Annotated in this window: 420 protein-coding genes, 10 tRNA genes, 3 rRNA genes, 1 other RNA gene, 3 pseudogenes and 4 other annotated features (2 of these 441 running past the window's edge); of the genes and pseudogenes, 51 read left to right on the plus strand and 386 right to left on the minus strand. The window is 49.2% G+C overall.

The genetic code is table 11. The features are described 5' to 3' along the window. The 58 genes from NSS79_RS25760 to NSS79_RS26045 form a co-directional block, all read right to left on the minus strand. Nucleotides 1–224 carry the 5' portion of a hypothetical protein gene (locus NSS79_RS25760; protein WP_342436708.1) on the minus strand. The gene continues 409 nt to the left of window position 1, outside the view, so 224 of the gene's 633 nt are visible here — the first part of the coding sequence; the start codon lies at nucleotides 222–224; its stop codon lies off the left edge, out of view. Between the two features lie 12 nt (nucleotides 225–236). Then, entirely contained in the window at nucleotides 237–920 is a 684-nt protein-coding gene (cpaB, locus tag NSS79_RS25765) for a Flp pilus assembly protein CpaB (RefSeq protein WP_342436709.1), read from the minus strand. A 20-nt stretch (nucleotides 921–940) separates the two neighbouring features. Continuing rightward, on the minus strand, nucleotides 941–1,360 hold the full coding sequence (locus NSS79_RS25770; protein ID WP_342436710.1) for a hypothetical protein: 420 nt from the start codon (nucleotides 1,358–1,360) through the stop codon (nucleotides 941–943). 3 nt (nucleotides 1,361–1,363) lie between these two features. Next, entirely contained in the window at nucleotides 1,364–1,789 is a 426-nt protein-coding gene (locus tag NSS79_RS25775) for a DUF4320 family protein (RefSeq protein WP_342436711.1), read from the minus strand. A gap of 8 nt (nucleotides 1,790–1,797) precedes the next feature. Beyond that, entirely contained in the window at nucleotides 1,798–2,037 is a 240-nt protein-coding gene (locus NSS79_RS25780) for a hypothetical protein (protein ID WP_342436712.1), read from the minus strand. 38 nt (nucleotides 2,038–2,075) lie between these two features. Then, nucleotides 2,076–2,954, minus strand: coding sequence for a hypothetical protein (locus NSS79_RS25785; RefSeq protein WP_342436713.1), 879 nt, complete (start codon nucleotides 2,952–2,954; stop codon nucleotides 2,076–2,078). A 34-nt stretch (nucleotides 2,955–2,988) separates the two neighbouring features. Continuing rightward, nucleotides 2,989–3,864: a hypothetical protein gene (locus tag NSS79_RS25790; RefSeq protein ID WP_342436714.1), complete on the minus strand. Its 876-nt coding sequence runs from the start codon at nucleotides 3,862–3,864 to the stop codon at nucleotides 2,989–2,991. Further along, nucleotides 3,861–5,942, minus strand: a complete 2,082-nt coding sequence (locus tag NSS79_RS25795; RefSeq protein ID WP_342436715.1) for an ATPase, T2SS/T4P/T4SS family — start codon at nucleotides 5,940–5,942, stop codon at nucleotides 3,861–3,863. The genes NSS79_RS25790 and NSS79_RS25795 overlap by 4 nt, the downstream gene beginning before the upstream one ends. A 16-nt stretch (nucleotides 5,943–5,958) precedes the next feature. Next, nucleotides 5,959–6,216, minus strand: coding sequence for a hypothetical protein (locus NSS79_RS25800; RefSeq protein ID WP_342436716.1), 258 nt, complete (start codon nucleotides 6,214–6,216; stop codon nucleotides 5,959–5,961). A gap of 3 nt (nucleotides 6,217–6,219) precedes the next feature. Further along, entirely contained in the window at nucleotides 6,220–6,690 is a 471-nt protein-coding gene (locus NSS79_RS25805; RefSeq protein WP_342436717.1) for a hypothetical protein, read from the minus strand. A 65-nt stretch (nucleotides 6,691–6,755) separates the two neighbouring features. After that, nucleotides 6,756–6,923, minus strand: coding sequence for a hypothetical protein (locus tag NSS79_RS25810; protein WP_342436718.1), 168 nt, complete (start codon nucleotides 6,921–6,923; stop codon nucleotides 6,756–6,758). 812 nt (nucleotides 6,924–7,735) lie between these two features. After that, a complete protein-coding gene (locus NSS79_RS25815; RefSeq protein WP_342436719.1) occupies nucleotides 7,736–7,906 on the minus strand; it encodes a hypothetical protein in 171 nt (56 codons plus the stop codon). Nucleotides 7,907–8,232: 326 nt separating this feature from the next. Beyond that, nucleotides 8,233–10,401: an FtsK/SpoIIIE domain-containing protein gene (locus tag NSS79_RS25820; RefSeq protein WP_342436720.1), complete on the minus strand. Its 2,169-nt coding sequence runs from the start codon at nucleotides 10,399–10,401 to the stop codon at nucleotides 8,233–8,235. Next, nucleotides 10,398–10,658, minus strand: coding sequence for a hypothetical protein (locus tag NSS79_RS25825; RefSeq protein ID WP_342436721.1), 261 nt, complete (start codon nucleotides 10,656–10,658; stop codon nucleotides 10,398–10,400). Before NSS79_RS25825 ends, NSS79_RS25820 begins: the two co-directional genes overlap by 4 nt. Beyond that, on the minus strand, nucleotides 10,659–11,765 hold the full coding sequence (locus tag NSS79_RS25830; RefSeq protein WP_342436722.1) for a M23 family metallopeptidase: 1,107 nt from the start codon (nucleotides 11,763–11,765) through the stop codon (nucleotides 10,659–10,661). It abuts the gene before it with no gap. An 11-nt stretch (nucleotides 11,766–11,776) separates the two neighbouring features. Continuing rightward, nucleotides 11,777–13,630: a DUF87 domain-containing protein gene (locus NSS79_RS25835; protein ID WP_342436723.1), complete on the minus strand. Its 1,854-nt coding sequence runs from the start codon at nucleotides 13,628–13,630 to the stop codon at nucleotides 11,777–11,779. Then, complete coding sequence (locus NSS79_RS25840) at nucleotides 13,596–15,668, minus strand: hypothetical protein (protein WP_342436724.1); 2,073 nt, start codon at nucleotides 15,666–15,668, stop codon at nucleotides 13,596–13,598. Before NSS79_RS25840 ends, NSS79_RS25835 begins: the two co-directional genes overlap by 35 nt. Beyond that, nucleotides 15,661–18,093 (minus strand): hypothetical protein, encoded by a 2,433-nt coding sequence (locus tag NSS79_RS25845; RefSeq protein ID WP_342436725.1) that lies wholly within the window; start codon nucleotides 18,091–18,093, stop codon nucleotides 15,661–15,663. Before NSS79_RS25845 ends, NSS79_RS25840 begins: the two co-directional genes overlap by 8 nt. Next, nucleotides 18,090–18,422, minus strand: coding sequence for a hypothetical protein (locus NSS79_RS25850; RefSeq protein ID WP_342436726.1), 333 nt, complete (start codon nucleotides 18,420–18,422; stop codon nucleotides 18,090–18,092). The genes NSS79_RS25845 and NSS79_RS25850 overlap by 4 nt, the downstream gene beginning before the upstream one ends. Continuing rightward, nucleotides 18,422–18,853, minus strand: a complete 432-nt coding sequence (locus NSS79_RS25855) for a hypothetical protein (RefSeq protein ID WP_342436727.1) — start codon at nucleotides 18,851–18,853, stop codon at nucleotides 18,422–18,424. Before NSS79_RS25855 ends, NSS79_RS25850 begins: the two co-directional genes overlap by 1 nt. 5 nt (nucleotides 18,854–18,858) lie before the next feature. Beyond that, the gene (locus NSS79_RS25860; RefSeq protein ID WP_342436728.1) at nucleotides 18,859–19,596 is read right to left on the minus strand and encodes a metal-dependent hydrolase; all 738 of its coding nucleotides are present in this window, start codon (nucleotides 19,594–19,596) and stop codon (nucleotides 18,859–18,861) included. Between the two features lie 73 nt (nucleotides 19,597–19,669). Continuing rightward, nucleotides 19,670–20,653: a hypothetical protein gene (locus NSS79_RS25865; RefSeq protein WP_342436729.1), complete on the minus strand. Its 984-nt coding sequence runs from the start codon at nucleotides 20,651–20,653 to the stop codon at nucleotides 19,670–19,672. A 250-nt stretch (nucleotides 20,654–20,903) separates the two neighbouring features. Continuing rightward, nucleotides 20,904–23,189: an AAA family ATPase gene (locus tag NSS79_RS25870; protein WP_342436730.1), complete on the minus strand. Its 2,286-nt coding sequence runs from the start codon at nucleotides 23,187–23,189 to the stop codon at nucleotides 20,904–20,906. A gap of 137 nt (nucleotides 23,190–23,326) precedes the next feature. Next, nucleotides 23,327–24,010: a site-specific DNA-methyltransferase gene (locus NSS79_RS25875; RefSeq protein ID WP_342436731.1), complete on the minus strand. Its 684-nt coding sequence runs from the start codon at nucleotides 24,008–24,010 to the stop codon at nucleotides 23,327–23,329. A gap of 47 nt (nucleotides 24,011–24,057) precedes the next feature. After that, on the minus strand, nucleotides 24,058–24,693 hold the full coding sequence (locus NSS79_RS25880) for a recombinase family protein (protein ID WP_342436732.1): 636 nt from the start codon (nucleotides 24,691–24,693) through the stop codon (nucleotides 24,058–24,060). Nucleotides 24,694–24,975: 282 nt separating this feature from the next. After that, entirely contained in the window at nucleotides 24,976–25,167 is a 192-nt protein-coding gene (locus NSS79_RS25885) for a hypothetical protein (RefSeq protein ID WP_342436733.1), read from the minus strand. Nucleotides 25,168–25,224: 57 nt separating this feature from the next. Continuing rightward, a complete protein-coding gene (locus NSS79_RS25890) occupies nucleotides 25,225–25,440 on the minus strand; it encodes a hypothetical protein (RefSeq protein ID WP_342436734.1) in 216 nt (71 codons plus the stop codon). Nucleotides 25,441–25,495: 55 nt separating this feature from the next. Next, a complete protein-coding gene (locus NSS79_RS25895; protein WP_342436735.1) occupies nucleotides 25,496–25,921 on the minus strand; it encodes a macro domain-containing protein in 426 nt (141 codons plus the stop codon). A 64-nt stretch (nucleotides 25,922–25,985) separates the two neighbouring features. Next, on the minus strand, nucleotides 25,986–26,243 hold the full coding sequence (locus tag NSS79_RS25900; RefSeq protein WP_342436736.1) for a hypothetical protein: 258 nt from the start codon (nucleotides 26,241–26,243) through the stop codon (nucleotides 25,986–25,988). 31 nt (nucleotides 26,244–26,274) lie between these two features. After that, nucleotides 26,275–26,490: a hypothetical protein gene (locus NSS79_RS25905; protein ID WP_342436737.1), complete on the minus strand. Its 216-nt coding sequence runs from the start codon at nucleotides 26,488–26,490 to the stop codon at nucleotides 26,275–26,277. Between the two features lie 111 nt (nucleotides 26,491–26,601). After that, nucleotides 26,602–26,904, minus strand: coding sequence for a hypothetical protein (locus NSS79_RS25910; protein WP_342436738.1), 303 nt, complete (start codon nucleotides 26,902–26,904; stop codon nucleotides 26,602–26,604). Nucleotides 26,905–27,162: 258 nt separating this feature from the next. Further along, the gene (locus NSS79_RS25915; RefSeq protein ID WP_342436739.1) at nucleotides 27,163–27,321 is read right to left on the minus strand and encodes a hypothetical protein; all 159 of its coding nucleotides are present in this window, start codon (nucleotides 27,319–27,321) and stop codon (nucleotides 27,163–27,165) included. Nucleotides 27,322–27,364: 43 nt separating this feature from the next. Continuing rightward, the gene (locus NSS79_RS25920; protein ID WP_342436740.1) at nucleotides 27,365–27,607 is read right to left on the minus strand and encodes an LPD11 domain-containing protein; all 243 of its coding nucleotides are present in this window, start codon (nucleotides 27,605–27,607) and stop codon (nucleotides 27,365–27,367) included. Between the two features lie 112 nt (nucleotides 27,608–27,719). Further along, nucleotides 27,720–27,926, minus strand: a complete 207-nt coding sequence (locus tag NSS79_RS25925; RefSeq protein ID WP_342436741.1) for a hypothetical protein — start codon at nucleotides 27,924–27,926, stop codon at nucleotides 27,720–27,722. A gap of 52 nt (nucleotides 27,927–27,978) precedes the next feature. After that, entirely contained in the window at nucleotides 27,979–28,386 is a 408-nt protein-coding gene (locus NSS79_RS25930) for a hypothetical protein (protein ID WP_342436742.1), read from the minus strand. 150 nt (nucleotides 28,387–28,536) lie between these two features. After that, nucleotides 28,537–28,752 carry a hypothetical protein gene (locus NSS79_RS25935; RefSeq protein ID WP_342436743.1) on the minus strand — a complete coding sequence of 72 codons (216 nt, stop codon included), beginning with the start codon at nucleotides 28,750–28,752 and terminating at the stop codon, nucleotides 28,537–28,539. Nucleotides 28,753–28,779: 27 nt separating this feature from the next. Beyond that, on the minus strand, nucleotides 28,780–29,010 hold the full coding sequence (locus NSS79_RS25940) for a hypothetical protein (protein ID WP_342436744.1): 231 nt from the start codon (nucleotides 29,008–29,010) through the stop codon (nucleotides 28,780–28,782). A gap of 74 nt (nucleotides 29,011–29,084) precedes the next feature. After that, a complete protein-coding gene (locus NSS79_RS25945) occupies nucleotides 29,085–29,381 on the minus strand; it encodes a hypothetical protein (RefSeq protein WP_342436745.1) in 297 nt (98 codons plus the stop codon). Nucleotides 29,382–29,600: 219 nt separating this feature from the next. Then, nucleotides 29,601–29,816 (minus strand): hypothetical protein, encoded by a 216-nt coding sequence (locus tag NSS79_RS25950; protein WP_342436746.1) that lies wholly within the window; start codon nucleotides 29,814–29,816, stop codon nucleotides 29,601–29,603. Between the two features lie 104 nt (nucleotides 29,817–29,920). After that, entirely contained in the window at nucleotides 29,921–30,058 is a 138-nt protein-coding gene (locus tag NSS79_RS25955; RefSeq protein WP_342436747.1) for a hypothetical protein, read from the minus strand. A 26-nt stretch (nucleotides 30,059–30,084) separates the two neighbouring features. Continuing rightward, nucleotides 30,085–30,294: a hypothetical protein gene (locus NSS79_RS25960; RefSeq protein WP_342436748.1), complete on the minus strand. Its 210-nt coding sequence runs from the start codon at nucleotides 30,292–30,294 to the stop codon at nucleotides 30,085–30,087. A gap of 293 nt (nucleotides 30,295–30,587) precedes the next feature. Further along, nucleotides 30,588–30,944: a hypothetical protein gene (locus NSS79_RS25965; protein WP_342436749.1), complete on the minus strand. Its 357-nt coding sequence runs from the start codon at nucleotides 30,942–30,944 to the stop codon at nucleotides 30,588–30,590. A gap of 56 nt (nucleotides 30,945–31,000) precedes the next feature. Further along, nucleotides 31,001–31,141, minus strand: a complete 141-nt coding sequence (locus NSS79_RS25970; RefSeq protein ID WP_342436750.1) for a hypothetical protein — start codon at nucleotides 31,139–31,141, stop codon at nucleotides 31,001–31,003. 57 nt (nucleotides 31,142–31,198) lie between these two features. Then, nucleotides 31,199–31,414, minus strand: coding sequence for a hypothetical protein (locus tag NSS79_RS25975; protein ID WP_342436751.1), 216 nt, complete (start codon nucleotides 31,412–31,414; stop codon nucleotides 31,199–31,201). A gap of 10 nt (nucleotides 31,415–31,424) precedes the next feature. Next, a complete protein-coding gene (locus NSS79_RS25980; RefSeq protein ID WP_342436752.1) occupies nucleotides 31,425–32,072 on the minus strand; it encodes a hypothetical protein in 648 nt (215 codons plus the stop codon). Nucleotides 32,073–32,308: 236 nt separating this feature from the next. Then, a complete protein-coding gene (locus NSS79_RS25985) occupies nucleotides 32,309–32,512 on the minus strand; it encodes a hypothetical protein (protein WP_342436753.1) in 204 nt (67 codons plus the stop codon). A 143-nt stretch (nucleotides 32,513–32,655) separates the two neighbouring features. After that, nucleotides 32,656–33,060: a hypothetical protein gene (locus NSS79_RS25990; RefSeq protein ID WP_342436754.1), complete on the minus strand. Its 405-nt coding sequence runs from the start codon at nucleotides 33,058–33,060 to the stop codon at nucleotides 32,656–32,658. A gap of 74 nt (nucleotides 33,061–33,134) precedes the next feature. Further along, complete coding sequence (locus NSS79_RS25995; protein WP_342436755.1) at nucleotides 33,135–33,320, minus strand: hypothetical protein; 186 nt, start codon at nucleotides 33,318–33,320, stop codon at nucleotides 33,135–33,137. A 34-nt stretch (nucleotides 33,321–33,354) separates the two neighbouring features. Then, nucleotides 33,355–33,657, minus strand: a complete 303-nt coding sequence (locus NSS79_RS26000; protein WP_342436756.1) for a hypothetical protein — start codon at nucleotides 33,655–33,657, stop codon at nucleotides 33,355–33,357. Beyond that, nucleotides 33,641–33,865: a hypothetical protein gene (locus tag NSS79_RS26005; protein ID WP_342436757.1), complete on the minus strand. Its 225-nt coding sequence runs from the start codon at nucleotides 33,863–33,865 to the stop codon at nucleotides 33,641–33,643. The genes NSS79_RS26000 and NSS79_RS26005 overlap by 17 nt, the downstream gene beginning before the upstream one ends. A 57-nt stretch (nucleotides 33,866–33,922) precedes the next feature. Further along, entirely contained in the window at nucleotides 33,923–34,735 is an 813-nt protein-coding gene (locus NSS79_RS26010; protein ID WP_342436758.1) for a hypothetical protein, read from the minus strand. Nucleotides 34,736–34,779: 44 nt separating this feature from the next. After that, nucleotides 34,780–35,214, minus strand: a complete 435-nt coding sequence (locus NSS79_RS26015; RefSeq protein WP_342436759.1) for a hypothetical protein — start codon at nucleotides 35,212–35,214, stop codon at nucleotides 34,780–34,782. Between the two features lie 114 nt (nucleotides 35,215–35,328). Then, entirely contained in the window at nucleotides 35,329–35,604 is a 276-nt protein-coding gene (locus NSS79_RS26020) for a hypothetical protein (protein ID WP_342436760.1), read from the minus strand. A gap of 18 nt (nucleotides 35,605–35,622) precedes the next feature. After that, the gene (locus NSS79_RS26025; RefSeq protein WP_342436761.1) at nucleotides 35,623–36,432 is read right to left on the minus strand and encodes a DNA adenine methylase; all 810 of its coding nucleotides are present in this window, start codon (nucleotides 36,430–36,432) and stop codon (nucleotides 35,623–35,625) included. Continuing rightward, nucleotides 36,429–36,923 carry a hypothetical protein gene (locus NSS79_RS26030; protein WP_342436762.1) on the minus strand — a complete coding sequence of 165 codons (495 nt, stop codon included), beginning with the start codon at nucleotides 36,921–36,923 and terminating at the stop codon, nucleotides 36,429–36,431. The genes NSS79_RS26025 and NSS79_RS26030 overlap by 4 nt, the downstream gene beginning before the upstream one ends. A 360-nt stretch (nucleotides 36,924–37,283) precedes the next feature. Further along, entirely contained in the window at nucleotides 37,284–38,459 is a 1,176-nt protein-coding gene (locus NSS79_RS26035) for a replication protein (protein WP_342436763.1), read from the minus strand. 27 nt (nucleotides 38,460–38,486) lie between these two features. Further along, nucleotides 38,487–38,696: a hypothetical protein gene (locus tag NSS79_RS26040; RefSeq protein ID WP_341377932.1), complete on the minus strand. Its 210-nt coding sequence runs from the start codon at nucleotides 38,694–38,696 to the stop codon at nucleotides 38,487–38,489. Nucleotides 38,697–39,091: 395 nt separating this feature from the next. Further along, nucleotides 39,092–39,820 carry a Rha family transcriptional regulator gene (locus tag NSS79_RS26045; RefSeq protein WP_342436764.1) on the minus strand — a complete coding sequence of 243 codons (729 nt, stop codon included), beginning with the start codon at nucleotides 39,818–39,820 and terminating at the stop codon, nucleotides 39,092–39,094. 75 nt (nucleotides 39,821–39,895) lie between these two features. Between NSS79_RS26045 and NSS79_RS26050 the strand changes: the two genes are divergently transcribed. Continuing rightward, nucleotides 39,896–40,117: a hypothetical protein gene (locus NSS79_RS26050; RefSeq protein ID WP_342436765.1), complete on the plus strand. Its 222-nt coding sequence runs from the start codon at nucleotides 39,896–39,898 to the stop codon at nucleotides 40,115–40,117. A 50-nt stretch (nucleotides 40,118–40,167) separates the two neighbouring features. Here the strand turns inward: NSS79_RS26050 and NSS79_RS26055 are convergent, their stop codons facing one another. The 12 genes from NSS79_RS26055 to NSS79_RS26110 all read right to left on the minus strand — a co-directional run bounded on the left by NSS79_RS26055 (nucleotide 40,168) and on the right by NSS79_RS26110 (nucleotide 44,188). Further along, nucleotides 40,168–40,362: a hypothetical protein gene (locus tag NSS79_RS26055; protein WP_342436766.1), complete on the minus strand. Its 195-nt coding sequence runs from the start codon at nucleotides 40,360–40,362 to the stop codon at nucleotides 40,168–40,170. Nucleotides 40,363–40,545: 183 nt separating this feature from the next. Continuing rightward, nucleotides 40,546–40,710 carry a hypothetical protein gene (locus NSS79_RS26060; RefSeq protein WP_342436767.1) on the minus strand — a complete coding sequence of 55 codons (165 nt, stop codon included), beginning with the start codon at nucleotides 40,708–40,710 and terminating at the stop codon, nucleotides 40,546–40,548. Between the two features lie 66 nt (nucleotides 40,711–40,776). Further along, nucleotides 40,777–40,995: a hypothetical protein gene (locus NSS79_RS26065; RefSeq protein ID WP_341377927.1), complete on the minus strand. Its 219-nt coding sequence runs from the start codon at nucleotides 40,993–40,995 to the stop codon at nucleotides 40,777–40,779. A 105-nt stretch (nucleotides 40,996–41,100) separates the two neighbouring features. Continuing rightward, complete coding sequence (locus NSS79_RS26070) at nucleotides 41,101–41,376, minus strand: hypothetical protein (protein WP_342436768.1); 276 nt, start codon at nucleotides 41,374–41,376, stop codon at nucleotides 41,101–41,103. 77 nt (nucleotides 41,377–41,453) lie between these two features. Further along, nucleotides 41,454–41,621, minus strand: coding sequence for a hypothetical protein (locus NSS79_RS26075; protein WP_342436769.1), 168 nt, complete (start codon nucleotides 41,619–41,621; stop codon nucleotides 41,454–41,456). A 57-nt stretch (nucleotides 41,622–41,678) separates the two neighbouring features. Continuing rightward, complete coding sequence (locus NSS79_RS26080) at nucleotides 41,679–41,876, minus strand: hypothetical protein (RefSeq protein ID WP_342436770.1); 198 nt, start codon at nucleotides 41,874–41,876, stop codon at nucleotides 41,679–41,681. Nucleotides 41,877–41,999: 123 nt separating this feature from the next. Beyond that, nucleotides 42,000–42,200 carry a hypothetical protein gene (locus NSS79_RS26085; protein WP_342436771.1) on the minus strand — a complete coding sequence of 67 codons (201 nt, stop codon included), beginning with the start codon at nucleotides 42,198–42,200 and terminating at the stop codon, nucleotides 42,000–42,002. A gap of 60 nt (nucleotides 42,201–42,260) precedes the next feature. Further along, the gene (locus tag NSS79_RS26090) at nucleotides 42,261–42,656 is read right to left on the minus strand and encodes a hypothetical protein (protein WP_342436772.1); all 396 of its coding nucleotides are present in this window, start codon (nucleotides 42,654–42,656) and stop codon (nucleotides 42,261–42,263) included. Between the two features lie 143 nt (nucleotides 42,657–42,799). Beyond that, nucleotides 42,800–42,928: a hypothetical protein gene (locus NSS79_RS26095; RefSeq protein WP_342436773.1), complete on the minus strand. Its 129-nt coding sequence runs from the start codon at nucleotides 42,926–42,928 to the stop codon at nucleotides 42,800–42,802. An 80-nt stretch (nucleotides 42,929–43,008) separates the two neighbouring features. Next, the gene (locus NSS79_RS26100; protein ID WP_342436774.1) at nucleotides 43,009–43,290 is read right to left on the minus strand and encodes a hypothetical protein; all 282 of its coding nucleotides are present in this window, start codon (nucleotides 43,288–43,290) and stop codon (nucleotides 43,009–43,011) included. 323 nt (nucleotides 43,291–43,613) lie between these two features. Continuing rightward, nucleotides 43,614–43,913, minus strand: a complete 300-nt coding sequence (locus NSS79_RS26105; protein ID WP_342436775.1) for a hypothetical protein — start codon at nucleotides 43,911–43,913, stop codon at nucleotides 43,614–43,616. A gap of 2 nt (nucleotides 43,914–43,915) precedes the next feature. Beyond that, nucleotides 43,916–44,188, minus strand: coding sequence for a helix-turn-helix transcriptional regulator (locus tag NSS79_RS26110; RefSeq protein ID WP_342436776.1), 273 nt, complete (start codon nucleotides 44,186–44,188; stop codon nucleotides 43,916–43,918). Between the two features lie 153 nt (nucleotides 44,189–44,341). On the opposite strand from NSS79_RS26110, the gene NSS79_RS26115 reads away from it, so the two are divergent. The 3 genes from NSS79_RS26115 (at nucleotide 44,342) to NSS79_RS26125 (ending at nucleotide 46,934) form a co-directional block, all read left to right on the plus strand. Further along, nucleotides 44,342–44,776: a helix-turn-helix transcriptional regulator gene (locus tag NSS79_RS26115; protein WP_342436777.1), complete on the plus strand. Its 435-nt coding sequence runs from the start codon at nucleotides 44,342–44,344 to the stop codon at nucleotides 44,774–44,776. Continuing rightward, nucleotides 44,754–45,719 carry an ImmA/IrrE family metallo-endopeptidase gene (locus NSS79_RS26120; RefSeq protein WP_342436778.1) on the plus strand — a complete coding sequence of 322 codons (966 nt, stop codon included), beginning with the start codon at nucleotides 44,754–44,756 and terminating at the stop codon, nucleotides 45,717–45,719. Before NSS79_RS26115 ends, NSS79_RS26120 begins: the two co-directional genes overlap by 23 nt. Nucleotides 45,720–45,782: 63 nt before the next feature. Then, a complete protein-coding gene (locus tag NSS79_RS26125; RefSeq protein WP_342436779.1) occupies nucleotides 45,783–46,934 on the plus strand; it encodes a site-specific integrase in 1,152 nt (383 codons plus the stop codon). Between the two features lie 110 nt (nucleotides 46,935–47,044). Here NSS79_RS26125 and NSS79_RS26130 read toward each other — a convergent pair. The 10 genes from NSS79_RS26130 to pyrR all read right to left on the minus strand — a co-directional run bounded on the left by NSS79_RS26130 (nucleotide 47,045) and on the right by pyrR (nucleotide 56,608). Then, nucleotides 47,045–47,118 (minus strand) — tRNA-Ile (locus tag NSS79_RS26130). A gap of 47 nt (nucleotides 47,119–47,165) precedes the next feature. Then, nucleotides 47,166–47,242, minus strand: a tRNA-Met gene (locus NSS79_RS26135). Between the two features lie 82 nt (nucleotides 47,243–47,324). Next, entirely contained in the window at nucleotides 47,325–47,489 is a 165-nt protein-coding gene (locus NSS79_RS26140; protein WP_019909365.1) for a hypothetical protein, read from the minus strand. Between the two features lie 166 nt (nucleotides 47,490–47,655). Further along, a complete protein-coding gene (gene pyrE, locus NSS79_RS26145; protein ID WP_342436780.1) occupies nucleotides 47,656–48,297 on the minus strand; it encodes an orotate phosphoribosyltransferase in 642 nt (213 codons plus the stop codon). Next, on the minus strand, nucleotides 48,294–49,067 hold the full coding sequence (pyrF, locus tag NSS79_RS26150) for an orotidine-5'-phosphate decarboxylase (protein WP_342440438.1): 774 nt from the start codon (nucleotides 49,065–49,067) through the stop codon (nucleotides 48,294–48,296). The genes pyrE and pyrF overlap by 4 nt, the downstream gene beginning before the upstream one ends. A 134-nt stretch (nucleotides 49,068–49,201) precedes the next feature. Then, nucleotides 49,202–52,423, minus strand: a complete 3,222-nt coding sequence (gene carB, locus NSS79_RS26155) for a carbamoyl-phosphate synthase large subunit (RefSeq protein ID WP_076109062.1) — start codon at nucleotides 52,421–52,423, stop codon at nucleotides 49,202–49,204. Nucleotide 52,424: 1 nt separating this feature from the next. Beyond that, nucleotides 52,425–53,603: a glutamine-hydrolyzing carbamoyl-phosphate synthase small subunit gene (carA, locus tag NSS79_RS26160; protein WP_342436781.1), complete on the minus strand. Its 1,179-nt coding sequence runs from the start codon at nucleotides 53,601–53,603 to the stop codon at nucleotides 52,425–52,427. A gap of 130 nt (nucleotides 53,604–53,733) precedes the next feature. Next, nucleotides 53,734–55,017: a dihydroorotase gene (locus tag NSS79_RS26165; protein ID WP_342440439.1), complete on the minus strand. Its 1,284-nt coding sequence runs from the start codon at nucleotides 55,015–55,017 to the stop codon at nucleotides 53,734–53,736. A 119-nt stretch (nucleotides 55,018–55,136) separates the two neighbouring features. After that, a complete protein-coding gene (locus NSS79_RS26170; RefSeq protein ID WP_342436782.1) occupies nucleotides 55,137–56,045 on the minus strand; it encodes an aspartate carbamoyltransferase catalytic subunit in 909 nt (302 codons plus the stop codon). A gap of 2 nt (nucleotides 56,046–56,047) precedes the next feature. Next, the gene (gene pyrR / locus NSS79_RS26175) at nucleotides 56,048–56,608 is read right to left on the minus strand and encodes a bifunctional pyr operon transcriptional regulator/uracil phosphoribosyltransferase PyrR (RefSeq protein ID WP_342436783.1); all 561 of its coding nucleotides are present in this window, start codon (nucleotides 56,606–56,608) and stop codon (nucleotides 56,048–56,050) included. A gap of 871 nt (nucleotides 56,609–57,479) precedes the next feature. On the opposite strand from pyrR, the gene NSS79_RS26180 reads away from it, so the two are divergent. Continuing rightward, complete coding sequence (locus NSS79_RS26180; protein ID WP_342436784.1) at nucleotides 57,480–58,040, plus strand: GNAT family N-acetyltransferase; 561 nt, start codon at nucleotides 57,480–57,482, stop codon at nucleotides 58,038–58,040. A 63-nt stretch (nucleotides 58,041–58,103) separates the two neighbouring features. Here the strand turns inward: NSS79_RS26180 and NSS79_RS26185 are convergent, their stop codons facing one another. The 3 genes from NSS79_RS26185 to lspA form a co-directional block, all read right to left on the minus strand. Then, nucleotides 58,104–59,357, minus strand: a complete 1,254-nt coding sequence (locus NSS79_RS26185) for an LL-diaminopimelate aminotransferase (protein ID WP_038595334.1) — start codon at nucleotides 59,355–59,357, stop codon at nucleotides 58,104–58,106. A 97-nt stretch (nucleotides 59,358–59,454) separates the two neighbouring features. After that, nucleotides 59,455–60,429, minus strand: coding sequence for an RluA family pseudouridine synthase (locus tag NSS79_RS26190; RefSeq protein WP_342436785.1), 975 nt, complete (start codon nucleotides 60,427–60,429; stop codon nucleotides 59,455–59,457). Next, nucleotides 60,422–60,925 carry a signal peptidase II gene (lspA, locus tag NSS79_RS26195; protein WP_342440440.1) on the minus strand — a complete coding sequence of 168 codons (504 nt, stop codon included), beginning with the start codon at nucleotides 60,923–60,925 and terminating at the stop codon, nucleotides 60,422–60,424. Before lspA ends, NSS79_RS26190 begins: the two co-directional genes overlap by 8 nt. A 245-nt stretch (nucleotides 60,926–61,170) precedes the next feature. Between lspA and NSS79_RS26200 the strand changes: the two genes are divergently transcribed. Beyond that, entirely contained in the window at nucleotides 61,171–61,902 is a 732-nt protein-coding gene (locus NSS79_RS26200) for a TraR/DksA C4-type zinc finger protein (protein WP_342436786.1), read from the plus strand. 54 nt (nucleotides 61,903–61,956) lie between these two features. Here NSS79_RS26200 and NSS79_RS26205 read toward each other — a convergent pair whose 3' ends face one another. From NSS79_RS26205 to NSS79_RS26395, 39 genes are all read right to left on the minus strand, one after another. Beyond that, on the minus strand, nucleotides 61,957–62,298 hold the full coding sequence (locus NSS79_RS26205) for a DUF5665 domain-containing protein (RefSeq protein WP_342440441.1): 342 nt from the start codon (nucleotides 62,296–62,298) through the stop codon (nucleotides 61,957–61,959). 363 nt (nucleotides 62,299–62,661) lie between these two features. After that, entirely contained in the window at nucleotides 62,662–65,754 is a 3,093-nt protein-coding gene (gene ileS / locus NSS79_RS26210; RefSeq protein WP_342436787.1) for an isoleucine--tRNA ligase, read from the minus strand. A gap of 190 nt (nucleotides 65,755–65,944) precedes the next feature. Continuing rightward, nucleotides 65,945–66,319, minus strand: a complete 375-nt coding sequence (locus tag NSS79_RS26215; protein ID WP_342436788.1) for a hypothetical protein — start codon at nucleotides 66,317–66,319, stop codon at nucleotides 65,945–65,947. Between the two features lie 230 nt (nucleotides 66,320–66,549). Beyond that, nucleotides 66,550–66,828: a binding site (T-box leader), on the minus strand. A gap of 126 nt (nucleotides 66,829–66,954) precedes the next feature. Beyond that, nucleotides 66,955–67,440, minus strand: a complete 486-nt coding sequence (locus tag NSS79_RS26220) for a DivIVA domain-containing protein (protein ID WP_038595344.1) — start codon at nucleotides 67,438–67,440, stop codon at nucleotides 66,955–66,957. 275 nt (nucleotides 67,441–67,715) lie between these two features. Continuing rightward, a complete protein-coding gene (locus NSS79_RS26225; RefSeq protein WP_342440442.1) occupies nucleotides 67,716–68,498 on the minus strand; it encodes a YlmH/Sll1252 family protein in 783 nt (260 codons plus the stop codon). A 4-nt stretch (nucleotides 68,499–68,502) separates the two neighbouring features. Beyond that, nucleotides 68,503–68,772 carry a YggT family protein gene (locus tag NSS79_RS26230; protein ID WP_342436789.1) on the minus strand — a complete coding sequence of 90 codons (270 nt, stop codon included), beginning with the start codon at nucleotides 68,770–68,772 and terminating at the stop codon, nucleotides 68,503–68,505. A gap of 7 nt (nucleotides 68,773–68,779) precedes the next feature. Beyond that, entirely contained in the window at nucleotides 68,780–69,223 is a 444-nt protein-coding gene (locus tag NSS79_RS26235) for a cell division protein SepF (RefSeq protein WP_038595346.1), read from the minus strand. Beyond that, on the minus strand, nucleotides 69,223–69,915 hold the full coding sequence (locus NSS79_RS26240; protein ID WP_342440443.1) for a YggS family pyridoxal phosphate-dependent enzyme: 693 nt from the start codon (nucleotides 69,913–69,915) through the stop codon (nucleotides 69,223–69,225). Before NSS79_RS26240 ends, NSS79_RS26235 begins: the two co-directional genes overlap by 1 nt. Before the next feature lie 9 nt (nucleotides 69,916–69,924). Then, on the minus strand, nucleotides 69,925–70,782 hold the full coding sequence (pgeF, locus tag NSS79_RS26245) for a peptidoglycan editing factor PgeF (protein ID WP_342436790.1): 858 nt from the start codon (nucleotides 70,780–70,782) through the stop codon (nucleotides 69,925–69,927). 166 nt (nucleotides 70,783–70,948) lie between these two features. After that, entirely contained in the window at nucleotides 70,949–71,260 is a 312-nt protein-coding gene (locus NSS79_RS26250; protein ID WP_038600462.1) for a YlmC/YmxH family sporulation protein, read from the minus strand. A gap of 194 nt (nucleotides 71,261–71,454) precedes the next feature. Next, nucleotides 71,455–72,237, minus strand: a complete 783-nt coding sequence (sigG, locus tag NSS79_RS26255) for an RNA polymerase sporulation sigma factor SigG (RefSeq protein ID WP_038595349.1) — start codon at nucleotides 72,235–72,237, stop codon at nucleotides 71,455–71,457. 78 nt (nucleotides 72,238–72,315) lie between these two features. Beyond that, nucleotides 72,316–73,035: an RNA polymerase sporulation sigma factor SigE gene (gene sigE, locus NSS79_RS26260; protein ID WP_038595351.1), complete on the minus strand. Its 720-nt coding sequence runs from the start codon at nucleotides 73,033–73,035 to the stop codon at nucleotides 72,316–72,318. Between the two features lie 128 nt (nucleotides 73,036–73,163). Continuing rightward, entirely contained in the window at nucleotides 73,164–74,111 is a 948-nt protein-coding gene (gene spoIIGA / locus NSS79_RS26265) for a sigma-E processing peptidase SpoIIGA (RefSeq protein WP_076109051.1), read from the minus strand. A gap of 234 nt (nucleotides 74,112–74,345) precedes the next feature. Beyond that, the gene (locus NSS79_RS26270) at nucleotides 74,346–75,302 is read right to left on the minus strand and encodes an Rpn family recombination-promoting nuclease/putative transposase (RefSeq protein WP_341119040.1); all 957 of its coding nucleotides are present in this window, start codon (nucleotides 75,300–75,302) and stop codon (nucleotides 74,346–74,348) included. Between the two features lie 122 nt (nucleotides 75,303–75,424). Beyond that, nucleotides 75,425–76,537 (minus strand): cell division protein FtsZ, encoded by a 1,113-nt coding sequence (gene ftsZ, locus NSS79_RS26275; protein ID WP_342436791.1) that lies wholly within the window; start codon nucleotides 76,535–76,537, stop codon nucleotides 75,425–75,427. 61 nt (nucleotides 76,538–76,598) lie between these two features. Further along, complete coding sequence (ftsA, locus tag NSS79_RS26280; protein ID WP_038595357.1) at nucleotides 76,599–77,861, minus strand: cell division protein FtsA; 1,263 nt, start codon at nucleotides 77,859–77,861, stop codon at nucleotides 76,599–76,601. Nucleotides 77,862–78,205: 344 nt separating this feature from the next. Then, nucleotides 78,206–78,967: an FtsQ-type POTRA domain-containing protein gene (locus tag NSS79_RS26285; RefSeq protein ID WP_038595359.1), complete on the minus strand. Its 762-nt coding sequence runs from the start codon at nucleotides 78,965–78,967 to the stop codon at nucleotides 78,206–78,208. Between the two features lie 64 nt (nucleotides 78,968–79,031). Next, entirely contained in the window at nucleotides 79,032–80,315 is a 1,284-nt protein-coding gene (gene murA, locus NSS79_RS26290; RefSeq protein ID WP_038595361.1) for a UDP-N-acetylglucosamine 1-carboxyvinyltransferase, read from the minus strand. A 359-nt stretch (nucleotides 80,316–80,674) separates the two neighbouring features. After that, nucleotides 80,675–81,790, minus strand: a complete 1,116-nt coding sequence (murG, locus tag NSS79_RS26295; RefSeq protein ID WP_342436792.1) for an undecaprenyldiphospho-muramoylpentapeptide beta-N-acetylglucosaminyltransferase — start codon at nucleotides 81,788–81,790, stop codon at nucleotides 80,675–80,677. Nucleotides 81,791–81,795: 5 nt separating this feature from the next. Beyond that, the gene (gene spoVE, locus NSS79_RS26300; RefSeq protein WP_340896969.1) at nucleotides 81,796–82,893 is read right to left on the minus strand and encodes a stage V sporulation protein E; all 1,098 of its coding nucleotides are present in this window, start codon (nucleotides 82,891–82,893) and stop codon (nucleotides 81,796–81,798) included. Between the two features lie 49 nt (nucleotides 82,894–82,942). Beyond that, complete coding sequence (murD, locus tag NSS79_RS26305; protein ID WP_340896968.1) at nucleotides 82,943–84,364, minus strand: UDP-N-acetylmuramoyl-L-alanine--D-glutamate ligase; 1,422 nt, start codon at nucleotides 84,362–84,364, stop codon at nucleotides 82,943–82,945. 3 nt (nucleotides 84,365–84,367) lie between these two features. Then, the gene (gene mraY / locus NSS79_RS26310; RefSeq protein WP_340896967.1) at nucleotides 84,368–85,333 is read right to left on the minus strand and encodes a phospho-N-acetylmuramoyl-pentapeptide-transferase; all 966 of its coding nucleotides are present in this window, start codon (nucleotides 85,331–85,333) and stop codon (nucleotides 84,368–84,370) included. Between the two features lie 21 nt (nucleotides 85,334–85,354). Beyond that, the gene (murF, locus tag NSS79_RS26315; protein ID WP_342436793.1) at nucleotides 85,355–86,761 is read right to left on the minus strand and encodes a UDP-N-acetylmuramoyl-tripeptide--D-alanyl-D-alanine ligase; all 1,407 of its coding nucleotides are present in this window, start codon (nucleotides 86,759–86,761) and stop codon (nucleotides 85,355–85,357) included. Next, the gene (locus NSS79_RS26320) at nucleotides 86,758–88,245 is read right to left on the minus strand and encodes a UDP-N-acetylmuramoyl-L-alanyl-D-glutamate--2,6-diaminopimelate ligase (protein ID WP_340896965.1); all 1,488 of its coding nucleotides are present in this window, start codon (nucleotides 88,243–88,245) and stop codon (nucleotides 86,758–86,760) included. The genes murF and NSS79_RS26320 overlap by 4 nt, the downstream gene beginning before the upstream one ends. A gap of 31 nt (nucleotides 88,246–88,276) precedes the next feature. Next, nucleotides 88,277–90,202, minus strand: a complete 1,926-nt coding sequence (locus NSS79_RS26325) for a stage V sporulation protein D (RefSeq protein ID WP_340896964.1) — start codon at nucleotides 90,200–90,202, stop codon at nucleotides 88,277–88,279. A 176-nt stretch (nucleotides 90,203–90,378) separates the two neighbouring features. Continuing rightward, a complete protein-coding gene (locus NSS79_RS26330; protein WP_340896963.1) occupies nucleotides 90,379–92,604 on the minus strand; it encodes a penicillin-binding transpeptidase domain-containing protein in 2,226 nt (741 codons plus the stop codon). Between the two features lie 43 nt (nucleotides 92,605–92,647). Next, nucleotides 92,648–93,043, minus strand: a complete 396-nt coding sequence (locus NSS79_RS26335) for a hypothetical protein (RefSeq protein WP_038595373.1) — start codon at nucleotides 93,041–93,043, stop codon at nucleotides 92,648–92,650. Nucleotides 93,044–93,067: 24 nt separating this feature from the next. After that, a complete protein-coding gene (rsmH, locus tag NSS79_RS26340; RefSeq protein WP_340896962.1) occupies nucleotides 93,068–94,021 on the minus strand; it encodes a 16S rRNA (cytosine(1402)-N(4))-methyltransferase RsmH in 954 nt (317 codons plus the stop codon). 43 nt (nucleotides 94,022–94,064) lie between these two features. After that, the gene (mraZ, locus tag NSS79_RS26345) at nucleotides 94,065–94,502 is read right to left on the minus strand and encodes a division/cell wall cluster transcriptional repressor MraZ (RefSeq protein WP_038595376.1); all 438 of its coding nucleotides are present in this window, start codon (nucleotides 94,500–94,502) and stop codon (nucleotides 94,065–94,067) included. 238 nt (nucleotides 94,503–94,740) lie between these two features. After that, entirely contained in the window at nucleotides 94,741–96,012 is a 1,272-nt protein-coding gene (locus NSS79_RS26350; protein ID WP_076109040.1) for an adenosylhomocysteinase, read from the minus strand. An 88-nt stretch (nucleotides 96,013–96,100) separates the two neighbouring features. Continuing rightward, nucleotides 96,101–97,732: a bacillithiol biosynthesis cysteine-adding enzyme BshC gene (gene bshC / locus NSS79_RS26355; protein WP_342436794.1), complete on the minus strand. Its 1,632-nt coding sequence runs from the start codon at nucleotides 97,730–97,732 to the stop codon at nucleotides 96,101–96,103. 218 nt (nucleotides 97,733–97,950) lie between these two features. After that, nucleotides 97,951–98,871: an ATP-binding cassette domain-containing protein gene (locus NSS79_RS26360; RefSeq protein ID WP_342436795.1), complete on the minus strand. Its 921-nt coding sequence runs from the start codon at nucleotides 98,869–98,871 to the stop codon at nucleotides 97,951–97,953. Then, a complete protein-coding gene (locus NSS79_RS26365) occupies nucleotides 98,868–99,863 on the minus strand; it encodes an ABC transporter ATP-binding protein (RefSeq protein WP_038595381.1) in 996 nt (331 codons plus the stop codon). Before NSS79_RS26365 ends, NSS79_RS26360 begins: the two co-directional genes overlap by 4 nt. 13 nt (nucleotides 99,864–99,876) lie before the next feature. Then, nucleotides 99,877–100,824, minus strand: a complete 948-nt coding sequence (locus NSS79_RS26370) for an ABC transporter permease (protein WP_342436796.1) — start codon at nucleotides 100,822–100,824, stop codon at nucleotides 99,877–99,879. A 2-nt stretch (nucleotides 100,825–100,826) separates the two neighbouring features. Continuing rightward, nucleotides 100,827–101,759, minus strand: coding sequence for an ABC transporter permease (locus NSS79_RS26375; RefSeq protein ID WP_038595383.1), 933 nt, complete (start codon nucleotides 101,757–101,759; stop codon nucleotides 100,827–100,829). Between the two features lie 216 nt (nucleotides 101,760–101,975). Beyond that, entirely contained in the window at nucleotides 101,976–103,697 is a 1,722-nt protein-coding gene (locus tag NSS79_RS26380; protein WP_342436797.1) for a peptide ABC transporter substrate-binding protein, read from the minus strand. A gap of 150 nt (nucleotides 103,698–103,847) precedes the next feature. Beyond that, nucleotides 103,848–104,234, minus strand: coding sequence for a DUF3397 domain-containing protein (locus NSS79_RS26385; RefSeq protein WP_342436798.1), 387 nt, complete (start codon nucleotides 104,232–104,234; stop codon nucleotides 103,848–103,850). Between the two features lie 6 nt (nucleotides 104,235–104,240). After that, nucleotides 104,241–105,200, minus strand: a complete 960-nt coding sequence (locus NSS79_RS26390; RefSeq protein ID WP_342436799.1) for a 2-dehydropantoate 2-reductase — start codon at nucleotides 105,198–105,200, stop codon at nucleotides 104,241–104,243. 130 nt (nucleotides 105,201–105,330) lie between these two features. Beyond that, the gene (locus NSS79_RS26395; protein WP_038595388.1) at nucleotides 105,331–105,981 is read right to left on the minus strand and encodes an RsfA family transcriptional regulator; all 651 of its coding nucleotides are present in this window, start codon (nucleotides 105,979–105,981) and stop codon (nucleotides 105,331–105,333) included. A gap of 346 nt (nucleotides 105,982–106,327) precedes the next feature. Between NSS79_RS26395 and NSS79_RS26400 the strand changes: the two genes are divergently transcribed. Next, nucleotides 106,328–106,564 carry a DUF2626 domain-containing protein gene (locus NSS79_RS26400; protein WP_038595390.1) on the plus strand — a complete coding sequence of 79 codons (237 nt, stop codon included), beginning with the start codon at nucleotides 106,328–106,330 and terminating at the stop codon, nucleotides 106,562–106,564. A gap of 169 nt (nucleotides 106,565–106,733) precedes the next feature. Then, nucleotides 106,734–107,867, plus strand: coding sequence for a hypothetical protein (locus NSS79_RS26405; protein WP_342436800.1), 1,134 nt, complete (start codon nucleotides 106,734–106,736; stop codon nucleotides 107,865–107,867). On the opposite strand, the gene NSS79_RS26410 is transcribed toward NSS79_RS26405, so the two are convergent. Continuing rightward, the gene (locus NSS79_RS26410) at nucleotides 107,859–109,091 is read right to left on the minus strand and encodes an extracellular solute-binding protein (RefSeq protein WP_342436801.1); all 1,233 of its coding nucleotides are present in this window, start codon (nucleotides 109,089–109,091) and stop codon (nucleotides 107,859–107,861) included. The two genes, NSS79_RS26405 and NSS79_RS26410, sit on opposite strands and share 9 nt — an antisense overlap. 612 nt (nucleotides 109,092–109,703) lie before the next feature. Further along, nucleotides 109,704–111,035 carry a PhoH family protein gene (locus NSS79_RS26415; RefSeq protein WP_076109033.1) on the minus strand — a complete coding sequence of 444 codons (1,332 nt, stop codon included), beginning with the start codon at nucleotides 111,033–111,035 and terminating at the stop codon, nucleotides 109,704–109,706. Nucleotides 111,036–111,140: 105 nt separating this feature from the next. On the opposite strand from NSS79_RS26415, the gene NSS79_RS26420 reads away from it, so the two are divergent. Beyond that, a complete protein-coding gene (locus tag NSS79_RS26420) occupies nucleotides 111,141–111,710 on the plus strand; it encodes a YhcN/YlaJ family sporulation lipoprotein (protein WP_038595394.1) in 570 nt (189 codons plus the stop codon). A gap of 36 nt (nucleotides 111,711–111,746) precedes the next feature. Here NSS79_RS26420 and NSS79_RS26425 read toward each other — a convergent pair whose 3' ends face one another. The 6 genes from NSS79_RS26425 to NSS79_RS26450 form a co-directional block, all read right to left on the minus strand. Then, entirely contained in the window at nucleotides 111,747–112,202 is a 456-nt protein-coding gene (locus tag NSS79_RS26425; protein WP_038595395.1) for a pyridoxamine 5'-phosphate oxidase family protein, read from the minus strand. A gap of 98 nt (nucleotides 112,203–112,300) precedes the next feature. Continuing rightward, entirely contained in the window at nucleotides 112,301–113,392 is a 1,092-nt protein-coding gene (locus NSS79_RS26430) for an LCP family protein (protein WP_342436802.1), read from the minus strand. Nucleotides 113,393–113,475: 83 nt separating this feature from the next. Next, entirely contained in the window at nucleotides 113,476–113,772 is a 297-nt protein-coding gene (locus NSS79_RS26435; RefSeq protein WP_038595398.1) for a YlaH-like family protein, read from the minus strand. A 246-nt stretch (nucleotides 113,773–114,018) separates the two neighbouring features. Then, nucleotides 114,019–115,863, minus strand: a complete 1,845-nt coding sequence (gene typA, locus NSS79_RS26440; protein ID WP_038595399.1) for a translational GTPase TypA — start codon at nucleotides 115,861–115,863, stop codon at nucleotides 114,019–114,021. A 251-nt stretch (nucleotides 115,864–116,114) separates the two neighbouring features. Beyond that, nucleotides 116,115–116,627 (minus strand): hypothetical protein, encoded by a 513-nt coding sequence (locus NSS79_RS26445; protein WP_038595400.1) that lies wholly within the window; start codon nucleotides 116,625–116,627, stop codon nucleotides 116,115–116,117. Nucleotides 116,628–116,939: 312 nt separating this feature from the next. Then, entirely contained in the window at nucleotides 116,940–117,599 is a 660-nt protein-coding gene (locus tag NSS79_RS26450; protein WP_342436803.1) for a TerC family protein, read from the minus strand. Between the two features lie 169 nt (nucleotides 117,600–117,768). Between NSS79_RS26450 and NSS79_RS26455 the strand changes: the two genes are divergently transcribed. Beyond that, nucleotides 117,769–118,464 carry a TerC family protein gene (locus NSS79_RS26455; protein ID WP_342436804.1) on the plus strand — a complete coding sequence of 232 codons (696 nt, stop codon included), beginning with the start codon at nucleotides 117,769–117,771 and terminating at the stop codon, nucleotides 118,462–118,464. A gap of 73 nt (nucleotides 118,465–118,537) precedes the next feature. Here the strand turns inward: NSS79_RS26455 and thiI are convergent, their stop codons facing one another. The 6 genes from thiI to NSS79_RS26485 all read right to left on the minus strand — a co-directional run bounded on the left by thiI (nucleotide 118,538) and on the right by NSS79_RS26485 (nucleotide 123,499). Then, a complete protein-coding gene (thiI, locus tag NSS79_RS26460; protein WP_342436805.1) occupies nucleotides 118,538–119,824 on the minus strand; it encodes a tRNA uracil 4-sulfurtransferase ThiI in 1,287 nt (428 codons plus the stop codon). A gap of 3 nt (nucleotides 119,825–119,827) precedes the next feature. Beyond that, nucleotides 119,828–120,979 carry a cysteine desulfurase family protein gene (locus NSS79_RS26465; protein WP_342436806.1) on the minus strand — a complete coding sequence of 384 codons (1,152 nt, stop codon included), beginning with the start codon at nucleotides 120,977–120,979 and terminating at the stop codon, nucleotides 119,828–119,830. A gap of 174 nt (nucleotides 120,980–121,153) precedes the next feature. Next, nucleotides 121,154–121,864 carry a lytic transglycosylase domain-containing protein gene (locus tag NSS79_RS26470; protein WP_342436807.1) on the minus strand — a complete coding sequence of 237 codons (711 nt, stop codon included), beginning with the start codon at nucleotides 121,862–121,864 and terminating at the stop codon, nucleotides 121,154–121,156. 202 nt (nucleotides 121,865–122,066) lie between these two features. Further along, nucleotides 122,067–122,468, minus strand: a complete 402-nt coding sequence (locus NSS79_RS26475) for a hypothetical protein (protein ID WP_340896948.1) — start codon at nucleotides 122,466–122,468, stop codon at nucleotides 122,067–122,069. An 11-nt stretch (nucleotides 122,469–122,479) separates the two neighbouring features. Beyond that, nucleotides 122,480–122,701 (minus strand): DUF1540 domain-containing protein, encoded by a 222-nt coding sequence (locus tag NSS79_RS26480; RefSeq protein WP_342436808.1) that lies wholly within the window; start codon nucleotides 122,699–122,701, stop codon nucleotides 122,480–122,482. A 300-nt stretch (nucleotides 122,702–123,001) separates the two neighbouring features. Beyond that, nucleotides 123,002–123,499, minus strand: a complete 498-nt coding sequence (locus tag NSS79_RS26485; protein ID WP_038595408.1) for a YpuI family protein — start codon at nucleotides 123,497–123,499, stop codon at nucleotides 123,002–123,004. Between the two features lie 225 nt (nucleotides 123,500–123,724). Between NSS79_RS26485 and NSS79_RS26490 the strand changes: the two genes are divergently transcribed. Next, nucleotides 123,725–125,614, plus strand: coding sequence for a S8 family peptidase (locus tag NSS79_RS26490; RefSeq protein ID WP_342436809.1), 1,890 nt, complete (start codon nucleotides 123,725–123,727; stop codon nucleotides 125,612–125,614). On the opposite strand, the gene NSS79_RS26495 is transcribed toward NSS79_RS26490, so the two are convergent. Next, nucleotides 125,611–127,050, minus strand: coding sequence for a PLP-dependent aminotransferase family protein (locus NSS79_RS26495; protein ID WP_342436810.1), 1,440 nt, complete (start codon nucleotides 127,048–127,050; stop codon nucleotides 125,611–125,613). The two genes, NSS79_RS26490 and NSS79_RS26495, sit on opposite strands and share 4 nt — an antisense overlap. Nucleotides 127,051–127,142: 92 nt before the next feature. Between NSS79_RS26495 and NSS79_RS26500 the strand changes: the two genes are divergently transcribed. After that, the gene (locus NSS79_RS26500) at nucleotides 127,143–128,378 is read left to right on the plus strand and encodes a PLP-dependent aminotransferase family protein (protein ID WP_342436811.1); all 1,236 of its coding nucleotides are present in this window, start codon (nucleotides 127,143–127,145) and stop codon (nucleotides 128,376–128,378) included. 507 nt (nucleotides 128,379–128,885) lie between these two features. On the opposite strand, the gene rnpB is transcribed toward NSS79_RS26500, so the two are convergent. From rnpB to era, 12 genes are all read right to left on the minus strand, one after another. After that, nucleotides 128,886–129,300, minus strand: an RNA gene (gene rnpB / locus NSS79_RS26505) — RNase P RNA component class A. A gap of 62 nt (nucleotides 129,301–129,362) precedes the next feature. Beyond that, nucleotides 129,363–130,478, minus strand: coding sequence for a Nif3-like dinuclear metal center hexameric protein (locus NSS79_RS26510; protein ID WP_342436812.1), 1,116 nt, complete (start codon nucleotides 130,476–130,478; stop codon nucleotides 129,363–129,365). Further along, nucleotides 130,454–131,233: a class I SAM-dependent methyltransferase gene (locus NSS79_RS26515; RefSeq protein ID WP_342436813.1), complete on the minus strand. Its 780-nt coding sequence runs from the start codon at nucleotides 131,231–131,233 to the stop codon at nucleotides 130,454–130,456. The genes NSS79_RS26510 and NSS79_RS26515 overlap by 25 nt, the downstream gene beginning before the upstream one ends. After that, complete coding sequence (locus tag NSS79_RS26520; RefSeq protein WP_342436814.1) at nucleotides 131,230–132,054, minus strand: hypothetical protein; 825 nt, start codon at nucleotides 132,052–132,054, stop codon at nucleotides 131,230–131,232. The genes NSS79_RS26515 and NSS79_RS26520 overlap by 4 nt, the downstream gene beginning before the upstream one ends. Nucleotides 132,055–132,150: 96 nt before the next feature. Further along, nucleotides 132,151–133,284 (minus strand): RNA polymerase sigma factor RpoD, encoded by a 1,134-nt coding sequence (rpoD, locus tag NSS79_RS26525; protein WP_342436815.1) that lies wholly within the window; start codon nucleotides 133,282–133,284, stop codon nucleotides 132,151–132,153. 40 nt (nucleotides 133,285–133,324) lie between these two features. Next, nucleotides 133,325–135,145, minus strand: coding sequence for a DNA primase (gene dnaG / locus NSS79_RS26530; protein WP_038600472.1), 1,821 nt, complete (start codon nucleotides 135,143–135,145; stop codon nucleotides 133,325–133,327). 39 nt (nucleotides 135,146–135,184) lie between these two features. After that, nucleotides 135,185–135,658 carry a YaiI/YqxD family protein gene (locus NSS79_RS26535; RefSeq protein WP_342440444.1) on the minus strand — a complete coding sequence of 158 codons (474 nt, stop codon included), beginning with the start codon at nucleotides 135,656–135,658 and terminating at the stop codon, nucleotides 135,185–135,187. A gap of 179 nt (nucleotides 135,659–135,837) precedes the next feature. Next, the gene (gene glyS, locus NSS79_RS26540; RefSeq protein WP_342436816.1) at nucleotides 135,838–137,919 is read right to left on the minus strand and encodes a glycine--tRNA ligase subunit beta; all 2,082 of its coding nucleotides are present in this window, start codon (nucleotides 137,917–137,919) and stop codon (nucleotides 135,838–135,840) included. Continuing rightward, nucleotides 137,912–138,799, minus strand: coding sequence for a glycine--tRNA ligase subunit alpha (gene glyQ / locus NSS79_RS26545; protein WP_038595418.1), 888 nt, complete (start codon nucleotides 138,797–138,799; stop codon nucleotides 137,912–137,914). Before glyQ ends, glyS begins: the two co-directional genes overlap by 8 nt. Before the next feature lie 469 nt (nucleotides 138,800–139,268). Continuing rightward, a complete protein-coding gene (gene recO, locus NSS79_RS26550; protein WP_038595420.1) occupies nucleotides 139,269–140,024 on the minus strand; it encodes a DNA repair protein RecO in 756 nt (251 codons plus the stop codon). A 36-nt stretch (nucleotides 140,025–140,060) separates the two neighbouring features. After that, nucleotides 140,061–140,204 carry a YqzL family protein gene (locus tag NSS79_RS26555; protein WP_076109086.1) on the minus strand — a complete coding sequence of 48 codons (144 nt, stop codon included), beginning with the start codon at nucleotides 140,202–140,204 and terminating at the stop codon, nucleotides 140,061–140,063. A gap of 107 nt (nucleotides 140,205–140,311) precedes the next feature. After that, a complete protein-coding gene (gene era, locus NSS79_RS26560) occupies nucleotides 140,312–141,142 on the minus strand; it encodes a GTPase Era (RefSeq protein WP_231578510.1) in 831 nt (276 codons plus the stop codon). Between the two features lie 34 nt (nucleotides 141,143–141,176). Here era and NSS79_RS26565 point away from each other — a divergent pair, with 34 nt between their 5' ends. Next, nucleotides 141,177–141,587: a hypothetical protein gene (locus NSS79_RS26565; protein ID WP_342436817.1), complete on the plus strand. Its 411-nt coding sequence runs from the start codon at nucleotides 141,177–141,179 to the stop codon at nucleotides 141,585–141,587. Nucleotides 141,588–141,785: 198 nt separating this feature from the next. Here the strand turns inward: NSS79_RS26565 and NSS79_RS26570 are convergent, their stop codons facing one another. The 7 genes from NSS79_RS26570 to yqfC form a co-directional block, all read right to left on the minus strand. After that, on the minus strand, nucleotides 141,786–142,205 hold the full coding sequence (locus NSS79_RS26570; RefSeq protein ID WP_342436818.1) for a cytidine deaminase: 420 nt from the start codon (nucleotides 142,203–142,205) through the stop codon (nucleotides 141,786–141,788). Between the two features lie 252 nt (nucleotides 142,206–142,457). Then, nucleotides 142,458–142,853, minus strand: coding sequence for a diacylglycerol kinase family protein (locus NSS79_RS26575; RefSeq protein ID WP_342436819.1), 396 nt, complete (start codon nucleotides 142,851–142,853; stop codon nucleotides 142,458–142,460). After that, nucleotides 142,853–143,350, minus strand: a complete 498-nt coding sequence (gene ybeY, locus NSS79_RS26580; RefSeq protein WP_342436820.1) for an rRNA maturation RNase YbeY — start codon at nucleotides 143,348–143,350, stop codon at nucleotides 142,853–142,855. Before ybeY ends, NSS79_RS26575 begins: the two co-directional genes overlap by 1 nt. Further along, the gene (locus NSS79_RS26585) at nucleotides 143,347–145,602 is read right to left on the minus strand and encodes an HDIG domain-containing metalloprotein (RefSeq protein WP_038595426.1); all 2,256 of its coding nucleotides are present in this window, start codon (nucleotides 145,600–145,602) and stop codon (nucleotides 143,347–143,349) included. Before NSS79_RS26585 ends, ybeY begins: the two co-directional genes overlap by 4 nt. A gap of 17 nt (nucleotides 145,603–145,619) precedes the next feature. Beyond that, the gene (locus NSS79_RS26590; protein ID WP_038595428.1) at nucleotides 145,620–146,591 is read right to left on the minus strand and encodes a PhoH family protein; all 972 of its coding nucleotides are present in this window, start codon (nucleotides 146,589–146,591) and stop codon (nucleotides 145,620–145,622) included. A gap of 6 nt (nucleotides 146,592–146,597) precedes the next feature. Beyond that, nucleotides 146,598–147,788 carry a sporulation protein YqfD gene (yqfD, locus tag NSS79_RS26595; protein ID WP_342436821.1) on the minus strand — a complete coding sequence of 397 codons (1,191 nt, stop codon included), beginning with the start codon at nucleotides 147,786–147,788 and terminating at the stop codon, nucleotides 146,598–146,600. Then, entirely contained in the window at nucleotides 147,785–148,078 is a 294-nt protein-coding gene (gene yqfC, locus NSS79_RS26600) for a sporulation protein YqfC (RefSeq protein WP_038595431.1), read from the minus strand. The genes yqfD and yqfC overlap by 4 nt, the downstream gene beginning before the upstream one ends. Before the next feature lie 214 nt (nucleotides 148,079–148,292). Here yqfC and NSS79_RS26605 point away from each other — a divergent pair, with 214 nt between their 5' ends. Beyond that, nucleotides 148,293–148,685 (plus strand): hypothetical protein, encoded by a 393-nt coding sequence (locus NSS79_RS26605; RefSeq protein ID WP_342436822.1) that lies wholly within the window; start codon nucleotides 148,293–148,295, stop codon nucleotides 148,683–148,685. Between the two features lie 107 nt (nucleotides 148,686–148,792). On the opposite strand, the gene NSS79_RS26610 is transcribed toward NSS79_RS26605, so the two are convergent. The 11 genes from NSS79_RS26610 to NSS79_RS26660 all read right to left on the minus strand — a co-directional run bounded on the left by NSS79_RS26610 (nucleotide 148,793) and on the right by NSS79_RS26660 (nucleotide 168,339). Further along, nucleotides 148,793–149,401 (minus strand): hypothetical protein, encoded by a 609-nt coding sequence (locus NSS79_RS26610; protein WP_342436823.1) that lies wholly within the window; start codon nucleotides 149,399–149,401, stop codon nucleotides 148,793–148,795. A gap of 16 nt (nucleotides 149,402–149,417) precedes the next feature. Beyond that, complete coding sequence (floA, locus tag NSS79_RS26615; RefSeq protein WP_038595434.1) at nucleotides 149,418–150,419, minus strand: flotillin-like protein FloA; 1,002 nt, start codon at nucleotides 150,417–150,419, stop codon at nucleotides 149,418–149,420. Nucleotides 150,420–150,480: 61 nt separating this feature from the next. Next, the gene (locus NSS79_RS26620) at nucleotides 150,481–151,812 is read right to left on the minus strand and encodes a nodulation protein NfeD (RefSeq protein ID WP_342440445.1); all 1,332 of its coding nucleotides are present in this window, start codon (nucleotides 151,810–151,812) and stop codon (nucleotides 150,481–150,483) included. 278 nt (nucleotides 151,813–152,090) lie between these two features. After that, entirely contained in the window at nucleotides 152,091–152,534 is a 444-nt protein-coding gene (locus NSS79_RS26625) for a GatB/YqeY domain-containing protein (protein ID WP_036683862.1), read from the minus strand. Between the two features lie 15 nt (nucleotides 152,535–152,549). Further along, a complete protein-coding gene (gene rpsU / locus NSS79_RS26630) occupies nucleotides 152,550–152,723 on the minus strand; it encodes a 30S ribosomal protein S21 (RefSeq protein WP_005547957.1) in 174 nt (57 codons plus the stop codon). 138 nt (nucleotides 152,724–152,861) lie between these two features. Then, complete coding sequence (locus NSS79_RS26635) at nucleotides 152,862–153,221, minus strand: histidine triad nucleotide-binding protein (protein ID WP_038595438.1); 360 nt, start codon at nucleotides 153,219–153,221, stop codon at nucleotides 152,862–152,864. 885 nt (nucleotides 153,222–154,106) lie between these two features. Continuing rightward, a complete protein-coding gene (locus tag NSS79_RS26640) occupies nucleotides 154,107–157,535 on the minus strand; it encodes an AAA family ATPase (protein WP_342436824.1) in 3,429 nt (1,142 codons plus the stop codon). Beyond that, complete coding sequence (locus NSS79_RS26645; protein WP_342436825.1) at nucleotides 157,536–158,717, minus strand: exonuclease SbcCD subunit D; 1,182 nt, start codon at nucleotides 158,715–158,717, stop codon at nucleotides 157,536–157,538. A gap of 113 nt (nucleotides 158,718–158,830) precedes the next feature. Further along, nucleotides 158,831–163,018, minus strand: coding sequence for a UvrD-helicase domain-containing protein (locus tag NSS79_RS26650; RefSeq protein ID WP_342436826.1), 4,188 nt, complete (start codon nucleotides 163,016–163,018; stop codon nucleotides 158,831–158,833). Next, the gene (gene addB, locus NSS79_RS26655) at nucleotides 163,015–166,536 is read right to left on the minus strand and encodes a helicase-exonuclease AddAB subunit AddB (protein ID WP_342436827.1); all 3,522 of its coding nucleotides are present in this window, start codon (nucleotides 166,534–166,536) and stop codon (nucleotides 163,015–163,017) included. The genes NSS79_RS26650 and addB overlap by 4 nt, the downstream gene beginning before the upstream one ends. Nucleotides 166,537–166,938: 402 nt before the next feature. After that, entirely contained in the window at nucleotides 166,939–168,339 is a 1,401-nt protein-coding gene (locus NSS79_RS26660; RefSeq protein ID WP_342436828.1) for a class I SAM-dependent rRNA methyltransferase, read from the minus strand. A gap of 98 nt (nucleotides 168,340–168,437) precedes the next feature. Between NSS79_RS26660 and NSS79_RS26665 the strand changes: the two genes are divergently transcribed. After that, nucleotides 168,438–169,427, plus strand: coding sequence for a Na/Pi symporter (locus tag NSS79_RS26665; protein WP_342436829.1), 990 nt, complete (start codon nucleotides 168,438–168,440; stop codon nucleotides 169,425–169,427). Nucleotides 169,428–169,625: 198 nt separating this feature from the next. Here NSS79_RS26665 and NSS79_RS26670 read toward each other — a convergent pair whose 3' ends face one another. The 19 genes from NSS79_RS26670 to NSS79_RS26760 all read right to left on the minus strand — a co-directional run bounded on the left by NSS79_RS26670 (nucleotide 169,626) and on the right by NSS79_RS26760 (nucleotide 194,149). Continuing rightward, the gene (locus tag NSS79_RS26670) at nucleotides 169,626–171,860 is read right to left on the minus strand and encodes a hypothetical protein (protein ID WP_342440446.1); all 2,235 of its coding nucleotides are present in this window, start codon (nucleotides 171,858–171,860) and stop codon (nucleotides 169,626–169,628) included. Between the two features lie 304 nt (nucleotides 171,861–172,164). Continuing rightward, on the minus strand, nucleotides 172,165–173,511 hold the full coding sequence (mtaB, locus tag NSS79_RS26675; protein ID WP_342436830.1) for a tRNA (N(6)-L-threonylcarbamoyladenosine(37)-C(2))-methylthiotransferase MtaB: 1,347 nt from the start codon (nucleotides 173,509–173,511) through the stop codon (nucleotides 172,165–172,167). Between the two features lie 3 nt (nucleotides 173,512–173,514). Further along, nucleotides 173,515–174,279: an RsmE family RNA methyltransferase gene (locus tag NSS79_RS26680; RefSeq protein ID WP_342436831.1), complete on the minus strand. Its 765-nt coding sequence runs from the start codon at nucleotides 174,277–174,279 to the stop codon at nucleotides 173,515–173,517. A 154-nt stretch (nucleotides 174,280–174,433) separates the two neighbouring features. Continuing rightward, the gene (locus NSS79_RS26685) at nucleotides 174,434–175,117 is read right to left on the minus strand and encodes a site-2 protease family protein (RefSeq protein ID WP_342436832.1); all 684 of its coding nucleotides are present in this window, start codon (nucleotides 175,115–175,117) and stop codon (nucleotides 174,434–174,436) included. Between the two features lie 2 nt (nucleotides 175,118–175,119). Then, nucleotides 175,120–176,178: a 50S ribosomal protein L11 methyltransferase gene (gene prmA / locus NSS79_RS26690; protein ID WP_342436833.1), complete on the minus strand. Its 1,059-nt coding sequence runs from the start codon at nucleotides 176,176–176,178 to the stop codon at nucleotides 175,120–175,122. 145 nt (nucleotides 176,179–176,323) lie between these two features. Then, on the minus strand, nucleotides 176,324–176,902 hold the full coding sequence (locus tag NSS79_RS26695; RefSeq protein ID WP_342436834.1) for a DNA-3-methyladenine glycosylase I: 579 nt from the start codon (nucleotides 176,900–176,902) through the stop codon (nucleotides 176,324–176,326). A 192-nt stretch (nucleotides 176,903–177,094) separates the two neighbouring features. Then, nucleotides 177,095–178,756: a DUF4179 domain-containing protein gene (locus tag NSS79_RS26700; RefSeq protein ID WP_342436835.1), complete on the minus strand. Its 1,662-nt coding sequence runs from the start codon at nucleotides 178,754–178,756 to the stop codon at nucleotides 177,095–177,097. Then, a complete protein-coding gene (locus NSS79_RS26705) occupies nucleotides 178,716–179,276 on the minus strand; it encodes an RNA polymerase sigma factor (RefSeq protein WP_342436836.1) in 561 nt (186 codons plus the stop codon). Before NSS79_RS26705 ends, NSS79_RS26700 begins: the two co-directional genes overlap by 41 nt. Nucleotides 179,277–179,605: 329 nt before the next feature. Beyond that, complete coding sequence (locus NSS79_RS26710; RefSeq protein WP_342436837.1) at nucleotides 179,606–182,038, minus strand: EAL domain-containing protein; 2,433 nt, start codon at nucleotides 182,036–182,038, stop codon at nucleotides 179,606–179,608. A gap of 447 nt (nucleotides 182,039–182,485) precedes the next feature. Next, nucleotides 182,486–183,664, minus strand: a complete 1,179-nt coding sequence (locus NSS79_RS26715) for a sn-glycerol-1-phosphate dehydrogenase (protein ID WP_342436838.1) — start codon at nucleotides 183,662–183,664, stop codon at nucleotides 182,486–182,488. Between the two features lie 142 nt (nucleotides 183,665–183,806). Beyond that, complete coding sequence (araA, locus tag NSS79_RS26720; RefSeq protein ID WP_038595469.1) at nucleotides 183,807–185,297, minus strand: L-arabinose isomerase; 1,491 nt, start codon at nucleotides 185,295–185,297, stop codon at nucleotides 183,807–183,809. Between the two features lie 80 nt (nucleotides 185,298–185,377). Beyond that, the gene (locus tag NSS79_RS26725; protein WP_342436839.1) at nucleotides 185,378–187,051 is read right to left on the minus strand and encodes a ribulokinase; all 1,674 of its coding nucleotides are present in this window, start codon (nucleotides 187,049–187,051) and stop codon (nucleotides 185,378–185,380) included. 27 nt (nucleotides 187,052–187,078) lie between these two features. Further along, entirely contained in the window at nucleotides 187,079–187,768 is a 690-nt protein-coding gene (araD, locus tag NSS79_RS26730; RefSeq protein ID WP_038595473.1) for an L-ribulose-5-phosphate 4-epimerase, read from the minus strand. A 210-nt stretch (nucleotides 187,769–187,978) separates the two neighbouring features. Continuing rightward, entirely contained in the window at nucleotides 187,979–188,992 is a 1,014-nt protein-coding gene (locus tag NSS79_RS26735; protein WP_342436840.1) for an iron ABC transporter permease, read from the minus strand. Continuing rightward, nucleotides 188,989–190,023 (minus strand): iron ABC transporter permease, encoded by a 1,035-nt coding sequence (locus NSS79_RS26740; protein WP_342436841.1) that lies wholly within the window; start codon nucleotides 190,021–190,023, stop codon nucleotides 188,989–188,991. The genes NSS79_RS26735 and NSS79_RS26740 overlap by 4 nt, the downstream gene beginning before the upstream one ends. Before the next feature lie 84 nt (nucleotides 190,024–190,107). Further along, on the minus strand, nucleotides 190,108–192,066 hold the full coding sequence (locus tag NSS79_RS26745; RefSeq protein ID WP_342436842.1) for an AraC family transcriptional regulator: 1,959 nt from the start codon (nucleotides 192,064–192,066) through the stop codon (nucleotides 190,108–190,110). 150 nt (nucleotides 192,067–192,216) lie between these two features. Next, nucleotides 192,217–193,323, minus strand: a complete 1,107-nt coding sequence (locus tag NSS79_RS26750; RefSeq protein ID WP_342436843.1) for a GntR family transcriptional regulator — start codon at nucleotides 193,321–193,323, stop codon at nucleotides 192,217–192,219. A gap of 246 nt (nucleotides 193,324–193,569) precedes the next feature. Beyond that, nucleotides 193,570–193,749 (minus strand): YfhD family protein, encoded by a 180-nt coding sequence (locus NSS79_RS26755; RefSeq protein ID WP_038595479.1) that lies wholly within the window; start codon nucleotides 193,747–193,749, stop codon nucleotides 193,570–193,572. A gap of 40 nt (nucleotides 193,750–193,789) precedes the next feature. Beyond that, the gene (locus tag NSS79_RS26760) at nucleotides 193,790–194,149 is read right to left on the minus strand and encodes a hypothetical protein (protein WP_038595481.1); all 360 of its coding nucleotides are present in this window, start codon (nucleotides 194,147–194,149) and stop codon (nucleotides 193,790–193,792) included. A 273-nt stretch (nucleotides 194,150–194,422) separates the two neighbouring features. Between NSS79_RS26760 and NSS79_RS26765 the strand changes: the two genes are divergently transcribed. Beyond that, on the plus strand, nucleotides 194,423–198,976 hold the full coding sequence (locus tag NSS79_RS26765) for a S8 family serine peptidase (RefSeq protein ID WP_342436844.1): 4,554 nt from the start codon (nucleotides 194,423–194,425) through the stop codon (nucleotides 198,974–198,976). Nucleotides 198,977–199,152: 176 nt separating this feature from the next. On the opposite strand, the gene dnaJ is transcribed toward NSS79_RS26765, so the two are convergent. The 10 genes from dnaJ to gpr all read right to left on the minus strand — a co-directional run bounded on the left by dnaJ (nucleotide 199,153) and on the right by gpr (nucleotide 211,389). Continuing rightward, nucleotides 199,153–200,277, minus strand: coding sequence for a molecular chaperone DnaJ (gene dnaJ / locus NSS79_RS26770; RefSeq protein ID WP_342436845.1), 1,125 nt, complete (start codon nucleotides 200,275–200,277; stop codon nucleotides 199,153–199,155). Between the two features lie 120 nt (nucleotides 200,278–200,397). Next, the gene (dnaK, locus tag NSS79_RS26775; protein WP_038595484.1) at nucleotides 200,398–202,233 is read right to left on the minus strand and encodes a molecular chaperone DnaK; all 1,836 of its coding nucleotides are present in this window, start codon (nucleotides 202,231–202,233) and stop codon (nucleotides 200,398–200,400) included. Between the two features lie 103 nt (nucleotides 202,234–202,336). Next, nucleotides 202,337–202,927, minus strand: a complete 591-nt coding sequence (grpE, locus tag NSS79_RS26780) for a nucleotide exchange factor GrpE (protein WP_256718017.1) — start codon at nucleotides 202,925–202,927, stop codon at nucleotides 202,337–202,339. A 49-nt stretch (nucleotides 202,928–202,976) separates the two neighbouring features. Next, a complete protein-coding gene (gene hrcA / locus NSS79_RS26785; protein WP_038595487.1) occupies nucleotides 202,977–204,008 on the minus strand; it encodes a heat-inducible transcriptional repressor HrcA in 1,032 nt (343 codons plus the stop codon). Nucleotides 204,009–204,263: 255 nt separating this feature from the next. Then, nucleotides 204,264–204,755, minus strand: coding sequence for an N-acetyltransferase (locus NSS79_RS26790; protein WP_076109193.1), 492 nt, complete (start codon nucleotides 204,753–204,755; stop codon nucleotides 204,264–204,266). 92 nt (nucleotides 204,756–204,847) lie between these two features. Next, on the minus strand, nucleotides 204,848–206,020 hold the full coding sequence (gene hemW, locus NSS79_RS26795) for a radical SAM family heme chaperone HemW (protein ID WP_342436846.1): 1,173 nt from the start codon (nucleotides 206,018–206,020) through the stop codon (nucleotides 204,848–204,850). A 182-nt stretch (nucleotides 206,021–206,202) separates the two neighbouring features. Beyond that, complete coding sequence (lepA, locus tag NSS79_RS26800; protein ID WP_342436847.1) at nucleotides 206,203–208,017, minus strand: translation elongation factor 4; 1,815 nt, start codon at nucleotides 208,015–208,017, stop codon at nucleotides 206,203–206,205. Between the two features lie 202 nt (nucleotides 208,018–208,219). Beyond that, a complete protein-coding gene (locus tag NSS79_RS26805) occupies nucleotides 208,220–208,714 on the minus strand; it encodes a hypothetical protein (protein ID WP_342436848.1) in 495 nt (164 codons plus the stop codon). A gap of 82 nt (nucleotides 208,715–208,796) precedes the next feature. After that, entirely contained in the window at nucleotides 208,797–210,188 is a 1,392-nt protein-coding gene (locus NSS79_RS26810; RefSeq protein WP_342436849.1) for a stage II sporulation protein P, read from the minus strand. Between the two features lie 190 nt (nucleotides 210,189–210,378). Continuing rightward, nucleotides 210,379–211,389, minus strand: a complete 1,011-nt coding sequence (gene gpr, locus NSS79_RS26815; RefSeq protein WP_342436850.1) for a GPR endopeptidase — start codon at nucleotides 211,387–211,389, stop codon at nucleotides 210,379–210,381. Nucleotides 211,390–211,626: 237 nt separating this feature from the next. On the opposite strand from gpr, the gene rpsT reads away from it, so the two are divergent. Then, on the plus strand, nucleotides 211,627–211,899 hold the full coding sequence (gene rpsT / locus NSS79_RS26820; protein ID WP_038595494.1) for a 30S ribosomal protein S20: 273 nt from the start codon (nucleotides 211,627–211,629) through the stop codon (nucleotides 211,897–211,899). 183 nt (nucleotides 211,900–212,082) lie between these two features. On the opposite strand, the gene holA is transcribed toward rpsT, so the two are convergent. From holA to NSS79_RS26845, 5 genes are all read right to left on the minus strand, one after another. Further along, nucleotides 212,083–213,102, minus strand: a complete 1,020-nt coding sequence (gene holA, locus NSS79_RS26825; RefSeq protein WP_342436851.1) for a DNA polymerase III subunit delta — start codon at nucleotides 213,100–213,102, stop codon at nucleotides 212,083–212,085. Between the two features lie 327 nt (nucleotides 213,103–213,429). Next, nucleotides 213,430–214,650 carry a zf-HC2 domain-containing protein gene (locus NSS79_RS26830; protein WP_342436852.1) on the minus strand — a complete coding sequence of 407 codons (1,221 nt, stop codon included), beginning with the start codon at nucleotides 214,648–214,650 and terminating at the stop codon, nucleotides 213,430–213,432. After that, nucleotides 214,647–215,198 carry a sigma-70 family RNA polymerase sigma factor gene (locus NSS79_RS26835; RefSeq protein WP_038595503.1) on the minus strand — a complete coding sequence of 184 codons (552 nt, stop codon included), beginning with the start codon at nucleotides 215,196–215,198 and terminating at the stop codon, nucleotides 214,647–214,649. The genes NSS79_RS26830 and NSS79_RS26835 overlap by 4 nt, the downstream gene beginning before the upstream one ends. A 288-nt stretch (nucleotides 215,199–215,486) precedes the next feature. Continuing rightward, nucleotides 215,487–215,720, minus strand: a complete 234-nt coding sequence (locus tag NSS79_RS26840; protein ID WP_038595504.1) for a hypothetical protein — start codon at nucleotides 215,718–215,720, stop codon at nucleotides 215,487–215,489. A gap of 168 nt (nucleotides 215,721–215,888) precedes the next feature. Next, entirely contained in the window at nucleotides 215,889–216,530 is a 642-nt protein-coding gene (locus NSS79_RS26845; protein ID WP_342436853.1) for a bifunctional 2-keto-4-hydroxyglutarate aldolase/2-keto-3-deoxy-6-phosphogluconate aldolase, read from the minus strand. Nucleotides 216,531–216,873: 343 nt separating this feature from the next. On the opposite strand from NSS79_RS26845, the gene NSS79_RS26850 reads away from it, so the two are divergent. Further along, nucleotides 216,874–217,827 (plus strand): sugar kinase, encoded by a 954-nt coding sequence (locus NSS79_RS26850; protein ID WP_342436854.1) that lies wholly within the window; start codon nucleotides 216,874–216,876, stop codon nucleotides 217,825–217,827. 131 nt (nucleotides 217,828–217,958) lie between these two features. Here the strand turns inward: NSS79_RS26850 and NSS79_RS26855 are convergent, their stop codons facing one another. The 6 genes from NSS79_RS26855 to NSS79_RS26880 all read right to left on the minus strand — a co-directional run bounded on the left by NSS79_RS26855 (nucleotide 217,959) and on the right by NSS79_RS26880 (nucleotide 225,065). Next, nucleotides 217,959–218,978 (minus strand): LacI family DNA-binding transcriptional regulator, encoded by a 1,020-nt coding sequence (locus NSS79_RS26855; protein ID WP_342436855.1) that lies wholly within the window; start codon nucleotides 218,976–218,978, stop codon nucleotides 217,959–217,961. 206 nt (nucleotides 218,979–219,184) lie between these two features. Then, nucleotides 219,185–220,318, minus strand: a complete 1,134-nt coding sequence (locus NSS79_RS26860; protein WP_342436856.1) for a hypothetical protein — start codon at nucleotides 220,316–220,318, stop codon at nucleotides 219,185–219,187. Then, nucleotides 220,315–220,851: an RNA polymerase sigma factor gene (locus tag NSS79_RS26865; protein ID WP_342436857.1), complete on the minus strand. Its 537-nt coding sequence runs from the start codon at nucleotides 220,849–220,851 to the stop codon at nucleotides 220,315–220,317. The genes NSS79_RS26860 and NSS79_RS26865 overlap by 4 nt, the downstream gene beginning before the upstream one ends. 129 nt (nucleotides 220,852–220,980) lie before the next feature. Beyond that, on the minus strand, nucleotides 220,981–223,650 hold the full coding sequence (locus tag NSS79_RS26870; RefSeq protein ID WP_342436858.1) for a ComEC/Rec2 family competence protein: 2,670 nt from the start codon (nucleotides 223,648–223,650) through the stop codon (nucleotides 220,981–220,983). A 112-nt stretch (nucleotides 223,651–223,762) separates the two neighbouring features. Beyond that, nucleotides 223,763–224,281, minus strand: a complete 519-nt coding sequence (locus NSS79_RS26875; protein WP_038595511.1) for a dCMP deaminase family protein — start codon at nucleotides 224,279–224,281, stop codon at nucleotides 223,763–223,765. Nucleotides 224,282–224,387: 106 nt separating this feature from the next. Continuing rightward, nucleotides 224,388–225,065, minus strand: a complete 678-nt coding sequence (locus NSS79_RS26880; protein WP_342436859.1) for a helix-hairpin-helix domain-containing protein — start codon at nucleotides 225,063–225,065, stop codon at nucleotides 224,388–224,390. A gap of 192 nt (nucleotides 225,066–225,257) precedes the next feature. Between NSS79_RS26880 and comER the strand changes: the two genes are divergently transcribed. Then, entirely contained in the window at nucleotides 225,258–226,109 is an 852-nt protein-coding gene (gene comER / locus NSS79_RS26885; RefSeq protein WP_342436860.1) for a late competence protein ComER, read from the plus strand. Between the two features lie 124 nt (nucleotides 226,110–226,233). Here comER and leuS read toward each other — a convergent pair whose 3' ends face one another. The 10 genes from leuS to NSS79_RS26935 all read right to left on the minus strand — a co-directional run bounded on the left by leuS (nucleotide 226,234) and on the right by NSS79_RS26935 (nucleotide 237,367). Continuing rightward, nucleotides 226,234–228,684: a leucine--tRNA ligase gene (gene leuS / locus NSS79_RS26890; RefSeq protein WP_342436861.1), complete on the minus strand. Its 2,451-nt coding sequence runs from the start codon at nucleotides 228,682–228,684 to the stop codon at nucleotides 226,234–226,236. Nucleotides 228,685–229,284: 600 nt separating this feature from the next. Next, on the minus strand, nucleotides 229,285–230,037 hold the full coding sequence (locus tag NSS79_RS26895) for a CPBP family intramembrane glutamic endopeptidase (protein ID WP_342436862.1): 753 nt from the start codon (nucleotides 230,035–230,037) through the stop codon (nucleotides 229,285–229,287). Continuing rightward, complete coding sequence (locus NSS79_RS26900; protein WP_342436863.1) at nucleotides 230,034–231,482, minus strand: serine hydrolase domain-containing protein; 1,449 nt, start codon at nucleotides 231,480–231,482, stop codon at nucleotides 230,034–230,036. Before NSS79_RS26900 ends, NSS79_RS26895 begins: the two co-directional genes overlap by 4 nt. A gap of 101 nt (nucleotides 231,483–231,583) precedes the next feature. Beyond that, nucleotides 231,584–232,156 carry a type II CAAX endopeptidase family protein gene (locus NSS79_RS26905; protein WP_342436864.1) on the minus strand — a complete coding sequence of 191 codons (573 nt, stop codon included), beginning with the start codon at nucleotides 232,154–232,156 and terminating at the stop codon, nucleotides 231,584–231,586. 278 nt (nucleotides 232,157–232,434) lie between these two features. Further along, nucleotides 232,435–233,439 carry an AraC family transcriptional regulator gene (locus NSS79_RS26910; protein ID WP_342436865.1) on the minus strand — a complete coding sequence of 335 codons (1,005 nt, stop codon included), beginning with the start codon at nucleotides 233,437–233,439 and terminating at the stop codon, nucleotides 232,435–232,437. Nucleotides 233,440–233,489: 50 nt separating this feature from the next. Continuing rightward, nucleotides 233,490–234,557, minus strand: coding sequence for an AI-2E family transporter (locus NSS79_RS26915; protein ID WP_342436866.1), 1,068 nt, complete (start codon nucleotides 234,555–234,557; stop codon nucleotides 233,490–233,492). A gap of 193 nt (nucleotides 234,558–234,750) precedes the next feature. Then, nucleotides 234,751–234,960: a hypothetical protein gene (locus NSS79_RS26920; protein ID WP_042179559.1), complete on the minus strand. Its 210-nt coding sequence runs from the start codon at nucleotides 234,958–234,960 to the stop codon at nucleotides 234,751–234,753. 14 nt (nucleotides 234,961–234,974) lie between these two features. Further along, a complete protein-coding gene (locus NSS79_RS26925; RefSeq protein WP_038595530.1) occupies nucleotides 234,975–235,496 on the minus strand; it encodes a PRC-barrel domain-containing protein in 522 nt (173 codons plus the stop codon). Nucleotides 235,497–235,588: 92 nt separating this feature from the next. Continuing rightward, entirely contained in the window at nucleotides 235,589–236,740 is a 1,152-nt protein-coding gene (locus NSS79_RS26930) for a cysteine desulfurase family protein (protein WP_342436867.1), read from the minus strand. 147 nt (nucleotides 236,741–236,887) lie between these two features. Beyond that, on the minus strand, nucleotides 236,888–237,367 hold the full coding sequence (locus tag NSS79_RS26935; RefSeq protein ID WP_342436868.1) for a DUF523 domain-containing protein: 480 nt from the start codon (nucleotides 237,365–237,367) through the stop codon (nucleotides 236,888–236,890). A 143-nt stretch (nucleotides 237,368–237,510) separates the two neighbouring features. Between NSS79_RS26935 and NSS79_RS26940 the strand changes: the two genes are divergently transcribed. The 4 genes from NSS79_RS26940 (at nucleotide 237,511) to NSS79_RS26955 (ending at nucleotide 240,535) form a co-directional block, all read left to right on the plus strand. After that, on the plus strand, nucleotides 237,511–238,179 hold the full coding sequence (locus tag NSS79_RS26940; RefSeq protein WP_342436869.1) for an SOS response-associated peptidase: 669 nt from the start codon (nucleotides 237,511–237,513) through the stop codon (nucleotides 238,177–238,179). A gap of 216 nt (nucleotides 238,180–238,395) precedes the next feature. Continuing rightward, nucleotides 238,396–239,211 carry a DUF2935 domain-containing protein gene (locus NSS79_RS26945; protein WP_342436870.1) on the plus strand — a complete coding sequence of 272 codons (816 nt, stop codon included), beginning with the start codon at nucleotides 238,396–238,398 and terminating at the stop codon, nucleotides 239,209–239,211. Between the two features lie 289 nt (nucleotides 239,212–239,500). Further along, nucleotides 239,501–239,881 (plus strand): hypothetical protein, encoded by a 381-nt coding sequence (locus NSS79_RS26950; RefSeq protein ID WP_342436871.1) that lies wholly within the window; start codon nucleotides 239,501–239,503, stop codon nucleotides 239,879–239,881. Nucleotides 239,882–240,238: 357 nt separating this feature from the next. Continuing rightward, a complete protein-coding gene (locus NSS79_RS26955) occupies nucleotides 240,239–240,535 on the plus strand; it encodes a hypothetical protein (RefSeq protein ID WP_340896904.1) in 297 nt (98 codons plus the stop codon). A 15-nt stretch (nucleotides 240,536–240,550) separates the two neighbouring features. On the opposite strand, the gene NSS79_RS26960 is transcribed toward NSS79_RS26955, so the two are convergent. From NSS79_RS26960 to NSS79_RS26985, 6 genes are all read right to left on the minus strand, one after another. Continuing rightward, nucleotides 240,551–241,237, minus strand: coding sequence for a hypothetical protein (locus tag NSS79_RS26960; RefSeq protein WP_340896903.1), 687 nt, complete (start codon nucleotides 241,235–241,237; stop codon nucleotides 240,551–240,553). A 776-nt stretch (nucleotides 241,238–242,013) separates the two neighbouring features. Beyond that, nucleotides 242,014–242,838, minus strand: a complete 825-nt coding sequence (locus tag NSS79_RS26965; protein ID WP_342436872.1) for a hypothetical protein — start codon at nucleotides 242,836–242,838, stop codon at nucleotides 242,014–242,016. Further along, the gene (locus NSS79_RS26970) at nucleotides 242,802–243,062 is read right to left on the minus strand and encodes a hypothetical protein (RefSeq protein ID WP_342436873.1); all 261 of its coding nucleotides are present in this window, start codon (nucleotides 243,060–243,062) and stop codon (nucleotides 242,802–242,804) included. Before NSS79_RS26970 ends, NSS79_RS26965 begins: the two co-directional genes overlap by 37 nt. Before the next feature lie 443 nt (nucleotides 243,063–243,505). Continuing rightward, nucleotides 243,506–243,667: a hypothetical protein gene (locus tag NSS79_RS26975; RefSeq protein ID WP_179091676.1), complete on the minus strand. Its 162-nt coding sequence runs from the start codon at nucleotides 243,665–243,667 to the stop codon at nucleotides 243,506–243,508. A gap of 294 nt (nucleotides 243,668–243,961) precedes the next feature. After that, nucleotides 243,962–244,480 (minus strand): hypothetical protein, encoded by a 519-nt coding sequence (locus NSS79_RS26980; protein WP_076109142.1) that lies wholly within the window; start codon nucleotides 244,478–244,480, stop codon nucleotides 243,962–243,964. A 1,010-nt stretch (nucleotides 244,481–245,490) separates the two neighbouring features. Beyond that, nucleotides 245,491–245,910 carry an Rrf2 family transcriptional regulator gene (locus NSS79_RS26985; protein WP_038595549.1) on the minus strand — a complete coding sequence of 140 codons (420 nt, stop codon included), beginning with the start codon at nucleotides 245,908–245,910 and terminating at the stop codon, nucleotides 245,491–245,493. Between the two features lie 313 nt (nucleotides 245,911–246,223). Here NSS79_RS26985 and mnmA point away from each other — a divergent pair, with 313 nt between their 5' ends. Further along, nucleotides 246,224–247,345: a tRNA 2-thiouridine(34) synthase MnmA gene (gene mnmA / locus NSS79_RS26990; RefSeq protein WP_342436874.1), complete on the plus strand. Its 1,122-nt coding sequence runs from the start codon at nucleotides 246,224–246,226 to the stop codon at nucleotides 247,343–247,345. A 167-nt stretch (nucleotides 247,346–247,512) separates the two neighbouring features. Here mnmA and NSS79_RS26995 read toward each other — a convergent pair whose 3' ends face one another. The 19 genes and pseudogenes from NSS79_RS26995 to NSS79_RS27085 form a co-directional block, all read right to left on the minus strand. Further along, a complete protein-coding gene (locus NSS79_RS26995; protein ID WP_342436875.1) occupies nucleotides 247,513–249,354 on the minus strand; it encodes an oligopeptide ABC transporter substrate-binding protein in 1,842 nt (613 codons plus the stop codon). Nucleotides 249,355–249,374: 20 nt separating this feature from the next. Then, entirely contained in the window at nucleotides 249,375–250,280 is a 906-nt protein-coding gene (locus tag NSS79_RS27000; protein ID WP_076109146.1) for an ABC transporter permease, read from the minus strand. A gap of 27 nt (nucleotides 250,281–250,307) precedes the next feature. Next, complete coding sequence (gene opp4B, locus NSS79_RS27005) at nucleotides 250,308–251,270, minus strand: oligopeptide ABC transporter permease (RefSeq protein WP_342436876.1); 963 nt, start codon at nucleotides 251,268–251,270, stop codon at nucleotides 250,308–250,310. A 5-nt stretch (nucleotides 251,271–251,275) separates the two neighbouring features. Further along, nucleotides 251,276–252,211 carry an ATP-binding cassette domain-containing protein gene (locus NSS79_RS27010; protein WP_342436877.1) on the minus strand — a complete coding sequence of 312 codons (936 nt, stop codon included), beginning with the start codon at nucleotides 252,209–252,211 and terminating at the stop codon, nucleotides 251,276–251,278. Then, nucleotides 252,198–253,214 carry an ABC transporter ATP-binding protein gene (locus NSS79_RS27015; protein WP_342436878.1) on the minus strand — a complete coding sequence of 339 codons (1,017 nt, stop codon included), beginning with the start codon at nucleotides 253,212–253,214 and terminating at the stop codon, nucleotides 252,198–252,200. Before NSS79_RS27015 ends, NSS79_RS27010 begins: the two co-directional genes overlap by 14 nt. 345 nt (nucleotides 253,215–253,559) lie before the next feature. Then, entirely contained in the window at nucleotides 253,560–256,544 is a 2,985-nt protein-coding gene (locus NSS79_RS27020; protein WP_342440447.1) for a glycoside hydrolase family 48 protein, read from the minus strand. A gap of 31 nt (nucleotides 256,545–256,575) precedes the next feature. Continuing rightward, nucleotides 256,576–259,261: pseudogene (locus tag NSS79_RS27025) on the minus strand (glycoside hydrolase family 9 protein). A gap of 414 nt (nucleotides 259,262–259,675) precedes the next feature. After that, complete coding sequence (locus tag NSS79_RS27030; protein ID WP_342436879.1) at nucleotides 259,676–260,980, minus strand: replication-associated recombination protein A; 1,305 nt, start codon at nucleotides 260,978–260,980, stop codon at nucleotides 259,676–259,678. Between the two features lie 147 nt (nucleotides 260,981–261,127). Continuing rightward, complete coding sequence (locus NSS79_RS27035) at nucleotides 261,128–261,409, minus strand: CD3324 family protein (protein WP_038595570.1); 282 nt, start codon at nucleotides 261,407–261,409, stop codon at nucleotides 261,128–261,130. An 863-nt stretch (nucleotides 261,410–262,272) separates the two neighbouring features. Further along, nucleotides 262,273–264,468, minus strand: coding sequence for a UvrD-helicase domain-containing protein (locus tag NSS79_RS27040; RefSeq protein WP_342436880.1), 2,196 nt, complete (start codon nucleotides 264,466–264,468; stop codon nucleotides 262,273–262,275). A gap of 159 nt (nucleotides 264,469–264,627) precedes the next feature. Next, nucleotides 264,628–265,929: an NCS2 family permease gene (locus NSS79_RS27045; protein ID WP_342436881.1), complete on the minus strand. Its 1,302-nt coding sequence runs from the start codon at nucleotides 265,927–265,929 to the stop codon at nucleotides 264,628–264,630. Nucleotides 265,930–266,087: 158 nt separating this feature from the next. Continuing rightward, the gene (locus NSS79_RS27050; protein ID WP_342436882.1) at nucleotides 266,088–266,843 is read right to left on the minus strand and encodes a tRNA threonylcarbamoyladenosine dehydratase; all 756 of its coding nucleotides are present in this window, start codon (nucleotides 266,841–266,843) and stop codon (nucleotides 266,088–266,090) included. Between the two features lie 65 nt (nucleotides 266,844–266,908). Continuing rightward, a complete protein-coding gene (aspS, locus tag NSS79_RS27055; RefSeq protein WP_342436883.1) occupies nucleotides 266,909–268,687 on the minus strand; it encodes an aspartate--tRNA ligase in 1,779 nt (592 codons plus the stop codon). A 100-nt stretch (nucleotides 268,688–268,787) separates the two neighbouring features. Continuing rightward, nucleotides 268,788–270,041 (minus strand): histidine--tRNA ligase, encoded by a 1,254-nt coding sequence (gene hisS / locus NSS79_RS27060; protein ID WP_038595581.1) that lies wholly within the window; start codon nucleotides 270,039–270,041, stop codon nucleotides 268,788–268,790. Between the two features lie 807 nt (nucleotides 270,042–270,848). Further along, nucleotides 270,849–271,298: a hypothetical protein gene (locus NSS79_RS27065; RefSeq protein ID WP_342436884.1), complete on the minus strand. Its 450-nt coding sequence runs from the start codon at nucleotides 271,296–271,298 to the stop codon at nucleotides 270,849–270,851. A 49-nt stretch (nucleotides 271,299–271,347) separates the two neighbouring features. After that, entirely contained in the window at nucleotides 271,348–271,854 is a 507-nt protein-coding gene (locus NSS79_RS27070) for a type 1 glutamine amidotransferase domain-containing protein (protein WP_342436885.1), read from the minus strand. Nucleotides 271,855–272,012: 158 nt separating this feature from the next. Continuing rightward, nucleotides 272,013–272,168: a hypothetical protein gene (locus tag NSS79_RS27075; RefSeq protein ID WP_342436886.1), complete on the minus strand. Its 156-nt coding sequence runs from the start codon at nucleotides 272,166–272,168 to the stop codon at nucleotides 272,013–272,015. A gap of 181 nt (nucleotides 272,169–272,349) precedes the next feature. Then, complete coding sequence (gene dtd, locus NSS79_RS27080) at nucleotides 272,350–272,793, minus strand: D-aminoacyl-tRNA deacylase (RefSeq protein WP_342436887.1); 444 nt, start codon at nucleotides 272,791–272,793, stop codon at nucleotides 272,350–272,352. 21 nt (nucleotides 272,794–272,814) lie between these two features. Then, entirely contained in the window at nucleotides 272,815–274,995 is a 2,181-nt protein-coding gene (locus NSS79_RS27085; RefSeq protein WP_342436888.1) for a bifunctional (p)ppGpp synthetase/guanosine-3',5'-bis(diphosphate) 3'-pyrophosphohydrolase, read from the minus strand. Nucleotides 274,996–275,334: 339 nt separating this feature from the next. On the opposite strand from NSS79_RS27085, the gene uraA reads away from it, so the two are divergent. Beyond that, nucleotides 275,335–276,645, plus strand: coding sequence for a uracil permease (uraA, locus tag NSS79_RS27090; RefSeq protein ID WP_342436889.1), 1,311 nt, complete (start codon nucleotides 275,335–275,337; stop codon nucleotides 276,643–276,645). A gap of 279 nt (nucleotides 276,646–276,924) precedes the next feature. Here uraA and NSS79_RS27095 read toward each other — a convergent pair whose 3' ends face one another. The 6 genes from NSS79_RS27095 to NSS79_RS27120 form a co-directional block, all read right to left on the minus strand. Then, nucleotides 276,925–277,443, minus strand: a complete 519-nt coding sequence (locus NSS79_RS27095; RefSeq protein WP_342440448.1) for an adenine phosphoribosyltransferase — start codon at nucleotides 277,441–277,443, stop codon at nucleotides 276,925–276,927. 92 nt (nucleotides 277,444–277,535) lie between these two features. Further along, the gene (gene recJ, locus NSS79_RS27100) at nucleotides 277,536–279,938 is read right to left on the minus strand and encodes a single-stranded-DNA-specific exonuclease RecJ (protein ID WP_342436890.1); all 2,403 of its coding nucleotides are present in this window, start codon (nucleotides 279,936–279,938) and stop codon (nucleotides 277,536–277,538) included. A gap of 29 nt (nucleotides 279,939–279,967) precedes the next feature. After that, the gene (locus NSS79_RS27105; protein WP_342436891.1) at nucleotides 279,968–280,930 is read right to left on the minus strand and encodes a cation diffusion facilitator family transporter; all 963 of its coding nucleotides are present in this window, start codon (nucleotides 280,928–280,930) and stop codon (nucleotides 279,968–279,970) included. A gap of 118 nt (nucleotides 280,931–281,048) precedes the next feature. After that, nucleotides 281,049–281,951 carry a protein translocase subunit SecF gene (secF, locus tag NSS79_RS27110; protein ID WP_342436892.1) on the minus strand — a complete coding sequence of 301 codons (903 nt, stop codon included), beginning with the start codon at nucleotides 281,949–281,951 and terminating at the stop codon, nucleotides 281,049–281,051. Next, a complete protein-coding gene (gene secD, locus NSS79_RS27115) occupies nucleotides 281,941–283,194 on the minus strand; it encodes a protein translocase subunit SecD (protein WP_342436893.1) in 1,254 nt (417 codons plus the stop codon). The genes secF and secD overlap by 11 nt, the downstream gene beginning before the upstream one ends. A gap of 215 nt (nucleotides 283,195–283,409) precedes the next feature. Further along, nucleotides 283,410–283,661 (minus strand): post-transcriptional regulator, encoded by a 252-nt coding sequence (locus tag NSS79_RS27120; RefSeq protein WP_038595596.1) that lies wholly within the window; start codon nucleotides 283,659–283,661, stop codon nucleotides 283,410–283,412. Between the two features lie 222 nt (nucleotides 283,662–283,883). Here NSS79_RS27120 and spoVB point away from each other — a divergent pair, with 222 nt between their 5' ends. Further along, nucleotides 283,884–285,488, plus strand: coding sequence for a stage V sporulation protein B (gene spoVB, locus NSS79_RS27125; RefSeq protein WP_342436894.1), 1,605 nt, complete (start codon nucleotides 283,884–283,886; stop codon nucleotides 285,486–285,488). A 7-nt stretch (nucleotides 285,489–285,495) separates the two neighbouring features. Here the strand turns inward: spoVB and NSS79_RS27130 are convergent, their stop codons facing one another. Continuing rightward, nucleotides 285,496–286,260, minus strand: coding sequence for a DUF421 domain-containing protein (locus tag NSS79_RS27130; protein WP_342436895.1), 765 nt, complete (start codon nucleotides 286,258–286,260; stop codon nucleotides 285,496–285,498). Nucleotides 286,261–286,488: 228 nt separating this feature from the next. On the opposite strand from NSS79_RS27130, the gene NSS79_RS27135 reads away from it, so the two are divergent. Both NSS79_RS27135 and NSS79_RS27140 read left to right on the plus strand, forming a co-directional pair. Beyond that, nucleotides 286,489–286,881 (plus strand): TIGR04086 family membrane protein, encoded by a 393-nt coding sequence (locus tag NSS79_RS27135; protein ID WP_342436896.1) that lies wholly within the window; start codon nucleotides 286,489–286,491, stop codon nucleotides 286,879–286,881. A gap of 96 nt (nucleotides 286,882–286,977) precedes the next feature. Continuing rightward, nucleotides 286,978–287,817: a phosphatase PAP2 family protein gene (locus NSS79_RS27140; RefSeq protein WP_342436897.1), complete on the plus strand. Its 840-nt coding sequence runs from the start codon at nucleotides 286,978–286,980 to the stop codon at nucleotides 287,815–287,817. A gap of 110 nt (nucleotides 287,818–287,927) precedes the next feature. Here NSS79_RS27140 and yajC read toward each other — a convergent pair whose 3' ends face one another. The 8 genes from yajC to NSS79_RS27180 form a co-directional block, all read right to left on the minus strand. Beyond that, nucleotides 287,928–288,245 (minus strand): preprotein translocase subunit YajC, encoded by a 318-nt coding sequence (yajC, locus tag NSS79_RS27145; protein ID WP_038595604.1) that lies wholly within the window; start codon nucleotides 288,243–288,245, stop codon nucleotides 287,928–287,930. A 60-nt stretch (nucleotides 288,246–288,305) separates the two neighbouring features. Then, nucleotides 288,306–289,442, minus strand: a complete 1,137-nt coding sequence (gene tgt / locus NSS79_RS27150; RefSeq protein WP_076109167.1) for a tRNA guanosine(34) transglycosylase Tgt — start codon at nucleotides 289,440–289,442, stop codon at nucleotides 288,306–288,308. Nucleotides 289,443–289,463: 21 nt separating this feature from the next. After that, nucleotides 289,464–290,492, minus strand: a complete 1,029-nt coding sequence (gene queA / locus NSS79_RS27155) for a tRNA preQ1(34) S-adenosylmethionine ribosyltransferase-isomerase QueA (protein WP_342436898.1) — start codon at nucleotides 290,490–290,492, stop codon at nucleotides 289,464–289,466. A gap of 9 nt (nucleotides 290,493–290,501) precedes the next feature. Next, nucleotides 290,502–292,604, minus strand: a complete 2,103-nt coding sequence (locus tag NSS79_RS27160; protein ID WP_342436899.1) for a SpoIID/LytB domain-containing protein — start codon at nucleotides 292,602–292,604, stop codon at nucleotides 290,502–290,504. 44 nt (nucleotides 292,605–292,648) lie between these two features. Continuing rightward, on the minus strand, nucleotides 292,649–293,656 hold the full coding sequence (gene ruvB / locus NSS79_RS27165; protein ID WP_076109170.1) for a Holliday junction branch migration DNA helicase RuvB: 1,008 nt from the start codon (nucleotides 293,654–293,656) through the stop codon (nucleotides 292,649–292,651). A 53-nt stretch (nucleotides 293,657–293,709) separates the two neighbouring features. Then, entirely contained in the window at nucleotides 293,710–294,327 is a 618-nt protein-coding gene (gene ruvA, locus NSS79_RS27170) for a Holliday junction branch migration protein RuvA (RefSeq protein ID WP_342436900.1), read from the minus strand. Next, nucleotides 294,324–294,827 (minus strand): crossover junction endodeoxyribonuclease RuvC, encoded by a 504-nt coding sequence (gene ruvC / locus NSS79_RS27175; RefSeq protein ID WP_038595613.1) that lies wholly within the window; start codon nucleotides 294,825–294,827, stop codon nucleotides 294,324–294,326. Before ruvC ends, ruvA begins: the two co-directional genes overlap by 4 nt. 236 nt (nucleotides 294,828–295,063) lie before the next feature. Further along, nucleotides 295,064–295,834 carry a BofC C-terminal domain-containing protein gene (locus NSS79_RS27180; protein WP_342436901.1) on the minus strand — a complete coding sequence of 257 codons (771 nt, stop codon included), beginning with the start codon at nucleotides 295,832–295,834 and terminating at the stop codon, nucleotides 295,064–295,066. 204 nt (nucleotides 295,835–296,038) lie between these two features. Between NSS79_RS27180 and fabV the strand changes: the two genes are divergently transcribed. Further along, nucleotides 296,039–297,229: an enoyl-ACP reductase FabV gene (fabV, locus tag NSS79_RS27185; protein WP_342436902.1), complete on the plus strand. Its 1,191-nt coding sequence runs from the start codon at nucleotides 296,039–296,041 to the stop codon at nucleotides 297,227–297,229. A gap of 81 nt (nucleotides 297,230–297,310) precedes the next feature. Here the strand turns inward: fabV and NSS79_RS27190 are convergent, their stop codons facing one another. The 6 genes from NSS79_RS27190 to NSS79_RS27215 form a co-directional block, all read right to left on the minus strand. Further along, nucleotides 297,311–299,194: an ABC transporter permease gene (locus NSS79_RS27190; protein WP_342436903.1), complete on the minus strand. Its 1,884-nt coding sequence runs from the start codon at nucleotides 299,192–299,194 to the stop codon at nucleotides 297,311–297,313. Beyond that, nucleotides 299,166–299,933, minus strand: a complete 768-nt coding sequence (locus NSS79_RS27195) for an ABC transporter ATP-binding protein (RefSeq protein ID WP_342436904.1) — start codon at nucleotides 299,931–299,933, stop codon at nucleotides 299,166–299,168. The genes NSS79_RS27190 and NSS79_RS27195 overlap by 29 nt, the downstream gene beginning before the upstream one ends. A 109-nt stretch (nucleotides 299,934–300,042) precedes the next feature. Further along, entirely contained in the window at nucleotides 300,043–301,038 is a 996-nt protein-coding gene (locus NSS79_RS27200; protein WP_342436905.1) for a sensor histidine kinase, read from the minus strand. After that, nucleotides 301,035–301,739 carry a response regulator transcription factor gene (locus NSS79_RS27205; RefSeq protein ID WP_342436906.1) on the minus strand — a complete coding sequence of 235 codons (705 nt, stop codon included), beginning with the start codon at nucleotides 301,737–301,739 and terminating at the stop codon, nucleotides 301,035–301,037. The genes NSS79_RS27200 and NSS79_RS27205 overlap by 4 nt, the downstream gene beginning before the upstream one ends. 47 nt (nucleotides 301,740–301,786) lie before the next feature. Further along, on the minus strand, nucleotides 301,787–303,211 hold the full coding sequence (locus tag NSS79_RS27210) for a HAMP domain-containing sensor histidine kinase (protein WP_342436907.1): 1,425 nt from the start codon (nucleotides 303,209–303,211) through the stop codon (nucleotides 301,787–301,789). Further along, nucleotides 303,211–303,924: a response regulator transcription factor gene (locus NSS79_RS27215; RefSeq protein WP_342436908.1), complete on the minus strand. Its 714-nt coding sequence runs from the start codon at nucleotides 303,922–303,924 to the stop codon at nucleotides 303,211–303,213. Before NSS79_RS27215 ends, NSS79_RS27210 begins: the two co-directional genes overlap by 1 nt. 157 nt (nucleotides 303,925–304,081) lie before the next feature. Between NSS79_RS27215 and NSS79_RS27220 the strand changes: the two genes are divergently transcribed. From NSS79_RS27220 to NSS79_RS27230, 3 genes are read left to right on the plus strand one after another with little or no spacing between them, the layout of a single operon-like run. Continuing rightward, nucleotides 304,082–304,999: an ABC transporter ATP-binding protein gene (locus tag NSS79_RS27220; RefSeq protein WP_342440449.1), complete on the plus strand. Its 918-nt coding sequence runs from the start codon at nucleotides 304,082–304,084 to the stop codon at nucleotides 304,997–304,999. Further along, nucleotides 304,996–305,748, plus strand: coding sequence for an ABC transporter permease (locus NSS79_RS27225; RefSeq protein ID WP_342436909.1), 753 nt, complete (start codon nucleotides 304,996–304,998; stop codon nucleotides 305,746–305,748). Before NSS79_RS27220 ends, NSS79_RS27225 begins: the two co-directional genes overlap by 4 nt. A gap of 12 nt (nucleotides 305,749–305,760) precedes the next feature. Beyond that, the gene (locus NSS79_RS27230; RefSeq protein ID WP_342436910.1) at nucleotides 305,761–306,492 is read left to right on the plus strand and encodes an ABC transporter permease; all 732 of its coding nucleotides are present in this window, start codon (nucleotides 305,761–305,763) and stop codon (nucleotides 306,490–306,492) included. Nucleotides 306,493–307,006: 514 nt separating this feature from the next. On the opposite strand, the gene NSS79_RS27235 is transcribed toward NSS79_RS27230, so the two are convergent. The 10 genes and pseudogenes from NSS79_RS27235 to NSS79_RS27280 all read right to left on the minus strand — a co-directional run bounded on the left by NSS79_RS27235 (nucleotide 307,007) and on the right by NSS79_RS27280 (nucleotide 315,622). After that, nucleotides 307,007–307,246 (minus strand): NifU family protein, encoded by a 240-nt coding sequence (locus NSS79_RS27235; RefSeq protein ID WP_038596501.1) that lies wholly within the window; start codon nucleotides 307,244–307,246, stop codon nucleotides 307,007–307,009. 320 nt (nucleotides 307,247–307,566) lie between these two features. Next, complete coding sequence (sufB, locus tag NSS79_RS27240) at nucleotides 307,567–308,964, minus strand: Fe-S cluster assembly protein SufB (RefSeq protein WP_342436911.1); 1,398 nt, start codon at nucleotides 308,962–308,964, stop codon at nucleotides 307,567–307,569. A 54-nt stretch (nucleotides 308,965–309,018) separates the two neighbouring features. Continuing rightward, nucleotides 309,019–310,302, minus strand: coding sequence for a Fe-S cluster assembly protein SufD (gene sufD, locus NSS79_RS27245; RefSeq protein ID WP_342440450.1), 1,284 nt, complete (start codon nucleotides 310,300–310,302; stop codon nucleotides 309,019–309,021). 47 nt (nucleotides 310,303–310,349) lie between these two features. Further along, a complete protein-coding gene (gene sufC, locus NSS79_RS27250; RefSeq protein WP_087917730.1) occupies nucleotides 310,350–311,129 on the minus strand; it encodes a Fe-S cluster assembly ATPase SufC in 780 nt (259 codons plus the stop codon). Further along, on the minus strand, nucleotides 311,110–311,631 hold the full coding sequence (locus NSS79_RS27255; protein ID WP_342436912.1) for a MarR family transcriptional regulator: 522 nt from the start codon (nucleotides 311,629–311,631) through the stop codon (nucleotides 311,110–311,112). Before NSS79_RS27255 ends, sufC begins: the two co-directional genes overlap by 20 nt. 1,031 nt (nucleotides 311,632–312,662) lie before the next feature. Continuing rightward, nucleotides 312,663–313,055: a tautomerase family protein gene (locus NSS79_RS27260; RefSeq protein ID WP_342436913.1), complete on the minus strand. Its 393-nt coding sequence runs from the start codon at nucleotides 313,053–313,055 to the stop codon at nucleotides 312,663–312,665. Between the two features lie 54 nt (nucleotides 313,056–313,109). Continuing rightward, nucleotides 313,110–313,587: pseudogene (locus NSS79_RS27265) on the minus strand (nitronate monooxygenase); the annotation flags it as partial. Beyond that, entirely contained in the window at nucleotides 313,569–314,330 is a 762-nt protein-coding gene (gene murI / locus NSS79_RS27270; protein ID WP_342436914.1) for a glutamate racemase, read from the minus strand. The pseudogene NSS79_RS27265 and the gene murI, both read right to left, overlap by 19 nt. 88 nt (nucleotides 314,331–314,418) lie before the next feature. Continuing rightward, a complete protein-coding gene (locus tag NSS79_RS27275) occupies nucleotides 314,419–314,601 on the minus strand; it encodes a hypothetical protein (protein WP_342436915.1) in 183 nt (60 codons plus the stop codon). A gap of 184 nt (nucleotides 314,602–314,785) precedes the next feature. After that, nucleotides 314,786–315,622 (minus strand): alpha/beta hydrolase, encoded by an 837-nt coding sequence (locus NSS79_RS27280; protein WP_342440451.1) that lies wholly within the window; start codon nucleotides 315,620–315,622, stop codon nucleotides 314,786–314,788. A gap of 133 nt (nucleotides 315,623–315,755) precedes the next feature. Between NSS79_RS27280 and NSS79_RS27285 the strand changes: the two genes are divergently transcribed. Then, entirely contained in the window at nucleotides 315,756–316,631 is an 876-nt protein-coding gene (locus NSS79_RS27285; RefSeq protein WP_342436916.1) for a LysR family transcriptional regulator, read from the plus strand. Nucleotides 316,632–316,740: 109 nt separating this feature from the next. Here the strand turns inward: NSS79_RS27285 and NSS79_RS27290 are convergent, their stop codons facing one another. Continuing rightward, a complete protein-coding gene (locus tag NSS79_RS27290; RefSeq protein ID WP_342436917.1) occupies nucleotides 316,741–317,130 on the minus strand; it encodes a hypothetical protein in 390 nt (129 codons plus the stop codon). A gap of 404 nt (nucleotides 317,131–317,534) precedes the next feature. Here NSS79_RS27290 and NSS79_RS27295 point away from each other — a divergent pair, with 404 nt between their 5' ends. Further along, nucleotides 317,535–317,741: a hypothetical protein gene (locus NSS79_RS27295; RefSeq protein WP_342436918.1), complete on the plus strand. Its 207-nt coding sequence runs from the start codon at nucleotides 317,535–317,537 to the stop codon at nucleotides 317,739–317,741. Between the two features lie 165 nt (nucleotides 317,742–317,906). Here NSS79_RS27295 and NSS79_RS27300 read toward each other — a convergent pair whose 3' ends face one another. Next, nucleotides 317,907–318,401, minus strand: coding sequence for a hypothetical protein (locus tag NSS79_RS27300; RefSeq protein WP_342436919.1), 495 nt, complete (start codon nucleotides 318,399–318,401; stop codon nucleotides 317,907–317,909). A 20-nt stretch (nucleotides 318,402–318,421) separates the two neighbouring features. On the opposite strand from NSS79_RS27300, the gene NSS79_RS27305 reads away from it, so the two are divergent. Beyond that, nucleotides 318,422–318,880, plus strand: a complete 459-nt coding sequence (locus NSS79_RS27305) for a histidine kinase (RefSeq protein WP_342440452.1) — start codon at nucleotides 318,422–318,424, stop codon at nucleotides 318,878–318,880. Between the two features lie 38 nt (nucleotides 318,881–318,918). Here the strand turns inward: NSS79_RS27305 and NSS79_RS27310 are convergent. The 59 genes from NSS79_RS27310 to NSS79_RS27600 all read right to left on the minus strand — a co-directional run bounded on the left by NSS79_RS27310 (nucleotide 318,919) and on the right by NSS79_RS27600 (nucleotide 377,859). Next, nucleotides 318,919–318,997: transfer RNA gene (locus tag NSS79_RS27310), tRNA-Leu, on the minus strand. A 25-nt stretch (nucleotides 318,998–319,022) separates the two neighbouring features. Beyond that, a tRNA-Arg gene (locus tag NSS79_RS27315) sits at nucleotides 319,023–319,099 on the minus strand. A gap of 6 nt (nucleotides 319,100–319,105) precedes the next feature. Next, nucleotides 319,106–319,180 (minus strand) — tRNA-Gly (locus NSS79_RS27320). Between the two features lie 46 nt (nucleotides 319,181–319,226). Continuing rightward, a tRNA-Asp gene (locus tag NSS79_RS27325) sits at nucleotides 319,227–319,304 on the minus strand. 6 nt (nucleotides 319,305–319,310) lie between these two features. Continuing rightward, nucleotides 319,311–319,384 (minus strand) — tRNA-Met (locus NSS79_RS27330). Between the two features lie 67 nt (nucleotides 319,385–319,451). Next, a tRNA-Val gene (locus tag NSS79_RS27335) sits at nucleotides 319,452–319,527 on the minus strand. Between the two features lie 81 nt (nucleotides 319,528–319,608). Further along, a tRNA-Glu gene (locus NSS79_RS27340) sits at nucleotides 319,609–319,680 on the minus strand. Nucleotides 319,681–319,820: 140 nt separating this feature from the next. Further along, nucleotides 319,821–320,348 (minus strand): AAA family ATPase, encoded by a 528-nt coding sequence (locus NSS79_RS27345; protein ID WP_342436920.1) that lies wholly within the window; start codon nucleotides 320,346–320,348, stop codon nucleotides 319,821–319,823. Nucleotides 320,349–320,442: 94 nt separating this feature from the next. Continuing rightward, a 5S ribosomal RNA gene (gene rrf, locus NSS79_RS27350) occupies nucleotides 320,443–320,559 on the minus strand. A gap of 145 nt (nucleotides 320,560–320,704) precedes the next feature. Next, nucleotides 320,705–323,631 (minus strand): 23S ribosomal RNA (locus NSS79_RS27355). A gap of 246 nt (nucleotides 323,632–323,877) precedes the next feature. Next, a 16S ribosomal RNA gene (locus NSS79_RS27360) occupies nucleotides 323,878–325,433 on the minus strand. The 16S, 23S and 5S rRNA genes sit together here, the layout of an rRNA operon. Before the next feature lie 565 nt (nucleotides 325,434–325,998). Beyond that, complete coding sequence (locus NSS79_RS27365) at nucleotides 325,999–327,675, minus strand: LysM peptidoglycan-binding domain-containing protein (RefSeq protein WP_342436921.1); 1,677 nt, start codon at nucleotides 327,673–327,675, stop codon at nucleotides 325,999–326,001. Nucleotides 327,676–327,863: 188 nt separating this feature from the next. Further along, nucleotides 327,864–328,745: a branched-chain-amino-acid transaminase gene (gene ilvE / locus NSS79_RS27370; RefSeq protein WP_038595656.1), complete on the minus strand. Its 882-nt coding sequence runs from the start codon at nucleotides 328,743–328,745 to the stop codon at nucleotides 327,864–327,866. Nucleotides 328,746–328,749: 4 nt separating this feature from the next. After that, nucleotides 328,750–329,637 (minus strand): prephenate dehydratase, encoded by an 888-nt coding sequence (pheA, locus tag NSS79_RS27375; protein WP_342436922.1) that lies wholly within the window; start codon nucleotides 329,635–329,637, stop codon nucleotides 328,750–328,752. Next, nucleotides 329,634–330,614 carry a homoserine kinase gene (gene thrB / locus NSS79_RS27380; RefSeq protein WP_340896869.1) on the minus strand — a complete coding sequence of 327 codons (981 nt, stop codon included), beginning with the start codon at nucleotides 330,612–330,614 and terminating at the stop codon, nucleotides 329,634–329,636. Before thrB ends, pheA begins: the two co-directional genes overlap by 4 nt. Nucleotides 330,615–330,676: 62 nt before the next feature. Beyond that, complete coding sequence (locus tag NSS79_RS27385; RefSeq protein WP_340896868.1) at nucleotides 330,677–331,963, minus strand: homoserine dehydrogenase; 1,287 nt, start codon at nucleotides 331,961–331,963, stop codon at nucleotides 330,677–330,679. A 75-nt stretch (nucleotides 331,964–332,038) separates the two neighbouring features. Then, nucleotides 332,039–332,476: an ACT domain-containing protein gene (locus tag NSS79_RS27390; RefSeq protein WP_340896867.1), complete on the minus strand. Its 438-nt coding sequence runs from the start codon at nucleotides 332,474–332,476 to the stop codon at nucleotides 332,039–332,041. 296 nt (nucleotides 332,477–332,772) lie between these two features. Further along, the gene (obgE, locus tag NSS79_RS27395) at nucleotides 332,773–334,083 is read right to left on the minus strand and encodes a GTPase ObgE (protein ID WP_340896866.1); all 1,311 of its coding nucleotides are present in this window, start codon (nucleotides 334,081–334,083) and stop codon (nucleotides 332,773–332,775) included. 15 nt (nucleotides 334,084–334,098) lie between these two features. Next, nucleotides 334,099–334,839 (minus strand): Spo0B domain-containing protein, encoded by a 741-nt coding sequence (locus NSS79_RS27400; RefSeq protein WP_342436923.1) that lies wholly within the window; start codon nucleotides 334,837–334,839, stop codon nucleotides 334,099–334,101. A gap of 209 nt (nucleotides 334,840–335,048) precedes the next feature. Further along, nucleotides 335,049–335,360, minus strand: coding sequence for a 50S ribosomal protein L27 (gene rpmA, locus NSS79_RS27405; protein WP_019908993.1), 312 nt, complete (start codon nucleotides 335,358–335,360; stop codon nucleotides 335,049–335,051). An 18-nt stretch (nucleotides 335,361–335,378) separates the two neighbouring features. Beyond that, entirely contained in the window at nucleotides 335,379–335,714 is a 336-nt protein-coding gene (locus tag NSS79_RS27410; protein ID WP_342436924.1) for a ribosomal-processing cysteine protease Prp, read from the minus strand. Nucleotides 335,715–335,726: 12 nt separating this feature from the next. Further along, nucleotides 335,727–336,038, minus strand: a complete 312-nt coding sequence (gene rplU / locus NSS79_RS27415) for a 50S ribosomal protein L21 (protein ID WP_036698983.1) — start codon at nucleotides 336,036–336,038, stop codon at nucleotides 335,727–335,729. 14 nt (nucleotides 336,039–336,052) lie between these two features. Continuing rightward, nucleotides 336,053–336,139, minus strand: a sequence feature (ribosomal protein L21 leader region). A gap of 110 nt (nucleotides 336,140–336,249) precedes the next feature. Then, nucleotides 336,250–337,491: an Rne/Rng family ribonuclease gene (locus NSS79_RS27420; protein ID WP_342436925.1), complete on the minus strand. Its 1,242-nt coding sequence runs from the start codon at nucleotides 337,489–337,491 to the stop codon at nucleotides 336,250–336,252. A gap of 58 nt (nucleotides 337,492–337,549) precedes the next feature. After that, nucleotides 337,550–338,392: a M50 family metallopeptidase gene (locus NSS79_RS27425; protein ID WP_038595680.1), complete on the minus strand. Its 843-nt coding sequence runs from the start codon at nucleotides 338,390–338,392 to the stop codon at nucleotides 337,550–337,552. After that, entirely contained in the window at nucleotides 338,385–339,242 is an 858-nt protein-coding gene (locus tag NSS79_RS27430; protein ID WP_342436926.1) for a M23 family metallopeptidase, read from the minus strand. The genes NSS79_RS27425 and NSS79_RS27430 overlap by 8 nt, the downstream gene beginning before the upstream one ends. Before the next feature lie 251 nt (nucleotides 339,243–339,493). Continuing rightward, nucleotides 339,494–340,288 carry a septum site-determining protein MinD gene (gene minD / locus NSS79_RS27435; protein ID WP_038595685.1) on the minus strand — a complete coding sequence of 265 codons (795 nt, stop codon included), beginning with the start codon at nucleotides 340,286–340,288 and terminating at the stop codon, nucleotides 339,494–339,496. 5 nt (nucleotides 340,289–340,293) lie between these two features. Continuing rightward, the gene (minC, locus tag NSS79_RS27440) at nucleotides 340,294–340,953 is read right to left on the minus strand and encodes a septum site-determining protein MinC (protein WP_341095733.1); all 660 of its coding nucleotides are present in this window, start codon (nucleotides 340,951–340,953) and stop codon (nucleotides 340,294–340,296) included. Between the two features lie 79 nt (nucleotides 340,954–341,032). Further along, nucleotides 341,033–341,563, minus strand: a complete 531-nt coding sequence (gene mreD, locus NSS79_RS27445) for a rod shape-determining protein MreD (protein ID WP_076114063.1) — start codon at nucleotides 341,561–341,563, stop codon at nucleotides 341,033–341,035. Continuing rightward, a complete protein-coding gene (gene mreC, locus NSS79_RS27450; protein WP_342436927.1) occupies nucleotides 341,563–342,432 on the minus strand; it encodes a rod shape-determining protein MreC in 870 nt (289 codons plus the stop codon). The genes mreD and mreC overlap by 1 nt, the downstream gene beginning before the upstream one ends. 69 nt (nucleotides 342,433–342,501) lie before the next feature. After that, complete coding sequence (locus tag NSS79_RS27455; protein WP_038595693.1) at nucleotides 342,502–343,536, minus strand: rod shape-determining protein; 1,035 nt, start codon at nucleotides 343,534–343,536, stop codon at nucleotides 342,502–342,504. A gap of 40 nt (nucleotides 343,537–343,576) precedes the next feature. Beyond that, nucleotides 343,577–344,266 carry a DNA repair protein RadC gene (gene radC / locus NSS79_RS27460; protein ID WP_038595695.1) on the minus strand — a complete coding sequence of 230 codons (690 nt, stop codon included), beginning with the start codon at nucleotides 344,264–344,266 and terminating at the stop codon, nucleotides 343,577–343,579. 20 nt (nucleotides 344,267–344,286) lie between these two features. After that, nucleotides 344,287–344,895 carry a Maf family protein gene (locus NSS79_RS27465; protein ID WP_342436928.1) on the minus strand — a complete coding sequence of 203 codons (609 nt, stop codon included), beginning with the start codon at nucleotides 344,893–344,895 and terminating at the stop codon, nucleotides 344,287–344,289. A gap of 33 nt (nucleotides 344,896–344,928) precedes the next feature. Further along, entirely contained in the window at nucleotides 344,929–345,174 is a 246-nt protein-coding gene (locus tag NSS79_RS27470) for a DUF4321 domain-containing protein (RefSeq protein ID WP_038595700.1), read from the minus strand. A gap of 237 nt (nucleotides 345,175–345,411) precedes the next feature. Beyond that, nucleotides 345,412–346,683 carry a hypothetical protein gene (locus NSS79_RS27475; RefSeq protein WP_342436929.1) on the minus strand — a complete coding sequence of 424 codons (1,272 nt, stop codon included), beginning with the start codon at nucleotides 346,681–346,683 and terminating at the stop codon, nucleotides 345,412–345,414. A gap of 79 nt (nucleotides 346,684–346,762) precedes the next feature. Next, a complete protein-coding gene (locus NSS79_RS27480; protein WP_342436930.1) occupies nucleotides 346,763–347,944 on the minus strand; it encodes a glycosyltransferase in 1,182 nt (393 codons plus the stop codon). A 174-nt stretch (nucleotides 347,945–348,118) separates the two neighbouring features. Next, nucleotides 348,119–349,300 carry a glycosyltransferase family 4 protein gene (locus NSS79_RS27485; RefSeq protein WP_342436931.1) on the minus strand — a complete coding sequence of 394 codons (1,182 nt, stop codon included), beginning with the start codon at nucleotides 349,298–349,300 and terminating at the stop codon, nucleotides 348,119–348,121. Between the two features lie 168 nt (nucleotides 349,301–349,468). Next, nucleotides 349,469–350,665 carry a GGDEF domain-containing protein gene (locus NSS79_RS27490; protein ID WP_342436932.1) on the minus strand — a complete coding sequence of 399 codons (1,197 nt, stop codon included), beginning with the start codon at nucleotides 350,663–350,665 and terminating at the stop codon, nucleotides 349,469–349,471. A gap of 59 nt (nucleotides 350,666–350,724) precedes the next feature. Then, complete coding sequence (locus NSS79_RS27495) at nucleotides 350,725–351,882, minus strand: GGDEF domain-containing protein (protein ID WP_342436933.1); 1,158 nt, start codon at nucleotides 351,880–351,882, stop codon at nucleotides 350,725–350,727. Between the two features lie 192 nt (nucleotides 351,883–352,074). Next, nucleotides 352,075–353,460, minus strand: a complete 1,386-nt coding sequence (murC, locus tag NSS79_RS27500) for a UDP-N-acetylmuramate--L-alanine ligase (protein ID WP_342436934.1) — start codon at nucleotides 353,458–353,460, stop codon at nucleotides 352,075–352,077. Nucleotides 353,461–353,467: 7 nt separating this feature from the next. After that, entirely contained in the window at nucleotides 353,468–354,844 is a 1,377-nt protein-coding gene (locus tag NSS79_RS27505) for a folylpolyglutamate synthase/dihydrofolate synthase family protein (RefSeq protein WP_342436935.1), read from the minus strand. Nucleotides 354,845–354,849: 5 nt separating this feature from the next. After that, nucleotides 354,850–357,486 (minus strand): valine--tRNA ligase, encoded by a 2,637-nt coding sequence (locus tag NSS79_RS27510; protein ID WP_342440453.1) that lies wholly within the window; start codon nucleotides 357,484–357,486, stop codon nucleotides 354,850–354,852. A 173-nt stretch (nucleotides 357,487–357,659) separates the two neighbouring features. Next, nucleotides 357,660–357,944, minus strand: a binding site (T-box leader). A gap of 220 nt (nucleotides 357,945–358,164) precedes the next feature. Further along, on the minus strand, nucleotides 358,165–359,583 hold the full coding sequence (locus tag NSS79_RS27515) for a LysM peptidoglycan-binding domain-containing protein (protein WP_342436936.1): 1,419 nt from the start codon (nucleotides 359,581–359,583) through the stop codon (nucleotides 358,165–358,167). 138 nt (nucleotides 359,584–359,721) lie between these two features. Further along, nucleotides 359,722–359,889: a hypothetical protein gene (locus tag NSS79_RS27520; protein ID WP_342436937.1), complete on the minus strand. Its 168-nt coding sequence runs from the start codon at nucleotides 359,887–359,889 to the stop codon at nucleotides 359,722–359,724. A gap of 152 nt (nucleotides 359,890–360,041) precedes the next feature. Beyond that, entirely contained in the window at nucleotides 360,042–361,079 is a 1,038-nt protein-coding gene (locus tag NSS79_RS27525) for a glycosyltransferase family 4 protein (RefSeq protein ID WP_342436938.1), read from the minus strand. Between the two features lie 396 nt (nucleotides 361,080–361,475). Further along, a complete protein-coding gene (locus NSS79_RS27530) occupies nucleotides 361,476–362,327 on the minus strand; it encodes a neutral zinc metallopeptidase (protein WP_342436939.1) in 852 nt (283 codons plus the stop codon). Nucleotides 362,328–362,491: 164 nt separating this feature from the next. Further along, nucleotides 362,492–362,938: a hypothetical protein gene (locus tag NSS79_RS27535; protein ID WP_342436940.1), complete on the minus strand. Its 447-nt coding sequence runs from the start codon at nucleotides 362,936–362,938 to the stop codon at nucleotides 362,492–362,494. 356 nt (nucleotides 362,939–363,294) lie between these two features. Next, entirely contained in the window at nucleotides 363,295–364,167 is an 873-nt protein-coding gene (locus NSS79_RS27540) for an RluA family pseudouridine synthase (protein ID WP_342440454.1), read from the minus strand. Nucleotides 364,168–364,238: 71 nt separating this feature from the next. Continuing rightward, nucleotides 364,239–365,540 carry a glutamate-1-semialdehyde 2,1-aminomutase gene (gene hemL / locus NSS79_RS27545; protein ID WP_342436941.1) on the minus strand — a complete coding sequence of 434 codons (1,302 nt, stop codon included), beginning with the start codon at nucleotides 365,538–365,540 and terminating at the stop codon, nucleotides 364,239–364,241. 32 nt (nucleotides 365,541–365,572) lie between these two features. Continuing rightward, nucleotides 365,573–366,571 (minus strand): porphobilinogen synthase, encoded by a 999-nt coding sequence (gene hemB, locus NSS79_RS27550; RefSeq protein WP_342436942.1) that lies wholly within the window; start codon nucleotides 366,569–366,571, stop codon nucleotides 365,573–365,575. 539 nt (nucleotides 366,572–367,110) lie between these two features. After that, nucleotides 367,111–368,658, minus strand: a complete 1,548-nt coding sequence (gene cobA, locus NSS79_RS27555) for a uroporphyrinogen-III C-methyltransferase (protein WP_342436943.1) — start codon at nucleotides 368,656–368,658, stop codon at nucleotides 367,111–367,113. A 5-nt stretch (nucleotides 368,659–368,663) separates the two neighbouring features. Next, complete coding sequence (hemC, locus tag NSS79_RS27560) at nucleotides 368,664–369,650, minus strand: hydroxymethylbilane synthase (RefSeq protein ID WP_342436944.1); 987 nt, start codon at nucleotides 369,648–369,650, stop codon at nucleotides 368,664–368,666. Nucleotides 369,651–369,716: 66 nt separating this feature from the next. Beyond that, the gene (locus tag NSS79_RS27565) at nucleotides 369,717–369,917 is read right to left on the minus strand and encodes a hypothetical protein (protein ID WP_342436945.1); all 201 of its coding nucleotides are present in this window, start codon (nucleotides 369,915–369,917) and stop codon (nucleotides 369,717–369,719) included. Nucleotides 369,918–370,003: 86 nt separating this feature from the next. Next, nucleotides 370,004–370,657 (minus strand): NAD(P)-dependent oxidoreductase, encoded by a 654-nt coding sequence (locus NSS79_RS27570; RefSeq protein ID WP_342436946.1) that lies wholly within the window; start codon nucleotides 370,655–370,657, stop codon nucleotides 370,004–370,006. Beyond that, complete coding sequence (ccsA, locus tag NSS79_RS27575; RefSeq protein ID WP_342436947.1) at nucleotides 370,657–371,484, minus strand: cytochrome c biogenesis protein CcsA; 828 nt, start codon at nucleotides 371,482–371,484, stop codon at nucleotides 370,657–370,659. The genes NSS79_RS27570 and ccsA overlap by 1 nt, the downstream gene beginning before the upstream one ends. Before the next feature lie 5 nt (nucleotides 371,485–371,489). Beyond that, entirely contained in the window at nucleotides 371,490–372,881 is a 1,392-nt protein-coding gene (gene hemA, locus NSS79_RS27580; protein ID WP_342436948.1) for a glutamyl-tRNA reductase, read from the minus strand. Between the two features lie 358 nt (nucleotides 372,882–373,239). After that, nucleotides 373,240–374,262: a LacI family DNA-binding transcriptional regulator gene (locus NSS79_RS27585; RefSeq protein ID WP_076114211.1), complete on the minus strand. Its 1,023-nt coding sequence runs from the start codon at nucleotides 374,260–374,262 to the stop codon at nucleotides 373,240–373,242. Between the two features lie 69 nt (nucleotides 374,263–374,331). Continuing rightward, the gene (locus NSS79_RS27590) at nucleotides 374,332–375,912 is read right to left on the minus strand and encodes a DUF3502 domain-containing protein (protein ID WP_342436949.1); all 1,581 of its coding nucleotides are present in this window, start codon (nucleotides 375,910–375,912) and stop codon (nucleotides 374,332–374,334) included. Between the two features lie 77 nt (nucleotides 375,913–375,989). Then, nucleotides 375,990–376,886: a carbohydrate ABC transporter permease gene (locus tag NSS79_RS27595; protein WP_038595743.1), complete on the minus strand. Its 897-nt coding sequence runs from the start codon at nucleotides 376,884–376,886 to the stop codon at nucleotides 375,990–375,992. Nucleotides 376,887–376,914: 28 nt separating this feature from the next. After that, entirely contained in the window at nucleotides 376,915–377,859 is a 945-nt protein-coding gene (locus NSS79_RS27600; protein ID WP_340899735.1) for an ABC transporter permease subunit, read from the minus strand. A 398-nt stretch (nucleotides 377,860–378,257) separates the two neighbouring features. Between NSS79_RS27600 and NSS79_RS27605 the strand changes: the two genes are divergently transcribed. The 5 genes and pseudogenes from NSS79_RS27605 to hpt all read left to right on the plus strand — a co-directional run bounded on the left by NSS79_RS27605 (nucleotide 378,258) and on the right by hpt (nucleotide 385,680). Beyond that, nucleotides 378,258–381,602, plus strand: coding sequence for a cellobiose phosphorylase (locus tag NSS79_RS27605; RefSeq protein WP_342436950.1), 3,345 nt, complete (start codon nucleotides 378,258–378,260; stop codon nucleotides 381,600–381,602). Nucleotides 381,603–381,635: 33 nt separating this feature from the next. Continuing rightward, a complete protein-coding gene (gene bglX, locus NSS79_RS27610) occupies nucleotides 381,636–383,795 on the plus strand; it encodes a beta-glucosidase BglX (protein WP_342436951.1) in 2,160 nt (719 codons plus the stop codon). 26 nt (nucleotides 383,796–383,821) lie between these two features. Continuing rightward, nucleotides 383,822–384,784 carry a metallophosphoesterase family protein gene (locus tag NSS79_RS27615; protein ID WP_342436952.1) on the plus strand — a complete coding sequence of 321 codons (963 nt, stop codon included), beginning with the start codon at nucleotides 383,822–383,824 and terminating at the stop codon, nucleotides 384,782–384,784. Between the two features lie 157 nt (nucleotides 384,785–384,941). Beyond that, nucleotides 384,942–385,082 (plus strand): annotated as a pseudogene (locus NSS79_RS27620) (hypothetical protein); the annotation flags it as partial. 70 nt (nucleotides 385,083–385,152) lie between these two features. After that, nucleotides 385,153–385,680 (plus strand): hypoxanthine phosphoribosyltransferase, encoded by a 528-nt coding sequence (hpt, locus tag NSS79_RS27625; protein WP_342436953.1) that lies wholly within the window; start codon nucleotides 385,153–385,155, stop codon nucleotides 385,678–385,680. A 67-nt stretch (nucleotides 385,681–385,747) separates the two neighbouring features. Here hpt and NSS79_RS27630 read toward each other — a convergent pair whose 3' ends face one another. The 35 genes from NSS79_RS27630 to NSS79_RS27800 all read right to left on the minus strand — a co-directional run bounded on the left by NSS79_RS27630 (nucleotide 385,748) and on the right by NSS79_RS27800 (nucleotide 426,447). Next, nucleotides 385,748–387,004: an ABC transporter permease subunit gene (locus tag NSS79_RS27630; protein WP_342436954.1), complete on the minus strand. Its 1,257-nt coding sequence runs from the start codon at nucleotides 387,002–387,004 to the stop codon at nucleotides 385,748–385,750. Next, nucleotides 387,001–387,891, minus strand: a complete 891-nt coding sequence (locus NSS79_RS27635; RefSeq protein WP_342436955.1) for an ABC transporter ATP-binding protein — start codon at nucleotides 387,889–387,891, stop codon at nucleotides 387,001–387,003. Before NSS79_RS27635 ends, NSS79_RS27630 begins: the two co-directional genes overlap by 4 nt. Before the next feature lie 150 nt (nucleotides 387,892–388,041). After that, nucleotides 388,042–389,238: a HAMP domain-containing sensor histidine kinase gene (locus NSS79_RS27640; RefSeq protein ID WP_342436956.1), complete on the minus strand. Its 1,197-nt coding sequence runs from the start codon at nucleotides 389,236–389,238 to the stop codon at nucleotides 388,042–388,044. Further along, the gene (gene vanR, locus NSS79_RS27645) at nucleotides 389,171–389,866 is read right to left on the minus strand and encodes a VanR-ABDEGLN family response regulator transcription factor (protein ID WP_342436957.1); all 696 of its coding nucleotides are present in this window, start codon (nucleotides 389,864–389,866) and stop codon (nucleotides 389,171–389,173) included. Before vanR ends, NSS79_RS27640 begins: the two co-directional genes overlap by 68 nt. Nucleotides 389,867–390,038: 172 nt before the next feature. After that, entirely contained in the window at nucleotides 390,039–390,743 is a 705-nt protein-coding gene (locus NSS79_RS27650) for an acyltransferase family protein (protein WP_342436958.1), read from the minus strand. A gap of 52 nt (nucleotides 390,744–390,795) precedes the next feature. After that, nucleotides 390,796–391,905 (minus strand): hypothetical protein, encoded by a 1,110-nt coding sequence (locus NSS79_RS27655; RefSeq protein WP_342436959.1) that lies wholly within the window; start codon nucleotides 391,903–391,905, stop codon nucleotides 390,796–390,798. Between the two features lie 576 nt (nucleotides 391,906–392,481). Next, nucleotides 392,482–393,489, minus strand: a complete 1,008-nt coding sequence (gene galE / locus NSS79_RS27660) for a UDP-glucose 4-epimerase GalE (protein WP_342436960.1) — start codon at nucleotides 393,487–393,489, stop codon at nucleotides 392,482–392,484. 85 nt (nucleotides 393,490–393,574) lie between these two features. Then, nucleotides 393,575–395,077: a polysaccharide transport protein gene (locus tag NSS79_RS27665; RefSeq protein ID WP_342436961.1), complete on the minus strand. Its 1,503-nt coding sequence runs from the start codon at nucleotides 395,075–395,077 to the stop codon at nucleotides 393,575–393,577. Between the two features lie 27 nt (nucleotides 395,078–395,104). Continuing rightward, a complete protein-coding gene (locus NSS79_RS27670; protein ID WP_342436962.1) occupies nucleotides 395,105–395,794 on the minus strand; it encodes a CatB-related O-acetyltransferase in 690 nt (229 codons plus the stop codon). Next, on the minus strand, nucleotides 395,794–396,678 hold the full coding sequence (locus NSS79_RS27675) for a glycosyltransferase family A protein (protein ID WP_342436963.1): 885 nt from the start codon (nucleotides 396,676–396,678) through the stop codon (nucleotides 395,794–395,796). The genes NSS79_RS27670 and NSS79_RS27675 overlap by 1 nt, the downstream gene beginning before the upstream one ends. A 146-nt stretch (nucleotides 396,679–396,824) precedes the next feature. Further along, a complete protein-coding gene (gene wzy / locus NSS79_RS27680) occupies nucleotides 396,825–398,330 on the minus strand; it encodes an O-antigen polysaccharide polymerase Wzy (protein ID WP_342436964.1) in 1,506 nt (501 codons plus the stop codon). Nucleotides 398,331–398,347: 17 nt separating this feature from the next. Continuing rightward, nucleotides 398,348–399,523, minus strand: a complete 1,176-nt coding sequence (locus NSS79_RS27685) for a glycosyltransferase family 1 protein (protein ID WP_342436965.1) — start codon at nucleotides 399,521–399,523, stop codon at nucleotides 398,348–398,350. Nucleotides 399,524–399,537: 14 nt separating this feature from the next. After that, nucleotides 399,538–400,437, minus strand: coding sequence for a glycosyltransferase family 2 protein (locus NSS79_RS27690; RefSeq protein WP_342436966.1), 900 nt, complete (start codon nucleotides 400,435–400,437; stop codon nucleotides 399,538–399,540). A gap of 31 nt (nucleotides 400,438–400,468) precedes the next feature. Further along, nucleotides 400,469–401,590, minus strand: coding sequence for a glycosyltransferase family 4 protein (locus tag NSS79_RS27695; protein ID WP_342436967.1), 1,122 nt, complete (start codon nucleotides 401,588–401,590; stop codon nucleotides 400,469–400,471). A 100-nt stretch (nucleotides 401,591–401,690) separates the two neighbouring features. Next, nucleotides 401,691–402,845: a glycosyltransferase family 4 protein gene (locus NSS79_RS27700; protein WP_342436968.1), complete on the minus strand. Its 1,155-nt coding sequence runs from the start codon at nucleotides 402,843–402,845 to the stop codon at nucleotides 401,691–401,693. Further along, nucleotides 402,845–403,726, minus strand: coding sequence for an NAD-dependent epimerase/dehydratase family protein (locus NSS79_RS27705; protein ID WP_342436969.1), 882 nt, complete (start codon nucleotides 403,724–403,726; stop codon nucleotides 402,845–402,847). The genes NSS79_RS27700 and NSS79_RS27705 overlap by 1 nt, the downstream gene beginning before the upstream one ends. Then, nucleotides 403,727–404,353 carry a sugar transferase gene (locus NSS79_RS27710; protein ID WP_342436970.1) on the minus strand — a complete coding sequence of 209 codons (627 nt, stop codon included), beginning with the start codon at nucleotides 404,351–404,353 and terminating at the stop codon, nucleotides 403,727–403,729. It lies immediately after the preceding gene. 93 nt (nucleotides 404,354–404,446) lie between these two features. Beyond that, nucleotides 404,447–405,457 (minus strand): stalk domain-containing protein, encoded by a 1,011-nt coding sequence (locus tag NSS79_RS27715; RefSeq protein ID WP_342436971.1) that lies wholly within the window; start codon nucleotides 405,455–405,457, stop codon nucleotides 404,447–404,449. Further along, entirely contained in the window at nucleotides 405,454–406,215 is a 762-nt protein-coding gene (locus tag NSS79_RS27720) for a hypothetical protein (protein WP_342436972.1), read from the minus strand. Before NSS79_RS27720 ends, NSS79_RS27715 begins: the two co-directional genes overlap by 4 nt. Before the next feature lie 24 nt (nucleotides 406,216–406,239). After that, nucleotides 406,240–408,072, minus strand: coding sequence for a nucleoside-diphosphate sugar epimerase/dehydratase (locus NSS79_RS27725; protein ID WP_342436973.1), 1,833 nt, complete (start codon nucleotides 408,070–408,072; stop codon nucleotides 406,240–406,242). 40 nt (nucleotides 408,073–408,112) lie between these two features. Further along, on the minus strand, nucleotides 408,113–408,802 hold the full coding sequence (locus tag NSS79_RS27730; RefSeq protein WP_342436974.1) for a CpsD/CapB family tyrosine-protein kinase: 690 nt from the start codon (nucleotides 408,800–408,802) through the stop codon (nucleotides 408,113–408,115). Next, the gene (locus tag NSS79_RS27735; protein ID WP_342436975.1) at nucleotides 408,783–409,559 is read right to left on the minus strand and encodes a Wzz/FepE/Etk N-terminal domain-containing protein; all 777 of its coding nucleotides are present in this window, start codon (nucleotides 409,557–409,559) and stop codon (nucleotides 408,783–408,785) included. Before NSS79_RS27735 ends, NSS79_RS27730 begins: the two co-directional genes overlap by 20 nt. 99 nt (nucleotides 409,560–409,658) lie before the next feature. Further along, entirely contained in the window at nucleotides 409,659–411,665 is a 2,007-nt protein-coding gene (locus tag NSS79_RS27740) for an S-layer homology domain-containing protein (RefSeq protein ID WP_342436976.1), read from the minus strand. Nucleotides 411,666–411,805: 140 nt separating this feature from the next. After that, complete coding sequence (locus tag NSS79_RS27745; protein WP_342436977.1) at nucleotides 411,806–412,588, minus strand: CpsB/CapC family capsule biosynthesis tyrosine phosphatase; 783 nt, start codon at nucleotides 412,586–412,588, stop codon at nucleotides 411,806–411,808. 103 nt (nucleotides 412,589–412,691) lie between these two features. Then, nucleotides 412,692–413,279 (minus strand): non-ribosomal peptide synthetase module, encoded by a 588-nt coding sequence (locus NSS79_RS27750; RefSeq protein WP_342436978.1) that lies wholly within the window; start codon nucleotides 413,277–413,279, stop codon nucleotides 412,692–412,694. A gap of 184 nt (nucleotides 413,280–413,463) precedes the next feature. Beyond that, entirely contained in the window at nucleotides 413,464–414,129 is a 666-nt protein-coding gene (gene yihA / locus NSS79_RS27755; protein ID WP_342436979.1) for a ribosome biogenesis GTP-binding protein YihA/YsxC, read from the minus strand. Between the two features lie 12 nt (nucleotides 414,130–414,141). Further along, on the minus strand, nucleotides 414,142–416,505 hold the full coding sequence (lon, locus tag NSS79_RS27760) for an endopeptidase La (RefSeq protein WP_342436980.1): 2,364 nt from the start codon (nucleotides 416,503–416,505) through the stop codon (nucleotides 414,142–414,144). Nucleotides 416,506–416,772: 267 nt separating this feature from the next. Continuing rightward, nucleotides 416,773–417,195 carry a VanZ family protein gene (locus NSS79_RS27765; protein ID WP_342436981.1) on the minus strand — a complete coding sequence of 141 codons (423 nt, stop codon included), beginning with the start codon at nucleotides 417,193–417,195 and terminating at the stop codon, nucleotides 416,773–416,775. Nucleotides 417,196–417,252: 57 nt separating this feature from the next. Beyond that, nucleotides 417,253–418,965, minus strand: a complete 1,713-nt coding sequence (gene lonB / locus NSS79_RS27770; RefSeq protein ID WP_342436982.1) for an ATP-dependent protease LonB — start codon at nucleotides 418,963–418,965, stop codon at nucleotides 417,253–417,255. A gap of 940 nt (nucleotides 418,966–419,905) precedes the next feature. Continuing rightward, a complete protein-coding gene (locus NSS79_RS27775; RefSeq protein WP_342436983.1) occupies nucleotides 419,906–420,577 on the minus strand; it encodes a DUF559 domain-containing protein in 672 nt (223 codons plus the stop codon). Between the two features lie 225 nt (nucleotides 420,578–420,802). Beyond that, nucleotides 420,803–421,942 carry a flavodoxin-dependent (E)-4-hydroxy-3-methylbut-2-enyl-diphosphate synthase gene (gene ispG / locus NSS79_RS27780; protein WP_342440455.1) on the minus strand — a complete coding sequence of 380 codons (1,140 nt, stop codon included), beginning with the start codon at nucleotides 421,940–421,942 and terminating at the stop codon, nucleotides 420,803–420,805. 101 nt (nucleotides 421,943–422,043) lie between these two features. Next, nucleotides 422,044–423,300, minus strand: coding sequence for an ATP-dependent protease ATP-binding subunit ClpX (clpX, locus tag NSS79_RS27785; protein WP_038595826.1), 1,257 nt, complete (start codon nucleotides 423,298–423,300; stop codon nucleotides 422,044–422,046). A gap of 12 nt (nucleotides 423,301–423,312) precedes the next feature. Continuing rightward, a complete protein-coding gene (clpP, locus tag NSS79_RS27790; protein WP_038595829.1) occupies nucleotides 423,313–423,903 on the minus strand; it encodes an ATP-dependent Clp endopeptidase proteolytic subunit ClpP in 591 nt (196 codons plus the stop codon). Between the two features lie 273 nt (nucleotides 423,904–424,176). Further along, entirely contained in the window at nucleotides 424,177–425,505 is a 1,329-nt protein-coding gene (gene tig / locus NSS79_RS27795; RefSeq protein WP_342436984.1) for a trigger factor, read from the minus strand. A 96-nt stretch (nucleotides 425,506–425,601) separates the two neighbouring features. Then, nucleotides 425,602–426,447 (minus strand): hypothetical protein, encoded by an 846-nt coding sequence (locus NSS79_RS27800; protein ID WP_342440456.1) that lies wholly within the window; start codon nucleotides 426,445–426,447, stop codon nucleotides 425,602–425,604. Between the two features lie 221 nt (nucleotides 426,448–426,668). Between NSS79_RS27800 and NSS79_RS27805 the strand changes: the two genes are divergently transcribed. After that, nucleotides 426,669–426,742, plus strand: a tRNA-Arg gene (locus NSS79_RS27805). A gap of 1,275 nt (nucleotides 426,743–428,017) precedes the next feature. On the opposite strand, the gene NSS79_RS27810 is transcribed toward NSS79_RS27805, so the two are convergent. The 9 genes from NSS79_RS27810 to NSS79_RS27850 all read right to left on the minus strand — a co-directional run bounded on the left by NSS79_RS27810 (nucleotide 428,018) and on the right by NSS79_RS27850 (nucleotide 438,608). Continuing rightward, nucleotides 428,018–429,205: an anhydro-N-acetylmuramic acid kinase gene (locus NSS79_RS27810; RefSeq protein ID WP_342436985.1), complete on the minus strand. Its 1,188-nt coding sequence runs from the start codon at nucleotides 429,203–429,205 to the stop codon at nucleotides 428,018–428,020. After that, a complete protein-coding gene (nagZ, locus tag NSS79_RS27815; RefSeq protein ID WP_342436986.1) occupies nucleotides 429,202–431,307 on the minus strand; it encodes a beta-N-acetylhexosaminidase in 2,106 nt (701 codons plus the stop codon). The genes NSS79_RS27810 and nagZ overlap by 4 nt, the downstream gene beginning before the upstream one ends. 34 nt (nucleotides 431,308–431,341) lie before the next feature. Next, nucleotides 431,342–432,514, minus strand: coding sequence for a DUF1343 domain-containing protein (locus tag NSS79_RS27820; protein ID WP_342436987.1), 1,173 nt, complete (start codon nucleotides 432,512–432,514; stop codon nucleotides 431,342–431,344). 126 nt (nucleotides 432,515–432,640) lie between these two features. Then, nucleotides 432,641–433,342, minus strand: a complete 702-nt coding sequence (locus NSS79_RS27825; protein ID WP_063848057.1) for a hypothetical protein — start codon at nucleotides 433,340–433,342, stop codon at nucleotides 432,641–432,643. A 46-nt stretch (nucleotides 433,343–433,388) separates the two neighbouring features. Continuing rightward, nucleotides 433,389–434,495, minus strand: a complete 1,107-nt coding sequence (gene ugpC / locus NSS79_RS27830) for a sn-glycerol-3-phosphate ABC transporter ATP-binding protein UgpC (protein WP_038595838.1) — start codon at nucleotides 434,493–434,495, stop codon at nucleotides 433,389–433,391. Nucleotides 434,496–434,549: 54 nt separating this feature from the next. Beyond that, nucleotides 434,550–435,383, minus strand: coding sequence for a carbohydrate ABC transporter permease (locus tag NSS79_RS27835; protein ID WP_038595842.1), 834 nt, complete (start codon nucleotides 435,381–435,383; stop codon nucleotides 434,550–434,552). A 21-nt stretch (nucleotides 435,384–435,404) separates the two neighbouring features. Next, nucleotides 435,405–436,316 (minus strand): sugar ABC transporter permease, encoded by a 912-nt coding sequence (locus NSS79_RS27840; RefSeq protein WP_342436988.1) that lies wholly within the window; start codon nucleotides 436,314–436,316, stop codon nucleotides 435,405–435,407. Nucleotides 436,317–436,386: 70 nt separating this feature from the next. Further along, complete coding sequence (locus NSS79_RS27845) at nucleotides 436,387–437,739, minus strand: extracellular solute-binding protein (RefSeq protein WP_342436989.1); 1,353 nt, start codon at nucleotides 437,737–437,739, stop codon at nucleotides 436,387–436,389. 26 nt (nucleotides 437,740–437,765) lie between these two features. Next, a complete protein-coding gene (locus NSS79_RS27850) occupies nucleotides 437,766–438,608 on the minus strand; it encodes a MurR/RpiR family transcriptional regulator (protein ID WP_038595850.1) in 843 nt (280 codons plus the stop codon). 231 nt (nucleotides 438,609–438,839) lie between these two features. On the opposite strand from NSS79_RS27850, the gene NSS79_RS27855 reads away from it, so the two are divergent. Then, the gene (locus tag NSS79_RS27855) at nucleotides 438,840–439,790 is read left to right on the plus strand and encodes a BadF/BadG/BcrA/BcrD ATPase family protein (protein ID WP_342436990.1); all 951 of its coding nucleotides are present in this window, start codon (nucleotides 438,840–438,842) and stop codon (nucleotides 439,788–439,790) included. Between the two features lie 22 nt (nucleotides 439,791–439,812). Then, the gene (gene murQ, locus NSS79_RS27860) at nucleotides 439,813–440,709 is read left to right on the plus strand and encodes an N-acetylmuramic acid 6-phosphate etherase (protein WP_342436991.1); all 897 of its coding nucleotides are present in this window, start codon (nucleotides 439,813–439,815) and stop codon (nucleotides 440,707–440,709) included. 133 nt (nucleotides 440,710–440,842) lie between these two features. On the opposite strand, the gene NSS79_RS27865 is transcribed toward murQ, so the two are convergent. The 6 genes from NSS79_RS27865 to NSS79_RS27890 all read right to left on the minus strand — a co-directional run bounded on the left by NSS79_RS27865 (nucleotide 440,843) and on the right by NSS79_RS27890 (nucleotide 447,800). Then, a complete protein-coding gene (locus NSS79_RS27865; protein WP_342436992.1) occupies nucleotides 440,843–442,714 on the minus strand; it encodes a FapA family protein in 1,872 nt (623 codons plus the stop codon). Between the two features lie 188 nt (nucleotides 442,715–442,902). Next, nucleotides 442,903–443,784, minus strand: a complete 882-nt coding sequence (gene pstA, locus NSS79_RS27870; RefSeq protein WP_342436993.1) for a phosphate ABC transporter permease PstA — start codon at nucleotides 443,782–443,784, stop codon at nucleotides 442,903–442,905. Continuing rightward, a complete protein-coding gene (gene pstC, locus NSS79_RS27875; protein WP_342436994.1) occupies nucleotides 443,784–444,728 on the minus strand; it encodes a phosphate ABC transporter permease subunit PstC in 945 nt (314 codons plus the stop codon). Before pstC ends, pstA begins: the two co-directional genes overlap by 1 nt. A gap of 81 nt (nucleotides 444,729–444,809) precedes the next feature. Then, nucleotides 444,810–445,673 (minus strand): phosphate ABC transporter substrate-binding protein, encoded by an 864-nt coding sequence (locus NSS79_RS27880; RefSeq protein ID WP_342436995.1) that lies wholly within the window; start codon nucleotides 445,671–445,673, stop codon nucleotides 444,810–444,812. Between the two features lie 64 nt (nucleotides 445,674–445,737). Next, a complete protein-coding gene (locus NSS79_RS27885; protein WP_342436996.1) occupies nucleotides 445,738–447,156 on the minus strand; it encodes a stalk domain-containing protein in 1,419 nt (472 codons plus the stop codon). A gap of 200 nt (nucleotides 447,157–447,356) precedes the next feature. Continuing rightward, the gene (locus NSS79_RS27890; protein WP_341095861.1) at nucleotides 447,357–447,800 is read right to left on the minus strand and encodes a hypothetical protein; all 444 of its coding nucleotides are present in this window, start codon (nucleotides 447,798–447,800) and stop codon (nucleotides 447,357–447,359) included. 204 nt (nucleotides 447,801–448,004) lie between these two features. Here NSS79_RS27890 and NSS79_RS27895 point away from each other — a divergent pair, with 204 nt between their 5' ends. The 4 genes from NSS79_RS27895 (at nucleotide 448,005) to NSS79_RS27910 (ending at nucleotide 454,109) form a co-directional block, all read left to right on the plus strand. Then, nucleotides 448,005–448,736 (plus strand): ABC transporter ATP-binding protein, encoded by a 732-nt coding sequence (locus NSS79_RS27895; RefSeq protein ID WP_342436997.1) that lies wholly within the window; start codon nucleotides 448,005–448,007, stop codon nucleotides 448,734–448,736. Next, a complete protein-coding gene (locus NSS79_RS27900) occupies nucleotides 448,733–449,776 on the plus strand; it encodes an ABC transporter permease (RefSeq protein ID WP_342436998.1) in 1,044 nt (347 codons plus the stop codon). The genes NSS79_RS27895 and NSS79_RS27900 overlap by 4 nt, the downstream gene beginning before the upstream one ends. A gap of 57 nt (nucleotides 449,777–449,833) precedes the next feature. Next, nucleotides 449,834–450,541: a TetR/AcrR family transcriptional regulator gene (locus tag NSS79_RS27905; RefSeq protein WP_342436999.1), complete on the plus strand. Its 708-nt coding sequence runs from the start codon at nucleotides 449,834–449,836 to the stop codon at nucleotides 450,539–450,541. Nucleotides 450,542–450,767: 226 nt separating this feature from the next. Then, the gene (locus tag NSS79_RS27910; RefSeq protein WP_342437000.1) at nucleotides 450,768–454,109 is read left to right on the plus strand and encodes a DEAD/DEAH box helicase; all 3,342 of its coding nucleotides are present in this window, start codon (nucleotides 450,768–450,770) and stop codon (nucleotides 454,107–454,109) included. A gap of 138 nt (nucleotides 454,110–454,247) precedes the next feature. Here NSS79_RS27910 and NSS79_RS27915 read toward each other — a convergent pair whose 3' ends face one another. Next, a complete protein-coding gene (locus NSS79_RS27915) occupies nucleotides 454,248–454,412 on the minus strand; it encodes a hypothetical protein (RefSeq protein WP_342437001.1) in 165 nt (54 codons plus the stop codon). Nucleotides 454,413–454,922: 510 nt separating this feature from the next. Between NSS79_RS27915 and NSS79_RS27920 the strand changes: the two genes are divergently transcribed. From NSS79_RS27920 to argS, 3 genes are all read left to right on the plus strand, one after another. After that, entirely contained in the window at nucleotides 454,923–455,138 is a 216-nt protein-coding gene (locus NSS79_RS27920) for a hypothetical protein (RefSeq protein WP_256718105.1), read from the plus strand. A gap of 318 nt (nucleotides 455,139–455,456) precedes the next feature. Further along, nucleotides 455,457–456,293, plus strand: coding sequence for a YitT family protein (locus NSS79_RS27925; RefSeq protein WP_038595875.1), 837 nt, complete (start codon nucleotides 455,457–455,459; stop codon nucleotides 456,291–456,293). Nucleotides 456,294–456,346: 53 nt separating this feature from the next. Continuing rightward, nucleotides 456,347–456,568: a binding site (T-box leader), on the plus strand. An 88-nt stretch (nucleotides 456,569–456,656) separates the two neighbouring features. Next, the gene (argS, locus tag NSS79_RS27930) at nucleotides 456,657–458,624 is read left to right on the plus strand and encodes an arginine--tRNA ligase (protein WP_342437002.1); all 1,968 of its coding nucleotides are present in this window, start codon (nucleotides 456,657–456,659) and stop codon (nucleotides 458,622–458,624) included. Between the two features lie 1,122 nt (nucleotides 458,625–459,746). Here the strand turns inward: argS and NSS79_RS27935 are convergent. Next, a complete protein-coding gene (locus tag NSS79_RS27935) occupies nucleotides 459,747–460,583 on the minus strand; it encodes a copper amine oxidase N-terminal domain-containing protein (protein ID WP_342437003.1) in 837 nt (278 codons plus the stop codon). A gap of 356 nt (nucleotides 460,584–460,939) precedes the next feature. On the opposite strand from NSS79_RS27935, the gene NSS79_RS27940 reads away from it, so the two are divergent. Next, nucleotides 460,940–461,373 carry the 5' portion of an SDR family oxidoreductase gene (locus tag NSS79_RS27940; protein ID WP_342437004.1) on the plus strand. Its footprint extends 331 nt past the window's final position, so only the first 434 of its 765 coding nucleotides appear in the window; it begins with the start codon at nucleotides 460,940–460,942; its stop codon lies beyond the right edge, outside the window.

A 461,373-nucleotide genomic window follows, 5' to 3' on the forward strand; every position in this document is an offset into this window, starting at 1 on the left:
TGCTTGGAGAACTGTAGGTTTCCGGAAGTATTCAGTGTTATCGGCGTGGACTCACCAGCTATACGAATCGCACCAAGTGGTTGCGCAGAATAAACCGCATAGGTGGATGAAACTACCGTTTTCGAAGCATCTCCTTCAGAATCACCCAGCTCCGCATGTGTAACCGGAGATTGTACGGTTCCCAGAAGGATGAGCATCGCGGCCAGAAAGAAATACCGCTTCATGGTCCCCCTCCTTTACGGCTTCAGCGTTCCTGCAGGCAGCAGGTACACCTTCCCGGATTCTTGATACTCCATGAGCAGCTCCGCCTGCTTCGGCGTGACCTCAAGGACAACCACTGCAGGAATTAAGCTCCCGCCGTCCACTGGATCGGGGACTTTGCCTTCCGCATTCAGCCGTTTCACAACCTTAAGTCCGAATAATTCCGGAAGAACGATGCGTTTGGACTGCCCTGAAGCCGTATCGGTGACAAAGGCATAGGCATCGATCACAATACCAGGCTTGACTTCATCCCCAGCGGACATCGTCAAGTCGGTCTTTACCCCGATTTGGCGCATCCCCGGCTTCAGCGACACTGCTGCGCCCACCCCTGAAGTCGCCGCTGTCGTAATCAACGATTTACGCAAAGGTGCATGTTCCAAGAAGCCGTACTTCGAAGCATAAGCATCCTTGAAATCCAGTTCTTCTGGGGACTCCAGGGCATCCTCCGGCACCTCACTAAGTACGACCTCCCGATATTTGAGCATATCTTTGGTGATGGCTGCGTAAGGTGCAATATCTGTTTTGGCCACAATAATTTTCTTAGTCTTCACCTGCTTGGCAATCTGATTGTTATTCAGGTTAAATGCAACTAGCGCAATCACCAGTCCGAGGAGGACGATGAGTGCGCTACGGGTATATTTATTCCAAAACTTTTTCAATGATTGATTTCCCTCCCTGCTTACTTAAAGACACTCTCATACGGTATATTACGGTGAATCGTAACCGGATATTGTACCCCCGGAAGAGCAAAAGAAACATGGGTACGGTACACCACATCAATCCACGGCACCTCATCGGCATCATACCGTAGCTGCAGTTCAAATTGACTATTCTTCATTACTGGATTCTCAAGCGAACTGCTCAGGCTTAGCGCAACCCGAAAGGCTTCACGAGTACTTGAGCGCAAGGCGTTTTCTTCGAGTTGTACTTTGCCTTGCTGCGCATCCGTCACAATCCCTGAGCGCACAATCCCTGCATCAATGGAGTGCTCAATGGCCCGGCCGGTAGAATCATACACACTGTCTATGACCAGCAAATCCATGATCAGTACGATCAGAATTAGACCAAACAAAATAGACCCGCATACCTTGACCCACATCGGCTAGTCCCCCGTTCGGTAAAACTTATGTGCCAGGCCGGATACATGCACCTTGATCGGCACCGTGTAGTACACACCAACCGCCTTGAGCGCAAAAACTTCATATTCCCTGACCGCCGTTACTTCAAGTACATCTCCGCGCTGCACCGGCTTGGGCGTGGCCGTAAAACTGACTTTTCCCGGGTCCATCTCCATGCTCCGAAGCAAGCCATCGAAACGCTGTCGGGTTATGGCATCTGCACCATTCTCTACTTTCATCACCTGCAGTACTTCATTCGAGGCGGTGTGAAGGTTAGAGCGAATCATGACATACTGCACAATGGTTACAGCGAGTAGGGCAACGATCAGTGTAATCATCAGAAAAAAGAAGACGCCAATAAGCGCGTCCCCTTTCTCCGATTTCCTAAAGGTATTCAGCCTGTGCTTCATAGACAGCCTTAGGTTAAGGAATTCATTTTGCCGAAGATTTTATCTTTGACAAAGACATCGATTTGGGCCTTGAACAGAATGTACACTGCAATAAACAGCAGCAATGTAATCAAGATACCAATCACCCACTGCATCGCATCCCCACGTTCTTCTTTCCGAAAACGATCCAACCGGGTATAAAAGGCAGAGGTGGCAAGCAGCATCGTTTGTTGACTTTCACGTTTCACTTTGTTCATTAGCTTTTTCATAAAATACATTCATCCTCTCAAATTAAATGGTTATGGTGTTACAAGGCATTAAAAGCAGCAAACATCTTGATGAGCATTAAAAAAAAGAACACGGCCACATGGGCAATGACGATGCCGTAATACAGATTCATCTTTGCCGGATTGCCCCGGGTGCGCTCTTTCAGGGCTAACTTGCTTAAGCTGCGCAGATCATTTTTGATATGATTGAGGTCATCTTCTGCCTCATGGAAACCCTTCTCTGCGACGATGTTGACGACAGAGATAAAGTCAAATACGACCGGGACATTCACTTCTTCAGCAAACAATTGCAGGGCATCCTTTTGCGACATCGTCCCCATGTTAGCGACCAGGCGCTTGAGTAGCGCCGAAAGAGTTGGACCGCACCGGGTGCTGACCTCTTGAAAAATAACGTTCAGCGGTTTGCCCACTTCAAGTGCCGTAATCATTTTGCTAATTAAAAACGGCAAGTCCGCGATCAGCCGGTCTTGCCGTTTTTGGTAAGCCTGGGGAATCCGCCGTAAGGACATCCAGAAGAATAGTCCGGAAAGAACGGGAGCCACGAGCAGGAAAAAGAAATGCTGAACCATCCCGGCCAGCGCCAGTGCGAACAGGCCGGGCAATAGCGACTGTACGACCACTTTGGCCATATACATTTCATAACTTTCAGCATAAGCCAGCACCTGATACATCTGTCGCCGCTTGCTCAGGGGCCGCTCCCCGTTTCCTTTAGCCATTCGGTCCGCAAAGGATCGCACAATGGCATTTTGCCCGTTTCGTACGCGCTGCGCTTCGGTCTGATTGACCAACGCAGCCAAATGCACCAATTGCTTCTGCCTCTGGAATCCTGGGAGAACTAACCTAAGGATGGGAACAGTGATGCAACCCGCCGCCAGGAAAAATAAAATGGACGTAAGCATATTTCACCACCTTCCTTCTTGCTAACGTCTGTGCTCATAGATCATCCAGATTAAGCCGCAGCAGTTTATCCTTCTTCCATAGCCCGATCACTATGGAAACAATCATACTCGCGAGCAGCAACTTGCCCAGGCTAGTCTGCAGCGTCGTCGCCAGCTTGAACTCCTGGACCAATTGACTCTCCAAGTATCCAAAGAGGAACGGAAACACCAAACTGAATCCGAACACCACAAAAGGCTCGATCCGTTTCTTTTCATTCTCCAGATCAATCTCCTGCAGCAGATTCATATCAGATGACAAATCGGCAATACTTTCCCGAATCCCTTCCACAGACCGCAGGTGAAAGCCATCCTTGTTTCCGGCGATCACCTTTTCACAGAAATCATCAAATTTCTTGAAACGAATCTCCCGCTTCATGTTCTCTAGTGCCGTTGGCACATCCAGACCAATTCGCAGCGCAGCGTATAATTGCTCAAATAATGGGACAGTCACACCGCTCATCATGGATAACGACATTTCCAGCGATTTCTGGAGTGATTTACAGTCCCGAAACTTGGAGGACAGTAGCCGCAAATTACCCGGCAGGTTCATTAAAATCTCCATTCGGCGTTTGAACGTGACTGCTGAAATAATCATCTTAGGCACAATAATCCCCATCGCCCCGCCGACTCCGACAAACCAGATATTTCGTGTGAAGTAAGCAATCGCCACACCAATCAGGACGGCCGCCAACAACACCTGAATCAACCGCTTGCCACTCAGCCGAATTCCAGCTGCTTTCGCCTCTGCTTCTGTCTGTTCAAACCCGAAGGCCAACCGCATCCGTTTCGAACGGTTGACGGGTATAGGTGCCAGCGAAAAAAGTCCGAAGGAAATCAACAGCCCTGCCACTATCCAATAACTCAGCATCATAAAGCAGCTTTCAACTCCTTGACCTCACACCAGCGCCGCAATTCTTCCGGCCCCGGCTCCTGCAGGTAAATCTTCTCCAACAGCGACTCAGACTTGATCCGGCCCACCTTGACTTGATTTTTCAAGTGATGGTCATATTTGAAAATCGGATTCAGGATTGGCTCCTCAGTGCCTCTATACCCAATGAGCTCACAGATTTCTGTCACGACCCGCACCCCACTGCGCAGTTTCTTCTGGAAGAGTATCAGGTCAACCGATCCCGAAATCTGACTGGCCGCTGCCGCTGTATTTCCATTCAGCTGTAACAACCGCGTGGCTGCCTCCCGGGCACTATTCGCATGGATCGTCGTCCAGACGGTGTGTCCTGTATTCATCCCGATCAGACTTTGCTGCGCTGCCGGTTCATCCCGGATCTCTCCGATGCCCATGACAGTAGGCCGCAGCCGCAGACAGGCTTTGATCAACTTGGCGATGCCAAAGCTTTTCTTCTCATCCTCCAGCTCCTTCACAAGCAGGGATGGCAAGTTCGGATAATGCTGATACTGCGTTTTGCTGGCCAGTAGCATTTCCTCGGAATCCTCAATGGAAATGATCCGGGTAATCGGCTCCATATACATGGGTAGACGGATCAGTTGCGTGGTCTTTCCGCTGTTCGTCCCGCCACCAATTACAATGTTGGCTCCTTTGGGTACAATAAATTTCAGGAACTCGGAAATTTCGGCTGAGATGTTCCCGTACTGAATACACTGCGCATCCGTGAACACATCAGGGGGAAACTTTCGGATACTAATCAAAGGCGCATTCGCACTTACACCTTGAAATTCTTTCGTATCCGCCACCACGCAGATCCGGAATCCACGGTAGTTCGCATCCACAATCGGATCGGTACTGGATATGGGTTTCCCAATTGGCATGAGCATCTTGTTGATCACTTCATAGAGATGGGTGATGCTTTGAAACCGGATCTCCGGCAAATGCTTGTCCTGCCCCCCTTGCTCCACGATCACTTGATCCAGTCCATTGATTTCAATCGAACTGATACTTGGATCATCCAAAATCCCCTGTAGCACGCCCAGCTCCGTAATTTCCTTCTGTACCCATTCCACCGCTTCATTTACCGGTATAGACAGGGCATATTCGGTCTGTTCGCGCACCAAATCGGAAATGTAATAGCGTATCTTTTGCCGGGATGGTTCATGGGTCAGAGACTGTACATATTCGTCGAGGTGATCCTCTTGCAGCCGGTAGCGTACATAGTTCTTGAGCGATTCGAGCTTCTTGAAATCTCCTTCTGAGTATTCGGTACCCACAGGCTGTACGGATACGTGGACATCCAGGTATTCAAGGGGTTCAATGATGCCCACCGTCTCCCCCTCCCGGATAACTTCGCTTCCCTCACGTACAGGGAACGCATTCGGCGCAAGCTCCTTCCAGCGCTTGAGCAAATCGCCGAATTTGGAGTAAACAGGCGCTTCCTCAATTTTGAAGTTGGAGTCGGCTGTAAACAGAAATAGCCGTTCCCGCTCTACACTGAACACTTCGATCAATCGTCGATAATGGGTATAGTTGCCGACAAAATCAATCGCATCAGCACTATATAGCACCACGGCATCTGAGGTCCGGAGTGCAAAGTGCGTGGTGGGTTGTATGAGCGAACCCTGCAGTACTAGAATGATCACATCATACGAGTCTTCCAACTGTTGCCGCAGCACAGTAGGTGCTGAAATAAGCGTCTGGTTGGACGAGAGTTTGCGAATAACCGGTGCCTCCGGCTGAGAGCGCGGATTAACGAGCACATAATCTATCCCACTACGCTGCACCATGTAGGATTGCATCGGTTTTAGCGCCTTACGGTCCAGATCCAGTAGAAACTGATCGACGGTACGTTCTTTGCTAAGATCCGCAATTTGTTGATCAAATGTATAGGCCATGCGCGGCAAACCGACACAAGGCAATTCTACTACGACAATCCGTTGCTCCTTCGGATAGGTACGAATCAACTTCAACACGCCCTGAATCGCGTCACCACCGCCGATATTGGCAAAGGCAATGACCTGCGCCTTGGTTTTCATATTCATATGGTTCGCTCCTTTCTTAGTTGCTACGGTGCCTGGTTTCTCCTTTGTGACAGGTCCCACGGTACACCCAACCCTCCAGTGTTTTTTCTAAGGTGTGATAGGTTCCTTTGCCCTCTACATAATCAACAGGGAATTCACCCATTTGGATGAGATTCGCTCTCCACAAAGCCGGAGGCATGACATTCAAGAAGTGCTCCGATATTTCCTCATCCACTACATCCCCGGGTTGAAGGTAATCCTTCAGATCCCCTTTCCAGTTTTCATAGGTTTTCAAACCTTATTCCCTCCTACTGGTACATTTAAAATTTTCCCATGCCGCAACCAATGTGTTCACGGCTTGATCTGGTCCATACCAAAACAGGTGTGGCAGCAATGCCTTAATCTCCTGATCAAACACTTCGATAGGTGCTGGGTCAGAAGCCGCTTGATCAGTTACAGAGGAAGCTGTACCTTTAACCTCTTGCACCGCTTTACGGACAGCTTCTTCCAGTGAGCATTGCTGCAGGCCGAATTTCACTTCCCGCAACATCCCCACATCCAGCCAATCTAGCTGCCTCCGCTTTCCGTCCCGGTTAATGGCGTAACCTTGTTCTTCAAGCAAGACGACCCAGCGCCTCAACGTACTGACCGGAGTATCTAATAATTCTCCTGCTTCTTTAAAACCCACTTCCTGCACAACACTCCCTCCTTGAAATACAAAGACCGCTCCGGAATGTACACGGAAGCGGTCTTTTTTGTTTTCTTGCATGATATAAGATTACCTGAATTTATCTACTCAAACGTACTTAAAAAGTACGGAAAAAGTATGGGTTTTTAATACGAGTTTCCTCCCTTTGCCTGTAACAACCGTTGCTCCAAGCAAGGCAATGTCTTCTTCATTAAGAAGTCAGCCTCATGCGTATCTCCACGTGCGATTGCCTGCTGAATAGCTTGTTTAGTATTCGCAATGGCCTGCTCATGGTCTTCTGCTGAATATCCCATTACACGTCCTCCTTTGAATGGTATATGGTTCCTGTTACAATCCCCGCATTGGGTTCCCTTGTGGACTCTTTCGTGAACAAAACAAAAAAGCCCATAACCACAAGGGTTTTGGCTTTTTATCATGGAACCATTTACGCGAAGAGTTACTGGAAACTGTTAATTATTTGTTGATTACTTCAATTAAAAAAAGTTCTACGCTCTCCTTCTTTCCCCGAAAAGGAACAGATGATGTACTACCCTTGTAAGTCCTTCATTGTTCTTCCAAATTGAAGAGGACCATAGAAATCATAGTAAGCAAGAACAACGACTACGATAACTAGCAAAAACACACTTAGTTTGCGATTGAAACGAAACCTCACTCCCCAGATATGAATAAATAAAAAAACAAGGATACTAGGCAAAATGGTTATTGAATAAAACATGAAAAGCTCAGTGATACTCACATCTTTTGCAGATACTGTAGATGAAAACATTCCCATAAACATACATACGATGTACACCGGAATACATAGTCCATTCACTATCAAATAAAGAAGAGATGTTTTTAACATTTGCCCTCCCCTAATAAATTGGTTAGCTCATGAGCATTGACTAATTCGTTCGAGGCATTTACAAACTCATCACTCCCTAATTAATGAATGTAGTAATAAGAGCATACTACGTTCCCATTTCTCCATTCTCGTATTTCAAAAGGCACTCCTCGCAGATAACACCTGAATCTTCATCACCTTCACACTCACAAATAGAACAAGGCGTTTCTGAAGGGTTACAATCACTCATCCTTCTATTCCTCCTAGATGATAATTTAGCGACTATAGGCTCTCTGGATCAATATTGGTGTATAGGCGTAGATCCTCTACTGAAAGCTCGCCATTCTTGTAAGATTCAATCAGATCATTCAAGCGTTTTTGTGCCAACTTCTTAGGGTCTAATCCTCTCTGATACTCAATTTGCCGTGCATGTTCATAGGCATCCTGCTCCAATTTGTTTACACTCCTTTTACAGCAGCTTCATAGCGTTGCTTCATGTATTCAGTAGCTTGCGATAGCAAGAGAAAAGATCCAATTCGCTTCCTTCCTTTCTTCACTCTGTAATAACTGCCGTCTTTCTATACAGTAAAATCCCCCAATTGCTCCATCAACATTAGCGCTTCCTCCTTCAATTCCACAAATAGAGTTGTGTTTTCTGGTTCCCGTTCTAGTTCCCGATAAATCATCTAGATTAAAAAACAAAAAAAGCCTGCAACCACGGGGGTTTACGGCTTTACATGACGGAACTAGAAACGGGAACCAGAAACGGGAACTAGAAATCAATTGAACTGACCTTGCTCGTCTTCATTTACTAAAAATCGTTGAATCTGATCTTCATCCCATGCAAGCGTATAACCTCCTTTTGTACTTGTCGGGGGAAGTAGAAAATCCAACTTCACCAATTGGCCCATCAGTTGCAGTACCTTCTCCTTGCGCATCCCAAGGGCTTGCTGAATATCGGTGGAACGGGTGGATCTCGTCTCACAAATCATTCGCTGAACTCGCAGCAGCAATTCATCATCGCTCTCCCGGCTATCCAGTAGCCAAGGCTTCAACCCTGTCTCCGGATCATACTCAGGTGCCACTTTCCCTTCTTTGCTGAGTTGATCTACATAAGTAGCCGCTGAGATGTAGTCAATGTTCAGCGCTTGCTGAAGCAACCTGCCGGATACTCCGTTATGATCTCTCGCTAAGCGGATCACCTGGTCATACACACTCTCATTGATGAGCGGTTCCTCCGCTTCCTCAAAATCAGTCCATTCTCCTGTAGGGAATTCACTCAATGGTTTCTGTTCTGCAGATATAGAAGCCGCTCGCTCCGTTTCATCCTCTTCAAATGTCGTAGCAAACACCGAGGAACTTTCATTCACTTCCTCTGAATCGGCCTTATGCATCCGCATTTCATTCCGCCAATAACGCTTGAGTTCCTCAATATACTGGGTGGTTTCATCATCATCCGCGCTGATTGCCGCCGACTGGAATCTCTTTTGCCCTCCACCGTTCAGCATGCAGACCCCATCTCCGCCGCCAAGTAAATGTGGATTACCTGTATCCAGGACAGTTTTGTAATCATAAACACTCCGCAACTGGAATGCCACCCGAGACGGAAGATTTGATTTAATAACACCAGTCACCACATCCACACTGGGACGCTGAGTACCCATAATTAAATGAATTCCCGCAGCTCTACCCATTTGCGTCAAACGTTGCACGGTGTCCTCCACATCTGTTTTAGCAAGTACCATTAAATCAGCATATTCATCTATAACTGTCACAATATAAGGTATTTGTTCTTGTGGATGATTTCGATTATATTGCAACAAATTACGGACACCCGCTTGTGCGAAACGTGTATACCGCTTCTCCATCTCTACCACAATTTTTTTAAGCGCAAGTGACACCCGCATCGGGTCAGTCACAGGTGGAGAGATTAAATGCGGTAAGCCGGTATACATCGTAAGTTCGACCATTTTGGGGTCAATGAGCAAAAATTGCACTTGTTGCGGAGAACGTGTTGTTGCCAGAGAAGTAAGTAATCCATTGATATAAACAGACTTTCCCGATCCGGTGAACCCAGCCACAAGCAAATGAGGCAACTTGGCCAGATCTACCAAAATTGGTTTACCCTCCATATCCTTCCCGAACACCATTGGTAATTGAGCAGTTCTAGAAAATTCCCTGAGTTCATTTGCCAAATCACTCATATACACAAATGCACGTTCTTGATGTGGTATTACAAAAGCTGCTGAACTTGGAAAAGTAGAAGAGGCCACCGCAAACCCCTGGTCTTGCCCGATATGGTTTGCCAGATCATCTCTCTTTTTTACAAGATCACTGAGCTGTAGACGGGCGGGTAAGCGAAATGAAATACTTTGTAGGGTTGGACCAGCATCGATGGACAAAATTTCAGGTGGTTCATCTATTTTGAGTCCCGCCAATTGAATGGAGTTATAGATCAACTCTGATGCCTGCTCTGCAGTCATAATAGATGATGAATGGGGCCGTGGATTACTTGGAAAAAGAGCATAAGGTCCACCTTCTGCCGGTAAAGTAAATGTCGGCTTCGTGAGCTTAAGGTCCTCATGTTTGATCCCCTCCGAAACATCCGGTATTGATCCAATCGTACCACCTGCTGCCAGTGTCGCCTCGGGACCCTTCGTGGTTACTACATTCTTTCTCCACTCTTCTTTCCGCAGAATTTGCTTCACAATGACTAGCCCCGCTAAAATCTTCAGTTTATGCTTCCATATCATCTGCGGGGCCGTTGGCAGAGCAACTAATGCAAACCAAAGTATGAGCGAATATTTCAGTACGGTCCCTGCCAAATCATTCAGTTCCGGGAACAGGTTAAGAAAGCGTACAGTTGCACTCCCCGCTGCGCTGATCAGCGTTATGCGGTTCGCGAATTGCGGAAACGACTCTTTCGGTGAATGTTCCGGAGTGCTCACGTTCCTTCCCCTCCCTTCATCATGGTCCGGATTAAATCTCGCAATTGCTGATTAAAACGTGCGGCATTTTCTTTCACCAGTGGCCACCAAGCATCCGATTCATCGAAAATGAAATGATAAACCTCATTTAAATTGCGAAGCAGCATAACTACTAAAAACACACCCAAAGCTTTGACCAGCCAGGTCGGTAATCCATTGCTGCCTTTCTTGTAAAAGACCCACAGTATGATCGCAATAATGACAACCGTTAAATTCACTTAACCGCCCCCTCTTAATAACAATTTGAAGTATTTGGATACGCCAATCCACCAACCGTTATGTTCTGCATAGTAACCACGAGGGTTATCTTTGGCCGACAGCCATTGAATCGGATCTCGACCGGCAGGAAGATCCTGTGATAACTTGATAATGGTATTGGCCGCAATTTGGGCCGACTCTCCGGTCGTTAGTCGCGCTCCTTTCCCCTTGCACCAGCATCCAAATACGTTCCACGGATTTCGGATAATCTCCGAAGCATGGTTATTGTTTCTGGGCACGAAAGATTGTTCTTGACCAGTAATGGCAATCAGGAGATAGGGGGATACATTTTTAGTCCGTCCCGCGTCATCGATCATCTGCAGCAGGCTGCGATCAGCCAGCGCGGATTTTCGTTTATTTAAAAACTGCAAGACGTAATCTATATTTAAGGGCTGATACCCTAGCTCACTCGGCAAACTTGGCAGTTCTGATCCTGGGGCAAATACATAATTGAGTGGATCAACGGCTGCTCCGTTCAGCTCCACCTGAAAATGTAAATGTGAACCGGTAGATCGCCCAACAATCCCTTGTCCGATTTGTCCAATCAACTGTCCTTTGCTCACCCTGTCACCCACAGAGACATGCATCTGAGCAGATAGATGTCCGTAGGTGGTCACCAGTCCGCTCCCGTGATTTATAATAATCGCTTGACCATAACCACTGGCTGCTCCCGCCAAAGTCACCGTGCCTTCAGCCATCGCATAGACGGGCTGCAGCTCCGTGTTGGCGGCTCCATTCGCAATATCAATGCCCTTATGCATTCGAGTCGTTCCAAACAAATCCCGCAACGCAAAAGGGGAGGATACTCGGCTAATCGTAGGCACTGGCCACACATATGCCGTGCCATCCACATCCAGTTGTACAGGAGCCATCCATGCATACTCCCCTGCTGCTTGTGGCTTATAGCTATCGGCATCCGAAAAAATCATGAACGGCAAAAACACAAACAAAATAATTAATGCCACGAGTCCAAAAAGGATCAACACCAACCCGATTCCCGGGGAGCTCAGTGCCGAGATCAGTGCAATCATTTTCTTGAGATCCTTGGCCTTTTTGACGACTTCCAACAGAATCCCCCCTACCCTGCGGTTTTCAGTCCCCGCGTTTTATACAGAACATGTTCTTCAGGAGGGACATGCATGATCAGTTCATCGTACCTTTTGTGATTTTCCAAAATGTAGCGCTGCGTACCTTCATTTTGTGTAATGAGTTCCTGAATCTCAATTGGCAGATCCGCATGAGAGGAGAGTAAACGTACAGCCGATTGCTCCATATAAAAATACACACGTACACTGGTGTTTTCCCACATGCCCACACCAGCTGCGGTATCCAGCATAATGGCCGGAGAATTGCCTGCCAGAATCATCATGCCATTCTGCTTTCGAATAGCCGTATACCAAGTAAATACATAACTGCGCAACTCCGGATTTTGCAGCTGGCGTTGACCTTCGTCTACCAGCACAGCAGAAAAGTGAGCTCCGGCAATTTTTAGCAGATGGATGTTGGCATTAACCTGTTCAAAGGCCATCGACATCTTGATCTGCGCCTGTTTGGCTGATTCATCCTTTTTAGACTCGTCTTCCTCGCCAGACCCTACCCGGTACACCACAAGGGGAGCTTTCTCATCAAAGCTAGAAGCCTCTTCAATTTGAAAAATATCATCATAAATTCCAATGAAATAGATTTTGATTTTGTCGTACAGACTTTTGGCGTCTGCATTACTGCGAGAGGCTACTTCAATTTCTTGAAACACGGCGTGGATCGTCGGCTTGGGACCCGTGGGAGCATTCCAGGTTTCCGGCTTTTTCTTATCAATTCCTGCAGCTCGGTACACTCTACGTATTGCTTCACCCACTTCAAAGATTTCAGTACGGGTTAAGTTCTCCCCAAGCAGCGAAAAGGTTCGAACACCACTTTTTTCAGCCATCTTGTACCGGGAGCGATTATACTGTACACAGTCCTTATCGATCTCAGTGATCGCAGGCATGATCGTGAGTGGTTCAAAATAGCGTCCCTCCTCAGTCGTATGGTCAATATAGACGCCTCCTACATACTCACAAAGCTCACGCCACTCGCCGTCCAGGTCAAATACAAAAACATGCACGCCTTCTTCTAACAATGACACCACAAGCGCCTTGAGAAAGTAACTTTTCCCTTCTCCAGTCTTACCAAACACAGTGACGTTCTGCGCCCGCGGATCTTCCGGATCACATAGATTGACAAAACAAAAGCCGCCGTCCTCAGTCCGGCGACCAAAATAAAGTCCATCTGCATCCGAAAACGAGCCTCGGGTCATCGGGTACGTGCGTGCTGCAACAGAGTCTGTCGTGACACGCCCATAATGCGTTTTGTTAAAAAACTCACTATGATTCACGTAAGGATCTGAGGCAGGTGCGGTTTGCCGCATCGCTTCTCGCTGCTCGCGCTTCAATTCATTCAGCTTTCCTGACATGTTATCAAACCAAAGCTTCAGTCCCGCCTCAGCCGCTTCAATTTGATGCAGTTTAGGCGCGGATAGCGTCAGGAAGGTTTGAACTTCCACCAGCTTATGGTCATTTGACAGCGTCGAATCTCTTAAGGCGAGAATGGTTTCCTTCGCCGCGATCTCTGCATTACGGGCTGGATCAGTTTCGCTCTGATCGTTGATGCTGGCCGTCAGCCGGTTCAACTTATATTTCATTCGGGTGTTAAACTTGATGTCGCTTTGCGCATAACGTATCGTCTTGCGCAAGGTGGCTCCGGCATGGGTAACGACCCCATCCAATTGATCGAGATACCCGGCAATTATCTCCGGGGGATACTCCTGCACCATAAGCACCCGAACAAAATGTCCCGTTTTTCTGTCTTTGCCATCCAGTGTATTGACTACGATATGCCGTGGATGTTTCATCCACCGCTTAACTAACCGATTCGTGTGCTTTAACAGGCTCATCAGCATCCTCCTCTCCATGCAACTGGGCAATCAGCGGTGTACGCAGCAGCGGATCAAGAGCCAGAGGCCTTCCCTGGAACAAGCAATACCCTGCCGCAGGAAAATAGGGATAGACCGCTGCGAAAGACTGTTTATATTGCTCCCTCAGGAGTGCGGCCATTCTGGAAGCCATCTCTGGGGTACTCTGGTTTAGCCAGAACTCTCCTGCCCAGCGGGGGGCAGCGTCCGTAAACCGGAGCCAATGATGATAATCACAGTCCATGATAGCAATGGAACGATGTCGCTGCATGAGCGCCTCCCGTTCGGGGTAGTTCCACGGGATCTCGGCAATGACCAGTCCATCTTCTGCTGATCGGCGCTGAAGCAGCTGCTCCACCTGCTGCAAAGATGGATAACACGAAGGTGTAAACAACAGCCAGTCCGTTTCTTTGCCGGACCATGTGTCCCAATTCTCTAGCTTCAAAGGATGTTGCAATGGATTCAGCACCGTCTTCGTCCCCTGGTCCAGCGATATATCCATAATGCTCACCGTGGTTCCAGACAGACTTGCAGCCACCCCAAGATTCGCAGCCAGAAAAGACTTGCCGCTAGGTACTGGCGAGGTTAGAAGAACGATCCCTTTTAACCCCTTTGGGCTTTGTTGTCCTGTCTTTGCCTGTGTCTGCTCCTGATACTCTGCAATGGAAACGGGAGGATGAGGAAACTCCAACCCATCTTCTCCAGTTCTGTTCTCATGCGTAAGCTCCACTACCTCTTCTGGCACTATATCTTTTCGGGTTCTTAACTTCTGCCACCCCAAACGGCATTTCAACGCCCACGAACTAAAACGAGGACGGATATATTGCCTCCACTTCGCTAGGAGAATGGGGATGACTTTTTTACAGCTACGCCATCCATTTCCGATGAACCCTTTGCTTAGCTTCAACTTATTAAATCGCCCTGCACCCGCAGCGGTTTCCTCAATGATCCATGGCCCCACGATGGACTCATCCTCGATCTCCAGGTCTTCTGTATTCTCTGCTTCATCCCCTCCGGATTCATCCTCTTGGATGACTTTCAGAAGAAGGGGGCTAAAGATCGATTGAGCCTCTTCTTCCTCATTCTGTTCTTCCGGCTCTGTCACCTCTTCGGGTTCTTCCGCCCATGTTCCTTCAGCCATTTTCCATGCCTCCCACGATGTTCGGTCCCACCAGCGTCCCAGGATCTCCGGTAGGGAAAAACCGGATAAGAGCGCTGTGGTGTGCCCTCCATGAGCCGTGAGCGTGTTCAATACACGATCTTTTTTCTCCTGGAGTTCGCATAGTAATCGGAAACGCTTCATCTCCTCCGTATTCAGGTTTTCAGGTTCATCTTCCCTTTCCCTGATATTGATTTTGGATTCGGATGTCGTGAGCGTCAGCGTATATTCACTGCGCAGCGCCTCCCCCTTCTGGGCCAGCCGTTCCCACATCTCCAGCCGATTCAGCTTCATCTGCTGGATGCCTTCACTTGCAGCAAGGCGACTACGTTTCTCGTTCCAGAGTTCATGGCGCACGTCCGGAATTTGTTCTGCTGAAATTTGGGCACTAAAGCCTTCCTGCACGATGGCACGCAGAAATTGCTCAAATCCCCCAATCCGTGATCGTTTTTGCGCAAATACAGCCGTTCTCCAAGGAGCTGCCGTTAAGGAGGATACGACCTGCAAGGTCTTCCCGCTGCGATAGAGCCAGCCATCTTCCTCCACGCCCAAAAAAGACCCAATGTCTTCCCCTGTACCGTCTTTCTTTTGTTGTTGATCATGAATATAACGCTTTATGCGATAGGGCCACTTGAGCATATGCCCAAAGGTGCTAAGCATAAAAATCGCCACAATCCATGCCATCTTGAACACGACTGGCAACGGAAGCAGAAAGGGGAATCCCCCGATTGCAAGTGTCGTCCCTACAATCCAGACGATATCTCCCAGGGACAGTCCCAAAAATTGTACATCCTCACGGATATCGCCCATAAAGCTTGCCCGCAGGAGCTCATCTTCCCGGTCCTGATTCTCCTTATCCATTTCCATTCACCTGCCCTTTGTCTTTTGGTGTGCTCGCCGCTCGAGCTTTCGCCACTGTTTTAGTCGCCTGACTTTGCTTGTCTCGCTGCGTCTCATGTCGATGCAGCATTTCCTTCTGCAGTCTTTCAAAGCCCCCCATATCGAGTCCATGCAGTGGTGGCTGTCCATAGTTGACCGGTACCCGATCCTTAATGACATAGACCGCGCCGTCTTTCGCACGCCAGTATGGTGTGCGGTCTTTGCGATAGGTGTCATAAGCCTTCTGGAATTCGTTTAAATGTTCCTCGGGGACATAGACGTGAGACTCATCGTTAGCAAGTTCCAACACTTTGGCCAGCGCTTCCGATGTACTGGAACGTTCCCACTCCTCCAGCATGCTGGCAGCAAACTGAGAATAGCGCGGGAAGTTATACCGGATCTTCCGGGTGGTTTGGGCCATCATCCCCTCCAGCACTTCTGTGGCTTCTTCTAAATCATCATCCGGTAGCCACAGCGCTCCCTGCTCCAGCAGCAAATCTTTGACCCATGGGTATTCATCCGCACGGTCCTTTAGCGCATGGTACGCAGCAGCGGCTTGTGCCTCAGGCAGGTTCGCTCGCGTATATAGCGGCAGAGCCTCTTTAATTTGTTCCACTGCTTGCTTGGCCTCGGCAGAATCTTTCAGCTGTGTAATCTTCGGCGCATGGTTTAGATCCACAAATGCCCCATCCTTGTACATGCCCTCACGTACAGCTGATACATCAAAACCATCCTTCTCCAGCTGCGGCAGCATATCGAGTGTTTCTCCGGCCAGAATCAGCTCTCCGGTACTCTCGTCCCATGTAACATCTTCTTTGTATTCTTTCTTGAGTGAACTTAGCTTCTGGGTCAGTTTTTTGCGCTGAGCAACAGGTGCCTGCATGAGGGACACACTTCGAAATCCTTCCTCTCCCAGAACCGTGGAAATATTCAGCGCCGAGGATTTAATTTCAGACTCCCCAAAGGCCAATTCGTGCTCCACATCGACATGGACCTGCCCGCCCTCTTCAAGCCACTGCTCCGGCTCTTGATAGGCAATCCCTTGAACCGATTCAGACATACCCCCGCTAAGTGTGGACGCCAGTTTATCTTTGCCCACACTGCGCTGCGTACGCATGCGTTCTGCCGCACTCTGCATCCGTTTACTGGCCTCTTTCATACTGAGCGCCTTCTTCTGCACGCCTTCCGAACCCATCCGTTTTCCCATGGAATCCAAAGTAGTCGAGGTCTTCTCTCCCCATTTCCCCATCGATTCCACCACGTTGGCTCCATTCAGGGTCATTGGATTTTGAGCCGCTCTCATCAGCGGTTTGATCCAGAAAAAGAAGAAGAACACAATCAAAACGACAGCACTGAGGATGGCGAAGATGATCGGAGGTATGCCAATCGCCGCACAAAATCCAGTCCCCTCACCATAATCCGTTTGCATTTTCACAAAAATGGCCCAATGCAGACCGCAGATCAAGCCTACGATTAAAGTCCGCACATACAAATTGGCAAACCCGAGCATTGTCTCAAACTTTCCCGTATAGGCAGACTGGGTAATCCAGAGATTGACCAGAATGGCCATAAACATCAGAACCAACGTTTTTACCACCGCTACCACATACAAAGGCAGCACCACCAGTATCAAATAACCAAGCAGATTAAAAATCCCCCCACTCGTGGACACCGTCAGTTCTCCCAGTGTCTGCGCTGCGTAAGAGGCCTCCGTAATCCCAGCTGCGCCGACAATCATAGCTTTTAGAATTTGTTGACCATCCAAACCCTCATACGTGATGCCACTCGTGCCGATAATGCCTTCGAACATCTTGCTGGCCATCCAGTTAATCCCCACATTGGCGATATTCAGGACCGTGAGCGAAAGGTAGGTAGCGACAAAGCAAAGAAGAAAGACCTTGAGCAAACTGCCCAGGTCTTTTTTGCCTCGAATAATTTTGAACGCCAACCACGAAATCCCGATAAATAGCGACACAAGGCCGACAATCATAAAGATGGACCAGCCCGACTGTACCAGATCGATTTCAGCAATCTGCGGAGTAAACAAGTAGCTCTTAGCAAAGGCATCATAGAGCGGTGACATGAGCTCGTCCACCAATAGAACAACTAAACCTTCAATGGCATCTTTGATCAGCTTGCCGGACATGAGGTCTTTGAACGATTGAATCATATCATCGACTTTATGAATCATGTCATCTACCCAATCGGGAATATACCAGCTCGTCTCCCGCTCTACAGGCGGGGAGGCTGTAGGTGTAGGCCCTGCGGGAGCCAGTGTCACCATGTTACCTCCAGATGAGGCGGCGACCTGACTGGATGCAGCCTGAACCTTTATATCTGGCACACTGACACTCAACCCCACAAACATTAAGAGTATGACGACCAGCATATAAATACGCCTTCTCAATTTCCCCACCCCCATAAGGCCATGTAATCATAAAACTGTGAAAGCAAGGTGAAAACCGATCCGGTCATAATCAAAATTATGATCAAGAGCGCCACACCCATGTTCCGCCAAAAGCGAATATCTTTTATACTTTTAGCGCCCCGGCTTGCGGATAACAGAAAGCCAAAGAAACGGATCAGCCAATAGGCGAGAGCGAGAACACAAAGAATCGTCCCTGCAGCTCCGGCCAAGACCAAAAACCAGTTCATACCGTCCACCACATCCGGATCTACTTTATACATTTTTTTCATTTTCGAGATATAATCGTTGTCAGTCATCAGCCGGGCCATTATGACAACTTGTGGTTATGATCCATAGACTGGATGAACGTAGTCTTCCCCCCGAGATCCTGCGTGGAGGTCCAGTTATAAATGTTTTCCAAAAAGCTAAAGAATGCGCCGCTGATGAAAAGGAACACAATAAATACAATCAGACCGGCCTCAATCCAAAACCACTTATCTTTGATGGTCCCTTTACCCGTACTGATCTTGACCAGCTTGATAATGACTCGGACCACCACAAAAATCAGTGTTGCAATGGTGATTAAAGAGATAAACAACCCAATCGGTGTAAACACAAAGTCCAGTCCGTCTAGTACCTTCCAGTTAAACTTCATTTTCTCCTTGATCTTGGTGATCGGATTATCATCATCGGCGTAGGCCATGATGGGCAAAAGGAACACACTAAAGAACATCATCAAAACAGTTATTGTTTTTTTCATTACATTCATCCCTTCACATGAAATAGATTGATCCACAGCACCACACTCGCAGCCCAGCAGATCCTGGCCACCCAGCGCTCAGTGGCACCGCCGTTACGAATGACATTTAGCGCAACTTTCAGCCTGGGTAGCAGTGCAGAGTGAATTCCTTCTGCTGTCACCGAATCAGCGAGTAGATGTGACCACCAACCGGCTATAACACCCAGCCCCATCGCGTACACCAGCGGTGTCTGTGATTCGGTAAAAGTAATCACCCCTGCACTAAGCAGAACGGCGAATTCTGGACTGTGAATCAGTCCCCGGTGCTTCACAAAGGGCATGATCAATAACGCCAGCCCCGCTAATAGCAACAGCCAGTGTTCATCATAATGTAGATATGCTCCAACCATCAGCAGTCCAGCTCCACTTAGAATCAATGTCCGGAGTCTAGCCGCCACAGCAAGGCATAAGCCAGTTCCGATCCACAATAGTGGAAAACCCTGGTGTAAGAAAAATAAAACAGCGCCAACTCCTACCGCCATTCCTGATGCCCACCGCAGCTTCTTTCTGGTTTTGGCTGAAAACTGCATGGTATTGCTAACTGTACTGGTCTTGTGGTCTAAATCGGGCAGCAAACCCGCCACACCTGCAGCTAAGACTAAGAGTAGGTCAGGCATGATCCTCAGATCGGTGAGGTGTGCAGCGATAGCCGATCCGGTTAACACAGCCACGGCCACATGTCCCTTTTTATTCATTTTTTTCATCACCTCCTTCCATGAAACGACAAATAACCGCTTCAGGTGCTGAAGCAGTGCGGCCTTCCTTATGATTTGTTACTCAGAAGAAACGGGCGAGTCCTCTCTTTTTAGGCTTATCCAGGATCGGAGAGAGTAATCCTTCCAGTAATTCATCCGTGTTAGGGTCTGATTTAAACGGGTCTGGGTGATATGGAATGGCAAAGACCGGTCTGCCGCTTAAGCATCCGGCTATGATTTCCTGATTCTCTTCACTCGCCAGTGGCAGAGCAATTCTCCAGTAATCTTGAGGTACTCGCTGATGCTCCCGGCAAAAGGAGATTAGTTCCTTTGTCCGCCACTCACTGCCTGAGCCGACAAGCACCGGCAACCGGGACTGTACGAATAACTCCGCTTGTGAGCTGGTGTGCAAACTCCCTAAATCCAGAACCGTAAACCGATATTCATTCATCAGTGAATGTACCCAATGCTCCGATAACTCTCCCTTGAACAGGGACAACGAGTTGACTTCATAACGGGGGCTACTCGAAAATTCCCCTTGCCTGATATACTCCAAAAAAGAAAAGCAAGGATGGCTTCCACCTTCCCAAACGGCCACTTTCGTTTTGGAGACCCGTGCTAGGTACTCCGCAATGAGCAAGGCAGTATGGGTGCTTCCAGCGCCTTCAAAGACACTCCCTACCGCAATCACCGTTCGTTCCCCAGCTCTATTCATTTCACTGTGTTCATGAATCGGCGTCCCGGAAGCGTTGACCTTCTGCTCATCCATGGAATCCCGGAGCCGCGCTGGCCATTCCCGGTTAGACCACACATCTGCCGCTCCGAGTGCAGTCCAGCTCCGAACCGCTGTCAGTGACAACGGATAAGCCTCACTAATCACCACCATCTTCACAGCTAAATTCAGGGCGAACGGTAGGAATTCCTGGGCCAAATCTTCATATACCAGGATTATTTTGGGCTTAATAATAGATGATACTTCTTGTGCTTCCTCGCACGTTCCGCACTCATGAAATCTGAAACGCGGATCACTAAGTTCAGGTTTGATACCTAAAAGTACAATATGCAATGATGCCCTACCTCCCTATTTAATTTTCTTACAATATGATCATATCCTGATTAAGCACGCCTAACGTTTGAATAATGTTCTAAAAAAGTATGTATTATAAACTTCACTAAAAAAATAGAATCTATATTACATAAAGTCTTGTTTAAATTAGTTGAAATATAAAGAGAAGTTGATTGAGTATGGGCTTAAAATTCAAAAAGCAGGTCAATCTTATGATTGACCTGCTTTTTGAGAAGAATATTTTTGACTTTTAGTTTTCTGTTTCGCTACTTACAGCAACTTCTCTCATGCTTAAATTAGCTCCTTGTAAGCTTGTTTCCAAATTATAGTTTTGTGTTTGGTTTTCTAAAGGTTCTCCACTACCCTTCATCATCATATTGTAGTGAGCAGCATGACCATTTCTTATGAAAATTTCTCTAAATACTATTAAATATTTTTGTGTTAAATCTATGCTGTCTCCTACATACAAATCTTCACTTATAAAGTGAGACCCATCATTTATCCATGATATTAATGAACGACAAATCATTTTCTCTTCATGCTCATCAAATTTGTCTTCAAGAATATCTAGACTTATATCACCGAAAAATTTAAAATAATTCTCCAAAATCCTTCTCATACTGTTCTGTATAGATACAAAACTGAGGCTCGTAGAATCTCTTATTTCTGACCATAATAATTCGTAAGAGGTCATAATTGGATTACTAGGAAATTTTTTTATCGTAGATATATTATTTTCTTTTCTCACTATCCAGTAAGTACCTTCACCAAAGCTCTTTATCCCTTTACTAAAAGTAGCTTCTTTATGGAAATATATATTGTGGGTTAGAACGAATAACTGTTTGATATCAGATCTTCCAGCATGAATGTCAAACATAATTTCTCGGACTAAGCTGCTCACCATGAAGAGTACACTACTATCCAAACTAGATATCGGGTCATCTATTACCACAACTTTATCTGTTGTAATTTTACTTATATCGTTACTACCTTTCAATAGTTGGTAAAAATAAAGAAAAGTAATAAACGTTTTCTCCCCTTCACTTAATGTGTCCTTTGCATCCTCCCCACCTTCACGGATAATTTTATAATTCCCCTCTTCAGATGCTGATGCTAATTTAAAGTTTTTAAACCCAAAAGAACTTAGATATCTATTAATTTCAACTACTGAATACTCAACGCTCGTTATCTGGTGTTGTTTTTGAAGTAGCTCTGTTTCATATTTATTTTCATATTCAGTTTTTTTCAGTATACCCAGCTCAATATCTCTCAATAATTTATCTAATGTTTCCTTCTTTTGCCTAAAATCTTTTAATCTATCGCTTATTTGTTCCACAATATAGCGCCACATATCTCTTGTTAGACCTTCGCGTTCAGACTTTATATTTTCCATCCGTTTGTTATGCTGTTCAATATTACGAATTGAATCAAATAATGAATAGTTAATTGATTCGACTAATTCTGATATTTTGACAAGCTGAATACCCCTACTTGGTTCTTTTATCTTCTGCTCTATAAGTAATTTATTTTCTTCATTTTTTGATAAAATTAGATTAACAATATTATGTATTTTCTCTATATCAATATAAGGATTGTTATTCTGTTCACTGCACAATCTCATAATTCGAGAGATTGTTTCATTCGTATAACTGATAAAGTTCGTGGAGATATTTTCTAGTTTTTCTACATTATCTTTATAAGAATCATCAAAATATGAAGTTATCCTTTCCGAAAAGTAATCCGGTAGTTTTTGCTGACAAAATGGACAAACCCCTTCGGAATCTGTTGTTATTGAAACTCCCTGTTTCACCCAGTCGCTTATTTCTAACTTTGTAATAAGATTTGCTACATCAACATCTTCTTTACCGATAATTTTAGTAGTAAAAATCGGATCATTTTCATAGTTGTTATTATAATTAATAATGAATGGTATTTCGACCAATTCTACTTTACGATTAAATAAACCTTCCTTCAGAGATTTAATTTCATCTAATGATTTTAAACTTGCCTTCATATGTTTAGATTCTTCTTCTAAACATTTTTGCATAAACTTATCTCTAGAATTCCTATAACCCTCAATCAATTCTTTAAAATCGGAATCCAAACTTTTTTTTATTCTCCAACATACTTGCTTAAAATCCTCAATAACAAGCTCTCTCTCTGTATTTTTTTCTTCAAAGATTAATTTTTTCTTTCTTATGTCTTCTTTATGCTTTAATATTGTTTCTTTTAGTACTGAAATTTCAGTTTGTAATTCCACGGATTCCTTCCCTAAAGTAAAAATACCTTTAATCGAGTCACTCAGAAAGTTTTCACTTACAAAATTACGATTATAAACACAAATAGACTTTTGATTTCCGTTCAACCACTCAATGGAACAACTTGGGGAATCCACTGGATTTCGTAAAAATTCAGATAGCGTTGTCTTACCAGATCCATTATTCCCAAAAATGAAGTTAATCTTTTTCAAACCTTCTAATGTAACTCCTGTCGTATCATAAGTAGCTATTTCCTTTAGCTTAATTGTTTCAATCAATATAGCTCACTCCCCCCTCTTTGGATAATTCGTCGTAAAATTATTTTACCCTTTAAATAATCACTAATATTTCCATAACTGAAAGAGCTACGGTTAAGTAGCTCTTGGTTTATAATTAACGAAGTATCTTGTTAAAATCATGTGATTTCTCCCACCAGCCGCTTTTTAGAAATCTCAATCCAACCTGGATCAATTTCAAATGCATCCCATTTGCGGTTTAAGTTCTCTGCAGCCTCTGGAACAACACCGCTTCCAGCGAATAAATCGATGACATACTCATTCTCCTCGGTACTATTCTCGATGATCCGTTTCATTAAGTCTATAGGCTTTTCTGTAGGATGTATGGTTCGATTCCCTGGAATCCGCGGGATTTGCCATACGTCCGTTTGATTCCGTGAGCGTATCCGTCTGACGTTCTTCTTGCCCTTTACGGCCATAATAACAAATTCATGTTGATACCGGTATTGCCACCCCATGCCCATGTTTTTCTTATCCCATACGATGCAGTTCTTAATGGTGAACCCGGTAATCTTAAGCCATCGGGCCATGTCCGGGTAGGTGCGCCAATCAATAAATATGTACACATGACTTCCTGGTTTCAGGATTCGATAAGCTTGCTTCAGCCAAGCGAGGCAAAATCTGCGGTAGTCGGGAAAAGATAGATTATCATTGGCGAAAATCTGAAAACGAGGTTTTTTATTTTTAGTATAATTTGTTCCTCCAAATTTCAAATTATACGGTGGATCGGCGATCACTAAATCTACGGTTTCATCTGCAATTACTTTTTGAGCACCTTCTATACAACTATCCAAATATAACATTTTAAGTCCTCCCATTGGTGTATTTGGTTCCAATGGTTATATACGGATTAACAAGAACATAAGTTCCCATTATTTTCAGGCAACTTACTTTCATATTCTTTCACTCTACGATAGAATGTGGGCTTCTTCATTCCGATCCTTCTCATTGCTTCCGTTGCAGTATACTCACCAGATTTCCATGCCTCATATACTTCAATGAATGTCTTATCAATTTCACGTTTGGGTCGGCCAAAAGTAACCCCTTCCGTCCGGGCTACTTCAATGCCCTCTGCCTGCCTCAAACGATTTTTCTTACGTTCCTGTTCGGCCACATATGCCAGCAGGCTAAGAAATTGATCCTCCATGACTTTTCCAAAATCCCCCATTGTCTTAAACTTCCGGGAATCGAATAGCGTTTCATTATCCAGACACACAATGTCCGCACAGATCTCGCGTGTGATATGCTTCCACTCGGTAATGATACCGTCATAGTCCCGGCCTAGCCGATCCAGTGCATCCAAATAAACCAGATCTCCTTCCCGCAGCATAAGCCGCATCGCCTGATAGCGTGGACGATCAAAATCTTTACCACTCTGCTTATCGACAAAAACAAATCGCTCCTCGATCCCTAACTCCCGGAATTTCAGAAGCTGCCGCTCTACATTTTGCTCCTTCGTTGAAACTCTTCCGTATGCAATCTTCAATGGAACCCCTCCTAATAGAAAAAACGTCTCAAATGATCCCTTGAATCACTGAGACGTTCCATAATTGATTTTATGGCTTTTTGAAACGAACTTATGCCCAGTCATTCCTCTGTCTCAAAATGCATGCTTTTTGGAACTGTTTCTTCATTGAAATAGAAAGGTGACCTGGGTCACCTCAAATTGAAACTCATAAATGAAAATCTATGTATATCGTTTACCCACGAACTCTAATTGCTCAACTTAATATGCTATTTTCCCAAAGAGCAAATTTCTTCGTACTGTTTAATATGTTGTATCGTTGGTTAGTGTGATGTTGTCTTTGCCAGCGTAAGTAACACGAGCAATTTTATTGTCCGCATCTTTTATCTTCACTGTGTACCTATCAACTAGCTTTATTTCCAGCAACTCCATTACGAAATTTGCTTCTAGCCATTTCAAAATATAAAACTGCTCAACCGTTTCAGCTTTGATCATCTCAATCCTCCTTGCTACGCTATATGCGTCTACTGCAGCACATCCACGAACTATTTACTAACCGCCCCATGGGTCATAATCATCATCATCTGGATAATCATTAAATTCTTTGATTAACGGGTAATCCGCATCATCGCTTGGGGGCTGATCATCTGGCATCGCTTGTACATCATGACCACCGCAATTATGACAATGCCAAATCCCTTCATTACTCTTAAAAGTGCGATCAGACCCACAAAATGCGCAATCAATTGCAACATTCTCCTTGCTCATAACACCCACTCCTTCGCTATATGCGTCTATTGTTTAACGTCTTTGCATTGAGAGACTACTTAAATCGACAAACGAGAATTTCAATATCTATATCCTTGAAAACTTGTTGGATAATTTCTCGGTTTTTCGACCAGCTTAATCTATCTAAGCCTGCTCCAATTTGAGGCATGGCTATTTTATTAATTCCGTTATCCATAGCTACCCTTTTCATATCCTCTATCGAGTTAGTAAATGTTTCATAAGTCGGTTTTCCCCAATATACTTTCTTAGTTACAAGATTTAGAACCCTGCCCACGATCACACAACTCCCGATTTTCAATGGTGTTTGTTTCGCTTCCTTTTGAAGATTACCAAGACCGAATCTCTTTTTAAATTGAACTGCAATTCCTGCCCCCATTTTTGCATCAGAACTAATACAATGTGCAAGGAAATAATCATTTCCAACCTCAAACAAGTCTCGATAAATCTCGTTGTATTTCAAAGTCAGCCTCTCCTTTTTTTATGTCATAGCTTGCGTTAATTGATCATTACTCTCGGACTGTGCATCATTTAGCTTTTTTAAATCTGCTTTCAACATACATTTCGTTTCTTGCATATCGTTTCGCGGATTCGACATTAGTGAACCACAAAGAATTTACAATCCCATCATCCAAGTAGGGAGGGTTCGTTTTCGTAATAGAGCCAATTAAAAAGGTAGTGTCTTTCTCCTGGTATATCACAATAAGACGGTTCCCCTCATCAGCGATCCAGCGATCAGGATTTACTAGTATCTCAGTTGCTTTTTTATAAGCTAAATCACTCATTTCTGACCTCCTTGTGATGCGCTATATGCGTCTATTTTTCAGAATCTTCCGACCGAGTAATAATTCGTTCAACTTTTTCATTCAAACTATCAAAGCCCCTGAATATTTCATCATTGGACATAATCTCAAAGCTCTCAAAATCTGCATAATAATCAGGAACTACATGCCCCAATTTATTTCCCATCTCGTCCAGGGCAACACGAAGGAACTTTATTTCATTCTCATTTAAGTAAATTGCTTTCCCCATATTAAAACTCCACTGTTACACGGTATGCGTCTACAATTCATAAAAAATTTATACGTCCAGCCGATCGACTCCACGACGTTCTCAGAGCCTCCAGGCCCGGCGTGGTATTAATTATTGCTTACTGAAATAGACAACTTCACTGACGCCATATGGACTTACATCGAACACTTTATAATCCGGATTGTTTGCATAAAGCTTCATGAATTCTCTCATTTGTTCCATTCCGACAAAGGTTTTTGAGCCGACTTGTGGCGGAACCACGGCATAGCCTTCTGCCACTAAATGATCCAATACCTCGAATAGCTTGTCTGAGTTAGTCAAAATCACATTTGGAGCATATTCAGTTTTCACAAAATATAGTTTTCCTACAAACATTTCATGTACCCCCGATTTGTTTAGTGCTGTTACGACCATCTGATCGACTCCACGGCAGCTGCAGATCCAATACACCTGGAGTACTTCCTGCAGTGAGTAAGTTTCTTCGTACCTATTCATTAGTATGCTTGAATTCAATCTTCTTAATTTTTGTACCATTGATAAAATATAAAGCCCAAAGCAATAATGCATAATACAAGCAACGTAGGCGGATAAGTTAACAATTCATAAATGGATATTTAAATTCCTCCTTCACAGTTTGCGTCTCATTACGTCCAGCTGATCCTCTCCAAGACTTTAAATTTCATTGCTGTTATGTTTTTGTGCGAATTCAACACGCTTTCTGGCTTCATCAAAAGAAATTTCTAAGATTTTAGACACTATGCGAACCGCTTCTTCAAATCCATGCAGCGCCATAAAACTATCTATCCCGTCCGTATAATACACTTTACCCATGCTATTTCGCTCCCTTTGAATTCAATGAGACTCTTTCAACTCTTCAATCTTTTAGCATTCGTCTTTCATAGTCTAAGATTTGTTCCCATGTAAGCCACTCAGGTTTATCATTTCCATCGAAACTATTGTGTAACTTTTTCATATTTTCGATATGCTCTTTTTCATCGTTAGACCAAAGTGCATCGCTATTTCTATTACCATAGTTTAGATAATAATCACAATCGCCTCTAAGCCTGTCTAACATCATATAGCGAAATTTTTTATCAGACTTTAATACATCTTGCATCACAAAACCTCCAATATATTTTATATCTTACCTATATAAATCTATAAAAATGAGTTTTTCAAAACTGTACCTCTTTTTGGAGGCACCCTCTTAGAGGATGCCTCCAGCTTTATTAAATAATCTCCTTCATGCTAAGTGGGAAACCTACAAATTTTATTCCTTTTTGAGGAATATTCGTCATATAACTAACTTGAGTTGGTTTGTATGTTTGCATTCCCACTAGCTTAGCAACTTCCTCTCCTCTTACCTCACCTATAATAATTTTTGAAGGTTGTTTTCGTAATATTTTTGCAAGGTCTTCCGTTCGATTGATATTCATTTTATTACCTCCGATTAAATTAATCTTATTCATTCTCTTTTCTAGTTTGGTATTACATCTTCTCGCTCCACAGACCTGAGTTGACAGCCATCTGGAATTTGATGAATTCGTCTGAAACAACCTCATCTAAAAATCTCTCTAAAGTATAAAATGCATCAACCATATCTAACTCGGTCGTGAAACTAAAAGACATGATACGTCTAAAATCATGATGTTTAGAAATTTCTATTCCCTTTCTTTTAAAGGATCGTTCAAAAGAAGCTTTCCATGTAATCGTATCCTCTTTAAATAACCTCTTCTTTACTTCTTTAGTTAGGTAGATCCGCTTGCTTTGGTACATGGAATATAAACGTGTATAAAACCCTTTTGGCTCTTCAGAAATTTTAATGGTTAAAATATATGATTCCGCTAGAGCAGGTTGAACCCGTTTTTCAATTGTAAATAACCCATAATTATTCATATAATCCCCCATTTGCTAGTCGACTTTCCAAAATTGGTATTTTACACCCTTGATCCCAGCTATCAGTTCTTGAATTCGGAACTAAAGGATTCTATATATATCCGTCATCCAGTTCACTTTCCAAATAATTTGATATGTACAATCTTCGTACTATTCATCAATCCCCACTAACCGTTTTGCTTTATCTAAAATTTCTTTCTCTGGTCTTTCGTTCCAATTTTCATCTGCCATCATTGATTCAATAAATGTCTTTTGTGCCGAAATCGGCGCAGCCTTCATCAATTCCTGCAATTCTCCATCCATTGGGGCTTGATCAATGTTCCCCCAAAGATGCAGCATAATTTCGGTAATCTCTTCTTTTTTCATGCTCTCACCTTCCTGTACAGTTTGCGTCTACCGTTCAGAATCTTCGGGCTGCGCACTTTTGCGTTCCAAAGCTACGGACTCTTCAGTCGGTTTTGATGTGATCTCAACAGTACGTTTCCCATCTTTATAAATTTCACGTATTCCTGTACCTAAAGGAGTTTTAAATTCTTCACGAGAAACGAGAGTCATCGAATCAATATCAACATAAGCATGGTTTACTGTAGAGAACATTTTTTTAATCTTCTTAAAAAGATTCAACAGTAACACCTCCTCATATTACAAATCATTCTCTTCCATCGACTAAATCTGCTTTGGTGCAAGGTTTCTTCGAACTATTCATCAGCATCTACCCAAGCGTCATAGTCTGCTGCAGGGATACTTTTAAGTGCGCAAACAAGCCTATAGACTTCATACTGATGTTCCAGCTCTAATTCAGCTAAGCAGACACCGCAAACGTCAGATTTAAAACCGAGACTATAACCGCAGCGTTCGCAACTATCATTCACCCTCTTCACTTCCTTTAGATGCACAATATGCGTCAACTGCTCAGTGTCTTCGAAGTGTGAACTACTAATCGTAAGCTCTTGGATTTGTGTCATGGTCACAATTTCTGCAATGGTAAGTGCCATCTTCCCTTACCCAACAATCAGGATAACCGCAATTACAAGTAGCCCATTCGCACTCACATTCAGGTTCATCTTCTTTAGCACCACAACCTATACACACATCATGAACACCTATTTTTTTCATTATTCTCACTCCTTAACAGTTTCTGTCTATTATTGATTACGATTTTTTTCATTAAGCATCCTCACATGCAGCTGATCGACTCCACGGCGGCTGTTAGATCATTCCGTATAGAAAAGTAATAGAACACTATAGATTATCAATTTCTCAATAATATCGGGTGTTATGTTGGGATCAGGAATGATGCTCGTTGAATACTGAATTTCTACCTGATAACCAGTTATATTAGCGTGTTCCAGTTCCTTATTCAGTAGAGAAGCAAACTCTTTCGGGTCAGTTGCTGTCACAACTGAACTGCTAAGATATTGTTTGGCCATACATAAAACCTCCGTTGGATAAATTAGGTCCAGTTGATCAACTCCACCGCAGCCTCTTTTCGTTGCACATTCCGGCTGAAAGCAAAGTCTCTTCGTACCGCGCACTACTCAACGTGATAAATTAGGATCTCGTCCGTCATATGTTCCTCGACTAAATATGGCTTAATCTCTTTGTCGCTATCGACATCAACCGTTTGCACCGTGTCCACGCCGTCCAACAAAAACCAAACTTTCCGTTCCATAGGGTTAACCTCCTTCATAGTTTGCGTCAAACGCTCCTATCAGCTTGTAAATCAGACCGAGTAAACTCCTTGTAGAACTGCTGGGACAGCATCTGCTGCCGACCTGCATCATATCCGATGGATTGATAGTGGACATTGCCATCAACGTCCTCATATAAAACAAAAACAGTCTCAGCAGCATCGTCATAAAATCGCTCAATGCGCTGTTTGATGTAGATGGTTGCCAGTTTGACCACCTCCCAAGTGCTGCACTTTCTCGTACTGCGCATAAACTACCAATGCTATTTCAATCTTCTAAATAGTGAAGATCCCTTGAAAACATTGGGACTACCTTTCCGTCAGCATCTCGCTTTACGCTATAGGTCGGGGCATGTGCTGCTACTACCTCTCCTGTCCAGGGGCCAGGCGGAACATTTTCCTCCGTGGTGGTAGCACCCCATGACGAGAACCCAACTCTTGTACCTACTTTTGGTCTTATAGCCATATTGAAGCCTCCTATTCGTTAAAAAGGATTAATCAAGTGCCTGAACTATGCAGTAGCGTCATCCACCCAACGGGCCAGTTCTTTTGCAATCAATACCTCGCACAATGCTTCTAACTGGACTTGAATCTCAGGGTCTCTGTACCCTATGCGGGAAAATGCATTCTCCATTTCCCAATAGCCCGGCCCACTTGTCAGAAATTGAGTAAGTATCAAGTTCCAATTACCATCATTCGTTTCCGCAATTTCAAGCTTCGTGTTGAACCGGAACACGTTTGGTATATTCAATACAATGCCGGATTCTCCGATCCACCCTTTACCACCTTGGAACTTTCCTCCGTTCACTTCCAACCCTTCTAATTGCACCAGTGTAGGGAGGGTATGAAATCTCAAAATTTTACCCATTCTAATCAGCTCCTTGTTTCATAGTTTGCGTCAACGATTCAGCAGCCTCGAACAATTCATTGTAACTTTGCAGTCACATTATCTTTCTTAGGCTTAAGCTGATACTTGCTGCATCCATTATTCACAGCTTCTTTATTGTTCTTGGCCATGACCGCACCAACACGTACATCGTTTGAATAAATGTCATATGTTCTCATTTTAAAACCTCCCTTTATCAACATGCGTCTGTAGCCACGTACTGCGCACTATATCCGTTACAAGTCATCCTCTTCTTCTCGATCCGGGTCCGGGTTATTGGTGTACAGTTCTGCCAACTCGTGCGCCAATTCTTGCTCAGTAACGTCCCAGGCTTTTGCCATTGCGGCCAGCGTCCCATCTTTTTCAAGTTCAAGATCCATTATGCAGAGTGCCATGTAAATGATCTTATATTGCAGTGATTCCATAGGATACAGGTCAGTCAGCAGTTTCATTGTGATCCTCCTAAAATAGTGATAATTGCACTGTTTTGCGCGGATGATGTGGTACCCACTGTTCCCCGTATTCAAGCATCCATTCGGCTGTAGTCTTGCGCCGGTTCCATTCAGACCGGGGTATCCAACTGGTGTTATCGCCTTGTACAGCTGCTAAGTACTGGGCAAACCATTCATGCCGCATCATTCCCAAAAAGTGAAGCCTTGCCCGTACACTGCCGCTCAGTAGCCCGTCCAGATACTGCATGCGGTTTAGTTCATTCATAGGGACCAATCCGCCAATAAAGAGTAATGATTCCGTCTGCAGCATTCTTTCATCGCCGCCCGGCTGCAAGATAGGTATCGGACGATATCCGCGCCGCCTCATGTCCTTCAGATACCACTCTGTAGCTTCGGGATTGCCGATCTCATCATATTGCATGTATTGATGCCTGGATTTAACGTGGCGCTCAATATAAGCCCGGTAACCTTGATAAGATATGCAATCCTCTGTAAACGTCCCGGGGTCCCATATAACCGTTCTGAATCTCAGATATGGCTCAAGCCAAGATGGATACTTCCGTAGCAGTGTGGCACTCAGGAGCCAGTAAGGGACGCTGCTTGCTTGTTCTGCCAGGTGCTTCCGGTTCACTCCGGCCACATAGATGATTCGCTTCACTGCGTACGCCCCTTTCCAGTTCCTTGCCTCTAAGCTGCAGCAAGACGCCTACCGGACATTCCCTGTTGCAGTAACCATCAATCCGAGAAAATGCACTTCCAAACTCTTGCATGAGCTCCTTACGCTGCAGACATCTGCGGCAATGTTTAAGTGTGTCGCTTATCTCATAAACAACCTGCTTCCGTTGCATGGTGTCACTCCTTCGCTGTATGCGTCAATGGCTCAGTGTCTTCGGTCTATTCAGCAATTGAATGCCCCAACAATGAGGCGATTGTTTTAGCTTGAGCAGTAGTAATTGCAAAATCATCTACTATGCTGTCATCTTCATCGAGCAGATCAACCACGCAATCAGGTTCTCCTTTGTTCTCAACAAACTCTGATTTGATGCGATTGAACGTTTCTTTTGCATATTCTTTGGACACGCCTTTTAAAACCAGCAAAGTTTTTTAAACTCATTTTCTTGGACGTTAACTCTCACAAACTGCAATCCCCACGTATTTTCATTCATTTTTCATTTATCCTCACTGTTATATTCATTTTGATGTATTAAAAGATTCCGATATATTTCCTTCCAAATACAATATTAGAAGTGCCTTTCAATTTGCTGTTCAATTTCTTCACACTTTTGATATATCATTTCATATTCTTTAAGAGCATCCAAATATTCGGGTAACTCGTCCTCATTTTTAAGGATAAAACGCGAACATTCAATCGACATATAAAACCGGCCATTCGAAACGCTGAATTGACGATCTTTAATGTCCCAAATACTGTTAAGTTTTCCTCTGCCGTTGTCGTTCTTTTTAAATTCAGCCCATAAAGCGGAAAGTTCGTCCTTAGACGCAGCCTCCAATACAATCAACGTGCTTTTACACACCAAAAGATCATTCCATTTTGTGTAGGCTTTTGTTTTCTCGATTCTTGTTCTAAAAAGTTTATCTTGAAGGTATTTTTTTTCTTGCCGCTTTTTTTTCCAATTATCAAACAAATCATGCACCTCCTTATTTTATTCATGATTCATGTACATTGAGATTTTTGACAGCACAATTTCTTCAAGGTAATCTATTGAAACATCTGTTTATAATCCTTTGAATCGAACTTCCCCGTTTCCCGATCAACAGCGACCAGACCGATATCAGTGTGAAACACATGGCATCTATCATTTGAATGTGCATATTGAACTTCTTTATAATCTGCTTCTGTTAATACCCGGCACAAAAGCATTTGTTCAAACAAACCTAGCTCCATAACTCACCTCCTAACCTGGTGGACTCATCGTAATCTATCGTGAGGCCTCAAAAGACCAGTCTATTTTTTGATCATCAAACTGCCTAACTACCGCTTCAATAACTGCACGAATTTTGCTGTCTTCCGGAGGTTTACCATCCCAGCCCCGATCATAATTGGCCAGATTTTTACAGAACTCTTTTTGTTGAGCCGGATACACGGTCAACCGACTGATTCGACCTTCTGATATCCCATACGAGGATGGCTCTGAAAAAACTTGTGCTTGTACAAAGAGGCCTTGAATCTCCCCTTCAAAGATGTCCCCTGCGTAAAGGCGACCTTTATATACCATTAGCATTATTTTTTCCTCCTTTTTTGGCATATAACTCATATTCACGAGTCATGCCAGAATCCCCCAATACATTTGCGTTAAACAGGACTTCTAGTGCTGTTTCAGAGGCATGCCCTTTTTTCAAAAGATCGGTATACATCCATTTGAGATAAGCATCCTCTTTTACAAATCTGAGCATTTGCGCTGCATTGAATACTGGATCATCAAAGTCCATACCACTCATCCTTTCTACAATATAGGTAAGGAGCAAAATAGACTCCCTGATCATTCTTTAAATAATTCGTAAGGACTGGGCCAGTAAAATAAGTGCAGTTTTTTTAACCTGATAATATTTAGCGCGGTACCAGTTGAAATTGTTCATGAGATACTCATCTAATGCTTCCTCGCGGCAGAAATATTTAGCCTCTATGAGCATGAGTTGATCAGGATCAAGGCAACGCATTGCTTTTTCCATAGGATACAATTGATCCTCCACTTCCCAAATTTCATCCTGGAGTCGTTCAGCTCTATCAAACATGCTCATGACTGCATGCTCGGTGGAAGAGTGCGGAAGTCCTGATCGGCCACTGACACCGGTAAGCTCCATTCCAGCTGTAACTTTCGGCTCCTTCGGCTTAACTTTTTGAAGTTCTACGTCTAACCAGTGTTTACGCTTATTTGCTTGGTAATATTGCTTTAAGCGGTACTCTACGATAGAAACGTATTGCTGCCGAATGGCTACAGGTATATTCATTTCAATTTGTTCCACTTCTTCATCGCAACTACTGACTGATGATTTACCTGTTTTCTCCAAATGCTCCTTAATGATTATCAGTTCCTGTTGCACAGCAGGTGAAGTAGTTGTCTTCACTGATTTTTTCAACTTTTGGTATCGGGCAAACAACCAATCTACCGGCACCAATGAGATGTTAAGCTCTGTGACCTGAAAGTTCTTCAATCCCCCACACTCCCCCCTGTCTATATCCTCTATCTTCACAACATCAAAGTCCCATGCACTTTGCACAAATGTCTGCTGGCATTCTTCACAATAAAATGTGCTATCATCCACTACTCGGCAAACTTTGCCGCATTCAAGGCAAATCAATGGTCACTCCCCCGCATGGACTGATTCAACCGAATAAACAAAAATCAATCCAGAAATTCCTTAATCAATTTCCCTGAGCTGTCAAAATATTTTGTGCGCCACCAAGGATGACAGTTTTCCGCATACCATTTTCCATCAAAGCAAACATCAAGATTTCCTGAATCATTGCCTCCAACGATTACCCCCGATTGACCATCCACTTCAATTTTCATTCCTTGATAGGCAAAGGATATGCCCCGTCGTTCACAAACCCCCTTAAAATCCACGCGATTACTGAAAAGATCACTAACCTTAAAGCCTCCAATTTTTCGGCAACGCAGGAATCGAAATACCTCACTGAATGGTTCTTCCCACGACCCATCCTGCAGATACTCCCAATAGGCGTATATGGCCTTTCCTGGTGTTTCTCCTTGAATGGTCTGCTTGCACCATGGATCGTCCCATTGGTTTTTTTGGCACCAGACTTCATAAGTGTTCAAGGTTCAAACATCTCCTTTTTAAAATTTTTCTGAACTATGACCTCATAATCTCGTGCTGCAGTAGCTTATCTCTAATCACTCCGTAGGCACCTGTACGATTGTGGAAAAGTTATATTATCGACGGCTGACCCAGGCAAAGGCCTTTTTCCCACGTCCGGAATCTTCAATCACATACGCCACACCTTTGGTCACGTAAATGTTAGGGAAGACCCTGAGCATTCCGAACGCCGTGAGTATAGAATGATGCTTGGCAATCTCAGAATCAGGCCATACATGCAGTTTCAACCGTTCAATTTTGCACTCCTTGTCTTCAAAAAACAGAGGTTGGAGGGCACTGTTGATCATCTGCAGGGCACGCGGGTAAAACGGACTTGCGGTATATAGGCTCATATCAACGGTACCTCCATCCTAAAATAGCTGTAACTGCCCTACCTTCTCGGCGGCAATGGGGTTTATCCAGAGGACTTCCGTTCGACTGCGGCCTGATTCGGCCTTTACAATCTTTGTTTCCCGCCGCCAATGCTCTAGCCGGTCGTCGTATAGTGGGTGAGCATAGCCACTTAGTAAAACTGGCCCTGGATGATTATCCAATTGTTCAAGCAAACGGGAATGTTCTTCTTCCCCCATCATTTCGTGCTTGTACAATCGTTTAGACCTTGTAGATAGCAAATATGGCGGATCGCAGTACACAAGCACATCCTTTCGTGCATACCGCTTCAAAAGGTCCTCAGCCGATTGGTTTTCTATCTGAACGCTTTTCAACCGTTCAGCAACAGTCAAAAGCTTTGCAGGAAGTTTCGTCCACTCTCCCGGTTTGTATGAAGTATCAACTGATATATCGCTTCTCCATCCGGTGCGGTCACTTGTCTTAGCCCCAATTGCTTGCCACATTCTGACCAAAAACCTTCTGGCTCTTTCGATTTCCCCTCCTCCCCCGACATCCTGGTATGTCTCGTAATATTCTTCGCGGGAATATGGGGTCCAGTAGATGGATCGTGCTAATTCTTCTGGACATTCACGAATCACCCGAAAAAGATTCACTACATTCCCATCCAGATCATTAACGGTTTCGATAACAGACGCAGGCTTCTTGAACAGTACCGCCCCGGACCCGAAATGTGTCTCAAGGTAGGTCGTATGTTCCGACATGTGGCTGATAATCCAATCCGCCATGCTCCACTTGCTTCCGGGATAGTGTAAGATTCGTGGTACTTTCATGAGCCGTCTCCTTTCCGGGACTGCGGACCCCGATTGTTTTCAAGGCAGGCCTGAAGAGCAATCTCCAAACCATGCACCGTTAAGTAATTAAGTGCTTGGTATTTGTCCGATTCAGCCTTTTCTTGCGGTAATAATCCACTAAGCCCTTTACAAGGTGGACTCAAGAATAAGAAGAAAGGTACCTGCTCCTTAAAGGCCAGCCATATATCCCAAGGGGTCGTTTCTCTCCATTCTGCTGGCGGCTCATAGCCATGCCAGGCCTTATACTGCCAACCACGGAACAAGTCCATTACCACTGAAGCCTTCTCGCCCGTGATCAGATCATGGTTGCGACAAGCTACCGGGTCACTGTCTATGGAGCAGAGTAATTTAAATTTGTATAGCTTACCTCCATACTCGACTTGAGATTTCAACAAACCCGCTGATTCCCCGCCGATCCCGCCGAATAACACAGCAGCCGTTTTGTAATGTATGATGTTTGTCTGCTCCAAATAAATCCTCCTCAACTACCGCTTTTTATAAGAAAAAGAGATCGTATGTTCTGTTTGAAGAACGTAATTCTCCAGCTCTGGAGACAGTCTCTCTCCAAAGTTCTATTAGTCATAATTCCCTTTGTGGCTCTATCCGCAGCTCACGATACGTGTAGTGCCTTTCTTTTTATTTAGTAGCTCCAACTGCTCTGGGGTGGCACTAAGCACTAACCAGTTCTCCGGTATCAACCGGTGCTGACTGATCACTTGCTTTTGCCGCCGTGTTGGGCGTAGTCCGCGATTCTTTCTCATTTCTTTAGTACTCTTCATGCCGTTCATCCTCTCAGATATGGATATGTATTGACTTCAAAGGCTTGCTAATCACCGTACAGATACCTTGGCATCCTTTATTTGTTGAGCTTTACGCATCATTTCATCCATTTCTTCCGGAGTAGGAACATCTCCTCTGCCATCATCGACAGATATCGGAATCTGCTGCTTTCCGCTTCTACTGGTATTTCTCCCCGATCCCTTAGGAGTCTTGGGTTTCCCTGGAGAAATAAAAGATGCGTCCGTCTTCTCGGTTTGTTGGCTAGTCGTGCCGCCACGATGTTGATAGCCATTTAAAATGCCTCGTATATAGGCCAGGTTCTGTTTTTCCGGCCCACCTCGATAAGCCGTCCTCATTGCTGCAAGCAGCCATGCCCCGCCGAAGTCGTCAAACAGTGATTTCATATCCTCTTCGTCAAACGGAGCAACCTTTTTACCTGCCAGAAAGTTGTTTGAGTAATTGATCATGGCACTTTGGAATGAATCAGCATCTTCTAGCAAATCTAGAGGTTCCCTTGTAATTATTGTTGTAGTAGTAGTTCTTTTAAAAGATTTAAAGATAGCTTTAATACTAGCTTTAGAAACGCTGAACCCTTTGATATAACTAGGATAATCGCGCCTGACGTTTCCCTTTTTGGGAAGTGTGCGTTTCCCCTTTTGGGAAATGGACGATTCCTTCTTCGGGAACTCGTTTCCCTTTTCGGGAACCGGGGAATTCCCCATTCCGGAACTCGGTTCCCATTTGGGGATAATACTTCCCTTTTCGGGAACTGGATTCCCATTTGGGGAACCCGTTTCCTCTTCCGGGTGTTCGGTTCCCTCATTAGGAATCGATTGTTTCAGTAAATTGGGTGAAGGCCGGGCAAGATTCATATTTATCAGTTCTTTGAATTTCTTGGAGGAAGTGGACACCCTATCGATGTCCCATTGGTCATAGTGCTTATTGACTTGGAAAATATTCATATGTTGATCCCATAGGATGACATTTCCGGCGACTAATCCGTCTAATACTTGGCGGATATGGTTACTACCGATACCTGCTTCATGAAAATTCTTCAATTCCGGAATGATTGCCGATGGCTTCCCGCATCCCCAGCTCAAGGTCAGAATAAAATCAATGACATTCCTCTGGCGCTGAGAAAACTTCCGCCGGATCAGCTCTCGGTGTATTTCGTGCGATATTCTGATGTGTGCATCCGTTGGCTGAGGATTAACACTGGAATCCACGGCATCCCCTCCTGTATCCTTTTGCGCTTAGATCGCTCTGAAACGTTTTGTCCGCTCTTGCCATTCCCGATTCAACCCGCAGCCTTTCGCAGGGATCTCATAGTGCCTGCGCCCACAGACAAACGAAACGTATTTACCTGTTGCCTGCTCGTAATACATCCCATTTAGGACAACGGGTTTTGGGTCTTGTTGAACATCGATCAAATCAAACAGGTCTACTTGCTCAACATGTTCCAAGGCTCAGCCCTCCTCACACTCCACACTGGACGCAAAATTGCGCTAAGTGGCAGTGTTGCGCCATGCAAAGTTCTATGAGATAATCAATCCGCTAGTTGGACCCGGTACATGAGCATTCGCAGTGCTTATGTACCTTTTTTCATGTTCACATCGCATAATGTTCTTCACCAACACCTGATGCTGCAGCGGACTACGTTCAAACCAGATCGTTGCTAGTAGTGGCAATGTCATGTCTTCCCCCAATGCTTTCTCACCTCCCTTTAACTTCCTAGTACTGAGCGCAACTTTGCGTTCATCCTCCAATGATGACCGCTTAACGAAAGACTGCGTTCAGTCCGCTGGACGCATAGAATCGTTCAGTAAATGAGGGTATTACTACTGAGCGCAAAACCGCGTTAAGCTAACGGTCTCCAGCATTCCACATATTGCAGCGCCCTCTCCAAGTCTCCTTTGCGGATATCCCTGTAGCTGGCAACCTCAAATTCGGCATAGATTGACCGGTACAATTGTCTAAAAACCCCTGGTCGTTGGCTTGGTTGATTAGCCATCAAAATGACCCTGCGTCTAATAGCAGCATGCAACATCTTCTGTTCACACGTTATGAGAGTGATCTCTTTGGTTACGCGGTTCAGTTGTTGCTCTACTTCCTTTACGCGTTCCTTCATTTGAGTAAATGCCACTTCACTTATAACCAAAGGATTTGATTGTGCCGAAGCAAGCAATCCTTGTAACTGGATTTCCATTTGATTAAAGGCGGCAATATAGTCTTCTTTGAACCTCGCAGCTTCCCTACCCGTAAAACCTGTAATCAGAAATACAAATCCATCACGAGTCACCTTGTAATACGGATTCTTTCTTCCCGATTTGTCCATGTACTCGCTGAGCGCAAAATTGCGTTCAGTAAATTCAGCACTGCATTCGAGCGTTTTAATACTTCTTAAAATATCCGCATGACGCTTACCAAACTTGTCCGCAATACTTCGACTGTCTGTCATGGCTTGTCCATTTTCAACATAGACAAAATTTCTATCTTCTTCTAGGACTGAGGAAGCTTTTCTATTGCTTATTTCCACTTTATGGTTAACGTCTTTCAGCATCTTCACATCCTTTCGTAATACATACATTTTTTGATTCCACCTCCTAAATTCTGATAAGATGAAATTGTACATAATCTTTTTTTGAGAAAGGAGGCTTTATTTTTGGCTGAAATAAATGATTATAATAAACTCGTTGCAAAAGACTTTACGATTTCTGCTCTCAATAAAATTGATCCTAAGAAATTTGAAAAATTAAATATTGATGAAATCATTAGCACTTACACTGGAATCTACAATTCTTTTTTAGCAGCAATTGAAACAGATAAGCCCGAAGAATTAAAAAGCTACGCAAGAGAGTCACGCCAACTTTTAAATCGGAATTGACACTGGCTAATGGTTCTATGAGAAGATGGTCCTCATAGAACCATTAGGTATTATGCCAAGGGGCGTTCAAGCATCCTCCGCTTTACCAACTCCATAATTTGATTGGCTCGGGAAATACACAAACCTTCATTTATAAACAAATCAATAACCTTATCGGAAACAGTCCAATTCTCGTTGTTGATCCGTTCTGTTGTTTCCCATGTTCGCTCCTCGTTAGGTGAATTTGCAGCCGTCTGGCTATCCATCCTTTTCCCTCCTCTCCATTTGCCATCTTATAATGTAGTTCTAATCTGTTTATTTACATATCATAGGGAGTGGGATTTCTTTTCCTCTATGGCGGTTTCCGCGACCATCCCGGATAAATCGTCCGGTAGGTTTCAACCAGCCCCGCAGCCGGTCCAAGACGCTCTCAGCGCTCATCAGGCGGATTATGATTTTATTTTTTCCATGGCTGATTCTGCCGACGCCAATAACTCCTTGCAAGCCTCCACAGCTACATCATTACTCCATTTTTGAATGTCTCTTAGAAGACCTTTAATGTAACCATCCAACGCTGACTCAAGAGCATATTTTTCTTTAGCGGTGAATTTCATTTGTTCATTTCCTCCTTTAGAGGGGCCGTAGCCCCGTAATAGTCAATTAATCCACTGGAGCCATCATCAGGCAGGCAGATTCTCGTCAACAAATTCAGAGAGATTATCGACGAGCCGGAGTGCTTCCTCAGCTCTTGCAATCCAATTTTTCGCATACGGCTCTTTATCGATTGTTTCTTTAATCTGCAAATTCAGCAGTTTGGAAACAAATTCAATCGCTTCCTGGGCTTCCTCTTTTGAGTTAATCAAGCTTGAACGCATGGCCTTGCGAATTAATTCTTCCATAAGTATCCTCCAAAGTTAAAGCCCTCCGGCTGTTGGATATGGGGCTGTAGCCCTTAACACTGCTAGCTGGCTTGACCTTCGCCTTCCCCTAAGAGTTCTGAAGAGCTAGCCCTCACGCCTCACAGGGATCGCATCGGCCCATTCCCATGCTTCCGATTGTTCCGGATCTGGAGTCCGTTCGTAAATGTTATGGTAATCTGCTTCAGCCACAGCCTCCACACGGTACTCCATCCGTCTTCCAATCGGATCTTTACCTCTGAAGTAGAGATACTTCCTGTCGTCCGACACTACCTTCACAATCGCTGAGATGTGCAGCCAGTCCTGCAGGTATTCTGCAGCAGCTCTGCCAGTGATCACTGGCAATGAACTCATAGCCCCCATATATGTACTCCTTTCGTTGTTAGCAGATCCCAATTATTCTTTCACGAGTGTTTTCCCTTAAATCTTTGTAATAGCAGTTAATCAAATGACCTTTCATACAGCTGGGCAGCTTCCTCTATGGTCTTGAAATCAAATTCATAATACACGGCACGAACGACTTCTCTAATCTTTTCCTCAGCCCAGCCTTTGCGTGACAATGCTGCACGGATATATCCAAGGCACGCATTGTTGCTCCACTGTTCCATTACATAACCTCCTTTGGTTTACGGGGAGAGTCCCCTACTAATTTGGCTTACAGATTACTATTTAATGGTTGGTCTGTTATCCATCAGAAATATGTAGGGGTAATCTTCATCCACTACAGTAAACCCTGGATAACCACGTTCAAAATAACTACCAAGCTCTCGCTGAAAAGCTTCAGGATTAATTGATTTCAGCGCCCAAATCCTCTCTCCTACCATACTTTTCATCATTGGTTTAACGTTCACCAGGGATTTCATACTATTTCCTCATTTCATTACTAAACGCAAAATTGCGTTCAGCTATTTGGATACGTCAGCCGCATCTCTCTATCCACTACCTCATCAGAGTGGATAGAGAGACAAGGCCGAGGCCTGTACTCTTTAATCGCTTATGGTTACTCGTTCCATGACCAACCGAAAGATATCTGCAGGGAGATCATTAATGACACTTTGGAAACGATCAAACTCAATCTGGGCTTCCTGACGTTCGGAGTCTTCCGTCGATAGTTTCAGCAGATTTTCAAGCTGTATGTACCTATCAGCAAGCGCTTCTGCAAACTCTTGCTTATTTGTATCACTCATCTGAAAGTTCCTCATCAAGGAATAGTCATTATAGTCATTAGTGAAGAAATTCACCTTGGTTCACACTTTCTGATGTAAAATCATTGGATTCACATAGGTACATTCCCTGACAAGCCCTCTTTTTTTTAGTTCTAGTCCATGACCTTCCTCAAATAGCCGTTTCACCAATAGTGTGATGCATTTCTCATTGATACTTTGAAGCCGGGTTAACTGGTGTAAATACATAGTCTTGTCGTACACATCCGTGGAGCTCTTCAACTCGGTAATTTGTTCTCGTTTGATATGTAAGAGTTCGAGCTTTTTTAATTCAATTTCAAAATGTAAAGAAATGATCTCCTTTTCATTGGCAGGAACATCTGCGAATAGTGTGCGACGTCTCTGTTTGATTGCTTCGATTTGCTCTGACTTTTCCTCTAGGCGCTGTTGAATGGAAAGTAAATTCTTAAAATTCGCCATATTATCTCCCTCTTCAATAATTTGTTATCTATTGCATCAACAAAAATATTGTATAATTCCTGCAACTCTGGCATGTTTTGTGACCTTAACGAAAAAACCATAATCTGGTATGATATATGAGCCTGAGTCAAAATTAATATTAGCTACATAGCGGTTTTCTTCTTCATTTCATCTAGTTTTTTGTTCCCCAGATACTTAAGAGCATTGATAATGTTAGCTTTAAGTAATGGCCCTTCCGTTATTGTGACGGTATGTTGATTCTTCATGGCCATCACTATTCACCTCCTAGTTGAAGAACGTTGTCTTACCTGCTTATTTGGCTTAAGTGTAAATTTTTTCTTAAATCTGATTTTCAATTAAGTCCTGGTAAATCGAATGAAATAACGTACCTTACTTCCAAATCGTCAATGAAATCTAACAATAGTGGATCGTTTAAATGGTCGAGACGATACGTGTCGATTATTCCAGACAGTAGTTTCGGTTCAAATCCAGCGTCGAAGCAGTTTTGTAATATGGTTTCTATGTTTTTAGTATCATCATTGAAAAGAGTGTGTTTTCTTTGTTCAATGTCTTCAAATTCATTTGACTTTTCTAAAGGCTGTTGGATATTAAGCAAGTTCTTAAAGCTTCCCATATACAACTACTCCTCAATTATTTATTCAACCATCATTCTGTGTCTGGACTTGAGGCAAAGATACGCACTGAAGATCATAATAATCGCGGCATAACCCATGGCTATATAGGAGGAATATCTTCATAGAGTCTGCTATCCTCCGATATCAATTTGAATAAATCCGTTTTTGTTCAAGTTCATACCATGTTAGTGTTGACACTCTATTAACTAGCGTTTTAAAGCAAATTGTACTTGGACAGAGGCCTGATGTATGATGTTCTTAAGCAATTCCCCTGGCCGAATCCCCACCCACTGTTGTCGGTACAGCTCGGTGGGTTTACTCATTAGTACCTTTCAGTTTTCAGCCACTGATACAGATCTGACTTAAGGACGGTAACAGCCTCACCTTTTTGGCGGTTGCGGTTCAAGTGCGGGAATGTCGGATGCTTGGTGAGTTCATTCACCTTCGGGGGGCTGAAACCTAGTAGCTTCTGGATATGAACCGGCCGGAGTACTTCTGGATATTCTCCATTCAGGCGAAGCTCTGTGAGTTGCCGTTCCAGCTTTTCATTCTGTTCTGCCAAATCAGCAGCTAAGCGAAGGGCTTCAGCAAATGTTGAAGGTGTTTTTAATGCCTTTGCCATGATCAGACCACCTCATTAGCTAATGATTGTTCAATTCTTAAAGGAAGTAACTTTGTTTCGAATTTCAACACATCAGGATTAAAAAAAATGTCTCCTAACGGACGCTTTAGAGCATCAGATATTTTCTTCATAGTTTCAGCACTAGGATTATATGCTCCAGTCTCTATTTGAGATAAAGATGTGCGCTCCATCCCTATAGAATCGGCTAAATCTTGTTGTGTAATCCTCGACTCCTTGCGGATTTGAGCGATATTATTGCCTAATACCTTACTCATGTGCATCACCTCGTTATCTGTTTTGTATTTCTAAACACATAATAATCCTAAGTGTTTTGTTTGTCAACACATGTTTTGAAATTAAGAACATCTTTTCTGTACATATTGTGTTTTGTATTACAAAACGTTTAATATCTGATTAGGTGATGATAAATGAAAAATACCCTCTTACTTGGGAAGAAAATTAAAGAGCTTCGCTTAAAAAACGATTTATCTTTAAGAGATCTCGAAAAGAAATCAAAGGTCAGCTATTCTTTTATCAGTTCAATCGAAAATAATAGATACCAAGCTTCAAGAGACAAAATTATCGACATAGCTAAAGCGCTTGAAGGTTCTAATATTAATGAACTGTTGCTGTTGGCCGGTTTCGCACCAGAGGGCGAGATTTCAAGTGAGAACACAGAAGATAAATCGCTCACTTACGAAGAATTTATCAATAATCCAGAGCACGGTATTTTCTTCAGAGATTATCTATCTGCACCGGAAGAGCGCCGTGAAGAAATGCGAGAAATTTTCAAGATACTTCAGGAGAAAGAGAAAGGCCGGAAGCCTGGAGATATTCAAGGTGAAGCTGACAGAAATACCTAAGCCAGAAATGGCTTTTCTTTTTAATCAAAACAAGAACATACGATCCCGTTTAGAGGTGAACAACATGATTATGAATTACAAGACTCCCCCACTCGAACAAAAGATAAATGAATTGTACAAAGTGCATCGGATCACAAAACCTGAGCATTTATCTGTCGAATCATTGGCAGCAAAATTCAATGTGTGGGTCCATTACCATAATAAAAAAAGCAAAGGAATTGAAGTTTCCCCAGACGTATACACCATATTCCTGGATAACCGCCTTCCTGAAGATAAACAGCGTCTTGAATTCCTTCATGAACTATGCCATATGCTCCGCCATGCTGGAAATCAAACAATAATGCCCGAGCTATTCACCAAAGCGCAGGAGAGTGAAGCAGACCGTTTTGTTTTCTACGCTGCCATCCCCTTCTTTATGCTTGAAAAGTTAAGGTTGTCATCCGTGAGAAGTGAAGCAATAGGATACATATCCCGGGAATTCAGTGTTCCGCTAGATTTTGCCAAGAAACGCTATGAAGAAATTGAAGATCGTGTTAGGCAAGGTGTATTTTTATCCGCCATTGAATCAGCAGGTATCACTCATGAAATCATTCGTGACTCCTCAGAAAGCTACACATCGAATCGAGCCAACTTACATATTCGTGCTTATTACAATTGGGATGGCGACTGTTCCCGGCCGCATACGCTTATCATCGAACAATCTGAAGGCTTTGATTGGGACAACCCTTTAGAGATTGAGGTTGATGGAAATTATGAAAGCTGCGAAATGCCATCTTATATGTCCCATGATTCAGCAACTATACTTTCCGGCGATCTCTCTATCCCTGCCGATCGCAAAGGCTTCGTTGCTATAAACTTATCGCGCGTGGCATGGCGACACGGCAAATTGTCGACACGGCTATATTTATCAATGGAAGCCATTGACGATACTTTGAACTTCTAAAATCTTGAAGGGAGTGATGCACATAAAAATATACTGATGAAAAATTTATAGTGGGAGGAACTCATGAAAGGAAAGGTATTTAAGCGAGGAAAAACATGGACTTATGTCGTTGATCTTCCATTGGATCAAGGGACAGGAAAAAGAATTCAAAAAAAGAAAGGAGGCTTTCCTACACAAAAAGAAGCCGATCGGGCATTGGTAGCGCTTCTGTCCAGTGTGCATAAAGGCGAATATATCCCTGAGAACAACATGACAATTGCAGCCTTTTTCGAGATATGGCTAAAAGAATATGCCCTGCAGAAATATAAAGCCACAGTTTACGATGTTGAAGAATCGATTATTAATAGCCGAATTATCCCGGTTATCGGAAGGCAAAAACTGCAGCAACTCAAACCCTTGACCATCAACAGATTTTACAATGGACTACTTGAAAAGTACTCTCCGGATTACGTGCGCCATATCCACGCTATCCTGCGTAAGGCATTCAGACAGGCTGTGAAGTGGGAAATGATTGCTTCGAACCCTTTGGACAAGGTAGAAGCTCCTAAGCTGCGGAGAAAGGAGATGAAGACCTGGAGCATGGAGCAGTGTCTGCACTTTTTGGATACCGCTGAAGGCCATGTTCATCATATTGTTTATTCCCTGGCTATTCATACAGGCATGCGTAAGGGAGAAGTCCTTGGGCTAAGGTGGGGAGACATCGATTGGGAAGGCAAGAGCCTGATGATTCAACAAACGGTGAACTGGACACCCTCCAAAGGCATTATCATTCAAGATACCAAAACTTCAAGTTCAGCTCGTAGAATTCCTATTGGCAATATGCTTATCGCTGACCTAAAGCATCGTCAGCAGATGATTGAAATTGACAAACAAAACATTGGGGTAGGCAGCTATAAGGATCATGATCTTGTATGCTGTTATGCTAATGGCGAGCCCATTAAGCCGCGACGAGTTACAGAAACGTTCGCATTCTTAACAGGAAAGTCAGAGCTACCCAAGATTCGTTTCCATGATCTTAGGCATTCACATGCTTCCATGTTATTGAACAATGGAATAAATGCCAAAATCGGCGCTGAGCGTCTTGGACACAGCAGTGTTCAGATCTATCTGGATCGTTACTCTCACCTACTCCCTGATATGCAGAGAGATGCTGCTGATCTGATCGATTCCAAGATGACATTGAGTAAGAATCCTGAGGATCTTTCAACGCCGTGACCAAAATGTGACCATCTGCCTTTTCAGCAGATTCCCGGAAGACTTTTCATTCTCACTTTATCTGCCTACATACAGTAAAAAACCCTTACAGGGTAAGGGTTTTAGTGAAGTGGGCCCTACAGGACTCGAACCTGTGACCAATCGGTTATGAGCCGACCGCTCTAACCAACTGAGCTAAGGGCCCGGATCTAAAGTATCCGTATGATATACAATGGCTGTAGGAAAATAAATTGGTTGCGGGGGCAGGATTTGAACCTGCGGCCTTCGGGTTATGAGCCCGACGAGCTACCGGGCTGCTCCACCCCGCGTCAGTAATCATATTCAAACAGCGACAATAGTTAATATACAATATAACAGGCACTAAAGTCAAGGATGATTTTGTTAATTTATTCAGGGCAGGAAACGCACCCCGTAGCGGCCCTTGCGGGAGCGATAAATTTCCACAAATCGCGGATCATGATAGCCGTAAATCCAACCGTCCTGCTCCAGCCTCTTGGCCAGGCAGCCTGCTTGAAATCTCGTCCTGAACAGCTTCGCGAAGTATATCCAGTTCATGATGCCTTCTTCTCCTTTGTTACGATAATGGATGTCTTCCTTCCCTGAAGTTATCATGCCCAGTTTTTAAAATATAAGCCGCCGAATACGGCATCCGCCAATAAAAAAACAGCAAGGCCCTCACCTTGCGGTGAGGGCCTGAGAAACATTGCCGGATACAATTCTGCTATACGCCGAACGAGGCCGGATCTTTGCGCCAGGACTGCAGCAGCGCTACATCGGTGTCAGCGATTGTGCCTTGACTCAGTGCTACATCAATCAATGTGCTGTAGTTGGACAAGCTTTGCAGCGGCACACCTGCTGCCGCAAATGCCTCAGTGGCCCGGTCCAGCTCATAGCTGAAGATGGCCAGCACGGCCAGCACCTCTCCTCCGGCCTCCTGTACGGCCTGCGCCGCCTTAATGGAGCTGCCGCCGGTAGAAATCAGGTCCTCGATCACAATAACCTTCTGTCCGGGAGAGATAATGCCTTCGATCTGGTTCTGCTTGCCGTGGCCTTTCGCTTTGTCACGGATATAGGCCATCGGCAAATCCAGCTTGTCGGCCACCCAGGCCGCATGCGGAATACCCGCAGTTGCTGTGCCCGCAATCACTTCAGCGTCCGGGTAGCTGGCTCTGATCAGCTCTGCAAAGCCAGCGGCAATGTAGCCGCGCACTGCCGGGAAAGATAAGGTCAGGCGATTGTCGCAATAGATCGGCGACTTGATGCCGGAGGTCCAGGTAAAAGGCTCCTGCGGACGCAGCGCCACTGCCCCAATCTCCAGCAGATAGCTGGCGACTTGCTGGCTTGTATTCGATAATGTGCTCATGCTTGAGTCATCTCCTCAATAATAGATAGTGCGGCTGCGCGCGGATCCGCCGCAGCCGTAATAGGCCGGCCCACTACAAGGTAGTGGCTGCCTTGCCAGATGGCTTGTCCCGGCGTCATCACCCGGGACTGATCGTCCAGGGAAGATCCTGCCGGACGAATACCCGGGGTAACCGTGCGGAACTCCGGTCCGCACGCAGCAGAGATCGCCGCCGACTCCTGCGGTGAAGCTACCACGCCGTGCAGGCCGGCTCCAGCCGCCAGCTTGGCGTAGCGCACCACAGTGTCCGCTACATTCCCGGCAATGCCAATCTCGCTGTTCATCACTGCCTCACTGGTGCTGGTGAGCTGTGTCACTGCGATAATCAGCGGCATTCTCAGCGACGGGTGCAGGCTGACCGCCTGGGCAGCCCCGTCCAGCGCTGCAGCCATCATGGCTGAGCCGCCGGAGGCGTGTACGTTGAACATATCCACACCGAGCATCGTAAGGCTCTCCGCCCCACCCCGCACCGTATTGGGGATATCATGCATTTTGACATCGACGAACACGGAATAACCGCGGGCCTTCAGTTCTCTGATGAAGTCTGGTCCGGCTGCATAGAACAGCTGCATTCCAACCTTCATGTAACAAGGAATACCTTCCAGCTTCTCAATGAGCAGCCTCGCTTGCGCTGCATCAGGATAATCCAGGGCAATCATCAGCCGCCCAGCCATTTCATCCCGTCTGGTAATTTCTCCGATATTCTCGTGTTCAAGCTGCTGTGGGTCCATCTGTTTCACGGTATGGTTCAGCTCCTTTGGTCATTTTTTAACGGTTACCGGGTCCCCGGGCATAGCGGAACGGTCTGCGATAACGCAAACCGTTCCTGTGGCATGCCCGAAAGGGCTGCTCATACATCTATAGGTTATTGTCCGACAAAAGCTGGCATGGACTGCGACGAGAAGTTGATAGTCTGCAGCATGATCAGCAGCGCCGTTACCGTATCCAGTGAGGTCATACATACGACACCGTTCTCTACCGCTTCACGGCGGATGCGGAAGCCGTCACGTTCAGGGGTTTTGCCTTTAGTCAGCGTATTGAAGACGAAGTTGGCCTGACCACCGCGGATCAGATCAAGGATCGTCGGCTCTCCTTCATCCAGCTTGTTGACGTTCATCACGTTCAGGCCTGCCTGTTCAAGGGCTTGAGCCGTACCGCCGGTGGCAATGATTTTGTAGCCCATGGCGTGGAAGCCCTTCATCAGCTCAACTGCCTCAGCTTTGTCTTTGTCCGCTACCGTAACGATGATTGCTCCGGTTGCCGGAATTTTCATGCCTGCTCCGATCAGACCTTTATATAGCGCTTTGGCATACAGCTTGTCGCGGCCCATGACTTCGCCGGTCGATTTCATTTCCGGTCCTAAGGTAGGCTCTACTCTGCGCAGCTTGGCAAAAGAGAACACCGGCACTTTTACCGACACATAGTCGCTTTCCGGCCAGAGGCCTTCGGTGTAGCCATCGTCTTTCAGCTTGCCGCCGAGAATGATCTTAGTAGCCAGATGGGCCATAGGAATGCCGGTTACCTTGCTCAGGAAAGGAACCGTACGCGAAGAGCGCGGATTCACTTCGATCACATATACTTCATTCTGGTAAATGACGAACTGGATGTTGACAAGGCCAATCGTTTTCAGTTCCTTGGCAATCTTGATGGTGATTTCGCTTATTTTCTGCTTCAGGCCTTCATCCAGATATTGCGGCGGGTAGACAGCGATGGAGTCACCGGAGTGGACACCCGCACGTTCTACATGCTCCATAATACCAGGGATGACTACGGTCTCGCCGTCACAAATCGCGTCAACTTCGACCTCTTTGCCCAGCATGTAGCGGTCGATCAGCACCGGATGCTCCGGATTCACCTTCACCGCTTCAACCATGTAGCTCAGCAATTCCGCATCGTTGTAGACAATCTCCATTGCACGGCCGCCCAGTACATAGGAAGGACGTACAAGTACCGGATACCCCAGCGATTGCGCTGTTTCTACGGCTTGACTCACATCGGTTACCGTCTTGCCTTTAGGTTGTGCAATATTCAGACGGGCCAGAAGCGCTTCGAATTTCTTGCGGTTTTCAGCTTCGTCGATGCTTTCCAGACTGGTGCCGAGAATATTTACACCGGCTGCAGCCAGCGGCGCAGCAAGGTTAATGGCAGTTTGTCCTCCGAACTGGACGATAACGCCAATCGGATTCTCCTGGGTGATGACATTCATGACATCCTCGAAGAACAACGGTTCAAAATAGAGCCGGTCCGAGGTGTTGAAATCGGTCGATACCGTTTCAGGGTTGTTGTTGATGATTACAGCTTCATAGCCGGCTTTCTGGATCGCCCAGACCGCATGTACGGTACTATAATCGAATTCAATCCCCTGACCGATCCGGATAGGTCCGGACCCGAGCACGATGACCTTCTGCTTGTCGGAATGGATAACCTCATTCTCCGTCTCATAAGTGGAGTAGTAGTAAGGTGTGGAGGCTTCGAACTCAGCCGCGCATGTATCTACCATTTTGAAGACTGGAGTTAGTCCCTGCGCAAGGCGCATAGCACGAACATCCACTTCCTTCGTCTGAGCTCCGCCCGGCCGGCCTTCCGCCCGGATCTCGGCAATTGCCCGGTCAGTGAACCCTTTGCGTTTCGCTTGATACAAGGTTTCGGCACTCAGCGTCTCTTCGCTGCGCAGCACATCCTCGAAGTTCACCAGGCCTTCAATCTTGGACAGGAACCACCAATCAATGCTGGTGATATCCTGAATCTCCTGCAGGCCGTAGCCGCGGCGGAACGCTTCCGCGATCAGGAACAGCCGCTCGTCATCCGCTTTGGCAAGACGACCCCGCAGCACGCTGTCTTCCAGCTGCTCTGCGCCCGGCAGGCGGAAACGGTGGACACCGATTTCCAGGGAACGGACTGCTTTATGAATCGACTCTTCAAAGGTACGGCCAATCGCCATGACTTCGCCGGTCGCTTTCATCTGCGTGCCCAGTTTACGGTTCGCCGATGTGAACTTGTCAAACGGCCAACGCGGAATTTTGCTGACGATATAGTCCAGTGTCGGCTCGAAGCAGGCGTATGTCTGTCCTGTAACCGGGTTAACGATTTCATCCAGGGTGTAGCCGAGAGCGATTTTGGCTGCCATTTTGGCAATCGGGTAACCGGTCGCCTTCGACGCCAGCGCCGAGGAGCGGCTGACCCGGGGATTTACTTCAATGACATAATATTGATAGCTTTGCGGATCAAGCGCGAACTGCACGTTGCAGCCGCCTTCGATATTCAGCGCGCGGATGATCTTAAGTGACGCGCTGCGCAGCATTTGGTATTCGCGGTCGGACAACGTCTGGCTTGGTGCCACAACGATACTGTCGCCTGTATGTACGCCGACAGGATCAAAGTTCTCCATGTTGCAGACAACGATACAGTTGTCGTTCGCGTCCCGCATAACCTCATATTCAACTTCCTTCATACCTGCGATGCTTTTCTCCACCAGACATTGACCGATCGGGCTGTAACGGATACCCGCTTTGACGGTTTCACGCAGCTCTTCCTCGTTGTCGCAAATGCCGCCGCCGGTTCCACCGAGCGTATAGGCCGGACGAACGATCAACGGGTAGCCGATTCCTGCGGCAAAACCCATCGCTTCTTCCACAGTCGTGATAATTGTGCTCTCCGGTACCGGCTGATCCAGCTCCCGCATCAGCTCGCGGAACAAATCCCGGTCTTCTGCTTTCTCGATGGATTCCAGCTGTGTGCCCAGCAGCTTCACATTCTCCGACTGCAGCACACCTGCGCGGGCCAGTTCCACGGCCATGTTCAGGCCGGTCTGTCCGCCCAGTGTCGGCAGCAGGCCATCCGGGCGTTCCTGGCGGATAATCGCCGTAACAAACTCAAGTGTAATCGGCTCGATGTATACCTTGTCGGCCATATTGGTATCGGTCATGATCGTGGCCGGGTTGCTGTTGATCAGCACAACCTCCACGCCTTCTTCTTTTAGCGCCTGGCAGGCCTGTGTTCCTGCATAGTCAAACTCGGCAGCCTGGCCGATGACAATCGGGCCGGAGCCGATGACGAGAATCTTTTTAAGTTTATCGTTCTTTGGCATGTTATAGAGCTCCTTTCACGGCTTCAAGCTGTGCTTTGGGTTGGGGTGCCGTGATTCTGGCATTTGCGGCAAGCTGGGCCTGGCGTGAGCCTGCTGGCATCTTCGCTTTGTGATCAGCAATCATTTCCAGGAAACGGTCAAACAGATAGCTGCTGTCATGCGGTCCCGGGGCCGCTTCCGGATGGTACTGCACCGAAAATGCGGGGTAGCGGGTATGTTTGAGTCCTTCGACTGTCTTGTCATTGTTGTTGATATGCGTAACCTCAAGCTCGGTATTGACAACTGAATCCTCGTTGACTGTGTAGCCATGGTTCTGCGAGGTAATGAAGCAGCGTCCGCTCTCCAATTCCTTAACCGGGTGGTTCCCGCCGCGGTGGCCGAATTTAAGCTTCTCTGTGTCGGCGCCGCAAGCCAGGGCGAACAATTGGTGACCCAGGCAGATGCCGAAGATCGGGTATTCGCCGAGCAGCTCGGAGATCGTGTTGACGGCATACGGCACGTCTTTAGGGTCCCCAGGGCCGTTGGAGAGCTGAATGCCATCCGGGTTCAGGCGGCGGATCTCATCTGCAGTCACATCATGCGGCACGACTACAACATCACAGCCGCGGTTGTTCAGTTCGCGCAGGATACCGGTCTTCGCGCCATAATCGACCAGCACGATCCGTTCTTTGCTCCCCGGGCTGCTGTACGTTTTGGTTGTAGATGTCCGGGCTACCTGATTGCGCAGCTCTTCAATGGTCGTGTCGCCCATCATTTCCATGAGCTCTTCCACACGTTTGTTGGAAGTGGTTAGAATGGCCTTCATCGTGCCGTGGTGGCGGATAATGCGGGTCAGCATCCGCGTGTCGATCTCGCTGATTCCGGGAATGCCATATTCCTTCAGCAGGTCATCCACGCTGTATTCGGCGCGCCAGTTGCTTGGCACTTCCTCATGGCGGCGTACAACAAAGCCGTGTACGAAAGGACGCACAGATTCGAAATCATCGCGGGTAATGCCGTAATTTCCGATCAGCGGATAAGTCATGGTGACGATTTGCCCGCAGTACGAAGGGTCCGACAGCACCTCCTGATATCCCGTAATTCCTGTGTTGAAAACAACCTCGCCCGTCTTTTCGCCTTCAGCGCCAAATGCGGTGCCTGTAAACAGCGTTCCGTCCTGTAGCAGCAATCTCGCCTGCATTCCCATCCACTCCTTCTTGTTTCTGTAGTCTGATTCTATGCCTTGCATCATTAGCGGAGTGTAACGCGCCAAAATGCCGCCGCATGTTCACCTTGCCCCATACAGCCGGCAGCTTCGCTCCACCAGTTCATTAATTAGCTTTAGTCCATACCGCTGTGCCGTCTACCCATGTCATAACCGGCCAGCCTTTAAGCTTCCATCCGGCAAAAGGAGTATTGCGTCCTTTGCTGGCAAATGAAGCCGGATCTACTTCCTGCTCCTCCTTGAGGTCGATCAGCGTCAAATCGGCAGGCGCCCCAACCGTGAGATGGCCTGTATTCAGCCGGAACACCCGGGCCGGATCAGCGGTCATCCGCTGCACCAGCAGGGACAGATCCCATTTGCCGGTTGCCACAAAAGCGGTGTAGAGCAGCGGGAATGCTGTCTCAAATCCGACAATGCCAAACGGTGCAAGCTGCATGCCTTTCGCTTTTTCTTCCTCGCTGTGCGGTGCATGATCGGTCACGATGATATCCAGCGTCCCGTCAAGCAGACCCTCAATGCAGGCCTCCACGTCGCGGCGCGAACGCAGCGGCGGGTTCATTTTCCAATTGGCATCCATGCCCGGAATGTCTTCCTCCGACAGCAGCAGATGATGCGGGCATACCTCCGCGGTCACCTTGATGCCGATTTGCTTGGCCTGGCGGATCAGCCGCACCGATTGTTCCGTGCTGACATGGCAGACATGATAGTGAACGCCGGTTGCTTCAGCCAGCAGAATATCGCGTCCGACATGGATCGCTTCCGACTCGTTCGGAATACCTTTGAGGCCATGCGCGGTTGCAAACTTGCCTTCGTTGACCGCACAGCCCTCAACCAGCGAATCGTCCTCGCAATGCGCGATTACAGGCATATCCAGCCCGGCAGCCAATTTCATGGCATCCTTCATCATCTGGGCAGTCTGTACGCCTACTCCGTCGTCCGTGAAACCAATGGCTCCAGCTTCCTTAAGTGCGGCAAAATCGGTCAGCTCGCGTCCCAGCTCATTTTTCGTAATCGCCGCATAAGGGAGCACCTTCACCAGTCCGGCTTCGCGCGCTTTATCCTTCACAAACTGTACGATTTCCGGGCTGTCCGTTACCGGGCGTGTATTCGGCATGCAGGCGATGGTAGTAAATCCGCCCTTGGCAGCCGAACGTGCTCCGGTTTCTACCGTTTCTTTATGCTCAAAGCCAGGCTCGCGGAGATGCACATGCATATCAATCAGTCCCGGGATCAGCAGTTTGCCTTCGGCTTCTATGATTTCAGCAGATTCGTCGAGCGCATCCAGATTACTCTCAATTGCGGAAATTACGCCGTCCTGAACTACGATATGTCTGATCTCTAACTCGCCTTCCTGGTTGAGCACGCTGGCGTTTCTAATGATCACGGTTATGATTCTCCTTTTACCTGCAGGCCGCAGCCGCAAGCTCTCTGATTATTATATAATAAAAATTCAACTTTGTGTATATTTATTAGTATATTTATGTCGGCTTTTTTTAACTTGAAGAGTTGCTATTGAAGGGCTCTCTCCATTACAGCCATCCGTACAGGCACGCCGTTGGACATCTGCGGGAAAATCCGTGATTGGCTGCTTTCGACCACTGCGTCATCAATCTCTACGTTGCGGTTCACCGGAGCCGGATGCATAATGATCGTGTTCTTATCGAGCAGGGCCGCCCGTTCTTCCGTCAATCCATACTGTTTCCGGTATTCCTCGGCAGACAGCAGTATGCCGGATGCATGGCGCTCAAGCTGAACCCGCAGCATCATGACTACATCAGCCTTAAGCGCTTCTTCCATACTCACATAAGGAGCGTAGGCAGCAAGTTCCGGCGCCTGCATATTCTCCGGTGCGCAGAACTGCACCTTGGCCCCCATCTTTGTCAGTCCCCAGAGGTTCGAGCGTGCAACCCGGCTATGCATAATATCCCCTATAATCGAAACTTTGAGGCCCTTCAGCCCGCCAAAATTTTTGCTCATTGTATACAGGTCCAGCAACGCTTGCGTCGGATGCTCATTATTGCCGTCTCCGGCATTGATCAGCGGAATGGACACCTTCTCGGCCAGCTGCTGCAGCACGCCCGCAGGCTTCAAACGCACAACTCCGGCATCGATCCCCATTGATTCCAGTGTGCGTACTGTATCGTAGATCGACTCGCCTTTTTCTACACTGGAAGCCGCAGCCGTGAAATTCAGCACCTGAACGCCAAGGCGTTTTTCGGCCATTTCGAAGGAAAAGCGGGTACGCGTGCTGTTCTCAAAAAACATGTTGGCAACAAAATGTGATCTCAGTACCGGGGTCAGCTTCTCCGCCTGATTGTCCCAGTACGCTGTTCTCTCCAATAGCTCACGGATTTCCGAGCTGTCCAGCTCTTTAATCCCCAGCAGACTGCGTTCCTTCACCTTGGTTGCCGTCATCATTGTTATCGTTCCTCCCGGTTTGAAATAATGTAAACTTCATCCTTGCCGTCGAATTCGGTCAGCGCCACTTCGATCTGCTCATGCCTGGAGGTAGGTACGTTCTTGCCGATGTAGTCCGGACGGATCGGAAGCTCCCGATGTCCACGGTCAGCCAGTACAGCGAGTTGGATCATCCTTGGCCGTCCGCAATCCATCAGGGCATCCATCGCCGCGCGGATCGTGCGTCCGGTGTACAGCACATCGTCGAACAAAATCACTTTTTTGTCGTGGATCCCGCTGCTGCCTTCCGGCAGGGTCAGGTAGCTCTTCACTACCGCCCGGTCCATCTCTTCGCGGTCATCGCGGTAATGTGTGATGTCCAGCTCGCCGTAAGGAATATCAACACCTTCAATTTCCTTGATACGTTCTGCGATCCGCTGGGCCAGGTAAATGCCGCGTGTCCGGATGCCTACCAGCAGACAATTCTCGATACCTTTGTTTTTCTCCAAAATCTCATGGGCAATGCGCGACAGTGCGCGGCGAATTGCCGTTTCATCCATAATGACATTTTTCTCAGTAACCATAATCCGTCATCCTCCTGCTTGTACGCCCGTTCAAGCTCCCGGAAATCAAAAAACTCCTTGCCCAAAGCAGGCAAGGAGTGAAATCCGCAGATTCAAAAAGATGGCGTGTCCGCGCGCATAAAAAGACCCTCCGTACTCATACGGATTCCTTCCTTAAGTCGCGAACCTCGATTCACGTTACCTTGCCAGCCTCACGGGACTGAATTAAAGGCGCATATTCATTTAACAGAATTATGACAGAAGTCATGGCTTGTGTCAAATGGGAGAGAGTGGAACTGAAAATATTAGATTATATAGGTGAGGGGACGCAGACTGCGGGAATGTTTGGACTTTCGGCCGCTGTTAGGTTTGGATTCCTTGATTGATACCGCTACTATATAGATTTAATTTAAGATTTACCCATTTGGTCGAGGACGTAACTACGGTGAATATTTGGACTTCCGGCCGCTGTTGTCACCAGATTTCTTGATTTTACCCGCTATATGCGGTGGAAATCCGGTGACAAAGGCGGACGCATTCGCTCCTACAGTTCCAAAATTCCCCTCCGCTACTTTTGCCCTTTTGTGTAGTTATTTAGTTCATTTTATATAGCGGTAGAAATCCAAACCTAAAGGGACGCATTCGCTCCTACAGTTCCAAAATTCCCTCCGCAGCTTCCACCTAAACGTGAAATTTTTCAGTTTAAAAGTAAGAAGCAAAAAAGAACGCCAGCTTGTTTCATAAGCTGATGATGATCAAGACCATTAGATCATTTTCCATTCATATAGTTTGCATCTCATGACCGAGAAACTAATAAACTGCCGGCTTACCCTCTACTTGTTTTACCTCCCTGCTTCCGCTCTGATATGATGAAGACCGGAGGCGACTGATAATGGAACTGGAATTTATCACAGCTGCGCATTGGAATGATAGCTTGTGGGGGTTAATTGAACCCATGTACCGGGAGGCTTTTCCCAGCGGGGCCAAACCGGCAGGAATACTTCACAATATGCTGGACAGAGGAATAGCGTATTTGCATGCAGGCCTAGCTGATGGACAAGTTGTAGCGATGGCTGTAACCGGGATCGTCGGAGGGACGGCCGACAAGCGGCTTATCATTGACTATCTGGCAGTTGCCAAGAAGTCGCGCGGAGAAGGCCTTGGCTCATTGTTTCTGGAAAAAATCATTCACTGGGCTGAACAAGTGCATAACGCCGGTGGAATCATCATTGAAGTGGAAGCCGGAAACACAGCTGCGCATCTTGAGCGTATTCATTTCTGGGAACGGAAAGGTTTCAAGCTGACACCGTATATCCATCAATATATTTGGGTGCCGGAGCCGTACCAGGCAATGCTGCGCCCGCTGAAGCAGGGGGTTGCTGTCGAAGATAACGGGGAGTCTTTATTCCGTTATATTAACAATTTTCACAGAAATTGTTACCGCCTATCCTGAGCATGCTGCAACTAAGAAGCCGCCGCAGATTTCTCTGCGGCGGCTTCTTAGTTGCCCGTTATTTTAGAATTCGAATTCAACGTCGCTGAGGCGTCTTTGAATTTCGGAGATTACACGTTTCTCTTCCTCTTCACCTTTGGCGATAAAGGTCACGGAGAAACGTACGAATGGACCTGCATCATCCCAAGGCACGGTGGAGATCAGCTTCTCGCGGATCAGGAACTGCGAGAAATCTTCGCCGGATTCGAAACGGCGTCCGCCTTTGACACCTTTTGGTGCAGCTACATAAAGGAAGAAAGAACCTTTTGGTTTCTCTGCTTTGAAGCCCAGGCTGTTCAACGCGTCCACCAGCATATTGTGGCGGCGGGAATACTTGGCAGCTATCGCTTCAGTGATCTCAGGGTGTTCCAGACCGTAGGCGGCAGCCTTTTGAATCGCGATGAACTGGCCGGAGTCATTGTTGTCCTTCACATCGCTGAATGCTTTCACGACCAGCGGGTTGCCGGCAACGAACCCGATTCTCCAGCCTGTCATGTTGTAAGACTTGGAGAGCGAGTGCAGTTCTACGCCGACATCCTTCGCGCCGGGTACGGACAGGAAGCTCAGCGGCTTCACACCGTCATAAGTCAGCGCTGCATACGGAGCGTCATGGATAACTACGACGTTGTATTTTTTGGCCCAGTCTACAACGGCGCTGAAAAATTCAGGAGTTGCGCTGGCACCCGTAGGGTTATTCGGATAGTTCAGGTAGAGCAGCTTCGCTTTGCGGGCGATATCTTCCGGAATAGAATTCAGATCAGGCAGAAAGTTATTCTCTCTCTTGAGTTCCACCGTATAGACTTGTCCACCCAAATATTTGGTGTGAGTACCCAGTACCGGATAACCCGGAACCGTCATAATGGTGATGTCACCCGGATTGATGAAGCAGGATGGCAGCATGGCCAAAGCCGGCTTCGAGCCGATGGAATGCACAACCTCGTTTACAGGGTCGATCCCCTCTACACGAAATACATCCTTCAGGTAAGCTGCAGCGGCAGCTTTGAATTCAGGAATTCCGTTATCGGAATAGCCGCGGTTTTCTTCTTTGGCTGCTTCAATGGCAAGTCTTGCAACAATGCCTTCATCCGCCATCTCGTCAGGTTCGCCGACGCCCATATCAATCAATTCAATATTAGGAAAATCCTGTTTCGCCGATGCTTTGGCGCGTTTGATTTTCTCGAATTTGTAAATGGCTGTATCTTTGCCGTAATTCGCACCGCCGATGCGGTCCGCAAAATTAGTCTGAATGAAAGTCTCTTGATACTGTTCGATACTCATAATTTTGTTCTCATCTCCTGGCTATTATTAAATATATCATTAAATATGAAGCAAAATTGTCTCCAAAACCATGGATTTATGATCACTTCATTTGTACTTATCTGCTGCGCAGCGTAAACAGCACTTCTTTCATATCTGCCGGAATCGGTCTGCTGAACTCCATATACTCACCTGTGGAAGGATGCTTAAAGCCCAGTACGGCAGCATGCAGAGCCTGTCCGTTCATCATAATCCCCTTGCTGCGCCCGTATACCGGATCGCCGACCAGCGGATGTCCGATAAACTTCATGTGCACGCGGATCTGATGCGTCCGTCCGGTCTCCAGCTGCAGTTCCAGCAGTGTGCAGTCGCCAAAGCGTTCCAGCACGGTAAAATGGGTCACGGAACGTTTGCTGTTTTTCTCGGTTACCGTGTACAGCTTGCGGTCATGCGGGTCACGGCCAATCGGAGCGTCTACGGTTCCATGGCTATGGGCCAGGTTACCATGCACCACTGCGATGTAGCGGCGTGTTACACTGTGCTCTTTGAGCTGGGCAGCGAGTGAAGCATGACTGGCATCATTTTTGGCTGCCATAATCAGACCGGAAGTATCTTTATCAATGCGGTGTACAATCCCGGGACGAATCTCGCCATTGATGCCGGACAGATCTTTGCAATGAAACATCAGCGCATTGACCAGTGTACCGGACGGATGCCCTGCTGCCGGATGCACAACCATGCCACGCGGCTTATTTATTACAATAACATCGCTGTCCTCATAGACTACTTCAAGCGGAATATCCTCCGCAATCAGATCGGTAACTTCAGCCTCTGGAACTGTAACAGCGATAACATCGCCTTCATTCAGCTTATAGTTGGCCTTAACCGGAGAACCGTTTACCTTAACATGTCCGCTGCTGATCCACAGCTGTACCTGAGAGCGTGAAATTTCATCTTCCCAGGCCTCCGTAATATATTTATCAACCCGCTCACGGGCATTCTCTCCGGAAACAATCCACTCCGTGACGTCCCTTTCTTCTTCGTAGGCAATTGTACCTGCCTGCTGATTGACGTCCTTGTTCAAATCATTCATTCCCTTCTTTTACTTCCTTTGATTCCTTAACTTCGATGATTTCGTCTCCGCTCTTCATATCCAGCAGCGTATCGAGAATAATCAGTCCAACCCCAATCACGATGCAGGAGTCGGCGACATTAAAAATAGGGAAGGTGTAGCTCCCGAAGTTGAACATCAGGAAGTCAACAACCTCACCGTTCAGCATCCGGTCCAAAAAGTTGCCTATAGCTCCGCCCAGCACCAATGCCAGAGCGGTAGGAAGCAGCTTCCGCGCGGCTTTGGCCTTGTTCATATACCAGACAATTCCGACGACAACAACAACCGTAACTATAAAGAAAAACCATTGCTGTCCTTCAAGAATTCCGAAAGCGGCTCCACTATTGCGGTGGGAGGTAATAATGAAGAAGTCGTTTATGACCGGAATCTGCTCGCCGAGCTCCAGCCGGGTAGCAATTACATATTTGGTACCCTGGTCAATCAAAAACACAATTAGCGCAATCAGATAGTACACCACAGAAGTTGTCACTCCGTTCTTATTTTTCCCGCGTTATAGCGGTACAAATACTGAATAAAGACTTGTATATTGTAGCACAGGCCTCAAGAAGCCGTCTATTGCGGACCGTATAACCCTTTTAAGGCCGGGGGACTATTTACCATCGCTAAAAAGACGCTTCTCCGGTCAAGCTATCAAAGAACGAACCGGCAGGAATGCCGGGAAGCGTACGTTATGACAAAAGCATCTGAAAGGAGCACTCGCCTATGAGCCATCTGACATCACAGCAGCTCTCGCAGCTGCGGGCAGCGCTGCTGCTGCAGCAGGAGGAAATCCGCCACAGGCTGCAAAATAACGAGCATTACGGTCTGCAGGAAGCCATGCGCGATACAACCGGGGAATTGTCCGAAATCGACAACCATCCCGGCGATGCCGCCACTGAGCTGTATAACCGCTCGATAGATATTTCCCTGCTGGAACGCGACGAGCATGAATTGGACGATATCGAAGCCGCTCTGCAGGCCATGGATGAAGGCACCTACGGGATTTGTATCGCCAGCGGCGATCCGATTCCATATGAGCGCCTCTCAGCCATTCCATCCACCAGATACAGCAAGGAGCATGCCCCACGCCAGAACGCGCCGTTTACCCGGCCGGTCGAAGAAGAGCTGCTGTCCCCGCCTTTTGGACGCACTAGCCTTGACGAACGCGATGAGCAAAACGGTTTTGACGGCGAAGATGCCTGGCAGATCGTCGAAAGCTGGGGCAGCTCCAACTCCCCGGCCATGGCCGAAGGCAATGATATCAGTTCTTACAACGATATGGAGATTGAGGCCGACGAAACCGAAGGCTTCGTGGAGCCGTGGGAGAACTTTGTGGCGACCGATATCGCCGGGAACCATTTGACCATCATCAAAGGAACCAGTTACCGCCATTATATGGACACCGAGGAAGGCAGCTATCTGCTGGACCCGTCCGCTAAAAAAGAAAGGGAGTAGCCATGTGCTGCTCCTTTTTTAGGTACACACGCCAGATCAATGATTCTCTAATCCCTAAAAAGTCTTAAGCTCCAGCTGGTGCTGTACGATCCGCACAATATCTGCAATATAATCTCCGATAATCGGCAAATTCAGCGCCCCCAGCATCTGCAGTACATAAATGATCGTCGCTGCAAAAAAAGTGAATCCGAGGGCAATCCCCACCCCGCGCGCTATTCCTGATATTATGTTCAGCCAGATCAGCCGCCAGGGCGAATGCAGCAGCTGTGTATATTCAGCAATCCGCGATTTCTCCATCTCCCGGGCCAGCCCCAATGTCAGCCGGTATACCGCGCTCAATTTCTCATCCTGGGAAAGGGCCTCTGCTCCCGCTTCAGTCTCCCGTTTGAAATCCAGCGCCTGATCCGGTCCCTCGCCTGTTGCGGCGGAGATTTCTCCCTGCTGCCCGGAGCTTTTGCTTCCTTCTTTCCGACCCTCCAAAACACTCCTGCTCCTTCCCTAACGTCCACAAAATAAACGAGCCCGGTTCGGGGAGAGGCAATCTCTCCCCGAACACGGGGCTCGTCATTTTGCGCATAAATATAAGGTTCTCAGTAAAGATCCTCATATTTTCGCAGAAACGGCTTCCTGATCAGCGGTACACATACCGTCAATCTTGAAAGCCCCTGCCCTATGCTAAAGGCCTGGACGTTTCTTCTTATGCCGCTAGTATATGTCATTTGGAGACAAGCGATACGGGGATCAGCATTTAGCTTCTCTTTAGGCTCCGATATGGATACCAATGGATCTGCCGCCGGCATCCACCGTTTCAAATGGATGCGCTCCGTCAAACTCCACGGTAGTCACAAGTACATTTTCACGCAGTACATGTTCAAAAGCAGTCACTGCCGCTTTCAGTTCATCATCCAGCTGCAGCGTGAGCGCAATCCGTTTCTCGATCGCCAGATCCAGGCGTTTGCGGTAATCCTGCACTGCACGGATAATTTCGCGGACCCAGCCCTCCTGCTCAAGTTCAGCAGTGATTTCTGTATTCAGCGCTACCGTAAGCCCATAACCGGAGGCTGATGCAAAACCCGGTTTGGCCTGCTTCTCAACAAGCAGCTCCTCGGCAGTAATCTGCAGCTCTTCCCCTTCGGGCGACACGATGGCAATCAGGCCGTCCTGTACCGCTTTGCGGGTAGCGTCGCTGTCCATCCCTTTCAGGTAGCCTTGCAGGAAGCCTACGCTCTTGCCGTATTTTTTACCGGCTACCTTCAGGTTCAGCTTCAGCGTGAAATCAACAAACCCGCTGTCGCTGTTCTCCAGCACAATTCCCTTGACATTGATTTCATCCTTGATGATCTCTTCATAATCCGTTACATCAAAGCTGCGGCCCAGGGAAACGATCAGCTCGGACAGCGGCTGGCGTGTCTTGATGCCAGTCTCGTTGCGCACGTTACGGGCAAGCTCGACAATGCCTCTGGCACTCTCCATATCCCGCTCCAGCTCAAGATCGATCAGACTCTCGTCGGCAGCCGGATAATCCGCCAAATGTACGCTTTCCCCGCCGCCAAGGTTGGTATAGATATCTTCCGACAGCATCGGTGTGAATGGAGCCATCAGCGTAGCCGTTGTGAGCAGCACATGTGTCAGCGTACGGTAAGCGTCCAGCTTCTCTTCGCCAAGCCCGCTTCCCCAGAACCGGTCGCGTGAGCGGCGGATATACCAGTTGCTCAGTTCATCCACGAAGTTCTCAATCGCTTTGGACGAATTAACGAAGTCGTTGATGGCGAGGCCTTTTTCCACAACTAGAATCAGACTGTTCAAGCGGGAGAGAATCCAGCGGTCGAGCTTATGCCCGGATACCTTGAACGGATGCTCTGCAGGGTCGTATCCGTCAATACCGGCATAGAGCGTCAGGAACGCATGCGTGTTGACCAGCGTATCCACAACCTTGGATTTGGTCTCACCAACCAGACCGCGCGAGAAACGTTTGTTATTCCACGGCGCACTGTCGGACAGGATCGCCCAGCGGAAAGCATCGGTGCCGTATTCGTTCATGATTTCCCAAGGGTCAATGACGTTGCCTTTGGATTTGGACATTTTTTGGCCGTTCTCATCGAAGATGTGGCCGTGGGCAATAACTGCCTTGTAAGGCGCTTTGCCCTTGAACAACGTCGATACCGCAAGCAGGCTGTAGAACCAGCCGCGTGTCTGGTCAATTCCTTCACAGATCATATCTGCCGGATACTGGTCGGCGAATCTGTCTTCATTCTCGAACGGATAGTGGCTTTGGGCAAACGGCATCGAGCCGCTGTCAAACCATACGTCGATGACCTCAGATGTACGCACCATCACGCCGCCTTCGCTGAACGGGCTGCGCAGCTTGATGTTGTCTACATATGGCTTATGCAGCTCGATATCCTCAGCGACTTCGCCGATCGCCATCGAGCGGAGTTCAGCGATGCTGTGCGGCGCAAATTCTTTGCCGGTGTCCTGGCAAACCCAAACATTCAGCGGTGTGCCCCAGTAGCGGTTGCGGCTGATATTCCAGTCCACCAGTTCTTCCAGGAACTTGCCGAAGCGGCCTTCGCGCACATTGTCAGGATACCAGTCTACGCTGTTGTTGTTGGCGATCAGCTGATCTTTGATCGCTGTCGTTTTGATGAACCAGCTGTCTGTCGCATAATACAGCAGCGGAGAATCGCAGCGCCAGCAGAACGGATAGCTGTGCTCGTATTTCTCTTTATTGTACAGCAGCCCTTTTTCGGACAGCACCTTGATGATATCTAAATCGCAATCTTTCACAAACCGTCCGGCAAAATCACGTACCACATCAGTGTATTTACCGGAAGTATCCACCACATTGACAAAGCTGATGCCGTTGTCGCGGCAGCTCTTATAGTCATCCTCACCATGCGCCGGAGCCATATGCACGATCCCGGTACCGCTGGAATCCGTTACGAAGGATGCACCAATGATCACATTATGTTTCTCCGCCTGGATATAGTTAAACGGCGGGGTATAGCTTTGACCGATAAAGTCAGAGCCTTTGTGCGTAGAAAGAACCGAATACTCCCCTTTCAGCACCTCTTCCACGAGGTTCTTGGCCAGCACGTATACGCCGTCTTCCTGCTGCGCACGGACATATTCCATCTCCGGGTTCATTGCCAGCGCCATATGCGCCGGAAGCGTCCAAGGGGTGGTCGTCCAGGCCAGCACATAGTCGCCGCTGCCATCCAGCTTGAACTTGGCCGTTGCACTGAGGTCCTTCACCGTCTTATAGCCCTGCGCCACTTCATGGGAGCTCAGCGTTGTCTGGCAGCTTGGACAGTAAGGGCTGACGCGGTGTCCGCGGTACATCAGACCTTTCTCATGCACCGTAGCCAGGATGTTCCACACGCTTTCGATGTACGTATTATCCAGCGTCACATACGGATTATCCAGATCGGTCCAATAACCGATCGCTTCCGTGAACTCACGCCACTGCTTCTCGTAGCCGAACACGCTCTCTTTGCACTCTTTGATGAACTTCTCCACGCCGTACTCTTCAATTTCCTGCTTGCCGGAGATTCCGAGTTTCTTCTGCACGCCGAGTTCAACCGGCAGGCCGTGAGTGTCCCAGCCTGCTTTGCGGACTACGCGGTATCCCTTCATCGTCTGGTAGCGGCCGATGAAATCCTTGATGACCCGGCCCAGCACGTGTCCGATATGCGGTACGCCGTTAGCTGTCGGAGGTCCTTCATAGAACACATAGTTCGGACGGCCCTCGCGGTTCTCCATGGATCTGCGGAACGTATTCTCATCGCTCCATTTCTTCAGAATGCGGACATCTCTTGCCCGCGCTTTTTCTCTGACATCTACTTTTTGCATTGCTGGTCAATCCTTCCTTCGTTTAGTCTATAAAGCTGCTCGATCCCCCTAAATCCCCCTTAGCCAAGGGGGACCCCGAGGGCCCCGGCCCTCTGGACACCCGGAATATTGTCTAAACTCCAGGGAGAGGCGGATGTAGAGTTCATTTTGGTGTAGTCCCCGCTTGTCGCCGCAAGCGGCCCGCTTTACCTCAAGCAGCTAGGCGCGCAGCCCGCTCGCAAGGTTTGCTCTTGCCTTTGCCTTTGCTCTTGCCTTTGCTCTTGCCTTTGCTCTTGCTCTTGCCTTGTCTTGGGCCCCCGGCCCGCGATCCCGTCAGGGCAGCGCTGGGCCGGGTTGCCCCCGCGGCGGGGCGCAGCCGCCGCAAACGTCTTTGCCTTTGCCCTTGCCCTTGTTCTTGCCTTTGATCTTGCTCTTGCCTTTGATCTTGCCCTTGCCCTTGCCCTTGCCCTTGCCCTTGCCCTTGCCCTTGCCCTTGCCCTTGCCCTTGACTTAGGCCCCCGGCCCGCGATCCCGTCAGGGCAGCGCTGGGTCGGGTTGCCCCCGCGGCGGGGCGTAGCCGTCGCAAGCCGTCTTTGCCCTTGAGCAGGAAAGGCCCCGCAGGCGTACCCGCCAGGGGAGCCTAAGAAGGGCCGCTCCCCCGTCGAACAAATCCCTACCCGTCCGCGGACGCCACTCTCTGCACAATGCCCTTGTTGCGGGTGTCCAGAGGGCGGCCAGCCCTTGGGGTCCCCCTTGGAAAGGGGGATTTAGGGGGATCGCGCCCCGCAACAACAAAAACGAGCGCCATCCCGCCCCCCAAGGGGCGAGACAACGCTCGCGATACCACCCTAATTCTGTGCTTCAGGCACATCCTCAGGGGGAGTGTATTCAGCACAATCTCAGTTCCGCGCAGACAATCTAAACGCGCGGGTCCGGGATAACGTCCGGCAGACGGCTAAACTTACGCACGAATTAACGCTTCAGCTCAGCTTCTAGGGGAAGATCTTCCGGCAAGGTGTGAACAATCGGCTCGCAGCAAACACCGACTCTCTGGAGAACGTAACCTTATCGTACTTGTCCCGTCATCGAATGATCATGGTACAGATATGTTTTAGTTATAGACGTTTTAAGACAAAATGTCAATATTCATAGCCACGGTATAACTGTGGCCGGAAAACAAGAAATATTCATCTCACATGATATGCTCAGCATTTTAGAAGGTTAAAGCACGTTCTCGCTGACTTCGCGGCTCTCCAGGGCGTTCCAGTCATCCTGTGACAGCAGTTCAAGCTGTGCTTCGACGAGAGTCCGGAAACGGGTGCGGTAGATAGAGGCTTGCTTGCGCAACTCTTCCGTTTCAATCGCTACTTTACGGGATTTGGATAACGCTTCGTTGATAATCCGGTCAGCGTTCTTTTCCGCTTCCTTGATAATCAGCTGTGACTCCTTTTTGGAGTTGTTCTTGACATCATCTGCCGCTTCCTGTGCAACGATGATTGTCTTGGACAAGCTTTCTTCAATATTCACAAAATGATCAAGGCGCTCTTGAATAGACAATAGCTGATTGTGCAGCTCCTTGTTCTCACGAATGACACTTTCGTAATCCTTGATTACCTGATCCAGAAATTCGTTGACCTCGTCTTCATCATAACCGCGGATTCTCCGGGAGAATTCCTTGTTATGTATATCGAGCGGCGTTAATGGCATGCTGTGCACCTCCTAGAAATTTCGGACCTCTTATGCCCATAAAAACATAATTTGTCCCGGCAGACAAAGAAGAAAGACTGTACTTTAAGAAGAAACGAACATGCCTGCCTGAATAAGGCGGCAAGTGTTTCTGCAAGAAAAATAAGGCTGGTTATCATTCCGAATGCCGTTTAAGGATCCGCCTCTTCTACAAGTATCGGCGCCCAGCTTTCAAAATGTTTGCTTCCCTAGAGATAATGAATTTCGACAAGCAAATCCGGATTCCTGCAAACGATTCAGACAAATTTGCCAACCTGAACCCGGTAACGGCCTTTTTTCGTCAAACTTCCGATCTCCAGAACCTTAAAACGGCCAAAACCTTGAATGGAGACCATATCGCCGTCTTTAAGTCCACAGGAGGGGACTTCCTCCACCTTCCAGTTCACCCGGACCCTTCCGGCTTTGATCGGGGCAAGTATCTTGCTCCGGCTGAGCCGGGTCACATCCGCAGCGATCCCATCAAGCCGTAAGGAAGATACAGTCAACTCCATGATCTCAAGCTTAACCTCACTGCTCCGCAAGCCGGACAATGGCAGAATCTCTGTGCTGACATTAATCCGGTGCACTCCGGTTAAATTCACGTCCAGGAAATTGGCGATATCCGCCGCCACTACAACATGACAGCCATCCTCAAGCACATGTATATCACCGATTTTACCTCTTTTGATGCCCAGTCCAAGAATTGAACCCATATAGTCGCCATGCTCCAAAGCCAAAAACTTCTGTTCCCCGGAGGTGATGGCAAGCACCTTGAGTTCCATATCTTCTTCTGAAAGGTCACGGTAATCTGGTGCCACCATTGCCCGTTTCCGCTCAGCATTTTCTGAGCCGCCCTCCCATCTTACAGCAACATCGGGATGACGGTTCACAAGACTCTGCAGAATATAACTCTGACGGGGATCGAGAAATTCAGTCAGCTTGAGCTCATGATACTCTCCTGCATGAGTGACCCATTCCCAGGCCTTGTCCACAAATTGCCGTTCGTCAGGGTGAAAATGACCATAGATTTCATTCTTCATGTCATTAACGGAAGAGCAGGCCCACAATGGAGTGCACGCCGCCTTCCGCAAATTGAAGCACAATCAGCGCAATGATCGGGGAAATATCCAGCGTTCCGAACAGCGGCGGAATAATCCGGCGGAAAGGACTCAGATAAGGCTCCACGAGCTTGCCGAGCAGCTCTCCGATGAAATTGTCACGGACATTGGGCAGCCAGGACATGAGGATATAGAAGAAAATCATGTAGTAGTAGATCTTGAAAAGTAAATTAATAATTAAATCGATTTGGGACAAAGCCCGTTCACCTCATTCTGTTGTAGTCTTGATCGTCACCCAGAATTTCCGTTATGGAACCTTGAATTTCGACCGTATCCGGTGTGCACATAAATATATTGCCCCCAATTTTGGAGATTCCTCCACCCAGGGCATAAACAGTTCCGCTGAGAAAATCAATAATCCGCATTGCCTGGTCATTCCGCACACGCTGCAAATTAATTACGACCGTACGGTGCGAACGGAGATGGTCGGCAATTTCCTGAGCTTCGTCATAAGAACGGGGCTCATAAAGCACTACCTTCACATTTTTTTGCGAATGGATACTGACGACGTTGGCCCGCTGGTTTTTACGGTTTTCTACAGGGGCGGGCTCGTATTCATCCTCTTCACGGGAAATCTGCTCCCGCTCCACAATTTCCTCTTCCTCCTGCAAGCCCAAAAAGCTCATAAACCGGTTCATCACGCCCATCAAGCTCCCTCCTCATGACCTACTAATACCGTTCCCAGGCGCACCCAGGTGGCTCCTTCCTGTATCGCCACTTCAAAATCATTCGACATTCCCATCGACAGCTCTTGTATAGGCTCAGGTGTCAAAGCTAGCAGATTGAGCGCATCGCGCAGTTCGCGGAGTCCGCGAAAGACCGGGCGGGTAAGCTCGGGATCCCCTTCATAAGGCGCCATCGTCATAAGGCCGATTACTTTCACACGATGCAGAGGAGCGATTTCACGCAAAAATCCAGGTACCGCTTCAGCAGATAAACCAAATTTTGTATCTTCTCCCGAGATATTCACCTGAAGGAAGACGTTTACGTCTATACCGGCGGCTTCGGCCTTCTTGTGCAATTCCTGTGCCAGTGATAACCGGTCCAAAGAGTGTATATATTGAAATTTGCCTATAACGTCCTTTACCTTATTGGTCTGCAAATGACCGATGAAATGCCATGTGCCTTTGTTGCCCAGGGCGTTCCATTTCTGTTCGGCGTTCTGCCAGCGGCTTTCGGCAATGTCCTCAAGACCCGCTTCCAGCACAGCGGATACCGTTTCCAGCGATACATATTTCGTCACTGCGATAACCTTGACGTCACTTGCATCCCTGCCGCTTGCCGCGCAAGCCCGTTCCACACGTTCCTCGACCTCGGCTATTCTTTCTTGCAGTGTCAAACCCAACTTTCAGCTCTCCTTTATTCCGATCCAGCTCGTCATTCTTCCTGTAACCCCGTTTTCCTTACGGTATGAGAAGAAGAGATCACTGTTACAGCTTGTACACCAAGTTGTACATTCGATATGAGTCGGCAATATTCCTGCTTTAATCATAATGCGTCGATTCATTTCTTTCAAGTTCAGCATGCTTTTGCTGTCATCTGCATCCGACTTCCTGTATAAGAACGGAGCGTTCTCAGCCAAATTCAGTGTGCTAAGTTCATCCTCCAACCGGCGGACATGATTCATTACATAATCATCGACCTCATAACAGCATTCACCGATAGAAGGTCCAATGGCTGTCAGGATATCTTTTGGACGGCTGCCGTAGACCTCACCCATTGTGCTGACCATAGCCCCGGCAATTTCTGCTACAGTCCCTTTCCAGCCCGCATGCGCAAGGCCGGCCACCTGCTGCAAAGGATCATAGAAATATAGCGGCACACAGTCCGCATAAAAGGAAGTCAGCAGCACCCCCGGCACATTGGTCAGCAGCCCATCAGTGGACTGAAAGGCGCTTGCTCTGTCCAGATTGCCGTATCCTTGGTTCTCTTTGGTAACAACCGCAATATTTTTCCCATGAGTTTGTTCCCCGCATGTCCATGAATCCAGTGTAAAACCGAGACTCTCGGCGAGCATCCTCCGGTTGCTGATCACATCTTCCACGTCATCGCCGACATGAAGAGCACAGTTGAAGCTGTCATAAGGCGCCTTGCCCGCACCACCTTGTCTTCCTGTAAAGCCGGCAGTAATTTGGGCATGTGCTGAACACCACGGCTCCAGATGAAGCTGCACAGGCGTTCTGTCGATTTGTACGAACGGTTCCATCTTCTCACCTCCGCCTAAGTGTACCACAAGACCTCCCCACAAAGTGTTGTTAAGACCTCGAAGCTTACTCAAGTACTTTACAAAGCCCCCGAACAATCTCCCGGTTATGGGCTGCACTTCTTACATAAGCTCTATACCCGTTTCCTCCAAAAAAAGACGCACCCGGTTAATATGTGCGCCTTTCACTGCGGTCTCCGCGTTCCAAATACATAGTTTCCCGCTCTTCCTGACCTTGGGGCATTCTGGACTCCTCTATCTTTACGAGCACAACATCAGCACCAATCTTAACGATATTCCTCCAGGGAATGATCAAATCAGCGCCACCTCCAAAGAGCCCCATAAACCGTGTGTACCCGGGCACAATGATTGCGTCAATAACTCCACGGCGCAGGTCGAGCTCCAGATCACTGATTTGCCCGAGCCGCTTGCCGTCGACAATATTAATGACATCCTTGGTCTGAAAATCGGAGATTTTCATTTTTTTGCCTGTGCCTATTGAATCCTCGTTCACCTCGCCACCCCTGTACTTTCAGACATATAGTCCAATATATGTTGTTCGGGCTTGGCTACATGCAATGCAATAAATATTTTCCAATACGGTTCTACATACAAAGGGGTATCCAGAAGGGCTTATAGCACCCTGGATACCCCTGCTTCATCTATCGCTGTTACTCAGGTCTTCACATGCTTTTGCATTTGCTGGATGGCCGATTTCTCAAGTCTGGAAACCTGGGCTTGAGAGATCCCAATCTCATCGGCGACCTCCATCTGGGTCTTGCCCTCGAAGAAACGCATGGACAGTATCCGCTTCTCGCGTTGTCCCAGTTTGCGCATCGCTTCCCTCAATGCAATTTCCTCAATCCAAGAGACATCTTTATTCTTATCGTCGCTAATCTGGTCCATCACATAAATCGGGTCCCCGCCGTCATGGTAGATTGGCTCGAACAAGGAGACCGGGTCCTGGATGGCGTCTAAAGCAAATACCACATCTTCTTTCGGAACTCCCAGCGCCTCGGAAATTTCAAAAATCGTCGGCTCCCGGGAATTCTGGTTCGTCAGACTGTCACGCACCTGCAGCGCCTTGTATGCGATATCCCTGAGCGAACGTGATACCCGAATCGGGTTATTATCGCGTAGATACCTGCGGATTTCACCGATAATCATCGGCACCGCATAGGTGGAGAACTTCACATTTTGCGATAAATCAAAATTATCGATGGCTTTCATCAACCCGATGCAGCCTACCTGGAACAGATCGTCAACGAACTCTCCCCGATTATTGAACCTTTGAATAACACTAAGAACGAGTCTAAGGTTACCATTTACCAATTTCTCTCTGGCGGATCGCTCGCCCTGCTGCTGCAGCGAAGTGAACAGCTCCCGCATTTCCACGTTTGTTAGAACGGGCAGCTTGCTGGTGTCCACACCGCAAATCTCGACTTTATTTCGGGTCATGATGATTTACCTCCCAAGGAGAAACATTACTGTACATTATCTCCCCGGTCCGGCATTTTATTCCTTGCTGATTTAGGCTTACACCATCTTGTTAAACTCCTTGCGCAGCCGCTTGATAATTCTTTTTTCCAGACGCGAAATATAGGATTGGGAAATACCCAGCAGATCGGCCACATCCTTTTGCGTTTTTTCTTCTCCCCCGCGCAGTCCAAACCTTAGCTCCATAATCAGGCGTTCCCGCTCACTCAGCTTCTCCAGCGCCTTCTGCAGCAGCTTCCGGTCCACTTGCTCTTCGATGTTCCGGTAAATGGTGTCGTTCTCGGTCCCAAGCACATCGGAGAGAAGCAGCTCGTTGCCGTCCCAGTCAATATTTAGCGGTTCATCAAAGGACACCTCACTCCGTGTCTTGCTGTTCCGCCGCAAATACATCAGTATCTCATTTTCGATGCAGCGTGAGGCATAGGTAGCCAGCTTGATTTTTTTCTCCGGATCAAACGTATTCACCGCCTTGATTAGTCCAATGGCCCCGATAGAAACAAGATCTTCAATGTTGATGCCGGTGTTCTCAAATTTCCGGGCAATGTATACAACGAGCCGCAGGTTGCGCTCAATCAGCATGGCCCGGACTGCCGCATCGCCGCTCGACAGCCGCTGCAGCAAATACTCCTCCTCTTCCCTCGTCAAGGGCGGAGGCAGCGCCTCGCTTCCACCGATATAATAAATTTCCTGGCTTTTCAGCCCCAGCAGAAACAGCATGCGGTAATATTGCAGTTGCAGTGCTAACTTCCATTTGACCATTCTTGTTCCTCCTCCAAGAAGTACACAGTAACCCTGTGATATTTCTTATCCCATCCATTTTCCTGCTGCCCTGCCCCAATTCCCTTTGTCCGATATTAGGATTGAAATGCCAAATGCTTCTGCGGTTATCAGCATGGCAGCGCCGCGTCAGCAGCCTGTTCTTTTTGGGCGAGATCAGGATGTATGACCGCCCGGTACGCGCCGTCTCCCGACAGTGTCCCGCCATCCAGCCCGATGAGCACCCTTTTGCTGTAAAAGGTCTCCTCACCCAGCTGTATCTTCACAAGATCCGGCTTCAGCGCAAGCATAAAGGATGAACCACGGTTGATGCCCCTATAAGGGACAAGCCGCATCCTGTCCTGCCAGGCAAAAGACTGCCCGTCCGTTTCCAGCAGAAGGGTGTCTGCGCTCGTCTGTGTCAGCCTCCCTTTCCATGAAGCAGGCAGATGGCCTTCCCAGAGCGACGCCTCCATAACCATTACCGGAATCCGCGTCAACGGATCACTTAGCCGGTTCCCTGTATCCAGCAGCCCTGGACAGACCACAGTTACGCCGTCAATTTCCACAGTTACCTCACCAATGTACGATTCGAGCTGCTCCCTGCGGACCCGTGAAGAATGGAAGAGCTTAAAGAGGAGCAGTACCAGCGGTAAAACCGCAAGCACAAACCAGAAACCGATCTTCATCCGGTATGCTTGGCCTCCTGAAGAGGTAAACAGAATACCGTTCCAGATGTCGCCTGAGCTCTGCAACAAATAGTGAATACCTACAATGCCGCCGGCTGCTGCAAAATTAATAATATAAAAGGCCCCCAGCACACGGAGGTAGCTTTGCAGACTCCTGAATCCAAAGGCAATCCACAGCATGACTACCGACAATCCGAACTTAATGAGGAAGGTATAGAGAAAAGACAGCTCCGGTACGAACATCATCACTACATAAAGCGCGCCAACCAGCGCGGAGAGCGCCAGTCTCCACCAGGAGGCCTTAAGTTTGACCAGCCAGCCTGTCAGCCATAGAAGAATGCCATCGATCAGCAGATTGGCAGCGAAAATCAAGTCAATATAAACTACCAACGCATTCACCTGCCTAAGGGCTGCTGTCTATCCTCAAGGCCGGGGATCAGGCTCTCTTTTTGGACGATAAGATTAGTATAGGAACTCTCGCATTCAAAGTCTGTCTAAACTTGGGGGGCATTCTTGAGGTTTTTTTGTCGAGTTATAGCGTGCAGCCTATAAATTCTTATCTTTTAATAAAAAAAGCCAGCCTCTAAAATCCAAAGGCTGACTTCAAAATTCCTATTCTTAAATTCACTTCATAGACTCTAATTCTTCATCTGTAAGCCCCGTTGCCGTTCGGATCGCATGATAGTCCAGTCCCATCGCAAGCAGATTTCTTGCTACTTCCAATCTGGCTTCTAATTTCCCTTCTAACTTCCCTTCTAACTTCCCTTCTAACTTCCCTTCTAACTTCCCTTCCAACTTGCCTTCCGCCTTACCTTCCTCTATACCCGCAGCTCTTCCTACCGCTCTTCCCTCAGCCAACCCTTTGGCAAAGCCCTCTGTAAGCGCCCCGTCTCTTTGCGAAGCCTCATCCAGCAAAAACTTCTGGCGGGCTTCATACTTCATACGGGCCTCCTCATCCTGGCTCAGGAATTGCAGCGTATCCATTGCCTTTTTCAAGACAGGCTCATTCATGCTAAGCACCTCCCAATTCGAATCGTCTATTCCTTTCAGAAACAACAGCCAATTAACCAAACCGCCTTCACCGGGAACAGGCGTATGCTCCAGCTTCGGCAGCTCCAAGAAATGAATTTCAATATCGTCGGCGAGCGGAGTTCCATTCCTATCTTCCCGCAGATGAAACACACTATGAGTATGCTCATTGGGCAAAACTTTATAATTTAATATATTGATGGTCACACATTTTTTGAGATCCTTATACTTACCCGTCTCCTGCAACTGACCCGAATATCGTTTGCTCCAATAATAGAGTGTGCGCTTCTCAATATCGTATTTATTGAACAGCTGCATTTCAATATTGATCAACTTGCCTTCCTCGGTCTTGGCCCATATGTCGAATATCGATTGCTTATCCAGCGGATCATCCTTATCCGTGTATGGATTGAGCAGCACCACTTCATTCAGCGGAGGTTCCCCCGCATCCGAAAAAATCCCGTTAAGAAAAGCCAACAGTACATCCTTATTGCCCTCACTTGCAAAAATACGTTTAAATACAAAATCAACCCGGGGATCAAGCAGTTTCATTGTATCCTCTCCCGCTACTAGTATTATAACAGCCGATAAACCAAAAAACACCGTATCCACCCATAGCTGATCGCTAGGGAGATACGGTGCTTCCGTAAATCTATTTACACTATACTATTTTATTAGTCGTTATTGCCGCGCGTACGGTTGCGCAGGAATGTTGGAATGTCCAGCTGGTCTGAGGCCGTCTGATTGCCAAACGGACGCAGATTGGCATTCTTATCCGCCGCAGCAGGTTCGCTGCTCGCCGATGGACGGCGGGCTGGAGCAACAGGTGAAGGCTTATGTTCAAAGCCGGTAGCGATTACCGTAACTTTGATTTCATCCTTCATGCTTTCCTCAATAATGGCACCAAAGATCATATTCACTTCAGGATCAGAAGCAGAGGTAACGATCTCGGCTGCTTCATTCACCTCATACAGGGAAAGGTTAGAACCCCCTGTAATGTTCATAATCACGCCGCGAGCACCTTCAATGGAGGTCTCCAGGAGCGGACTCATGATCGCTTTGCGGGCCGCCTCCGAAGCACGGTTCTCGCCGGTGGCAATACCGATGCCCATAAGCGCAGATCCGCGTTCTGTCATGATGGTCTTCACATCGGCAAAGTCAAGGTTAATCAGACCCGGAACAGCAATCAGGTCGGAAATGCCCTGTACCGCTTGACGGAGCACGTTGTCCGCTTCGCGGAAAGCTTCCAGCATCGGTGTTTTCTTATCCACAATTTCCAGCAGGCGGTCATTCGGAATAACGATTAAGGTATCCACTTTTTCTTTCAGTGCTTCAATACCCAGTTCTGCCTGGTTGGAACGTTTTCTGCCTTCAAAAGTAAACGGACGGGTCACGACGCCAACCGTCAATGCTCCGCACTCTCTGGCAATCTCAGCAATTACAGGCGCTGCACCCGTTCCGGTACCCCCGCCCATACCTGCGGTTACGAATACCATATCTGCACCTTTAAGCGTATTTGAAATCAGATCACGGGACTCCTCGGCCGCTTTCTTGCCCACCTCAGGATTGGCACCCGCGCCAAGTCCCCGGGTCAGCTTGTCCCCAATTTGCAGTTTATGCTCCGATTTGGCCATATGCAGCGCTTGGGCATCTGTATTAACTGTGATGAATTCCACACCCTGAACGCCATTTTCAATCATCCGGTTGACAGCATTACTACCGCCGCCGCCCACGCCGATGACCTTTATTTGCGCCAAGCTCTCCATTTCAAAATCAAATTCCAACATATTGTTCCATCTCCCCCTCAATGTGCTTGGATGGCCAGTCCAAGTATATCTGGACTTACACTTATATGAACTCGCTGAACATATTCTTTAGACGTTCCACCAAACCCGGCTTCGAAACGGCTTCCTGATTTGGAGCTGCATTCTGCTTGTTCCGGTTGACCGTCTTTTTATTCCCGCTGCTGCTGTTTCCGCGTCCGCGGAATCTGCGGACAACGTTATGCAGGATGCCTACTCCTCCCGTAAATCCGGGATCGCGGACTCCGATATAATCCGGCACCGCAACGCGCACAGAGGCTGATAGTTCAGTCTGGGCAGCTTTTAATACCCCCGGCATAGATACAGTGCCACCCGTTAGTATATAACCTCCGGGAAGCTCATTGTAACCAAGCCGCTTCACTTCCTGACGAATCAGATGGAAGATTTCCTGCACTCTCGGTTCAATGATCGCCGCAAGATCTTCCTGATTAAATTCTTTTTCCACATTGCTGCCGATCCGGAGCACCTTGAACACCACGTCAGAAGCGGCGTCGTCAATCCAGGCGCAGCCATACTTCAGCTTCACCTTCTCCGCCTGATCAGTAAGTGTACGGAGTCCGTATGCGATATCATTGGTTACAAATTCTCCGCCGATCGGGATCGTGGAGGTGGCACAAAGGGAACCTTCTTCATATACGGCTATCGTCGTTGAGCCCGCACCGATGTCAACCAGCACGGCGCCCATTGATTTCTCATCTTTGGAAAGCGCTAATCCGCCAGCTCCAAGAGACATCAGTACAAGATCTTTGACTTTAAGTCCTGATTTCTCTACGCAGCGAAGCAGATTATGTATTGGCGTTTTAGCCCCGGTAATAATCGTCGCTTCCACTTCCAGACGAACTCCGATCATCCCGCGGGGATCCTGGATTCCTTCAAGGCCATCGACGATATATTGCTTGGCGACAACATCAATTACCTCGCGTTCAGGAGGCAGTGCAATAACTTCTGCTGCCTTGATTACACGATCGATATCATCTTCGCCGATTTCACGATCCTCATTCTGAACGGCCACAACACCATGACTGGATTGAAGCCCGATATGATTGCCGGAAATGCCGACATAGACCTCGGATATTTGTATACCGACCATTTGCTCCGCATGATCTACAGCACTCTTGATCGATTGCACAGTCTGGTCGATATCTACAATCGCACCTTTTCGTATTCCTTCCGAATCAGCAGATCCAACGCCAATAATATTAAAGGTTCCATTAGTAACTTCCCCAATAATTGCCCGAACTTTGGATGTACCGATGTCCAAACTAACAATGATGTCATTGTTGCTCAAGCCCTATGGCACCTCCTGTTATTATCAAAATGAAATGTAAAGCTAATTTAGTTTTTGGTTTCCATTGAAGAAAAACTTCTCTGTACATATTCAACATCTCTAATCCTTTCCCTCTTTTTTCTACAAATTTTTTGAGTGGGATAATATGACAAGCATCTCGCATGAAGACAGCAGCTGCTAAAAACCTGAAAACAGGCATTTATTACATGAAATATAAGCGTAATAAAGATATGTCATCCATATTTGATACTTCATTTCAAAAAATCCGAAGAAAAAAGAGGGACGTTGCCTATTGCCCGTAAAACCGATTGTAGCATTTTTTTCTTACTATTAGTAGGGCCTATTTACTCTTGCGTGTCCTCTTTCACATTCTCCTCTTTTACAGGTGCAAAAGGAACATAGGAATCCGCTTCAAGCATCTTGATCAGGCCGGGCTCCTCGGTCTCTATCACTTGATTCAAATACTCCACTTTATCCTTAAGCAAAGAAATTGCCGTAATGACTTCAAAATGCGAACGGGTATACAGCTTGATGCGGTCTGGAAAGGATAATGTTGGTGATGGCACAATCTCGGAAATGTCACTGGTCAGTTCATTAGGGATACTGGCGAGAGCCTGGCACAATTTGGCTTTATGGGGATCATCTTCCCCCCAGCTTGTCAAGATCGGCTTCTCCACCGCAATGCCCGTTTCATTCACGGAAACAGCAGCACCGCTGGATAGAATCGCCTCCAGTACGCCATCTTGATCCAATTCATAGGCCACTGCAGGGTACTCCTTAATACTGATGGTGACTAGACCGGGGAATTTCTTTTCCACACTGGCCTCCTGAACCGTCTTGAGCTCCTTAAGGCGATCGGCCACTGCATCATTAGAGACGGCAAAATACTGTCCTCCGAGGGCAAGTCCGCTTTTCTCAAGCAGCTCCTCACGGGTGGAATATTTGTTTCCCTGAAATTGGATCTCTGTAATCCGGCTCATGGACGAGCGGAAGAAAATCACGGCCAGCAGCGCAATAAACAGCAGCAGCAGAATGAAAGTAATCTTTCGGCTCATTTTTTTGGTAGGCTTGTCCTCTTTAAGAAGAGGTAAACGGGTTTTTGGCATCTCATATCTCCGTAATAAGGCCCTGTCTCCTTCCCACGCATGAAGCTGAAGGAGACAGGGAGCTTTAATTGGCCAAATCAAACGGACCCGGCACAGGTACTTTGCGGCTGATGCGTGCACCCAGCTTCTGAAAGAGCTGCTCAATGCCGTCATATCCGCGGTCAATATGATGCGCCTGCTCAACAACCGTGGTCCCATGAGCGGCGAGTCCGGCAATCACCAGGGCAGCTCCCGCCCGCAGGTCGGTTGCTTCCACCGTTGCTCCATACAGTCTCTGCACCCCGCGGATAAACGCACGGTTCAGATCAATGGAAATATCGGCGCCCATCCTGGCCATCTCTTCCACATGCTTGAAGCGTCCCTCGAATACCGTCTCTTTGATAACGCTGAATCCGTCGGCCAGCGACAGCAGCACCATTACCTGAGATTGGAGATCTGTGGGAAAGGAAGGGTAGGGAGAAGTAACGATTCGTTCCACCGCACGGGGACGTCCCATGCAACTGATATTAATTATATCATTGCATACGGTGATTTGAACACCAGCCCTCCTCAGCACATGGATCAGGGAGGTTAAATGCCCGGCATTGGTATGGGTCAATGTAACGTTGCCCCGCGTGGCGGCAGCGGCTATCATGACCGTTCCGGCGACAATCCTGTCGGGAATAACCTCGTACGTACAGGGATATAGCTTCTTTACACCTTGAATCGTAATGGTATCGGTACCGGCACCGATAATCTGGGCACCCATCTGATTCAGGAAATTCTGCAGATCCTGAATCTCCGGCTCTCTGGCCGCACCCGATATCGTTGTCGTTCCTTCTGCCATGGAAGCAGCCATCATAATGTTCTCCGTGGCTCCGACACTAGGATAATCCAGATGTATATCGCTTCCCTTAAGTCTTGCGGCCCGGCAGGAAATCCGTCCATTGCTCTCTTCAATTTCCGCCCCCAGCTGCTTCAGTCCCTGCAGATGAAGATCAATCTTGCGCTCCCCGATCGCACAGCCTCCCGGCTGATAAATCGTCACCTCTCCAAATCTGGATAATAACGGTCCCATCAGAAAAATAGACGATCTCATCTGCCGCATTAAATCCTCAGGAACATGGGAAGTGCCCAGCATTGACGTGTCGATGGTCACCGTCTCGTCTTCATGCACGCCCCTGCAGCCCAGCCGTTCCAAAATATTCAGCATTGTTTCGATGTCCAGCAGCTTCGGCACATTATGCAGTGAGTGAACTCCTTCGGCCAGCAGGCTTGCCGCCAGGATCGGCAGCGCCGCATTTTTTGCTCCATGGATACGTATGGTGCCTGACAGGGGGTTTCCACCCTCAATCACCAATTTGTCCAATGTATCACCTCCGAGATTACCGCTCACCCACCACAAGCACTTCCCGTACAAGCGCAATGAAATGTGCGGGATGGCCCTCCCGCTTTTGTCATCTCATAAACCGGAAGTGCCCTGGGTGATTGTCACGATTATAGGATTATCCTATGTTCATAACCCCGGGTGTGTGACAGTGGAGGATAACAAGAAGATTAACGCTCTAAGTACAGGTTCGGCACGGAGAATTGCTTTGCTGTTCACCAAGAAACTCACAACCTCTTAACTAGAAAAAAAGTGCGCGTTTCCCCGCCTAATTACCTGTTCACGCCATCGGGAAATAACATCGTCTTCAGTTATACATTACCCAACAACCTGCAGAAGACCTAGGCTTTACGGTTAGCCACGAGCCTGCGCAGCTCGGCCACGACCAGCGAGGCGGAATCTCTTTTGCCAAGACGTCTTGAGGCTTCCGACATGCTTCTCTGCACATCTTCTGCACCAATAATCTTCTGTACGGCCGCCAGCAGGGTCTGGCCGTTCAGATCCTTCTCCAGCAGCACAACCGCCGCACCTTCACGTTCCAATTGTCTGGCATTTGCTTCCTGATGATTATTCGTCACGTTGGGGGACGGGATAAGGACGGAGGGGATACCCAGTGCCGTAATTTCTGCAAGAAAAGATGCGCCTGCCCGGTTCACAATCAGAGAAAGACAAGCCAGAACCTCGGGCATATTGTGAATATAGGGAAGGATATGCAGCCAGTCTGGCTCGCTTCCCAGCTTTTGACGCAGGGCTTTCCGGGTCTCTTCGAAATAGGACTCGCCGGTAACATACACATAATGAACACCATTACCCTTACCCAAATACGGGGCCATCTCAATCATCGCCTGATTGATGGCCTTAGCCCCCCCGCTGCCTCCGACAACCAGCACCACTGTGCTGCCTTCAGGAATGCCCAGTGATGCGAAACCTCTCTGAGCGCTGGCAGTCGTTACGGTTGTTGCCCGGGGATTGCCTGTATAAATGACGTTTTTGCCTCCCGGAAAGGCCGATTCAGTCCCTTCAAAGCTTACGGCAACTGTGTCGGCATACCGGCTGAGGAAGCGGTTCGTAAGCCCGGGAATGGCATTCTGCTCATGAATCAAGGTCGGAATTCCAAGACGGGAAGCCGCATAAACGACCGGGCCGCAGACATAACCTCCAGTGCCGATCACGACATCCGGTTTAAATTCTCTGAGCATTTCTTTGGAGGCTTTAACCCCCTTGAGGAAACGCATGACTGTCTTTACATTGTCCATGGAGAGCTTCCGGCGGAAGCCCGTAATATCAATCGCCTTGAATGGAATTTTCTCCTGGGGAACGATTTTGCTCTCCAGACCACGCTTGCCTCCGATATACAAAAAGGCAGAGCCCTTGTCTTCCTCTTCCAGTTGTCTGGCGACGGCTACGGCGGGATAAATATGTCCCCCCGTACCCCCGCCGCTTAATACGATACGCATGTCTCTCACCTCGCATAACGGGATAAATTCAGTAAAATACCGAGTGCTGTAAGCATCAGGGTCAGCGACGAGCCTCCATAGCTGATCAGCGGGAGCGTAATGCCCGTTACCGGCATCATGCCGATGACAACACCGATGTTGATGATAACCTGGACAGCCACCATACAGACGATGCCTACGGCCAGATAACTGCCGAAACGGTCAGGCAGGCTCATCGCCACCTTCATCCCGCGCCAGATTAGAATCAGAAACAGCAGCAGTACTGCCAGCCCCCCGATAAATCCGAGCTCCTCGGCCAATATAGAAAAAATAAAATCAGTCTGCGGCTCCGGCACGTAGCTGTACTTTTGCCGGCTCATGCCCAGTCCAAGGCCGCCAAGGCCGCCTGGTCCAATCGCATACAGCGACTGGATAATCTGGTAACCGGCGCCGAGCGGATCCGACCAGGGATCCAGGAATGCTGTAATGCGCTGCAAGCGGTATGGCGCGGCAGCAACCAATCCGGCGAACCCGGCGACACCGGCCACACCGAGTGACAGCAGATGCTTCATCCGGGCTCCTGCCGTGAACACCATCATCAGAGCCGCACCGAACATTACAGTGCCAGTGCCCAGATCCGGCTGCAGCATAATCAGCCCAAAAGCAGAACCAATCAATGCCAGGGGAGGAAGCAGCCCTCGAGTGAAGACGGAGATATCATAGTCATCCTGTCCCAGCCATTTTGCCAGAAAAAGAATCATCCCCATCTTCATAAACTCGGAGGGCTGAATTCCGAAGGAGCTGATGCCCAGCCAGCTCCGCGCACCGCCGCGCACAACCCCGATTCCGGGAATGAGCACCATCACGAGCAGAACGAAGCAGATGATCAGAGCAGGCTTCGCAAATTTTTTGAGCACCAGATAGTCCGTGTTGGCAGTAACAAACATTGCCCCGAGACCCAGTCCGGCAAACAGCAGCTGTCTTTTAACAAAATAAAACGAATCGCCATAATTGCGGAAGCCCAAAACGGACCCGGCGCTGTACACCATCACCATGCCGATTGCCAGTAGAGCCAGAATCGGAATCAGCAGCCAGATATCAGGCGCATGACGGGATTTCTTCATCAGGAGCACACCTCTTGCATCCGTAGTAGGGGCTTATCCACCCCCCTACTTAAAGGTTATGCACCGCCTCTTTAAAAATACGCCCGCGCTCCTCATACGAGGTAAACATATCCCAACTTGCACAGGCAGGAGACAGGAGAACAACATCTCCTTCTTCCGCAAGGGCGGAAGCCTCCCGGACAGCCTGCTGCAGCACGGCGGCGGCGCTCTCCCCATTATCGACGGAGATGATGTGCTTTACTCCTGCCATTTGCGCCACACTGGCCAGCTTGTCCTTTGTTTGCCCCAGGACCACCAGCCCCTTCACATTGCCGCTGAGGACAGGCAGAAGCTCCATATAATCGGACCCGCGGTCGAGTCCCCCGGCGATCAATACAATCGGCTCGCGGAACGAAGCCAATGCCATGGAGGTGGCTTTGGAGTTTGTTGCTTTGGAGTTGTTGTAGTAAGAGGCTCCAGCCTTATCCGCCACATATTCCAGACGGTGCTCCACCCCGCGGAAAGAAGCCAGCACAGCACCAAGACCCTCCGGAGCTGCTCCGGCAGCGATGGCGATTCCGCAGGCAGCCAAGGCATTCTCAACGTTGAACCGCCCCGGCAGGCCAATGGAATCCACCGTGGCAATCTCCGTCTCGCTCTCCGAATAATCACGATAAATGATTACCCGATTGTGGTCATCTTCGGTATCCGGCACAAAAGAGGGACGGACAAAGATGCCCTGAACCAGCTCCTCCGTCATGGAGAAAGGCAATAGGCTGCCTTTGATGTAAGGAACCAGGCCCCGGCAAACCGGATCATCCCAGTTCAGCACAGCCGTGTCAGAAGGTCCCTGGTTAGCAAACAGCTTCGCTTTGGAAGCCACATAATCGTCCATGTCGCCATGATAATCCAGATGGGTTTCGGCTACATTCAGCAGAGCACCCACCTTGGGACGGAAGGTCTCCGTCCCCTTAAGCTGGAAGCTGCTTAGTTCGACAACCATCCAGTTGTCCTCATCCGCCTCCAGAGCGGCCTGAGAGAGCGGCGTACCGATGTTGCCGGCAACAATCGGCTTCATCCCTGCGGCCTCCAGCATGCGGCCTACCCAGGTCGTAGTCGTTGTCTTTCCGTTAGAGCCGGTTATACCGATCATGGGGGCGGCACAGAGCCGGTAAGCCACCTCCACCTCGGTCACAACCTCGATGCCTAGCTGCAGCGCCTGCTGCACTGGAGGAACAGTGTAGGGGATGCCCGGATTTTTGACCACCAGGCTGACACCTGGATGAATCAGTCCTTCCGGATGTCCGCCGCATATAACAGAAATTCCCAAAGATTCCAGTTCGGAAGCTTCGGGACTTTGATCTCTTTCCTTTTTATCGTTGACCGTAACTACCGCACCGCGCTCATGCAGCACTTTGGCCACCTGGACCCCGCTTTTAGCCAGCCCCAGGACGACCACCTCTTCCCCTCGGTACATATCCGGATGTTTCATTCTTTACAACCCCTTGCTGATATATAGTCCTACTGCCGCCAGCACAAGGCTAACCGCCCAGAAGGAGACAACAACCCGCCATTCCGACCAGCCGCCGAGCTCAAAGTGATGGTGGATCGGGCTCATTCTGAAAATGCGCTTGCCGCGCGTTTTAAAGGAGGCTACCTGCAAAATAACAGACAGCATCTCAACCACAAAAACTCCGCCAATCACAACAAACAGCAGCTCGGTTTTGGTCACAATCGCAATCGCCCCGATCGCACCGCCAATTCCGAAGGAACCGAAATCTCCCATAAATACTTTTGCCGGATGGGCATTAAATACCAGAAAACCTAATACCGCCCCGATCATCGCTGCTGCGCAGACACCGGCAGCAATCGAGGTAGCCTGCATGGCCACTACGGCAAAGGCGGCAAGCGCGATCGCGCTGACACCCGACAACAATCCGTCTACTCCGTCAGTAAAGTTTACTGCATTCGTGACCGCCATCATCATGAGGATAATAAATGGATAGTAGAACCATGCGCCCCAATCGAAGCTGATGGAGGTTCCCGGTATGCTGATGCCTGTGTTATGGCCGGAGTTAATCAACAGAACGCATAACACCACCCCGATCAGCAGTTGACCTGCCAGCTTTTGTCGGGCTGTAAGTCCCAGCGAACGCTTGAAAGCAATTTTAATATAATCATCAAGGAAACCAATCAGCCCGTAACCGAGCGTTGCTACCAAAAGGACATAAAAGTCCGAATTCACCACGGAAAATTTCAGAAAAGATAAAGTGAAGGCCACCATAATAATGATACCGCCCATGGTAGGCGTTCCAGCTTTTTTCAAATGAGTTTGCGGTCCGTCATCACGAACCTGCTGTCCGAATTTCATCCGTCTCAGCAGCGGAATGATCAGCGGAGCGGCAATGACCGCAAGGATAAAGGACACAGCAATCGTCAGCAGCAGCAGTTGATAATCCATGGGTACACCCCCTCCAATATGTTAAGTTTGCTCAAAATGTTTGTTTAGGCTGTGCAGTACTTCTTCCAAGCGCATCCCTCTGGAAGCCTTGAACAGCACTACATCGTCAGGACTGCATTTCCCGATCAAGACGGAAGTCAGCTCCGCTTTGTCCGTAAAAGAAAAGACGCGTTCTGCTCCGAATTTGTCCCTTGCCGTCTCAGCAATGTGGGCGGAGAGTGGTCCATAGGCAAAGACCAGATCCGTTTCCTCAGGATCGAGATAAGTCCCGATCTCCTGGTGGAACCGCACTTCATCCGGCCCAAGTTCCAGCATGTCCCCCAGCACAGCGATTCGGCTGCCAGTGCATTTCATAGACTGCAGCACATCAATCGCTGCTTTCATCGAGGTAGGACTGGCGTTATAAGCATCATTCAGCAAGGTAAGCCCCGAAGAGGTCAGCATCACTTCAATCCGCATGCCGGTCAGCTTAAGCCTCTTCAGTCCATCCTCTATGCGGTCATCAGTTACGCCGAAATGACGTGCAACCGCAAGCGCGGCCAATGCGTTGACTACATTATGCCTGCCCGGCAGCGGGAGCGTATAGGCACGCTCCTTGTGGAGGTAACTCGTAAAGGTCATACCTCCGCTGTGCGTCATCATCCCGGTCGGATAATCATCGTTATCCGTAGAGATGCCGAAACGCAAGGTTTGCATTCCCTCGGGCGCATGGAAGGAGGCTTCAGCCATAACCTCAGCTAGCAGCGGCTCATCCCCGTTATAGATCAGCAGACCTCCCGGCTTCAGTCCTTCGGCAATCTCCAGCTTGGCCCGGGCAATCTCCTTGCGGGAACCGAGCTGCAGCAAATGGGATTCACCTACATTCGTGATGACGGCCACATCAGGCGCAGCGAGCGAAGCGAGCAGGGCGATTTCGCCCCTTGAGCTCATCCCCATCTCCAACACGGCGATCTCCACATCCTCGCGCATAGAAAGGACCGTAAGCGGCAGTCCGATATGGTTATTGAAATTGCCTTGAGTTTTATGAACCTTAAATTGTCCTTCAAGCAAGGCTGTAATCATATCCTTGGTAGTCGTTTTGCCGTTGCTGCCTGTAACCGCAACAACCTGCGGAGCAATTTCGCTCAAATAAGCAGCAGCCAGCTTCTGCAGTGCAGACAGCGTGTCTTCTACCAGAATAACCCCGCCGCCTTCAGGCGCAGTCCCCTTATCCTTCTGCCATAGCGTTGCGGCCGCTCCCGCAGCCAAAGCTGCGGCACCATAATGATGTCCGTCAAAGTTGTCTCCGGCAAGCGGAACGAACAGACAGTCAGACGTAATTTTGCGGGAATCGGTAACTACTCCGGCAATCTTCACATTCATATCTTCAGCGGAAAACACTTCTCCCCCGCACATGTCAGCGATATTTCGCAGCGTTCTTGTAATCAATAGCTTCGGCCCCTTATCACTTCTTTGGCGACAATGCGGTCATCGAAATCATGAACCACTCCGCCGATCAACTGGTAGGTCTCATGACCTTTCCCCGCAATCAATACTACATCGCCGGGGCTTGCCATTTCAATAGCTTTTCTGATCGCTTCCCGCCGGTCGGGAACCATTTCATAACGTTCCTGCGCTACCCCATCCTCTTTCAGTCCCGCTTCAATATCCCGCAGAATCAGCAGCGGATCTTCAGTCCGTGGGTTGTCAGAGGTCACAAATACGTTGTCGCTGTATTTGGCTGCGATCTTCCCCATCAACGGCCGTTTAGTGGTATCTCTATCGCCGCCGCAGCCAAAGACGGTAAGCACTTTGCCGGTTGCAAATTCGCTGACTGCCTTCAACACATTTTCAAGGCCATCCGGTGTATGGGCATAGTCAACGATAACCGCAAAGTCCTGCCCCTCATCCACCGACTCCACCCGTCCGTCCACACCTGGCACAGACTCTAAGCTGGCTTTGATCTCTTGAAGCGGCACATCTTCTAGAAGAGCGGCAGTGATAGCGGCAAGTGCATTATATACGTTAAACTTGCCGACCATGCGCAGAGAAATGTCTGCCTCACCCTTAAACGTATCCACATGGAAAAATGTTCCTTTGGATGTGATCGAAATTTGTGAGGCTCGGACATTTGCCTTGCTGTCGATGCCATATGTAATCACTTCCGCTGCAGTCTGGGCAGAAAAATAAGCGCTCGCCTCATCGTCCGCGTTAAGTACGGCATATTTGCGCTCTTCTTTCCAGGGAGAAATAGCGTTGCCGAGACGGGAGAAGAACAGGCCTTTAACGGCGCGATACTCTTCCATTGTATGATGATAATCGAGATGATCCTGGGTTAAATTCGTAAATATTGCTGTGCGGTAATCCGTCCCCTTCACGCGTCCTTGCTGCAGCGCATGGGAGGATACCTCCATCACGCAGCAATGTACACCTTTAAGCACCATATCTTGAAGCGTACGCTGCAGTTCAAGCGACTCCTGCGTGGTGCCTGACATCGGATAACTTTGTCCGTCATACCGCATTTGAATGGTTCCGATCAGTCCCGTTTTTACACCATGGTCCTGCATGATCCGTTCAATCAGATAAGTGGTGGTAGTTTTGCCGTTGGTGCCAGTGATCCCTATCATTCTCATGCGGCTGCTAGGCGATCCGAAGAAGACATTTGCCAGCACGGACATAGCAAACCTGCTGTCATCCACTACGAGCTGGGGCAGATCAATATCCAGCCGCCGCTCGCAGACGATGGCAGCGGCTCCACTCGCGGCAGCCTGCGGGGCAAATTTATGCCCATCCACAGTATGTCCCGGCAAACAAATAAATAAATCACCCGGTTTCACCTGGCGGGAATCCGTCTGAAGATCGGAAATCTCTGTGTCACCATCGCCGTATAGGCGCGAAGCTGCAAGACAAGAAGATAGTTCATTAATGTTCATAGCAATCCCTCACTCTGCTTTGTCATTCTTATCATTCACCGGAAGACCCCATATAAATCCTGATTGTCGAGCCTTGTTCGACTCTAGCTCCCGCTTTGGGGGCCTGATTGACTACGGTATTGCCTGAGCCTGAACGCACGAGCGTAAAATTCATATTGAGATCTTCATAAATATCTTGAACTGTGGCGCCTGTCAGATCGGGAACCGTCACAATCGGAGTCTCCCCGTACTTATAGGTTTTGGGAAGCTGGTCTTTACGCTCCGGCACCTTCAAATAACGCAGAGAGTCCTCAAGAATGTTCTGTACGATCGGAGCCGCCACCACGCCCCCAAACTGTATGCCCTGTGGATTATCCACCGCAGTGTACACAACAATCTGCGGGTCATCCGCAGGCGCAAAGCCTACAAAAGATACGATATGCTCCGTAGGAGAATATCGGCCATTGATTACTTTCTGTGCCGTCCCTGTCTTGCCCCCCACACGGTAGCCGTCAATAAATGCCGGCCTCCCGGTGCCTTTGGCAACTACGCTCTCAAGGGCAGCCCGCACCTTCTTCGAGGTTTCCTCGGAAATAACCTGCCGCACTTCTTGCGGCTTCACTTCCGATACCGTCTCACCTGTATCCGGATTAATCCATGCCTTGGCAACATGAGGCGTGTACAGCTTACCGCCGTTTATTGCCGCAGACACTGCCGCAATCTGCTGAATCGGTGTAACCGACACCCCTTGGCCAAAGGCTGTTGTAGCGAGTTCCACCGGCCCCACCTGCGAAGGCTTGAACAGGATGCCGCTTGCCTCCCCGTTCAAATCGATCCCCGTCTTCGTGCCAAAGCCGAAATCACGGATATATTTGAACAAGGTATCTTTGCCAAGACGCTGGCCCATCACGACAAAACCCGGGTTGCAGGAATTCTCCACCACTTCCAGAAAGGTTTGGCTGCCATGGCCGCCTTTTTTCCAGCAGCGCAGCTTCGCCCCGCCGACCTCAATAAAACCGGGGTCAAAAAAATGCTCATGCTGCAAATCCACCTTCCCCTCCTGCAGCGCCGCAGCCAGGGTAATAATCTTGAATGTCGAACCCGGTTCATACGTCATCCATATCGGCAGATTACGGTTATACACTGCCGCATCGTATTCCTTGTAAGCGCCCGGCTCATAACCCGGCCGGCTCGCCATTGCCAGAATCTCGCCATTCTTCGGATTCATGGCAATAGCCCAGCTGCCCTGAGCTTGATATTTCACCATTGCCTGATCCAGCTCACGTTCCATAATGGACTGGATCTGCTTGTCAATGGTCAACTGCAGACTCAGTCCCTCCTGGGGTTCGAAATACTTCTCAGAGGAGCCAGGCATTAACCGGCCGCCTGCATCAGACAAATAGGATATTTTCCCGTCAATTCCCCGCAGCAGTTTATCGTAAATATTCTCAACGCCGGTGATGCCCTGATTATCAATTCCCGTAAACCCAAGAATATGGGCCGCCAAATCCCCGTAAGGATAATAACGTTTGTTGTCCTCAGCGACAACGATGCCCGGCAGCTGCAAATCACGGATGCTTGCGGCAAGCTCCATCGTAATTTTGCGGCCGCCGGGCTGTAACTTCACCGAAGACTTCCCTTTAGACAGCAGCGTCACTAGCTTCACCTCAGTCATGCCGAGTAGTGGAGCCAGCTGTTGTGCTGTTCCTTGCTTATCCTTCACCTGCACAGGAACCGCATAAATCGTAGGCGAGCTGACATTATAGGCCAGTGACGTCCCTTCACGGTCCAATATTTCACCGCGTTTTGCAGTAAAAGGTATGTCACGGCGCAGCAAATTTTCCGCCTTGGCGCTGAGTTCTTCGCCTTTGGACAACTGCACATAGGCAAGACGCACGGCCAGAGAGCCGAACAATACGGCCAATCCCAGCAGCGTCCACAGCATTCTCTGCCGAGTTACGACTTTCGAAACCTTCATTCCGTTCTCCCCGCTTTCGCTCGTATAGACATGATCTCTTATCACATGACTATTCGGGACAAACAGGGCTTAGAACAGCCTGTACGATTGCCGCTCGTAAGCTAATCGGGCTAACACGGTTTTACCGCTGCCGGAACGGCTTCGGTTCACTTCTTTAAATAGCCTGAGATTCCCGGCTACTCTTCCGCTGCATCCTCCGCAGGTACCGTAACCGGGATATCCTCACCGTATTCATTGATCGGATTGAGCTTCAGAGTAACCAGCGGCTTGCCATTTTTGATGCCTTCCGTTTGCTCGGAGACATACCCTTCGCCATCCACTGCAATGCCAATCTTCAGAAGATTGAGAATTTCCAATGCATCCCGCAGGGATTGCCCGCGCAAATCCGGAATGGTCTGTTTCTCCCCCTGCTGAGTTAACAGGTAAATGCGCTGTCCTGTTGCAAGCACAGTTCCTTTCTCTGGGTACTGGCTGACCACAGTAGCTCCTTGACCCACCGTTTCAAAATCATATCCCCCATTGATAAGCAGCTCTCTGGCTGCCTTCACGGTTTTGCTGGTCAGATCAGGTGCCTTGCGCTGTACAGAGGCTTGCGCCTTGACCGTTTTCTTGCCGCTGTCCGTATCGCTCGCGTCACCCGTTTTGGGCACGCCCATATAGGGCAGAGCCTGGGATACGATCTCCTTGAACACCGGGCCCGCCGCGACACCGCCGCCGGCAGCGTCAGCAGGCTCGTCAATGATGACATAGACCGCGATCTTCGGATCATTGACCGGTGCGTATCCGAGAAAGGAAGAGCGCACCTTGTCCCGGTCATAACCACCCTTGCCGTCTGGCTTGATCGCCGTCCCGGTCTTGCCCGCCACACGGTAGCCCTCAATGTAGGCATATCTCCCGGTCCCATGCTGCAAATCCGCAACAACCTGCTCCAGATAGCTTCCGGTCTCGCGTGCGCTTTCCTTCGAGATGACCTGACGCACAACCTCAGGCTGGGTGACCGTTGTCTTCCCGGTATTCGGATCGGTAATTTCCTTGACGACATGCGGTACCATCAGCTTGCCGCCGTTCGCAATCGCTGCCACCGCCGTAAGCTGTTGGATCGGAGTAACTTCCAATTTCCCGTGACCGTAAGAAAGTGTAGCATTTTCCGACACATTATTCGGGTCGGGGTTAACACGCCCGATGATTTCTCCCGGAAGGTCGATACCTGTTTTATCTTTGAAACCAAAATCAGTGATATATTGCAGCAGCCTTTCCTTTCCAAGCATTTCATAGCCTAGCTTAACAAAAGCTACGTTGCTGGAACGTTTAACCCCTTCAAGGTAAGTGATTTCACCCCATCCTACTCTGTTGATATCAGGAATAGGCTTGCGCAAACCCTTGAGTTTGATTTGGCCGGACATGAAATAGGCATTCGGATCAAAGAGGTTTTCCTCCACCGCACCGGCCAGCGTTACAACCTTGAACGTCGAGCCCGGCTCAAATCTCGACATGATGGCGTGGTTATAGAAGTCCCCCGGTTTCGTTTCCGAATTCCAGAATTCATTGGGATTGAAGGTAGGCAAATTGGCCAGGCCCAGAATCTCCATCGTGTTCGGGTCGGCGGCAATCACACTTATGGACTTTGGTTTGTACAGCTCATAAGCCTTTTTCATCGCTTCTTCGATGTAATACTGAATTGTGCTGTCGATGGTCAGCTTGAAATCACTGCCGTTCACGACAGGCTGAAAAGTATCCTGTGAGTCAGGCAGCTTAAATCCTTTGCCGTCACTCTGGTAATTGAGCTTGCCGTCGACGCCTTTAAGCTGCTTGTCGAAATATTTCTCCAGCCCCGCTATGGCAATGCCGTCTCTGTCGGTATAACCCAAAATATGCGCGGCAAGTGTTTTCTTGGGATAATAACGCCTCTGCTCCCTGACCGTGCCGACGCCGGTTTCAAGAATATCATGCTCCTTGCGGAGCTTTTTGATAAAAGCGTCCACTTTGTCCTTCATTTCCTGATCGATTTTCCAGCCTTCGGTGCGGACCTCGCGATTCTTGAGAAGATTGCCTTTATCATCCTTGGCCTCAACCAGTATCTTCAACTGATCCACCGGCTTGTTCAGCAGGTCATGCAGACCCTGAATAACTTCTTCCCCGATCTTCAGCTCAGCAATGACTGCAGGGTCCACCACAACGGTATACGCCGGGACATCACTTGCCAGAACAATGCCGTTGCGGTCCTCAATCGTTCCCCGCACCGCTTTAATAACCGATTCATGGGCCCACTGCTTGGCCGCCTTTTCCTGCCAGGACTCGCTTTGCAGAACCTGTATCCAGAACACCCTGGCGACTAAAACAAGAAAAAAGAGGGTAATACACCCTCCTATAAACAGCGTGCGAAGTTTTATTCTTTTTAACATAAGGAAACCTCACAAACTCTATTATTGCGACTTCTGCCAATCGCTATTGGTTATCTCCGTCAGTTGAAGTACTGCCCACCGGCACATAAATAGTGGTATCCTCAGGCGGCTGCACGTATCCCAGCTTTTTTGCCTTCTCGATTACCAGCTGCTCTAAATTCTGCTTCTCCATCTGATAGGTGGCAATCTGCTTTTTGTTGTTTGCAATTTCGCTGTCCAGCTTCTGAGCCTGCAAATTCAAATCATAAATGTGGACGTAACGCCAAATCAGGGCGACAGCCACCAGCACGAATGCTCCCAGTGTCAGCATATACATCAGCTTCTCCTGCAGTGGAATCACCATCCGCCTAGTGACAACTTTTGTCTTCTCGCGGTAAAGCGGGTTTACCTCTTCTTTTCTCTTGGGTTGAACTGCTAAATTGCCGCGGGTATAGGCCATCTCTGACTCTCCTTTATCGTCTTTTTACAATTTCTCTGCAATACGCAGTTTCGCTGAACGGGCGCGCGGGTTAAGCTCCAGCTCTTCCTCGGAAGGAACGAGCGGCTTGCGGTTAATTAACTTGAGAGTGCCTTCAGCGCCGCATACGCAAAAAGGAAAGTCAGGCGGGCAAGTGCATCTGCTTAAATAGCTGCTGAAGATTTGCTTGCAAATCCGGTCCTCCAGAGAATGGAAGGTAATTACTGATACCCTTCCTCCGGGTGCCAGGCAGCGCACTGCTCCATGAAGTCCTTCCTCGAAAGCGCCAAGCTCGTCGTTCACGGCGATTCTCAGACCCTGAAAACTGCGTTTGGCGGGATGTCCACCCGTCCTGCGCGCAGCTGCAGGGATGCCTTCCTTAATCAGCTCAGCCAATTCGCCTGTACTTTCTACCGGCCGTTCCTCTCTTCGCTCCACAATTTTGCGGGCGATCCGCCGCGAGAACTTCTCTTCTCCGTATTGGAAAAGCACGCGGGCGATTTCCTGCTCGCTCCATGTATTGACGATTTCGGCTGCAGTCAGCTCTGCGGACTGGTCCATCCGCATATCAAGCGGAGCATCGTGATTATAGCTGAACCCCCGTTCCCCTTCATCGAACTGGGGTGAGGATACGCCAAGATCAAACAGGATTCCGTCGACCTGGGGAACGCCATCTTTTTGCGGCACAAAAGGAAGCTCCTTCAGCACCTGCTCAAGATCGCGGAAGTTGGTCTTAACCAGAACAACCTTCTCCCCGTATTCAGCCATCTTCTCCCTCGCATTGTTCAAAGCCCACTCATCCTGATCCAGACAGATCAGCCGGCCTTCGCCGCTAAGCTTGGATGCGATAAGAGAACTGTGTCCGGCTCCTCCGAGCGTACAGTCAACGTAAATCCCATCCTTCTTGATGTGCAGCCCTTCTGTCGCTTCTTCCTTAAGCACCGTGATGTGGTGAAACAAGCTGCATCCCTCCAGGGCAGTATTCGAATTGTGTTTGTGTATGTTATAGATCAAAATTGAAATCCACCAATTTTTCGGCAATCTCGTTGAACGATTCCTCTGACTGTTCGAAGTACTGCTCCCATAGCTCCTTGTTCCAGATCTCCACCCGGTTCGAAACGCCCAGAATAACACAGTCCTTGTCCAGCTTGGCATATTGCCGCAGATTCCCCGGCAGATTCACCCTGCCTTGCTTGTCCCATACACATTCTGTCGCTCCTGAGAAAAAAAAGCGGCTGAAGGCACGGGCATCCGATTTCATCAGTGAAAGGCTTTTGAGCTTTTGCTCCATGATTCCCCATTCTTCCATGGGATAAACAAACAGGCAGGAGTCGAGGCCGCGGGTCGCTACGAAAGAGGTTCCGAGCAATTCACGGAACTTGGCCGGAATAATGATACGGCCCTTGTCGTCAATGCTATGCTGGAATTCCCCCATAAACATAGTTTTACCCACCCCTTGCTACCGATTCCCCACTTTACCCCACTTTACACCACCTAAGCATAATAGATTCGCCATTAAAAATCAAAAACCTTTTTCCGCAGCAAGGTAATTTTTTCTTGTTTGTCAAGTCATCCCCTCCACAGGCACCTGACTCCATGCATTCATCCATCCGGATCAAAAAAAGAAGCCCGCACCATATACATGGCAACGGGCCTATCGATAAAGGATAAAATACCGCTTAGTCGTTCAAATTCCAGCTGTCCAGATATTCCACCTGCGCTGGAGTCAGGCTGTCGATAGCAATTCCCAGACTTTCGAGCTTGTAGCGTGCCACCTGCTCATCCAGGTCATAAGGAACATTCTCCACTTTGACACCGATGCTCTTGTAATTATCATTCACATATTTAAGCGACAACGCCTGCAAAGCGAAAGTTGTATCCATTATTTCCGCCGGATGCCCATCGGCCGCACCCAGATTGACCAGCCGGCCTTCAGCCAGCAGATACAGCTTGCGTCCGTCCTTCAACTGGTATTCCTCGATATTTTTACGCACAGTGCGCTGGGATACCGATCGTTCCGCAAGTTCCGGTTTATTCACTTCCACATCAAAATGTCCGGCATTGCACATAATTGCGCCGTCCTTCATAACATCATAATGCTCGCCGCGGATGACATACCGGTTGCCGGTAACCGTAACGAAGAAATCACCGCGTTTGGCCGCTTCCAGCATCGGCATCACATGAAATCCGTCCATATGCGCTTCCACTGCCTTGATTGCATCCACTTCAGTGACGATTACGTTAGCGCCCAAGCCTTTAGCCCTCATGGCTACCCCTTTGCCGCACCAGCCGTAACCGACTACAACCACGGTTTTGCCTGCTACAATCAGGTTGGTTGTACGGACGATCCCGTCCCATGCCGACTGGCCCGTACCATAACGGTTATCAAACAAATATTTGCAATACGCATCATTGACGGCAACCATCGGGAACTTCAGGATGCCCTGCTTCTGCAGTGCCTTCAGCCGAATGATCCCTGTAGTGGTTTCCTCAGCACCGCCGCGGATATTCTCCATCAGGTCGGGACGTTCCGAATGCAGCAGGGTCGCAAAATCTCCTCCGTCATCGATGATCAGATCCGGCTTACTCTCCAGAGCCTTGATATTCAGTGCCTTAAACTCCTCCGGTGAGGGATTATATTTGGCGAACACTGTAATGCCGTCTTCGACAAGCGCCGCGCAGACATCGTCCTGGGTCGACAGCGGATTTGATCCGGTTATTGTAACTTCAGCACCGCCCGCCTTGACTACCTTCGCAAGATAAGCCGTCTTTGCTTCCAGATGCAGCGTAATCGACACCTTCAGCCCTTTGAAAGGCTGTTCAGCTTCGAACTGCTCGCGGATGCGGTTCAGCACCGGCATATGCTGGCGGACCCAGTCGATTTTCAGATGCCCTTCATGCGCGAGCGACATGTCCGCGACAATACTATTTTCTTTCGACATTGAACTCATTTATGAAACCTCCTAAAAGTTTTGTAAACATAGACTTCCTTAGACTAACTTCGAACAAAACTTCCTTCGTAAGCTTACTTCTCTTTTCCTACATATAAATAATACGGTGCGTTCCGCTGAAGTCGGCGGGTATGGTCAGCAGTTCATCCAGCCAAGCCGGGCCGTAGCGATTCAAGTAATACATCATATTGTATACTCTTTCCTGCGGCTTTCCCAGCGGCATGAGTGACAGCTCAATCCGTTCCCATTGGCGGAGCGCAGCTTCATTTTGTTTCTCCATGGCATCCTGGGCTTTTCCCTGTAAAAATGCAATCTGATCCAGGATCTTCTCTTTATTGTTATTGCCTAATTTAAGCAGACCGGCCTGAATCGTTCCGAGCTGTTCGATCAGCGGCTCATACATGGCGGAGAAGGCTTCCTTCGTTTCCTCGAACCGGCGGCCAAGCTCCAGTTCATCCTGGGCAGTGATCCATTCTTTCCGTTTCTGTTCAAGCCCTTGTCTTACATCCTCGAAGGTGAGGCTGTATTTATTCATATGCTTATGCAGTGTTCCTTCTATGACTGTAAAAGACATGCGCGGAAGGATCAGCGGCATCTGTCCGCCGACAACTTCGAAGGCATCGCGTGGAATGGCCCAATAGGCCAGTTCCCCTTGTCCCAGTACTGTGGCCAGAACCGGCAGGACATAATCCTGCATAAGCGGGCGTGTCAGCACATTGTTGCTGAAGCGTTCAGGATGGTCTTCAAGCACTGCCAGCAGTTCCTCCGGTGAGAAGGAGACGACACCCTTGCGGTCAGTATATCGCCCATCCGCCTTATGCAGCAGCAGCCGTGCACCTTCATGTATATAGAAAAGATTCGCATTGCCGGAGGTCACATCTGCCTGTAGCTCATATCCTCCGTCAACTATACGCATTGCCGATTGTTTGTAGGCTGCTTCCAGCTCATCATTGCGTTCAATCAGTTTGGCAAAAAACGGCTTCTCCAGCTTGCGCAGTTCCGGATCGGCAGAATCCAGCAGAATCAGGCCGAATTTGCCGAATAACGAACCGATCAGCTTGGCAAAAGCATCGCTCATGCTGCCCGCCATTCGTGACGATTCCCGGATAAACTCCATGATTTGCGGTTTGAATTCACTTTCTTGAAGCAAGCCATCCAGCTCGGCAATGACCTGCTCCCATCCCGATTCTTCCACCTTAATATCACTGACAGAAGAACGGGGTCCTTCAGCTTTGTCCAGCTTGATTCTGGTGATCTCCCCGGTGCGGTTTAAGACAAATGTATGGTTGACCTCGTCCCAGTCATGATCTTCACCGGCAATCCAAAAGAGCGGCACAACCGGCCGACCAAGCTGGGCTGCAGCTTCTTTTGCCGCCTGAATGGTGGTGATTGCCTTATATACGACAAACAGCGGACCTGTAAACAGGCCGCTTTGCTGCCCCCCGGTCACCACCAGCGTCCCTGGCTGTTCCAGCAGCGCCAGAGCATTCCTTACCGCAGAATGGGGATTATGCTGTTCGTTATAGAGCCGTAAGGCTGAAGCAATCTTAGTACGGTCGGCACGCTGATGTTCATTTGCATCCAGCCATGCTGCCCGTTTCTCCCGGCTGTCTTCATCTCTGAAATCCCCGCCGTACAAATGCTCTACCGTTTCATAACGGTCTATATAGTCGCGTGCGAGCGCAGATCCGCCCGGGATCGGTTCCGGTATTACTTCCATGTACAAATGCCTCCTGTTCAGCTAAGCCTGCTATATGTAATCACAAGTTGGTAAACTCTTTATGATTGTATCCAATGTAAGTGTTGGCGTCAAAAAATAACTAAAGATTCTTATTACAAACATAATTTCCTATACAAAAGGGGGCCGTGCCATAAGCCATTGTATGACTTGTGCCACAACCCCCTCTGTTTCAGTTATAAAAGAGAGCTCTGCTTGCCTTAAGCAAATGCTTTAGCAACAAAATGCCCCTTGGATACTTCTACAAGCTCAAAATCGGCGTCATTACTCTTCTCGTCAGCCGAGTAAATCGGGCTGCCAAGCTCATCATGCAGATGAATACGTTTCTTGTTGACTTCAATTTCCGGATCGGGAACTGGAATCGCCGACAACAGCGATTTCGTGTACGGGTGAAGCGGGTTCGCATAAAGCTCTTCGCTTTCTGCAAGCTCAACCATTTTACCCAGGTACATTACCGCCACACGGTCACTGATGTGCTTAACCATGGACAAATCATGTGCGATAAAGAGATAAGTAAGTCCAAGACGGTCCTGCAGTTCTTTGAGCAGGTTGACAACCTGCGCCTGAATGGACACGTCAAGTGCGGAAATCGGTTCATCGCAGACGATGAACTTAGGGTTTACCGCAAGCGAGCGGGCAATCCCAATACGCTGGCGTTGGCCGCCGGAGAATTCATGCGGATAGCGGGTTGCATGGTCATGGTTAAGTCCAACCATATCTAGCAGCTCTTCAATCCGTTTCTTGCGTTCTGCACGGCTTCCGGCCATCCCATGGATGTCCAGTGCTTCCCCGATAATATCGGACACCGTTAGACGCGGGTTAAGTGAAGCATACGGATCCTGAAAAATCATCTGCATGTCACGGCGCAGCGCCTTCATTTTGCCCGAGGATAATTTATAGATATCAGTACCATTGTACTTTACGCTTCCTGCAGTCGGTTCATACAAACGAAGCACCGTACGGCCGGCAGTAGTCTTTCCGCATCCGGATTCCCCAACCATACCCAGAGTTTCACCTTCGCGGATCGAGAAATTAATATTATCAACAGCCTTAAGAACTTTACCTTTGCCTACATTAAAATATTTCTTAAGACCTTCAACTTCAATCAGGTTCTTACTCAAACGAACTGCACCTCCTTGGCCATCGAATGCAGATTCCAGCAACGCGCCATGTGCGTTTCGCTGAACTCTGTTGCACCGGGATCGATTTGTTCGCAGACATGCATTGCTTCACTGCAACGCGCTGTGAACGGACAGCCGATCGGCGGCTTAATCAGATCCGGGGGAGTCCCGATGATCGGAATCAAAGGCTCACCCTTCTTTTGGTCCAGACGCGGCATCGACCGCAGCAACCCCCTGGTATACGGATGCTGCGGATTCTTGAAGATTTCCCATCTGGTACCTGTTTCCACCACTTCACCAGCATACATAACGATGACCCGGTCACACATGCCGGCAACTACGCCGAGATCATGAGTGATCAGGATGATGGAGGTCCCCAGTTTTTGCTGCATCTCTTTCATAACATCCATGATTTGCGCTTGAATCGTAACGTCAAGCGCCGTTGTCGGCTCATCTGCAATCAGCAGAGCCGGGCGGCAGGCCAGTGCAATGGCGATCATTACACGTTGGCGCATCCCGCCGGAGAATTCGTGGGGATATTGGTTAAAGCGAGCCTCCGCATTTTTGATGCCAACTAATTTCAGCATCTCAATACCTTGCTTTTTCGCTTCGGCCGCTGACATATTCTGATGTTTGATCAAAACTTCGGTTATCTGTTTGCCCACTTTGATAGTTGGGTTCAAAGAAGTCATCGGGTCTTGAAATATCATGCCAATATCTTTGCCGCGAATACTTTCCATTTGTTTCATGCTTTTGTTCAGCAGATTCTGTCCTTGAAAAATAATCTCGCCCTGTTTCACTTTGGAGGGCGGTGTAGGGATGAGCCGCATAATCGATTGCGCCGTAACGCTCTTACCACTGCCGGACTCACCGACAATGGCTACCGTTTCACCTTTGCCTACTTCAAAATTCATACCGCGGACAGCCTGTACTTCTCCGCCTTTTACAAAAAAGGAAACATGCAGATCTTTAACTTGCAGAATGGGTTCCATCAATGTTCACCTCCTATTTCTTCAGCTTAGGATCCAGTGCATCACGGAGTCCGTCACCAAAAATATTAAAGGACAGCATGGTCAAGCTGATAACAAGCGCAGGGAAGATCATCCGCCAAGGATAGTACATCCAGCCTGTAAGGGAGTCATTGATCATGGAACCGAGTGAAGCTACCGGTGCCTGTACGCCAAGTCCGAGGAAGCTAAGGAACGCTTCGGAGAAGATTGCGCTCGGTACGGACAACGTTACGGTAACAATAATCGGTCCCATTGCATTTGGAAGCAAATGCTTGAACAGCAGGCGTTTCCAGTCAGCACCCATAGAGCGGGAGGCTAAGATGAATTCACGGTTTTTGAGCTGCATAATTTCGCCGCGCACAATCCAGGACATATTGATCCAGCCTGTGATAGTCAAGGCAAGTATAATCGTCCACAGACTCGGTTCAAATACTACAAGCAGCATGATTACTACGAGCAGATAAGGAATCGAATATAAAATTTCAGAGAACTTGTTCATTACAGTATCGATGCGTCCACCGAAGAATCCCATGATTCCACCGTAAATAACACCAAAGATTAAGTCAATCATCGCAGCGGCAAGGCCGACAATCAGCGAGATCCGGGCACCCATCCAGGTGCGGACAAATACATCGCGTCCAAAATCATCCGTTCCGAACAAGTGATCCATGGATGGTTTCTTGTTCGTACTCATCAAATCATTCGAATCATAAGTATAAGGAACCAAATGCGGAGCAACAATGGCCATAATGACAATCAAGATCATAATAACCAGCGCAACCATAGCTAATTTGTTCTGGCGCAGACGCTGCCATGCATCCTGCCAAGCGGAAAGGCTTTCGCGCTGAATCACTTCCGCTTCCTTCTCATCAATGCCGATTTTACGGAAATCTTCGGGCTTCAGGTCCACATGTGGAGCAACAGTATTATTATTTGCAGCCAACGTTAATCCTCCTTTCCTCCAGCAAGTTTAATACGTGGGTCAACAGCAACATAAGCGACATCCGTAAGGAAACGTGCGACCATAAGGATTACACCATAGAATATGGTGATACCCATAATAATCGGATAGTCACGTGTGTTAATCGCTTGAACGAACTGTTTACCGATACCGCCGATACCGAAGATTTGTTCAATGACAACAGAACCGGTAATAATGTTCGCGGTCATCGGTCCCACATAAGTAATTACCGGCATAATACCGTTGCGCAACACGTGGCGGGATAAAATCGACATCCAGCTGAGGCCCTTCGCCTTTGCTGTCTTGATGTAATCGGCATGAAGCACTTCAAGCATGCTGGAACGGGTAAGACGTGCAATGACTGCAATCGGCGACGCCGTCAGTGCCATAACCGGGAGGAAATAATTCATCGGTCCTTTAAAGCCCATGACAGGGAAAATTTTCCAATGATAGGCCAGCAAATATTGCAGCAATGAAGCCACAACAAAGCTCGGTACCGCAATACCGAGAACAGCCAATATCATTGCGACATTATCGATCAATTTCCGGTGATGCAGAGCCGCAAGCATCCCTAGACCTACACCTATGATAATCGCTACGATAATAGCCACAACCCCAAGCTTCAGCGATGAAGAGAAGGTTTGTGAAATAATATCTGTTACTTCCTGGTTAAGCATTTTCATTGAGATGCCCAGGTCACCTTTAATAATATTCTTCAAATAAATTACGTACTGCTCAAAGACGGGCTTGTCCAAATTATACTGCGCGTATAGACGCTGCAAAATTTGTTCAGGAATTTTCTTTTCTGCCGTGAATGGATCTCCGGGAATCGCCTTCATTAGAAAAAAGGTCGCAGATATCAATACAAACAGGGAAATAATCATGTGGAGAAATCTGTTGAAAATATAACGAACCATGCCCGCCATCACCTCCTTCGACAATATTTTTACTTACCTATTCTAAGGAAAAAATACTCATTTGTCCATTTAATCAAATTGTTATTTTTTCCAAATAATCTCATTTACTATCCCATACAAAAAAAAGGGATATATATGGAGTTCCACATATATATCCCGAAGTAATATAAAAACCTTCAGATATTATATTACTGTATTTTGTTGCAAACTTTACTCTTAGTGTTCGAGCAAGTAAGCGCGGGTCAGGTCGATTGCACCGCTGAAGTCAAGAGTTACACCTTTAAGGTACTCTTTAGTCAACGAGTTGTTTGTGTAGTAATAGATCGGAATTACAATCATATCATCCATAATCATTTTTTCTGCAGCAGCAAACTTCTCTTGACGAACAGCATTGTCTGAAGATTTTTTAGCTTCGTCGATCAGTTTGTCATACGCTGGATTGGAGTAACCAGTATCATTGTTACCGCCGCCAGTTACCCACATATCAAGGTAAGTCATTGGATCATTGAAGTCCGCGGACCAGCCGGCACGTGCTACTTGATAGTTCTTGTTCTGTTTGTCTTTGATGAAGACGCCCCACTCTTTGTTCTCGAGCTTAACTTCAACGCCGAGGTTCTTCTTCCACATATCAGCAATGGCTACAGCGATCTTTTGGTGGCCTTCACTTGTGTTATAAGTCAGAGAGAAGCTCAGTTTATCCAAGCCTTCTTCTTTCAGACCTTCGGCTAGCAATTTTTTAGCGCCTTCCAGATCTTCACTGAAGTATTGGGAATCAGCTACTTGAGCACGATATTCTTTTTCATTACTTTGGATGCCCGGAGGAACATAACCGAATGCCGGCAGTTGTCCGCCCAAAGTGATGTTATCGATGATTGGCTGACGTTGGATAGCCATAGCCAAGGCTCTACGGATTTTAGCATTTGTGAAAGGTTTTTCAGTTACATTGAACTGGTAGTAGTAAACGCTGGAAATACCTTTTCTTGCAAATTCTTTAGGGAATTCCTTCTCAACGATTGGCAGCTGCTCGGTTGGAATTTCACCAATCGGACCGCCTGCACGGTCAAGTTCGCCGTTTTTGTAACTCAAGAGTTCAGTTGCACCACTGTTTACGATGGAGAAGTTGATGCCTGCTGCTTTAATTTGATCTGCAGCATAGTACGATGGGTTCTTAACTACGGCCAGAGATTGGCCAGTTGTCCACTCCGACAAAGTGAAAGGTCCGTTAGTAATTTGGGTTTCAACCTTAGTTGCCCATTTTGGATCATTTGCAACGGAACTATGCACTGGGTAGTACGTATAGAAAGACAGCAGACCCAAGAAATATGGTGTAGGGTTGGTCAGTGTCACTTCAAGTGTTTTATCGTCAACTACTTTAACGCCAACTTGGCTGAAATCAGTGATTTTGCCTTCGTTGAATTCTTTAGCACCTTTGATGTAGAACAATTGGTAAGCGTAAGGAGCAGCTTGTTCCGCATTCGGATCAAGTACACGCTGCCAAGCAAAGGCGAAGTCTTTAGCTGTTACAGGTTCGCCGTTGCTCCATTTTGCATCACGGAGTTTGAAAGTATATACCTTGCCGTCAGGGGAGATTTCCCAGGACTCAGCAATACCTTCTTCAGCTTGCCCAGTTTCTGCATTTTGACGAGTAAGTCCTTCATACAGCAATTTCAGGATAGCATTGGATGTGCTGTCTTGAGCTTGTTGCGGGTCAAATGTAGGAGGCTCGGAGCTCAGGTTGATCTTAAGCGTTTGGTCAGCAGCTAACTTCTCATCGCCAGTTGCGTTTCCTGTGTTCTTGTTACCTGCATTGTCAGCCGGCGCATTGGTCGGGCTGGCATTTTTGCCATTGTTTGCATTGTTTCCGCCGCAGCCAGCAAGCACTGTGCCGATGACTAAAACTAATGCAATCATGAGCAATAGACTTTTACTCTTCTTCATCTAGCAGTTCCCCCTAAATAGAATGTGGTATATGGTTTATGATTATACAACCAGTGGTCAAAAAAATCTAGAGCAATATTTTCTGAAAACCGCTTTTTTTTTAAACTTAAAAGATTTGTGACATTGACGCTTCACCGAAGCAGTGGAACGTTACATCGCTTGTGATATGTATCGAATGAGGCCTACGAATAAAAACAGAATGTAACTAACGGTCATAAAAAAGAAAGTAAGCCGCCATACTGCCCGAAGTAACCGTTTTTTATCCACCTTTCCTTTCAAGCGATTTTGAGCCCCTCCAATCAATCCGGTGGATATTAATACAATAAGTAGTATAAGATAGAAGCCCCAACCCGAATCAAATATGATATTAAATAAGGCCGATACGGAAAGTAATAAAAATAATGTAGTCACGTCCATTGCCAGCAAAAAAGTGCTTTTCTTTTCTTTTTTGAGGCCTATTCCCGCAAAATAGACGATTAAAAAAGGAACAATCGGAATAACGCTTATAGTAATGAACGAATTCCGCAGAAATTCCAAACAGCCTCACCTCTCCCTCACAAGCATGCCTTCTACCATCCGGCAAATCCAGCGGTGTTGTGGAGCATCGATGCCACTCCGCTCCGCCATATCCACAATGCTCCCATTAATCCAGCGTATTTCCGTTGCTCTTGAGGACAACACATCGGCAAGCATCGATGAAATATTGCCGGCTGTTGCCCGGCAAACCTCCATTATGCCTTCCCAGGCGTTACTTTCAAGAGCAATACCGCAGGCTTCATAAACGGCAATCGCTTCCTCATACAGCTCCTTCATCAAATGTATGCGCTGCTCGGCAGCGAGCAATTGACCGTTAGGTACGCGCCAGATCGCTGTAAGAGGATTGATCACAGCATTGATTAAAAGCTTCCGGTAAATCATGGTATCCACTTCTTTCGACATAGAGGCGGAGAATCCTGCTGCTGTGAGCGTTTCAATGAAACTAATTAGCGAGGATGGACCATGAGTAGTATTGCTGTCGCCAACCTTCCCTATACATATTTCTCCTCTCCCTGCATGAACAACCTCGGTTAATGTTTTTCTTTTGGCTGCCTCAGTGGTTACCGCTGCCCAAACTGATGCTTGTGGCAGCAGCTCCTGCAGCAGCTCCAAATGGCCATAGCCATTCTGAAAACACACCGCCTGAACCTTGCTCTGCTTAAGTGGAAGCAGTATCTGCGGGAATTCATTATGAAGTGCATTCTGCTTGACCATAATTGCCATAAATCCCCCCGGATCACGCAGATAAACTTCGGCAAAGGTATTCACAGCTGCTGACCTAAATTTGTCGGGCGAAAGGAAAACTCGGGGTTGGCCATCTTCATAGCTTATTGTAATACCGTTCTCCTCCAGCGCCCTGCTCTGTTCTTCGCTTCGGCACCAGATTCTGACCTCGGCTCCGGCGCCGATAAGTTTTCCTGCCAGCAGCAAACCAAGTGATCCCGCACCAATAATATCAATTTTCACGCCTTGCCTCCGCACCCTTCCAATAATTTCCCTCATTATATCCGCAGGCTCCCGCAAATGCAAAAACAAAAAACCGCAAACACTGTGCCCGAAGGCAGCTTTGTTTGCGGGTCATACTGTTGCATAACCTTTATTCCATACGTTCGAGATTGCCGTTGGCATCCATTTTGAACCGAGTCTTCATTTCCTCTTCTTCTTCGTTAAGGAAGGCAAGTCTGCGGGCACGGTCCATAATCTGAATCAGTGCCTTGTAATCATCGTTTACCACACGGTAATCACTTTGGGCGAGGTTAACTTCCTTCGATAACCGCTCATTTTCTACCCTGAGCTCGGATAATTCATCTTCCTTCTCCCGCAGATCTCTTTCCAGCATCTTCAGCTGGCGTCCCGCCTCCTGAAAGGTTCCTTTCCACTGTCTGAGGAAACGGATAACCGCATCAATGGATAACGAATTTTCGTTCAGGCCTTCGCTTCGTCCATATTCTTCTTCAATGTCCCCGAGAATCAGTCCTGCTACCTGTGCTCCCCTGTTCATCGGCTGTTTTTTTAAATAGCTCCGCTTCTGGCGCTGGCCTTTAGCGATGCCAATTGCATCCTCATAGCTTTTGCGGACACAACTGTTCCAGCGAAATCCGCATGCCGCCGAGGTCCTGCCGATTTTTTCTCCCACCTCTTCAAAAGCAGCGAGTTGCGTACTGCCTTCCCGGATATGACGCAGCGTTATTTCTGCCAAAATCAAATCATCTTCAGCACTCCAAGCATCTTGTCTAACGGCTGTCATAAAGCCTAACCCTCCTAACAACATCATGAAATAGCCATCTTCATAACCGGCAGCTCCGCCGGGTAGTGAATAGGATAAAAGCTGCTTACTCCATTTCTATGCCTCTGATAGAGTTCATAGAATCTATTTGATACTAAATTGTATTTCCATTTTGCTTAAACATCATACGCACATTGCTATAATTTCTAAATTCTCTCGCTAAACACATATGTCAATGTCAAAAATCATATTAATTAAAAAAACAAAGGTTTTTTTCAATGAATTCGTTTACAGTCTTTTGTCCAGGAGGTATAATCAATCCAAAGAAGTCATATTCGGGAATCATTCTAAGAAGGGGGACACTCTCTTGGACCGCATGTTTCGCGTATTGGGTTTTTTCACGCTCGTAATCGGGCTGATGGCTTTTGCCGGGGATTTAACCGAGATGGCCTTACTCTTCTTCTTGCAAACCGCCTTTTTTGTAATACTTGGCTATCTGAAGTTTACAGAAAAGACCTACATCATGTTGTTCTGGGGATATATGATTGTTACATTTACCGGCTTCAGCTACTGGACGATCTTTCAGATGGGGTTGCCGCTATAATGGCTATTAGCCAATCAAACGGAAGTCAATTCCTTAGACATAAGGACGACTTCCGTTTTTTGTTTGTCTTTTTGTAGGCCGGGAGGCTGAAAACAGGGTATGATATTTTAGCAGGACAAAACATATTAATAGTACATACCTATTCTATTTTGCCAAAGGTGGTGGTGTAGTGCTTTCCCGCAATATTTTAAGCCGAAGGTTCGCCTTCCTGCTCATTCTGCTTCTCTGCACGATGCTGCCGCTGACCTCTGCGGCCTCGCTTTCCATGGGCTCTAGTGCTGCCGCCGTCTCCTCTCCTCCTGATTTTCCCGATAACGAAGAGACCCGCAGGCTGCTGGAGCAGACGTTGTCCTCTGCTGAAATCGAACGTGAGATCCTTAGAATTACCGCGCAGCAAAAGGTTCTCGAGAAGAAGGTTTCGCTCCTCAGCAAACAAGCAGCAGATAAAGAAGCAGCTATCGCAGATCAACAAGAGCGTGCCGGAGCTGTCATTCGTTCTTATTATATGGGGGACAGAGATAGTCTGCTGGCTGCTCTGCTCTCCGCTAAAAGTATCAGCCGGATGCTTGCCCTGTACGATTATTACGAGATTATTATTGGTCAGGACCGCAACATCCTCAATCAGTATGAAGAGCAATACAAAGATATGAAATCCACGATAACGGCTTCGCTGCGCAGCAGCAAGGAACTTGAGGAGCTTAAAACGGCTCTTACCGAGCAAAAAACGCGGGTTGCCGCTTTAAATGAGGAGATTGAAGGAGGAATCAGTGCCAGCAGCGATCCGCAGAGCATGAGCGCGCTGCTGAACGAATTTACGAGGTATTGGGAGAACATTGGTATCCATGAAGTGAAAACCTATTTCAAGGCTTTGTCATCGGCTATGAATCATCTGCCGCAATTTGTCCAGAGCAAAAGCGGGATGCTGACCCGTAAAGGAATGACCTATACCCTTGCGTTGAAAGAAGAGGATCTTAATACCTTTCTGGTCTCACAAAATGAGCTGTTTAAGGATTTCGCTTTTCATTTCAACAAGGGTCAGGTGACTGCTTCGGGAACCAGCGGCGGTTTGACGCTTACCCTGACCGGTCATTACACGATTGAAAACGAGCCGGTTAACGGGCTCATGTTCCATGTCGACAATGTAGTATTTAACGGCCTGGAGCTGCCTGATTCCACCCGCCAGTCACTGGAGGAAGAATTCGATCTAGGGTTTTATCCGGAGAAAATCGTCTCACTTCTGCATGCGACTGAAGTAGAAAGCAAAGAAGGCGTGCTTTATGTAAAGCTCTCCATCTCATTTTGAGGTTGCTGCCAGCGCTTCCCGGTATCCTGCGGCATCCAGCTTGCCGGTAAGCAGCATTGCCACCGCGGTGGAGAGCTCACTCCAGCCGCCAACCGGTCTTTCCCCGGTGATGGCTTCGTCTGTCAGCAGCACCCCGGAGTCAAAAGGAAGCCTGTCCATCTCTGGAAGTCCCGAACGGTAAAGCTCATCCAGCGCAGGCAGACGCCCCGTGTTCTCCAGCCATTCGAGCTGCGCGGAGCTGGAGGTAATATAGGCGAGCCATTTTACCGCCGCCTCCGGGTTGCTCGACTCTGCGGGAAGGGCGAAGAAACGGCTGTACATTGCCTCATAGCCTTTACTGCTCCCGCCAGGCAGCGGCACTTCCACAGCCAGTGATGAATTCCCGTGCTTCTGGAATTCAGAGAGTGGAAGCGCAGCTACGGCGACCTTTCCCTCCTGTAGCATATTCCAGATTTCATTATTGTACCGGCTGGTCAGATAGAAGGAGCTACGGGCGTTTTGGGTCCACTCCAGCATTGCCGCATTCTCTGAAGTCAGGCTGGCCCCCATACTTTCCAGGACCGCAGAGTAACCATAGGGATTGCGGGTATCCATAGCCAGGATATATTGTTCCTGAGCCTGTTCTTCTCGAAGATGCTTCAGCAGCCCGCTCCACTGCTCCAGACTTTTCGGCGCTTCCGAAAGGCCCAATTCGGCAAGGCGCGCCGGAGAATACACCAGTACATAAGGATCAATATCGAGCGGAACTCCCCAGTCATATCCATTCCACTGCATTTGCGGAATGAGCAGGGTCAGCGGGGCGCTGCCGGGAACGCTCTGGTAGACATCCACCGGTAGCAAATATCCCCGGGTGGCCAGATCGGAAATATTGCGGCCATCGGTCATCACAATATCCGGACTGTCGCCTGTAGTCAGGTCCTGCTTCAGCGCTTCAGCCGATTCCTCGCTGTCCACATTGCTCAGCACAACTTCAATCCCGCTCGATAATGTATAGTTCCTGCTGATCCGTTCCAGCTCCCGCAGCTCTTCGCTGCTCAGCGAAACGCGAATCTGCAGGCTTTGCACATTTCCCGTCTCTCCCGAATCCGGGCGCTCTGATTGATCGAGCGGCAACTTCTGCGGACGGGTGCGTTCGCTGGTGTCCAGCTCCATGCTGGGTGACAAGCTTGTCAGCGCAAGCAGCAGTATTGCAAACAGCAGCCAATAGTTTTTGCGTCTCAGCATTTCTTTTCCCCTCCGGCCTAAACACTTGTCCCCCTATTTTACCAGATGATTCTTTGATTGTCTGTGTTAGCTGAAAACGTTCTCTTTCTATTATATAGGTGTGAACGGCGGAGGCCTCGGGACATTTGCGATATAATGTTGCATTACAAGAAAGATTTGGACTTCCGGCCGCTATTGTCTACAGATTTCTTGATTTAACCCGCTATTTGCGGTTGAAATCCGTAGACTGCTTATGCTTTCGAAGCGAGCTTTCCCACGGAAAGCTTTCAGGCGGTCGCTATCGCTCCTACAGTTCCAAAATTCCCCTCCGCTGCTTTTGCCTCTAGATAGTTCTTTTGTTCAACTTATATAGTTCCGCCTGCAGCGGAAGAAATCCGGGGATAAAAGCGAACGCTGCCGCTTCTCCAGAACAATTCCGCTCTCTCCGCTAACCTACTTCTGTGAGTAGAACCTGAAACCTCCGCCGTTCCGGGGGCCGGCAGGCAAAAAGCCGGGAGACATTGATCTCCCGGCTTTTGCTGTGGTAGTGATAATGAATCGCTTCGCGGTGATTAGGTTTGTTGCAAAATCACTATATTGTGTTCAGCGCAACGAATCAAAGACCTCTGGCGATTACAGTAAATCGGCGGCCAGCTGGGCCAGGCGGGAACGCTCGCCTTTTTCCAGTGTGATATGACCGCTGATCCCTTCCTGCTTAAACTTCTCAACAATATAGCTGAGCCCGTTGCTTGCTGCGTCGAGATAAGGATGGTCGATCTGCTCCGGGTCGCCCATAAGAATAACCTTGCTGCCTTCCCCGGCTCTGGAGACGATGGTTTTCACCTCATGGCGGGAAAGGTTCTGGGCTTCATCAATAATGATGAACTGCGAAGGAATGGAACGTCCGCGGATGTAGGTGAGTGCCTCCACCTGGATGCTGCCGAGGCCCATGAGTATTTTATCAATATCCCCGGACTTCTTCGTATCAAACAGAAATTCCAAATTATCATAAATCGGCTGCATCCACGGACGCAGCTTCTCATCCTTCTCCCCGGGCAAATATCCGATATCTTTACCCATCGGCACAACCGGCCGGGCGATGAGCAGCTTCTTGTAGCGGTGCTCATCCTCCACCTTGAACAATCCGGCAGCAAGCGCCAGCAGCGTTTTGCCCGTTCCTGCCTTGCCGGTAATAGTTACCAGCGGGATGTCATCGTTCAACAGAAGCTCCAGCGCCATCCGCTGCTGGGCATTGCGGGCACTGATACCCCACACCGCATCATTGCCCAGATAAAGCGGTTCAAGGCGTGTGGCGTCGCTGTTCACTTTGAGCAGAGCAGATTTGCCGCTGCCGATCTCATCCTTCAGAATTACAAATTCATGAGGGTAGAGCGCATAGGACAGGGGCAGTTGTTTGACGGACAGGAAACGATGGCTGTAATATTCATCAATCAGCGAAGGATGGACCATCAGTGACTGGTAGCCGGTATACAGCTCGTTCAGATCACCTGTACGGTCAGATAAATAATCCTCCGGTGTAATGCCAAGCACATCCGCTTTGATGCGGACAAGTACATCTTTACTTACGAGTACCACAGGACGTGGTTCAGCTTTCTCGTTCTCCTCATGAAGATAATTGAGCGCTACAGCCAATATCCGGTTGTCGTTGGACACCTCACCGAACATTTCCTGTACCTTTACGAAGCTGCGGTGGTTAAGCTCCACCTTCAGCATGCCTCCATGTTCCAGAACCACACCGCTATGCAGGTGGCCCAGTTCCCGGAGTCCGTCTAACAATCGTGACACGGTGCGGGCGTTGCGGCCGATTTCATCGGCATTACGCTTCTTGGAGTCAATCTCTTCCAGAACCACGGCCGGAATGACTACTTCATGCTCCTTGAAAGCAAAGATCGAATTGGGGTCGTGCAAAAGCACGTTGGTGTCTAGTACAAATATCTTTTTCATGCTATCCCCTCCACAGCGCCTGGTTTGATTGATCATACATAACTCTTTTCAGCAAGGGCAAGATAAAGTAAAGAACTGATTTCTGACTGAAAGGAGTAAGCACATATGAGAAAATCAATGTGTCTGTTGCTGGTACTGCTGCTGCTGACAAGCTGCGGTATCGCTAATAAAGAGACATCACCCTCTCCTCAGGATAAACAATCGGCCAAGGCTTTAAGCAGCCAGGGAAACCGCGAGGTGCGGTCATTGTCTAATGATGGTAATATGGCCCCTTACGCTGAAGCCGGACAAGCTTCTGACGGCAAGGGGGAAAGCGATGTTGCACTCAAGGATCATTTTGAACAGCTGGCCCAAAGAGTTCCAGGCGTCAACGGTGCCCACTGTGTCGTAATGAACAATGTCGCCGTGGTTGGCATTGATGTTGACGGGAAGCTGGAACGTTCGCGTGTCGGAAGCATCAAATATTCGGTGGCTGAAGCCATCCGTAAAGATCCGCGTGGCGTCAAGGCCTTCGTCACTGCCGATATGGATATCTCCAACAGACTGAACGAAATGGGCCGTCATATCTCTAAGGGAAATCCGGTGTCCGGCTTCGCTGCAGAAATGGCGGATATCATCGGCCGCATCATACCGCAGCTGCCAGAGGATACCAAGCCGAAAGGCAACAATCAATAACCTGATTCTTTGGACAAAAAAAGCCTAGTGAGATCCTCACTGGGCTTTTTGCATGGCGGCAAACACTTGGCCGTCCAGCTTCTCAGCCGCACGCGCATCGTATACCTTAGCATATTTTGGAGCGGACTCCAGCTGCGCGCCATAGAACAGCGCGTTGCGTACCGCTTCAATTTCAACATCAAAACAGCACATCTTAAAGGGAACATCAGGCAGCGGATCCTGCCTCACAACAGCACGGCCATTAATAGCATGAACGGTGCCCTCGCCAAAAACTGTTACGGTTACCATTGGATTCACCTTCATATTGTTCACAAGTCTGGAGCGGTGGTCTACCGCCAGACGCACGATAGAAGGGCTCACTGCATAAATCCACGAAATTGCCGTAGACGTAGGGCCTCCGGATTCCGCATCAACAGTGTTAAGCAGGACAAACGTTTCCGACTGCAGCATCGATAGCAAGGTTTCATTGAGCTGAGCAACGGCTTCGGACATAAGTACAGGCCCCCTATGCGGCAAATGTGCGTTCACTTTATTATATTATAGCACACGCCCAAACTTGCATTCAATTTAGAGTTGCTTCCAGACCTTCGTTAAGGAGCAGTAGACTCTGAGGCAGCGGAGGAAACCCCGGCAATCCGGTCCTGCAGGCTTTTCTTTGCCGCCTCAAGCTCTTTATCGTTAATATATACATACGGGCTGCGCCAGGTTCCGGTCACCGGCACAAATTCAATATTCTCTTTAGATATTTTCCAATAAGTAGAAATCAGGCTTTTGATCTGTGCATTCTCAATATCACTTTGCATGTTGTCACCCACGGCGTCAAAAACCTTGCCTATTTTGAGCACTCCTCCAAGGGACTGCATTTGTCCAACCAGCCCGTTCAATACCTCGTTCTGGCGTTTATTGCGGTCAAAGTCATCGGAAGCCTTGGTCCTTGGACTACAGTTAGACTTGCGGTAACGCACATAATCGAGCGCCTCATCCCCATCCAGCTTGGCCGGGCCCTTCTTCAGATTAATATCTGTTCCGTCCACACTGTCCGTATAACACATGTCGGCGCTGATGTTGACATCCACTCCGTCAAACTCATCCACAATATCACGGAAGCCTTGAAAATCGAGCACGGTGACATAATCGACATCGATGTCCAGATATTTGCTCATCATCGTCTTCATCTCATCCTCAGCTAGAATGCCTGAGGTTTTCTCCTTGCTCTTGAAGCGGGGGTAAAACGCATTGATCTTGGTCTTCTTATAACCGCTCAGCTCGACGTAAGTATCCCGCGGAAGCGAGACAACCGTCGCCGAATGAGTCTTAGGATTCAGTGCAGCAACCATAATAACATCCGTGAGATTGGACGGATGCTTCGGGCGGTTGTCGGTTCCCAGCAGCAGCATAGTCAGCGGCTTAGACGAAGCAAGCTGGCTGTCCTGGACGGGCTGGTCCACTCCAAATCCTCCCTGCTCGAACTTATAGTACAGAAACCCTACGTAACCCAGCACAGCCAGGATCGTAACCAAAAGGATAATTAATAGCATTTTTCCCAAACGGGCTGCAAATCCCCGTTTCTTTGCTTTTTTCTTGCCCTGTTTTCCAGGAGCAGCCTTAACCTGCTGCCCTCTGCCCGTTTGTTGGGGTCCAGCGGGTCTTCTTGGAGGTAAACTTCCCTTGCTTGTACTCATAATAGAATAAGGTCCTTTTCATTTCGCATAGATTAGGTTGATTTATACTTACTATAGACGATTTCAAACGGTAAAAGTTGCGGTTATTGTCTTTTGGCTGCTGCAGCAGCCTTGCGCTTCTGCCGGGCCTCTACAAAATAACGGACCCGCACGAGCAGCATAAGTCCTACAGCCACCAGCAGGCACTGAATGATCGGCAGTTTGTCATGCTGAAAAATCAGCAGCATGCCTGAGCCAAGTGCCATCATCAGATAGAGCACGATTTCTTTACCAATGGGGAGCTTCTGATTCACGCGGAATACACGGTTATACACATAAGTCAGCAATATAAAAATGACAATATAGGCCACAATAGGATGCTCCGCAAACCATCTCTGCACAGCTCACCACTCCTCCCAAGGTATGTATCGCTTACATTATATCATCCCCGGGAGCTTTAATCCGCAAATAATCCCTGCAATTTAAAAGATCGCCTCACAAGTGGAAACGGCTTCGCCGTCCTCAAAAGGACGGTATCCGTTTCAGCGAGAAATAGAAAGATAATTTATAGTGTGAAGCAATAAATTCTTATATTTAAACAAATACAAGCCGCCGGAGTTGAATCCGGCGGCTTGTTCTATATCAGCTTAGGCCTGGCTGGCTTGTGCCGATTTACGCTGCTTTTCTACACGTTCACGCTCGCCCTTGTTCAGGATCTTCTTACGAAGACGAACAGATTTCGGGGTGATTTCACAATATTCGTCATCGTTCAGATACTCAAGCGCACCTTCCAGAGAGAACATCCGTGGGGTCTTCATTTTTACCGTTTCATCCTTCGTAGCGGAACGCACGTTGGTAAGTGCTTTTTCCTTACAGATGTTAACGATAATATCGTTATCACGGGTATGCTCACCGACGATCATACCTTCGTAGATTTCTGTTCCTGGCTCAAGGAATAGAATACCGCGGTCTTCTACGCCCATCATACCGTAGAACGTTGTACTTCCGGTCTCACTGGACACCAGCACGCCCTGATGACGTCCGCCAACCTGGCCGCCGATCAGTGGAGCATAGCTGTCAAAGGCATGGTTCATTACACCATAGCCGCGTGTCAGCGTCAGGAAGTGTGTATTGTAGCCAATCAGGCCGCGTGCAGGAATCAGGAATTCCAGACGAACTTGACCAGTACCGTGGTTAATCATGTTGACCATTTCGGCTTTGCGGCTGCCCAGGCTCTCCATTACGGCGCCCATGCTTTCTTCCGGAACGTCAATCATCAGACGTTCAAGCGGCTCCATCTTGGCTCCGTCGATTTCTTTGACGATAACCTCAGGCTTGGAAACCTGCATTTCATAACCTTCACGGCGCATATTCTCGATCAGGATACCGAGGTGAAGCTCACCGCGTCCGGATACGATAAAGGCGTCAGGAGAATCCGTTTCATCCACACGCAAGCTGACATCTGTTTCGAGCTCTTTGAACAGACGCTCGCGCAGCTTACGGGAAGTTACCCATTTGCCTTCTTTACCGGCAAACGGACTGTTGTTCACGAGGAACGTCATTTGCATCGTAGGCTCATCGATCTTCAGAACCGGAAGAGCTTCAGGATGCTGCGGATCGGCAATCGTCTCACCGATGTTGATATCCTTGATGCCTGCGATAGCAACGATGTCACCTGCGCCCGCTTCTTCGGTCTCTACGCGCTTGAGGCCCTGGAAGCCGAACAGCTTCTCGATCCGTGCCGTCTTGCTCTTACCGTCACGCATAATAACAGTTACGGATTGGCCTTGCTTAATAACACCGCGGTTTACACGTCCGATGGCAATACGGCCAAGGTATTCATTGTAATCCATCAGCGTAACAAGGAACTGCAGAGGTTCTTCAACTTTTTCAGTCGGAGCCGGGATATGCTCAACAATGGTTTCATACAAAGCAAGCATGTTGTCATCCTGTTTCTCAGTATCCATGCTCGATGTGCCGTTTAGTGCGGATGCATAAACTACCGGGAATTCCAGCTGATCGTCACTGGCTTCAAGCTCAATGAACAGATCCAGCACTTCATCAATAACTTCCTTCGGACGTGCAGCCGGACGGTCAATCTTGTTCACTACAACGATTGGTGTCAGGTGCTGTTCCAGCGCTTTGCGCAGAACGAACTTCGTTTGCGGCATGCAGCCTTCATAGGCGTCAACAACAAGCAGTACACCATCAACCATCTTCATGATCCGTTCCACTTCGCCGCCGAAGTCAGCATGGCCCGGGGTATCTACAATGTTGATCAAGAACTCTTTATAGGTAATTGCTGTATTTTTGGCTAGGATGGTGATTCCGCGTTCCCGCTCCAGGTCGTTCGAGTCCATGGCACGTTCTTGCAGGTGCTCATGCGCGCTAAAAATTCCTGATTGCTGCAAAAGCTGATCGACAAGTGTTGTTTTACCATGGTCAACGTGGGCAATGATCGCAATGTTGCGAATATCTTTTCTTGAATGCATGATTTGTATCCAAATCCTCTCATTTATCAAATTAAAAATGTTTAAATTTATAGCATGTCACGGCAGTCTCACAAAAGAAGCGCCTGGCAGAAAGCCGACGCTCCAACATTCCTTAATATTATAGTGAAAGCACTATGAAAAGCAAGTCTTTTTCTGAAAAAACGATTTCCAACTTCGTTTAATTTTTCTAATTTCGAGTCAGACCCTTTTTCCCTTGAGAAGATCCGCAAATTTCACAGCTGCCGGTTCACTCACCAGCCCCCGTTCCACTTCTTGCGGCTTCCCGGTTTTCCGCGCCCGGCCATCAGCCAAATCCCGGCAGCAATCAGTACCGCACCTAACAAATACAACGCTCCTGTGCCCAGCAGACTGAAGATAAACAGCACCAGACTCAGTGCTCCCAGTATGACAGACGTAGTCATCAGACCGCCGGTCCGCGCCGGAGAATACAGCGAATATTCATAAAGCCCGACAGCGATGCCGAACAGCAGCAGCGGCCACAGATGAGTCATAAGCCCCCAGCCCCAGGTATTGCATAACCCGAGCAGCAATCCATATACAGTCAATATTCCGGCCGGAATCAACACAGTTGCCGAAGCGCGGCGGCTGAAGAAAAGCACATGCAGGAACAGGCCTGGAACCAGTATCACGAGTGGCCATAAGGCCCGCCCGAGAAACCCGAACACCCCCAGCTTTCCGAATAGAATCACAATGCCGGCGGCGGCAATAAAAATACCCAGTTTCATGTCGTTTTTGGAAGACATCAATCACCCATCCCTTCAAATTCACGTCTATTCCTTGCCTCGTCACTTCGAAAGTTCATTCCTGCGACAGGATTCCCTTTATATTTTATCTGAAAAATAAATAAAACACCATCATTCTTCATATTTTAGGAGATGACAAGTGGAAACGGCTTCACGGTCCTCAAAAGGACGGTATCCGTTTCAGCGAGAAATAGAAGGATAATTTATAGCGTGAAGCATATAAATCCTTATATTTTGAAAAAGCTGCTCAGTCTAAAGAGGCTGCACCCCAGCTTATCCAGCTTTTGGCACAGCCTCTAGTATTGCCGCTTCTTAACCTGCGGATACGGTCCTCCGCTTAATCATGCCGGACAGGACAACGATAACACCAAGTGCAAGCGGCAAAATGGAGTGTAAAGACGGCAGCATAAAGGAGAGCACCGCGCCAAACTTGGCATCCTGCAGCAGCATTTCTCCAGCAGTATGGGCGAGTATGTAGGCGCCGATGAAGACAAGTACAGGAAACCGGTGCAGCCAGCCGACGATAATACCGCTTCCCCAGACGACGATCGGAATACTTAAAGCGATCCCGATGACGATCAGGGCTAAATCGCCCTTGGCCACTCCTGCAATTGCCAGCACATTGTCGAGACTCATGATGAAGTCCGCCAACAGAATGGTACGGATGGACCTCCACACGGTAGTGCTTTCCTCCACCCTTACCTCCTCTTCTTCCTCCAGCAGCAGCTTGAAGGCAATCCATAGCAGCAGAATGCCTCCGCCTGCTTCAATATAAGGGATTTTCAGCAACAGCACTGCTGCAAACGTCAGCACACACCGCAGAATGACAGCGCCCGCAGCCCCCCACCAGACAGCAGTTTTGCGGTGCTTCTCCGGGAGATTTTTGCTGGCCATCGCTATGACCATCGCGTTATCTCCGCTCAGCACAAGATTGATCATCAATATTTCCCCAAGCAGCAACAAGGAATCCATTAGCGTTTACCTCCCCGGACTACATGTAATTACATGTATGTGGAATCGCGAAAAGCTATGCTTCCTGTCCAACTTTTTTCCCGGCTGATGCATGTCCGGCCCCTTTTTAGCGTATACAAAACTATACCTGTCTAATGCTCTGACCAACAAACTATGGGAGTGACCCGGCTTGAATACAACCGTTACCGATTTTATATTGCCCTTGCTGAATATCGTCTTTCTCGATTTGATTCTGGCGGGGGACAACGCTATTGTCATCGGGCTTGCTGCACGAAATTTACCGGCAGACACCCAGAAAAAGGCTATTCTGCTTGGAACGGGCGGAGCCGTTGTGCTGCGGATCATCGCTACCATACTGGTTGTCTGGCTGCTGAAAGTCCCTTGGCTGCTGCTGTTCGGTGGTCTGCTGCTGATTCTGATTGCATACAAGCTGCTCAGCGGGGAAAATAACGATGCGGATATCAAGGCCGGAGGCACACTGTGGGCAGCTGTGCGGACAATTATTGTTGCCGACGCGGCTATGGGTCTGGACAATGTCATCGCCATTGCCGGAGCAGCCAATCACAATATCACGCTGGTTGTGGTAGGACTGCTTATCAGTGTCCCCATTGTGGTCTGGGGCAGCACGCTTTTTATTAAGCTGATTAACCGGTATCCCTGGATTATTTACATCGGTTCCGCAGTGCTGGGGTACACCGCCTCCACCATGATTAGCGGTGAACAGAAGCTCCAGCCTTTTTTTGAGCAGCACCCGCTGCTCCATGTTCTCTTCATCATCCTTGTGATTGCAGGCATACTGGCTGCAGGGCACTGGAAACGGCGGCTGGAGCACAAAAAGATCCCACATAGCGGGACCTCGGGCTAAGACATACCGTTTCATCAACAAAAAAAGGGGGGGCCGAAGTCCGTCAACGGTTTCGGGCCCCCCTGCTATTGTGTTAGAACCACTCTTCCTGCAGCCCGGCTTGCGCCGGAACTACATCGCGTGGTTTCTCATCCCCGTAAGGCGTAATGGAAATCGTCTCTGTCCCCTCGACAGCTGCATCCAGCCGTGCGGCATATCCGGGCAACGTCGCTTCAATCTTGTCCACAATCCGCAGATTCGGGTTGGTCGTAGGCGATTTTGGCACAAATAACGTGCAGCAATCCTCGTAAGGCAGGATAGATAAATCATAAGTGCCGATCATTTGGGAAAGCTCGACAATCTCGCTTTTGTCCATCATGACCAGCGGCCGCAGCAGCGGCAGCGTTGTAGCGCGTCCGATGACATTCATGCTGGACAACGTCTGGCTGGCCACCTGCCCCAGACTCTCCCCGGTAACCAGCGCAAGCGCCCCTTCCCGTTCAGCCAGCCGGGTGGTAATCTTCAGCATCGCCCGCCTCATCAGCGTAATAATCAGGTTATCCTGGCCAATTCCCGTAAAAGCGGTCTGCACCTCCGTAAACGGAACGAGATGCAGCTTAATTACCCCGGCATAACGCGACAGCACCCGCGCAAGATCCACGACCTTCTGGCGGGCAAGCTCGCTCGTATAAGGATAACTGTAGAAGTGGACACACTCCACTTCCAAACCGCGGCGCATCGAAGACCAGCCTGCCACGGGACTATCAATACCGCCGGACAGGAGGAGCATAGCCTTTCCGTTGGTTCCCAGCGGAAACCCTCCGACCCCGGGGATATTCTCACAGAAAATATAAGTATGCCCCTCGCGGATTTCGATCTTGAGCTCCATCTGCGGTGATTTCACATCCACGATCAGGCCGGGATAGCCTTGCAGCAGCGGAGTCGAGATCAGCTTATTCATCTCGATGGAGCCATGAGGGAACTCTTTCCATACCCGGCGCGCGTTGACCTTAAAGGTAGTACCCGGGGCTGGAGCGATAATCTCCAGGAAAGTCCGGCTGGCGGACAGGATATCGTCAAACTCCGATAAAGAGACTTTGACCGGACTAATAGAGGCGATGCCGAAGACATTCTTCAGCGACGCCGCCAACTCGCCGGCCGGCTCACCGTTCAACTGCACATAAATCCGTCCGAATTCCTTGCTCAGCACCACTTGGGGATAAGGCTTGACCATTTCCTTCACATGGCGCAGCACCGTCTTCTCGAACCGGGCCCGGTTCTTGCCCTTCAGTGTAAATTCCCCGTACCTCAGTATAAGCATATCTGCATATTCAATACTGCTTCCGCCGCTTATGGCAATTCCAGTTTCCTGCTCTTTCATCGGTTATCTCATGCCTCCTTCAACAATCTTCAAAGCCTGTACAGCCTTAAGCAGTGCCTGCTCCAGCAGGGCAATATCAGCTTCCGTATGGCTGTCGCCAAGGCTAATGCGGATTCCGCCAAGTGCCGTAGAAACATCCCTGCCCATGGACAGCAGAATCCGGCTCGGCTCGGCCAGCCGCGAAGAGCAGGCCGAACGGGTGGATACGACCATCCCCAGTTCCTCCAGCTTGCGGGCCAGCACCTCCCCCTTCATGCCGGGATAAGAGAAATGGACAATATGCGGAGCTCCGTCCTCCCTGCTGTTGATCTTCAATTCCGGGATGCCGGCCACAAACTTCAACAGCCGGTTGCGCAGCGGAATCATCACATGGTTAAACTGATCCCTCCGCTCGCCGCACATGCGGACGGCTTTGGCGGAAGCCACAACCGCCGGCACATTTTCCGTACCGGCACGGAGTCCGTTCTCCTGGGAGCCGCCAGTCAGCAACGGAAATAGTGTAACCCCTTCTCTTACATACAGCAGCCCCACCCCGCGCGGACCGCGGATTTTGTGGGGGGACAAGCTGTACAGGTCAGCCTGCCACTCACCCATTCTTGGCTCAAACCCGCTGTAGCCCTGCACTCCGTCCACATGAAACAGGGTCCGGTGGTTGGCAGCCTTCACCAGCCGTCCGATCTCCAGCAGCGGCTGTACTGTTCCAACCTCATTATTGACATGCATCACGCTGACAAGTACAGTATCCCGGCGCACCGCAGCGGCAATACGGGAGGGCTCAACCATTCCCGAGCTATCCGGTGCTACAAAGGTGACCTCCCAGCCCATGTTTTGCAGCTGCAGGCAGCTCTCATAGACCGAAGGATGCTCTATTTCCGTAGTCACGATATGGCGTCCCCTGCTCTGATACTGCAGAGCTGCGCCTTTTACCGCGAGGTTGTTGCTTTCGGTAGCACCAGAGGTGAACAGAATCTCCTGCGGCTTCACTCCGAGCGCGGCTGCGCAGACTTCCCTTGAACGTTTGATAAGCCGGTCCGCTTCCGTACCTGCACGGTGCAGCGACGAGGGATTGGCATAATGCTGCTTCATAATCTGCTCCATCGTCTGCACTACTTCTTCATAAGGGGGTGCGGCAGCGGCATAATCCCAGTACAGCATATATCGGGTCTCTCCTTTGCTTCTGTGCTGATAAGCTCATGCGCGAGAATATAGAATAACTGATCCGGCTGAACTTATAAAGTCTAGGTGCCTGTACTTTCTTATATCCGGAAAAAAGGATCAAACGGGTCCCGCCACCAGAGTGGTCCAGACGACACCATTTGATCCTTTTTATTATACCGCGTATTCAGCGCGGGCGCGTTCTATTTTGAGAATATAGGCCTGGGTTTCCTTCGGAAGCTGGGTAAGCTTCTCCATCAGCTCCTGGTCACTGTTGACTCCGAGCTTATTTACCCGTCCGGGACCAGCATTATAAGCGGCCAGTGCCATCTTCTCCTGCCCGTCAAAACGCTTCAGCTGATACGATAAATAACGTACCCCGCCGTCAATGCTCTGAGCCGGATCGAAGGGATCAGAAACGCCGAGTCCATTCGCCGTGCCATCCATCAGCTGCATCAATCCCTTCGCTCCCGCCGAAGAAACGACATTCGGGTTGAACGAGGATTCCGTATCGATTACTGCCTTGATCAAGTCTACCGGTACACCGTACTTCGTACTGGCCGTCTGAATCAGCTCTTCATAATCGGTAGGCCTGGTTTCCGTTATTTCCCCGGAAATTGCGTTATAAGAAGCGTTTGTCCCTCCAAGCTGCTGCCACAGCAGACCGCTTAGAGAGGAGCTGTCGCCAAGGGAATTCAGTGCAGTGGCGCTGTCCTTATCCTCCGGCTGCAACGTCCGCTCCTGCAGCAAAGCGGAAAACTCCGCTGACGTTGAACCCGATACTTCACTGGAATTTTTCCCTGTTTCACTTTTGAGGCTTGAACTTCTTAAGTTCACCCATCTTAGTTGCCCAACTCCGCTCCCTGAAGCCGGATTGATCGCCATATTGCACTTTCCTTTCCCTCTGCTGATCCTCTATATAAAATTCCTAACCTTAAAGAAACTCAATTTAAATTTAAAATACGACTTTATTTTACAGTCGAATCATAATAATTGCTATATGCTGACATGAAAAAACAGACTTCAGACCCTCATAGTTAGGTCTAAAAGCCTGTTTTGAATTCATTGCTTCTGGTTTCTTCTTACGTTAGCGGGCAAATGGTATCATGACAAAATAGCTGAGTGTGGATACAATCCCCAGTCCCATTGCCCATGCGCCGGTAGTTTTTTGCCCTTTGGCGTAAGCATAGTACCCAAGTATGGCAGCTACGGGACCAAGAATGACCGACCAGATGAACAAGGAGGCAATCCCGAACCCCAGCCCGACCCTCCCCATACTTTTACTGCCGGTCTCTGTCTCACTGTGCTCCTTAGTCTCGGCTGTTTTGCCGCCTGTGCTGTGAATGTGTGCCGGAAGCGGGCTTACCTCCGAGGCATATTCTTCATTGTGGGTCCGGTCCCGCCGGGGATAATCCACTCTACGCGGACGCAGGATGATTTTTTTCCTTTCGGACGGGTCAAGTTTGGATTTATCACTGTGTTTGTCCATTTTCAGGCCTCCTAGTTGTTAGGCTTGAAGGTCAGACAGCAGGTCGCGGACGAAGTTCCGGCATGATCATGATGATTGTTAGCCATCAGCTCTTCGGCATATTCTTCCTTGAACCCGCTGCCTGCATGCTTGTCGATTTCAATAACGATCTCCTCGGCCCGGCATAAGTTCTGTTCACCCCAATAATGACAGTTGCTCACACTGCATCTTACAAGCGGTTTTGCGGTTGTCATGTGATCACCTCAGGAATCATTATGTCCGTGGAATTTCATCTCTATGCGGTAGACGAGGTGCCAGTCCCCTCCACAAAACCCACAATAAAACTGTGTCCCAAGGCTTGTGCCGGAAGCTTAATCAATCAAGTGGAAACGGCTTCGCCGTCCTTTTTAAGGACGGTACCGTTTCAGCGAGAAATAGAAGGATGAATTTATCGTGTGAAACATATAAATGCTTATATTTACAAAAAAAAGACCGCTCCGCCATGTGTACATGACAGAAACGATCTTGAATTTCGTGAAATATGACATAAGATGTTAAACCTGGTTTTGCATACGCTTTTCAGTTAAATAATCATTCTCATAATAATTGAGGTCATCGCGCAGCTCTTCATAAACTTTGGTAATCTCCATAATAATATCACGGGCCGGGCGAACAGGCTTTTTGCGGAAACGGATGGCATCCTGGCCTGTGTAAGCGTAACGGCCGTCCTCGGAGTAACTCTCATTTTTTGGATAAAAGAAATTGTTGACTCCATAATGATATACATTATATAGCGCTTTTTGCGCGAATGCTTCGTCAAATGTGGCGCGGCGCAGGGCAACTCCCAGCTTCTCATAAGACATTTCCGAGAATACCAGCAGGTGGCGGAGATCTGACAGGAAACCTTGATAAAAAGCTACCGTTTCTTCATCTTCTTCGGTTACTAGCTGAGGCAGGGCATGGTTGTTGAGGAATAATTCCATTTTACCGATCACGGATTTAAGTTTTTCTCTCGTCGTTTCACACAATTTCTGCACATTGGCTGCTGACATGGCGAGTGCTCCCCCTTATTAGTCCTTGCTTCTTGTAGTCATTTTCAACTTCTGGTAGTCATTCTACAATAGGTATTGCTTATTTCCCTGTAACTTAATTATTCCTATTACTCTTTTTGATATTAACATAAAACCTTGGGACGCGGTATCCTTTTCTGTGATGCATAAAACGGGCGCTCTCTTCTAAACCTATAACTATTACGATGCCATGAAGGAGCGGAAAATATGTCCCGTAAAAATTTAACCGTCGCCGGTTTAGTCACCGCTGCGTTCACGGTAGTTCTACTGACGTTTGCGTTGCGGCCTGAAGGAGACGGAAAGCTGAAACAAGCAGCCGTGCCTAATCCCTCACAGGAAAAAACATTCAAGAAAACTTCCCTGGTTCAGGATGTTAAGGCTACAGACCGGCTGAACCGGACCGACGTCGGTAAACACCTAAGAACAATGCTTGCTGATACGCATGGTGCAGCCCCCCGAGATATTTCAGCATATGCCAAACGTCTGCAGCAAGGACACGGGCATATCACCATGCTCATCTGGATCGATTTCGTTACCCAGCAAACGCACACCTTCAAATCCTCACTGCCGGAGGGCAACGATCAGGAGAACAAACAGCTGCTGAAGTACCTGAATACGGCAAAATCAGCGATCAGAGGTCATCAATCCTATGAATCCCCTTCCTTCATCATCGGTCAGAAGAAATATTATTTCATGGCTCAGCGTGATCAGGATAGAAAAATTGGCGTCATTGCCCTGATTAATCAGAAGATCCTTGACCGTGTCGCCGATCATCAGCTCAAAAATTTGCGGCTGATCCCTTATCCGAAGGAAGGTAAGTACCGGGTGGAATCGGTTCATGCTGATACGCTGAAGGATATCACAGTCAAGACCGGCCATGATAATGAGAACGCCAGCCATTTCTACGAGAATGAAATCGTCGTACGCTTTAAGAACGGTCATCTCACTGCAGGACAGATCCAGACTATAACTGCGGACATCCGCTGCAAGGAGCCGCGCAAATTGGGATATGCCTATATTTTCCGTTCGGATAAAATGAACTATGCTGAGCTTAAAACCTACTTCACCTCTAAATGGCAGCCTGAATATACAGAGCCTCACTATATGTATTTAACCAATGAGACCGCAGTCGAAAATACAGGAGCCAGTGTAATTACACCTAATGATCTGCTGTTCTCTACCTACCAATGGAATTTGCCGGCTATTGAAACAGAGCAAGGCTGGAATTTGTCCAAGGGCAGCAAGGAAGTGGTTGTGGCTGTGGTCGATACCGGCGTACAGGCAAGCCATCCGGATCTGCAGGGCCAGCTTCTGGCGGGATATAACGCGGTCGCAAAAGGTTCGACACCGGATGACGATGTGGGGCATGGAACCCATGTAGCCGGCATTATCGGCGCAGTGATCAACAACGAGGAGGGAGTGGCCGGCATCAGCTGGTACAACAAAATCCTTCCAGTCAAAGCGCTGGACAACTCCGGCGCAGGCACCACGTATTCCGTCGCTGAAGGTATTATTTGGGCAGCCGACAACGGAGCAAAGGTGATCAATCTCAGCCTCGGCAACTATGCCGATTCGCAGTTTCTGCATGATGCGATTAAGTATGCCTATGACCGCGATGTCGTTATCGTTTCCGCAGCGGGCAACGATAACACTGAACGTCCGGGATTTCCCGCTGCTTATGAGGAGGTTCTGGCGGTTGCCGCGACTAACGCTAATGGAGAAAAAGCCTCTTTCTCCAATTACGGGGATTACATCGATGTCACCGCACCCGGGGAAAGCATCGCCAGCACCTACCCCGACAACCAGTATGCAGCATTGTCCGGCACCTCTATGGCCAGCCCCCATGTAGCTGCACTCGCGGGACTTGTACGTTCGCTCAACCCGGCGCTGACCAATAAGGAGGTCATGGAACTGATGATCTCGAACGCCGTCGACCTCGGCGATACCGGCCATGATAAATATTATGGCTGGGGTCAGGTCGACATCTATAGAACACTCCGGGCAGCCGGAGGAAGTGTAGTTCCGCTGCAGCTATTCCCGCAGCATGTCGATCGTCAATTGAAATCCATGCAGCACAGTCTGGAGAACAGCAATTAACGGACAGAGCTGAGATGCTTGTCCAAGAGCTTCAGGAACAGCCGCAGCCCGCGCTCCATATCCGCTTCCTTCATCTGCGAATAACATAGCCGGATATGCCGGGAAGGGACCTCTCCGGAGTAGCAGACATCGCCCGGAAGGAAAGAGATGCCCTCCTGCTCTGCCAGCTCATGCAGCCTGCCGATGCCGCTGGCCGTAGAAAGCTGCAGCCACAAATTCAGCCCGCCCTCAGGCAGATTCCAGGACACTCCCTGAGGGGCATGCTGTTTCAGCAGCTTTGCCGCCTTCTCCATGCGTCCCCGCAACGCGGTTCGCAGTTGCTCTGCGTAAGTTTCATATTTGCGCGCGATGAACGGAAGCACCGCCTTCTGGGTCAGCAGCGGGCTCCCGAGGTCACTCGCCGATTTGGCGGCAATCAGCCGGGAGAGAATGTTGCCTCCGGCGGCAACGCAGGCAATTCTGCAACCTGGGGCAATGACTTTGCTGAAGCTTTTCATGTACACAACATGCCCTTCTGCATCCATCGATTTGATCGAAGGCGGAGGCGGCTTGCGGAAATACAGATCACTGAACGGATCATCCTCCACAATGAGACAGCGGTAGCTTCTGGCGAGTTCCAGCAGCCGCTGTCTTCTTGTGATGCTCATCGTGACGCCGCTCGGATTCTGGAACGTAGGATTGGTATAGATTAGCTTCGGCGGTCTCCGGTCGCATAGTTTAGTGAGCACATCCACTTTCATCCCTTCGTTGTCCATGGGCACAAAGATCATCTCCGCCCCCCGGCCGGCAAAAACATCTATAGCCCCCGTATAGCTGGGCGCTTCCAGATACACGGTATCCCCGGGGCCGACAAACGTCCGGGCCACCAGATCAATCCCCTGCTGGGTTCCGCTCGTGATCATTAAATCAGATGAGCGCAGATAGATTCCATGACCTTGCAGATGTCTGCACATCACTTCCCGCAGCTCCAGATCCCCCTGGAAATTGCCGTACGAAGCCATTAGCTCCGGCTGTTCGGTCACAAGCGTTGACATGGTCGCACCGATAGAATCCAGCGGAAGCAGATCACCATGAATCGCTGCCATATGAAAAGGATATTCCACCTTGGAATAATCAAAATTACGCCATAGCTGGGCCCGCGGCAAAAAGTCGTCATACCCGTCCTGCCACCCCGCTCCAGCATCCAGGGACATTCGCGCTCTCTCGGCTACAAAACAGCCCTTTCCCTGGCTGCAGGTGATATGCCCGTGACTTTCCAGTTCAGCATAAGCTTTGCTTACCGTTACCTGGCTTACCTTCAGGGAAGATGCCAGATTTCTCACGGAAGGGAGGCGGGCCCCCGACTGCAGCAATCCCGAAGTGATCCGCTGGGCCATCGTTTCGCTGATTTGCTGCGGCAGAGATTTACTTCCGCTGCGGAGTAAATCAATATGCATCTGCACTTCCCCCCACTGTTATATTCAACGCTTTACTGTTATACCGCTATGCCGTTATGATACAACAAAATTGTAAAGCGGGGAGCATTTTTATGAAGATCAATTACTCTACGATGACGGAACATCTGGGATCCTCGGCAGTTCGTGAGATTCTGAAGATTACCCAAGGCAAAGACATCATTTCTCTGGCAGGCGGGCTGCCCGCCGAAGACTTCTTCCCGGTGGAAGCTGTTCGTGAGGCTTACAGCCGCGCTCTTGCCGGGGAGACATCGGCTCTGCAATATGGTCTGACCGAAGGCTATATTCCGCTGCGTGAGCAGGTTGCGGCCAGGCTGACCCGTCAAGGTATCCCCACCGATATCTCGGAAATGCTCCTCACCACAGGCTCCCAGCAAGCCATCGACCTGCTGTGCAAAATACTGCTTGATCCCGGAGACGCTGTCCTCGTGGAAGCTCCAACTTATATGGCGGCCTTGCAGGTGATGAACTCCTACCGGGCGGACATTCACATTGTTCAGAGCGATGAATCCGGCATGCTGCCGGACCATCTGGAGGAGCAGCTTCGCACACACCGCCCCAAGCTGCTCTATGCCGTCCCTACCTTCAACAACCCCTCCGGGGCCACCTGGAGCAAGGAACGCCGCGAACAGGTGGTCTCCCTGTGCCGACGATATGGCGTGCTGATTCTTGAAGACAACCCTTACGGTGAAATTAAGTTCGACGACGCTGCTGCTGATGCTTATCCTCCATCACTGGCAGCGATCGACAGAAGCTGCGGCGAGGATTACTGTGTCGTCTACACGGGAACATTCTCCAAGATAGTCGCACCTGCCCTGCGTACCGGCTGGATTATCGGCCCGGCTGAGCTGATCCGGGTAGTTGCCAAAGCGAAGCAGGCAGCCGACCTGCATTCCAGCACCATAGACCAGCGTGCCCTCTATGAACTGCTTCGGGTCTTTGACCTTGAGGGACATATCCGTCTTATCTCCCGCGAATACCATTCACGGATGAAGCAGCTCTCAGCCGAGCTGTCGTCGCGCGGCTGGGAAGACGCAAAGTTCGAAGAACCACGAGGCGGGATGTTCCTGTGGCTGAAGCTGTCCACCGCTATTAACACTGCCGGGCTGCTTCCATTCGCCGTGGAGCAAGGTGTAGCCTTTGTACCCGGTGAAGTATTCTATTCCGCCAAGCCGGTGAAAAATGCAATGCGGCTGAACTTCACCCATACGCCGCCGGAGCTGGTTCCGCTCGCTGTAGGGCGGCTGGAAAAGGCCATCAGCCAGTATTCCCAGAGCCTGAAGACAACGCTCATGCCGACGCTGGAATAACAGACACCCCGCTGCGTTGCCTGTCAGATATTGTTGCTTCTGCTAGAACAGCCGCCAGGAATACTCCGGCACGTTCGTGCTTAGTCTGAAGGTAGAATTTCGCAAAAACACTGCTCTTACCCGAAGACTCTACATGATCTGCTTTCGGCACGGACTCCAGAGCCCTTATTTGTCAAAAATCAGCTCAATAATGCCTGGTGCGGACTCCAGTGCAGTTAATTAGCAATAGAACGGCTATTAACCTCACTATTTCAGTAAATAACGCCGCCTGAGTCCGCTTCTACGACAAAAACAGTATTGTCGCCTAAATATCGTCACTGAGGTCCGCCAGAGTGATCATCCAAAACAACAAAAAAGATCGTACCGTTCTCGTGCAAACAAACAGGGAGCGATGCGGTCTTTTTAATTTCATCTTTGAACTAAGGCGTTAAAAAAGCGGCCTTCCAAAGGAAGGCCGCTGTCTGTCGTATATAATTCACAGTATAACAGTTCATAAGAGTTGTCAGTTAGGAAAGTTTGCCGTAAGCCGGGTTCTGTGCTCGTCGTGGTTCAAACGGGAACTACCCTCCCACCATAAGCGACAATCATCTATCTAGGCCATACATTACTGCACAGCTCCAGCGACCAACCTAGACACGCCTCAGGCGAAGGCTGCTCTTCCGGTTAAGGAAGCGCTGCGTCTCATTAGGTCTTGCTCCAGATGGGGTTTACCAGGAACGAAGTCACCAGCGTTCCTCGGGGTCTCTTACACCTCGGTTCCATCCTTGCCTGTGCCGCCCGAAAGCGGCCATCGGCGGTCCATTTCTGTGGCACTATCCTTCGGCTCGCGCCGACTGGATGTTATCCAGCACCCTGCCTTGTGGAGCCCGGACTTTCCTCCCGCGGCGTCTTCACGCACACCGGCGATTGTCTGTCAAACTTCCCGATCAACATTGTATATTATACAGATTTGCCGCAACCTGCACAAGTGTAAATAAAGGGAATCTACAGGAATTTGAAAGGCTCTGTATCAATCTGCGAAGCATACACCGCTGTGCCGTACTTATGCTCAGCCAGCTTCCCCTGAATCCACTCGGCCACTTTCTCCTTCATAATCTTCTCCGCATTATGTCCCGGATCAATTAATGAGATGCCGGCCAAGTAAGCATCTTGAGCCGTATGATAATCGACATCGCCAGTCACCAGTACATCGGCTCCTTTGAAGATGGCGCTGTTATAATACTTCGCCCCCGAGCCGCCCATTACAGCCGCTTTGCGGATGGGGCGGTTCAAATCGCCCACAACACGAACGTGATCGACCTTCAGGCCGGTTTTGACCGTCTCGATAAATTCGCCAAGCGTTGTTGGCTCCTTAAGCTTGCCTACTCTGCCGAGTCCGAGGCTGCGGCCTTTAAGGTCCATGGAATAAAGATCATACGCTACCTCTTCGTAAGGATGAGCTTTAAGCATCGCCTGAACTACTTTATTGCGGATAGACAGCGGCACGATCGTTTCGATGCGGACTTCCTCGGCGCGTTCCATTTTACCCGCTTCTCCAATATAAGGTTGAGAGCCTTCACGCGGAATGAAGGTGCCGTAGCCTTCGATGTTGAAGCTGCAATGGCTGTAGTTGCCGATCCAGCCTGCACCGGCATTTAGAATAGCGTCCAGCACCTTCTGGTGATGATCCTTCGGCACGAATACAACCAGCTTGGACAGCTGCTCGGTATGAATGTCCTTGATCGGCGCACCGTTCTCGATGCCAAGCGCTTCCGCCATCCAGTCGTTCATCCCGCCTTCAGCGACATCCAGGTTGGTATGGCTGATGTATACGGCAATATCATTTTTGATCAGCTTCTCATAGAGCTTGCCCATCGGTGTTTCGGTCTGTATCCCCTTAAGCGGACGAAAGATAATCGCGTGATGGGCGATGATCAGGTTGCAGCCCTGAGCAATCGCTTCGTCCACAATGTCGTCGTTGACGTCCAGTGCAACCAGCACGCCGGTAATTTCTTTCTGCAGGCTGCCCAGCTGAAGGCCGATGTTGTCCCATTCCTCAGCCAGATGTTTCGGGGCAAGCTGCTCCATATACCCGATTACAGTTTGTCCTTTGGCGTACATTTCAGCACCTCCGAGATTGTTGTGATCTGCGCCGTGATCCTGCTGCGCTTTTCTTCCGCCGATTCAAGCTCCGAGCGGGACAAGGAAGCCAGAATCCCTTCCAATTTTGCAATCTCACTCTGCCATTTGGCAGTAAATACGGCGTTTGGCGCTTGCAGCAGCCAAGGCCCCATTTGCAGAAGCAGCTCCTTGCTGCATACCATGTTGCCACCGGCAAGCTGCCGTTCATGATAAAGCTGCTCATTTGTGATCCCTGCAGCTTCACCCTCAGGGACCGCCGTCAGTATTTCATATATTTTCCCGTCTTCTTCCAGGATATGCTCTGCCGTAAGCACCCATTGGTTGTTCAGCAGCCAGCGGCGCAGAATATCCTCGCCCACATTTGGCTGCAGCGCAAGCAGTTTCACACCTGCAAGCTTGCCGAGGCTTTTGCCGCGGTCCAGGATAGCGGCAATCAATGCGCCGCCCATTCCGGCGATGGAGATGCTGTCAGCTTCACCCGGCTCCAGCACTTCGAGGCCGTCTCCGCGCCGCACCTCAATCTGTTTGCCCAGGCCCGCCTCCGCCACACCTCTACGCGCTGCTTCATAAGGTCCTGGATTGACTTCACCTGCTATTGCAGAGACCGCTTTCCCGCTTCTCAAGGCAGCTACCGGAAGCAGCGCATGATCCGAGCCAATATCGGCAAGTTTGCTGCCTGTTGGAATCTGCTCCAGCACAAGCTGGAGCCGGTTTGATAATTTTACGTTGTTCATGAGGCCACCCACGTTATCCATTTTTTTCGGAAAATAAACAGCAGCGCAAGGCCTACTGCAATCTTAAATATTAACACCAGCGACACCCATTCCGGATAATCCGGTCTGAGCCACAGCGCATCAATCTCCGGCATCAGCCAGAGCGACACTCCGACGCCCAAATATACCCCTGAAACCCCTTTGATCCTGTGGTACAACAACCAGCTCAGCCAGACCATCAGTATGCAGAGCGGCAGCCAGAGCAGCTCAAGCTCCAGAACCGAAGCATCAGGGCGCATTTGGCCGGAGAACCCGGCATAGAGCAGGGCCCAGAAGGCAAACCCGCAATAGTGCAGCAAGCCTATACGCAATGTGAATCCGAGTATCACCCACAATAGGCCGCATACTGCGATCAGCAGCGGCCGCCAAAAGTCCGCGTTCAGATCATGCAGAGCAATGAGCCAGAGGCCAAATCCTATCGTCAGTACACTGCCAACTCCTGCCAAAACAAGACTGATCATGTGGTTTCGATCCCGGTAAATAGCCGAATAACCGTAACAAACAATTAGTACACATAGAGCTGTGGCAAGTTGCAAAGGCCAAGGAAAAACGCTAAAATAAAGACTAATCAAGAAAATCAAGGAAATAATTCCAAAACCAAACAACCATATTTTGATGCTGCCCTGCTGAAGATTTTTCAGCGAGATCGGATTGCTGTCTTTGATCTCCTTCTCATCATCGTAAAGGTTGGTCAAGAAGTCGCAATACTGCTCAGGCAGTAGCTTGCTCCTTCTCCAGTAATGAATTTCTCTTAATATAATTTCTCGTTTTTCCAAATTCAACGGCTAATCCCTCTCTTTTCACACCTTTACTTAGGTGTATCTCAAGATAAAAGGACCTCCTGCCACCGTGCAGCAGAAGGTCCGGTTTTATGAAACCTATTCGAGGAAATCTTTAAGCCGTTTGCTGCGGCTTGGGTGGCGCAGCTTACGCAGCGCTTTTGCTTCAATCTGGCGGATCCGCTCACGGGTTACGCCGAATACTTTACCCACTTCCTCAAGCGTTCTCGTCCGGCCGTCATCCAGACCGAAACGAAGACGAAGCACATTTTCTTCACGCTCGGTGAGCGTGTCCAGCACATCCTCCAGCTGTTCCTTCAGCAGTTCATAGGCTGCTGCATCCGCAGGAGCAAGCGCCTCCTGATCCTCAATGAAATCGCCCAGATGCGAATCATCCTCTTCACCGATTGGTGTTTCCAGGGAAACCGGCTCTTGGGCAATCTTCATGATTTCTCTGACTTTCTCAACCGTCAATTCCATTTCAGCCGCAATTTCTTCCGGCGAAGGCTCGCGTCCAAGCTCTTGCAGCAGCTGACGGGAGACACGAATCAGCTTGTTGATGGTCTCCACCATATGCACTGGAATACGGATTGTCCGCGCCTGGTCAGCGATAGCCCGCGTAATAGCCTGGCGAATCCACCAAGTAGCATAGGTACTGAATTTGAACCCTTTATTGTGGTCAAATTTCTCAACCGCTTTGATCAGACCCATATTGCCCTCCTGGATCAAATCCAGGAACAGCATACCGCGTCCAACATAACGCTTGGCGATACTGACAACGAGCCGCAGATTCGCTTCAGCCAGCCGGCGTTTCGCTTCCTCATCACCGTTTTTGATTCTCATGGCCAGTTCGACTTCATCGTCAGCCGAGAGCAACGGCACACGTCCGATTTCCTTCAGATACATCCGGACGGGGTCGTTAATTTTGATTCCCGGCGGCAGCGACAAATCGTCGTCAAAGCTGAAGTCGTCAGAGTCGCTATTCTCGTTGTCCTCGCTCTGGCGGAGCGGTGAACCTTCCTCGTCATTCTCATTTACAACCTCAATACCGAGGTCGCTGAGCTGCTCGTAGAATTCCTCCATCTGCTCGGGGTCTTGATCAAACGGCGACAATTTCTCCATAATATCTTTGTAGTTCAATGATGATCTTTTCTTGCCGTGCTCAATAAGCTGGTCCTTAGCCTGATCCAGAGTAAATTCTGCTTCCAGTTCAGTGTGCTGATCGTTAGCCATAATTCGACTCCCTCCTCCCTAGGTACATCCTGTCAATTCCTTATTGTCTCTCTAGGGTTATAATCTCACTTGCAATTTGTGCCGCACGCAAAAAGTCACCGGATTTCTCCGCTTGAATCATTTCTTCGCGTTTTTGCTCCATCCTGCGCTGCAGGGGGTACTTCCTTACTTCACGGATGCAATCGTCCAAAACCTGCGTATTCCAATCCGGCGGTGTGTCCATCATGGATATCGCTGTTGCAGTCTTCTCCAGACGATCATCCTGTAGTGATGATAAAAAACGACTGATGCCGGGTGGTTTGCCTTGCGCATAATAGGCATATAGATAAGCGGCGATTGCCGCATGATCATCGATGTTGAACTCTTCTCCGAGGCGTTCGCCTACATAAGTAGCAGCTTCCGGGTCCTGAATCATAAAGGATAGCAGGCGCCGTTCCGCAACATGATAAGCGGGCAGTAAAGTAGGTGTCTGCACTTGCCCTTTTTTATGCCTACCATTATTCCACCTTTTATCGTTATTATCCCCTTCGGGGATGTTTTTTTGCATCGACGCCCGCAGCAAGTTGCAATCCTGCTTTAAGCTATCATATGACAGCTCCAGCTCTGAGGATATTTCCCGCAGATAAACTTCACGCTCGGTCGAAGATTGCAGTGATGCAATAATCTCCAATGCCTCCTTGACATAGGCGATTTTGCCGTCTTCCTCTAGGAGTATATGGTTTTTTTTCAGATATATAAGCTTAAATTTTATGGATGATACCACCGAATCCATCACCTGTTCCTTGAATCTGTCCCCGCCGTGACGGGAGATAAATTCATCCGGATCCAGACCGCTCGGCAGCACGGCAACCTTCACCCGCAGATCATTGCTTTCCAGCATCGGGATCGCCTTCATCGCTGCAGCTTGTCCCGCCCGGTCGCCATCGTAGGCAAGAACAATCTCGTCAGCCAGACTTTTCATCAGGGCTACATGTCCCTCAGTCAGCGAGGTTCCCATGGTAGCCACGCCGTTATGCACACCTGCTTCCCAGGCCGAAATGACATCGCCGTATCCTTCGAAGAGGACGATTTGCCGCGTTTTGCGGATGGATGCTTTGGACTGGTGCAAATTGTACAGAATCCGGCTTTTGTTAAATAGTCTGCTCTCCGGGGAATTCAAATATTTCGGCTGACCTTCCCCAAGAATTCTTCCGGCAAAAGCAATGGTCTTGCCTGTGCGGTTCGCAATCGGAAAAATAACGCGCCCGCGAAAACGGTCGAGATACCCTTTGCCCTCGCCCCTGGCAGACAACAGTCCGCCCTTTTCCATTTCAGCAAGATCAAAATTCCGTTTCTCCAGAAACTGCAGCAGGGTGTCCCATCGGTCTGGAGCATAGCCGATTTGAAACTGGTCGATCATTTTATCACTGAAGTTCCGGGATCTTAAATAATTCATTGCGGCAGTGCCGTATTCCGTGTTCTTCAGCAAAAAATGATAAAATTTGGCCGACAACTCATAAGCCTGTATCAGCCGGTCCCGCTCAGGATCGGGAGGAGATAATGTGCCTCCTTTGCCTTCGGGAATAGCAATATCGCTTTCTTCCGCCATTATTCTGACTGCTTCGGGGAAGGATAACCCTTCGATTTCCATCCTGAATTTGATGGCATTTCCGCCCATACCACAGCCAAAGCAATGAAAAACTCCCCGGTCCGGGGTTACGGTGAAGGAAGGGGATTTCTCCGAATGGAACGGGCAGAGGCCCCATAAATATTTCCCCTGCTTGGACAAATGGACAACCTTACCGACGGTATCGACAATGTCATGCCGCGCCAGCACGCTCTCGATAACTTCTTCTGGAATATTACCGTGTCCGCTAGCCACTTCAACCACCTTCATCTCTTAACAAATAAATATAATTCGCTATAGCTCCACATTCTCCTGCAAAATTGTTAAAAGTTTTGTCAGTTTATGTTGAAAATTCATTTTTTCCTCTGCGGTGATGGCTTTTGGACCCTTGGAATAATGCCCCCGCCTGCGTTCCACCGCATTGGCATGCCTGCTCTCCAGCATAAAATCCATGTTGGAATTATCATATTCCTGTCCCCGGTTAGAGAGCACCTTGCAACGTTTGCCGAGCGCAAGTGCCGCCAGGCCGTAATCCTGTGTAATGACTACATCTCCAGCAGAAACATGATTGGCAATATACAGGTCTGCACTGTCTGCGCCGCGGTCCACCTGCACCACAGTAACACCTTCTTCAGCTTGCAGCACATGATCAAAAGAAGAAACCATCAATACCGGAATGCCGAAAGAACGGGCTACAGCAACGATTTCCTTCTTGACCGGGCACGCGTCCCCGTCGACTACAATTGTTCTTTCTTGGGATCTCAACATGACATCACCAAATTCCCGTGTAATATATATACGCTTTGCCAAACGAAAATCCTTCTTTGATAAAGCATAAATACGGAACGAATGTCAACTTACGCATTGGCACCGTTCCGTATATTTATACCCTAAACCATCGATCTATACCATAAAAATCACAAACATTACTTGCATGCTGCCGGGTTTTACCAAACCAGCTTACCGAAATCGGCAAAAGATTTGGAGTCGGCATCAATGCCGGCCAGCAGCGCAAGACGGTTCGCGCGTATTCCCTCATCTTCAGCCATAACCATTACGGAATCGAAGAATCCGGTAACGGCATCCTTAAGGCCGGAAAGAATCCGCAGCGCTTCAGCAGCATTTCGGGCAGTGAGCGCTTCATGATACGGCGTGTGAATACCCTGCCATGTTTCGTACAGCTTAAGCTCAGCCTCTTCTTTCAGCAATGAAGGCTCAACCACAATGCCTTCCGGCGCCTTCGCTGCCAGATTGCTGATACGAGTCAGCGAATCCACAGTGATCTTGAAATCAGCGACTTCATTCACAGCATCGGTAAGCGCACGGCTTCTGCCTACAACAGCGACAATGTCATCAAAACCAGCGGCAGTCACCGCATCCACCACATCGTAGCGGATATTGTCGTCGGACAAAAGTCGTTTTACGCGCAGACCGAAGAACTCGTAAAGGTTTATACGCAGCTCAGGGGCAAAATGTTTCTCTGTACGCAAATTTTCATGAATTTCCAAAGCCGCAGCGAAAATTTCCTGCAAAGAGATTGGCAATTGATGCTCCAGCACCATCTGCACAATGCCTGCCGCCTGGCGTCGAAGCGCGTAAGGGTCTTGTGAACCGGTCGGAATAATACCGATGGAGAAGCAGCCCACGATCGTATCGATTTTATCGGCCAGGCTGACTATAAGACCAGCTTGCGTAGAAGGAACTGCATCTCCGGCAAAACGCGGCTGATAATGCTCAAAAATACCTTTTGCCACATTTTCCGCTTCTCCCGCTTTGCGGGCATAATCTTCACCCATTGTGCCCTGAAGCTCAGGGAACTCATAGACCATCTGCGTCACCAGATCGAATTTGCAAATATCAGCCGTACGGCTGACTTCAGCCGCAGTATCTGCGGACAACCCCAGCTTCGCAGCAAGCTTGTCAGAAATGGCGCGGATGCGGCGGACCTTATCGCCAACGCTGCCCAGCTCTTCGTGATACACGATTGATTCCAGCTTAGCCAGCGCATCGCTGATCTGCATTTTCTGATCTTCTCCATAAAAGAACTTCGCATCCGATAGGCGGGCACGCAACACCTTTTCGTTCCCCTTGGCAATGACGTCCAGCGATTCTGCATTTCCGTTACGCACGGTAACGAAGAACGGCAGGAGTGTGCCTGCGCTATCTAAGACCGGGAAGTAACGCTGATGCTCGCGCATTGAAGTGATCAGCACATCCTGCGGAATGTTCAAGAAGGAAGGATCGAATGTGCCAAACAGTACAGTCGGTGTTTCTACCAGGAACAGCACTTCCTCCAGCAGATCTTCTTTGATGGCAATTGTCCAGCTTTTCTCTGCTGCCAGCTTGTTGATCTGGTTCAGAATCAGCTCTTCACGTTCCTTCACATCAACCAGCACGTGCTGCGCACGCATAGCTTCCACATAATCTGCAGGTTCAGCAATAACAGCATTCGTTCCAAGGAAACGGTGGCCACGGCTGGTATTGCCTGCTTTAACCCCTGTAATTTCCAGATCAATGATCTCCTGCCCAAACAAGGCAACCAGCCAACGGATCGGACGGACAAATTTAAAATCATACGCTCCCCAGCGCATATTTTTCGGAAAGGTCATCGAGCTGACAATGCCGCTGAGTCCTTCGGACAATAGCGAGGAAGTATTTACACCTGCACTGTTTTTGGTGGCGTAGATATACTCCACTCCGGCCAATTCTTTAAAGGTAAACTGCTCCGTCGACACCCCTTGGCTGCGGGCAAAGCCGAGTGCGGCCTTGCTCCACTCGCCGCTCGCGTCCAACGCGATTTTACGAGAAGGGCCCTTCACCTCTTCGCTGATATCCTCTTGCCTTTCGGCAGCATCCTTCACCAGAACCGTAAGGCGGCGCGGTGTTGCATATGCGTTGACTCCGCCATGGGAAATACGCGAAGCTTCCAGCCATTTAGTTGTTCTGTCTTTCAACTGCTCCATCGCAGCGCGGATGAAGCGTGCAGGCACCTCTTCCAAACCGATCTCGAACAATATATCTTTAGACAAGGTCAGCACCTTCTTTCTTCAGCAGCGGGAAGCCAAGCTTCTCGCGTTCCTCAAGATATGTCGCCGCAACGGTACGGGCCAGATTCCGCACCCGCGTAATAAAGCCCGTGCGTTCGGTAACGCTGATCGCTCCGCGTGCATCCAGAAGATTGAAGGTATGCGAGCATTTCAGCACATAATCGTAAGCCGGAAACACCAGATGGTGCTCCATAGCTCTGCGTGCTTCCTCTTCGTAGGTATTAAAGAGTGTGAACAGCATTTTGACATCGGAGACTTCAAATGTATAGGTCGAGTGCTCAACCTCCGGTTGATGGAATACATCACCATAGGTCATGCCGTCCACCCATTCCAGATCAAACACATTTTCTTTCTTCATGATGTTGGAGGCCAACCGTTCCAATCCGTATGTGATCTCAACAGCAACCGGTTTGGTCTCAATTCCTCCGACTTGCTGGAAGTAAGTAAACTGAGTAACCTCTTCGCCGTTCAGCCATACTTCCCAGCCAAGGCCTGCACAGCCCAGCGACGGATTCTCCCAGTTATCTTCTACAAACCGGATATCATTCAGCAGCGGATCTACACCAAGCGCCTTCAGGCTTTCCAGATAAAGCTCCTGGATGTTGTCCGGTGAAGGCTTGATGATCACCTGGAACTGGTGATGCTGGTACAGGCGGTTCGGGTTCTCGCCATAACGTCCATCCGATGGACGGCGGGAAGGCTCAACGTAAGCTACTTTCCACGGCTCCGGTCCAAGCGAACGCAAAAACGTCATAGGGTTCATCGTGCCCGCCCCTTTTTCCGTATCATACGGCTGGACGAGAATACAATTCTCTGCTGCCCAGAACTGCTGCAGTGTCAAAATCATCTGCTGAAAATTCATACTACCGACTCCTTCGCTTACAAGTTTTTGGCACGCTGTGCCTTGAGGCTCTTGCTCCTGCGCGATGGAGGCGGCACTCTTTTATACTTGCGGCTGTACAGGATTATTGGTTAAATCCTCACCACAAGGCAAAAAAGCTCCCGCCCCCATGCCTGATATACAGACATAGGGACGAGAGCTTAACTTATTCTCCCGCGGTTCCACCCTACTTGATTACGCATCCGGTATCCGGCTAATAAAGCAGGCCAATCCGATGAGCGCAATCCACTTTTCATTCTGCCGTTACCGTACTCCCGGGTGCCCTGTTCATGAACCTTGTCCCGCCAGGCTTCCACTATCCCCGGCTCGCTTAAGCGACAAATTTGCCCATTACTTTCCCGATCACTGTACGTCTCCAAATGTCAGAGCAACAACGGCTGTATACAACAAGAAGAAACTGTCACCATAGTAACGGAAAATTTGGATTTCGTCAAATATCGTATTTGTCGAGCTGATCAAGAAACCCTTGCGACTTCAGCTTCAGCCCAAGCTGCATGTCCATAAAGGCACGCATAATCTTTTTAAGTTCTGCGCGGGTGCCTTCCTTCACGTCGACATTTCCAAGCCGGGTTAAATCAAGTGCAGCGAATAAACGCAGCAGCTTCAGCGCCCGCGGAGAAATCTCCATGGCTGGAGGATCATTATGCCTGCAGCTGCGGCAGAGCACCCCGCCGAGGCGGGGGCTTATTCTGAGTTCTTCATCAGGTTTGTCCAACCCGCATACGACACAGGCATCCAGCTCCGGACCATATCCGGCCGCCTGCAGTATTTTCATCTCAAAAACATTTATAATGACACCGGGTTCCTTGCCGTCCTCAAGTGCATTCAAGCAGGCTGAAAGCTGGCGGAACCAAAAGCTTCCCGTCTCCTCATCATGCAGCACACGGTCAAGCAGCTCGCAGGCATATGAAGCATATGCCGCTTTGAACAAATCCCCGCGCAGCGGATGGTGAGACTGTGTAATTTCCCCGGCATTTAATGTACCCAGTCCCCCGTTGTTGCGGAAAAACACAAATTCCCCTACAGTGAACAGCTGGATCAGAGCAGCATGGCGGCTTTTGACCTTCTTGGCGCCACGCACCAGAACGCCTACTTTGCCGGCGTTCTCGGTGCAAAGCGTAATAATCGCGTTCCCCTCGCCGTAGTCCATGCTGCGGATGACGATCCCTTCCACCCTGTGTAGCATGCTTCTTCCCCCAACCATTCGGCAAGCAACCAGTCCTTATTGCGCTTCTTCATCAAGGGCCTTCTCTTCCTCTGCAAGCAGCAGACCGCCTTCATCCAGCGGATCTACGGCTTCTCTGTACAGCAGATAAGCATCGACATCTCCAGTCATTGCAAAATACTTCCACGAAAAGTCTCGCATTCGTATTCATCCTTTCTTCGGAAACACGATGTCTCTTCAGAAATAGGATGTGCGATGTGCCAGGTTCTATCCTTGCAATTCCTGCCAAGAAGCTGCGGAGCCCAAGATTAAAGGTCTTTATGGAAGCCCAAATCCCGCAGTACGCGGTCCTGATTGCGCCAGTCTTTTTTCACTTTTACCCATAGCTCCAGAAAAATCTTCGATCCCAGCAGATTCTCGATATCCGTACGGGCGCGCCGGCCCACTTCTTTCAGCAGCGCACCCTGCTTGCCGATAATGATCCCCTTCTGGGAATCGCGCTCCACAAAAATAACGGCAGAAATATGCACAACTCCATTGGGTTCTACACTCATATCTTCGATGGCCACCGCAATGGAATGCGGCACCTCTTCGCGGGTCATATGGAGAATCTTCTCGCGGATCAGCTCCGCGCAGACGAACTGCTCCGGATGATCGGTAATCTGATCGTCGGGATAATACTGCGGACCTTCCGGCAAATATTTCGCCACCTGATCCAGCAGGGTATTCACATTGTTGCCCAGCTTGGCGGAGATCGGTACGATTTCGGCAAACTCATGCAGCTTGTTGTACTGTGTAATCAGCGGCAGCAGCGCTTCCGGCTCGATCTTGTCAATTTTGTTCATCACCAGAATAACCGGTGTCTTGATACTGTGTAATTGCTCCGCGATAAAGCGGTCGCCGCCGCCGAGTCCTTCGGATGCGTCCACCAGAAACAGCACAGCCTCCACTTCATGCAGCGTGCTCATCGCCGTCTGGTTCATGTAGTCACCCAGCTTGGATTGTCTTTTATGGATACCCGGCGTGTCCAAAAATACGATCTGCGAGTTGTTGGCAGTGTAAACCCCGTGGATTTTGTTTCTGGTTGTCTGCGGCTTGTCCGACATGATGGCAATTTTTTGGCCAATCACCTGGTTCATAAGTGTCGATTTGCCTACATTCGGTCTGCCGATAATGGCAACAAACCCTGATTTGAATTTCAATATAATCTTCCTTCCTTTTTCAAAAACGTTAAAAACTGTTTCAAAAGCTTTTTTCGATCCCCCTAAATCCCCCTTAGCCAAGGGGGACCCCAAGGGCTCCAGCCCTCTGGACACCCGGAATGGGATGGCACAGTTAGGTTCGGCGCTTGGAATAGGCGGCGTGCTTGGAGCGCTTTCGTCCCCTGCGGGAACACGCTTGGATGGTGGCGCCGGGGATATTACTCAAAACCTTGTTCTTGATCCCCTTAGCCAAGTTACTCTGAAGATTAGGAGTTGCTTAGCACATTTTGAACATTTTCACACTGATAGTTACGTTAAACAATTTGAAGCAGTCTCACTTGATATTCTGTTGCATTTAGTGCAGCAGAATTCACATAAATAAGGCTGTTTTCTGCATCTGCTGCATTTTGTGCAATTGATTTGCTCAGAACAGGCGAAAAACAGGCGAACTACCTCATCCTGCTGCACAAAGTGCAACAGATTTCCATTTCAAAGAAACATCAGCTAATTCTACTGCACATACTGCAGTAGAATACAGTTAACATCGAAACAGCTAACCGCTGTTTCTATATGCAGGCTTTTACTCAGGAGCTTGCCCCTGCTCCAGATCGTCCGGACCGAAAGCACCCGGGAGCAGGTCACGCACGGTAGTCTCCACGATATCGCCTTTCATATTCCCGAGGATGACCTTCATGTCGGGACCGCATAGTTCCACCATCACCTGCCGGCAGACACCGCAGGGCGATACGGGGCCATCGGTATCGGCAACAACCGCCATGGCCTGGAAGCTGCGGGCTTTATGGCCGTCCGCGATGGCGCGGAACATCGCAGTCCGCTCCGCACAGTTGGTCGGCCCGTAAGCAGCATTCTCAATGTTGCAGCCATGATGGACATGGCCGTCCTGATCCAGCAGCGCAGCACCGACGCCAAAGCGGGAATAAGGTATATAGGCACTCGTTCGTGCCTTTATCGCTTCTTGAAGAAGTAGCGCAGAATCCATAGTGATCCTCCTAAAAGTTTTGTAAGCATAGACTTCATCGAGCAACTTCGGACAAAACTTGCTTCGATAGCATAACCCTAAGTTTTGTAAGCATAAATTTCATTGAGTTGATTCGGGCAAAACCGTTTCCCCTACACACCATTAAATTTGTTCAACATACAGGATTCTTACTGCGAGAAGTATAGATCTAACCAAAGATGGCGGAGCGCAAAACGCCGATCCGCCTCTCCCCGAGCTGAAGTTGTAAACTGATTATGACATAAGTCCAGTGATCCAGTCCATCACCGGATGATAAAAAACATAGATTCCCGTAATCACAGCAAACACCGCCGTAAGCAGCACAGCACCTGCGGCGGTATCTTTGGCAGTCTTGGCCAGGGGATGAATCTCCGGTGAGACCAGATCAACCGTCGCTTCAATAGCCGTATTCAGCAACTCAGCGGCCAAAACGAGCGTAATTGCCAGCAGCAACAGCATCCAGCTTGCCGCAGGAAGTCTGAATACGGCGGCAGCGGCAAGCACAAGAACAGCCAAGCCGCTATGTACCTTCATATTCAGTTCGGATTTGAACGCTCCGGCAATGCCCTGCGCTGCAAATCGAAACGAATGCCAGAACTTTTTGTGGCCTACCGCCGTATTTTTGACCATTAGCGTGTTAACCCGACCTGAGCCAGCACATGCTCCTGCTTGGACATCATTTCGGCCTCAGAAACAGCATCCTGATGATCGTAGCCCAGCAGATGCAAAAACCCGTGCACAAACAGGAAACCCAGCTCACGCTCCAGGGAATGGCCATATTCCAAAGCCTGCTCCTGCGCGCGGGTGACGGAGATAATGATATCTCCGAGCATATTCGGCACATCTTCAAGCTCTTCATTCTCATCTTGTCCGTATATAATTTCCAGCTCATCTTCGCCGGTTTCGTTCATGGCAAAGGAAAGCACGTCCGTCGGACGGTCAATTCCCCGGTATTCCCGATTGAGCTCATGGATCCGTTCATTATTGACGAAGGTAAGATCCACCTCGCCGCCCTCAATACCTTCGGCTTCACCCGCTTTTTGCAGAATGCGCTCCAGCAGGGATATTAGCTCGTCGTTTATCTCGTGTTCTTCCTGTTCATTGCTCCAAGCGATTGCAAGACTCATGTATTTACGGCTCCTTCCTCTTTTTTAGGTTTCTTCACTTCCTCCGGATATTCGATCCGGGAATGAAAAATCCCCATAACGGTTTCTTTAAGCGTCCGCGCGATAATATCCAATTCCTTAATCGTCAGATCACATTCATCGAATTGATGGTCATCCAGCCGGCTTTTGATAATCTTCTCGATCATCGTCTCCACCTGCACAACTGTCGGCTTGCGAAGTGAACGGACAGCAGCCTCCACACTGTCGGCGATTCCGACAACTGCAGATTCCTTCGACTGCGCCTTCGGCCCCGGATAACGGAAATCCTCTTCCGTGAAATCAGGCTCCACACCCTTCTCTTCGGCCAGCTTCAATGCTTTATGATAAAAATAGTGCAGAAATGTCGTGCCGTGATGCTGTTCGGCAATGTCGCGGATCGGTTTGGGCAGCTTGTACTCCTTCTGCATTTCCACACCGTCGCGGGCATGGGCCACGATGATTGATTTACTCAGCTTCGGTTCAATTGAATCATGCGGATTCTCCATGTTGTTCTGGTTCTCGATAAAATAAAACGGCCGCTTCGTCTTGCCGATATCATGATAATAGGAGCCTACGCGGCAGAGCAACCCGTCCGCCCCGATCGCCTCCGCCGCAGCTTCTGACAGATTGCCGACCATTACACTGTGATGATAGGTTCCGGGCGTTTCTGTAAGCAGCTTACGCAGCAAAGGATGATTCGGATTCGACAGCTCTACCAGCTTGAGTGCCGATAGAATGCCAAAGGTAGCCTCGAAGAAAGGCATTAGGCCGATTACCAGTACCGCGGTCAGCAGACCGCTGGCAAAGGCAAAGCCGATAGCGTACAAAGTCTGCGTCTGATTCCAGTCTCCGCCGCTCAGTAGCGTCAGCATAAACACAGCCACACAACCGAACAGGGACACCATGATCCCGCCTTTCAGCAGCGTGGAGCGCTGCCCAGCGCGGTGGGTGGCGAAAATTGCCACATAGGAAACAATAAGCGCAAAAAAGCCGAAGTTGAAATCAAATACCGTATTCTGCTGCACGTTCAATATAATACTGGAAAGAATACTGAACAGGATGGAACAAAAATAAGCCAGCGTCATATCCAGCAGCATTGCGATCAGCATAGCGCCAATGGCTACCGGAGCCAGGAACCCGACATAAGACCGGACATCGGTCTGTAAAAACGCGGCAAGCCGCATCGAGATGATCGTAATAATAAACACAAGCACCAGCATAAGCAGCTGGGAATTATTGTACTTGAAGCCGGAGGTCCCCCCGGTATAACGGATGAACATCAGCAGACCGGCGGAGAGCATAGCTGACAGCAGGAACAGGCCCAACTGCGGCCAATAATTGACCTCATTGCTCAGCAGGCCGCTCTCATCCAGCAGCGCGTACAGCTCGGGTGTAATATAATCCCCTTTAGCAACAAGCACATCCCCCTGCTCAATGAACACATCCGGCGTGTTCTCGCGGGCCTGCACCTTAGCTTCCTTGGTAGCTTCCTCATCGTAAAACTTATTGCTCGTGATCACCAGCCGTACCAGCTCCTGCACCACCTCACGGGCTGTGCGCTGGCTTAGCGAGCTGACGCTGACCTGCTCCGCTACCTTCGCGCGCGCAGTCTGGGCATCCACAATCTGGTCGTTCATCAGCTTGGTGACAATATCCCGGGCAACCGGCTTCATCTCGATGATGTCCTGGGAGGTCAGCCGCGGAATTTTGATATAAGTCTCTTCCGGGATGACGTAGGTCTGCTCTTTGATGACGGACTGCATCTCATCAAGCAGTGTAGTGGAATACGTGCCGGAGTTACGGCTCGAATTCACAAAGTTCACGATAAAATCATTTGCCCGCTGCGGAATGACATCCTTGTAAATGCCGGCCTTGTCACTTTGTGAAATCAGATCATCCTGATTGAGCCGGTCAATCCGGTCTAGCAGCAAGGTTACCAGATTATCGAGCCTCATCGGAATAATCTCATACCTGTTCTGCACGGTCTCAGCAGCCGCTTCCTGAGCCTTCAGCGTAGCCTTGCTGTCGAGTATTTGCTTCGGCGCAGTAATTTCCTTGGCGCTTTTGGTGTTTTCTTTAATGTCATAGCGTTTAGGCAGCAAATCAGACGAAAGGCTGAAGTAGAAAACAATCCCCAATAACAGGAAAAGAGCATAGCGCGTCGCCGCGCTATACTTCCAGCCGTTGTTGCTATATACAAATCCGCTTAATTTCGATGGTTGCTTTGAGGCCATGGAGACAGTCCCCTTTGTTATTCCTGGTTTTCGGCAGAGCGGTCATAGGCGACGATAATTTTTTGCACCAGGGAATGCCGTACGACATCCTGTTCCGCAAAATAAACAAACCCAAGCTCCTCGATGCCTGACAGAATCGCCTTCGCTTCGATCAACCCGGATTTTTTGCCGCGCGGCAGGTCAATCTGGGTAACGTCACCCGTAATAACCATCTTGGAGCCAAAGCCAAGCCGGGTAAGGAACATTTTCATCTGTTCAGGAGTCGTATTCTGGGCTTCATCCAGGATGATAAAGGAATCATCCAGCGTACGTCCGCGCATATACGCGAGCGGTGCTATTTCGATCAATCCCCGTTCCAGTGCCTTGGCAACCTGATCGGGGCCCATAACGTCGTATAAGGCGTCGTAGAGCGGACGGAGATATGGGTCAACCTTTTCCTGCAAATCGCCGGGAAGGAAGCCCAGGCTTTCTCCTGCTTCAACTGCAGGACGTGTAAGGACGATGCGCTTCACGGAACCTTCCTTCAGCGCGGTGACGGCGAGCACAACGGCGAGATAGGTTTTTCCTGTTCCCGCAGGTCCGATGCCGAAGACGATATCGCGCTTCTTGATCGAAGTCACATAGTGCTTCTGGCCAATCGTTTTGACACGGATCGGCTTGCCGCGGAAGGTTGTCGTAATTTCACCTTTGAACAAATCAAGCAGTTGGTCGGCGCGGAAATCCTTTGCCAGCTCCACCGCATACTGCACATCACGTTCACTAAGTATGTAACCGCTGCGGATCAGAGACAGCAGCACATTGAACAGCTGTCCCAGCATGTCCACTTCCCGCTCCGCCCCGCGTATTGTAACTTCAGCTTCACGCGAGTCGATAACCGCCGGTATTTCACTCTCGATAATTTTCAGAAAACCATCCTGCGGGCCGAACAGGGATTGCGCTTCTCCCGCATTTTGCAAAGATATACGAATGCTTGCAGTCTGTTCTGACAAGTAGCCTCATTCTCCTCGGTTGTTTACTATCGGAAGTTCTTCCGCGATTCTCTCTTCCACTTCAAACAGCACTTTCATATAAACTTTACCATTCTCTTTCTTCTCATGCAAAATTTTTTGACTTTTAATAACGCTGTCAGTGCCGTAACGGGCCAAAATATCATTCGTTGCCCGGGTAATCCCTTCCTGCCGGGCAGCCTCCGGAGTTTTGGTGCCGGAAGTATATTTGACCTCCATTTCCTTCTCAGTCATCAGTCCAAGCGGCACCTGCAAAGAACGCCAGGACAGCAGATCATGCTCCGTAAGCGTCCGTGATTTCTCAAATCCGGATTTCCCGTATCCCCAAAGTTGAACCGCCCAATTGCCGATCACCAGATATGTGCGGTCTTTCCGGTCCCCTGTATATGAACTGCCGGTTGTTTTGAGTGGCACCTCGATGTTGTATTCATGCCATACTAGACCCTTTACCTCGCCTTTGGCAACCACCGTCTGCATATTGTTTTCATCACCCAGGGTGCCGGAGATCAGAATGTCCCCTTTTTTGACCCGCGAATTGCGCGCTACAACCGGTCTGCCCTGCTCGGCGTAGATCTCGGTAACCACCGCATCAGTTCTGCTGATCAGATGGCGCTGGCTGAGCAGCGGCTTGTTCTCGGGCTTGTCAGCCTCGACAACCTGAATGGTAATGCTCGTCCCCGTGCGCTGCACCCCTACCCAGGAAAGCCCCGGCATCCGCGAGGTCATCTCCCTGGAGAGCTTGTCCGGCTCATCCATACGCCAAATCCACTGGAAAGGATAGATGCCTTCTTGACGAGCAGCGTCCAGAATATCTTCGGAGGCAATGAATTGATTTCCTTCGACTTTGATGCTCCACACCATTGAAGAAAGCAGCAGAAGGCCAATGCCAAACAGCAATAAACCGGCAGCAAAAAACTTCCGTTTCCACAGCCGCGCGAGCCGGAAGGGCAAACCGTTCCTGACTGTCACATGCATGCGGCAGCCTGTCTTTTTTAACAGCGGCCGAAGGACAAAAAAGTCATTCAGCAGCAGGTTCAGAGAAGCGCCATCCCCCGCAGGCCTCACATCCCATATGACGATGCCTTGTTCGTTCACTGCATTGATAAACCTTTCCACCTGCGGTCCCGTCACATGCAGTGTAACGAACCCCCGCAGAGATGCCAGAGGCGGTTCTTTCATGGTTTCTCCTCGCTTCCCTTATATCTGATCTCCCCGATTAAACCCTCTACAGCCAGTTCCTGGCCAAGAATATTCCGGATCACTAATCCCTCGCCGGAAATCTCCAGATAACCATTGACTAACGCAAGCTTAAGCTGCCCGGAGGAAAAATGCAGCACGCCGCGATGGTTCTCAATATACAGCTCCTTATTGCCGATCAGGGTGATTCGGGGCATCTCCTGAAGCACATCCTGCGGAAGATCCAATACCCCGTTTGTCCATCCCCGCAGCCTGCGGCCGATACGGGTCATATGTAGACTTCTCCCCCTTCCTGCCTTCTGTACACCTTATGCGGCAATGCTGTTTTTTATGAGAAGAACTCACCCTGCCTACTGTAATTTCAATATCAGCATAGAATCCGTCATCCCCGTTCCAGTCCTTATTTTTGAAATTGGTTAAAAATACAATCAAAAATGAAAATCTCAAAATATAATAATCTATCATACAGGAAAGGAGGAATTTACTATGGCAGTCTTCACCAGCACAACGGGTCCGGTTCTGAACGGCTCGGAGACAGGAGTCCGGGCTCAATTTGTCCGGCTGCTTATCAGCAATGACGCAGTCACCGATTTCGCATCGATTGAAATAAGCGTGTTTGCAATTGATGATAACTCTGTCAATACGCCCAAAGTACCGCTTGCCCGTCAAGCGTTTTCGCTGAGTCCAAGTTCGGTAACGAACAGAACAATCCCTGTCAGCGGATTTCCGATTTATGAAGTACAGCTGTCGGTCACAACGCCTAACCCTAATATTGAAGTAGTCGTTACCACCGTAGGCGTGGACGCAGGCGGCAAAATAGTGGACAACCAGCAGTATCTCTACACTGAACTGACTACAATTCCCGCTCTGACTCCGTAAAAGCATATCCTCTCCGCAACACCAAGAAGAACTTCATAAAAAAAGCGGCAATCAGCCACCGGTGGAATACCGGCGGCTGATTGCCGCTTAATACTTCATAAGTATACTTAACGCCGCGAAGAATGCGGTTTACGTGAACGGGGAGGAGCAAGGATTTCAGCCCATACCAGCCCGTTCCGCAGCGATTCACGATTATCTGCCAAACCATGACGGGCAGCAGGCGCTTCGGAGACAGCACCGCTCTTACGTGCATTGCCTGCGTCACCTGCCTCTGAAGCGCCTGCCATGCCGTCAAAAGACGCCTGCAGGCGTTCCAGCTCCCGCTGCACCCGTTCTGTACGTGCCTGTATGCCCTCTTCTTCCGATTGCTCAAGGGACATGCCTTCACCTGTATCATAGTCGGGAGAAGGCCGCTCAGGAGACTCCTTCCAGACAGGAGAAGCATCGTACTCACGCTCGTCATAGGACACAGAAGGCTGGCCCGGATAAGAAGACTCGCCTGGAACAGGAAACCCGCTGCCCTGACGGGCCGGGCTTTCATCCTCAGGGCTCTGTTCCTTCTGCCGGGCACGGCGGAGAGGACTGGCGTCCCCTCCGCCGCCAAAAGTCGGCATACCGCCGCGCGGAGCATTTTTCTGTTTATTCTTCCCCGCTTTGTTCATGTTGGAAAAGATCGCAATCACAATGACTACGGCGATATAAATCAAACTGCTCATGGGATCTCACATCCCCTTATTTATTGGTCGGACGGCTCGAATCATCGCCATCATTTAATTTGCCGAGCGAGCCGCGCATTTGCGTGTCGGCTTCAATGTTTTTGAGGTTCATGTAATCCATGACCCCGAGTTGACCGGCACGCAGCGCTTCTGCCATAGCCAGCGGTACCTGAGATTCAGCTTCGACGACCAGCGCCTTCATTTCAACGACGCGGGCTTTCATTTCCTGCTCATGGGCAACGGCCATCGCTCTGCGTTCCTCCGCCTTGGCCTGTGCAATGCGTTTATCCGCTTCAGCCTGCTCGGTTTGCAAATAGGCTCCGATATTCTTACCAACGTCGATATCTGCAATATCAATGGACAAAATTTCAAAGGCCGTACCCGAATCCAAACCCTTGGACAAGACTGTACGCGAGATTGAATCCGGATTCTCCAGCACATCCTTATGGGAATCACTTGAACCTACTGTTGTTACAATCCCCTCGCCGACACGGGCAATGATCGTTTCTTCCCCCGCACCGCCGACGAGCCGGTCGATATTCGCCCGGACTGTAACCCGCGCTTTAACCTTGACCTCAATCCCGTTCTTGGCAACAGCAGCGACAATCGGGGTCTCAATCACCCGTGGATTAACGCTCATCTGTACGGCCAGCAGCACGTCGCGGCCGGCAAGATCAATGGCAGCGGCACGTGTGAATTCAAGCGGAATATCCGCCCGCTGGGCGGCGATCAAGGCATTGACAACCCGGTCGACGTTACCGCCGGCCAAGTAATGGCTTTCCAGTTGATTGATATTCAGGCCAAGCCCTGCTTTGGTGGCTTTAATGAGCGGATTAACGATCCGGCTCGGAGTAACCCGGCGGAGTCTCATGGCCACCAGGGTAATAATGCTGATTCTTACGCCGGATGCCCATGCGGAAACCCACAGCATCACCGGGAAGAAACTGAAAAACACGCTCAGTACAATGATCACAACAACCGCGATCAGCAAAATTGGAATTAAAGACGCTTCGCCCATACTTTTTGTCAACCTCCGTTACATTTTTAAAATTCATAAACATACTGGCTGCAGGCTCCGCTTATTTCTCGGATTCCTTCACAACCACACGGCCTCCCTCGACCTTCACCACGGAAACTGGAACCCCCGAACTGATGAAGCTCCCTTCGGTTACCACATCCACACGTTCATTGCCGACCAAGGCCGTTCCGGCCGGACGAAGTGGTGTAATGCTGACGCCCGAGGCACCAATCAGACTCAGTTTCTCCAGCACCGGAACAAATCCCTGCTCTTTGGTTAGGCTGTCGCGCAGAATAAACCGGTTCCAGATGCCCCGTTCCTTGAAGACCACAGCTACGATGGCGATAACTACCGCGGCTGCCGCAAAGGCTATTCCCAGATTCAAGAATGCATGCTCTAAGCTGAACGCAGCCCGAACAACGCCTGCTACAAGGCTTACAGAGCCCAGCAAACCCAGAATCCCGAAGCTTGGGACAAACAGCTCCAGCACAAGCATGACAAGTCCCAGAATGAACAACAGCCAGGTCTCCGCTCCAGCGAAGCCCGCCACATAGTTGCCGAAGAAATAAAGGGCAAATGCGAGCGTCCCGATAATTCCCGGAGCGCCAAAGCCAGGCACCAGCAGCTCAATGACAATTCCGGCGATGCCGATGAAGAGCAATATCGTCATAATAATCGGATTTGTCAGAAAATGCGACATTTTTTCTGCTCCGGTATGTTCCACTCGAAAAATGTCGTCCGTGGAATAACCAAGCAAAGTGATGGCCTCTTCCGGCGTATCGGCAAGATGATCGGCATATCCGGCTTTCAACGCTTCATCGCTGGTCAAAGCAATAATTTGGCCTTGCGCTTTATTCACCCCGAGTTCAGGCTTGTTCACGACAAGGTTCACATCCATCATTCCTGCAGCAATCTCCGGATCACGTCCGTTCAGTGAAGCGGCACCAACCATCTTGGATTTCCAGTAGGAGACCATCTTTGCGTCGTCCACGCTTTTTCCGTTCATATCCACCAGCGATGCAGCGCCGATCATACTTCCGGGCTTCATAATAATTGAATTGGCGTTCAGGGCAATATAACTGCCGGCAGACGCAGCATCTCCTTTAACATAAGCAGCTGTAGGAATTTCACTGTCCCTGACCATCTGCCCGATTTGTTCCGCAGAGTCGACAAGTCCCCCTGGTGTATCAATCTCCAGTACAATCAGAACCGCCCCGTATTTTGCCGCCTCCTCAAATCCCCGCTCCAAAAAGCTTTGCAGTCCGCGTTCAATCTCCTGGTCAACCGGAATAATGAACACCGGCCCGCCCTTCAGCTTTTCCGCAGCCGTCCCTCCTGCAGCCGAAGAGGTCCCCTCTGCTTGCGTGTAAGCTCCAAACGGCGTCAAGAGCATCAGCAGCAGGACGGTGACTATACCCGAAAAGGCAATCTTACGGATTTTTTTCACTTGTAAACCTCCTTTCTCTAAAAATAACTCCAGCACATAATCCTTAGTACGCCATTCCCGGAAATATGTTTCAAACAATCGTTTGGTCTGTTCAGAAACACATTACTGGAAACAGGGCGGAGCAACAAAAAAAGGGAGGAAGTAAGCTGCGCTTAACTTTCTCCCTTCATTTTATCCACCGACAATGAAAAACACCCCTTTATTCAAGGGGTGCTAGCGTTATATTATTGCAGAAATTGCAGAACCGCCTGGTTCACGAGTTTACCATCGGCGCGACCTTTGACCTTAGGCATCAGTGCGCTCATGACCTTACCCATTTCACTTTTCGAAGAAGCACCGGTTTCCTGGATGGTCTGCTGTACAATTACTTTAATTTCTTCTTCGGAAAGCTGCTCGGGAAGATACTTAATGATAATCTCGATTTCTGCCTTCGTACTCGCGGCAAGCTCGTCGCGACCCGCTGATTCAAATTCTTGGAGGGCATCTTTGCGCTGTTTGATTTCACGACTAAGGATATCAAGCACTTCGTTGTCGTCTAATGTTCTCTTCAAATCTATTTCAAGATACTTTATTGTAGAACGAACCATTCGAATGGTGGAGAGTGTGAACTTGTCCTTACTCTTCATCGCTTGCTTCATATCTTCGTTTAATCGTTCGCTAAGATTCATGCGTGGGTAATCCTCCTAAAACTTTCTCTTACGAGCAGCCTCAGACTTCTTCTTGCGCTTTACGCTTGGCTTCTCATAATGCTTACGTTTCTTCACCTCAGCCAAGACACCATCTTTAGCGATGGAACGTTTAAAGCGACGAAGTGCAGCATCAATTGTCTCGTTTTTACGAACTTTCGTTTCAGACACCAGTTTTCCCTCCCTCCGACCAGACCGTCCAAGAGCATAACACGGTTCATCATATTTCATTATAGGTCAAACCGAAATAAGGTGTCAACCTTCGTGTTATTCTTTTTTTAGGCAGGTTATCAGAATTTGAAATATCTGCTAAGCATGTGATGCGGAATTGCCGACAAGTGCGCCCAGTTTGGCACCGCCAAGCAAATGATAATGAAGATGAGGCACGGCTTGTCCGCTGTCCGGACCGCAATTGTTGATCAGACGGTAGCCTGTCTCCGCAATTCCCAACTGAATAGCAATTTGCTGCGCTACAGCGTGAATCTCACCAATCAGAGGCAGATCTTCGGCCGTGACATCATTCATCGAAGCGATGAACTTCTTAGGGATAATCAGCACATGCACCGGTGCGGCAGGCTCAATATCGTAGAATGCCAGTATCCGCTCGTTCTCGAACACTTTTTTGGAAGGGATTGAGCCTTCAATAATCTTGCTAAAGACAGTTTCCATACAACGCTTCCTCCTAAAAGTTTGTGGAGCGATACTTCCGTAGTAATTCTTCAGACCGGCCTTCTTCGCCACAATTAGTTTTTATGTTCTCTAATCATACAGGATAATCATGGATTACGAAAGCGGCACAAGAATAATACAACGCGGGGAAGCCGGAAAGATCATATCATCAGTCAAATGAAATGAATACACACGTAAGCAGGAGGAAAGCACAATACATGGGTAGACACTGCTTAGTGAAAATGTGTACTAGGGATAATACAAACTATGCTTATCACCATGGCTGTATTATAGACAGTGTTAGCTGCTGGCAAACGGGGTGGCATTGTTTTATTTATTTCGCTTGTGGCCTGACTCCCGGGGGCATCTATCTGCACAGTTCCTTTGTTACCCAGGACACACTTCAGACTTCGGACTTTTTACGCACGGACTGTGTTCTATCAGCCCATCTATATTTATGTGGAGCTTTATATCCATCTTATCTGTATCAGATACAGGAAAAGTGGATTCTGTTTGTCCCACATCATCCGCATCCGACATTCAGGGTAATCGTCATACAAAGTAATCGTTGTCAAAAAGGCACTGCTGAGGCGCTTCTCTATGTGTAGTTGCGGGTTCGGTACGGGGGAAAAAGGTAATGATAGCTTAATTTAATCGTATATCTGACAGGGATCTCAACCTTCGGGACCCATCAGACTCATAAAAAAAAGCAAAAAAAAGAAACACCCTACCAGCTTAAAAAGCTGATTCGGCGGCGGACGTATGAAAAGGAGCGTTTCCCGGTCATACGTCCGCCGAGGTGTTTCAAAATGATGTCGGCTTAGCTGTATTATAACAGGGGGTTGAAGGTGTATCTGTGATTGTCATCACACCTTCAACCTGCTTTCACATTTTTTCCAAAAGAATACGCGAACCGCCCCCGCCCTGCTCTGCAGGCACGACTATCAGCTTGCGTGGCAGTCGCGCCCGGAGCTCAGGAACATGGCTGATGATCCCGACGGACAGCTGGTCATTATGCAATCTTTCGAGTGAAGTAATGACGGTGTCCAGCAAATCCGGATCAAGAGTACCAAAGCCCTCATCAAGGAAAAAGAATTGCAGCGGATACTGACCCCGCAGCTGAATCTGTGCCGATAAGGCCAACGCCAGTGAGAGGGAGGTCAGGAAGGTTTCTCCGCCAGATAGCGTCGAGACCGGACGTCTGACTCCTCCATTGCCATCATCGCGGATAACAAAGCCGCCTCCGGAGTCAACTTCCAGTGCGTAACGCTGCTTGCTCAGGAACCGCAGCCGCTGTGAAGCGGCCTGGCATACCTGCATCAGCTGTTCTTCGGCGATATATTCCACAAAGGCATTGCCGCGCAGCACAGCCTGCAGCTTGGACAGCCGGTCCTGCTGCGCCGCATGCTCCTTACGCTGACCTTCGAGCTCCATCCAGCGGATATGGCGGTGCTGCAGATCCTCAAGATCACGTTCTGCACGCGCACGGCTCTGCAGCGAGCGTTCATCGTCTTCCTTGCATGTCTGCAGGGCAGACTGGCTCTCCTGCCATTCCTCAGTGCTTAAGGAGGCTCCGGACAGCTTCTCCTCAATGCTCCGCAGCTGCATCGTCACTTCCGCTTCTTCCTCCCGGTGAGCCCGAATACGGGCAGCGGCTCCGCTGCGTTCTTCCGGCATGAGCGCCGCCCCTTCAACCTCAGAGGCGGAAACAAACGGAGAAGAGTTCAGGCTCTCCTCCCAGTGGGCCGCGGCCGCAGCGCTATGCTCACGCGCTGATTCCGCCGCCTGGCGGGCAATGGCCGCCTCCTTCACCTCATGCTGCGCCTTGTCCGCTGCCTGCCGGTGCCTTTGCTTATTATTGTCCAGCGCCGCCTGCAGCTCCTGAAGACGCCGCTCGCATTCCTCCAGCAAGGCGGCGGCAGAACGGCCGCCTGTCCACTGGAGCAGACGCTGCTCCTTCTCACGCTCGAGCGCTTCTTTGCCTTCCAGTTGGGCATTCCACTGGGCCAGCTCTTTATCCAGCCCGGCAATCTCTTCCTGCAGAACTTGTACAGCATTGCCCTTCTCCTCAAGAAACTTCACGCTGATGTCGAGCCGGCCTCTGATTTCCTCGGCCTGTTCGTCCTTTGCCAGCATCCCGCGATAGGCGTTCTCGGCCTCACCTGCGGCCAGTTCAGGAAACAGCCGCGCCCATTCCTTGCGCAAGGTGCTCAACCGGGCGGCAAGATCGCCAGCTTTGGCGGCAAGCCCTTCCACCCAGGCCGTCTCGGCAGTGGCCGCAGCCGCTTCCTGGTGGCATAGCTGCTGCTGTTCCTGCATCCCCCGCTGCCATTCCGCCGCTTCCCGGCGCAGCTCGCCGGAGCGGACTTTCAGGGCCACATGCTGTGCCTCCAGTCCGGATAAGGACCTTTCATCCGGGATGGTCCCGGTGGAAGCTGAATGCATAGAGGCATCCGTGCCGTCCTGCTCCAGTCCTGCAGCCGCAGGTGTTTTCAGAGCGTCGCCTATAACCCCTTCACCATAAATCTGTTCCAGCCATGCGCCATCCTGCTCCAGCAGGCTGCGGAACAGATGGCGGGTTTCCAGCGCGCGCCGTTCAAGCGCACGGATATGCTGGAGCTGGGTTTCCAGCCCTTCCCGCCCGCCGCTGTCCTGGGACAACGCAGGGGAGGGATGATGCTCGCTGCCGCAGACCGGGCAAGGCTGCCCGTCCTGCAGCTCGCGGGCTAGGGTAAGCGAGAGCCTGTGCAGCTCCTGCTCCTTCAGCGCAGCCTCCAGCGTGCCGCCGTGCAGCTCCAGGCGCTCGGCGGCATTTCTTGCAGCGGCTTCCGCAGCCCGCAGCTCCTCCTGGTGCAGCGCAGCCGCAGCAATGTGCTCCCCGCGGGCGGCGGCCAGCGACTGCCGCCGGGCTTCGGCGGCGGCCAGCCGCGCCTCTGCCGCCGCTAGCACCGCCGCGCGCTCGCGGCGCTCCCGCTCCGCCGTCTCCCACTGGGACTCGGCGGAGCGCAGTTCCTGCAGTCTCTGCATCGCTTCCTGCAGAGACTGCCGCTCCTGGGAGCGGACCGCAAGCGGCTGCAGGCTTTGCTGCAGCTCCTGCTGGCGCTTTTGGCCCTTGGCCAAAAGCTCACGCTCCCGGGCCATGCTCTCCCGCCGGGCTGCCAGCCCGCGGGAGGCCTCGCCTTGGCGCGCCTGCACCGCCGCGCGCTCACGCCGCAGTTCGCTGAGCTCGGCTTCGAGCTCCAGCGCGCGGCGGTAGGTATCGGCCCCCTGCCGGAGGGCCGGCTCCTCAGCGGCCAGCGCAGCCTGCGCCGCAGCCTCGGCCGCAGCAAGCCCCGCCGCCTCATGCTCGGCGGCGGTTGCCAAGGTCTCCCGGCTCTCGGCAACAGCGAGCCGGCTCCGCCAGGCGTCCTCGGCGCTTCGCCACGCCTTCAGCACAGGCAGCCGCTTCTCGGCTTCGTCAGCCTTGACGAGCTTCTGCTCCAGCAGGAGGACGTTCTCCTCCTGCGACAGCAATTCCTGCCGCCGCCGCTCACGGCGGGTACGGTCCTCCTGCAGCTCGCGGATCTTCGCGAAGCGCTCGGCAAGCTGCATAGCCGCCTCCAGCTTCTTGCGGCATTCCTCCGCATGGCGGACCGCTTCCTGCAGCCGCTCCGCTGCAGCCTCTACATCCGCCTTCCCTGCACTGCCAAGGCCCTGCTGCTCCGCTTCAAGCGCCCGCAGCGCCGCCTCGTTCTCCTTGACCCGGCGGCTGAGCTTGAGGGCCAGCTGGTCGCCATACTGCTCCAGGTGAAAGAGCCGCTGAAGCATTTGCCTGCGGTCCACACCCCGCAGCGACAGGAACTCGGCAAATTTGCCTTGCGGCAGAACCACCGCACGGGTGAAATCATCCATTTTCAGCCCGATATGCTCTTCTACACAGCGGGTAACATCCGCCAGCTTGTCAGCCATAACCTGGTCTCCGTCTTCCGTAACCTCGATGAACCGGCTGATTGTATTGCTGATGGACTGCTCCCCGGTCCGTTTGAATTTCCGCTCCACCCGGTAACGCCGGACACCGGCGGAGGAAGTGAGCTCGAAGGTGAAAGCCACACTGAGCTGATCCTCGGAATGGTTCATAATTCCCTGCGTTCCGTTCACTGCCCTTTCCACCTTGCCGTACATCGCTAATGTAATAGCATCCAGCAGACTGGATTTCCCGCTGCCGGTCGGTCCGAAGATCCCGAACAGCCCGGTTTCCGTCAGACTCGCAAAATCAATCTCCTGCTGCTCCCGATAGCTTTGCAGCCCGGATACTTTTAATAGAATCGGCTTCACCTAGTTCTCCTCCCCTTCCTCCGGCTGGCGCCGTTCTTCTTCCGTCAGTTCAAGGAACAGCTCGATCAGGCTGTCCTCCGGCTCCGCACCGCCGGTCTGCCGCTGGTAGAACTTGCGGAACAGCTCCTGGACCGGCATCCGCGAACGGGAGATTTCCTCCAGCTCAAGCTCCATCTGCGGATAGATCGGGCGGATATGTATAATCCCTTCCCGTGATTTGCGGAGCCGCTGAATATCATTCATCGACATCGCTTCGCTCAGGCGCAGCTCCAGATCGATAAAGGCGGAGGCATCCCTGCCTTCATCAAGCCAGCCATACACCTCCTGCAGTCCGCCGGAAGATTTCCAGTTCACCAGCGGACGGCCGCAGCGGAGATAGATTTCCTCAAAGGATGGTTCCCCGCCCGGTGCCACATCAATCATCGTCACCGATTTGGCCTGGCCCGCTTCGGAGAAGCTGTAGGCCAGCGGTGAGCCGCTGTAGCGGATCATGCCCTCGCCTTTGACCCGCTGGGCGCGGTGCAGATGTCCGAGCGCCGTATACTGCGCACCGCAGGACAGAGCCGAAGGATCTACGGTATAAGCTCCGCCTACCTGAATCGGACGCTCCGAATCGCTTTCCAAGCCTCCGAGCACATAGATATGGCTCATGGCCAGATTCACCGTCTGCGGTGTAAACTCCCGTCCGAGCAGCTTCATCAGCTTGCCTACCCGCGCACTGTAGGCCAGCCGGAGTTCATCCTCACCGCTGTCCCCGGCGAGCAGCTCCCCGAGGCGGGCTTCGGAGGGATAGGGAAGTGCAGCGATTTTGGCAATTTCACCGGTCCGGACGGCATGTACAGTCACCGGCTCCGAGGTAGGCAGCCCCACCAGGGTGATGCCCTGTCTGCGCACAAGCGGTGACACGGAAGCTACCCGCTCCGGCTGGTCATGATTGCCGGAGATGACAACAAGCGGCCTGCCGTTCGCCGTCAGTCTGGCTGCGGCATCATAGAACAGCTGCTCCGCCGCAGCCGGAGGATTGACTGAATCATAAACATCCCCCGCCATTAGAATAAGATCAGCCTTGGAGTCATCGGCAATCTCCACCAGCTCATCCATGAACTGCTCCTGCTCCTTCTGCCGGCTCCGTCCTTCCAGCGTACGGCCCAGATGCCAGTCGCCCGTATGCAATATGCGCATTTTCGCCCTCTTTTCCCCGCCCTCACGCGGCCATCATATAGGTGATATAAGATCAACTTCCATCAATCTCACCTTTTGGGTTAGTTTTTTTCATTTTATCTTCTATAGTAGATTTATAGTTTCACAGCATGTCCGCCGTCAAAAAAGTACAGCCAAATCTCGCTGACCGGTTCGCCTAAAATATCATTCAGCGCCTTGCTGTACAGCTCCAGCTGAAACCGGTACTTTTCCTTCAGCCCGTCCAGTCCGCCTTCATGCTCCAGCACGGCATCACTTTTATAATCCAGCAGAATCAGCCGTCCCTCCTCGCGGAACAGACAGTCAACCACCCCTTGAATCAGCACTGCTTCGTCAAGCGTCCGGCGGCCGTTGTCCATCGAAAGATTAGACAGCTCTCTGTCAAAATAATCAAGTCCCCGGTAGGCTTCGCCTGCCGGAACCATATAACTGAACGGCTGCTCTCTGCGCTTCCATGATGCTCCCAGCAGTCTTTTCCCAAGCTCACCGGCGTAAAAAGCCTCCACTTCGGCAAGGTCAACCGCCTCCGCCTGCTCACCGTTCAGAATAGCGACCCGGGTCAGATGGGCCATCACAGCTTCCAGAACAGCACGGTCCACAGGCCCGTCCAGCGGGACATGCTGCATCACCGTATGGTACGCCGTTCCACGCTCTGCCTTTGACAAGCCCCGCTTCTCCATAAACTTTGGACGCCGTAAATGGAGTCTCTCCGCCAGTGCAATACTGCGGCCAGACCCGTTACCCCGGCTTGCAGAATACCCTTCTTCGAGCAGGTCATAGGAAGGCTGTTCCTCCATAGACAACATGGCCTTCAGCTCCGTCACCGATGTTTTGGCCGGAATGCCGGATGCTGCCGCGTATGGATACTCCCATTTCAGTCTTCCGGAGATTTCTGTTTCATCCGTTGTTCCTAGTGAACGCAGTGCACTGCCCGTGCGAAGCGCATCCTGGACAAGCCGCCGTTCTTCACTTTTTGCAGCATCATCCGCCGTGCCGGCAAAAGAACCTGACCCAAGTCCGGAAGCAGCCAGCACAGAGATGCTCCAATTGGAAGCATCACCATGCAGCACTGTTGAGACAGTACCTTCCGCTCCCGCCAGCTTGCGCAGAATAGCTGCGCCGGGATGACGGATTAGAGCAGGGCCAACCCAATCCAGATAACTGCGGCCCCGGGCCAGCAGATGGTCGGCCAGCAGCAGTTCCTCGCGGCCCTGCATACCCGTCCAACCTGAAACGGCACGCGGCAAATCTCTTACTGTGCCGACGAGGATCATTTTGTCTCTTGGGCGGGTTAACCCGACGTAGAGCACGCGCATTTCCTCCGCCAGCAGTTCCAGCCGCGAGCGGCGGTTAATAGCCAGATAGGGGAGAGTCGGATAGCTGACACGCGTCTCCCGCTCCACAAACCGCGGGCCGAAGCCCAGCTCCTTGTGCATCAGGAACGGGGAATACAGATCCTGCCGGTTGAAGGGCTTAGCCATCCCGGCCAGAAAGACAACCGGGAATTCCAGGCCCTTGGATTTATGAATCGTCATGATTCTGACGCCACCGGCTTCCTCGCCGCTTCCCCCGGCAACACCCAGATCGCCGCCGTTCTCCCTCAGCCGGGAGATAAACACCAGGAAGCGGAACAATCCGCGCGCGGAGGTATCCTTCTCGAACTGCACCGCCCGGTCGTACAGTGCTTTTAGATTGTTCTGACGTTGAAATCCGCCGGGTAGTCCGCCCACCCATTCCAGATAGCCGCTCTCGCCGTAGATGCGCCAGATCAACGCACTGAGACTGCCCTGACGGGCTGCATTTCTCCACCCCTCTAATAATGCTGTGAAAGCTTGCAGTTTCTTCCGCAGTGCAGGGGGAATCTGTGATACCGCTGCTTCATCGGCTCCCCATCCGGCGCCGCCTAATTGCAGCCCACCGGTTACACCACCGGATTCAAATTCTTCTGCGGAAGCTGCAGAAACGTTATTAAGGGGGGATACAGCCGCAGCAACCTCAGCCGCAGCAGTAAGCTCCTGTTCAGCCATAGTGACTTCACCGGTACTGCCCATAGCCGAGTCACCTGCAGCCGCCATCAGGGCATCATAGAAAGAACCCGGGCTGCATAGACGAACCATTGCCAGCTCTTCCTCACTTAAATTGACTACAGGTGAGCGCAGCACCCCCGCCAGCGGAATATCCTGACGGGGATTATCCACTACTTGCAGCAGCGACAGGGCAATTTCCACTTCCGTTGCCTGGAAATACCCCTTGTTCTGATCGCCGTAAGCCGGAATGCCTTCCAGGCGGAGCTCCTCGATCATCAGCGGTGTCCATATCCGCGCAGAACGCAGCAAAATAACGATGTCGCCGTACACTACAGGACGCATGATACGCAAGGACTTGTCATAGATAAGCAGCGGCGCGCCACCGGTCATCCCGGTCATCTGCGAGATGCGCCGGGCAATGGCCCGCGCTTCCAGCTGCGCCGTCTCGCTCTCGATGGCTTCGCTCTCCTGGGGAGGAAGCTCCCCGTCTTCAGCAGCTTCCTCCATGCGGCCCGCCGGTGCAGTCCCCCGGTCAATCAGCAGCAGCTCCGGCGCGAAATAAGTATCCGGCCGGTTCTCCTCTGCTCCGGGGAAATTCGCCCCGTAGACCAGTTCGGCACGCTCATCGTAGCTGATCTCTGCAACGGTGCTGTTCATGATCTGGCGGAAAATCATATTGACGGCATTCACAACTTCCATCCGGCTGCGGAAATTACGCGCCAGATCGATCACCGAGCCCCGGGCTGCTGCTGCTCCGCCCTGCTCTTTCTCATCTCCGAGAATCCCCTCTCGGCCAGCCCCGTTATTTGACGTACCAAAGCTGAGATACTTATCCAGAAACAGCCCCGGCTCCGCCAGGCGGAAGCGGTAAATACTCTGCTTCATGTCGCCGACCATAAACCGGTTGCCCGGCGATTCGCGGGAGATAAGCCGCACGATCTCTTCCTGTACGCTGTTCGTATCCTGGTATTCATCCAGCAGTACCTCGTCGAACTGCTCGCGGTATTCCATTGCCGCATCCGATGGCAGCGAATGGCCCGGCGCAGAATCAGGATGGCGCAGAATCTGCAGGCAGTAATGCTCCAGATCGCTGAAATCGACCAGACCGCGGCCTGCTTTCTCAATCCGGTAACGTTCACCGAACTCGATGACCGTCTCAGCGAGTTCCTGCATCAGCGGAGCCGCCTCATGCAGCTCCGCCAGAAAAACCTCGGCTGGACGCCCAAACAGCGATTTTTGCAGCTCCAGCAGGCTCTTCTTCACATTGTCCCGCAGCTCCTTGACCGTCTCCTGCAGTCCGGGATCGGTTGCATCCTTCTTGCAAGCCTTAAGCTTGCCAAAGGATATCTCTATGAATATATTATAGAGCTCTGCCCAGGGTTTATTTAGCAGATCATCCTGCAGCGCCCGGACCATTTCCAGATCCGCAGTCAGATTCTCCGCATAGGGAGCCGGTCCGCCGGGCTGCAAGGCGATTTCATGCCCCTGAATAAGCTGGCTGGCCGCGCCGTCCAGCGTAAGCTTCGCCTCGGCAAGAATACTCTGCACCCAAGCCGTGCGGCTCAGAGCTTCCGTGTCCGGCAGCGAGAAATCAGCCGCAGTATCCCTCAGCCATTGTGCCGGCCAGGGATGGCTGCGGGCAAAATCATGCAGCCGCTGGACCAGCGCGTGCACCGCATCATCGGTACGCTCGCCGCTGAACCAATCTGCAAGCTTTACGAAAATGCCATCTTCTCCGTCTTCAGAGACCTCGCCGTATTTCTCTTCCAGCAGCTCCTCCAGCAGCTCTTGGCGCATCATCTCCGCCTCGTGCTCATTCAGAATCCGAAATCCGGGGTCAATGGGGATCTGCTGATAATAACGCCGGATAACTTCCAGGCAAAAGGAGTGCAGGGTCGTGATCGACGCTCTCCCCAGCAAGGCAAGCTGGCGGCGCAAGTAGTCATTGCCCGCTGCTCCGCCCTCTTCCGCACCCTCTTGCTCCTCCAGCTTCCGCTCCAGTGCCTCGCGGATCCGCTGCCGCATCTCGGAGGCTGCCGCCTTCGTGAAGGTGGCCACCAGCAGCCGGTCCACGCTGAAGCCGTTCTCCTCATTGCTGATCTTGCGGATAATCCGCTCAACCAGTACGGCTGTTTTGCCGGAGCCTGCCGCTGCCGCAACCAGAATATCATCGCCGCTCTCGGCAATAGCGCGCCATTGATCATCGCTCCACAGGCTGCCTTCCGGCTTGGCCTCTATTTCAGCTCTACTACTCACGGCTTCTCTCCTCCTTTATGGGACAGCAGATCCCAAATCACATCTTTGCCCGGCTTGGCAAGATTGTTATAGCCATTGCCCTCCACAGCCTCGTCAAACTGGCATACCGGCCGGAAGGAACAGAACGTGCAGGCCGTTTCCTGCTGAATCCGGTATGGCTGGATCGCCACATCGCCTTCCGTAATCCGCGTTCCGATATCGGAAATATTGCTCCGCACCGAGGACAACAAATGGCCCCACTGCTCAGGCGTGGCTACAGAGGCGCTGCTGTAAAAGCTGCCGTCGCTCTTCAGCGCTACCGGCACAATTGAGGAATGCCCTTTATCGATCGTAGTATCCATCAGTGAAACGACCTCACGGTCCGCAGTCAGCAGACCCTTCATTTTGAACCGTTTCAGAAGCTCCTGCTCCGCCTGCTCACGGTTCAACCCGTTTGGCGACGAGAGCAGCGGATCATGCACATGGAAATACAGGGTTCCTGCCGGAAGCGCAGCCTTGCCCAGCCACTGCTCGGAATAGGTGAGCAGCACATCGAGATAAGTCAGCATCTGCAGCGACAGCCCATAGTACACCTCATGCAGCTTAAGATCCTTCTGGCTTGATTTATAGTCGATAACCCGCAACAGAACTCCATGCTCTCCTTCGGCCATATCGACACGGTCAATCCGGCCCACCACCTCCATTACACAGCCGTTAGGCAATGTAATTCTCAGCGGCGGGAGATCTTTACCCGGGCCAAAGTCCAGCTCCAGCCCCACCGGCTCGAAGCTGCCCCGGCGGGCATGCTCGCCGAGGATCACGGAAGCGCGGCCGACAATATTCTTCAGTTTGCGGGAAATGTATCCGTAGCGTTTGCTGCTCATCAGAATTTCGCCCTGCAGGAGCGGCGACAGCTTGTCTACGGTCTCTCCGGCTTCCCGGCGGCATTCCTCAGCCGTCAAGCTCCCCCAGCCGCGGCCCTGCTCCTGCAGCCGCTTGGCCATATCGCTGAGCGCGGCATGGAAGAGCTGTCCAATATCCGGCGCCTGCAGCTTATAGAGCTGGCGTTCTTTCAGCCTTAAGCCGTATGAAGCAAAATGGGAGAAGGAGCAGGCAACGAACTTCTCCATACGCGACACGCTGCCGCGCAGTGTTCTGCCTCCGTATAGACGGAGGCTGGTCTCCCGCTTGAGCGGAATGCCGTCATTGCGGTAGAACAGCGAACCCAGCAGCTGCTGCAGCTTCGGACTCCAATACTCATCCTCCGCGAACCAGTTATAGACATCCCACCACAGTCCGGGGATTTCCACTCCCTGCCGCCACTGGCGCAGCTGCATAATCAGCATGCGCAGACTTTGTCCGGGGTGCCCCACAAAGCCCAGGTGCAAAGCTTCACCTGCATCGGCTTTGTCAGGAGATACCGCTGCGGGGAATCCGGAAAGGGACCGTTCTTGCAAAGCATCCGGGAACATGCCATGCAGCTGGCGGATGATTTCCGAAGGCAGCAGCGCTTTGCCCTCATCATCGGCTGTGGCATAGCTGATCCACAGTCTGGTGCTGGCCGTTGTCAGCGCGCCATAGATCAGGAAGCGCTCATCGAGCAGCTTGCGCGAGGATCCCGGAGCCAGCTCCATTCCGTTGTTCTCCAGCAGCAGCCGTTCTCCCTCAGACAGGATGCCGTCCTCTTTGAACTGTGCAGGGACAACCCCTTCGTTGAATCCCAGCAGGAAAGCATATTTCACACCTGAAACCCTCGTCCGGTCCATGCTTCCGACCAGCACCTGATCCAGGGCAGGCGGAACCAAACCCATCTTAAGCTCGCTGAGTCCGGTCTCCAGCACCCCGGCAAACAGCTCAAATTCCATTTTCTCCGATCCCATCATTTCCGCGATCTGATCCAGCAAATCGAGCACTGCATCCCATAGCTGGCTGTGTTCCCGCGCACGTTCCGGCTGTCCCAGCTCAAGCGCCTCTCTGCTCAGCTTCTCCAGCTTCCGGGCGGTATCCGACTCCCGGAGCAGCAGGTACACCGCTGTACATAGCTCCAGACCGCTGCGGCTCTTCTTGACTCTTTTCTCAAAAGCATACAGCGGACCGGTAATGCACTCCCGGCACCGCTCCATTTTCAGAAGCAGCTCCTCATCCACAATCCGGCTGCCTTCCAGCGAAAGACTGGGGATTCCTTTCCAGGAACGTCCGTCGGTCCACCGGTATCCATGGATGCCGCAGGCCAGCACATAATTCTCCAGCGCGTCCATATCCTCGCGGGTAATACTGCCGTCAAGCGGAAGCAGAAGCTCGGTCTTCACACAGCGGAACACATCCTCATACCGCCAGCGGCGGCGCACCACATCAAGTGCAGACCGTACAAACTCCACCAGCGGATGATGCAGCTCATTCACCTTCTGGTCCAGGAAGAACGGGACGCTATAGTCTTGAAACAACGGGGTAATCAGCTGCTCATAATCTGAAATATTGCGCATAAATACAGCCATCTCGCCGTACTCCGCCCCTTCATCCCGGGCCAGCCTGATCATTTCACGCAGCGCACCCTCGACCTCTGTTCTATGCGAGACTGCAGCGCTGACCGTGATGGCTTCCGCAGCCTGCCCGATATCGCCGCTCCAGCGGCTGCGGCGGTGAAATCCGCGCTCCAGGTGGGCCAAGGCCGGACTTCCGGCGAAACGCGGAAGCACAGGCGGCGCCAGCAGCTCGTCCCAGACCGCAAGGCCCAGCTCTTCGGCCATCCCGCGCAGCTTGATATACGTAACTGCGGAGGGGTGAAACAACTCCAGTTCATGCGGCTGCAGCCCCGTTGGATAAATCCGGTCAAGCGTAAGGGCCACTGTCACCCTTGATGCATGCTGCATCAGCTCGCGCAGCACCATAAATTCCTGCGGGGTAAAACCATGGAACCCGTCTACCCATATCTCGGCTTCTCTTATGTAAGAGGAATCCGCAATATGCTCCGCCAGTTCAGCCAGCCGGTCTTCCTGATCTATATACAGCTGTGACATTTCCTGCTCCAATTCGCTGAATACGATATGCAGATCATCCAGCTTGCCGGCCAGAATCGGACTGCTTCCTATGGCCTCGCGCATTCTTGCCAGCTGTTCTTCCAAATCGGAAGCGCCCAGGCAGCAGCGTTTCAGCTCGGTATGCAGTGCGCTGAGCCGTTCCACAAAGCCAGGTCTGTCGCTTGAAGCGCCGAACAGCTTCAGTTCTTCCTTGCGGCGGTTGATGATCTTGTATATCAGCATTTTTTTGCCTTCTTCGCTGATGGGCAGACTGGTGCTGCCCCCGGTCTCCTGCCTTACCCGGAATGCAAGCCGCGAGAAGCTCAAGGTCTGGGCCCGGATGCTGCCCTTCACGCTGCCTGCTGCCAGCAGGCCTCTCTCCGCCCCGAACGAGCCCTGCTCCGGAACAAGTACAATGATCGGTGCGCCCAGCGGCTCAGACTCCAGCTTTGAGGATACCGTTTCCCATATTCTTGTTGTCTTGCCGCTGCCCGAGCGGCCTATCAAAAAGTTTACCGTCATTGCAGTAGACTCCTTCCGTGGCCAAATCTATGAATACAACCGGTATTAAATTTCTAAACCCAGTTGATGAATCCGTCCCAACATTATAGCATATCTCTTCCAAACGGAACATACGTTTGCCATTGTTTTCAAGTTTCAGCGGATGGATATCCGCATGTACAGCACAAAGAGACTGCCGCGTTTGTTAGCTGCAGCAGTCTATTGATCATTCACGGTAATATTCACAACTAAGCATGGTCCAGCTTCACTTCCTGCTGCCCTCCCCTTTCTTCATCAGCAGCGGTTCCAGCCACCGGGCCGCCTCTTCTTGGGAGGAGAACGCCAGAATGATTATCAATGAAAAGCGAAAAAAAGAGCCTCTTTACAGAGACTCCCGCAGAGCCGGCCTAGGGGCCATGTTCGTTATTTCTTGCTGCGCACTTCGAAAATTGCGAATTTCAGATAATGCCCTTCGTCGACACCGAGAATTTGCGGGTGGTCTTTCCCCGCGGCCCGCCATTCAATCAGTCTGAGGACCTTACCGGCATCCTTCGCCGCTTCAGCAATGGTATCCAGGAACAGTTGCGGCTGCATGTGGTAGGAGCAGCTTGCCGTCACCAAATAACCGCCCTCATTGACCAGCTTCATGCCGTGCAGGTTAATATCCTTGTAACCACGGCAGGCACCGGCAACAGCGCTTTTGGTTTTGGCAAACGCCGGCGGATCCAGAATGACGACATCCCATGTGCGTCCGCCGCCAGCGGTCATCGGCTTCGCCGTATCGGCCTTGGCCGCCGGCTTGGCTCCTGTCTTCGCCTCTCCTGCACCGGTTGCCCGCTCCGTCCGCTCTTCCAGCCCTTTGACCTGATTGCGCAGAAAAGCAAAAGCATCATCCACCACAAATTCCACACGGTCCGTGAATCCGTTCAGTTCCACATTGGCCTTGGCGCTTTCGATCGCGTGCGCGGATACGTCGAGGCAGGTAACCTTTTTGGCTCCGTATTTGCAGGCATGCAGTGTGAAGCTGCCCGTATGCGCGAAGCATTCCAGCACTGTCGCACCGTCCCAATACGGGAAGGTGACCGGCTTGCCGCTTTTGTTCACCGGCAGGGTCTGAACCAGACCTTCATCCGTCTCGATCTCCTGCAGCGTAATTCCACTGCGGCCGCCCCAGCCTTTGATCAGAGGAGCGATGGAAGCTCTATTCTCGCGCTGGTCGAAAAAGTAGCCCGTCTTCTGGCCTTCCTCGATATCCACGATTACCTTCAGACCGTTCTCGCTTACAGTAATGTGGCGCGGACATTCCCCGTAGAGCACTCCGGTTCTTTGCTCCAAACCTTCCAGCTCCCGGACACTAACGTCACTGCGCTCATAAATCCCGCGTGGATTCATCACTTGCACCAGCGCCTCCACAATCTCGGCGCGGCGCAGATCCATGCCCAGCGTCAAGAGCTGAACGACAAGAATCTCGCCGAAACGGTCAATAATCAGACCGGGCAGAAAATCAGCTTCGCCGTACACAAGCCGGTACGCGTCTGCTTCCGGCAGAAAACGTTCCCGATGCTGCAGGCAGCTTGAGAACCGCTCTGCGAAAAAGGCCGTATCCATGACGGCCAGCGGACTCTGGGAGAGAATTCTCACCCGGATTTGCGAAGCCGGATTATAATAACCTGCACCCAAAAAACGCCCCTGGTGATTTAGCACATCCACCAATCCGCCTGCCTGCGGATCTCCATCCACCGAGGCCACCTCGCTGGCGTAGACCCACGGATGACCCTGCTCCAGTCTTTTCTTGCGGTTTCGTTCCAGAATAACCGATGCCAATGACTTCAACTCCCTGTTCTTGTTAATGATTTCATACATGTCCACTGCAATGCTTTCATATATTGGTGTACAACCCCCGTTCAAAGGAGCCTGTCCTTATGATCCGTGACCTGCTGTTCCCTATTATATATGGTCTAGTTATCTTTCTTGCAGGCATGAAGCTTATGGAAGCCGCGCTGTCGCGGCTTGCCGGCCCCCTGCTGTCGCGGGGCCTGCATAAGGCCACATCTACGCCAGTAAAAGGCCTCATAGCCAGCAGCCTGCTGTCGGCACTGCTGCAGAGCAGTACTGCTGTCACGGTGCTAACCATCGGCATGGTCAATGCCGGCCTGCTAACCTATGCCCGGACCCTGGGCATCATTCTTGGCAGCAACATTGGCACCTGCTTAACCACCGAGCTGATCGGACTGCAGATCAGCACGATGGCCACGCCGCTGCTGGCCGCCTCGCTCTGCGTCTGGGCCGCGGCAGTCATGATCGGCGAGCTGCCGCCTTACTCCTGGCGGGCGGCGGAAGCCAGCCGCAAATTCTCCGGGCCGCTCCAGTTCATCAGCCTGGCGGTGGCCGGCTTTGCGCTTGTCCTATGGGGCATCGCCGTCATGCAGTCGATCAGCCACGCGCTGCAAGCCAGCGGACTGTTCCGCTGGTTCCTTGGCCATGCTGCCACAAGCGCTCTTTGGGGGCTTGCCGCCGGAGCCTGTCTGACCGCAATGCTGCACAGCAGCGCGGCGGTCATCGGAATGGCGATGGGCCTGGCTTCCACCGGCGTGATGCCGCCGGAGCTGGGCATCGCCATCGTGCTTGGCGCAAATGTCGGCACCTGTGTCACCGCCGTAATTGCCGCAATCGGCGGCTCGCCTTCCGGGGTATTCGTCGCCTGGTCGCATGTGGCGCTCAACGTCGGCGGCGCACTGCTGTTCCTGCCCTTTATAGGGCCGCTACAGAGCCTCGCCGCCTGGATCGGCGGCGGTCCCGCCGCACAGCTCGCCCATGCCCAGACGATCTTCAATGTGGTCTGCTCGCTGTTGGCTCTCCCGTTGTGCTACCTTCCCTTATGGTCCAGGCTGGAAAGCCGGCTCCAGCCGTGAGAACATACGCATGGCCGATCGGGCTATCCCCGGACGCATGCGCTATCGCTGTACTATTATACTTCAATTGAGCCTTGACATCTAATGCAAAGACGAAATGTCGAGCGCACCAGAAAAAAAAAGAACTGCAAAGTGCCCCAAGGCGGCATTGCAGTTCTTTGGTCTTTCTTTGATTTTGCATACAGCAGTTTGTTGCTGCTACTTGACTTTAACCGAAATTGTCACGGTCTTGTTATTGTATTTGCCTTTGAAAGAAGTGCTTCCCTTGGCCAGCGCTGTGATGCTGCCTGAGGAGAGCTTGGCTACAGACGGCTTCGAGTTGGTCCAGGTTATCAGACCAGTCACGTCTGCCGTTTTACCAGTATCATACAAGGCGGTTACCACAACGGTCTGTTTGCCTCCCGGAGCCATATTCAGGCGTGATTCATTCACTGTCAGCTTGGTCAGCTTGGGAATCACGTTGACCTTGAGGCTGACGTTAATACCCTGATAAGATCCCGTTAACGTAGTTGTGCCTTCAGCCACGGCCTTCACGGAAGCGCCCTTGACAGTCGCTGCTGCCGGATTGGAAGATTCCCAATTAATCGTATTCGAGAAGTTGGCTGTTTTTCCGTTGGAGTAATAAGCTGTTACTTTTACCGATTTGGAGGCTTTAATGTTCATCTCCAGCGATGCCGGCTCAACTTCAAGCTTGGTAATCTTTTGCTCAATGGTCACCGGAATGGTGATTGTCTTGTTGGCATAGGTCCCTTTTAGGCTTGCACTGCCCTTTACCAATCCTCTGACCGTTTTTCCGCTTGTGCCTGATTTGATCACGGCATTCGTGCCCGTAATCTCCCAAGTAATCTTGTCGGAGGCCTCACGCTCATCGCCGTTTTCCATAACTACTTTAACTGAAGGCATAGCCTTCTCTTCGCCTGTAACAACCACCAGGTTGTCCTCAGGCCCGATCAGCACCAGCACTTTATCCAGAACAGTAAGCTTATATTCAACGCTCTTGTTGCGGATGTCCGCTTTTGAGGCACTGACGTTGCCTTCTTTAATTTTACCGATCAGTGTAACTGTACCGGCTGCTTTACCTTCAATCTTGCCATCCTTGATGGTAGCAACTTCTGCATTGTCAGAAGTCCACTCTATCTCCTGGCTCAGTTCAAGTTTGGTACCGTCGAGCTTGGTGCCATTTACCTTAGGCAAGCTTAAAGTGTCGCCTTTGAACATTTCCTTTTCGGACTTTTCATTCTCTGCTTTCTCAACCTCTATGGCCGTGATGGTCGGAAGCACTTTCAGCTTAATCTCTCTGCTGACACCTTTATACTCCGCTTTGATAGTAGAGTCGCCCACACCCCTAGCCGTAATGTCCGCAGCGTCTGCTTCGGATTTGGCTGTGGCTACCAGTTGATCACTGGATGTCCAGGTGGCGTTCTGGGATACATTCAGCGTAGAGTTGGCAGCATCTCTGACTTCAGCCTTCACATCCAGCACTTCACCCATGAACAGCTTCTGTTCCTTGGAAGGCGTCAATAGAATCGCTTCATACGACGAGCGGACGTATACGTCTACGGAAGCTTTCACACCCAGATAAGCAATCGTGATTACAGTCTTACCCGTAGCCAGAACCTTGAGTTCTCCGTTCTTGACGGTAGCTACAGCAGTATTTGAAGAACTCCAGTCGACTTTATCCGTCACGTCCTCAGACTCCGCTTGGGTAGCGGCTTTGGTAGTTGCCGTCAGCTTAATCGCGCTATCCCCCATAAGGGTCTCGACATCCTTCACAACCTTATCGTTCTGTTTGATGTCGATGTCGGTAAAAGCCATTTCAACTTCTGTCTTATATGTAGCCGTCAGGCCTTTGTATTTCGCAGTGATCGTTACCTTACCTTCTTTAAGAAGGTTGACTTTACCGTCCGATATTGTCAATACATTAGTGTCAGAGCTGGACCATTCAACATCTTTCGTAACATCAGTCGCTTCGGTGATGGACTTTCCTCCGAGTACCTTAGCTTTGATAGTCCGCTTCTCTTCACTGTCTCCCAGCTTATAGTTGCCTTCTTTATGCTCAATCTTCAAATCCTTGAATGGATGAGTCACAGAAACTTCAATCGTAGTAAGCATGCTATTATAAGTAGCTGTAATAATAGCTGTGCCACTGTCAAACGGCGTCAAAAGGCCGTTTACAACCTTTACAGCAGTGGTATTGGAAGAATTCCAGGTCACCGCACCCGTTACATCTCTCTTGGAAGAAGAACCTTCTACATTGGCGAACACCTTCAATTGCTTCGGTGTCTGGCCGACTACGAGATCCAATTTGGCCGAACTCTCAAACTCAATCGAGTTGATATCTCCCTTTTCTGCAAAGACACTTACCGGAAATACTACGGTAGCCAGCAGCGCTATGATGAGAAGCAACTTCGTCATTTTCCTGTTCACAGTCATCATTTCTCTCCTTCATTGTGATGTTATTCTGGGAGGGTACATTCCCACACTCTTCCACTACTATCGACATTTAGCACTGAAGACTTTAACTTTTCTTGAAATCAGGGGTCTTAAAAGCCCAATTAGGGACTTTATAACCAGTGTTTCCCATATGTTCCAGTACCAGCGCCTCATGTTGAAATTCAGAATGATTCGCATACGCGCGGCAGGCTCTTATGATCCAGTCTGCCGCAAACATGTCCCCCAACAAACAACAAGGACTTCATCCCTTGCAGGGGACGAAATCCTTGGTTCCAAGCTGTATTTATTGGCGGACCGCCTGTTTCAGGCCAGCTTGTGACATGCCAACCAGAGTCCCGCCGCACTCGTTGACGCCAGCTTCCGTAATCTTCACCTCACACAGCTGTCCCTGCAGCGAATCATCGCCGCTGAAGAAAACCTGCAGGTAATTGTCGCTGAAGCCGTGCTGTGTGCTGCGGCCCGGGGCCCCTTTGGCCGACCGTTCAGGAATAACGGACAATGTCTTGCCGACGAACCTGCGCGCATAGGCAAGCTGCATCTCCTCGGAGAGGTCGATCAGTTCCTGTACGCGGACGTTCTTAATTTCCTCGTCAACCTGGTTCAGCATTCGTGCCGCCGGGGTGCCTGTGCGCTTCGAATACGGGAAGACATGCATCTCGGAGTAATTCACGGCCTTCATGAAATCATAGCCGGCGCGGAACATTTCCTCGGTCTCGCCGGGGAATCCGACAATAACGTCGGTGGTGATCCCGACATCCGGCATCGCCTGGCGGATCAGCTCCATCTTGGCATAATACTCTTCGGTGGTGTATTTGCGGCGCATCGCTTTGAGCACCTCGTTATGTCCGGCCTGCAGCGGAATATGCAGATGGCGGCACATCTTGGAGCTGCGGTTCAGCACCTCAAGCAGTTTTTCGTCAATCTGGCTGGCTTCAATCGAACTGATGCGTACCCGCTCCAGCCCGTCCACCTTGTCCAGCTCCCACAGCAAATCGGCGAGACGGTAATTGTCCAGATCGTCACCATAACCTCCGGTATGAATTCCGGTCAGGACAAACTCCTTATAACCGGCCTCCACCAGCTGATGCGCCTGGGCGACAATCGATTTCGGATCGCGGCTGCGCGACAGCCCGCGTGACCATGGAATGATGCAGAAGGTGCAGAAGTTGTTGCAGCCATCCTGGATTTTCATAAACGCCCGCGTCCGGTCAGCAAAACCCGGCACATCCAGCTCTTCGAATTCACGCGTCTTCATAATGTTGCGGACGGCATTCACCGGCTGGCGGGACCCCTGGATATTTTTGACGTGAGTCATAATCTGTTCACGGTCCTGGTTGCCGATCACGAGATCGACCCCCGGAATATCAAGGATCTCGCCGGGTGAGGTCTGCGCATAGCAGCCCGTTACGGCGACGATAGCCTCCGGGTTGCGGCGCACGGCGCGGCGGATCATTTGGCGGCTTTTCTTGTCGCCGGTATTGGTTACCGTACAGGTGTTGATTAGATATACGTCGGCGGGCCCTTCGAAATCAACCTGCTCGTAACCTTCATTTTTGAATAGCTGCCAGATGGCTTCAGTGTCATAGAAATTCACTTTACAACCTAAAGTATAAAATGCTACGGATGGCATTGTTCAAGCTCCCCCCATTTCTCCGGATTCATACAGGATGCAGGCTGCAGCGACCATGCCGGCCGTCTCGCAGCGCAGAATACGCCGCCCAAGGCCTACCGGTACCGCTCCGGCCTCTTCGGCCGCGAGGCATTCCTCCGGGCTGAAGCCGCCTTCAGGACCGACAACGATCATTACCCGGCCCGGCGATTCCGGCGCCAGCGCAGACAACCAAGGTGCGGCGGCACTCCGCAGCTGCAGTCCTTCTTCCTTCTCATAACAAAAGTAAACAGCATCATAGTCGCGGAAGCTTTGCAGCAGCAGCTTCCAGCTCAAAGGCGCATGCACGGCCGGCACTATATTACGGTGTGCCTGCTCCGCTGCCTCCTTGCAAATCTTGCGCCAGCGTTCCAGCCTCTTATTCTCCTTGCGCTCGTCATACTGCACTATTGTGCGCTCTGAGAGGAACGGGGCAAAGGCCACCGCACCGATTTCGGTGCACTTCTGAATGACGGTCTCCAGCTTGTCTCCCTTCGGCAGACTCTGGGCCACCGTAATCTTGATCCGCGGCTCATGAGTCATCTCCAGAGATTCCAGTATGTTCACTATAATCTCGCCGATCTCAATCGAAGAGATCTCCGCCAGCGCCTCGCGGGAAATGCCGTCGCTGACAATTAGCTTGTCTCCGGCTTTGCCGCGCATCACTTTAGCAATATGGCGGGCATCTTCGCCGTCAATGGTTACCTGTTCCGGGCCGAACTGCTCCGGTGCTACGAAATAACGCTGCATCTTCATCCTCATCCTGTCCATTATTCAGCGTAAAAGCGGCGGCGGTCCTGCTGTTCAGGTCTCCAGCCGCCGCTCTACGCACTTGTAAACCGTCTAAAAATTCACATTACATCATACAACGTTTGCCTGCCTGTGAACAGCCCCTGTTCAGGCTTTACCCTCCGAACAGATTGAAGAACAACCTGAAAAAGTCGTTCCCTATTTGCAGTGCCCAGCTGTTCAGCGGTTCGATCGTATAGGCACGCAGGCCGGGGATAATGATGATAAGCAAAAAGATAAAGACCGTCCACTGCTCATACTGCTGTAATTTTGCACGGACCGGACGTGGTGCCACATCCTCTACGATCCGGTAGCCGTCCAGCGGAGGCAGCGGAATTAAGTTAAACAGGAATAGGAAGAAATTAAATTGAATGAACATGCCAAAGAACCAGTACACTGCCCGCAGCAGCTGTTCATTCGTAATGGACTCAATGGCGCCGCTGGCATGCAGGGCGGCATACACTAGAGTACCGAGAATACCGAGCAGCAGATTGCTGATCGGACCGGCCGCAGACACGATAACCCCCATCAGCCGGGGGCGTCTGAAGTTGTCGCGGTTCACCGGAACCGGACGTGCCCAGCCGAAGCCGGCAATGAGCAGCAGGATGATACCGAATAGATCGAAATGCACTGCGGGATTAAGCGTCATGCGGCCCAGCAGCCTTGCAGTTGGGTCACCAAATTTATTGGCAAAATAGGCATGGGCGAATTCATGCACAGTAAATGCGATCACCAGGGTAATCAGGAAAAACGGAAGCTGCTGCAGGGGTACTACTAAAATTTCATCCAAAAAATCCATTTCTACCTCTTTCCGGCTGTAAAGGCCACCCAATCTTCTTCACGGGATACTTCCTTAATCTCAAACCCGGACGACTCCAGCGCCTGCGCCACGAGCCCTTCCTTATCTTTATAAATGCCGGAGGTGATATAGAGGCCACCCGGCTGCAGGGCACGGTAGACATCATCGGTGAACAACACGATAATCTCTGCCAAAATATTGGCGACCACAACCTTCACCGGCAGTGTGACACCAAGACTGTCTTCAGCTTTTGGCTTTGCCGGAACAGCCTGCTGCGAGTCCGTATGACCGGCTCTTGCCGATGGCCACATATCTCCCGCCGCCGTATCTGCCGCTCCTTCACCGCCGAGCAGTGACAGCAGGTCGCTTTCTTTTACCGTAATGGAATCCTGCAGCCGGTTCAGCGCCACATTCTCACGGGCACTTTCCACAGCCACCGGATCCAGATCCAGCGCCAGCACAGACTTGGCACCCAGCAGCACCGCGCCTACAGCAAGAATGCCGGAGCCCGTTCCAACGTCAATCACTTCCTCATCACCGCTGATATGTTTCTCCAGTGCCCGCAGGCACAATGCTGTCGTTGGATGCGTTCCGGTTCCAAATGCCATGCCGGGATCAAGCTCAATAATTTTTTCTTCCGGGCCGGCAGGGGTATATTCCTCCCAGGTGGGCTTAATCGTCAGCCGGTCCGATACGCGAAGCGGCTTGAAATACTGCTTCCAGGCATGCGCCCAATCATTTTCATCCACAGTTTTCCACGAAATCAGTGCTTTACCGGGATCAATCCCGAACTCTCTCAGCTCTTCGATCCGTGGAGCCAGCTCTTCGATAATGGCATCCATCGGGACGGTTTCGGCATAATATCCTTTAATCACCGCTTCCCCTTCAGGGATATCATTCAGCGGCTCGTCGTATAATTCACCATAACGTGTATCCCGTACCTTATTCAGGGTTCCGGATTCCTCGATGGAAACACCGCCTGCCCCGGCCTCATACAGCAGATTGGAAATCATCTCCTGCGCCTCTTCTGTTGTATGTACTGTCAGTTCATGCCATAACATCTTTGTGGATCCTCCTAAAAGTTTTGTGAGCGCAGCTTACGTGGTTATTCTTCGAGCAAAACTGGCTTCGGAAGCATACACTAATAGTTTGTGAGCGCTGCTTAACAGTATACCATTTCTTCCCCGGGTAGCGCCAAACTGCGGATCAGCTTCCGGAAAGCTGACTTTTGCTGCGGCAAAAGCATTCCTGTGTATGATCGTCCACCATTCCAGAAGCTTGCATAAACGCGTAGCAAATGGTTGAGCCGACAAACTTCATGCCTTTTTTACGCAGCGCTTTGCTCATTTGGTCTGAGTGGGGGGTTGTAGCCGGCACTTCCGCTTTGCTCTTCCAGTTATTGATCAACGGCACCCCTCCGGTAAAGCTCCAGAGATAGTCTGCAAAGCTGCCCTCCTCCTCGACGATCTGCAAATACACGGCCGCATTCCGGATGATCGCGTTAATCTTGAGGCGGTTGCGGATAATGCCGGGGTCATTCATCAGCTCAGCAATTTTCTCCTCATCATAATGTACTATTTTCTCCGGATCAAATCCGTCGAATACTTTTCTGAAATGCTCCCGTTTCTTGAGCACAGTGTACCAACTGAGCCCGGCCTGCATTCCCTCCAGCATCAGCAGCTCGAACAGCTTCAAATGATCGTTCAGCGGCTTGCCCCATTCCTCATCGTGATAAGCAATATATAGTGGATCTTCATTGACCCAGTCACAGCGGATCTCGTTCACCTGTCTCCTTCTCTCCTTTTTATGTCCGAAGAACATTATTCATAGGCTATTTCTATCATCTCTTTATATTCTAAGCGCCATTACCCTGTATACACAAATAAAAGAGGCCTCCGTTTCCCCCAAGGGCCGGACAACCTCTTCTATTAAAGGTTCCTCTTTCAGTTTATTGTTTCCGTTTCATCACCCTGCCGGTTAAGGCAGCATCTGTACCTGTATCATCTGATCCGGTTCAACCGTAATATAACCGCTGACATACATGGATACTTTCGTCTGCTCAACCCCCTCATACCTCTTTATAGCCGTGTTGTCATCATCCCCGGAGTAATTGGCTATCAGCGTTTTGCCTGCAAAATAGGAGTTGTTCCGGGTCGTTTCGAACGAAACGATGCCGCCAAATCCTGGGGTCTGACTCCCGGTCTCCACATATAAATCACCATCGAGAGTGTAGTATATCCATTCTACCGGATAACCGCCTACCTGCGATGTTACCGTTTGCCGCTTCTCGCTGATAGCTGTCAAACGGATGGGAGTCCGCTCCCCCTTATGATTGGTAATCTTGTATTTGCCTGTTAGAGTTACAGGGGTTTTCCCGTTCATTACGAGACCCGAAGGCCGTTCGAAGCGAATCGCTCCCTTATTCGGATCCCGTTCAGCTGTCGGCCATAATTCACCCTGCAGGCTCATACCTTGTACTTCAAGAGTTATCTTCTCATAGGGCAGATGAGCATAGGCTTCTCTGGTCCGGTAGCTGATCCGGATCTGGGTCGGAGTAACCACCATTTGCTCCAGGGTAATATCGTCGCTGCCAGTCTCCAGCGGCTTATTCAAAGCATATTTCGCTGTCCCTGTGTTCATCTGCTTCTTGCTCAGGTTCAGATCGAATGACCATTCCCCGTCCAGTCGCTCTTCTTCTTTCATATATTGCAGCCGATAGGCTGTGCTCTCATCCGAAACGTCGCTATGTCTATAGAATTGCTGGCTGATATATTCTCCGTTATCACCCGGCCGCACTTGCAGACTGTCAGTAAGTTCCTTTACGACAGCTCCATCCCGGTAAGCAACAACCTGCGGCTTGGCCCATGCTGCAGCCTCCTCTTGTTCAAAGGTAATCTCACTGTAGACAAGCAGCCTATTATCCTCCCGGGGAAACATCTGCACATGAAGCGCCTGCAGGCCGTCCTGCGCAATATTGAAGCTCTGCGTTTCCCTGGTCGTATTGTCCACCTCCAGCTCCTGCTCCTGCCGGGTGAAGCTTTGCAGATCCCTTGCTATAAATTCTACCTTTGCCGTATCCCCCTCCGGTGTCCAGTTGCTCTCTACATAGCCGGTGTATCTGCCGCTGCCGGCATCCCATACCATATCTCTAAGAATCCCTTCGCAAAGCTTTCCCTGTTCATCCCTCAGAGAGATTCCTTTGAACTTCATGAATTCAGCCCGGTTATGTTCACCGGGGTTCAGGCTGTACAGAATCACCGTGCGGTTCTCATCCACAACCGCCGTATGCAAGGTCAGCGTGACCCCATCTCTTGTCACCGACTGTTCAAGCTCCTGGCCGAGGTGCTCGGAGAGTGCGGCTTGAATCCCGCTTTTTCCATGAAGCAGCCCGTTCCAGTCCACCTGAATCGCTGCATATACGGGAGCTGCAGCCAGAAGGGCTGCAAGAGAGAGCGCGACAACTGATTTCCGTAAGTTCCGTCCCTGGCGCTGGACCGATCTCCCCCGTGCCCGTTTGCTGTCCGAATCCCCAGTATGTCCAGCTTGCTCCATCCGTTCCCACATGCTTGCAAAATCAGGATACTCTATTCCGTGATCATTATTTAAGCGCAGTTTCAGCGCATCTTCCACCGATTTCATACAAAACCTCCTCCCCTGCCTTTGCATGCTCTCCTGCTTCCTGCAGCATCTTTTTCATCATTTTCAATCCTTTATGCTGTCTGGATTTGGCCGTCCCGACCGGGATGGACAACGCCTCCGCTATTTCGGCCAGACTGAAATCATGCATATACCTTAACGTAAGCACCGCGCGAATCTTCGCAGGAAGCCTGGATATGTAACTGCTCCATTCCAGCGCCGTTTCTTTTTCTTCTATTAAGAGCTCTACCGGAGTTTCGGCACGGACTTTCAGCAGATGCATATGCTCAGCTACCTTCTGCTGCAGACTGCGCCGGCGTTTCAAGTGATTCAGGCAGGTATTGACTGTGATTTTCATAATCCATGCCCTGACATGCTCGACTTCCTGCCAGCGGCTGCGGAATACGGTGATAAACACCTCCTGGCATATATCCTCGGCATCTGCAGCATCATGCAGCATATAGTAGCAGGTCCGGTAGACAGCCTTGTTGTAGGCTTCGAACAATTCCCTATGGCTTTGCAAAAAACGCCCCCTCCTTTCTTGTCTGAGTTGTCTATATAACAATCAAACATGCAAAAAGGTTCATTTCTGGAAATCATACAACTCATATACAAAGAAATCCATACTGGAGCAGCTCGGTAAAGGCAGCGTAGTGGCATAGGAGACAACGGGTTTGAGCGGGTGCATTACCTCAATTCCCGCTTGTCCGGGCTGATCACAGCTTGAAGGCTTCAACCTGATAAAAATAAAAAGCCAGGAGATGGTCACGCAAGCCATAAATATGGCGTCCGCGGCTTTCCTGGCTTCCTCTTATCCTCTTATGCGAATTGTAACTTTCGGAGATTCCCATCCTATACACTCTGTACGAGGTTCAGTAACAACCTCCCGATCTCATCGGCCGGTAAAGGGCGGCTGTAATAATAGCCCTGTACCTTTATGCAGCCGCTCTCCACCACAATATCCAGCTGCTCTTTGGTTTCTATACCTTCGGCAATGACCTGCATATTCAGATGCCTTGCCATAGTAATGATGGTGGACACTATGGCCCGGTCATCGCTGCTCGCGACAATATCCTTGATGAAGGAACGGTCAATCTTCACTTTATGAATGGGATATAATTTCAAATAACTGAAGGAGCTGTAGCCTGTTCCAAAGTCGTCAAGGCTGATACGAATTCCGTTCCGGGTCAGATTGTTCAGAATTCCTGCAGATGCAGAAGCATTCATCATCATACTTTCCGTAATCTCCAGTTCAAGATACTGCGGAGCAAGCCCGCTCTCCTCCAGAATCCCCATAATCTCCCCATGCAAATTGTACTGGTGGAACTGCTGGGACGACAAATTCACCGCCACAGGAATCAGCGGGCCGCCTGCATCTTGCCATAACCGCATTTGGCGGCAGGCTTCGCGCAGCACCCAGTTTCCGAGCTCCACAATCTGGCCTGTCTCCTCCGCATGCGAAATGAACAGGCCAGGCGGCAGGAGCCCTTTGTCCGGATGCTGCCACCTGATCAGCGCCTCTACTCCGATAATTTGATTGTTATCCGCCCGGATTTGCGGCTGGTAGTACAGAATAAACTCGCCGCGCTCCAGCGCTTTCCGCAAATCGCCTTCCATATTAATCCGCTGGAGCAGCTGCTCATCCAGATCGTCCGAGAAAAACTGATAATCATTTTTACCGTTTTTCTTAACCTCATACATGGCAGTGTCTGCATTCTTGAGAAGCTGTATCTCATCTTGACCATGGCAGGGAAAGAAGGCGATTCCGATACTTACCGTAACGTAAAAATCCTGCTCTTTCAGACGATACGGTTGCTCAATCGCTGCAATCATCTGCTCCGCAATGGCTGTTACGTTCATGTTCTTCCGGGAGAATCGGCACAACATCGCAAACTCATCTCCCCCAATCCGGGCCAGCGTCACATTCTCATTCACCACACTATGCCGGATACGGCTGCTCATTTCCTGGAGGAACAGATCGCCGTACATATGCCCCAGTGAGTCGTTGATGATTTTAAACCGGTCAAGGTCCATAACCATAACAGCAAACGGCTCCATCGTTTCACTATGCGCTTCAATGGTTTGCGATAGTAGCTCATTGAACATTCTTCTGTTCGGCAGACCGGTTAACTCGTCGTGGAAAGCAAGGTAATGATTTTTCTCCTTGGCCCGCTTTTCTTCTGTCACATCTCTGGCAATTACATAGGTTCCGACCACTTGCCTGTCGACCATGACCGGAGCGTTAACCACACTGATTTCGACCCGGTGCCCGTCCTGATGGATGATCGCTGTTTCATAGCTCAGTTCCTCTCCGGCAAAAGATCTTGAGAACAGCTTCTGCATCCGCTCCCGCTCCTCCACAGCCACAATCGAGAGAATGAACATCATGTTCTGATCCTTAAAGGCACTTGAGCTGATTCCCGTGATTCTTGAGGCAGCAGGATTAAATCCGATAATGCGCATGTCCAGGTCAATCGAGATAATCCCGTCCTGGTTATTTTCATATAACGACCTGTACCATTTCTCAGTAACCAGTATCTCTGTGTCCTTGTTCGAGAACCGGCGGGAGATGAACATTCCGACAACTGATAACCACAGCGTGAACAAAGTCCCGCCTGCAATGACATAGGCAAGCCATTTCTGATCCAGGACAACACCGGTGATCCGTGCAGCATGATGCCGCGGCTCAAAGTGGACTGCCAGCATACCGGTGTAATGCATGCCAATAATCGCAGTTCCCATGATCAGACCGCTGCCCAGCTTCCTCCAATGATTGTCTTCTTCGCCATGATCGATAATATAGGAAAATAACCCGAGCGCTGCATAGGATGCAACAAAAGCTATCACGATAGACAGGGCTACATATCCGGGAGTATAGATCATATTAATTTGCATCGCTGACATGCCGATATAATGAATCGCTGAAATTCCAATCGCAGAAAATACGCCAGCTCCAAGAAATTGAAGAATGCCCGGCTTGCAGCGGCTAATCGCAACAAGGGCGATAAAAGAGGTAACAATAGAAACACCTATTGACAACAATACAGTGTTCAGATTATAAGCAACCGGAAACGGCAGTGATATGGCCAGCATTCCGACAAAATGTGTTGACCAGATCCCCATGCCCATAATTACTGCACCGCTCATCCGCCATAGCCAACGTTTCTTCCCTTTGGATCTGCCTACTGCCCCTGCCAGACTTAGGACCGCATATGAAGCTGCTACCGCAATTACACATGAAAATAATACAAGCACCCTATCATGAGTACCATGAATTTGCTCCAACTAAGTCCTCCCCTCTCTGTCTTCGTTTCTAAGAACTCCCCTGATCTTCTCCCGATAGTAAATATTTTAAATTTGCACTATTTCACTATTATTATCGACATACATAGACCTGAATCGACAGATCAGAGAGTGGTTTTTATAAAAAAAATTTACACTATAACTGAGCCTTCTCAAGCTCCTTGTTAGACGCCGTATAGAGAGGTGTAGTTCTATGAATGGAATCCTATGAAATGAAAGTTTCAGCTCCCGGAATCCATTCCCCGCCTCCATTTATTGTGCGCATACAAAAAAAGGGCCCCGCCAGCAGCTGGCGGGGTCAAGGTATGTAATAAGGGGGTATGTGTCTAATATACAGTCCCAAGCTTAAAAAAGTATTAAGTCCTCCTAAAGTTTTACTTAAATCTTCAGAAGGTTAGTATCTGCTCCAGATTCTTCAGCATCACCTGTCTATTCCGCAGCAGCTCCCGCAATCTTGCCTTCATTGCGCGCCCGCAACAGGGTATGACGGTTCATCCGGATGAAATGCGCTTCCTGCAGACTGCGGCGCAGCAGATCAGCATCCACACCAAGCTCTTCCAAGGTAGAGGGTCCATGTACAGTGCGCAGCAGGCCGCGCAACATTTCCGGTGAAGGAAGTCCGCTGATTTCCTTCAGCACCTGCGCCCACTGTTCCTTGTCCGCCAAACCCTGCGTATCCGCCAGCTCATGGTACAGCGCGGAAATTTCCGCACAGGCCACACCTACCTTAGCGCCATGCAACAGCTGTCTGCGTCCGGTGCGGATGTACTCCATCTCCCAATAATGGGACAGATGATGTTCTGCACCCGATGCCGAGTGGGATTGCCCAAACAGCAGGATCGCCAGGCCTGATTCAATCAACGCTTCGGTCAGTACTCGGATTCCCAGTTCGGTATGATTTCCGATCTCCTCTGCATGATTTACGCAGGCCAACAACGCCTTTTCGCTAATGGCAGCAACCGCCGGAGCATACGGCTCGTCAGCCGTCAGGCGGCCGAATTTCCAGTCAAACAACGAGGTGTATTTGCCCAGCATATCGCCAAAGCCTGCCGCCACCATGGGAGCCGGCGCCTTGCGCAGCAGCTCTGTATCGGCGAAGATAGCGACTGGACCCGCCGCCGGAATTGTTATCTTGTTGCCGCGGATAATCAGCGGCGAGCCGTTCGAGGTGAAACCGTCTACCGAAGGAGCCGTCGGGGCCGACACAAAAGGGATGGCTGCTGTATAAGCCGCATAACGCGCCACATCATGCAGCGTGCCCGAGCCTGCCACGATGACGGAATCTGCTTTAACTTTTTGAATATCCAACAGCACCTGCACTACAGAGGCTTCATCTGCGATAACATCGCCCTGCGCATTGGGCAGCACTAAGGTGGTGTGGACCGAAATCCCGGCTTCCCTGCACGCCTGCTCCAGACTTGCTCCCGCTACTTTCAGTGTATGTTCATCTGCCACAAGCACCAGCCGTTCCCAGCCCTGTGCGGCCACATAAGGAATGACCTGCTGCAGGGCACCCGGTTCTACATGAATAACCTGCGGAAGAGCAAAAGCTGCCCCTCCTTCTATTTCAGCGGCGGCTGCCTTTATATTATCCAGTATGCTGCTCATATCGAATTCCTCCTAAAAGTTTTGTTAGCAAAAGCTTCCTTATACATTTTATCAGATGTCCAATATACAGGAAGAAACGGACGTACCGCACTCTGATCGAGCGCGGTACCCGTTTCTTGTCATCACACGAATATAGAGAGAACTAGAGCAGCTTCCAGGCGATATCGTTCAGACGCAGTTCATTGCGGAAAGATCGTGTATTGGTATCTTTGTCGATGACTACACATTCGATGCCAACCATTTCGGCGAAATCAATCAGTTGCTCTGTAGTCACCACATACGAGAATCCGGTATGATGCGCGCCGCCGGCCAGAATCCAGGCTTCCACGCCTGCCTTCAGGCTTGGCTGCACTTTCCACAATACGCGGGCAACCGGCAGGTTCGGCATAGCTTCGGTAGGCTCAACGCCTTCCACTTCGTTCACAAGCAGGCGGAAACGGTTGCCCATGTCGATGATCGAGGCATTCAGCGCTGCACCGGAACGTCCGTTGAAGACCATGCGGGCCGGATCCTCTTTGCCGCCGATACCGAGCGGGTGCACTTCAAGCTTCGGCTTGTCGACAGCAATGGTCGGGCAGACCTCCAGCATGTGCGATCCAAGCACCAGCTCATTGGCCGGATCTAGGTGATACGTGTAATCTTCCATAAAGGAGGTGCCTTTGTTGCCGGCGATAATCTTCATCAGGCGGACAAGCGCCGCTGTCTTCCAGTCGCCTTCTCCGGCAAAGCCGTAGCCCTGCTCCATCAGGCGTTGTACAGCAAGACCAGGAAGCTGCTTCAGTCCGTGCAGATCTTCAAAAGTAGTAATGAAAGCTGTATATCCGCCTTCTTCCAGGAAAGCTTTCATCCCCAGCTCAATACGGGCCTGGTAACGGATGGATTCACGCACAGGTCCATCCTGATCTCCGCCTTGGGCAAAGTCATACGCCTTCGCGTATTCTGCCATCAAATCGTCGATCTGCGCTTCGGTAACGGCATCCACACGTTCCACAAGGTCGCCTACGCCATAGCCGTCAACGGTCCAGCCCAGCTTGATTTGTGCTTCTACCTTATCACCTTCGGTTACAGCCACCGAGCGCATGTTGTCACCGAATCTGGCAACCTTCAGCGTTTGGCTCTCATTGAAGGCAGCAGCGGTGTTCATCCAGCCGCCGATGCGGCCTCTAACTTCACTGTCTTCCCAGTAGCCGACAACCACTTTACGGGCAATGCCCATACGCGCGCCAATGAAGCCGTATTCGCGGTCGCCGTGTGCCGACTGGTTCGTGTTCATGAAATCCATGTCGATAGAATCCCATGGAATATCGCGGTTAAATTGGGTTGCCAGGTGCAGCAAAGGCTTGCGGAGCTGCGACAAGCCGGCGATCCACATTTTGGCCGGGGAGAAGGTGTGCATCCAGGTGATGATCCCTCCGCAGTTCTCATCACTGTTCGCAGCAATTGCCAGCTTGCGGATTTCGTCCGCTGTAGTCAGAACCGGTTTGAATACTATTTCAAAAGGAACCGCGTCGTCCGAGTTAAGGCCTGCGGTAATTTGGCGGGAGTGCTCCGCTACTTCCTCGATCGTTTCAGGGCCATACAAATGCTGACTTCCGGTTACGAACCAGAATTGATAAGGTTTAATGGATAACATGTAACTACCTCCTAAAAGTGTTGTGAACGTAATATTACTGAATGATTTCGTACTACACTGTCTTCGAATATATCAAAGTACTATTCCGTAACATCCTCTTTAATCGCCTTAAGGTGCTTCATGACATTGTTCTCGCCGCGGCCGAAATAGTCATGCAGTCTGGAATATTCCTGATACAGCTTTTCGTAGACTGCTACGTTTTCCGGAATTGGAACATAGGATTCTTCGCGGATACGGGCCATTTTTTCTGCCGCTTCTACGATCGAATCGTAGCCGCCTTTTTGAGCACCGGCTGCAACGGCTCCGAACATTGCCGCGCCGAGCGCAGGCGTCTGCTTGCTTGCTGCCACTTTAATTTCACGGTTGGTAACGTCAGCGTAAATCTGCATCAGCAGGCGGTTCTTTTGCGGAAGTCCGCCGCAGGCATACAGTACATCAACGGCTACACCGTTTCCGTGGAATGCATCCACAATCTTGCGTGTGCCGAAAGCTGTAGCTTCAAGCAGTGTGCGGTAAATTTCTTCCGGTTTGGTCAGCAGCGTGCAGCCGAGCAACAGTCCGGTCAGGTTCGTATCCACGAGCACGGAGCGGTTGCCGTTCCACCAGTCCAGTGCGAGAAGTCCGGTTTGGCCCGGCTTGTAGGCCGCAGCCCGTGCTTCCAGCCAAGTATGGATGTTTACGCCTTCTTCCGCCGCAGCTTCTTTCGCATAGGCAGGGACCGCTTCTTCCACATACCATTCAAAAATATCGCCAACAGCGGATTGTCCAGCCTCATACCCGTAATATCCCGGAATAATTCCGTCTTCCACCACACCGCACATGCCTTCAACTTCTCGTTCGGTATCACCCAGCACCATATGGCAGATTGAGGTACCCATGGACATTACCAGTTTGCCCGGGGTAACTACACCTACAGCGGGTACAGCAGCATGCGCATCGACGTTGCCGACAGCCACGGCCGTACCTGCCACGAGGCCGATTTGGCGTGCCATCTCGGCAGTCAGTTCCCCGGCTTTCGTTCCCAGGGGAACGATATCCCCGCGCAGCTTCGTTTCGGTCAGGTTCTCGAGGCGCGGATCAAGCGCTTTGAAGAATTCCTTGTCCGGATATCCGTCCGCTTTATGCCAGATGGCCTTGTAACCGGCCGTGCAGCTGTTGCGTACAATATTGCCGGTCATTTGCGAGATCACCCAGTCGGTAGCTTCCAGGAACTGATCAGCCGCATCATAGATTTCAGGCGCTTCGTCCAGGATTTGCCAGACCTTGGCCATCATCCATTCGGAGGAGATTTTGCCGCCGTAGCGCGGCAGCCACTTCTCGCCGCGTTCAGCGGCGATGCGGTTGATTTCATTCGCTTCATGCTGTGCGGCATGATGCTTCCACAGCTTCGTCCAGCTATGCGGGTTCTCCTGATATTCAGGAAGCAGGCAGAGCGGCTGTCCTTGTTCGTTAACTGGAAGCATCGTACAAGCGGTAAAATCTATGCCAAGACCCACGACATCCGCAGGATCTATGCCGGACTCACGGATTACCTCTGGCACTGAACGCTTCAATACTTCAATGTAGTCTGCCGGATGCTGCAGCGCCCAGTCATATTCCAGTTTTTTGCCGGTTCCCGGCAGAATCTCGTCTATCACGTGATGCGGATAAGGCGTTACATGATCCGCGACTTCCGTTCCGTCGGCCAGATCTACCAGCACAGCGCGTCCGGATTGGGTTCCGTAGTCGACGCCGATTGCATATTTTTTACTCATGTACGAATTCTCCTTTATATATAGTAATTAGCTTTGGCCGTAGTAGGCATTTGCTCCATGCTTGCGCAGGAAGTGACGGTCGAGCAGCGTCTGGCTCATTGGCTGCACATTCGGGTTCAGCTGGAAGGTCTGTGTTGCCATCTTCGCAACTTCCTCAAGCACAACGGCGTTATGAACCGCATTATGCGGATCCTTCCCCCAGTTGAAGGGAGCATGGCAATGTACAAGCACACCCGGAATCATGTCCGGATTCAGATCCTTGAATGTCTCCACGATCACATTGCCGGTCTCCAGCTCATACGCACCTTTGATTTCCTCGTCTGTCATCGGGCGGGTGCAGGGAACTTCACCGTAGTAATAATCGGCATGGGTGGTTCCGAGCGCCGGAATGCCTCTGCCTGCCTGTGCCCAGCCGGTTGCCCATGGTGAATGGGTATGGACAATGCCGCCGATGTTCGGAAATGCCTTGTATAGCACCAAATGAGTAGCTGTATCAGAAGAAGGACGGTAGCTGCCTTCAACAATATTGCCTTCCAGATCAAGCACAACCATGTCGTCCCGGCGCAGCTTGTCATACTCCACACCGCTCGGCTTAATAACCACCAGTCCCTTGTCCCGGTCAATGCCGCTGACATTCCCCCATGTAAACGTTACCAAGTTGTAACGGGGCAGGTCAAGATTGGCTTCCAGTACCTCTTGTTTCAATTGCTCCAACATTCGTAATCCTCCCTATGGTCTTAGGTATGATCGTTCTTTTGCTTTGCCACCTCATTATACACTTGTACGTACAATTAATCTATAGTTTTTTAATAAAACGGAGAATAGGTACATACAAATAAAAAACAGGCTTCATCATCCTAGTATCGGATGATAAGAGCCTGTTTAGCCGCAATGGACAATTCCAAGCAACGATTGCTTCCCCATTGTTTATTCTGACCTGGCCAGCAAATACAAAAAATAAGGTGTACTCAGCATAGTGATGATGATCCCGGTCGGTATATCTGTTCCGAAACTGACCGTGCGGGTAATTGTGTCCGCAATAAGTACCACCAGCGTCCCGGTCAGCGCTGAGGCCGGGAGGAGAAGCTTGTGGTTCGGGCCAACCAGCTTGCGCGCCAGATGGGGGCTAATCAGACCGACAAAGAAAAAATTGCCGCCCAATGCCACACTTCCGGAGGAGAGCGCCACTGAAGCCAGAGTAAGTCCAAGAAATTCCGGTTTTACCGCAAGCCCTAAGCCCGTCGCTGTCTCATTGCCAAGATTGAGTGTATTCAGAACCCGCGACTTGTAAACCGCATAGCCCGCCAGCAGCACTGTCCATGGGGCCAACACCGAAATATATTTCCAGTCATCACCCCAGAGGCTGCCCGCCATCCAGCGCTGGGCAAATTCGAACTGATTATGATCCAGCCGGAGTGTAATCATCAGCGACAGCGCTCCATAGCCGCTTGACATGGCTACCCCCGTAAGGATTAATCCAGTGGGGGATATCTCCCTGCCCCGGCGGTAGGACAGCAAGAAGATCAGCACCGCTGCAGTCATGCCTCCGATGAAAGCCAGCACCGGCAGCGCAATCGCCGAGGAAACACCTTTAACGGAGAAAATCGCGATATAAATGAGTACAAACAGCCCGGACCCGGAGCTGATACCCAGCGTTCCCGGACTAGCCATATCGTTCCTCAGCAAACTTTGCATGATAGACCCAGCAACGCCCATTCCGATGCCAACCAGTATACAAAGCACGATCCGCGGCAGCCTGAATTCGAAGACAATCAGGTTCTGCTTGTCTGTTCCTTTCAGCAGCAGTACACGCAGCACCTCCATGGGAGAGAGGTTCATTTGGCCCGAATTCATTCCTATCACCACAATCAGAATGACCAGTACTACTAGTAGAAGGCATAAACCAATTCCCCGGGAAACGGTATAAGCACGCTGCTTCATCCTATTTCCCCCTTTTGCCGGCGTGACAGATAGAGGAAAACGGGAACGCCGATGATTGCAAAAATAATCCCTACAGGCGTTTCATTTGGGCGGTTAATGAGCCGGCCGAACAAATCAGCCCCCACCATGAAGGTCGCTCCATAAAGCCCGGACAGCGGAATAATGTAACGGTAATCCACACCCGCCATATAGCGGACTACATGCGGGATAATCAGGCCCACGAAGCTGATGGGGCCGACGATCAATACCGACAATCCGGTCAGCACCAGCACAATAAGTGTGGCAAACCCCTTGATCCGCCCGGTTGGCAGCCCCAACCCGGATGCAACATCATCTCCCAGACTCAGCAGCGTAACCGAAGGGGCCAAAGCAATAGCAGCCAGCAAGCCGGCGGCAAACAGCGGCGAGACAATGCTTAGCTCTTTCCATGTGGTACTGGCTGTCCCTCCGGCCGTCCAAAACGTAAGGGCCTGTCCGATGTTGTATTTAATGGCGACAAAGCTGCTAAACGCGGCAAATAGCATGGATACCGACATTCCCGCCAGTACAAGCCGCTGCGGGGTCATCCCCCTTTTGCTTAAAGAAGCGACTCCATAGGTCAGCCCGGTTGCTGCACCTGCCCCAAGACAGGCATATAGCATAGTCTGTGCATAAGTACGGTCCGGCAAAAAAGCCATGCAAAGCGCCATTGCCAGTCCCGCACCAGAGCTGATGCCCATCAGTCCCGAATCGGCCAGCGGATTTCTGGTAGTGCCCTGCATAATCGCTCCTGTCATCGCCAGGCTGCAGCCGACGATAACATCCGCAATTGTGCGTGGAAACCGGAGGTTGTGAATGATCTGATGCTCCGTTTTAGCGGGATCGAATTTAAAAATCGCCGCCCAAGCTGTATGCAGCTGCATATCAGCAGATCCGAAGGAAATGGAAGCAGCCACTATCAGCACGAGCGCCAGGAATCCTGCAGCCATCAGCAGTGAAAAGGGTACTCCCCTTTTTTTCCCATATGTATCTGTATCCACATCTTTCATCATACCCTTCGTCCTTCATCAGTAATTTGCTGTCTCTCACAGCTTCATAGTTAAGAGCCCACCGGCTGGAGCCTGTGGACTAAGCTGTTATGACTGCGGAGAACCCAGCAGTGCATTTACAATAAAGTTAACCTGCGCCTTAGCGGAATAAATGTCGGTATAATAGCTTAAGCCGAATTCCATCTCGATCAGATGATGGTTCTGGATAGCCGGCAGTGAGCTCCATACCTGATTTTGGCTCAAATCATCCATGCCATCATAGGTATTGCGAATGATATAATCCCCTGCATATTCGGGAAGCACCTCGAGGGATACCGATTCAGAATAAGTGTTCTTATCGATAATTCCTGTTTGCACACCTTTTGGCGCTTTCAGTGAGAGCACATCGTAGACAATTCTGCCCGCTCCGAACAACTTGCCCATGACTGTCATGGAATCATTACCGCCTTCAAATACAGAAATCGTTTTATCACCAAAGCCGGCATCCCCCAGCTTCTGGACAGATTCTTTTACATTCTGATCATAATCCGCAAGCACCTGCTCGGCTTCCTTCTCTTTATTGAGTGCTTGTCCGATCAGCCTTACTCTTTCTTCCTGGGTAATCTCCCCGTAAGGCACATAGATAGCCGGAGCGATTTTGGACATCTCTTTGGCCTGCTCCTCACCAGCCGTGATAATCAGATCAGGGTCCAGCTTCATAACGGCTTCCATATCCCACTCTGCCCAATGTCCCAGATCGGTGCTTTCCTTGACTTCTTCCTTAAAAGCCGCACCATCATACGCCTCAGAAATTCCAACAGGCTGCACACCCAGAGCAATCACATCACCCATCAAGTATTGGACCAGCACACGCTGCGGATTGGCAGGCACTTCTACATCACCAAGTACAGTGGTTATTGTCCGTGTTCCGGTGTCCGCCACAGCCTCAGGTGCAGAAGTAGCAGCTCCGCCGCTTCCCGCCCCCTCCAGCGCGTTCCCTCCAGTTGTTGCACTACCCGTGGCGGCCGAACCGCCTGAGCAGGCGCTAAGCAGCAAGGCCATACACAGCATTGCTGTGGCGGCTATTGTTTTTTTCTTTTGTCTCATCTGAAAATGATCCCCTTCCACTTGATTATGATAATCATTATCAATATAAGACCAAAACTCATCCTTTTGAATGGCATATCCTTGCTCCGGGGATGGCATATCTTCATTTACGGCTGTCTGAAGTCCTTCTGATCTATACTTGGAGGGCGAGATACCCATATGCTTTTTGAAGCTGCGGCTGAGCGTATAACCATCCGGATAACCCACACTTTCGGCAATCCCCTGCAGATTCGCTTCTGTTTTGAGCAGCAGCTGCGACGCTTTCTCTACCCTCACACGTGTTAAGAAACGCATGGGACTCTCACCCACCTTATTCTTAAACAGCTTGGATAAATGCCCCTGACTGCATCCGAGAGCTTGAGCAGTGCTTTTCAGTGTGACTGAGTGTCTGTATTGTTCAAGGAGATAACGTTTGGCCTGCTCAGCCAGATCCGTCTTGGCCGCGGTATGCCCCTTAAGCTGCAGATGCTTCAGCAGTTCATAAACGAACCTGTAGAGCAGCGATTTTACGTACAAGCGCCCCAGTCCTTCATTGGACTTCCATACGGTTTCCATCTCCCGGACCGTGTTGAACAGCATTAGTTTGTGGGTGGCCTGCACCCCATACTGCTGCTGAAAGGGGTTGCTGTGCTCCATAATCAGCGGGATATCTTTCCTCTCGGACACAGGAACCGCAGCCTTGTACAAGATGAGATAATATTCGAACCTCGTCCCGCTTTCCACCACAATGTCTAGGCGCATGCCCTTGCCTCCATGAAGAACATAAGCACCGCTGACTTCAAGGAACGTTTCTTCAAGACATACCCCCGCTTCTCCTTCAATGACATAGATAAAAGCGCTGTCTGGCAGGCGGTAAGAATACAGCTCTTCCTTTTCCTCTTCTCCTATTCTCACCCGGCGAACATCCATCACTTTGACGGACGCATGGTTCCACACCAGCAGATGTTCATTCCATTCCATTGATTCCGGCACTTCCTTTGATATAGTCATTTTAAACCATTATAGTGATAACCATTCTCAACAACAACCCGCACACATATATTCCTTAAATTCCAGATAACTTAAACGCGAAAAAAGCCCGCACCCTGTGCGGACTTCCGTTACTGTTATTCAACTGCGGTCTAACTGTTCCAGCCGTTTCGTTGAGCTTCTCAGAACAAGCTCCGGCTTATAAATCCTGTCCTTCGGCGGCTCCGCACTTTTACGCTCAATCATGTCAATCAGCATATTGGCTGCCTCTATACCCATAAGCTCTTTCGGATGTTTAAGGGTGGTCAGCTTCACTTCTGTCGCCGTCGCCAGCGTTGAATCGTCGAAGCCGATAATCGACAGATCGTCGGGCACGCTTAATCCCGTCTGGCGCGCGGCCTCCAGCAGCAGCACTGCCAGCTCGTCATTGTAGCAGACGAAGGCTGTAGGCCGCTGGCGTCCCTGCAGCATTTTTAATGCCGCTTCATAAGGCACGCTATGCTTCTGTTCGCTCGTATAATGGGTCACGGTATCCGCTCCCAGGGGAAGGCGGTGTTTGTGCAGCGCCCGTGTAAACCCCTTTAACCGGTTGGCTCCCTGGAGATCGTCTGTCTTGAAAAACCCGGCAATCTCCCGGTGGCCCAGCTCAATCAGATGCTCCGCAGCCATAAATCCCCCTGCTTCGTCATCCAGCTTCAGGCAGGGACAATGCAGCTCGGGATACCGCTCATTGATCATGATGAACGGAATGCGGTGAATTTCAAGCGCCAGAAACAGCGGCAGATTAGGATTGCCCTGTGCGCTTTTGGTCGGCTCAATAATCAGTCCCTTGAACGGCTGGCCCAACAGCATCTCCAGGTTCTCCCGCTCCTTATTCTTGTCATTGTCGGTGCTCGACAACATCATGCTGTATCCGCTGCCGCGAAGCTGCGCTTCTGCGCCGCGTACAAGATGAGGAAAGATATAATCGGAAATATGTGTCGTCATCATGCCAATCATGCTGCTGGTCTGCAGCGGCCGCGTTTCCTGCCGGGCAACAAAGGTTCCCTTCCCTTGCAGGCGGTACAGCCAGCCTTCCTTCTCCAGTTGGCCAAGCGCTTGGCGAACCGTCTGTCGGCTCATCCCGAATTGTACGGCAATTTCATTCTCGGATGGGATCTGGTCATCCGGCTTCATCCGCCCGGACTCCATCCAGGACAGCAGTTCACCCTTTAGCTGCATATATTTCGGTATCGGTTTATCCGTCATGGTACACCTCAGGCTACTTATATAGAGTAATACAAGTCATTATAACATAAGCCACTTGTATGTACATGTTAAGTCTTTACTTTTTTGAATCTTCATCCTCCCTTTTATCCATTTGATTTAACAAGCGGATTCCGGCATCCTGCCGTTTCGCGCAAAAATGCCCCACACTGGTGGGGCATCCCGATGTAGCAGCTTTGGCCATTCCTTCCGCTTCATTTAATACGCTTCGTACTGTACCCCTGTCAGCTATTCCTTCTTCATAATTTCGTGCAGCTGACGTTTATCGGCTTCCTGTGACCGCTCAAGCGCCTCCAGATCATCCTGATCCGCTTCCGCCGCCGAGAACTCCACATCTTCCAATTTCGCTTCGTAGAGCATCTTCTGCTTGTCTGTTTTAGAGAAGATCTTTGAGTTTTCTCTATCCATCGGTTGTCCATCCTCCTGATTTGTATTGATGTGTCAAGACTTAGACCATTCCGCCGGCCTCTTCAATTATGGTCAATGCCTGGTTATAGGAATTCTGGTCCACGATAACTGTCAGCAAAATATTCCGGCCTGTCGGTCCGCCGTCACCGCCGTGGCTCATGCCGCTGCCGCTTGTATGCGCTGCAGACAAAATACCTGTGTGCGGGCTGACAGAGGTCATGGAATCCATACTTGCCAGATTGCCGGTCACCGGATTCACGCTTGCCTGCAGCCCGTTTCCGCCAAATCTGCTGAAACGGTCAATGGACAGCTCGCTAACTCGCAGCGCCTGAAGCTTGCGGGAGACGCCCTCGGCTTCCTCGGGAGCCTTGAAGTAGGCTAATATAGATCTCTCCGACATTATATCCCTGCTCTCGCCTTTAATTTATAACACTGGATGCTTGGTTAGGTTGTCTCAGGCAAGCCTATTTTATGCTTCTGCTGTTATTAATTCTACTATCCGGCTGGAATTTAAATGCGGGGCCAACTTCACCATAATATGGTACAAAAGTGCTATATTCTATTTCGGATTAAACCTGTAGAATAAATGTAATTTTCATTTATATTCCATTTTTTAGAAGGAGGACAGCAATCACACGGCAGTTAAATTCATGTTTGGGAGGATGAAGCTATTTTGAAACAACCATTAAGGCATTCTATTCAAAGATTTGGTATTGGCGCAGCAAGTTTCAGCTTGGCCGCTTCTCTATTGTTTCCCGTTTCCGCCTTTGCGAACTCATCCTTTGAGTCATCCTCAGGGCTATCTGCCCAAACAACCCTAGAACAGGCCCAGAAGGTGATCCCGCAAAATTATGCGGGAGTAACTGCCGGATCAGCTCCTGTTACAGTGATTGTTGAACTGACCCATAAGCCGGTCAATGTATACGAGAGTGAAGCCAAAACCTCGGCTGCGCGTTCCTCCACCTCTCAACGAAGCAAAATCCTTACCGAACACAACTCTTTCAAAACTGCAGCAAGACAGCTCGGAGCTGCTATTGAAAATGAATACAGCGACATATTTAACGGATATTCAGTGACTTTGCCGGGAAATCAGGTCGACAAACTGCTCAAGCTGCCTGGAGTGGCGGCTATCTATCCGAATGATGAAGTCCACGCGCTTGCAGACAGCACTGACACTGCCACTCTTCCGGCAACTCGCAGCTACTCTGATACCGGAGTACTGATTGGAGCAGACAAGCTTCACGATCAAGGTTATACCGGCAAAGGCGTTCAGGTTGCCGTTGTTGATACCGGTATTGATTATAAGCACCCGCTCCTGAAGGATAATTATAAGGGCGGCTATGATGCGGTGGATAAGGATAACGATCCATACGAAACAGAGCCCGATCCCACCAAACCGCCTAAGGGCACCAGCTCTTATGATACCTCGCATGGTACACATGTATCGGGCACCATTCTCGATATAGCGCCTGAAGCGGATTTATATGTGTATCGTGTGCTTGGTCCATATGGCAGCGGCACAACAGCAGATGTCATCGCCGGCATCGAACGCGCCGTTCAGGACGGTGCGGATGTCATCAATCTTTCACTGGGCTCGAGCATGAACCAAAGTTATTCCGCCGATTCGATTGCGATTGACAATGCCGTGAAATCCGGTGTAGATGTCATTATTGCTGCCGGTAACGCCGGTCCGGACGAATCGACGCTCGGCTCCCCTGGCGGCGCACAGCTGGCGCTTACAGTCGGCGCCTCCACTATTCCGGTCACCATTCCTTTCTTTGATATTGGTAATCTCAAAGGTATCCCTGGCCTGATTTCCACATACTCCCCGGAGTTGATTGAAGATATCTCGGACTTGACGATTGTTTATGCCGGCCTGGGCACTGAGGCTGACTTCGCAAATGTCGATGTTACCGGCAAGGCAGTACTAGTGGACCGCGGACAGATCAACTTCGGCGCGAAATCGCTGAATGCCAAAGCTGCCGGTGCCAAGGTTCTATTGATTGCTAACAATACCACCGGTGAATTGAACGCCACTTTAGGAACACCCGGAGACTATATTCCTACTTTCGGCATCAATCAGGAGAACGGCAAAAAGATTAAGGATGAGCTGAACGCGAGCAGAAATTCAATCAGCTATGTTCCCATAGCGGAAAAGAATCAGCTGGCCGATTTCAGCTCTACCGGCCCCGGACTGCCAGACTATTTGCTGAAGCCGGATGTAGTTGCTCCCGGTGTAAGTATTAATTCCACCGTACCTATTTGGGAGAGCACGGACGAGACGTATGATAACGCCTTCGGTCTGAAGCAAGGAACAAGTATGGCAACTCCGCATGTGGTTGGAGCTGTTGCCCTGTTATTGGGCAAATACCCGGATCTTGCACCGGAGCAGATCAAATCCCTGCTGATGAATAATGCTGATCCTATATTTGCCCGGGGCGGCAGCTCTTATTCCCTCTATCAGCAAGGAGCAGGTTTAATCAATCTGGTGAAATCAGTTGAAGCAGGCTCTATCGCCAAGGTAGGAGAGATTTTTTACAGCGGCCTTCCAGGCTCTGCCGAAATTCCATATTATGCGGGTTCCCTGTCCTTCGGCCTGCAGCCGAAAGGTGCAAGCGTGACGAAAGCCGTCTATGTGGAAAACTTTAAGGACAGCGGAAAGAGCTATAATCTTTCTCTTGAATGGCTGACCAACAAGCCTAGTGACATCTCGGTGTCCACAGCACCTAATGTCATTACCTCCGGAAGCGGAGACAGCAGTTATATTCCCGTTGTGCTGGGCGTTTCCGCAACAGCACAGGACGGAGCCTATGAAGGCATTCTGAAGCTTACCTCCGGAACCGAGGTTCTGCGTCTACCGCTCAACGTTCTGGTAGGCGACAAATTCAATCTGGATCCAGTAAACCAGCTCAGCCTGGATGATGCCGAAATTTCACCCAATGGAGACGGACTGTTCGATAAGACAGGCTTCTACTTCTCGGTGAACAAAGATCTGCCGAATATCCGGTTTGCCGTAACGGCCCAAGATGCGCCAGCTACGGTAATCGGTGATGTGTATTCCGCCCAAGGGACCATCTACCGGGGAGCGCATGAATTCCTGGATTGGGGCGGAACGGTAACAGATCCTGCAACCTCTAAAGTAAGTGTGCTGCCGGATGGACACTACAATATCACGCCTGTTCTGCAAGGCAACATTTGGCTTACCGATCAAGCCATTCCATTCACAGTAGATACTGAAAAGCCGCTCTCCTCCGGATATGCAGTCGAGGAATATGAGCTGGAGTCACCTGACGATGCAAGAGTGGCCAATATTAGTGCAACCATTGACTCCGACCTTTTGGCCGATCTGATTTCCACCTCCAGACCTGTGTCTTCTCTCTTCAGCGTGTATGCACTTGCCGAAGATGAAAACGGAGAAGTATCAGCCTACCCAGGTGTTATCGCCCCTGACGGTTACTTCGAAATTGATGTGCCGGTCAATGAAGGCGTTAATGATTACATTGTTTATGTGACCGATGCCCTGGGCAATGGTGCTGCTGAAGAGGATTACAGCCAGCATTTGGTATACAACACCAATGGCGGTGTTCTTGTTGCTCCTAAACTCTCTGCACAGACCATCGAAACCGGTCAAACGGTTACGATAGATGTGTATTTCTCGGCAACGGATGCGGTCTATGGTGTGAACGGCGCCGGAGTCAACATCGTCTACGATGAAAAGCTGGCTGCACCGTTAATTACACCAAGCGTACAGCTCGCTACGTACCAGGAGCAAAAGTTCCCCGGGGTTCCATTGTTACAAACGGATACGACTACCCCCTCTGCCGACGGACTGAAGTTGACATCTTATGCAGTTCAATTAGAAGGAGGAGCATATAGTGGTACCGGCTCACTGGTACAGTTCACCTTCACTCCAAAGACTTCCGGGATCTATTCCTTTGAACTGAATGATTTGCTTACCTGGAATGAGAAGAAACAGGATAACGTTCCGTCAAGCTATTCTACAGTGACGGTGACCGTTAACGATCCGGTTAAACCAACCGATCCGGAAACACCGACGAACCCGGAGACACCGACCAATCCGGAGACACCAACCAATCCGGAAACACCAACCAATCCGGGCTCACCAGCTAATCCGGGTTCACCTGCCTCTACACCAGCTCCGGCTGCCGGCACATCGCTTAAGTCCGGGCAGCTGGTAGAAAAGGCTGATCCTGCTGGCGGCAAACCGACGGCTGTGCTCAGCATTTCCGAGGCGGCTTTGACTACCGCCCTGCAAAATGCATCCGAAACAGCCGTTTCACTTGATCTCGGCGATGTGGATTTTGCGAAATATGGTCAAGTGAGCTTTACCCTTACCGCAGCTCAGGCTGAGAAGCTTAAGACTTCAGCCAAAGCGCTAAGTCTCACAGGTACTGGATTTACGCTGCTCGTTCCGGCATCTACACTTCCCGGCTTCATATCTGGCAGCGGACTCACTCTGAGCCTTAGTCTTGCCGAAGGCGCCGATACGGGTACCCTGGCGGGAAGCACCACAGCCATTGACCTGAGCTCTGCTACTCTGATTCTCAAAAATGGCTGGACTACCGGAAAACCTGTCATTCTACAGCTTGCCCTCAATAAAGACGGCCTGAAGGATGTCCGCAAGACAGCGGCCTATCAGCAAAATGCTGACGGAAAATGGGCTTATCTGCAGGCAGGTACACTTCCTAAAGAAGGGGTGCTGCAATTTACCATTACCGGCGATGGTACCTACAGCGCTGCTGTCCGCAATACAAGCTTCAAAGATATCGGCGCACACTGGGCCAAGGAAGATATTGAAATTCTGGCCGCTCACGGCATCGTAGCCGGCAAAGGCACTGATGGCAGTTTCAAGCCATCCGATACCTTGAGCCGGGCCGAACTGTTGACACTCTTCGACCGCTTGCTTAGCAAGGGAGATACCTGGTCGTCCCGCAGCAAAGAGAGCGGATCTCGTGAGGTATTGACTCGTGAAGAAGCTGCAATCATTGTTGCAGAAGCTCTAGGTGCAGACAAAACTTCTAGCACTGCCTTAACCTTCAAGGACACAGGCAAGATCTCAGGTGCCGCCAAGGGTGCAATCTCCTTCGCGGTAGACAAGGGCTACCTGAAAGGATTAGGGGCCAACACCTTCAATCCTGGAGGCACCCTGACCCGCGCGCAAGCATCATCCATTCTACAACGCGTGCTTGAGGATCTGCGCTCTTAAGATCACCATTCACTAAAAAATCACAAAAACGGCTGCACCATCCTTAAACTTAAGGGGTACAGCCGTTTTTGTGTGTGCAAGTGAAGTCTCAAGCACTTCATCCATTACAATAAAATAGCCCCTAGCCTCCGCACAGCGGAAACAGGGGGCTATTAAGGTTATCTTAGGTGAATAAATCAGTCCCCGCGGAATGCACGCTTCACACGGTCAAAGAAGGATTGCTCCTGCTCATGTGTGTTCTCTCCATTGTAAGAAGCGAACTGGCGGAGCAGATCCTTCTGCTCTTCACTTAGCTTGCTTGGAGTGACTACAATGACACGGACATGCTGGTCGCCTGTTCCGTTGCCGCGCAGGTGTGGCACGCCTTTGCCCTTCAGACGGAAGAAGGTGCCGGTCTGTGTTCCGGCAGGAATCTTAAGCTTTACTTTTTCCGTCAAGGTAGGAATCTCGATCTCGTCACCAAGCGCTGCCTGAGCGAACGTAAGCGGAACCTCGCACATGATGTCATCATTCTCACGCACGAAGAAATCATGGGTCTTCACGCGGATGACAATGTACAAATCGCCGGCAGGGCCGCCGCGCGTGCCGCCTTCGCCTTCTCCGGTCATGCGCAGCTGTGCGCCGTCATCGACACCGGCCGGAATGCGCACATGAATCTTACGCTGCTTCTTGACCTTGCCTTGACCAGCGCAAGTCGTACATTTTTCCTTGATGATCTTGCCTGTGCCGCTGCAATGGGAGCAGGGACGGCGGTTGCGCATTTGTCCCAGCGGTGTATTCTGCACGAATTCCTGCTGGCCGCTGCCGTGGCATACGGAACAGGTCTCCGGTTTGGTGCCGGGTTTAGCCCCGGAGCCGAAGCAGGTATCACAGGACTCCGTGCGTGGAATGGTAATGTCGGTTTCTTTACCGAATACCGCTTCCTTGAATTCAATGGTCATCGTGTATTGCAAATCGCCGCCGCGCTGCGGAGCATTCGGATCACGCCGTCCGCCTCCGCCGCCGAAGAACATATCAAAGATGTCGCCGAGTCCGCCGAAATCTCCACCTCCGCCGAAGCCGCCGCCCATTCCCTGGTTAGGATCAATATGACCATACTGGTCATAACGCGCCCGTTGCTGGCCGTCGCTCAGCACGTCATAGGCTTCCTTCACTTCCTTGAATTTCGCCTCGGCGTCACTGGCTTTGTTAACGTCCGGATGATACTGGCGCGCCATCTTGCGGTACGCTTTTTTCACTTCTTCGTCTGAAGCATCTCTACCGAGGCCCAGAACCTCATAATAATCGCGTTTGTCTGCCACTGCTTTCACCTCCGTACATCAATTTCCATAATCCCTGTAACATGTTAAAAGGAAAGCCAAAACACGGGATGCCCCGGTTTTGACCTTCCCTTCTTACAGAAATACATTTATCGTTTAAGGTTACCCTTGATTCTTCTCGTCGTCAACAACCTCGTAATCGGCATCAACAACATTGTCTTTCTTCGCACCCTCTGGAGCACCTTCAGCACCCTGTTCAGCCTGTGCAGCCTGCTCATACAACTTCACGGACAGCTGCTGTACAATCTCTGTCAGCGCTTCTGTAGCTGCATTGATTTCTTCCAGGTTGTCAGTTTCCAGTGCCGCTTTGAGCTTATCCTTGGCTTCGTTTGCTTTCTCAACTTCGGAAGCATCCACTTTATCGCCGAGGTCTTTGATCACTTTATCTGTGGAATACACGAGCTGGTCAGCGGAGTTCTTGGCTTCCACCAGTTCTTTACGCTTGCGGTCTTCCTCAGCATGCAGTTCGGCATCCTTCATCATTTGTTCAACTTCCGCGTCGCTCAGGCCGCTGGAGGAAGTGATCGTGATCTTCTGGCTCTTGTTCGTGCCTTTATCTGTTGCGGATACATTTACGATACCGTTGGCGTCAATATCGAAGGTTACTTCGATTTGCGGTACGCCGCGCGGTGCCGGTGGAATCTCATTCAGCATAAAGCGTCCCAGCGTCTTGTTGCCGTTCGCCATTTGGCGTTCGCCTTGCAGGACGTGAATTTCTACGCTTGGCTGGTTATCAGCAAAGGTCGAGAACACTTGCGATTTACTTGTAGGAATCGTAGTGTTGCGCTCGATCATCTTCGTGAACACGCCGCCCGCAGTTTCAATACCGAGGGACAGTGGAGTTACGTCGAGCAGTACAACGTCTTTCACATCGCCGGTCAATACGCCAGCTTGAACAGCAGCACCGAGGGCTACTACTTCATCCGGGTTAACGCCTTTGTGCGGGTCTTTGCCGGTAAGCTTCTTGATGGCATCCTGTACAGCAGGAATACGTGTGGAACCGCCGACCAATACGATACGGTTAAGATCAGCCGGAGTCATGCCAGCATCGTTCAGCGCTTGGCGGGTAGGTCCCAGTGTACGTTCTACCAGGCTGGCAGTCAGCTCATCGAATTTAGCACGGGTCAGGTTGATCTCCAAGTGCTGAGGAACTCCGTCAACGACAGTGATGAACGGAAGTGATACTGTAGTTGTCAGTACGCCGGAAAGCTCTTTTTTCGCTTTTTCCGCAGCATCCTTCAGACGTTGTACAGCAGCTTTGTCCTTGCTCAGGTCAATCCCTTGCTCTTTCTTGAATTCTGCTACGAGGTAATCCATAACCAACTGGTCGAAATCGTCACCGCCGAGACGGTTGTCACCGCTGGTTGCTTTTACTTCGAAGAAGCCATCGCCCAGCTCAAGGATCGATACGTCGAACGTACCGCCGCCAAGGTCATAGACGAGGATCGTTTGGTCTTCGGATTTCTCCAGACCGTAAGCAAGCGCCGCTGCTGTCGGCTCGTTGACGATACGCAGCACTTCCAGACCGGCGATCTTGCCCGCATCCTTCGTAGCTTGACGCTGACTGTCATTAAAGTATGCAGGAACTGTAATAACCGCTTGGGTTACTGTCTGGCCCAGATATGCTTCTGCATCGGATTTCAGCTTCTGAAGAATCATGGCCGAAATCTCTTGTGCGGAGTAATCTTTGCCGTCAATGCTTTCTTTGTGGCTCGTACCCATGTGGCGTTTAATCGAAGCAATAGTACGGTCAGGGTTCGTAATAGCCTGGCGTTTCGCTGTTTCGCCGACGATGCGCTCGCCGTCTTTCTTGAAGCCTACAACCGAAGGGGTTGTACGCGCGCCTTCCGGATTCGGGATAACGACGGCTTCGCCGCCTTCCATAACGGCAACGCAAGAGTTGGTGGTTCCAAGGTCAATACCGATAACTTTACTCACTGTAATGTGCCTCCTCAAAAATGATATGGAGCCCTAGCTCCTATAATAGTTAGTTATTTATGACGATCATGCAGCAGGGTGATACCCGGCTATATAGACAGGACTACATGCTGACTTTGACCATGGCGGGACGAAGAACTCTATCTTTCAGGAGATAGCCCTTCTGGACCTCCTCCGTCACGATACCTTCCTCGTACTCGTCGCTCTCCACCTGCATAATGGCCTGATGATATTCAGGGTTAAAAGGCTGTCCTACTGTTTCCATGGCTGTAAGTCCTTCGGACTTCAATACCCCTTCAAGCTGGCGGAAAATCATGTTCACACCTTTGCCGAAGGCCTCGGATTCTGTACTTGCCGAAGCCGTGGCGAGTGCACGCTCGAAATTATCCAGTACAGGAAGCAGTTCACCGACCAGCTTGGAAGTGGCGTATTGCGCCAGCTCTTCCTTCTCCTTCTGCGTACGGCGGCGGAAGTTGTCAAAATCGGCTTGCACACGCAGCGCGCGCCCTTGATACTCCTCAGCCAGATCCTGCAGGCGCTTAGCAGCTTCACCGCTGCCCGAAGCCTCCCCGCTGGTCTCTTCCCCCGTAAACGAACCGGTTTCCTGTGCTGCTTCTGCTTCATCGGCTGCCTGGTTCTCATTTATAGCCTGATCTTTAATTTCATTTGAATCTTGCACTTGATCCTCTTTCAAGTTGTCTTCACCTCCTTAAAATCAGTCACGTTAATCTTTAACACTCTGTTCACTTATACCAGTGTGCCAGCATCGCTGTCAAATCCCGGGACAGAATCCCCAGTATGCCCATTACTCTTGCATATTCCATCCGGGTCGGGCCAAGGATGCCGATGCTTCCCAGCGCCTTGCCGTCGAGCGAATAAGTAGCGGTAATCAGACTGCAATTGGCGAAGGCCTCATGCTTATTCTCGGTACCAATCCTCACCTGCATACCGGTTCCGCCGGATGCGGGGGCCAGCATTTTGAGCAGGGTCGGCGTTTCCTCCAGCAAATCCAGAATATTCTTGACCTTATCGACGTCTTTGAACTCCGGCTGGGTCAGCATATTCGTCGCCCCGCTGAGATAAATGCGCTGTTCATGATCGCTTTCCAGCGCCGTGTCCAGTACTTTCATTAATTCTTCATAATGGGAGATGTGGCGCTGCATTTCCTCACCAAGCTCGGAATAGAGCTGGCTCTTCAGCTTGTAGAGCGGTACGTTCACCAGCTTGCTGTTCAGCAGATTAACCACTTTCTCCATTTCGGAGAGGGAAATCTCCGGAGGGATTTGAACCGTACGGTTCTCGACCTGTCCGGTGCTTGTAACGATGATCGCCACGGCGTTGTTGCCATCGAGCGGAAGCAGCTGAAAATGGCGCAATGATGTATGAAAAACCTCCGGTCCCAGCAGGATGGAAGTATAATTCGTCATATTGGAAAGGATCATTGCCGCATGTTGGATTACCTGCTCCGTCGCATTCAGCTTCTCTGCGAAAAAAGCGCGGATCGTGCCCATTTCTGCCGACTCGGCGGAATTCCACGGCACCAAATGATCCACATAATAGCGGTAGCCTTTATGGGAAGGAATTCTCCCTGCCGATGTATGGGGCTGCTCGAGATATCCTAAATCCTCCAGGTCGGCCATTTCGTTGCGGATAGTAGCAGGACTGTAGCCTACATCCCCCCGTTTGGAAATGCTGCGCGAGCCCACTGGCTCAGCGGAAGATATATAATCATCAACGATAGCGTTAAGTATCATTCTCTGGCGTTCGGTTAACATGTAATTCCCTCCTATCGGCTGTGGCTCCGATTCGTTAGCACTCTGGTCAGATGAGTGCTAACCACTAATACAAAAATACCAAACTGACCTTGACATTGTCAAGTCAGTTCAGCATCTTGGGTGCAGTCATTATTCGACTCATTCCTGAATCCCCCGGAAAGTCTGCCGGTCACTTGCCACACCTTGCAGTGCAATCCAGGAATGAGCACTTAATATCAGCTTCTATATTTATGTTGCAGGCTACATACGGCCCGGTTAATTCAGCATCTTAAGCACAGCGATTTCGTCACAGGCATTCTGCTTCTTGCAGTTGACGCAATCGGTCCATACCTTCTCGGGGAAGACTTCTTTCTCTACGACAGTGAAGCCGTTTCTGAGGAAAAAATCAACCGCGTAGGTCAAGGCCATAATCTTCGGAATCCCCTGACGCCTTGCTTCTTCCGTCAGCTTCTCCAGAATCATTGAGCCTACTCCCTTGCCCTTGCCCTCATCACGCAGACCGAGGGAACGAACCTCGACAAGATCATTACCCAGTCTGAAAAGCGATCCGCAGCCGACAAATGTGCCGCCGATTTCAGCGATCACAAACTGATCAATCTGGCGGGCCAGCGCTTGCCTGGAACGGGGCAGCATGATACCGCTCTGGGCGTATTCTTCAATCATTAGAAACAGCGGCTCAACATCCTCCACTGTAGCATTTCTGCATATCACCTTCTGGTCTCCTGCAGGAACCGAATGGCGGATCATTTCCGTTTTGACAAGCACTTTGACTCACCCCTCGTTGTTAATATGAATAAATATACAACAGAGTGAATTACAATTCAAGGGGTATTTTAAAATTAAACCTCTGTCAAAGCACCGACAAATTCACCAAATACATCATTCCCGAACAGGATTCCCTGCTTGCTCAGACGGTAGACATCCCCGTCCTGCTCAAGCAGCCCGGCATGCAGCATTTTATGCAGCGAGTCCGCAAAAACAGTCTCCAGCGATTTGCCGAACTGAGCCTTGAACGCCCGGTCCGACACGCCTTCACGCATGCGCAGACCGACCATCATGAAGTCCTCCATCGCCTCCTGTTCGGAGATCGGAAAGGAATCCAGCCGCGGCAGCCCGCTGCGTGAAGCCTCGATATACGGATTGACACCCTTAATATTCATATGCCGCTGCCGTTTGACATATCCATGCGCCCCCGCGCCCAGGCCATAATAATCTTCATTGCGCCAGTACGTAATATTGTGGCGGCTTTCCATTCCCGGCTTGGCGAAGTTGCTGATCTCATATTGCGTGTAGCCCGCAGCCTCCATCGTCGACATCAGTAGCAGATACATCTCCAGCTCATCCTCTTCACTTGGCAGCGGAAGCTTGTTCTTATTAAACAGCGTGTGGAACAGCGTGTTCTCCTCCACCTTCAGGCTGTAGATGGAATAATGAGGCAGGTCCAGCTCCAGTGCCTTGCGGATGCTTTCTCTAAGCATATCCACCGTCTGGTTCGGCAATCCGAACATCAGGTCAACAGAGAGATTATCCAGTCCGACCGCGCGCGCATTTTCCAGGCTGCGGTACACGTCATCCACATTATGAATCCGTCCAATGCCGCTAAGCAGCTCATTCTGGAAAGCCTGGACACCAAAACTAACCCGGTTGACTCCGCCTTCTTTCATTACCATTAGCTTATCCTTGTCCGTAGTACCGGGATTTGCCTCCATCGTGAACTCGATATTCTCATCCCACTGCGGGAAATGCTTGCGTACTGACTTCAGAAAATAGGCCATTTCGTCCGGCTTCAGCACCGTCGGTGTTCCGCCGCCGACAAAGATCGTCTTGATGACACCCGGAGGGGTGTTCTTCACCGTCAGTTCCATCTCCCGGTCCAGGGCATGCAGATAGTCCATCACCGGCTGGTCCTTCAGAACATAGGAATTAAAATCACAATAAAAGCACTTGTTCGTGCAAAACGGGATATGAATATATACGGCCTCAGGGGGACGGCCATTGTTTACTGTGTTCATAGCTGTCTCCTTACTATACTAAAGTCGTCAGCAAAGCTGACTTGATTGTGAAGAAATCTTGACGCCTTTATATTGGAAAGGCCTTGATTTACCCGATATCTTTACTTCTCTATCACAAAAGGGAAGCCTGACGGCTTCCCTTGCAGAGCGATCACTTGCCATTGACATCCTTTAAGACAGTTTTACTCGTCAATCTTCAGCACGGCCATGAACGCTTCCTGCGGCACCTCAACGCTGCCGACCTGCTTCATGCGTTTCTTGCCTTCCTTCTGCTTCTCCAGCAGCTTCCGCTTACGCGAGATGTCCCCGCCGTAGCATTTGGCAAGAACGTTCTTGCGCATCGCCTTAACGGTCTCACGGGCAACAACCTTCGTGCCGACAGAGGCCTGAATCGGCACCTCGAACATTTGCCGCGGGATGATGCCGCGCAGCTTCTCGCAAATGATCCGCCCGCGGTTGTACGCGCGGTCGCGGTGGACGATGAACGACAGGGCATCGACCTGCTCTCCGTTCAGGACAATGTCCATCTTCACCAGGTTGGACTGGCGGTAGCCGGAAATTTCATAATCGAAGGAAGCATAGCCCTTCGTGCCTGATTTAAGCTGGTCGAAGAAATCATATACGATTTCGGACAGCGGAATCTGATAAGTGATCGTCACCCGATTGGAATCGAGATACTCCATGTTGACGAATTCACCACGTTTGTTCTGGCACAATTCCATTACGGTACCCACGTAATCATTCGGGACGATAATCGCGGCCTTAACGTACGGCTCTTCCACGTAATCAATAGTACCGATTTCCGGATAATGCGACGGATTATCGATCTGAAGCATTTCACCGTTGGTCAGCATAATCCGGTAAATAACGCTCGGGGCTGTCGTAATCAGCGGCAGATTGAATTCACGCTCAATCCGCTCCTGAATAATCTCCATATGCAGCAGTCCGAGGAAGCCGCAGCGGAAGCCGAAACCGAGCGCGCTTGAGCTTTCCGGCTCAAAGCTGAGCGATGCATCATTAAGCTGGAGCTTCTCCAGCGCTTCGCGCAGGTCGTTGTAGTCCGATGTTTCGATCGGATATAGACCGCAATATACCATCGGATTGATCTTACGGTAACCAGGCAGCGGTTCCGGGGTTGGATTCTTGGCATCCGTCACCGTATCCCCGACACGGGTGTCGCCTACATGTTTGATTCCGGCTACGATAAAGCCGACATCGCCGATATTAAGCTCATCGACAATAGTCATGCGCGGCATAAACGCCCCGACTTCAATAACCTCGAATACCTTCTCGGTTGCCATCATCTTGATCTTGGAACCGGTACGGATCTTTCCGTCCATAACACGGACATAGACGATAACGCCTTTGTACGGATCAAAGTGCGAGTCAAAGATCAATGCCTTCAGCGGTTCTTCAGAGTTGCCGGTCGGAGCAGGAACCTGTTTGACGACCTGCTCCAGAATTTCCTTGATGCCGATACCGGCTTTGGCAGAAGCAAGCACTGCTTCACTGGCATCCAGTCCGATCACATCCTCAATCTCCTGCTTAACCCGTTCCGGGTCGGCGCTTGGCAGATCGATTTTGTTGATAACCGGCAGAATCTCCAGGTTGTTGTCCAATGCCAGATACACGTTAGCCAGCGTTTGCGCTTCAATTCCTTGCGCCGCATCCACGACCAGCAATGCGCCTTCACAGGCGGCAAGGCTGCGGGAAACCTCATAGGTGAAATCGACGTGTCCCGGTGTGTCAATCAGGTTGAGCAAGTAATCCTGGCCATCGTCAGCACGGTAGGTGAGACGCACAGCCTGCAGTTTAATTGTAATCCCGCGTTCGCGCTCCAGATCCATCTGGTCAAGCACCTGCTCTTGCATTTCGCGCGAGCTAAGTGCACCTGTATACTCAAGAATACGGTCAGCCAGTGTCGATTTACCATGGTCTATATGTGCAATAATCGAGAAATTGCGGATTTGTTGTTGTCTTTTCTGAACGTCAGTCATTCCTTACCCCCACAGACAGCCTAATGTTAATCCACTTATTATAACAGTACGCGCTTCCCCCATCAATCCCGTCCCCCGCAGGAAAATAAAGAAAAGACATCCGGTTGATGTCTTTTCATATAAGGCCTATGTTATAAAGGCTCTTCCTGGCCTTTACAGCTGCAATGAATAAACCGGATGCATTCTTCGTGCGGGGTGCCTGTCACTCTTCGACAGAGTCAAACAGGGAGACTACCCAGCGGATGCTTTTTTGCGAAGCCTGCTGCAGCAGGCCTGCCGTCTTATCCGCCAGCACATCCACTCCCCTGTTTTGCTCCTCCGGAATCAGAATCTGCTCCGGGGTCAGCGTGCTGTAATCCTTCACTTCCTGCTGCGGGAGCTGCTCGGTGCCATTAGGCACCGCTGTTTGCGTCTGGACCCCCGGAAGCACCATGTAAGCACCTGTTGCCGGATCTATAGCCACAGGCACATAAACGTAGGCCTGCCCACCCTTAACGGCTCCCGCCCCTGTTCCCGTCACGGCGGAAGCTCCTGCTGCTTGTCCGGTCTGGGGGGGCCCGGATATTCCGTTCCAGCCCGGCAGCACCGCGGAGTTCTTAGCGACGCTGCTGCCAACGCCGCCAAACTGTATGCCAATCAATATGCCGATTCCCGCCCAAATTCCGACCATCGTCAGTTTTTTCCCGAACCGCGACATAGCTGTCACTCCCTTTTAAATACTTGCTGATACTTGTTAATGCTTGCTGTAAAGCCCGCCCGCTTTAATAGCGCTGTATGAATTAAGAAACACCGCCTGTGCTTTTTGCTCCCTGGACGCCCTCAGCTCCGCTTTCCTGCGTCTGTGTATCGGCGCCTTTGCCCGGAGCGGCAGCTTTTTCGGCGTCATGGCTGCTCCAGTACACATCGGCGATAGCATCGGCTAGAACGTCTGCTGTACGCTTCAGCTCCTCGGCAGTATTGTCAATTCCGCCCACCTCAATCAACACGCTGTTTGGTGAAAGACTCTGATTATACTCTCCGTTGTTTCCGTTTCCGGACGACTTGCCCCAGATGCCCCGCGAGAGACCCGGATAGCTTTTCTCCAGCAGCTGATGAATCTCGTTGGCGAAAGCCTCATTTTTCTTCCAGTTCTTATTCGCATGGCCAAGAATGAAATAGACCTGGGCGTAGCTTTTGCCTCCGATCTCTGCAGTCGTTTTGCCATGGCGCTGTGAATCACGGTGTATATCGATCAGCTCAGTCATTTCCTGATTCCCGGCAAGCGCTGCTTTAATAGTCATCCGTGAATATTTATAGGAAAAATTCCAGCTGTAATCCGGTACCTTTGTCGCGTAATCCTCCTGTGCATGCACCGTTCCAATTCCCCGCTTTTCCAGCCGCTTTGTTATATATGATCCTACCAGCATTACATTTTTGGAAGGCACGCCGGAGCTTGGATTGTCGCTTTGCACCCCTAGCAGAGGATTGTATGCCTCGCGGGGATGGGAGTGGTAGACCAGAATGCGTTTAATTGATGTATCCTGCACATTCCCCCCGTTATCACCCGGGCTGCTGTTGCCCCCGTCTCCTCCGGTCTCGGAAGAGTCAGGAGGCACCGTAGCCTCAGGTTGCGGAGAAGCCTCTGTGCCCGGGTTGTCTGTGCCTTCCGCCGGAGATGGACCGTGTTCATCCACCACACCCTCTGCGCCAGTCCCTGTTCCGCCGTCCGAGGCCAGCTCATCGCTGCCCGGATGATAATCAGCCGGTGCTCCCGTAGCGCCGCCTGAGCCTTTACGGAGCAGGAAAGGATCATCCGCTGCAAGCCCCGGCACCTCACGCGAGAGCAGGCTCTTTGGATCACCGGGATCGACGCTTGTCAGCAGCCGGAACACAAAGGAGGTGACCTTTGGGCCCGAAAATGCCGAAGGCTCGTCCTCTTTAGGCAAATGCGGAACCTCCATGCCCAGAAGCTCCATAAAGAATCCGCTGGAAAGCGAAGCAGCCAATCCTTTCATAGAAGGAATGGGTGAAGAGTTCAGCTTCTGTCCGGCTAATCCACCGGCTCCAAGCAGCATGAAAAACACAAGTGAACCTCCGGCCAGCAGCAGCATCGTTCTCCCCAGCGACAGAACATCCAGCAGCTTTCCCCGCAGCCGGCCGATATTCCACAGCTGAAACCAATTTCTATTCATTATTGTTATGTCCTCCTCCAGCCCTCTGTAATCTCTTATATTTCAAATCTATGAGCCAGGGAGGAATACTAGAACCGAAAAAGAGATAAGTAGAGACAGCAGCGGTGGAATCTGCCAGCCGGTAACAGGAAAAAACCCGCACAGGCTTTGCCGTTCGGCAGCCGGTACGGGCTCTATATTCAGGTGAAAATTAATGCGTGTAGGCTCCGACATTACCTGGATCCACGGCTTCATGCAATGCAGCATTCAGCCCGCTGGCAACGATATTGGCAATTTCCTCAATAAACTCATCTATTTCCTTAGGGGTAACAATCAGATCATGTCCCAGCGGCTCAAGCACTTCCTTGACCAGCGCAAGCCGCTCCTGCTCGGAGATATCATCCAGCATACCCATGATTTCTTTCGTATGGGCTGCCCCGTCTCCAACCTGTGCAAAGTGATTCTTCATCATCTCCAGCACATTATTGACGATGGTTGACGCATAACAAACCGTAGGAACGCCGATAGCAATGCAGGGAATCCCCAGAATCTCCTGGGTCAGTCCACGCCGTTTATTGCCGATTCCCGAACCCGGATGAATCCCGATATCGGCAATTTGAATCGTCGTATTGATCCGCTCAAGCGAACGGGAGGCCAGGGCATCAATCGCAATAATGACATCCGGCTTCGTGCGGTCCACGATCCCTTGCACAACCTCGCTCGATTCAATGCCGGTCAGTCCGAGCACACCCGGGGCAATCGCACTCACATTACGGTAGCCGGGAGAGACCTGATCCGGAACCAATTCATAGAACTGTCTCGTAACCAGCGCGTTCTCCACCACCAGCGGGCCGAGCGAGTCCGGAGTTACATTCCAGTTGCCCAGTCCCACTATCAGCACGGAGGATTCTTTGTTGATTCCGATCCGGTTCATGAACTGTTCAAATTCGCGGGCAAACACGGTGGATACCTTCTGCTGCAGACCGGTATCTCCGCCGCGAAGTGCCGGAACTTCCAGCGTCACATAATTTCCGATCGCACGCCCGATAGCCTGTGATCCTGCATTATTGGCTACTCCAAGCCGGGTTACCTTGATTCCGCCCTCTTCTTCCACCTCTTCATTCACACCGGGAATTGGCGTTTTTTGCGGTCCCTGGGCCATTTCCTTTGCCTCTACCGCCAAATCCGTACGTACCGAATACAGCTGAAGATCCAGTTCCATTGATAGTTCAGCCTCCTTATAATTTAATGAGTATAAGCTTTTGCTTTTTGTCGATAGTGTGCGAGAGATAGCTGTGGTTTATTCAGGGCAGCAAGGTTTAATTCAAATTCAAAATAGGTATAACATTTGAGGCTAATTCAAAAGCTTTTAGTGTTGCTTTTTGCTAACGGTCATGCTAAACTATTTTAAGTTGTGAATCATATGATGATTTCGAATGTCTTCCAGGAGGTGAATGCAATGCCAAATATCAAATCCGCGGTTAAACGCGTCAAGACGACCGAAAAACGCCGTGCACTGAACGCTTCCCAGAAGTCCGCGCTTCGTACAGCTGTGAAAACTGCTGATGTAGCACTGACAGGAACGGAAGTTGAAACTGCTCAAGCTGCTTTCCAAGCTGCTTCCAAAAAGCTGGACAAGGCCGTAAGTAAAGGTCTGGTTCATAAAAATGCGGCTGCCCGCAAAAAATCCCGCTTGGCGAAGAAATTGAACGCTCTTAAGGCAGAAGCCTAAGCCAAGGGCGACATTCATAATGAGCATTCTAAGAACCTGACCGCTATGCTGCATACGGTTAGGTTTTTTTGTGCCCATTTCCCCCTTTATAATAGTAGGAACTGCAAAAGCCTGCCCGGTGATATTACGCAACACGGGGCAGGCTTTTTTTGTTGTATGTTCTATGAATGGTCTTCTTCCGGTTCAAGCGCCCAGCTGCAGCATAAACATCTCCAGCCCAAGCACCTTGTCTATGGCTCCTGTCTTCATCTTGTAATCCAAATCGGCCAGGGTGCTCAGAATACTCCGCAGGCGCTGGCTTTCAAATTTACGGGCCTGCTCACCAGCCAGCTTGACGGCATATGGATGCAGTCCAATTTGCGAAGCAATCTGCCCCTGTGAGTAGCTGAGCGCGGACAAATCCTTAACCTGCAGAATGATCCGGAACTGCCGGGCGATCAGCGCGGCAATCTTGATCGGTTCCTCGCGCTGCTTCAGCAGCTCGTAAAGTGTATTAAGCGCCTTGTCGAGGCGTAAGTTCGCTATATCCTCCACCAGGGTGAACACATTCTGCTCAGTGCCGCGGTGTACCAGACTCTCCACTGCTGCAGCATCCACGGTTCCGCCCTGACCTGCGAACAAGCACAGCTTGTCCATCTCTGCAGACAAACCCTGGAGCCCTGTCCCGGCACTGGTTACCAGCGCCTCGGCTGTTCCAGACGCCGCGCTGCAGCCGCGCTCACGGAAGCCCTTCTCCACCCAGCGCAGCAGCTCTTCCGCACCCAGCGGATTGAAGGCCAGAACCGTGCCTGCGGCCTTGGCCGCTTTGACGATTTTTTTACGTTCATCCAGCTTGTCATTATTGACCATAAATACGATTACACTGAATTCAGCCGGCTGCTGCATATAATCGCTAAGCATTTCTAGACGATGCTCAATCTTTGCGTTCTCTTTCCCCGCCGTGAACAGGGAAGCATCTCTCACCAGCAGCAGCTTCCGCTCCACCATAAACGGCACAGTCTCCGCTTCTTCTATAACCGCCTGCACGGGCGTCTCCGAGAGATCGAAGGGAATCACCGCAAAGTCACGGTCCTCTTTGGCAATCAGATGCTCCTCCAGAAAGGCCGCAAATTCATTCATCCGGAACTTCTCACTGCCATACAAAACATACAGCGGTGAAATATTCCCCTGCTTGATGTCCTTGGCCGCCGTTTTGGCATCCATCCCGCCACTTCCTTTTCCATTGCATTCCTCAACGCTTAGTATGAATCCAATACATTTTTATATTTTAACAAAAAAGCAGCTATAAACATAGGCGTCTTTCTCTCTATCCGTCCAAGTTTCCTGCAGCATGACATGCAAAAACGGAGCAACTTCGGCAGCATTGACCAAAGTTGCTCCGTTTCAGCGGCGCATCTATATAAACGACGGAAGGAAAAGCTCTAGAAACTTCCCTTCCGACGGTCATACCGATGAAACTCGCAAATCCTGAAATTCCTGTCCTCTTACCATAGCATATTCCACTAGCTCTCAAAAAGTTCCACTCTGCAATTATTTATTGGACGTTGCCGCGTCCGGGGTAACAGCAGGTGAAGCTACCGGCGTAGGATCCGGTGATGCTGCCGGTGAGGCAGAGGCACCGGCTTCAGGAACTGTATATACATTGGCTACTTCAGCGCCGTTCTGCTCAGTCACATAGGAGAACTGCAGTCCGTCCGCCGACCAGTACCCGGAAACCCATGCTCCTTCCAGTGGAAGTGAGGTCAGGACCGTCCGTTCCTGCTCTGGTCCGTTTGAAGGAAGCTTATAAATTACCAGCTGCTGTTCGGCCAGTTCAGCTGTGTAGAGACCATCGGGTGAGGTCCACGAAGCTTGGGCTTTGAGAGCAGAAAAGCCCATATTTCTATCTTCCCCCGCCCCGGGCTCATGGGAGGCATCCAGAGACTCCTGGCTGTCGGCTGCTGCCGGATCCCCGCCTTCGTCCAATTCCATGTTATTGCTGCTTTTGGAGTCCCTATCCGCAGCCCCGGGTGCCGGAGTTGCTGTTCCGGTAGTGCCTTTCCTGCTTGTAGTCCGCTTATCTGATCCAGACTTTTTGGTCATGGCAGGAGCTTTATCCGTTGCTTCTGCGGTTGGAGCAGCAGCAGTCTCTGCCGGTGCGGCACCGCCGCCGGTATTCTGGCCCCCGCCAGCGGAAGTAGGATCCACTTTCTCGGAGTTCTTCACCTCTTGCTTGCTCTCACCCGGTCCAGCATCCTCCTCAGCGGAATCCGTAGCTGCCGAGGACATTATGCTCGGGGCATCATTGCCGGCGTTGTTCTCAGCTGTCTGTTGCAGCGATTGCTCCACATCCGCCGTCGGCATGCTGCCCGGCATATTAAACATAGCAATAAGCAGGATAACCGCTGCCGCAGCAGCTCCTATGCCTGTCCGCGCTGCCAGGGAAGCTCCCTTGGAAGCTTTGCCATGGGTGCTCTTGCGGGAAAAAGGCACGACCTTTGAATCTTCTTCAGGGCTTACCGCGTCTGTGCTTTTCCCCTGGATGTTTAGGTCCAGTTGATCAAGCTGAGGCAGGATTGAGTCAACCAGACTGAATGGGGGTTTCACGTCCGGCAGCTGCTCCAGTTGCTGGGAGAGCATCTTCAGCCGGTCAAAGACTTCCGCGCAGGAAGAACAATCATCAATATGACTGAACATTTCAATCATCTCGTCCTGACTGAGATCATGATCCAAGTAGCGGTGCATCCATTCCATCACCTCCGCGCATTTCATCCTGATACACCACCTTTCTGGTACTCCTGAAGTCTATTCTGCAGCTGCTGCCTTGCCCGGAACAGGTAAGATTTCACTGTATTCAAAGGCAAATCCAAACAGTCTGCTATCTCGTTGTAAGAAAAATCCTGCAAATATCGCAGTACAATCACGGTGCGGTGATGCTCAGGGAGCTGGTCAATCGCTTCACGGATATCCTCCTGCAAATAGGCGGACATCACTTCGCGCTCCACATTATGTTTATTGTCCTGAAACACCATTTCGTGTTCATCAATTGAAACTGTAGGTTTTGTTCTCCTGAATTTGTCGATGCAAATGTTGGTAACGATCCGCTGAACCCATGTTTTGAACTGTGCCTTCTCTTCATATGAACCAATTTTGGTATACACTCTGATGAGTGCCTCCTGTGATGCATCCAGAGCGTCCTGTTCATTATGCAGAATATAGAAGGCTGTTTTATATACATGTCCCTCAATTTCTCGCAATAGGGTGATTAGAGCGTCGCGATCGCCCGCTTGAGCGGCTCTGATGAGTCCCTGCTCCACCACGAAGGTTCCCCCTCTCTATGCAATCTTACTGACGCGCAAGACTGCGGATTTGTTGCAAGCCTGTAATCATTATTTTTAGGATACCAAACTTTGTTTATTACGTCTTTCCGGACGCTAGGGTTTCAGCCCTTAGCTTCCACCGGAACGGTCTATAATCCTTACTAAGCATACAGGGGAAGCACTGAATCTTCAAATACTCTTTTATAGAAGTTCGTTACAAAATTGAAACAAAATAGCCCCACGGAGTGGGGCTGACGCTAAATCTATGTATTTGGCAATCATTACGTCCTATTTATACAAGACAGTTTGGCACAGCATTAAAATGGAATAGTTGTCTTTCTGCTCATCATCCACAATATAGATTTCACCGCCCACAAAAAGCTGCGGGTTGTTGTAGTTTCGCTCCAGCCTGTAAATCCGGCCCACCGTCACCTTGCAGCCATGCTTGCTACATTTAATACAGACATACTGCGCGTCATCCTCAGTAGCTGGGCTTAGCAGCTTATTGTTATAGGCAGACATCCAACTCACTCCCGGCAAACTAAATTATAACGCCGCTCTCTACTCTACAGTTTATTGTTTTTGTCCCTGTTCTATACAATGAAGCTTTGAAAAGAACGACAAAAGCCGTCCGGCCGGCAAGTACCCGGTCGAACGGCTTCTGTTTTGTACCATATGGGATTTCAAGGTTTATATGCCCTTGATCTCCTTGAACTTGGCTACATACTGGGCAGCCAGCTCGGTGATTTGATCATAGCGGCCATGCTTGGCGGGGGCGGTAAGGTTGCCGCCAATGCCTACAGCGATGCAGCCGTTTGCAATCCATTTCTCCATATTGTTCAGATCCACGCCGCCTGTCGGCATGATATTGACATGCGGCATCGGACCTTTGACCGCTTTGATATAATCCGGTCCAAATGCACTGCCCGGGAACAGCTTCAGAACATCCACACCCAGCTTGAGCGCTTCCTTCATTTCATTCAGCGTCAAGCAACCCGGCATGTAGGGAATCCCATATAGATTACACATCTTCGCCGTCTCTTCTTCGAAGGAAGGGCTGACCACAAATTCCGAGCCTGCGAGAATAGCGATTCTTGCGGTAAGCGGGTCGAGCACCGTGCCTGCACCAATCACAGCACGGCCTCCAAAATCGGCTACCAGCCGTTTAATTGCCACATCGGCATCCGGTGTAGTAAAGGTTACCTCAATGTTGTTCAGTCCGCCTTCAATACAGGCGGCAGACATCCGGTAAGCATCATCGGCATTGTCCGCACGGATAACGGCAACTACGCCAACGGATGTGATGTTTTGCAATACTTTTATTTTCTTCATCGGTTAACTCCCTTTCTTCATTCGAATATAGGATGTAAGAAATACTTCTTTAGATAAATTAATTTATCTAATTTACTAACATCAGCTCAAAACCTTATATGAAAATAGTAATAACAATGCTGTCTACAGTCAATATATATTTATGTGAATAACGAATTAATTCTTTGTCTCAGTCACAAAATGCTTATAAATAAAGGATTTATGTAATATACAATATTAAATTATCTATACAGGCTACGATGAAAGCGTAATAACTTATTGTACAAAACCGATTTATATGATAATTTCAAATTACAAATCATTTATACAGGGCTTAGATCATTACCCTGAGGAGGAATTATCCATGAGCAAACCATTGAACGCAGTCACATTCGGTGAACCGATGGCGATGTTTTATGCTAATGAGGCCGGACCGTTGCATGAGGCCACTTCATTCTCCAAGGCGCTCGCCGGGGCAGAGAGCAATGTAGCGACCGGGTTGTCGCGCCTGGAACACAAGACTGGCTATGTCACCAAGCTTGGTGAAGACAACTTCGGCCAGTTTATTGCCTTAGCGCTGGAGAAAGAGGGAATTGATACGAAGAGTATTACGTACACCAAGGAATTCCCGACCGGCATGCTAATCAAATCCAAGGTACTGGCCGGTGATCCGAAGGTGGAGTATTTCCGCAAAAATTCCGCAGCCTCCAAGCTGAGTCTGGCCGACTTCAGTGAAGAATATTTCGCTTCCGCCGGTCACCTGCATGTCACCAGCATCTCTTCTGCACTTTCAAAGACCTGTCATGAGTTCTCCCTGCATGCCATGGAATTTATGAAAAAGAGCGGAAAAACCGTCTCTCTTGACCCCAATCTGCGCCCCACGTTATGGCCGGACAAGGAGACTATGGTTAGTACAATCAACGACTTGGCGACACGTTGTGACTGGTTCCTGCCAGGGCTTGGGGAAGGCAAGATTCTGACCGGACTGGACACACCGGAGGATATTGCCGGCTACTACCTGGATCGGGGCGTATCCCTGGTCGTGATCAAGCTGGGACCTGAAGGCGCATATTACAAAACCTCCGGCGGAGAAGAAGGTTATGTCGATGGCTTTAAGGTAGAAACGGTTGTTGATACCGTAGGTGCAGGTGACGGCTTCGCCGTCGGCGTAATCAGCGCGCTGCTGGAGCAGCTGCCGGTAGGGGAAGCAGTAAAGAGAGGCAATGCCATCGGCGCTTTGGCTGTGATGTCGCCAGGTGATATGGACGGACTGCCTACACGGGACGGGCTGGAAAAGTTTATGAACGCCAGCGTGTAATTAGGCAAATACCCGCTGACTGTAAAATAACTGAATGAAAAGCCCTACACAGTCTTAAAGGGACTGTGTAGGGCTTTTCATTGTGAGGCTGCACAGATCAGATTGTGATTAACAATGCTTTATAAACCGTTTTATTTAGCCGGTGCTTGTACGGACTGCCCCTGCTGGAGTGCGGGAGGAAACCGGTAGGTGATCGGAACGGAAGTATCCTCGTTCTCAATTAAAGACAGCATGATTTTGGCTGCCTGCATCCCCATCTCATAGGCCGGCTGCCGGATGGTCGTGATATCCGGGTTATAAATCCGGGCAAACTCGGCATCGTCAATGCCGATGACGGACAACCGGCCGGGAATGGTAATGGAGTGGCGGTTGGCGTACTTGAGAATTTCCCCAAGCACAAGGTCATTGGCTGCAAGCAGCGCTGTCGGCGGCTGCGGCAGAGCGAGCAGCGCATCCAGAGCTGAAGCTATTTCTTCCCTTGGGACGCTGCGCATATACTGTTCGTTCAGCGCCAGCCCGGCATCCTCCATCGCCTTCCTGAAGCCGCTCATCCGTTCCCTGCGCGGCGTAATGGCATGCTCTCCGAGCGGCAGCGAGAGCAGGGCTATCGCCTCATGGCCATACCGCACCAGTTCCTTGACTGCGGTCTTCACCGCCATTTCGTTATCCAGCAGAAGGCTTTGCGTAGTGACCCCTTCCACCAGCCGGTCCATAAATACGAGCGGGTAATGGGCTTCGATAAGCCGGGTATAGGCGGAAGGGTTGTCTCCTGTCGGGAAGATGATGAGGCCGTCCACCTGGCGGGCCACCAGCGTCTCCACGTAAGTATTTTCCTTATCGGCATTCTCATCGGCATTACAGATAATGACTTGTATCCCGTGGCGCTGCAGCTCATTCTCAATTGCCCTGATGCATTGAATCGACAGCGAATAATCTATATTGGCCACAATGACACCGACCATAAACGTGCGGTTCTGCTTCAGGCTGCGGGCCAGCCCGTTCGGCTGATAATTCAGCTCTTCAATGACGGCAGCAATCCGGTTTTTGGTCGCCTCGCTCATATATTTAAACCGTTTATTCAAAAATTGCGAGACCGTGCTTTTCGACACTCCCGCCTTTTGGGCAACATCTTCAATTGTCAGCTTCTTCATCTTTTCCGCTCCACTCTTCCTCATAGAAAAATACTTGTTATTCACGAACAGTCAGAGAGCAGCAGCAAAAAAGCTGTACTTTCTGATATTATCAAAAAGTATAGCTTTTTTTTAGTAAATTATCTAGTAATCGATCAGAGCAGAAAGATGAAGAAGATGAATTTTCATTTCATGGGATCCATGTTTATCCCGTATTCTTGTTCCCGTCAATCAAATAACCAATGCTCTCCAAACACCAAGGTGATTTCCGTTGACCGTTTCTCGCCCTGTACTTCATAATGCGCGGTCAATATCCATCTCTTCTTTAACGTATTGATGTTGCTATCCGTAAAAGATGTGTTTATTTGGGCATCTGTAACTTGTTCATCCACGCTGATGGTGCCTTCCAGAATCTGCACCTTGCCTGTATCGATATCATAAAGCTTATTGTGGGCAGTATAACCTCCCTTTCCGTCTTCAACATAATACACTTGCAGCAGCTCTTCCTCCTGCGGATTGACAGCGATAAAAGATTTGTACTCAGCAGGTTCTTTTTTCAAGGTCATTAGATCCCAAGGTACTACAGCCCCCCCGTCAGCCGCATCTTTGACGTTAATTACAGACAGCTTGGCCTCGGAACGCAGCCTTGGCTCACCTACTGTGTATGTGCCGTTTGTCATCAGGATATAGTCACCGGCACCATAGATTCCGCCCAGTTCATAATACGACTGCGCACCACCGGCGTAGAGCGGGAAAGTGTATACTCTTTGGGCTGTCTCAGCCGACAACTCCGCGTGGCCTTTGGGTGTCAAATAGAGGCTGTACGGCTCCGTGTTGTGCTTGTACTTCGGCTTCATGTAGTTCACCATTGGCGGTGGCGGTGACCAAATGATTCCCTGCGAGGTTTCGGCTGCATAAGCCAGTGCCTTGTTCCGGTCCAGCGGCAGGGGCATGTAATACTTCTGGCCGCCAATTTCAAACTCTGCAGAGCCTATAGGCGGATTAAATGTCTGCGAAGCTGCTGAAGGAGAAGCTGAAACAGCTGATGGCGGCAATTCGGCAGTTGTGCTGCTGCTGAACAGAGAGGACACTTGATCCATGTATCTCCCCGCGCCCGATTCGCTGAACGGCCAAACCAAAACCCCGAACAGCAGAATTGCAGCCAATCCCGCCATGGCAAAGCTTTTACCGGAACGGAAAATCCGCTTGCCCGCAGGCTGATTATCGGCGGCCTGCTGTATCCGGGCCATCAGTTCCGGTGTGAATCCGTCATCATGAAAGGGAATGCGCCCGGCCTTGGCGTACCAGTCCTGCGCGCCGAACATGACATTTCCCTCTTTATCTGAGTGCTGGCTTTTCACAGTTCTTCCTCCTTTATCGCCGTTCTTACTTTCTCTCTGGCCCGGCCCAAGCGGGATTTGACCGTCCCCTCCGCTATACCAAGCATTCTGGATATTTCAGCAATCGACAGCCCCTGCTGGATATCAAGCACCAGCACCTCTCTGTGCTTATCGGGCAATTCCATAACAATCTCCCAAATCCGGCTGACATACTGGTTGCCCATCGCTTCCTTTTCCGCAGAACGCGCCTGGCCGGGAGTATGCTGCTCACCCAGCGGAATGAACCTTCGCCAGAAGCTGTTCCTTCGCCAGCTGAATGCCGTATTTCGGGTGATGGTCAGCAGCCAGGTCTTCAGCGTCGAGTGGCCGCGATATTTGCCTATATTTCGATAGGCTTTCAAGAAGACCTCCTGACTGATATCATCCGCCTGCTCACGGCTGCGTGTCAGAAAAAAAGCATAGTGCCAGACATCGGAGCCATAACTCTCCATCATTTCCCGCAGCGTCATTGACGGTGTACACGCCATTGTATAGGACAATTTCTCGCTGTGCATCTTTGTAATCACCTCTCGCCCAATAAGACTCTCCAGCGCACAAATGGTTCCATCATTTTCCTCTAAAATTAATAATTTGCCGCAGTTTGCCTTTATCCCTTTATAAGCCCCTCCTTAAAAGCAGGAAAATCATCGTTTCTCCTTCTCCGGTGTTGGCTGTTCCTCCTGCTCTGTCCTAAGCTTATGGCGAACTGCAATCCCCTCCTGTTGCACCTTCAATTGAATTTCCCCATGCAAATCAGTCCGGTACACCACAGTATTCGATTCCGCCAAACGTTGCAATACGTCGCCGTTCGGATGCCCGTACAGATTATTGACACCTGCTGAAACCACAGCAAAAGCAGGCCTCCAGAATTCCAGCCATTCAGCTCCGGTCGCAGTCTTGCTTCCGTGGTGGGCAACCTTTAGTACATCGATCTTCGCACCGCTGTCTAGTCCAGTCTGTTCTGCTGCCAGAATTACCGCCTGCTCCGACGCTTTATCCATATCTCCGGTAAACAAAAAATTACGTCCGTTCATCTCCAGACGAAACACCACCGATTCGTGGTTCTGGTCTTCCACTGCCGGAAGTAAGGACTGCCCGTCAGTTTGCTGCGGCTCCGGCCACAGAAAAAACAGCTTCGTCTGATCATCCGGAGCCAGCATCAGCCCCTGCTGCACAGCGTAAAGCCGGGCCTTCTTCGCAATAGCGGTCCTCATCAGCTTCCTGTAAGGCTCACGCTCAGCCAGCGTGCCATTGAACAGCACAGCCGACACAGGCATTCCCTCCAGCACCGCCTGCAGTCCCCCGGCATGATCCTGATCACCATGCGTCAAAATAACGGCGTCCAGACGATGGATGCCGCGCTGCTTCAGCAACGGGAGCAATGTCTTCGCTCCAACCTCAAAGGGATCACGGCGGATGCGCCATTCCTCCTTGTTCCCAAAGCTCAACGTCCCTCCTCCATCAACAAGAATATGCGCCCCGCCGGGGGTTGTTATCAGGATGCTGTCACCTTGCCCGACATCCAGATAACTGATGGCTCCCGCACCCTCATGGCTCACTGCATGATAGCCCCTGTAGAGCAGCAGCAACAGCCCGGCAGCACATATCAGAACCGCAGATCCGGCCAGTCCCATTCGGCCCCGGGGCTGGAAGGATAGCGCCAGGGCATCGCGTTCCCGGCTTCTTCCTTTGCCATTGCCGTTGCCTTCCGGGGACAGTTCGGCCAGCGGCCTGGTTTCATCCTCCATATATTGCGGAATCTCCCGTGCATATGCCCCTGCCCGCTGTTTCAAGGCGAACAGCAGCCCGTACAGCAGGAGGTAATAGCCGCAAATCCACAGCAGTGTAGGTGAGCGCCAGATCAGTACCCCGCCGGAGAATCCGTTAACCCATTCCACCGCTCCAAAGGTGGCATTATTCAGCAGCTCGGCAGCATCTGCAACCACACCTGCACCACCTGCCCAGAACCAGCCCAGCAGGAGAGCCAATGTTCCCAGTGGCAGTACCAAAAAAGTGATGAAGGGCACCAGCACCAGATTTGCAGCAAAGGACAGCAGCGAAATCTGGTTAAAGTAATAAATCGTCAGGGGAAAGGAAACCAGCTGGGCGATCAGGGTTACCGATATGGAACTTCCCAGCCAGCTCGGCAGACGCTTCATCAAAGGATTGGCAAGCGGCACATAGACCATCAAACCTGCCGTCACCAGAAATGACAGCTGGAAGCTGACACTTAGCAGCAAATACGGGTTCCAGACCAGCATAATGAGTGCCGCAGCGGCTAGAATATTCAGTCCGTCCTTGAGCATCCCAAGCCGCGCGGCAAGGAGCGCGATCATGCCCATCAGTCCCGCCCGCACAATTGACGGCCCTGCCCCGGATAACAGCACATATACAGGAACCAGAAGTAGCGTGACAGTCAGCGCCGTTTCTCTTGTTACCCGGCAATGCCTGAGGATAAATAAAAGCACTGCAACATACACCGCCACATGCATGCCTGATATCGCCAGAATGTGGGTCAATCCCAGCTGTGAGAACTGCCGGAAGGTCTCCGGGTCCAGGTCGTCCTGGATTCCGATCACCAGCCCTTTCATATATCCCGAATGCCGGTCCTGGAACAAGCGGTCCATTTCAGCTCCAAGCACAAGACGCGCCGCATCATTCCAGCGCAGCAGGGTTGAAGCTCCCCAAGACTCTGGAGGTGTAGCCTCCACGCTTCCGGCCCCGCTTCCTTTCAGGAGCCAGTGGATTCTTTGGGTATGCAGATAAGCCCGGTAATCGAAGCCTCCAAAGTTACGCGCCTCCGCCGGCAGTACCAGTTCACCCGCCAGCATCACCCGGTCTCCTCTTGCCCAATTGGCGGCCACGGCAATTTCCGCTTCAGCTTGGAGCTTGATCTGAACGGCGACAAGCTCCCCCTCCACCTGTGCGGCAGTCTGTCCGGTTGTATTGCTCCGTATCTGTGACAACTTCAGCGTAAAACCCACCCGGTCCCCGTCCCGTTCCACAGGAGACACAATCATGCCTTCGGCTTCCACATTACTCTCCTGCAGCTCTGCCGGTTGCGATGCAAGCGCTTCTGGCAGCTGACTGACATTGCGGCCTTCATTCCACTCCCAATACAGGGCGGCGACAGCAAGTGATATTGCGAATACAGCAAGCTGCTTCCAGCCCAATTTCCCATAGGCCGCATAGATCGCGAGCAGCAGCAGACAGCCTGCCCACAGAATCAGCAGCTTGTAGCCCGAGAACAGGCAGGCTGCAGCACTTCCTGTGATCCAGCAGACTGTAAACCCTAACAACGGCCTTCCCTTCATTCCTTTCCCTCCTTCTGAACTAACCGGACAACAAAAAGAACCCCAACATACGCGTACATCCGCGCATACAGAGGTTCTTCCCCTTTACTCATTTAATTTCGCATGGATTCTGTTACTCCGAGACGGTGATCATCGTTTCTGCCGGTGGCTCATAATTCTCCAATTGACGGAATATGATCCCTTTGGTGGTCAGCATATTCTCTACCTTCTCCATATCCTTGCGGTATGGGCGCAAATAGACAATCTCCACAATACCGCTGTTGGCCAGCATGTTGGCGCAGGTCCAGCAAGGCTCATCGGTGACGTAGACCGTACTTCCTTCCCGGTCGCTCCGGTCGGTGAACAGCAGCAGATTCTGCTCGGCATGAATCGTGCGGATGCAGCGCTGCTTCTTCACCATCGTTTCCACACCGTCTACGATCTCCCGCTCATATTGTTCGGAGACCATGCAGCCCGCCTCCGAGCAGTCAGGAACTCCCATGGGCGCTCCGTTATACGCGGTACCCAGCAGTTTCTTGCCCTGCACCAGCACAGCACCGACATGGCGGCGGTTGCAACGCGAACGCGTAGAAACCATGCAGGCAATATCCATAAAATATGTATCCCAGTTTTTGCGATAGGCCACACTCATCAGTAATCTCCGCTTTCTCTTCAATAGTTGTTCACTATTGTAGCATATTGCAGCTTGCTTTCACTAGGAGAACAGTCTCCTCATCTCCGGAAACGCATCTCCCGTTTCAAAAGACTACCAGAGGCTCAAGCTTTTCCAGCATCTTTGGTCCAATCCCCTTCACCTCTCCTAGTTCGGACAAGCTGCGGAAAGCCCCCTTGCTGCTGCGGTAATCAATAATCGCCTGCGCCTTCTTCTCGCCGATTCCCGGCAAATCCATAAGCTCTGCGGCTCCGGCGGTGTTCACATTGATTTTCCCTTCCGTCTTCTCATTAGCTTGTCCCGTGGAAGCTGCGCCTTGTGCCGATGGGATACCCTCTCCGCCTGCGACTGCAGTGGTCCCAGCTGTTTGTGTGCCCGCCGTTGCCGCCACCTTGCCCTCTCCTGTCCCGCTATTATCCAGAGATGCGGCTCCTCCAGCGGGGTCAGCAGCATTTGGAGCGCTGTCCGCCCCGGCTCCAGTAACTGTAGTATTACCAGCCTGTGTTGCTGCTCCGGCTTTTTTGGCTCCTCCGTTTACTCCAATCCCCTCTTTACTGACCTCACCCTGCAGCGCAGCTGACTTGCCGCTCTTTCCAGCGGGAAGTGGTTCCTCTGTATTCGCTCCGCCAACCGCAAGCGCCATAGAGGTGTCCATCGTCTCCCACCCGGAGATGCCGCTGTCTTCTTCCCGATCCGCAGCCCAGACCAGCCCTCCTCCCAGCAATACTGCTACGATACCACTGACTATCATTCTCTTATTCAAGAACCTGTCCTCCTCTACAATTTGCCCTGATTATTTATGCATTCCTTATGCAAAACCAAATATGACGCAACTTCTGGAATTTTATTCAAAAATGCGGGCGAAACCTGTCATGTGTCCAAGTGTACGCTGCATACATTTAACGAAGAGTATTCCTGCAAGCCCAGCAACTTAGGGAAAGGAGGTAACCACAGAATGAAAGTGGGATTTATCGGAACAGGCAGCATGGGCAGTCTGCTCATCGACGCCTTTCTTTCTTCAGGAGCACTTGATGCATGTGACGTGCTAGCCAGCAACCGCAGTTCAACCCGGCTGATTCAGCTTCAGAAGGACCACCCTGACATCACCATATGCGGCAGCAACAGGGACACCGCGACTGGCAGCGACATTGTATTTTTATGTGTCAAACCTTTGGAATTCAAAACGCTGACGGATGAAATCGCACCCTGTCTGAATAGCGAGCAGATTGTCGTATCCATTACCAGTCCGGTCCAGCTGTATCATCTGGAATCGGTTCTGCCGTCCAAAATAGCCAAGGTCATCCCCAGCATCACCCACAGTGTCAAAAGCGGAACTTCACTATGCATTTTCGGCAACAGAATTAATAAAAAAGACAGGCTGTTGCTCCTGAGGCTGCTGTCTTTCATAAGTGTTCCGGCGGAAATCCTGGAGAGCCATACCCGAATTGCTTCGGATTTCTCCAGCTGCGGTCCTGCATTTATCAGCTATTTCATCGAACGCTGGATCGCCGCAGCGGTGGAAGCCACAGGCATTGAAGAAGCCTTGGTCAGCCGTCTGGCCGGAGAAATGCTGCTCGGGACAGGCAAGCTGCTGACAGAAGCAGACTTCACCCCGCAGGAGCTGCAGGAACGTGTCGCTGTCCGCGGAGGCATTACAGCGGAAGCCTTGAATCATCTGCGCAGCAGTCTGGAAGGTGTATTCGAGCGGCTGATTACCACAACGCATGAAAAATACGATGAGGATATCGACAGGCTTAATTCACTCTTCGGCCGGGACGGTATTGTGCAAGGCCCTTTGGATCGCTAGAAGCCTGAACGGCTTGAGAAAAAGCGGCCTCCGCTGCATTGGAACATCCATGAATTTTGAATCCTTAACAAAAAACCCGCAGCACGGAATACTCCGTAGCTGCGGGTAAAAATGCGTTCTTCGCTTAACCCACTACAATATTTACAAGCTTTCCGGGAACCGCAATGATCTTGCGTACGGTTTTGCCCTCTACAGCAGCCTTCACACTAGGAAGAGCCAGTGCATGGTTCTGCATGTCTTCCTGCCCCATATCCTGCGGGATCTGTGCACGCCCCACAATCTTGCCGTTAACCTGTACAACGATCTCCACTTCTGCATCCACCGTCAAAGCTTCATCATAAGCTGGCCATGATACATAGCTGATGCTGCCTTCGTGGCCCAGCAGCTGCCAGAGCTCCTCGGAAATATGCGGTGCCAGCGGCGACAGCATTTGTACAAAATGCTCTGCCGATTCCCGGGACAAGCTGTCCTGCTTATAGGCATCGTTGATGAAGATCATCAGCTGGCTGATCGCCGTATTGAAGCGCAGATTCTCGAAGTCCTCGGTAACCTTCTTCAGTGTCTTGTGCCAGGTGCGTTTGAACTCGTCTGTACCGCCATCCTCGGAAATCTTGGCACTGAGGCTGCCGTCCTCATTCACGAACAGGCGCCATACGCGGGAGAGGAAGCGGTGAATGCCTTCCACGCCTTTTTCATTCCAAGGCTTGGTTGCTTCCAGCGGCCCCATGAACATTTCATAGACACGGAGTGTATCTGCGCCAAAAGCTTCCACAATTTCATCCGGGTTGATGACATTGCCGCGTGATTTGCTCATTTTTTCGTTGTTGTTGCCCAGGATCATGCCCTGGTTCACCAGCTTGTGGAACGGTTCCTTGGTATCCACTACACCGATATCATACAATACTTTATGCCAGAAACGGGCGTACAGCAGGTGAAGCACTGCATGTTCAGCTCCGCCAATGTACAGATCAACCGGCAGCCATTCCTTTTGCTTCTCCGGCGAACACAGTTCCTTGTCATTATGCGGATCAATATAGCGCAGGTAATACCAGCAGCTTCCGGCCCATTGCGGCATTGTGTTCGTCTCGCGGCGGGCTTTCATCCCGGTTTCCGGATCAACGGTTTCCACCCACCCGGTGACGTTGGCCAGCGGGGATTCGCCCGTACCCGAAGGTTTGATCGCGTCCACATCAGGCAGCACCAGCGGCAGCTGATCCACAGGAACAGTCTTCATCGTGCCATCTTCCAAATGAAGAATCGGAATCGGCTCACCCCAGTAGCGCTGGCGGCTGAACAGCCAGTCACGCAGGCGGTAGGTTACCTTGCCTTGGCCGCTGCCCTTTTCCTCCAGCCAGGCAATCATCTTCACGATGGCTTCGCTGTTATCCAGACCGTTCAGGAAATCGGAATTCACATGCGGGCCATCGCCGCCATAGGCTTCTTCTTCCACATTACCGCCCTGTACTACTTCGACGATGTTCAAGCCAAATTGCTTGGCGAATTCCCAGTCGCGGGTGTCATGTCCCGGAACCGCCATAATAGCTCCGGTTCCGTAACCGGCCAGTACATAATCAGCGATCCAGATCGGCACCTGCGCTCCGTTGACCGGGTTAATAGCGTAAGCGCCGGTGAATACGCCGCTCTTCTCCTTGGCCAAATCCGTACGCTCCAGATCGCTCTTGCGGGCAGCTTTGTCGCGGTATTCCGCGACCGCAGCACGCTGAGCTTCTGTCGTGATGGCATCTACCAGTTTATGCTCTGGTGCCAGCACACAGTAGCTTGCGCCGAACAAGGTATCCGGACGGGTTGTGAACACAGTCAATGCTGCGTCATGTCCATCAATCGCGAAATTGACTTCCGCTCCGGTTGATTTGCCGATCCAGTTGCGCTGCATATCCTTGATGCTTTCTTCCCAATCCAGCTCTTCCAAATCCTCCAGCAGGCGTTCGGCGTATTCTGTAATTTTCAGAATCCACTGGCGCATCGGTCTGCGGACGACGGGATGACCGCCGCGCTCGCTTTTGCCGTCGATAACCTCTTCGTTGGCCAGCACCGTACCCAAAGCTTCGCACCAGTTCACCGATACCTCAGCTACATATGCCAGGCCGCGGTTGTACAGCTGGATGAAGATCCATTGTGTCCATTTGTAATAGCCCGGATCGGTTGTGCTGATCTCGCGGTCCCAATCATAGGAGAAGCCCAGCGATTTGATCTGGCGGCGGAAATTGTCAATGTTCTTGAAAGTGATGTCACGCGGATGTTGTCCGGTATCCATCGCATACTGCTCTGCCGGAAGTCCAAAGGCATCCCAGCCCATTGGATGCAGCACGTTATAACCGCGCATCCGCTTGTAGCGGGAGACAATATCCGTCGCCGTGTAACCTTCCGGGTGGCCTACGTGCAGTCCTGCGCCTGAAGGATACGGAAACATATCCAGGGCGTAAAATTTCGGTTTACTTGAATCCTCACCTGTCTTAAACGTTTTGTTCTCATCCCAGAACTTCTGCCATTTGGGTTCAATGCTCTGGGCGCGGTAGCCGGCCCCAGCCGGGGTGCTCACTTTGTTTTCGCTCATCTTATGCTCCTCCTTGGAGTGTTGCTTACTTAGTTAAACCTGCTGTTCTTAAAAGAATTCAGGGAATAAAACTCCGCTGCAATAAAGTTTTGGGCTTCCGCCCGCTGTTATACTCGGATTTCTGATCTCACACTAAGCGGTTGAAAAAGACTCGCTGCTCCGCTGGGAGATGTCTGCCTTCGATCGTCTCAGGCAGACTTGTTATTTACCGGGGCATAAGCCCAACTCCGCAAAAAAACCTCCCATCCCTAGCGTATGATCGCTAGGGACGAGAGGTTTGAATTCCCGTGGTACCACCCTAGTTAGCGGCTGAACATGCTTTATTCTGCCACTCACTTTGACACCCTTTAACGGAGGTGAGGCGACGACGGTTCACACACTGGCCTTTCGCAGCATCTGCCCTGCGAAACCTGCGGCTTGCGCCGTTACTCGGAGGTGAGTTCATTCCGTTCCGTTAACCGGCTTGCACCAATGCACCGGCTCTCTGCTATAACGTCGCGTGAGTTAATACTCCTCTTCATCGAACTGCTATTCATCACAACATAATCGTAATATTACACAACATTATAACCAAAAACGTTGACTATAGTCAACGTGGAATTATCCGAAATACAAGCTGTAGAGCGACAGAGCGGAAATCAGGTTGAGTAATACATGGGCAACCATGCCTATGTAAATGTTTTTGGTCCGCCATACGACGAAGTACATCGGAAAGATTGCAATCAGCCGGGTGATAATCATCCAAGGAGAGAAAAAATGATACACGATAAACAGCACCACATTTATCAGTAACCCCCAGCCCCGGTATCTTCCCAGCCTTGGCAGTAGATATCCTCTAAAATACAATTCCTCTACGACCGGTGCCAACAAGCCAATCAGAATAAAATCACTGACCCAGGTTGCCACCAGCATGCCATGTGAATAGCGGGACATATCATCAGTACTGGCATCGAACCAGTCAGGATAGAAGGAAAAGACATGTTCCAGCAAAACACGGCTTACCGGTTCCATTAGCCAGAAGATCAGAACCGCCCAGCCCAGCACTACAGGGACGAGAATGAGATAGTGCCGCAGGGGCAGTTTTTGACGATATGGCATAATGCCCTTTATCGAAAATGTGCCGGTCTGTCTCCGGGCTTGATAGATCAGAATCCCAAGCATGGCTGGAGCGAGCCATACTATCGTTTCTAAGTTGATGGAAAGCGCAATTGTAAGTCCAGCTTTATGTAGTATTGGCGAAATAAAAAAAATAAAAAGAAAAGTGACTGCACCTGGGATAAGATGAAATGCTGCAGCTTTCAGCAGTGAGTGCTGCTCTGTTTCCTGCTCGTTTCGTATAACGTGAGTATTCAAAAGGACCTCCTATCTCTTCCTATCCGTACGATCTTAACAACTCCGGCGGCTATCAATAACAGACAGAAGATCAAAATAAAGTGCGCTATGCCCGGAAGAAACAATAAAGCTACCGGCCAAGGGAGCAGCAACATGGGAATACCAATCAGTACAGCAATGGGAAGAACAATATTGAGTAAGAGTAGAGTCATAGAACGGATGTAGCGCCGCGGCTTTGTCAACTGTTTTGTATTTTTCCATTTAATCAATCCGTATAAGGACCATACATATAAAATAACAAACAGTAACAGAACAGCATTAATAGTCATGTGTATCTTATTATAATGAGGCAGTTTATCTACAGTAGCCACCTGCCCGTGAAGCACTTCTCCAATCCCCTGCAGGATATAATCATAACTTGCTAAAAAATCCACGGAGTTGAACAGCAATACGATCCCATACTCTCCATCCATCGACAAATAGGAAGAAGAACTTTCCGTTGTACCATTATGCCAGACCGTTTCATCAGAGATTATCCAGCCCATTCCATAATACTCGCCTTGCTTAATCAGCGAAGCAGGTTGATGCATCCGGTCCATGCCTGCCTTTGAAAGCACCCTTTGATCCTCAAAATGGCCGCCATTCATCTGGGCGATTAAATACTTGGACAGATCCTCCGCGCTTGAGATCAGATTGCCATCCGGTACTGAGGCAGTATGATCTATTCGTGGAGTGGACATCATAATCCCAAAAACAGGCTGATAGCCAGAAGCCAGTCCATATTCTTGAGCCTCCTCAACGTAGGCAGTACTATGCTCCATATCCAGCGGTTTAAAGATATGGTCCTTCACGTAATCACCATACGGTTGCTGCGAGACTTCTTGAATGATGCCACCCAAAATATCATAGTTTAAATTTGAATATTGATATTTTGCTCCGACCGGTTGAGCAAGGGGAACCCCTGTCATTCCGCGGAGATAATCTTCAAGCGGAAGATCATCCGAGGCCATAGTTGCTCTGCCCTCATACTCAGATATGCCGCTTGTCTGGTGCAGCAAATCTTGGACAGTAATTCGGGCAGAAGCTTCTGCATCTGCCAAATGAAACCAAGGTAAGTAACGCTGTACAGGCGCTTCAAGCTCAACCCTGCCTTCCTCTGCCAGCTGAATAACAGCAAGGGCTGTAATGGACTTGCTGGTAGAACCCAGAATAAATGGTGTTTGCGGTGTTATCGGCTTCTGTTCCGGACCTGATATACCGTATCCCTGCAAATAAATGATCCGGTCCCCTTTTACGATGCCAAGTGATGCACCTGGAATGTTCAGCCGTTCCATAGCATTCCTCATGTACTGGTCCACCCCGGCCCCGTCGAAGCTTGAAGCAGCCCCGGAAGTTGTGTGCGAGAACAAGACAGCAAATAATACCAGCGTCAATAAGGCTATAAATGTTTTACGGATTATTATCATTTTCCTTCTCCTCCATATGCAGAGCACGATCCCTGATAGCTCACCCGATTACTTGAATGTATTTAGCACTGTCTGCCTACGTACAGATTATACTGTGACAATTAGGAAATCAGGTTAAGCAGAACGTGGACTGCCATGCCTACGTAGATGTTCTTGGTACGCCATACGATGAAGCACATCGGGAAGATCGCGATAATTCGGGTAATGGCCATCCAGGGGGAGAAAAAATGATACACGGCGAACAAAACTACATTGATGAACACACTTGCTCCCCGGTATCTGCTCAGCCTGGGCAGCAAGTACCCTCTGAAATACAATTCCTCCACAATCGGTACAAAAATTCCAAGCAAAATCAAATCACTGGCCCAGGATGCAAGCAGCATGCCACTTGAATACCGGGACAGCACATCAGCAGCAGGATTGAACCCTGCCGGGAAGAAATTAAACACATACTCCAGCAGATAATTGCCTACCGGTTCCAGCAGGAAGAAGACCAAGATAATCCAGCCCAACAGTGCAGGAACCCAAATGAAATATTGCCGCAAGGGCAGTTTTTGACGGTATGGAAGAATACCTTCTAACGTAAATCTCCCGGTCTGCTTCTTGGCGGTATAGAGCAGAAGCCCGAGCTGGACCGGAACAATCGAAAGGAACAGCGCAAGATTGAGTGCCAACCCAATCGTCAGGCCCGACTTTATTAACAATGGAGTAAAGAAAAGAATAGAACACACAGAAAGGCTATTATACCGGGGAAGAGATGATATGCTATTGATTTTGCCAACGAATGCTGCTCTGTTTCTGCGAGGCTAATAGGGTGAGTACTCAAGGCAGACCTCCATGGTGATGTGAATGTAACCGCGGTTGCATTCAGTCTATCATCCTATGCAGAGGGTGTCCGCCCCGGTACGTTCAATAAGTAACAGTGTAGGGTTGGGTGCTGTCGTTGGACGGATTACAAGCGTTGGGATTCAATGATCCAATCCCGCGGATTACATCCGAACCTCTCTCGGAAGCTCGCTGCAAAATGGCTCGGGTTGGAGTATCCTACCATAATCGCAGCATCACACACATTGATTCGTTCCGTTTCAAGCAGTTCCTTCGCCTTATCCAGCCGCTTTTCTTTTAAATATCCGAAGACGGTAGTGCCGAAGAGTTCCTTGAAACCGGCTTTTAGCTTGGAATCGCTGATTCCGGCCAGCTTGGACAGTTCCAGTAATGACGGGGGCTGCTCCATCCTCTTCTCCAAAATCCCGCTCGCCTCGCGCACTCTCGCGATATCCTCTTTACGCAGCCGAATTCTGCCCCGCTGCGCGGGCACTTCGTCTTCAAACAAGGTTTGCTGAAGCCAGAGGGCAAGCAGCTCCAGAGCTTTTCCTTCCAGGAACATTTTTCGCATCGGTCCGGTAAAGGGATGGGATCGGATATCCTGCAGAATAGCCTGCACCTTGGGTAATATCGAGTGGTGGAATATGAGATTCTCGCGCCCACCAAGAATCAATGCAGAGCTGTAACGCGCGTGGCCAAGTTCATCCATTAATTCGTCAAATAAAGCTGTAGACAAACGGATTTCACAGATGGCTATTGGCATCCCTGCCGCATATTTTAGTTCAAGCTGCTGCTCCAGGCCAAATGTAAGGTGGCCAAGACCTGGGGAAATCTGCTCTTGTATTCCCGAATGAAGGATTTCAATATTGCCCTGAATCCAGAAGGTCAGATCGACCATCGGAAGATTGCCATGGAGCTGCATGGTATGAACGTCCTTCATCTGGCAGTCGGCCATGATAACCTCCATGCCGGGTCTCAGGCGTGTCCGGCTGATGCTGCCGCTTCCTATGGATTCAGGCAGAATGATCCTATCGGTATATCGATCATTTGAGCTGTAAGGGAGAAATGGAGACAAATATCTGTTGTAATGGGAATGAAGCTCTTCATACTGCAGGGACTGCAACGTTTGCATGAGTGTTCCCTTTCTTAATGTTATCTTGTAGGATCGTTTGGTCTCTCCGGCTAAACCGGCTTTCGCTTAATATAATAAGCCATTAAGTGCTGAATTACGACTTTTCCGGCCGCAAAACACGGCACCGCCAGAATAAGACCAATCATTCCGGCCACCTCTCCGCCGACCAGCAGGGCAAAAATAATCAGCAGCGGATGCAGATGCAGTCTCCGTCCGACCACCTGGGGCGAGATCACATTGCTCTCCAGCATCTGGCATAGCGTATTCACTACTGCCACCAGCAGGACAAGGCGCAGGGACAGGGTTGAGGCCATCACAATGGCCGGAGCCGCCCCCAGGAACGGACCCATGTAAGGAACGATGTTGAACACAGCGACTACACAGGCAAACAGCAGCGCGTAAGGCATCCCGATGATGGCATAACCGATATATGCCAGCACGCCGATAATAATACAGACGAGGAACTGTCCGCGGATATAGTTGCCCAGTGCTTCATCAATATCCTTGAGCAGCTTCACAATCGATTTGCGGCGCGAGCGGGGCAGGCAGGAAACCACGGTCCGCTCAAACACATCAAAGTCCTTCAGAATGTAGAACACGAGAAACGGAACGATAAATGCATTGAACAGTACACCTATCGTTGTCCCGATATTGTCGAGAAAATGTGATATTCCTTTAGCCAGACGTTCCTCCAGCTGAAAAAACCAATTGTTCATCCCCATCTCAACACCGGGCGGGATCAGCCGGGAATTCATATTCTTCATGAGACCTTGCGCATGCAGTGTCATCTCCGGCAGATGTTCATTCAGCTCCTCAAGCTGCTCGATAAACATCGGTATGAGATTGATGGCAATGACCGCAATTGAAGTCAGGAATACGGCGTAGATGAGAAGAACGGCAACGCTGCGCGGCATCTTCCGTCCCGCCAGCATACAAACCACCGGATTCAGTACATAAGAAATGATCATGGCCGCCAGAAACGGCGCAAGAATCGCTTTTAGAAACTGGAATATCCCCTGCAGCATCGGACGAAGCTGCCACACAAAATACAAAATGATCAGGGTGAGCAGCACTCCGATCATCCAGCGGAACCATTTACTTTGGGACCATTGCTCCATGAGTGCACCCCCTAGCGGTATTACTGGACTGGCTTCGTAAATAAGTATATGTATGCCTGCCGCAAAATAACCGCTGAACGTAAAGCGCAACAAAAAAAGCGCCAATAACCCTCAGCAGATTTGACGCTGAAAGGAAACTGACGCTTGTTTTTAAGCATATGTACCCGCTGCTAGCCAGTGCGAGGACTTATAATCAGGAGGATGCATGGATTTGGGGGAAATCCTGGGCAATTTCTTCCCCGGAGAACAGATCGTCAAGCGAACTGAGCGTGCCGTCTTCTTCAACCTGATAAACCGACATTTTCTCGCCGTTAACCGTAAGTTCGATGAAACAGCCCCAGCAATAGAACTGGTGGGAACCGATCTTGCCGATATCCTTGGAGTTGCAGTTTGGACACTTCATATAATACATTCCACCTATCCGTTAACAATATTAATGGCTTTTTGGAGCCGTTCTTCGCTCATTGCGGGAACCAGTACGGAATCCTCCCCAATGGACATTTCTTCAGAACAAGGCAGCCATTTGCGGCCTTCGATCAAATCAGTTACAAGCCCGTCACTGATTTCCAGCGCTACTATTGTGTTTCCCAACTTCTGGTCAAAATAAACATCGGATATTCGTCCAAGTATCGTTCCGGATGCAGTCAGTACCTGCAAATCCTTCAATTTCTTCTTTCCTAAAAGAAAAGTATATGGTATATGGTCAGTGTCGGCCTTTAGTATCGACTCTTTACTGCGAATCATGACAGCATCTTCGCCATAAGCGACAATATCTTCCCATGCCACAACTTTCACATGACTGGAAAAAAAAGATTTGCTTTCCAGTTCAATACCCGTAATATTCCAGTTTGAATCCAGTACAACATCGACAATTTTGCCGATTTCATTACCTTCTTCAACTTCATATACAGCCAGGCCGATCATATCTTGAAGTTTCATGGCTGCTTTAGTCCCCTCGCTTTGAATGTACTTTCAAGTCACTTATGGTTAAAGAGCCAAATACCGAAACGGATACGAGACCGAAAAAAATCCTAGTCTACACTACGCAACCGTCTCAGGATGGTTTCAACTTTTTCTGCAACAAGCTTTATTTCTTCATTAGTATTACCCAAACCTGTGCTAAAACGAATCGCCGAGTCCAAAACTTCTTCCGGAAGATTCATCGCTTGCAGAACATGTGAAACCTCCAGTGAACCAGAGGTGCAGGCTGAGCCGCTGGCAGCAGCAATCCGCTCCATATCAAGGTTCATCAGCATCACATCGGTCCGGGCTCCCGGAAAACTCACATTCAGAATTCCCGGCAAAAAATGCTGCTCGTTTCCGTTAATCACATAGTTCTGCCGCCCGATACGGCTGTCCAGCTCCTGCAGCAGCAAATTCCGCAGCTCAAGCGCTTTATCCTGCCGCCCGTGAAGCCCTTGCACCGCTAGTTCCACCGCTTTGGCAAAACCTGCTGTGCTAGCCAGACTCTCCGTTCCCGCCCGTCTGCCGCGCTCCTGAAGTCCTCCGTATTGTCTGGAATGCAGCGGTGCACCGCGTCGTACATACAATCCACCGATTCCCTGCGGGCCGTTTATTTTATGGGCGGAAAAGCTCATATAATCAACAGGAAGCTCGCGAAGTGTGATGGGAATCATCCCGAGAGCCTGTACAGCATCGACGTGGAACAAAATGCCCCGTTCGGCAGCGATACGGCCAATCTCTTCTATAGGTTCTACTGTTCCTACCTCATTATTCGCGAACATCACACTGATCAGTACCGTATCATCTCGCAAAGCGGCTGCCACATCTGAAAGCGAGACGAGGCCTGTCGAATCAACCGGAAGATAGGTAACATCATAACCCTGCTTCTCCAGTTCTTCGCACGTATGTTGAACGGCATGATGCTCAATTGCTGTGGTGATGATATGTTTGCCCTTCTCCGTGGAAGCAGCTGCAGCTCCAAACAGCGCCAGATTATCGCTCTCCGTGCCTCCGCTGGTGAACACCCATTCATCGGGAGCACAGCCTAAAAAGCCCGCGATGGTATCGCGTGCCCCGTTCACAATCTTTTTGGCGGAACGTCCGAACGTGTGCACACTGGACGCATTACCGTATTGTTCAAGCAGCATATTGTACATAACCTTGGCCACCTCCGGATGAACCGGGGTTGAGGCGGCGTGGTCCAAATAGATGGGTTTCATGACTAAATTCTCCGCTTCTTGAAATTCAGGATTTTCTTACAGGACTACTCGATTATACTGCTGAAAGTCGCCTTTTACCACCTGAGAATAAACACAATATTGTAACAACCTTTAGGGGGCTGTTAATGGGAATTCCCGCTAAGCCACTCACTTTCCAGCATGTTCCAAAGCTTCCAGCCTAGCGGAGAGCTGCTGCTCAGAAATCACTTCAATACCGTTTCTTCTTAGCAGAGCGGACGTTACACCTTGCCCGGGAATTTTCACACCGGCAAATTGTCCGTTATAGATCATGGCACTGCCGCAAGAAGGGCTGTTTTCTTTGAGTACTACGGTGGTGGCTCCGATTTCCCGGGCTTTCTCCAGCGTTTCATAGGCCCCTTTGAGGTACATTTCGGTTACATCATTTCCTGACCGGTCCATTACCTTAGCCGTCCCCTCCAGCACATCCTCCCCGCCGCCGCCGATAATTTCCGCCGGTTCCCTCGGGGTCGAGAATCCGCCAAGCAATTCTGGACACACAGCAAGGGCCTTGTTGTTATCCAGCAGTTTTTGAAGGCTTGTATCGAGACAATCCGTGCCGTTGTATCTTACTTTCATTCCTGCGAGACAGGAGCTTACGATAATCATGCGGGATCCTCTCCTTCGTTTCGCTATCATCCGTTTCTTCATTTATAATAATATGAAATACTCCGAGCATAGCATGAGGGCTACAGCACTGTAAACAATCTCAGAACACATCATAAATAAATGAACCGGGAGGCTAAATCAGCATGTGCGGAAGATACACCATTACCGTAACCATGGATGAGTTGATGTTGCGTTATTTTACGAATGACACCACCATTGTCCACTATGCCCCAAAATATAATGCGGCCCCGATGCAATATATCCCGGCGGTTATTCATAATGGCAAGCATAATAAGCTTGGGGAATTACGCTGGGGGCTGGTCCCGTCCTGGGCCAAGGATGACAAAAGCGGCAGCAAAATGATCAATGCCCGTGCAGAGTCCCTTCTGGAAAAAGCATCCTTCAAAAATCTGGTGAGCTCGCGCCGCTGCGTGATTCCTGCGGACGGCTTCTACGACTGGAAGCCGCAGGAAGGCGGCAAACAGCCGCTGAGAATTACGCTGCGTGACGGGAAGCTTTTTTCCATGGCCGGCTTGTACGATATTTGGATGGATCAGAGCGGCAATAAGCTCAGCACCTGCACAATTATTACTACAGAATCCAACAGCCTGATGGCTGAGATTCATGACCGCATGCCGGTTATCCTCACCCCTGAAGCCGAGACAGCGTGGCTTGACCGGCACAATCATGACGTCCCCACTCTGATGAAGCTATTGCGCCCTTATGATTCAGAGCATATGCGGGCTTATCCCGTCTCACCGGCAGTGGGCAACGTCCGCAACGATTATAAGGAGTTAATTAAAGAAGCATAGCGAAGAATCGCAGCAATGACCCGGATCAAGGGCTTTTTGGGTTTGAAAATTCAATCGCAAGCAAAAAATCACCCAGTAGGAGTGCTGACGGAGACTATATTAGAGTTAAAGCGGTTTAAAGCTTACAGCAGGATTGTCTTAGAGATAAATAAATAATTAGGTATCCATCCAAGCTTAACAAGCATAAGGTCTATAAAGATGAAAAGGAGGGATACTATGTCTAACATGTTTGTCGCTCGGTCACTGGAAGAGGTCAGCTTTTGGTCAAGAATTATGAAAGAACATTCCTTGTTTCTAGGATTGGGGTTCCGGGCGGAAGATACTATTCTGATTAAAGAAGCCAACCACTTTTACCGGATTTTCGAAGACATTGAGAGACGGGTGCATGCTTTCTCCCTTGATGCAGATCCTGCAACGATTCAACAATTTAACCAGGAGGTCCATACGGCAGTATGCCACATTTGGGCGTTCAAAAGAAAAGTCCTTGGCTTGATTCTATCTTGCAAGCTCCCTGGACAAACGAATTTTCCACTTTTAGTGGATCATGTAAGTAGAGAAGCCAATTATTTTAGAAATCGGCTGGAAGAGCTAAACCAAGGCAAATTAGAGCCATTATATGATGCTATTATTGATGAAAATGTATTTTTCTTAAGAATTATGGCCGACCACGCCAAATTTATAGGTCATCTATTAGATCCTTCAGAACGGAAACTTGTCGAGCAGGCCCGAGAATTCAGTCAAGATTTTGATCAATTATTATTTCAGGCTAGAGATATTGAATCCATGAGACCTCAATCGCAAACCGGTCCAATCTTAACCCAATTTCTTGATCAGAATAGAGTATCAGTGAGATCACTAAGGGATTTTAAGAAAACAGCCCGGGATTTAATCGAACAATGCAGAATTAAAAGCATCATACACCCGCTGCTTGCGGATCACGTTTTCCGTGAAGCAGAGAGATTCTTGGAGATTATTGATATGTTCGAAAACTCTTTAACCGGGAAAGGGAATGCACCAATGATCCACCATTAGCTCCTTCTTCGTACCAAGTTCATCTGGCTACAATGGCTTTAAATTCCTTTACATACATCATGGGCTTGCTGACAGTTAATATTCCGGTTTTCCGACAATCCCCCCTCCCATTCATTAAACAAAACGTCCTGCTGACCGTCATGGTAGCAGGGCTTTACTATGACTATGCTAAGAAGAGGCGTCATCATTATATCATTCTAAAATCAATAGAAATAAATGCTCTAATCTCCCAAACATCGCTGTAACTAAAAGAATAAATATATATAAAATCAAGAAAGGAGGCATTACGTTGCCTACAGTGCAAAATTATAATAGAGGCCTTATGTCTAATTTTGCCGGCTCTGCTTCGATTCCTGCTAATAGCATTATACTGCTGATTGAATTAGGGATCTTTGTCAATCAGGCATCAAACTTCTTGGAAGTTTCAACTTCTGTCGGCGTTCTTACAGACAGTGAAACTGGTGCACTCGTTACCATTAATGTAAATATGGACGGTAATCCTGTTGGAACCACTGGAACTATTTTTATTGACCCAAGCAATTCTGTTATTACCTACAACATTGTCCTTACAGATGTAAGTATTGGACATCATGTTATCCAAATACTCGCAGATTCTGGTGGTTACAGTCTTAATGGTCTGACTACAGCACAAGCTACCGTTTATGGTTGAACATATGGAAAAGGCTGGTTAACCCTCAGACGTCTCAACTTTGCCTGAATGTCATGCAGATTACCTTCTCTGCCTCCTTAGCGATGCTTTACATTGGATATTTTTGGAACGGATTCCGTGTAAAAACGTATCTTTATCGTCCAGGTTACAAGGAGGCTATTTCATGATTTTGTTTAAGATTGTCCCTATTTTTTTTTATAATAGCCGGTGCATTCTACACGGTATTCCCGAAAGTAGGCTGGGAATTGAGAAGATTCAGCCGCGGAACCCCCAGCCCTATGACACTTCTTTTCATCAGGGTTGTTGGTGTTTTTTGTATGATTATTGGTTTCGCTTTATTCAATTCATTCCAGGAGTTTGGCCCATAATGGCCGTTGCCCCGTATTTAATCCCTATAGATATATAGATGGAGAAAATACGCAACATGATCCAGAGATAGGTTCATCGGAGACAAAAGCCGGTTCGGGTCCAGTGAAGTTTGCGATTGATAAACACGACAACAACAAAGGGCAATTCATCAAGCGTACTGATTTTGTAATCTTTGAAAAGATCCTAACCTTTGAAGTAAGTGAGTACACAGCAGCAAAACAAACAAAAATAAACCCGTCAGAAGCCCGGCGGGATTATTTTTGCATGCTTCTAAATTCTGTTTAAAAGCTATGGCAAATCTTAATTCCTTTCAAGCGTTGACAGTGAAACCATTACCCATGGAGCAAATTTATTCGATAGTTCACCCTTAGGATTGTGTATCCGGAAAAGAAAAGCTTCCCCCGCTTGATTCTTCCACACCATATAATCCTCTATTCCCTTATCACCAGTAGCCTGCAGATATAAATCTGCAAAACCCAGAGGATGCTCAAACAGTTCCCCGCTATGATCGTTAGCCTTACCCATTGCAGAAAGCTCAGTTTGTCCCTGTTGCTTCAGAGCGGTAAGATCGTAACCGGATGGCAAGTGTTCAATCTCGGCATAATAGGTGGGGTCCTCAGTGAGTGATAAACGGCCAGACTGTTCATCGAATGTGAAATCCTCAAAGACATACAGGGAATATCCATCACCTTGCTCAAGTGTACCTTCTTGCCCTGAGACCCCTCCCTCCTGTTCACCAAATGCCTGGGTCTTCGGACGTTTGGATGTCTGAGGATCAGTAGCGTCCGGACTGGCGGACTCCTGCGCCTCCGTGGCTGCGGGAGTAGCAGAAGGTTCAGGAGTGGCTGTAGCTTCAATAACAGGCATAGTCGCTGCACTTGACGCTGTAGGCTCTGCCTCGTTTAATGTTTCATTGTTACTGCATGCACCGAGAATTGAGGCGGACAGAAGAATGCTGGTAACTGTAGCAATCAATGTTTTATTCATTATATACCTCCTCATCTGAATAATAGTTATTACCCAAATGTCCAACATTCTCGCACCACTTAAGGTTGACGGATTATTTAATGCAGGCTCTAAACTCAGATAATTCACGCATAAACCAACTGACGGCAATTTTGATTGTCTCTGGGAGAATCCCCCTCCACCAGCCCGCCATAATCCCTTAGGTGGCCAATTGGGTCCTGATCTTCCCGGTACCAGACTGACACCTTGGATTGCTTGGTTCTAATCTAATTGGGCCTTATCCGAAATCACAAGGAAAAATGTAGCCAGTGGGCCACAAAGCAAGGAAAGCAAAAACCAGTTTAGTCCACTCCTATTTTTCCCTTGCGCCAGTCCTGCATTAATTAGAGCCAGCGTCCCCCAACCCGCAAAATATCCATTATCCATCACGCACGCAACCTTTCGTCGTAATTTAAAGGGAATTTCAAACTAAATAATTTCAATATATTTCATTTGGAACATTATGTATATGCACTCTGTATCCTTGGTAAGGAAAACTTTCCTTACGGCAAAGAAATACCCCGCCAATGCTGGCAGGGTACAGTAGTTCCAACTCAGTATTTAATAATTATTTATCAACATTTCTTTTTAGAAAGGATTTAATCCCATCATATATGACTACTAATCCAATAACGTTTGTTTGTATTATATGCGATGATTGGATTTTTAATTAATGGAAAAGCCTCCAGAATAATCCCTGGGGCTCTATATAATGACACTAGACTTGCTCTACCACTCGCTCGTTCCGATCCGCTTAATTAGGATGTTGGAAAGGAAAAACTTCGTCCATTAACACGGATGTAGGGAAACTCACTAGAAGAAACTTCAATATTATTTTTATCAAAAAGATATATCCTCTGTCCCTCAATTAAAATTTTTCCAATCGGGTCTTCTTCCTGCGAATAAGCATATACAAGCATGCCCGATGTTTTATCATCGATGTATAGTGTGGTATCTATGAAGATTAAAGTGTCTTCAATTTTCCCAACGGGCACAACTTTCCGCTCGACATGTGGATTTTTAAATTTCTCAGTCATAAATGAATGCACATCTTCTGAAATTTTACTTAACTCAATAAACTCCTCTTTCTCCAAGTCAATAAAACCTATCTTTTTATTTTTATAAATATAAAGTTTATTTTCATCAAGAATCGAGTCGCTTGGAGAAATCGTATTATCGCCGGAAGGTAATTTATCAATTGAAAAACTCTTCACTTCATATTCATCTTTATTGAGATCGTAATCTAAGAGTATTATTTCACTTTCTTGCTTATCCTGGTAAAAAGCTGAAAACACCAATCGAATGATCTTTCCATTTTTTAACGTTTCCCCATTTGCTAGGAAGACGCTTTTATTTTTAAAATTGTCATTATTTTTCAAGTCAACTTTATATTCTTTATTATTAAAATTCAGGATATATTCAAACTTCTCATCAGAAATTTCACCTAAGCAAGTGAAATCATTAAAAAAATAAGACTGTTCAGTCCCTGTGGAAATAATGTCACCTTGCTCCAATTTATAGTTTACGTCGACTTTGTCGAGTATATTTACATTTTTTGTAAAATTAACGTTTTTCCGTACCAAACTAGAGGTTCTCCGAGTCCTGAAGTAAATGTATACATACCTTTGTCTAAATTTATCTTGGACTGATTGATATCCCAGGATCCTAAAATCGCTTCCTTCTTAACAGAGTCATTTTGTTGATACACCAGCATCGGTATTTTTATGATCTTTGAATTTTCAAAACTGCAAGAAGTAAGAATAGATGTAATTATAAATATCATCGCTGACATTTTTTTCAGACCCATTGAAACCATCCTTCACACTTAAAATAATAAGATTAGGCATTTGCTTAAAACTAACTAACAAATACCTAATCTTATTTCACTCACTTATCCCAAATTTAATTTGCTGCATAAAAGTCAAACGACGATGAACCAAAGTTTGCAAAAGAAGCATTTAACCTATCATTTGTATGCGCACAATACAGCAAATTGATTGTATCATTTTTCACAACCATCATCACATGAGAGTAATCAGTAGAGGATATGCCCCCCCCTGCTCCTGTTGTGGTTTTGGTAGCTTTCCTAAAATATCCTTTATCAACCATATATTCCTGTAAACCAAAAATTGGTGCCAGACGGAGACCGTCACCTATAACATCGCAGCAACCATGAAGTCTGCATCGCTCTTTAGGACTTTGTATGTATTATTCAAACTCATACTCCTAACAACAAAATAATGTGCAATTTCATTCTTTAACGAGTCGCTTTCCAATTAATTTCTTCGCCTCATCTTCTGAGATATTTGATGAAAATCCAATATGATTCAGTTTCGTTTTTCCAGTGCCATAATTTATCATTTCAAATGATTTCACAAGCACTGCCTGTGCATTATCTTCTTTATTAAGCAAAGTGTCTCCGATTCTTAAAACGGACTCTCTTTGAATAATCTCCCCTGCAATTACATATCCTCCCCAGTAATTTTGAATACATCTTTAACTTCGACTTCAAACATAATTTAACTCCCCTTATGTAGAAATACCCCGCCAACTGGCAGGGTTGAGTATATAAAATTTGGAACATTTTGTATTTTTACTATATTTGGACCAAATCAGGAATGTTGCGGGGTCCAGTGTTCTCAGAGTTCACCTTATAAAAAGCAAGTCATCCACCTCAAGGGTAGATGACTTGTTTTAACGCACCTTTTAGAACTGTCTAGCACTTACATCAACATCAAGTGGATATCCTAATAAACTATATATGTAGACCTCATAATTTCCATCCAGACCATTACCTAACATATCCGTAAAAGAGATTGTTTTCTGTGAGCCAACAGCAATTGCTTGATTAGTGAACTCAACTCCATTTCGCCACACTTGAAATTGAACCGATTGGCCATTGTTATTCATCATCCAGATGTTCAGGTTAACTCCATCATCCGGTTCACAAGTGAATGAATCATTAAAAGCTCCACCCTTTTGATTCACACGGACTATCTTTACGGCCTCTTTCCCTCTTGCAAGTTCTGGTACTTTAACCCCATCCCCCACCAAAATCTTCGTTCCTGTTCCTGGTTCTTCGTAAATGTAATTGTTAAAACTGTAACTTTTTGCAGAGGAAACCTCAGATACTGAAGATTTTTGCAGCGATGGTGAATCTACAAGGCCTGTTATCGGAGTAAAAAGTAATGATGCAGCGACACCTAATCCTAAAAGTTTAATCAAATTAACAACCTCCCAGATATTTTTTTTGGATTACATTGGAATTATACCATTAATTAGGTTATTAATGAAATAGTATCTATTTACTATAAATAACGACTTTATTTCCCGCGATCAAACATAAAAATGGTATTTTTTATCGCATTGTGCTTTAAAATAGATTGTATATATAATAAACAACAATGTTAGCTTCCACTCAAGTCTGCTCTAAATTTAAATCGCTGCCGGATAAATCTTAAGTGATACAGAGTGTATCCCTCAACGATGCCGCCATAATCCATCAAGTGACCGATTGGATCCAGATCTTCCCGGTACCAAACAGATAGATACTTTCGACTGCACCAGAGAAGCGGCTAGGAAGCCTGAATTGCTTTTCAAGGCTTTGTATGAAGTTTCCAAGCCCTTACTCCTGTTTATTAGAAGAACAAGTGGAATGATATTTATTTTTTATATCAGTATTTCTGTATGGAACTTATTATCTTGCGCAGCAATTTATGGATCGAATATCACAACATGGGTCCTGAGATATTTAATGCAATGCTAGATTCTGTTGGCAGTTCGCTCAAAAACCTTAGTAAACTTTCTTTGTTGGCAGGGATCGCCTTTTTGGTGTGGGCAGAAATCGAGGAGTATTATAAAACTCATAATAAGAACAACAATATAAAAAATGCAGAGCCATTCAAGATATGATTTTGAAAACTTACAAGTCAATTATATTTAATTTGGAACATTATGTATATTCACTTCCATCGGTAAGGAAAACACTTCCTGAATGCAAAGAAATACCCCGCCATTAATGGCAGGGTGCAGTCTTTAATTTCCAAGAGTAGCAGCCTGATTATCTAATAGAACAAGCCCGCATCGGCCCTAAAAGTAATTCAAAGTAACTGAGCTTATTTATCTGCATGTAACTATGGGCGAATAACTAAACGAACGGTTGCGGGTAAATTGCGGGTAACGGTTCGTAAAAAAGCTTACTATTCCCTTGAACAGCGCGGGTTTCCTGATATCCGTTAGATATAAAACATATAGTTGTCAGCCTTACTTTCTTCCTTATAGTTGATTAAGTCAGACAATGTGGTGGAATCCAGCACATCGGCAATGCTGTCGCGGATGCGCAACCAGAGGTCGCGTTTTGCCGGATCATCTTCTTCTGTAAAATCAACTGGCGATATGGGGCCTTCCAGCACACGGATAATATCGCCGGCTGTAATGGTGATGGATTCGCGTGAAAGGATATAGCCGCCGTAAGCACCACGAATACTCTTCACAAGCCCTGCGTTGCGCAGTGGGGCAATGAGCTGTTCCAGGTAATGCTCGGATAGTCCGTTTTTCTCGGCGATGCTTTTAAGTGAGGTTGGACCTTCGCCAAATTTCAGGGCAAGCTCCATCATAATAGTTAATCCATAACGTCCTTTTGTCGATATCTTCAAGGGGCACCTCTTTCGGTTTAGTTGCTGATAGAATCATAATCCATTGTTACGACATGAGATATGTCATATCAAGGTATTCCGATGTTTGCTCTCAGCTTATGTTATCATATTTATGGACATATTTGGAGCCAAAAAAGTAACTTTTCACATGAATGTTCGCCAGTGGTGGACAAATTGTCAATTTTATCGTCTTTTCTGCAGCATTTTCCCGTCCTCACGGGCAGTTTGGGCTAGACAGGTGTGTTATAATACAAAATGAGCCGGGTGTTTGTATCAATAACCGGTATTTTTTGCATAGAAAATGGTGATTACGATGACAAAGGCAAACCAGGACACACGTGTCGTCGTCGGCATGTCCGGAGGGGTTGATTCCTCCGTTACGGCACTTCTGCTGAAGCAGCAGGGCTATGACGTCATCGGTATCTTCATGAAGAACTGGGACGACACCGATGAGTTTGGCGTATGCACGGCCGAGACTGATGCAGAGGATGTCCGCCGCGTGTGTGAGCAGATCGATATTCCTTACTATACCGTTAACTTCGAGAAGGAATACTTTGATAAAGTCTTTTCCTATTTCCTCGATGAATATAAGGCCGGACGCACACCAAATCCGGATGTGATGTGCAACCGCGAGATCAAATTCGGAGAATTTCTGAATAAGGCACTACAACTGGGCGCCGATTACGTGGCTACCGGGCATTATGCACGGGTCATTCAGGAAGACGGCAAGTTCAAGCTGCTGCGCGGCGTGGACAGCAATAAAGACCAGACCTACTTCCTGAACGCGCTGAGCCAGTACCAGCTTTCCAAAGCGATGTTCCCGATCGGACATCTGCCAAAACCTGAAGTACGGAGAATCGCCGAGGAAGCCGGATTGTACACAGCCAAGAAAAAAGACAGCACCGGCGTCTGCTTCATCGGTGAGCGTAACTTCCGTGAATTCCTAAGCCAGTATCTGCCTGCCCAGTCCGGAGACATGGTCGATATCGCCACAGGCGAGGTGAAGGGCCGCCACGAGGGCCTGATGTATTATACACTGGGCCAGCGCCAGGGTCTGGGAATCGGCGGCTCCGGCAATGGTGAGCCGTGGTTTGTGGCTGAGAAGGATCTGGACCGCAACATCCTGTATGTAGTCCAAGGGGACAAGCACCACAGCCTCTACTCCACCAGTCTGATCGCCTCCGGGGTCAACTGGATAGACGGCCTTACCCTTACGGATGTACCGCTGAAGTGCACCGCCAAGTTCCGCTACCGCCAGCCTGATCAGGGCGTAACACTGACAGCAAAGGAAGACGGTACCGTGCATGTTGCCTTCGATGTGCCGCAAAAGGCGATCACGCCTGGCCAAGCTGTTGTCTTCTACCTGGACGAGGAATGCCTTGGCGGAGGTACGATTGAAGCTGCAGAGAAGGTAATACCGCAGCCGCAGCAATAAGAACCGAATGAACGCACCTAGAAACGGCTGCTGACCCCACCAAGGTCGGCAGCCGTTTCTAGGTGGCTAAAGCGATAGCGTTTAACCCTATGTGTATACAAAAACCTCCTTGCGGCTGCAAAAGCCGCAAGGAGGTTTTGAATTACAGGTTGCTAAATCCCGGAAAATTACTGTGCAGCAATCCCCTTGTCGGCGGACAATGCAATCTCATTTCGGTAAATACCCGTTCCATCGCCAATAGCGTAATTCAGAACGCGGTTATTTACTGGAACGAGTTCTGCACGATAGAGGGTTGGGAATACAGGGATCTCGTCAACCATCAGCTGCTGCCACTCTTTGTAGATTTCTTTGCGCTTCGCTACATCAAATGCTGCTTCCGATACGCCTTCTTTCATCAGGCGGTCGCTTTCTTCACTTGCGTAACGCGGGAAGTTGTAGATAGCGTCGCGGCCATACAGTCCTTGTGGATCCACGTCGATACCGACTGTCCAAGCGCCTTGGTATACATCAACAGAAGGATCATCTTCACCATTGGAACCTACGCGGTCATAGAAGGTGTTGAACTCCACCATTTCCAGCGTTACATTCAGACCGATGGCTTTCCACGACTGCACATAATATTGGGCCAGCGGCTCAGCGATATCCGAACCTGTCATGGAGATGAAATTGATCGTCAGCGGTGTGCCGTCCGGATTGGTACGGAATTCTCCGTTAAGTTTATAGCCTGCATCATCCAGTGTTTTCTTTGCTGCTTCCTGATCAAACGTTACCCCAGGATTGCTGTCATCGTGGAATTCGGGATGGGACGGCGGAATCAGCGTAGTCGCGTTCCAGCGCAGACCATGATAGAATTTCTTGCCTACAGCATCATTATCAACCGCCTGCCACATCGCCTTACGCAGAGCTACATTGCCCATCTTCGCCTTTGGATCTGGAGCAACCACTTTTTTGGTTGCGTCCCATTTGCCAAGCTTGAAGCCAATGTAAGTATAAGCACGGTCAATGGCTCCAAGGTATTCAACGTTGGACAATTTAGAGTTATCAGGGAACTGGTCAATCGGGAAGCTGTCAACCAAATCGATATTTCCGGCTTTCAGCTCCTGCACCACCGTAGTCGGTGGAATTACTTTCAGGACAACTTTATCCAGCTTCGGAGCGCCGCGCCAGTAGTCGTCATTCTTGACAAATACTACGGATTCACCAGGTACAATACTTTCCACTTTAAATGGACCGAAACCAATTGGTTTTTGACGGACCTCAGGGGAAGCGGAAATTTTGGCTACATCCATATTTCCGAAAATATGTTTAGCCAGCGGATAAATCCAGATACTGCCTGTCAGCAGGGATGGAGTGGATTTTACATAAGTGATTTCCAGTTTTTTCTCACTAAGTACTTTGATTCCGGAAATGGTCTTTGCTTTGCCGGCATGGTAGTCTTCCATACCTACAATATTAGTGAAATCAGAACCGTAACGAGGGCCGTCATAGGCCGGATTACCGATAACTTCATGGGCAAACAGCCAATCTTCAGCTGTCACAGGCTTGCCGTCATGCCAGTTTACATTATCGTGGATGGTAAAAGTGAAGGTACGTCCATCTTCAGAGACTTCATAGGTAGCCGCCCCGTCATTAGTATACACATAGTTCTTATCCCAGGTCAGCAAGCCTTCGTCAAACCAGTCCAGCACCCGAGAATCCGGAACACCGGAGGAGAAATTGTTGTTCAAAGTTCCTTCAAAGGGAGTATCGGATACAAGGCCAAAGTTGAGTGTGCCGCCTTCAATGGCTTCACCCTGGTTCGTCTTAACATTGCTGAAATCTGCGATGTTGTACAACCCGTCTTCTGCTGCCGGTGCTGCAGTTGGAGCAGCAGTAGCAGCTGCATCTGTCTTGGCTGTTGCCGAAGGCTCAGCCGCTTCATTGTTGCCTGAGCCGCAGGCCGTAACCGCAAGCGTCAGGACAAGCATCAATGTGAAGAGCATGGTCTTGCCAGAGTTTCTTTTTCTCATTCTTGTTTCTTCCTCCCTTATTATCCTTTTCTTTGTCTTGCATCCGTCGCACGCTTAAGCGCCTGACCGACATTATTTATACTCAACATCAATACCAGGATCAGCAGTGATGCGGGTAACCATATCCACCATCTCGATTGCAGCGTCTGCGGATTCCGGGCATAGCTGACCAGCGTCCCCAAACTAGGCGTGCTTTCAGGAAAACCGAAGCCGAGAAACGAGAGTCCCGACTCCAGGCCGATGTTGGCGGCCAAATTCAGCGTCATCGTAACGATAATGATGGAGCTTAAGTTCGGCAGTACCTGGTTGAACATAATCTTTAGATGGGAGGAGCCCAGCGTTCTGGAGGCCTGGACATATTCCAGTTCCCTCTCCTGCAGTGTCTTCGAGCGTATTAGCCTCGCGATGCCCATCCATAGAAATGCCGTCATAATCAGTGAAAAGGACAAGGTATTATATTTGGGAACCGCCGTAACAAACGCGATGACAATCATCAGCATCGGCAGGATCATAAAGAAATCCACGAAACGCATAAAGATATTATCAACGAATCCACCGAAATAGCCGGAGATCAGACCTACCAGAATACCGATAACCCCCGTCATCAGAGTGACCATAATACCGATACTGAGCGAGTTGCGCGTACCGATAATGAGCTGGCCGAACACATCGCGTCCGCCGTAATCAGTGCCCAGCCAGAATTTAGCCGAAGGCTTCTCATATAAGGCGAACAGATCAACGGTTACAATCTGCTTTTGATCCAGAAACAGGGCGATGCCAAATACTCCGCATACAACTACACCTAGAAAAATCAGGGAGACCAAAGCCAGTTTATCTCTGAAAATTTCCTTCCAGAGGATTCTCCATCCGGATGGGCTCTTCTCCATATCCTGCGGGAGCGACAGCTCAGCGCTTGATTTTGCCATTACATTCACCTCAACAAGTTCTGATCATTATTTAATCCGGATACGGGGATCAACAATGCCTAATATGATGTCCGAGAGCAGGGATCCGATGATTTGAGCAATCCCATACAGCAGCACAAGTGCCGTTACAACGGTGAAATCGCGGATCACGATGGAGCTCAGGAACAGCTGGCCCATGCCGGGATAGCTGAAAATACTCTCTACAAAGATGGTGCCGCCAATTAATCCTGTAAGCTCATACCCGAAAAAAGCGGCTATCGGCAGGAGAGAGTTGCGTAAGATGTGGCGGTTGTACACCCGTGATTCCGAGGCGCCTTTTGCTCTTGCCGTAAGGATAAAATCCTTCTGCTTCGTATCAATGATTTCGTTCCGCAGATATTGGACCGTCCCGACGGTAGTAATCAGCGCGATGGATATGGCCGGAAGCAGTAAATGATATAACTTGCTCAGAATGTAACTCATCGTCCCGGGGACCTCGCCCGGTGATACGCTTCCTCCGGTAGGGAACCAATGAAAGTAGAAACCAAACATCCAGAGCATAACCAGGGCTACGATAAACAAGGGGGCCGCAAAACCGACATAGGTATATCCTGTAATCAACCGGTCGCCCCAGGTGTCATTGAAACGTCCGCTAATGATGCCGAGCGGTATTGCAATTAAATAGGTAATGACCAGGGTCGTCACAGATAACCACACCGTGTTCATCAGCCGCTGGCCAATCAGCTCAGTTACCGGCATCTTAAAGCGGAAGGACTGGCCCATGTCTCCCTGCAGGGCATTAGTGATCCAATCCCAATACTGGATGTACCACGGATCATTCAGGCCGAGCCGTTCCCGCATCGCTTCAATGGTTGCCGGATCAATGTTCGGATCGAGCAAACCGGTGAGCGCATCTCCGGGCATGGCTTTGGCCATAAGAAATACCAGAATGCTGAGCAGAAATACTTGAGGGATCATAATCAATATTCTTCGTGCAATAATCTTCCACATACGTCTCAACCTTTCTCGGGCATGGCCACCAAATGGGTATCGGAAATGGGTTGTAAAGGATAAGCTAAACCGTCATTGTCAAAATAATTCCGGTAGGCTCCCTCGTACTCCTCACTTACGGACTTGCGGAACCGGGTCCGTTCGTCACGCTGCAATGGGTCAATGTCCGGGATTGCGGCAATCAGACGTTTCGTATAAATATGTCGCGGATTGTCAAAAATATCCTTAGGCGTCCCCTGCTCAACATGACGTCCCTTGTACATAATGCCGATATGATCGCACATATGTCTGATGATTCCGAGATCATGACTGATAAATAGGTAGGTTAAATTCAATTCCTTTTGGATGTCCCGTAAAAAGTTAAGCACTTGTGCCTGAACCGAGACATCCAGCGCGGACACCGGCTCGTCGGCGATGATCAGCTTGGGCTTCAGCGCAATCGCCCTGGCGATTCCGATCCGCTGACGCTGTCCGCCGGAAAATTCATGCGGATATTTATAAATGTTGTCCGGACTCAGGCCGACCTGCTCCAGCAGCTCCTGAACCCTCCGTTTCTCTTCCTGGGGGGACTGTTTGTCGAAATTGCGCAGCGGCTCGGCAATGATGTCGAACACACGCTTCTTGGGATTGAGCGATGAATAGGGATCCTGAAAGATCATTTGAACGTCGCGGCGGACATTGTTCAGCTTGCGTGAGTTCTTCAGGGCTAAATCTGCGCCTTCAAAAAGAATGCTGCCGCCCGTAATCTCGTTCAGCCCGATAATCGCTCTTCCTGTCGTTGTCTTACCTGAGCCGGATTCACCGACTAATCCGTAAGTCTGCCCGGCCTCAATGGTGAAATTGACCCGGTCGACCGCCTTTACCTCACCGACCGCTCTGCTGAATATGCCGCCTCTAATCGGGAAATGAACCTGTAAATCCTTAACTTCAAGCAGTGCCATGGCTGTCAGCCTCCTCAACGCTCTCGGGGAAATGAAAATGTCTGTAGCAGGTGCAGCGGACCAAATGACCCGGAGCAATTTCGTGCAGCTGTGGATTCTCCTCATGGGCTGATTCATCAATCCATGGGGTTCTGGCGGAGAAACGGCAGCCCGTACGCGGCAAGTTTTTGAGCGACGGGACGATTCCCTGAATCACATGCAGTCTGGACTTCGCTTCCTTGACCGTAGGTATCGAATTAAATAAAGATCTTGTATAAGGATGCTGCGGGTTGGAGGTCAGCGTATAAATATCAGCAATTTCGACAATTTGCCCGGCGTACATAACAGCCACGCGATCTGCCATTTCACTGACTACGCCCAGATCATGGGTAATGAGGATAATTCCCGCTTGCATATCATTTTTGAGCTTTTTGATCAGTTCAAGAATTTGCAGTTGAATCGTTACATCCAGTGCGGTTGTTGGTTCATCGGCGATTAGCAGCTGTGGTCCATTGGCGATTGCAATGGCAATAACCACCCGCTGCCGCATTCCGCCGGATAATTCATAAGGGTATTGCTGATATGTATGCTCGGGACGGGGAATTCCAACCTTGGTCAACAAATCGATGACCTTTGCTTTTCTTTGTTTCTTGGAGAGGCCGGAATCATGAAGGAGAAGTACCTCTTCAATCTGCCGTCCGATAATCATAAGCGGATTTAGTGCAGCTAAGGGGTCCTGGAAAATCATCGACATTTCCTTGCCGCGGACCTTATTCAGCATGCCTGGGGACATTTTGACAATATCCTGACCTTTGTAATACACATGTCCATCAATTTTTGCTTTGGTGTGCAGCCCTATTATTGAGAAAGCCAACGCACTTTTGCCTGATCCAGATTCTCCTACGATGGCGAGGATTTCGTTCTTCTTCACCGTGAGCGTCACATCATCGACCGCAGCGTAATATTCGTCTGCAATCTTGAAGGATGTCGTTAAATTCTCAATACGCAGCAAATCTTCACTCAAGTTCATCACCCCAACACTAGGATTTTTTTAGCAAGGAGCACCTATGTGATATACAGTAACCCTATCTATCAACTACGAATTACCTTTTAGGATTATATTGGAATTAATCCCTGAATGTTAGAGTTTATTCTAATTGACTTATGGTAAATTATCAATGATTTTTCCATAAAAAATTTTTGTTGTGTTAAGTAACATGACAAATACGACAAGATTCGACTCGTCTATCAGATTTTTTTGTCACATATTTTCACAGTTTCGTACATAAAATGTGATATTAATAACAAAGCCGCAAATGTCCCGAAGTATTGGGGATTTGCGGCTTTTCATTTTACCTTCTACTGCACTTTAAGGCTCTAATCCCCAGACCAGCGTTCCATTCAGGTAAAGCGGTGCACGTGCCCAGTCAGTGAACGAGGTTTTGGCCGGGTCGTAAGAATAATCGCCGATCTCGTTATAATTGCTCCAATCGGTTTTGTTGATCCGCAGCTGAATTTCACCGGTGCTGGCTCCGGGAGCAAGGGTGCCCGCACCTGCAGTGAAGGAGATCTCCACATAATAATCTGCCTCTGTCACAGAGGGAGTCAGCTTCACGAATGTTCCCTGCACATTGCCGCTGCCTATAGCGGCATAGTCCACATTGAACTGCTGCGCCTTCTCGCCGTCTACCGTGTAGTAGTAGCGCAGCTTTACATCCTTAAGTGCAACCGAAGTGTCCCCGCTGTTCACAATCCGCAGCTGCGGACGGAACTGGGCATCGCCCGGATTCGTATCATTGGTCCGATACTGCACGATCAGATCCCCCACAGGCGGCTCGGGAACCGCTGCTGGCTTGGCGCTGACCTCGGGTGAATTCGGGCTTGTTCCTACTTTGTTAGCTGCACTTACAACATAAAAGTAGGTCGTTCCATTGACTACAGAGGTATCGCTGTAAGTTGCCTGGGTAACTACTGATACATCGCTGTAAGGACCTCCGCTGACAGTGGCCCGCTTAACTGTATAATTGTCGGCAGCAGTTACATTGTTCCAGCTAAGCTGTACAACACTGTCGCCGGCAACAACAGCCGGTTTGGAGGGCGCTTTCGGGGCAACGGGCTCGACCGGACCGCTGCTGTTGTTGATTAACCTGTCATATTCGGCATAGGCCGTGGCCATATCCACTTGGGACCAGAAGCGGTGATACGTAAATTCAGGTGCTCCATTCTCCCATTGCTTAGTGGCCGTATTATATGACGAATTATATTTGTTAAGCAGGTACTGCCAATCGGGATCATTCACAATATCCGGCCGGATGTCAGTATAGCTGGCGTAGACACCGTTTCCGCCTTTGACAGGATCGGAAGGTACTGTCGCTGTTCCCGGAATCGTATTGCCTTGTCCAAAGGTACCCGTCCAGCCGCTTGGGAAATAGACCTCCTTGGTGAAGTAACGGGCATAATCGCCACGGCTCTCCTTAGTTGCTATACCGACACCATCATTATATCCCCAAGCTGTATCCAGCAAGGATTTAGCCAGCTGCTGAGCCTTCCCGCCAAGCGCGGTATAACTGCCGTTTTCTGCCTCAGTACCTGCGGCAAAGAAGGTGAGCGCTTTAATATAGCTGCCGAGTACACCGGTATCCTGGCTCGGGCTCTTGGTGACTGACTTTAAATTGCTGTTGCCGTCACTGCTTGCAAAACCGGTCCAGGTATCCGGTTTCCCCTGCCATTCCACATTGCCCGGAATCCAGAATTCTCCCGGAGCAGCAACTGTAGCCACTTGGGGATTATCACCGCCGAGAATGCGGTTGCCCTGGCTGTCCAGATAATAGCCCTCTGCATCCGTAACCGGCCGGCTGCCTGCAAAGGCATAGTCCGTGGACCATTCCACCCAGTTCTCCACCACCTGCTTGGCCATCTGGAAGTTCTCGGAGGTTGTGTCGCCGCTTGCAGCCAGAATATAATACAGCTCGGCCACACGTTCAACACTCCAGGCCTGCATTCCGAACCAGTTGTTGGACGGCGGATCATGGTAGACTGGTGCGTCATCATATGCCATGCCGTAGAAGGTGCTTGTGCCGGCAGGATAAGCCTTATAAGCACCGTCGTAACTATTCGTTGCTCCGCCGGCAATCGCGCCTTCGGCAGATTGCAGCCAGGTGTAGAACTCCAGCTGGCGCTTCAGCGAATTGCTCCAGTCCTGCCCTGCTGTTGCTGATGCCGGAACCAGACCGCCGTCCGGATTAGAAAGCGCATAGGCTGCCACGACATTCTGGTAACCCTGATGCGCATGGCTGGCACCGATTCTCCAGGCCCAATTGCCGGTTGAACCAAGCCCGCCGCCCCAAGCGGTATACCAGGCAAGCAGGTATTGGTTGGAATCCTTACCGGTTCCCGCTTCCGGTGTGCCGTCAGCTGCGCTGCCGACCTTTTGGAAATACTTGTCGTACATGCCGTAACGGAGATAATCCCCCATTTTCTTGGCCTTGTTCAGATAAACTGAATTATTATAGCCAAGCTCCCGGGCCCAGTACATAGCCTGAACTGCACGTGCATCTGCGTCGGTAGCATTGGTATAACGCCATTGTGCTGCAGGCGCATTGCTTTCTTTGGTGAACAGGCTCATAAAGCCCTCACCTGTCTTGCCGAATGATTTGTCGTCCTGGGACGGATGCGGGACAGCTTCCCACACCGATTCCTGTTCGCCCCTCTGGAATGTATTTACATAAGCGGCTGTATGTGTAGGATTCAGCAAGTTGCCGAAGCCGTACCAGTTGTCCACATCCACCAGCCAATGCATAAGATAGGTCTGGTTGTTGCCATAGCTTGCTTTCAGTTCGGAATCAAGCGGGTCTTTGCCTGCCGTGTACTTTCCGCTAAGCTGGCTTGGATACTGATCCGGCTGCGCATACTCGGAAGCGTAGGTAGCCGGGCTGTTCGCATTGTAATAACTCATCGTCGGCTGCTCCTGCTTGCCGTCGCCTTCATTAACAGGGATAATGTATTTCTCCATGTTGTCCCAAGCCGTTTCCAGCTTGCTCCAATCGCCAGTATGATGGCCATACAGCACCTCGAGCCACATCCAGTAGCTGTAAGCTTCCGAGGTGGTCATATGCCCGTAATCGGGCGCTTCGCTCATCAATGTCTCTACCGCATGGTAGGGAATGCCTTCAGCTGAGAAATAGCCGTTCGCCGGATCCTTTAGCTGAGCATATAATTGCAGAAATCGGGTCTCCTCCGCCGAAGCGGCCTTTGCAGTTCCGGGGCTACCAGTAAACAAACCGGTTATGAGTGAGAGAAACAGAATCGAGGCCATTATAGCGGAAATAAGCTTCTTGTTTAAGCTCAATTTCATCATTTTGGCTAGCTCCCTCTCTGTAGATAAATTATGGTTCTAAACCCCATACAAGTGTTCCATCACGATACAGTGTCACCTTTTCCCATTCGGCGAAGGTAAGCTGCGTTCCACTGTAGGAATAGTCATTGCCCTCGCTGTAATTCGTCCAGTCCTCTTTGTTGGTGCGCACCTGAATTTCTCCGCTGTTCCCTCCGGGAGCAAGGCTTCCGGCACCTTCAGCAAAACTGATCTCCATATAGTAGTCCGCTCCGGTTAGGGCCGGATTAAGCTTTAAAAAGGAACCGCTTACATTTCTGCTGCCGACAACGGCATAATCGCAGTGGAATTGCTGGGTTTTGTCTCCGTCCACGGTAAAATAGTAGCGGAGCTTAAGACCACTCAGCGGTACCGCGGCAGTTCCCGTGTTCACAATCCGGAATTGCGGGCGCATCTGTCCGTCCCCGGGATTGTTGTCATTAGTACGGTATTCCACCCTTAAATCACCTTTTGCCGGAGTAGGTGTTTCACGCGGCTGGGCACTAACCTGCAGAGATGGCGTACTCTCGCCAACACTGTTCGAGGCGGTGATTACATAATAATAGGTAGTACCGTTAACCAGCCCGTTGTCGGAGTACACGGCCCCTGTTGTGCTTGCAACTACAGTGTAAGGCCCGCCACTCGTTACAGCCCGTTTAACTGTAAAGTCCGTTGCCCCGCTGACTGTGTTCCAGGACAGTTTTACGCTGGCGTTCTCCGCAACAGCCGCTACACCGGAAGGCCGTCCGGGCACCTCCGGTTCACCCGGATGTCCGCCTCCGGGAGGCAGTTCACCGAACACAAGCACCCCGGCGTCGTATACCGGTATATACGCCGTTTTTACCGGAAGCGCTCCTCCCGTTGCCACGCCTTTGAAGGAATAGTCATTTGTATTGTCCCAGAAGACCGTGTTGAGCGGAGCGGCGATCCGGAACTGGACTTCCTTCCGGTAAGCGGATTGACCGCCCGGATAGATCGAAGTGCCGGTAAAATCAACCTTGGTGTAATAAATATGATGTTCTTCATCATAAGGCTGAAGTTCAGATACCGTTGCTCCCTGGTTGTAGCCACCGGCAGTGACCGTAATATCCTCCGGACCGTACCCTGCGGCAATTGCTTCGCTGAGGTCCAGATAATAATGGAAGGACATCGACTTGCTGACCCGTGCCGGCCAGCCGGAACGGTTGTTGAGCAGCGCCCGGATCTCTACAAAATTGCTGCCGCTGGCATTTACGGAAGCCTCGACGAACATTTCATCCTCAGGGGTCTCTGCCACAGGAAACTGTGGTTGCGGCTGCTGCCCTTGCCCGTGGAGCAGCATCATTTTGGCCAATGCTCCTGTAAAGGCGGAATTGTAGTCGGTTGCCACTTCATTCGAGACATAGTCGTTGATCGAATCGGTATACGTGTCCGTCTTGGATGGACCCCCGACCAGCGCTCCGTATAGAACATGACGATGCTCTACCGGAGTAGACTGACTGTCGCTCCATGAACCATGTGAGGTCCGGTGATGCGGATGCTGCGGCGAATTGTTACCATATCCGATCACATAGCTGCTGTTCCGCGGGTTGTCGCCCAGCATATACGTAATCTGCCGTTCCGCGAAAGAACGGGCCGTTTCGCCTTTGACAGGGTCGCTTACCCAGTCCGCGTAAACAAACGCCAAAAATGCCTCGTTGGCGGCATATCTCAGGGCTCCCCACTGATCCAGATGTGCCAATCCTCCAGGTGTATAGGCGACCCGGTCGCTAGTCCCGCCTACGCCAGTTGTCCAATACTGCATGTTGCGTTCCGTAGATTGAATGAACTTGGCATCCCCGGTAATCCGTGACAGCAGCAGCTGCGCACCGTAATGCTTGTCATCCCAGGATTGTGTCCACTGGTAACCCCATAATCCCGATTGGTTCGTTCCCCACAGACTGCTTGCGGCAACTGCCTTATCCAAGTACGTCTGCTCACCGGTCGCCAAATAGAGCCATACACCGCCCCAGCTCAACTCATCGGCATAACCGCTCCATGAATTGTAATACTGCTTGACGTCGGTAATACTGTCCGAATAGGCGCCGCGGTAAGTGTCCGCAAATTGATACAGCTGTTTGGCATGCAGCAGCAGCTTGTCCGCATAGACAGCATCCGAATCCCTGAAGATAATCGATGCCGAAGCCAGCGCCGCTGCGGTTTCTGCCGCCAGATCAGAGCCGGGATGAGTTGCATCAATTTTGTAGGAGGGCCGCTGCATTTGCATCACTTCCGCTGCTCCCCACCAATTATGGTCAGCCGTTCCGTTCCCTACCTGTCCCCATAGCTCATTTGGAGCTGTATGGGCTTTGACAAAGGTCGGTAGCCCAACGGATATTATCCAGAATCTCCTCCAGCTGACCGGACTGCACGTAACCATCCTTGTATTCATAGACCGACCAGGCCAGCATCGTAGCTGTATAAGCCATTGGAAAACCAAATTTGACATGATCACCTGCATCATACCAGCCCCCGGATAAATCGTGGCCGACATCCGCGCCATCCAGAAGTCCGGAGTCCCCTCGCCACTCGACCCGGTTGTCTTCCGGCAGATCGCCTGAACGCTGAGCCTCATAGAAATAAATCGATTTTTGCAGTGCCTCCGCGTAGTTGTAGTCGGCAGCCGCTGCTGTGCCCACAGATGGATGAAATACAGCTCCGGAACATGTAACCGCTAACATAAAGCTCAAGGACAAAACCCAGCCCTTCCTGATCCCTTTGCCCATCTTAGCCCTTCTCCCTTCTTGTCCTTCTTGTCCTTGTGTTCAATTTCATCTCTGCACAGACTCTTCAAACCGTGGCTCCAAACTCTTATTCATTCCCAATAAAGTTTTCCACCTTCTTTCCGGGTGTCTTTAGGACGATTTGCATCCTATGTAAATATATACCATATACAGGAATGGAATTCTATATGAAAAATAGCAAAAATCTAATAATAAATAGATATTTTTGTAAAAAAATGGAGTCTATCAGAAAAACCGCGAGTCCGTTAAACAAAAAACCGCTTCTTTTACAAAAGGAATGAAATCTCCCCCTGTAAAATAAGCGGCTGATGCATAAAATGGAGAACGTTGTACAATCGAACTCCTACATGACTACTGTCCGCGCCGAAGCGACTGGTTATGGCGGATTTTCGCTTCATTGCCCTGTTCAGTAGCCTGATAAAAGACCCGGCGTGCAATAGCCTTAGGCAGATAATCCTGTTTGACATAATGTCCCGGAAAATTATGCGGATACTGGTAGCCCTCATGGCCGAGCTTCACGGCTCCTTTATAATGCGTATCGCGCAGATGCAGTGGTACTTCAGCCGATTTCAGCTCGTCGATACTGGCCATGGCATTCGAAATCGCCACGGTCACGGCATTCGATTTTGGACTTTCCACCGCAAACAGGATCGCCTGGGCAATATTCAGCTTGGCTTCCGGCCAGCCGTTATTGCGGTAGGCTTCCAGTGCGCTGACCGCCTGGACCATCGCCTGCGGATTGGCCAGACCGATATCCTCACTGCTGGCAGCAATCAGCCGGCGGATGAATGTCATCGGGTCCATCCCCAGCTTCTCCACAGCATAGAGAAACCAGAACAGCGCCGCGTCGCTGGAGCCGCGGATGCTTTTGTGAAACGCAGACAACACATCATATTGCGTCGATTCGTCCGCTTTGACAATCGGGCGGCGGATGGATTCTTCAGCCACCGCAAGCGTAATATGCACACTGCCGTCCGGTTCCGGCGCAGTGGTCATGGCAGCCAGCTCAAGCGCATTAAGCGCCCGGCGGATATCGCCGTTGGCCATCGTTGCAATATGCTGCAAAGCTTCTTCATCCACCTGCAGCTGCATGAACCCAAGCCCCCGCTTCTCATCGGTAAGCGCCCGTCTCATAGCAATCAGACTGTGCTCACTGGTCAGCGATTCCAGCTGGAACAGTGTGGAGCGGCTCAATAACGCCCCGTTCACATAGTGAAACGGGTTCTCCGTCGTCGCGCCGATAAAGGTGATGGTCCCCTTCTCTACAGCGGGAAGCAGTGCATCCTGGCGGGAGCTGTTGAAGCGGTGCACCTCATCCAGAAACAAAATAGTTTTGGAGCCGTACAATGCCTTATTGCTCTGAGCACGCTCGATCACTTCCCGCACATCCTTGACCGAGGCTTCGACCGCATTCAGGCGGACGAATTCCCCCTGTGTATGATGGGAAATAATATGGGCCAATGTTGTTTTTCCGCAGCCTGGAGGGCCGTAAAGCAGAATAGAGGAGACCTGATCTGCCTCAATGGCTCTGCGCAGCAGCTTCCCCGGGCCAACAATATGCTCCTGTCCTATATATTCATCAAGATTCGCCGGACGCATGCGGTCCGCCAGCAGGCGTCCGCTGCCGGTGTCTTCCCCGAGCGAAAATAAATCCATTCTTCCACTTCCTTGCTGTAATCTTGTAGGTCGGCACTATTAGAATACCTCCCACTATCATACCATACTGCGTATACATCCTAATATTTAAAAAGAGCATGACCTCGCCTCCTCCGGCGGTGCCATGCTCTTTGTTCAAAGTTCAGGCTAGCGGTTCAGCGCCAGCCGCATTTTTGAAATAATCTTGCGGATGCTTTCTTCGGATAAATGGTATCTCTTCTGCAGCTCGTTCACCGAGCAGCCGCTGCTGTGACTGCAGAATATCTCCTCGTTCCGGCTGGCAATCTCCTGCCTGGATCCGCTGTTCTCGCCCCATCTTACCCGTTGCTCGGTTTTCTTGGGGATGTATAGCAATTCACCCTGGATGTATCCCTGAAGCTCTTCGAGCAGGCCCGGGGGGAGCACATCCTTCCCATTTACATAACTCACTTTTTACTTCCTCCTTCAACAGGTGTGTCCCTTTGTGTCCGACGACAGCTTGTAATGAATTGATCACGTCACCTGCCTCCTTTCTTCAGCTCATATTTGGTAAATACCGTAAGTTCATTATATAAAAACCATTGGATAGCGTCTACATTCGGTTTTGATCACAGCTTTATGTGAATTATTTATTTCTATGTTTTTTAAATAAGGAGGCCTTTCGGCCTCCTCCGGTTATGCGGATTTCCGTCTTAGACGGAAACCACCTCGTATACTGAAATCATTTCAATCAGCCTCCTTCCAGAGTAATCTGCCCGGCCGGACACTTATTATTAAGCCATACCCAGGGATAGGTTACAAGTTCAAGAACAGTTATAACTGTTCTTCACCAGATGGGAACTTATTTTTTTAAGAAAAATCTAAAAAATAAGTCGATTATTGTCGAAATATAAAAGTAATTATCTATTAACTACTAGATATGGAAGTAATTAAAAGGCAGGAGGAATATAATATGACAGCTAAACGACACATCCTCAAACAAGTATTCCGCATCAAGAAACTCAGAACCGAACTAATGGCTTTTATCATTACCGCCCTTGCAGTTCCTTCGCTTGTACTAGCTGTCAACTCTTCGGAAACTTCCAAAACAGAGCTGCAGGGCAAAATGGAGGAAACTACAGAATCGAGCGTTCATCTTCTCAATAAGACACTTGAGCAATTAATACAGCTGGAGAGCAGCAATGTGAATCAGCTTGCCTATCAAATTACCACAGCTGATCTGACTGCGAACTCTCCACGCGTACGGAATCAGATCAACAAATTCAAAGCGGACCGCCCTGTTTATGACAGGCGGTCCGCTTTTTATATTTGCACTACTGCGGTTCAGGCCAGCCGGAGACTGTCTCTTCTCCAAGCAGCTGTACATAAGGCGGCAGCTGCCCGTCATGCAGCAGCCACAGTTCATGCAGCGCACGGGTACAGCCGACATACATCAGCTTCGCGTCCCAGGCCGCTTCCCCGTAATGTCCGCTGTCCGCGTCTGCCAAGATGACAGCGTCGAACTCCAGCCCCTTGGACAGATATACCGGCAGCACAGACAGCCCGCCCCGGTATTCAGTCATGCTGCCGTCAATCAGGTGAAGATCCTCAAACTGTCCGGCAAGCGCGTCGTACAGCTCAGCAGCTTCCCGCAGGCTGCGGGTTAAGACAGCCACTGTGCGGTATTCACGCCCGGAGAGTGCCCCCAGAGCCGTTCTCACGGCACTGAGGCGCTCACTCCCGGCTGCTGCCGCCGCCGGCTGACGATCGGCGTAAGAGATCAGCCGGACCGGGTTGCCGCTGCGGAAGACCGGAACGGCGAGCAGGGAGCTGCCAACACCGGAAGACAATATGCCGTTGGCAAATTCAATGATCTCCATGGTGGACCGGTAGCTGCGGGTCAGTGCATGATAGGCCGTATGTTCCGGGGCAAACAGCGTCTGCATTTCTTCCCAGGCATGTACGCCCTTGTAGGCATGTATCCCCTGGGACAAGTCGCCCAAAATGGTAAAGGAATGACCCTTCACGTACAAATCAAGCACCGAAATCTGGAAAGGCGAGAAATCCTGCGCCTCATCAATAACGATATGGTCAAAGCGGTCCCCGCCTTCATTTCCGCTGAGCAGATAATGAATATAGAGCAGCGGCGGCAGATCCTCTTCGCGCAGGATGCCTTTTTTGAGTTCCTTGACCGTTTCCTTCAGCACGCCTTGCGGAATAATCTCCGGGGCTGCAGCCGGCCAATGCTCCGGAACCTTTGCCGCCCGGAAAATCTGCTTATAGATCATAAGCGGATCATATTTTGGCCACTTGCCGCTGTAGGTCTTCTCGCGTGCCGCCGCTTTTTTCTTGCGTTCCTTCAGCGCTGCCTGCGAAGGGCTCTTCTTCAGCTCCATCTCAATCCAGCGGTGAATTCTGGCCATCACACGCTCTTTGCGTTTGGCCGGCGGATAGGGGGCGTATTCCTCGTTATGCCAGCGCAGAATCATCGAACGCCGCAGTACCGCACCTTCCCAGGGAATGAAATCCCCCTCCGGCACCGCACCGGTCTCAAGCAGCTTGATCGTGGATTCAATAATCTCCATCAGCACCGTTGAACCCTTGAAGCGGCCCGGTGTTTCTTCAGTAATCTCCGGCATGCTGCCAGCCGTTTCGAACCAGCGGTTCATTGTTTCCGCCGTATCTTGCTCCGGCAGTGTGATACCCAGCACGTCCGCAGCCCAATCCGGGAAGGTACTCTGGGCAATGTTGCCCACGCCAAGCTCCGGCAGCACATCCGAAATATAATCCAGGAACATCCGGTTCGGGGCGAAAATAATCATTTTCTCCGCGGAGACCTGTTCCTTGTATTGATACAGCAGGAATGCCAGGCGGTGCAGCGCAACCGTTGTTTTTCCACTTCCGGCCACACCTTGAATGATCAGCGCCGTATTCTTCGCGGCACGGATAATCTTGTCCTGCTCCTCCTGAATCGTCGAGACGATATCCCGGAGACGGTTGTCCTTATTCTCGCCCAGGCGGTATACGAGAAATTCATCGGATACGGCCGGGGCGTCGCTGTCGCGGTTGTAGGTATCCGCCACCCGCTCCAGGATTTGCTTGCGGATCACCACGTTGCGTTTTAAATATACCAGCCCCTCAATCAGCCCCTCCGGGGCTTCATAGGAGGCCGGTTCCGTTCCGCCTGTAAACGAATAGAACAGGCTTGCTACCGGTGCGCGCCAGTCAATGACTAGCGGACGGTCGCTTACCTGTTCTCGGTCTACGCCGATTTTGCCAATATATAGTGCCTTGCGTTCGTCCTCGTCATTGCCCTGAAAATCAAGCCGTCCGAAATAAGGCTCCTGCCTAAGCTTGGCAAGATCTTTGCGCCTCTGTTCTCTGGAATCCTCCAGCACTTGTTCCGTATACTCGCTTCCTGTGTACACCGGTATGCTGCGCAGTCTCTCCAGGACAGTGTCGATCTCTGTAAGCGCGCTGTTCAGCCTGTCTTCTTCCTCTTGATAGGCACTTTGAAAGTCGTCTTCCAATTTCAGTTACCTCCTAAAAGTAATCTTAAAGAATGATCTCGTGCAAGACTGGCTTCACTCACACAAAAAGGATACTCATCATATCACAACAGACCGGTGAAATCCACATATTTCAAATTCTAGTATACATGCGAGTCTGGATAAGCTGCTCCGCCAGGTTCAACCCATTAAGGCATGCAATACAAAATTCGCTACAAAAAGTCCGGCGATGCCGTACAGCGCAGGCGGCACTTCCTTGCCCCGGCCCATAGCGAGTTTAACGATAGGGTAAGTAATGAAGCCAAAAGCCATACCGTCGACAATGCTATAGGTGAACGGAATCATTACCATGATCAGGAAGGACGGAAACAGCTCGGTCATATCGCTGAGATCCATCTCACGTACGCTCTGCACCATAAGACCGCCGATTACAATCAGGATCGGTGCGATGGCGCTGTCCGGCACATAAGCCAGCAGCGGGATGAACAGGAAGGTTGCCCCGAACAACATGCCGGTAACCAGCGAGGTAAGTCCGGACTTTCCGCCGGCCGCGATGCCTGCAGTCGATTCTGCAGCAGCGACTACCGGACTGCTGCCAAACAGGCCGGCCGCAATATTGGCGATGGACAACGCACGCAGGCTGCTCTTGAATCGCTCCGGGCGTCCTGCCATCAATGTCTGGGAAGAGATCAGCCCGATATTTTCAAACACAACAATCAGCAGCAGCAGGAACACGGCAATCCAGAACACAAGGCTGATCCCCCGGCTCAAGTCCATTCCGGCAAATACATCACCATAGCCGGAAAACACATGGCCGGAATCCTCCTGGCCCGGGGCATGCGACGCACCTAACAGATAGGCAAGTCCTGTGCCCACAATCATGCTGATCAGCAGTCCCCCGCGAGTTCCGCGGATGAACAGTACCAGCGCCAGAATCAGGGTTACGCAAGAGGTTATCACGGCAGGGTCGCTGAAATGTCCGATCGCGACAAATGTTGTCCGGTGGGCGATGACGATTCCGCTTTTTTGCAGGCCTATGAAGGTCAGAAACAAGCCGATTCCGACAGTAATCGCATGCTGCAGATTATGGGGGATCGCGTCGCTGAGAATACGGTACAGTGAGGTGAACGCCACAATCGCAAACAGCACTCCGGTCACAACTACAACAGCGAGCGCTTCCCGCCAATCCAGCTTCATGGAATGCACCAGCGTATAGGTGAAAAAGGCGTTGATCCCCATTCCCGGAACGACGATAATCGGTGTCTTGCCGCCGAAGGCCATAAGCAGACAGCCGGTAATTGCCGTCAGCAGCGTAGCCACCATACCGGCCCGCAGCGGCATCCCCGCATCATGCAGAATAGCAGCGTTGACCATAACAATATATACAGAAGCAAAATACGATAGGATCCCTGCCGCCCATTCCTGTTTCCAGTTGTCGCCCGGCTCCAGACCAACGCTATTTCGCCAAAAATTCGATTTCATGTAAATACCTCCACTGATGGTAAATTCCGCTGCCAATACAGCATTCCTGCGTTGTTTCCGGATTTCAAAATCACAATAAAAGGGCGTAAGCAGCCGGAATCCGGCTGCACGCCCTTTTGTCCTTTGGTTAGTTCGAGCTGAGATAGGCCAGCTTTCGTTTATACGTTTACTCCGCCAGCCTTCAAAAGGTCCTGTACGGCTACACTCACCATAATGAGTCCAACTACCGGAGGCACAAATGAGTTGCTGGCAGGCGGCAGTTGGGCCTTGCGTCTGTCCGGCGCATCTTCGGGAACGATCTGCTCGGTCACATCCACACGCGGTTTCACCGGCTTCTCGGTGGAGAAGACAACCTTCACACCTTTTTTGATCCCTTCCTTGCGCAGCTTCTGGCGGATCACACGGGCAATCGGGTCCATCTCCGTCTTGGAAATGTCAGCCACCTTAAAGCGTGTCGGGTCCATTTTGTTAGCTGCGCCCATGCTGGAAACCATCGGGATCCCCCGGCTCAGGCATTCTTTAATGAGATGGATCTTGTAAATAATCGTATCCGAAGCATCAATGACGAAATCAGGCTTGTATTTGAAGAGCTCCTCATAGGTTTCTTCCGTGTAGAACATATTCAGGGCAATGGCTTCGCATTCCGGATTGATTAGCTTGACACGGTCCACCATCAAATCCGCTTTTTTCTGGCCGATGGTTGTCATAAGCGCATGAATCTGGCGGTTGATATTGGTGATATCCACTGCGTCTTTATCAATCAGGATAATGCGGCCGATACCTGTACGGGCCAGAGCCTCAACCGACATGGCCCCTACGCCGCCAATGCCGAGCACGGCCACTGTGCTGTTCTTCAAAATCTCCAGACCTTCCGGTCCGATGGCCAGCTCCGTACGCGAGAACTGATGCAGCATGATGTAGCGCCTCCTTCAAAAAGCCGGCGAAGCAGCGCTGCCGCTCCGCTTAGGCCTGGTTAGATTTAGTTCTTTACCTTCTCCGGCTTCGGAGCCAGCTTGATGTGCAGCTGTTCCAATTGTATTGCATCTACCGGTGCCGGTGCATCCATCAGCAGGTCAGTCGCACTTGCCGTCTTAGGGAAGGCAATGGTTTCGCGCAGGTTGGTGCGGCCGGCAAGCAGCATTACGAGACGGTCGAAACCAAAGGCAATCCCGCCGTGCGGAGGTGTGCCGTATTCAAATGCATCCAGCAGGTAGCCGAATTTCTCGTAAGCAACCTCCGTTGAGAAGCCGAGTGCATCGAACATTTTTTCCTGTACCTCACGTTTGTAGATACGCTGGGAACCGCCGCCTACCTCGTAGCCGTTAAGCACGATATCGTAAGCCTGGGCACGGATAGCACCCGGATCAGTCTCAAAGAGGTGCAGGTCTTCATCCATTGGACGTGTGAACGGATGATGTTCTGCCACATAACGTTTCTGGTCTTCGTCGTAGCTTAGCAGCGGGAATTCAGTAACCCATGCGAACTTGAACACATTGTCGTCAATCAGGCCGAGCTGGCGTCCGATCTTCAGGCGAAGCGCACCCAGGACATCGGCTACCACTTTTTTATTATCAGCAGAGAAGAGCAGCAAGTCGCCTTCTTCGGCACCGGTACGTTCCTTCACGGCAGCAATCTCTTCCTCGGTGAAGAACTTCACGATAGGCCCCTTGAGTTCGCCATCCTTCACTTGAATCCAGGCAAGTCCTTTGGCTCCGTAACGCGCGGCATATGGTCCAAGATCGTCGATCTCTTTACGGGTCCAGGTACCGCAGCCTTTGGCGTTGAGGCATTTTACTTCTCCGCCCTTTTCGATCACAGAGGCGAATACTTTGACGCCGCTGCTGGCTACGATGTCATTCATTTCAACCAGCTCCAGGCCAAAACGCAGGTCCGGCTTATCTGAGCCGTATTTGCCGATGGCTTCGGCATAAGTCAAACGCTGGAACGGCAGGGCAATTTCGACGCCGATCGTTTCTTTAAGCAGGCGCTGCATCAGGGTCTCCATCATCGACAGCAGATCATCCTGCGGCATGAAGGAAGTCTCGATGTCGACCTGGGTGAATTCCGGCTGGCGGTCAGCGCGCAAATCTTCATCACGGAAGCAGCGGGCGATTTGATAATAGCGCTCAATACCGCCGACCATCAGCAGCTGCTTGTAGATTTGCGGCGATTGCGGAAGTCCAAAGAACTCGCCTTCATGCACCCGGCTCGGCACCAAATAATCACGGGCGCCTTCAGGTGAACTTCTGGTCAGGATTGGTGTTTCGATATCAATAAAACCTTCGTTGTCCAGGAAGTCGCGGAAGATCTTCGCCGATTTGGAACGAAGCAGCATCGTTTTGTACATCTCCGGACGACGCAGGTCGAGATAGCGGTATTTCATCCGCAAGGATTCATCCACTTCGACACCGTCTTCGATGAAGAACGGCGGCGTTTTCGCGGCATTGAGTACTTCAATATCCGTAATCTGCACTTCAATCTCTCCTGTGGGCAGGTTGCGGTTAATGGTTTCTTCGTCGCGCTTAACCACTTTCCCCGTAACAGCGAGCACATACTCACTGCGCACTTTATCTGCAATTTGCAGCGCTTCGCCGGAATAGTCGGGATTGAAAACAATCTGTACGATTCCGCTGCGGTCGCGGAGATCAATAAAAAGTACGCCCCCAAGGTCACGGCGGGTCTGCACCCATCCGTTCAGAGTTACGGTCTGGCCGATATGCTCCGGCGTCAATTGTCCACAGTGATGGCTTCTAGTCATAATATATTCTACCCCTTCATGGTTAAAAGTAACTGCGCTTATATGAATCAGTGAGATCTTCTTCCTCTTGCAACAATACAATTACTTCATGCCAAGCTGTCTAGTCCAGCGACTGTCCCAGCTCTTCCAGCTTGATGGTCCGCTGCTCGCCAGTAGCCATCGATTTCAGCGCAATGACGCCGCTGTTCAGCTCATCTTCACCGAGAATCGCTGTGTACCGAGCCGACATGCGGTCGGCCGATTTCATCTGCGCCTTCATCTTACGGCCCAGATAATCCCGTTCTGCAGAAAAGCCAAGACTGCGCAGAATGAACAATTGTTTCGTAATCTCCAGATCGGCCGCTTCGCCAAGTGCCACGAAGTATACATCCAGCGGCTTCACCGTCTCCAGCTCTACCCCTTGATTCTCCAGAATCAGCAGGATCCGCTCCAGCCCGATGCCAAAACCGATGCCCGGCTGATCCGGACCGCCGATTTCCTCCACCAGACCATTGTAACGGCCGCCGCCGCCGACCGTGTCAATAGATCCAATGCCGGCTGCTTTATATTCAAACGCTGTATGCGTGTAATAATCCAGTCCGCGTACCAGACGGGGATTGATGCTGTACTCCACACCCATGATATCCAAATGCATTTTGACCTTCTCAAAATGAGTTGTGCATTCTTCATCCAGGCTGTCCAGAATGGAAGGCGCACCGCCGAATTTGTCCTGGTCGACCTTGCAATCCAGCACCCGCAAGGGGTTGCGGTCCATACGCCGCTGGCAGTCACTGCAAAGGTTATCCCTCATCGGTCTCAGGAAATCCAGCAGCTTCTCCCGGTACGCCGCACGGCTAGGTACGTTGCCCACGGAGTTCAGCTCTACCCTTACATCCCTCAGTCCCAGATCCTTATAGAACTGGTACCCTAGAGAAATCACTTCCGCATCAATCGCCGGATCCACTGCTCCAAATGCCTCAATGCCGAATTGGTGAAACTGGCGGTATCTTCCCGCCTGCGGACGCTCATAACGGAACATGGGACCGATATAATACAGCTTGCTTACATCCGGCTCACCGTAAAGCTTGTTCTGAACATAAGCACGGACCACACCGGCTGTTCCTTCCGGACGAAGTGCCAGATCGCGGTCGCCCTTATCCTTGAAGGTGTACATCTCGCCTTCCACAATGTCCGTTGTTTCTCCTACGCCGCGTTCGAACAGCGCAGTGTGCTCGAACATAGGAGTGCGGATCTCCCGGTAATTGAACCGGCGGCAAAGATCCCTGGCCTTCCCTTCAACATACTGCCATTTCTCAACCGCACCCGGAAGCACATCCTGCGTGCCTGTCGGTTTCTCGAATCTTTCTTTAGCCACAGCCTATCCCTCCTGAAAATAACCCCTCTTGCCTGTCTGTTTATCAACTTCTAAAAAAAACAAAAAATCCCTCGCCCTGTTTATAACAAACAGGGACGAGGGATTATTATCAACCTAATAATACACCCGTGGTACCACCCACATTCCGAATCCATGCAACTGCCTGAATCCGCTCTAAGCGGTTAACGCCCGCCTACGCGCAATCGGCTACTGACTTCCGGCAATCTTCATTGCCTGCTTTCGCCGTGCGTTCTCGGGGAGGTCATTCATCCGTTCATCAACAGAATCCTTGCAGCCGGGCGGAAACGGTAAGCTCATCCTACGGTAGGACGATATCCATCTCTGCGGGGGATTCCTCTCTGGGGTTGTGGGGTACGGATTACTTGGTCCCGTCATCAAAACTATATGACAATCTGTATATTGTTAGATTCTACTGAACCACTGCGCTAAAGTCAAGGAATCCAATAAAAAAAGCTATTACAAAAAAAGTGACCTGCAGCCGATTGCTGCAGGTCCATCATCATATATTATAAAAAAGGGGGTCATGCTTCTATTATAAACACGCTATATTAAGGAATCATGAATGTAATGTTACGGTTGTATTACAGAAAAGAAAGCGTTTTATAAATCCGGACAATCCCCTACTGAAACACAAGGACTACTTTACACTACAACATAATTCCCTGTCCAGAGAAATAAAAGAAATATTACTGTTCTTGGATTTTAAAAAGCTCCGCCAATCCCTGTAACGGATCGGCGGAGCTGTAGTTTCGCAACTATTCATCTGCGAGAGAGCGTGCCCTCTTTTTAATCAAAGATTTCCACGTAGGCATGCTTCCGGCGCAGCGCCTCGATAACCTCATCCTGTTTGCCGTCAGCCACCTTAACTTCCATGACATAACGAAGATCATCCAAATCCCTGTCGTCAAATTCAGCATGATTCCGGACATCACCCGCACTGCGGTTATCCAAATCATCAGGACCGTCATTCACATCGATTGCCGGTACAATAGGGGCACCGGCAATCGGGCCGGAGCCAGCAACCGCCCCCGTAGCGCCAAATGCGCCTCCGGTCATCGCGGAATTGTTATAAGGAACCAAGGGGATTAGGATATTATTTCTGTAATTTCCGTCTGTTTTTAAAGGATCCGTCAGCGGGGATACTTCCAGATTATCCACTCCGTAAGGAATCAATGCCGTCTTAGCGCCTTCTGCTTCATCTTCTGTTCTGAAATAAGCCTGGATTCTTCTACTCATTGTCGTTCCCTCCTTGGATTGTTGTTTGATTTTGGTGGCCAAGCTTTTACTACAACACCTTCAACAGCTCACGCACAAATGCGGGCTCATCTTTTGGTGTGCGTGAAGTAATGTAATTGCCGTCCACGACGACCTCTTCATCCTTAAATTCCGCTCCCGCGTTAATCACATCATCCTTAAGGGGCGGATAGGAAGTCACTGTGCGGCCTTGCAGCAAGTCTGCACTGATCAGGATTTGCGGTCCGTGGCAGATGGAGGCAATCGGCTTGCCTGTTCCATTTACTTCCTTCACAAAGCTCAGGATATCAGGATCGAGCCGTAAATTTTCCGGGGACGAACCTCCGGGAATGACCACAGCGTCATAGTCTGCTGCTTTCACCTCGCTGATGGCTTTATCGGCTGCATAGGATACACTGCCTTTTTTTCCGAGCAAGGTTTCGTTTTTCTTCAGACCGATGATCTCAGCCTGATGCCCTGCTTTTATGACTTCATCGTAAGGTACCTTCATTTCGGAATCTTCAAAACCGCTGGCGAGCAGAAATGCAACTTTACTCATGAGATTAATTCTCCTCTCCACTTTTCTGTTCTCGTCATCTTATTACCCTTATTGCAGCGCTTTCTAACGAAGTGCGGCTGCTTACCTTTCTTTCCATCCGTTTACGCTATAAAAAGAGTTACGCCCAATATGCCAAAAACCGCAGCCTCCCAAGCATTTCAAGTGCGCGGCAGGAGGCTGCGGCTTCTTCCTTTCAACACGTCAGTCTCTTGTTGCTCCACGGACCCTTTGGCCGCCGCAGCGGCTTCAGCAGAACTTCCGGCCGCATATGCCGGCAAAACGCTCCATACCCATGCTTTCTGTGATTGTCTCATGCTGGACTCCCTGTTCCTCGGTGTATTATGACTCCCCCCTAGTTTAACCAGCCCAGAACGCCTCTATCCGCAGGGAAAAAGCAAAGGATGCCGCATAGGTCCTTGGAACGGAACCCCACGCGGCATCCTCGATGCACGTAAACGTCTTAAATTTAGCCAAAGCGGCAATTAAATTTCGCAGCTAACCCCGGCTGTCCAGAATCAGGGTGACCGGGCCCCAATTGGTCAGTGATACATCCATCATTGCGCCGAATATGCCTGTTTCCACCGTAAGTCCGCCATTTCTCAGCTCATGGTTGAAATAGTCGTAGAGCCGCTCTGCCTCAGCGGGTGCTGCGGCAGCCATAAAGTTGGGGCGCCGGCCTTTACGGCAATCTCCATACAGCGTAAACTGCGACACGGACAAGATTGCTCCGCCGGTCTCGGTGACGCTGAAGTTCATTTTGCCGGATTCATCTTCAAAAATGCGCAATCCGGCGATTTTGTCGGCCAAATATTTAGCATCCTTCTCCGTATCCTCATGAGTAACGCCAACAAGCAGCATCAGGCCTTGGCCTACAGCTCCAGTGACTGTCCCATCCACGGTAACTTTTGCTTCCTTGCAGCGCTGCACAACCACTCTCATTGGTGCGTTCCACTCCTTGCCTCATTGCATAATGCGGTTAACCGTATATACATCCTTGACCCGTTTCACCCGATCGACCACTGACTGCAAATGGTCTGTATTGCGGATAAGGACCGTCATATGAATCATCGCCATCTTGTTCTTGTCGGAGCGTCCGGTGACCGCAGAAATGTTAGTCTTGCTCTCTGACACCGCCTGCAGCACTTCATTGAGCAGGCCGTTGCGGTCATGGCCGGTAATCTCAATATCAACACTGTAGTTGGCTTCCATACTGCCTTCCCATTCCACTTCAATCACACGTGCCGACTCTTCTCCGTCACCATCGCCCGGAATGTTCGGACAATCCTCGCGGTGGACGGAAACGCCGCGTCCGCGCGTCACATAACCGATAATGTCATCGCCAGGGACCGGATTGCAACATCGTGCAAAACGGACCAGCAGATTATCAATTCCTTTTACACGCACTCCGTTGGTTGGCTGATTCCGTTTCTCTCCGCTGGACTTAATCTCCTTCATCTCAGAAGTAAGCTCCAGATGCCCCGCGGCCTCTTCCTGATCCTTGCGCAGCTTCTCCGTGAGCTTGGAGGCGATCTGCGCCGCGGTAATCCCCCCGAAACCGACTGCCGAGAGCATATCTTCCAAATCGCCAAAAGCGAATTTCTTCGATACTTCAGTCAGCTTATCTTCCGTAAGCCAATCCGATACTTCAACATTGAGGCGCTTCAGCTCGCGTTCGATCGCTTCACGGCCTTTTTCAACGTTCTCCTCACGTTTCTCCTTCTTAAACCATTGCTTGATCTTGCTCCGTGCATGCGAGGATTGTGCGATCTTCAACCAGTCCCGGCTGGGACCATACGAATTCTTCGAGGTCAGGATCTCCACGATATCCCCGGTCTTCAGCTTGTGATCCAGCGGCACGATCCGCCCGTTCACCTTGGAGCCGATAGTCCGGTTACCTACCTCCGTATGGATACGGAAGGCAAAATCAAGCGGAACGGAACCTGCCGGCAGCTCCACAACCTCGCCCTTCGGGGTAAATACGAAGACAAGGTCGGAGAAAAAATCCATTTTGAGCGATTCGACAAACTCTTCCGCATCCTTGGCTTCATGCTGCAGTTCCAGGATTTCGCGGAAGAACGGCATCCGGTTCTCCGGATTGACGTTATTGCTGTTTCCTTCTTTATAAGCCCAGTGGGCGGCAATCCCGAACTCGGCGGTGCGGTGCATCTCCCAGGTACGAATCTGCACTTCCGTTGGCTCTCCGCCTGGACCCACTACCGTCGTATGCAGCGATTGGTACATGTTCGCTTTGGGCATGGCTATATAATCCTTGAAACGTCCGGGCATCGGCTTCCAAAGAGTATGAATAATCCCTAATGTGGCATAACAATCCTTAATGTTGTCGACGATAATGCGGATAGCGAGCAGATCATAAATTTCGTTAAACTGCTTGTTTTTGGTGCTCATTTTGTTATAGACACTGTAAATATGCTTGGGACGTCCCGACAGATCGCCTTCAATGCCCATCTCATCGAGTTTGGCACGAATGCGGCCGATTACGCTCTCAATGAACATTTCGCGTTCCGCCCGTTTTTTATGCACCAAATTGGCAATACGGTAGTATTGCTGCGGATTCAGGTAACGGAGAGCGATATCCTCCATTTCCCATTTAATCGCCGATATCCCCAAACGGTCTGCAATGGGACAGAAAATCTCCAGCGTTTCATAAGAAATGCGGCGCTGGCTTTCTTCTGACTGGTACTTCAGTGTCCGCATATTATGCAGACGATCCGCCAGCTTGATCACAATGACGCGGATATCCTGAGCCATAGCAATGAACATTTTGCGGTAATTCTCGTTCTGCTGCTCTTCCTTGGAACGGAAACGGATGCGTTCCAGCTTCGTCAGACCATCCACCAGCATGGCACAGGTATCGCCAAAATTCTCGCGGATCTGCTCCAGTGACACCGTTGTATCTTCTACGACATCATGCAGCAGCGCTGCAATAATGGATATGACATCCATCTGCATATTCACGACAATATCTGCGACCGCGAGCGGATGCAGAATGTATGGCTCCCCCGATTTCCGAACCTGCCCGTGATGAGCCTGATCGGCAAATTCATAAGCTTCCCGGATGCGGAGAAGATCTTTTTCCTTTATATAGGCGCTAGCCTTTTCAATTAATTGCTCTATGCCCATTCTCGTCGTATCCGTTTCCTTTCTATAAAGAAAAATTCCGTAATGGAGTTTATCTATTTAATGAATGAACCCGCAAGGTGTGTCCGGTTTGCAGGGTTATCAGCTATTCCAGGCTACACTACACGCAGTTTAAAGTTGTTTATAATTATGACGCTTACGATGGATTACGTCAACACTTGCCATAGTGTGGCATTCCTGCAGGCTTAGCCTCAAAGTATGGGCAATTTCGTGGCATCTGTAAAATTGTTGTTGTAAAAAGTCGCCGTACTCTTTAATCTAGTAAAAGCGGTTTTCCGCGACCTAACCTAAAACTACATAAAGAAAGAGAAGTGAACTCCATTGCAACGCGAATTTCAAGTTAATGAGAAACTCCCTTGGGGCCCGGGATTTCTGCTAAGTCTTCAGCATTTATTCGCCATGTTCGGCAGCACGGTGCTTGTCCCCAACCTGTTTGGGGTAGACCCTGGCATGATCCTGTTGATGAACGGTATCGGCACATTGCTCTACATCCTGATTACCCGCGGCAAAATCCCGGCTTATCTTGGATCAAGCTTTGCCTTTATCTCACCGGTACTCAGCGTGCTTACCAAAAACGAGAGCGATCATATGCATGGATATTCGCTTGTACTGGGAGCGTTTATTGTTACCGGTATTATCTTTATTCTCGTCGCTTTAGTCGTCCGTTATGCCGGTACAGGCTGGATTGATGTGGTGTTCCCTCCGGCGGTTATGGGCGCAATCGTGGCGACCATCGGACTGGAGCTGGTACCGGTTGCCGCACGTATGGCCGGACTGATCGCTCCTGAAGGTGTAAGTACTGCCGACTGGACACCGGACGGAAGCGCAATTACGCTGTCTATGGTAACGCTGGGTGTAACGGTTATTGGCGCAGTACTTTTTCGGGGCTTCCCCAAAATCATTCATATTCTGATCGGGATTGTTACCGGTTATGTGCTGGCCTATATTATGCACAAGGTTAACACGGGTGCCATTTCCGACGCACAGTTCCTCTCCCACCCGACGATCGTCACCCCATCCTTTGACTGGGAAGTAATCTTCACCATTATTCCTGTATCCCTTGTCGTTATCGTTGAACACATCGGCCACTTGCTCGTAACGAGCAACATTGTCGGCAAAGATCTGGCGAAAGATCCTGGGCTTGACCGCTCGCTGATGGGGAACGGGATTTCCACCGTCCTCTCCGGATTCATGGGTTCTACTCCTAATACTACTTACGGCGAAAACATCGGTGTTATGGCCTTAACTAAAGTATATTCGGTGTATGTGATCGGCGGAGCGGCAGTCATCGCCATTCTGCTCTCGTTCTCCGGCACCTTCTCTTCTATCATTGCCAACATCCCCGCACCGGTAATGGGCGGAGTCTCTCTCTTGCTGTTCGGGGTTATCGCGGCTTCCGGTTTACGGATCTTTGTAGAGCAGAAGGTCGACTTCTCTAAGGCAACCAATATGATTCTGGCTACCTTGGTGCTTGTTGTCGGCATCAGCGGCATCTCCCTGAAAATGGGCAAAGTGGAGCTTAAAGGAATGGCGCTGGCTACGATTGTTGGTATGGTTCTGTCTCTGCTCTTTAAGCTGTTCGAGGTTCTTGGCTGGTCAAACGAGCAGGAAAAAGAGAAATCCGCCCATTAGACCCCGAATACTTATTTATGAAGAAAACGGATGCTCATCTGCTTCAGGGTGGCATCCGTTTATAGTATATATACAGATTGATTTAAGCTGTCCCCATTTGGGCGAGGACGTAGCTACGATGAATATTTGGACTTCCGGCCGCTGTTGTCGTAAGGATTTCTTGATTGTACCCGCTATTTGCGGTGGAAAACGAATCAATTATATTAATAAAGCGGACCGCTGTCTTCATTCGACAGCGATCCGCTTTTTATTTCCCGGGAAAAGTTATCCCGTTTGAAATTAGTCTTCGTAAGTCATCAGGGATATCACTTCAATATCCGAAAGTTTGTTGCGGCCGGCAAGCTCTACCAGTTCGATGAGGAAAGCAGCGCCGACAACTTTGCCGCCGAGCTGTTCCACCAGACTAACTGATGTGGCAATGGTACCGCCGGTAGCCAGCAAGTCATCAGCGATCAGCACCTTTTGACCCGGCTTGATGGCATCAGTATGAACGGCCAGTTTATCCTTGCCGTATTCCAGATCATAACCCACTTCAATGGTTTCGTAAGGAAGTTTGCCACTCTTGCGAATCGGTACAAATCCTACCCCCAGCGCGTAAGCCAGCGGTGCGCCGACTACAAAACCGCGCGCCTCAGGACCGGCAATTATGTCAATCTGCAGATGTGAAACAAGCGCTTTAAGCTCATCAATCGCCTGGCGGTATTTGTCGCCGTCTTTAAGCAATGTAGTAATATCTTTAAAGCTGATTCCCACTTGCGGAAAATCCGGAATCACACGAATACTGTCTTTTAAATCCAACATGATCATCTCCTAAAGGTTGTGAGCAGTTCCCTCACTGAATTCTCTTCAAACAAACTTGCTTCGGAAGCAAAGCCTCCATCCATTCCGCCCTAGGATGCTCCTAAACGGCGGGACAGCATCCATTCCTGCAGCTCGCTGAGGCTGCTTTCCATGAAATATTGCTCCATTTCCGCAGTCTCACCCAGTCTGACAAAATGCGTGGAGGCCGTAAGACTCTTCGCCGCAGGCTGGGTAACAAAGGTAATAGTCCCGTTGCTGCGCTTGATAAATTCAAGTTCCTCAAACACCTCAAGCATCTTGCCCAGCATGCGCACACTGAGTGAAGACTGGCGGCTAAGCCGCAGCAGCACCTCATGCTCCGGTGTCGCCGCAGCAGCAATCGAAGCCAGCAATTTATATAACGACTTGAAATGATCACGTGTCGGTATTTGCAGCCGGTCACGGCCGTCCCGAATGGAGTGCAGCAATGCGATATTCTCAGCTTGTGGAAAAGCAGCAAGCACCGCATCCAGCTGCTCTGGTGTATCCGGCATATCCAGCAGGCAAAGCAGGGAAACCTTACCTTCACCAGTTTCCGCTTGTCCTTGATTCAGCACGGAGATCCCAGCATTCTCATCATATACCCAAAGCGACATGCCTTTCAATTGATTCAGCGGCGTCATGCGGCTGTTGTGAAACACAGCCGCAGCGCTGAAGGAAGTTCCGCTGCTGTATTGCAGCAGCAGCTCTTTAAGGGTGGCCGCCTGCTTCACTGCATCAGCAGTCCCGCGCAAATCCAGCAGCTGCGCATTCGGGACTGCCAAATCCTGCAGCATCAGCTGAGGTTTGCGCGAGCCGTTCCATTCATTCACCGAAAGCTCCGCCAGGACATCAACCATAGTGCCACCTGGCAGCAATTGGGCTAATGCACCTTTGCCGAAGGCTACCGCCTCAATCGTATGCTTGCCTTGCTGCAAGACCAGCTTGAGATGTTTGCCATCCTGACCCATCTTGCGGGTTTCCTTCACCGCAGCTCCGCGAACAATAAACTTGGGCAGCGGATTGGCCATCCCGAAGGGAGCCAGTCTGTCCAAATCCAGTGCGGCCTGCAGCGTTAAATCAGAGATCGCCGTTTCACCGTCCGCAGCGGTCACAGGCATGAAATGTTCCGGCTGCAGAACGGAGGCTGCAAACTCATTAAGCGCAGCCGCGAAGGCTTCCAGCTTATCACGATGCAGGCTCATCCCTGCTGCAGCTGGATGGCCTCCGAAATGATCCATCAGCCCGGCGCAGGAAGAAAGCGCCGCATAAATATCCAAACCGGGAATCGAGCGGGCAGAACCTTTGCACATCCCTGTTTCCGGGTGAACATCCAGTATAATCACCGGACGGTAATACCTCTCCAGCAGCTTAGAGGCCACTATACCCACCACGCCGACATTCCAGCCTTGATCAGCAAGAACAATAATGTCCGGCAGTGTTCCCTCTGCGGTCTGCTGCTCAAATTTAGCGGTGGCTTCCGTGACGATTCTTTCCACGACCAGCTGACGCTCTTTGTTAAGCAGATCCAGTTCTCCGGCAAGCTGTTCAGCTTCCCCGGAATTTGTGGTCGTGAGCAAAGCCACAGCACGGCCTGCGTGATCCAGCCGGCCGCTGGCATTAATGCGCGGCGCCATGCCAAAGGCAATATTTACAGCGCTTACTGTACTCATCGTTACACCACTGACATCAAGCAAGGCACGGATCCCCGGAAAAGGGGAGTGCCGCATACTGGAGAGTCCTCTGCGCACTAGACTGCGGTTCTCACCGAGCAGCGGCATAAGATCAGCAACTGTACCAATGGCCGCGATCTCGCTCCATTCCTCCGGCACCTCATCCCCAAGCATGGCTTCGGCTAACTTGTAGGCAACCCCTACACCCGCCAAACCCTTGAAAGGATAAGGACAGTCAGGAAGCTTGGGATTAATCAGCGCAAAGGCCTCCGGCAGCAGTTCAGGCGGCTCGTGATGATCCGTTACGATCACATCGATTCCAAGCTCTGTCGCATAAGCGATCTGATGATAAGCGCTAATTCCGGTGTCTACGGTAATAACCAGCGACACTCCCTGCTGTACCGCCCAGTCCAGCGCATGATTGTGCAGCCCATAGCCTTCATTTGAACGATGGGGAATATAAATGTCAAAGGATGCCCCCAGATAACGCAGCAGGTAGATCATCAGTGCGGTGCTGGACACTCCATCCGCATCATAATCACCGTACACGAGAATATGTTCTTCTTCTTGTAATGCTTTTTTGATCCGTGGAACCGCTTCGGCCATTCCCTTCAACAGGAACGGATCATGTCTATCCTCCGCGTCTCCATCCATGAATTGCAAAGCATCAGCAGCCGTCCCCAAACCTCTGGTTACCAGCAGTGATGAAAGGAGCGGAGAAATAGAAAGGCTCCGGGCCAATTCCTCTACTGCAATGGGATCGGCTGCCGGAGAATGCCATCTTGTTTTTGAATGAAGCAATTGAGTTCACCTTTCTCTCACCCTGCGAACTACTGGAGCAGCGTGGGACTATCGTTGTCCACGAGCTCATAGTTGCTTTTGTAAGGATAACCCGGATCATAAGGCACAACATCCATATGAACCTCGCCCACATGGACAAAACGGTGCTGCAGCAGCTTCCTGGCGCATTCCGAAATATCCTGGGCTTCCGTCACGGTAATCCGCGGGTTAACGCTGATTTTAACTTGGAGGTTCACGTAACGCCCCTGCTCAAGTGCTTTTAAATACTCTACTCGAATAACACCATGCACCCGTTCCACGGTTTCAATAAAGCTGGCCGTCTCCGCGGAAGGAAGTTCCTGATCCCTCTGGGCCAATACAGAAGTCGTAATCAGCGAATACCCTTTGCGGATAATTAGTGCGCTGGTTAGAAGAGCGGCAATCGGGTCCATATACAGCAGCGGATTCCAGTTGAGATATCCTCCGGCAAACGACCCGGCAATCCCGACGAATACGGTAATCGAAGTATATAGACTGAAGCGGTGGTTATCCGCGTATGCGGCATGGCTGCCATCGCCAATTTTCTTAAAATAACGATATTGATATTGAAAGATAGCCTCTTTAAATGCGATGGAGATAAGGACGGTGACAATCGCCGTCTCTCCAGTGGGTGATAAATGTCCCCGGGTTAAATCGCGAATTGCCGAGAAGGCAATTTGCAGCCCGCCCATTAGAATAAGAACTGAAAAAAGGATCGCGACAATCGGTTCCTTATTACGTTGCCCTTTCTGGGTAAGCTCTGTTTCTTTATTCCTCTTAACCAGTTCTGAGCGCCACGGAAGAGTATCCGCCAGCTTGGCTGCAGCGTCTGCTCCGGAATATAAAGCATCACCCAGCAAGGCTTTGCTGCCGGAGAAATAGCCAACACTTCCTTTAGCCAAAGCTAATGCAACATCGCTGACGATTCCGGTCCAGGCAACCGTCTCACTTTGCGGTGATTGTTTGTCATTCATAACGAGGCCCTCCTTGCCGGGTAGCGAGTAATCTCATGATGATTGAAGTTTGCTCATTCCACTCCAAAGATTCGAAAAGCCGCGTCGCCTTTGACGCGGCTTTTCGGGACAGGAAATTTTAAGCTTTGGCCGGATTGTTCTTCACTGGAGTCTTCTGGCGCTTCTTCAGCAGCAGCCAGAGCGGACTCGCGATAAAGATCGAGGAATAGGCTCCGAAGAGCAAACCGATAACCATCGCAAGTGAGAACATTTTGATGGACTCTCCGCCAAGGATAAGCAGGAAGAATGCAGCAATAAATACCGTAAACGCTGTGTAGAGGGAACGCATCAGGGTTTGGCTCACACTTTTGTTCACCAGAGCCTTAAGGTCCTCATACGTCTTCTGCTTACCGAAGCGCAAATTCTCGCGAATCCGGTCAAAGATAACGATGGTATCATTGATGGAATAACCGATAATGGTCAGCACCGCGACAATGAAGGTCAAATCCACCTCCAGGCGGAAAATCGAGAAGATCGCAACAACCATAAACGCGTCATGTGCCAACGCTACAATCGCAGCCAGGGCAAAACGCCATTCAAAGCGGATACTTACATAAATGATAATCCCCAGACAGGAAATCAGCACAGAATAGATCGCATTACGCGCCAGTTCTTTGGCCATTTCTGTATCCACCGTGTTAATCTCGAAGGAAGCTTTATCATCAATCTTGCTAATTGCAGCCTGCAGCTGCTCGCTCTGTTCCTCTTTAAGAACCTCATCATAACGGATATTCACCCGTTTCTCACCAATGGTGATGCTTGGTTCATGGGAGAGGCCCAGACCGCTGAGCGCAGGATTAAGTTCTTCCTGTGTAATCGTCTTGGACAGTGCCACGTCAACATTGGAGCCGGCCTTGAAATCAACGCTGTAGTTCAGTCCAAGAAAGCCCAGGAACACTAAGCCGAGTATCGTAAGGACAATGGAAAAAATATAGAAAAACTTACTTAAATGTACAAAATCAAGTTCTTTCTTAAAGCGCACGGATGTCACTCTCCTTTACCCCAAATTGCTTCGGCTTTTTCAGAACGCCGGCTTTGACCAGTGTACTGAGCAGCCAGTGGGCAAAATAGAGGTTCGTTACGATACTGAGCACAATTTCCACAATCAGTATCAGAGCAAAGCCTTTAACCGCACCCGTACCAAATGCGAACATAACGGCCGCTACGATAATAGTCGTCACATTGGCGTCCATAACGGTCCGGAAAGAGGTTTTATTCCCCGCTTTGACGGAAGACAATATGCTCTTCCCGCTGCGCATTTCTTCTCTTATCCGTTCGTTGGTAATGATATTGGCGTCAACTGCCATCCCTATACCGAGAATAAATGCGGCAATACCAGGAAGTGTCAAAGTAAAGTCGGCAACGACAAATACCAGAATCAGCAGCCATGTGTGCAGGATGAGCGCAAAGCTGGCCAGTAGGCCCGGCAAGCGGTACATGCCGATCATAAAGATCAAGATAATCAGGGAACCCACAAGTCCCGCTCTGATCGTTTGATCAAGGGATTGTTTACCCAAGGTAGCGCCTACGCTTTGCGAATATTTCTCTGTCAGCTTCAGCGGAAGGGCACCGAGGTTAATCGTGTCGGCCAGTTCACGGGCCCCTTCTATAGTATAACCTCCGGAAATCGAAGCTTTTCCATCTGTAAGTACTGCTCTTACCGTTGGCGGAGCGGATAACAAATTTTCGTCAAGATAAATAGCAAGTTCTTTACCTAGCAGGCGCTTGGTAATTTCCGCGAATTTATCCTTATCCTTAACAGTAATCCCGATCTCAGGCTGGTTCAAGTTGTTGCGTTGAACCTCAGCAGCATTTTCAACAAAGTCACTGCCCACGAGTTCTATCTTGCTGTAAACCCCTGGAGCATCGCCGTCGGCAGCACTGCGGAAGGTCAGAACCGCTGGTTCCTTCATCTTCTTGCGCACCTCGGCCTCGTCGGTAACGCCCGCAATTTTCAGACGGATGCGGTCAGTTCCTTCAGTGGTTACTTCAGGTTCGCTTGTTCCAAGCGCATTGGCACGTTTCTCCAGACTTTCCGCTGTTTTCTGCAGCGAGGCACGGGTTAGTTCTCCTCCTGTTTCCATGGGCTCCGCGTGATACAGAATCTCGAAGCCGCCCTTCAGGTCAAGCCCCAGCCGAACCTTGTCCAATAGTCCGGGAGTACTAAATGCCATGACGCCTGTTAAAACGAGCACGGTAATGATAAAGCTCAAAAGTCTCTTCATGCTCTTGCTAGTTCCCCTTTCATTACTCAATATTCCTATTATAGCTACGTGCGAAATCACCGTCAATTCATGGAGGAACGACGGTGTTATACTCACACAAAGAAACGGCCGGCTCTGCCCAAGGCAAGCCATCCGTTTGATAGGAAAAGCAAAATTGGTCTTCTCTTACTTTACTGCTTCCTATAGCCATTTGCAAAAGAAAATCGTTCCTTGTATCAGTTTAATCCCCGATAAGCGGCAATCGTTAAATAATTCATATAACTAGTGGCCTTCAAGGAATAGATATCGTTCACAAGCTTGTGCAGGGGAGGGTTGCCCTCCTTGGCATAGTTGCGGCTGATGCAATCCCAGATATCCTTGCCTGTTACATACTCATAGCCGAGGAGTCGGAATTCCTCCGCTTTGCTGCGGCACATGGCTTCGATATCTTCACCAAGCTCATCATCACTCCACTCTATCGATTCCACGTGTTGACACCTCCAAAGTTCGCTCTTTCGCATGTTACTTTTTAGTATTCGACCAGGCTCCCCCGCATTCCTTCTTCCGGGTTAAAACTTGTCATTTCCAAAGCTTGTCATGGAGTAGACAGGGTACCGCATATCAATATACAAGCTTACATCCACAAGCTTACCTTTTGGACAGACAGGAACGCCAGCGTTTTATTTCAATTCGGGAAGAAGGAGTGCCCTTTGAGTAATCTAAGGAAACAAAGCTTTATCCAAGGAACGCTTATACTGCTTGCTGCAGGCATTATTAACCGGATGCTTGGATTTATTCCGCGCATTGCATTACCTCGTATTGTCGGTGCTGAAGGTGTTGGGCTGTATCAGCTGGGTTATCCCTTTTTCATCGTGCTGATCACTGTAATCACTGGAGGGATTCCGCTGGCCATCGCCAAAATGGTAGCGGAGGCAGAGGGAGAGAACCGTCCTGAAGAGTCACGCCGTATTCTGCATACCGGACTTACCCTCAGTCTGGCGCTCGGCATCTTGTTCACACTGGTCGCCCTGTTCAGCGCCTCATGGGTATCCAATGTGCTCCTTACGGACAGTCGTGTGTATTATACATTTGTCAGCATGACGCCGATGATCTCTATCGTTGCCGTATCTTCTATATACCGGGGCTACTTTCAGGGCAGGCAGAACATGATTCCATCCGCACTCTCCTCCGTTCTGGAGTCAGTAATCCGCATTATCTTTATGCTGTGGTTCTCTTGGCTGCTGCTTCCTAAGGGTATTGCCTTTGCTGCAGCAGGTGCAATGCTGGGGGTAACCGTTGGAGAAATCGTCGGCATGCTGGCGCTGCTATGGCAATATTATTACATCCTAAAAAAGGACAAGAAGGATCTTCCTGACTCTGTTACTGCGGAAAATGACATTCCAGATCCGGTTATCATTGAACCCTCAGCGGGCAAGCAAACTTCTGTACTGAAACGTCTGCTAGGCATTGCTGTTCCCGTCACGGCCGGAAGGCTCGTCGGCTCTTTTTCCTATCTTCTGGAATCGATTATTACCGCTCGCAGTCTGGCACTTGCCGGAATTGCCACCGCAGCTGCAACCGCGCAGTACGGCTCCTTACAAGGGATGGTTATTCCACTGCTGCTGCTGCCGGGAGTACTGAGCTCTTCCCTTGCTGTTTCGCTCGTTCCTTCCTTGTCAGAGGCGGCAGCGCGCCATGATTTGGCAACCATTCATAAAAGAATGCATCAGGCCCTGAGGCTCGCTATGGTAACCGGAGCCCCGTTTGCTGCAATTATGTACATCCTTGCCGTACCGCTTTGTACGCTGATGTACGGCAATGCGGACACCGCTCCGATGCTGCGGATGATGGCGCCTTTTGCACTCTTCCTCTATGTCCAAGCACCGTTGCAGGCTGCCCTTCAAGCTATGGACCGCCCCGGGAGGGCGCTTATTAATACGCTGGTCGGTGCGGTGATCAAAATCCTGCTCATTCTCGTTTTGGCCTCACAGCCCGAATACGGGATTTATGGCGCAATTATCGCAATTATCGTTAACAGCATTTTTGTAACTTTGCTGCACGGCTTTAGTGTGGTTAAGCTGATTAAATTGTCCATTAGAGTTTCCGATCCACTCAAAACGTTGACCGCGGTGATTATCATGGCCGCTGGCATGTCTTACATCTATACCTCTGTGCCCATCGCCGATGCCCAGTGGCTGCAATTTTTACTTTCTGCCGCCTGCGGGATGGCACTCTACCTGGGAATATGCCTGCTTTCAGGCCTGATCTCTGTTCGAGACCTGGACCGTGTGCCGTTCTTCAAACGCCGGCGTTAACCATACTCTATCTGGAGCGCTGGCGGTCTACATATATTTTACCCTTGTGATCAATCGAGCACAGAAAAACATCGCGGAAATCAGATACGCCCTTTTGGCGGATTTGGGTTCTCAGCCAGAATCTTGTTTTTCCAATTAGCTCCAGATTGGTATCCTGCACCTTCCCGTCCATAATGAGCGGAATCGGCAGGCCTTCATACCTGATTTTATGCTTCGGCAGCTTGACACCGCCGGAACTGCCGCCACCACTGTTGCCCTGTTCATTATGCTCAGCATTAGAGCTGCTGTTTCCCGATTGGTTGGATGAAGACGTACCCTTGTTCTTCTCGATGACGGTAAGCTGGCCGCTGGTTTCCAGAATGGCAAACTCCACATCAGCGGGGCTGTCGATGTTCTGTCCCCGCAGCTGCAGCAGCAAATCATCAAGGTTATATCTTTGCCTGCGCATTTCCCCCCGGTGTATTTTGCCATCTGAAATCAGTACGCTGGGCTTGCCGTCAATCAGCAGCCGCAGCTTTCTGTTCTTAAGGCTGATCTGTGCCACAAGCACTTGAATCAGTACCAAGGTTGCCATGGGCACGATTCCGTCATAGACCGGCCGTTCGATGTCTTCAATGATAAACACGGCAATTTCAGCAATCATGATCGAAATCGTTAAATCGAATACAGACAGCTTGCCAATCTCCCGTTTCCCCATAATCCGCATGCTCAGGAAAATGAAGATATACATCAGCACGGTCAGAAAGATATGGGTAGTAATATGCTGGAACATATTCTCTTCGTTCCCCCTTCTGCTTATCGCCCGGGCAGTTTGCCTTACGGGCGGATTAATGTACCCCTATTCTGGCCTCCCTGCCAAGGGAACATTCGGAAATGGCCTTATTAATTAATGGTAAATGAGCAGGCTTTGCCATTCTTGTACTATTGGGGCAAGCCTCCCCATACAATGAATAATAGTTAACTTAAGGTGATCGTCAAAAAACATTTAGGAGGTTTTACCATGTACTTCATTCGGCGCCTGTTCTCGTGGAGAATAACGAGTCCTGTATTATCCGGTTTATGCCGATCCTTCCTGTGGATGCTGCTGGGCGCGTTTGTCCTCTCTCTTTTGCTGTGGGGCAGCGGTCTGAAGGAACAGGATCTTACAACGTATACCTACATCGTACACGGCATCGCCGCCGCATTCGGCGGACTGACGGCAGGGCGCAGAGCGACCAGTAAGGGCTGGTACCAAGGGTCACTTACGGGGGGATTTTACGGGATCATTGTGCTGCTGGTCGGATTTTTGGCGCTTGACAGTGCCCCTGCAGGCATTGATGCTGTATGGGTTATAGCTGCTGCGGCAATCGGAGCGCTCGGCGGAATGTTTGGAGTTAATTTACAAAAAAACTAAATTATTAGAATCCATAAAATTTGAAACCATTCTCTTAAAAATATGTTACACTGGTTTCATCTGAATTCGTAAGAGCTTGAGGAGGCTTCGATAGCTTTGCTTTACCAATCCATGAACCATGTTGTTTTGTACACCGTTGTAATAGTAATTCTGCTGATTTGGATCAGCACCCGGCGCAACCCTTTTATGGCCTTTGTAGAACTCGGAAAGGAACTGCTGCACTCCTATAAATTTCTGTTGGTTATTATCGGAATGATCAGTGTCCTCCTTCTGAATAAATATGAGCTGCAGATTGAGCAGAACATGCATCTGGCATCGGATTATACTTCTGTATTCTTTGGACTTGAAGGACATTTTGTCCAGACGCTGCAGCAAATATTCTACGCTCCCTGGCTTACACCTATTGTCGTTTTCTTCTATATCTTTATGCTCCAAGCCGTGCTGGCTGCTTCACTCGGAGTCTATTTGCTGGAGAAGAACCGCCTGATGCTGTATGCCACCTGCTACACGGTCATGCTAATTTACACAGTCGCCATTCCGTTCTTTTTATATTTTCCAATCAACGAAGTTTGGTCCTATGCTCCGGCAGGTGTAAGATTCATCATGTTGGATGTCTTTCCAACCTTTGAACAGGAATACCGGCCGCTCTCCGGTCTAAACAACTGTTTCCCTAGTCTGCACACGGCCATCGCTGTAGCTACGGCGCTGCTCGCCTTTCGGTCAGGGAACAACCGCTGGAAGATCATCTCGACGATTTCAGCAGTAGCTATTGTGTTCGGAATCTTCTATCTCGGCATTCATTGGCTGATTGATATGCTGGGCGGCACTCTGCTGGCTGTTCTGTCCACCTCTGTTGGAGTACAGCTGGCCAAGCTGACACTCCGCAGCGAGGAAACATCGCTTCCAGTCCGAAGCCGCGCCACAGATGCCCGTTAATTTTTCAATTCCCTCAGGGTGATGAATACGAGATTTATGTGATAGCATGCCAAAAAGCGGCGTTCTCCCGAAGGAGATACGCCGCTTTTTATGTAGGTTGTAAAGAGATACTATTCCTTACCTTCCGTCTCCAGTGCCACAGCATGGCTGATAGAGCCCCGGTCAAAGGTTAAACGGGTCACATCATTAACGCGCAAAACGACGATGTCGTCGGAAATCTCCATGATCGTCCCGTGAAGGCCACCAATAGTGACTACCTTATCGCCCTTCTTCAGAGCTTTCAACATTCCGTTACGTGCTTTAGTTTTCTTCTGCTGCGGACGAATGAGCAAGAAATAGAACACCACAAACATAAGTACAAACGGGCCTACTAGACCTAGAATGCTGCCGGTACCCGCTTGATTTGCTGCAAATTGAAAATGTAACATATCCTTTCCCCCCTTTCGATATGCATTAAAGCACAATCCAGTTCTTCTGTTACAGGCGTACTAGAAGCCTTTGAGATTATCATACAATCCGTATTGTGCAAAAAACTCATCGCGAAAATCAAGCAGCCGATCCTCTCTGATGGCTTCACGCACTTTACGCATCAAATCCAGCAGGAAGTGTAAGTTATGGTATGTCGTTAACCGCAAGCCAAAAGTTTCGTCGGCTTTGATTAAATGGCGCAAATACGCCCGCGAATAATTCCGGCAGGTATAGCAACTGCATTCCGGATCAAGCGGCCCGAAATCTCGTGCATACTGTGCGTTGCGTACAACGAGTCTTCCCTGACTGGTCATTGTCGTTCCGTTACGGGCAATGCGGGTAGGCAGAACACAGTCGAACATGTCCACTCCGCGGATTGACCCTTCAAGCAGCGCATCCGGTGAACCGACACCCATTAAATAGCGCGGTTTCCCTTGCGGCAGCAGCGGAACAGTATAATCCAGCACTTCATACATTAGCTGCTTGGACTCTCCGACGCTGAGCCCTCCAATAGCATACCCCGGGAAATCCATGGAAGTCAAATCAGCCGCGCTCTGGCGGCGTAAATCCTCATGCATGCCTCCCTGTACAATAGCGAACAGCCCCTGATCCTCGGGACGGGCATGACTTTTGAGACATCTTTCTGCCCAGCGGGAGGTACGTTCCAATGACTTTTTGACGTAATCATATTCTGCCGGGAAAGGCGGGCATTCATCAAATGCCATCATGATATCGGAACCAAGTGCGTTCTGAACCTCCATCGCCACCTCCGGCGAAAGGAATTTCTTGTCTCCATTAAGATGGGAGCGGAAATGTACGCCTTCCTCGGTAATTTTGCGCATATCGCTCAGTGAGAATACCTGGAACCCACCGCTGTCCGTCAGAATCGGCCGGTCCCAGTTCATAAACTTGTGCAGACCGCCGGCCTCACGGATAATGTCATGGCCAGGCCGCAGAAATAAATGGTACGTGTTGCTCAGTATAATATGAGCGTCCATTTCTTTCAGTTCTTCAGGACTCATGGTCTTGACTGTAGCTTGTGTGCCAACAGGCATAAAAGCAGGTGTCTCGATGACACCATGCGGGGTATGGACTCTGCCGAGCCGGGCTCCGGACTGCTTGCAGGTCTTAATGTGTTCATAAGTTATTGCTGCCATTTGTTTAACCCTTCCTCTTGCTTAATAAATAAACATCGCATCACCAAAGCTGAAAAAGCGGTACTGATGCGCTATCGCTTCCTCATAGGCGGCGAGAATCTGTTCACGTCCTGCTAAAGCGCTCACCAGCATAACCAAAGTGGACTTTGGCAGGTGAAAGTTCGTAATCAATGCGTTAACAACTGTGAATGCGTAACCGGGATAAATGAAGATATCCGTCCACCCGCTGCATTCTTCAATCTGTCCGCCCTGGAACTTATGGCCCACGGTCTCCAGAGTCCGGCAGGAGGTTGTGCCAACAGCGATAATACGGCCGCCTCTTGCTCTCGCATCATTCAGAAGCTCTGCAGTTTGCCGGGACAGCTCAAAATACTCGGCATGCATGACATGCTCTTCAACCTTCTCCACTGACATCGGTCGGAATGTGCCAAGTCCAACGTGAAGTGTAATGTAAGCAATATTCACACCTTTGGCGGCAATACGCTCCAACAGTTCCTTTGTAAAATGCAGTCCTGCCGTCGGTGCCGCTGCTGAGCCTTCATGCCGGGCATATACCGTCTGATACCGTTCCCGGTCATCGAGTGTTTCCTTAATATAGGGTGGAAGGGGCATTGTCCCCAGTCTGTCCAGAATCTCCTGAAAGATTCCTTCATACATGAAGCGCAATGTCCGGCCGCCCATATCGGCCTCGTCTTCGATCACCGCACGGAGTTCATCGCTGAAAATAATGACCGCGCCGGTCTTCAGCTTCTTGCCCGGCTTCACCAGCGCTTCCCACCGGTCCTCTCCCAGATTCTTCAGGAGCAGTACTTCCGCCTTGGCTCCGGTGTCTTCCTTGATCCCAAACAGTCTGGCAGGAATAACGCGTGTATCATTCAGAACAAGCGTATCCCCCGGCTGAAACTGCTCCAGTATATCGGTAAAATGCCGATGAGCAAGCTCTCCGTTCTCCTTGTTTACCAGCAGCAGCCTTGAGGCGCTACGGTCAGAAAGTGGAGTCTGGGCAATCAGCTCCTCCGGCAAATGAAAATCATAATCGTCTACATTCATGGTCAGTCTTCATTCCTTAACTATAGTAACGTTATTAAAATAGTGTTGCAATATTTGCTTGTAATCATACCCGTTATCGGCCATACCCTTCACGCCCCACTGCGACATACCGAGCCCATGGCCATTGCCCCAGCCGATAAAGTAAAATCCCGGATTAGTTGTAACCACTCTTGCCGAAGAATCAGCTCCCATTACAACCGTTCCGCTGCTCTGGACAGTGACCTTGCCGGATGCAGAAAGCACACCCGCAGACTGAGTTCCGCCAATGGTTGCGGCAGAGCCGTCAGCGCCTAATACAGTATAACTGCCGGAAGGTACAATATCAAACAAAGTACTGGGCAGTCCATTAAAGGCGGAGCGGAAAAGATCCGGGTACTTAACCTGCAGAATATTACCGTTGGCTTTGACCTGAGTGACTCTTCCTGAAGGCCCGCGCTGGGTAACCTGCAGGCTGGTAATGGATGACGGCAGTGTACTGCTTGTCTTACCGGCTAAGCTTTTGAGCAGCTCCGCCGAGGTGTACGGTCCTTTAATCCAGCTATAGCTCCCGGATTCATAGACTTGATCCAATACGACAGCATTTTCACCGGGATTCAGTTTGCCTACCGGACTTGCACTGCTGTCGATAACAGGCAGCGGCCGAATGTTCACATTACTGGTCGAAGCTGTCGCAAGGGGAAGTCCTGCCGCCGTCTTACTGCCGGTCAGTTTCATATTATCTTCACGGGCATAGCCGGAGGCACCGCTGGACAGCAGCACATAATACCACTTCTTAAATGAGGCAGAGGCCGAAGCATCCTCAGCGCTGAGCACACTGACAAAAGCAGCTCCGCCATTGCCCCAGACCTCTGACGGATCCGCTGTGCGGCCGCCGCTGTTAGAGGAGAAGACAGTTTCGACAATCTTCCCGCCGCTCTTCAGCACTTCACCGGCTGTGGCATCCACCGCCTTGATAATCGTAGGTGCTTCGGCCCCGATACCGTTATATACCTGGCTTAGTGTCGTATCGACCACATCGGCCACATCAAAACGTTTGCCCTGAAACAGCGCATAGCTGCGCGCGGCGACTGCCTGGGCTTTAAGCGCTTCTTCATTCCAGCTTGAGGAGACTTCTCCGCCGACTACCGCATACAGGTATTGCTCCAGCGGTACTTCATTAATGACAGCCAATGAGCCGTTTAAACCACTTAGCTCCAAGCTGCCGCGATACGTACGTTTGGATCTCTCCTCCAGTTGAATCCCCGATTCATTGCCTGCAGCAATAAACTTGGCATTGGCTCCGGACACACTGTAATGAAACGCTTGTCCCTCCTTACTGAGGTCCAATCCTGCGTCACTGCGGATAATTAACCCGGGTGCTGAAGCAGGAGACAAGACAAGCTGGGGAAGTGCAGCCGCAACTTCGGTCTGCAGGGCGGAAAGCTCACTTTCGCCAGCAGCTTCGCCGACCCATACCTGCGTCTTGGCACTGCCGTCCGCTCCAGCCACCATTACCTTCCAGGCATCGAAATTGGCTGCCGTCAGTGCCTGGAGAGCAGCATCTGCTTCCCCAGTGGAAGCGAACTCTCCGGCAGACAAGTGTTTATTGCCCTTCACGGCTGACGTTTGGCCCGCCGGGATGGACAGTCCCGCTTTCCCTACGCGGGTAAGGCCTTCTTTGGCAGCATTTTCACTGGCGTACGGACCTGTGTACAGCTGGTATGCATTAACCCCATTACGTGAGGTTACCAGCAACTGCGGCTTATCGGATGTAGACTGCAGCTTCTTGGCAGCATCGGCAGCTGCCTGCCAGGTGGCAGCTTCCATAACCTTAACCTTGTAGCTATCCAGACTTACGCGTATTTTGCTGTTGGCTGGAACCGGCAGCAATGAGGCTGCCCCACTCTGGCCGGAGAGAAAATTGAAGTCCTTAGCAGACTGCAGCGTCACGTATGGTACGGTTAATTTATATTTGCTGCCGATATCAGCATATATCGCAACCCGGATGTTTGCACTGGATTCGGCATGGATATCACCTGCAGGAACCAGGAAGCTGCCTGCAATCAGTGTTGCCGCCAGCAATCCCCGGCCCAGCAGTCCCATTCCTGTCAGTTTGCGCCTCGCATGATTCATCGTGAAGCCTCCTAAAAGTTTGTTGTGGGTCTAGCATTTCAACTTTAATGCTGCTCCGGAGGAAGCGGAAGACCCAGGTGATGATAAGCCGCCGGGGTTACCATTCGTCCCCGGGGAGTGCGCTGCAGGAAACCGATCTGCAGCAGATAAGGTTCATACACATCTTCAATAGTCTGGCTCTCTTCGCCTATCGTGGCGGCAATCGTATCCAGCCCGACAGGACCGCCGCGAAAGGCGGTGATCATCGAGTGCAGCATCTTATGGTCTATGCTGTCCAGCCCGCGCGGATCGACCTGCAGCATCTTCAGCGATTCACCCGCAATATCGGGGGTAATGATTCCGTCACCGCGCACCTGGGCGAAATCGCGGACCCGCTTCAGCAAGCGGTTGGCAATCCGCGGTGTTCCCCGGGCACGCAGGGCAATCTCTTCAGCGGCATCGCCCAGGATCTCAATGCCAAGCAGCTCGGCATTGCGGGAGACGATGAAGCTCAGCTCATCAATCGTATAATATTCCAAACGGCTGACTACCCCGAAGCGGTCACGCAGCGGCGCCGACAGCAACCCGGCCCGCGTGGTGGCTCCGATCAGTGTAAAGGGCGGCAGATCCAGCCGCACCGAACGGGCGCTAGGCCCTTTGCCGATCATGATATCGAGCGCGAAATCCTCCATCGCCGGATACATGACTTCTTCCACAGTCCGGTGCAGGCGATGAATTTCGTCAATAAACAGCACATCGCCTTCCTGCAGGTTGGTCAACAGCGCTGCCAGATCCCCGGGCCGCTCAATGGCCGGCCCGGACGTCGTCCGCAGATTCACACCAAGCTCGTTGGCGATAATGTTCGCGAGCGTGGTTTTGCCAAGACCCGGAGGCCCGTACAACAACACATGATCCAGTGCCTCACTGCGCATTTTGGCTGCTTCAATATATATTTTCAGGTTCTCTTTCACCTGTGTCTGTCCGATATATTCGCCCAGATAACGGGGACGCAGACTTAATTCCACCGCCTGCTCGTCCATCATCAGATTCGCCGATATAATCCGGTCATCCATCTATTTCCTCACTCCGTTCTTCAAGGCTGTCCCTTTAGGCAGCTGCTTTAAGCTTATTTGGCGATATACAGCAGCCCCAGCGCCTTCTTCATCAGCACATCGACAGTCCCTGTATCTGTGCCTTCTTTCTTCATCGTCAGCCATACCCGGTCCAGCTCTGCTTCGGTATAACCGAGCGCTTTCAGACCGTCTCTGGCTTCCTGCCACGGCAGGGCGGCATTCTGCTCTTCCATCGGTACCGCAAATAACCCGGTCTGCATGGAGGCGGCACTCAAACCGTCCAGCTTATCCCGCAGATCCAGAATCATCCGCTGTGCCGTCTTCTTGCCAATACCCGGCAGCTTGGTCAGGAAGGTGATATTCTCCTGATAAATCGCCGAGATCAGTTGGTCCGGCGTACCGCCGGTCAGAACCCCCAGCGCCACGCGCGGTCCGATGCCGGACACCTCAATCAGCTTGCGGAACAGCTTCTGTTCTTCCCTTGTCGGGAATCCGAACAACAGTGTGGCATCCTCCCGTGTCTGATAATGGATGTAGATGGTCACGGGTCCTTCCGACTTGGCGAACGCATAAGGATTCGGGCAGAACACCCGGTATCCTACACCCTGGACATCCAGTACCACATACTCCGACTCCAAATGTACTACCGGTCCTCTTAAGTAATCTATCATTTTCGCAATACCTCATTTAATTTGGAATTAAGACTCACCGAATGGGCGTGGCAAACAGCCACCGCCAGCGCATCGGCCACATCGTCGGGCTTAGGAACAGCGGACAGCTTCAGCAACAGCTTCACCATTTCCTGTACCTGCTTCTTCTCAGCCTTGCCATAACCGACCACAGCCTGCTTCACCATCATCGGTGTGTATTCGGCGACGGGAAGCCCGCGCTGCACGGCAGCCAGAATCAGCACACCCCGTGCCTGGGCCACCGGAAGCGCAGTTGTCACATTGCGGGCGAAGAACAGCTTTTCCACTGCCACTGCGTCCGGCTTATATTTATCTATCAGCTGCACCATGCCCTCATAGACATGCAGCAGCCGTTCTTCCTCAGGCGTATGCGCCTCGGTCTGAATACTGCCATATTGAACCGGCGTCAATTTATTTCCTTCCTTATCGACGAAGCCAAAGCCGACAATCGCCAGCCCCGGGTCTATTCCTAAGATGCGCAAGCCCAATCTCTCCTTCTAACAGGCAGGATATTCCACCGTATTCATCCATTGCCCGCTCTTAAAGCGAACATATGTATTCCTTCTACCCATTATAGCAAAAATCCCTCTAGCAGAGAAAAAAATTTGCCTGCTCTCCAGAAATATCACAACATATAAATGTTGCCTCATTTGTAACCCTCATGCCAAAAGGCCCCCGATCATAAGATCGGGGGCCTTCCAGTACTTTTCTCTGCTGCTTATTCTGACTGCATTGCCTGCTCTGCCGAATCGCGTGCATAATCGCTGAATGTCGACAGCACGCTGTTGTATTCCTCAATGTCCTGCACCCGGATTCCTTCATGCAGCTGTTTCATGATCCCTTCGGGGAGCGAAGACTTCATGGAGCCCATGTCCATCTGAAAAAAGGTCTTCAGCACTTTTTCCGCTGCCGGCGGACCTTTGAACAGGCTTAAATTCCCGTGTGCGTCAACACCGATATAAGCATCCTTTTTGGTCAGCGGCGAAAGATCATTGACTCGATGCTCCAGCCACAAGTCGCCTTCCTGGCTAATCCAGCCGTTCCAGCCCGGATGTTTCTCTATCAGCACTTTAAGCTGCCCCGGATTCCGCTCTCCTGAAAGGGTCTGTACTTCTATGCCCGTCACATAGACCGTCTTCAAATGTACCGTTCTGCTGACAGCGTCTTGGCTAACCGCCTCCAGCAGTTGTTTGCTCTCTACAGCGGCACTGCCGTCTTCCTCGCTGTTTCCGATATTATTAGAAACGGCTGCCACCGCGGCCACGCTGTCACCCTGCCCTCCGGTCTGCTCCGGGCTGTAGGTTTCGCCTAACGACTCCACCGGTATCGCCCAGTCTGAATTGCTTAACAATCCGCTGATCTCCTCCGGAACCTGCATGCCGCGCCAGGCCACTACCGTCAAAGCGATACAAGCCGCTCCCACCCAGGGAGCCTTTTTCCAACGTCTCCACCGCCGCCACAGTTGTTCTTTCAAACGAAAAGCATTCATGTTAATCCCTTCATTCTGCTTTTTCCCTATTGTGACCTGTGAAGGAAGCAATTATGCGCTTAACAGGAAAAATTGATCTTCAACGCTTCCCGCTGTCCTGCAGCAAAATAATTTAATTTCAAAACTTATCTTTCTAAGCTATCATTTGCTATACTCTATATTAGCGAAAATTAAGTTAAAAACTAAACAAAGGGGATTTCCTTGATGATTATTCAGCCCAAAACCCGCGGCTTTATTTGCACCACTGCCCATCCTGAGGGATGCGCCAAGCAAGTGGAGCAGCAAATTGACTATGTAAAAGCACAGAAGAAACTGAATGGTCCGGCTAATGTTCTCGTGATCGGCGCTTCTACCGGATACGGTCTGGCTTCGCGGATTACCGCCGCTTTTGGTGCAGGCGCGAATACGATTGGCGTGTTTTTTGACAAGCCCGCTGAGGGTGCCCGCACCGCCTCTGCCGGCTGGTATAACTCCGCAGCACTTGAGCAGCAGGCGGCGAAGCTTGGCCTCAAATCACACAGCATCGTCGGCGATGCTTTCTCTGATGCGATTAAAGAAAAAACGATTGAGCTCATTAAAGCCGAATACGGCACAGTGGATCTCGTGATCTACAGTGTAGCTTCCCCCCGCCGCACTCATCCGGTAACGGGAGAAACCTTCTCTTCTGTGATCAAACCCGTCGGCAGCGCGTATACGAACAAAACGATGAACTTCCACTCCGGTGAAGTCTCTACCGTCACCATTGAGCCAGCGACAGACGATGAGGTCCGCCAGACCATAGCCGTAATGGGCGGTGAAGACTGGGGCATGTGGATCGACCAGCTTCAGGAAGCAGGCGTTCTTGCAGATGGAGCTACTACCGTTGCCTATTCATATATCGGGCCGGAAGTTACCCACCCGATCTATAAGGACGGAACGATCGGCCAAGCCAAAAATGATCTAGAAAAAACAGCAATTTCTTTAAATGACCAGCTTAAGCCACAAGGCGGTCGTGCCTTTGTCTCTGTCAACAAAGCTCTGGTTACCCAGTCAAGCTCAGCTATTCCTGTGGTACCGCTCTATATTTCAGCACTATACAGAGTGATGAAGGAAAAAGAACTGCATGAGAACTGCATCCAGCAGATGTACCGTTTGTTTGCCGAGCATTTGTACAACGGCGGCGAGGCTGCTGCTGATGGCAGCCACCTGATCCGGATCGACAATTGGGAAATGCGTGAGGATATTCAGACTGAAGTGATGCGCCGCTGGACCGAGCTGGAAACGGATAATGTCCCTGAACTTGCCGACCTTGCCGGATATCAGGAAGACTTTTTCAATCTGTTCGGCTTCCGCACAGAAGGTGTGGATTACGAAGCTGAAAGTGAGCCTGCAGTGGATATTCCCAACCTGGTATAAGTGTATTCAGCGTTTATAAATAGCAAAGAAGCCGTTCCCTTACAGGAGCGGCTTCTTTGCGGGCATTTACAGGCATAAGCATTACCCGGCCAGTGCCGATTTAATCTGTCTGGTGTAGAACAGACGGACAACACAAAAGTAAACGAGCTGAATGATAAAGAATAGGCTGAGTACAAGAACGGATTCTTTAAACATTGAATAATTGAACATGTGGGACAGAGTGGTAAGCGCCACCGCTCCATGCACCAGTGCGACAACGATAGGAGCGAAGAACAGCAGACTGATTTGGCGGTTCAATATCTTGCCCAGCTCTCTTTCGCTCAGTCCCAGCTTGGAAATGGCCTTGAACTTTTGTTTATCTTCATCCAGGTCACTGTATAGCCGGAAATAAAGAAAGCTTCCAGCAGAGACAAAAAATACAATTCCGATAAAGAAACCGATGAACATCAGTGGCCCAAAGCTTTCATTAATCCGGTTTGTCTGAAATTCAAGTGCATAAAATTCGTAATTTTCGTCATACGGAAGCTTGTTGGTCAGCTTTCCGCCCGCCGCCACCGCTCCCTGCTGTTTAATCGGTCCGTGCCAGGCATAATAATGACTTTCTTGATCCGGCGGGGCAAGCTTTGCAAACAGTTCATCAGGGACAACGTAATAGCCGCTCATGCCCCGTATCGCCGGAGATACAACCGCCTGTGTTGCTTCGATAACTATCCCGGACTGTAGCTTTACAGGCTGGTGGAGCATCTTTTCACCTTTCCGCGACAGCCCAAAATCAACAATGGCCGCCTTCCCGTCAGAAAGCTTTATAGGTTTGATCCCAAGCAGCTCCGCAAGATGGTTATACTCGGCTTGCTTCACTAGGGTAAGCGTTTGATTGCCTTCGGCAGTATTATAATAATTAAGCTCAAGTAAAGTCTTTTCAGCGGTAACCTTGGATTCGCTTAAGCTCTGATCAATCAGTTGTACATGGGCTTGTTCCTTGCTGTCGCTATCCGCGGCCAGGTATGTGAACAGATAAGGATTTTCCTTTGTCATTGACCCATTAAGCATGGATTGAAATCCGTACAATGCGCCTATGGCACTAAAGGAAACTGTAGAGATGATGGCGACCAGAAAAAAGGAGCGTGCATTGTCCTTCATCCGGTAGGAGAGATCGGAGAACAGCAGCATATTGGTCTTAAACCAGAAAAAACGCTCTTTTCGCTTCAGCTTCCGGATCAGATATACACTGAGCTGTGTGAACAGCAGATACGTACCAATAGTCACCATAATTACTACAGGCGGAAGCAAGAACACAACATCCAAGCCGCTTGCCCGTAAAGAAAGGAAATAGCTGGTCCCAAGTAATGCCACCACAAGCAGTGACAGCAGCAGTGAAGCCTTCGGCTCCCGCTTGGGCTGACGGTCCGCCTTGATGAGTGTGATCAGCTTGCCGCTCCGCAGCACCACCGAAATAAACAGGGAGATCAGAACGAACAGCAGCAGGAATGAAGCCAGTGTAAGGAAGATTGCCTTGAACGGAAAATAGAATTGCAGCTGCTCATTAAGCGCAAGCGCCTGCTCTCCTGCAAGCAAAATCCCCTTTGCAAACACAATACCGAGACCGATACCACTAATAGTTGCCCCGAACCCGATAATCATATTCTCCAGAAAAATCATCGTCCGCAGCTGGCGGGTAGTCATACCCTGCATCATCATTGATCCGAATTCCCTTTTCCGCGATTGCAGAAATGCGCTCATTGAGTAAAGCACGAAAAAAAAGGAAAACACATAGATAATCCATTTCGACACCGAAAGGGCAACCACCGCACTCGACTGCATACGATCTTCGCTGAGCATCGGATGAAACGCAAAGATGGAAAAGGTGAAAAACACCATTACGGTAAACATACTGCTCAAGAAATAGGCGGTGTAGAGCCGTTTATTCCGGCTGACGTTACGGAATGCGAATTGACGAAACGTCATTTCCATATCCCCCCAGCAGCGAAAGTGTATCAATGATTTTCTGGAAAAAGCTTTGGCGGTTGTCCCCACGGTGGATCTCCGTATAAAATCTGCCATCTTTAATGAACACTACCCGATGGCAATAGCTGGCCGCCACAGCGTCATGGGTGACAAGCATCATGGTCGTTTTCTGTTCCCGGTTGATGGTTTCCAGCATATCCATGACATCCTTTGCCGCTTTGGAATCCAGATTACCGGTGGGTTCATCTGCCAGCAGCAGCTTGGGTGAATGAATCATAGCTCTGGCGATTGCCGTCCGTTGGGCCTGCCCCCCGGAGATTTCATAGGTACGTTTTTTCATGATGGCGGTAATTCCCAGCTTATCGGCAATCGTTTGTGCCTTTTGCTTCATTTCACTGATCTGGGTGCCATCCAGTGTCAGCGGCAGCACAATATTCTCCTCCACGGTCAGGGTATTCAGCAGATTGAAGTCCTGAAAAACAAAACCTAGCTGCCGGCGGCGAAATACCGCCAAATCGTTTTTGCTCAGCTTACCTATATCTTTGTTGTCGATGATAATTTCCCCTGTGGTTGGGCCGTCGACTGTGGCAATCATATTAAGAAGTGTTGTTTTTCCGCTTCCTGAAGGACCCATAATCCCGACGAATTCTCCTGCATCGATAGTTAAATCAATGTCGGTCAACGCCCGGTAGGCCACATTTCCTTCATATATTTTACTGACCTGTCTTACCTCCAGCATTATGCTTCTATCTCCTCTCCTGCGTTAAATCCTTCTATAAACCCACTATACCGGAGACACAGAACATCAACTATCGATTTAGGTTTCACTTTTATTACACGGATGTAAGCTAATGATTGGCTGCAAAAACAATGCGCACCACTGTACCTACGCCAACCTCCGACTCCAGCTCAAGCCGGTGCCCGAGACGGTCGGCAGACTCCTTCGTCAAATACAGTCCCATTCCTGTAGATTCACGCAGCCCCCGCCCGTTGTCGCCAGTAAAAAAAGGGTCAAAGACCCGTTTGAGATCAGACGCCTGGATCCCTATCCCTTGATCTCTGACCTCAATGACAGCATCAGCACCCCGTAAGTAGCAGGAAACGACAATCCTATTATCCTCTGTATCTTTGGCCGCTGAATATTTGATGGCATTGTTAATGATTTGGGACAGCATAAAGAACAGCCATTTCTCATCGCTCTGGGCAGTAATCCCGGGATCCCCAGCCAGAACCTCGGGAAATATCCGGTTGCGGATGAACAGGCGTTTGTGGTCATGTACAACCTCGTTCACGAGCTGCGGCAGAACGACCGGTTTGACATGAAAATCCTTTTCAAAGGCACGGAGCCTGGCCATGTATAACACCGTATGCAGGCCGCTGCGCATCCGCTCCAGCTCCTCACGGATGCTGGCAAACTCAGGCTCATCCATATTCTGAACCGTGAGCTCAATGACTGACAGCGGCGTTTTCATTTGATGAACCCATTGATCAATAAAGGTTAAGTGCTGCTCCTGCTGCTTTTTCACCGCTATAAGCTGCTGCATGGAATGGCGGTACTGAGCATGCAGCAATTCTTCAAGCGCTTTGGATACAGGTGTGTTATCAATCTTTCGATAAGATTCGTCCAGCGTTTCCAGTGGCCGGCTCAAGCGAAGATAGTAACGGCGCCGGGTGAGATAATGCCGGACCAGATAACAACCGAGGAAGAAAAAACCTATAAAGATCGCATAAAGAGCAGTTGAAAGATGGTTATAGCCGTCGAGCCAGTAAATAGTTAATATTGCAGCAAATTGAACAATTTGAAGGGCAATCAATAAAGTATGCTCCCGGATAAACAGCTTCATTGGCTATCCTCTATCCAGGTGACGTTTAACCTATAGCCTGATCCCCTGACTGTAAGTACAGCTTCCTCGATGCCAAGCTCCTGGAACTTCTTCCGGACCCGTGTAATATTTACGTTGAGCGTATTTTCATCCACAAAAGCTTGCGGATCCCACAGCTTCTCCAGCAAGGCCTCTCTGCTGGCCACCCTTGGGTAGCGCTCCATGAGGCTCTCTATTATATCCGATTCTTTTTTAGTCAAGGTCACCATGGATTGTCCCAGCTGCAGCTCAAGCCTTTCGGGATAGAGAATAAGCCCCTCCAGCTCTATCACCGGCTCCTCGCGTCTCGCCGCATACTCCCCGTAGGCACGGCGGAGATGGCTGTGAATCTTGGCCAGAACAACCCCTGAATGAAATGGCTTGGTGATATAGTCATCCCCGCCATTCTCAAGTGCCATAATCTGATCCATTTCACCTTCACGGGCCGAAATAAACAGTACCGGACAGGTGGAAATCCGGCGGATTTGCCGGCACCAGTAATAACCGTCGTAACTCGGGAGATTCACGTCAAGCAGCACCAGCTCCGGCTTAACCTGCTGGAATTCCTCAAACACCTGTTGAAAGTCCTTCACCCGTACCACATCATAACCGTACTTTAAAATAGCAGACAGCAGAAGATCCGCAATTTTGGGATCATCCTCCACAATCATAATTTTGAACATATTCATGGCACTCCTTATGGGGTTCATCTATGTTAATATTAAACAGCTCAAAGCGCCGGCTCCGGCATCGGGTTCCCCGCCTTTTCAAGGACAATATGTGCCCGCAATTTCAATATTGCTTTTAACCCCTGGCCTTTGTCACTTTCCAGAATAAGCATGCCTTGGTGGGCCTGTGCGATTCGTGCAACCATCGGAAGTCCCAATCCATGACCTTGACGAACAGGGCGGATCCGCCCAGCCGTATAGGGCAAAACAACAACTTCTGATAAAAGCTCCTTAGGAATGCCCGTCCCGTTATCCGCAACAACAAATTGATAGAAGGCACCTTCAGAAGAACTTGACGTCTCTAGTATAATCCGGCAGCCTTCCGGGTTATGCCGTACGCTGTTATGAACCAGATTGCTTACCGCACGATACAGCAATCTCTCATCCCCCATAATTCTCAAGCTCTCATCACTGATCTTGATTGTAATGGGATAGCGCTCATCCAGACCGTTATTCAAAAACTCGGAAGCTACCTGTCTTGCTAGAACTGAGAGGCGGATCTGTTTTAGATGCAGCGGCTGCATTTCGTATTCTAGCATGGATACCAGATTCAGGTCATTCACCAAAGATCGCAGAATCTCTCCCTGCCGCCGGATAATGGCTGCATGCTGTTTTTGTTCAGTTGTCAGTCCGGGTTGCTCTTCCAGTTCACTTGCATAGCCCAGAATCATGGAAAGCGGCGTACGGATATCATGGGAAATACCTGCAATCCAATTGGAGCGTGCTCCATCTCTGGCCTTAAGCGCGTCATTTTTATTCTGCAGCATATCCGAAGTTGAATTAATGCTTTCTGACAGGTCACGGAAAATGCCACCCTTGTCCATATGGACCGGCCTCTCCTTCGCCAGGGCATGAATCCCCTCAATCAGTGGCCGAATGCTGCGGATTAAGCGGTTCCCCGTGAATAAGGATAACAGTAAAGCCAGAGCGATATTGGCTGCGAAGACCAGTACAATTCTTATGGGCAGTGACTTGAGCCAATCCACCAAAAATTCAAACTGGTATTTTACATACGTATTCTTCGGATACCCTAAGACAAGCAGCCCCGCTTTATGTTCCCAGACGTACACAGGATACTCCTTGAGATAAAAGCGTGAAAATTTAGCCACATCAATAAGAGTATAGGCACGCGGAATTTCTTCAGGCAACTTCTCACTCCAGCTTACCTCCCCTTTCTCATCCAGCAGCATAACCCATGCTTGATCCTGTTTCAGGAGATTCGCTGCTTGCGCATCTAAAGTATATTTTCCGTTCCCCCCCGTAAGTCCTTCTGCAATCTGCTGTACAACCGTCTCTGGAGAAGGCCTTTTATGCACTTCCTTGAATACCAGGGAGCCCAGCATAATGAAGTTGAACAGAAGCAGCATGACGGAAACCAGAATCGTCGCTACAACAAATTTCCGTAAAATCCGGATAACCCCATCCATTACCGGTCCCCCTGTACAAGCAGCTTATAACCAAGTCCTCTTACCGTAAGTAAATGCACGGGTTTGGATGGTTCCTCTTCTATTTTTTCACGGATTCGCCGCACATGTACCATTAATGTATTCTCATAGCCGAAGCTGTCATCTCCCCAAACCGCCTGACATAGGGCGTCGCTTGTTACGATTCTTCCTTGGTTCTCATGCAGTTTAATCAGGATTGCGTGTTCTTTGGCTGTCAGTGGAAGCTCGGTGCCCTCTCTACGCACAACAGCGCTTTCCAAATCTATCATCTGTCCGCCCAGCCGGAAGACAGGGAGCCTCTCGGGAGCATTGAAGGCATATGCCCGCTTTAAAATGGCCATCAGCCGTAAAATCAATTCTCTCGGCAAAAAGGGCTTGACGATATAATCATCCGCGCCCAGCCCAAGGCCAAGCAACCGGTCTTCATCCTCTCCACGCGCGGAGAGAAACAGCACCGGCATGTCCGAAAATGTTCGGATTGCGGAAAGAAGCGAAAATCCATCTCCGTCAGGCAGCATAACATCCAGAATGGCCGCATCCGGCTTTTCCATCCTGCAGATCCTCAACGCATCAGCATAATTACCAGCTATGAAAATACGAAAAAAACCTTCTTTACGTAAAAACATCTCTATCATTTCAAGGATTTTTGGTTCGTCATCCACGATCAGTACTTTTTTATTTTTTATGATATCCAATTCGCATCACCCTGTTTAGTATACCTGATCCAGCCGGAAACTCGATATTTTCTATTCTCATTTAAGGTAACCGTAAGGTTATCTTCAGCCGGAAGCAAGAAGACCTCTATATATTAATTACTGAAGAACAATTATAGAAATGGAGTTGAGAGGCTTGATAAATTCGTCCCCTATCGTGCAGACGCATAATCTTTCCAAATCTTATGACGGTATACACCGGGTACATCAAATTAGTCTGATTGTTGAGAAAGGTGAGATATATGGGTTTCTAGGTCCTAACGGAGCGGGGAAAACCACTACTTTAAAAATGCTGCTGGGTCTTATTAAACCTAGGGAAGGAACGATCAAGATTTTCGGCAATGACTTGGAGAACAGCCGGGCATCTATCCTTAACCAAACGGGTTCACTGATTGAATCCCCGTCCTACTATGGACATCTCACCGGGTTAGAGAACATGCGGGTGATGCAGCGTCTGAGGAACGTGCCCAACAAAAATATAGATGAAGTTCTGAAGATCGTGCGTCTTGAAAATCAAAAACACAAACAAGCCAGCCAATATTCGCTGGGTATGAAGCAGCGTCTTGGGATTGCCATGGCTTTGCTTGCCTTTCCCAGTCTGCTGATCCTCGATGAACCTACAAATGGACTGGATCCTGCGGGGATCGGTGAAATCCGGGAACTGATTAAATCCCTGCCCGGGCAATATGGAATAACCATTCTACTCTCAAGCCACCTGCTGTCGGAGATCGAGCAGATTGCGAGTTCCGTTGGAATTATCAGTGAAGGCAAGCTTTTGTTCCAGGGAACGATGGAAGATCTTCGAAAGAATAACCAGGCAACGATACACATCCAGACAAATGATAACGCCAAAGCCGCAAAAATACTGCTTGCGCATGAATATATGCCAAGATTTCAGGAAAAGCATCTCATGTTCGAATACTTGGATGACGGAGAGGTGTCCCGGATCAATCGGATTCTGGTCGAAAGCAACCTTTCTGTTTCAAGAATTCAGGAGCATCAAAAAAGTCTGGAAGATATATTTCTTGATCTTACCGGAAAGGAGCGGAGTCTGTGATAAAGGCCTTAGCTTTGGAGTATTTTAAAATCCGCCGTAAAAAAGTATGGGTGATGCTAACCTTGTTTCTGGCTGCGGAATTGGTGTGGGCTTCGCTGTCTATGAGCATCTCGATCTCCCGCAGTCCGAACAACGCCTCTTGGGAAGCACTGGTTTTCACCCTATCTTCTATGAATGGACTTTTTCTGCCCATTATATCAGCAATTATCGTTTCCAGGATTTGTGATATGGAACATAAGGGAAACACCTGGAAAATGCTTATGACAACCTCTATAGGCCGCAATCATGTCTATGCAGCCAAGTACATGTGTGCCAGCAGCTTGGCTTTGTACGGCATCGTCATCCAGGCGGGATTTATCATCGGCTTCGGATCCCTCAACAACTTCGCGGGGCCGCTGCCGGTGTCTCTGCTTTTGCAATTTATTGCAGGAACGCTGCTCACCAATTTGGCAATCACCTCCATGCAGCAATGGTTGTCACTGGCCGTAAAGAATCAAGCCTTTGCCTTGAGTCTGGGTATGTTGGGCGGTTTTCTCGGTACAACCCTAACCCTGTTTCCTTCTTCCATTCGCCATTTCTTCATCTGGTCCTACTATATGGATTTGAGCCCGGTGATGTATGTTTATAACGCCTCTTCCGGAACGTATTTGAGCGGAACGATGCACCTTGGCTTGCTGCTTGCAGTATTATTCATGGCTTTTATCTTTTATTTAGGCGGCAATTTTCACATTTCAAGGCAAGACATCTAAGGAGGTAACAAGATGCTCAGAAGCGTTATAACTGAATGGTTCAAGCTCCGTCATTCCCGCATCAGCCTTGTGCTGGCCATCCTGCCCGTCATGAGTCTGATGATCGGAAGTTTTAACTTTTATTTTAATCAAGCAGCCTTGCAAAATGGATGGTACAGCTTGTGGACACAGGTCAGTTTATTTTACGGGGAATTTTTCCTGCCGATACTCATTGCGATCTGTTGTGCATTCGTATGCAGGCTAGAACATAACAACCGGAACTGGAATCTGATTCTAACCTCCCCCGTATCTGTTTCTAGCCTATTTATGGCCAAGCTTATTATCGTAAGCTTACTTATCTTCATAGTGCAGACGTTATTCATGGTGATGTACTGGTCAGCTGGTCAGCTGTTTTCCATTTCCGGAGCCTTTCCAACTGAAACAATCGTCTGGGGCTTTCGCGGATGGCTTTCCTCGGTGGCTATTGCCGCCTTGCAATTAGGTTTTTCCATACGCATACGCAGCTTCGCTGCCCCGATCGGAATCAGCCTCTGTGCAGTCTTCCTTGGTCTGGTCATGTATGTAGCGAAAATCGGTATGTTGTTCCCCTACTCCCTGTTGACCATCGGTATGAGTGTGCTGAGCCAGCGGGAATTGACACCTTCAGAGAACCTATTCTTTTTCTTCATGAATGTTACGTTTATTGCGCTGTTTGCGGCGTGGTCAATTCATCGGCTGAAGCATAAAGATATGGCTTTATCCTGATACAGCAGATACAATTATGAACTTACCGGATACACAGCTCAGGGGAATACCAAGAAATTAAGCTTTACTGCCAGTAAACAGCTTCAGAAGAATGCGAGTTTGAAGCTGTTTGCAACCTTTCTGCGGGGTGTAACCCATTGGGAAGAAATATCGCCAGAAGAGCTTCCTGAGCAAGTAAAGCAGCATTTTCTGATCACACGCGGAGAAAAGCGTTTCGCCACTAGGTAATTTTTTCGATGGAGGCTTACGTCTCGGTGTTTCAAAGACTTCGCTCTTCTTCCAAAGGCGTATTTGCGTCCGGAAAGTGTATTCCTGGCACTGAGCATGAACGGACCGAGTTGCACTTATTTGGAGCTTTTAGCCTGTTACAGGAGGACAACGGACTCCAGCGCAGTTATTTCTCCCTGCTGGCCGTTTTTAGATAGAATGCAGAGCAAATAAGGTCGCTTGGGTCCGCAAAAGAGAATAAACAGGGGTTTTACTCCCCAGAGCCCTTCCAGTTTGAAGACACGCTCTAGAATACTTGTACAACTTCTTTAATATCATCGATTTCCTCAAGAATTGCGCGCTCAATAGCAGCCTTTAACGTAATCGTAGCACTTGGGCAACCGTTGCAAGCTCCCAAAAATCTTAATTTGGCTATACCGTTCTCAACCTCGACCAGTTCAGCATCTCCACCGTCACGCAGTAAGAAAGGACGTAGTTTGAGAAGCACTTCCGATACTTCATCGAATAAAATTCCATTCTCCTCCATTATGCCAGCTCCTCTCATTGTTTTACCAACAGTCAATTCATGCCTTTTTTCACCCTAGATGTCTGAATGATCCTTTGTTTTTTGCCTAAGAATGGCCTCTTGATCCGAAAGTTCCCTTATAAGCGTATAAATAGAGTCTAAAGGTACCATCACACCACAACTTGCGCTCAATCCTGACAGCATATTGAAGTAGAACTGAAGTTTCCGTATCTCTCGGGTAATTTGAGCTAGTTCTGAATTGTCCGAATTTTTTTTCTTCATTACTAACACCTCGTACTTCTTTAAAGAGTGATAAAGGTTTGATCTATTAAATTATTGAATCAACCAATGCTTCCTTCCATTTCAAATTGAATCAGCCGATTCATTTCAACGGCATATTCCATCGGCAATTCTTTGGTAAACGGCTCAATGAAGCCCATTACAATCATTTGTGTGGCATCTTGTTCTGTAAGCCCGCGGCTCATTAAGTAAAACAATTGTTCCTCGGACACTTTGGATACTGTTGCCTCGTGCTCCAAAGTAATCTGATCGTTTTTAATTTCATTGTACGGAATCGTATCTGATGCTGACAGGTTGTCCAAAATCAACGTATCACACTTAATATTGGACTTGGATCCTGCGGAATCGCGGCTGAAGCTTGACAATCCCCGGTAGTTTACTTTGCCGCCCTGCTTGCTGATGGATTTGGATATAATCGTAGATGTTGTCTCGGGAGCAAGGTGAATTACTTTCGCGCCGGCATCTTGATGCTGATCTTTACCGGCTACGGCAATAGACAGGATGGACCCCTTGGCTCCCCTTCCTTTCAATATTACAGCCGGATACTTCATGGTTACCTTGGATCCGATGTTTCCGTCCACCCATTCCATTGTGGCATTTTCCTCTGCCACAGCCCTTTGGGTTACCAAGTTGTAGATATTAGGAGCCCAATTCTGGATTGTCGTGTATCGGACACGGGAATCTTTCCGGCAAATAATTTCAATAACTCCGCTATGCAGAGAACTGGTACTATAAATAGGTGCTGTACATCCTTCAACATAATGGACAAAGCTACCCTCTTCAGCAATAATTAATGTCCGCTCGAATTGGCCCATATTTTCAGAATTAATACGGAAATACCCTTGTATAGGAACCTCACATTGAACGCCCCTCGGAATGTATACAAAGCTGCCGCCTGACCAAACCGCACTGTTAAGCGCCGCAAATTTATTATCGGCGGGAGGGATGATCGTTCCAAAATGTTGCTTGAACACTTCAGGATATTGCTTTAAAGCAGTATCCGTATCAAGGAAAACAACGCCCTGATCCTCCAGTTCCTTCCGCATACTGTGATAGACTACTTCCGACTCGTATTGAGCGGATACGCCCGCCAGGAACTTTTGCTCCGCTTCAGGAATCCCTAGCTTGTCAAAGGTTGCTTTAATCTCGGAGGGAACCTCCTTCCAGGTCTTTCCCTGTTTTTCGGAAGGGCGAACGTAATATTGGATGTTATCAAGATTTAGTCCGGACAAATCCGCTCCCCACCCAGGCATCGGCATTTTGTAGAATTGCTTCAAAGCTTTCAGCCGAAAATCGAGCATCCACTCCGGCTCTTCCTTGATTCGGGAAATTTCCCGGACAATCTCTTCAGTCAGACCTTTTCCAGATTGAAAAATAGACTGGTGCTCGTCGCGAAACCCATATTTATATTCGCCCATATCCGGCGCTTTTTTAGCCATTGTATATCACTCCTTTTAACCTTCATAAGACTCACTTTGATTGGCTCTGATTCCCTATGATCTGCCAAGTTTTTTCTCCACTACATCCTGCAGGCGGCTACGCACTCCCTCCAGCGGGATCTCCGAAATGACAGGAGCGAGGAATCCGAAAATAACAAGATATTCAGCTTCACTCCGTGAGATCCCGCGCGACATCAGATAATAGATTTGTTCCGCATTTACTTGCCCCACGGATGCAGCATGACCGGCGGTTACATCATCCTCATCTATCAGCAGGATCGGATTGGCATCACCGCGCGCATTTGGACTTAACATCAGTACACGTTCTGTTTGCTGACCATCACAATTGGTTGCACCCTTTTCAATTTTTGTAATCCCGTTGATAATGGCCGTAGCTTCTTCACGCATTACTGCGCGTGTGATCATTTGGCTCACCGAGCTTCTGCCAAAATGCTGGGCTTGCGTAGTATAACTCAATTTCTGGTCCCCAGAGCCTATCGCAATCACCTTAGCGTCAGAGATGGACCCGTTGCCCTGGAGTAATGTCTTGGTATCACTGGCGGTATAGCCATTATTCATCTCGCCGACAATCCATTCTACACCGCCATCCGCAAGCACAACCGCCCGCCGCTGGGTGAAGTCCGTTGTTGCTGCAGCAAGTTGATGAACAGAAGCGACCTGCACCTTGGAGCCTGCCTCTGCAAACACCTCTACCACACCATTATGCAAAACCTTGATATCATCTCTGCTCGATATACAATGATCCACATAGCTGATCTTGCTGTTGTTACCAGTCACAATCAAGATGTGAGGAGCAAAAAGCGCCCCGCTCCTATCGCTATAAAAGATCGCTTGAATGGGAACTTCAACCTCTATACCGTCTGGGACATATAGAAAAACGCCACCACTCCATAAGGCACTGTGCACAGCAGACAATCTGTGCTCTTCCGGCTTCACAGCCTGAAAGAGATAACGTTGAACCAACTCCTCATGCTCTTTTGCCGCAGTATGCAGGTCCGTTAAAATTACTCCCTGGGCGGTTAAGCTCTCGGACAATTTCGTATACACTACATCCGAATTGAACTGAACGATTAGTCCGCCTTTCACTGGAGAAGCAACCAAACCTCGAACAACCTCCGGCGCAGCTTCCAAACCTGACCACGCATTCTCAGCTTTGTAATCTCCACTTTCGTAGATATCCCATTTTTCTAGCTTGATTTTCTCCACTTTAGGCAACTCCAGCGTCCCTGCCAGCTCCAGTGCCTGAATCCGGCGTTCAAGCAACCAACGAGGTTCATCCTTAGCACTTGACCAAGCGCATAAAGCATTCGCATTCATTGAAATTTTTGCTTGTATACCCACTTGCTTTTCCTCCTCTTCAGCTTTCAAACTTCCTCGCCTACCGTCTCATCCGTAATCCCAAGCTCCTCCTTCACCCAATCGTACCCTTCAGCCTCTAAACGGTGGGCAAGCTCCGGACCGCCAGATTTAACTATCCGGCCTTGCATCATGACATGCACAAAATCCGGGGTAATATAATTCAACAGTCGTTGATAATGGGTGATGATTAAAAAGCCTCTATCCGGGCTGCGCATCTCATTTACGCCATTGGCCACAATACGCAGTGCATCAATATCAAGCCCGGAATCCACTTCATCCAGGATCACAAACTTGGGTTCAAGTAGCATCATTTGCAAAATCTCATTCCGCTTTTTTTCACCGCCGGAGAATCCCTCATTCAAATAACGATGCGCAAATTCCGGGTTCATCTCCAGCCCCTTCATTTTGCTCTCCATTTCACGGATAAAACGGATTAAGGATATCTCATCGCCTTCTTCACGCCGTGCATTGATGGCACTTCTGAGAAAGTCCGAGTTGGTCACGCCGGCAATTTCACTTGGGTATTGCATAGCGAGGAACAAGCCTGCCTGGGCACGCTCATCCACCTCCATCTCCAGAAGGTCTTCATTGTCCAATGTCACCTTGCCGCCGGTAACCTCATATTTGGGATGGCCCATTAAAGCTGAAGCCAACGTACTTTTCCCCGTCCCATTAGGACCCATAATCGCATGAATCTCTCCGCCATGAATCTCCAGTGTGAGCCCTTTTAAAATTTCTTTCCCTTCAATCTTGGATCTTAATTCCTCAATCTTTAATGTCGTCATTTATCGTAAACTTCCCTTCGGAGTATTCTTCGGCACGCGCCACCAAATCACTCATAAATTTTCCAATAGTCTGCAGCTCAGCCTCTGAATAGGATTCAATGAATTGGTAAAACCTTTCTTCTTTTTCTTTGTGCAGCTCTTTATGCAAATGATAAACGTGTCTTCCCTTATCCGTTAAACTAAAGTAAATCTCCTTACGATTGTTGTTCAGTTGACTTCTCATAATGAAGCCCATTTCCAGCAGCTTTGCACTAATTTTAGTAATGCCAGCTTTGGACAACCCCATCTTCTCAACAATCCCGGTATGATTTATCGGTTCATAATCACCAATGCAATCAATAACGTGTACACTAGTAATATTGTTGGAGAGCATGTCAATCTGGTACTTTCTGGCCTGTTGCCGAAACGAGTTAAATTCTTGTTCAGTATACAGCTCATTCAGATGCAGCATTCTAATATATTGCTCGTAAAGATGACCTTTAAAATGATTTTGAAACTCCAATTTCGCAATCTCCCCTCTCTTGTAGTAGTTGCAGACCAAGTTCAGTATCAGCAATAGATTGTTTTTCTTTTTTGTTCACTAGTGAACAAAGTAATATTAACATAATTGATATTGATAATCAATATCAATTATGTTCAGTATGAAGCAATCCTGGAGGCGCTTTTCATTGGTTCGTTGTCATTGTCATCGGCCTCATGCTGCGTTCCGACCAGTTGGGGTCTCATCTCCATTATCCTGGATTTATCCGTTTCGCTCAGGTGCAACGAACCTTTGGTTCATTTCTTTCGCTCAACCGCCTGGTCGCTAGACGCTCTTTGTACGTTTTTAGAAATAGATGGGGTAATTAGCCACCGTTTACGTATAATTGGGATAACAGGAGTGATTGCTCAGCTTTGCAAAAGCTTCGAATAGAGCTAAGTCATACCAGGACTGTTGGTTAAACCAAATATGTAACTTTATCCGAATCGTAATTAAGGGCAATGAGACGATGTAAGTTGGAATGTTTAAGTGTTGCTTAATCCAACGAAAGAACACTTCTATTTTTCTTCTCTTTTGGGCAGGCTTCGCTTATTATGGAGTGAATATCTAGACTATGGGTACGGCTAAAGCCTAGCCCCGTGTCTTCAATATTCAATAGGAGGATAACAATGATTTATAGAAACGCTACTGTTGAAGATATATCTGCTATAGTGGAATTCCAATTGCAAGTCATGGGCAGAAGATTGTTGCTTATGTGATGGCTGCCTCATGGAAGTATTGGGCTAAGTGGCCTCTTTTTCAATATTGATTGACGCTTTGAAAGATACAGAATATAAGGGAATTACGCTTAATAAGCTATTGGCGGTGCACCGCTAGCCCTCCTAATATAGTTTGCCTATACTCGGTCAATCCCCTTTGTATGTAATTGTAATTTTTGAACATCCATAAGCCCTATTTACCACCTCAATACCAAACCTCATGGAAATCGCCCTTCAACTAGCCTACAGAGCCAATTTAAAGGCGATTGCTATAATGATACGACTAGTGTTGAATCAGCCTAACTTACCGGTCAAAAATTGTGCCTCCCCTAGTCCAAAACTCCAATCATCATCATTATTTTCAACAATAGATACCATTAAATCGGTTGGTGCGATGCCGCATTCAGCTTCTAACCTGTCAGCCAGTAAGGAATAGAGCTTTTGTTTCTTCTCTTTTGGCCGGGCTTTGCTTATTATGGAGAGAACAACCAGATTATTGGTACGGTTAAAGCCTAGCCCTGTATCTTCAATAATCATATAATCCGCCGGGTGTTCGTGAACGATTTGGTAACGATCTCGCTCAGGAACGTCGAAAGCTTCCACAACAACTTGATGGGCAACATCCAAAAGTTTTTTCAGGCTTGCTTTATCTCGCCCTTCAATAAGGTCAAAACGAAGTAATGGCATTTTTAACTTCCTCACTTTAATAAATAGTAATAGTTTTTCCTCATATGTTGTCAACTATTCCAAGAATAGTCTTTGGACAAGAACACTGGCTTGATCAATGGTTTGTTTTACAATTGAAGCGGCAGGTTGGTCGCCTGCTAACCGAAGCCCCTGGCCCGCCCAAAGTGACATATACTCGGGGTTGTTCGATTTTGCAGCCGCCTGACGCATGTCCCGGGTCATCGCGTTTTGAATAGGGTAAGCTCATGGTGCCTATCAAAGCCTGGGAGGCGTCTTTTAGGAATGTCCCCCTATGCCCGCCTGCTTCGCTCCCCTGAGCCACAATAGCATCTGCTCCAGCTGCCTCCAATTGCTTGGCTTCATCAACTGTTGTTGCAGTTCCAATGATGAATATTCCATGCTGTTTCATGGCTTGGATCACGGCTGGAGATGGTATGCCAAAAGTGAAACTAAATACGGGTACACGTTCCTCCAACAGTACCTGTACCTGCTCCTCAAATGATTCTGAAGACTTCAAAATCGATGGATTTCGAACTCTTTTAATTTAGCCTTATCCTCGACTTTGACCCCTGAACAATAGAAAGAAATATTACCGTTGCCTTCATTTAAAGAATTCATTTCTTCCAGTACTTTTTTTAGATTTTTTGCAGTACCATTATTTCCATCAATTATATTAACATCCGATGAAAATAATTTTCTGAATATATCCTTATAGTAAGAAAAGTGAGTACATCCTAAAACAATAGTTTCATACTTACTTAAATCATATATAGACAATTGTTCTTGAAGATAAGGTAGCACTATTTGCTCGTTAAACTCAAAACTTTCTGCAAACTGAACTAATTTCGGAAGAGGTAATAAATCAACAACATGTTCGTTATCTAATTTAGTAATAAGATTTTGAAGTCTTTCTTCCCTTAGAGTAAAAGCAGTAGCAGTTACCAAAATTCGTTTATCTATATTTCTTTTTGTTTTAACAGCTGGTTTTACAGCAGGCTCCATACCAATGATTGGAATACTGTATTTTGCCCTTATTTCTTCGATTGCTGCGCTTGTGGCAGTATTACAAGCCATTACTATCGCTTTTACTTTTTGCTGGCTAAGAAATTCTATAGCATTTAAAACATACTTTTTAACGTCATCTTTCGTTTTGTGCCCATATGGAACATTTAATGTATCTGCGTAATACAAATAATCTTCATTAGGTAAAACTTCTAATGTATCATGCAATACAGTAATGCCTCCAATACCAGAATCAAAAAAACCTATTTGCATCTCTATTCCTCCAATAGGAATCAATTCACCAATTCCATTCGTATCTTGGTTCCAATACAAATTGTCCAGGATCTAACTAAGCTCTTGATTAGGATGAATACGAGCATAGTTCAAATTTCCTATCGTTTCTTTTTGACTTGAAATGACTGCACCGGATAGCAATATTATAGCAGCAGCAACAAGCACCAAAGGCAGCGATAAGGTAACCCAAGTTATTACTCCCTGCCAAATATCCGGATTCCGTAGCGGATAGATTAGCTTGTGATTGCATCAATGGAAGTATGGAAGTATATGAAAACGTCCGATCCCCATTGCAATGATAAGCATAACTAATCCACCGACCATAGTCTTTGTGGAATTAGGCAATTTCGCATTTTTAGCTTCTGAATTCTCCATGCTACTGACCTGTCACCCTTCTAAATTCAAATTATCCCTTTTCAAATTCCATTATTTTTTTAAAAAATTAGCATTAGTTCTCCAATTTCATATGCATGTGTTTCCAATGCAAAGTGCCCAGTATCTAATAAATGAATCTCGGCATTAGGTAAATCTTTCTTAAAAGCTTCAGCACCAGCCGGAATAAATGAAATATCATTTTCACCCCACACTACCAATAAGGGTGGCTGATATTCTCGGAGATACTGTTGAAACTCCGGGTACATCTTTACATTATTTTGGTAATCAAAAATTAAATCCAATTGTTTCTCATCATTTCCTGGCCGGGACATATAAGCAATATCAAGAGTATAACCATCTGGGGAAACTTGGCTTTCCTTTGTTCCATCAACATATTGGCCTTTGATCGTGTTGGGCGCAAACGCTGTCCGATAACTTTCTCTTTTTTCTTGCGTAGGATTTTGCCAATATTCTTCTCGCACCGCCCATTTCCCACCTAATCCTTCACGATAAATGTTGCCATTTTGGCTTATTATTGCTGTCACACGTTCTGGATGGTGCATGGCTATACGAAAGCCAATAGGGGCTCCATAATCAAAAACATATAATGCATATCTGGTAAGTTTTAGCTTATCAATGAAAGCTTCAATAATTTCAGTGATATGGTCAAATGTATAAGGGAAATCCTCTCTGTCAGGCGATGAGGTATTCCCGAACCCCGGATAATCAGGAGCAATTAAATAGTAGTCTTTTTCTAAAATAGGTATTAGTTCTCTGAACATATGACTTGCGGACGGAAAGCCATGAAGCAATAAAATGACTGGTTTATTCGGATTACCAGCCTCACGATAAAATATGTTTAACCCTTCTATCTCTAATGAATGATAAGTTGTCATTTTGTAACCTCCTGTTTTCTTCATAAGACCCGCCTCTTTCTAAACTAATTGTAACTTTTTAAAGATATCGTGTAAAATGAATCTAAACGATAAGTAATATTAAAATTATCAATAATTAGATGGAGGAATGACGGTGGACATCCGGGACATGCAGATTTTTCTGGCAGTTGCAAACGAAGGAAGCATTACCAAAGCAGCCGAAAAAATGGAATATGTTCAGTCGAGTATAAGTATCCGTATCCAGCAGCTTGAAAAAGAACTGAAAACATCGCTATTTCGTCGTGGGCGGCAAGGAGTCCGGCTCACAACATCTGGAGAGACACTCAAGTCCTATGCTGAGAAAATTGTCTTTCTTACTCAAGAGGCAGAACGGGTCGTGGCAGATAACTCGATCCCAAGAGGGCCACTTCGGATCGGATCGCCCGAAACCACAGCAGCGGTTCGGCTACCATCTATTCTTACCGATTACCTTAAAGCTTATCCAGAGGTGGATTTGGCTTTAAAAACTGGAACGACGGAAGAACTTATTCATTTAGTGTTGAAATACGAGTTGGACGGAGCTTTCGTAGCTGCGCCAGTTGATCATGCTGAGCTCGTTATTACTGAGGTGGGGGTTGAGGAGCTTGTGTTCATATCGGGAGGGCAATTCCCCTCAATAGACCAGCCGGAACAATTGCGAAATCTGACTTTACTAGTATTTCGTGTTGGGTGTTCATACCGACGAAAACTTGAGGATTGGTTACATTTACAAGGAATTATTCCTGCTAAAATCATGGAGTTCGGAACATTGGAAGGAATCCTTGGATGTATTCATGCTGGTCTCGGGGTATCCCTTTTACCTCGCTCGGTGATTGAAAGAGCCATGGTTCAATATAACTTGCGATCTCAACAAATCTCGGACGAGTTCTATAAAACCCCGACTCTATTCATACGTCGTAGAGATACTTATGAAACTGCAGCTATGTCCGAATTTATCCGGATTTCAAGACAGAGGTTCAATCTTACTTAACCTGCCAAAAGTAAAAGCAGCCAGCAGAAAGCTGACTGCTTCTTCCGTTTTTAATTCAAAGTGAATATCTCTTCAGTTTAACTTTTTGCTTTAATCAAATTCAATACTCCTATCCCCTTTCCAATTCTGCGAGTTTCTTCGAAATCATCACCTTTTCGGGTAAACCGTGTGCTAACGTCTCCGCATTCTCCATCACGATTATGGCCAGGGCTTGAGTCAAACGAGCATATTCTTCTCTCAATTCACCCAAATAATCACTTGAAATGAAAAGATTATCTTTTGCCAAAACCGTTGGATGACAAGCTATATTGATTAAGCTCACCAAGGGATAATTTGAAGAATCTCTAAATTGCAAGACATGTCCTTTATTATTGAAAGGAAATGCTCTTTCATTTCTATTACAGTAATATCCATTAATCTCACATGTTCCGTAATAGGCTCTTGTTTCCATTTTATTTTTTAAACAAAATTCCGTATTTTTAACTACCGCATCCAGCAATGATTGGAGATAATCCTCAGATGGCGGAATCTCCGGAAAAAACATCGTTGAAACTTTTGGCCCTGAATGAGTATGCGTAAGGTAGATTTCGCGTATCAGGCATAAAGTAAAAAAAGCATAAGAAAGCTAAAAAAAAGCAAGGAAATCGAGTTTCTATTCACGACTCTTCTCCTGCAAATATAATCCCTCAAAATATCGCAAAACATGATGCCGAAAAATAGTTCCGCTTTTATTTTATAATGAATGCGTAACGCTACAGGAAAAATATGCAAGCGGTTACAATCAGTGATCCGTATCTTTATGGGGGGTGTAAAGTGAACATATCGTTTTTAAAACCTGGCACCATGATTGCAAGAAAGCTATCCTTCGTTCTTATTAAAAATTAATTAGAGAAGGAGATTACTATGAAGAAAAAAAGTTTTATTATGTTATCCTTTGCGATAATACTTTCATTATTGCTGTCAGGCATCTCTAATGCAGATGTAACTTCTAATTATGTAAGCCCGCTTATGGGCGGTGCTGATCCTACAATTGCCAGGGCTGCAGACGGTTATTACTATTCAGCTTTTTCTGGCGATTCCTTGCCCCTAACGATGCCCTTAACCGAATGATAGACAGCGAGATTGTTCTTGTTAATTTGTTCAATGTTGGGCTGTGACTTTAGAACGGATATATAATTGTGCGCATCAAAAAAAACATAAGCCGTTGACAGCAGGCTGATATTCCAAGCGTTGTTGAACATAAGGCTGTATCTCAGGTCTTCTTCCATTTCACTTTTATTGATTACGGATACTCCGCAGCAGATCACGGATGACTCGGGTAAAGCGAAGAGATAACAGGACGCCTGCTGCGAGGGATATGAAAGCAATCAGAGCGATAATCCAAATGTAATTACGCATGCTTTCGGACAACTTGGAGAGTACTTGCTTCTTAGGGATGCCTGCAATGAAGGTAAGACCGGTTGTGCCGATGCTGCGCGAAACGGCCAGGTAGCTTTCCTGGTTGATCTTGACCTCACTTACTTCGGCATTGTCTTTCAGCACATAGACAGCGGGAGAAACGATAGAACCCAACTCTTGCTTATCGGCACTGGAATAGATAGCTCGGTAAAGAAAGGTGATTACAACACAAGGATGCCGGCCTACAAAGATGTGGAGCTCAATCAGTTGAGTACCACCTTCAACAGAATGACGGAAGAAATCAATTATCTCATCAAGGAAGTTTATGAGAATCACCTGCTGATCAAAGAGTCGGAGATCAATTTTTTGCAAGCCCAGATGAATCCCATTTTCTGTTCAATACGTTGATTACCATTGGCTACAAAGCAAAATTATCTAAAGATGAGACCGTTTACAAAACGGTGACGTCGCTTACGGAGCTGCTGCAGGCAGGTATTTATTCCAGTAGTCTGGCCAAGGTCCCGATTCGTCAGGAACTGGATTATATCAAATTTTATCTTTATCTGCAGAAAGAAAGGTTTGAGGATAAAATTGAGTATACGATCCATATTGAGGACGAGGCGATACTGGATCTGTTGCTTCCCAAGCTCAGTGTCGAACCCTTGGTGGAAAATGCCGTTGTTCACGGTGTGGAAAAAAAGCTGGGCAAAGGAATCATTCACATCCACATTTACCGCAGAATCGATTCGATCTATTTTGAGATTACGGACAATGGCATCAAATTGAGGTCAAAAGTTTCTTTTGCAAAAACGATAAGTCAGACAATCAAAATATATAAAAAAGGCTTATGAGATTGTGTAAACCACAATTTCATAAGCCTTTTAGCTAATACCGGCGAGAGGACTCGAACCTCCACGGTTTCCCACTCGATTTTGAGTCGAGCGCGTCTGCCATTCCGCCACGCCGGCGTATATTTAATTATTAGAGTAAAAATGGCGCGCCCTGAGAGATTCGAACTCCCGGCCTTTTGATTCGTAGTCAAACGCTCTATCCAGCTGAGCTAAGGGCGCATATTATGGAGCGGACGACGGGAATCGAACCCGCGACCCTCGCCTTGGCAAGGCGATGCTCTACCGCTGAGCCACGTCCGCACACAGTATGTATCATATTGCTGAGATTCTAACCCGGTGCCATAAATGGCGGAACCGACGGGATTCGAACCCGCGATCTCCTGCGTGACAGGCAGGCATGTTAGGCCAACTACACCACGGTTCCAAATAATTGCGGGGGCAGGATTTGAACCTGCGGCCTTCGGGTTATGAGCCCGACGAGCTACCGGGCTGCTCCACCCCGCGTCAGTAAAAAGTGTTTATTTCTTTGATCTTCCCAAAAGCTAAACATTCCGCTATTTAGGGAATCCTCTGGTGGAGGCTGAGGGGTTCGAACCCCCGACCCTCTGCTTGTAAGGCAGATGCTCTCCCAGCTGAGCTAAGCCTCCAATGAAAGAAGCAACTTAATGATCTTAACACATTCTTCTGATAAAAGCAATCTTTATCTGCGGAATTCGATAAAAAGTTGATGACCCGTATGGGATTCGAACCCATGTTACCTCCGTGAAAGGGAGGTGTCTTAACCCCTTGACCAACGGGCCACAATAAAGTTGTCTTTTGTGACAACAAAAAGTATTATATCAATTATAAGACTATATAGCAATAGTTTATAAGGATTTTATAATTTATTTCTTTCAGTAAGATCTTCAAGCTAGCTAATCTGCAATAATTAGAGCTGAAATTATGTGGGTAACAGAGTGATACCCAACTGCAACGCTATAGCCTCTACTACCTCTTCAACTGTCAACTGATCATTATTCAGGTAGCATTGAAATATCTCCTGTCCAAGGCCCTTGAGACATCGCTCAATCTGTTGGGCGGGCCAAGAGTTATTAGAGTCACCCCGGCTATTCAATCTTCTAAGCAGCGTCTCCTGGGAAGCACATAAGGTGAAATGATGAACCTCTACGCCTTCTTGCCTTAGTCTGCCAACAATCTCCATAAAGTAGCCGGAATCCGTAATGGTCATAGGTACAATAATAGTTCCACTGTACTGAGATTCTATGTATTTTAGCATGGAATAGTTTATTTCGCGCCAAAGAGGATGATCCTGAAAATCCTCTTGGGATATCTCGTGCGGAATGTTCTCTCGGATGTAATATCCTGCATTCTCCGGATCGAACAAAAAAGATTGTGGTATTCTGCGGTTTAGTGCATAAGCCGTTTCCGTCTTTCCAGATCCAAACGCACCATTAATCCAGATGATCATTAAAAATCTCCCCTTGAGTTCTTTCCATTCCTAGGATTGGCAAAGCGTAGCATAAACAAAAGACCACTGCTGATTAATCAACAGTGGTCTCTGTGCTTGGCGGCGTCCTACTCTCCCAGGACCCTTCGGTCCAAGTACCATCGGCGCTGGAGGGCTTAACGGTCGTGTTCGGGATGGGTACGCGTGGAACCCCTCCGCTATCGCCACCAAACGGGCATTTGCGGTACAAATGCTAAATTCAGGTCTCAGCATCGCCAAATGCTGAAAACAAATCTTCATCACTTGGTCACTTGGACCTCATGAATCAGAACTTGATTCCTGAAAACTGAATCCGAAACGAATCTGCGTCTTACTTATTGGATAAGCCCTCGACCGATTAGTATTGGTCAGCTCCATGCATTGCTGCACTTCCACCTCCAACCTATCTACCTCGTCGTCTTCAAGGGGTCTTACTAATTGGGAAATCTCATCTTGAGGGGGGCTTCACGCTTAGATGCTTTCAGCGCTTATCCCGTCCGTACGTAGCTACTCAGCCATGCTCCTGGCGGAACAACTGATGCACCAGCGGTACGTCCATCCCGGTCCTCTCGTACTAAGGACAGCTCCTCTCAAATTTCCTGCGCCCACGACAGATAGGGACCGAACTGTCTCACGACGTTCTGAACCCAGCTCGCGTACCGCTTTAATGGGCGAACAGCCCAACCCTTGGGACCTACTTCAGCCCCAGGATGCGATGAGCCGACATCGAGGTGCCAAACCTCCCCGTCGATGTGGACTCTTGGGGGAGATAAGCCTGTTATCCCCAGGGTAGCTTTTATCCGTTGAGCGATGGCCCTTCCATGCGGTACCACCGGATCACTAAGTCCGACTTTCGTCCCTGCTCGACTTGTTGGTCTCGCAGTCAAGCTCCCTTATGCCTTTGCACTCTTCGAATGATTTCCAACCATTCTGAGGGAACCTTTGAACGCCTCCGTTACTCTTTAGGAGGCGACCGCCCCAGTCAAACTGCCCGCCTGACACGGTCCCCGTACCCGATTAGGGTACCAGGTTAGAACCTAGATACGATCAGGGTGGTATCCCAACGGCGCCTCCGCAGAAGCTTGCGCTCCTGCCTCTACGGCTCCCACCTATCCTGTACAGATCGTACCCAAATTCAATATCAAGCTGCAGTAAAGCTCCATGGGGTCTTTCCGTCTTGTCGCGGGTAACCTGCATCTTCACAGGTATTAAAATTTCACCGGATCTCTCGTTGAGACAGCGCCCAAGTCGTTACGCCATTCGTGCGGGTCAGAATTTACCTGACAAGGAATTTCGCTACCTTAGGACCGTTATAGTTACGGCCGCCGTTTACTGGGGCTTCGGTTCACAGCTTCGGATTACTCCTAACCGCTCCCCTTAACCTTCCAGCACCGGGCAGGCGTCAGCCCGTATACTTCGCCTTGCGGCTTCGCACAGACCTGTGTTTTTGCTAAACAGTCGCTTGGGCCTTTTCACTGCGGCCCCCTCGGGCTATTCACCCTACCGAGGCACCCCTTCTCCCGAAGTTACGGGGTCATTTTGCCGAGTTCCTTAACGAGAGTTCTTCCGCGCGCCTTAGAATTCTCTTCTCGCCTACCTGTGTCGGTTTGCGGTACGGGCACCTTCTCCTGGCTAGAGGCTTTTCTTGGCAGTGTGAGATCATGACCTTCGCTACTCTAATTTTCGCTCCCCATCACAGCCCAGCCTTAACGATGTGCGGATTTGCCTACACACCAGCCTCACTGCTTAGACGGACATCCATCAGTCCGCGTCACTACCCTCCTGCGTCACCCCATCGCTCATAGCGGATTACGGTGGTACAGTAATTTCAAACTGTTGTCCTTCGACTACGCCTTTCGGCCTCGCCTTAGGTCCCGACTTACCCTGAGCGGACGAGCCTTCCTCAGGAAACCTTGGGCTTTCGGCGGATCAGATTCTCACTGATCTTTTCGTTACTCATACCGGCATTCTCACTTGTATGCTGTCCAGCGCTCCTTACGGTACACCTTCAACCTGCATACAACGCTCCCCTACCCCAGATACATCGTATCTAGCCATAGCTTCGGTGGTGTGTTTAGCCCCGTTACATTTTCGGCGCAGAGTCACTCGACCAGTGAGCTATTACGCACTCTTTCAATGGTGGCTGCTTCTAAGCCAACATCCTGGTTGTCTGTGCAACTCCACATCCTTTCCCACTTAACACACACTTGGGGACCTTAGCTGATGGTCTGGGCTGTTTCCCTTTTGACAATGGATCTTAGCACTCACTGTCTGACTCCCGGCAAGAAGTTAATGGCATTCGGAGTTTGACTGAGCTTGGTAACCCTTGCGGGCCCCGCACCCAATCAGTGCTCTACCTCCACCACTCCATTCACCGAGGCTAGCCCTAAAGCTATTTCGGGGAGAACCAGCTATCTCCGAGTTCGATTGGAATTTCTCCGCTACCCCCACCTCATCCCCGCATTTTTCAACATACGTGGGTTCGGGCCTCCAGTGCGTGTTACCGCACCTTCACCCTGGACAGGGGTAGATCACACGGTTTCGGGTCTACGTCCACATACTAAATCGCCCTATTCAGACTCGCTTTCGCTGCGGCTCCGGCTTCTCACCTTAACCTTGCATGTTAAACGTAACTCGCCGGTTCATTCTACAAAAGGCACGCCATCACCCATAGATCGGGCTCTGACTTTTTGTAAGCACACGGTTTCAGGTTCTATTTCACTCCCCTTCCGGGGTGCTTTTCACCTTTCCCTCACGGTACTGTTTCACTATCGGTCGCCAGGTAGTATTTAGCCTTAGCAGATGGTCCTGCTGGATTCATACGGGGTTTCACGTGCCCCGCACTACTCGGGATCCGTCTCGGAGAGAACACAGTTTAGGCTACAGGGCTTTTACCTCTATCGCGGGCCTTTCCAGACCTCTTCGCCTACCATATTCCTTTGTAACTCCATGTGAGACGTCCCACAACCCCAAGGGGCAAGCCCCTTGGTTTAGGCTGTTCCGCGTTCGCTCGCCGCTACTGACGGAATCACTATTGTTTTCTCTTCCTCAGGGTACTTAGATGTTTCAGTTCCCCTGGTCTGCCTCTATCTCCCCTATGTATTCAGAGAGAAGTAACTGCGAATTACCACAGCTGGGTTTCCCCATTCGGACACCCCCGGATCAAAGCTTGCTTACAGCTCCCCGAGGCAGTTTCGTTGTTCGCCACGTCCTTCGTCGGCTCCTGGCGCCTAGGCATCCTCCGTGTGCTCTTATTAGCTTAACCAATGCGTTTTTCCAGAAGGAAAATCGCTAGCATCGCTATTAATTAAAACTTGTTCACACAAGTTTCAGCTAAAAGATGTTCTAAAACGCAAATTCGTTTCGGTATCCAGTTTTCAAGGATCAAGGTACTACTTGAGAGCTTAAACTCTCAAAACTGACCAACGAGTGAGTAACAGGCCTAAACCTGAGTTTTGGAAGACATGCTTCCGATTTGAATGTCACCGTTGCAGGTGACGATTCTCCATAGAAAGGAGGTGATCCAGCCGCACCTTCCGATACGGCTACCTTGTTACGACTTCACCCCAATCATCTACCCCACCTTCGGCGGCTGGCTCCCTTGCGGGTTACCCCACCGACTTCGGGTGTTGTAAACTCTCGTGGTGTGACGGGCGGTGTGTACAAGACCCGGGAACGTATTCACCGCGGCATGCTGATCCGCGATTACTAGCAATTCCGACTTCATGCAGGCGAGTTGCAGCCTGCAATCCGAACTGAGACCGGCTTTGCTGGGATTGGCTCCACCTCGCGGCTTCGCTTCCCGTTGTACCGGCCATTGTAGTACGTGTGTAGCCCAGGTCATAAGGGGCATGATGATTTGACGTCATCCCCACCTTCCTCCGGTTTGTCACCGGCAGTCACTCTAGAGTGCCCAGCCTTACCTGCTGGCAACTAAAGTCAAGGGTTGCGCTCGTTGCGGGACTTAACCCAACATCTCACGACACGAGCTGACGACAACCATGCACCACCTGTCTCCTCTGTCCCGAAGGCCGCCACTATCTCTAGTGGATTCAGAGGGATGTCAAGACCTGGTAAGGTTCTTCGCGTTGCTTCGAATTAAACCACATACTCCACTGCTTGTGCGGGTCCCCGTCAATTCCTTTGAGTTTCAGTCTTGCGACCGTACTCCCCAGGCGGAGTGCTTACTGTGTTAACTTCGGCACCAAGGGTATCGAAACCCCTAACACCTAGCACTCATCGTTTACGGCGTGGACTACCAGGGTATCTAATCCTGTTTGCTCCCCACGCTTTCGCGCCTCAGCGTCAGTTACAGCCCAGAAAGTCGCCTTCGCCACTGGTGTTCCTCCACATATCTACGCATTTCACCGCTACACGTGGAATTCCACTTTCCTCTTCTGTACTCAAGCCACCCAGTTTCCAGTGCGACCTCAGGTTGAGCCCAAGGTTTAAACACCAGACTTAAATAGCCGCCTGCGCGCGCTTTACGCCCAATAATTCCGGACAACGCTTGCCCCCTACGTATTACCGCGGCTGCTGGCACGTAGTTAGCCGGGGCTTTCTTCTCAGGTACCGTCACTCCGGTAGCAGTTACTCTACCGGACGTTCTTCCCTGGCAACAGAGCTTTACGATCCGAAAACCTTCATCACTCACGCGGCGTTGCTCCGTCAGGCTTTCGCCCATTGCGGAAGATTCCCTACTGCTGCCTCCCGTAGGAGTCTGGGCCGTGTCTCAGTCCCAGTGTGGCCGTTCACCCTCTCAGGTCGGCTACGCATCGTCGCCTTGGTGAGCCGTTACCCCACCAACTAGCTAATGCGCCGCAGGCCCATCTCCTTGTAGCAGATTGCTCCGCCTTTCATCCTTCGTCCATGTGAACAAAGGAATTATCCGGTATTAGCTACCGTTTCCGGTAGTTATCCCAGTCAAAGAGGTAGGTTGCCTACGTGTTACTCACCCGTCCGCCGCTAAGTTAATCCGGAGCAAGCTCCTTCATAACTCCGCTCGACTTGCATGTATTAGGCACGCCGCCAGCGTTCGTCCTGAGCCAGGATCAAACTCTCCAAATTGGTTTTTTCGAGCGGTTACTTCACCCGAATTACTCCGAGAAAATAACCATCCGAAAAAGATATTGAAAAGAGCGATTGCTCAATTTGAAACATCTGACGAGAATTTACATTCTCACGATGAAATTTCTAAAGCGTATAAATACGCTGTGAAACTCATCCGTTTTGGATCTCACTTGCGTGATTTCCATACTCACTCGTTGTTCAGTTTTCAAAGATCAAGCTCGTTGTCAGTGTCGATTATCTCGTCACCAGCAACTCTTATAATATATCATGTTTTCCGATTCAATGCAACACTTATTTTTTCATCATGTTAGCAATATCAATCGTTCAACACGTTCCAATCACCCAAGCGTTCCTTCTGCTTGCGACTGGATTTATAATATAACATGTATTCTCCAACAAAAACAACCCACAGGATTTACCATTTTTACTTTAGTACTATTGGTATCGTTCGCTATACTATGCATGACACTCTTCCTAATGATAAATAAGCAAACACCAGAGAGCCTGCATCTTATGATGCAGGCCCTCTGGTGCAATAGGTAGATCTCAATTCAAGCCTAATTTAATTTGATATCCATGGATTTTTACTTTTCTTCGAAGTCCCCGTGCGGCCTGATTGCTTCGAACTTTGTTTAGGCGCAGTTTTATTTGATTTGTCAGCAGCTAGACCTGAGGTTTTAACTTTAGGTGTACCCGCTTTTCCCGTGCTGGCTTTGTTCTTAACTGGGGTTCCTGCACTGACGGCTTCCGCTGCTTGAGGAACACCCTGCGCAATAATCTCCGGCTCAAGAATTTCTGGCACACGGTTGTGATGAGCATAATTCTCCATCCCCGGATACATCGGATATCCAGGAATCCCATGTATTCCTAACGGTGCAACAGCGGCCTCATTCGGCATTGAGAAGGGTCCAGCTCCGTAAGGAGAAACCGCACCGGGCTGTGGCATATAGGGTGACATATTATTATATGCAGGCTGTTCATAAGTATAAGGCTGAATCGGCATTCCTCCACCACAGCCGCAGGTCGGCCAAGGAAGATTCATGGACTGACCGCCGTACTGCGGAACTGCGTACGCAGAATAATCAACAGGAGGATTATTCTCAGCCATAGCCGCATTTGCATACTCGGGAGCTGCATTTGGATACCAAGCATTGGAATAGTCAGTTGCGGGATACATGTTACCCGGATAATCATACGGAGAAGCACAGTCCGGCATATAAGCAGTCGGCTGGATAAAACCCGGAGCCGCATTCATACCCATCATTGGCATTGGCTGCTCATAGTACGGATATGCCGGCGGGCATTCGAAATAATATGGATTGGCGTTTAATCCAGGATAACCTGCTGTTTTTTCGCATGGTACGTCCTTATGGTCAGGCCAGGTTGCCGGCAGCACCTCAGATTTCTCCTTTTCTTTGGGCATCTCATAGGTTATGGCTTCTTGCGCAGGCACAGAAATTTGTACAAACAGACTTTGTGTTTCATGCACTACTTCCTGAATGGGAGCTACTTCAGGTGCTTTATTCGGAAGAGGTGCTGCCACCTGGACAGGTGCCGGTGCGGGATTCGGGGCCGGGGTTGAGACAGGGGAAACTGTCTGAACGGGCTCTTCCTTCGGTCCGGTATAGGTTTTTCCGCCAACCTTTGTTTTATCTACCACCTCAGGCGATACAGCAAGCGGTTGAACCGGAGTAGCATTTGCATTTGCATTTGCATTTGCATTTGCATTTGCATTAGATTGCATAGGTTGCATGGATTGAGCCTGGATTGGAGTCGGCTCATTCGCCTTTTTAGGAATATTGACAACTTCACCGGTCATGAGCGCATTAGGATTCTTGAGATGCGGATTGGCGTCAATGATCTCTTTCAAGGTAATTCCCCATGCTTTGGATAATTTCCACAACGTATCGCCTTGTTTAACGGTGTGCTTGTAGTAAAGCTCATTGTTTTCCGGAACAAGCATCGGAGCCGCAGGGATTTTAACTTTATCCCCAATAACAAGCACTTCTGGATTACTGATCTGCGGGTTAGCCTCAATAATCTTTTGGAGCGTTACTCCATACTTTTGTGATAATGCATACAGCGTATCGCCTTTTTTAACAATGTGTATTTTCACGCAGCATTTACCTCCTACAAATTTTGTGAGCCTATGCATCCAGATCAGTACGACACATTCCTGACCTAGACGGCATATGCCAAAGAGTTGTGAAGCGATGCATTCTTTACAGCTATGCTGCAACCCCCGCTCTAGGCAATTCCGATTTCCCGGCTCTGCTCTCAAGCATCGTAAAATGCGGTACAGCCGCCTCCTTCGTTACTACATCTTATGCAGCCCATGGGCGATTGACATCATGTGAACAAAAAAAATCCTTTCATGACTGGCATGAAAGGATTTGCTTATGTTAAATCAATAATTTAGTTGAATCACTATTCCCAGACTTTGTAGCCGTCTTTATCCACCGCATTACGGAATTCTTCAAGCAATTGCAGTGTAATCGGTCCGGCATGCCCTGCTCCGATAATCCGTCCATCGATTTCGCGGGCTGCAATAACCTCGGCTGCCGTTCCGGTGAAAAAGACTTCGTCGGCAATATAGACATCATGCATGGTGAACGGCTCTTCCTTCAGCGGAAGTCCCAGCTTCTCACAGAGTTCGATAATGGCCAGACGGGTAATTCCTTCAAGTGCACCAAGGTAGCAAGGCGGCGTGTACACCACACCTCTTTTGACGATGAAGATATTATCCCCCGAACCTTCCGTTACGTACCCTTGAGCGTTCATCATAATCGCTTCGTCAGCCTCAGCGAGATTGGACTGAATCTTGACGAGGATGTTATTGAGGTAGTTGAGTGATTTGATCTTCGGATTCAGTGCATCCGGGATATTGCGCCGCTGTGATACGGAAACCGCCCGCAAACCGTTAAGGTAAGCCTGCTCCGGATAGATAGCCAGCTGCTCCACAATGATAATCACACTCGCCTTAGGGCAACGCCGTGGATCCAGCCCCAGATTTCCGGGACCCCGCGAAACGATCAGACGGATATAGCCGTTGCGCATATCGTTCAAGCGAATCGTCTCAGCCATAGCCTCCAGCATTTCATCGTAAGTCAGCGGAATGTCCAGCATAATTGACTTGGCCGAATCATACAGCCTGTCCAGATGCTCTTTGCATTTGAAAATGTTGCCGTTATAAATGCGAATGCCTTCGAAAATGCCGTCTCCATATAAGAATCCATGATCAAAAACGGATACCTTTGCATTTTCCTTTGTTACGTGTTGTCCATCCAGATAGATCCATTGCTCAGCCATGAACTTACTGCACCTCCGCTTTCTCTTCCTCATAGGTGTATGTGGGATAGGAGCCCAGAATCCGCACCTGACAGCCCAATGCTTTGATCTCCTCAATCGCCGCCGGGAGCAGGACCGATTCTATCGGTTCCAGCACATCAATGTAAAAATAATAAGTACCCAGTTTCTTCTTCGTAGGCCGTGATTCAATACGCGATAAATTCAGACGCCGCCATGCAAATGCAGACAGCACCTGATGTAAGGCTCCCGGAAAATCCTCCGGCAGGGTTACAAGAATACTTGTCTTGTCTCCAACACTCTTGCGGGGAATCTTCAGCTTGTGCGGGCCTACAAGGACAAACCTTGTGTAATTATTATGGTGGTCTGTGATTTTCCGGTCAAGGATCTCCAGGCCATGCGTTGCGGCACCGAGTGCCGTGCCGATTGCTGCCCAACCTTTACCCGGATTGTTCTTTACAATTTCCACTGCTTCGGAAGTGCTTCCGACCGACTCCAGCTCAGCCCAAGGGGCATGCTCACGGATAAACTGCAGGCATTGGGCCATGGCGACAGAATGGGAAAGGATCTTTACAATCTTAGTATAATCCTTATTTCCGCTGTCATCCTTGAACTCCTGCGGGTTGCAGATGAGATTCTGTATCGACGGAAAGATCCACTCCGCCTGCATTGGAAGATTCACTTCATTAATGAGCCAATCGATATGCAGACTGACCGAACCTTCAATCGTGTTCTCAATGGGAATGACACTGTAATCAGTGGCACCGCCTGCCGTAGAGAGAAAAACGTCGGAAATCAGCTTATGATGTTCAAGCTTTACAGACTCAGCACCAAACAAGTGCAGCAGCGCTTCGTGGGAGACGGTACCCTGCGGCAATACCGCTATTGACTTCATGACTGTATTTCTCCTTTTATCATATCCAAAAATGATTGCTTTTGCATCCCGTTTCTTTCAAGCAGCTCAGTGGTAACCCCGGAAGTACATGGAGGCAGCCAGCGAGTGCGAGCCGGGATACCGTGCTGCTGCATCGTTTCTTTCAAAAATCGCTCAAGCTCCTGCTTCCTGCCCTCGCGCCGGTCGACCAGACAAAGAAGTGTAGGGCCCGCGCCACTAAGAGCAATTCCCAGCGCTCCATGCTGCGGGGCTTCGGCGAGCAGCTTCTCCATCCCCGGCACCAGCGGCGCACGGTATGGCTGATGCAGCCGGTCCTGCATGGCCCGGCTGATGAGATCAAGCCTGCCAGAGGCCAGTGCCGCCGTCAGCAATGAGGTACGGCTGATGTTAAACACTGCATCGCCCACCGTGATTTCGGAGGGAATGACCCCACGCGCTTTGACCGTGGCCAGCTCAAATTCAGGGATCACAACAAGCACTTCCAGATCCTGTGGCGGCTCCAGACGGATATAGTCGGCATGCCCGCCATCCCAGACAGCCGTAATGATTCCCCCGAACAGGGACGCTCCAACATTGTCGGGATGCTTCTCCAGTGCAGTGGCCATATCAAACAGTCGGGCATTGTCCAGCGGTGTACCAATCATAGCATTAGCTGCTGCCATTCCGCCAATAATGGCTGAAGCGCTGCTGCCAAGCCCCCGTGTCAGCGGAATCTCGGAATACATGGAAATCGACAACTCAGGGATGGTAACCCCAGCTTCCGCAAAAACCATTTGGGCTACCTGGTAGAGCAAGTTATTCTTGTCCTGGGGCACACCCTTCATCTCATCACCATGTAGGTGAAACACGGTTTCCGCAGCTTCCTCCATCTCAATCCAGGCATACAGCGACAAGGCCATACCCAGTGTATCAAAACCCGGTCCAAGATTGGCGGTACTGGCAGGGACTTTAACTCTAGACCTTCCGTAAATACTCATGGCTGATGAAATCTCCTTCGTTATTTTTACGCGGTTCCTGATATCTGGAACTTACTCCGTTGTCAGCCTTCCACACGATAATGGCTCTTGATCCGGTGGATGACCGCAAGCTGCTCCAAATGCCGCATTACCTTATTCATACTCGCCTTGCTTGCATTGTGCGTCACAATTATGATCTCCGCATCAGTATTATTTGGGTTGGCTTGCTGCACAACGGAATCGAGGCTGACATCGTATTCGGCAAACACCTGGGTGATCTTCGCCAGCACACCCGCTTTATCATCTACATGCAGCAGCAAAAAGTTCTTGAAAAAGATGTCCTCGTCGCTCTTCAGCTTCTTTTGCTTATACGGGACAATCTGCTTGAGACCGTTAACGCCCAGTTTCAGGTTCTTGATAACCGCCACCAGATCGGCAACGATAGAGGTTGCTGTAGGCATCGCACCTGCTCCCGCACCATAAAACATAGTCTCTCCTACCGCTTGCCCGAATACATACACCGCATTATAGACACCGTTGACGGAAGCGATCGGATGGCTGGCCCGGATCATGGTCGGCTGAACACTGATACTGAACGCCTCGTCTTCACATTCTGCGATTCCTAGCAGCTTCATTTCATAACCAAGACGTTTAGCAAACGCGATATCCTCTTTACTCACTCCCGAGATGCCTCTCACACTGACATCGCTGAGTTCAACATTTGTACGGAAGCCAAGCGTGCCGAGGATCGCCATCTTGCGTGCAGCATCGAGACCTTCAACGTCGGAGGTCGGGTCAGACTCAGCATATCCAAGTCCTTGCGCTTCCTTAAGAACATCATTGTAGGACGCGCCTTCCTGGCTCATTTTGCTCAGTATGTAATTGGTTGTTCCATTCACTATCCCCATAATCTTAATAATCTTATCTGATGAAAAGCCTTCGATCAGCGTGCGGATAATCGGAATTCCTCCGGCAACACTTGCCTCATAAAACACATCACATTGCTTCTCCTGCGCTTTGGCCAGAATCTCCGAGCCGTGCAGCGCCATCAAATCTTTATTGGCGGTTACAATATGTTTGCCGCGTTCCAGCGCTTCAAGGATATATTCCTTCGTTCCGGCAATGCCGCCCATCACTTCGACGATGACATCAATTTCAGGATCACGGATAACCTCCCATGGATCTGAAGTCACTTTGGAGGCGTCTACTTCGATTTCACGGGGTTTATCCGTATTCTTCACAGCAATGCGCTCAATGAGAATCGGGGAGCCCACTTGACTGCTCAGATCCTCCTGATTTCCTTCTACGATACGGACCACGCCCGTACCTACTGTTCCCAGCCCCAATAAACCAACTTTAACCGGCTTCATTTGAATCCTCCTAAAAGTTATATGAAGCTATACTTCACAGAATAATGATCGCGATAAAACTGCTTCGTAAACATCTTAACCCTGGCCGATAATAAAAGCGCGCTTCACTCCAGAAATTTCCTTCAGGCCATCAAGCATGTCGCCCATTTCTTCATTCAAATGCGAGATCTCCACGGAGATCACAACATTGGCCCGCCCTTGGAGCGGAATACTCTGGTGGATCGTCAGCACGTTGGCTCCGTGAACTGCCACACAGCCGAGTACCTTGGACAGCATACCGGACTCATGCTCCAGATCAATGGAGATCGTGACAATGCGTTCGCGCTCCAGTTGATGAATCAGATGTATGCCGTCCTTATATTTATAAAAAGCGCTGCGGCTAAGTCCAACCCTCTCAACACCCTCGTGCACCGTCTTGGCATCTCCCGCCTCAAGCAGCTGTTTGACCTGCATCGTCTTCAGCACAGCATCAGGCAATATGTCCTCACGGACCAAATAATAGCGTTCTTTCACGAACGTCCTCACCCCAAAGACTTTTGTGTTTTCTTAGTGGACATTATATAGGATTCAACCCGAATAACGCAACACATTTTCACACGGGGGTCATGAATACACTGCAAGAATGAAGCTCCCCACGTCCTCTAAGCAGCTAACGGACAGTCTCTCAGCACTTTAATGTATGCCAATTAACCTAAACCAAACAGAATATTACATAAAAAAACGCCGCCTCCGTCCTCCTTGCCAGGAAAAACGTAGTCGGCGTTTCTTCTATCTGCTTTATAGCGTGTAACGTGCAGCCTGCACCACTATTAATAGTAGCTGCTGTTCTCTACAAACTCGAATTCGAAATCGGCAATGCGGACAATCGTGCCTTCTACAGCCCCACGCTTACGCAGTTCCGCATCTACACCCATGTGGCGCAGGGTACGGGCCAGCTTCAGGATCGCATCATGCGTACTCAACTGCATACGCTTGATCATCCGCTCAATGCGCGGACTGTTAACAACAAACGCATCGTTGTCGCGGGTGATGGTGAAGGAGTTATCCTCTTCCGCCTCCAGCTTATATACCTTGCGTTCAGAGGTTTCTGCCACCTCTTCAACCACCGGAGCAACCGGAATGCTGTCAAGGATATCCGTAGCGCGGTAGAGCAGCTCCTGCACCCCTTGGCGGGTAAGTGAGGAGATCGGCATAATCTCCAGATCCGGACGCAGCTCGGCTACCCGTTCACGGAAAGAACTGAGGTTCTCCTCCGATTCAGGCATATCCATTTTGTTCGCCGCGACAATCTGCGGACGGTCAATCAGACTTGCATTGTACTGCTTCAGCTCATCATTAATCATGACCCAATCCTCAAAGGGATCTCGCCCCTCGGAACCGGACATATCCACGACGTGGATAATAATACGCGTTCGCTCGACATGGCGCAGGAATTCGTGGCCCAGGCCGATGCCTTCGCTGGCCCCTTCAATCAGTCCGGGCAAATCCGCCATGACAAAGCTCCGGCCGTCACCAACATCCACCACACCCAGGTTCGGAGTAATCGTTGTGAAGTGGTAGGCTCCGATCTTCGGTTGAGCTGCGGAGACTACCGACAGCAGCGTCGATTTCCCGACACTCGGGAATCCAACCAAGCCTACATCAGCCATTACCTTCAGTTCCATCACTACATAACGTTCCTGGCCTTCTTCCCCGTTCTCAGCCAGCTCAGGCGCTGTATTGGCAGCAGTGGCAAACCGGGTATTCCCCCGTCCGCCCCGTCCGCCGCGCGCTACAACAACCTGCTGTCCGTGACGGGTCATATCGGCGATCACTTCCTGGGTGTCGTCGTCGATCAATACAGTTCCCGGAGGAATCCGCACGATCATATGCTCGGCATTGGCACCATGCTGACTCTTGTTGCGTCCCTTTACACCACGTTCTGCTTTAAAATGGCGCTGATAACGAAAATCCATCAGTGTACGCAAACCTTCATCCACCCGGAAAATAACGTCGCCGCCGCGTCCGCCGTCACCGCCGGCAGGCCCGCCTTCCGGCACATACTTTTCACGCCGGAACGCTACCAGTCCATCGCCTCCGTCGCCGCCTTTAACATAAATCTTAGCCTTATCTACGAACATTCATGTTCACCTTCCTTACATCTCCAGCGGTAAACGCAGTTTCACATGAGCTCTGTCCTGCTCCAACTGCTCCGCCTTCATAATTTTTCCTTGGACTATATTATAAATTTGCCCCTGCAGCAGCTCGGGATTGCTATGCTCACCCTCACCTTCGAAAGAGATCAGAATGTCTCCTCCATCCTGTATAAAGCTTAGGCGGAGTCTTTGGGTATCGCCCTGCGGAACCAGTCCGCTGTATTGGTATGCCCTTACCGTCTGCATAATCACCGAAGTAAGCTCGTCGCCTTTCTCCTGACTTAGCTTGTCCTCCAGCTGCAAGCCTTCCTCCACCTGCACTTCCAGCTCCAGATTGCTGCGGAATGTGCGGAAAGACTGCAAATAAAACACCAGCGAAGGAATTCCCAATTTGGCGATACGGCTATCAAGCGCTATACGTTCCTTTATTCTTTCCACACATTGCACGGATTTATCAGGCTTGCCTAGCTGGATATATCCGTAAAGCACCTGCAGATCATTCATCCAATCATGACGATGATGATTCAGTGTCCGGTTCGCCGCCTGTTGCAGAGTCTTCTCCTGTATGCGCAGTTCCTCTTCAAAATGACGCCGGTTGTAAATAAAGCTGAAAGCAAGCACCCCAGCTACCCATATTCCAAGCAGCAGGCATGTGAAAAGGGAGGTACGCCAATACACGAGACCTAAAGGAAGCACTACGGATAACATGACTGCCCAGACGAAACTTTTCCAGGATTTCATTCTTTCTCCCCGTCCCTCAGTTCGCAAAATTCATGTCTAATTCAATATTCACATTGATGAAGCATATGCCATTTTCCAGTATAACACAGGCTTACACGGCAATCATTAGCATTCAAAGAGCAAGTGAACTATATATCGCCTTTTTTCCTGCAAAAAAGCCCCCGGCACTCATGCCGGAGGCTTCTACATGTAAATAATGTTCGGAAAGCTTACGCTTCCAGTGCCGCTGCTACCGGAGCGACATCAACCGGGTACACGCTCACTTTTTTGCGATCGCGGCCCCAACGTTCGAACTTCACTACGCCATCCACCAATGCGAAGAGCGTATCATCTTTACCGATGCCTACGTTAGTGCCTGGGTGAATTTTAGTTCCGCGTTGACGAACCAGGATGTTGCCGCCGGTTACTGCTTGACCGTCAGCACGTTTCACGCCAAGACGTTTCGAGTGGGAATCACGTCCGTTTTTTGTGGAACCTACACCTTTTTTCGATGCGAAAAACTGAAGATCCAATTTCAACATGTTGGTCAACCTCCTTCTTTAAATAATAACTTGCTGTATCTTAATATACTTCCCGTATGATTCTGCGATATCACTGAGCATGACAACCATGGATTCCAGCAAAAGCTGGATCTTGGCGGAGACTTCAGGATCACTCACCGGAACCAAGGTTCCGCTTAAAAATCCATCATCCATTGAAGTATCCAGAACAACACCAGTCAGCTTCTCAATCGAATTCACCGTTCCAAATGTAACTGTGGAAACACCGGCGCAGACGATATCCCAGCCTTTCTTCGCGTATTCCGCATGCCCTTTAACGGCAAAACCGACAATCGTACCTTGAGCTGAAGCCCGTGTAATCCGCACGTTAATCATTAACGCACCTTCTTACGCTTGAATCTTCTCGATAGTTACTTTAGTGTACGGTTGACGATGGCCTTGTTTCTTGTGGTAGTTCTTCTTAGGTTTGTATTTGTAAACTACAACCTTATGACCCTTACCATGTTTCTCGACTTTAGCTGTTACAGACGCGCCGCTTACCAGCGGAGTTCCTGCAGTCAGACCACCTTCGTTAGAAACAGCCAATACACGGTCAAACGTTACGCTTGCGCCGTCTTCAGCTTCCAGCTTCTCAATGAACAATACATCGCCCTCTTGGACTTTGTACTGCTTACCGCCAGTTTCGATAATTGCATACATTGTACTTGCACCTCCTCATGTCTCAGACTCGCCTAGTCTAGGTGGCAAATCCCCGTAGAAATCTGCGCTTATGTACCCGATCGGAGCGGTTACAGCATGTGCAGGATTAGAACAATCAAACACATACTTGAAGATATTATCATACTTAATCCAGATAGTCAATGGTATAGAGAAGCGGATAATTGCAGCTGTTTGGATTTGCTGATTATTCTTATTCCAGCCAGGCTCCAACTTTTCTCGTCCCTCCACAGCATTGGCAGATCACAGGGGCAAAGCTAGCCGAATCATGCCGTGCCTTCTTACGGGTCATTTCCAGCAGACCAAGATGTGTCCAGCCCAGAATATGCGTCTTGGTGCGGTCCCGGCTCGTCACACTCTCCAGCCGTTCCGTTACTAGCCTGCGGTGCTCCTCGCGTTCCATATCAATAAAATCAACAATGATGATGCCTCCGGTATCGCGTAGACGCATAAGCCTGCCGATTTCCTCTGCGGCCAGCAGATTTGTTCGCGTTACAGTCTCCTCAAGCGTGGTACTCCCGGTGTATTGAGCCGTATTGACATCAATGACGGTCAGCGCTTCTGTCTCATCCCAAATCAGCGTTGCCCCGCCCTCCAGAATAATCTTCCGGTTGAAGCTTTTATGCAGCTGCTCCTGCACACCATATGCGGTAAAGATGGACTCTTGTCCACGGTACAATCCAACAGACTTGTACCCTTCGGGAGCCATATCATCCAGGAATGCCTCCGCTTCCCTCACTGCATGAGCCGAATCAATCATCAGCTCATCAAGCTGCGGATTGAAGGCATCCCTGATAAATCGCTGAACGATGCTCAGATCGCAGTGCAGCAGGGCCGGAGCTACGGCCTCCTCGGCGCGGCGGACAATCATCTCCCACTGCGCACGCAGAAAGGACAGGTCGCCTTCGACGGCATCCGCCGGCTCATCCTCGGAGACTGTCCGCATGATCAGCCCCTCTTCACTGCGCCGCAGCCGCTCCCCCATCGCTTTAAGCCGGCTCCGTTCGGATTCCCGGCTGATTTTTTTGGAAACTCCTACGTATTCTGCAAACGGCATGTATACCATCCAGCGTCCCGGCAGTGTATAGTGGGTGGTCACACGTGCTCCTTTGCCGCCCCGCGGCTCTTTGCGGACCTGAACGACAAGCTCCTGGCCGGGCTGCAGCAATGTCTCAATGGAGGGCTTCACCGCCGGTTGCTTATCCAAATGGGGATGCAGCACATCGTCTACATATAAAAAAGCATTCTTCTTCTGTCCAATATCGACAAAAGCAGCCTGCATGCCTGGCAAAACATTCATAACCCGGCCCTTGTAATAACTGCCGACCAGACCTTGCTGCTGGTCGCGTTCGGCCGCGTATTCCACCAGCCTCCCGTTCTCCAGAAGAGCCATCCGGGTAACATGCTGTGTGCAGTGAACGATCATTTGTTTCATGGCTTCACCTCTGGGTTTCAATCAATCATTCATCGCCGCCGGCCGCATGGAAGCTGTTCTACTTTCCAAAATAAGTAGAGATCAGGCGCTGCTCCGGTACAACCGCTACTATATTCCTATCATCGTTCATCACATAAATAAAATGATATTGATTACGTTTAAATAGACGCAATATATCATCTAAAGGTTTCGCGGAATCCGCAACAATCGGTCGAGCTTCGCTATTGGAACGCAAATGGCGCGCATACATTGCCTCTCTGTTCATCAGAAATGCCATGAAGCGGTAGGGCAGATTCCGATGATCTGTCCTATTGGAATAGAGCAGAAACGCCCCGATCATCAACAGATTCAGCCGGAGGCCGCCGCCTGTCCCAAGCGGCAGCAGCGCGTAGCCAATGACAAGCACACTTGCTCCGATACTTATTCTGCCGCCCCACAGCAAAGTATAATAATACGGCAGAAACATACTTAGCGCAGCTTGAAGAACCTTGCCCCCGTCCAGGGGAAGAACCGGCAGTAGATTGAAGAGCGCGATAATCGCATTCGCCTGAATAAAATAAGCAAGAAAAGCCGTACTGCCTGCACCTGCCTGCTGGAGCATAACAGCCAGCAGGATCATGATTCCGTTCTGCAGCGGTCCAGCCAGCGCGATACCAATCTCCCGGCCCGCCGTAAGCCGCCCGTGATCCTCAATCACGGCCACTCCGCCGAAGGGGAGCAACTGAACGGATCTGACCGTAACCCCGGCCAGTAAAGCTGCGCAGACATGTCCCAATTCGTGGATAAGCACTATAGTAAAGAGCGTAAGCAGCTCCAGAAACTGTCCAGTTAACACGGAAAAGAGCAGAATCAGCACAAAGAGCGGATGCAGCGACAGTTCAATGCCAAATATCCTAATCAAACGATACCACTTCGGCAGGATCAATATAAGTCTTGTCTTTCATAATTGCAAAAAAAAGCAGCCCTGTTTCAGCGTCCTTCGTCTCCTGCATCCAGCCAACGGTGTCACCGCTCTGTATCCAGTCATCCACCGCAAGCTTTGTTCCGCTCAAATGACCGTATTCCGCCGTTACGCTGCCCGTATGGCGTACGGTAACCCGAATGCCGCCCTGTGCCTCATTGTTCACGGATAACACCCGTCCCGTGTCTACACTTTTCACCGTGATACTGCCCTTTGAATCCTCCGCAGGCATAATTTCCACACCTTTCAGCGTAGCCGCAAATGGACGGACAATACTACCCTCGAGTGGAGCGCTCAAGGCGTGGGCAGCCGCAACCTTTTGAGCCGGCTGTTCCTCGTCCCCGAAGATCGGGATGAACGAAGGCGCACCGTCAAAGTGTTCCTCATACCATACCTGGGCTGCGGCGAAGTCCATATCCTTGTTAAGAGCATCCGAAACAAAATCCTGCGCCTTTAGCGCCCAGGGCTGGTGCAGAAAAAATATGCCCCATACTGCTCCGAATACAAGGAGGCTTGCGACAGTCCGCCGGATAAATCCGGCAGAAAAATGTGATCTGCCGCCGCCTCCCTCATCCTCCCAGCCCCCGCGGCGTTCCTTCCACATGACCTCGGGATCCGGCTCCGCTGATGGAGCCAGATCATTTTTAGGACCCGCTCCCCATTCCTTAAAGCTTGCTGTCTTCTCGGGCAAAGCAAAAAGCGGCGGCACTGCCACAGTATCCTGTTTGTCCTCCAGCAGGTTGCGGATCCGTTCTTTACGGCGGCCTTTAACGCCTGATTTCTGTTCCATCTCGATCCCTCCGGGGGCTTGTTTTATATCCATTTTATGAAGTATGGAAGGTGCTTTAGAACAAGCCTTAACCAAGCGGAACATGGAAATGCGGCGAGCTTTCTTTTGGCGCCAAAACTTATTGGTATCTGCGGCTACAGCCCATAACCCTCCGGCAACCTATTTATCACAAAAAATCCCGCCGCAGATTTCTCTGCCGGCGGGATTTTTTTTATCTAAGGGATAACTTTATAGGATTGCTTGCAGCAGGTTCAAGCCATGCCGAAAAATTTCTTTAATTTCTTGAAAGCCCCCGGCTTGCGGTCCAGCTGCATCAGAGGCACTGCATCCCCCAGAATCCGCCGGGCAATATTACGGTAGGCTATCGCTGCAGAAGAGTCGGGATTCATCACCGTTGGCTCCCCGCTGTTCGCCGCTTTAATGACCAGCTCATCATCCGGAACAATTCCGATCAGATCGATGTTCAGTACCTGAAGGATATCCTCAATGTCCAGCATGTCCCCCGACTTCACCAAGCCAGGCCGAATACGGTTAACGACCAGCTTTGGCGACTCCACATGGGACTGCTCCAGAAGACCGATAATCCGGTCTGCATCCCGCACTGCCGCATGCTCCGGCGTAGTGACAACAATCGCCTTGTCGGCACCCGCAATGGCGTTGCGGAAGCCATGCTCGATCCCGGCAGGACAATCGATCAGAATATATTCATATTCCTTCTTGAGTTCAAGAATAATATCCTTCACCTGCTCCGGGGTCACGGAGGTCTTGTCTTTGGTCTGGGCCGCAGGCAGCATGTACAGCTCATCGAAACGCTTATCCTTGACCAGTGCCTGATTCAACCGGCAGCGCCCTTCTGCCACATCCACCAGATCATAAATGATCCGGTTCTCCAGCCCCATGACTACATCCAAATTGCGCAGCCCAATATCGGTATCAACCAGACATACTTTTTTGCCCTGCAATGCAAGTGCGGTTCCAATATTGGCTGTTGTGGTCGTTTTGCCAACTCCGCCTTTGCCCGAGGTTACGACAATCGCTTCTCCCATGGAGGCTACACCCCTTTAAACACATTTAAACCCTGACGTAATCTGACTATATTATGAATTTTGTCGATTTGCATCGCTCCGCTTGATAAATAAGCAAATTCCATGGTGCTCTCCCGGGTCCCCCATTCATCCGGAGGCCGGCTGATAACGTCGGCGATCCTCAGCTGTGTCGGAGACAGCAGAGAAGCAGCAATAATCGCTTCCTGATTGCCGTCTACTCCAGCATGAGCCATGCCTCTAAGCGCACCGAGGATATAAATATCACCCGAGCATGTAATTGTTCCTCCCGGGTTTACATCGCCCAACAACAGCAGATTACCTTGATGATGCAGCACCTGGCCGGAACGAACCATGCCGCTCATCAGAAACAATGCGTCTGTATCCTCAATGCCCGGCGCTTCAAACGCTTCAATGGAACGAATCAGCAAATTGCCCTGACTTTTGAGAATTTCCAGCACAGCTGATTTGTCATCCTCCGTCACAATACGGCTGCCCAGCTTAATATCTACATGCACAATCGGTCCAGTCAGAATATTTTGATGGCTGTGCTCCAGCTTATAGCGAAGCTCGCTTAAGAGATCTTCAAAGGGACACTTGTCGTCTAGCAGGAATACCAGGCCGTCCTTGATGCCCTTAATCCTCACATGCTTGGATTTTACTGTCATATGCCTGTCCCCCTATCCTGAATCATTCGTGCCGGGCCGGGCAAATTCCTTCTTTCAGCCGAAAGAAATGCAGGCCGCTTCACGCCGTTTCCTCCTTACGGGTCTCCTTCTTCAGCAGCTCGAGTTGACGCCGCAGCGGAATGTAGAGGAGCAGGGCCATAGCAAAATGAAACAGCATGGTAGGCAGCATATGATGCAGGAGCGCCCAATTATAAGGCTCCTGGTTCAAATTAAACACGCTGTAAATAGCGAACAGTACGCTGTCCTGAAGCAGACTGCCAAGCAGGACAACAGTCATCATCATCGGCAGCGGTGCGCGCGGGATCTGGAAAATAAGACCAATTAAATAGGCGGACAACCCCATGGCAAAGGAATGAGCACCGAGAATTCTGCCGTAATAAATGACATCATGCAGCATGCCAAAAGACAATCCTAGTATAAGTGCAGTATGACGGTGATGGTATACCGTGACGAACAGAATCACGATAAATACAAGATTCGGAATAATCCGCAACTGCCAGGCGTCCGGAAGCAGCCAGGGCAGAATGGCGCCTTCCAAAATAAACAGGAGAAACAATAACAGAATAAGAACCGACCTGCGCATCTTCACTATTCGGCACGCTCCTCCTGAGATACAACAATCAGCAGTTTCCAGTCCTGAAATTCGGCACTGGGCTTGATGATTGCAGTCGAAGTTAATCCGAATTGTCCTTCCTCAACACTCATTACGGTTCCTATCGTCAACCCTTGTGGATACACTCTCCCGAGGCCAGAGGTAACGATAGTATCCTTCACAGCGATAGGGTCGCCCTGCGGAATCTTGTTCATCTTGAGCATTCCGGTTTCCTGATCATAGCTTTCAATCATGCCGAAGGTCTTACCCTCTTTACCGATGGCTGTGGCCGCTATAGGCGGCTGGGAATTCGGATCATTCACATCCATCATAGTCATCAGCTTCACGGTAGAAGTGAAATTGCTCACCTTACTGATAACACCTACGAGCCCATCTACGGAAATTACAGACATATTGGGCTTCATGCCATCACTGGAGCCAAGGTCGATCACAAGCGTGCTGTTGCTGGGTTCCGTGGTCAGGCTGAGAACCTGGGCATTAGTATAGGTATATTTATATAATTCCTTCTGCGCTTTAGTGAAATGAAGCTGCTCCTGAAGATCCTCATAACGCGACTTAATAAAATTGTAATTCGCTTTATCTATCGTATATTGGGCAGCTAGAATCTTCAGGCGTTTATTTTCCTCGGCCAGATCACGCAGATCCCCGATATCTTGGAACAAGCCCGCTACATATCCAGCGGGCTTGTAGAACAGATTCTGCACGAAACCGGTCGTATCACGGAGGAAATTTTCAGGCCAGGACAAGGATTTTCTTGTCCCCAGGCTGAACCCCATCACCACGATAAACATGACTAGTGTTATCAGCAATATGAATAGACGTTTATTGTTAAACAGCTTAAACATTTTCAACACCCTCTAACAACCGTATTTCTCCCACAACAGGGGTTGACATGCAACAAACCAAGGCAGATTCTAACGCTTGGAGCGCAGGCTCGATCCGCTGCGACTCTTGAAGAGATGGATATTCTCAAGCGCTTTGCCTGTGCCGATAGCTACGCAGTCCAGCGGGTTATCGGCGACAATCACCGGCATTCCGGTTTCACGTGCCAGCAGCTTGTCCAAATTGCGCAGCAGCGCACCTCCGCCTGTAAGAACAATACCGCGATCCATAATATCAGCAGCAAGCTCTGGCGGACATTTCTCCAAGGTCACTTTAACAGCTTCGACAATGGCATTGACCGTATCCGACAAAGCTTCGCAAATTTCATCGGAAGTAATCGTCAGTGTCTTCGGCAGTCCGGTCACCAGATCGCGGCCACGGATTTCCATCGTTTCGGCTTTCTCCAGCGGCAGGGCAGAACCCACGTCCATCTTGAGCTGCTCCGAGGTGCGCTCACCGATCATCAGGTTGTACTGGCGTTTGATGTACTGGATGATTGACTCATCTGCCTCATCACCGGCTACACGAACTGAACGGCTGGTCACGATACCGCCAAGAGAGATGACAGCCACTTCGGTAGTACCTCCGCCGATATCAACGACCATACTGCCCGTCGGCTCCCATACCGGAAGATCCGCACCAATAGCAGCAGCAAACGGCTCTTCGATGATATAGGCCTCGCGGGCTCCTGCCTGCTTGGTAGCATCCTCAACGGCACGCTGCTCAACCGCAGTGATGCCGGACGGAACACATACCATTACATTCGGGTGGCGCTGGAACATCGAACGTTGCTTCTGGGCCTGACGGATAAAATATTTGATCATGGTTGCCGTCGTTTCGAAATCGGCAATAACTCCGTCCTTCATCGGACGAATGGCACGAATATTGCCCGGTGTACGGCCGATCATTTTTTTGGCGGATTCGCCTACAGCTTCAATTGTTTTGGTATCGGTATTAATGGCCACCACGGAAGGTTCTCTTACAACAATCCCCTTGCCGCGTACGTAGACGAGCGTATTTGCTGTCCCCAGGTCAATCCCTAAATCTTTCGTAAAACCACCTAACATGCTTGTATTCTCCTTTTCCCAGTGAATCTGGACAATTATATTACATGTACCCTTTTTCTTTCAAACTTACAAATCTGCTGTCTCCGATAATCAGGTGATCCAGTACGTCAATTCCGACAATCTCGCCTGCCTGAAGAAGTCTGGAGGTCAGGGAGATATCCTCCGGACTTGGCGTAGGATCGCCGCTCGGATGATTATGTGCGCATATAATGGCTGCGCTGCTGCATTTCATGGCTGCCCGAAACACCTCACGGGGATGCACAATAGAGGCGTTGAGACTGCCCATGGACAATGTCTCCTGCGCTATAACGTGATTCTTCGTATTCAAAAAGAGACAGACAAAATGCTCCTTCTGCAAATAACGCAGCTGCTCGGTCAGAATCTCCGCCGCGTCCTGCGGACTGCGGATGGTAACCGGCTCGGTAAGCCTGGAGTTCGCCATCCGTCTTCCCAGCTCTATGCCAGCTTTCAGTTGCACGGCCTTGGCAGGGCCGATGCCTTTAATATTCGTCAGTTCGTCAATGCTCAGGTCCGCCAGTCCGCGGAGACCACCAGCCCGTCCCAGCAATTGCTGGGCGATATGAATAGCTGATTCCCGGCGTGTGCCTGTACGCAGCAGTATAGCCAGAAGCTCCGCTTGACTTAATGATTCCGCCCCATAATGCATCATGCGCTCTCGTGGTCGTTCTTCATGGGGGAGGTCCCGCAGCATAAATGTTTGCGACTCCATCCCGATCCCTCTTTCCTCCGCTATCCTTGCCGGCCCAGCACCGAAATGCCAACCCGGGACAGCATACGCTCAAGCAGCGACAACGGCAGTCCAACCACATTAAAGTAACAGCCTTCAATCTTCTCCACCAGGGTGGCACCAAGTCCTTGTATCGCATAGGAACCGGCCTTGTCGGCAGGTTCTCCAGTCGCTATGTAGGCGGAGATTTCCTCTTCGCTTAATGCTCTCATAGTTACTGAGGTTACCCGGTGCTCTACCAGAATCTTGCCCTCTGGCAGCCCGATGCAGGCCACTCCGGTGTATACCTGGTGGGTCTTGCCTTGAAGCAGTCCCAGCATAACCCTGCTGTCCTGCTCGTCCACAGGTTTGCCAAGCACCTTATCATCCAGCACAACAATCGTGTCGCTGCCGACGATAACGGCATTACGCTTGCCGGCAGCAGAGACCACAGCCTCCGCTTTACGCAAGGCCAGACTGCGCACAATCATCTCCGGTGTGAACTCCGGCGGTGTACTCTCGTCCGCATCACTGGAAATCACCTCGAAGGGCAAACCCAGCAAAGACAACAATTCCCGGCGGCGCGGCGAACCCGAAGCAAGAATAATGAGGCGTGAATTGTCAGATTCCACGTATAAACGCCCCTTCCCAGTCAGCAGTGACCATTACAGCCTCCGGTACAGCCATACGGCAGTAATCATTCCGGCAAGACTGAGCAAGCACAATTTCAAATGAATAGTGATGTCATAGGTTATGATGTCCAAATCGGCTTGCGGGGACCACTTGAGTACCGTTGAGGTTGTAAGAAAAGACAAAGTTTTTACAGGCTCCAGCAGCTTCGCGATCCACGCTCCGGCCAGCCAGCCCAGAATGAGAAATAACAGCAGTGTTCCTACATTTTTCTTCTTCATCTAAGTCTTCCCTCGCCATTTTTTGACACCTTAATTATTATACGGTGAAACTGAGTTCAATACAAACGTAAAATCCGGTGCGGAAATGATTACCATACATGCAGTCACGAGGCAACTGTGTAGGGGAGCTAACTGGGGTTGCGGCTTATTTAACCTTACCTGAGTATAACCCTGCAAGCAACACATAAAATCCCCCATTCAGCAGACGCAGCCGGATGGGGGATTTTGTATTTACGCTTACACCAAAGTTGACATCAGGCCCTTCTGACCGGTCAGGAAGCTCAACATGGATTCCTGCACTTCCCAAAGCAGACCCGGTGCTTTGTTCTTCTCATATTCATTCAGGGCAGCCATTCCCCGGCTCATTGCTTTCTCAAGCCCAGCGCATATGCTCTGCCCTTCAGGGGTCAGACCCGGCTTCAGCGCTTTGAGCGCCTCGGTCCACTCCATATGAAAATTGCTGACTGCCGATTTGTCCAACGTCTCGACTTCCCCGCTTAACAAGGATGCGGACAGGCTGCTCAGCTCATTAAGCAGTTGTCCGCTGGCCGCGAAATAACCCTCCACAGCTTGCGGTGTTCCGGCATAAGCAACCTGCTCTGCAGCCGGCAGCTCCACTCCTCTTACATAAAGCTCAATCCCCTGATTCTTCAGGCCGCTGCTCAGCAGCTTGGCCTGTTCGCGGTCAGGCGATATCCCGGCGTACACCCGGTTGCCGTCTGAAGGATCCAGCCCTGCGGCAAGTCCGGCGGTAAGCAGTTCCTGCTGAGCCTGCGCAGCTCCATCAGGTGTGCTGAACACGCCATATTGCAGCAGATAATAGCTTTGCGCCGCTACCGCCACCTGAATGCGGCCTATTTCACCGCCCGCTGGACCAGCATTCGGCAAGCCGGTGTCTCCGGCTACCGGCTGGTTAGCTGTCCCGGCGTTCTGATTCTGCATGGCTCCAGCGCCTGGCTTGGCGTTCACTCCAACCTGCGGATTCCCTCCGCTGATGAAAGACAATGCAGCGTATCCGAGCAGCAGTCCCGTACCAACGGCTCCAGCTATGGAAAGTGCAAACTTCCACCAGTAGGAGGGACGGCGGGTGTGATAAGAGCCGCCATATCCGGCACTTGACAATGAAATGTCACCGAACCGCTCAGCACTATCATTCCACTCCTCCACAGGATATTGCGGAGCTCTCTCCCACACATCGGGGTCAGGATATGGGGATAACAACGGTTGCTTGGACGGCTCAGCTTCCCATCTGGCTCCCTCCCACTCCTGACCGTGAGAATTGTAAGGTTCCAGATCGTCATTCCCGATATCATCCGGCGGTTCTTCCCCGCCAACAGTAAAGCCGGTATCGTAGGGCTCTGTATGATGCAGGGGAACCGGAGTGCGGTGAAGCTCCTTGTTCTCATAGTCTCTTGCCGTGCCCAGTCCCGCACTGGAGCGCCGTTCCACCGGTTCAAGCTTGCCCTTGTCCTGATCGATATCAAACCGGAAAGTCATTCTTCCGTTCATCAGGCGTCACACCTCGCTATCGTCTAATCTATATGAGAATATATGATAGAGAAGAGAGGAATATGCTATTTTGATATGATTAGACCAAGCTGAGCACTTTAGCCCTAACATTGTCCGCTTCGTAATGTTTCTGCAGCGTCCGGTAGGCATGGTCCGCAATGATTGCACCCAGCTCCGGTGTCTGGAGCAGCTTCACCACATGGTCGGCTATCCCGCCGGTTGTGCCCGCCAGCAAAATATTCCGCCCCGGCTCACAGATCAATTCTTCCGAGCCCTTCAGGCTAGTAACTACCGGAGTTTTGAGCGCCCATGCCTCCAGAATCTTTGAATGCCCGCCGCAGCCTTCACGCAGTGTTGCAATAACAGCCCTCGCCCGGCGTATGTATTCCCCCTCCTGCCTAGGCTCTTCAATAATCACAACAGAGGGATCACTTTTGGCCAAAGCCAGGATTTCGGGATGTGTCTGACCGCTGAAAATATAACATCTGCAGTCCGGTACTTTCGCCTTAATGAAAGGGTAAACCTTTCGATAGAATACCAATGCAGCATTTCTGCCCTGGTTCGTATGCATATTCCAGTGAAGGACAATGGAGTTGTCTTTAACGGACGGTTCAGCATCACTATAGTCGTTCAAATCGATAAATGGAGGGACTACATGCACCTTGCCGGCATCTGCAAAGGATAAAGCCTTAAAGGACAGGGCATCCCACTCGGAGGCTGTCAGCAGCAGAGCGGTTTTATTCATTAATTTGCGTTCTTCCCGGCGGTACAATGCTGCATTCAATTGATGGTAACGTCTGCTTAAGCCCCTTTTGCCGGCAGCTTTTCCTTCCGAGTGTCTGCTCTCCAAACGATGGGCATCCGTAATAATCATTGCGTCGGGTAATAAGGAAGAGATCATATCAATGCAGTTTCCAAGCAAGGGATGCGTTATAAACACATGGCTGTATGTATGCAAACGGCTGAGCGCAGTGATCTCCGCACGCAAATCTTTGTTGGCATCGGCCAAAATAGTGCTGCTGCGCAGCTTGTTCAAGGAACCGAGCAATGAGCTTCGCTGCCCGGGCACCCGTGTTACCCTGTGGACTTTAAGCGCCGGCCCAGCCGTATAGGGGGTCTCCCGGCCGCAGTGACAATACTCCAACAGATCAATATCGAATCTCTCCATCAATATGCCTAGATAATTCTCCGTTCTTATTTCTCTCTCAAAATCTTCCGGATAATGATGATGTGCGGATAGGAACAGCATTCTCTCTCTCATGACTATAGCTCCTTGGTTCTATGAAAATGATTGTTCTTCTAATAAGATTCAGAAAAAAAAGCAGGAGAGGTAACCGTCCTGCCACTTTTTATGAAACTTTAGTTGTAGATCAATAGTACCGCATTTCCATTCAAAAGATTGTCGATTTATGGGAGAAAAGATTATTTATTTAATTTAGACCAAACTGAGCAGCTTTTCCCTGACACTTTCAGCCTCATAATTTGCCATCAGTGTCTCATGCGCCCGGTCTGCGAGTACCAGGCCCTGTTCATGATCCAGAAGAAGTTTCACCACACTGTCTGCAAAAGTTACGGGATCATCAGCAATCAAAATATTCCGGGAATGCTCGTACAGCAGGCCTTCAGCTCCCTTTGTGCTAGACACAACAGGTGTCTTCAGCGCCCATGCCTCAAGGATCTTCAGGCGTGTTCCGCTGCCTTCCTGCAAAGGGGCGATGACTACCTGGGCCTTCCGGACATAATCCGCCACGCTGTCCACATAGCCGGTAATCACAATGGAAGGATCTTTTTCACCCAAAGCAGCCACATCAGGATGTACATCCCGTCCTACGATATACCATTTGATTTCGGGTACCCGGGCTTTCACAAGCGGATAAATATCACGGAAAAAGTAGGTCGCTGCATTCACATTTGGGAAATAGTTCATATTACCCGGAAGAATAATCCACTTTTCCTTACGGGTATTAACAGTTGTGCGGTAATCGCTGATACGGATGAAATTAGGGATAACATGCACTTTATTTGCATTCTTGACAGAGATCGACTTGAACGCTAAACCATCCTGTTCCGAAGTAGTCAGCAGCAGGTTGGTTTTGTCCATCAGCTTCAGCTCATCCCGTTTCGTCCAATGTGCATTCAGTGAATAGAAAAGCTTAGCGAATCCGCTTTTCTTATGCGCCAGCTGGGCCGACAGGTTGCTCTCGAAATTATGGGCATCGGTGACAATGACAGCGTCCGGCAACTCGCCCCGTACAATATCAATACAGCAGCCAAGCAAGCTGTGTGAAATAAAAACATGGCTGTAGCGGTTCTGATTACACAGTCTCTTAATTGCATCCTTCATGTCCACATCGACATGGCTCATATAAGAACAGTTGCGCCATGTATAAAGTGAACGCAGCATCGCCTTGCGGTAATTCATAGTTCGTTCCACTTCATGCACAGTAAGAGCGGGTAGGGCCTCTTCTTTATCAACCTGCCTCTGATTCCTGAAGGTCAGGAGATCCACATCATATTTAGTTAGCAGAATATTTAGAATATTTCCGGTTCTGAGTTTGCCTCCACTATCTTGCGGAAACGGATTCTCTGCGGATATGAACAGTAATTTCTCCCTCATGTCTTTGTCTCCTAATCTCCATTTTTTTCTGTATGTTCTATAGCGATGTTATGTGTCTAGCATATATTACCCCAAAGTGTATCTTCTTTTTGTCGTTTTATGGATTTTCGAGAAAAAAATTTCAAAAAAGCCCGGATTTCTGGAATGTCAAGAACCCCGCCCCTCCCGTCAGGGCAGAGGCAAGGTTCTCGTTAGCCGGCTTCTGGAGACACAATTCCGGCCCTGCTGCTTCGCTTCGTACAAGGCGTTATCACTCAGCTTATACAGTGTATTCAGCGGAACCATCTCTGCCGAGGTGACAGTAATTACCCCGATGCTTATGGTATAGGGCATCGGCAGCCCTTCGACAACCGTATCAAGTACGGAAAGGCGCAGCCGTTCGGCGATTTCATCACTTGCTGCCTCGTCCGCACAGTGCAGAAACACGGCGAATTCCTCGCCGCCGAACCTGCCGAACAGATCACCGTTAGCGAGCTGCCCTTCAATTTCACTTGCAAAATCCCGCAGCACCTTGTCCCCGGTATCATGGCCATAGGTATCATTTATACTCTTGAAATGGTCCACGTCCAGCAGCAGGAACGAGAAAGGGGAAGCTTCCTCGGCAGCGGCAGCAAGCAGGAGGCCGGCACGTTGCACAAACGCTCTGCGGTTAAGAATGCCGGTCAGTTCGTCATAGGTCGATACCCGCTCCAGCTCTGCATAGATCCGCTCCCGGGAAAGCAGCATAAAACCTGCTGTCCACAGGAACATCAACAGATAGACGGCAATATAAAAAAACGCTTGCAATAACCCCGAAACCGCAGTGTCTGTTGCCCCGGTTCCCAAGAACGGCTCAACCGCCCGCCCCAGCAGCGACAACATCACGAGGCTGTAGAGCAGGCCCATCATTTTTTGCAGCGGAGTCTCTTTCAGCTTCACGCAGAGGATATACACCGGATAAGCCATAAGCCCCGCAACGGACAGGGATGTCCAGACGATGACGATAGGCTGAACCCTCAAGGGAAACAGCATTTCTCTCACCAGTAGTCCAGCCCCGGAGCAGCCTGCAAGCGTATAGTAACTTCTCTTCACCCGGTCTGTGCTTGCTCCGAGCAGCCTCAGCAGGGCTAACATCTCTGCGGTTGCTCCCGCCAGGCAGCCCAGCGCAAGGATCAGCCGAAGAAACTTAAAGGGAGCGGAACCCTCCATCAGCAGCAAAATCAGGATCACCAGCTGAAGCAGCTTTGCAACTATAAATAATCTGGAGGTTCCATCCCTCGGGTAACGGGAATGGTAGGCCAATACCAGCAGCACCGTAAAAAGATTGGCGAAAAAAAGGCAAACGAGCAAGGTCTTTAGATCAAAATGGACAGCTATAAATTTCACCTTCCTGCATCTATAACCATAGGCATATGTATTCTCCAATCCTACCTTAGCATCTGCGCTTACCGGGAGATCACTACACAATTTCGGCCTTGCTGCTTCGCCTGGTATAATGCCCGATCTGAGAGCTTATACAGCATATTAAAGAATGTCCGGGGAGTGGGCAGAACGGTAATCACACCGATGCTGACTGTATACCCGCAAGGCAGATTCAACTTTGGGGCATCCATCACAGCGGTGCGCAGCTGTTCCGCTTTGCGGCCGCTGTCCTCTTCGTTCAGCCCATAGAGCAGAACGGCAAACTCTTCGCCGCCCACTCTGCCGAACAGATCGTCGTTTCCAAGGCTGCTCTCAATCGTAAATGCAAAATCCTGCAAGACCTTATCCCCTTTATCATGACCATAGGTGTCATTGACTTCCTTGAAGTGATCCAGATCCAGCAGTAGAAGGGAGTAATACTCCTGTTTTCTGACCGCAAGAGTCAGCTTCACTTCCGCCTCCAGAAGAAAAGCCCGGCGGCTCAAGATCCCGGTCAACGTGTCGTAGGTGGCCATTTTCTTCAGCTTTTTATAAGAATGCTCATTGGAAAGGAGAATAAAGGCTGCGGTACCTACAATCAGCAAAAAGAACATTCCCAGATAATATAGATATTGCGCAGTATTCGCGGACAAAGCGCCCATGCCGGGTTCCAGAAACAGGGCCGCGAACGCCCGTCCCAGCATTGACAGGCCAAACGCATAAAATACGAATCCCAGCATACTCTGAAGCGGTGTTCTCTCCTTGTTAGAGGTCAGAAGATACGCTGGCAAAATCACAAAAAACATCGACCACAGCGATGTAGACACGACCCGCAAATTCGGACGGTTAAAAAACAGCGCGATCATGCAAAAGCTGATTATACTGCCCACGATCAGCACTAAATAGTACAGCTTCACCCTCCGCCCGAACATGCCCATCATCATCAGCAGCGCTGCAATCTCCATGAAGCCTCCGGCAAGAATGAGCCCATTGCTCAGTGGAATTCCAATAAAGCGCGGGATAACATCCCACAGCAGGATGGAACTCCAATACAGGACCTGCACCCACTTCGCAGCAATAAATACGCATGAAGCAATGTCCTTCGGGAAGTGGAAGCGGTAAAAGGTGACGAGCAAGGCAATAAATAAATTCCCAAAGATAAACAAGTATAACAGCGTTGTAATATCAAGCTGGAAGTTCATGAATACACCACCATATACACGGAAATCAGTACTCTGTTGTCACAAAACTATAGCATTCCAAGACTCTGCCCGCAACATCATTTGCAGGTTTAGGTCTCTATAGCAAAAAGCGTATTTTGTCCGGCATAACGGACAAAATACGCTTTGGCTTCATAAAAATCAGTTCTGCATTAACAGCTCACAGAAGTCATTCTATTCTTCTTTTTCAAGTTCCCGCAAGTCATCAGCCAGTGCATACCCAACCTTCCAGATATCTCCTGCGCCCATGGTGATCACCAGATCACCGGGAGCGATACGGCCCCGCAGGTCAGCCAGCACGGCTTCTTTGGTAGGCAGATGCCTTGCACCGGCGTTGCTGTTCTGTATAATCAGCTCCACCAGCTTTGCGGAAGTGACACCTTCAATCTGCTTCTCTCCGGCCGGCGAATAGATATCCGTAATGATCACTTCATCAGCTTCGCTGAAGGCACGGCTGAACGCATCCAGCAGAAAGAAGGTACGGGTGTAGCGCTGCGGCTGGAACACGGCAATAATCCGTTTGCCGGTTGCTTTGGCTGCGCTGATCGTTGCCTGGATCTCCGTTGGATGATGGGCGTAATCGTCTATCACAAGAATATCATTGATTTCGCCAAGCACCTGAAACCGGCGCTTCGCTCCATGGAATTTCACGATAGCTGCAGCGATTTCTTCAAATGCAATCCCTGACTTCAGACAAGCAATGACCGCAGCCATTGAATTGTACAGATTGTACTGTCCGGGAATGGAGAGCTCAATGCGCCCCAGCACTTGACCGCCGCTGTTCATTGTATACGCCACCTGCCGGTCGCCGAGCACGATGTCAGTGGCTATATAATCGGCGTTCTGATGAATACCGTAGGTAATCACCGAGCCCTTAACTTCAGGTAAAAGGGCGCTGACAGTCTCATCATCCGCACACACAATCGCGGTGCCGTCTTCGCGCAGCTGGTTCATAAACTGCACGTAAGCGGCCTTCAGGCGGCCGAAGTCACCGCCGTAATTCTCCAGATGATCCGCTTCAATATTCGTTACGATCCCCAGCCAAGGATGATACTGCAGGAAAGAGCCGTCGCTTTCATCCGCTTCGGCCACAACAAACTCCCCTTGTCCTGCCTTCGCATTCGTACCGACATTCATAATCTCTCCACCGATAATATAGGTCGGATCCACTCCGCAATCTTCCATGACCAGCGCGATCATCGAAGAGGTGGTAGTTTTGCCGTGCGCGCCGGCGACAGCTACCCCTTTGCGTTCATTCAGCAGCCGGGCCAGCATTTGCGAGCGGTGCAGAACCGGGATTTTGAGACGTTCCGCCTCTACCCATTCCACATTATCACTTGCGAGTGCCGTAGAATAAACAACCAGATCTGCACCCTTAACCTGCTCCGCAGTATGTCCAATATAGACTTTGGCACCTTTGGCAATCAATTTCTCGGTTAATTCCTGAGCTGCCACATCGGAGCCCGTAACCGTATATCCCATTTCCAGCATCACCCGGGCAATCGCGCTCATTCCGTAGCCGCCGATCCCTATAAAATGCACACGTTCAGTAGTATCCAACAGTTCGTCACCAGCCCTTTTCAGAATCGGGTTGCTGCAAAAGCGTACTTCGTACATCAGAAATCAAATACAGCGTTCCGGACACGACAGCAAGGTCGTTTTCCGCTGTGATCGATTGCAGCAGTTGCAGCGCCTTACCCCAATTACGTTCTACTATGATTTTTAAGTTTTCTTTAGCATATTTCTCACGCAGACGTTCTGCGATGGCCTGCAGATCTTCCGCGTCCATTTTCTTCCGGAAATCCGGTTCGGTCAGGATGAGCGTATCCACTATAGGCAGTATATGCTTGAAGTATGACTCATGATGCTTATTTGCCAGCATCCCCATGAGCAAATTTAATTTACCGTATTTATAAAACTGCGGAAGGCTCTTAGCCAGGCTCTCCGCACCTTCGGGGTTGTGTGCCCCATCCAGTACAATGCGCGGAGAAGCACTTACCTCTTCCAGCCTTCCAGCCCAGAATGTGCTTCGGAAACCCTCCAGCACATCCTCATCCTCCAGCATAAAAGCCATATATTGCCGCAGAACCTCCAGCGCCATCATGGCCCCGGCCGCATTGCTGAGCTGATGCTCGCCTTTCATGGCAATACCGATCTCAAGGGAGCGGAAGGGCCCCTTAAAGTTAAAGCTCTGCACGCCGTCTTTGATTCCGGCCAGCTCATAGCTGAAATCTTCTCCGGCCAGATAGAGGGTAGAGCGGCTGTCTGCCGCTTTGGCCTTAAGTACCGCTATCGCTTCCGGCTGGCTCACACAGCTGACTGCAGGAACACCCGGTTTGATAATTCCGGCCTTCTCACCGGCAATTTCCTCCAGCGTATCTCCCAGCACATCGGTATGATCATGTCCGACATTCGTAATCACGGACACAATAGGTGTCACGATGTTTGTTACATCCAGCCTTCCCCCAAGCCCTGTCTCCCATACGACTACATCCGGATAACAGACCTCCCCGAAGTAGAGAATCGCCAGCGCTGTGGCCACCTCGAACATCGTCGGTGAACCAAGCTCGCTGTCTGCAATTTCCTGTACCAGCGGGCGAAGCTTATTCGACAGCTCCAGCAAAGTATCTTCGGGAATATCCGTCCCATTGTACTGGAAACGGTTAGTGAACTTGGTGATATAGGGCGAAGTAAAGGTCCCTACGCTGTAACCGCTCTGGATCAGCACACGGGTCAAAAAAGCGCAGGTCGAGCCCTTTCCGTTCGTCCCCGCCACGTGAATGAATTTCAGCTTGCGGTGCGGATGATCCAGCTTCTCCATCAGCAGCTCAATCCGCTCCAGGCCCGGACGGATGCCGAAAGGAATCAGACTGTTGATCCACTCTACCGCTTCTGTATAGGAACTTAAGGGAGCGGTACCGCCGCCCCCGATGATCTCTTCCATATCCCTTATCCTCTCAGCTCTGCGATGCGGGCGAGCACTTTCTCGCGTTTTGCGGAATAGTCCGCCTGCTTTGCACGTTCCTCTTCGATGACTTTTGCCGGCGCCTTGGCCACGAAGCCCTGATTGCCGAGCTTCTTCTCCACACGCTCTACTTCGCTGTTCAGACTCTGAACTTCTTTTTCCAGACGGATAATTTCCTGCTCAATATCGATCAGCCCCGACAGCGGCAGAAGAAGCTCTGCGCCTGTAACTACTGCGGACATGACTTTATCCGGCGTCTGCGGATCAAGGCTTGCTTCGAACGAAGATGTGTTGCAGAAGCGTCCGATGTAATTGTCGTTGCGGGTAATGATGCTCAAGATGTCTTCATTTCCGGCTTTGATGATCAGCTCAACCTTCTTGCTCATCGGCACATTCACCTCGGCGCGGATATTACGAACCGCACGAATGATATCCATCAGCAGGGTCATTTCTGCCACTGCCTGCGGATTCTCAAGCGCCGCATCATATTTAGGCCATTCCGCCAGGGTGATCGTTTCGCCTTCATGCGGCAGATGCTGCCAAATTTCCTCGGTAATGAACGGCATGAACGGGTGAATCAGGCGCAGCGTACGGTCCAGCACATAGGCCAGCACCGATTGCGTCTTCGCTTTGGCAGCAGCGTCAGCCCCATAAAGTGACAGCTTCGCGAACTCGATGTACCAGTCACACAGATCATCCCAAATGAAGTTATACAAGAGGCGGCCGGTCTCGCCGTACTCGTACGAGTCAATTAGACGCGTAATATCACGAGAAGTTTCGTTCAAGCGATGCAGAATCCAGCGGTCCGCCGTGCTAAGCTCACCTGTAATGTCAATATCTGCAAAGTTTACGCCTTCCAGATTCATCAGTGCAAAGCGCGAGGCATTCCAGATCTTATTGGCAAAATTACGCGCCTGCTCTACCTTCTCCATGCGGAAACGCAGATCCTGTCCGGCTGTGCTGCTTGTCGAAATCATATAACGCATAGCGTCTGCACCATATTGCTCGATAACATCCAGCGGATCGATCCCGTTGCCGAGCGACTTGGACATCTTGCGTCCTTCGGCATCCCGCACCAAGCCGTGCATGAATACATCGGAGAACGGCTTCTTGCCGGTGAACTCCAGCGCGGAGAAGATCATGCGCGCTACCCAGAAGTAGATGATGTCATAGCCGGTAACCAGGACATTGTTCGGATAAAACCGCTGATAGTCGCTGCTGCTTTCATCCGGCCAGCCCAGTGTAGCGAACGGCCACAGATTGGAGCTGAACCACGTATCAAGAACGTCCTCATCCTGCTTCAGATCATCAAGTCCGCTGATTTCGCGGGCTTCCTCTTCCGTATATGCTACAAACACTTCACCTGTAGATTCAGAGTACCAGGCCGGGATGCGGTGTCCCCACCACAATTGGCGGGAAATACACCAGTCACGCACATTTTCGATCCAGTTCAAATATGTTTTCTCAAAACGGTCCGGCACGAAGTTGACGCCGTCGCCGTTCTTCTGTGCAGTGATGGCAGCTTCGGCCAGCGGCTGCATCTTCACGAACCACTGGGTGGACAGATAAGGCTCAACTACTGCGCCGGAACGCTCGCTGTGTCCTACCTGATGCAGATGGTCCTCAATCGAGATCAGAACGCCCTGCTCCTTGAGATCGGCAACAATCGCCTTGCGGCATTCGCTGCGGTCCAGTCCCTGATAAGGACCGGCCTCCTCGTTCATCGTGCCGCCTTCATCCATCACATTGATCTGCGGAAGGTTATGGCGCAGGCCAACTTCAAAGTCATTCGGATCATGGGCCGGAGTGATCTTAACCGCGCCGCTGCCGAATTCTTTCTCTACGTAATCATCGGCGATAATTGGAATTTCCCGGCCGATGACTGGAAGGATCAACGTTTTGCCGATTAGATCCTGATAGCGTTCATCCTTCGGATGCACCGCTACCGCCGTATCGCCCAGCATCGTCTCCGGACGTGTCGTTGCTACGGTGATAAATCCGCTGCCGTCTTTAAGAGGGTAGCGCAGGTGGTACAGGTGACCGTTAACCTCTTTGTACTCAACTTCAATATCGGATAAAGCGGTACGGGCTGCCGGATCCCAGTTGATAATGCGCTTGCCGCGGTAGATCAGTCCTTTACGGTATAACTCCACAAATACCTGGCGTACACCGCTGGACATCCCTTTATCCAGAGTGAACCGCTCGCGCGAATAGTCGAGGGACAGGCCCATCTTGGCCCACTGCTCATGAATGGTCTTAGCATACTGGTCCTTCCACTCCCATACCTGCTCCAGGAATTTCTCGCGGCCCAGATCATGCCGGGACAGGCCCTGCTGGCGCAGCTTCTGCTCCACCTTGGTCTGGGTAGCAATACCAGCATGGTCCGTTCCCGGGAGCCAAAGGGTATCGAAGCCCTGCATCCGCTTGGTACGGATCAGGATATCCTGCAGCGTGAAATCGAGCGCATGCCCGATGTGCAGCATCCCGGTTACATTCGGCGGTGGAATTACAATGCTGTAAGGCTCTGCTTCAGGCCGCATTCCAGCCTTGAAGAACTCCTTCTCCATCCAGTAGGCATACCATTTCTGTTCAGCCGCCTTCGGATCATATGTAGTCGGCATATCGCTCTTTGCGCTATTGTCGGCAGCAGCATCCTGTGCCGGATCTTGCGGCTTCAGCAGCTCTGCCGCCGCTTTGTTGTGATCAGCCATTCTAAACCCTCCATTTAAGTAGCATTGGTAGATGTATCTCTGAAGCTGGACCTCTGAAAAAAAATACAAAAAGGCCCTTCGTCTCAAAGGACGAAAGGCCATTCTTTCGCGGTACCACCTTTGTTTCGCGCCAATAAAAAATAAACCACCGTTCCGGTCCCATAGGTTCCGGAAACTTAGCGCGACACTTACGCAGATAACGGCTGCAACCGGCCACTTCCTAACCTGTGCTTCATGAATCTGAAGACAAGCTCAGAGGGGCAACTCCGGGGCGACTTCGGTGGCTGCATCCTGCGGAAACTCACAGCAATTTATAGTTCCGCTCTCTGAAGGGCTGACCGCCTACTCTTCCCGTTCCCAGTCTTTATTAAGAATTTACTTAATCCAATAATACATTTAGTACTATTCCTAGTCAACCAGCATACACACAAACTGCGGGACTTATACCGCCCATTTCTAAAATTAGCCCCCTTCGCCTGATTTGAACCCCTGATGTTCATCCTTAATCTCAGCTCAGAGGACAGAAATACAAAAAATCCCGATCTCATCCGATCGGGATTCTGACACCGATGCGCCTGCAGGCATCTCTTAAGGGATATACAAAACTTGGCCTTCCTCCACATTCTGACCGGAAAGACGGTTGTACATGACAAGCTCTCTTGCACTGAGCTGATATTTCTCCGCTATAGTATCGATTGTTTCTTCACGCTGGACAATGCAGAGACGCACTTTACGGAACAGATCCTTTCCGTTCAAGCCACCGATAAAGCGGCTTTTCCATTCCCCGTCACGGCCGGAGTCCGGAACAGGCGCCGCCGCAGCTGTATCCTCGGCGATAAGCTCCTCCTGTTCCTTGCGGGAGCGGCTGGAGCTGAGCAGGGAAGAGAAGGTAAGATGCTCCTTCGTGGGAATATCTTCTTCTCTCTTGCTTCCCAGGGCAACCTTGAGATCCGGCTTCTCCTCCTGCAGAGGTGCTGCTTCCTTAGAGCTCACGCCTTCGCCCGCGTTCTCCTGATCAGCGTGAGATACGGAGCTATCCTGAGCAAAAAGTGCCGCATAGTCTCCATTTTCAGCAGAGAATTCCTCTTCTTCCTGATGGGACGCATGCGCCTCCGCGGCTGTATTCTCAGCGGCAGCATCCGAAATGTCCTTTGCGCTGCCTGAACTTTCGGTGCCTGATACTTTGGCAATGTCAGAACTGTTAAAGGGATTTGTATAGCCAGCCTGATTTCCAGCGGCCGGAACGGCCTGCTCCGCTCTCCCTTGTGCCCCGAAGAAGTGGCCCGAAACAGGTTCGCTGTTCGCGGTTCCGGCTGCTGATATCCCCTGCGGGCTATCAAAGCTGTGTGTCCGCACCTTCACTTCCTTGTCCTTCTGTTGGGCCGGTGGGGATGCAGCAGGCTGGTGGGTGAACACGGTGCCTTCCAAAAACAGCGGATTCACAGCAGCTTCAGGACCACTGTGGGCAAACTCATGCTCCTCAGCGAAATTCTCTGCGGTGCCTTCGCCATAAGTCCACACTGAGTTTTCATACAAGGCATCGTTCTCATGCTCCTTGGCCTCTACCCTAACCCCCGTGGCCTGTTTTTCCTCGTCAGGTGAATAAGCTGCCGTGTACTCCTCCTGCTGCCAGGCGGGCTGCGTCTCCGCTCCCCCGATTCCCCGCAGCGAGAGTACACCAGTTATATTGACCGTACGCATCGTAAGCAGGTCGATATCGAAATTCTCGATCTCCACCCCTATGTCTTCAAGTGAGCTGACCCGGGTCAGCGGTACTGTGATTTCAACAGGAATGGCATGCTCCAGACGTTCCGTCCGGTCATTCTCACCCCGGTAGAGTCCGGTGAGCAGAAGCTGTCCGTACAGCTCGGCCCGGTCCTCCCGCTGAATCACCTGGATTTCCGGAATCAGCTCCACCTCTTCCAGTTCAGCGATTCCCGGAAGTTCTTCCGAAAGGTGGATGCGTTCATAAATATCAAACCGCAAACCGTGGGACTGGTCAAACACGGGAAATGTCCTCCTTCTTGGCATAATCTAACCCCGAGACAAGCCCAGAGTATAAGCCCAAAATGTTACTCCTCTCATGTATATGCTTCAATCAGAAAGGCATGACAACTTTGGACACTTCATCAGAGCGGCCGTCTCTTATTGCTTGTCAAAACCAAAAATACCGGCATCGGGAACGGAGTAATCCAGCGGCAGCCTGCTCCGCAGAACCGGTACCAGGTGATTGCCGGGGGTAACGCTGCCCAGCAAATCAGCCGGATGAAAAGCTCCCTGAATCGCTCCGGCTTCCTTTTCCACCGCCAGCATTTCGCCTCCGGTCCTCCCTCTACACAAGGCTTGCTTTCCCACCGCTTTGCGGTACAACTTAAGCGTTCCTTCCGTCATGACATCCAGCGAGCGGCAACGGACCGCCCATTTTCTCGCCTGGTTTCCTGTCCGCCCGCGTAGTTCATCATCACCTAGCAGAAGCAGCAGCTCCGCCAGCCCCCTGAATCTTCCGCAGGAAAGATCCAGCCTGTTTCCCCGTGCTTAACCATTTCCGGCATCCCCGTCGTCCCAGCCACAATCGGTGCAATACCGGCAAGCTGGGCTTCTGTGACCGAGTAGGGCTGCGTATCCTGCAGACTGGGCTGCACATAGATATCGGCCTGCTGCAACGTGGCCGGGATATTGTCCAAATTACCCACAAACACCAAATGTCCCTGAATCCCCAGCGCTGCCGCCTGTGATCTCAGCTCTTCCAGGAGACTACCGCTCCCGGCTAAGACGCAGACCCAGTCCTGACGGCTGCGATGCACCAGACCTAGTGCGCCGATCAGCACATGCACGCCCTTGATGTACTCGAAACGGCCGGCGTACATAATCACCTTATGCCCCCCGCCAAGCTGTACCGGGGAAGGCAACGCGGCCTTGTCATTGTACTGCTTAAGGTTGATCCCGTAAGGCAGCGTATGAATCCGCTCCGGAGGGACGCCGAGCTCATTCACCAGTTGACCGATCCATTTCGAAGACACCAGAATCAGGTCGGCGGCATGTGCGCCAAGCTGCTCTATCCGGCGGAAATAACTCCAAATCGGCCGGCTCTCATACTCCTCCTTCGTAAGCTCCGGTTCAATCCCCTTATACTCGTAATACGATTCCCGGGCCAATGCCCCGTGAACGCTGGACACCAGCGGCACCCGCTTTTTCATCATTCGCCGCAGCGCGTAAGTGGAGATGGGATCCTGGGCGTGGATAAGATCATAGTCCTCCAGGCCGAGCACAGCCGCTCCCCCCTCAAACACATAACGGCCGATTTCAAAACTGAAGATGCCATGCTCCAGGTGCAGATGCGGAGATCGCAGAGGATCGAGATAAGGCAACAGCGTATTATAGTATGCATGTTTATCAAAATAGCTCTCCTGGTTCAGCAAATATAACGTATTGCTCTCTACATGGCTTCCCATCAGCGTAACAGAATGGCCCTGCTCGCTCAGCTTGTCTGAGAGCTGTTTCATATACGTTCAGATTCCGCCCATATTGGTGAGTCCCCAGTAGGTGACCAGCAGTATTTTCATGAACCTCTCTCCCCGGCTTGTAGAATTCATTTCATGAGGAGCAGCCTGCTCCGCGTTAACAAAGTATTATATGACCGGCGCTGGCTATAAGGCATGGGCAACAGGTCTCTTTCTATGAAAAAAAGCACCTGCCCGTTAATAGAAGTAGGTCTGCCGACCAGCTGCTGGAATCCAAAAAGCCCGGAAGGAAGCGGCTTTCGTCCAAAGAATAAAAGCCTGTAGACGAGGCCTTAACGGCTCTGTCTGCAGGCTTATTTATACTTGGTTTAGCTCGCTCCCGCACAGGGGATGGACGGTTCTCCGGGTTGAGCGGCTGACACTTTGCCCTCTCACATTCTATAGCTGGGCAGCGTTAAAAGTATCTCCGCCTTCAATGATACCGGAGTTAAAACCTTTGTAGAACCAGCGTTTCCGCTGCTCCGAAGACCCGTGGGTGAAGCTGTCCGGCACCGCATATCCTTGTGCCTGCTTCTGGATCGTGTCATCGCCGACCGCACTCGCCGCCGTCAGAGCCTCCTCCAGATCACCTTCTTCCAGCAGGTTCATGCCCTGGGCGTGATTGGCCCAGACTCCGGCCAGATAATCGGCCTGCAGCTCGAACCGGACCTGATATTTATTGAATTCCTTCTCGCTCAGGCTCTGGCGAAGCGAATTCAGCTGCTTCGACGTGCCCAGCAGGGTCTGTACATGATGGCCCACCTCGTGGGCAATGACATAAGCCATCGCGAAATCGCCCGGCGCCTGGAAGCGCTGCTGCAGCTCATCGTAGAAGCTCAGATCAATATACAGCTTGGCGTCCCCGGGACAATAAAACGGTCCAACAGCCGAAGTGGCCGTTCCGCAGGCAGAATCCACACTGCCGCTGTACATTACAAGCGTCGGATCCTCATAGGTCATTCCCTGCTGCTTAAAAATCTCACCCCACACCTCCTCGGTGTCGGCAAGAACCACGGATACAAATTCGGAAAGCTCCTGCTCCTCCGCTGTCTGCTCATAAGGAGCTGAAGAATTGGTACCGCTGGATGTCAGGTTCCCTAATATATCCCCGGCATTGCCCCCGCTGAGCAGTGTTACAATCACTACAAGAATAATTCCACCGATCCCGCCGCCGATGACCTTCCCGCCGCCCCCGCCTCTGCCTCTGCGGTCCTCCACATTCGAACTGCCTCTTCTTCCCTGCCATTTCATGGCTATGCCCCCAGTCGTAGGATCGTTAATGTGCCAAGCTGCATTTCGTAAGGGTATCTATCTTATTAGTGTTATACCCAAAAACGGCAGATTGGCACTTCCACTTGCTGGGCAGGCAGGAAATAAGGGGGGCAAGAAAGCAGAAACACGGCGGCAACACTAATTTAGCTGCAATTTTCTTCAACACTTACATCATCATTTGTAATGATGACCTTGGAATGGCCGGATAAGCTTTCGGTATACGAACATATCCCGACCGTTTTCGGCGAATCCTCATCTCTTGGATCGGTATACTTAAGATAAATTCCGCCTTCGCCGGAAAGGCTTAGTTCAGGGCTGATTTTCACCTTTCTTCCACTGGGTAACCCTTGCTCGAAGCTTTCCTTGGAACTGCTCTCAATAATCTGTCCAGTGGAATCGCTCGTAAGGACCCCTGTCTCGACGGAAAACAGATCGTAATCGGATTGATTGTCTACGGTCACAGTAAAACTGCCAAATTGCTGAATCAGTTTCACAACATCCGAACCGACAGTAGCTGCAGTAATACTCCCGGCAATTATTAAAACCGCATCGAAGACGGCTATCGTTACAGAGATTCTGTTCCATTTCATCTGCTGTCCATCTCCTTTATTAGAAAGACGAACCGAGACGCATAAATGTATCATTCCGCAAAATATTTAGCACGGCTGGAGCTTGAAGGGGGCGACACTCAGCTTTCAGCGGATCGGAGGTACTTGTGCCTCTCCTTCGCGGATTCGCATCATCAAGTTTGCGACTTATTCACATTTATGATTATGATTATTAATTTTCCAACAACAAAAAAAAGACACCAAGGCAGGGGGCGGGACTGCACCTCGTCTCACAAACAGGGTGCAGCCCCTTCAGCCTCGGGTCTCTTTATAGTTGCATTATAAAATTTGATTGTCTTTAGATCATTTAGTCGCTAGGAAGCTCCAACAGACTGATTTCAGCCTATTGTCCCGCCGCCCAGTTCCTCCCGCAGCCGCAGCATATCCTCCGGCCATGGATCGGCTATTTCCAGCCTTTCCTTGCTCCAGGGATGGCTGAAAGCCAACACCTCACCGTGCAGAGCCTGACGGCTGCTGCCTGTCAACCCCCAGCGCGGCCCGCCATACAGCTCATCCCCGTACAGCGGATGCCCCATATGGCTGAGGTGTACGCGGATCTGATGCGTACGTCCGGTTTCCAGCTGCACCTTAAGCGAAGTGCCGCCTTGCAGCACCTCGCGTCCAAGGATTAACGTTACCGCAGATTGTCCGCCGGGCGACACACGCCTGCGCGCCGCATGATGGCGGTCGCGGCCAATCGGGGCGTCGATCACCTTGAGCGCAGGCGGGATGATGCCCTCCACAATCGCGGCGTACCGCCGCGATATCACCTTCTCGCGCATGTCTTCATCAAGTACAAGCTGCGCATATTCATTCTTCGCATAAAGCACAGGACCCGTGGTATCCTTGTCCAACCGGTGTATATGCCGCACGGCGACGCCACCGCCGGAAGCGGCATAATGCGCTGCAACAACATGATCCAGCGTTGTATCTGACCCGCTGCCGTCCGGGTGAACCGCCATACCCGCAGGCTTATGGACAACAAGGCAAAAGTCGTCCTCATACAGCACTTCAAGCTCCTGCCACACCGGCTCAATGCCCGTTTCCCGATAAGGAAAAAGCGCCAGCCGCAGCCGGTCGCCCTTCCACTGGATGCCGCCTTCGCGGCGCAGCCGGGCGTGGAGTTTCACCGGCATCCCGGCCGTCTCCAGCAGCCAGCGGTCTACCGCAGCCTGCGGATCAGCTGCTCCGGTAACGACCCGGCCGGGCATGGCTTCCAGCCATTCGCCGCGCCGGGTCCAGGCGCCGCCGCCCTGGACCGATACATTATCTGCTCCGGACGTCACAGTGACTTCAGGGCGTTCAAGTGAGCTTCGATAGTATCATCGATATCCTGCTCGCTGTGTACAGCGGATACAAACATGCCTTCGAACTGCGATGGCGGAACACTGATGCCCTGATCCAGCATCTTGGCGAAGTAGCTGCGGAACATATCCAGGTTACTGTTTTTGGCCGTTTCGAAGTTGATTACCGGACCTTCGGTAAAGAACGGGCAGACCATGGAGCCCACACGGTTAATTGTCAGCGGAATGCCGGTCTCGGCGCTATTCCGCTTAAGACCTGCTTCCAGACGTGCGCCGAGTGTCTCCAGACGGTCGTACACCTCTGGCGTCAGCAGCTTCAGCGTGCTGAGACCGGAAGCCATCGCCAGCGGATTGCCGCTGAGCGTACCCGCCTGGTAGATCGGGCCGGATGGAGCGATCTGTTCCATAATCTCTCTTTTGCCGCCATAAGCGCCTACCGGGAGACCGCCGCCGATTACTTTGCCGAAGCAGGTCAGATCCGGTTCAATGCCAAACAGTCCCTGAGCGCAGCTGCGGTTCACGCGGAAGCCCGTCATGACCTCATCAAAAATCAGCAGTGCTCCGTAACCCGTCGTCACCTTGCGCAAGCCTTCAAGGAAGCCCGGAAGCGGCGGTACAACGCCCATATTCCCGGCAATCGGTTCTACAATAATCGAGGCAATCTCACTGCCATAGCGTTCAAAAGCGATTTTGACCCCTTCCAGATCATTGTACGGCACAGTGATCGTGTTGACCGCTACGCCTTCAGGCACGCCAGGGCTATCCGGCAAACCAAGTGTGGCTACACCGGAGCCGGCTTTGATCAGCAGGCTGTCCGCATGACCATGGTATGAACCCTCAAACTTGAGGATTTTGCTGCGTCCGGTAGTTCCCCGAGCCAACCGGATCGCACTCATAGTAGCTTCCGTACCAGAGTTGACCATGCGCACGATATCCACTGAAGGGACACGTTCCACCACTGTTTTGGCCATTTCCGTCTCCAGCAGCGTAGGCGCGCCAAAGCTTGTCCCTTTTACCGCCGTCTCCTGCAATGCCTTTACGACCTCTGGGTGAGCATGCCCCATAATGAGCGGTCCCCACGAGCAGACGTAGTCGATGAAGCTGTTGCCGTCGATATCGTAAATGCGCGAACCCGCGCCATGATCCACATAAACCGGTGTCAATCCTACGGATTTGAACGCCCGCACCGGGCTGTTCACCCCGCCGGGAATATACTGCTTCGCTTCTTCAAAAGCTGCACGGGAAGCTTCTTCCCGGCGCGCCAATGGCACATTACCCATGGTCCCTCACTCCTGTTCAATTCTTGATTAGTTTAGCCCTGCAGCCAGCGTGCCGCATCCTTGGCAAAATAGGTAATGATAATATCCGCTCCTGCACGCTTCATGCCGGTCAACATTTCCAGTACTACCGCCTGCTCGTCGATCCAGCCTTGCAGCGCCGCCGCTTTGACCATGGAGTATTCTCCGCTTACATTGTAGGCAACCAGCGGCAGATCGAACTGGTCGCGGATGGTCCGGATGACATCCAGATAAGCCAGCGCCGGTTTCACCATCAACATATCCGCACCTTCCAGCACATCCGAATCCGCTTCGCGGATCGCTTCCCGCAGATTGGCCGGGTCCATCTGGTAGGTTTTGCGGTTGCCGAACTGCGGAGCAGAGTCAGCAGCTTCACGGAACGGGCCGTAGAAGGCCGAAGCATATTTTACCGAATAGGACATAATCGGCACATGCTCGAAGCCATTCTCATCCAGTCCGGTGCGGATCGCCTGCACGAAACCATCCATCATGTTGGAAGGTGCGATAATGTCCGCCCCGGCCTTGGCCTGCGATACCGCTGTACGGGTCAGCAGCTCAAGCGAAGCATCGTTGATGACATCGCCGTGCACAACACCGTCTACTGTATGGGTATGAACCATCCCGCAGTGGCCGTGATCGGTGAATTCACACAGGCAGGTATCGGCAACGACCAGCAGCTCAGGGTACCACTGCTTGATCCGCCGCGTAGCTTCCTGCACGATGCCGTCATCGGCAAAACCAGATGAACCGATCGCATCTTTGGTCTCAGGAATGCCAAACAGCAGCACAGCAGGAATGCCCAGTGCAGCAATCTCATCCACTTCGGCCTTCAGCATGTCGAGCGAGAAATGATACACACCCGGCATGGAGCCGATCTCATTCTTCACACCTGTTCCATAGGTAACAAAAATCGGCTGGATGAAGTCCAGCGTATTTAATATCGTCTCACGCACCATTCCGCGAATTCCGGCTGTCCCGCGCAGACGGCGGTGCCGTGTAATTGGAAAACTCATTGGACATCCTCCTGTATAGTAAATATATAAACACATACGTTAAGTGATCTATTCAACATTAGCCCAGCTGTGAATTGAATGAGACCCGGGAAGGGACATTCATACGGTCACGGACGAACCCGGTCGAGGTGAACTCAGAGTAACACAGAAAAACACAGGCAAACAAAGGGCTAACCAAGCAAACTAAGCTAACCCAGCTAACCCAGCTAATCCAGCTAATCCAGCTAACCAAGCAACCCAGCAAACTAAGCAAACCAAGCAAACCAAGCAAACCAAGCAAACCAAGCAAACTAAGATAAACATAGGCAGATTGCGTTAACTGCATTCTCTGCAACTAAATTCACAATATGCCCGCTGTTTAGCCGCCTAACTGTACTTCATACAATTAAAATCACCGAAATAGGGAATTTCCGCTTAAATGGGCAAATTTAGCTGTACAGAATGCAACTAACCATCCTTATGAGGGAATTAAGTCTATTTTAGCTGTACAAAGTACAGCTAAGTTAGATTTCCCTATTCGTCCGCCAGCCATTAAATAATTATCGCAGCCGCGTTCCTTCATTCCAGCGGCACAGCTCCTGTACCAATCCCTCGATCGTCGCCTCGTCGGGGAGCAGCCCCGGAGTCAGGCCGGCTTCTACGGCGGTCTTTTCGGTCACGGGGCCGATGCAGGCAATCTTCACGCCCGCCAGCAGCGGAAGCGGATCTTCAAGCCCCATCCGCTTCAGGATGCTGATGAAGTTGCGCACTGTCGAAGAGCTGGTGAAGGTAACCGCGTGAATCCGCTTCTCCTCCAGCAGCTTAAGTAGCTCGATGTCATCCTCGCCGGTGACCACCGTCTCGTAGGTGTCCACTTCGGTCACTTCCAGCTCCAGCTCCCTCAGCTTGTCCGGCAGCCACTCGCGCGCGAGGTCGCCGCGTGGCAGCAGCACCTTCTGCCCAGGCAGCAGCCTGGAGCCGAAGGCTTCGATCAGCCCTTCTGCCTGGAAGACTCCCGGCAGCTCCTCGGCCACCAGCCCGCGCTGGGCCAGCGCCGCGGCTGTGGCCGGTCCCACCGCGCCGATGCGCGCGCGGTGCAGGCCGCGGATGTCTACCTTGAGCTCCGCCAGGTGACGCCAAAAAAACTCCACGCCGTTCGCACTCGTGAAGAAGACCCAGTCGTATGCGGATAACGCGCCGAGCGCATCTGCAATCTTGGCCTTCTTCTCTGCGCCTTCCGGCATGACCGTCTCAATGACCGGGAACTCGTACGGCTCGCCGCCAAGTTCCTCGATCCGGTCCACCAGCTCGCTGGCCTGGCTGCGGGCCCGTGTAACCACAATGCGCTTGCCGAACAGCGGCAGCGCTTCTACCCACATCAGCTGCTGGCGCTGCAGCACCACGTCGCCGACGACGATGACGGCAGGCGGCTGGAAATCCGCCGCCTTTACCTTCGCCTCAATGTCGGCGAGTGTCCCGATCAGTGTCTCCTGATCCGCACGCGTGCCCCAGCGGACAAGCGCAACCGGCGTTTCCGGCGGCCGCCCGTGTTTGATCAGCTGGGCGCTGATATAACCGATTTTGGCAACGCCCATCAGAAACACCAGTGTTCCCGTAGCATTCGTCACCTTATCCCAATGAATGGAATGATCCAGCTTATCCGGACTTTCATGCCCGGTAATAATCGAGAGTGAGGAAGCATAATCCCGGTGAGTCACCGGAATGCCGGCATATGCCGGCACGCTGATCGCCGAGGTAATGCCCGGCACGATCTCATAATAAATGCCATGTCTGCGCAGCAGCTCCGCTTCTTCACCCACACGGCCAAAAATCGTCGGGTCCCCGCCCTTCAGCCGCACGACCGTCTTTCCCTCAAGTGCCAGATCGACCAGCAGCTGATTGATTTCCTCCTGCTTCATTGTATGGCGGTCAGGCAGCTTGCCTACGTATATTTTTTCTCCGCCGGACTTCATATGTTTCAGCAACCTTGGGCTGGCCAGCCGGTCGTATACCAGCACATCCGCCTTCTGGATGCACTCCAGGCCTTTCACCGTAATCAGCTTGGCGTCCCCTGGACCTGCACCTACAAGATAGACTTTCCCCTTCATCTCCATCATCCCCTTACATCCGTCAAAATCTTCTCCGCTCCCCGGGCAATAAGCTTCCTGGCGACCTCTTCGCCAAGCTGAACCGGATCTTTCCCGGTGCAGGTTTCCTTCAGGATCACTGAGCCATCCGGCGTTCCCACCATGCCGGTCAAGGTGATGACCCGGCAGGTAGAATCCGGTGCAGCAGATCCCGCTAATGCATTAGCTTCAGTTCCACTGTCTTCTGCTCCCAGTACCGCAAAAGCGCCAATCGGCACCTGGCAGCCGCCGTTCAGTGCGCCAAGAAACGTCCGTTCCGCCGCCACTGTAAGGGCCGTATGCTCATCATTATAAAGTGCCAGCAGCTTCCGCAGCTCGGCGTCATCCTCCCGGCATTCGATGCCGAGTGCTCCCTGCCCTACAGCAGGCAGGCAGACCTCCGGCGGCAGATAAGCCGTTACCCGGTCCTCCCAGCCCATACGTGAGAGACCCGCAGCCGCCAGCAGAATCGCGTCGAATTCACCGTTCTCCAGCTTCTTCAGCCTTGAGTCAATATTGCCGCGAACCGGCTGAATGTCCAGATCAGGCCGCAGTGCGGCAAGCTGGCTGGAACGGCGCAGGCTGCTGGTGCCGACGCGCGCACCCTGCGGCAGCTCATCCAGACTAGCTGCTGCGGTGGCGATTAGGCAGTCGCGCGGATCGACCCGTCGCGGCACAGCACCGTTAATCAGCCCTTCCGGCAGTTCAGAGGGCATATCCTTCATACTATGTACAGCCATATCGATCTCTTTGGCCAGCATCGCCTGCTCAATTTCCTTTACGAACAACCCTTTGCCGCCCACTTTGGACAAGGTGACGTCCAGAATCCGGTCGCCTTTGGTGACAATCCGGTGCACTTCAAAGGTGAAGCCGAAGCCGTGCTCCTCACTCAGACGCTCCAGATCGGCGATGACATGCCCCGTCTGTGTCAGCGCGAGCGCGCTTTGTCTGCTGCCTACAATAATCTTGCGCATATTTACATTCCTCCCAGTAACCTGCATGTGCCTTGCTGCTCTCACAATCATACTACGCTTATACAATCAGCGGCATGCCTGCCGTTCCTTCAAATTCTCACATTTACCCCCAAGATCAGCGGAACTTACCCATGAACCGCTTTTTACAACGGTAACCGCAAGGCTTGGTTCAGCCGCATTCCGGTCATTTACCCGGCGTTTCCCCGGATTCGGCCACCAATGGATACTCCCGCACCATTCTGGCAGGTTTTTCACTTCTACCAGCAACTCGTGCCTTCTTCAGCAGTCTGCGGTCTTATTCAAAAATGGCTTCCGCACATCTCCAGCTCAACGTTCGCGGATCTTCAACATACCTACGCCTCACGGTTAGCGGCAATCCAGATCTGAACCGTCTCCGGGCTCCACTCTTTAAAAGTACCCTGTCTGATCTCATCCAACACGTCCAGATGGGCCAGCTTGCGCAGAAGCTGGCTACGGACCGCGGCTGAAGGCTCCTGCCGCTTGATCTCTACCCGCAGCGCATGCAAAAAATCCAGGTACGGCTCGTATTCCTCGCCCAGCATCTCCGCAACCTGCTCCGTAATCTTCGCAGCCACACCAGGGCCAGCGCCCGAAGTCGATACGGCCACCGTCAGACGCCCCCGGCGAAGCACGCCGGGAGTAATGAAGTTCCCCGCCTCGGCATGGCTGGCCACATTCACCGGAAGGCCCAAAGCCTTGGCCTCGCGTGCAACTGCTTCATTAACCGCCGCATCACTGCTGGCGGCATAGACCAGGAAGGCCCCCTCAAGATCCCCGGGAGCATAAGGGTAGCTAATCCAGATTAGCATGCCCTTCTCTGCAAATTCGCTAAGCCTCTCCGTTAACGAGGGGCTGACAACAGTCACCGCCGCTCCCGCTTCCAGCAGCGGACCTACTTTACGCTCGGCAACGGCCCCGCCGCCGATCACCACTACCCGTTGACCCTGCAAATCCAGCATGACCGGAAAATAATTCACCATGTTCATCACTTCCCGCCCCAGCCGTGGAAATCAGACCATGAATTCAGCAGAAAATTAAGGATAATAAAGCCGTATCCCGAAATCGCCCAGCGGGCCATAACCGTCCCGCTTCTTCGGCCGGACCGCTTCAGCAAGATATAGGTTAAGTAAATCCCAAGCCCGACAAGTGTAGTCAGCACCTTGGGATCCTGGAACAGCGGGGTCCGCCCCTCTGCGATAATGGACATGCCCGCCAATACAAGCGATACGCTCAGCAGGGGAACCCCGGCGAGGATTGATGTATACGAATATTTGTCCATCGTTTCCAGACTAGGAAGACGCCGGACGCGGTCATCCCATTTCTTGCTCTTCAGCTTACTGTGCAGGAACAGATACATTATCGCAAATACCGCACCCAGTGTCAGTGCGCCAAAGCTCAAATTAGCTAAAATAATGTGCATTGCCAGCCAACCGTGCACCGCACTCCAGCTCTCCAGGCCATGATCCGCAGCCGTCAGCCATACCCGGTTCAGCAGGAACACACTGAAGCCCGCTCCACTGAGCAGCAGGATGGTGAATTCACCTCCGCGCGTGTACACCACCGCAAGTGAAGTCAGCACGATACTGAATGAGAACCAGAACAGGAAATCATAAGGGGTGAAAATAGGCAGTCCTCCCTCCTGGGAGAACCGGATCGCAAGCCCGGCAGTCTGCAACAGTCCCACAACGACAAGAAGCCCCGTGCCTAGCCGCTTCCCGCCCGGATTACGCCGAAGGCAATCCGAGAAAATAAACAGCAGGCTCAGGGCATATAGCAGCAGAGCGGTATCATATATTCCGTTCAGCAGTTGCATGTTCTTCACCCGCCCAGCAGGCCTGCCGGAACAAACACCGTCTTAGGCACGTTGAAGTCGATGCTTGAAGAACGTTCATTGTCAGTCCGCTCAACCGGTGCAGGGCTGCCGCCGTCCGGATCGGTTCCCAACTGCTCCTGTAGTGCAAAGATTTGCGTGAAATAATCAAGTGCCTCACTACCCTGCTTGCCGCCGGACAGTTCCTTAATCACATTGATCGGATCATGCATCATCTGGTTCACAATACTTTTCGTCAGGCGGCGGATCACCTTGCGCTGGTGCTCGTCCAGCTCGGGGAGCTTGTTGAACAGACTATCCATAGTTTCTTCATAAATTCCGTTCGATTTGTCCTGAAGCGCGCGGATGACCGGTCTGACGCCAAGCGTCTTCAACCATACCTGGAATTCCTCCATCTCTTCTGCGATCATGACCTCGATCTTGGCCGCTTCACTGCGGCGCATCTCCAGATTGCTCTCAACGATGCCTTCCAGATCATCAATGTCATACAGGAATACATCCGGCACACTTGCCGCCGCCGGATCAATATCACGCGGAACGGCAATATCAATCATGAACAGCGGCCGCGAAGGACGGCGCTTCATGCCGGCAGCCACCTGATCCGCTGTCAGCACAAAACCTTCAGCGCCAGTAGAGCTGATGACTATATCCACTTCATCTAGATGCTTCAAAGCCTCGTCAATCGTGCTCGGCTTGCCCGAGAACTTCTCAGCCAACTCTATCGCCCGCGATAACGTGCGGTTGGCAACAATAACCTCTGCCGCACCACTGCTGTACAGATGCTTCACCGTAAGCTCGCTCATTTTGCCGGCGCCGAGAATCAGCACTCTTTTGCCGGTGAACATGCCGAAAATACGCTTGCCCAGCTCCACAGCCGCATAGCTGACCGAAACCGCGCTTTCGCCGATCGAAGTTTCACTATGCGCACGTTTGCCAAGCGTCACAGCCTGCTTGAACAGCTGGTTGAACCATGTGCCGGTCACGCCTTCTGCTTGGGCAGTCAAAAAAGAATTGCGCACCTGTCCCAGGATCTGCGTTTCACCAATCACCATGGAATCTAAACCGCAGGTCACACGGAACAAATGGGCAATAGCCTGCTCATCTTCATATATATACATATGCTGTGCAAATTGTTCACTCTTTACATTGAACCACTGCTCCATAAAGCTGCGGATGAAATATCCGCACATATGAAGGCGGTCCACGACCACATAAATTTCCGTCCGGTTACAGGTGGCGACGACAACCCCCTCCAGAACGCTCTTGGTCTGCATCAGTTCATGGAGCGCCGCAGGCAGATCATTCTCCGCAAAAGCGAACTGCTCTCTCACCTCTACGGGAGCCGTACGGTAATTCAGGCCAACGACGACAATATGCATCGCTTGTTCACCATCCTAGTCTCTAATCAGTGGTGTAGGCACTATCACTGTTTATCCATATTTAAAGGTATGTCATACACAACATCCGAAATCGCTGTGTTAAGTATATCACAAGGAAATAAGGCTTTTTACAAAACCTTTGAACTATTTATGACATCCAGATAATAATTATTATAAATAAAACCCCGAAGAAGTGCTATCGTTTATGATGGGTTTTTTTCAGAATAATTATAATGTTTTTTTATAGCAAAAAGGAGCAGCGCTTTACCTGCTCCTTTAACAACAATCTTTGAGGTATTCCATATTCCGCATCAGACTTGCGGAATGACTGTGACAGCTTCTCCGCCGCGAACTCACCCTAATAATCCTTGATCATCCGGCAAGAGCCACGTTTGAGCAATACCGCATCGTAGACAATATGCTGGTTGTTTGACTGCCCCGAGATGAGGTCAAAGAGAACGCCCACACTTGATAATGCCATTTCCGTGCCCGGTTGGCTGATTGTATCCAGAGAAGGATGATAATACTCGGCCATCTCAATACCATCAAAGCCAAGGATCGAGATGTCGCCCGGAATAGACAACCCGGCGGTAAGCACAGCTTTGGCCGCACCAATCGCAATGGTATCGGAGGCTGCAAAAATAGCCGTAACTCCCTTATTCTTGTTGAACAGTCTTCGCGCGGCATTAAATCCGGAGCTGGGACTGTATTCACAATCCTCGACCAATTGAGCATCGTAAGGCAGATTATGCTCTTCCAGTGCTTTTTTGTAGCCCAAGTGCCGCCGGTTGCCTGTGGTTTCGTCCAATAAAGGGGACTTAGCCAGAAACCCGATATTCGTATGCCCGAGTGAGATTAAGTAATTGGTCGCCTTATAGGCTTCCTTCAATTCATCAATGATCACACTGGAAAATACGGAGGGGTCCACCTTCTGGGTTGAGGTAATCGTCGTCAGCACAAAAGGAATCGTCAGCTGTTTGAACTTTTCTTCGGAATGATTATACGTTCCGCCCATAAAGATAATCCCGCAGAGATTCTTTTCCTTCACCAGTTGAATGGCCGCTTTGATTTCATCCGTTCCATCCTCCACCTGTTGAATGAGAAACGGGTAACCCCGCAAATTAACCTGCCGTTCAATTTCTTTGATCATATTGGAAAAGAAAGGATTGGTAATCCCCTTGACCATAAGTGCAATGTTCTTGGATTCCGTGGTTTTCAAATTCCGCGCGTTGGAATTGGGAACATAATTATATTCCCTGACCACACTTAGAACCTTCTCTCTTGTCGCCTTGCTCACCAGCCCTTTGTTGTTGATTACCCGCGAGACTGTTGAGATGCCGACACCGGAAATCCGTGCGATATCCTTGATATTTACGTCCACTGTACTCCCCCATCTATGGGTAAAGGAGCTATAAGTAATTATAGCTCCCTTACGCCTTATAGCATTCCTTTAGTTGACAGGAACAAATTCTGCTAATTGTTTCTGTACTTCGGCAATGACCTTGTCAATTCCTGCTTTTTTCAACTGTTCGCGGTATTCTGCAACTGCTTTTTTAGGCTCCTGGCTAGTTTTGCCAAGCATCAGCTGGATACCAAGCTGTGAATTCACGTTGGAGATTGAAGCGATTTCTGTAGTCACATTCGACGGATCGAAGCTGAATCCGTTGTACGGATCATCGATCGCCACTTTATCCCATTCAGCGAACAAGGAGTTGCGGATAGGGTTTTCGGTATCACTCGGAACAACGAACTTGTCATTTCTGAGTGACCAGGCCGAGAAGCCGCCGGCATCCGTTTTTTCATTGTAGCCTGGAGGGAATTTCTTGATGCCGTCTTCAATGACATATTGCTTGCCTTCAATCCCGTATTGAATAAGGTTGTAATAGCTCTTATCCGTCATAAACTTCTCAATCACCATCAGTGCGCGTTCCGGATTAGCCGAATTTGTGCTGATTACGGTCGAGTTGTCCACGCCCATCTTACGTTTGATTTTCTTGTTGGCTTCAGCGAAAGTGAAGAAGTAAGGATCTGATTCAGGTTGTGCCTTGATATCCGCTCCATACTGGCCGATCCAGTCTTGGGCATGAGTCAAATAACCTGCAGAGTTTCCCGCTCTAAAGTTCTCTTTCCCGCCCATGGTTGCGGACAGCACATCTTTACCCCAATACCCTTTATCCGCCCATTCACGCATTTTCACAGCCCAATCTTCAAATTCCTGGGTGTAGGCCGGATGGAAGACGGTTTTGAAGTCCTCCGGACTCTTAGTCACCAGATTCAGTTCATTTAGAGAAATACCAGGGGCGTTAAGCCACATACCCGTGGTATCGACCAGCATTCTGAACATATTCTGCGCATCTTCAGCCTTGCCGTTGATTGGCGAGAAGGATTCATTTGCGACAACATTATCCATGTACTTCACCATATCATCTATTGAGCTGATTTTTTCCATGCCGTATTTCTTCAGCAGATCAGAACGATAAGCAAAACCGGTAGGTGTGTATTCACTGTAAAGACTCGGAACTCCATAAATTTTGCCTTTGTATTTCGTGTTCTCCCAGACAGTTGCAGGAATTTCCGCCTTCAGCTTAGGAGCAACCTTGTCCAGCATCTCCGTGATGTCCACGAGTGCGCCTTCACTGGCTAATGTAAAATAGGAAACTGGTGCTCCGGGAGAGGCGTGGGACATATCAAAATTTTCACCGGAAGCAAATAATAACGGGTACTTGGTAGCCGTATCCGGCCAGTCAATGTACTTCACTTCAATGCTTGCGTTCAGATCTGCCTTGAGCTTCTTGTTGATCTCGCCAAGGATCGCCTTGTTGTTAACCCCTTCACTGCCCCACAGGTAGTACGTCAGCTTGGCTTCCTTCGAAGTGTCCACTCCACCCGTATTTGCAGTAGTTTCCGACTTTCCGGAATCCGTTGGAGAAGTGCTTGACTCATTGTTGTTGTTCTTGGACGTACAGGCTGTCAATACCCCGGCAAGCATGAGGACTGCCATTAAAGAAGACGCGATTTTTTTACCTTTCATCAGGTAAGCCTCCCTTTTCTTGTCTGTTTATAAAACCTTCATCTATAATAAACGCCTCTCTTAAGAGAACACGTCCATTACCCCTTTACTGCCCCGACGGTAAGCCCTGTTACAAAATAACGCTGCACAAACGGGTAGAGGAGAATAATTGGCCCTGTGGCCAGAACAGCTGTAGCCATCTTGATAGATTGCGTAGGAAGATCGGCTGAATTAATCACTGCCCCCGAGTTGATCATAGTCCCAAGGTTGGTCTGATTAACCATTCGCTGCAAAAAGTATTGCAACGGATATTTAGTCGGGCTATCCATATACAACATCCCGTTGTACCACTCATTCCAAAAGCCCAGCGCCGAGAACAGTCCAATGGTGGCCAAGGATGGAACCGCCAAGGGAATAAAAATCCGCCAGTAGATGCGGAAATCGCCGGCACCGTCAATGGTAGCGGATTCATATAAGGAATCCGGAATCGCCTTCATGAAATTGCGCATCAGGAAGATCGACCAGGCGCCGACCACAGCCGGCAGGATCATGGCGAACAAGTTATCCTTCATATGAAGATGCTTGACCATCAGGATATACGTTGGAATCAAGCCGCCGCTGAAGAGCGTCGTAAAGTAAATCAGGAAGGAGAAGAAATTGCGGTACTTGAAATCCTTGCGGTTGAGCACAAAGCCGGCCATCGACATCATAAACAGTCCCAGCACCGTACCCACTACAGTGATAAAAATAGTTACCTGATAAGCATTGATGAGATTTGTAGAGTTGTTAAGCAGCAACTCATAAGACTTGAAGGAAAATTCTTTGGGCAGCAGCTTGTAGCCTTCGCGGACAATTTCCTGCTCGTTCATAAATGAGGAAGTGATCATCAGCGCAAAAGGAAATAAACAAATCAGCGCAAAGATTGTGATGCACAAATAGCTGATGGCTTTAATGAAGATACTGCCGACATCTTGTTTGACTGCTTTCTTTTCCATTATCATCACCCCTGTTTCATTCTGAATCTTAGAATAATGCGCTGTCAGGCTCGACCTTGCGCACAATAAAGTTCACCACAAGCACCAGAATCAGCCCGAACAAGGATTGGTAGAAGCCAACAGCGGCTCCCATGGAGAAGTTGAATTGCCCCACCAATGAGCGGAAGACATAAGTATCAATGATATCCGTCTGCGGATACAGCACGGAATTCGTCCCGATCAGATTATAGAATAGGTCAAAGGAGCCTTTGAGAATCCCGCCCATTCCGAACAGCAGAAGCAGAATAAAGGTTGGCTTCAGAATCGGCAAGGTCATGTAGCGGATCCGTTGCCAGGTAGTAGCGCCGTCCATATAAGCAGCTTCATACAAATCATGGTTGATCCCTGTTATGGCTGCCAGATAGATAATCATGCCGTATCCGGTACTGGCCCAAATTTTGAAGGCGACAATAATGTATTTCCAAATGCCTGCATCGGAGTAGAACTCGTGGCGGTCCAGCCCGGCGCCGGCCAACATCGTATTGATAAAACCGGAGTTAAAATTGAATAGGTTGTAAGCAAATACCCCCACGATAACCATTGAAATAAAGTTCGGCAGGAGAATCACCGACTGGGAGATCTTCTTGAACCATTTGCCCGTTATCTCCGACAGCATAATGGCAAACACAATTTGAATGATATTCCCCAAGACAAGGAAAGCCACATTGTACAGCAGGGTATTCTTGGTGATATTCCAGAGATCACCATTTTGAACCAGGAATTCGAAGTTCTTCAGGCCGATAAAATCGCTTCCGAAGATCCCCTTGTTAAGTTTGTAATCCACAAATGCGACATAAGCTCCAGGCATTACCGCATAGTGGAAGATCAGGAAATACAGAAGCACGGGCAGCAGCATAAGGAAAAGAACTTTGTTCTTCATCAATTCCCGGCCGATATTTCCACCAGTTCGCATAATTCTTGCCAATAGGCCCACCTCCAATTTGAACGATGCATTCACACCAATGGAATAAATTCAGACGCCTCTCAATCACGATAAAAGCTATACTGAAGGGTATAGAAACGTTTCCATCATTTTTTTGGAACTCCCCTTGCGAAGAGCATACTCTTAAAATGTATGCGCTGTCAATTGAATTTTTTTTCGAATTTCAAGTACATTAATTATATATACGGTCCTAAATGTTTCGAAACAATAATTATTTCAAAGATGATTGACATTTTTTAGCCACGAGACTAATATCGAGGTATACCTAACATGGAAACGTTTCTATTATCTTTTTTGGTGAAAATGCATGCCCTTGATGACATTTGATTTGAACTCCCCTATCCGTTCAATTTCATGTCCTATCCATGTAGTGGAAAGCGAGGGTTCTTATGATTTTCAGACCACAATCCAACATGATTACCTTTACACTCGATGAATCCAAGTACACGTTCTTGCCAACAGGCGACATCTTCGAATTCTCCAATGGGCCATTCCTCATCAATCAGTTCCAGGGCAATTCTATGGATGGTTCGGCCAATAATATTTATCTTCGCGTGCATACAGCACAAGGCATTCAAAGCTATCCCTTGCTGGGAATCCGCTCCCGCTCCAAACTATTGTACAATCACGAAAGACTTATTTACCAAGGCCGGATAGAGGCTATTGATTACCGTGTTACATTCTCTCCTGCCGCTGATGGCATCTGGTTCTGGCATATCCAGCTCTCCGGAAACGGGGAAACGGTTGATGTCATTTATGGACAGGATCTCGGTGTCGCTGAAAAAGGCGGCGTGCTGTCCAATGAGCTGTATATGAGCCAGTACCTGGATCACAGCATTTGGGAGGGGCCTAACGGTTACGCCGTATGCTCACGCCAAAACCAGCCTCAGGGCGCAGCTTTCCCCTATCTGCAGCAAGGTGTGCTTCAAACCAAAGCCGTCGGCTATTCAACGGATGGCACGCAGTTTTTCGGCTTGTCCTATAAAGCCCTTGATGTTCCTCAAGTACTGGAAAGCGGCCTTCCGAACCAAAATGTTCAATATGAGCTGGCCTATACCGGTCTGCAAACAGAGCAAATGAAGCTGACTGGAACCGTTGATTTTGCCTTCTACGGCCTGTTCCGCCAGACTCATCCAGCCGCTGTAACTTCTCTTGAGTTTGGGTCCCGGCTGCAGGAAGCTTATGCCTCCATAGACTGGAACCTGAGCGACGCTGTACAAGAGGGAGAAACGGTCACGCTCAGTGCTGTCGGGGGACCTTACGTCTCTCCGGAGTGGTCACAAGCCGAGATTGATGCCGCTTTCCCTGAGCGGAAGCTCGAGGAATACGAGGATGGTAAACTGTTGTCCTTCTTTACTAATGACCACGTCCACGTCGTGCTGCAGCCCAAGGAACTGCTCGTTGAACGCCCGCACGGACATATCATTACCACCCTGATGGATGACACACAGGTCAACAACAAGCTGATTACGTCCACCAATTACATTTACGGTATTTTCAACGGTCAGACGGTGGCGGGCAATACTTCTTTCCATAAGCTTCTCTCCACGCCGCGCGGCCTGCTCAATATTCTCAAGAACACAGGACAACGCATTTATATCCGCCAGGATGGCGTCTACCGGATTCTTACGCTGCCGGCCGCTTATGAGATGGGTGTAAATTTTGCCAAATGGCATTACAAGCTGGAGGATGATACGTTAACGATCACCACCTTTGCTGCCGCCAATCAACCGGATATTGTGCTTCAGGTACAATCAAAGCTCGGAAAATCCTACGATTACCTGATTACCAACCAGCTGGTTATGGGCGAGCATGAATTCCAGCATCCGGTAAGAGTCAGCGCTGCAGACGGAATTATCCGTGTTCAACCAGATGAGGACGCTTGGCGGAACCATCCTTATCCCGGCCTGCATTATGACATTCAATTACCTGATACCGCTTTCAATTTCAGTGACGACCGGATATTCTTTGAAGACGGCAAGCCGCGCAACGGTACGCTGCTTACCCTTTCCGTAGAGCAGTCCTCAAGCTTCCAGCTAGTCATACAAGGAAGGCTGGAGGACAAGGAAAGTTTGCCGCTGGCTCCTTACAGCTTTGAAGATGAAGCATCGTTGTACAGAGAATTCTACGAAGCGTTCAGTTCCCGTTTCTGCTTACAGATCGAGGGTGCCGAACAGGTGCAGATTGATAAATTGAACGAAACCGCATGGTGGTATACGCATAATGCAATGGTCCATTTTATTGTGCCGCACGGACTTGAACAGCCAGGCGGAGCCGCATGGGGCACACGGGATGTATGTCAGGGGCCGATGGAATATTTCCTGATGACCCAGCATTATGAATTGGCCAGAAATGTTCTTTTGGAGATTTTTGCCCACCAGCTGTGGGAGAGCCGGGAGTGGCCGCAATGGTTTATGTTCGACCAGCACCCTGTCCAATCCCCTGAATGGCATGGCGATGTCGTGCTTTGGCCGCTTAAATGCATTGCCGACTATGTAATGGCTACCGGGGACAGCTCTATTTTCCAAGAAGAGGTAGTCTATCACTATCTGGCAGATGCCCTGCCTACCCGGGAGTCGGAATCCGTGCTGGAGCATGTCAAGGCAGCTGTAGACACAATCTGCAGGCGTTTCCTGCCTGGAACAGCCCTCATCTCCTATGCCGGCGGTGACTGGGATGATACCCTGCAGCCTGCCGATGAAGCGCTGAAGACCAAGCTGGTCAGCGCCTGGACCGTTGCCTTGGCATTCCAGGTCATCCGGAATCTGTCGCAGGTCACGGCATTCGACCCTGAGTTCTCAAGGTCGCTTGCTGAAATGGCAGAACGGATGAAGGTCTCTTTCCAGACGTTGCTCATTAAAGATGAGGTTATTGCCGGCTTCGCTTACTTCAAAGACGCCGAAACCATCGAATACATGCTGCATCCGCTGGACCAAAATACCGGAATACAGTATCGCCTGCTGCCGATGACACGCAGCATCATTGCTGAACTGGTGGACCCTGCACAAGCGGATATGAATCTGCGCCTGATTGATGAGCATCTCAAATGTCCGGATGGCGTACGCCTGATGGACCGCCCTGCCCGCTATGAAGGCGGCGTAAGCACCATTTTCCGGCGTGCCGAGCAGGCCGCCAATGTCGGCCGTGAAATCAGCCTGCAATACGTGCATGCCCATATTCGTTATCTTGAGGCGGCAGCTAAACTCGGAGATGCCGAGCGTGCCTGGGAAGGGCTGTTCCAAATCAATCCGATCAATATCCGCGAGAGCGTGCCCAATGCGAAAATCCGCCAGAGCAACATGTATTTCAGCAGCTCGGACGGAGATTTCCCGGACCGCTACAGCTATCACAAGAATTTCGATCAGCTGCGCACCGGCAGCGTTCAAGTGAAAGGCGGCTGGCGGCTATATTCCAGCGGACCCGGCATTTACCTGAATCAGCTCATCTCGGGCATTCTGGGAATCCGCTTCACGGCAGACAGCCTGATTATTGACCCGGTTCTTCCGGCTAGCCTGGACGGTCTGCGCTTCACTTATCAATGTTTCGGCCGCACCTTACAATTTGTTTATCATATCGGATCGGGTTCCACCCGCACACCGGAACTGCGTTCGGAGGGCAATGCCGTTGCCGGTCAAATCCTGGCCAATCCGTATCGCCCGGGTGCGTTAAGCATTCCTGCAAGCACTGTGCTTGCGCTGCCTGACGAAGAACTGCATATCTATCTATCCCAATAACTTTCAATGCGCTCGATGAAGAAGGAGTCTGCCATGACTAAACCGTTTATCCAAGAGCTTGTGAATGAAATGACACTGGACGAAAAACTGGCCCAATTAACCCAGCTTGGTCCTTACTACTGGGGCCTGGACGATACTGTTGATTTGACGGGTCCGTTCAAGGAGCTCAAAATTAAGCCACATGCCATTGAGAATATCGGAAGCGTTCTGAACGGCGTTGGAGCCCGGAATGCCATCGAAATGCAGACCCGCCATATGCAAAAAAGCCGCCAGAAGATTCCGCTGCTCTTTATGGCGGATGTCATCCACGGCTACCGGACCATTCTGCCCATTCCTCTGGCGCTGGGCTGCAGCTTCGATCTGGAAGCCTGTGAACGCTTTGCCGAGCTCGCTGCCAAAGAAAGCGCAGCTGCCGGGATTCATGTCACGTTCTCGCCGATGACCGATCTCGTCCGCGATCCGCGCTGGGGCCGTGTCATGGAAACATCCGGCGAGGACCCTTATCTGAACGCCCGCGTCACCGAAAGCATGGTGCGCGGCTATCAGGGCAAAGACCTGAAGGAAAAAGGACGCATAGCCGCCTGTGTCAAGCATTTCGCCGGCTATGGCGCGCCTGAAGGCGGCCGGGAATACAATACGGTCGATATGTCCTCCGGTGTATTGCGTGAATTCTATCTGCCTGCCTACAAGGCCGCGGTCGATGCCGGTGTAGCTATGGTAATGGCCGCATTCAATACGGTAGACCGTATTCCGGCAACCGGAAATGAACAGCTTCTGCGCGGGATTCTGCGGGAAGAATGGGGATTCAATGGCGTTACCATCGCTGACTTCAATTCTGTCAATGAGCTGATCCCCCACGGGGCTGCAGTGGATGGCCGCGAAGCCGCAGAGAAAAGTCTGGCTGCCGGTCTTGATATCGAGATGATGTCCACCCACTATCTCCATCATGCCGCAGACCTGATTGAACAAGGCCGGCTTGATGTCGCTTTGATCGACGAAGCGGTTATCCGGGTACTGGAGCTTAAGGACGCACTAGGCTTGTTTGAAAATCCGTTTAAGGATGCGGATCCGCAAGTGGATGAGGCAGCCGAACCTAATGCGGAGCATCTGCAGACCGCCCGCGAGCTTGGCGCAAGTTCGGTTGTGCTGCTGAAAAATGACAATGAAGCTTTGCCGCTCAAGCGGGGGATGAAAATCGGCCTGGCCGGTCCTTTCGCCACTTCCATACATGTGCTGGGCGGCTGGGCCGGAACGGAAAAGGATCCGGCGGTCTCGCTCTACACAGGACTTTCCCGGAAAACCTCAGCCGGGGATATCCTTACGGCAATGACCGGCGAGCTGGGGAGTATGCTGGAGGGTGTATTTGATGTAGAGGACGGGATAGAAGAAGCGTTTCACCGCTTGAAGGATTGCGATGTGATCCTTGCTGCAGTGGGCGAGAACCAGCAGGATACCGGAGAAGGCGGCAGCAAAACCAACCTGCGCCTGTCTCCTAATCAGGAGAAGCTGATCTGGCGCCTGAAGGACACCGGCAAAAAGATAGTTACCATTGTATTCAGCGGCCGGCCACTGGAGCTGAAGCCTGTGCTGGATGCCAGCGATGCTTTGCTCCAAGCCTGGTTCCTCGGCTCGGAGTCAGGGAACTCACTGGCAGATGTACTGTTCGGGGACTACAATCCATCCGGGCGTTTATCCATGAGCTTCCCCTACACTGTGGGCCAGATTCCGGTTTATTACAATGCTTATTCGACAGGACGTCCCTATGATCCCATGTATCCGCAAGTACGTTATGTAACCCGGTATTTAGACTGCCCCAATGACCCGCTCTTCTGCTTCGGCTATGGCCTGAGCTATTCTGATTTTGCTTACAGCAGCTTCAAGGTTGAAGCCGCTGACAAGCTTGTAGCCTCTATTGAGGTAGAGAATACCTCGGACATCGACGGCAAAGAAACCGTTCAGCTCTATATTCACGATGTCAGCGCAAGCGTTGTGCGCCCGGTCAAAGAGCTTAAGGGTTTCCGGCAGCTTTCATTGGCAGCGCATGAGAAGCAGGTGGTTTCCTTCGAAATCACCAGAGACATGTTAATGTTCTATGGCAAGGACCATCAGCTTGTCTTCGAGCCTGGTGAATTTGATATTATGATCGGCCGAAACTCAGGAGATCATTTCACCCGGCGTATCCATATCGACTGATTTTGGCCAGAGAGGGGAATTTCCAAATGAAACGCCATTTATCATTCCAGAATGATGGAACCTTTAAAATTGTGCAATTTACCGATCTACATTGGATGGATGGAAGAGCCGAGGATCAGCGTACCCGTAAACTCATGGAGCGTATTATAGAAGCGGAGCAGCCTGATCTTATCGTTTTTACAGGGGATTTAATTTACACGGGTCCCGTTCCAGCGGAAGAAAAGGAATGTGAGAACCCTCAGGAAGCTTTCCGGGAGGCTGTCGCTGCTGTTGAACAAACCGGCATTCCCTGGGCCTTTGTATTTGGCAACCATGATACAGAAACCCGCATTTCCCGTGATGAACTGATGCAGGTAGCCTTGGAGCATCCTCACACGCTGGCTGAGGCCGGACCTGCGGAGCTTGCCGGTACAGGCAATTATACACTTGAAATTGAGGGGCCCAATGGCAACTCCGCTGCAGTTCTTTATTTTCTGGACTCCGGCAGTTATTCCGGTCTTGAGCAGGTACCAGGCTACAATTGGATCCAGCGGAATCAGCTTAACTGGCTGACCGCTGAATCGGCACGGCTGAATCCGCAAGCACATGAGGATAAGCTGCCTGCACTTGCATTCTTTCATATCCCGATTCCCGAGTACCAGGAGGTATGGTCTACCCGGATCTGCCATGGACACCGATTCGAGCGCGTCTGTTCTGCTCCTGTTAATTCCGGATTATTTGCGACTTTGCTGGAAATGGGCGATGTGCTGGGCACTTTTTGCGGACATGACCATATCAACGACTTTGTTGGCAGTCTGCATGGCATACGCCTCTGTTACGGGCGGGCCTCAGGCTACAATACTTATGGAAAAGAAGGCTTTAAGCGGGGTGCCCGCGTGATAAAACTAACCCTGGGCGAAAAGAATTTTGATACTTGGCTCCGTCTTGAAGACGGCTCTACCGTACTGGAACAGCCCGTTCATGAGCCGGATAACGTAACCGTACACTAATCTTCCAACCAGGAATTGTTCGGCTCTAATAATCAGCCCACCTGCTCTTGGAACGAGACTCCTCCCGCATGATTGGCGGCGGTCTCGTTCTTTTTTAGGTGCCGGGAAGGCACCAGCCGGACCCGCAACCGGCAAAGATACGACTTCGGCAACGCCTAAATCGACCATGTGCAACTGCGGCGCTTTAACCATTCCCGGGCTGCAGCAGCATGCCAAAATCACTCTCGTCTCCTCCACAACTATTTACGAAGGGGGGGCACATGATGTTATGCTAAAGGAAAAAGACAGAACATCCTGATCATTAGCAGCCTGTGAACACAGAAAGGTTGCTGCGGCGGGATCATTCTGATTCATAAGGAGCCCACACAATGACGTCATTACAAAAGGTTCTGGTCACCAAAACAGAGCTGCAGCAAAGAGTCCAGGAGCTTGGAGCAGACATATCACGGGATTACGAAGGCAAGGAGCTGGTGCTCATCGGCATCCTTAAGGGAGCAGCCGTATTTATGGCTGACCTGATTCGCGAGATCACCCTCCCCATCGGCATGGATTACATGTCCGTATCCAGCTATGGCGCCAGCTCTACCTCAAGCGGCGTCATCACCGTCAAAAAAGACATCGACACCGACATCCGCGGCAAACATGTCCTCCTCGTCGAGGACATGATCGACACCGGCCTGACCCTGCAGCATCTCAAGCAGCTCTTTGCTCTCCGTGAGGCCGCTAGTGTCCGCATCTGCACCATCCTCAGCAAGCCCTCCCGCCGCCTTGCCGACATCCACATCGACTACTGCGGCATCGAAATCCCCGACGAATTCGTCGTCGGCTACGGATTGGACTATGCCGAACAATTCCGGAACCTGCCGGAGGTTTGGATTGTGCAGACGGGCGAATAAGGGCAGCAAAAAAGAGCCGGAACTTGATAAGTGCCGGCTCTTTTTGCTGTAATGGATTCATAAGGCTTTATTGGACCTGGTGACGCTTAAAGGCGCGCCCGACAAAGGGGATGCATACCGCGCTTATAACAACATAAACAACAATCCTCATAGTGATAATATCTACGGTCAAGCCGGGAAATGGATAAGAAAAATACGAAGTGTACTCCGCAGGAAATACCGGCTGTACAGCCATGTACGGAAACAGCATCAGAATATGATTCAGTATGCCATTGGTCCCGCTAAGCCCCAAAAAGACAGGGAGTAATATGACCAGCACATCTACAACAAGTACTGCAAAAGCTGTTTTCATTTTTGCGGACAGAAGAAGTGTTACGGCGGCCATACCCATCGAAACTAATAATAAGATCAAAATACATACCATAGCCGCTTCTAACAAAGATAGATTATAAGGAATGGTAACATTTAAAATCTGTAATGGAAGATCCCAACCCTCGAATCCAAACGCGTATAGTTGAATGCCTACTGCCAGCAGAACATTTATTAAAAACACAAGCAGTGCAAAAAGAAAGGCCGCTGATATTTTCGCCTTTATTAATTTCGATTTCCCGTATCGGGTAGATAGAATAACGCTGTCAGCTCCCGATTGATATTCTCCTGCAAATACTGGCGCAATACAAATACAAATTGCAATAATAGAAACAATCAGCAATTCAAAACACTGGAACAAGCTTCTCCATCCAGCGTGGTAGCCATATTCATAAGGCGTTTCAATCTGGCTGTTTTTAGTGTTCCAGAATTGCTTTTCTTGATTCGAATATTCCCAGTCAGAATAGTCAATATCTAAGTAACTCTTCACTTTGTCCGCGCGCGCCTGATAAAATCCCGCTGTATTCTCCAAGCGCATATCTCTAAGAACCGTTAGTCCGTTATCAGTGACCTGAGGCTTCAAAAAAGCTTCATCAATTATTTTCAAATAAGAGTAATGCGGTAATACATAACGGGCATAATTCTCATCCGTCAAGTTAACCTTATCTCCGTCTTTCACCACATTCTCCGGGTTGGAAAACAATGTCTGATACTCTTTAATATCTTGTGCAACCCGTTCTTCCGTAAGCGTTCCTTCAAGCTCTTTGGCATACTCTTTCTCAAGCTGTATTGCAGCAGCACCATTCACCTGACTGCCATCACGCTCTAGTGAAATATAATTCTGGACAGGCATGATAAAGAACAGCAGGGTTAAGAACAAGCTGACCAGAACGACCACTATGTTCATTCTCTTTTTGGCGATTTTCATAAACTCATATTTGAATAAACTATTCATCGGCTCCCCCTATATTCGGCAATGTCGTTCCGGAAATGGTACAAGTACAAATCTTCAAGCGTAGGCACCTCATTCATTGCGCCGTCCATCGGAATTTCATCACTAAGCACACGAAGGATGACCGTATCATCATCACCGTGGTGCAGATTTGCCACACACAATGAATTGCTGATTGTATTGGCATACTCCTTCGTAACCACACATCTCCACACCTTACCGTCCATTTCGTTCGCAATGTTGCCGGCTGGGCTATTGATAATCAGCTTACCGTCTTTGATCATTAGAACAGTGTCGGAAATATATTCTATATCAGATACAATATGAGTAGAAAGAATGACTATCTTGTCTTTGGAAAAGTTCGCAATTAAATTGCGGAAATGTACACGCTCTTTCGGGTCAAGTCCGGCAGTAGGTTCATCCAGCACCAAAATTTGAGGGTCGTTCAAAACAGCTTGCGCAATTCCCAGTCTTTGCTTCATCCCCCCGGAAAACGTTCGGATTTTTCTGGTTGAGACTTCGGATAAGCCGACTAACCCCAAAAGCTCCCTTGTGCGAATAATGGCCTTCTGAGGTGAAATCCCCTTCAATGCCGCGACATAGAGCATAAATTGCTCTGCGGTGAAATCCGGATAATATCCAAAATCCTGAGGAAGATACCCTAGAAGATTACGGTAATCCTCACCCAATTCCCCTGCACTTTTACCATCCAAAAGAACATCGCCCGAGGTAGGATTCAGCACTCCGCAGACCATCCTCATAAGTGTAGTTTTTCCTGCCCCGTTCGCCCCCAGCAGGCCATACACTCCTGGTTTCATCTTAATCGTCATTTGATCGACCACTGTTTTGCGCCCATATTGTTTAGTAAGTCTGTCCAGCCTTAATTCCATATTCCAACCTCCCTTACTCAATTAGAAACGTCTCATACCCTTTCCATTACAGACAAAAGTCTGCTTACCCGGTATTTATTGTACCGTCAGCAAGCAGACTGAACTTTAATAACTAAACGTAAATTTATTAAGAAAATCCTAAGAATGCATTTAGCGACCTCCATGTGAAGTGAGCGGTATCTTTACGCTAAATACGGTTTTCCCATTTTCACTCTGCATCCCGATCTGCCCTTCATGCCGCATTATTATTTCTTTGGCAATGGCCAGGCCCAAGCCTGCACCTCCCGTATTCGTTGAACGGGCATCATCCAATCGGTAGAACTTATCGAAGATACTGTTTTGCTTATCAGGCGGTATGGTTTGCCCGGTGTTCGTAAAGGTAATGTTGGCCATACCCTCATGGGCTTTTGCCTCCACCTCAATCGTGCTGTTATCGTCACTGTATGCAACGGCATTTTTCAAAATGTTATTAAAAACCCGCGCCAGCTTATCTGCATCACCATAAACGGTTATCGTATCTTCGGCGTCAATAACCATCTTTTTCCCGGCAGTCGTGAGCGAGGGATAAAATTCATCCGGCATTTGTATCAGCATATAAGAGATGTCAACATTCTGTTTGTTGAGCTGGAGCGTTTGCTGGTTATACCTTTCGACTTCAAAAAAATCATGAATAAGGCGCTCCAAATGATACGCCTTATCCAAAGTGATTTTCATATATTTCTCTTGTTGCTCCTTCGGCATATCGGAAGCTTCGTTAAGTAAACTCAAATATCCAATGACAGAAGTAAGCGGCGTTTTTATATCATGAGCCAGATACATGACTAAATCTCTTTTGTTCTGCTCTGCCACCTGTACCTCCAGTTCACGTTTTTTGAGGGTTTGCTTCACAAAAATCAGTTTCTGCTCCATTGAGGACATTTCCGGTGATAGCGTAATATCTGCTTCATCCTTAATTAAGGCATCCATTCCTGCATTGACTTCATTAAAATATTTTGTAAACCAGGATAAAGAAAAATAGAAAAAAATAAGAAAAAAGGCCGATATCGCTATCAGCATTATGATTTCCCAATGATCACGGAAAGTACTTTCGTAAATCGAAAGGGCATCACTATATTCGTAACCAAAAACATGTTGTAATAACAGAACGCCTCCCTCACCCAGTCGTCCTCGAACCAGTAAATATAGAATATCCACTGCGATGATAGCAAGAATTATCAAAATCAGCATTCGAATGAATACTTTCATTCTTAACTTTGCATAGTTCATCTGAATATGGGTTTTACTTTTCAATTTTATACCCCACCCCCCATATCGTTCGGATCCATTTCGGATTATCCACCGAATCATTCATTTTCTCGCGCAAATGCCTGATATGAACAGTGATGGTATTATTATTTTTATTGTAATATTCATCGCCCCAAATCACGCGAAATAGTTGTTCCGAGCTGATGACTTTGCCTTTATTCTCACAAAGGACCCGTAAGATTGAAAATTCTGTAGGTGTAAGAGATAACTGTTTTTCGTTCAGCCAGCACTCATGGGTGTTCACATCCAGAACCAGGCCGGAATAGGCTATGACCGTTTCATCAGGCACTGGCATGGACTTGTATTTCTTATATCTGCGCAATTGCGCCTTTACCCGCGCGACCATCTCTAGCGGACGAAACGGTTTGGTAATATAATCGTCGGCCCCCATCGTAAGACCAGTAATCTGGTCTGTTTCTTCATCCTTAGCCGTAAGCATTATTATAGGAAAATTGTGATTTTCCCGAATGCGCTGGCAGATGGTAAAACCGTTAATATCCGGGAGCATAACATCCAGAATTGCTAAATCCACATGTTCACTCTCAATATACTTGAGGGCATCCTGCCCATTATAAAACTTATAAACATTGAAATTTTCATTTCTTAAGTAGATTTCGATCAGATCGGTGATGGCCTGCTCATCATCCACCACCAGAATATTTTCAGTCACTGTGGGATCACCTTCCTTCACTGCATGAAATATACTTATTGTACCAGAAAACGGAAAGGGCTTATGTTGTTTTTTTCTTGTTTAATTCTTAAGATAATCCTAAGGTTAGCTGAACTCCCCACATAAAGAAGGCTGTCGAAACTTTCTCGACAGCCTTAGATTTTAAACGCAATCACGAAGTAGTTACTGGTATTGTACCGGACTTCACTCTGGCGCTGAACCCGGCAACTGCTTTTTTCAATAGTAAGGCCAATCCCAACGTAATGAGAATACAAATCGCATTCAGAACAAGGTCGTTCACCTGCAGGTTCAGGTTTCGCCGGAGATCCGTCAACATCTTGAGCATTCTTTCATGAAGCAGATAAATCTCCAGGCTATGCGTGCCGCAGAATGAGAGGAAGGGACAACGGGTCCATTTACGCTCTGACATCCAGTGCAGTACTCCCGCCGCCAAGATGCATAAAGGCAGTGTAATCAGAATAAAAGGATACCACCACAGTCCATAACTCCATACATAGTCCTGCAGATATTTCTGGCTAACTACCAGCAGCAATATACCTGAGACAAACACTGCAAGATGCATGATCAGACTCAGCCGCGAGATTGCCCGTTTTTGATCGATAAGGTATCCAACAAACACGCCTACACAGAATATCGGAATTCTTATCGTGAAAATCAGCAAATAGGAGAGCGAAGTTCCAGATAGAACTACGCTGAGCAGTATTCCAAGAAGGCTGGCCACAGCAACGGTAATCACCTTATTCCGCCCCCTGAAAAAATACATAAACAGCGGCGTAAGCAAATACAACACCAATAGTGCAGGGACGTACCAGTCAAACCGGCTGTCCAGCCCGAGCCAAAAGCTAAACGTCGTCAAACAGAATCGCCAGTCCCATGAGTTGGGTACGGCACGTGCTGATCAGCTATAATTAAGCTTTGTCATGGATAACCTCCTGAAGCGCCGGCAGCTGGCGGGAAGAGGGGCTCGCAGGCATTAGACTGGAAAGTTTCTTGTAATTCAGCGAAAAGAGAATGCCAAGCGAAGCTTCCGCAAGAATGATTAAATCCCGATTAGAAATCACCAGCGGAATCGCAACCACACTAATGACGATAAGAACCCAAACCGCCGGATACCCCATATACGGTTCGATGAAGCGGCCCAGCCACAGCAGGACTCTCATCGCCACATAAGTGCAGACCAGTGCCAGACACCATATCCACACAATATACAGGCGGCCCAGCCCAAGCCGGTCAAAGGCCAAGATCAAGATCAGATGGGTAAATAGAAATAGAAATGAATGCTTACCGAAATAGAGCATCAGATTACTGGGAGCATAGCTTTTTTTCCTTCTGAAGAGATAAAAGACCCCGAACAATACAAACAAAGACAGCAGAAGATAGTTCACAGACATATTGTATTTGATAAAATCCGCTTCATGCACTCCACCGTAACTGGATATCACGAGCAGTGCCCCGGCTACAAGAGCTCCAATAAGGTTCACGAGGTTACTGCACCGATAAGCGAAGATCCCGGCCACAAACGCAAACATCCATGGGAAATAGGTAAACCCAACAGTTTCTGTGAACAGTATGGATTTTAACGGGAAGTCCGGTAATAGACTGCCAATGAAAAAATGCACTAAAAAAACAAGCAACGCCAAAAGGAGATATAAATAGAGTGGAGGTTTCAAATATTTCTCTATGAGGTATACACTCAGCACTCCGAGTGCAATGATCTGGGGAACATCCATTACCGAAAACGCCTGAACCTCCGGTTTCCACATGAGATTATAGGAGAAACCGATGACAGCGAACAATACGTAGAAGCTAAGCAGCGACCTGAAGCTTTTCCTTCGAACCTGCAAGGTGGTCGTCACCCCCGAGACAGCAAAGAAAAGTACAGGGGCCAAACCGGCAATAATCTGAAACACCCGCTCATTGCCATTAAAATAAAGCGGAATATGGGCCACAATCATCAAAATACAGCTAATCCCCTTAATTGCATCCAATGAATAGTCATATTCCTTCATTCCCTTCACTTTCCTTCCCCTTTATTTGAATTTCTTGTAGAGTACTTTCTTATAGAGTATAAGACGGAATTCATAACTTTCCATCACTCTAAAGTGTAAGATTGGGTTGTGGGGGGGGGGGAATGTGAAAGATGAATATAGAAAGTGGGTTTATGAATAACTACTTGGCAAGAAAGAGAAAAAAGCCATTTGAAAGCCGCTGGGGCTCAAAAAGTCACGGTGAGTTTGAAAGTCATGCGGTATAACAGGCATGAGAACTACTACGAAGTGAGGTCGGCCATGCGTTAGTCGTTCAGCAGATGATTGCACCGGAAAGTGTGTTTGGCCAACTGAAGAACATCCAGAAATTCTGGCGTATTCTGCTTCGCGGTTTACAAAAAGTAACCCTCGAGTCGGCTGGCTTTTCTTTGCCCATAATCTGCTTAATCAAACCGCCAATGACCAACAACGCAGAGCAGCGATTCACCAGTAATGGTAGAATCGCTGCTCTGCTGTCTTTATACTTTTTTCAAAAAATAAGATTGTCTATGTGTCTTGAATAGTAACTTGCATACTACCCAGAGCTATAGAAATTTGGAGTAATTCTTAATAGTTGTAGTTATCTTGTCTACTCTTCTCAAAGTGCCAAGCATCTCTACACATATCAGCTATACTTCTCTTTGCTGTCCACCTTAGTTCTTCTTTAGCTTTCTTAACATCTGCATAGCACTCTGCAATATCGCCAGCTCTACGTGAGACTATTTGATATGGTATTTTTTCACCAGTTACTTTTTCAAAAACCTCTATTAATTGTATTACACTTGTTCCTATACCTGTTCCTAAATTATAAGTATGTACACCTGTTCTAAGTTTATCCAAAGCAGCAACATGACCTTCAGCCAAATCACATACATGTATGTAATCTCGAACACCAGTACCGTCAAACGTTGGAAAATCATTTCCAAAAACACTCAAATTACTCAGTTCACCACGTGCTACCTGAGTGATGTAAGGCATTAAATTGTTCGGTATGCCATTAGGTACTTCTCCTATTAAACCACTCTCATGCGCTCCAACAGGGTTAAAATATCTAAGAATTGAAACTGAGAGACTTGGATTAGCTTTTACAATATCCATAAGAATTCTTTCGCACATAGCCTTTGTTTCACCATACGGATTTGTGGTAGGAAGAAGTGTCATCATTTCAAGAAACGGAGACTTATTTTCTCCATATACTGTTGCTGATGAACTAAAAACAAACTTCTCAACATTATATTCAATGCAAATTTTCGCAAGAATAAGTGTACTAACTAAATTATTGTAATAATAGGCAATCGGTTTTTCCACAGACTCTCCCACTGCTTTAAATCCAGCAAAATGGATAACCCCATCTATGGTATGATTTTCAAATATAGAGCCAAGCTTTAATTCATCAGTTACATCAATTTTATAGAAAACAATTTTTTTTTGAGCTATCTGTTGTACTCGCTCTAAATTATTGAAATTACTGTTACTGAGATTATCCGCTACAATCACATCATGCCCTGCTTCAAGCAAAGCAAGACATGTATGAGAACCTATATATCCAGCACCACCAGTTACTAATATAGTCATCTTCTACAGAGCTCCTTAGTTTTAATTTTTCTGAAAATACACATTTTAAAAATTATATAAGGAAAATATCTCAAAAAAATCGATATTATGAAAATAATATCTTTATTCTGTGTGTAAGCTCTTTAAAAGTTGTTCGGTCGAACAAATAATTACCAGCTACAAGCACTATCATAGAGAAAGTACTTATAATCAGCGAATCTATTATCCAATTGAACCAATTCAATGGATTAGAAATATAAAAGGTAATAATCAAGGTATATATAATCAAACTTAATAAAATATTAAACCCGATTATTTTTAAAGAATGCAAAACAGACCGATTTATAATTTTTTTATTACAATAAATTATAATATCGACAATTCTATATATGGCAGCGCAACAAGAACCTATTAGCGCACCCTTTAGTCCCCATATTTGAACACAAGTAAGGGAGGTAATTAAAGCTATCAGTGCTTCAATGATTGCAGAGTTCCTGGTTTCTTTAAAATGTCCTGCTGCATAAATAATAGTCAGACCTGGAACCCTTAAATTATTTATCAGAAATACAAGAATAAACAAAAATGCTACCATTGGTTGTGAATACGGAGCATCTTGAATCCCTTTTGTATATAATTCAATAAAAGGAATTATCATAAGACTAGCTACAGTATATATAAGTAGAGTGATTATATAATATACATATTCAAATAATCTAAAACTTTTTTGAATTATTTCAGTTTCCTTAACAGCAATTACTTCACCAAAACCAGCTACTAAACCATTAGAAAAGGCTGTAACAATAGATGTAATAACTGTAAAAACCATTAAATAAACAGAATAGACACTAACATCAGATAAATCACAAAATATAGTAATAATTAATATAGGTGAATTAAAAACTACCATATTAGCTATCTGATGAATAAATGCATCCCACTTCTTGTTAATTGATATTTTATCGGGCAATGAACTAAAATTTATTCCTGGATAGTAACGCTTGATGTATATGAACAATAAAAAAATACGAGATATAGATATCATTGAAGTAGTAATGAGTACTATAAGAACATTCACATTTTCCAAAATCATGACAATTGTAGTACCAGTAGTAATAACAATACTAATTATTTGCACAACACTAATAACATAACTTTTTTGATCTGCAGTTACTAATACTCGATATTTTCCTATTAAATAATATTCAGCAACTCCATTCACAGCAACTATTAAAACCATTAGAAATATTTGTATTTTTGATATGTTATCATGAATTACAAATGGATAAATACAAGCTATTAAAATACTCATGATAGTGAAAATGTTACCCGACTTAAAATAAAAATCTTTTGTAGCAGACAAGATACTATTAATTTTATTGATATTTTTTTGGGCCAACGGTTTATACAATGCTTGCGACGCAGCTGTTGCTACCCCTGCTTCTACTAGATTTAAATATGATATTAAATTTTTGATTGAAAAAACTAGTCCGTTAACTTTAGATCCATAAGTATTGATAAATAATATAGGCTGTATAAATCCAGAAATCGCTGTCACAAATTGTAGTAATAAACTAAATATAAGATTTAGTAGTGCTTTTTTTGTTCGCATAATTCCACCAATTCTCCAAAATCAATTTCATTTAGAATTCAAGCTATATTCAATGTATCTATCGATATTATATAAAACATTCAAGTTTTTCTTTATTTCGTTTTCTCCCCAGTCCCACCACTTTTTTTCTATACTATGCAACTTTTCAATCTTTTCATTTGGAAATCTATACTTCAAAATTACAGCAGGAACACCTCCCACTACTGAATAAGGTGAAACGTCTTTTGTCACTACAGACCCACCAGCAATAATCGAGCCATCCCCAATTGTGACCCCATCTTTTATTGTTACGTTTGCGCCTATCCAAACATCATTACCAATATTTACATATTGCCCATCTCCTGGTCTTAAAATATTCTGGTTTTTCGATTGAGAGGTGATTCCAATGAATTTTTGCCAATATGGCTCATATAGAATAGGGTGAGTTGTTATATAATGTTGTGGATGATTGCCTAGTCCAATATATACATTGGGACCTATTGAGCAATATTTCCCTATTCTAGTCCCACTTTCAATAACGTTAACGCCCCAGCCTCCGTCATTTAAATATGTGAATTCCCCTATGCTAACATTATCAGCTATGTAAGCATTTCTCCCAGTAGAAACATATTTGCCTAGAACTACATTATTGGAAATATGCACACTTCTAATATTCGCTCTAAATTTTCTATAAAAATAAAGTCTCTTTTTGAAGTACTTAAAATATTCAAAAAACATCAACTGCTCCTCTTTTCTTGTATATTATAAGTTTTATATAGAAAAAATAAAATAGCGGCAGGGAATGCAACTATTGCTAGAATTCTCTTAGGTGAATTCTTAATAATTTTCTTCTCTTTAGCAATAAAACAACAATTGATATACCTCACAGTGCTTAAATATTGTTTCTGTAAAGTGTGTTCAATTCCTATCCGATTCTTATAGTATTCAGCAAATCCTTTAGGATTTTCAAATAATATCTTAGATGCGTTAGCTGTATAACCATCTGGATAATAGTCAGTAATACAAAGAACTTTGTCCATAGTAATCCATACATTATTTTGATCAATTTTATCGTATAAATAAGCCTCCGTTACAAATTTTTCTCCGCTAATTTTCGGGAAGGAGTACTTTTGAACAATATCCGTATTAAAAACCATTATTTTATCTCCTTCTACACCAAGGCGATTATATAAATTATAAACTGAAGTCTTCTTTTCATGAGGCAAAGTAGAACCAATTAATTCGCCATTTTTGTTAGCTTTGGAAGCAATAATCCCAGCATATAATGATTTATTGTTTGATAACCAAAATTCTGTTATATACTCAATAGCTTTAGGTACAAGTAATTCATCTGAATCCAAACAAATGCATAATTCTCCCTCTGCTAACGAAATTGCTTTGTTAAAGGCAATATGTTTTCCTTGATTCGCTTGAAAAAAATAAACTATATTTATAAAATTCTCCCCTTTCCACTTCTCAATCTTAGCTTTAGTCTCATCTGTAGAACCATCATCAATAACTATCCACGTAAAGTTTTTAGAAGATTGCATACAAAGACTTTTATAAGTTTCTGACAAGAGAGTTGCCCTATTGTACGTAGGAGTAAATACGGTAATATGCATCAAGATTCCCCTTACTTTTTTCAAAAGTTATTAAGGCTAAGTAACAGTACTTAAATTCTTTCCTAATATCCTATTACGTTAAATATAATCTCACCAGATTTAGACTCCTCGAAAACTGTGGGATTTTAAAATTCAAAGTAACGTTATTAAGATTGTTTGTATCTACTCTCTGAAACTCCATTTTTCTTAAACGTGGCAATTAAAGTTTTTATCACCATATACGGAATGAATGAATAAAAAACTACATATCTAACAAGCAAAAGTGAATCGCCTCTACTTGCTGTAATAAAAAAATATAACATTACTGGGATGAAAATCGACTTTAATATACGCTCAGTTTCATTAGACATCCTGGGATTGAATAATCTAGCGATAAAAAAACCTATAACAAACATAAATATACTTCCGCCCCAGCCAAAATTGTAATATCCTTCAGCTAACAAAGAAAACCCAGGCCCATAGTTCATATTCAAAGTTAACATTAACCAATTCGGCAAGGAAACCCTTGGTATTATTCCATCCACAAGACTACTGGGAAAAACAGCCAACAATGCTGAAAGATAGGTTTCTCCGTTTTTAAATTTAAATTGCTCAGGTACGATTTTCATAATTTCAATTAATGGAAACATTGAACCGCCCATTTCACCTATGGTGTCAACAATGGGATTTTTTTCAGAAATCACTTCCTTCGTCTTGTCTAAATAATGGGATAAATCCCTTCCCTCATCACCTCTTGTTTGTCCGACAATATTCAAAAGTATTAACAAAACTAAAGCAGCTAGTATTCCTATAAATGTATGTTTACCTTTAAAAGGCTTAATAAAATTATGAAAAAGCAAGACAAAGCTGATTAACAAAGCAGCTGCATCTGTACGTACACCGGCTAAAAAATTAAAAAAAACAGCCGATAAAACAACTGTTATAAGTACATTTCTTAAAACTCTATTTTTACTATAAGCAACAATTAATAGAAATACAGAAGGGACAAAGAACATTTTAATAGATGACAATAAATTAAATAAACCCGATGTTTCATTTATAGAACTACTATTATAATTATAGAGAGCCATATATCCTTGATTAAAAGCTGTAATCATAAATTCGATAACATTCTGAAAATAGACTATTGATGATACTATAAAGATTGGCCATGCAACGATAAGTATAGATTTTCGAATGAACTTATCTAAGATCACCTCAGGCGAAACATTTAGTACACCTGATTCATCTCGCTTAATGATAGCTGTCAAAGCACCTAAATGCATAAAGGATAATCCAACTAATGTATAATAGTGAGACATGAGTAGAGTATCATTAGAATAAATTCCATACAAGTTAAACCCTTCATATACTGCTCCTAAAGATCTTAAAAAAGCTTGACCATAAGAAAAAGAATAAAATGATAGAAGGAAAATTAAATACGGAGAGAAAAAAGTTTTTGTAGTCTTAATCCAAGTCAAAACAGAAAAAAACATCAGAATATTCCCATTCCAGCATAAAAGAAACAAATTTTGATTGTTTCCATCATAAGAACTTGTCAATAGTTTTCCGGTCAGCAAATTAATTATTAAAACGAATAAATATATATATACATATTTATTCCTTCTTTTAAATTCCATATCCCAATTGAATTTCGAATTAAAGTCAAGCATTTACTATAGGGCCTCCACTATTTGTTTAGATTTTGTTTATACAATGAATATATGACTTTTATATTATTATCAACATCATAACCACTTTCTTGAAAAGCCTTTTTTATAATATCATCTTTTATTCTTTCACCATTTTTATTGATAGATGCAATCTTTTGCGCCCAATATTTACTTCCTTTGTCTAAATCGATAAATCCCACTAAATCCAGACCCAAATCCACTTCTTTTGTAATTGCTGATGAAGCTATACATTTAACTCCAGCTGCCTGTGCCTCAATTAGGGATAATGGTAACCCTTCATAAATTGAAGGCATTATCAAAGCATCAAACAGGCTCAATATATAATTGACATCATTTCTTGATCCAAGAAACGTCACACACTCATTTAATCCATAATTATCCACCATTTTTTCAAGTTCTAACCGCAACTCTCCTTCTCCTACAAAAACCATTTGAAACTTTGCATTCATTTTTTTTAATTCTGAAGCTATTAAAATACTAAATCGATGGTTTTTAACTTCTTTCAGATTCCCAACTTGGCCAATAACCAATGTTTCGCTATTATCAATTTTTAGTTCTTTTCTCAAATCATTCATTTTTTCAAAAGAAGTATTATGAAAAGAATTCAAATCAACTGCATTAGGTAAAATTACCCCTTTTGAAATAAATGTACCCCCAAAAAGAAATTCCCCAGCATCTTTACCACAAGCTACATAGGAGTTAGCGTTATGTTTTATTAAAATCCTCATGAAAAATTGATATATTTTCCTAAATATAGTGTCATGAAGTGTATCTTTTGTACTGTGTGCATGGGCAATTCTTAATTTAACCCCAGACAATCTAGCAACGAGAGAAATCCAACCTATATTAAATAAAGTATGAATATGTACAGCTTCATATGGACCATTTTTCTTAATAACTCTTTTGAAATCTTTGATAAAGACCCACGGTTTCATTAAATTCAAACATTTAACATTTAATATTTTTCCACCCAGTTGAATAATTTCACTATCAAAATCACATTCTTTATCTGAGAACGCTAAAAAATCAAATTGCATGTATTCTTTATCTATTCCGCGATAAATATTCATTATCATCGCTTCAGCACCACCGCGATTCATTCCACCTGTTACGTGTAATACTCTTTTCACATCTCCATTTAAGTCCATATCTTTATCCATTTCTTCACCCATTCTTTGTTCAGCTCTTATCCTTGCATATTCTTCCTCTTCGTATTTTTTATGTAAATATATAACATAAACCCAAAGGGAATGGCAAGAATAGTTACAGCTTTTGCAGGTGTCTCCTTCATAAATAACTTGTTTGATGAGATTAAACTACTAGAAACATAATGGATAGCATTTCTGAATTTTATTTTAAAACCACATGGATATTTAAGCACCTCTTTTCTAAAATATGCAAATCCTTTGGGGTTTTTCCTGTATTGCTCAAAAATATTCATAGTTCCACCATCTGGCAGATATTCTACATAGCATAATACCTCATTCATTACCAGCATTTGATAATCCACATCAATTTGGTAATAGTTACAATCTAAAGGCACATACTTTTCACCTTCAAAAATTGGAATTGGTTTGTTTTTAAGTAATGCACTACGAAATACTAACTTGTAATCACAGTTTAGACGTAATTTTTGTCTTATTTCAAAGGTTGTCGTCATATTAGTATTAAGTTTCACACTCAACAATTCACCACTTGGAAGAGCATCCCAACCAATGATTCCACTAATATTATTCGAACCTTTTTCTTCCCATAACTTTTTAATTTTTTCGATTGCATTATCTGCTAAATAGTCATCAGAATCACAACAAACGCATAATTCTGTTTCGACTAATGAATACGCCGTATTATGGGCACCATGCATACCTTGATTCTCTTGCCATTTATATATTATTGTAAAATGCTTTTCTCGATTCCAATTTTCCACCAATTCTCTTGTGTTGTCCGTTGAACCATCATCTATGATTAACCAAATAAATTCTTTGTTTGTTTGTCGTTTGAGACTTTCATAACATAAATTCAAAATATATCCTCTATTATACGTGGGAGTAAAAACAGTAATCAATGGTCTTTCAACCGCCTCCATTATAATGCCTCCATCCTAATAATTAACAATATTAAAGGTCTTCATACAATTTCTTTAGTCTCAGATCCATGATATTCCAAGAATATTTTTGCTGATACAAGGACTGAGAGCGTTCTTTCAAACTAATCCATTCATTTTCCTTTTGAATAATTTCATAGAGAGCAATTTCGAATGAACCAATATTATATTCCACGCTTCTACCTAATTCATAAAGGTCAACCAACTCGTCTATTCCTGTTTCTTTCGCAACAATTATAGGCTTACCAAGCATCATAGCTTCATATAATTTATTGGGTGAGGAGTATTTATGGTTCGGTATTTGCGGATTGTATACAGCAATTAAAATATCGCAATTATCTTCAAGCTTCAATGTATCGCTATAGCGTAACTTTCCATAGAAAAAAATATTGCTATATTTTTCCGAATATTCCTTTATTTCTCTTTCCAAAAAACCAAAACCACCAATATGAAGTTCAACAATATCGCTTCCTGCAATACTTCTCACTATTTCCATCAATAGTCTATCTTCACTTAATATACCAACATAAACTATCCGTTTTTTACTATTTTCCTTAAACATAGGATTACTCTCAAAATCCGTTTCTGGTGAGTTATGGATAACAGCTACTTTTTTAGGGTTACTCTTACTAATTTGCCTTTGTCTACTCTCATTAGTAATAATCACTGCATCTGCAGAATTAATAATTTTAATATCTATTTTTTCTATAAGTGTTTTTAAACTTTTTGGAACTTGAAATGCATCGACGTAGTAGTCAAAAATATCGTATACTAGTTTTTTCTTAAAGAACTTGGAACAAAGACATGCAGGAATAGAAGTATCAAAATCACATGCATGTATCGCATCATATTCTCTATTATGTTTAACTAGCCACAGAAGAATATATATTTGGAAAATCAACAGAGCCCATAAAGTCTTTATTCCTTCACCAAACCCAGCCTTTATTAAAAACCATCTAATTGGGACTACGCCTTTACTTAATGTTATCTCACCATTTTTTCTACTTTGACTGTCATTTTGCCTATCCCACGAAAGGATTTTAACTTGGTGACCGTAAGCAATAAGACTATTCACTTCCTTTTCAACCCTTGGGTCGGGCATAACAGAATTTGAACGTATCAAAATAATCCTCACTACATTTACCCACCTTATTATATTCACCTTTTTTAAAAGATCACATCATTCTAAACCTCGTATATTATGTTTAAATCACATTTTCAAAACTAAAAATTCACTAGATGTACCTCATATAAATCTTTTCAATCTGTTTTCTAACAACTTCGTTTGAATACTCCTTTATAAGATTTTGACTTTGCATACCAAATTCTCTTCTCAAATCCATAGAGGAATACAATCTTTCAATCGCTCCAGCGAAAGCATTCGGATCATTAATACCAACAACGTATCCATTTAGATTATTTACAACTAAATCTTTATTCCCCCTACAATCAGTAACTATAAGAGGTAGAGCAGTCGCCATTGCTTCCATCACATTTACAGGTAGACCTTCTTGTCTGGAAGAAGAAACCGCTACATCAGAAGATAACATTAGATTATTTATGTCTTCCCTATACCCCAAAAAAAGAACTTTATCATGAAGGTTTAACCTTTCAACCATACTTTCATATTTTTCCCTTTCAGTGCCTTTCCCTGCTAAAAGCAACCTTATATTCGGTACCTTATTCTCTAAAAGATGAATAGTTTGAATAAGTAAGTCTTGATGCTTTCTAGAACTTAGTTCTCCGGCATATATTAAAATAAAATCCTCTTCCCTAAATCCATATTTTTCACGATACTCCATTTTAGATTCAATTGTTTGTGGCTTGAATCTGCCCAAATCAATGCCTATACCATTCACAAACTCGGATGTTTTAGCACTGAAATAAGTATTAGAAATTTTATAATCCTCTTTGTTTATTGTAATTAAGCAATCAGTGTATCTAGATAACCATTTTTCTATGGGATAATAAGCAATCCAACTTAATTTTGAAGAACCTTTAAAAAAATGAAAACCATGTGCTGTATATATTACTTTTGTTTTATCACGTTTCTTTCTAGCTGCCAAACGAACCAAAACTCCTCCTATTGGTGAATGGCAATGAACAACATCAAATCGTTCTCGTTCAATCAGGCTTTTAACTTCTTTGTACGCTCTAATATTATCCTTGCTCAAAACACTCCTATTAATTAAAATATGATGTACCTTTATCCCTAATGAATCAAGTTTTTCTCTAAATGAATTAACCCTCTCATTAGACGTTGTACTCCCAGAATGAAAATTAGCTGCTACATGAATTTCACAGCCCATTTCTTGTAATACCTTTATATTCAACATATTAAACTGGTCTATCATGGAAGCCACAGATACAAGAATTAGGGCTTTCTTCATTATTCCCCCCTCCTAATTGATTGTTCAATTGAATTCCTAAAATCTACGATGTTATAATTCCAATTAGGATAACAAGATAAACTTTTTTCATAAACTTTATTCCCAAAAACTTTATTAATGAAATTATTTTTCCTCGATATTACCAATAATATTGGATTCAATATTTTAAAATAGAATATTCTTTTATTCTTTATAGAAGCCATGATTTTAATTATCTCTGTTGTACAAACATAGTCTTTATTCTGAGGATGAAACACGCCTGTTACTTTTTCATCAACAATCAATTTTAAAAATTGACAAAGATTATTTATAAAAATCATACTTCTTTGATTCTTTATATCGGGAAAAATAAATGTTTTATCCGTCAATTTATTCAACTTAGGAAAGTTCCCCTTACAATTCGGCCCATAAACCATGGGTGTTCTAACCGATACAACATTAAATTTTTCATTCCCCAACCTTTGGATGGCCAAATCTGCTTCAAGCTTACTTTTTCCATAAAAATCACTTGGAGTAGGTATAGTTGAATTAGTAATAATGTTCTCCTTACCAATTGTTCCATCAGTACCATAAACAATCATACTACTTAAAAAAATAAATTGACCAACATTCTCTTTTTTTGCCTTATTAGCAACTTCTATTGCTAGATCTCGATTAATTTTATAATATTGCTGTTCCAAATTAGGATCAGCCGATACATGTGCTATACCAGCTACATGAACTACAATATTGTAAAAAGAAAAATCATGTTTTTTCCACTCGTCATCTCTCACAGATAATTCAAAAGTTTCATATAAGCTTGGCCATTTCTGCAACCATTTGATAAAATTAGTACCTATGTAACTCCCTTTACCTGTAATCAATATTTTTTTCTTTTCCATTTATAAAATAGCTCCTTTAGTGCTTGTTGCCTTATCCTCACTTGCTCCTTCTTTTACTCCATCCGACTTAAGAACACTCAATACTGTTATGAAAAATACTTTGATATCAAAATATAAAGATAGCTTTTTTGTGTATTCTCCATCAAGTTTTGCTTTATCAACAATCGACAATTCATCTCGACCATTAATCTGTGCCCACCCAGTCAATCCAGGTTTAATATTATTGGCAGAATATTTGTCACGTTCAATAATTAAATCATATTGATTCCATAAAGCAGGACGAGGTCCAATAATACTCATCTCACCTTTTAATATATTTATGATCTGAGGCAGTTCATCCAAACTTGTTTTCCTTAGAAATTTACCTACCTTGGTAATAAAAAAATCAGGATCTTGTAATAAGTGCGTTGGCATATCATTAGGAGTATCAGTTCGCATCGTTCTAAATTTCAATATGTAAAACTCTGATTTATCCTTTCCTAGACGCTTCTGTTTAAATAAAATCGGGCCTTTTGAATTAATTTTGATAACAATAGAAATGATCAAGAAAAAAGGCCATAACAGGAATAATCCAATTAGAGCCAGCATAAAATCAATTACTTGTTTTACCATAAAGTATGGCTTCATAGTTTCACCTAATCCTTCAAGACTATTTAAAAATGCATGATCTTTTACTTATTAATGATTTAATGAAAATCATGCATTTTTATAATCTATTATTTAACCTGCCATTCCCTCAGCCAAAGTTTTCCCTGCCTCTAGTTCTGCTTCGAATGTAGCTCTATATTGATTAATAATATCAGTACTATAATTATTTGCTTTTAATTTTTGTTCAGCATCTGCCACTATACTATTGAAACTAGCTGTGAATGCTGACAATTGTTGCAGACCTTTAGCCTTAATGCTAGACTTACTAGCTTCATCTTTTGCATCCAAATATTCAAATGCAATACTCATCAATGTTGATTGGCTCTGAGCCTTCAATGCATTAAGTTTAGCTTCAGTCGCACTTGTAATCTCTCCATAGGAAACTTTACCAGCGGCACTTCCATTTCCCGTTTGCGAAGGAGCAGTAGTAGCAGAAGGACTTGGTGTTGAGGAAGGCGCTTTCCCCACATTCTTACTATCTACTTGTTCTTGATAAGTTTTAGAGTTAGCTGTAATTTTTTTCGTCGTTTGGTCCCATGTGATTACATTTCCAACTGATTCTGAGAGAAATCTAAGCGGTACATACAAAGTACCATTTAAACTATAACTGGATAGACCAGCAGGAAGTGCCTTTGCAGCACCATTGAATACAAAACTTATTTTCACATTATTCAACTTTACAGTTTTTGATATGGTAACATCCGTATTAATATTTACAGAATTCATTAGATATTCTTTAATTATCACTAGTTCCGAACTACTCGGTTCAGCCACAGTTACTTTTAGATTTTTAGCGTCCCAGGTTACTGTCTTTTGAAGTGCATACGACATGAATCGTACCGGTACATAAATTGTATTGTTATATGTGAATACTACTTGGCCTTTAGGTGGCGATAAATTCACGCTATCGAATACCATCTGCACATTTTGCGTCTGAGCTTTAACAGTATTGGATTTTGTAGAAGCCGTAGTTAAGGGTGCAGCTGAAACTGATAGTGGGGCTGATGCAGTTAGCGGTGCTGTTCCGATTGACAACAAGAGCACTAAAGCCGCTGTAGAAATCTTCATTTTTTTCATCATCATTCACTTCCCTTTTCCAATGCTTCTAATTGCTGTTCTTCTGCCACTACTTCGTCATGAGAAAGGCCACGGCTAACCCCATACTTTTTAGCAATTTGGGAAAGATCATCATATTGTTCAGCAGATACTTTGCCTAATATAATTTGCCGCGCTTCTCGCTTCTCGTCTAAAGTTAAACCACCGCTAGCTAGCTCTTGTAGTCGCTTGATATCAGCCACACTCAATTGACCAAGTACAATTGAAGCCACATCGGCCTTTTCCTTGACCGTAACATTTTCTTGAATTTGTTTTGTTTTATCAGCAGAAACCTGTGCTGAATATCCATTTTCGCTTTTGTCATCATTCTCAGAAGTAGGGGCGCTTGTTGGTTTGCTAGCCTTTTTTTGAGTAGTCTCACTTGCTGGATTAACTTTCAAAGAATCCGTTTTATCTCCATTAGTCTGAGAGGTACTTTGTACTGTTTCTGGCTGCTCACTGGCTATTGCTATTGTCGGTTTAGGTACGTTTGCGGCAATTTCGGTAGGGTCAGGTGTGGCTTTACTATTACTAGAAGAAGGTGTGGCTTGTGGTGTAGCTATTGGTTCAACATCCGTCACTATATCACTATTAATGCTATCTTCTGTATCAAGCTCTAAGCTTTCAGCCATTGAAGTCATAAGTTTATCTACCGCATAATTCGCAGCAAATAACCCTCCTATCACTAATACTAAAACCACAGACAGAGACCATGCCAGTATTTTCTTCCATCTCTTGTTGAACATAGCAATCCCCTCCGATCATTATAGTCAGCTAATAGCGGCTTGAGCAACAGGCTGCATAGGAACAATCTGATTGATAACTTCCCGAATCGCACTCGGTTCCTCAGCCAACACCCGCTCCAGACGCTTAAATTCAAGCTCCAACTGATTTTGACTAATTACATTAGGTCTGCCAATAAATATCCGATCATGCTGTGTTGAGCCTAGATTTTCTTCATCAGTTAGTAATTCTTCGTATAATTTCTCCCCTTCTCGAATTCCCGAGAAAGTAATGTCAATATCCTTGTAAGGTTCATAGCCGGATAATGTAATCAGATCTTCAGCCAAAGTCAAAATTTTCACTGGTTCCCCCATATCCAATACAAATACTTCGCCGCCTTTGGCAAAAGAACCGGATTGAATGACTAATTGCACAGCTTCCGGTATGGTCATAAAATATCTAACCATCTCGGGATGAGTTACTGTTACCGGACCACCAGTAGCGATCTGCTGCTTAAAAGCAGGAATTACACTACCACGACTGCCCAATACATTACCAAAACGTACAGCTGAGAATTTAGTCTGACTTGTAGTGTTTAAACTCTGCACGTACATCTCGGCAATACGTTTGGTCGCCCCCATCACACTGGTAGGATTAACCGCCTTGTCTGAAGAGATCATTACAAAACGTTCTGCACCGAATCGGTCAGCTCCATCTGCTACATTGCGGGTACCAAACACATTATTTTTGATGGCCTCCGAAGGATTCCGCTCCATTAGTGGAACGTGCTTATGCGCTGCCGCATGAAAGACAACATTCGGCCTGAACGTGCGAAATACATCCATCATTCGATTGCGATCCTGCACATCGGCGATTACCGTAACGATTTCGAGTTCAGGAAACTTTTTACGCAATTCAATTTCAATAGTATAGATACTATTTTCACCATGTCCAAGCAGCAACAGCTTGTCCGGATTAAAGGGGGCAACTTGACGACAAAGTTCAGATCCAATGGATCCTCCTGCCCCTGTCACCATAACTGTCTTATTGTGAACATACCCCAGGATACCATTCAGGTCAGCCACAATAGGCTCCCGCCCTAATAAATCCTCTACACTTACATCCCGAAGTTTCTTAACGGATATTTTCCCAGAAATAAGGTCGTTCAAAGCAGGAATAATCTTCAACTTAGCCCCAGTTGTCTTCCCCAGATTAATAATTTCAGAGATTTCCGTTCTCGATACTGATGGCATAGCAATAATAATCTCATGGATGTCCTTTTCCTTAACTAGTCGAGGCAGATCATATCTATTACCCAAGACCGGCAAGCCTAAGATGGACATGTGATATTTGTTCCGGCTATCATCTATGAATCCAATTAATTTCGTTTGAGCAAACGAAGGGCCCATCATCTCTTTGGCAATCAGCATTCCACAATCCCCGGCACCCACAATCAGTGCATGCGTCTGAGTGTCTTTATCTTGGGAGCGGCCATAACGGAAGACTCTCCATATGAAACGAACTCCACCTACCAATACGAGAATCGTCTCCATCGCCCGGACTTCAACGCCAAAAGGAACACGTTCTGGCAAAAGCAATAGCGCAACACCATAAGAGATTATTGCGCCTATTATAACGGCTTTAAAAATAGATACGATCTCTCCAATACTGGCATATTGCCACATCCGCCGATACAGACCGAAGTAGATTAAACTCCCACCAATGGCAATTGACGAGATCAAACCGAACTGCAACATCTGAATAACATATTCATGTGGGATTCCGTCATAAAACCGAAACATATAAGACGTCACAATACTAAGCCAAATAATAACCAGATCAATTAGGAATAATAAGAACACTCTGGATTTCGCTGTCATTTTTAGTGCCTCCAAAAATAACAAATTTCTCTACAGTACATTAATTTCCATAGTAGTAGTAATAATAGCCTTCGCTGGCTTTACGTTTGACATTATTGAGGACCACACCCAGCATTTTAGCACCTACACGATCCAGATTCCCTTTAGCTTTGGCAGCAATATCCCGTTTAACCTTCCCATAACTCACTACCATAATGACTCCGTCACTCTTGGAAGCAACAATCTGCGCATCTGTAACAGCTAGTAATGGCGGTGTATCAATCAGGATTACATCAAAGTTCTGTCGTAATTCCTGAATTACTGTGCTCATCCGATTCGAGGCCAGCATTTCAGCAGGATTCGGAGGAATGGGACCAGAAGTCATCAAGTAGAGATTATTCACTCCAGACTCCTGAACCACTTCTTTGAGTACAGCCTGTTGAGATAACAGCGAGGATAACCCGAAACGATTACTTAAAGAAAACGTCTTGTGGGCTGTTGGTTTGCGTAAATCCCCGTCAATCAACAATACTTTTTTATCCGCTTGAGCATAAGCTGCCGCTAGATTGGCAGAAACAGTAGACTTCCCTTCTTCCGGGCCCGAGGAGGTAACCATAATTACTTGAATCTGTTCATCCACGGAAGAAAAATCAATATTGGTACGAAGCGCACGAAAAGCTTCAGAAATAGGTGAACGAGGGTTCGTCACGGTGATCAGATGGCGTTGTTGGTTATTTGGTTGCTGTGACATGTTCGAGTTCCCCCGCCTTTCTGGACAATAACTGGGCTTGTGTTTCGGTTCCTTTGCCTTCTTCTTGCCCCACTCTTGTGATCATAGCAATTGTTGGCAGACCAAGGTATTTTTCAATATCATCTTCTGTCTTCAGCGTGTCATCCAAATATTCCAGCAGGAAAGCAATCCCGAGTCCAATCATAAGGGCAAAGATGAAAGCAATAGCAATGTTCATAATTACATTGGGTTCAACCGGCCCTGGCGCAACAGGCGGATCGGTCTTGGCTTCATTTAGAATAGAAACATTCTGTACATTAAACAGCGAAGGGATTTCTTGCTTGAACACAAGTGAAATGGCATTCACAATCTCTGCAGCTCTCTGGTATGAATTATCTCGAACGACAAGTGTCATCACCTGCGTATTATTTACGGAACTCACGTTTACTTTATTTAACAACTCCTCCGCAGTGATATTGAATTGCGGATAGTCCTTAGCTACGACATCTAGAATCGCCGGTGTCTTAATAATTTCCTTGTACGTATTAATCAGCTGTATATTCGTGTTGATCTGGTTAAGATCAAGCTGACCTACCGTAGATTGTGTAGGCGTCTGATTCACAATGATCTTTGTGGAAGCTTCATATACGGGATTCTTGATAAACAAACTATATATTCCGGCAAGTATACTAACCACTATAACAATACTAACAATCATCCAAAGTCTCTTCCTCACAATTTGAAAATAATCGCGAAGATCCAATTCTTGTGCTGACAAGTGAATTTCCCTCCAAGCTGTTTCTGTAATATTTCAATCCACGCTAAAAAAGTGCCCCCTCTCACGTAGACGAGAGGAGGCTCTCCACTTGCTTATTGCTTACTTGAAGTTAATAGTACGATAGATAATTACTGCAGCTTCTGCACGGCTAGCTGTGTTCGTAGGGTTGAACTTACCAGCATTACCGATCACCAAGTTGTTGCTGGCAGCGAAGGCTACTCCATCTTTCAGCGTAGCGTTGATCTTAGCAGCATCAGTGAATTTATTCAGAGCCGAAGCATCTGTTTTTGCATCTGGGTGAGTCAATTTCAATGCACGGGAGATCAGTGTCGCCATCTCAGCGCGTGTAATAGTCGCAGTTGGATCGAATGTAGTTGAAGTGCGGCCTTGGATAATACCCTTCTCTGCAGCAACAGCTACATAAGGAGCGTACCAAGCAGTAGAACTCACATCGCTGAAGTTTTCAGTTGCTGTGCTGTTTTCCAAGTTCAAAGCACGAACCAGCATCTTAGCGAATTCCGCACGGGTAACATTGTTCTTAGGAGCAAATTTACCATTTCCGATACCTTCAATCGCACCCTTAGCAGCTACGACTTGAATTTGTCTTCCAGCCCAAGATTGAACTTTCGCAATATCACTAAAGCTAACCTTGTTCTCGAGAACAGCATAGGATGAGAACGTATCACGCGGCTCAATAATATGTTCGCCGTCCAGCACGCCACCTTGGAATTGCAGATCACTGTATACAACTTTTGCTACGGACAGCAGTTCTTTATCAAGACCTGTAGTGTCCTTAAGCGGCAGTTTAATAGTCAGCGGTTGTTTAAATGTTGTTGTGGCCACGCCACCAACTGTCAAACCGAAGTCGTATACTTTAGAAGCCAATTTCAACTTGGAAATCGAAGTTACCGTAGCATCTTCACCTGTTGTAGTAGTCAAAGTAACAGCATCGCTGAATTGTGCTACCGGAATCGTTACAGTCAAGCCGTTAAAAGTAATAGCAATGTTTGCGATACCTTTAGTTTTAGCTGCTTCAATAATGACTTTGGACAATGGAACTTTTACAGTCTTGGCATTTACTGTTCCGAGGTTCAAAGTGAGGGTAAGACCAGTTTTTCCAGGGTTTGCAGCCAGAAGGGCATCAAATGCTTTGAGTACATCGGCGTCAACCAGATTCAATGTAGCCACATCGCCTACTATGCTCACAAGCTTGGATACATCATAGATGCCCGGTGTAGCAGTAGGATTAGTGACTACTGTACCACCAGTACCGCCACCAGTACCGCCACCGTTATTACCGCCATTGTTACCGCCAGCTTGGAGGTATGCGTTGTAATATGCTCTTGCAAGCACCAATGCCGCAGCTTTTTCTTTTGTAACGGATGCTTGCAGGTTATTTTTCACTGCCGCGAGTTCTACTCTGGTTACTCCGAACTTATTGAGCCCGTTAAGCACACCATTAACAGTAGAGGAACCTACTGCAACTTTAAGAGTAGCTTCTTTGGCTTGTTTGAAAAGAGCACTGTTCTCGTCTTGCAACGCTGCAAGAATCACAGCTTCACTTTGTCCCTTAAAGAGAGGGATCAGTGTTTGTTCAACACCGTTTGTACCAAAGATGGAAGTGTACACTTCATCAACAGTTAGGTTAGGCAGACCAATTTCTCCAGCAATCTTCTTCACCAAATCTTTGTAAGCTTGGTAGTTCTCAGACTTCTGAATGTCAGTTACTGCTGAATAATCAGGAGTATATGCAGATGTAACGATCTCCACATAAAGTTTGTGTAACAGAGATTTGTCATCCTTTGTCAGGAAAGTCAACTTATCCGTCACCGGAGCAAAATCCGCTTCCAATTGCGCTTGAGTCAAGCCCTGAAGCTCTCCACGGAAATCACGCAGGATTTGTTTGTCCGCTTCTGCCAAAGTTGCGTACAACACATTTGCACGATCTTTCAAAGCTGTAAAAATTACATCATTGCTAGATGCCGCAGATGCAACACCACTCAAATGTTTAGCCAAACCTTGGCTGCTGAAAGGGAAGCCTGCTACTGATGCTGCTGCCATACTTACTGCTAGTGTTGATACTGCTAATTTTTTCTTCAAAGTCACTTTTCATCCACCTCTTTGTATGTAGTGTTGAATCTGTTACTGCTGTTGCTGTTAGAATAGGTCATACTAAGCCAACTCTATTCAAATAAAATGTAACAATAACCCAGTATTACCCATTCTACCACTATTCGAGAGATTGGTCACGCTTTACGAGAAAATATTCCGAAAATTTTTTGACTTTTTTTGCGGGAACCCGTATAAAGCACTCGAACCAGCTCCTCGTTGGCGATAATTCTCTGTGAATTGTGGCGAAAACAGTCGGAAACGGCAGCCCCCAGTTCTTTCTCCACAACCTTGTAAGCTTCACTGAGACCGAAGGGCCGATGACGGCTGTCATGCGCATCGGAAGCGATCACATGAACAGCGTTTCTTCGACACAGGTCGAGTGATAGCTTCTGCAGTTTGCTTCCAAAGACTCCGGCAATACTCTGCGCTGTGACTTGCCCTAGTGCTCCCAGCTCTATTAATCTTTCTAATTTGGCGGGATCATCAGCAATTTCAGCGTTACGCTCCGGATGGGCAATGACTGGGACAAAACCTTGAATCATAAGCTCATGGCAAGTTTCCTCCATGCTGCGTGGTACCCGAGAAGAAGGCATTTCTAGCAATATATACTTTGATCCCGCAAGCGTCAGCAACTGGCCTTGTTCCAAATCAATTAGGAGATCCCCGTATATGCGGATCTCCTGACCAGGCAGTACTAGCAGGTTAATACCAGCTTGTTGGAGTCTCTCATTCAGAAGCTGAACGGCTTGGCCAATATTTGGAGCGGGATTCATATATACTCCATTGGCATGATGAGGTGTAGCTATTGCCGTAGCAATACCATCCTTCTGGGCGTCCTGTGCCATGGCGAGAGCCGCTTCCCAGTCTGCAGCTCCATCATCCATAAAAGGTAAAATGTGGTTATGAATATCTATCATATACTTTTTATCGATCCTTTTCTAGCTTTATTTTATAGATTTTTCACAAAAACACAACCATTTCACTGGGGAATAATCGCTAGAATTAATGTGTAATTTATTCCTACAATTCCAATTCTATCAAACGTTGGTTTATCGCTGCAAGTTTACCGTCAATTTCACCTATCATTTCATCGCTCTGGACGGTAAGTCTGCAATCTAATAAACTATCAATTTCGAGGCGCAGCGCTGCAATCTCCCGTTCTATAGCGTCAGACTTAAAGAGAGTCATCATCTCCGATAAGGACTGTTTATGCTGATAAATCAGCTTGCTGCCATTAGCAGTAAGCTCTGAAATCCGGCGGACCGATCCACTCTCATAGTAATACTCCATTGTGAATCCTTGATAAATCCTATTCACTGAACCAGACCCTTTATAAGTGACAAAAAGCTTGCGGACTGCATTATTCAGATGAGGGTTCACCACCCGGCAGGAAAACGTGCAGATATATAGATGCCCCCGGCGTTCCACATTGAGGCGAATCGCTTCTCCCCCGTTTTCCTCCAGTACAATCTCCTGTTCTCCACCTCCGAGGACCTTAACACGGTGGCTAATATAGCAGGTATCGGCTGTGAGCAGAAACTGGTTCATCTGAAATTCTGTCATTTGCAAAGTTGTATTCACATATTCCGTCGCCAATCGCTGAGCCATAACCATCCCTCTATTCTTTATAGCAATCATTAGATTGATTATACAACGTAGAGCGGCGGGTTTCTCTCATGCTAGAACAGGCTAAAGACCGTTAATCCCTCTTATGGCGTGGAAATGGGAGAATAGGTGAGGAATTCGCATTGATCCTATGATATACGCATATTTCCCATATATCAGGACCAACTTATTCTTCAGAAGTATCTTCAGACTGAGATGCTTCCACGAGATCCTGGCTTTCCTGCTCATCCTCTATATCTTCTTCGGAAGGAAGGCAGTAGCTCTCAATCAGTTCCCACAGTTCATCTTTGCCGAGGCCCAGCTCCGAGGAAAAGGAGATGAAATTATCCCCCGGCAATACACCGAGCTCCTGTTTCATAATTTTGATATGTTTAGGCCAGCGGGTCTTGGGAATCTTGTCCGCTTTGGTTGCCACCACGCAGAGCGGCAGATCATAATGCTTCAGCCAATCAAACATCATTTTATCGTTGCTGGTCGGCGGGTGGCGCAAATCTACTATAAGCAGAATAAGCCTTAGCGTGTCCCGCTCTGCCATATACTTTTCAACCATTTTCCCCCATGAGGCACGTTGGGTTTTGGAAACCTTGGCATACCCGTAACCCGGAAAGTCAACAAAATACATATCTTCGTTGACACGGTAATAGTTCATATGCTGTGTCTTGCCCGGTGTGGAGCTGGTACGGGCCAGATTTTTACGGTTAATCATCCGGTTGATCAGGGAGGACTTCCCTACGTTGGAGCGCCCTGCCAGAGCAATCTCCGGCAAGGCGTCAACTGGGTATTGATCAGGGCCTACGGCGCTGATGATAAATTCGGCATTGTTAACTTTCATAGGACTTCCTTTCTAATGCACACTACTCGGCGCTTCACTGCTAATTTCTGTATGATGTTCAACAAGCGCATGCTGCAGCACCTGATCCATATGGGATACAGGCACAAACTCCACATCGTTGCGTACGCTCTCCGGGATATCCTTGAGGTCGCGCTCGTTGTCCTTCGGAAGAAGGATTTTTTTGTAACCGGCACGGTGGGCAGCCAGCGATTTCTCCTTAAGCCCGCCAATCGGCAGGACACGCCCGCGCAGCGTAATCTCACCCGTCATTGCCACGTCTTTCGATACATAACGTTTGGTCAGTGCGGAGATCAACGCAGTAGCAATGGTGATCCCTGCAGAGGGGCCATCCTTCGGTATTGCACCTTCAGGGATGTGAATGTGGATGTCGTTTTTCTCATGAAAATCCGGCTCTAGTCCCAGCTCCTCCGCCTTTGAACGGGTATAGCTGAAAGCGGCCTGAGCCGACTCCTTCATCACATCACCCAACTGTCCCGTAAGCGTGAGCTTGCCAGTGCCCTGAACAACCGTTACTTCGATCAGCAGCGTGTCGCCGCCAACCTCGGTCCATGCCAGGCCGGTTACGGTGCCAATCTGATCCTCCAACTCGGCCATACCGTAACGGTACTTCGATACACCGAGATAGTCCTTGACCTCACCCGGCAGGATACTGACTTGTTTCTTCTCATCGGATACAATCTGCTTTGCTGCTTTGCGGCATAGTGCCGCGATCTGCTGCTCCAAATTACGTACCCCGGATTCCCGGGTATATTCGCGGACGATCTTCAGCAGGGTGTCGTCTTCAATGGACAGCTGTTCATCCTCCAAGCCATGATTCTTACGCTGCTTCGGCAGCAAATAACGGCTGGCAATTTGCAGTTTCTCCAGTTCTGTGTAACCGGGAATGAAGAGCATCTCCATCCGGTCAAGCAGTGGACGTGGAATATTATGCACAGCATTCGCAGTTGTCACGAACATAACATTCGACAGGTCGAACGGCAACTCGACGAAGTGATCGCTGAATGTATTGTTTTGCTCCGGATCAAGCACCTCCAGCAGTGCCGCCGAAGGGTCGCCGCGGAAGTCCGCCGCCATCTTGTCGATTTCGTCGAGTAGAAAGACCGGGTTAACACTGCCCGCTGTCTTCATCCCCTGAATGATCCGGCCCGGCATTGCACCGACATAGGTGCGGCGGTGGCCGCGAATCTCAGCTTCATCCCGCACGCCGCCCAGAGAAATGCGCACGAACTTGCGGTTCAGTGAACGGGCAATCGAACGAGCTAACGAAGTTTTGCCGACACCCGGCGGCCCTACCAGACAGAGAATCGGGCCCTTCAGCTTCTTGACCAGCTTTTGGACGGCCAGATATTCCAGCACCCGTTCCTTCGGCTTCTCCAGACCGTAATGGTCCGCATCCAGCACCTGCTCCGCCTTCAGAATATCCAGATCATCCTCTGTCGACTCGCTCCAAGGCAGACTCAGCAGCCAATCCACATAGTTGCGGATGACGCTGCCTTCCGCTGAGCTAGCCGGCATTTTTTCCAAGCGGTCGATTTCCTTCTCAACCTTCTCCTGCACACGCTCCGGCAGATTCTTTTCTTCCATCAGGCTGCGCAGCTCATCCGCTTCACCGGCCCGGCCTTCTTTTTCACCGAGCTCCTTCTGGATCGCTTTCATCTGTTCACGCAGATAATATTCCTTCTGGGTTTTCTCCATCTGTTTCTTCACACGCTGGTTGATTTTGCGCTCAAGTTCAAGCACTTCACGCTCATTGTTAAGGATATCGAGCAGCTTCTCCAGGCGTTTGCTGACATCAATGGTCTCCAGAATCTCCTGCTTATCCTTAATCTTCAGTGCCAAATGGCTCGTAATGACATCGGCGAGTCTTCCCGGCTCTTCAATATCAGAGACAGCAGCAAGCGTTTCTGGGGTGACTTTTTTGGACAAAGTGATGTAATGTTCGAATTGGCTCAGTACGGTGCGCATTAGAGCGTCACTCTCCTGATCCACATCCTCCTGTTCTGGCAGCTCGCGCGCCATCACCTCGTAAAACTCCTCATTATCCATATAATGAATAATTTCGGCCCGCTCCACACCTTCCACCAGCACACGAATCGTGCCATTGGGAAGCTTCAGCATTTGCCGCACGTTCGCAACGGTACCGACCCGAAAAATATCTTCTTGTCCCGGCTCCTCAATATTCACTTCCGACTGTGAGCAGAGGAGAATCAGGTTATCTTCAACCATAGCTTTTTCCAGCGCCCGAACGGACTTCTCGCGGCCCACATCCAAATGAAGAACCATACTGGGGTACACAAGAAGACCTCTAAGGGGCAATAAAGGAAAACGACGACCTTTTGTTTTGTTTGGTATCATCGCTTTCGCACCTCCCATGGTTCTCAAGTAGTGTCATATGCATTCATTCTAACAAAAGCGGCATCAAAACACCAACAGGCTGCCTTTCAGTGTAACGTTCTACGTCTTTCCAGCATATCAACGCAGCAATTAGTATTTGCGGCTCCTATGTGGAATATGTCCGTTTGTAGATATAGGGGACAAAAGGAACAAGAAATTGTGCTGAAATGTGAAATTCCATAAAAAAGAGCGGCGGGTTTCCCGCCACTCATTCCTGTGCAGTAACATCTAATTCGCATTGCTTAAATTGCGATCAAACTTAATTCTGTTCACTATCTGCACAACCATCGCCCCTAACAAAACACCGGCAGAATCAATGGCTACGTCATACAGTCTGCCGTCACGTCCAAAGTATAATTGGAGCAGCTCTGTCAGCAGGGCAAAAGCAATGGATACAAGAATACTCAGGACGGTGCTCTTACTCCGTCTATAGAACAGGACTGCCAGCACAGCAAATCCTGAGAAATGTCCTATCTTTCTGATGATATACCCGGAGGTATACTTCAAATCCAGCGTCGTCAGTTCGTGGAAATCGGCTGATCCCAGCCAACGGAAAGATGGAACGGTGCCATTCACCCAAAAACTGGAGTCAGAAGCACAGGTGAATACAAGCAATAGCATGGCCCATGTGATAATCACAACAGTTTTCATTACAAAACCCACTTTCAATTACAGTGTTTCTAGTATCGCAGATTTTTAAGCAAAAATCTAATTTTGCATATCCCCTGCAGCGTCAGCCTTAAAGAGGGAAGGTGACGCAGAGAACGTCTCGCCGGAGACTGCAGGCAGCCTTACATCCGCGGTCTCTGTGCCGAACAGGTGACGGAATACCTCTTCCACCGTCTCCACCGGAATGACCCGCAGGGGGGCGAGGTCGGCGAATAAGGATTGCCAGTTTTCTTTCGGAATCAGCACAGTAGTTGCCCCAGCCTGAAAAGCTGCCTCTACCTTGGCGATTACGCCGCCGACTGGCTTCACACGTCCGTGAATCCCGATCTCACCGGTGATGGCAACAGTGTTGTCAACCGGCAGACGGCGGATTGCGGAGACAATGGCAACGGCCATCGCCACTCCAGCGGATGGACCGTCAATCGGGGTACCACCGGGAAAGTTTACATGCAGATCGTAACGGTCCGGCTCCAAATTCATCGTGCGCAGAACCGTTAGTACATTCTCTACAGACCCTTTGGCCATACTCTTGCGACGGATCGTACGCGATCCCCCGCCAATCTCTTCTTCATCGACCACACCGGTAACGTTTAGCCGTCCCTGACCGCTAGCAGGTGCAGCCGAAACTTCAATCTCCAGCAAAGTACCCATACCAGGACCATACACCGCCAGGCCGTTGACCAGCCCTATCTGTGGCGATGATGGAATCTTGCGTTCCGTCCGCAGCGGTAACTGACTGCTGCCAGCCACCCATTCCACGTCGGCCGCTGTCAGAGTGTCACGTTGTTCGGTCAAGGCCAACCCTGCGGCGAGTTGTATCATATTGACGGCTTCCCGGCCGTTAGTGGCATATTGCTGCACCACAGTCACAGCTTCCGGGCTGGGCTTCAAGCCAATTTTCTGAATCGCATCACGACCGATCACGGCGATCTCATCAGGCAGCAAAGGACGGAAATAAATTTCCATGCAGCGTGAACGCAGCGCCGGTGAAATTTCATCAGGAGAACGCGTGGTTGCTCCGACGAGACGGAAATCGGCTGGCAGACCATTTTGAAAAATATCATGGATATACGCAGGTGTATTGCTGTCCTCGGAATTGTAATAGGCGCTTTCCAGCAGCACTTTGCGGTCTTCAAGAACTTTTAGCAGCTTGTTCATCTGAATGGGGTGAAGCTCACCGATTTCATCCAGAAAAAGAATCCCGCCATGCGCCTTGGTCACAGCTCCCGGCTTCGGCTGGGGCACGCCTGCCACTCCCATTGCACCGGCCCCTTGGTAGATCGGATCATGCACCGAGCCAATTAGCGGATCGGCAATTCCCCGTTCATCGAAACGGGCTGTAGTTGCATCAATTTCTGTAAATTTGGCATCACTTTTGAAGGGGGATAGCACATTTTTTTTCGCTTCCTCCATGACAACACGGGCAGCAGCAGTCTTGCCGACTCCCGGAGGCCCGTAAATGATGACATGCTGCGGATTGGCGCTGCAGAGCGCCGCCTTCAGAGCACGCAGCCCATCCTTTTGCCCGACGATATCTCCAATGGAGGCCGGACGCGTCTTTTCCGAGAGCGGTTTGGTTAAAGAAATCATCCGCATCTTCCGCAGCTTATCCAGCTCCTTGCGTGACTCACGATCCACCGCCGTCTTATTGGTCTTCTGTCCCCGCAGCAAATTCCAAAAATAAACGCCGATAACCAGCGCGAAAAAGAGCTGCACGATCATCAGCAATATGCTCAATGAGCTTAATTCCATAGGTCATCCTCCCATTTCATTCAGTCTACCTGGTCTATACCGTTGGCTACTACTAGGTAGTATAGCCGTTTCGGTCATTCGTAAACGCAGTGCAGACAGTATTTATGAAAGATTAACTAAATTTTGGATAATGAATCAGGGTTATGACCGAAGGCCAGATTGACGGGATGGTTATCTGAATTTTATAGCTGAATGTTACAAGAATGAATAAGGGGGTGATGTAGGAAAGGGTGTGGGCGGATAAAATCTGTAAGGAGTTGGGCAATCGTAATGTGGGTCAGGCGCGGATCGCCTTAGTGCTAATGCAGTACGTAAGGGCAGGAGAGGCCAGATGACTGGCGTTGTTGAGGGTGATAGAGCGTTGCTGCCGACCATCTAAATACGCGTAGCTGCGAGCGCTAGACCGTTGATAAGGATGTCTTGCGTTGCTCCTGCGGGAAATATGGATAAAACGTTGAAGCGATGTCTTGGCGTAACTGCAGCGACTAGTCGTTGATGCACCACTAAACGTAGCTGTAGCTGTGGGCGATAGCGCTGATGAGGACGTCTTGGCGTTGCTGCGGCCACTAGTCGTTGATGTGTACCACTAAACGTAGCTGTAACTGGGCGATAGTACGTTGATGCGACTTCCTCGCGTAGCCGCGGTCACCAGTCATTGATATGCACTTCTAAATGTTGCTGCTGCGGGCCATACATGGAGCAGCCTCACAAACTTTTGAACAGACCTTTTACCAAATGGAAATACTCCCTCTATTTCAAGTGATTTGTTCTATATAGCTGAAATAGAGGGATATCCGCAACTTGTAAGTACGGGCACATCACAGCAAATTTATAGGGTACATTTCCCGCTATCCCGTGAATTTAACTGTTCTTCGCTTACTAAAACCCTCCATCCTATTTCTCCATGTTCGACCACCAATTAGTTGCTGCACTCACTCTCCTATTCCCAGTAACTGAGAACATTGCGCGCCAGCTCATACCTTACCCTCCGGACGCCATCGCCACGTTTTGTAGGCGTCAGCCAACCTTTTTCAGTTAACTTATACAACATGTGCCGTGCAGTTTTAGGATTGAGTGAGAAATATTCAGCTACATCCTGCGGTCGTACGGTTCCTGCCTGACGGATTACAAAACGCATAACCTCTCTCTCAACCAGCAGCAACTTCTCCACTGGAACAACTGGTGCTATATATCTGCTCAACACCATGCGCAGTAAGGTAACACATAATTCAGGACGCTGCTCCACATCATCGTAGGCAAAGGAGATGACTTGGTAACCCATTGCACACAGAAACGTTTCGCGGTTCAACTCATTGCTATATTTCTGTCTGTCCATATCCTTTACATGTGCAGCATAACCTTTGATCTCCAGCAGGAGTCTGATCGTTCCCGGCAAAAATGCAAAATCAGCAAAATAGGAACGGCCGCGCCAGTCCATGACTTCATATTCCGGATGAAGATTGCAGAAGTCACCACGCAGCGGCCACCATACATTTTGCAGAAATAATGCTTCGGCATGCCGATGCCCCCTCTCCAGCCTCCCCCTTCGCTCTCCGCTCCTAGAATCTAGATGATGCTGAATAAACCCTTCAATATTCGGCTTGTGATTCATATCCGCTAATCCCCCTTTGGTTATACAAAATAAAAAACGCCCCATTTCACCGCCGGATCACCCGTGGTGCAATGGGACGTTTTTCGTCACCTTGCTTCATGCTATAAAAAAATTTGGAACATCTATCTATGCTTAGAGGGAAATACGCCCGCTATTATATCCAGAATGCTTGTTTCTCGAGCAATAAAAGGAATCAGCTTGTTCGACTGGATAGAATAAGTTCTACTATTCTTCCGAATTACCCACGCCTATAGCAGGAGCCAGTCCGGCATGCTTGCGGCCGGGGATTTCGCCCGTTGCTTCAAAGTGAGCGACAATGATGTCGATCTCCTTCTTCAGTTCGGAGACAAGCTCTGCCTCTGGAACCTTGCGGATCATTTTGCCGTAACGGAACAGCAGTCCCTCACCACGGGCACCGGCGATGCCGATATCGGCTTCACGGGCTTCTCCGGGGCCGTTAACGGCGCAGCCCAGCACCGATACTTTGATCGGCACCTTCAGCTTGGAAATATACTCTTCTACTTCGTTGGCGATGGAGAAGAGATCAATGTCCAGGCGTCCGCAGGTCGGACATGAGATCAAGGTGGCAGCGTTGGAGATCAGACCAAAAGTCTTGAGCAGTTCACGCGCTACCTTCACTTCCTCGACTGGATCGGCACTGAGCGAGATCCGCACGGTGCTGCCGATGCCCATAGAGAGCAGTGCCCCGATACCTGCCGAGCTCTTCACGGTTCCGGCGAACAACGTGCCGGATTCTGTAATGCCCAGATGCAGCGGATAAGGAATGACTTCTGCCGCCTTGCGGTAAGCTTCGATAGCCATAGGTACATCCGAAGCCTTCAGGGAGACGATAATGTCATGGAAATCGAGTTCCTCGAGAATTCCAATATGATAAAGTGCGCTCTCGACCATAGCTTCCGGAGTCGGATAGCCGTATTTCTCGAGCAAGTGGTTTTCCAGCGAACCGGCGTTTACGCCAATGCGGATCGGAATTCCTTTTTCTTTGCAGGCTTTGACTACAGCTTCCACCTTGTCGCGGCGGCCGATGTTGCCGGGATTGATCCGGACCTTGTCGATGCCGTTCTCAATAGCCAGCAAAGCCAGCTTATAGTTAAAATGAATATCCGCTACAAGCGGAATATGAATCTGCTTCTTGATTTCCTTGATCGCGGCAGCCGCTTCTTCATTGTTGACAGTTACGCGCACGAGTTGGCAGCCCGCTTCCTCCAGCCGCAGGATTTCAGCGACCGTAGCTTCCACATCAGCGGTTTTGGTCGTACACATGCTTTGAATAGCAACCTCATTGTTTCCCCCGATAATAACTCCGCCAACATTGACAGGACGGGTCTGGTGTCTCAAGAACATGGTTTTCTCCCCCATAACGATCAAAGCTCCACCCCCACCGCTCCCGCTTTGTGAAGCGGGATAGCGGCAAAAAGGTGGAGTCTGTGAATTGTATTGTTTAATTAGGCGCTTTCTTCCTTCTTCTTGTCTTTCTTGATGCCCAGCTCAGGCAACGCCTTCTCTTGAACGACCTGCTCCGTAATCACGCAGTCCTTGATGTCATCGCGTGAAGGAACCTCATACATCACATCAAGCATAATACTCTCTATGATTGCACGCAGACCACGGGCACCCGTGTTACGTTTGATGGCTTCCTTAGCGATGGCTTCAAGCGCCAGCGGTTCAAATTTCAGCGCGACATTGTCCATTTCCAGCAGCTTGATATACTGCTTGGTGAGCGCATTTTTCGGCTCGGACAGGATGCGCACCAGCGTATTCTCATCAAGCGGCTCTAGCGTGGAGATTACCGGCAGACGGCCGACAAACTCAGGAATAAGACCAAATTTAAGCAGATCTTCAGGCAATACCATGGACAGGTATTCGCCTGTCTTCAGGTCCTTCTGACCTTCTACAGCAGCGTTGAAGCCGATGACTTTTTTGCCGATACGGCGTTTGATCATTTGCTCCAGACCGTCAAAAGCACCGCCAACGATGAACAGGATGTTCGTCGTGTCGATTTGGATAAACTCCTGGTGAGGATGCTTGCGTCCGCCTTGCGGTGGTACGGAAGCTACAGTACCTTCCAGAATCTTCAGCAGGGCCTGCTGTACACCTTCACCGGAAACGTCGCGTGTAATGGACGGATTCTCGGATTTGCGTGCTACTTTATCAATTTCATCAATATAGATAATACCGCGTTCGGCTTTTTCCACATCATAATCCGCAGCCTGGATCAGCTTCAGCAGAATATTCTCAACATCCTCACCCACATAGCCCGCTTCCGTAAGGGAAGTGGCATCTGCAATAGCAAAAGGAACGTTGATAATCTTCGCCATGGTCTGCGCCAGCAGCGTTTTACCCGAACCTGTTGGACCGAGCAGGAGAATATTGCTCTTCGTCAGTTCAACGTCTTCGATCTTGCTTTGGCTGTTCACACGCTTGTAGTGATTATATACAGCAACGGAGAGCGATTTCTTCGCCTGCTCCTGGCCGATTACGTATTGATCAAGAATATCACGGATTTCCTTTGGTTTCGGGATATCCTTCAGGTCCAGCTCTTCCTCATGGCCGAGCTCTTCCTCCACGATTTCCGTGCACAGCTCGATGCATTCGTCACATATATAAACACCAGGTCCTGCTACAAGCTTACGAACCTGCTCTTGTGATTTGCCGCAAAAAGAACATTTCAATTGCCCTTTTTCATCATTAAATTTAAACATCTTACCACCCCTTTAAGATATGATCGGTGAAGAGAGTACCTGGTCAATAAGCCCATATTCCTTCGCTTCTTCCGCGCTCATGAAGTTATCGCGGTCCGTATCCCGTTCGATTTTTTCAAGGGGCTGACCTGTGCGATCCACATATATTTGATTCAGCTTATGTCTAGTCTTGAGGATCCAGTCTGTGTGAATCCAGATATCGGATGCCTGCCCTTGAACGCCGCCGAGCGGCTGATGAATCATGACCTCGCTGTTGGTCAGCGCGTATCTTTTGCCCGGAGCTCCAGCAGTAAGCAACAGCGATCCCATACTGGCTGCCATTCCTACACAAATCGTAGAAACATCGGGTTTGATGTATTGCATCGTATCATATATACCCATGCCGGCTGTCACAGAACCACCAGGCGAGTTGATGTACAGGTGAATGTCTTTTTCGGGGTCATCTGCTGCCAGGAACAACAACTGGGCAATAATCAGATTGGCGACATCATCGTCAATTGCATTGCTCAGGAAGATGATGCGATCCTTCAGCAATCTGGAATAGATATCGTATGACCGTTCTCCCCGACTTGTGGATTCCACAACCATTGGTACCAGACTCATGCCACCAACCTCTTTTCTCTATACAGATTAGTCTTTCCGTTCAGAAATATTTTAACACGTTCAAGGCGGTATGTCATTTTTTCACTGCTGAGGAAATCCGCATTGGTCATGTGCCTGCCATTATAGCGCAATTTCAGACACATTGCCAATCCTCTGTTCGGTTATGTACCTCCAAACACCAGCACCCGATAAAAATAAGGCACGTAACAAACTTACGTGCCTTATCAACTGTCTATGGAGGCCGTACTTGGCCGCTCTAGGTAAAATTAAATATTACTCAGCGCTTGTTTCTTCAGCAGCTTCTTCAGTTGCTTCAACTTCCACGCTGCTGGATACGAGCAGTTCAATGGTCTTGCGCAGCGAAATTTCTTCGTTCAAGCTGCTCAGGGAACCGTTAGCTGCAAGGATACTGCGGATTTCTTCAGGAGAACGTTTGAAGGATTCAGCCATGGAAGCGAGCTCTTGGTTCACTTCTTCTTCGGAAACTTCGATCTTCTCTTCCTTCGCGATCACTTCAAGCACCAGGTTGTTGCGGACGCGTTTTTCGGCATCGTCTTTCATTTGGATCTCAAGATCTTCACGGGTTTGACCGGAGAAGCTGAGGAACATATCCATGTTCATGCCTTGTTGGCGAAGACGGTTGTCGAAATCGCGAACCATGTTTTGAACTTCACTGGCGATCATTGCTTCAGGAATTTCCACTTCAGCATTAGCTGCTGCTTTGTCAACTACTGCAGTTTCGCGAACGCCTTTCAGCTCTTCCTGTTTGCGGGATTCAAGCTGTGCTTTCAGATCTGCTTTGTATTCTTCCAGTGTGTCGAATTCACTTACATCTTTGGCGAACTCGTCGTCCAGGGCAGGAAGCTGTTTGCGTTTGATTTCATGTAGCTTCACTTTGAATACAGCAGCTTTGCCTGCAAGGTTCTCTGCATGGTAAGCCTCAGGGAAAGTAACTTCTACATCCTTGAAATCACCAGTGGACATGCCTACAACCTGCTCTTCAAAACCAGGGATGAAGGAGTTGCTGCCAAGTTCCAGGGAATGACGTTCTGCTTGGCCGCCTTCGAACTGCACGCCATCTACGGAACCGTCAAAGTCGATTACAGTGATATCGCCATTAGCTGCCGCTTCATCTTCAACAACAACCAGTTCAGCATGACGTTCTTGCAGACGTTTCAGTTCGGCATCCAGCTCTTCTTCAGTAACTTCAGCTTTTTGAACCGGAACTTCCAGGCCTTTGTACTCGCCCAGCTTCACTTCAGGCTTAACAGTGATCTTCGCTTTGAAAATAAATGCTTGACCTTTAGCGAATTGCTCAATGTCCACTTCAGGACGGTCTACCGGGAAAATGTCGGTTTGCTCAACAGCTTCGCCGTAAACTTCAGGAAGAAGAATGTCGATGGCATCCTGGTACAGGCTTTCTACACCAAAACGGGATTCAAAGATCGGCCGAGGCACTTTACCTTTACGGAAACCAGGTACGTTTGCTTTCTTAACCACTTTATTAAAAGCTTTGTCGAGTGCTGTAGCTACGCGTTCTGCTTCTACTTCGACTTCAAGAACTCCAAGGTTCTTCTCTATTTTTTCCCAAGTTGCCTTCATAATATACTTTTCCCTCCAAAAATAGGTTACATGTTTACTTTAAATAATCACGCAATTCACGCACAGAATAACCATTATATTATATACAACATCGCTTTATTTATCAAGTAGAGAACTCTTTACAAATCCTTTGAGAGAACGATAGGCTCCTTCAAATTGAAAGCGCATGCCGCCCGTTATCCCGTACATCCCGCGTGTTTCTTCCTCCTGCCGCGTTCCGTTCAGGCTTTCTGACACTATTTGATGCAGCGCACCCGCCCAAATATCGAGCAGCGCATCCTCTCCGTCCAACAATTTTCGATATTCGGCCGAACCGTAAATCGACATGATAAATTGTCCCCAAAGCTCTTGGGCAAAATAATAAAGTGTAGGCTCATGAACCTCCGCCTGCTCAGCCACCCGTTCAATCACTTGGCTCACCTGCAGCGGGAAATCCTCATTTTGCAGCGGTACCGTCTCAATCTCCACAATCGACGCTTCCTGTCCGCGCATCAGCTTAATGGTTCCCTGTGCGCCGCGCCGCCGGAGGGTCTGCAGTGTACGGAATTGCAGTAGCGGATGAACCGTTGCCTTCTCCAGCCAGTCTGTCAGCGTCTCGTCGACATGTCCGCCCTCCAGATAAGAAAGCTGCTCCAGTGCCAGGATCGTCGCTTCGGACAGCGGCTCGTTCATGATACGCTTCAATAACTTATCAGGATAATCCGCATCCTCTTCCTGCTTCGATTTAGCCAGTATGCGGGCCATGTCCTCTTCCTTAAGATCCTGCTCTTCACCGGGAGCGGCATCTTTCGCATCTCCGCCCTGGGCAGCGTATGGAAAGGCCGCCTCCAGCCAGCTAAGCAGCGACTGCCATTCCTCGTAGTGCCGCTCTTCCTGACCTTGGCATTGCAGCAAAAAGCGCAGCAGTTCCATCGCTTCCCCGTAACGTTCACTCTCCAGCATCACCGTGAGCTGAATCTGATAGTAATCCAGCGTCTTCGGAAACAGCACGACATTCTCTTTGGCAGGGGAATTCGAATGATTAATGAGGGCACCTCCTTTTCTCCGAACCTTAGTCAATTGTAGATTATAGCATATCCCGGCTAGGTTTCAAAAAAACAAGTTGAAAAAGTTATCTATGTATGATAACATAATTTTTGCTTGCTTTTCGCACAAGCTATTATGTCCCGGTAGCTCAGTTGGATAGAGCATGCGCCTTCTAAGCGCACGGTCGGGGGTTCGAATCCCTTCCGGGACGTCCTTTCAGAAACAGCCTTCCTTCGGGGAGGCTGTTTCTGTGTTCAGGCGAGCGGAGCCCGCTGCGGGCTGGCACGTCCAAGAATGCAATGCAGTTCGGAATTAGAATGTCGGGAACACGAAGTCAGCTGGACGTTGGCGTGTCCGGCAACGCAATGCCTTCTGACTGGACGTTAGGCATCTAGAATCGTGAAGCCCGCGGGGGTTCGTTAGAAGTCTGGAACGACGAGTGATACCTGTTGGGAATTCGTTAGACGTTTGGAATGACGAGTGATGCCTGTTGGGGATTCGTTGGACGTTTGGAATGACGAATGATGCCTGTTGGGGATTCGTTAGACGCTTGGAATGACGAGTGATGCCTGTTGGGTGGACTACCATATCTCTGAATGAAGTCCGTTAGGTGCTGAGCGACCATAAACGAAAATACTAGTGGCTCAGTTCAGCGGCATCTCGGCTACTGCGGACTCAGGAGACGCTATTTAGTGAATTACCAGACATCCGGGGGAGTCGCGGACTCCAGAGTCGTTATTAGAAAGAAATCAACCTAAATCGGGGATTTCAGCACAAATAACGTCTCCTCAGTCCGGATGCGCCTAAAAACAGCCTGATCTTTAATAATAAGGCCCCCTGGGTCCGAAGTGGGTGAGCAATAGTGCCTTTCGTAAGCGGATACAGATTCCGCTTGAATTCTTTCCTTGTCCTCCTTCCTTTAACGCCTCGAGCTCCATGCATAAAAAGAAACAACCCCGCCTGATAACAAGCGGGGCATTTGCCTATCTACCAACTGCGTTTATCCTACTAGTGAATTCACCTACCGGCTGCGGTTATCTACTGGTTGAATTCACCTACCGACTGCGTTTATCTACTGGTTGAATTCACCTACCGACTGCGTTTATCTACTGGTTAGATTCACCTACCAACTGCGTTTATCCTACTGGTTGTGTTCACCTACCGACTGCGTTTATCTACTGGTTGAATTCACCTAACGACTGCGTTTATCCACTGGTTGAATTCATCTACCGACTGCGTTTATCTACTGGTTGAATTCACCTACCGACTGCGTTTATCCACTGGTTGAATTCATCTACCAACTACGTTTATCTACTCGTTGAATTCACCTACCGACTGCGTTTATCCTACTGGTTGTGTTCACCTACCGAATGAGTAATCTACCGGTTGCATTCAACCGCTGTCTGCGTTTACCTGCTGTCTGAGTTTTTCTACTACCTTCGTTTATGCAGCAACAGTTAGCTTCGCATGTAAAAGCCAAACCCCTCTAGGGAAACGCCAGCTTGCCCATCACTGTCGGGCGGGAGGCTCCTGTGGCCGAAGGAAGATTATTGGCGACTCCGTGCATGAAATCATTGCCCAGCAAGGCGAAAATAATCGCCTCCTTCGCGTCGTCGCTGAAACCCAGCACGCTTGAGGTTATTACAGCCTGTTCCGGCAGCTGTTGCTGAAGCATAGCCAGCAATGCAGCATTGTGCGCACCGCCGCCGCTGACGATGACCTCGTCAATTTGGCATACAGGGAATACGTACCTTAAATACCCTTCCGCTATCGTCCGCGCGGTAAATGCGGTGGCAGTGGCTACAATATCTGCATCGTTCAAGCCGCGCGCCCGGGCCAGGGTCACAAACTGTTCGGCATAAGCTTTGCCGAAGACTTCCCGGCCTGTAGACTTGGGTGGCTTCAGTGCAAAATAAGGGTGCTCCATCATTTGATCCACCAGCATTTCGTCTGGTGTTCCCTGCGCAGCCCACGATCCTCCGTCATCATAAGACATTTGTCCGCCGCTCAGCAGATATACAGTCTGATCAATGACCATGTTCCCGGGGCCTGTATCGAAGGCAAACACATCTTCCGGACCCGCTGCGGCAGGAAGTGCTGTACAATTCCCGATTCCTCCAATATTCTGCAGCAGCCGCCCTTTCTCCGGATGCCGGAACAGAATCAGATCTCCATAAGGTGCCAGCGGCGCCCCCTGCCCGCCAACTGCCATGTCACCCGGGCGGAAATCCCCGACCACAACCCGGCCTGTTCTCTTGGCCAGCACAGACAAGTCGCCAAGCTGGAGCGTGGAACGGACCAGAAGCGGATCATCGGTGGCCGCTTCCGGGATATGCCACACCGTCTGGCCGTGGGAGCTGATGAGATCAATCTCATCAAGCTCCATTCCGGCACTGCGTACCGCTTCTATGGCCGCCTCGGCAAACCGTTCCGCCAGATATACGTTCATACCACATACCAGGTCCACCGATGAATGTTCTATCGTGCATAGCTCTTTCAGCCGCTCCCGAAGCCCGTCGTCATAGGGCACAGAGGAATAATGCAGCAGTTCAGCCTTGGCAGCCAGTCCGCTTCCTTCTATTGAGACTATCGCTGCGTCAATGCCATCCAGCGAAGTGCCGGACATTAAACCAACAACGACAGATTTTTGTTTAGTCCAGAGCGGGCCAATCATAAGCTAAGGCCCCAGCCTGCCGGATATTTATCCCCGAGCGATACCGGCAATCGTCCCTGAAATGGAATTTGCCCGAGCAGCGCCTTGGCTGCACTTTCCAGCGCAAGCGGACGCCCTTCATATGCAGCGGCATAAGTCTCTATCTCCGGCATTGCCAGCAGGTCATAAGGATTGCGCAGCGCAACAACCGCAAGCGGCTTGCCAAGCGCCCGCAAGGATTCCACCAAATTGCATTGATCGGGATTAAACTGCGCATTGTAGGTGCCCACAACAATCTGCTCAATGTCCTCAACCCGCGCTACCTCGAGCAGGTCAGCAGCATAGCTGGCAATATCACCTGCCGGAACGACACGGTCAATACAATCCAATCCATACTTACTGAGCATCGCACCAAGTCCCGCGGTTTCGCCAAAAGCTTCATCCACAAGAGTGGCTACTACAGGCGCTGCCGTAACTGCTAGCGTCTTCTTCCGTTGTAGGGGAAGCACAGAGGATTGATTGCAGACCAGGGTGATGCTGGCTTCACTGATACGGCGCGCCACTTCTACATGCGGCGGAGCTTCCAGCAGGCCGAGACCTGCATATGCTGCGGCAAAGCTGGCCGCTTGTCCGTATTCAACAACCAGCGCAGCGGGATTTGCAGTATCCCCCTCTTCAATCTCAGACAGTTTGGAACCCCCAGCACTTGTGTCTCCTGCACTTACTACTCCAGCGCCATCTGCACCCTCAGCACTCGTACCTTCTGCACCCTCAGCACTCGTACCTCCTGCACTCACAGCACTCGCACCGACTGCACTCACTACTCCAGCGCCATCTGCACTCACAGCACTCGTACCTTCTGCACCCCCAGCACTCGTACCTCCTGCACTCCCGACACTTGCACCTCCTACACCCACAGCACTCGCACCGCCTGCACTCACTGCTCCATCACCCCCTGCACCCACAGCTCCAACGCCGCCTACACTTGCGGCCGTTGAACCCGCTGCCGAAGAATCCGCAGAATCGGCTTCCGCCGCACCGGCCCCGCCAACAGGTCCGGCTGCGATCACACCCCGCTTCACCTTCAGCGCGAGCAGCCGCCGCACCGAGTCGTCAATGCGGGCTTCGCTGATTCTGCCTTCAGCGACCGCATGAAGAATGGCTTCAATGGCAGCCAGCTGGCGGTCAGCACGGTGGCTGATTAGAACGATATCAGCCCCGGCTGCAATGGCCAGCACCGAAGCTTCAACGGTGCCGTAGTGCTCGGCGATGGCGTTCATCTCCATGCAATCGGTCATAATAATCCCGCCGAAGCCCAGTTCTTCTCGTAGCAGACCGGTCAGAACCGCCTTCGAGAGCGTAACCGGAAGCTTCTCCTGCTCAAGTGCCGGGAAGTAGATATGCGCCGACATCATGGCATCCACACCTTCGGCAATTGCTCTGCGGAAAGGAACCAGCTCTACGCTGTCCATACGCGCCCGGTCATGTCTAACGGTCGGCAGATCCAGATGGGAATCCACATCGGTATCGCCATGGCCCGGAAAATGTTTAGCCGTAGCCGCGACACCTGCATCCTGAAATCCGCGGATCGTGGCTGCGCCATAATCGGCTACCTTCTCCGGCGATTCGCCGAAGGAACGGACGCCGATCACCGGATTCCGGGCATTATTGTTCACGTCCAGCACAGGAGCATAATTCAAATTAATGCCCATGGCGCTCAGTTCCCGCCCGCTGATCAAAGCCGCCTGATAGGCATCCTCTACCGAACCGGCCGCTGCGATTGCCATTCCGCCGGGCATAAGGGCCACACCTTCAGTAATACGGGCGACCATGCCGCCTTCCTGGTCGATGGAGATCCAGAGAGGAGCCTTGCCGCCTTCCGCTGCAGCCTGCTGCAACTCAGCGGTCATTCCGGCTACCTGCTCCGGCGTCTCTACGTTGCGGGCGAAGTAAATGACGCCGCCGATCCCGCCTTTTGCAATAAGCTCGCGAATTCCGTCGTCCGGCACAACGGTTCCTTCGAAACCGCACATCAGCATTTGCCCGATTTTGTCACTGAGACTCATTTCGGCGACCACCACATCAAGGCCGCTCTCTTGTACCGCTGCCTCACGCCAATCCATTGCCACCGCCTGCCTTCCCCAAATCAGATTTTAGCTATTTATACAGAAGATAAGGCTTCCGCAACATCAGCCATCTTTCGCTTTCTTCCTGCCATTGTCCAATGATTTCCCGCAGCCCCTCTGCTGTGCCAATGCGCCTGCGCACCGCTTCGCTGCCGGTCAATAAATCAATGAAGTATCTCCCGCCTTCTTTCGGCGGAGCAAGCCACTGAAACTGCTCCGGATAGAGTGCACATACCTCATGCAGCATGGCAAGTCCGGTACGTACGGATTCATAAGCCTGCGGCTCAGTCACGAATAATCGCACACCACCGCATAATTCTCCTTGATGCTTGGAGAAGGTCGGTGTTGCATACACAGGATGGAAGTGCACACCCGGAAGCTTATGCTTCTCCATCGCTTTGGCAAGAAGTGCCCCATCCAGCCATGGTGCGCCAACCCATTCAAACGGACGAGTGGTTCCCCGCCCTTCTGAGAGATTCGTTCCTTCAAAAAAGCAGGTTCCAGCATAAACTCTCACCGTGTCGATCGTCGGCACATTGGGGGAGGGCATCATCCACGGGAGACCTGTGTCCATAAATTCCAGCTGGCGATTCCAGCCTTCTAGCGGGATGACATCCATGACACAGCCAATCCCTCTCTTGTCGTTCGCCATAAGCGCCAATTCCCCGATGGTCATCCCCGTGCGGATCGGCATGGACCAGGCGCCAACCATGGATTCGTAGCCAGCCCCCAAAAGCCCGCCTTCGCTGCCGGTTCCGCCAAGCGGGGCAGGACGGTCGAGTACGAGCAGACTTTTACCGTTTTCCGCGCAGGCCTCCATCACGTACAGCAAGGTTGATACATACGTATAAAACCGCACGCCCAGATCCTGAATGTCAAAAATAAGCGTATCCACCTCATCCAGCATCTCAGGCACCGGCTTCTTATGCATCCCGTACAAGCTGTACACCGGAATCCCCAGCCCCGCGTCCAGCTCATCCGTGAATTTCACACCGGCTTGGTGCTGGCCGTATATGCCGTGTTCACACGCAAAAAGTGCCGTAAGTCTAGAAGATTCCAGACTCCGGCACACCTCCACACTCGAGCGGAAGTCCGCCGTTATGCCGGTAGGATTTGTAACCACCCCGATCCGCCGCCCATCCAGCAGCGGATGAGACAAACCTGAGGCCAGCCGGTCTACCCCGCAATTTACCTGTAAACTCATGACAATCCACCTCCGGCAATGACACCAGCGGAGCTATCCACCCCGCAGCTTACCTGTAGGCGCATGACAATCCCCCTTCCGGCATATAGGAGTACTGAGGACAACCGCTGTGCATTATCCTCCGGTTCATAGCAATCTCCCGCCGGCATAGAGCTCACTTGTCTCAGGCACACCCTCCTGCTCATCATCCTCATCGGGATGAAGTACATTGTAAGCAGCTTTATGCAGATAGACGGCAAGCATACCGTTGAACAGAGCCATGAAACCAACTACAGTCACAGTCAGCATGATCCCCACAACCAGCGCCTGGAAGAAGGCCCCGATAGTATAAGCCGGATAACGGAGGAACAGCTTGACGCTTTCCCCCATGGCCTTGAAGATGCCCATTCGGCGCTGAATCACCAGTTGCAGCGTGTAGAATTGAGAGACAAGCGCCATAGCGACAAAATACGTCTGGAAAATGGCAATCGTCCAGCTTACCGCCCCGTCACGGCCTCCATAGAACCACCAGGTTGACCATAAAATCAGCACCAGCAGGGAGCATAGCAGACCGAACGCCACTGCCGGCCCAAAACCCTTGCGCGCACCGCTGAGCATCTCCCTGACACTCAGCTTCTTCCCTTCCGTTCTCCGGTGGTACGCATGGAACACACCGAAAAACAGCGGCATGTAAAGAAGCGGAATCAGGATAAATGACAACGCTATAGGCGCAAAGATGACCACCGGCACCAGCATAGCCGAACTGGCCAGACTGAGCAGCGCAATCGGCACAATCTCCCGGAATGACTCCACTCCCGTACTCACCAAGACTTGATTCAGTTTCTGCATTGCTTGTCTCCCCTTTCTACCTTGCAACCCTTATAGCCGGCTTGTTCTACCAGACAATTCTTTCTTCTGTTGCCGGATCGAAATAACGCGCTTTGCTGAGATCGAAAATAAACTGCTTATCTAGATTATTGTAGGCTTTCGTCTCCGGATGAACCTTGGCGGTTACCGTTCGGCTGCCGATTTTAAAATAGACCAAATTCTCGGAACCCAGATGCTCTACTACCTTAATATGCGCCTGCATTTGATGTTCTGTAGAAACTCCCGGTGCGAAGTCATCGCCGTAGATATGCTCCGGGCGGATGCCAAGAATAATCTCTCTGTTGTTATAGCCTTGCAGACCGGCTGCCGCATCCTCTGACAGCAGGAATTCCGCACCATCAATAACTACACGTCCCTGTTCAATCCGGGCATCAATAAAGTTCATCGCCGGAGAGCCGATGAATCCGGCTACGAACATATTTTTGGGATTGGCATACAGCTCGGTCGGAGAAGCCACTTGTTGAATGACACCTTTATTCATAACAACAATCCGCTCACCAAGTGTCATTGCTTCTACCTGGTCATGCGTAACATATACAATTGTAGCGCCGAGACGTTTATGAAGCTCGCCCAGCTCAACACGCATCTGAATCCGCAATTTCGCGTCCAGATTGGACAACGGCTCGTCGAACAGGAACACCTGCGGATCACGCACAATCGCCCGGCCGACGGCCACACGCTGGCGCTGTCCTCCGGACAGCTCACGCGGCTTGCGTTCCAGCATCTCTTCGAGTCCGAGAATGGTCGCGGCTTCCTGAACTTTTTTCTCAATATAATCCTTCGGCTTTTTCAGGTTTTTCAGTCCAAAGGACAGATTCTCACGGATGCTCATATGCGGATACAGCGCGTAATCCTGGAACACCATCGCAATATCGCGGTCTTTAGGATGAAGGTTGTTTACGATACGCTCGCCGATGATAATATCCCCGCTTGTCTGCTGCTCCAGGCCTGCGATCATCCGCAGCGAGGTGGTTTTGCCGCAGCCTGAAGGTCCGACGAACACAACAAATTCTTTATCATTAATAACAAAATCGGAACCCGCCACCGCAGTAAAGGTCTGCTTGTTCTGATCGTCAAATTGTTTGCGCACATTGCGGAATTCAACTCGTGCCATTGCTCTTCCCCCTCATATCTAACCCTGTGAATTTTGAGAATATCAACAATTAACCTAGCCTTTTACAGCTCCAATGGTAATGCCCTGCAGGAAATAGCGCTGCAGCGAGAAGAACAGAATCAGCATCGGCAGCGCACCAACTGTCGCCCCTGCCATAATCGCTCCGAAATCCGTAGACTCTGCGAATACAAAGGAAGCCAGTCCGACCTGGATCGTCCGCATTTCCGTCGAATTCGTAATCAGGAAAGGCCAGAAAAATTCATTCCAGGAAGCGACGAAGGTGAAAATTGCGAGTACGGCAAGCCCGGGCTTTGCCAGCGGAAGAATAACCTTCCAGAAGATGCCGAACTCGCTGCAGGCATCGATCCGCGCCGCATGAATCAGCGAGGTCGGAAGAGAGGACATGTACTGCTTCATCAAAAAGATATTGCCAACCGTGATCGCCGTCGGCAGAATAATCGCGGTATAGCTGTCCCCGAGATTAAACACGTTGACGATCAGAATATAGAGCGGAATCAACGTTACCTGTGCCGGGATCATCATCGTGCTGAGCAGCACCCAGAAAATCGCGTTGCTTCCGGGAAATTTCAATTTAGCAAAAGCATATCCCGCAAGGGAAGCGAAAAACACATTGGTAATGGTAAGGATCGATGAAATCAGCAAAGAGTTGAACAGCCAGCGCCAGGCCGCTGTTTTGGCAAAAAAACGGTCATATGGAGCGAGCGAGAAAGCCTCCGGCAGCATGCTTGGCCGGAAACTGGCGGATGCAGCAGAATCCTGCACGGAACCGACAATCATCCAGTAAAGCGGAATAACTGTTACTATACTCCATACTACAAGACAAGCCACCGCCACCCATAGAAAGATGGTCTTTGATCTAGTTTTCATTACAGGTTCGCCCCTTCCATCCTAATACTCGACATCACTCGAGAAATATTTAAACTGAATGACAGAGACCAGGATAATCAGAAACGCCAGCACGAACGACTGCGCCGAAGCCAGGCCAAATTCATAAAACTGGAACGCCGTCTGGTAGATCAGATAAGCAATCGTCGTTGTCGCAAAGTTCGGCCCGCCCTGGGTCATCATGTACACCGAGATAAAGACCTGGAAGGAAGTGATCACTCCCGTTACAAGCAGATATAGAGTGGTCGGTTTCAGCAAAGGCCAAGTAATCCGTGTAAATTTGGTCCAGCCGCTGGCATGATCAATATCAGCCGCTTCATAGAGTGATTTCGGAACTCCGCCCATCGACGCCAGATACAGAATAATTCCCGCTCCGTGCGAGCCGAGCCAGTTCATCAGAATCAGCGAGAAGAGTGCAGTCTTGGACTGTCCAAGCCAGATCACCGGCTCAAGGCCAAACCATTCCAGAAACCGGTTCAGAAGCCCGACATTCGTCGGATCAAAAATCGCCAGCCAGACGATGGATATCGTGACGCCGGACGCAACTGCCGGAAGATATAATGTAGCCTTGAAGAAAGTCTGCCATTTGGTCTTCATCTGGTAGATTAAATAGGACAGCACAAACGTAATGACAATATTAACCGGTACCGTGCACACCGTAAAAATAACGGTATTCCACATCGATTTCCAGAAGGTTGAATCCTGAAACAGCCGCTCATAATTGTCGAAGCCGATCCAGGTGGAGTTCATAATGTTGTACTGCTGGAAGCTCATGATCAAGGCAGATACGACCGGATATAGTGTAAACACCAGAAACAGCAGAACGGGTGCCAGGATAAACAGGTACGCCCATCCATATTCACGCCATAACCTGCCGGCGGAACTGCGCGTCCGCTTTGGCGCGATTGTCGTCATCCCTTTCCTCCTCCTCTTGTAAGAGAGGGCGCCAAATTCAACAAATGTGAAGGGCGCCCCCCTTAGAAAACTACTTATTCAGCATTTGGCTTCCTTTACTGTTGAATTCTTTTGCGATAGCCTCAGGTGATTTCTCCCCGGAATACAGGGCTTGGATATTCGGTGTTACAACCTGCTCCTTGAACTGCTTCATTTGGGCTGCAATAGCGGTGTCGAGCTTCAGTGTTACAGGCATTGCAATGTTCTTAGCCATGATCGCGGAAGCTTTGATTGTCTCTTCCGTTCCAAGCGCTTTGCCCGCAAACAGATCAGCTTGCGATTGACGTACAAATGGAAGCACCAGCTCATTGGAGGAATTACCGGCTTTGGCACTGCTCAGATAATCCAACACCAGGAATGTATTTTTGGCATGCTGCTCGCCTTTGTCATTTTTCTGTTTAAAGGCGATATAGCCTTCCGCGCCCATCGTAGTTTTGGCTGGAGCAGCATCATTGTGCGGAACCGGCAGCAGAACGAAATTAATTTTCTCGCCTGTGATCGTACCGGCATCAATATCCTTGTTCCGGTTCTGAATCATTACGTCATAATAAGGGATGGCTTTGGAAATAATGGCGGCTTGTCCGGCATAGAACATATCGGAACGTTTGGCCGGAGCAATAGCTGCGGTCTCTTTGGGCATGTAGCCTTTGTCCAGCAGGCCTTTAATGAAGCTCAGCGTGTCAAGGATGCGTTCATCGTTCCACTGGAAAGCACCGGATTCATCCAGAACATCAGGCATATTGTTGTTGCGGGACAACATTTCAATGAAATCCAGCGATGTTCCGTCTGTCACCAGCGGATATTGGGTGGAACCGTCGCCCAAGGTTTTGGTCAGCTTAGCAGCAGCGGCTTCAAATTCAGACCAAGTCCAGCCTTTTTGCTGAATCGAAGCCCAGTCAATGCCTGCTTCTTCCAGAATCCGTTTGTTTCCGCCCCAGCCCCATTGGAACTGGTAAAGCGGCAGGCCGTATTGTTTGCCGCCAATCTGGGCGAGCTCCAGTGTTCCCGGAAGGTAATCATTTTTGATGTCGTCCGTCATGTACGGATCCAGATCAAGTGCAAGCCCGGTGTTGACATAGGTGCCATCCACGCTGTGGAAGTACAGGTCAGGCGGGCTGCCGGCATTCAGGGCTACGTCGAATTTCTTCGGACCCTCCGCCCAAGACAGCACTTCCGTCTTCACGGTGATGTTTGGATGTTCTTTTTGGAAATCTGCTACCAGACCCTTTAACTCATCCTCATAGGCTCCGTGCACCGGATAAGTCCAGACGGTAACGGTATCTTTGGCATCCGGGCTGCTTGCCGCCTCCTTGCCTCCGGAGTTGCCACATGCGCTGATCAGCATCATAACCAGTACCATACTAAGCAATAAACTTTTCTTCATTATTTCTTCTCCCCTTATTTTTCCGGCTACAGCCGTTTGATATGTTGTCTGCTCTTTTCCAGATAAGTAACGGACTGTTCATAATTCCGGCTTGCAACGGCGAGATATAAAATATCGATAAGATTAAGCTGTGTAATCCGCGAAGCCATCGCTCCGCTGCGGATTTCATTTTCGGTGGCGGAGGTGCATAGCGGAATGTCCGCGCTCCGGCTTAGGGTGGAATTGCCATATTTCGCGATGCTGATCACGGTTCCCCCATTATCCTTCACAATGGATGCTGCCCGGATAACCTCTTTGGTCTCGCCGGAGTATGAAATGCATACAGCCACGTCGTCAGCAGTTGCGGTTATGGCGCTCGTTAACTGGACATGCGGATCGGCAAAAGAGAAGCTCATCTTATTAATCCGCAAAAACTTCTGCTGGGCATCCATCGCAATCAGGTTGGAGGCTCCCACTCCGAAGAAATAGATCACCTTCGCCCGGTCAATCGCTTCAACCGCCCGTTCAACCATGGCTTCATCCAAAATCGTGAGAGTATCCCGGATCGATTGAATATTATTATTGGATACATTCTGCATAATGGCTGAGATCGTGTCATTGGGACGAATCTCCTGGTAGCCAATGATTGCCGGATCTCTGCCCTGAAGATCACCGGCCACTTTAATCTTCAGATCCTGGTATCCCTTAAAGCCGATGGACTTGCACAGCCTGACGATTGCCGCCTGGCTGGATCCGCTCTTCGTAGCCAAATCAGCGATGGAGAGCTGGATCATTTCATCCGGATTCTGCAGGATATACGCAGCAATCTTGTGCTCCGACGGACTTAGTGTTTCATACAATTCCCGCAAACGAATCAAACCGCCATTCATTGGAATCGATGCACCTCCTTATAGAATAGAACTCTCTTTGAACCGACACCCCGCAAAACAATGTTAGCTTTGTTAACTCATAAGGTTTGATATTCTCCCAATACCTTGGATTGAATTCATTATATGAGTTGTAAAATAAAATTTCAACATTTATTTTTCTTATGAAATTTTATTTTACTTTATGATCTTCATCTCATATAATTAGTAAAAAATCAAAGTGGTGATTGATCGATGAAAGTGTTCTTAGGCCTTGATGGAGGTGGCACAAAGACTGATGCAGCTGCTTTGGATGAGCGGGGAACATTAATCGCCCGCTATATTGGAGGTCCATCCAATCCGCATAGTGTCTCCTTCGGGACAGCGCTTACAGAAATCATGTCAGCTATTGACGGATTGATAGAGAGGCTGTCGATAAATGTCGATAAAATTGCAGCAATATGTCTCGCTGTGTCAGGTTTCTCCAGCATCGATGAAGAAACCCTCCTTAAGAGGGCCGTTCAGCAGCATGTATTGAAACATGAACTATCTATTCCGGTGTTCATACAATCAGAAGGACAGATTTCTTTGATGGCCGCAGTGGGAAGCAATCACGGGGTGCTGGTCATCTCGGGTACCGGATCGATTTGCTACGGCTATCTTCCGGATGGATCCGGCACCCGCACCGGCGGCTGGGGACATTACCTTGGAGATGAAGGCAGCGGATATCAAATCGGGCTCCGTACACTCAAAACGGTGATGCGCAGCTATGACAGTGTTTGTAAGTCCACGATAATGACCGATATGATTATGGAGGAATACGGATTTAAGCTCATTACGGATTTGAAGGGATATATTTATATCCCTTCCCATTCCAAAGCAGAAATTGCCGCCTTCTCAAAGGTTTGCATTCAGGCGGCTGAAGCCGGAGATGCTGCTGCTATCGCCATTCTTACCGAAGAAGCTGCGGCCTTAAGCGATACTGCCGCGGCCCTGCTTCGCCGCAGCCCCACTCTGCAGAACTATCCCGTAGTGCTAAGCGGCTCGGTGTTCAGGTATTCCCCGATCTTCCGCGGGATCTTCTGCAGCAGCCTGCAGAACACTTTTGGCGGGTTGAATTTCGTAGATGGGAGCCTTGGGGCTCCGCCATCCACCGGAGCAGCCATGACTGCACGCAAGCTGTTTAATGACTACAGACAAGAATAGACTGGCAGGAGGAAGAAACCTCATGAATCCTATTTTGGACAACCTGATTACAGAGCAGCTCAATGATAAAACAAGCGATATCGATAACCTCAGTTCCACTGAAATCATGGAGCTGATAAATAATGAAGACCGGCTGGTCGCCGAGTGTATTCAAGGGCTTATCCCGCAGATTGCCATCGCTGCGGACTATATCGTCCATGCCTTTCAGCAGGGCGGGAGATTGTTCTATGTAGGGGCCGGAACGAGCGGGAGAATCGGCATTCTTGATGCCTCCGAATGTCCGCCCACCTATGGCACAGACCCGGCTATGGTGCAGGGGTTAATTGCCGGAGGGTTTCAGGCGATTAAAGATCCCGTTGAGGGTGCGGAAGACAGCGAGGAATTAGGCGCAGCCGATATCGACTCCTCCGGCATCACGGCGAAGGATGTGGTTATCGGCATTGCCGCCAGCGGGCGCACACCCTATGTTCTGGGGGCGATGAAACGTGCCGGAGAACTTGGAGCGGTTGTCATCGGCTTATGCAACAACCCCGGAACACCGATGGCAGGCCACGGTCAATTAACCATAGAAGCAGTGGTTGGCCCGGAAGTCATCATGGGCTCTACCCGGATGAAATCAGGCACCACGCAAAAAATGATTCTCAACATGCTGACCACCACTGCCATGATCCGGATCGGGAAGGTCTACCGTAATCTCATGGTTGATCTGAATCCATCCAATAAAAAACTGGTGCACCGGGCCAAACGGATTATTGGACTGGCCACCGATGCTTCCGACGAAGTGATTGAAGCGGCTTATCATGGCGCAGAAGGCCATGTAAAGACTGCCATTATTATGATATTGGCCAATGTGGATGCTGAAGAAGCGCGGAGCAGACTGCTGGCTGCAGACGGATTCGTGCGCGGAGCACTGCAGTAGTCTGAACTTCATTCCTTCTGGACAACACGAACAAGCCTTTCCGGGTCCTTCCGGAAAGGCTTGTTCGCCATATCTAAGGATTACTAGCCATTTAACAGGGTATGATTAAACCGCCCATTCCCTGCCCTTATGCTCATTTGGCTTCCATGCGGAGCTTAATCATCCGCACAGTTTCGATATCAAATACGATATTCTCTACCGGCTCCATAATATCCGCTGTAAAACGGTCGATCGTTACTTTGCCCATGTACATTTTGCGGACAGTAACACTCTGTTTGGCCTTCAGGTAAGACTGCGCCCCGCTCTCCCCTCCGACAAAATAGGCTAAAATGTTCCCTCCTGCCTCCAGCTTGGAGCCACGGCAAACCGAAAACGTCTTATGAAACGTAATATTCCCCGAAGAAAACAGTTCACTCTGCACAATGCCGTCCCGGTGGATGTTAATATCCCCATTCGATTTCAGTGTGCTGTTCTGGCATTTGCCGATATTAACCTCCACTTTGGATTCCTGCATCCGTGCCACGCCAACATGCAGCTCCTCCAATATACCGATGACTCCACTGAGCGAAGTCTCCGTCAGGAAATCGACCAGCTGCACCGGCTTCAGGAACAGGTTGAGAAAATGCAGGGTCTGTTCCAGATCTTTATGAAAGGAAGCCTTCACCGTATCCAGCACCAAGAGGAGCTCCTTAATAAGCTGGGGGATTTTCTGAAACTTGCTTTCCAGCAGCAGCAGTACGGCCTGTCCGTACTTCACACTCTTTTTGTGGCTTTGTACGGCTTGTACGAGCATCTGAGTAGCATTTTGCAAGACCTTGCACTCCTCAATCAGCTGCTTGGAGAAGTTGTAGATCCGGTTGTACATGACGCCGAAATAACCGGAATACAGCTTGCTGTTAACCACGTTTCCTTTCACTAGAATGCTCCCGGTAGCAGTAATTGTGGAGTTGTAGACACTTCCGGAAACATAGACATTGCCCAAGGATTCAATAATCATGTTGTCCTCTACATTGCCGCGGATAATCACATCGCCCGAGAAGATGATATTGCCGGTGTGGATGCTCACATTGCCGGGAACGAGGTAGGAAGTGCAGATGTCAAAACATTTGACTTTGTCGCCAGTCACCCTGGGCCTGCCTTCACGCAGGGCGCGGACCTCGTTGTTGATCAGCAGCACTGTGTTATTCCTTGCAGTCACGGTGACATCAGCTGGTTCAGGCGGATAAAGAATTTCTCCATATACATCATAGCCGGGAATCCCTTCGACGACCGGAATCTTGCGGGCAATGACCTCACCGCGGATCACTGAAGGAATGCGGAGATGGCTGCGGTAATCCACCTGTCCTTCAATTTCACTAAATTCATTCTCAATCGTCTCGGAGAAAAACAATTCCAGAAGCGCATTCTCCCCAGGCACAGCCGCTCTCCCTTTGGCAGCAGTAATCGGCTGATAGGTCGGATTCTGAAGTTCAGCATGAATGCCGGAGATGTTCAGGTTCTGGATGATCTTCTTATGCTCAAAATCAACAATGATCTGATTCAGGCCAAGCATGCCGATGACATTCGCTGAATCCTGCGATGCTTTCACCTCTACGATGCTGGCTGTGAAATGGTCATTTAATTTCCAGGGAAATCTTTTAGAACCAAATAAGGTGAAAAAGGCCAGCAACCTGTCCTCGGAAACAGTGATGGTATAAAGCGGCGGTTCGACGATCTCCCATTCTATGATGTCTTGTGAGGTGACAGTTGAAGGCTCTGTAAGCACTTGACCGTTTACATGAAGCAGCACCGGGAGCAGGGCCGATATCACTGCTGGTGATCCGCCTGGAAGCGGGTCCTGAACAAATATCTTTCCAGCCCTGACCAGCAGCCGTCCATCCCTTTCATTGTCGGAATTATCGTCTTCCATAAAAGATTCTTCGATGCTCACCTCACTCTCAATCCGTGAAAGCTCCAGCATGTTAATCAGTTTATTGAGATCCTTCTCGGACATATGCTCCGCCATCACTCGCACCTCCTGGTTAGGGACTAACTAATATGTAACTGCTTTCATTTTAGTATTATTAAGAATTTTAAGCAATTAACATTCCGGATTTGCCTTCCTCCCCCATCCGCCATACAAAAACAGACTGCACTCGCGGCATGAAGCTGCTGCTGGCAGTCTGTTTTTTGTATTCAATGAAATTTAATTGTTCAGCGCCCCTTGCGGCGATTTCCGAGCCATAAAGGAAAGCGGAAGACAAAGTTGATCAGCAGGACCACGAAGACCAGCACCGCCGCCGATTTGTCGGCGATCTGCCGCGCATCTTCGACAATAGCTTCGGATTGCACATACCAAAGATGCACAGCGAGCGTCTCTCCAGGCGAGAACAGATTAAAGTCCCACATTTCTCCGGAGGTGCTGAGTCCTGCGGTCAGAATAATAACCGCCGATTCGCCGAAGGCACGGCCGGCCACAAGGCAGACACCGGTGACAATCGAAGACATCGCTACCGGAAGCACCACTTTGCGGATGACATGGAATTTGGTCATGCCAAGCGCATAGCCGGCTTCACGGATTTCACTGGGAACCGCCTGCACAGCTTCCTCCGTCACCCGGGTCAGCATCGGCAGGTTAAGCAGCGCCAGGCTGACACCGCCGCCAAGAATCGTCAGGCCGACACCGAAATATTCGGCAAAAATCGCCAGACCCAGCATCCCAAACACAATCGAGGGTACCGAGGACAACGACTCCACGCAGATGCGCAACGCGCCGGTAAAGCGATTGTCCGGAGCATATTCCGCCATGTAGATGCCCGCGCCGATCCCAATCGGTATGGAAATCAACAGCGAAATGAACAGGATATAGAAGGAGTTGAACAGGACCGGTCCGATCCCTCCGCCGGGATCGATCTCCTCCGGCTGCTTGATCAGGAAATCGGGTCTAAGCGCCGGCAGTCCCTTGCTCAGGATCGTAAAGAGCAGCCAGAAGATCAGCAGCATCACGAGAGCGCCGAGAGTATAAAAACCAAAGGTCGCAATTTTGTTGCGCCGCTGGGCACGGGCAGTATAACGGGTACGTGTGAAACCGTTCATTACGCATCCCTCCTTTTCCGTCCCAGGATGCGGATCACCAGGATCAGCATAAAGGAAATGAGCAGCAGCAGGAAAGCCATCATATGCAGCGCATAGTTCCAGGTAGAGTCAAACTCCACATTGGAGATTTGCATGACGATATTACTGGTCAGCACAGAGGATGGCGTGAACAGCGTCTTGGCCAGCTGCGGGGTATTGCCGATGACCATAACAACGGCCATGGTCTCGCCGACAGCCCGGGTCATCCCGAGGATGATGGCCGAGATGATGCCTCTGCTGGCCGCAGGCAGGATCACCCGCATAATGACCTGAAGGCGGGTTGAACCAAGGGCATAAGCGGCATCCCGGTATTTGCGCGGAACGGCAACAATGGCATCGTCACTGATCCGGCAGATCGTCGGCAGCACCATCAAGGCCAGAACGAGCGCAGCGGCGAGTAGTCCGTCACCCAGCCCTTCCCCGCTGACTCTGCGCAGAAAAGGCAGAAGGACCGTAAGGCCCAGATAACCATATACTATAGAAGGAATTCCGACGAGCAGGTCGAGCACCGGCCGGATAAAGTTCTTCATCCATTTCGGAGCAATTTCGGCACACAGCACGGCCATGCCTACGGAGATCGGCACAGCAATCAGCAGCGTCAGTGCTGTAAGCGACAATGTATTTACAATGAAGGCAGCAGCCCCGAAGGCATCCTCTTCCGGCGTCCAGTTAAAGGAGAAGAAAAATTCAGCCGGTGAGAGATGAGCGAACAGAAGCAGCGCCGTTTTGCCGATGAAAATAATAACAAGTCCAAGTACAAAGCAAAGCGCAAGAATGCTGAATATAAAATAATAGCGGGATAAGGTATTGCTGAACAAATGTCTGCTGTGGCGTTTCTCACTGACTTTAACCTCGGATAGACCCTTTTGTGCCCTGGATGCCAGGCCCTGGACTGGTGCCCCCATACGTTCCCTCCTGTAAGCGGCCACCCCCTGTGGAATCCGGGGCTGGCCGCATGTACCGTTCAATATAGTGAAGAATGATGACTAGGATTTCATTGCTGCGATCGGAATGAATTTAAGCTTTTTGAGCGAGCCGGTTTGGAACTTTTTGCTCTGAACATAATCGATGAACTCTTTGGTAACACCGGTTGGCTGACCTTTAGTCATGTAATAACCATAGGCCCAAATTTTGTACGAGCCATTGATTACATTGTCTGTAGATGCTTCAATGCCATTGAATTTCACGGCTTTGATGTCGCTGCCGCTTACATAGACAAGGTCGATATAACCGATAGCATTAGGTGTAGTCGCAACGGCTGTCTTCATATCACCGCTGGAACCGGTCTCCTTGTAGTTCTTTTCTTTCTTCACGATATCTCCGCCCGCAAGAGCTTTAGCCTGATAGTTTACACGTGTACCGGAACCGAAAGCGCGGGTAATCACGACAATGTTCGCATCCGATCCGCCGACGTCCTTCCAGTTGGTGATTTTGCCGGAGTAAATGCCTTGCAGCTGTTCCGTCGTCAGGTTGTCTACGCCCACATTCTTGTTCACGATGGTGGCGAAAGGAATGACAGCTACCTTGTTTGCCACTTGTCCATCAAAAGCTTTAAAGCCCGGAACGTCAATGCTGGCATCCCAGTCACAGGCGCCGATGTCGGCGATGCCTTTCTTCACGGCCTGCGGTCCGGTAACAGAGCCTTTGCCTGAAGCGGCGATCTTCACTTTAGGGTGCAGCTTCTGGAACTCCTTGGCTGCTTGCAGCGTCAACGGCAGCAGCGCTGTCGAGCCGTTTACTGTGATTTTGCCTTTAAGTGTGTCAGCCGCTGCTGCCACTCCGGCAAACGATGCGGTTACCGCGATAACCGCGGTCAATGCTGTAACTGTAAATTTTTTAAACATCTTCATGAGTAAAATCTCCTCCCGGCGGTTGCGCCGTTAAATGTTGTTGGTTCTGAAGCAGGGAATAATCTTATTTCGACAGCTGCAGGGCTTTGCCGTTCTGAACCAGCCAGAGTGTGCCGCCGCTAACGAGAGCGAGCTTGCTGCCGTCATGGGATGCAGACACTTCCGTCACGTCTTCGGCTGTGCGGAAGAGCTCCGTCTTGGCCCCGTCAGCACTAATAGCATAAATCACGGTACTTCCGTCCGCCGTCACAGCGGATACAACCAGACCACCACTTACACCAGCTGCCCAGTTCGCTTCGCCATCAAGGGCAATATTCGCGCTTTTGCCATCGGCTCCGATTGATTTCAGGCTGTTCGCCGCGTTGCCTTCGGGATCTGCACTCAGGTACACAATGCTGCCGTTATTCAAAAATTCCGGGTAGAGCTTGTTATCCAGTTCAGTCGTCAATGCTGCCGGCTTCGCATCTTTGGTTGTCAGATCCAGCTTGTACAGCTGTTCTCCAGCCTTGCTGAAATCTACCGTCAGCGAATCCTCAGTGCTGTCCGCATCATTTTTGGCTACGCCGGTAACGTTGACGATATAGACCACGTTCTTCTCATCGGCAGATACGCGGAGCTCGGATTTATTCTCTACTTTATCTTCAAGCAAGGTTTTAACCGTTCCGGTCTCCAGCGAAATTTGGGCGATCTTCTCCTGCTTGTCGCCCTGGATGAAGTAAATCTTCTTGCCGTCCTGCGACCAAACCAAATCAGTCTTAACACTGGTATCCTTGCCGAGCGGTGTGATCACCCCATTGAACAGGTTGATCAGCTTGAGCTGGCCTGTCTCGTCACTGAACGCACCCCACTTCTGGTCAGCGGAAACGGCGAAATCGACAGCTCCGTCATTCGAGGAGAACAGATCATAATTCCCCGGCGTGTTGCCGAATTTCAAGAGCTGGGTTGTTTCCGCATCACTTTTATTGGCGATCAGGCTTCCATCCGCACTCCAGTGCAGTGTATCAAAATCACCTTCCGGAAGGGCAAAGCTGAGAACAGTAGCTGAATCCGCCTGCAGCTCACCGCCAAGACCAGTGACCAGTTTCGTCAGTTCTACGTAGGTTTTACCATTATAGAAAACAGGTGCTACAGTAAACTCCTGCTTGGTGCCATCCACCAGATAGCTTTTAGCTCCCGTTTGAATTTGTATAGTATGTAATCCTTTGCTGTCGTTGAGTTCAAAACCGCTGCTGCTGACTTTCACATGGGCTCCAAGCTCTCCGGCAACCTGACTTAGCGAATACAATCTATAGCCGTTTTTGTCTATTGTGCTGAGTGCAACTGGTGTACCGTTCACAGTCCACGTAGTCGTACCTTCCTTGACTGCAGCTGACTGGACGGCGGCGGCCTCAGCGTTGTTGCTTGTTGCCAAAACACTTACCACTCCTCCTGTTACAAGAAGCGAAGAAGCCAAAGCCGCACTCAACCATTTACTATTCTTCAATTAGATTCACCCTTTTCCCTTAGGTAACTGCTAATGTTATTTTCATCTACGAATGTCAATTCTGTTCTAGAGGAATGTTATGGAAATGTTAAGTGCGGCAAATCCTTAATAATAAATAAAGCCGGCCCCGGAAACCTCCGGGGTCGGCTTTAGTAAAACTGGGGTTAATTCGGCAATATATGTAAAACAGTGTGAATAGCTTAATTCTCGATCCACGTAACAATCACTTCGGCACCGCCCGGTTTCTTGTCCAGGCTGCTCCCTATAATAGAATAAGAGTAATCGCCTTGAACTTTACCGTTAATAATCAGATTGTTCGAATCCACAATTTGTGTGCCCTGGTCCAGTTCCTTGGCCTTAACATACTCTTTATATGTACTTCCTAGTGCATCCATACTCTCTTCTGTCTCAAAGATCAGCATGGATGACTTTTTTCCGCCCACCAGCTCCCCATCCGTAAACGTAATGCCTGCACCCACAGGAATCGGAAAGTCCCCGGGCAGATATTCCGCCTGATCCACACTTTCTTGCGCTAAGGTGCGAAAATGCTCACTGCCTGTTCCCGGACCGGAGCTGCTGCAACCGCTGAGGCCCGCTGCAGTAAACAGCGCCAGCATGGGGAAAACGAACTTCTTGTTGAACATCAAATAAACCTCCTCCTGTATGAAAATAGAGTTATCGGGCTTTAGCTAATACCCATAATTACCCTGATTTGTTCTTGTGAAAACCAATATTCTAAAATTTTAAATATTTAACTATCCGCAGAAAAAAGATTTACATCGGCAGCTGATTGCATTAATATAATGAGTGAGTACTCACTCATTATTATGAGAATTGAGGAGATAGTTATGAATCAGGGGACTTCTGTTGTTTCCGTAAACCACGTCTGCCGGACGTTTGGCAGCAAGGAAGTATTAAAGGATATTTCCCTGCAGGTTGCAGAGGCGGAAACCTTCGGCATTCTGGGCCCTTCCGGCTCCGGCAAAACTACGCTGGTGAAGCTCTTGACCGGCATTGATGAAGCGACCTCGGGCGAAGTGCGTGTATTGGGGATACCCATGCCTAAGCTTGTCATGCTGCAGCAAATCGGGTATATGGCTCAGTCTGACGCCTTGTATACGGAGCTGAGCGCAAAAGAGAATCTGGAATTCTTCGCCGCTCTCTATGGTCTGAAAGGCGGAAACCGCATCCGCCGGATCAGGGATGTCCTGGAGCTGGTCAATCTGCAGGATCATCTGCGCAAAAGAGTTGATCAGTATTCCGGGGGGATGAAACGCCGTCTGTCACTGGCGATCGCCTTATTGCATGAGCCTCCGCTTCTGCTTCTTGATGAGCCCACGGTTGGCATTGATCCCGTGCTGCGCCAGTCCATCTGGAAGGAACTGAAGGCGCTGAACCGCAAAGGGACTACCATTGTACTCACAACCCATGTGATGGATGAAGCCGAGAAATGCGACCGTCTGGCCATGATCCGTGACGGTGAACTGCTGGCGGTGGATACACCTGCAGGTCTGCTGAACGCTACCGGTTCTGCTTCTCTTGAAGAAGCTTTTCTATATTATGGAGGTGTCCGCCGATGAGAATCCGGGCGATCACCCTGCGAATTCTCCAGCAGTTTATTCATGACAAAAGAACGATGGCACTGATGTTTATTGCCCCCCTGCTCGTTCTCAGCTTAATGAGTCTGGTGTTTAACGGCGACGACTATGAACCGAAGTTTGGTGTTTACGGAAATACCCAAGCCATCTCTGCGGCGTTTGAGAAGCAAAGCACTGCTGTTGTCGAATACGCCACAGCAGAGCTGGGCAACGAAGCTTTGAAGGAGGGCAAGATCGATGCGCTTGTCACAGTAAGCGGCCCTGCTCCTGAAGTTGTGCTGGAAGGCAGCAACCCCACGGCAAATCGTGCGGCACTGATGGCCTTACAGGAAGCGGTCCAGAGCCTGCAGCCTGTTATACCCGGCCAGGGACAAGGTCAGCTGAAGCCGCAGATCAGCTATCTGTACGGCGCTGAAGATATGACTACAATCGACCGCTTCGGTCCGATAATGATCGGCGTCTTTGTCTTCTTCTTCGTCTTTCTGATTGCCGGCGTTTCCTTGCTGCGGGAACGGACTACCGGAACCCTGGAACGTCTGCTCTCCACCCCGCTGAAACGCTGGGAAGTCGTTCTTGGCTACGTGTGCGGTTTCGGGATTTTCACCGTATTCCAGGCGCTGCTGATTTCCTGGTTTTCCATTCAGGTGCTGGGAATTATGATGGCTGGCAGCTTCGGTTATGTCCTGCTTGTGACACTGCTGCTGTCGATGACGGCGCTGACGCTTGGTACACTGCTCTCGGCTTTTGCTGCCAATGAGCTGCAGATGATGCAGTTCATTCCGCTAATCATCGTGCCGCAGATTTTCTTAAGCGGGCTGTTCCCGATGGATACGCTCCCGGTGTGGCTGCAGCGGATCGGGCTGGCGACACCGATCTATTACGGCTCGGAGGCACTGATGGACATCATGATCCGCGGCAAAGGCTGGAGCGACATCGCGCTGGATGTCTTTGTTCTGATCGGTTTCTCTCTGCTGTTCATGCTGCTGAATGTGCTGGCCCTGCGCAAACACCGCAAAATGTAAATACGCATGCAGCTATGATAATATAAACGGAAAATACGAGGTTTGGAGGGCAAAAGAATGGAGATGGACAATGCTGCGGGGCAGCAGCATGAGGGGGAGCAGTGGATTGAGGAGCTGCTGGCCATCAGTCAGGAAGAAAAAATGACGCCGAAACAGATAGCCATTCTGGAGGCGGCGATTGAAATATTTTCGGATAAAGGATATTCGGCTGCGGCTACCAGTGAAATTGCCCAGAAGGCGGGTGTGGCGGAGGGGACGATCTTCCGCTATTACAAGACCAAAAAGGATCTGTTGCTATCCATTGTCGGGCCGACGATGAGCCGCATGATCGCGCCCTTTGTCATGCGCAATTTTGACGGCCTGCTGGATGGTCCTCCCGAGAGCTATGAGGCATTTCTGCGGGCTTTTATGGTCAACCGGCTGGAATTCGCCCGCAAGAACTTTAAGATTCTGAAAATTCTTATTCAGGAAATCCCCTTTCAGCCCGCATTAAGGGAACAGTTCGCCGAGAATGTTCTCGGCCAGGTACTGGAGCGGGTGACCGCCATTACCGAGCATTTCAAGGAAAAGGGCGAAATTATCGACATGCCCACACCCGCAATTATCCGGTTTACGGTCTCTTCTGTAATCGGATATCTGCTGGCCCGTCTGCTGTTCCTGCCGGATAGCGATTGGAATGATGAAGAAGAGATTGAGCAGACTTTGGCTTTCATGCTGTACGGTATCAGCGGACCGGCAGTACGCCCAGAAGCGAAGGGAAGTTAGGCCGGAATTCACACTGACAGTTTCAATAGAAGGCCATCTCCATACCGCAGAAATGCAGTTTGGAGATGACCTTTTTTGTACATCGAATCACTCAGAGTGATCCCGCACCGCAGCATATGATCAGAATTCCGGTAAATGGTTTTGAAGGCGTACGTCTGTTCTGTTATTATGGGTACTATAGCAAATTCGGACTTATGGACAAGACAAAAGGAAGTGATTAAGGGCTATGGGTTACTATGTGCCGGAACGGGTAATCAGGCTGCTATGCGGCGGTGCTGCTTTGGAGCAGGGGACGGTTTATTATAAAGCGGATAAGGTCACGCTGACCTATGCGGAGAACAATGTTGAGCTGGAATATTCAAAATACCGGGCTGAGGTTCAAGGCCTGGAAAGCTACGAAGTGGTGCTTGCTATAGACAGTGACGGTGATGTAAATGGGGAATGCACCTGCCCTGCATACCACCACGGCGGAGCTTTTTGCAAGCATATCGCAGCTGTTCTCGTGAATATACTCCGTCAGGAAATGGACACGGAACTCTCCAGAAGTATAGCCGACCCCAGTCTCCACCTTCACGGAGGCTCCACCGGAGAGAGCGGCAGACTTACTCCGCGTAATCCGGAACCTGCAGCCTTTGGCTCAGGGGAACATACGGGTGACCGGAAGCTGGTGACCAGCATGCTGGATATGTTCGGCAGCTCCCGGAAGCGTCCAAGCGGCACCGGAACCTATAGCGATATCAGAACTCCGCTTCAGGTTGAGTTCATCTGTAAGCCGGTTCTGTACACCGATGGCACTCATAAGCTTGGAATTGAACTGAAGATCGGACTAGAGCGGCTTTATATTGTGCAGAAAATCAGAGCTTTTCTCGAGCGCATCCACCGCGGGGAATCCTTTGAGTTCACCAAGCATTTTATCTATGACCCTTCCTTGCACAGCTTCAATAAAGAAGACAATGCGGTGATTCTGAAGCTGATCGAAGTCCTTTTAAATGAAAAGATGTACCGCGAAGCTGTCAGTCCACATACGCATTATTCGGGTGGCCCGGGAGGGGAACGGCTGCTGCCGGTTCCGCCTTTTTTCTGGGAGCAAGTTCAGCCTGCGCTAACAGCAGTATCCTCTGTACAATTGCAGCATGGGGGAATAAGCACGGAAGGGCTTCAGATCACAAACGCTCCCCCTCCGCTGAGCTTTCAATTCGATCAAACCCCGGATAACAGCTACCGTCTGGATATCCAGGGGCTGGCGCAGCTTACAGTCATGGAGGATTACGGGCTTATCTTGTCTGAAGGCAGGCTGCTGAAGCTGTCGGTTCAGGAATGCCAGCGTCTCTCCGAGCTTAAGAAAATGCTGGCGTCCTCCCGCAAAGATGAGATTGACATTGCCCCGGAGCAAATGGAGCCTTTTATGGACAAGGTGATTCCCGGGCTGAAAAAGCTGGGCCATGTGCATATTGCCGAGGCTATCCAAGGCCGCATCATCCAGGCACAGCTTCAAGCCAGACTTTATCTTGACCGGATAAGAGACCGGCTGCTGGCAGGCCTTGAGTTTCAATACGGCAATATTGTGATTAATCCGCTCGATGAGAAAGCACGCGAACGGGGCAATGAGGTGATTTTGATGCGGGACGGGGAAGCCGAAGGGCGGATTCTTGCGCTGATGGATCATGCTTCTTTTACCCAAACGGAAAGCGGCTATATTATGAGCGATGAGGACGGCGAATTTGATTTTCTGTATCATACCGTGCCGCTGCTGGAGCCGTTGCTTGAGGTATATGCCACTACTGCTGTCAAGGGAAGACTGCTCACCGGAACGGCCCTGCCGAAGGTAACCTTAAGCTGGAACGAAAAAACCGACTGGCTGGACTTCAAGTTCGCCATGGAAGGAATCCCCGAAACGGAAATTGTACTGGTGCTGAAATCGCTGCAGGAGAAACGCCGCTATTACCGGCTGCCGGATGGGGCGCTGCTGCCGCTGGAGAGTGCGGAATTCTTAGAAATCATCACCTTTATGAACGAAATCGGAATCCGGCAGGATGAGCTCAAAAGCCCGCAGTTCTCCCTCCCCCTGGCCCGCGGCCTGCATCTGAATGGAGACAGTGCGGGGGACTCCGTCACCATGGGGCGCTCCCTGCGCCGGCTTCTGGCCAACATGCAGAATCCCGAAAATCTTGATTTCCCTGTGCCGGACAGCCTTGTTCCCGTACTCCGGGATTATCAGCAATATGGTTTCCAGTGGCTGAAGACGCTGGCCCACTACCGGTTCGGCGGCATCCTGGCCGATGATATGGGTCTCGGCAAAACGCTGCAGAGCATCACCTTCCTGCTCTCAGAGCTTAAGGATATCCGGCAGGGAGGCCACCCTGCGCTGATCATCGCTCCGGCCTCCCTGCTCTACAACTGGCAGAATGAGCTGAAGAAATTCGCCCCGGAGATCAAAGCGGCCATAGCCGACGGGAACTTAACCGAACGCCGACGGACACTGAAGAACACCGCAGGAAACGATGTAATCATCACCTCCTATCCGCTGCTGCGCCGTGATATTGAAGAGTACGCCAAGCATTCCTTTCACACCCTGTTTCTGGATGAGGCGCAGGTCATCAAGAACCATACGACCCAGACAGCTCAGGCGGTAAAAATATTGCAGGCGCGTTACCGCTTCGCGCTTACCGGAACGCCGGTAGAAAATGCTCTGGAGGATCTATGGTCGATCTTCGGAGTTGTGTTTCCCGGACTGTTTCCGGGCAAAAAGGCCTTTCATGACCTGCCCCGGGAGACGGTTGCGAGGCGGGCACGGCCTTTTCTGCTGCGCCGCCTAAAAAGCGATGTACTGAAAGAGCTGCCTGATAAAATCGAATCTCTGCAGGCCTCGGAGCTGCTGCCTGAGCAGAAAAAATTGTATGTCGCCTATCTTGCCAGGCTGCGCAAGGAAGCACTCAAGCATCTGGACAACGACGGGTTTGGCAACGGCAGAATCAAGGTGCTTGCCGGGTTAACCCGGCTGCGCCAGCTCTGCTGCCACCCCGCGCTGTTCATTGCAGGCTATACCGGCGGCTCGGCGAAATTCGAACAGCTGCTGGAGATTATTGAAGAATGCCGCAGCTCCGGCAAACGGATGCTGATTTTCTCCCAGTTCACCGAAATGCTCGGCCTGATCGGCCGTGAACTGGGCCTGCTGGGTGTGCAGCATTTCTATCTCGATGGCCAGACGCCTTCAGCCCAGCGGGTGGAGCTCTGCAACAGGTTCAATGAGGGTGAACGCGATCTTTTCCTGATTTCACTAAAAGCGGGCGGTACCGGACTGAACCTGACGGGAGCGGACACGGTCATTCTCTACGATCTCTGGTGGAATCCCGCTGTCGAGCAGCAAGCTGCCGACCGGGCCCACCGGATCGGGCAAAAGAAGGTGGTTCAGGTGATCCGCCTTGTAGCACAGGGGACTGTCGAGGATAAGATGTACGAGCTTCAGCAGCAGAAAAAGAACCTGATCGACGAAGTCATCCAACCGGGCCAGGAGGCCATTTCTGCCTTAAGCGAGCAGGATATCCGTGAAATCCTGATGCTTTCATAAATTGGCCATACCTGCTTATCTCCTGGCACAGCAAACAGGGACTTTCACAGCCTAAGGCTGGGGATGTCCCTGTTTGCTGTATTTTTTTTAGAATGACATAAGGATTTGTTACTCTACCGGGTTCGGACTCCGCAAATGCTACAACTCGTCACTCCATTTCTCATGCGTTACAACACGATGGGCATCCACCAATTGACCGTCAGCTTGTTTGCCCCATACTGAAATCCCTGCTTTTTCTCCTAGGTCATCGCCTGTAAAAAGAAATTCGAAAGCATCCAGATCGGCAAAGTAGTCTCTGGTCACCACCCCGCCTGGTGCGATTTCGACAACTTCACTCACATATAAAGTTCTTGTAGTACCCAGGAAGTAACCTAGAATATTAATAACCAGTACCTCTGCAGCAGCCGATTCACAATCTTTACAGTTACAAGCTGCGCCGGTCTTACGCCAAGAGCAGGATTATTCTCTATAGGTCCAGTAGATAATGTGGTATCCCGTCTTATTCCTCCTTTCGATCCACTCATTTGTGAATATCAAACTCTGATTCTAGCGGTAGTGTTAATTGATCGCACAATATATTAATATTGGTGTGCTACCCTGACGGTGTGGACAGAAGACAGGCTCCATTCACCAAATCCTGCAGCAGTGCATAAAGTGTACAAAAGAGAGTTCGCCCACTAGTGGCCGCTGTTCTGAAAGAATGTATATGAAAGAAGGGAGTCCATGCCCCCTCCTGGAAAAGGAAAGAAAACGAGCATAAAAAAACAACCGGCAAACCCAAAAACGCAAAGTCCAAAGGGGCTGGAGTTTGCAGTGGCTGCACTTCTTTTATCAGGCAAGTTAAAGGTAGACTCTGTCCAGATGTTCACGGACGCTTCGCTTCTGGTCAGCCTGGTTGGCAAATATAAATCACTTGGCAATTTGAGCGACAGCAACGTTGATAAACTGGTCAGCTTTCTCGACGACAACAGCAGCCTGACCTTGAACGAGATCATGGCCGCTTTGAAGAAAAAATCAGACAACTCTTGAGTGGAGGAATAAAGGGAGGCCTAGCACGTATGGACAATTTTGACGGCGAAGATTTTGCCGGGGGTATCCTGCTGGTCATTGTAATTGCGCTGCTTATCTTTGGTTCAACGGATATTAAGGATCTTACCGCTGCGCCCGCTTCCGATTGAAACGGGACTCCTTACTTGAATTAAAATCATTTACATCCCCTATAAGGCTTGTTATGATTAAAGTATCAAAAGAGCTGCGCAACTTATGTTTGCTACAAAGCGATTAAAGGATGATTTTTTCCTTTAATCGCTTTTTTGTGTGAGCTTTAAAATCATGGAGGTATATCGTATGAACAAAAGAGTACATGATATGGTTATGCTGCTTCTCGGGGCATTTATTTTTGCGCTGGCAGTCAATTTATTTGTGATTCCCAATGACTTTGGTGAGGGTGGCGTTACAGGGATATCGATCATTCTGTATTATTTGCTGAAATGGTCACCTGCGCTGGTCGGCATCATCTTGAACGGGATTTTGCTGATCATCGGCTATAAGCTGCTGGATAAAAAAACGACGGGCTATACCATTATCGCCGTTGCCTTTAACTCCCTGTTCCTGTACTTGACCAAGAACTGGCAGATCGCTTCGGATGAGCCGGTGATTAACGCTATTTTCGCGGGACTGTTTGCCGGGGTCGGGATTGGATTGATCATCAGGGTCGGCGGCACGACTGCAGGTACAACAATTCTGGCTCGTCTTGCCAATAAATATTGGGATTGGAATATAAGCTATGCCTTGCTGTTCTTTGATCTTATCGTTGCCGCACTGTCCGCCTTCGTCATTGGTATCGAAAAGATGATGTTTACGTTCGTCATCCTCTATATCGGAACCAAAGCCATGGAGTTCATTATCGAGGGCTTGAATCCTAAAAAAGCGGTGACCATCATCTCGGCACACTATGACAGCATTGCCGTACGGGTTACAGAGATTATGGACCGCGGAGTAACGGTGCTCCGGGGATACGGCTATTACACCGGCGAAGAAAAGGAAGTTCTTTACATCGTAATTAGTAAGCAGGAAGTTTCCATGCTCAAAAAAATCGTACGGGCTGAGGACAAAAATGCTTTTGTCACGATCCACGATGTACGCGACGTGTTTGGTGAAGGATTTATTGATATTTCTAAATAATCCAATCGGCTATTGATTTATTCCATAAATTCGCTATACTGATAAAAATCAATATACAATCGATGAACGGGAAAGTAGTTGCCTTGGACCCTAGTCCCCAGCGAGCCGGAAGAGTGAGAGCCGGTACAGGCCAGTTAATGAAGCGCACCCGGGAGATGGACTTCTGAACTGATAGTAGGAAGCCCCGGCTGAAGACCGTTAACCTGTAAGGTGGCTAAACCAAGTTGTTTAGCAACGAGAGTGGTACCGCGAGCGCTAAAGCCCTCGTCTCTTTTAGAGACGTGGGCTTTTTTTGATGTTTTTTAGCCCGTTAAGTACAAGTAACGCAAATCTGCTTCAAGAATTTTAAAGGAGGTTCATCCCGTGTTAAGCCAACTTATCAGAACAAGCTTGGAACAAAGCGTCCAGCAGGTATTCAGCAGCCTGAGCGCTGCCGCACCAGAACATTTAACCATCGCTCTTGAACAGCCCGCTAATCCGGATTTCGGCGACTACTCCAGCAATATTGCCATGCAGCTGGCCAAAGTCCTGCGCAAGGCCCCAATGGCTATTGCCGAGCTGATCACAGCGGAGCTTGGGCAACAGGAGGCGATCAAGGGATTGCTGCAGCGAATCGAGGTTGCGGCTCCGGGCTTCATCAATATGTACGTGGATTGGCAGGAGTGGGCAAACCACAGCTTTGAGCTGCCGCCAGGGAACGGGAATAAGGTGATCATTGAGCATACTTCTGTGAACCCAAACAAATCAATGCATATTGGACATCTGAGAAACTCCTGTATTGGAGATGCGCTGGTTAGGATTTTGAGAAAAACAGGTTACAACGTGGAAGTTCACAACTATGTGGATGACCTTGGCAATCAGCTGGCAGATACGGTGGTCGGGCTAATGAATGTGCCGCTCGCAGGTGATCATGTCCGCTTCGGTGATTATTGCTGGGATATCTACGCCGGAATCAATAAGGAATACGCATTACATCCTGAGACGGTCCATAAACGGACGGAGATTCTCCATGCATTGGAAGAAGGAAACGGCAATACCGCTTGGCTCGGCAGCCTTGTGGCTGAACGGATTGTGAGAGAACATGTTGAGGAAATGAAAAACTTCGGCATCACCTACGATTTGCTGGTGTGGGAGAGCAGTATTTTAAAAGAGGGATTTTGGTCCTCCGCTTTTGCGCTGCTGGAACAGACGGCCGTTTTTGTTCAGGAAACCGAGGGCAAGCTGGCGGGATGCTGGATTCTGAAGCAATCGGCAGCAGAAGGCACAGGGGCGGATTCAGAGGAACATCAAAAAGATAAGGTGCTGGTGCGCTCGAACGGGATTTTGACCTACACTGCCAAGGACATCGCCTATCATCTCTGGAAATTCGGACTGCTGGACAAAAACTTCTCCTACAGCGAGTTTAATGCAGGCGTTTGGACGACGGGTCCAAGTGGACAGCAGATGCCTTTTGGAGAGGCAGATATGGTGGTTAACGTCATTGATTACCGGCAGGAGTATCCGCAGGCGATGGTGAAGCAGGCTTTAGAGGTATTGGGATATGCCGGGCAAGCCGGGAAGCTTCATCATGTAAGCTATGGCGTGGTTTCTCTTAGTCCGGCTTCCGCCGCAGAACTGGGGATCGATACCTCGGACGGCAAAACCTCTTACGCCATGTCCGGCCGTCAGGGCATCGGCATCAAGGTCACCGAGCTGGTCCAGCTCATGGAGAACACCATTGAAGCCACCCGCTCCGACAAAAACGGCCTGTCCAGCCGGCTGATCGCCACAGCTGCAATCCGTTACTATCTGCTGCGTTTCAATCTGGGGACGGAGATTGTGTTTGATTTCAAGCAGGCGACCGAGATTGCCGGCAATACCGGCGTATACCTGATGTATACCTATGCACGTGCGGGCAGTGTACTCAGTAAAGCTGCTGCAATGGAGACAGGAGCCGTATTGGGAGCAGCGGCAGCTGCAACGTTGAAGACGGATGCAATGGCGGTAAATACGGCGGATGCAGCAGTCGATGCGGCGGCGGATGCGGCATCTGAACCAGCTGCGGTGCCGGATTTCCCGGCCCCTCTGGACAAAGCGGAGATTGCCCTGCTGAGACATCTCAGCATCTGGCAAGACACCTTATACAGCGCAAGCATCGAGCTGACGCCAAATACAATCTGCAACTATGCGCATACTCTGGCCTCGCTGTTCAATAACTTTTATTCCGCCTGCCCGATTCTCAAAGGGGAGCAACTTACCATCCGCTTCCGTCTCTGGCTTACTTCGGCATTCCAGGAAACGCTCGGCGAAGTGCTTGAGGTGCTTGGCCTGCCGAAGCCGGAGCGGATGTAACGGAGGAAGTGGCAGACTGTAGAGCGGGTATTAATCAGCAAGCCAGCTATGCAATAAGCACGAATATCGCTTCATCACTGAGAAATAAATCAATGCATATAAGTTAGACCTGTTAAAAAAATCGCGTTTCCGTCCTAGCTTCGACACGCTGCAGAAAAAAAACAAACCCGCCAGCTGTTTTAGCTCGGCGGGTTATTTTATGTATGCCCGATTCTCAAACCTCACCGAATAAAATAAACACCACCTAACCTCGTCTTACGTTCTGCACACTGTCTTACACACTCATAATATTAGATACATGTCGCTGATGTTCAGAACATGATCAGAGGTTTGGGGTTGATAAGAAAGTATTATGTTATTCTGATCCTATAGCCCCTCTAAAGGAGGATAAAATGAATCGAGAAAAAGCCATAGTTGAATTAGCTAAGCATTTGATTGAACAGTACCCCGGAAAACATGACGTGAGGTTCCCGCCGAGCTGCAGCTCTTAGCCGGATAGAAACCATCGTCGAAAGTGACTGTTCACCATTTGCCAAGGTGCGAGATATCAAGATTGTACTGGCAGCATTAAATAAAGTAGACGACACCGCCTGTTGCGCACTGTGGCGCCTTGGAACGGCTGCGAGGCTGAACGAACTTCGAATCCAAAAGGAAAGGCACCAACATTATGAAATGAATGAGTTGAAACGGGGGCTAACCGTGCAGACCGCAGAAGGCCATGATGGTGGATTTGGCGGACGGTACGGTGAAATTGTGACCATCGGAACCTGAATAGGAAGAGTTTAACTTATAAGTCGCCTGATAAGTCTTAACAGTTCGCGGGAAACCTACTGGCTTATGTCGGGATGGTCGCAGATCGGGTTACGTGAGTCAACAAAAAAATAGAGTATTAGACTGGATGCCTTTATTCAACGCGTTTTTTAGAATTATCATACCAGCAAACTCCATAAAATAAGATTTAGACTGACCTTAGAAATAGAAACAGAGACATCCAAGGGCGAGAAAATATGTCCTAGACTGCCTCTGTTTCATTAAACTAACGTTTCCCGTTAGCGCAACAAAGGCCACCGATCAATCCCATGGGCAGCCACGTTTTCTTGGGTTATTAAGCTGTCGTACCCTTTACGGAACTGTATTGCTAATCTCTGTTAGAAAACCGTTCTTTGATGCTGTATCAATTAACTCCCTAATCTCTTGACTTGCTGTGCAGTTAAACATATACCATTGGTTTTCATTCGCTTCATAAATCAAAACCTCGGTGTCCTGGTCCTCATCAAACGATTGAACTAAAGTATAAATGTCAAAACGTTTTATGCTGTTCCCTTCTTGATCTAAAAAGTCATATTGCCCACTTCTATAGTACCAGCCAGTTGAAAGGTGACTCCTCCATGAGTAATTAGAAGGTTCTTCGACTTTCTTGCCTTTGTTCTCTACAAAAATATTATATATTGCTTCATTATAGGTATTCCCATTGATTTGATTTACTACGCCGCCCATAGTCATGCGGTATTCTTGTTGCAATGTTTTCACCTTTACACCATCGATGACCAAGGGCTTTGCTTCGACATTAACTGCATTGTTACTGTAACTGACATTGCAACCAAACATCTCTGCAATAAAACGAAGTGGAACCATCGTGTGATTATTGTTTAGATATGGTTTGACATCAAGCGGCACCGTTTTACCGTTTTTCACTGCTGTATTGCTATTCAGTTGCAAGATTACCTTCACATTACTTTTTGTGAGCACGATTTCCGAATCCGACCAGTTGACCCTAGCCCCCAAATTTTCACTGACAGCTCGCAGAGGCACCATTGTTCGGTTGTTCTTAATTTCGGGCTTCACATCGGAGGAAATAATAACACCTTCAACTTTTATTTGCATGTCTGCCGCGTATGTAGGTGAAGTGGTAATAGATAAAATCAATGCAGTGAATATTCCTGTGAGAACCTTTTTCATATTATTTCATTCCTTCATTTACATATTTTGGTGAACCAATACTATATACGAGAACTATGAGGTAATGTTGCACTAAACTGCCCGTTAGTGTAACAAGACCGCCGATTATGCGCGGCAGCCTTGTTTTGGTGTGTTTATTGAACTATCGTCTCCCGTTAGCTTAATCAAATTTTTAGCTACACTTATACTATGAAACACCATCTAACGCCAAACTTATCAATAAATGAGACTAAACATGGACTGAAAAATATTAGTCCTACGGCAGTGCAGCCACCCGAATCAATAAGAGAGCAACATTTCATAACGGCTTCTATGTTAAAACTATAGAGAAACAGAAAAGAAGGAGCTGAGTACTGATGAGCAAATTGACAGGAAAAATAGCATTAGTAACGGGGGCCAGCCGGGGGATCGGGCGCAACATCGCGTTGCGTCTGGCGCAAGAGGGCGCTTTTGTCGCCGTACATTACGGTCAACGCCGCCATGAAGCGGAAGCGGTCGTGCAACAAATCACCCAAAACGGAGGAAACGCCTGTGCGATTGGCGCCAATTTGAGTACGCCTGATGGCATTCGCGAGTTGATCGCGGCGCTGGACGAAGCGATTCAAGAGCACGGGGACGGCGGCGGATTCGATATTTTGGTCAACAACGCGGGAATCGGGCAAATTCTTACTTTCCAAGAAGCGACAGAAGCTACTTTTGACGAAGTGATGACGATTAACGTCAAAGCGCCGTTTTTTGTAACGCAGCAAGCTTTGCCGCTGTTAAAGGACGGCGGGCGCATCATTAACAT

The sequence above is a fragment of the Paenibacillus sp. FSL L8-0436 genome (assembly GCF_038593025.1).
Lineage (GTDB): Bacteria > Bacillota > Bacilli > Paenibacillales > Paenibacillaceae > Paenibacillus_AQ.

Coding starts and splice junctions, on each gene's coding strand:
- NSS79_RS27455 (WP_038595693.1), bottom strand. CDS start 343,536: ATGTTAGGTGGTTTTACGAAAGATTTAGGGATTGACCTGGGGACAGCA.
- sigG (WP_038595349.1), bottom strand. CDS start 72,237: ATGACCCGAAATAAAGTCGAGATTTGCGGTGTGGACACCAGCAAGCTG.
- carA (WP_342436781.1), bottom strand. CDS start 53,603: ATGCAGGCGAGATTGCTGCTACAGGACGGAACGCTGTTTACAGGCACC.
- NSS79_RS26095 (WP_342436773.1), bottom strand. CDS start 42,928: ATGGCCATGAAGAATCAACATACCGTCACAATAACGGAAGGGCCATTA.
- yqfD (WP_342436821.1), bottom strand. CDS start 147,788: ATGAAAGAACCGCCTCTGGCATCTCTGCGGGGGTTCGTTACACTGCAT.
- NSS79_RS26190 (WP_342436785.1), bottom strand. CDS start 60,429: ATGAATGATTTGAACAAGGACGTCAATCAGCAGGCAGGTACAATTGCC.
- NSS79_RS26870 (WP_342436858.1), bottom strand. CDS start 223,650: ATGAAGGGAAGGCCGTTGTTAGGGTTTACAGTCTGCTGGATCACAGGA.
- NSS79_RS26060 (WP_342436767.1), bottom strand. CDS start 40,710: ATGAAATTCACCGCTAAAGAAAAATATGCTCTTGAGTCAGCGTTGGAT.
- NSS79_RS27925 (WP_038595875.1), top strand. CDS start 455,457: ATGAACAAAAGAGTACATGATATGGTTATGCTGCTTCTCGGGGCATTT.
- NSS79_RS27075 (WP_342436886.1), bottom strand. CDS start 272,168: ATGAGACAATCACAGAAAGCATGGGTATGGAGCGTTTTGCCGGCATAT.
- NSS79_RS26865 (WP_342436857.1), bottom strand. CDS start 220,851: ATGCACAGCGAGAAATTGTCCTATACAATGGCGTGTACACCGTCAATG.
- lon (WP_342436980.1), bottom strand. CDS start 416,505: ATGATACCAAACAAAACAAAAGGTCGTCGTTTTCCTTTATTGCCCCTT.
- NSS79_RS26500 (WP_342436811.1), top strand. CDS start 127,143: ATGAAGATCAATTACTCTACGATGACGGAACATCTGGGATCCTCGGCA.
- NSS79_RS26465 (WP_342436806.1), bottom strand. CDS start 120,979: ATGCTGTACTGGGATTATGCCGCTGCCGCACCCCCTTATGAAGAAGTA.
- NSS79_RS27200 (WP_342436905.1), bottom strand. CDS start 301,038: ATGAAGCTGTTTATCCGGGAGCATACTTTATTGATTGCCCTTCAAATT.
- ileS (WP_342436787.1), bottom strand. CDS start 65,754: ATGCAAAAAGTAGATGTCAGAGAAAAAGCGCGGGCAAGAGATGTCCGC.
- NSS79_RS27160 (WP_342436899.1), bottom strand. CDS start 292,604: ATGAATCATGCGAGGCGCAAACTGACAGGAATGGGACTGCTGGGCCGG.
- NSS79_RS26200 (WP_342436786.1), top strand. CDS start 61,171: ATGAGCCATCTGACATCACAGCAGCTCTCGCAGCTGCGGGCAGCGCTG.
- mnmA (WP_342436874.1), top strand. CDS start 246,224: ATGACAAAGGCAAACCAGGACACACGTGTCGTCGTCGGCATGTCCGGA.
- NSS79_RS27850 (WP_038595850.1), bottom strand. CDS start 438,608: ATGAATGGCGGTTTGATTCGTTTGCGGGAATTGTATGAAACACTAAGT.
- NSS79_RS27635 (WP_342436955.1), bottom strand. CDS start 387,891: ATGGAATTAAGGCTGGACAGACTTACTAAACAATATGGGCGCAAAACA.
- NSS79_RS25850 (WP_342436726.1), bottom strand. CDS start 18,422: ATGGCCCGGCTGATGACTGACAACGATTATATCTCGAAAATGAAAAAA.
- NSS79_RS27050 (WP_342436882.1), bottom strand. CDS start 266,843: ATGCTGCATCAGTTCTCGCGTACGGAGCTGGCCATCGGACCGGAAGGT.
- radC (WP_038595695.1), bottom strand. CDS start 344,266: ATGGAGTCGCAAACATTTATGCTGCGGGACCTCCCCCATGAAGAACGA.
- NSS79_RS26915 (WP_342436866.1), bottom strand. CDS start 234,557: ATGGAGCAATGGTCCCAAAGTAAATGGTTCCGCTGGATGATCGGAGTG.
- NSS79_RS26225 (WP_342440442.1), bottom strand. CDS start 68,498: ATGAAGAATGAAATCTATGGTCATTTTCACCCTGACGAACGGCAATTT.
- NSS79_RS27260 (WP_342436913.1), bottom strand. CDS start 313,055: ATGCCATTACTTCGTTTTGACCTTATTGAAGGGCGAGATAAAGCAAGC.
- NSS79_RS26910 (WP_342436865.1), bottom strand. CDS start 233,439: ATGCAAACGTTGCAGTCCCTGCAGTATGAAGAGCTTCATTCCCATTAC.
- NSS79_RS26125 (WP_342436779.1), top strand. CDS start 45,783: ATGAAAGGAAAGGTATTTAAGCGAGGAAAAACATGGACTTATGTCGTT.
- NSS79_RS26960 (WP_340896903.1), bottom strand. CDS start 241,237: ATGAATAAAACATTGATTGCTACAGTTACCAGCATTCTTCTGTCCGCC.
- NSS79_RS26740 (WP_342436841.1), bottom strand. CDS start 190,023: ATGATGAAAGATGTGGATACAGATACATATGGGAAAAAAAGGGGAGTA.
- NSS79_RS25790 (WP_342436714.1), bottom strand. CDS start 3,864: ATGATGCTGAGTTATTGGATAGTGGCAGGGCTGTTGATTTCCTTCGGA.
- NSS79_RS26115 (WP_342436777.1), top strand. CDS start 44,342: ATGAAAAATACCCTCTTACTTGGGAAGAAAATTAAAGAGCTTCGCTTA.
- NSS79_RS27485 (WP_342436931.1), bottom strand. CDS start 349,300: ATGAGGGAGAAATTACTGTTCATATCCGCAGAGAATCCGTTTCCGCAA.
- NSS79_RS25840 (WP_342436724.1), bottom strand. CDS start 15,668: ATGGATAAGGAGAATCAGGACCGGGAAGATGAGCTCCTGCGGGCAAGC.
- NSS79_RS25860 (WP_342436728.1), bottom strand. CDS start 19,596: ATGAAAAAAATGAATAAAAAGGGACATGTGGCCGTGGCTGTGTTAACC.
- NSS79_RS26555 (WP_076109086.1), bottom strand. CDS start 140,204: ATGCGAGACTTTTCGTGGAAGTATTTTGCAATGACTGGAGATGTCGAT.
- NSS79_RS26665 (WP_342436829.1), top strand. CDS start 168,438: ATGATCCGTGACCTGCTGTTCCCTATTATATATGGTCTAGTTATCTTT.
- NSS79_RS25890 (WP_342436734.1), bottom strand. CDS start 25,440: ATGAGCAAGGAGAATGTTGCAATTGATTGCGCATTTTGTGGGTCTGAT.
- NSS79_RS26585 (WP_038595426.1), bottom strand. CDS start 145,602: ATGGCCTCAAAGCAACCATCGAAATTAAGCGGATTTGTATATAGCAAC.
- NSS79_RS27855 (WP_342436990.1), top strand. CDS start 438,840: ATGAAAGTGTTCTTAGGCCTTGATGGAGGTGGCACAAAGACTGATGCA.
- NSS79_RS27210 (WP_342436907.1), bottom strand. CDS start 303,211: ATGGATGGGGTTATCCGGATTTTACGGAAATTTGTTGTAGCGACGATT.
- NSS79_RS27730 (WP_342436974.1), bottom strand. CDS start 408,802: ATGTCACAGCAACCAAATAACCAACAACGCCATCTGATCACCGTGACG.
- NSS79_RS26855 (WP_342436855.1), bottom strand. CDS start 218,978: ATGAAGAAGCTGACAATTGAAGATGTTGCCCAAAAGGCGGGAGTGTCG.
- hemW (WP_342436846.1), bottom strand. CDS start 206,020: ATGAACACAGTAAACAATGGCCGTCCCCCTGAGGCCGTATATATTCAT.
- NSS79_RS27720 (WP_342436972.1), bottom strand. CDS start 406,215: ATGTTCAACAAGAGATGGAAGAAAATACTGGCATGGTCTCTGTCTGTG.
- pgeF (WP_342436790.1), bottom strand. CDS start 70,782: ATGGAACCGTTCGTACAAATCGACAGAACGCCTGTGCAGCTTCATCTG.
- NSS79_RS26480 (WP_342436808.1), bottom strand. CDS start 122,701: ATGACAACCGCAAAACCGCTTGTAAGATGCAGTGTGAGCAACTGTCAT.
- NSS79_RS26670 (WP_342440446.1), bottom strand. CDS start 171,860: ATGACTGTGAACAGGAAAATGACGAAGTTGCTTCTCATCATAGCGCTG.
- NSS79_RS26375 (WP_038595383.1), bottom strand. CDS start 101,759: ATGGTTCGTTATATTTTCAACAGATTTCTCCACATGATTATTTCCCTG.
- bglX (WP_342436951.1), top strand. CDS start 381,636: ATGACTAAACCGTTTATCCAAGAGCTTGTGAATGAAATGACACTGGAC.
- hpt (WP_342436953.1), top strand. CDS start 385,153: ATGACGTCATTACAAAAGGTTCTGGTCACCAAAACAGAGCTGCAGCAA.
- rplU (WP_036698983.1), bottom strand. CDS start 336,038: ATGTATGCAATTATCGAAACTGGCGGTAAGCAGTACAAAGTCCAAGAG.
- NSS79_RS26515 (WP_342436813.1), bottom strand. CDS start 131,233: ATGAACAACGTAAAATTATCAAACCGGCTCCAGCTTGTGCTGGAGCAG.
- ybeY (WP_342436820.1), bottom strand. CDS start 143,350: ATGAGTCTTGCAATCGCTTGGAGCAATGAACAGGAAGAACACGAGATA.
- yajC (WP_038595604.1), bottom strand. CDS start 288,245: ATGTTACATTTTCAATTTGCAGCAAATCAAGCGGGTACCGGCAGCATT.
- NSS79_RS26945 (WP_342436870.1), top strand. CDS start 238,396: ATGTCTAACATGTTTGTCGCTCGGTCACTGGAAGAGGTCAGCTTTTGG.
- NSS79_RS26735 (WP_342436840.1), bottom strand. CDS start 188,992: ATGAAGCAGCGTGCTTATACCGTTTCCCGGGGAATTGGTTTATGCCTT.
- NSS79_RS25795 (WP_342436715.1), bottom strand. CDS start 5,942: ATGAATATGAAAACCAAGGCGCAGGTCATTGCCTTTGCCAATATCGGC.
- recO (WP_038595420.1), bottom strand. CDS start 140,024: ATGCTACACAGGGTGGAAGGGATCGTCATCCGCAGCATGGACTACGGC.
- NSS79_RS26100 (WP_342436774.1), bottom strand. CDS start 43,290: ATGGGAAGCTTTAAGAACTTGCTTAATATCCAACAGCCTTTAGAAAAG.
- NSS79_RS25810 (WP_342436718.1), bottom strand. CDS start 6,923: ATGGGATATTCAGCAGAAGACCATGAGCAGGCCATTGCGAATACTAAA.
- NSS79_RS27845 (WP_342436989.1), bottom strand. CDS start 437,739: ATGAAGAAAAGTTTATTGCTTAGTATGGTACTGGTTATGATGCTGATC.
- ispG (WP_342440455.1), bottom strand. CDS start 421,942: ATGTTCTTGAGACACCAGACCCGTCCTGTCAATGTTGGCGGAGTTATT.
- NSS79_RS27295 (WP_342436918.1), top strand. CDS start 317,535: ATGAAGAAAAAAAGTTTTATTATGTTATCCTTTGCGATAATACTTTCA.
- NSS79_RS26810 (WP_342436849.1), bottom strand. CDS start 210,188: ATGAATAGAAATTGGTTTCAGCTGTGGAATATCGGCCGGCTGCGGGGA.
- NSS79_RS25855 (WP_342436727.1), bottom strand. CDS start 18,853: ATGAAAAAAACAATAACTGTTTTGATGATGTTCTTTAGTGTGTTCCTT.
- NSS79_RS26575 (WP_342436819.1), bottom strand. CDS start 142,853: ATGGTCAAAAATACGGCGGTAGGCCACAAAAAGTTCTGGCATTCGTTT.
- NSS79_RS26930 (WP_342436867.1), bottom strand. CDS start 236,740: ATGAAACCCATCTATTTGGACCACGCCGCCTCAACCCCGGTTCATCCG.
- NSS79_RS27065 (WP_342436884.1), bottom strand. CDS start 271,298: ATGAGTAGAAGAATCCAGGCTTATTTCAGAACAGAAGATGAAGCAGAA.
- NSS79_RS27665 (WP_342436961.1), bottom strand. CDS start 395,077: ATGCGAACAAAAAAAGCACTACTAAATCTTATATTTAGTTTATTACTA.
- NSS79_RS27135 (WP_342436896.1), top strand. CDS start 286,489: ATGTACTTCATTCGGCGCCTGTTCTCGTGGAGAATAACGAGTCCTGTA.
- NSS79_RS27745 (WP_342436977.1), bottom strand. CDS start 412,588: ATGATAGATATTCATAACCACATTTTACCTTTTATGGATGATGGAGCT.
- galE (WP_342436960.1), bottom strand. CDS start 393,489: ATGACTATATTAGTAACTGGTGGTGCTGGATATATAGGTTCTCATACA.
- cobA (WP_342436943.1), bottom strand. CDS start 368,658: ATGAAGGGGAAAGTCTATCTTGTAGGTGCAGGTCCAGGGGACGCCAAG.
- hemA (WP_342436948.1), bottom strand. CDS start 372,881: ATGCATATTGTCGTCGTTGGCCTGAATTACCGTACGGCTCCCGTAGAG.
- NSS79_RS27820 (WP_342436987.1), bottom strand. CDS start 432,514: ATGAGTTTACAGGTAAATTGCGGGGTAGACCGGCTGGCCTCAGGTTTG.
- NSS79_RS26685 (WP_342436832.1), bottom strand. CDS start 175,117: ATGGATTTTTTGGATGAAATTTTAGTAGTACCCCTGCAGCAGCTTCCG.
- NSS79_RS27470 (WP_038595700.1), bottom strand. CDS start 345,174: ATGAAGAAGAAAAATGTAGGAACACTGCTGTTATTTCTCATTCTGGGC.
- NSS79_RS26110 (WP_342436776.1), bottom strand. CDS start 44,188: ATGAGTAAGGTATTAGGCAATAATATCGCTCAAATCCGCAAGGAGTCG.
- NSS79_RS27130 (WP_342436895.1), bottom strand. CDS start 286,260: ATGTTCCAGCATATTACTACCCATATCTTTCTGACCGTGCTGATGTAT.
- NSS79_RS26005 (WP_342436757.1), bottom strand. CDS start 33,865: ATGGACTTTGATGATCCAGTATTCAATGCAGCGCAAATGCTCAGATTT.
- NSS79_RS27475 (WP_342436929.1), bottom strand. CDS start 346,683: ATGAACGGAAGAATGACTTTCCGGTTTGATATCGATCAGGACAAGGGC.
- NSS79_RS27195 (WP_342436904.1), bottom strand. CDS start 299,933: ATGCTGGAGGTAAGACAGGTCAGTAAAATATATGAAGGAAATGTGGCC.
- NSS79_RS27430 (WP_342436926.1), bottom strand. CDS start 339,242: ATGGAACAGAAATCAGGCGTTAAAGGCCGCCGTAAAGAACGGATCCGC.
- NSS79_RS26715 (WP_342436838.1), bottom strand. CDS start 183,664: ATGAGCAGCATACTGGATAATATAAAGGCAGCCGCCGCTGAAATAGAA.
- NSS79_RS26350 (WP_076109040.1), bottom strand. CDS start 96,012: ATGAGTTCAATGTCGAAAGAAAATAGTATTGTCGCGGACATGTCGCTC.
- clpP (WP_038595829.1), bottom strand. CDS start 423,903: ATGAGTCTGGTACCAATGGTTGTGGAATCCACAAGTCGGGGAGAACGG.
- NSS79_RS26830 (WP_342436852.1), bottom strand. CDS start 214,650: ATGAAATGCGCGGAGGTGATGGAATGGATGCACCGCTACTTGGATCAT.
- NSS79_RS26900 (WP_342436863.1), bottom strand. CDS start 231,482: ATGATAATAATCCGTAAAACATTTATAGCCTTATTGACGCTGGTATTA.
- lonB (WP_342436982.1), bottom strand. CDS start 418,965: ATGGAATTAAGCTCATTGAGCATATTGCTGATGATCGTGCAGCTCTTT.
- hrcA (WP_038595487.1), bottom strand. CDS start 204,008: ATGTTAACCGAACGCCAGAGAATGATACTTAACGCTATCGTTGATGAT.
- NSS79_RS26080 (WP_342436770.1), bottom strand. CDS start 41,876: ATGAAATCCCTGGTGAACGTTAAACCAATGATGAAAAGTATGGTAGGA.
- queA (WP_342436898.1), bottom strand. CDS start 290,492: ATGAATGTAGACGATTATGATTTTCATTTGCCGGAGGAGCTGATTGCC.
- NSS79_RS27010 (WP_342436877.1), bottom strand. CDS start 252,211: ATGGCACTGCTTGAAGTTAAGGATTTACAGGTTCATTTCCCGATTAGA.
- NSS79_RS25930 (WP_342436742.1), bottom strand. CDS start 28,386: ATGAATAATTATGGGTTATTTACAATTGAAAAACGGGTTCAACCTGCT.
- NSS79_RS25935 (WP_342436743.1), bottom strand. CDS start 28,752: ATGAAAAAAGAAGAGATTACCGAAATTATGCTGCATCTTTGGGGGAAC.
- carB (WP_076109062.1), bottom strand. CDS start 52,423: ATGCCAAAGAACGATAAACTTAAAAAGATTCTCGTCATCGGCTCCGGC.
- araA (WP_038595469.1), bottom strand. CDS start 185,297: ATGTTATCCATTAAACCTTATCAATTCTGGTTCGTAACCGGAAGTCAG.
- murQ (WP_342436991.1), top strand. CDS start 439,813: ATGAATCCTATTTTGGACAACCTGATTACAGAGCAGCTCAATGATAAA.
- mraZ (WP_038595376.1), bottom strand. CDS start 94,502: ATGTTTATGGGGGAATTCCAGCATAGCATTGACGACAAGGGCCGTATC.
- tig (WP_342436984.1), bottom strand. CDS start 425,505: ATGAAGGCAACTTGGGAAAAAATAGAGAAGAACCTTGGAGTTCTTGAA.
- NSS79_RS26065 (WP_341377927.1), bottom strand. CDS start 40,995: ATGGAAGAATTAATTCGCAAGGCCATGCGTTCAAGCTTGATTAACTCA.
- pyrR (WP_342436783.1), bottom strand. CDS start 56,608: ATGGTTACTGAGAAAAATGTCATTATGGATGAAACGGCAATTCGCCGC.
- NSS79_RS27810 (WP_342436985.1), bottom strand. CDS start 429,205: ATGATTGGCCCGCTCTGGACTAAACAAAAATCTGTCGTTGTTGGTTTA.
- lepA (WP_342436847.1), bottom strand. CDS start 208,017: ATGACTGACGTTCAGAAAAGACAACAACAAATCCGCAATTTCTCGATT.
- NSS79_RS26645 (WP_342436825.1), bottom strand. CDS start 158,717: ATGCGCATATTGCATACGGGCGACTGGCATCTGGGCCGTACGCTGGAA.
- pyrF (WP_342440438.1), bottom strand. CDS start 49,067: ATGGACCCACAGCAGCTTGAACACGAGAATATCGGAGAAATTACCAGA.
- NSS79_RS26610 (WP_342436823.1), bottom strand. CDS start 149,401: ATGAGCAGTTTGATTTATATCGCCGTAGTCATTGTGATTGCGATCTTT.
- NSS79_RS27840 (WP_342436988.1), bottom strand. CDS start 436,316: ATGACGACAATCGCGCCAAAGCGGACGCGCAGTTCCGCCGGCAGGTTA.
- NSS79_RS27495 (WP_342436933.1), bottom strand. CDS start 351,882: ATGAACTTCCAGCTTGATATTACAACGCTGTTATACTTGTTTATCTTT.
- NSS79_RS26325 (WP_340896964.1), bottom strand. CDS start 90,202: ATGAAGGTTTCGAAAGTCGTAACTCGGCAGAGAATGCTGTGGACGCTG.
- NSS79_RS26250 (WP_038600462.1), bottom strand. CDS start 71,260: ATGAAAATCTCCGATTTTCAGACCAAGGATGTCATTAATATTGTCGAC.
- NSS79_RS27000 (WP_076109146.1), bottom strand. CDS start 250,280: ATGGCAAAATCAAGCGCTGAGCTGTCGCTCCCGCAGGATATGGAGAAG.
- NSS79_RS25995 (WP_342436755.1), bottom strand. CDS start 33,320: ATGGAGCTAGGTTTGTTTGAACAAATGCTTTTGTGCCGGGTATTAACA.
- NSS79_RS26605 (WP_342436822.1), top strand. CDS start 148,293: ATGGCAGTCTTCACCAGCACAACGGGTCCGGTTCTGAACGGCTCGGAG.
- NSS79_RS26075 (WP_342436769.1), bottom strand. CDS start 41,621: ATGGAACAGTGGAGCAACAATGCGTGCCTTGGATATATCCGTGCAGCA.
- NSS79_RS27700 (WP_342436968.1), bottom strand. CDS start 402,845: ATGAAGAAAGCCCTAATTCTTGTATCTGTGGCTTCCATGATAGACCAG.
- NSS79_RS26180 (WP_342436784.1), top strand. CDS start 57,480: ATGGAACTGGAATTTATCACAGCTGCGCATTGGAATGATAGCTTGTGG.
- NSS79_RS26475 (WP_340896948.1), bottom strand. CDS start 122,468: ATGGACAAACACAGTGATAAATCCAAACTTGACCCGTCCGAAAGGAAA.
- NSS79_RS26020 (WP_342436760.1), bottom strand. CDS start 35,604: ATGAGCCTATATACCGCAAGTCCGTTTTACCCGCGTGCCCTGCAGATG.
- NSS79_RS27385 (WP_340896868.1), bottom strand. CDS start 331,963: ATGAAGCCGGTTAAAGTTGGTTTATTGGGGCTGGGAACAGTAGGTACG.
- spoVE (WP_340896969.1), bottom strand. CDS start 82,893: ATGAAGAAATCCCGTCATGCGCCTGATATCTGGCTGCTGATTCCGATT.
- NSS79_RS26680 (WP_342436831.1), bottom strand. CDS start 174,279: ATGCAGCGTTATTTCGTAGCACCGGAGCAGTTCGGCCCGGAACAGGTA.
- NSS79_RS27030 (WP_342436879.1), bottom strand. CDS start 260,980: ATGGATTTATTTTCGCTCGGGGAAGACACCGGCAGCGGACGCCTGCTG.
- NSS79_RS27070 (WP_342436885.1), bottom strand. CDS start 271,854: ATGAGTAAAGTTGCATTTCTGCTCGCCAGCGGTTTTGAAGATTCCGAA.
- minC (WP_341095733.1), bottom strand. CDS start 340,953: ATGACAGTAAAATCCAAGCATGTGAGGATTAAGGGCATCAAGGACGGC.
- NSS79_RS25910 (WP_342436738.1), bottom strand. CDS start 26,904: ATGGTCGTAACAGCACTAAACAAATCGGGGGTACATGAAATGTTTGTA.
- NSS79_RS25805 (WP_342436717.1), bottom strand. CDS start 6,690: ATGCAAGAAAACAAAAAAGACCGCTTCCGTGTACATTCCGGAGCGGTC.
- NSS79_RS27525 (WP_342436938.1), bottom strand. CDS start 361,079: ATGAAACAGCTCTCAGACAAGCTGAGCGAGCAGGGCCATTCTGTTACG.
- NSS79_RS26790 (WP_076109193.1), bottom strand. CDS start 204,755: ATGATCCGCCATTCGGTTCCTGCAGGAGACCAGAAGGTGATATGCAGA.
- NSS79_RS27685 (WP_342436965.1), bottom strand. CDS start 399,523: ATGGGTGAAGAAATGGATAAAGATATGGACTTAAATGGAGATGTGAAA.
- yqfC (WP_038595431.1), bottom strand. CDS start 148,078: ATGACCCGTATCGGCCGCAGGCTGCGGGGATGGACAAACGGGGTATTG.
- NSS79_RS27615 (WP_342436952.1), top strand. CDS start 383,822: ATGAAACGCCATTTATCATTCCAGAATGATGGAACCTTTAAAATTGTG.
- NSS79_RS26330 (WP_340896963.1), bottom strand. CDS start 92,604: ATGTTAAAAAGAATAAAACTTCGCACGCTGTTTATAGGAGGGTGTATT.
- NSS79_RS26045 (WP_342436764.1), bottom strand. CDS start 39,820: ATGTATGTATTACGAAAGGATGTGAAGATGCTGAAAGACGTTAACCAT.
- hemB (WP_342436942.1), bottom strand. CDS start 366,571: ATGAGTTTTCCAATTACACGGCACCGCCGTCTGCGCGGGACAGCCGGA.
- NSS79_RS27505 (WP_342436935.1), bottom strand. CDS start 354,844: ATGGAAGAGATCATCGGGGGCGGCGGTACCGCTCCCTTAAGTTCCTAT.
- NSS79_RS27045 (WP_342436881.1), bottom strand. CDS start 265,929: ATGAAATCGAATTTTTGGCGAAATAGCGTTGGTCTGGAGCCGGGCGAC.
- NSS79_RS26745 (WP_342436842.1), bottom strand. CDS start 192,066: ATGGAATGGAATGAACATCTGCTGGTGTGGAACCATGCGTCCGTCAAA.
- NSS79_RS27825 (WP_063848057.1), bottom strand. CDS start 433,342: ATGCAGAAACTGAATCAAGTCTTGGTGAGTACGGGAGTGGAGTCATTC.
- NSS79_RS26845 (WP_342436853.1), bottom strand. CDS start 216,530: ATGAAGAAAATAAAAGTATTGCAAAACATCACATCCGTTGGCGTAGTT.
- NSS79_RS25835 (WP_342436723.1), bottom strand. CDS start 13,630: ATGAGCCTGTTAAAGCACACGAATCGGTTAGTTAAGCGGTGGATGAAA.
- mraY (WP_340896967.1), bottom strand. CDS start 85,333: ATGGATTATCAACTGCTGCTGCTGACGATTGCTGTGTCCTTTATCCTT.
- NSS79_RS25885 (WP_342436733.1), bottom strand. CDS start 25,167: ATGATCAAAGCTGAAACGGTTGAGCAGTTTTATATTTTGAAATGGCTA.
- NSS79_RS27880 (WP_342436995.1), bottom strand. CDS start 445,673: ATGAAGATGTTTAAAAAATTTACAGTTACAGCATTGACCGCGGTTATC.
- holA (WP_342436851.1), bottom strand. CDS start 213,102: ATGGATGCCAAAACGGCGGCCAAGGACATCAAGCAGGGGAATATTTCA.
- NSS79_RS25905 (WP_342436737.1), bottom strand. CDS start 26,490: ATGGGGAAAGCAATTTACTTAAATGAGAATGAAATAAAGTTCCTTCGT.
- NSS79_RS27705 (WP_342436969.1), bottom strand. CDS start 403,726: ATGGAAAAGAAAAAAATATTGATTACAGGTAAAGGGAGTTACATAGGT.
- NSS79_RS27595 (WP_038595743.1), bottom strand. CDS start 376,886: ATGGAAAAGAAAGCAGTCAAACAAGATGTCGGCAGTATCTTCATTAAA.
- pstA (WP_342436993.1), bottom strand. CDS start 443,784: ATGAACGGTTTCACACGTACCCGTTATACTGCCCGTGCCCAGCGGCGC.
- NSS79_RS26925 (WP_038595530.1), bottom strand. CDS start 235,496: ATGAAACTTCAAGATATGATCGGCCTGGCTGTATATGAAGTTGAAGAA.
- NSS79_RS25775 (WP_342436711.1), bottom strand. CDS start 1,789: ATGAAGCACAGGCTGAATACCTTTAGGAAATCGGAGAAAGGGGACGCG.
- NSS79_RS25900 (WP_342436736.1), bottom strand. CDS start 26,243: ATGAGTGATTTAGCTTATAAAAAAGCAACTGAGATACTAGTAAATCCT.
- NSS79_RS26170 (WP_342436782.1), bottom strand. CDS start 56,045: ATGATGACGGCAACCAAGGTGAAGGAACGCAGTCTGCTGGGGATTAAA.
- NSS79_RS27205 (WP_342436906.1), bottom strand. CDS start 301,739: ATGTTCAAAATTATGATTGTGGAGGATGATCCCAAAATTGCGGATCTT.
- NSS79_RS25780 (WP_342436712.1), bottom strand. CDS start 2,037: ATGAAAAAGCTAATGAACAAAGTGAAACGTGAAAGTCAACAAACGATG.
- NSS79_RS25920 (WP_342436740.1), bottom strand. CDS start 27,607: ATGCAAGATGTATTAAAGTCTGATAAAAAATTTCGCTATATGATGTTA.
- NSS79_RS26410 (WP_342436801.1), bottom strand. CDS start 109,091: ATGCTGAGACGCAAAAACTATTGGCTGCTGTTTGCAATACTGCTGCTT.
- NSS79_RS26470 (WP_342436807.1), bottom strand. CDS start 121,864: ATGGCGATCAATCCGGCTTCAGGGAGCGGAGTTGGGCAACTAAGATGG.
- hemC (WP_342436944.1), bottom strand. CDS start 369,650: ATGCGCAAGATTATTGTAGGCAGCAGACAAAGCGCGCTCGCGCTGACA.
- NSS79_RS27670 (WP_342436962.1), bottom strand. CDS start 395,794: ATGTTTTTTGAATATTTTAAGTACTTCAAAAAGAGACTTTATTTTTAT.
- NSS79_RS26450 (WP_342436803.1), bottom strand. CDS start 117,599: ATGGATTCCTTGTTGCTGCTTGGGGAAATATTGATGATCAATCTTGTG.
- NSS79_RS26445 (WP_038595400.1), bottom strand. CDS start 116,627: ATGTCTTCCAAAAACGACATGAAACTGGGTATTTTTATTGCCGCCGCC.
- NSS79_RS26565 (WP_342436817.1), top strand. CDS start 141,177: ATGGCAACAAACCCTGATTTGAATTTCAATATAATCTTCCTTCCTTTT.
- NSS79_RS26105 (WP_342436775.1), bottom strand. CDS start 43,913: ATGGCAAAGGCATTAAAAACACCTTCAACATTTGCTGAAGCCCTTCGC.
- NSS79_RS26995 (WP_342436875.1), bottom strand. CDS start 249,354: ATGAGAAAAAGAAACTCTGGCAAGACCATGCTCTTCACATTGATGCTT.
- NSS79_RS27420 (WP_342436925.1), bottom strand. CDS start 337,491: ATGAAACAAATGATCGTTCACTGCACACAGCATGTTACCCGGATGGCT.
- NSS79_RS27510 (WP_342440453.1), bottom strand. CDS start 357,486: ATGCCGACTACATATGATCCGAAGGCGGCTGAACAGAAATGGTATGCC.
- NSS79_RS27480 (WP_342436930.1), bottom strand. CDS start 347,944: ATGAGAGAGAGAATGCTGTTCCTATCCGCACATCATCATTATCCGGAA.
- NSS79_RS27905 (WP_342436999.1), top strand. CDS start 449,834: ATGGAGATGGACAATGCTGCGGGGCAGCAGCATGAGGGGGAGCAGTGG.
- NSS79_RS26700 (WP_342436835.1), bottom strand. CDS start 178,756: ATGAAATCGGTGGAAGATGCGCTGAAACTGCGCTTAAATAATGATCAC.
- NSS79_RS26140 (WP_019909365.1), bottom strand. CDS start 47,489: ATGAACTGGATATACTTCGCGAAGCTGTTCAGGACGAGATTTCAAGCA.
- aspS (WP_342436883.1), bottom strand. CDS start 268,687: ATGACTAGAAGCCATCACTGTGGACAATTGACGCCGGAGCATATCGGC.
- ftsZ (WP_342436791.1), bottom strand. CDS start 76,537: ATGTTGGAATTTGATTTTGAAATGGAGAGCTTGGCGCAAATAAAGGTC.
- NSS79_RS26620 (WP_342440445.1), bottom strand. CDS start 151,812: ATGCTCTTGACGCCGTTTGGAGCTTACACGCAAGCAGAGGGGACCTCT.
- NSS79_RS27715 (WP_342436971.1), bottom strand. CDS start 405,457: ATGATGATGAAAAAAATGAAGATTTCTACAGCGGCTTTAGTGCTCTTG.
- hemL (WP_342436941.1), bottom strand. CDS start 365,540: ATGGGTAATGTGCCATTGGCGCGCCGGGAAGAAGCTTCCCGTGCAGCT.
- NSS79_RS27535 (WP_342436940.1), bottom strand. CDS start 362,938: ATGAAATGGAACAGAATCTCTGTAACGATAGCCGTCTTCGATGCGGTT.
- NSS79_RS27105 (WP_342436891.1), bottom strand. CDS start 280,930: ATGAATGACAAACAATCACCGCAAAGTGAGACGGTTGCCTGGACCGGA.
- NSS79_RS26750 (WP_342436843.1), bottom strand. CDS start 193,323: ATGACGGATAAACCGATACCGAAATATATGCAGCTAAAGGGTGAACTG.
- NSS79_RS25925 (WP_342436741.1), bottom strand. CDS start 27,926: ATGAATATCAATCGAACGGAAGACCTTGCAAAAATATTACGAAAACAA.
- sufC (WP_087917730.1), bottom strand. CDS start 311,129: ATGACGACATTAAAGATTGAGGAATTAAGATCCAAGATTGAAGGGAAA.
- NSS79_RS26425 (WP_038595395.1), bottom strand. CDS start 112,202: ATGTCCGAAGCCGTTGCTCAGCTCAATGAAACCTTGCTATCGATGCTG.
- NSS79_RS26940 (WP_342436869.1), top strand. CDS start 237,511: ATGTGCGGAAGATACACCATTACCGTAACCATGGATGAGTTGATGTTG.
- NSS79_RS26335 (WP_038595373.1), bottom strand. CDS start 93,043: ATGGCCTATACCCGCGGCAATTTAGCAGTTCAACCCAAGAGAAAAGAA.
- NSS79_RS27530 (WP_342436939.1), bottom strand. CDS start 362,327: ATGAAATGGCAGGGAAGAAGAGGCAGTTCGAATGTGGAGGACCGCAGA.
- ruvB (WP_076109170.1), bottom strand. CDS start 293,656: ATGGATGACCGGATTATATCGGCGAATCTGATGATGGACGAGCAGGCG.
- NSS79_RS27895 (WP_342436997.1), top strand. CDS start 448,005: ATGAATCAGGGGACTTCTGTTGTTTCCGTAAACCACGTCTGCCGGACG.
- NSS79_RS26920 (WP_042179559.1), bottom strand. CDS start 234,960: ATGAAGTGTCCAAACTGCAACTCCAAGGATATCGGCAAGATCGGTTCC.
- NSS79_RS26725 (WP_342436839.1), bottom strand. CDS start 187,051: ATGAGTAAAAAATATGCAATCGGCGTCGACTACGGAACCCAATCCGGA.
- sufB (WP_342436911.1), bottom strand. CDS start 308,964: ATGGCTAAAAAAGCGCCGGATATGGGCGAATATAAATATGGGTTTCGC.
- NSS79_RS26805 (WP_342436848.1), bottom strand. CDS start 208,714: ATGTCGCGGTTCGGGAAAAAACTGACGATGGTCGGAATTTGGGCGGGA.
- NSS79_RS27605 (WP_342436950.1), top strand. CDS start 378,258: ATGATTTTCAGACCACAATCCAACATGATTACCTTTACACTCGATGAA.
- rpmA (WP_019908993.1), bottom strand. CDS start 335,360: ATGTTGAAATTGGATCTTCAGTTTTTCGCATCGAAAAAAGGTGTAGGT.
- NSS79_RS25950 (WP_342436746.1), bottom strand. CDS start 29,816: ATGGCCAAACAATATCTTAGCAGTTCAGTTGTGACAGCAACTGACCCG.
- pstC (WP_342436994.1), bottom strand. CDS start 444,728: ATGGGGGCACCAGTCCAGGGCCTGGCATCCAGGGCACAAAAGGGTCTA.
- NSS79_RS27775 (WP_342436983.1), bottom strand. CDS start 420,577: ATGAATCACAAGCCGAATATTGAAGGGTTTATTCAGCATCATCTAGAT.
- glyQ (WP_038595418.1), bottom strand. CDS start 138,799: ATGAATTTTCAGCAGATGATTTTGACACTGCAGCAGTTCTGGGCAGCA.
- NSS79_RS26235 (WP_038595346.1), bottom strand. CDS start 69,223: ATGGGCGTGATGAACCGGTTTATGAGCTTTTTGGGCTTGCAGGAGGAA.
- NSS79_RS27835 (WP_038595842.1), bottom strand. CDS start 435,383: ATGAAAACTAGATCAAAGACCATCTTTCTATGGGTGGCGGTGGCTTGT.
- murD (WP_340896968.1), bottom strand. CDS start 84,364: ATGAAACATCCGGATATGTACCGAGGGGAAGAGGTGGTCGTCCTGGGG.
- NSS79_RS26380 (WP_342436797.1), bottom strand. CDS start 103,697: ATGAAGAAGAGTAAAAGTCTATTGCTCATGATTGCATTAGTTTTAGTC.
- NSS79_RS27230 (WP_342436910.1), top strand. CDS start 305,761: ATGCTCAGAAGCGTTATAACTGAATGGTTCAAGCTCCGTCATTCCCGC.
- NSS79_RS27235 (WP_038596501.1), bottom strand. CDS start 307,246: ATGGAGGAGAATGGAATTTTATTCGATGAAGTATCGGAAGTGCTTCTC.
- NSS79_RS25970 (WP_342436750.1), bottom strand. CDS start 31,141: ATGAGAACATATGACATTTATTCAAACGATGTACGTGTTGGTGCGGTC.
- NSS79_RS25915 (WP_342436739.1), bottom strand. CDS start 27,321: ATGGGTAAAGTGTATTATACGGACGGGATAGATAGTTTTATGGCGCTG.
- NSS79_RS27725 (WP_342436973.1), bottom strand. CDS start 408,072: ATGACAGCGAAATCCAGAGTGTTCTTATTATTCCTAATTGATCTGGTT.
- ugpC (WP_038595838.1), bottom strand. CDS start 434,495: ATGGCACGAGTTGAATTCCGCAATGTGCGCAAACAATTTGACGATCAG.
- NSS79_RS27890 (WP_341095861.1), bottom strand. CDS start 447,800: ATGTTCAACAAGAAGTTCGTTTTCCCCATGCTGGCGCTGTTTACTGCA.
- NSS79_RS26755 (WP_038595479.1), bottom strand. CDS start 193,749: ATGGATAGAGAAAACTCAAAGATCTTCTCTAAAACAGACAAGCAGAAG.
- rpoD (WP_342436815.1), bottom strand. CDS start 133,284: ATGGCTAACGATCAGCACACTGAACTGGAAGCAGAATTTACTCTGGAT.
- NSS79_RS25785 (WP_342436713.1), bottom strand. CDS start 2,954: ATGCTTACGTCCATTTTATTTTTCCTGGCGGCGGGTTGCATCACTGTT.
- NSS79_RS26085 (WP_342436771.1), bottom strand. CDS start 42,200: ATGAGTGATACAAATAAGCAAGAGTTTGCAGAAGCGCTTGCTGATAGG.
- NSS79_RS26935 (WP_342436868.1), bottom strand. CDS start 237,367: ATGATTATCGTAAGCTCCTGTCTCGCAGGAATGAAAGTAAGATACAAC.
- NSS79_RS27750 (WP_342436978.1), bottom strand. CDS start 413,279: ATGGCTCAGCGATTGGCGACGGAATATGTGAATACAACTTTGCAAATG.
- NSS79_RS26415 (WP_076109033.1), bottom strand. CDS start 111,035: ATGAAAAAGATATTTGTACTAGACACCAACGTGCTTTTGCACGACCCC.
- NSS79_RS27800 (WP_342440456.1), bottom strand. CDS start 426,447: ATGCTGGAGAGTGAACGTTACGGGGAAGCGATGGAACTGCTGCGCTTT.
- NSS79_RS27900 (WP_342436998.1), top strand. CDS start 448,733: ATGAGAATCCGGGCGATCACCCTGCGAATTCTCCAGCAGTTTATTCAT.
- secD (WP_342436893.1), bottom strand. CDS start 283,194: ATGAAGAGACTTTTGAGCTTTATCATTACCGTGCTCGTTTTAACAGGC.
- NSS79_RS26635 (WP_038595438.1), bottom strand. CDS start 153,221: ATGGAAACTGTCTTTAGCAAGATTATTGAAGGCTCAATCCCTTCCAAA.
- NSS79_RS27180 (WP_342436901.1), bottom strand. CDS start 295,834: ATGAATGCTTTTCGTTTGAAAGAACAACTGTGGCGGCGGTGGAGACGT.
- floA (WP_038595434.1), bottom strand. CDS start 150,419: ATGGGCGAAGCGTCTTTAATTCCAATTTTGCTGATCGCGGTTGTTGTG.
- NSS79_RS27765 (WP_342436981.1), bottom strand. CDS start 417,195: ATGAAAACTGTTGTGATTATCACATGGGCCATGCTATTGCTTGTATTC.
- NSS79_RS26495 (WP_342436810.1), bottom strand. CDS start 127,050: ATGCATATTGATTTACTCCGCAGCGGAAGTAAATCTCTGCCGCAGCAA.
- ilvE (WP_038595656.1), bottom strand. CDS start 328,745: ATGGCTGAGCAATGGATCTATCTGGATGGACAACACGTAACAAAGGAA.
- comER (WP_342436860.1), top strand. CDS start 225,258: ATGAAAGTGGGATTTATCGGAACAGGCAGCATGGGCAGTCTGCTCATC.
- NSS79_RS27190 (WP_342436903.1), bottom strand. CDS start 299,194: ATGACGTTTCGTCAATTCGCATTCCGTAACGTCAGCCGGAATAAACGG.
- NSS79_RS25945 (WP_342436745.1), bottom strand. CDS start 29,381: ATGGCACTTACCATTGCAGAAATTGTGACCATGACACAAATCCAAGAG.
- mreC (WP_342436927.1), bottom strand. CDS start 342,432: ATGTTTAAGCTGTTTAACAATAAACGTCTATTCATATTGCTGATAACA.
- NSS79_RS26285 (WP_038595359.1), bottom strand. CDS start 78,967: ATGCCAAAAACCCGTTTACCTCTTCTTAAAGAGGACAAGCCTACCAAA.
- NSS79_RS27275 (WP_342436915.1), bottom strand. CDS start 314,601: ATGCAATCACAAGCTAATCTATCCGCTACGGAATCCGGATATTTGGCA.
- NSS79_RS27690 (WP_342436966.1), bottom strand. CDS start 400,437: ATGGAGGCGGTTGAAAGACCATTGATTACTGTTTTTACTCCCACGTAT.
- era (WP_231578510.1), bottom strand. CDS start 141,142: ATGAACCAGGTGATTGGCCAAAAAATTGCCATCATGTCGGACAAGCCG.
- NSS79_RS27630 (WP_342436954.1), bottom strand. CDS start 387,004: ATGAATAGTTTATTCAAATATGAGTTTATGAAAATCGCCAAAAAGAGA.
- araD (WP_038595473.1), bottom strand. CDS start 187,768: ATGTTGGAGCAATTGAAACAAGAGGTACTGGAAGCCAATCTTGACCTG.
- rpsT (WP_038595494.1), top strand. CDS start 211,627: ATGCCAAATATCAAATCCGCGGTTAAACGCGTCAAGACGACCGAAAAA.
- NSS79_RS26760 (WP_038595481.1), bottom strand. CDS start 194,149: ATGTCGGAGAGATCTATATTAGCCTACTTCAAGGCTCCCGAGGAAGCC.
- NSS79_RS27640 (WP_342436956.1), bottom strand. CDS start 389,238: ATGATTCGGTGGATAATCCGAAATGGATCCGAACGATATGGGGGGTGG.
- NSS79_RS26570 (WP_342436818.1), bottom strand. CDS start 142,205: ATGGATTCTGCGCTACTTCTTCAAGAAGCGATAAAGGCACGAACGAGT.
- wzy (WP_342436964.1), bottom strand. CDS start 398,330: ATGCTTGACTTTAATTCGAAATTCAATTGGGATATGGAATTTAAAAGA.
- typA (WP_038595399.1), bottom strand. CDS start 115,863: ATGCATTCAAGAAAAGATATTCGCAACATTGCGATCATTGCCCACGTT.
- thiI (WP_342436805.1), bottom strand. CDS start 119,824: ATGAAAGAGCAGGAAACTGGAATTGCCATAAGCGGCGGAAGCAGTATT.
- leuS (WP_342436861.1), bottom strand. CDS start 228,684: ATGAGCGAAAACAAAGTGAGCACCCCGGCTGGGGCCGGCTACCGCGCC.
- ccsA (WP_342436947.1), bottom strand. CDS start 371,484: ATGCAACTGCTGAACGGAATATATGATACCGCTCTGCTGCTATATGCC.
- addB (WP_342436827.1), bottom strand. CDS start 166,536: ATGACGGTAAACTTTTTGATAGGCCGCTCGGGCAGCGGCAAGACAACA.
- NSS79_RS26850 (WP_342436854.1), top strand. CDS start 216,874: ATGAGCAAACCATTGAACGCAGTCACATTCGGTGAACCGATGGCGATG.
- NSS79_RS25965 (WP_342436749.1), bottom strand. CDS start 30,944: ATGGGTAAAATTTTGAGATTTCATACCCTCCCTACACTGGTGCAATTA.
- thrB (WP_340896869.1), bottom strand. CDS start 330,614: ATGAGTATTTACGGAAGGTCTAGAGTTAAAGTCCCTGCCAGTACCGCC.
- NSS79_RS27570 (WP_342436946.1), bottom strand. CDS start 370,657: ATGAACATGGTGAATTATTTTCCGGTCATGCTGGATTTGCAGGGTCAA.
- NSS79_RS26320 (WP_340896965.1), bottom strand. CDS start 88,245: ATGAACATTAATGAACTATCTTCTTGTCTTGCAGCTTCGCGCCTATAC.
- NSS79_RS27400 (WP_342436923.1), bottom strand. CDS start 334,839: ATGAAATCCTGGAAAAGTTTCGTCTGGGCAGTCATGTTATCCGTAGTG.
- NSS79_RS25875 (WP_342436731.1), bottom strand. CDS start 24,010: ATGTTATATTTGGATAGTTGTATAGAAGGTGCTCAAAAAGTAATTGCA.
- ruvA (WP_342436900.1), bottom strand. CDS start 294,327: ATGATAGATTACTTAAGAGGACCGGTAGTACATTTGGAGTCGGAGTAT.
- NSS79_RS27410 (WP_342436924.1), bottom strand. CDS start 335,714: ATGATTAACGTGCGGATTACACGGGCTTCAGCTCAAGGTACGATTGTC.
- NSS79_RS27085 (WP_342436888.1), bottom strand. CDS start 274,995: ATGGGCATAGAGCAATTAATTGAAAAGGCTAGCGCCTATATAAAGGAA.
- NSS79_RS26840 (WP_038595504.1), bottom strand. CDS start 215,720: ATGTCTGCCTATAACAATAAGCTGCTAAGCCCAGCTACTGAGGATGAC.
- NSS79_RS26485 (WP_038595408.1), bottom strand. CDS start 123,499: ATGTCAGCAGCCAATGTGCAGAAATTGTGTGAAACGACGAGAGAAAAA.
- NSS79_RS27345 (WP_342436920.1), bottom strand. CDS start 320,348: ATGATCATCTGGATTAATGGTGCGTTTGGATCTGGAAAGACGGAAACG.
- clpX (WP_038595826.1), bottom strand. CDS start 423,300: ATGTTTAAATTTAATGATGAAAAAGGGCAATTGAAATGTTCTTTTTGC.
- mtaB (WP_342436830.1), bottom strand. CDS start 173,511: ATGCCATCCGTAGCATTTTATACTTTAGGTTGTAAAGTGAATTTCTAT.
- NSS79_RS27910 (WP_342437000.1), top strand. CDS start 450,768: ATGGGTTACTATGTGCCGGAACGGGTAATCAGGCTGCTATGCGGCGGT.
- opp4B (WP_342436876.1), bottom strand. CDS start 251,270: ATGTGGAAGATTATTGCACGAAGAATATTGATTATGATCCCTCAAGTA.
- tgt (WP_076109167.1), bottom strand. CDS start 289,442: ATGGCAGCAATAACTTATGAACACATTAAGACCTGCAAGCAGTCCGGA.
- NSS79_RS26220 (WP_038595344.1), bottom strand. CDS start 67,440: ATGCCATTAACGCCGCTCGATATACATAACAAGGAATTCTCCCGGAGA.
- NSS79_RS26535 (WP_342440444.1), bottom strand. CDS start 135,658: ATGTTGAGATCCCAAGAAAGAACAATTGTAGTCGACGGGGACGCGTGC.
- NSS79_RS26625 (WP_036683862.1), bottom strand. CDS start 152,534: ATGAATCTTAGCGAACGATTAAACGAAGATATGAAGCAAGCGATGAAG.
- NSS79_RS26970 (WP_342436873.1), bottom strand. CDS start 243,062: ATGGGTCTGAAAAAAATGTCAGCGATGATATTTATAATTACATCTATT.
- NSS79_RS25770 (WP_342436710.1), bottom strand. CDS start 1,360: ATGTGGGTCAAGGTATGCGGGTCTATTTTGTTTGGTCTAATTCTGATC.
- NSS79_RS27020 (WP_342440447.1), bottom strand. CDS start 256,544: ATGAAATTGAGCTTAAACAAGAAGCTTATTTCCGCTATAATGGCCTCG.
- pheA (WP_342436922.1), bottom strand. CDS start 329,637: ATGAAGTCAATAGCGGTATTGCCGCAGGGTACCGTCTCCCACGAAGCG.
- NSS79_RS27540 (WP_342440454.1), bottom strand. CDS start 364,167: ATGCCCGGCCGGGTCGTTACCGGAGCAGCTGATCCGCAGGCTGCGGTA.
- NSS79_RS26420 (WP_038595394.1), top strand. CDS start 111,141: ATGAGAAAATCAATGTGTCTGTTGCTGGTACTGCTGCTGCTGACAAGC.
- fabV (WP_342436902.1), top strand. CDS start 296,039: ATGATTATTCAGCCCAAAACCCGCGGCTTTATTTGCACCACTGCCCAT.
- obgE (WP_340896866.1), bottom strand. CDS start 334,083: ATGTTCGTAGATAAGGCTAAGATTTATGTTAAAGGCGGCGACGGAGGC.
- sufD (WP_342440450.1), bottom strand. CDS start 310,302: ATGAATGCGAATGCTTTATGCGCTTGGTCAAGTGCTAAGGATGAACCT.
- NSS79_RS27935 (WP_342437003.1), bottom strand. CDS start 460,583: ATGAAAAAGGTTCTCACAGGAATATTCACTGCATTGATTTTATCTATT.
- NSS79_RS27520 (WP_342436937.1), bottom strand. CDS start 359,889: ATGCTGGCGGTGGAAAAGGAAGCCGGAGCGATTCAGGGAGCTTTTCAT.
- gpr (WP_342436850.1), bottom strand. CDS start 211,389: ATGGAACTGGATCTTCAGCTGTATTCGGTACGTACGGATTTGGCGGTA.
- NSS79_RS27675 (WP_342436963.1), bottom strand. CDS start 396,678: ATGCATATTACCGTATTTACTCCTACGTACAATAGGGCAACTCTCTTG.
- NSS79_RS25955 (WP_342436747.1), bottom strand. CDS start 30,058: ATGGAACGGAAAGTTTGGTTTTTGTTGGACGGCGTGGACACGGTGCAA.
- NSS79_RS26270 (WP_341119040.1), bottom strand. CDS start 75,302: ATGAAACTGCTTGATCCCCGGGTTGATTTTGTATTTAAACGTATTTTT.
- nagZ (WP_342436986.1), bottom strand. CDS start 431,307: ATGGATTGGCGTGAGGCAGCGGTACAAGAGAGCGGCCTTGATGTGGTG.
- pyrE (WP_342436780.1), bottom strand. CDS start 48,297: ATGAGCACATTATCGAATACAAGCCAGCAAGTCGCCAGCTATCTGCTG.
- murI (WP_342436914.1), bottom strand. CDS start 314,330: ATGCAAATAGGTTTTTTTGATTCTGGTATTGGAGGCATTACTGTATTG.
- NSS79_RS26090 (WP_342436772.1), bottom strand. CDS start 42,656: ATGGCGAATTTTAAGAATTTACTTTCCATTCAACAGCGCCTAGAGGAA.
- NSS79_RS26185 (WP_038595334.1), bottom strand. CDS start 59,357: ATGAGTATCGAACAGTATCAAGAGACTTTCATTCAGACTAATTTTGCG.
- NSS79_RS26025 (WP_342436761.1), bottom strand. CDS start 36,432: ATGAAAGTACCACGAATCTTACACTATCCCGGAAGCAAGTGGAGCATG.
- sigE (WP_038595351.1), bottom strand. CDS start 73,035: ATGGTCAAATGGAAGTTAGCACTGCAACTGCAATATTACCGCATGCTG.
- NSS79_RS26395 (WP_038595388.1), bottom strand. CDS start 105,981: ATGACAGCCGTTAGACAAGATGCTTGGAGTGCTGAAGATGATTTGATT.
- NSS79_RS26070 (WP_342436768.1), bottom strand. CDS start 41,376: ATGGGGGCTATGAGTTCATTGCCAGTGATCACTGGCAGAGCTGCTGCA.
- murG (WP_342436792.1), bottom strand. CDS start 81,790: ATGCGTATCGTATTAAGCGGCGGGGGTACGGGGGGACATATTTATCCC.
- bshC (WP_342436794.1), bottom strand. CDS start 97,732: ATGGAAGTAATACCGGAACCGATCCCGGGCGGATCTGCGCTCGCACGC.
- NSS79_RS27865 (WP_342436992.1), bottom strand. CDS start 442,714: ATGGCGGAGCATATGTCCGAGAAGGATCTCAATAAACTGATTAACATG.
- minD (WP_038595685.1), bottom strand. CDS start 340,288: ATGGGAGAAGCGATTGTCGTAACCTCGGGCAAAGGCGGAGTTGGCAAA.
- NSS79_RS27280 (WP_342440451.1), bottom strand. CDS start 315,622: ATGACAACTTATCATTCATTAGAGATAGAAGGGTTAAACATATTTTAT.
- NSS79_RS25975 (WP_342436751.1), bottom strand. CDS start 31,414: ATGAAACTGCTGACTGACCTGTATCCTATGGAATCACTGCAATATAAG.
- NSS79_RS26000 (WP_342436756.1), bottom strand. CDS start 33,657: ATGCTAATGGTATATAAAGGTCGCCTTTACGCAGGGGACATCTTTGAA.
- dtd (WP_342436887.1), bottom strand. CDS start 272,793: ATGAGAGTGGTTGTGCAGCGCTGCAAGGAAGCAAAAGTTACCGTGGAT.
- NSS79_RS27710 (WP_342436970.1), bottom strand. CDS start 404,353: ATGAAGCCATACTTTATGGTAAAACAAGTAATTGATTTTATGCTGGCT.
- NSS79_RS26430 (WP_342436802.1), bottom strand. CDS start 113,392: ATGAGTACAAGCAAGGGAAGTTTACCTCCAAGAAGACCCGCTGGACCC.
- NSS79_RS26490 (WP_342436809.1), top strand. CDS start 123,725: ATGTCCCGTAAAAATTTAACCGTCGCCGGTTTAGTCACCGCTGCGTTC.
- NSS79_RS26055 (WP_342436766.1), bottom strand. CDS start 40,362: ATGGATAGCCAGACGGCTGCAAATTCACCTAACGAGGAGCGAACATGG.
- NSS79_RS27590 (WP_342436949.1), bottom strand. CDS start 375,912: ATGAAAGGTAAAAAAATCGCGTCTTCTTTAATGGCAGTCCTCATGCTT.
- NSS79_RS26510 (WP_342436812.1), bottom strand. CDS start 130,478: ATGTACGCCAAAGGACAAACTGTAATCGGGTATATGGAGCAGCTTGCC.
- NSS79_RS26875 (WP_038595511.1), bottom strand. CDS start 224,281: ATGAGTGTGGCCTATCGCAAAAACTGGGATACATATTTTATGGATATT.
- yihA (WP_342436979.1), bottom strand. CDS start 414,129: ATGAAAGTTAACAATGCCGAATTTATCATCAGCGCCGTAGGCCCTGAT.
- prmA (WP_342436833.1), bottom strand. CDS start 176,178: ATGTTATGGCATGAACTGACAGTACATACAACAGAAGAGGCGCAGGAG.
- NSS79_RS26365 (WP_038595381.1), bottom strand. CDS start 99,863: ATGGAACCCATTCTGCAAGTTAAAGATCTGCATGTTTCCTTTTTTGTA.